Source organism: Streptomyces sp. SudanB25_2051 (assembly GCF_964272635.1).
In the GTDB taxonomy this organism is placed as follows: Bacteria; Actinomycetota; Actinomycetes; order Streptomycetales; family Streptomycetaceae; genus Streptomyces.
In genome coordinates this window covers 2846697-3297609 of the sequence record NZ_OZ186787.1, presented here as the reverse complement: position 1 = coordinate 3297609, position 450913 = coordinate 2846697, and the positions used below count along the sequence as shown (strand labels likewise).

431 protein-coding genes, 7 tRNA genes, 5 pseudogenes and 2 riboswitches (1 of these 445 running past the window's edge) are annotated in these 450913 nt (G+C 73.2%); of the genes and pseudogenes, 207 read left to right on the top strand and 236 right to left on the bottom strand.

Annotated elements, in window-relative coordinates; genetic code table 11:
* The first annotated feature begins 96 nt into the window (after window positions 1-96).
* Complete coding sequence (gene pknB / locus ACSUPT_RS14745) at window positions 97-2166, top strand: Stk1 family PASTA domain-containing Ser/Thr kinase (protein ID WP_399218637.1); 2070 nt, start codon at window positions 97-99, stop codon at window positions 2164-2166.
* Window positions 2167-2273: 107 nt separating this feature from the next.
* On the opposite strand, the gene ACSUPT_RS14740 is transcribed toward pknB, so the two are convergent.
* The 5 genes from ACSUPT_RS14740 to ACSUPT_RS14720 form a co-directional block, all read right to left on the bottom strand.
* Window positions 2274-2951 (bottom strand): class E sortase, encoded by a 678-nt coding sequence (locus tag ACSUPT_RS14740; RefSeq protein ID WP_436944582.1) that lies wholly within the window; start codon window positions 2949-2951, stop codon window positions 2274-2276.
* 23 nt (window positions 2952-2974) lie between these two features.
* Window positions 2975-4435, bottom strand: coding sequence for a class E sortase (locus ACSUPT_RS14735; protein ID WP_436944580.1), 1461 nt, complete (start codon window positions 4433-4435; stop codon window positions 2975-2977).
* Entirely contained in the window at window positions 4432-5070 is a 639-nt protein-coding gene (locus ACSUPT_RS14730; protein ID WP_351966484.1) for an aminodeoxychorismate/anthranilate synthase component II, read from the bottom strand. The genes ACSUPT_RS14735 and ACSUPT_RS14730 overlap by 4 nt, the downstream gene beginning before the upstream one ends.
* The gene (locus tag ACSUPT_RS14725) at window positions 5067-5228 is read right to left on the bottom strand and encodes a hypothetical protein (protein WP_351966483.1); all 162 of its coding nucleotides are present in this window, start codon (window positions 5226-5228) and stop codon (window positions 5067-5069) included. The genes ACSUPT_RS14730 and ACSUPT_RS14725 overlap by 4 nt, the downstream gene beginning before the upstream one ends.
* An 84-nt stretch (window positions 5229-5312) precedes the next feature.
* Window positions 5313-6086, bottom strand: a complete 774-nt coding sequence (locus tag ACSUPT_RS14720; RefSeq protein WP_351966482.1) for a DUF881 domain-containing protein — start codon at window positions 6084-6086, stop codon at window positions 5313-5315.
* Window positions 6087-6231: 145 nt separating this feature from the next.
* On the opposite strand from ACSUPT_RS14720, the gene crgA reads away from it, so the two are divergent.
* On the top strand, window positions 6232-6489 hold the full coding sequence (gene crgA, locus ACSUPT_RS14715) for a cell division protein CrgA (RefSeq protein WP_023587669.1): 258 nt from the start codon (window positions 6232-6234) through the stop codon (window positions 6487-6489).
* A 268-nt stretch (window positions 6490-6757) separates the two neighbouring features.
* Here crgA and ACSUPT_RS14710 read toward each other — a convergent pair whose 3' ends face one another.
* Both ACSUPT_RS14710 and ACSUPT_RS14705 read right to left on the bottom strand, forming a co-directional pair.
* Window positions 6758-7636 (bottom strand): rhomboid family intramembrane serine protease, encoded by an 879-nt coding sequence (locus ACSUPT_RS14710; RefSeq protein ID WP_351966550.1) that lies wholly within the window; start codon window positions 7634-7636, stop codon window positions 6758-6760.
* 267 nt (window positions 7637-7903) lie between these two features.
* On the bottom strand, window positions 7904-8431 hold the full coding sequence (locus ACSUPT_RS14705) for a peptidylprolyl isomerase (protein ID WP_351966481.1): 528 nt from the start codon (window positions 8429-8431) through the stop codon (window positions 7904-7906).
* A gap of 194 nt (window positions 8432-8625) precedes the next feature.
* Between ACSUPT_RS14705 and ACSUPT_RS14700 the strand changes: the two genes are divergently transcribed.
* The gene (locus tag ACSUPT_RS14700; protein ID WP_351966480.1) at window positions 8626-9303 is read left to right on the top strand and encodes a DUF5324 family protein; all 678 of its coding nucleotides are present in this window, start codon (window positions 8626-8628) and stop codon (window positions 9301-9303) included.
* 318 nt (window positions 9304-9621) lie between these two features.
* On the opposite strand, the gene ACSUPT_RS14695 is transcribed toward ACSUPT_RS14700, so the two are convergent.
* Window positions 9622-10074 carry a DUF6344 domain-containing protein gene (locus tag ACSUPT_RS14695; protein ID WP_399218640.1) on the bottom strand — a complete coding sequence of 151 codons (453 nt, stop codon included), beginning with the start codon at window positions 10072-10074 and terminating at the stop codon, window positions 9622-9624.
* Window positions 10075-10449: 375 nt separating this feature from the next.
* On the opposite strand from ACSUPT_RS14695, the gene ACSUPT_RS14690 reads away from it, so the two are divergent.
* The gene (locus ACSUPT_RS14690) at window positions 10450-11646 is read left to right on the top strand and encodes an NAD(P)/FAD-dependent oxidoreductase (RefSeq protein ID WP_399218641.1); all 1197 of its coding nucleotides are present in this window, start codon (window positions 10450-10452) and stop codon (window positions 11644-11646) included.
* A gap of 239 nt (window positions 11647-11885) precedes the next feature.
* Complete coding sequence (locus ACSUPT_RS14685) at window positions 11886-12908, top strand: ABC transporter permease (RefSeq protein WP_399218642.1); 1023 nt, start codon at window positions 11886-11888, stop codon at window positions 12906-12908.
* Window positions 12909-13244: 336 nt separating this feature from the next.
* Here ACSUPT_RS14685 and ACSUPT_RS14680 read toward each other — a convergent pair.
* A tRNA-Ala gene (locus ACSUPT_RS14680) sits at window positions 13245-13317 on the bottom strand.
* 149 nt (window positions 13318-13466) lie between these two features.
* Between ACSUPT_RS14680 and ACSUPT_RS14675 the strand changes: the two genes are divergently transcribed.
* Both ACSUPT_RS14675 and ACSUPT_RS14670 read left to right on the top strand, forming a co-directional pair.
* Window positions 13467-14015, top strand: coding sequence for a helix-turn-helix transcriptional regulator (locus tag ACSUPT_RS14675; RefSeq protein WP_351966476.1), 549 nt, complete (start codon window positions 13467-13469; stop codon window positions 14013-14015).
* Window positions 14016-14074: 59 nt separating this feature from the next.
* Complete coding sequence (locus ACSUPT_RS14670; RefSeq protein ID WP_436944579.1) at window positions 14075-15433, top strand: serine/threonine-protein kinase; 1359 nt, start codon at window positions 14075-14077, stop codon at window positions 15431-15433.
* 1 nt (window position 15434) lies between these two features.
* Here ACSUPT_RS14670 and ACSUPT_RS14665 read toward each other — a convergent pair whose 3' ends face one another.
* The 11 genes from ACSUPT_RS14665 to dnaA all read right to left on the bottom strand — a co-directional run bounded on the left by ACSUPT_RS14665 (window position 15435) and on the right by dnaA (window position 30686).
* Window positions 15435-16766 (bottom strand): hypothetical protein, encoded by a 1332-nt coding sequence (locus ACSUPT_RS14665; RefSeq protein WP_399218644.1) that lies wholly within the window; start codon window positions 16764-16766, stop codon window positions 15435-15437.
* Window positions 16767-17135: 369 nt separating this feature from the next.
* Window positions 17136-17264, bottom strand: coding sequence for a DLW-39 family protein (locus ACSUPT_RS14660; RefSeq protein ID WP_010467770.1), 129 nt, complete (start codon window positions 17262-17264; stop codon window positions 17136-17138).
* Between the two features lie 328 nt (window positions 17265-17592).
* Window positions 17593-17666: transfer RNA gene (locus tag ACSUPT_RS14655), tRNA-Ile, on the bottom strand.
* 58 nt (window positions 17667-17724) lie between these two features.
* Window positions 17725-18288, bottom strand: coding sequence for a DUF3566 domain-containing protein (locus ACSUPT_RS14650; protein WP_351966473.1), 564 nt, complete (start codon window positions 18286-18288; stop codon window positions 17725-17727).
* Window positions 18289-18384: 96 nt separating this feature from the next.
* The gene (gene gyrA, locus ACSUPT_RS14645; RefSeq protein ID WP_351966472.1) at window positions 18385-21036 is read right to left on the bottom strand and encodes a DNA gyrase subunit A; all 2652 of its coding nucleotides are present in this window, start codon (window positions 21034-21036) and stop codon (window positions 18385-18387) included.
* A gap of 41 nt (window positions 21037-21077) precedes the next feature.
* A complete protein-coding gene (gene gyrB / locus ACSUPT_RS14640; RefSeq protein ID WP_351966549.1) occupies window positions 21078-23162 on the bottom strand; it encodes a DNA topoisomerase (ATP-hydrolyzing) subunit B in 2085 nt (694 codons plus the stop codon).
* Between the two features lie 581 nt (window positions 23163-23743).
* Complete coding sequence (locus ACSUPT_RS14635) at window positions 23744-24382, bottom strand: DciA family protein (protein WP_436944576.1); 639 nt, start codon at window positions 24380-24382, stop codon at window positions 23744-23746.
* On the bottom strand, window positions 24379-25518 hold the full coding sequence (gene recF, locus ACSUPT_RS14630; RefSeq protein WP_351966470.1) for a DNA replication/repair protein RecF: 1140 nt from the start codon (window positions 25516-25518) through the stop codon (window positions 24379-24381). Before recF ends, ACSUPT_RS14635 begins: the two co-directional genes overlap by 4 nt.
* A gap of 32 nt (window positions 25519-25550) precedes the next feature.
* Window positions 25551-26426: a phosphogluconate dehydrogenase (NAD(+)-dependent, decarboxylating) gene (gnd, locus tag ACSUPT_RS14625; RefSeq protein ID WP_351966469.1), complete on the bottom strand. Its 876-nt coding sequence runs from the start codon at window positions 26424-26426 to the stop codon at window positions 25551-25553.
* Window positions 26427-26527: 101 nt separating this feature from the next.
* On the bottom strand, window positions 26528-27658 hold the full coding sequence (gene dnaN, locus ACSUPT_RS14620) for a DNA polymerase III subunit beta (protein WP_351966468.1): 1131 nt from the start codon (window positions 27656-27658) through the stop codon (window positions 26528-26530).
* Between the two features lie 1165 nt (window positions 27659-28823).
* On the bottom strand, window positions 28824-30686 hold the full coding sequence (gene dnaA / locus ACSUPT_RS14615) for a chromosomal replication initiator protein DnaA (protein ID WP_351966183.1): 1863 nt from the start codon (window positions 30684-30686) through the stop codon (window positions 28824-28826).
* A gap of 362 nt (window positions 30687-31048) precedes the next feature.
* Between dnaA and rpmH the strand changes: the two genes are divergently transcribed.
* The 9 genes from rpmH (at window position 31049) to ACSUPT_RS14570 (ending at window position 37674) form a co-directional block, all read left to right on the top strand.
* Window positions 31049-31186 (top strand): 50S ribosomal protein L34, encoded by a 138-nt coding sequence (gene rpmH, locus ACSUPT_RS14610; protein WP_003956500.1) that lies wholly within the window; start codon window positions 31049-31051, stop codon window positions 31184-31186.
* Between the two features lie 18 nt (window positions 31187-31204).
* Window positions 31205-31576 carry a ribonuclease P protein component gene (gene rnpA / locus ACSUPT_RS14605; protein ID WP_315876999.1) on the top strand — a complete coding sequence of 124 codons (372 nt, stop codon included), beginning with the start codon at window positions 31205-31207 and terminating at the stop codon, window positions 31574-31576.
* Entirely contained in the window at window positions 31573-31899 is a 327-nt protein-coding gene (yidD, locus tag ACSUPT_RS14600; RefSeq protein WP_351966182.1) for a membrane protein insertion efficiency factor YidD, read from the top strand. Before rnpA ends, yidD begins: the two co-directional genes overlap by 4 nt.
* 3 nt (window positions 31900-31902) lie before the next feature.
* The gene (gene yidC / locus ACSUPT_RS14595) at window positions 31903-33129 is read left to right on the top strand and encodes a membrane protein insertase YidC (RefSeq protein ID WP_361654265.1); all 1227 of its coding nucleotides are present in this window, start codon (window positions 31903-31905) and stop codon (window positions 33127-33129) included.
* Between the two features lie 14 nt (window positions 33130-33143).
* A complete protein-coding gene (locus ACSUPT_RS14590) occupies window positions 33144-33653 on the top strand; it encodes a protein jag (RefSeq protein ID WP_351966180.1) in 510 nt (169 codons plus the stop codon).
* A gap of 80 nt (window positions 33654-33733) precedes the next feature.
* Window positions 33734-34468, top strand: a complete 735-nt coding sequence (rsmG, locus tag ACSUPT_RS14585) for a 16S rRNA (guanine(527)-N(7))-methyltransferase RsmG (protein WP_399218649.1) — start codon at window positions 33734-33736, stop codon at window positions 34466-34468.
* 234 nt (window positions 34469-34702) lie between these two features.
* Complete coding sequence (locus tag ACSUPT_RS14580) at window positions 34703-35791, top strand: ParA family protein (RefSeq protein ID WP_365724585.1); 1089 nt, start codon at window positions 34703-34705, stop codon at window positions 35789-35791.
* Window positions 35788-36882: a ParB/RepB/Spo0J family partition protein gene (locus tag ACSUPT_RS14575; protein WP_404146580.1), complete on the top strand. Its 1095-nt coding sequence runs from the start codon at window positions 35788-35790 to the stop codon at window positions 36880-36882. The genes ACSUPT_RS14580 and ACSUPT_RS14575 overlap by 4 nt, the downstream gene beginning before the upstream one ends.
* A 174-nt stretch (window positions 36883-37056) precedes the next feature.
* Window positions 37057-37674 carry a GNAT family N-acetyltransferase gene (locus ACSUPT_RS14570; RefSeq protein ID WP_351966177.1) on the top strand — a complete coding sequence of 206 codons (618 nt, stop codon included), beginning with the start codon at window positions 37057-37059 and terminating at the stop codon, window positions 37672-37674.
* An 82-nt stretch (window positions 37675-37756) separates the two neighbouring features.
* On the opposite strand, the gene trxA is transcribed toward ACSUPT_RS14570, so the two are convergent.
* From trxA to ACSUPT_RS14535, 7 genes are all read right to left on the bottom strand, one after another.
* Window positions 37757-38098, bottom strand: coding sequence for a thioredoxin (gene trxA, locus ACSUPT_RS14565; protein ID WP_399218652.1), 342 nt, complete (start codon window positions 38096-38098; stop codon window positions 37757-37759).
* 54 nt (window positions 38099-38152) lie between these two features.
* The gene (gene trxB, locus ACSUPT_RS14560) at window positions 38153-39127 is read right to left on the bottom strand and encodes a thioredoxin-disulfide reductase (RefSeq protein WP_351966175.1); all 975 of its coding nucleotides are present in this window, start codon (window positions 39125-39127) and stop codon (window positions 38153-38155) included.
* A 127-nt stretch (window positions 39128-39254) separates the two neighbouring features.
* Entirely contained in the window at window positions 39255-40187 is a 933-nt protein-coding gene (locus ACSUPT_RS14555; protein ID WP_436944570.1) for a hypothetical protein, read from the bottom strand.
* On the bottom strand, window positions 40184-40888 hold the full coding sequence (gene sigM / locus ACSUPT_RS14550) for an RNA polymerase sigma factor SigM (RefSeq protein ID WP_351966173.1): 705 nt from the start codon (window positions 40886-40888) through the stop codon (window positions 40184-40186). The genes ACSUPT_RS14555 and sigM overlap by 4 nt, the downstream gene beginning before the upstream one ends.
* 55 nt (window positions 40889-40943) lie before the next feature.
* Window positions 40944-42665 (bottom strand): protein kinase family protein, encoded by a 1722-nt coding sequence (locus ACSUPT_RS14545; RefSeq protein WP_351966172.1) that lies wholly within the window; start codon window positions 42663-42665, stop codon window positions 40944-40946.
* 119 nt (window positions 42666-42784) lie between these two features.
* On the bottom strand, window positions 42785-45004 hold the full coding sequence (gene murJ, locus ACSUPT_RS14540) for a murein biosynthesis integral membrane protein MurJ (protein WP_399218655.1): 2220 nt from the start codon (window positions 45002-45004) through the stop codon (window positions 42785-42787).
* Between the two features lie 45 nt (window positions 45005-45049).
* Window positions 45050-47446 (bottom strand): DUF6049 family protein, encoded by a 2397-nt coding sequence (locus ACSUPT_RS14535; protein ID WP_436944568.1) that lies wholly within the window; start codon window positions 47444-47446, stop codon window positions 45050-45052.
* Between the two features lie 184 nt (window positions 47447-47630).
* On the opposite strand from ACSUPT_RS14535, the gene ACSUPT_RS14530 reads away from it, so the two are divergent.
* Entirely contained in the window at window positions 47631-49076 is a 1446-nt protein-coding gene (locus tag ACSUPT_RS14530; RefSeq protein ID WP_436944567.1) for a CCA tRNA nucleotidyltransferase, read from the top strand.
* 88 nt (window positions 49077-49164) lie between these two features.
* On the opposite strand, the gene ACSUPT_RS14525 is transcribed toward ACSUPT_RS14530, so the two are convergent.
* The 3 genes from ACSUPT_RS14525 to ACSUPT_RS14515 all read right to left on the bottom strand — a co-directional run bounded on the left by ACSUPT_RS14525 (window position 49165) and on the right by ACSUPT_RS14515 (window position 52358).
* Window positions 49165-50421, bottom strand: coding sequence for an MFS transporter (locus ACSUPT_RS14525; RefSeq protein ID WP_436944566.1), 1257 nt, complete (start codon window positions 50419-50421; stop codon window positions 49165-49167).
* 111 nt (window positions 50422-50532) lie between these two features.
* On the bottom strand, window positions 50533-51615 hold the full coding sequence (locus tag ACSUPT_RS14520; RefSeq protein WP_351966167.1) for an inositol-3-phosphate synthase: 1083 nt from the start codon (window positions 51613-51615) through the stop codon (window positions 50533-50535).
* A gap of 50 nt (window positions 51616-51665) precedes the next feature.
* Complete coding sequence (locus ACSUPT_RS14515) at window positions 51666-52358, bottom strand: PadR family transcriptional regulator (RefSeq protein WP_361654238.1); 693 nt, start codon at window positions 52356-52358, stop codon at window positions 51666-51668.
* Window positions 52359-52716: 358 nt separating this feature from the next.
* Between ACSUPT_RS14515 and ACSUPT_RS14510 the strand changes: the two genes are divergently transcribed.
* Both ACSUPT_RS14510 and ACSUPT_RS14505 read left to right on the top strand, forming a co-directional pair.
* Entirely contained in the window at window positions 52717-55485 is a 2769-nt protein-coding gene (locus tag ACSUPT_RS14510) for a transglycosylase domain-containing protein (RefSeq protein WP_436944564.1), read from the top strand.
* A 359-nt stretch (window positions 55486-55844) separates the two neighbouring features.
* Window positions 55845-57341: a glycosyltransferase family 87 protein gene (locus tag ACSUPT_RS14505; protein WP_436944562.1), complete on the top strand. Its 1497-nt coding sequence runs from the start codon at window positions 55845-55847 to the stop codon at window positions 57339-57341.
* 82 nt (window positions 57342-57423) lie between these two features.
* Here the strand turns inward: ACSUPT_RS14505 and ACSUPT_RS14500 are convergent, their stop codons facing one another.
* The 3 genes from ACSUPT_RS14500 to ACSUPT_RS14490 form a co-directional block, all read right to left on the bottom strand.
* A complete protein-coding gene (locus tag ACSUPT_RS14500) occupies window positions 57424-58455 on the bottom strand; it encodes an alanine racemase (protein ID WP_351966163.1) in 1032 nt (343 codons plus the stop codon).
* 86 nt (window positions 58456-58541) lie between these two features.
* Window positions 58542-59660 (bottom strand): lipid II:glycine glycyltransferase FemX, encoded by a 1119-nt coding sequence (locus ACSUPT_RS14495; protein ID WP_351966162.1) that lies wholly within the window; start codon window positions 59658-59660, stop codon window positions 58542-58544.
* A gap of 108 nt (window positions 59661-59768) precedes the next feature.
* Window positions 59769-60083: a hypothetical protein gene (locus ACSUPT_RS14490; RefSeq protein ID WP_436944561.1), complete on the bottom strand. Its 315-nt coding sequence runs from the start codon at window positions 60081-60083 to the stop codon at window positions 59769-59771.
* Between the two features lie 296 nt (window positions 60084-60379).
* Here ACSUPT_RS14490 and rpsF point away from each other — a divergent pair, with 296 nt between their 5' ends.
* The 4 genes from rpsF to rplI all read left to right on the top strand — a co-directional run bounded on the left by rpsF (window position 60380) and on the right by rplI (window position 62069).
* A complete protein-coding gene (gene rpsF / locus ACSUPT_RS14485; RefSeq protein ID WP_351966160.1) occupies window positions 60380-60670 on the top strand; it encodes a 30S ribosomal protein S6 in 291 nt (96 codons plus the stop codon).
* A gap of 75 nt (window positions 60671-60745) precedes the next feature.
* The gene (locus ACSUPT_RS14480) at window positions 60746-61324 is read left to right on the top strand and encodes a single-stranded DNA-binding protein (RefSeq protein ID WP_351966159.1); all 579 of its coding nucleotides are present in this window, start codon (window positions 60746-60748) and stop codon (window positions 61322-61324) included.
* 44 nt (window positions 61325-61368) lie between these two features.
* Window positions 61369-61605, top strand: a complete 237-nt coding sequence (rpsR, locus tag ACSUPT_RS14475; protein ID WP_005315025.1) for a 30S ribosomal protein S18 — start codon at window positions 61369-61371, stop codon at window positions 61603-61605.
* 17 nt (window positions 61606-61622) lie between these two features.
* On the top strand, window positions 61623-62069 hold the full coding sequence (rplI, locus tag ACSUPT_RS14470) for a 50S ribosomal protein L9 (protein ID WP_175411319.1): 447 nt from the start codon (window positions 61623-61625) through the stop codon (window positions 62067-62069).
* A gap of 161 nt (window positions 62070-62230) precedes the next feature.
* Here rplI and ACSUPT_RS14465 read toward each other — a convergent pair whose 3' ends face one another.
* Entirely contained in the window at window positions 62231-63568 is a 1338-nt protein-coding gene (locus ACSUPT_RS14465; RefSeq protein ID WP_351966158.1) for an MATE family efflux transporter, read from the bottom strand.
* A 423-nt stretch (window positions 63569-63991) separates the two neighbouring features.
* Here ACSUPT_RS14465 and dnaB point away from each other — a divergent pair, with 423 nt between their 5' ends.
* Window positions 63992-65503: a replicative DNA helicase gene (gene dnaB / locus ACSUPT_RS14460; protein ID WP_351966157.1), complete on the top strand. Its 1512-nt coding sequence runs from the start codon at window positions 63992-63994 to the stop codon at window positions 65501-65503.
* A gap of 27 nt (window positions 65504-65530) precedes the next feature.
* Here the strand turns inward: dnaB and ACSUPT_RS14455 are convergent, their stop codons facing one another.
* Window positions 65531-66187: a hypothetical protein gene (locus tag ACSUPT_RS14455; RefSeq protein WP_399218662.1), complete on the bottom strand. Its 657-nt coding sequence runs from the start codon at window positions 66185-66187 to the stop codon at window positions 65531-65533.
* Window positions 66188-66411: 224 nt separating this feature from the next.
* On the opposite strand from ACSUPT_RS14455, the gene ACSUPT_RS14450 reads away from it, so the two are divergent.
* The gene (locus tag ACSUPT_RS14450; protein ID WP_436944558.1) at window positions 66412-67047 is read left to right on the top strand and encodes a LysE family translocator; all 636 of its coding nucleotides are present in this window, start codon (window positions 66412-66414) and stop codon (window positions 67045-67047) included.
* 8 nt (window positions 67048-67055) lie between these two features.
* On the opposite strand, the gene ACSUPT_RS14445 is transcribed toward ACSUPT_RS14450, so the two are convergent.
* A complete protein-coding gene (locus ACSUPT_RS14445) occupies window positions 67056-67715 on the bottom strand; it encodes a GOLPH3/VPS74 family protein (protein ID WP_361654215.1) in 660 nt (219 codons plus the stop codon).
* An 85-nt stretch (window positions 67716-67800) separates the two neighbouring features.
* On the opposite strand from ACSUPT_RS14445, the gene ACSUPT_RS14440 reads away from it, so the two are divergent.
* Window positions 67801-69171, top strand: coding sequence for a serine hydrolase domain-containing protein (locus ACSUPT_RS14440; protein WP_436944557.1), 1371 nt, complete (start codon window positions 67801-67803; stop codon window positions 69169-69171).
* A 20-nt stretch (window positions 69172-69191) separates the two neighbouring features.
* Here ACSUPT_RS14440 and ACSUPT_RS14435 read toward each other — a convergent pair whose 3' ends face one another.
* From ACSUPT_RS14435 to ACSUPT_RS14410, 6 genes are all read right to left on the bottom strand, one after another.
* Window positions 69192-69644, bottom strand: a complete 453-nt coding sequence (locus ACSUPT_RS14435; RefSeq protein ID WP_361654582.1) for a GNAT family N-acetyltransferase — start codon at window positions 69642-69644, stop codon at window positions 69192-69194.
* Window positions 69645-69789: 145 nt separating this feature from the next.
* A complete protein-coding gene (locus ACSUPT_RS14430) occupies window positions 69790-70317 on the bottom strand; it encodes a DUF2269 domain-containing protein (RefSeq protein ID WP_436944555.1) in 528 nt (175 codons plus the stop codon).
* A gap of 93 nt (window positions 70318-70410) precedes the next feature.
* On the bottom strand, window positions 70411-70890 hold the full coding sequence (locus tag ACSUPT_RS14425) for an NUDIX hydrolase (protein WP_351966150.1): 480 nt from the start codon (window positions 70888-70890) through the stop codon (window positions 70411-70413).
* A gap of 61 nt (window positions 70891-70951) precedes the next feature.
* Complete coding sequence (locus ACSUPT_RS14420; RefSeq protein ID WP_436944554.1) at window positions 70952-71848, bottom strand: LysR family transcriptional regulator; 897 nt, start codon at window positions 71846-71848, stop codon at window positions 70952-70954.
* A 193-nt stretch (window positions 71849-72041) separates the two neighbouring features.
* On the bottom strand, window positions 72042-73205 hold the full coding sequence (locus ACSUPT_RS14415; RefSeq protein WP_436944553.1) for a cystathionine gamma-lyase: 1164 nt from the start codon (window positions 73203-73205) through the stop codon (window positions 72042-72044).
* Window positions 73205-73585: a phage holin family protein gene (locus ACSUPT_RS14410; RefSeq protein WP_351966147.1), complete on the bottom strand. Its 381-nt coding sequence runs from the start codon at window positions 73583-73585 to the stop codon at window positions 73205-73207. Before ACSUPT_RS14410 ends, ACSUPT_RS14415 begins: the two co-directional genes overlap by 1 nt.
* 50 nt (window positions 73586-73635) lie before the next feature.
* On the opposite strand from ACSUPT_RS14410, the gene ACSUPT_RS14405 reads away from it, so the two are divergent.
* The 4 genes from ACSUPT_RS14405 to ACSUPT_RS14390 all read left to right on the top strand — a co-directional run bounded on the left by ACSUPT_RS14405 (window position 73636) and on the right by ACSUPT_RS14390 (window position 75714).
* Entirely contained in the window at window positions 73636-73953 is a 318-nt protein-coding gene (locus tag ACSUPT_RS14405; RefSeq protein WP_436944551.1) for a cupin domain-containing protein, read from the top strand.
* 181 nt (window positions 73954-74134) lie between these two features.
* A complete protein-coding gene (locus tag ACSUPT_RS14400; RefSeq protein WP_399218667.1) occupies window positions 74135-74356 on the top strand; it encodes a DUF5326 family protein in 222 nt (73 codons plus the stop codon).
* 242 nt (window positions 74357-74598) lie between these two features.
* On the top strand, window positions 74599-75141 hold the full coding sequence (locus tag ACSUPT_RS14395; RefSeq protein WP_351966144.1) for a helix-turn-helix domain-containing protein: 543 nt from the start codon (window positions 74599-74601) through the stop codon (window positions 75139-75141).
* A 138-nt stretch (window positions 75142-75279) separates the two neighbouring features.
* The gene (locus tag ACSUPT_RS14390) at window positions 75280-75714 is read left to right on the top strand and encodes an SsgA family sporulation/cell division regulator (protein ID WP_028964043.1); all 435 of its coding nucleotides are present in this window, start codon (window positions 75280-75282) and stop codon (window positions 75712-75714) included.
* Between the two features lie 123 nt (window positions 75715-75837).
* Here ACSUPT_RS14390 and ACSUPT_RS14385 read toward each other — a convergent pair whose 3' ends face one another.
* Window positions 75838-77211: a YibE/F family protein gene (locus ACSUPT_RS14385; protein ID WP_351966143.1), complete on the bottom strand. Its 1374-nt coding sequence runs from the start codon at window positions 77209-77211 to the stop codon at window positions 75838-75840.
* Between the two features lie 220 nt (window positions 77212-77431).
* On the opposite strand from ACSUPT_RS14385, the gene thiC reads away from it, so the two are divergent.
* The 3 genes from thiC to ACSUPT_RS14370 all read left to right on the top strand — a co-directional run bounded on the left by thiC (window position 77432) and on the right by ACSUPT_RS14370 (window position 80552).
* Window positions 77432-79210 carry a phosphomethylpyrimidine synthase ThiC gene (gene thiC, locus ACSUPT_RS14380; RefSeq protein ID WP_351966142.1) on the top strand — a complete coding sequence of 593 codons (1779 nt, stop codon included), beginning with the start codon at window positions 77432-77434 and terminating at the stop codon, window positions 79208-79210.
* A 113-nt stretch (window positions 79211-79323) separates the two neighbouring features.
* Window positions 79324-80400, top strand: a complete 1077-nt coding sequence (locus tag ACSUPT_RS14375; protein ID WP_436944549.1) for a hypothetical protein — start codon at window positions 79324-79326, stop codon at window positions 80398-80400.
* Complete coding sequence (locus tag ACSUPT_RS14370; protein ID WP_399218809.1) at window positions 80397-80552, top strand: hypothetical protein; 156 nt, start codon at window positions 80397-80399, stop codon at window positions 80550-80552. The genes ACSUPT_RS14375 and ACSUPT_RS14370 overlap by 4 nt, the downstream gene beginning before the upstream one ends.
* On the opposite strand, the gene ACSUPT_RS14365 is transcribed toward ACSUPT_RS14370, so the two are convergent.
* From ACSUPT_RS14365 to ACSUPT_RS14355, 3 genes are all read right to left on the bottom strand, one after another.
* Window positions 80509-81255, bottom strand: a complete 747-nt coding sequence (locus ACSUPT_RS14365) for a hypothetical protein (protein WP_436944548.1) — start codon at window positions 81253-81255, stop codon at window positions 80509-80511. The two genes, ACSUPT_RS14370 and ACSUPT_RS14365, sit on opposite strands and share 44 nt — an antisense overlap.
* Before the next feature lie 127 nt (window positions 81256-81382).
* Complete coding sequence (locus ACSUPT_RS14360; RefSeq protein WP_436944547.1) at window positions 81383-82765, bottom strand: metallophosphoesterase; 1383 nt, start codon at window positions 82763-82765, stop codon at window positions 81383-81385.
* 275 nt (window positions 82766-83040) lie between these two features.
* Entirely contained in the window at window positions 83041-84156 is a 1116-nt protein-coding gene (locus ACSUPT_RS14355; RefSeq protein ID WP_436944546.1) for a LacI family DNA-binding transcriptional regulator, read from the bottom strand.
* Window positions 84157-84816: 660 nt separating this feature from the next.
* On the opposite strand from ACSUPT_RS14355, the gene hisC reads away from it, so the two are divergent.
* The 5 genes from hisC (at window position 84817) to ACSUPT_RS14330 (ending at window position 93923) form a co-directional block, all read left to right on the top strand.
* Window positions 84817-85902 (top strand): histidinol-phosphate transaminase, encoded by a 1086-nt coding sequence (hisC, locus tag ACSUPT_RS14350; RefSeq protein WP_351966137.1) that lies wholly within the window; start codon window positions 84817-84819, stop codon window positions 85900-85902.
* Window positions 85903-86226: 324 nt separating this feature from the next.
* Window positions 86227-87732, top strand: coding sequence for a cytochrome ubiquinol oxidase subunit I (locus tag ACSUPT_RS14345; protein WP_351966136.1), 1506 nt, complete (start codon window positions 86227-86229; stop codon window positions 87730-87732).
* 16 nt (window positions 87733-87748) lie between these two features.
* A complete protein-coding gene (gene cydB, locus ACSUPT_RS14340) occupies window positions 87749-88750 on the top strand; it encodes a cytochrome d ubiquinol oxidase subunit II (protein WP_351966135.1) in 1002 nt (333 codons plus the stop codon).
* A 111-nt stretch (window positions 88751-88861) separates the two neighbouring features.
* On the top strand, window positions 88862-92587 hold the full coding sequence (gene cydD / locus ACSUPT_RS14335; RefSeq protein WP_436944544.1) for a thiol reductant ABC exporter subunit CydD: 3726 nt from the start codon (window positions 88862-88864) through the stop codon (window positions 92585-92587).
* Between the two features lie 157 nt (window positions 92588-92744).
* On the top strand, window positions 92745-93923 hold the full coding sequence (locus tag ACSUPT_RS14330; protein ID WP_436944542.1) for a M23 family metallopeptidase: 1179 nt from the start codon (window positions 92745-92747) through the stop codon (window positions 93921-93923).
* Window positions 93924-93999: 76 nt separating this feature from the next.
* Here ACSUPT_RS14330 and ACSUPT_RS14325 read toward each other — a convergent pair whose 3' ends face one another.
* The 5 genes from ACSUPT_RS14325 to ACSUPT_RS14305 all read right to left on the bottom strand — a co-directional run bounded on the left by ACSUPT_RS14325 (window position 94000) and on the right by ACSUPT_RS14305 (window position 99643).
* On the bottom strand, window positions 94000-94824 hold the full coding sequence (locus ACSUPT_RS14325) for an HAD hydrolase family protein (protein WP_436946215.1): 825 nt from the start codon (window positions 94822-94824) through the stop codon (window positions 94000-94002).
* A gap of 189 nt (window positions 94825-95013) precedes the next feature.
* On the bottom strand, window positions 95014-95916 hold the full coding sequence (locus ACSUPT_RS14320) for an LLM class flavin-dependent oxidoreductase (protein WP_351966188.1): 903 nt from the start codon (window positions 95914-95916) through the stop codon (window positions 95014-95016).
* 94 nt (window positions 95917-96010) lie between these two features.
* Entirely contained in the window at window positions 96011-96553 is a 543-nt protein-coding gene (locus ACSUPT_RS14315) for an RNA 2'-phosphotransferase (RefSeq protein ID WP_436944541.1), read from the bottom strand.
* A 122-nt stretch (window positions 96554-96675) separates the two neighbouring features.
* Complete coding sequence (locus ACSUPT_RS14310; protein WP_436944539.1) at window positions 96676-97701, bottom strand: MerR family transcriptional regulator; 1026 nt, start codon at window positions 97699-97701, stop codon at window positions 96676-96678.
* Window positions 97702-97873: 172 nt separating this feature from the next.
* Window positions 97874-99643 (bottom strand): SDR family oxidoreductase, encoded by a 1770-nt coding sequence (locus tag ACSUPT_RS14305; protein ID WP_361654168.1) that lies wholly within the window; start codon window positions 99641-99643, stop codon window positions 97874-97876.
* Between the two features lie 604 nt (window positions 99644-100247).
* Here ACSUPT_RS14305 and ACSUPT_RS14300 point away from each other — a divergent pair.
* From ACSUPT_RS14300 to lpdA, 5 genes are all read left to right on the top strand, one after another.
* Entirely contained in the window at window positions 100248-101216 is a 969-nt protein-coding gene (locus tag ACSUPT_RS14300) for an ABC transporter ATP-binding protein (RefSeq protein WP_351966187.1), read from the top strand.
* Complete coding sequence (locus ACSUPT_RS14295) at window positions 101213-102091, top strand: ABC transporter permease (protein WP_436944537.1); 879 nt, start codon at window positions 101213-101215, stop codon at window positions 102089-102091. The genes ACSUPT_RS14300 and ACSUPT_RS14295 overlap by 4 nt, the downstream gene beginning before the upstream one ends.
* A 46-nt stretch (window positions 102092-102137) precedes the next feature.
* Window positions 102138-103049 (top strand): ABC transporter ATP-binding protein, encoded by a 912-nt coding sequence (locus ACSUPT_RS14290; protein WP_351966128.1) that lies wholly within the window; start codon window positions 102138-102140, stop codon window positions 103047-103049.
* A gap of 15 nt (window positions 103050-103064) precedes the next feature.
* Window positions 103065-103787, top strand: a complete 723-nt coding sequence (locus ACSUPT_RS14285; protein ID WP_351966127.1) for an ABC transporter permease — start codon at window positions 103065-103067, stop codon at window positions 103785-103787.
* Window positions 103788-103951: 164 nt separating this feature from the next.
* Window positions 103952-105355, top strand: coding sequence for a dihydrolipoyl dehydrogenase (gene lpdA / locus ACSUPT_RS14280; RefSeq protein ID WP_351966126.1), 1404 nt, complete (start codon window positions 103952-103954; stop codon window positions 105353-105355).
* Between the two features lie 138 nt (window positions 105356-105493).
* Here the strand turns inward: lpdA and ACSUPT_RS14275 are convergent, their stop codons facing one another.
* From ACSUPT_RS14275 to ACSUPT_RS14235, 9 genes and pseudogenes are all read right to left on the bottom strand, one after another.
* Window positions 105494-106300, bottom strand: a complete 807-nt coding sequence (locus ACSUPT_RS14275; RefSeq protein ID WP_351966125.1) for an HAD family hydrolase — start codon at window positions 106298-106300, stop codon at window positions 105494-105496.
* The gene (gene serS, locus ACSUPT_RS14270; protein ID WP_399218680.1) at window positions 106297-107574 is read right to left on the bottom strand and encodes a serine--tRNA ligase; all 1278 of its coding nucleotides are present in this window, start codon (window positions 107572-107574) and stop codon (window positions 106297-106299) included. The genes ACSUPT_RS14275 and serS overlap by 4 nt, the downstream gene beginning before the upstream one ends.
* Window positions 107575-108212: 638 nt before the next feature.
* Window positions 108213-109151 carry a prephenate dehydratase gene (gene pheA / locus ACSUPT_RS14265; RefSeq protein WP_351966123.1) on the bottom strand — a complete coding sequence of 313 codons (939 nt, stop codon included), beginning with the start codon at window positions 109149-109151 and terminating at the stop codon, window positions 108213-108215.
* A 238-nt stretch (window positions 109152-109389) separates the two neighbouring features.
* A complete protein-coding gene (gene efeB / locus ACSUPT_RS14260; protein WP_365730693.1) occupies window positions 109390-110637 on the bottom strand; it encodes an iron uptake transporter deferrochelatase/peroxidase subunit in 1248 nt (415 codons plus the stop codon).
* A gap of 7 nt (window positions 110638-110644) precedes the next feature.
* On the bottom strand, window positions 110645-112714 hold the full coding sequence (locus tag ACSUPT_RS14255; RefSeq protein WP_436944534.1) for a FixH family protein: 2070 nt from the start codon (window positions 112712-112714) through the stop codon (window positions 110645-110647).
* 109 nt (window positions 112715-112823) lie between these two features.
* Window positions 112824-113288, bottom strand: a pseudogene (locus ACSUPT_RS14250) (copper chaperone PCu(A)C); the annotation flags it as partial.
* Window positions 113285-113929 carry an SCO family protein gene (locus tag ACSUPT_RS14245; RefSeq protein ID WP_351966186.1) on the bottom strand — a complete coding sequence of 215 codons (645 nt, stop codon included), beginning with the start codon at window positions 113927-113929 and terminating at the stop codon, window positions 113285-113287. The gene ACSUPT_RS14245 and the pseudogene ACSUPT_RS14250, both read right to left, overlap by 4 nt.
* 101 nt (window positions 113930-114030) lie before the next feature.
* On the bottom strand, window positions 114031-114768 hold the full coding sequence (locus ACSUPT_RS14240; RefSeq protein ID WP_436944533.1) for a YcnI family copper-binding membrane protein: 738 nt from the start codon (window positions 114766-114768) through the stop codon (window positions 114031-114033).
* Between the two features lie 413 nt (window positions 114769-115181).
* On the bottom strand, window positions 115182-115967 hold the full coding sequence (locus tag ACSUPT_RS14235) for a hypothetical protein (protein WP_365726165.1): 786 nt from the start codon (window positions 115965-115967) through the stop codon (window positions 115182-115184).
* Window positions 115968-116186: 219 nt separating this feature from the next.
* Here ACSUPT_RS14235 and ACSUPT_RS14230 point away from each other — a divergent pair, with 219 nt between their 5' ends.
* Window positions 116187-116633 carry an ATP-binding protein gene (locus ACSUPT_RS14230; protein ID WP_351966117.1) on the top strand — a complete coding sequence of 149 codons (447 nt, stop codon included), beginning with the start codon at window positions 116187-116189 and terminating at the stop codon, window positions 116631-116633.
* Window positions 116634-116855: 222 nt separating this feature from the next.
* On the opposite strand, the gene ACSUPT_RS14225 is transcribed toward ACSUPT_RS14230, so the two are convergent.
* Both ACSUPT_RS14225 and ACSUPT_RS14220 read right to left on the bottom strand, forming a co-directional pair.
* Window positions 116856-118319: an aminopeptidase P family protein gene (locus tag ACSUPT_RS14225; RefSeq protein ID WP_351966116.1), complete on the bottom strand. Its 1464-nt coding sequence runs from the start codon at window positions 118317-118319 to the stop codon at window positions 116856-116858.
* A gap of 179 nt (window positions 118320-118498) precedes the next feature.
* Window positions 118499-120028 (bottom strand): PP2C family protein-serine/threonine phosphatase, encoded by a 1530-nt coding sequence (locus ACSUPT_RS14220; RefSeq protein ID WP_436946214.1) that lies wholly within the window; start codon window positions 120026-120028, stop codon window positions 118499-118501.
* A 533-nt stretch (window positions 120029-120561) separates the two neighbouring features.
* On the opposite strand from ACSUPT_RS14220, the gene ACSUPT_RS14215 reads away from it, so the two are divergent.
* Window positions 120562-121341 (top strand): bifunctional DNA primase/polymerase, encoded by a 780-nt coding sequence (locus ACSUPT_RS14215; RefSeq protein WP_351966114.1) that lies wholly within the window; start codon window positions 120562-120564, stop codon window positions 121339-121341.
* Between the two features lie 668 nt (window positions 121342-122009).
* Here ACSUPT_RS14215 and ACSUPT_RS14210 read toward each other — a convergent pair.
* The 3 genes from ACSUPT_RS14210 to ACSUPT_RS14200 all read right to left on the bottom strand — a co-directional run bounded on the left by ACSUPT_RS14210 (window position 122010) and on the right by ACSUPT_RS14200 (window position 124607).
* On the bottom strand, window positions 122010-122981 hold the full coding sequence (locus ACSUPT_RS14210) for a DUF5926 family protein (protein ID WP_436944532.1): 972 nt from the start codon (window positions 122979-122981) through the stop codon (window positions 122010-122012).
* 70 nt (window positions 122982-123051) lie between these two features.
* Window positions 123052-123744 (bottom strand): ATP-binding protein, encoded by a 693-nt coding sequence (locus ACSUPT_RS14205; protein WP_436944530.1) that lies wholly within the window; start codon window positions 123742-123744, stop codon window positions 123052-123054.
* Window positions 123745-123791: 47 nt separating this feature from the next.
* Window positions 123792-124607: a glycerophosphodiester phosphodiesterase gene (locus ACSUPT_RS14200; protein WP_361654127.1), complete on the bottom strand. Its 816-nt coding sequence runs from the start codon at window positions 124605-124607 to the stop codon at window positions 123792-123794.
* A 217-nt stretch (window positions 124608-124824) separates the two neighbouring features.
* Here ACSUPT_RS14200 and ACSUPT_RS14195 point away from each other — a divergent pair, with 217 nt between their 5' ends.
* Window positions 124825-126309 (top strand): trypsin-like peptidase domain-containing protein, encoded by a 1485-nt coding sequence (locus ACSUPT_RS14195; protein WP_436944529.1) that lies wholly within the window; start codon window positions 124825-124827, stop codon window positions 126307-126309.
* A 157-nt stretch (window positions 126310-126466) separates the two neighbouring features.
* Window positions 126467-126551, top strand: a tRNA-Ser gene (locus ACSUPT_RS14190).
* 213 nt (window positions 126552-126764) lie between these two features.
* Here ACSUPT_RS14190 and ACSUPT_RS14185 read toward each other — a convergent pair.
* Window positions 126765-127196: a hypothetical protein gene (locus tag ACSUPT_RS14185; protein ID WP_351966109.1), complete on the bottom strand. Its 432-nt coding sequence runs from the start codon at window positions 127194-127196 to the stop codon at window positions 126765-126767.
* 412 nt (window positions 127197-127608) lie between these two features.
* Between ACSUPT_RS14185 and ACSUPT_RS14180 the strand changes: the two genes are divergently transcribed.
* The 3 genes from ACSUPT_RS14180 to ACSUPT_RS14170 all read left to right on the top strand — a co-directional run bounded on the left by ACSUPT_RS14180 (window position 127609) and on the right by ACSUPT_RS14170 (window position 131308).
* Entirely contained in the window at window positions 127609-128391 is a 783-nt protein-coding gene (locus tag ACSUPT_RS14180; RefSeq protein WP_436944527.1) for a DUF817 domain-containing protein, read from the top strand.
* 480 nt (window positions 128392-128871) lie between these two features.
* Complete coding sequence (locus ACSUPT_RS14175; protein ID WP_351966107.1) at window positions 128872-129417, top strand: SigE family RNA polymerase sigma factor; 546 nt, start codon at window positions 128872-128874, stop codon at window positions 129415-129417.
* A gap of 241 nt (window positions 129418-129658) precedes the next feature.
* Window positions 129659-131308 carry a long-chain fatty acid--CoA ligase gene (locus ACSUPT_RS14170; RefSeq protein WP_403498175.1) on the top strand — a complete coding sequence of 550 codons (1650 nt, stop codon included), beginning with the start codon at window positions 129659-129661 and terminating at the stop codon, window positions 131306-131308.
* An 85-nt stretch (window positions 131309-131393) separates the two neighbouring features.
* Here the strand turns inward: ACSUPT_RS14170 and ACSUPT_RS14165 are convergent, their stop codons facing one another.
* Together ACSUPT_RS14165 and ACSUPT_RS14160 are read right to left on the bottom strand one after the other, a co-directional pair.
* Window positions 131394-135647, bottom strand: coding sequence for a PAS domain-containing protein (locus tag ACSUPT_RS14165; RefSeq protein WP_436944525.1), 4254 nt, complete (start codon window positions 135645-135647; stop codon window positions 131394-131396).
* A gap of 160 nt (window positions 135648-135807) precedes the next feature.
* A complete protein-coding gene (locus ACSUPT_RS14160; protein ID WP_351966105.1) occupies window positions 135808-136266 on the bottom strand; it encodes an SSI family serine proteinase inhibitor in 459 nt (152 codons plus the stop codon).
* A 208-nt stretch (window positions 136267-136474) separates the two neighbouring features.
* Here ACSUPT_RS14160 and ACSUPT_RS14155 point away from each other — a divergent pair.
* The 6 genes from ACSUPT_RS14155 to ACSUPT_RS14130 all read left to right on the top strand — a co-directional run bounded on the left by ACSUPT_RS14155 (window position 136475) and on the right by ACSUPT_RS14130 (window position 141307).
* A tRNA-Ser gene (locus tag ACSUPT_RS14155) sits at window positions 136475-136565 on the top strand.
* A gap of 750 nt (window positions 136566-137315) precedes the next feature.
* Window positions 137316-137388, top strand: a tRNA-Arg gene (locus ACSUPT_RS14150).
* Between the two features lie 112 nt (window positions 137389-137500).
* Entirely contained in the window at window positions 137501-137884 is a 384-nt protein-coding gene (locus ACSUPT_RS14145) for a hypothetical protein (protein ID WP_436944522.1), read from the top strand.
* Complete coding sequence (locus ACSUPT_RS14140; RefSeq protein WP_399218693.1) at window positions 137881-138738, top strand: DUF2797 domain-containing protein; 858 nt, start codon at window positions 137881-137883, stop codon at window positions 138736-138738. The genes ACSUPT_RS14145 and ACSUPT_RS14140 overlap by 4 nt, the downstream gene beginning before the upstream one ends.
* Before the next feature lie 256 nt (window positions 138739-138994).
* A complete protein-coding gene (locus tag ACSUPT_RS14135) occupies window positions 138995-140500 on the top strand; it encodes an MFS transporter (RefSeq protein WP_436944520.1) in 1506 nt (501 codons plus the stop codon).
* Window positions 140501-140530: 30 nt separating this feature from the next.
* Window positions 140531-141307 (top strand): TetR/AcrR family transcriptional regulator, encoded by a 777-nt coding sequence (locus ACSUPT_RS14130; RefSeq protein ID WP_351966101.1) that lies wholly within the window; start codon window positions 140531-140533, stop codon window positions 141305-141307.
* A 237-nt stretch (window positions 141308-141544) separates the two neighbouring features.
* Here ACSUPT_RS14130 and ACSUPT_RS14125 read toward each other — a convergent pair whose 3' ends face one another.
* On the bottom strand, window positions 141545-143113 hold the full coding sequence (locus ACSUPT_RS14125; RefSeq protein WP_361654106.1) for an MDR family MFS transporter: 1569 nt from the start codon (window positions 143111-143113) through the stop codon (window positions 141545-141547).
* 35 nt (window positions 143114-143148) lie between these two features.
* Entirely contained in the window at window positions 143149-143736 is a 588-nt protein-coding gene (locus ACSUPT_RS14120; RefSeq protein ID WP_404146725.1) for a MarR family winged helix-turn-helix transcriptional regulator, read from the bottom strand.
* A 171-nt stretch (window positions 143737-143907) separates the two neighbouring features.
* Between ACSUPT_RS14120 and ACSUPT_RS14115 the strand changes: the two genes are divergently transcribed.
* Entirely contained in the window at window positions 143908-144120 is a 213-nt protein-coding gene (locus ACSUPT_RS14115) for a hypothetical protein (RefSeq protein ID WP_351966098.1), read from the top strand.
* 465 nt (window positions 144121-144585) lie between these two features.
* Here the strand turns inward: ACSUPT_RS14115 and ACSUPT_RS14110 are convergent, their stop codons facing one another.
* The 8 genes from ACSUPT_RS14110 to ACSUPT_RS14075 all read right to left on the bottom strand — a co-directional run bounded on the left by ACSUPT_RS14110 (window position 144586) and on the right by ACSUPT_RS14075 (window position 149738).
* Window positions 144586-145440, bottom strand: coding sequence for an RNA polymerase sigma factor SigF (locus ACSUPT_RS14110; protein WP_351966097.1), 855 nt, complete (start codon window positions 145438-145440; stop codon window positions 144586-144588).
* 235 nt (window positions 145441-145675) lie between these two features.
* A complete protein-coding gene (locus tag ACSUPT_RS14105; RefSeq protein ID WP_436946213.1) occupies window positions 145676-146512 on the bottom strand; it encodes an RNA polymerase sigma factor SigF in 837 nt (278 codons plus the stop codon).
* Window positions 146513-147037: 525 nt separating this feature from the next.
* On the bottom strand, window positions 147038-147331 hold the full coding sequence (locus tag ACSUPT_RS14100) for a Dabb family protein (protein ID WP_351966095.1): 294 nt from the start codon (window positions 147329-147331) through the stop codon (window positions 147038-147040).
* Window positions 147332-147339: 8 nt separating this feature from the next.
* The gene (locus ACSUPT_RS14095) at window positions 147340-147504 is read right to left on the bottom strand and encodes a hypothetical protein (protein ID WP_189534700.1); all 165 of its coding nucleotides are present in this window, start codon (window positions 147502-147504) and stop codon (window positions 147340-147342) included.
* Window positions 147505-147954: 450 nt separating this feature from the next.
* A tRNA-Ser gene (locus tag ACSUPT_RS14090) sits at window positions 147955-148042 on the bottom strand.
* Between the two features lie 160 nt (window positions 148043-148202).
* Entirely contained in the window at window positions 148203-148631 is a 429-nt protein-coding gene (gene tadA, locus ACSUPT_RS14085) for a tRNA adenosine(34) deaminase TadA (RefSeq protein ID WP_399218802.1), read from the bottom strand.
* Window positions 148632-148786: 155 nt separating this feature from the next.
* Entirely contained in the window at window positions 148787-149311 is a 525-nt protein-coding gene (locus ACSUPT_RS14080; RefSeq protein ID WP_351966094.1) for a tRNA adenosine deaminase-associated protein, read from the bottom strand.
* A 244-nt stretch (window positions 149312-149555) separates the two neighbouring features.
* On the bottom strand, window positions 149556-149738 hold the full coding sequence (locus ACSUPT_RS14075) for a hypothetical protein (RefSeq protein WP_351966093.1): 183 nt from the start codon (window positions 149736-149738) through the stop codon (window positions 149556-149558).
* 90 nt (window positions 149739-149828) lie between these two features.
* Between ACSUPT_RS14075 and upp the strand changes: the two genes are divergently transcribed.
* Window positions 149829-150464, top strand: a complete 636-nt coding sequence (upp, locus tag ACSUPT_RS14070; RefSeq protein ID WP_028964060.1) for a uracil phosphoribosyltransferase — start codon at window positions 149829-149831, stop codon at window positions 150462-150464.
* Window positions 150465-150781: 317 nt separating this feature from the next.
* Here the strand turns inward: upp and ACSUPT_RS14065 are convergent, their stop codons facing one another.
* The 5 genes from ACSUPT_RS14065 to ACSUPT_RS14045 all read right to left on the bottom strand — a co-directional run bounded on the left by ACSUPT_RS14065 (window position 150782) and on the right by ACSUPT_RS14045 (window position 155790).
* Entirely contained in the window at window positions 150782-151429 is a 648-nt protein-coding gene (locus tag ACSUPT_RS14065; RefSeq protein ID WP_436944515.1) for a LytR C-terminal domain-containing protein, read from the bottom strand.
* 120 nt (window positions 151430-151549) lie between these two features.
* Window positions 151550-151846 (bottom strand): type II toxin-antitoxin system VapB family antitoxin, encoded by a 297-nt coding sequence (locus ACSUPT_RS14060; protein WP_003999914.1) that lies wholly within the window; start codon window positions 151844-151846, stop codon window positions 151550-151552.
* A gap of 259 nt (window positions 151847-152105) precedes the next feature.
* Entirely contained in the window at window positions 152106-153626 is a 1521-nt protein-coding gene (locus ACSUPT_RS14055) for a M28 family metallopeptidase (RefSeq protein ID WP_436944513.1), read from the bottom strand.
* Window positions 153627-153833: 207 nt separating this feature from the next.
* Complete coding sequence (locus ACSUPT_RS14050; protein WP_351966827.1) at window positions 153834-154442, bottom strand: HhH-GPD-type base excision DNA repair protein; 609 nt, start codon at window positions 154440-154442, stop codon at window positions 153834-153836.
* Window positions 154443-154677: 235 nt separating this feature from the next.
* Complete coding sequence (locus ACSUPT_RS14045) at window positions 154678-155790, bottom strand: cobalt-precorrin-5B (C(1))-methyltransferase (RefSeq protein WP_404146740.1); 1113 nt, start codon at window positions 155788-155790, stop codon at window positions 154678-154680.
* A 12-nt stretch (window positions 155791-155802) separates the two neighbouring features.
* On the opposite strand from ACSUPT_RS14045, the gene ACSUPT_RS14040 reads away from it, so the two are divergent.
* The gene (locus tag ACSUPT_RS14040; RefSeq protein ID WP_436944511.1) at window positions 155803-156567 is read left to right on the top strand and encodes a cobalt-precorrin-6A reductase; all 765 of its coding nucleotides are present in this window, start codon (window positions 155803-155805) and stop codon (window positions 156565-156567) included.
* A gap of 119 nt (window positions 156568-156686) precedes the next feature.
* Here the strand turns inward: ACSUPT_RS14040 and ACSUPT_RS14035 are convergent, their stop codons facing one another.
* The 8 genes from ACSUPT_RS14035 to ACSUPT_RS14000 form a co-directional block, all read right to left on the bottom strand.
* Window positions 156687-158057, bottom strand: coding sequence for a cytochrome P450 (locus tag ACSUPT_RS14035; RefSeq protein WP_436944509.1), 1371 nt, complete (start codon window positions 158055-158057; stop codon window positions 156687-156689).
* 62 nt (window positions 158058-158119) lie between these two features.
* Window positions 158120-158932, bottom strand: a complete 813-nt coding sequence (locus ACSUPT_RS14030; protein ID WP_351966831.1) for an ABC transporter permease — start codon at window positions 158930-158932, stop codon at window positions 158120-158122.
* On the bottom strand, window positions 158929-159882 hold the full coding sequence (locus ACSUPT_RS14025) for an ATP-binding cassette domain-containing protein (RefSeq protein ID WP_436944508.1): 954 nt from the start codon (window positions 159880-159882) through the stop codon (window positions 158929-158931). Before ACSUPT_RS14025 ends, ACSUPT_RS14030 begins: the two co-directional genes overlap by 4 nt.
* Window positions 159883-159903: 21 nt before the next feature.
* On the bottom strand, window positions 159904-160770 hold the full coding sequence (locus ACSUPT_RS14020; RefSeq protein ID WP_436944506.1) for a DUF4097 family beta strand repeat-containing protein: 867 nt from the start codon (window positions 160768-160770) through the stop codon (window positions 159904-159906).
* Between the two features lie 96 nt (window positions 160771-160866).
* Entirely contained in the window at window positions 160867-161394 is a 528-nt protein-coding gene (locus tag ACSUPT_RS14015; protein WP_351966834.1) for a hypothetical protein, read from the bottom strand.
* 176 nt (window positions 161395-161570) lie between these two features.
* Window positions 161571-163118 carry a precorrin-2 C(20)-methyltransferase gene (locus tag ACSUPT_RS14010; protein ID WP_436944504.1) on the bottom strand — a complete coding sequence of 516 codons (1548 nt, stop codon included), beginning with the start codon at window positions 163116-163118 and terminating at the stop codon, window positions 161571-161573.
* Window positions 163115-163750 carry a precorrin-8X methylmutase gene (locus tag ACSUPT_RS14005; protein WP_351966836.1) on the bottom strand — a complete coding sequence of 212 codons (636 nt, stop codon included), beginning with the start codon at window positions 163748-163750 and terminating at the stop codon, window positions 163115-163117. The genes ACSUPT_RS14010 and ACSUPT_RS14005 overlap by 4 nt, the downstream gene beginning before the upstream one ends.
* On the bottom strand, window positions 163747-165018 hold the full coding sequence (locus ACSUPT_RS14000; RefSeq protein WP_436944502.1) for a cobalamin biosynthesis protein CobG: 1272 nt from the start codon (window positions 165016-165018) through the stop codon (window positions 163747-163749). Before ACSUPT_RS14000 ends, ACSUPT_RS14005 begins: the two co-directional genes overlap by 4 nt.
* Window positions 165019-165028: 10 nt before the next feature.
* Window positions 165029-165161: riboswitch (cobalamin riboswitch) on the top strand.
* 36 nt (window positions 165162-165197) lie between these two features.
* On the opposite strand from ACSUPT_RS14000, the gene cobN reads away from it, so the two are divergent.
* Window positions 165198-168800, top strand: a complete 3603-nt coding sequence (cobN, locus tag ACSUPT_RS13995; RefSeq protein WP_361654068.1) for a cobaltochelatase subunit CobN — start codon at window positions 165198-165200, stop codon at window positions 168798-168800.
* Window positions 168801-168950: 150 nt separating this feature from the next.
* Window positions 168951-169829: an NAD(P)H-binding protein gene (locus ACSUPT_RS13990; protein WP_399218710.1), complete on the top strand. Its 879-nt coding sequence runs from the start codon at window positions 168951-168953 to the stop codon at window positions 169827-169829.
* Window positions 169830-169904: 75 nt separating this feature from the next.
* Here ACSUPT_RS13990 and ACSUPT_RS13985 read toward each other — a convergent pair whose 3' ends face one another.
* Complete coding sequence (locus tag ACSUPT_RS13985; protein ID WP_351966840.1) at window positions 169905-170084, bottom strand: hypothetical protein; 180 nt, start codon at window positions 170082-170084, stop codon at window positions 169905-169907.
* An 81-nt stretch (window positions 170085-170165) separates the two neighbouring features.
* Between ACSUPT_RS13985 and ACSUPT_RS13980 the strand changes: the two genes are divergently transcribed.
* The 5 genes from ACSUPT_RS13980 to ACSUPT_RS13960 all read left to right on the top strand — a co-directional run bounded on the left by ACSUPT_RS13980 (window position 170166) and on the right by ACSUPT_RS13960 (window position 174535).
* Window positions 170166-170693, top strand: a complete 528-nt coding sequence (locus ACSUPT_RS13980) for an FBP domain-containing protein (RefSeq protein ID WP_436944500.1) — start codon at window positions 170166-170168, stop codon at window positions 170691-170693.
* Window positions 170690-172651, top strand: coding sequence for an alpha/beta hydrolase (locus tag ACSUPT_RS13975; protein WP_436944498.1), 1962 nt, complete (start codon window positions 170690-170692; stop codon window positions 172649-172651). The genes ACSUPT_RS13980 and ACSUPT_RS13975 overlap by 4 nt, the downstream gene beginning before the upstream one ends.
* A gap of 87 nt (window positions 172652-172738) precedes the next feature.
* A complete protein-coding gene (locus tag ACSUPT_RS13970; protein WP_436944496.1) occupies window positions 172739-173764 on the top strand; it encodes a DUF418 domain-containing protein in 1026 nt (341 codons plus the stop codon).
* Between the two features lie 44 nt (window positions 173765-173808).
* Window positions 173809-174054, top strand: a complete 246-nt coding sequence (locus ACSUPT_RS13965) for a DUF418 domain-containing protein (protein ID WP_436944495.1) — start codon at window positions 173809-173811, stop codon at window positions 174052-174054.
* Between the two features lie 82 nt (window positions 174055-174136).
* On the top strand, window positions 174137-174535 hold the full coding sequence (locus ACSUPT_RS13960) for a VOC family protein (RefSeq protein WP_361654052.1): 399 nt from the start codon (window positions 174137-174139) through the stop codon (window positions 174533-174535).
* 13 nt (window positions 174536-174548) lie between these two features.
* Here ACSUPT_RS13960 and ACSUPT_RS13955 read toward each other — a convergent pair whose 3' ends face one another.
* Complete coding sequence (locus tag ACSUPT_RS13955; protein ID WP_436944494.1) at window positions 174549-175988, bottom strand: D-alanyl-D-alanine carboxypeptidase family protein; 1440 nt, start codon at window positions 175986-175988, stop codon at window positions 174549-174551.
* A gap of 370 nt (window positions 175989-176358) precedes the next feature.
* On the opposite strand from ACSUPT_RS13955, the gene ACSUPT_RS13950 reads away from it, so the two are divergent.
* Window positions 176359-177171 (top strand): mechanosensitive ion channel family protein, encoded by an 813-nt coding sequence (locus ACSUPT_RS13950; protein WP_365725606.1) that lies wholly within the window; start codon window positions 176359-176361, stop codon window positions 177169-177171.
* Between the two features lie 6 nt (window positions 177172-177177).
* On the opposite strand, the gene ACSUPT_RS13945 is transcribed toward ACSUPT_RS13950, so the two are convergent.
* Window positions 177178-177615, bottom strand: a complete 438-nt coding sequence (locus ACSUPT_RS13945) for a DUF6401 family natural product biosynthesis protein (RefSeq protein ID WP_351966847.1) — start codon at window positions 177613-177615, stop codon at window positions 177178-177180.
* Window positions 177616-177814: 199 nt separating this feature from the next.
* Here ACSUPT_RS13945 and ACSUPT_RS13940 point away from each other — a divergent pair, with 199 nt between their 5' ends.
* The gene (locus tag ACSUPT_RS13940) at window positions 177815-178177 is read left to right on the top strand and encodes an SsgA family sporulation/cell division regulator (protein WP_351966848.1); all 363 of its coding nucleotides are present in this window, start codon (window positions 177815-177817) and stop codon (window positions 178175-178177) included.
* A gap of 121 nt (window positions 178178-178298) precedes the next feature.
* On the opposite strand, the gene ACSUPT_RS13935 is transcribed toward ACSUPT_RS13940, so the two are convergent.
* The gene (locus tag ACSUPT_RS13935; RefSeq protein WP_351966849.1) at window positions 178299-178715 is read right to left on the bottom strand and encodes a four-helix bundle copper-binding protein; all 417 of its coding nucleotides are present in this window, start codon (window positions 178713-178715) and stop codon (window positions 178299-178301) included.
* 119 nt (window positions 178716-178834) lie between these two features.
* Between ACSUPT_RS13935 and ACSUPT_RS13930 the strand changes: the two genes are divergently transcribed.
* The 4 genes from ACSUPT_RS13930 (at window position 178835) to ACSUPT_RS13915 (ending at window position 181940) form a co-directional block, all read left to right on the top strand.
* Complete coding sequence (locus tag ACSUPT_RS13930; protein ID WP_436944493.1) at window positions 178835-179338, top strand: FluC/FEX family fluoride channel; 504 nt, start codon at window positions 178835-178837, stop codon at window positions 179336-179338.
* Window positions 179339-179471: 133 nt separating this feature from the next.
* A complete protein-coding gene (gene crcB / locus ACSUPT_RS13925; protein ID WP_436944491.1) occupies window positions 179472-179834 on the top strand; it encodes a fluoride efflux transporter CrcB in 363 nt (120 codons plus the stop codon).
* A 242-nt stretch (window positions 179835-180076) separates the two neighbouring features.
* Window positions 180077-180877, top strand: coding sequence for a nucleotidyltransferase domain-containing protein (locus tag ACSUPT_RS13920; protein ID WP_436946212.1), 801 nt, complete (start codon window positions 180077-180079; stop codon window positions 180875-180877).
* A gap of 325 nt (window positions 180878-181202) precedes the next feature.
* A complete protein-coding gene (locus tag ACSUPT_RS13915) occupies window positions 181203-181940 on the top strand; it encodes a DUF2785 domain-containing protein (RefSeq protein ID WP_436946211.1) in 738 nt (245 codons plus the stop codon).
* Between the two features lie 174 nt (window positions 181941-182114).
* Here the strand turns inward: ACSUPT_RS13915 and ACSUPT_RS13910 are convergent, their stop codons facing one another.
* The 4 genes from ACSUPT_RS13910 to ACSUPT_RS13895 form a co-directional block, all read right to left on the bottom strand.
* Window positions 182115-182711, bottom strand: coding sequence for a hypothetical protein (locus tag ACSUPT_RS13910; protein ID WP_351966853.1), 597 nt, complete (start codon window positions 182709-182711; stop codon window positions 182115-182117).
* A complete protein-coding gene (locus tag ACSUPT_RS13905; RefSeq protein ID WP_399218720.1) occupies window positions 182708-183916 on the bottom strand; it encodes an MAB_1171c family putative transporter in 1209 nt (402 codons plus the stop codon). Before ACSUPT_RS13905 ends, ACSUPT_RS13910 begins: the two co-directional genes overlap by 4 nt.
* 39 nt (window positions 183917-183955) lie before the next feature.
* Window positions 183956-184528 (bottom strand): toxin, encoded by a 573-nt coding sequence (locus ACSUPT_RS13900; protein ID WP_351966918.1) that lies wholly within the window; start codon window positions 184526-184528, stop codon window positions 183956-183958.
* Window positions 184529-184736: 208 nt separating this feature from the next.
* Entirely contained in the window at window positions 184737-185207 is a 471-nt protein-coding gene (locus ACSUPT_RS13895; protein ID WP_351966919.1) for a hypothetical protein, read from the bottom strand.
* Window positions 185208-185635: 428 nt separating this feature from the next.
* On the opposite strand from ACSUPT_RS13895, the gene ACSUPT_RS13890 reads away from it, so the two are divergent.
* The 4 genes from ACSUPT_RS13890 to ACSUPT_RS13875 all read left to right on the top strand — a co-directional run bounded on the left by ACSUPT_RS13890 (window position 185636) and on the right by ACSUPT_RS13875 (window position 189615).
* Window positions 185636-187006, top strand: coding sequence for a TrkH family potassium uptake protein (locus ACSUPT_RS13890; RefSeq protein ID WP_361654027.1), 1371 nt, complete (start codon window positions 185636-185638; stop codon window positions 187004-187006).
* The gene (locus ACSUPT_RS13885) at window positions 186999-187712 is read left to right on the top strand and encodes a potassium channel family protein (protein WP_365725615.1); all 714 of its coding nucleotides are present in this window, start codon (window positions 186999-187001) and stop codon (window positions 187710-187712) included. The genes ACSUPT_RS13890 and ACSUPT_RS13885 overlap by 8 nt, the downstream gene beginning before the upstream one ends.
* A gap of 182 nt (window positions 187713-187894) precedes the next feature.
* Entirely contained in the window at window positions 187895-188701 is an 807-nt protein-coding gene (locus tag ACSUPT_RS13880) for a VOC family protein (RefSeq protein ID WP_436944490.1), read from the top strand.
* Window positions 188702-188919: 218 nt separating this feature from the next.
* Window positions 188920-189615, top strand: coding sequence for an ester cyclase (locus tag ACSUPT_RS13875; RefSeq protein ID WP_351966858.1), 696 nt, complete (start codon window positions 188920-188922; stop codon window positions 189613-189615).
* Window positions 189616-189727: 112 nt separating this feature from the next.
* Here ACSUPT_RS13875 and ACSUPT_RS13870 read toward each other — a convergent pair whose 3' ends face one another.
* Together ACSUPT_RS13870 and ACSUPT_RS13865 are read right to left on the bottom strand one after the other, a co-directional pair.
* Window positions 189728-190138 carry a MerR family transcriptional regulator gene (locus tag ACSUPT_RS13870; RefSeq protein WP_351966859.1) on the bottom strand — a complete coding sequence of 137 codons (411 nt, stop codon included), beginning with the start codon at window positions 190136-190138 and terminating at the stop codon, window positions 189728-189730.
* Window positions 190139-190256: 118 nt separating this feature from the next.
* Window positions 190257-190622, bottom strand: coding sequence for a PH domain-containing protein (locus tag ACSUPT_RS13865; protein ID WP_351966860.1), 366 nt, complete (start codon window positions 190620-190622; stop codon window positions 190257-190259).
* 102 nt (window positions 190623-190724) lie between these two features.
* On the opposite strand from ACSUPT_RS13865, the gene ACSUPT_RS13860 reads away from it, so the two are divergent.
* The 3 genes from ACSUPT_RS13860 to ACSUPT_RS13850 are packed head-to-tail and all read left to right on the top strand — an operon-like array spanning window position 190725 to window position 192849.
* The gene (locus ACSUPT_RS13860; protein ID WP_436944488.1) at window positions 190725-191900 is read left to right on the top strand and encodes an RICIN domain-containing protein; all 1176 of its coding nucleotides are present in this window, start codon (window positions 190725-190727) and stop codon (window positions 191898-191900) included.
* A gap of 48 nt (window positions 191901-191948) precedes the next feature.
* On the top strand, window positions 191949-192401 hold the full coding sequence (locus ACSUPT_RS13855) for a YbhB/YbcL family Raf kinase inhibitor-like protein (protein ID WP_351966862.1): 453 nt from the start codon (window positions 191949-191951) through the stop codon (window positions 192399-192401).
* A gap of 4 nt (window positions 192402-192405) precedes the next feature.
* Window positions 192406-192849 (top strand): archease, encoded by a 444-nt coding sequence (locus tag ACSUPT_RS13850; RefSeq protein WP_351966863.1) that lies wholly within the window; start codon window positions 192406-192408, stop codon window positions 192847-192849.
* A 67-nt stretch (window positions 192850-192916) separates the two neighbouring features.
* Here ACSUPT_RS13850 and ACSUPT_RS13845 read toward each other — a convergent pair whose 3' ends face one another.
* The 3 genes from ACSUPT_RS13845 to ACSUPT_RS13835 form a co-directional block, all read right to left on the bottom strand.
* The gene (locus ACSUPT_RS13845; protein ID WP_399218804.1) at window positions 192917-194275 is read right to left on the bottom strand and encodes an RtcB family protein; all 1359 of its coding nucleotides are present in this window, start codon (window positions 194273-194275) and stop codon (window positions 192917-192919) included.
* Between the two features lie 88 nt (window positions 194276-194363).
* On the bottom strand, window positions 194364-194684 hold the full coding sequence (locus ACSUPT_RS13840) for a hypothetical protein (protein ID WP_436944486.1): 321 nt from the start codon (window positions 194682-194684) through the stop codon (window positions 194364-194366).
* Window positions 194681-195004 carry a hypothetical protein gene (locus ACSUPT_RS13835; protein ID WP_436944485.1) on the bottom strand — a complete coding sequence of 108 codons (324 nt, stop codon included), beginning with the start codon at window positions 195002-195004 and terminating at the stop codon, window positions 194681-194683. The genes ACSUPT_RS13840 and ACSUPT_RS13835 overlap by 4 nt, the downstream gene beginning before the upstream one ends.
* A 164-nt stretch (window positions 195005-195168) precedes the next feature.
* Between ACSUPT_RS13835 and ACSUPT_RS13830 the strand changes: the two genes are divergently transcribed.
* From ACSUPT_RS13830 to ACSUPT_RS13820, 3 genes are all read left to right on the top strand, one after another.
* Window positions 195169-195405, top strand: a complete 237-nt coding sequence (locus tag ACSUPT_RS13830; protein ID WP_436944483.1) for a GntR family transcriptional regulator — start codon at window positions 195169-195171, stop codon at window positions 195403-195405.
* Between the two features lie 103 nt (window positions 195406-195508).
* Entirely contained in the window at window positions 195509-195715 is a 207-nt protein-coding gene (locus ACSUPT_RS13825; protein ID WP_436944482.1) for a hypothetical protein, read from the top strand.
* Between the two features lie 145 nt (window positions 195716-195860).
* A complete protein-coding gene (locus tag ACSUPT_RS13820) occupies window positions 195861-196769 on the top strand; it encodes a MerR family transcriptional regulator (protein WP_351966868.1) in 909 nt (302 codons plus the stop codon).
* A gap of 158 nt (window positions 196770-196927) precedes the next feature.
* On the opposite strand, the gene ACSUPT_RS13815 is transcribed toward ACSUPT_RS13820, so the two are convergent.
* The 4 genes from ACSUPT_RS13815 to ACSUPT_RS13800 all read right to left on the bottom strand — a co-directional run bounded on the left by ACSUPT_RS13815 (window position 196928) and on the right by ACSUPT_RS13800 (window position 202101).
* Complete coding sequence (locus ACSUPT_RS13815; RefSeq protein WP_436946210.1) at window positions 196928-198037, bottom strand: polyprenyl synthetase family protein; 1110 nt, start codon at window positions 198035-198037, stop codon at window positions 196928-196930.
* Window positions 198038-198051: 14 nt separating this feature from the next.
* Window positions 198052-199149 carry a tetratricopeptide repeat protein gene (locus tag ACSUPT_RS13810; RefSeq protein ID WP_404146827.1) on the bottom strand — a complete coding sequence of 366 codons (1098 nt, stop codon included), beginning with the start codon at window positions 199147-199149 and terminating at the stop codon, window positions 198052-198054.
* A 340-nt stretch (window positions 199150-199489) separates the two neighbouring features.
* Window positions 199490-200395, bottom strand: a complete 906-nt coding sequence (sigJ, locus tag ACSUPT_RS13805) for an RNA polymerase sigma factor SigJ (protein WP_351966872.1) — start codon at window positions 200393-200395, stop codon at window positions 199490-199492.
* A gap of 146 nt (window positions 200396-200541) precedes the next feature.
* The gene (locus ACSUPT_RS13800) at window positions 200542-202101 is read right to left on the bottom strand and encodes a SulP family inorganic anion transporter (protein WP_436944480.1); all 1560 of its coding nucleotides are present in this window, start codon (window positions 202099-202101) and stop codon (window positions 200542-200544) included.
* Between the two features lie 572 nt (window positions 202102-202673).
* Here ACSUPT_RS13800 and ACSUPT_RS13795 point away from each other — a divergent pair.
* The 3 genes from ACSUPT_RS13795 (at window position 202674) to ACSUPT_RS13785 (ending at window position 205048) form a co-directional block, all read left to right on the top strand.
* Complete coding sequence (locus ACSUPT_RS13795; RefSeq protein WP_351966874.1) at window positions 202674-203084, top strand: MerR family transcriptional regulator; 411 nt, start codon at window positions 202674-202676, stop codon at window positions 203082-203084.
* Between the two features lie 66 nt (window positions 203085-203150).
* A complete protein-coding gene (locus ACSUPT_RS13790; RefSeq protein WP_351966875.1) occupies window positions 203151-203846 on the top strand; it encodes a TetR/AcrR family transcriptional regulator in 696 nt (231 codons plus the stop codon).
* A complete protein-coding gene (locus ACSUPT_RS13785) occupies window positions 203843-205048 on the top strand; it encodes an FAD-dependent monooxygenase (RefSeq protein WP_436944478.1) in 1206 nt (401 codons plus the stop codon). The genes ACSUPT_RS13790 and ACSUPT_RS13785 overlap by 4 nt, the downstream gene beginning before the upstream one ends.
* Before the next feature lie 132 nt (window positions 205049-205180).
* Here ACSUPT_RS13785 and ACSUPT_RS13780 read toward each other — a convergent pair whose 3' ends face one another.
* Window positions 205181-205480, bottom strand: a complete 300-nt coding sequence (locus tag ACSUPT_RS13780) for a hypothetical protein (protein ID WP_351966877.1) — start codon at window positions 205478-205480, stop codon at window positions 205181-205183.
* A 721-nt stretch (window positions 205481-206201) separates the two neighbouring features.
* Between ACSUPT_RS13780 and ACSUPT_RS13775 the strand changes: the two genes are divergently transcribed.
* Complete coding sequence (locus ACSUPT_RS13775) at window positions 206202-207422, top strand: PP2C family protein-serine/threonine phosphatase (RefSeq protein ID WP_436946209.1); 1221 nt, start codon at window positions 206202-206204, stop codon at window positions 207420-207422.
* Window positions 207423-207469: 47 nt separating this feature from the next.
* Entirely contained in the window at window positions 207470-207880 is a 411-nt protein-coding gene (locus ACSUPT_RS13770) for a hypothetical protein (protein WP_436944477.1), read from the top strand.
* A gap of 147 nt (window positions 207881-208027) precedes the next feature.
* Here ACSUPT_RS13770 and ACSUPT_RS13765 read toward each other — a convergent pair.
* Window positions 208028-208366 (bottom strand): annotated as a pseudogene (locus ACSUPT_RS13765) (MerR family transcriptional regulator); the annotation flags it as partial.
* A 370-nt stretch (window positions 208367-208736) separates the two neighbouring features.
* On the opposite strand from ACSUPT_RS13765, the gene ACSUPT_RS13760 reads away from it, so the two are divergent.
* The 3 genes from ACSUPT_RS13760 to ACSUPT_RS13750 all read left to right on the top strand — a co-directional run bounded on the left by ACSUPT_RS13760 (window position 208737) and on the right by ACSUPT_RS13750 (window position 211133).
* Window positions 208737-208940: a cold-shock protein gene (locus ACSUPT_RS13760; RefSeq protein WP_250335557.1), complete on the top strand. Its 204-nt coding sequence runs from the start codon at window positions 208737-208739 to the stop codon at window positions 208938-208940.
* Between the two features lie 161 nt (window positions 208941-209101).
* A complete protein-coding gene (locus ACSUPT_RS13755; RefSeq protein WP_436944475.1) occupies window positions 209102-210712 on the top strand; it encodes a DEAD/DEAH box helicase in 1611 nt (536 codons plus the stop codon).
* 139 nt (window positions 210713-210851) lie between these two features.
* Entirely contained in the window at window positions 210852-211133 is a 282-nt protein-coding gene (locus ACSUPT_RS13750) for an SCO5918 family protein (protein ID WP_351966881.1), read from the top strand.
* Between the two features lie 104 nt (window positions 211134-211237).
* On the opposite strand, the gene ACSUPT_RS13745 is transcribed toward ACSUPT_RS13750, so the two are convergent.
* From ACSUPT_RS13745 to ACSUPT_RS13715, 7 genes are all read right to left on the bottom strand, one after another.
* Complete coding sequence (locus tag ACSUPT_RS13745) at window positions 211238-211612, bottom strand: hypothetical protein (protein WP_351966882.1); 375 nt, start codon at window positions 211610-211612, stop codon at window positions 211238-211240.
* Between the two features lie 165 nt (window positions 211613-211777).
* Window positions 211778-212068, bottom strand: coding sequence for a hypothetical protein (locus ACSUPT_RS13740; RefSeq protein ID WP_365725524.1), 291 nt, complete (start codon window positions 212066-212068; stop codon window positions 211778-211780).
* Between the two features lie 160 nt (window positions 212069-212228).
* Window positions 212229-213485, bottom strand: a complete 1257-nt coding sequence (locus tag ACSUPT_RS13735) for a glycosyltransferase (protein ID WP_399218731.1) — start codon at window positions 213483-213485, stop codon at window positions 212229-212231.
* Complete coding sequence (locus ACSUPT_RS13730; RefSeq protein ID WP_351966885.1) at window positions 213482-214261, bottom strand: MerR family transcriptional regulator; 780 nt, start codon at window positions 214259-214261, stop codon at window positions 213482-213484. Before ACSUPT_RS13730 ends, ACSUPT_RS13735 begins: the two co-directional genes overlap by 4 nt.
* Window positions 214262-214343: 82 nt before the next feature.
* Window positions 214344-215609 (bottom strand): acyl-CoA dehydrogenase, encoded by a 1266-nt coding sequence (locus ACSUPT_RS13725; RefSeq protein ID WP_436944474.1) that lies wholly within the window; start codon window positions 215607-215609, stop codon window positions 214344-214346.
* A 16-nt stretch (window positions 215610-215625) separates the two neighbouring features.
* Entirely contained in the window at window positions 215626-216624 is a 999-nt protein-coding gene (locus ACSUPT_RS13720; RefSeq protein WP_365725517.1) for a sulfite exporter TauE/SafE family protein, read from the bottom strand.
* Window positions 216625-216773: 149 nt separating this feature from the next.
* Window positions 216774-217235, bottom strand: coding sequence for an RrF2 family transcriptional regulator (locus tag ACSUPT_RS13715; protein ID WP_351966888.1), 462 nt, complete (start codon window positions 217233-217235; stop codon window positions 216774-216776).
* Between the two features lie 95 nt (window positions 217236-217330).
* Here ACSUPT_RS13715 and ACSUPT_RS13710 point away from each other — a divergent pair, with 95 nt between their 5' ends.
* Together ACSUPT_RS13710 and ACSUPT_RS13705 are read left to right on the top strand one after the other, a co-directional pair.
* Window positions 217331-217426, top strand: a complete 96-nt coding sequence (locus tag ACSUPT_RS13710; protein WP_361654544.1) for a putative leader peptide — start codon at window positions 217331-217333, stop codon at window positions 217424-217426.
* A gap of 341 nt (window positions 217427-217767) precedes the next feature.
* Window positions 217768-218418 carry a winged helix-turn-helix domain-containing protein gene (locus ACSUPT_RS13705; protein WP_436944472.1) on the top strand — a complete coding sequence of 217 codons (651 nt, stop codon included), beginning with the start codon at window positions 217768-217770 and terminating at the stop codon, window positions 218416-218418.
* A gap of 68 nt (window positions 218419-218486) precedes the next feature.
* Here the strand turns inward: ACSUPT_RS13705 and ACSUPT_RS13700 are convergent, their stop codons facing one another.
* Window positions 218487-219836, bottom strand: coding sequence for a pectate lyase family protein (locus ACSUPT_RS13700; RefSeq protein ID WP_351966890.1), 1350 nt, complete (start codon window positions 219834-219836; stop codon window positions 218487-218489).
* A gap of 369 nt (window positions 219837-220205) precedes the next feature.
* On the opposite strand from ACSUPT_RS13700, the gene ACSUPT_RS13695 reads away from it, so the two are divergent.
* Window positions 220206-220523 (top strand): hypothetical protein, encoded by a 318-nt coding sequence (locus ACSUPT_RS13695; RefSeq protein ID WP_436944471.1) that lies wholly within the window; start codon window positions 220206-220208, stop codon window positions 220521-220523.
* Window positions 220433-221080 carry a hypothetical protein gene (locus ACSUPT_RS13690; protein ID WP_436944470.1) on the top strand — a complete coding sequence of 216 codons (648 nt, stop codon included), beginning with the start codon at window positions 220433-220435 and terminating at the stop codon, window positions 221078-221080. Before ACSUPT_RS13695 ends, ACSUPT_RS13690 begins: the two co-directional genes overlap by 91 nt.
* A 63-nt stretch (window positions 221081-221143) precedes the next feature.
* Here the strand turns inward: ACSUPT_RS13690 and ACSUPT_RS13685 are convergent, their stop codons facing one another.
* From ACSUPT_RS13685 to ACSUPT_RS13675, 3 genes are all read right to left on the bottom strand, one after another.
* On the bottom strand, window positions 221144-221659 hold the full coding sequence (locus ACSUPT_RS13685; protein WP_436944469.1) for an N-acetyltransferase family protein: 516 nt from the start codon (window positions 221657-221659) through the stop codon (window positions 221144-221146).
* A 29-nt stretch (window positions 221660-221688) separates the two neighbouring features.
* Complete coding sequence (locus ACSUPT_RS13680; RefSeq protein WP_351966893.1) at window positions 221689-222066, bottom strand: ArsR/SmtB family transcription factor; 378 nt, start codon at window positions 222064-222066, stop codon at window positions 221689-221691.
* Window positions 222067-222289: 223 nt separating this feature from the next.
* Complete coding sequence (locus ACSUPT_RS13675; protein ID WP_436944467.1) at window positions 222290-223726, bottom strand: NAD(P)-binding protein; 1437 nt, start codon at window positions 223724-223726, stop codon at window positions 222290-222292.
* Between the two features lie 109 nt (window positions 223727-223835).
* Here ACSUPT_RS13675 and ACSUPT_RS13670 point away from each other — a divergent pair, with 109 nt between their 5' ends.
* Window positions 223836-224903 (top strand): flavin-containing monooxygenase, encoded by a 1068-nt coding sequence (locus ACSUPT_RS13670; protein ID WP_436944466.1) that lies wholly within the window; start codon window positions 223836-223838, stop codon window positions 224901-224903.
* A gap of 136 nt (window positions 224904-225039) precedes the next feature.
* Here ACSUPT_RS13670 and ACSUPT_RS13665 read toward each other — a convergent pair whose 3' ends face one another.
* Genes ACSUPT_RS13665 through ACSUPT_RS13655 form a run of 3 tightly spaced genes read right to left on the bottom strand, consistent with a single transcriptional unit; the run spans window position 225040 to window position 227491 of the window.
* Complete coding sequence (locus ACSUPT_RS13665; protein ID WP_436944465.1) at window positions 225040-226098, bottom strand: ArsO family NAD(P)H-dependent flavin-containing monooxygenase; 1059 nt, start codon at window positions 226096-226098, stop codon at window positions 225040-225042.
* A complete protein-coding gene (arsB, locus tag ACSUPT_RS13660) occupies window positions 226095-227186 on the bottom strand; it encodes an ACR3 family arsenite efflux transporter (RefSeq protein WP_436944464.1) in 1092 nt (363 codons plus the stop codon). Before arsB ends, ACSUPT_RS13665 begins: the two co-directional genes overlap by 4 nt.
* Window positions 227183-227491 carry an ArsR/SmtB family transcription factor gene (locus ACSUPT_RS13655; protein WP_399218741.1) on the bottom strand — a complete coding sequence of 103 codons (309 nt, stop codon included), beginning with the start codon at window positions 227489-227491 and terminating at the stop codon, window positions 227183-227185. Before ACSUPT_RS13655 ends, arsB begins: the two co-directional genes overlap by 4 nt.
* 174 nt (window positions 227492-227665) lie before the next feature.
* On the opposite strand from ACSUPT_RS13655, the gene ACSUPT_RS13650 reads away from it, so the two are divergent.
* From ACSUPT_RS13650 to ACSUPT_RS13635, 4 genes are all read left to right on the top strand, one after another.
* Window positions 227666-228085 (top strand): arsenate reductase ArsC, encoded by a 420-nt coding sequence (locus tag ACSUPT_RS13650; RefSeq protein ID WP_436944463.1) that lies wholly within the window; start codon window positions 227666-227668, stop codon window positions 228083-228085.
* Window positions 228086-228684: 599 nt separating this feature from the next.
* Window positions 228685-229350, top strand: a complete 666-nt coding sequence (locus ACSUPT_RS13645; protein WP_361653941.1) for a DUF4097 family beta strand repeat-containing protein — start codon at window positions 228685-228687, stop codon at window positions 229348-229350.
* 244 nt (window positions 229351-229594) lie between these two features.
* A complete protein-coding gene (locus ACSUPT_RS13640; RefSeq protein ID WP_436944461.1) occupies window positions 229595-230410 on the top strand; it encodes an alpha/beta fold hydrolase in 816 nt (271 codons plus the stop codon).
* 353 nt (window positions 230411-230763) lie between these two features.
* On the top strand, window positions 230764-231588 hold the full coding sequence (locus ACSUPT_RS13635) for an APH(3'') family aminoglycoside O-phosphotransferase (protein WP_403504494.1): 825 nt from the start codon (window positions 230764-230766) through the stop codon (window positions 231586-231588).
* Between the two features lie 22 nt (window positions 231589-231610).
* Here the strand turns inward: ACSUPT_RS13635 and ACSUPT_RS13630 are convergent, their stop codons facing one another.
* The 5 genes from ACSUPT_RS13630 to ACSUPT_RS13610 all read right to left on the bottom strand — a co-directional run bounded on the left by ACSUPT_RS13630 (window position 231611) and on the right by ACSUPT_RS13610 (window position 235288).
* A complete protein-coding gene (locus ACSUPT_RS13630; protein ID WP_399218746.1) occupies window positions 231611-232042 on the bottom strand; it encodes a DUF6223 family protein in 432 nt (143 codons plus the stop codon).
* Window positions 232043-232166: 124 nt separating this feature from the next.
* A complete protein-coding gene (locus ACSUPT_RS13625) occupies window positions 232167-232571 on the bottom strand; it encodes a hypothetical protein (protein ID WP_399218747.1) in 405 nt (134 codons plus the stop codon).
* Window positions 232572-232752: 181 nt separating this feature from the next.
* Window positions 232753-233955 carry an NAD(P)/FAD-dependent oxidoreductase gene (locus ACSUPT_RS13620; protein ID WP_436944460.1) on the bottom strand — a complete coding sequence of 401 codons (1203 nt, stop codon included), beginning with the start codon at window positions 233953-233955 and terminating at the stop codon, window positions 232753-232755.
* Window positions 233956-234069: 114 nt separating this feature from the next.
* Complete coding sequence (sigJ, locus tag ACSUPT_RS13615) at window positions 234070-235011, bottom strand: RNA polymerase sigma factor SigJ (RefSeq protein WP_436944459.1); 942 nt, start codon at window positions 235009-235011, stop codon at window positions 234070-234072.
* 203 nt (window positions 235012-235214) lie between these two features.
* Window positions 235215-235288 (bottom strand) — tRNA-Gly (locus tag ACSUPT_RS13610).
* Between the two features lie 220 nt (window positions 235289-235508).
* Here ACSUPT_RS13610 and ACSUPT_RS13605 point away from each other — a divergent pair.
* The 4 genes and pseudogenes from ACSUPT_RS13605 (at window position 235509) to ACSUPT_RS13590 (ending at window position 237316) form a co-directional block, all read left to right on the top strand.
* Window positions 235509-235694, top strand: coding sequence for a hypothetical protein (locus ACSUPT_RS13605; protein ID WP_351966908.1), 186 nt, complete (start codon window positions 235509-235511; stop codon window positions 235692-235694).
* 106 nt (window positions 235695-235800) lie between these two features.
* On the top strand, window positions 235801-236376 hold the full coding sequence (gene dcd, locus ACSUPT_RS13600; protein WP_351966909.1) for a dCTP deaminase: 576 nt from the start codon (window positions 235801-235803) through the stop codon (window positions 236374-236376).
* Window positions 236377-236378: 2 nt separating this feature from the next.
* Window positions 236379-236603, top strand: a pseudogene (locus tag ACSUPT_RS13595) (phosphoribosyltransferase); the annotation flags it as partial.
* 215 nt (window positions 236604-236818) lie between these two features.
* Window positions 236819-237316 carry a phosphoribosyltransferase gene (locus tag ACSUPT_RS13590; RefSeq protein WP_436944457.1) on the top strand — a complete coding sequence of 166 codons (498 nt, stop codon included), beginning with the start codon at window positions 236819-236821 and terminating at the stop codon, window positions 237314-237316.
* Window positions 237317-237394: 78 nt separating this feature from the next.
* On the opposite strand, the gene ACSUPT_RS13585 is transcribed toward ACSUPT_RS13590, so the two are convergent.
* The 7 genes from ACSUPT_RS13585 to ACSUPT_RS13555 form a co-directional block, all read right to left on the bottom strand.
* Entirely contained in the window at window positions 237395-237709 is a 315-nt protein-coding gene (locus ACSUPT_RS13585) for a MazG-like family protein (RefSeq protein WP_436944456.1), read from the bottom strand.
* 35 nt (window positions 237710-237744) lie between these two features.
* Window positions 237745-238383 (bottom strand): dTMP kinase, encoded by a 639-nt coding sequence (tmk, locus tag ACSUPT_RS13580; RefSeq protein WP_436944455.1) that lies wholly within the window; start codon window positions 238381-238383, stop codon window positions 237745-237747.
* A 17-nt stretch (window positions 238384-238400) separates the two neighbouring features.
* Window positions 238401-239894, bottom strand: a complete 1494-nt coding sequence (locus tag ACSUPT_RS13575; RefSeq protein ID WP_436944453.1) for a B12-binding domain-containing radical SAM protein — start codon at window positions 239892-239894, stop codon at window positions 238401-238403.
* Entirely contained in the window at window positions 239854-240690 is an 837-nt protein-coding gene (locus ACSUPT_RS13570) for a hypothetical protein (protein WP_436944452.1), read from the bottom strand. The genes ACSUPT_RS13575 and ACSUPT_RS13570 overlap by 41 nt, the downstream gene beginning before the upstream one ends.
* Window positions 240691-240806: 116 nt before the next feature.
* The gene (locus ACSUPT_RS13565; RefSeq protein WP_436944450.1) at window positions 240807-241250 is read right to left on the bottom strand and encodes a hypothetical protein; all 444 of its coding nucleotides are present in this window, start codon (window positions 241248-241250) and stop codon (window positions 240807-240809) included.
* Between the two features lie 289 nt (window positions 241251-241539).
* A complete protein-coding gene (locus ACSUPT_RS13560) occupies window positions 241540-241731 on the bottom strand; it encodes a DUF397 domain-containing protein (protein WP_436944448.1) in 192 nt (63 codons plus the stop codon).
* A 13-nt stretch (window positions 241732-241744) separates the two neighbouring features.
* Window positions 241745-242596, bottom strand: a complete 852-nt coding sequence (locus ACSUPT_RS13555) for a Scr1 family TA system antitoxin-like transcriptional regulator (protein ID WP_436944446.1) — start codon at window positions 242594-242596, stop codon at window positions 241745-241747.
* Window positions 242597-242894: 298 nt separating this feature from the next.
* On the opposite strand from ACSUPT_RS13555, the gene ACSUPT_RS13550 reads away from it, so the two are divergent.
* On the top strand, window positions 242895-243302 hold the full coding sequence (locus ACSUPT_RS13550) for an ATP-binding protein (protein WP_436944445.1): 408 nt from the start codon (window positions 242895-242897) through the stop codon (window positions 243300-243302).
* On the top strand, window positions 243299-243628 hold the full coding sequence (locus ACSUPT_RS13545) for a hypothetical protein (RefSeq protein ID WP_436944443.1): 330 nt from the start codon (window positions 243299-243301) through the stop codon (window positions 243626-243628). Before ACSUPT_RS13550 ends, ACSUPT_RS13545 begins: the two co-directional genes overlap by 4 nt.
* A 131-nt stretch (window positions 243629-243759) precedes the next feature.
* Here the strand turns inward: ACSUPT_RS13545 and ACSUPT_RS13540 are convergent, their stop codons facing one another.
* The 35 genes from ACSUPT_RS13540 to ACSUPT_RS13370 form a co-directional block, all read right to left on the bottom strand.
* Window positions 243760-244101, bottom strand: coding sequence for a hypothetical protein (locus tag ACSUPT_RS13540; protein WP_436944442.1), 342 nt, complete (start codon window positions 244099-244101; stop codon window positions 243760-243762).
* A complete protein-coding gene (locus ACSUPT_RS13535; protein ID WP_436944440.1) occupies window positions 244098-244361 on the bottom strand; it encodes a hypothetical protein in 264 nt (87 codons plus the stop codon). Before ACSUPT_RS13535 ends, ACSUPT_RS13540 begins: the two co-directional genes overlap by 4 nt.
* 78 nt (window positions 244362-244439) lie before the next feature.
* Window positions 244440-245237 (bottom strand): peptidoglycan-binding protein, encoded by a 798-nt coding sequence (locus ACSUPT_RS13530; RefSeq protein WP_436944439.1) that lies wholly within the window; start codon window positions 245235-245237, stop codon window positions 244440-244442.
* 65 nt (window positions 245238-245302) lie between these two features.
* Complete coding sequence (locus tag ACSUPT_RS13525) at window positions 245303-246811, bottom strand: phage tail protein (RefSeq protein ID WP_436944438.1); 1509 nt, start codon at window positions 246809-246811, stop codon at window positions 245303-245305.
* 14 nt (window positions 246812-246825) lie between these two features.
* The gene (locus ACSUPT_RS13520) at window positions 246826-247554 is read right to left on the bottom strand and encodes a hypothetical protein (protein ID WP_436944436.1); all 729 of its coding nucleotides are present in this window, start codon (window positions 247552-247554) and stop codon (window positions 246826-246828) included.
* Window positions 247554-248657 carry a hypothetical protein gene (locus tag ACSUPT_RS13515; RefSeq protein ID WP_436944435.1) on the bottom strand — a complete coding sequence of 368 codons (1104 nt, stop codon included), beginning with the start codon at window positions 248655-248657 and terminating at the stop codon, window positions 247554-247556. Before ACSUPT_RS13515 ends, ACSUPT_RS13520 begins: the two co-directional genes overlap by 1 nt.
* A gap of 12 nt (window positions 248658-248669) precedes the next feature.
* On the bottom strand, window positions 248670-249653 hold the full coding sequence (locus ACSUPT_RS13510) for a hypothetical protein (protein ID WP_436944433.1): 984 nt from the start codon (window positions 249651-249653) through the stop codon (window positions 248670-248672).
* Window positions 249654-249668: 15 nt separating this feature from the next.
* Complete coding sequence (locus tag ACSUPT_RS13505; protein ID WP_436944432.1) at window positions 249669-250574, bottom strand: phage distal tail protein; 906 nt, start codon at window positions 250572-250574, stop codon at window positions 249669-249671.
* Window positions 250575-250577: 3 nt separating this feature from the next.
* Complete coding sequence (locus ACSUPT_RS13500) at window positions 250578-252998, bottom strand: phage tail tape measure protein (protein ID WP_436944430.1); 2421 nt, start codon at window positions 252996-252998, stop codon at window positions 250578-250580.
* 227 nt (window positions 252999-253225) lie between these two features.
* Window positions 253226-253687, bottom strand: coding sequence for a hypothetical protein (locus ACSUPT_RS13495; RefSeq protein WP_436944429.1), 462 nt, complete (start codon window positions 253685-253687; stop codon window positions 253226-253228).
* Complete coding sequence (locus tag ACSUPT_RS13490) at window positions 253684-254202, bottom strand: phage tail tube protein (protein WP_436944428.1); 519 nt, start codon at window positions 254200-254202, stop codon at window positions 253684-253686. Before ACSUPT_RS13490 ends, ACSUPT_RS13495 begins: the two co-directional genes overlap by 4 nt.
* Window positions 254203-254213: 11 nt before the next feature.
* Window positions 254214-254633 (bottom strand): minor capsid protein, encoded by a 420-nt coding sequence (locus tag ACSUPT_RS13485; protein ID WP_436944427.1) that lies wholly within the window; start codon window positions 254631-254633, stop codon window positions 254214-254216.
* Window positions 254626-254982: a hypothetical protein gene (locus tag ACSUPT_RS13480; RefSeq protein WP_436944425.1), complete on the bottom strand. Its 357-nt coding sequence runs from the start codon at window positions 254980-254982 to the stop codon at window positions 254626-254628. Before ACSUPT_RS13480 ends, ACSUPT_RS13485 begins: the two co-directional genes overlap by 8 nt.
* Window positions 254979-255302, bottom strand: a complete 324-nt coding sequence (locus ACSUPT_RS13475; protein WP_436944423.1) for a hypothetical protein — start codon at window positions 255300-255302, stop codon at window positions 254979-254981. Before ACSUPT_RS13475 ends, ACSUPT_RS13480 begins: the two co-directional genes overlap by 4 nt.
* Window positions 255296-255694 carry a hypothetical protein gene (locus tag ACSUPT_RS13470; RefSeq protein WP_436944421.1) on the bottom strand — a complete coding sequence of 133 codons (399 nt, stop codon included), beginning with the start codon at window positions 255692-255694 and terminating at the stop codon, window positions 255296-255298. The genes ACSUPT_RS13475 and ACSUPT_RS13470 overlap by 7 nt, the downstream gene beginning before the upstream one ends.
* Window positions 255695-255839: 145 nt before the next feature.
* On the bottom strand, window positions 255840-256691 hold the full coding sequence (locus ACSUPT_RS13465; RefSeq protein WP_436944419.1) for a N4-gp56 family major capsid protein: 852 nt from the start codon (window positions 256689-256691) through the stop codon (window positions 255840-255842).
* Between the two features lie 12 nt (window positions 256692-256703).
* Entirely contained in the window at window positions 256704-257372 is a 669-nt protein-coding gene (locus tag ACSUPT_RS13460; protein WP_436944418.1) for a hypothetical protein, read from the bottom strand.
* Between the two features lie 88 nt (window positions 257373-257460).
* Window positions 257461-257661 carry an Rmf/CrpP fold protein gene (locus ACSUPT_RS13455; RefSeq protein WP_436944417.1) on the bottom strand — a complete coding sequence of 67 codons (201 nt, stop codon included), beginning with the start codon at window positions 257659-257661 and terminating at the stop codon, window positions 257461-257463.
* A complete protein-coding gene (locus tag ACSUPT_RS13450) occupies window positions 257639-259891 on the bottom strand; it encodes a phage minor capsid protein (RefSeq protein ID WP_436944416.1) in 2253 nt (750 codons plus the stop codon). The genes ACSUPT_RS13455 and ACSUPT_RS13450 overlap by 23 nt, the downstream gene beginning before the upstream one ends.
* Window positions 259892-259908: 17 nt before the next feature.
* Complete coding sequence (locus ACSUPT_RS13445; RefSeq protein WP_436944414.1) at window positions 259909-261390, bottom strand: phage portal protein; 1482 nt, start codon at window positions 261388-261390, stop codon at window positions 259909-259911.
* A complete protein-coding gene (locus ACSUPT_RS13440) occupies window positions 261377-261814 on the bottom strand; it encodes an HNH endonuclease signature motif containing protein (protein ID WP_436944412.1) in 438 nt (145 codons plus the stop codon). The genes ACSUPT_RS13445 and ACSUPT_RS13440 overlap by 14 nt, the downstream gene beginning before the upstream one ends.
* A gap of 70 nt (window positions 261815-261884) precedes the next feature.
* Window positions 261885-263123, bottom strand: a complete 1239-nt coding sequence (locus ACSUPT_RS13435) for a PBSX family phage terminase large subunit (RefSeq protein ID WP_436944410.1) — start codon at window positions 263121-263123, stop codon at window positions 261885-261887.
* The gene (locus tag ACSUPT_RS13430; RefSeq protein WP_436944409.1) at window positions 263123-263569 is read right to left on the bottom strand and encodes a helix-turn-helix domain-containing protein; all 447 of its coding nucleotides are present in this window, start codon (window positions 263567-263569) and stop codon (window positions 263123-263125) included. Before ACSUPT_RS13430 ends, ACSUPT_RS13435 begins: the two co-directional genes overlap by 1 nt.
* A 228-nt stretch (window positions 263570-263797) precedes the next feature.
* Window positions 263798-264169, bottom strand: coding sequence for a hypothetical protein (locus ACSUPT_RS13425; protein ID WP_436944408.1), 372 nt, complete (start codon window positions 264167-264169; stop codon window positions 263798-263800).
* 62 nt (window positions 264170-264231) lie between these two features.
* Window positions 264232-265584 carry a hypothetical protein gene (locus ACSUPT_RS13420; protein ID WP_436944407.1) on the bottom strand — a complete coding sequence of 451 codons (1353 nt, stop codon included), beginning with the start codon at window positions 265582-265584 and terminating at the stop codon, window positions 264232-264234.
* 152 nt (window positions 265585-265736) lie between these two features.
* A complete protein-coding gene (locus ACSUPT_RS13415; protein ID WP_436944405.1) occupies window positions 265737-266522 on the bottom strand; it encodes a hypothetical protein in 786 nt (261 codons plus the stop codon).
* A 23-nt stretch (window positions 266523-266545) separates the two neighbouring features.
* Window positions 266546-266992 carry a hypothetical protein gene (locus ACSUPT_RS13410; RefSeq protein ID WP_436944404.1) on the bottom strand — a complete coding sequence of 149 codons (447 nt, stop codon included), beginning with the start codon at window positions 266990-266992 and terminating at the stop codon, window positions 266546-266548.
* Window positions 266989-267168 (bottom strand): hypothetical protein, encoded by a 180-nt coding sequence (locus tag ACSUPT_RS13405; protein WP_436944402.1) that lies wholly within the window; start codon window positions 267166-267168, stop codon window positions 266989-266991. Before ACSUPT_RS13405 ends, ACSUPT_RS13410 begins: the two co-directional genes overlap by 4 nt.
* A complete protein-coding gene (locus ACSUPT_RS13400; RefSeq protein WP_436944401.1) occupies window positions 267165-267410 on the bottom strand; it encodes a hypothetical protein in 246 nt (81 codons plus the stop codon). Before ACSUPT_RS13400 ends, ACSUPT_RS13405 begins: the two co-directional genes overlap by 4 nt.
* Complete coding sequence (locus ACSUPT_RS13395) at window positions 267407-268240, bottom strand: zinc finger domain-containing protein (RefSeq protein ID WP_436944399.1); 834 nt, start codon at window positions 268238-268240, stop codon at window positions 267407-267409. The genes ACSUPT_RS13400 and ACSUPT_RS13395 overlap by 4 nt, the downstream gene beginning before the upstream one ends.
* A complete protein-coding gene (locus tag ACSUPT_RS13390) occupies window positions 268237-269187 on the bottom strand; it encodes a mucin-2 (RefSeq protein WP_436944398.1) in 951 nt (316 codons plus the stop codon). Before ACSUPT_RS13390 ends, ACSUPT_RS13395 begins: the two co-directional genes overlap by 4 nt.
* A gap of 181 nt (window positions 269188-269368) precedes the next feature.
* Complete coding sequence (locus ACSUPT_RS13385) at window positions 269369-270271, bottom strand: recombinase RecT (protein WP_436944396.1); 903 nt, start codon at window positions 270269-270271, stop codon at window positions 269369-269371.
* A complete protein-coding gene (locus tag ACSUPT_RS13380; protein WP_436944395.1) occupies window positions 270268-271329 on the bottom strand; it encodes a YqaJ viral recombinase family protein in 1062 nt (353 codons plus the stop codon). The genes ACSUPT_RS13385 and ACSUPT_RS13380 overlap by 4 nt, the downstream gene beginning before the upstream one ends.
* Window positions 271326-271601 carry a hypothetical protein gene (locus ACSUPT_RS13375; protein WP_436944393.1) on the bottom strand — a complete coding sequence of 92 codons (276 nt, stop codon included), beginning with the start codon at window positions 271599-271601 and terminating at the stop codon, window positions 271326-271328. The genes ACSUPT_RS13380 and ACSUPT_RS13375 overlap by 4 nt, the downstream gene beginning before the upstream one ends.
* Window positions 271598-271765, bottom strand: coding sequence for a hypothetical protein (locus tag ACSUPT_RS13370; RefSeq protein ID WP_436944392.1), 168 nt, complete (start codon window positions 271763-271765; stop codon window positions 271598-271600). Before ACSUPT_RS13370 ends, ACSUPT_RS13375 begins: the two co-directional genes overlap by 4 nt.
* Before the next feature lie 208 nt (window positions 271766-271973).
* On the opposite strand from ACSUPT_RS13370, the gene ACSUPT_RS13365 reads away from it, so the two are divergent.
* Window positions 271974-272405, top strand: a complete 432-nt coding sequence (locus ACSUPT_RS13365; protein WP_436944390.1) for a helix-turn-helix domain-containing protein — start codon at window positions 271974-271976, stop codon at window positions 272403-272405.
* 396 nt (window positions 272406-272801) lie between these two features.
* On the opposite strand, the gene ACSUPT_RS13360 is transcribed toward ACSUPT_RS13365, so the two are convergent.
* Window positions 272802-274547 (bottom strand): recombinase family protein, encoded by a 1746-nt coding sequence (locus tag ACSUPT_RS13360; protein WP_436944389.1) that lies wholly within the window; start codon window positions 274545-274547, stop codon window positions 272802-272804.
* 64 nt (window positions 274548-274611) lie between these two features.
* Between ACSUPT_RS13360 and ACSUPT_RS13355 the strand changes: the two are divergent.
* Window positions 274612-274908 (top strand): annotated as a pseudogene (locus tag ACSUPT_RS13355) (phosphoribosyltransferase); the annotation flags it as partial.
* A gap of 72 nt (window positions 274909-274980) precedes the next feature.
* Here ACSUPT_RS13355 and ACSUPT_RS13350 read toward each other — a convergent pair.
* The 4 genes from ACSUPT_RS13350 to ACSUPT_RS13335 all read right to left on the bottom strand — a co-directional run bounded on the left by ACSUPT_RS13350 (window position 274981) and on the right by ACSUPT_RS13335 (window position 279277).
* Window positions 274981-275916, bottom strand: coding sequence for a Yip1 family protein (locus ACSUPT_RS13350; protein ID WP_436944387.1), 936 nt, complete (start codon window positions 275914-275916; stop codon window positions 274981-274983).
* A gap of 413 nt (window positions 275917-276329) precedes the next feature.
* Entirely contained in the window at window positions 276330-278609 is a 2280-nt protein-coding gene (locus ACSUPT_RS13345) for a (Fe-S)-binding protein (RefSeq protein ID WP_351966912.1), read from the bottom strand.
* A 174-nt stretch (window positions 278610-278783) separates the two neighbouring features.
* On the bottom strand, window positions 278784-278948 hold the full coding sequence (locus ACSUPT_RS13340) for a hypothetical protein (protein WP_436944386.1): 165 nt from the start codon (window positions 278946-278948) through the stop codon (window positions 278784-278786).
* Window positions 278945-279277: a hypothetical protein gene (locus ACSUPT_RS13335; protein ID WP_436944384.1), complete on the bottom strand. Its 333-nt coding sequence runs from the start codon at window positions 279275-279277 to the stop codon at window positions 278945-278947. Before ACSUPT_RS13335 ends, ACSUPT_RS13340 begins: the two co-directional genes overlap by 4 nt.
* 268 nt (window positions 279278-279545) lie before the next feature.
* On the opposite strand from ACSUPT_RS13335, the gene dnaK reads away from it, so the two are divergent.
* The 5 genes from dnaK (at window position 279546) to ACSUPT_RS13310 (ending at window position 284384) form a co-directional block, all read left to right on the top strand.
* The gene (gene dnaK, locus ACSUPT_RS13330; RefSeq protein ID WP_365727125.1) at window positions 279546-281390 is read left to right on the top strand and encodes a molecular chaperone DnaK; all 1845 of its coding nucleotides are present in this window, start codon (window positions 279546-279548) and stop codon (window positions 281388-281390) included.
* The gene (gene grpE / locus ACSUPT_RS13325; RefSeq protein ID WP_351968370.1) at window positions 281387-282046 is read left to right on the top strand and encodes a nucleotide exchange factor GrpE; all 660 of its coding nucleotides are present in this window, start codon (window positions 281387-281389) and stop codon (window positions 282044-282046) included. The genes dnaK and grpE overlap by 4 nt, the downstream gene beginning before the upstream one ends.
* Before the next feature lie 75 nt (window positions 282047-282121).
* The gene (gene dnaJ / locus ACSUPT_RS13320) at window positions 282122-283297 is read left to right on the top strand and encodes a molecular chaperone DnaJ (protein WP_351968369.1); all 1176 of its coding nucleotides are present in this window, start codon (window positions 282122-282124) and stop codon (window positions 283295-283297) included.
* Between the two features lie 4 nt (window positions 283298-283301).
* Window positions 283302-283754, top strand: a complete 453-nt coding sequence (locus ACSUPT_RS13315; protein WP_351968368.1) for a heat shock protein transcriptional repressor HspR — start codon at window positions 283302-283304, stop codon at window positions 283752-283754.
* Between the two features lie 69 nt (window positions 283755-283823).
* Window positions 283824-284384: a DUF4232 domain-containing protein gene (locus ACSUPT_RS13310; protein ID WP_436944382.1), complete on the top strand. Its 561-nt coding sequence runs from the start codon at window positions 283824-283826 to the stop codon at window positions 284382-284384.
* A 325-nt stretch (window positions 284385-284709) separates the two neighbouring features.
* On the opposite strand, the gene ACSUPT_RS13305 is transcribed toward ACSUPT_RS13310, so the two are convergent.
* Window positions 284710-285738 carry a helix-turn-helix transcriptional regulator gene (locus tag ACSUPT_RS13305; RefSeq protein ID WP_351968366.1) on the bottom strand — a complete coding sequence of 343 codons (1029 nt, stop codon included), beginning with the start codon at window positions 285736-285738 and terminating at the stop codon, window positions 284710-284712.
* Between the two features lie 137 nt (window positions 285739-285875).
* Between ACSUPT_RS13305 and ACSUPT_RS13300 the strand changes: the two genes are divergently transcribed.
* Window positions 285876-286256 (top strand): hypothetical protein, encoded by a 381-nt coding sequence (locus ACSUPT_RS13300; protein WP_436944381.1) that lies wholly within the window; start codon window positions 285876-285878, stop codon window positions 286254-286256.
* On the top strand, window positions 286253-286570 hold the full coding sequence (locus tag ACSUPT_RS13295) for a (2Fe-2S)-binding protein (RefSeq protein WP_351968364.1): 318 nt from the start codon (window positions 286253-286255) through the stop codon (window positions 286568-286570). Before ACSUPT_RS13300 ends, ACSUPT_RS13295 begins: the two co-directional genes overlap by 4 nt.
* 132 nt (window positions 286571-286702) lie before the next feature.
* On the opposite strand, the gene ACSUPT_RS13290 is transcribed toward ACSUPT_RS13295, so the two are convergent.
* Window positions 286703-287116 carry a pyridoxamine 5'-phosphate oxidase family protein gene (locus ACSUPT_RS13290; RefSeq protein WP_351968363.1) on the bottom strand — a complete coding sequence of 138 codons (414 nt, stop codon included), beginning with the start codon at window positions 287114-287116 and terminating at the stop codon, window positions 286703-286705.
* A 126-nt stretch (window positions 287117-287242) separates the two neighbouring features.
* On the opposite strand from ACSUPT_RS13290, the gene clpB reads away from it, so the two are divergent.
* Window positions 287243-289846, top strand: coding sequence for an ATP-dependent chaperone ClpB (gene clpB, locus ACSUPT_RS13285; RefSeq protein ID WP_361658484.1), 2604 nt, complete (start codon window positions 287243-287245; stop codon window positions 289844-289846).
* A 193-nt stretch (window positions 289847-290039) separates the two neighbouring features.
* A complete protein-coding gene (locus ACSUPT_RS13280; RefSeq protein WP_351968361.1) occupies window positions 290040-290579 on the top strand; it encodes a YbjN domain-containing protein in 540 nt (179 codons plus the stop codon).
* 110 nt (window positions 290580-290689) lie between these two features.
* Here the strand turns inward: ACSUPT_RS13280 and ACSUPT_RS13275 are convergent, their stop codons facing one another.
* Window positions 290690-291871, bottom strand: a complete 1182-nt coding sequence (locus tag ACSUPT_RS13275; protein WP_403505071.1) for a pyridoxal phosphate-dependent aminotransferase — start codon at window positions 291869-291871, stop codon at window positions 290690-290692.
* A 278-nt stretch (window positions 291872-292149) separates the two neighbouring features.
* Here ACSUPT_RS13275 and ACSUPT_RS13270 point away from each other — a divergent pair, with 278 nt between their 5' ends.
* From ACSUPT_RS13270 to ACSUPT_RS13180, 19 genes are all read left to right on the top strand, one after another.
* Window positions 292150-292368: a hypothetical protein gene (locus ACSUPT_RS13270; protein WP_351968359.1), complete on the top strand. Its 219-nt coding sequence runs from the start codon at window positions 292150-292152 to the stop codon at window positions 292366-292368.
* Between the two features lie 38 nt (window positions 292369-292406).
* On the top strand, window positions 292407-292712 hold the full coding sequence (locus ACSUPT_RS13265) for a hypothetical protein (protein ID WP_436944379.1): 306 nt from the start codon (window positions 292407-292409) through the stop codon (window positions 292710-292712).
* 340 nt (window positions 292713-293052) lie between these two features.
* Window positions 293053-293592 carry a DUF2617 family protein gene (locus ACSUPT_RS13260; protein WP_436944378.1) on the top strand — a complete coding sequence of 180 codons (540 nt, stop codon included), beginning with the start codon at window positions 293053-293055 and terminating at the stop codon, window positions 293590-293592.
* A 31-nt stretch (window positions 293593-293623) separates the two neighbouring features.
* Complete coding sequence (locus ACSUPT_RS13255; RefSeq protein WP_436944377.1) at window positions 293624-295351, top strand: polyamine aminopropyltransferase; 1728 nt, start codon at window positions 293624-293626, stop codon at window positions 295349-295351.
* A 62-nt stretch (window positions 295352-295413) separates the two neighbouring features.
* Window positions 295414-296490: an SRPBCC domain-containing protein gene (locus ACSUPT_RS13250; protein WP_436944375.1), complete on the top strand. Its 1077-nt coding sequence runs from the start codon at window positions 295414-295416 to the stop codon at window positions 296488-296490.
* 32 nt (window positions 296491-296522) lie between these two features.
* A complete protein-coding gene (locus ACSUPT_RS13245) occupies window positions 296523-297308 on the top strand; it encodes an aldose 1-epimerase (protein WP_351968354.1) in 786 nt (261 codons plus the stop codon).
* Window positions 297309-297339: 31 nt separating this feature from the next.
* Entirely contained in the window at window positions 297340-297888 is a 549-nt protein-coding gene (gene pyrE, locus ACSUPT_RS13240; RefSeq protein WP_351968353.1) for an orotate phosphoribosyltransferase, read from the top strand.
* Window positions 297889-298082: 194 nt separating this feature from the next.
* The gene (fbaA, locus tag ACSUPT_RS13235) at window positions 298083-299123 is read left to right on the top strand and encodes a class II fructose-bisphosphate aldolase (RefSeq protein WP_361658510.1); all 1041 of its coding nucleotides are present in this window, start codon (window positions 298083-298085) and stop codon (window positions 299121-299123) included.
* Window positions 299124-299243: 120 nt separating this feature from the next.
* Window positions 299244-300428 (top strand): MalY/PatB family protein, encoded by a 1185-nt coding sequence (locus tag ACSUPT_RS13230; RefSeq protein ID WP_436944373.1) that lies wholly within the window; start codon window positions 299244-299246, stop codon window positions 300426-300428.
* Window positions 300429-300440: 12 nt separating this feature from the next.
* Window positions 300441-300854: a DUF3151 domain-containing protein gene (locus tag ACSUPT_RS13225; protein ID WP_361658460.1), complete on the top strand. Its 414-nt coding sequence runs from the start codon at window positions 300441-300443 to the stop codon at window positions 300852-300854.
* Window positions 300855-301284: 430 nt separating this feature from the next.
* Complete coding sequence (locus ACSUPT_RS13220; protein WP_399218758.1) at window positions 301285-302181, top strand: DUF3152 domain-containing protein; 897 nt, start codon at window positions 301285-301287, stop codon at window positions 302179-302181.
* A gap of 110 nt (window positions 302182-302291) precedes the next feature.
* Window positions 302292-303149: a tryptophan 2,3-dioxygenase family protein gene (locus ACSUPT_RS13215; RefSeq protein ID WP_351967066.1), complete on the top strand. Its 858-nt coding sequence runs from the start codon at window positions 302292-302294 to the stop codon at window positions 303147-303149.
* The gene (gene kynU / locus ACSUPT_RS13210) at window positions 303142-304383 is read left to right on the top strand and encodes a kynureninase (protein WP_351967065.1); all 1242 of its coding nucleotides are present in this window, start codon (window positions 303142-303144) and stop codon (window positions 304381-304383) included. Before ACSUPT_RS13215 ends, kynU begins: the two co-directional genes overlap by 8 nt.
* Window positions 304384-304478: 95 nt before the next feature.
* Window positions 304479-305399, top strand: coding sequence for an alpha/beta hydrolase fold domain-containing protein (locus tag ACSUPT_RS13205; protein WP_436944372.1), 921 nt, complete (start codon window positions 304479-304481; stop codon window positions 305397-305399).
* A gap of 117 nt (window positions 305400-305516) precedes the next feature.
* Complete coding sequence (locus ACSUPT_RS13200; RefSeq protein ID WP_351967063.1) at window positions 305517-306824, top strand: sensor histidine kinase; 1308 nt, start codon at window positions 305517-305519, stop codon at window positions 306822-306824.
* Window positions 306821-307480 carry a response regulator transcription factor gene (locus ACSUPT_RS13195; RefSeq protein WP_351967062.1) on the top strand — a complete coding sequence of 220 codons (660 nt, stop codon included), beginning with the start codon at window positions 306821-306823 and terminating at the stop codon, window positions 307478-307480. The genes ACSUPT_RS13200 and ACSUPT_RS13195 overlap by 4 nt, the downstream gene beginning before the upstream one ends.
* Before the next feature lie 185 nt (window positions 307481-307665).
* On the top strand, window positions 307666-308139 hold the full coding sequence (locus ACSUPT_RS13190) for a carboxymuconolactone decarboxylase family protein (RefSeq protein WP_399218760.1): 474 nt from the start codon (window positions 307666-307668) through the stop codon (window positions 308137-308139).
* 37 nt (window positions 308140-308176) lie between these two features.
* Complete coding sequence (locus ACSUPT_RS13185; protein WP_436944371.1) at window positions 308177-309100, top strand: RNA polymerase sigma-70 factor; 924 nt, start codon at window positions 308177-308179, stop codon at window positions 309098-309100.
* Between the two features lie 109 nt (window positions 309101-309209).
* Window positions 309210-310415: a cytochrome P450 gene (locus tag ACSUPT_RS13180; RefSeq protein WP_436944370.1), complete on the top strand. Its 1206-nt coding sequence runs from the start codon at window positions 309210-309212 to the stop codon at window positions 310413-310415.
* Between the two features lie 155 nt (window positions 310416-310570).
* Here the strand turns inward: ACSUPT_RS13180 and ACSUPT_RS13175 are convergent, their stop codons facing one another.
* Together ACSUPT_RS13175 and ACSUPT_RS13170 are read right to left on the bottom strand one after the other, a co-directional pair.
* Complete coding sequence (locus tag ACSUPT_RS13175) at window positions 310571-312208, bottom strand: ABC transporter permease (RefSeq protein WP_436944369.1); 1638 nt, start codon at window positions 312206-312208, stop codon at window positions 310571-310573.
* On the bottom strand, window positions 312205-313101 hold the full coding sequence (locus ACSUPT_RS13170) for an ABC transporter ATP-binding protein (RefSeq protein ID WP_436944368.1): 897 nt from the start codon (window positions 313099-313101) through the stop codon (window positions 312205-312207). Before ACSUPT_RS13170 ends, ACSUPT_RS13175 begins: the two co-directional genes overlap by 4 nt.
* A gap of 94 nt (window positions 313102-313195) precedes the next feature.
* Here ACSUPT_RS13170 and ACSUPT_RS13165 point away from each other — a divergent pair, with 94 nt between their 5' ends.
* Together ACSUPT_RS13165 and ACSUPT_RS13160 are read left to right on the top strand one after the other, a co-directional pair.
* Complete coding sequence (locus ACSUPT_RS13165; protein WP_361658432.1) at window positions 313196-313699, top strand: GbsR/MarR family transcriptional regulator; 504 nt, start codon at window positions 313196-313198, stop codon at window positions 313697-313699.
* A gap of 49 nt (window positions 313700-313748) precedes the next feature.
* Complete coding sequence (locus tag ACSUPT_RS13160) at window positions 313749-313973, top strand: hypothetical protein (RefSeq protein WP_351967056.1); 225 nt, start codon at window positions 313749-313751, stop codon at window positions 313971-313973.
* A 226-nt stretch (window positions 313974-314199) separates the two neighbouring features.
* On the opposite strand, the gene ACSUPT_RS13155 is transcribed toward ACSUPT_RS13160, so the two are convergent.
* Window positions 314200-315078 (bottom strand): diacylglycerol kinase, encoded by an 879-nt coding sequence (locus ACSUPT_RS13155; protein WP_399218764.1) that lies wholly within the window; start codon window positions 315076-315078, stop codon window positions 314200-314202.
* A gap of 173 nt (window positions 315079-315251) precedes the next feature.
* Here ACSUPT_RS13155 and ACSUPT_RS13150 point away from each other — a divergent pair, with 173 nt between their 5' ends.
* Together ACSUPT_RS13150 and ACSUPT_RS13145 are read left to right on the top strand one after the other, a co-directional pair.
* Entirely contained in the window at window positions 315252-316535 is a 1284-nt protein-coding gene (locus ACSUPT_RS13150; protein WP_023587911.1) for an adenylosuccinate synthase, read from the top strand.
* 143 nt (window positions 316536-316678) lie between these two features.
* Entirely contained in the window at window positions 316679-317152 is a 474-nt protein-coding gene (locus ACSUPT_RS13145; RefSeq protein ID WP_436944367.1) for an N-acetyltransferase family protein, read from the top strand.
* 156 nt (window positions 317153-317308) lie between these two features.
* Here the strand turns inward: ACSUPT_RS13145 and ACSUPT_RS13140 are convergent, their stop codons facing one another.
* The 5 genes from ACSUPT_RS13140 to ACSUPT_RS13120 all read right to left on the bottom strand — a co-directional run bounded on the left by ACSUPT_RS13140 (window position 317309) and on the right by ACSUPT_RS13120 (window position 322325).
* Window positions 317309-318307, bottom strand: coding sequence for a zinc-binding dehydrogenase (locus ACSUPT_RS13140; RefSeq protein WP_436944366.1), 999 nt, complete (start codon window positions 318305-318307; stop codon window positions 317309-317311).
* A gap of 44 nt (window positions 318308-318351) precedes the next feature.
* Entirely contained in the window at window positions 318352-319560 is a 1209-nt protein-coding gene (locus ACSUPT_RS13135; protein WP_399218766.1) for an NAD(P)-binding protein, read from the bottom strand.
* 231 nt (window positions 319561-319791) lie between these two features.
* Window positions 319792-320292, bottom strand: a complete 501-nt coding sequence (locus tag ACSUPT_RS13130; RefSeq protein WP_351967051.1) for a hypothetical protein — start codon at window positions 320290-320292, stop codon at window positions 319792-319794.
* 153 nt (window positions 320293-320445) lie between these two features.
* Window positions 320446-321135 carry a response regulator transcription factor gene (locus ACSUPT_RS13125; RefSeq protein ID WP_351967050.1) on the bottom strand — a complete coding sequence of 230 codons (690 nt, stop codon included), beginning with the start codon at window positions 321133-321135 and terminating at the stop codon, window positions 320446-320448.
* Window positions 321136-321143: 8 nt separating this feature from the next.
* A complete protein-coding gene (locus tag ACSUPT_RS13120; RefSeq protein ID WP_351967070.1) occupies window positions 321144-322325 on the bottom strand; it encodes a sensor histidine kinase in 1182 nt (393 codons plus the stop codon).
* Between the two features lie 329 nt (window positions 322326-322654).
* Between ACSUPT_RS13120 and ACSUPT_RS13115 the strand changes: the two genes are divergently transcribed.
* Complete coding sequence (locus ACSUPT_RS13115; protein WP_351967049.1) at window positions 322655-323236, top strand: GlcG/HbpS family heme-binding protein; 582 nt, start codon at window positions 322655-322657, stop codon at window positions 323234-323236.
* Window positions 323237-323486: 250 nt separating this feature from the next.
* The gene (locus tag ACSUPT_RS13110) at window positions 323487-324878 is read left to right on the top strand and encodes a M1 family metallopeptidase (RefSeq protein ID WP_436946208.1); all 1392 of its coding nucleotides are present in this window, start codon (window positions 323487-323489) and stop codon (window positions 324876-324878) included.
* An 88-nt stretch (window positions 324879-324966) separates the two neighbouring features.
* On the opposite strand, the gene ACSUPT_RS13105 is transcribed toward ACSUPT_RS13110, so the two are convergent.
* Together ACSUPT_RS13105 and ACSUPT_RS13100 are read right to left on the bottom strand one after the other, a co-directional pair.
* Window positions 324967-325479, bottom strand: coding sequence for a GNAT family N-acetyltransferase (locus tag ACSUPT_RS13105; RefSeq protein WP_351967047.1), 513 nt, complete (start codon window positions 325477-325479; stop codon window positions 324967-324969).
* A gap of 92 nt (window positions 325480-325571) precedes the next feature.
* Window positions 325572-326147, bottom strand: a complete 576-nt coding sequence (locus ACSUPT_RS13100) for a TerD family protein (RefSeq protein WP_351967046.1) — start codon at window positions 326145-326147, stop codon at window positions 325572-325574.
* A 159-nt stretch (window positions 326148-326306) separates the two neighbouring features.
* Here ACSUPT_RS13100 and arfB point away from each other — a divergent pair, with 159 nt between their 5' ends.
* Complete coding sequence (gene arfB, locus ACSUPT_RS13095) at window positions 326307-326744, top strand: alternative ribosome rescue aminoacyl-tRNA hydrolase ArfB (RefSeq protein WP_361658416.1); 438 nt, start codon at window positions 326307-326309, stop codon at window positions 326742-326744.
* 104 nt (window positions 326745-326848) lie between these two features.
* Here arfB and ACSUPT_RS13090 read toward each other — a convergent pair whose 3' ends face one another.
* Window positions 326849-327397 (bottom strand): flavin reductase family protein, encoded by a 549-nt coding sequence (locus tag ACSUPT_RS13090; RefSeq protein WP_351967044.1) that lies wholly within the window; start codon window positions 327395-327397, stop codon window positions 326849-326851.
* 271 nt (window positions 327398-327668) lie between these two features.
* Here ACSUPT_RS13090 and cdgB point away from each other — a divergent pair, with 271 nt between their 5' ends.
* Together cdgB and ACSUPT_RS13080 are read left to right on the top strand one after the other, a co-directional pair.
* A complete protein-coding gene (gene cdgB, locus ACSUPT_RS13085) occupies window positions 327669-329414 on the top strand; it encodes a diguanylate cyclase CdgB (protein WP_351967043.1) in 1746 nt (581 codons plus the stop codon).
* Between the two features lie 63 nt (window positions 329415-329477).
* Window positions 329478-330461 carry a carbohydrate-binding protein gene (locus tag ACSUPT_RS13080; RefSeq protein WP_351967042.1) on the top strand — a complete coding sequence of 328 codons (984 nt, stop codon included), beginning with the start codon at window positions 329478-329480 and terminating at the stop codon, window positions 330459-330461.
* Window positions 330462-330537: 76 nt separating this feature from the next.
* Here ACSUPT_RS13080 and ACSUPT_RS13075 read toward each other — a convergent pair whose 3' ends face one another.
* The 3 genes from ACSUPT_RS13075 to ACSUPT_RS13065 all read right to left on the bottom strand — a co-directional run bounded on the left by ACSUPT_RS13075 (window position 330538) and on the right by ACSUPT_RS13065 (window position 333703).
* Window positions 330538-331464: a 1-phosphofructokinase family hexose kinase gene (locus ACSUPT_RS13075; protein WP_361658411.1), complete on the bottom strand. Its 927-nt coding sequence runs from the start codon at window positions 331462-331464 to the stop codon at window positions 330538-330540.
* Window positions 331465-331604: 140 nt separating this feature from the next.
* Window positions 331605-332765: an N-acetylglucosamine-6-phosphate deacetylase gene (gene nagA / locus ACSUPT_RS13070; protein WP_365727474.1), complete on the bottom strand. Its 1161-nt coding sequence runs from the start codon at window positions 332763-332765 to the stop codon at window positions 331605-331607.
* Complete coding sequence (locus ACSUPT_RS13065; RefSeq protein WP_436944360.1) at window positions 332765-333703, bottom strand: ROK family protein; 939 nt, start codon at window positions 333701-333703, stop codon at window positions 332765-332767. Before ACSUPT_RS13065 ends, nagA begins: the two co-directional genes overlap by 1 nt.
* A gap of 219 nt (window positions 333704-333922) precedes the next feature.
* Here ACSUPT_RS13065 and ACSUPT_RS13060 point away from each other — a divergent pair, with 219 nt between their 5' ends.
* The 5 genes from ACSUPT_RS13060 to ACSUPT_RS13040 all read left to right on the top strand — a co-directional run bounded on the left by ACSUPT_RS13060 (window position 333923) and on the right by ACSUPT_RS13040 (window position 339544).
* The gene (locus ACSUPT_RS13060; protein ID WP_351967038.1) at window positions 333923-335194 is read left to right on the top strand and encodes an ABC transporter substrate-binding protein; all 1272 of its coding nucleotides are present in this window, start codon (window positions 333923-333925) and stop codon (window positions 335192-335194) included.
* A gap of 13 nt (window positions 335195-335207) precedes the next feature.
* Entirely contained in the window at window positions 335208-335450 is a 243-nt protein-coding gene (locus tag ACSUPT_RS13055) for a DUF3263 domain-containing protein (RefSeq protein WP_351967037.1), read from the top strand.
* Between the two features lie 73 nt (window positions 335451-335523).
* Entirely contained in the window at window positions 335524-336369 is an 846-nt protein-coding gene (gene otsB / locus ACSUPT_RS13050) for a trehalose-phosphatase (protein WP_399218769.1), read from the top strand.
* Between the two features lie 17 nt (window positions 336370-336386).
* Window positions 336387-336818 (top strand): hypothetical protein, encoded by a 432-nt coding sequence (locus ACSUPT_RS13045; protein WP_436944357.1) that lies wholly within the window; start codon window positions 336387-336389, stop codon window positions 336816-336818.
* Complete coding sequence (locus ACSUPT_RS13040; protein WP_436944356.1) at window positions 336815-339544, top strand: KGGVGR-motif variant AAA ATPase; 2730 nt, start codon at window positions 336815-336817, stop codon at window positions 339542-339544. The genes ACSUPT_RS13045 and ACSUPT_RS13040 overlap by 4 nt, the downstream gene beginning before the upstream one ends.
* Window positions 339545-339657: 113 nt before the next feature.
* On the opposite strand, the gene ACSUPT_RS13035 is transcribed toward ACSUPT_RS13040, so the two are convergent.
* Complete coding sequence (locus ACSUPT_RS13035; protein ID WP_365727480.1) at window positions 339658-341058, bottom strand: trehalose-6-phosphate synthase; 1401 nt, start codon at window positions 341056-341058, stop codon at window positions 339658-339660.
* A gap of 44 nt (window positions 341059-341102) precedes the next feature.
* Window positions 341103-342080: a glucosyl-3-phosphoglycerate synthase gene (locus ACSUPT_RS13030; protein ID WP_436944354.1), complete on the bottom strand. Its 978-nt coding sequence runs from the start codon at window positions 342078-342080 to the stop codon at window positions 341103-341105.
* Between the two features lie 153 nt (window positions 342081-342233).
* Window positions 342234-342379, top strand: a riboswitch (SAM riboswitch).
* Window positions 342380-342397: 18 nt separating this feature from the next.
* On the opposite strand from ACSUPT_RS13030, the gene thrC reads away from it, so the two are divergent.
* From thrC to ACSUPT_RS12985, 9 genes are all read left to right on the top strand, one after another.
* Window positions 342398-343699 (top strand): threonine synthase, encoded by a 1302-nt coding sequence (thrC, locus tag ACSUPT_RS13025; protein ID WP_351967033.1) that lies wholly within the window; start codon window positions 342398-342400, stop codon window positions 343697-343699.
* Between the two features lie 20 nt (window positions 343700-343719).
* Entirely contained in the window at window positions 343720-343995 is a 276-nt protein-coding gene (locus tag ACSUPT_RS13020) for a ubiquitin-like small modifier protein 1 (protein WP_351967032.1), read from the top strand.
* A gap of 455 nt (window positions 343996-344450) precedes the next feature.
* Window positions 344451-344654 carry a cold-shock protein gene (locus ACSUPT_RS13015; RefSeq protein ID WP_010474007.1) on the top strand — a complete coding sequence of 68 codons (204 nt, stop codon included), beginning with the start codon at window positions 344451-344453 and terminating at the stop codon, window positions 344652-344654.
* A 1007-nt stretch (window positions 344655-345661) separates the two neighbouring features.
* Window positions 345662-347284 carry a chaperonin GroEL gene (groL, locus tag ACSUPT_RS13010; RefSeq protein ID WP_023587935.1) on the top strand — a complete coding sequence of 541 codons (1623 nt, stop codon included), beginning with the start codon at window positions 345662-345664 and terminating at the stop codon, window positions 347282-347284.
* A gap of 325 nt (window positions 347285-347609) precedes the next feature.
* Window positions 347610-349058 (top strand): alanine/glycine:cation symporter family protein, encoded by a 1449-nt coding sequence (locus tag ACSUPT_RS13005; protein WP_351967031.1) that lies wholly within the window; start codon window positions 347610-347612, stop codon window positions 349056-349058.
* Window positions 349059-349318: 260 nt separating this feature from the next.
* Entirely contained in the window at window positions 349319-353332 is a 4014-nt protein-coding gene (locus ACSUPT_RS13000) for a polymorphic toxin-type HINT domain-containing protein (protein ID WP_436944352.1), read from the top strand.
* A 146-nt stretch (window positions 353333-353478) separates the two neighbouring features.
* Window positions 353479-353937, top strand: coding sequence for a hypothetical protein (locus tag ACSUPT_RS12995; RefSeq protein ID WP_436944350.1), 459 nt, complete (start codon window positions 353479-353481; stop codon window positions 353935-353937).
* 233 nt (window positions 353938-354170) lie between these two features.
* Window positions 354171-356318 (top strand): FG-GAP-like repeat-containing protein, encoded by a 2148-nt coding sequence (locus ACSUPT_RS12990; protein WP_436944348.1) that lies wholly within the window; start codon window positions 354171-354173, stop codon window positions 356316-356318.
* A gap of 181 nt (window positions 356319-356499) precedes the next feature.
* Window positions 356500-356706 carry a hypothetical protein gene (locus ACSUPT_RS12985; RefSeq protein ID WP_351967027.1) on the top strand — a complete coding sequence of 69 codons (207 nt, stop codon included), beginning with the start codon at window positions 356500-356502 and terminating at the stop codon, window positions 356704-356706.
* Between the two features lie 61 nt (window positions 356707-356767).
* Here ACSUPT_RS12985 and ACSUPT_RS12980 read toward each other — a convergent pair whose 3' ends face one another.
* The 3 genes from ACSUPT_RS12980 to ACSUPT_RS12970 all read right to left on the bottom strand — a co-directional run bounded on the left by ACSUPT_RS12980 (window position 356768) and on the right by ACSUPT_RS12970 (window position 359796).
* On the bottom strand, window positions 356768-357433 hold the full coding sequence (locus ACSUPT_RS12980; RefSeq protein ID WP_436944346.1) for a hypothetical protein: 666 nt from the start codon (window positions 357431-357433) through the stop codon (window positions 356768-356770).
* 173 nt (window positions 357434-357606) lie between these two features.
* On the bottom strand, window positions 357607-358392 hold the full coding sequence (locus ACSUPT_RS12975) for a hypothetical protein (RefSeq protein ID WP_361658374.1): 786 nt from the start codon (window positions 358390-358392) through the stop codon (window positions 357607-357609).
* 24 nt (window positions 358393-358416) lie between these two features.
* Complete coding sequence (locus ACSUPT_RS12970) at window positions 358417-359796, bottom strand: hypothetical protein (RefSeq protein WP_436944344.1); 1380 nt, start codon at window positions 359794-359796, stop codon at window positions 358417-358419.
* Here ACSUPT_RS12970 and cas5 point away from each other — a divergent pair.
* Both cas5 and ACSUPT_RS12960 read left to right on the top strand, forming a co-directional pair.
* Complete coding sequence (gene cas5 / locus ACSUPT_RS12965) at window positions 359795-360436, top strand: CRISPR-associated protein Cas5 (RefSeq protein WP_351967023.1); 642 nt, start codon at window positions 359795-359797, stop codon at window positions 360434-360436. The genes ACSUPT_RS12970 and cas5 overlap by 2 nt on opposite strands.
* Complete coding sequence (locus ACSUPT_RS12960; protein WP_351967022.1) at window positions 360433-361431, top strand: aldo/keto reductase; 999 nt, start codon at window positions 360433-360435, stop codon at window positions 361429-361431. The genes cas5 and ACSUPT_RS12960 overlap by 4 nt, the downstream gene beginning before the upstream one ends.
* Before the next feature lie 272 nt (window positions 361432-361703).
* Here the strand turns inward: ACSUPT_RS12960 and thpR are convergent, their stop codons facing one another.
* The 3 genes from thpR to ACSUPT_RS12945 form a co-directional block, all read right to left on the bottom strand.
* Window positions 361704-362288: an RNA 2',3'-cyclic phosphodiesterase gene (thpR, locus tag ACSUPT_RS12955; protein ID WP_351967021.1), complete on the bottom strand. Its 585-nt coding sequence runs from the start codon at window positions 362286-362288 to the stop codon at window positions 361704-361706.
* A 182-nt stretch (window positions 362289-362470) separates the two neighbouring features.
* Entirely contained in the window at window positions 362471-363859 is a 1389-nt protein-coding gene (locus ACSUPT_RS12950) for an MFS transporter (protein WP_351967020.1), read from the bottom strand.
* Between the two features lie 29 nt (window positions 363860-363888).
* On the bottom strand, window positions 363889-364341 hold the full coding sequence (locus ACSUPT_RS12945) for a MarR family winged helix-turn-helix transcriptional regulator (protein ID WP_351967019.1): 453 nt from the start codon (window positions 364339-364341) through the stop codon (window positions 363889-363891).
* A gap of 241 nt (window positions 364342-364582) precedes the next feature.
* Between ACSUPT_RS12945 and ACSUPT_RS12940 the strand changes: the two genes are divergently transcribed.
* Window positions 364583-364765, top strand: a complete 183-nt coding sequence (locus ACSUPT_RS12940) for a ribbon-helix-helix protein, CopG family (RefSeq protein WP_351967018.1) — start codon at window positions 364583-364585, stop codon at window positions 364763-364765.
* On the opposite strand, the gene ACSUPT_RS12935 is transcribed toward ACSUPT_RS12940, so the two are convergent.
* On the bottom strand, window positions 364750-366354 hold the full coding sequence (locus tag ACSUPT_RS12935; RefSeq protein ID WP_436944341.1) for an MFS transporter: 1605 nt from the start codon (window positions 366352-366354) through the stop codon (window positions 364750-364752). The two genes, ACSUPT_RS12940 and ACSUPT_RS12935, sit on opposite strands and share 16 nt — an antisense overlap.
* A gap of 408 nt (window positions 366355-366762) precedes the next feature.
* On the opposite strand from ACSUPT_RS12935, the gene ACSUPT_RS12930 reads away from it, so the two are divergent.
* Window positions 366763-367680: a helix-turn-helix domain-containing protein gene (locus ACSUPT_RS12930; protein ID WP_436944340.1), complete on the top strand. Its 918-nt coding sequence runs from the start codon at window positions 366763-366765 to the stop codon at window positions 367678-367680.
* On the opposite strand, the gene ACSUPT_RS12925 is transcribed toward ACSUPT_RS12930, so the two are convergent.
* Window positions 367650-369098, bottom strand: a complete 1449-nt coding sequence (locus ACSUPT_RS12925; RefSeq protein WP_365724397.1) for an NCS2 family permease — start codon at window positions 369096-369098, stop codon at window positions 367650-367652. The two genes, ACSUPT_RS12930 and ACSUPT_RS12925, sit on opposite strands and share 31 nt — an antisense overlap.
* Window positions 369099-369289: 191 nt before the next feature.
* On the opposite strand from ACSUPT_RS12925, the gene ACSUPT_RS12920 reads away from it, so the two are divergent.
* Together ACSUPT_RS12920 and ACSUPT_RS12915 are read left to right on the top strand one after the other, a co-directional pair.
* Window positions 369290-369598: a DUF2530 domain-containing protein gene (locus ACSUPT_RS12920; RefSeq protein WP_361658356.1), complete on the top strand. Its 309-nt coding sequence runs from the start codon at window positions 369290-369292 to the stop codon at window positions 369596-369598.
* Between the two features lie 228 nt (window positions 369599-369826).
* Window positions 369827-372232, top strand: coding sequence for an HAD-IC family P-type ATPase (locus tag ACSUPT_RS12915; RefSeq protein WP_436944338.1), 2406 nt, complete (start codon window positions 369827-369829; stop codon window positions 372230-372232).
* Between the two features lie 236 nt (window positions 372233-372468).
* On the opposite strand, the gene ACSUPT_RS12910 is transcribed toward ACSUPT_RS12915, so the two are convergent.
* Window positions 372469-375576 (bottom strand): sacsin N-terminal ATP-binding-like domain-containing protein, encoded by a 3108-nt coding sequence (locus tag ACSUPT_RS12910; protein WP_436944337.1) that lies wholly within the window; start codon window positions 375574-375576, stop codon window positions 372469-372471.
* Window positions 375577-375855: 279 nt separating this feature from the next.
* Between ACSUPT_RS12910 and ACSUPT_RS12905 the strand changes: the two genes are divergently transcribed.
* The 3 genes from ACSUPT_RS12905 to ACSUPT_RS12895 all read left to right on the top strand — a co-directional run bounded on the left by ACSUPT_RS12905 (window position 375856) and on the right by ACSUPT_RS12895 (window position 379324).
* Window positions 375856-377595 carry an LAETG motif-containing sortase-dependent surface protein gene (locus ACSUPT_RS12905; protein WP_403500934.1) on the top strand — a complete coding sequence of 580 codons (1740 nt, stop codon included), beginning with the start codon at window positions 375856-375858 and terminating at the stop codon, window positions 377593-377595.
* A 96-nt stretch (window positions 377596-377691) separates the two neighbouring features.
* On the top strand, window positions 377692-378474 hold the full coding sequence (locus ACSUPT_RS12900; protein WP_436944336.1) for an RNA polymerase sigma factor: 783 nt from the start codon (window positions 377692-377694) through the stop codon (window positions 378472-378474).
* A gap of 22 nt (window positions 378475-378496) precedes the next feature.
* Window positions 378497-379324 (top strand): hypothetical protein, encoded by an 828-nt coding sequence (locus ACSUPT_RS12895; RefSeq protein WP_351967009.1) that lies wholly within the window; start codon window positions 378497-378499, stop codon window positions 379322-379324.
* 305 nt (window positions 379325-379629) lie between these two features.
* On the opposite strand, the gene ACSUPT_RS12890 is transcribed toward ACSUPT_RS12895, so the two are convergent.
* On the bottom strand, window positions 379630-380553 hold the full coding sequence (locus ACSUPT_RS12890) for a DUF3027 domain-containing protein (protein WP_351967008.1): 924 nt from the start codon (window positions 380551-380553) through the stop codon (window positions 379630-379632).
* A 260-nt stretch (window positions 380554-380813) separates the two neighbouring features.
* Here ACSUPT_RS12890 and ACSUPT_RS12885 point away from each other — a divergent pair, with 260 nt between their 5' ends.
* From ACSUPT_RS12885 to ACSUPT_RS12860, 6 genes are all read left to right on the top strand, one after another.
* Window positions 380814-382238: an MFS transporter gene (locus ACSUPT_RS12885; RefSeq protein WP_436944335.1), complete on the top strand. Its 1425-nt coding sequence runs from the start codon at window positions 380814-380816 to the stop codon at window positions 382236-382238.
* A 308-nt stretch (window positions 382239-382546) separates the two neighbouring features.
* On the top strand, window positions 382547-383041 hold the full coding sequence (locus ACSUPT_RS12880) for a DUF2771 domain-containing protein (protein WP_351967007.1): 495 nt from the start codon (window positions 382547-382549) through the stop codon (window positions 383039-383041).
* A gap of 2 nt (window positions 383042-383043) precedes the next feature.
* On the top strand, window positions 383044-383796 hold the full coding sequence (locus tag ACSUPT_RS12875) for a futalosine hydrolase (RefSeq protein ID WP_351967068.1): 753 nt from the start codon (window positions 383044-383046) through the stop codon (window positions 383794-383796).
* 6 nt (window positions 383797-383802) lie between these two features.
* Window positions 383803-384642, top strand: a complete 840-nt coding sequence (locus ACSUPT_RS12870; protein WP_351967006.1) for a 1,4-dihydroxy-6-naphthoate synthase — start codon at window positions 383803-383805, stop codon at window positions 384640-384642.
* Between the two features lie 136 nt (window positions 384643-384778).
* The gene (locus tag ACSUPT_RS12865) at window positions 384779-386422 is read left to right on the top strand and encodes a DNA repair helicase XPB (protein WP_351967005.1); all 1644 of its coding nucleotides are present in this window, start codon (window positions 384779-384781) and stop codon (window positions 386420-386422) included.
* 159 nt (window positions 386423-386581) lie between these two features.
* The gene (locus tag ACSUPT_RS12860; RefSeq protein WP_436944334.1) at window positions 386582-388702 is read left to right on the top strand and encodes a HelD family protein; all 2121 of its coding nucleotides are present in this window, start codon (window positions 386582-386584) and stop codon (window positions 388700-388702) included.
* A gap of 324 nt (window positions 388703-389026) precedes the next feature.
* Here ACSUPT_RS12860 and ACSUPT_RS12855 read toward each other — a convergent pair whose 3' ends face one another.
* Genes ACSUPT_RS12855 through ACSUPT_RS12845 form a run of 3 tightly spaced genes read right to left on the bottom strand, consistent with a single transcriptional unit; the run spans window position 389027 to window position 391921 of the window.
* Entirely contained in the window at window positions 389027-389833 is an 807-nt protein-coding gene (locus tag ACSUPT_RS12855) for an ABC transporter ATP-binding protein (protein ID WP_365724370.1), read from the bottom strand.
* Entirely contained in the window at window positions 389830-390870 is a 1041-nt protein-coding gene (locus tag ACSUPT_RS12850) for a FecCD family ABC transporter permease (RefSeq protein ID WP_351967002.1), read from the bottom strand. The genes ACSUPT_RS12855 and ACSUPT_RS12850 overlap by 4 nt, the downstream gene beginning before the upstream one ends.
* A 43-nt stretch (window positions 390871-390913) precedes the next feature.
* A complete protein-coding gene (locus ACSUPT_RS12845) occupies window positions 390914-391921 on the bottom strand; it encodes a FecCD family ABC transporter permease (protein WP_351967001.1) in 1008 nt (335 codons plus the stop codon).
* Window positions 391922-392041: 120 nt separating this feature from the next.
* Here ACSUPT_RS12845 and ACSUPT_RS12840 point away from each other — a divergent pair, with 120 nt between their 5' ends.
* Window positions 392042-392665, top strand: a complete 624-nt coding sequence (locus ACSUPT_RS12840; RefSeq protein ID WP_351967000.1) for an HAD family hydrolase — start codon at window positions 392042-392044, stop codon at window positions 392663-392665.
* Here ACSUPT_RS12840 and ACSUPT_RS12835 read toward each other — a convergent pair.
* Window positions 392635-392892 carry a hypothetical protein gene (locus ACSUPT_RS12835; protein WP_023587974.1) on the bottom strand — a complete coding sequence of 86 codons (258 nt, stop codon included), beginning with the start codon at window positions 392890-392892 and terminating at the stop codon, window positions 392635-392637. The two genes, ACSUPT_RS12840 and ACSUPT_RS12835, sit on opposite strands and share 31 nt — an antisense overlap.
* Window positions 392893-393020: 128 nt before the next feature.
* Between ACSUPT_RS12835 and ACSUPT_RS12830 the strand changes: the two genes are divergently transcribed.
* Window positions 393021-393404, top strand: coding sequence for a cold-shock protein (locus tag ACSUPT_RS12830; protein ID WP_023587975.1), 384 nt, complete (start codon window positions 393021-393023; stop codon window positions 393402-393404).
* Window positions 393405-393474: 70 nt separating this feature from the next.
* On the opposite strand, the gene ACSUPT_RS12825 is transcribed toward ACSUPT_RS12830, so the two are convergent.
* Window positions 393475-396108, bottom strand: a complete 2634-nt coding sequence (locus ACSUPT_RS12825; RefSeq protein WP_436944330.1) for a helicase-associated domain-containing protein — start codon at window positions 396106-396108, stop codon at window positions 393475-393477.
* 84 nt (window positions 396109-396192) lie between these two features.
* On the opposite strand from ACSUPT_RS12825, the gene ACSUPT_RS12820 reads away from it, so the two are divergent.
* Window positions 396193-397101 (top strand): HAAS signaling domain-containing protein, encoded by a 909-nt coding sequence (locus ACSUPT_RS12820; RefSeq protein WP_436944329.1) that lies wholly within the window; start codon window positions 396193-396195, stop codon window positions 397099-397101.
* Between the two features lie 12 nt (window positions 397102-397113).
* On the opposite strand, the gene ACSUPT_RS12815 is transcribed toward ACSUPT_RS12820, so the two are convergent.
* Together ACSUPT_RS12815 and ACSUPT_RS12810 are read right to left on the bottom strand one after the other, a co-directional pair.
* A complete protein-coding gene (locus tag ACSUPT_RS12815) occupies window positions 397114-397659 on the bottom strand; it encodes a GntR family transcriptional regulator (protein WP_436944328.1) in 546 nt (181 codons plus the stop codon).
* Window positions 397660-397905: 246 nt separating this feature from the next.
* Window positions 397906-398661 carry a copper homeostasis protein CutC gene (locus ACSUPT_RS12810; protein ID WP_436944327.1) on the bottom strand — a complete coding sequence of 252 codons (756 nt, stop codon included), beginning with the start codon at window positions 398659-398661 and terminating at the stop codon, window positions 397906-397908.
* Between the two features lie 155 nt (window positions 398662-398816).
* Here ACSUPT_RS12810 and ACSUPT_RS12805 point away from each other — a divergent pair, with 155 nt between their 5' ends.
* Together ACSUPT_RS12805 and ACSUPT_RS12800 are read left to right on the top strand one after the other, a co-directional pair.
* Entirely contained in the window at window positions 398817-401090 is a 2274-nt protein-coding gene (locus tag ACSUPT_RS12805) for a heavy metal translocating P-type ATPase (protein ID WP_436944326.1), read from the top strand.
* Window positions 401091-401125: 35 nt separating this feature from the next.
* A complete protein-coding gene (locus ACSUPT_RS12800) occupies window positions 401126-401803 on the top strand; it encodes an HD domain-containing protein (RefSeq protein ID WP_361663888.1) in 678 nt (225 codons plus the stop codon).
* Here the strand turns inward: ACSUPT_RS12800 and ACSUPT_RS12795 are convergent.
* Complete coding sequence (locus ACSUPT_RS12795; RefSeq protein ID WP_351964561.1) at window positions 401800-402198, bottom strand: DUF6463 family protein; 399 nt, start codon at window positions 402196-402198, stop codon at window positions 401800-401802. The two genes, ACSUPT_RS12800 and ACSUPT_RS12795, sit on opposite strands and share 4 nt — an antisense overlap.
* Window positions 402199-402509: 311 nt before the next feature.
* Between ACSUPT_RS12795 and ACSUPT_RS12790 the strand changes: the two genes are divergently transcribed.
* Complete coding sequence (locus tag ACSUPT_RS12790; RefSeq protein ID WP_361663885.1) at window positions 402510-403124, top strand: TetR/AcrR family transcriptional regulator; 615 nt, start codon at window positions 402510-402512, stop codon at window positions 403122-403124.
* An 89-nt stretch (window positions 403125-403213) separates the two neighbouring features.
* Complete coding sequence (locus ACSUPT_RS12785) at window positions 403214-404500, top strand: Cmx/CmrA family chloramphenicol efflux MFS transporter (RefSeq protein WP_361663894.1); 1287 nt, start codon at window positions 403214-403216, stop codon at window positions 404498-404500.
* On the opposite strand, the gene ACSUPT_RS12780 is transcribed toward ACSUPT_RS12785, so the two are convergent.
* Together ACSUPT_RS12780 and ACSUPT_RS12775 are read right to left on the bottom strand one after the other, a co-directional pair.
* Entirely contained in the window at window positions 404472-404747 is a 276-nt protein-coding gene (locus tag ACSUPT_RS12780) for a DUF4031 domain-containing protein (protein ID WP_436944323.1), read from the bottom strand. The genes ACSUPT_RS12785 and ACSUPT_RS12780 overlap by 29 nt on opposite strands.
* The gene (locus tag ACSUPT_RS12775) at window positions 404744-405100 is read right to left on the bottom strand and encodes a hypothetical protein (RefSeq protein ID WP_351964558.1); all 357 of its coding nucleotides are present in this window, start codon (window positions 405098-405100) and stop codon (window positions 404744-404746) included. Before ACSUPT_RS12775 ends, ACSUPT_RS12780 begins: the two co-directional genes overlap by 4 nt.
* A gap of 57 nt (window positions 405101-405157) precedes the next feature.
* On the opposite strand from ACSUPT_RS12775, the gene ACSUPT_RS12770 reads away from it, so the two are divergent.
* The 4 genes from ACSUPT_RS12770 (at window position 405158) to ACSUPT_RS12755 (ending at window position 409094) form a co-directional block, all read left to right on the top strand.
* On the top strand, window positions 405158-406186 hold the full coding sequence (locus ACSUPT_RS12770) for a MurR/RpiR family transcriptional regulator (RefSeq protein ID WP_436944322.1): 1029 nt from the start codon (window positions 405158-405160) through the stop codon (window positions 406184-406186).
* 85 nt (window positions 406187-406271) lie between these two features.
* Entirely contained in the window at window positions 406272-407210 is a 939-nt protein-coding gene (gene murQ / locus ACSUPT_RS12765) for an N-acetylmuramic acid 6-phosphate etherase (RefSeq protein ID WP_436944320.1), read from the top strand.
* A 28-nt stretch (window positions 407211-407238) separates the two neighbouring features.
* On the top strand, window positions 407239-408696 hold the full coding sequence (locus tag ACSUPT_RS12760) for a PTS transporter subunit EIIC (RefSeq protein ID WP_436944319.1): 1458 nt from the start codon (window positions 407239-407241) through the stop codon (window positions 408694-408696).
* A 95-nt stretch (window positions 408697-408791) separates the two neighbouring features.
* On the top strand, window positions 408792-409094 hold the full coding sequence (locus ACSUPT_RS12755) for a YciI family protein (protein ID WP_361663872.1): 303 nt from the start codon (window positions 408792-408794) through the stop codon (window positions 409092-409094).
* A 39-nt stretch (window positions 409095-409133) separates the two neighbouring features.
* Here the strand turns inward: ACSUPT_RS12755 and ACSUPT_RS12750 are convergent, their stop codons facing one another.
* On the bottom strand, window positions 409134-409496 hold the full coding sequence (locus tag ACSUPT_RS12750; protein WP_436944317.1) for a hypothetical protein: 363 nt from the start codon (window positions 409494-409496) through the stop codon (window positions 409134-409136).
* Between the two features lie 266 nt (window positions 409497-409762).
* Between ACSUPT_RS12750 and ACSUPT_RS12745 the strand changes: the two genes are divergently transcribed.
* On the top strand, window positions 409763-410227 hold the full coding sequence (locus ACSUPT_RS12745; protein ID WP_436944315.1) for a cupin domain-containing protein: 465 nt from the start codon (window positions 409763-409765) through the stop codon (window positions 410225-410227).
* A gap of 103 nt (window positions 410228-410330) precedes the next feature.
* On the opposite strand, the gene ACSUPT_RS12740 is transcribed toward ACSUPT_RS12745, so the two are convergent.
* Window positions 410331-410804: a carboxymuconolactone decarboxylase family protein gene (locus ACSUPT_RS12740; protein ID WP_351964551.1), complete on the bottom strand. Its 474-nt coding sequence runs from the start codon at window positions 410802-410804 to the stop codon at window positions 410331-410333.
* A gap of 321 nt (window positions 410805-411125) precedes the next feature.
* Between ACSUPT_RS12740 and ACSUPT_RS12735 the strand changes: the two genes are divergently transcribed.
* Window positions 411126-411677, top strand: a complete 552-nt coding sequence (locus ACSUPT_RS12735; RefSeq protein ID WP_351964550.1) for an EF-hand domain-containing protein — start codon at window positions 411126-411128, stop codon at window positions 411675-411677.
* 232 nt (window positions 411678-411909) lie between these two features.
* Window positions 411910-413133 carry an FG-GAP-like repeat-containing protein gene (locus tag ACSUPT_RS12730; RefSeq protein ID WP_403499373.1) on the top strand — a complete coding sequence of 408 codons (1224 nt, stop codon included), beginning with the start codon at window positions 411910-411912 and terminating at the stop codon, window positions 413131-413133.
* A 55-nt stretch (window positions 413134-413188) separates the two neighbouring features.
* On the opposite strand, the gene ACSUPT_RS12725 is transcribed toward ACSUPT_RS12730, so the two are convergent.
* The 4 genes from ACSUPT_RS12725 to ACSUPT_RS12710 all read right to left on the bottom strand — a co-directional run bounded on the left by ACSUPT_RS12725 (window position 413189) and on the right by ACSUPT_RS12710 (window position 417100).
* Window positions 413189-413617 carry a hypothetical protein gene (locus ACSUPT_RS12725; RefSeq protein WP_436944314.1) on the bottom strand — a complete coding sequence of 143 codons (429 nt, stop codon included), beginning with the start codon at window positions 413615-413617 and terminating at the stop codon, window positions 413189-413191.
* Window positions 413614-415923 (bottom strand): tetratricopeptide repeat protein, encoded by a 2310-nt coding sequence (locus ACSUPT_RS12720; RefSeq protein WP_436944313.1) that lies wholly within the window; start codon window positions 415921-415923, stop codon window positions 413614-413616. Before ACSUPT_RS12720 ends, ACSUPT_RS12725 begins: the two co-directional genes overlap by 4 nt.
* A gap of 116 nt (window positions 415924-416039) precedes the next feature.
* Window positions 416040-416276: a DUF397 domain-containing protein gene (locus tag ACSUPT_RS12715; RefSeq protein ID WP_361663851.1), complete on the bottom strand. Its 237-nt coding sequence runs from the start codon at window positions 416274-416276 to the stop codon at window positions 416040-416042.
* Complete coding sequence (locus tag ACSUPT_RS12710; protein WP_361663848.1) at window positions 416273-417100, bottom strand: helix-turn-helix domain-containing protein; 828 nt, start codon at window positions 417098-417100, stop codon at window positions 416273-416275. The genes ACSUPT_RS12715 and ACSUPT_RS12710 overlap by 4 nt, the downstream gene beginning before the upstream one ends.
* 91 nt (window positions 417101-417191) lie before the next feature.
* Between ACSUPT_RS12710 and ACSUPT_RS12705 the strand changes: the two genes are divergently transcribed.
* Window positions 417192-417638 (top strand): hypothetical protein, encoded by a 447-nt coding sequence (locus tag ACSUPT_RS12705; protein ID WP_436944311.1) that lies wholly within the window; start codon window positions 417192-417194, stop codon window positions 417636-417638.
* Window positions 417639-417928: 290 nt separating this feature from the next.
* Here ACSUPT_RS12705 and ACSUPT_RS12700 read toward each other — a convergent pair.
* From ACSUPT_RS12700 to ACSUPT_RS12680, 5 genes and pseudogenes are all read right to left on the bottom strand, one after another.
* Window positions 417929-418078, bottom strand: a pseudogene (locus tag ACSUPT_RS12700) (helix-turn-helix domain-containing protein); the annotation flags it as partial.
* Window positions 418079-418161: 83 nt separating this feature from the next.
* Window positions 418162-419403: an MFS transporter gene (locus ACSUPT_RS12695; RefSeq protein WP_436944310.1), complete on the bottom strand. Its 1242-nt coding sequence runs from the start codon at window positions 419401-419403 to the stop codon at window positions 418162-418164.
* A gap of 93 nt (window positions 419404-419496) precedes the next feature.
* A complete protein-coding gene (locus ACSUPT_RS12690; protein ID WP_403499353.1) occupies window positions 419497-420099 on the bottom strand; it encodes a TetR/AcrR family transcriptional regulator in 603 nt (200 codons plus the stop codon).
* 251 nt (window positions 420100-420350) lie between these two features.
* Window positions 420351-420860: a DinB family protein gene (locus tag ACSUPT_RS12685; protein ID WP_399218829.1), complete on the bottom strand. Its 510-nt coding sequence runs from the start codon at window positions 420858-420860 to the stop codon at window positions 420351-420353.
* Window positions 420861-421010: 150 nt separating this feature from the next.
* A complete protein-coding gene (locus ACSUPT_RS12680) occupies window positions 421011-421505 on the bottom strand; it encodes a peptidylprolyl isomerase (RefSeq protein WP_351964540.1) in 495 nt (164 codons plus the stop codon).
* Between the two features lie 121 nt (window positions 421506-421626).
* Between ACSUPT_RS12680 and ACSUPT_RS12675 the strand changes: the two genes are divergently transcribed.
* On the top strand, window positions 421627-422277 hold the full coding sequence (locus ACSUPT_RS12675; protein WP_436944308.1) for a hypothetical protein: 651 nt from the start codon (window positions 421627-421629) through the stop codon (window positions 422275-422277).
* Between the two features lie 55 nt (window positions 422278-422332).
* Here ACSUPT_RS12675 and ACSUPT_RS12670 read toward each other — a convergent pair whose 3' ends face one another.
* On the bottom strand, window positions 422333-423595 hold the full coding sequence (locus ACSUPT_RS12670) for an erythromycin esterase family protein (RefSeq protein ID WP_436944306.1): 1263 nt from the start codon (window positions 423593-423595) through the stop codon (window positions 422333-422335).
* A gap of 59 nt (window positions 423596-423654) precedes the next feature.
* Between ACSUPT_RS12670 and ACSUPT_RS12665 the strand changes: the two genes are divergently transcribed.
* Window positions 423655-424380, top strand: coding sequence for a TioE family transcriptional regulator (locus ACSUPT_RS12665; protein WP_436944305.1), 726 nt, complete (start codon window positions 423655-423657; stop codon window positions 424378-424380).
* A gap of 174 nt (window positions 424381-424554) precedes the next feature.
* Here ACSUPT_RS12665 and ACSUPT_RS12660 read toward each other — a convergent pair whose 3' ends face one another.
* Window positions 424555-426831: an FG-GAP repeat domain-containing protein gene (locus ACSUPT_RS12660; RefSeq protein WP_436944303.1), complete on the bottom strand. Its 2277-nt coding sequence runs from the start codon at window positions 426829-426831 to the stop codon at window positions 424555-424557.
* A 381-nt stretch (window positions 426832-427212) separates the two neighbouring features.
* Between ACSUPT_RS12660 and ACSUPT_RS12655 the strand changes: the two genes are divergently transcribed.
* Both ACSUPT_RS12655 and ACSUPT_RS12650 read left to right on the top strand, forming a co-directional pair.
* Window positions 427213-427950, top strand: a complete 738-nt coding sequence (locus ACSUPT_RS12655; protein WP_351964533.1) for a GbsR/MarR family transcriptional regulator — start codon at window positions 427213-427215, stop codon at window positions 427948-427950.
* 86 nt (window positions 427951-428036) lie between these two features.
* The gene (locus tag ACSUPT_RS12650; protein WP_351964532.1) at window positions 428037-428615 is read left to right on the top strand and encodes a TetR/AcrR family transcriptional regulator; all 579 of its coding nucleotides are present in this window, start codon (window positions 428037-428039) and stop codon (window positions 428613-428615) included.
* A gap of 100 nt (window positions 428616-428715) precedes the next feature.
* Here the strand turns inward: ACSUPT_RS12650 and ACSUPT_RS12645 are convergent, their stop codons facing one another.
* Together ACSUPT_RS12645 and ACSUPT_RS12640 are read right to left on the bottom strand one after the other, a co-directional pair.
* A complete protein-coding gene (locus ACSUPT_RS12645) occupies window positions 428716-429465 on the bottom strand; it encodes a VOC family protein (RefSeq protein ID WP_436944300.1) in 750 nt (249 codons plus the stop codon).
* Window positions 429466-429489: 24 nt separating this feature from the next.
* Entirely contained in the window at window positions 429490-430422 is a 933-nt protein-coding gene (locus tag ACSUPT_RS12640) for a phosphotransferase family protein (RefSeq protein WP_361663817.1), read from the bottom strand.
* Between the two features lie 130 nt (window positions 430423-430552).
* On the opposite strand from ACSUPT_RS12640, the gene ACSUPT_RS12635 reads away from it, so the two are divergent.
* Window positions 430553-431080: a GNAT family N-acetyltransferase gene (locus ACSUPT_RS12635; RefSeq protein WP_436946207.1), complete on the top strand. Its 528-nt coding sequence runs from the start codon at window positions 430553-430555 to the stop codon at window positions 431078-431080.
* Between the two features lie 554 nt (window positions 431081-431634).
* On the opposite strand, the gene ACSUPT_RS12630 is transcribed toward ACSUPT_RS12635, so the two are convergent.
* A complete protein-coding gene (locus ACSUPT_RS12630) occupies window positions 431635-432630 on the bottom strand; it encodes a helix-turn-helix domain-containing protein (protein ID WP_436944298.1) in 996 nt (331 codons plus the stop codon).
* Between the two features lie 388 nt (window positions 432631-433018).
* Between ACSUPT_RS12630 and ACSUPT_RS12625 the strand changes: the two genes are divergently transcribed.
* The 9 genes from ACSUPT_RS12625 (at window position 433019) to ACSUPT_RS12585 (ending at window position 441726) form a co-directional block, all read left to right on the top strand.
* Window positions 433019-433198, top strand: coding sequence for a hypothetical protein (locus tag ACSUPT_RS12625; protein WP_351964528.1), 180 nt, complete (start codon window positions 433019-433021; stop codon window positions 433196-433198).
* Between the two features lie 49 nt (window positions 433199-433247).
* Window positions 433248-434207: a LysR family transcriptional regulator gene (locus ACSUPT_RS12620; RefSeq protein WP_351964527.1), complete on the top strand. Its 960-nt coding sequence runs from the start codon at window positions 433248-433250 to the stop codon at window positions 434205-434207.
* A gap of 317 nt (window positions 434208-434524) precedes the next feature.
* Window positions 434525-435049 (top strand): cobalamin-dependent protein, encoded by a 525-nt coding sequence (locus ACSUPT_RS12615; RefSeq protein ID WP_351964526.1) that lies wholly within the window; start codon window positions 434525-434527, stop codon window positions 435047-435049.
* A complete protein-coding gene (locus ACSUPT_RS12610) occupies window positions 435046-436407 on the top strand; it encodes a methylaspartate mutase (protein ID WP_361662873.1) in 1362 nt (453 codons plus the stop codon). The genes ACSUPT_RS12615 and ACSUPT_RS12610 overlap by 4 nt, the downstream gene beginning before the upstream one ends.
* Window positions 436404-437375, top strand: coding sequence for a transporter substrate-binding domain-containing protein (locus ACSUPT_RS12605; RefSeq protein ID WP_436944297.1), 972 nt, complete (start codon window positions 436404-436406; stop codon window positions 437373-437375). Before ACSUPT_RS12610 ends, ACSUPT_RS12605 begins: the two co-directional genes overlap by 4 nt.
* A 40-nt stretch (window positions 437376-437415) precedes the next feature.
* On the top strand, window positions 437416-438477 hold the full coding sequence (locus ACSUPT_RS12600; RefSeq protein WP_436944295.1) for a DMT family transporter: 1062 nt from the start codon (window positions 437416-437418) through the stop codon (window positions 438475-438477).
* Window positions 438474-439559 carry an aspartate-semialdehyde dehydrogenase gene (locus ACSUPT_RS12595; RefSeq protein ID WP_403499328.1) on the top strand — a complete coding sequence of 362 codons (1086 nt, stop codon included), beginning with the start codon at window positions 438474-438476 and terminating at the stop codon, window positions 439557-439559. The genes ACSUPT_RS12600 and ACSUPT_RS12595 overlap by 4 nt, the downstream gene beginning before the upstream one ends.
* Window positions 439556-440674, top strand: a complete 1119-nt coding sequence (locus tag ACSUPT_RS12590) for an amino acid kinase family protein (RefSeq protein WP_351964521.1) — start codon at window positions 439556-439558, stop codon at window positions 440672-440674. The genes ACSUPT_RS12595 and ACSUPT_RS12590 overlap by 4 nt, the downstream gene beginning before the upstream one ends.
* Before the next feature lie 5 nt (window positions 440675-440679).
* Entirely contained in the window at window positions 440680-441726 is a 1047-nt protein-coding gene (locus tag ACSUPT_RS12585; protein WP_436944293.1) for a TauD/TfdA family dioxygenase, read from the top strand.
* Between the two features lie 210 nt (window positions 441727-441936).
* On the opposite strand, the gene ACSUPT_RS12580 is transcribed toward ACSUPT_RS12585, so the two are convergent.
* Window positions 441937-442629: a GDSL-type esterase/lipase family protein gene (locus ACSUPT_RS12580; protein WP_351964519.1), complete on the bottom strand. Its 693-nt coding sequence runs from the start codon at window positions 442627-442629 to the stop codon at window positions 441937-441939.
* A gap of 60 nt (window positions 442630-442689) precedes the next feature.
* Between ACSUPT_RS12580 and ACSUPT_RS12575 the strand changes: the two genes are divergently transcribed.
* Window positions 442690-443694 (top strand): WD40 repeat domain-containing protein, encoded by a 1005-nt coding sequence (locus ACSUPT_RS12575; protein ID WP_436944291.1) that lies wholly within the window; start codon window positions 442690-442692, stop codon window positions 443692-443694.
* A 15-nt stretch (window positions 443695-443709) separates the two neighbouring features.
* Here ACSUPT_RS12575 and ACSUPT_RS12570 read toward each other — a convergent pair whose 3' ends face one another.
* Both ACSUPT_RS12570 and ACSUPT_RS12565 read right to left on the bottom strand, forming a co-directional pair.
* A complete protein-coding gene (locus tag ACSUPT_RS12570) occupies window positions 443710-444546 on the bottom strand; it encodes a hypothetical protein (protein ID WP_436944290.1) in 837 nt (278 codons plus the stop codon).
* Window positions 444547-444712: 166 nt separating this feature from the next.
* Complete coding sequence (locus ACSUPT_RS12565) at window positions 444713-445483, bottom strand: TetR/AcrR family transcriptional regulator (protein ID WP_436944289.1); 771 nt, start codon at window positions 445481-445483, stop codon at window positions 444713-444715.
* 152 nt (window positions 445484-445635) lie between these two features.
* On the opposite strand from ACSUPT_RS12565, the gene ACSUPT_RS12560 reads away from it, so the two are divergent.
* Genes ACSUPT_RS12560 through ACSUPT_RS12550 form a run of 3 tightly spaced genes read left to right on the top strand, consistent with a single transcriptional unit; the run spans window position 445636 to window position 447845 of the window.
* Entirely contained in the window at window positions 445636-446631 is a 996-nt protein-coding gene (locus ACSUPT_RS12560; RefSeq protein ID WP_351964515.1) for an ATP-binding cassette domain-containing protein, read from the top strand.
* Window positions 446628-447503: an ABC transporter permease gene (locus ACSUPT_RS12555; protein WP_436944287.1), complete on the top strand. Its 876-nt coding sequence runs from the start codon at window positions 446628-446630 to the stop codon at window positions 447501-447503. The genes ACSUPT_RS12560 and ACSUPT_RS12555 overlap by 4 nt, the downstream gene beginning before the upstream one ends.
* A 21-nt stretch (window positions 447504-447524) precedes the next feature.
* Window positions 447525-447845 carry a hypothetical protein gene (locus tag ACSUPT_RS12550; protein WP_365726016.1) on the top strand — a complete coding sequence of 107 codons (321 nt, stop codon included), beginning with the start codon at window positions 447525-447527 and terminating at the stop codon, window positions 447843-447845.
* A 173-nt stretch (window positions 447846-448018) separates the two neighbouring features.
* Here ACSUPT_RS12550 and ACSUPT_RS12545 read toward each other — a convergent pair whose 3' ends face one another.
* Together ACSUPT_RS12545 and serC are read right to left on the bottom strand one after the other, a co-directional pair.
* Window positions 448019-448708: a DUF4360 domain-containing protein gene (locus ACSUPT_RS12545; protein WP_351964513.1), complete on the bottom strand. Its 690-nt coding sequence runs from the start codon at window positions 448706-448708 to the stop codon at window positions 448019-448021.
* Between the two features lie 256 nt (window positions 448709-448964).
* Entirely contained in the window at window positions 448965-450083 is a 1119-nt protein-coding gene (gene serC / locus ACSUPT_RS12540; protein ID WP_365726018.1) for a phosphoserine transaminase, read from the bottom strand.
* Window positions 450084-450334: 251 nt separating this feature from the next.
* Here serC and ACSUPT_RS12535 point away from each other — a divergent pair, with 251 nt between their 5' ends.
* Window positions 450335-450913, top strand: partial view of an FAD-binding and (Fe-S)-binding domain-containing protein gene (locus tag ACSUPT_RS12535; protein ID WP_436944285.1) — the beginning only. The gene runs 2367 nt beyond the window's last position; the window shows 579 of its 2946 coding nt (coding positions 1-579); the start codon lies at window positions 450335-450337; its stop codon lies off the right edge, out of view.

Sequence of the window (450913 nt, the reverse complement as noted above, 5' to 3'; positions counted from 1 at the left end):
ATCGGCTCGTCGTGGCCGGTAGCCTTTGCGCGGACAGCACACCGCCGGACCACACCACGGTTGCGGCCGGGACTGACGGAGAGGGCTGGAACAGTTATGGATGAGCCGCGTCGCCTCGGCGGCCGGTACGAGCTGGGCTCGGTGCTCGGCCGTGGTGGCATGGCCGAGGTCTACCTCGCCCACGACACCCGGCTCGGCCGCACCGTCGCCGTGAAGACGCTGCGGGCCGATCTGGCGCGCGACCCGTCCTTCCAGGCCCGGTTCCGCCGTGAGGCCCAGTCGGCCGCCTCGCTCAACCATCCGGCGATCGTCGCCGTGTACGACACCGGCGAGGACTACGTCGACGGCGTGTCCATCCCGTACATCGTCATGGAGTACGTCGACGGGTCCACCCTGCGTGAGCTGCTGCACTCCGGGCGCAAGCTGCTGCCCGAGCGCACGCTGGAGATGACCGTCGGCATCCTCCAGGCCCTGGAGTACTCGCACCGCGCCGGCATCGTCCACCGCGACATCAAGCCGGCGAACGTCATGCTGACGCGTACCGGTCAGGTCAAGGTCATGGACTTCGGCATCGCCCGTGCGATGGGTGACGCCGGCATGACGATGACGCAGACGGCCGCCGTGATCGGCACCGCGCAGTACCTGTCGCCGGAGCAGGCGAAGGGCGAGACCGTCGACGCCCGTTCCGACCTGTACTCCACCGGCTGCCTGCTGTACGAGCTGCTGACCGTGCGCCCGCCGTTCATCGGGGACTCCCCGGTGGCGGTCGCCTACCAGCACGTACGGGAGGAGCCGCAGCCGCCGAGCGTCTTCGACCCCGAGATCACGCCCGAGATGGACGCGATCGTCCTCAAGGCGCTGGTCAAGGACCCGGACTACCGCTACCAGTCGGCCGACGAGATGCGCGCCGACATCGAGGCGTGCCTGGACGGCCAGCCGGTCGCCGCGGCGGCCGCGATGGGTGCCATGGGCGCCCCGGGCGGCTACGGCTACCCGCACCCGGACCAGCACACCGCGGCCATGCACCACCCGGCGGACCCGGGCGCGCAGACGTCGATGCTGCCCCCGATGAACCCGGACGACGGCGCGTACGGCTACGACGACCGGGGTGCCGGCCGGCGGCGCCCGCCGCAGAAGAAGTCCAACCTCTCGACGATCCTGCTGGTCCTCGCGGGCATCCTCGTGCTGGTCGGCGCGATCCTCATCGGCAAGGCCGTCTTCAGCGAGGACGACCCCCGCCAGGTGACCGTCCCCAACCTGGTCGGCAAGACGCTGGCGGACGCCCAGCAGACGGCCGAGACCTCAGGGGTGCAGGTCACCAACGCGGGCGCGGCGCGCTGCGACCAGCCGAAGGGGTCGGTGTGCCGCCAGGAGCCGGCCGCCGACGGCGTGCGGCAGATGGCGGAGAACGGCACGATCGACGTCTGGGTGTCCGAGGGCGCCGAGAAGGTGAAGGTGCCGACGGTCCTGGAGCAGTCCAGGGACCTGGCCACGACCACCCTCGAGTCCGAGGGGTTCAAGGTCAAGGTCGAGACCGAGGAGTCGGACAAGCCCGAGGGCACCGTCATCCGCCAGGACCCCGAGGGCGGCACGGAGCAGGAGAAGGGCACCGAGGTCACCATCACCATCGCCGCGAAGAACAAGGTGTCGGTGCCGAGGGTCATCGACAGCAACTTCGACAACGCGAAGGCGCAGCTGGAGACGCTGAAGTTCCGCGTGCTGCGGGAGGACGTCGATTCGGACAAGCCGGCGGGCACGGTCGTGGACCAGAACCCGAAGCCGGACGAGCGGGTCTCCGAGGGCTCCGACATCACGCTGCGCGTGTCGAAGGGTCCTCAGCAGCAGCAGGTCGAGGTCCCGCAGGTGACGGGCATGTTGCTGGGCCAGGCGAAGCAGGTGCTCGCCCAGCGGGGCCTGCAGCTGACCGTCGGCGAGGGCCCGGACAACGACGCGGTGTTCGTCGTCGACCAGGACCCGAAGCCGGGCAAGAAGGTCGACCCGAACACCCCGGTCACCGTGAAGACGCAGGGCCTCGGCGGGAACGGCGGCGGCAACGGCGGCAACGGCGGGAACGGCGGCAACCCGGGCGGCGACGGTGACGGCGACAACAACGACTCGGGCTGGTTCGGCGGCGTGAACGGCGTGGTCTTCCGCCCGGAGCAGTGAGCGGGAGGCATCCCGCCGGGGCACGCGCCCCCACCGCATGGCGAAGGCCCGGCACCCTCGAGGTGCCGGGCCTTCGGCGTACGCGGAGCGTCCTCGCGACGCGGGGCTCAGCGCAGTTCGGCCGGCTTGGTGCGGGCGTGGTCGACCTTCTCGGTGCGGACCAGCTCGCCCCAGACGATGTACCGGAAGTCGGAGGTGAGGATCGGCGTGCAGGTGGTGAGCGTGATGTACCGGCCCGGCTTGGTCTTTCCGGAGTCCTTCGGGACGGGCTGGAGCACGTCCACGTTGAACCGGGAGGTCTTCGGGAGGGTGTTGAAGACCTTGTAGACGTACCAGGTGTCCTTCGTCTCGAAGACGATCGGGTCGCCGGTCTTCAGCTTGTGGATGTTGTGGAACTTGGCGCCGTGCCCGTCGCGGTGCGCGGCGAGCGTGAAGTTGCCGGTCCTGTCCGCGGGGAGGGCCGACTTGATCGGCTCGGTGTAGTAGCCGGCGACACCGTGGTTGAGGACCTCGGGGCTGGTGCCCTCCTTGACCAGGACCTCGTCGCCGCCCATCGCCGGGACGTGGAGGAAGCCGACGCCGCCCCTCGTGTCGAGGGCTCCGGGGCTGGTGTCGGTCCAGCTGTTCCGGACGGCGTCGCCCTGCTTGTCGGCCTCGCGGTCGGCCAGGACGTTCGTCCACCACAGCGAGTAGACGACGAACAGCCCCATCAGCACGCCTGCGGTGATGAGCAGTTCGCCGAAGACTCCGATGACGCCGGCGATCCGGTTCCGCGCACGTGCCACTACATCTGTCCCGTCTTGAGGTGTCAGCCCGCGAGCGCGTCCGGTACGCCCTTGCTGCGCGGCCGTTCTTCGACCATCTTGCCCCACACGATCATGCGGTAGGTACTGGTGAACTCGGGGGTGCAGGTGGTGAGCGTGATGTACCGGCCGGGCTCGGTGAACCCGGAGCCGTCGGGGATGGGCTTGAGGACCGACACGTTCGACGGCGGGGTCTGCGGCAGGATACTGGCCATCTCGTACGTGTAGTACGCCTCGCGGGTCTCCACGACGATGGGGTCGCCGGGCTTGAGCTGGTTGATGTACCGGAAGGGCTCGCCGTGGGTGTTGCGGTGGCCGGCGACCGCGAAGTTGCCCTGCTTGTCGGACGGCATGGCGGTCTTGAGGGCGCCCTCCGCGTAGTGGCCGGCCATGCCCTTGTCGAGGACCTTCTCCTTGTCTATGCCCTCGGCGACGGGCACGACGACGTCGAGCTTCGGGATGTGCAGTATCGCGAAGCCCTCGCCGGCCTCGAAGACGCCGGGCTTCCGGTCGGCGTCGTCCTTCGCCCAGTCCTGCGCGATCCGGTCCTTGGCCTTGTCGACCTCCAGGCCGGCCTGCACATTCGTCCACCACAGCTGGTAGGCGACGAACAGCAGCATGACCACGCCGAAGGTGATGAAGATCTCCCCCATGACCCGGCTGACGATCACGCCGAAGCTTTCCTTGGCGGCGCGAGCCGCGCGGCGGGCCTCGACACGGGACAGCGGGGCGCCGGACGGGGAGCCCGTGGCGGGAGCGGCGGGGGGCGGGGCACCGGGGGCTCGGCGGCGGCCGCCCCGGCCCTTGGCCGCCCGCCGCCGCTCGGCGCGGCCTCCGGGCGTCTGCCCGTCGGCGGCCTCGGGGGCGGTGGCGTCGCCGGGCCGGCCGGTGGTGGGGCCGCCGGCGCCGCCGGGGGCCGGGGTGGCCGGGTCGATGACGGGCAGCACCGCCGTCGAGCCGGCGCCGGGCGCCGGGGTGTCGGCGGGGGCCGGAGCGGGGGTGTCATCGACGGCGTAGGGCCGCTCGTACGGGCCGGGCTCGGCGTAGGGCTGCGGCGCCGCGTACGCGTCGGAACCGGCCGGGTAGGACTGCGCGGTCTCGTACGGCCTCGGGGCGGCCTCGTACGGCTGCGGCCCGGGCGCGGCCGGGTGCGGGACAGGCGCGGCACCGGGAGCGGCAGGGTGCGGGGCGGGTGCGGCCTGGTAGGGCGACTGCGGCGCCGCGTACGGGTCCTGCGGGGCGCTCTGGCCGCCGTACGCCTCCTGCGTCCCGTACGCCCCGTAGGGCGCCGTGTACGGCTCCGCGACCGGCGCGGCGGGCGTCCCGTACGGCTCCGGCCGCCACTCCTGCGGCTCGGGTACGGCTCCGGGGGCGGCCTGCTGCCGCGGGGGCTCCTCGGCCCGGAACCAGGGCGAGCCCTCCCCGCCGCCCCCGGCCGCGTCGTGCTCCGGGCGCACGTCGGTCACGCGACGGCCTTGCCCACCACCGGCGCGAGGCCCACGGAGCGGCCGACCGCACCGGTGTCGCCGCACCGCTCCAGCCAGTTGGCGAGCATCAGGTGGCCGTGCTCGGTCAGCACCGACTCGGGGTGGAACTGCACGCCTTCCACCGCGTGCTCCCGGTGGCGCAGGCCCATGATGATGCCGTCCTCGGTGCGCGCGGTGACCTCCAGGACGTCCGGCAGGTCGGCGGGCTCGGCGGCCAGCGAGTGGTAGCGGGTGGCCGTGAACGGCGACGGGACGCCGGCGAAGACGCCCCGGCCCTCGTGGACGACGAGGGAGGTCTTGCCGTGCAGCAGCTCGGGCGCGCGGCCGACGACCCCGCCGTAGGCCACGGCCATCGACTGCATGCCGAGGCAGACGCCGAAGACGGGGACGCCCGTGGCGGCGCAGTGGCGGACCATGTCCACGCAGACGCCGGCCTCTTCGGGCGTGCCGGGGCCGGGCGAGAGCAGCACGCCGTCGAAGCCGTCCTGCGCGTGGGCCGGCGCGACCTCGTCGTTGCGGACGACCTCGCACTCGGCGCCGAGCTGGTACAGGTACTGGACGAGGTTGAAGACGAAGCTGTCGTAGTTGTCGACGACGAGGATGCGCGCGCTCACTGTCCGTCCACCGTCACATCATTGAACGGAAGCAGCGGCTCCGCCCAGGGGAACACGTACTGGAAGAGCAGGTAGACGACGCCGAGGACCAGCACGAGGGAGATCAGGCCCCGCACCCATGCGTTGCCCGGGAGATGCCGCCAGATCCAGCCGTACATGACGTCCGCGTCCCTTCCTTCGTTACCGCACCAGAGTACGGGGCGATGCCCTCCCGGTGGGCGCCCTGTGGAAAACGTGGACGCTCAGGACCCGGTGGCCGGTTGCGCGTAGCGCAGGTCCACGGTGCCCGTGTAGCCGGGCAGGGTCATCGCGCCGCGCTCCTGGACCTTCCAGCCCAGGCCGTAGGCCTTCACGTACAGCTGGTAGTTCTGGATGGCGGGGGAGTCGGCGAGGGCCTTGCGGAGCTTGCCGGTGTCGCCGACGGCCGTGACCTTGTAGGGCGGTGAGTAGACGCGGCCCTGGAGGATCAGGGTGTTGCCGACGCAGCGCACGGCGCTGGTGGAGATCAGCCGCTGGTCCATGACCTGGATGCCCTCGGCTCCGCCCTGCCAGAGGGCGTTGACGACGGCCTGGAGGTCCTGCTGGTGGATGACGAGGTCGTTGGCTTGCGGCTCGGGATAGCCGGGGGCGGCCTGGGCGTCGGGCGGGGCGTCGTTCAGGGTGACGGTGAGGCCGTCGCCGGAGACCTCCGTGGTGCCCGCGGCCTTCTCCAGGGCGCCGAGCCGCGCGTCCTCCGCCTCGCTCGAACCGTCGTCGCGGCGGGCGAGGGCGTCGACGTCCTCGCGCACGGCCGCGGTGGACTCCTCGAGCTCGGCGTTCTTGTCGCTGCGCTGGCGCACGAGGTCCGAGAGGCGCAGCAGGGAGTCGTCCGTGCGGATGTTGGTGCCCTTGGCGGTGTTGAAGCTCGTGACGAAGATCAGGCCGGCGAGGGCGAAGACGGCGGCGGTCAGCAGCCGCACCGGCCGCCACGTACCGCGCCGGGCCGGCTCCGTGGGAGAGTCGGCGGAATTGCTCAACGTACCCTTATCTCCTTAGGCGTCGAGGAAGCACTACGCTAACGGACGCCTGGGCGAGGAGACGGGCCACCTCGTTCTCAGCCCGTAACCAGCACAAGTCACCGTTTCCGCGCGGTCACGCAGCGCATCGACAGGAGAGTTCCTCGTGCCGAAGTCACGTATCCGCAAGAAGGCCGACTTCACGCCGCCCCCCGCCGCGAAGCAGGCGACCGCCATCAAGCTGACCAACCGCAGCTGGGTCGCTCCGGTCATGCTGGCGCTGTTCGCGATCGGGCTGGCCTGGATCGTGGTCTTCTTCGTCACCGACGGCACGCTCCCCATGGAGTCCCTGAGGAACTGGAACGTCGCCGTCGGCTTCGGCTTCATCGCCGCCGGCTTCGCCGTGTCGACCCAGTGGAAGTAGCCGCCGGGTAGCGGACGGCCCTGTGCCGCGTCAAGCCCTCGCAAGGGTTATCCACAGCGTTGTGCACAGCAGTGGAAAAGTTCAGACGATCTGTGGATAACCTGCATCCTGTTGACGCCGATGTGACTGCGTCCACCCTCTGACATGCACCGCACCAGCCCCTCGCCGCATGGGAAACGCCCAGGTCAGCGACGAGGGGCACAGGTGTTCCCGACAGCGCGCGGCACGGCCGTCACGGGCTGTGGACAACTCTGGGGAAAGCTGCCGCTCAGGTGAGCGCGGCCGTTCTCAGGACGGTCATCGCGACGGTCGCGCCGAGGACCAGCGCACAGGAGCCCCACTGGAGCAGCGGCCGCATCGCACGCGGCCCTCCCACCATGCCGTACGCGACGATCGCCCCGGCCACCAGGCCGCCGAGGTGCGCCTGCCAGGCGATCGTCTCCCGGAAGACCACCGTGATCAGCACGTTCAGCGCGATCAGGCCGAGCACCGGCCGCAGGTCGTACCGGAGCCGCCGGTACAGCACGAACGTCGCGCCCATCAGCCCGAACACCGCGCCGGACGCGCCCAGCGACGGCTGGTTCGGCGCCACGATCACATAGGTGAGCGCGCTGCCCGCGAGCCCGGACAGCAGATACAGCGCGAGATAGCGGAGCCGGCCGAGGGCGGCCTCCAGCGGCCCGCCCAGCATCCACAGGCCGAACATGTTGAAGGCGATGTGCCACACCTCCTGGTGCAGGAACGCCGCCGTCAGCAGCCGGTACCACTCGCCGTCGGCCACGCCGACCACCCGGAACAGCTCCGGGTCGAAGGCCAGCCCGATCAGCACCAGCTCGTCGACGAGCCCCGCCGAGAACAGCCCGGCCAGGAACACCAGCACATTGATCCCGATGAGGATCTTGGTGACCAGCTGCTGGTCACCGGAGGCGATGGCGCCGCCCGCGATGTTCCGCGGCCGGGCCACTCCGGGCGCGTGTCCCGTGCCCGATCCGCCACGCACGCACTCGGGGCACTGGAACCCCACCGACGCCGCGACCATGCAGTCCGGGCAGATCGGGCGCTCGCAGCGGGTGCAGCGGACACCGGTCTCCACGCCGGGGTGTCGGTAGCAGCTCGACAGCCCGTTCGGCGCCTGGCTCTGCTCCATGGGCTTCCCCTCGTCGTCGTCGCGTACCAACGCCCCGCCCATCCTTACGGACGGACGGGGCGGAAAGGTTCCCCGATGGCCCCGGAGGCCACCCTGACATCACCCGGACATGGCCGGGGGTTCCACCGGACACCGCCGCGGACGCGTCGGACACCACCGGGCTTCCACCGCACATCGCCGCGGACGCGTCGCACATCGCGGCGGACGCGTCGGGGACACGCCCCGGGGGTGCGGGAAGCCCGCTCGCCGCCGGGCCGGAGGGAGCGCTCAGCGCTTCTCGACGACGACCGACTCGATGACCACGTCCTTGACCGGACGGTCCGTGCGCGGGTTCGTCTGGGTGCCGGCGATCGAGTCGACGACCTTCTTGCCGGACTCGCCGACGACCTCGCCGAAGATGGTGTGCTTGCCGGTCAGCCAGGCCGTCGGCGCGACGGTGATGAAGAACTGCGAACCGTTGGTGCCCGGGCCGGCGTTGGCCATGGCCAGCAGGTACGGCTTGTTGAACGACAGGTCGGGGTGGAACTCGTCCTTGAACTCGTACCCCGGGCCGCCCGTGCCGTTGCCCAGCGGGTCGCCGCCCTGGATCATGAAGCCGCTGATCACCCGGTGGAAGATCGTGCCGTTGTACAGCGGGGCGGTGGTCTTCTGGCCGGTCGCCGGGTTCGTCCACTCGCGCTCACCCTTGGCGAGCTCGACGAAGTTCCGGACCGTGGCGGGCGCGTGGTCCGGGAAGAGCCGGATCTCGATGTCGCCGTGGTTCGTCTTCAGGGTGGCGTAAAGCTGCTCGGCCACGATGTGCCTTCCTTAGGTCTTCTCTTACGCGACCGATCCTCGCACGGAAGGCTTCGCCGGGAGCAAAAGGCGGCGCGGTCACACGGGAATGCCCCGGATGCCCGCATCGCATGCCGACCGGGAAGCACCGGGGCATGATTTCCAAAACGGCGGAAAGGTGAGGTAATCGAACCGCCACCGAGGAGGAGGATCTCGTGACCCGCATGGACAGCGTGCGCGCCGCCACCGATTCGGCGAAGGAGAGCGTGCTGCACGCCGCGGACGTGGTGGCGCCCTACGCCGGCGCGGCCCGGGAGCAGGCCGCGCACTACGCGCGTGAGGCGCGCGTCAAGGTGGCGCCGAAGGTCTCCAAAGCCGCGCAGCAGGCACGCGTCGGGTACGGCGTGTACGTCGCGCCGCACGTACCGCCGAAGCTCGACACGGCCGCGCACCGCGCCGTGTACCAGACCCGCAGGGCCGCTCGTCAGGCCGCCTACTACACGGCGCCCCGGCTGGAGCAGGCGATGGCCGCGGCCGGTCCCGTACGGGAGGAGGCCATGTCCCGCTCGACGGCCGCTCTCGCCGCGCTGCGCGGCCAGGTCACGGCGAAGGAAGTCAGGAAGCTGGTCCGCCGGCACGAGCGCCGCGCCCGCACCCGGCGGGCGATGAAGGGGCTCGCCCTGGTGGGAGTGGTCTTCGGCGGTGCCGTGGCGGTGTGGAAGTGGTGGGACAAGCAGGCCAACCCGGACTGGCTGGTCGAACCGCCCACGGAGGTCTCCGAGGGCGCCACGCTCACCTCGGTCGACGGCAGCGGGCCGATGACGGTCCGGCCGGAAGCCGGGGCGGAGACGATCGAGACGGAGCGGCCGGACAACGGCGACGGGCTCCGCTGAGGGCCGGGTCCGGCCGGTGCGGTGCGCTGACGGGTCTCACTGGCCGCTGACGGGTTCCCCGTCCGTCCGCTGACGGGTCGTGCTGACCGCGCGCGCCTCGGGCGGATGCGCCGGCGAGCTGCGGATGCGCCGGTGGGACGGATGCCGGTGGTGCGGATGCGCCGGTGGGACGGATGCCGGTGGACGGATGCCGGTGGTGCGGATGCGCCGGTGGGTACGGCGGGGCCGGCGAGATGCGGTGGGGCCGGTGGGGCTCGGAGCCTTCGGGACCTTCCGGTACGACGGGTCGGCGAGCGGCAGATGCGCGCCGGCCCGTCATCAGTGCGCGGACGCCGCGCCCACGGGGACGCCCGCGTCGGCGTCCTCGTCGTCCGTCGCGCGCTCGGCCGGGCGGTGGTCCGCCGCCAGGACGCCGGCGGTGGTCAGGCGCCGTACGGCCGGAGAGGCGCCATGGGCCTCGGCGTGGATGCGCTGCTTGATCGTCGGCGGCAGCGCGCGCTCACGCGGCGTCCTCCGCCCCCACCCGGACCCGCACCGCCCTGCGGCGGGCTCCGCCGCCGTGGCGCTCCGCTGCGCCGGAAGCCCGACAGCACGGGCAAGTCCACGGGTCGTACCCGTCGCGGGTGCCGTGGCGGTGGCGTGCGGCGCGGCGTCGAAACCGGTACCGGCGCGGCGGACCCGTACGGGAACCGCGGGCCGGAGAGCGGCGAGAACCCCGCAGAAGAAGGAGACGATCGCGGTCCAGAACTGCTTGACCTTGTCGGCGGCCATGGCCCCTCGCTTTCCCATCGCGTTGCGGTGTGGGCGATCTACATACCTTTCTCATGATGTGTACGCATCTCGGGAAGCGGCGGAGCGACGCCGTCCGCGCGCAGATCTTCCGATGAACACCACCCGTCTGGACCATCCCGAGTGGCGCTCCGCCGTACCGTCCCTCCCGTTCTCGTCTCCCGCCGGGGCCGCCGCCCGTCCGTCGCACCGTGCGTCGGCGCAGGTGGGAGTGGGTTTCCGCAGCGGCAGGCGAGGGGCCGCGCCAGGACGTCCAGGAGCGGTCCGGCGCCGGTGAGGTGATCCGGCTCACGTCGTGTCACAGGCTTCGGGGTCGCGGTGTCTTGAGGGCGAACCCCTTGAAGCGGAGGAGACACCATGACTGAGCACACCGAAGTCGTCGTCATCGGCGGTGGATACGCGGGCGTCATGGCGGCCAACCGCCTGACGCAGCGCGCAGACGTGACCGTGACCGTGATCAACCCGCGCCCGGCGTTCGTCGCCCGGCTCCGGCTGCACCAGCTGGTCGGCGGCTCCCACGACGCCGTCGTCGACTACGGGAAGGTCCTGGCCAAGGGCGTCCGCCTGCGGCTCGACACGGTGGAGCGCATCGACGCCGCCCGGCGCGGCGTGGTGCTGGCGAGCGGGGAGACGCTCACCTACGACTACCTGGTGTACGCGGTGGGCAGCCACAGCGCGGAGCCGTCCGTGCCGGGCGCGGCCGAGTTCGCGTACCCGGTCGCCACCCTGGAGGCGGCGCAGCGGCTGCGGTCCGTGGTGGACGCGACGGCCGGCACGGCGGCGGTGACGGTGGTCGGCGCCGGGCCGACCGGCATCGAAACGGCGGCCGAGCTGGCGGAGCAGGGGCGTCCGGTGACCCTGGTCTGCGGTGGCGTGCTCGGCGCCTACCTGCACCCGAGGGCCCGGCGTATGGCCGCCAAGCGGCTCGCCGCGCTCGGGGTGACCGTGCTCGACGGTCCCGGCTCGAAGGTCGCCGCGGTGACGCGGAACGCCGTACGGCTCGCGGACGGCCGGGAACTGCCCAGCGAGGTCACCGTGTGGACCGTCGGCTTCGGGGTGCCCGACCTGGCGGCGCGGAGCGGACTGAGCGTCGACGCCGTGGGCCGTCTGCTTACGGACGAGACGCTGACCAGCGTCGACGACGAGCGCATCGTTGCCGCCGGGGACGCGTCGGCGCCGTCGGACATGCCGTTCCGGATGAGCGCCTACACCGCCGGCTGCCTGGGCGCGCACGCCGCCGACACGGTGCTGCACCGGATCGCGGGGGAGCGGCCCGCGCCCGTCGACATGTCGTTCCGCGCCATGTGCATCAGCCTCGGGCGCCACACCGCCGTCTTCCAGCTCGGCCACGAGGACGAGACCGCGATGGGGCTCTACGTGAGCGGCCGTCCGGGCGCGAAGCTGAAGGAGATCGCCTGCGAGGCGAGCGTCAAGCACCTGGTGAAGGAGGCGGAGAAGCCCGGTTCGCACAGCTGGCCCAAGGGGCCGCTGCGCCGCCGGACGCTGGAGGCGAAGGGCGTGCGGCAGCCGGCGCCCGCCGACCAGGTCGCCTGAGCCCGTCCGGGCCACACCGCCGGACGCGCCCGCACCCGCACCGCACCGCGCCGCCGTACGCGCCCGCACCGTCGGACGCGCCCGCACCCCGCGCCCGTGACACCCCGCGCCGACCGCATCGGCGCACCCCGCATCCGCGTCAGCTCCGGGCGCCCGTCGGCCGTACCCCCCCCCTCGGTCGGCGGCGCCCGGCCCCCTCATCCGCGCGTACCCCGCACGTCCTGTCCAAGGAGTAGGCAATGGCTGCTCAGGCCCCGCCGGAATCCGGCACGGCCTCGTCCCCCTGGTCCGCGGTGGCCAGGGCGGTCCTTCTGCTCACCGTCGCCGTCGGTGTGCTGCTCACCGCCTTCGCCTGGCCGTCCGTACGGTCTTCGGTGCACGACGTGCCGATCGCCGTTGCCGGACCGGCCAAAGCGGTCCGCGGGGTCGGCGCGGCCCTGGAGCGCGGCCGGCCGGGCGCCTTCGAGATCACCGAGGTCGCCGACACCGCGGCCGCCGAGCGGCTGATCCGCGAGAGGGAGGTGTACGGGGCGGTCGACGTCACCTCCGGCAAGCCGCAGATCATCATCGCCTCGGCCGCCGGCACGTCGGTCGCCCAGACCCTGCAGGGCATCGCCGCCGGGCTGGGCCAGGCCGGAGCCAAGGGAGCGGGCGCTCCGGTGCCCGTGCGCGACCTCGTCCCGCTGCCCGACGGTGATCCGCGCGGAGCCGGTCTGTCCGCCGGTGCCCTGCCCCTGGTCATGGGCGGACTGCTCGCCGCGGTGCTGCTGACCCGCCTGGTGCGCGGAACGTCCCGCCGGATCGCGGGCGCGCTGGCCTTCGCGGTGACAGGCGGCCTGGCCGTGACCGCGGTCCTGCAGTTCTGGTTCGGTTCGCTGGGCGGCTCGTACGCGGCCAACGCCGGCGCCGTCGCCCTGTCCATCGCGGCGATCTCCCTGACCGTGCTCGGACTGGGCTCGCTGCTCGGGTACGCGGGCTTCGGCCTGGGCGCCGCCGCCATGATGCTCGTCGGCAACCCCCTGTCCGGTACGGCGACGGCGACCGAGATGCTGCCCGGCTGGTCCGGCGCGCTCGGCCAGCTGATGCCGCCGGGTGCGGGCGGCTGGCTGCTGCGCTCCACGGCCTTCTTCGACGGGCACGGCGCCACCCGGTCCGTCGTCGTGCTGTGCGCCTGGTTCGCGCTCGGTGCGCTGTTGTGCCTGGTCGGCCCGCTGCGCGCACGCCGTACCGCGTCCGCCGCTCCCGCGGGAGCCGGCGTGTGACCGTGCCGCCGCGCGGAAGCCGGGGTCCGGTCCGGCAGCCTGCCGCCGGGCCCCGTCGACGTATCCGGGACGCGGCCGGAGGCCCGTCGGCGTATCCGGTAGGCGCGAGCAGACACGTCGGCGTACCCGGGAGGCGCGAGGAGGTCCGTCGGCGTACCGGGGGGGCGTCGGCGGGCCCGTCGGCGTACCCGGGTGCGGAGGGGCGCCATCTGGTTGGTGTTTGCACGCACACGGCAGCTAAGCCCCGGCGCCCCGGAGCGCACCCGGCGGTGCGCGGCGCCGGACGCGAAACACCCCCTCGACCTCGTATGCAGAGGGCGAGGGGGCGCGGAAGGGTGGAGCCTAGGGGAGTCGAACCCCTGACATCTGCCATGCAAAGACAGCGCTCTACCAACTGAGCTAAGGCCCCGGAGACCACCGGCGCGCGGTGGTCGCAGACCAGAGTACCGGGTGACGGGGGGTGGGCCGCAAAAGGATTGGGACTCCCCGTGGGCGACCACTCTCCGTAAGATGCTCCGCGAGGTTCGCAGCAGCGAACCGAAGCGATGGGGAGACGCAATGGATGCTGCACAGCAGGAAGCGACCGCCAGAGCCAGAGAGCTCCAGCGCAGTTGGTACGGCGAACCGCTGGGGGCGCTGTTCCGCCGGCTGATCGACGACCTCGGCCTCAACCAGGCGCGGCTCGCCGCCATACTCGGGCTCTCCGCCCCCATGCTGTCGCAGCTGATGAGCGGTCAGCGCGCGAAGATCGGCAATCCGGCCGTCGTGCAGCGCGTCCAGGCCCTCCAGGAGCTCGCCGGCCAGGTCGCCGACGGCAGCGTCAGCGCCGTCGAGGCGACGGACCGGATGGAGGAGATCAAGAAGTCGCAGGGCGGCTCCGTCCTGACGCCCTCCGGCCAGTCCACCCCCGGCACGGGCGCGCCCACCGTGCGCCGCGTGGTGCGGGAGATCCAGTCGTTGCTGCGCTCGGTCGCGGCGGCCGGAGACATCATCGACGCCGCCGACACGCTCGCCCCGACCCACCCCGAACTGGCAGAGTTCCTGCGGGTGTACGGCGCCGGGCGCACGGCCGACGCGGTCGCGCACTACGAGTCCCACCAGAGCTGACGGCACCGGGCCGGCAGCGAGCGACCGAACGACAGCGGCACGGGGAGCGACACAGCGCGATGGGCGAGGTCTTCGCGGGGCGGTACGAACTCATCGACCCGATCGGGCGGGGCGGCATGGGCGCCGTCTGGCGCGCCTGGGACCAGCGGCGCCGCCGGTACGTGGCGGCGAAGGTGCTCCAGCAGAGCGACGCGCACACGCTGCTTCGCTTCGTCCGCGAGCAGGCCCTGCGCATCGACCACCCGCACGTCCTGGCCCCGGCGAGCTGGGCCGCCGACGACGACAAGGTCCTGTTCACCATGGACCTGGTCAGCGGGGGTTCGCTGGCGCACGTCATCGGGGACTACGGCCCGCTGCCGCCGCGCTTCGTCTGCACGCTGCTCGACCAGCTGCTGTCCGGGCTCGCCGCGGTGCACGCCGAGGGGGTCGTGCACCGCGACATCAAGCCGGCGAACATCCTGCTGGAGGCGACCGGCAGGGGGCGGCCGCATCTGCGGCTGTCCGACTTCGGCATCTCCATGCGCAAGGGCGAGCCGCGCCTGACGGAGACCAATCTGGTGATCGGCACGCCCGGTTACTTCGCGCCCGAGCAACTCCTGGGCGCCGAGCCGGACTTCCCGGCCGACCTGTTCGCCGTCGGGCTGGTCGCCCTGTATCTGCTCCAGGGCCGCAGGCCCGACTCCCAGGCGCTGGTGGCGCACTTCATGGCGCACGGCACGCCGAGCGCGCCCGAAGGCATCCCGGAGCCGCTGTGGCAGGTCCTCGCGGGCCTGCTCCAGCCGGACCCGCAGGCCCGGTTCCGTACGGCGAACGGTGCGCGCAAGGCGCTCGGTTCCGCCGTGGAGCTGCTGCCCGAGCCGACGGGCGAGGAGGAGCCGGTCGAGGTCTTCGACCAATTGGGCCCGCTGCCGCCGGGATACGGCCCCGAAGGCCCCGCCCAGGCCCCTGCGCCCGCACCGGCCTCGGCACCCGTACCCGCCCCGACGCCCGTACCGGAGCAGTCGGCCGCACCCGCGGCGCAGCCCGCGCCCTCCGTACCGTCCGTACCGTCCGTACCGTCCGTGCCGTCCGTACCGTCCCAGGCGGCACCGGCCCCGTCGGAGACGGGCAGCTTCCACCTGCCCCCGCCATCCCACCAGCCCCAGCACCAGCACCAGCCGCAGCCGCAGCCGCAGCCCGCCATGGTGCCGCAGCCGTACGGGGCGTACCCGGCCGCGCCGTCCGCGTCGCCGTACGCGCCCACGGCGCCGGCAGCCGTGCCCGCCCCGGCCCCCGGCAACCCCGTCGCCGCCACCGCCGCCTCCCCCGTACCGGCTGCGCGCCGGCGGCCGGGCCCTCCGCGCGCGGTGGCCGTCCCGGTCGTCCTGCTGGCCCTGGCCTGCTACGCCGTCGGCATCTGGGCGCTCACCCGGCTCTGAGCTACCAGCCCGGCCCCTGAGGGGGTCCGAACCCGGCGGGCGCGTCCGGCGACGGCGGCACGCGCCCCCCGGTGGCCCCGCCGGCACCGGCCACCGCGTCCGCGCGCCGCCGCGCCAGCACCGTCCACAGCCCGAGTCCGCCGAGCAGCACGGTGCCGGTGCCGATCCCGCCCGCCGCGACGAGGCGCATCGTGCCGGAGTCCCCGGCGGCGGTGCCGCTCTCGCCCTCGGCCGCCGCCTCCCGGTCGTCCTCGGTGACCGTGAAGATCCCGGCCGGGCCGGCGTACGGCGGCGCCGCCTCGGGCTCGCCCTCGACGTTCACCCGCAGCGTCAGCCCGTACGGCTTCTTGCCGAACTTCTCGCCGACCTCCGGGTTGAGGCTGACCCGCAGGTAGTACCAGCCCGCGAAGCGCAGTCCGCTGGTCTCCGTGTCCGAGGTGAAACGGTTCTCGTACGCCACGGGCGGCAGCGGGTCGAACGCCTCCGACTTCTGCTTGCCGTCGTACGACATGGACTCGTCGCTGTCGACCAGGCCGAGCGCCGGGTTGTACAGCGCCACCGGCAGGGCGCCGCTCACAAAGCCGTCACCGGCCGAGCTGCCCAGGTCCGCGCTGACGAACAGCTGCTGCCCCCAGTCGACGGGGATCCGGTAGAAGCGGCTCTGGCCGGGCTCGATGCGGTCCTTCCACTCGCCCTCGGTCAGGCCGGGCGCGTCCGCGAAGCCCGCCCCGCCGGCCCGCTCGCGGGGGCCGCCGGCGGGCGGCTGGGGCGAGGCGCTGGGCCAGTTCTCCGGCGCCTCGGTCGGCCCGGCGGCCTTGAGCTTCGGCTCCAGCACATGCCGGAGCTCAAGCCCCCAGGGCTCCCCCGACGACGACTCCTTGCCCTCCCGCTCGACGACGACGTAGTACGAGCCGGCCTCCTGGCACAGCGTCTTTTCGGGGTCGACCGTCCGGTCCACGTATCCGGCGACGGGGCGGGCGAACTCGGCTGACCCGAACCGCAGCGTGGTGCTCCCGCAGTCCGAGCCGTCCCGGTCCTGCAGCGCCACCTTCAGCTCGTCCTGGTACGTCAGCTTCGCGCCGCGCGGCGGTACCGCGACGGCGGAGACGTACGCGTGGCTGGCGGCGTCCAGGTCGACGCGGTAGATCAGCTTGCCGTCCTTCGCCACGGCGTCCCTGTAGACGGCGCCGGCGGCCAGCCGCGGCGCGTCGCTCGTGGTCGAGGCGCCCTTGACGGGCTGCGCGTCCCGGGCGAACGCGTACGGCGCGGGCTCCCCGGCCGCGAGGGCCTGCGGTGCGTACGCCCCGGATGCGAGGACCAGCGCTCCGGCCACCGCGGCGGCGGCACCGGCCCGCGGCCCGCCGAGCCGCCTCCGCCCGCCCAAACGCCCGCCAGCGCCCGTGTTTCGGGGCGCCGCCAGTCGGCCCGCGCGCCCCGCCGCCGTCCCGTCGGCCTGTGCCGTTCCGTAGCCCGCCGCGCCGCGGCCCCAGCCCCGCCCGTTCACGCGCTTCCCCTCGTCGTCTGCCTGGCCGCACCATCCTGCCCCGCGCGCCCCACAACTGTCTGCGACGGCGCCCGATTGGCCCGCCTTGCCCCGTGCCACCCGGCACGGTGGCGGTCCCGTCGCCCGGAACGGCCCCCGCAAACGGAGAAGGGCCCCGGCCGCTTCCCAGCGGCGGGGCCCTTCATGCGAGTGGCGCGCTCACGAACCTGCGGGCACGGAGTCGGTCGCCTCCGTCCACAGATCCTGCTCGGCGCGATCCGCCTGGATCTGGCGGTACACGAGGAGCCCGCCGATGGCGGCCAGTGCGACCAGGAGAAGCTTCTTCACCGCGCGACCTCGTCTTTCGTTGACGTAGGAGACCTTATGGCGCCCGACTATACACACCGACCGATATCAATCGGTGACCTATCTCCCTACGACAATACGACACCGTCCCTACGCCACCGTCCCGACGCCCCCCGCAGGCCCCCCGACGCACCGGCCCGGCGCCGGCACGGGCCCACGAGCGGGCACCGGGGCCAAGGCGACCACGCGACGCCGACGCGGTTGCGGGTGCCCTCGCCGGACACCCGCGACGGTCCGTGCGTGTCCCGGACGGACCGCGACACGGAAAACGCCGAAGGCCCCGGTCTTCCGACCGGGGCCTTCGATTCTGTGGGGCTAACAGGATTTGAACCTGTGGCCTCATCCTTATCAGGGATGCGCTCTAACCAACTGAGCTATAGCCCCTCCGCGCTGCGCGCTGACCTCTGAAGATTAGCGCACAGGACGGCTCCAGCCAAAATCGCTACTCGTCCTCGGCGAGGGTGAGCTCCACGCCGCCCACGAAACCGGCCGCCAGGTTGTAGATGAAGGCGCCCAGCGTGGCCAGAGCGGTGGCCAGCACGACGTCAATCACGGCGATCACCGACGTGAAGATGAGGACGCGCGGCAGCGACAGGAACGCCTGGAGGTCGAACCCGTTGCTCTCCGTCGAGCCGGTCGCGTCGCTGATCGTCGCGCCGACCGTCGAGAAGACGCCCATGGCGTCCATGACCATCCACAGCACGGCCGCCGCGACGACCGTGCAGATGCCCAGTGCGATGGAGAGCAGGAAGCTCACCTTCATCACGGACCACGGGTCGGCCTTGGCGACCCGCAGCCGCGCCTTGCGCGTCCGCGGGGTCGTCTTGGCGCCCGTGCGGGGCCGCCGCACGGCGGCGCCGCCCTGGGTGCCGCCGGGGGCGCCCTGGGCCGCGTACGCCTGCGGCGGGTGGTACGGCTGGGCCGCCTGGGCGGCCGACCGCTCACGGGGGAGCGGGCCGTCGTCGTACGTCTCGTACGGGGGTCGAGCCCCCCGGCTGTCGGTCACCGCAACCCCCTGGGAGTCCGTGGCAGGGCCACGGGCACCGTTCTTTCCCGAAGCGGCCGAGCCGGCCGAACCGGCGCCCGTGGCTCCGCTCACGCTTTACTCCTCGTGCTCCCCGGCCGAGGGCTCCGTGCCCTCGGCTGCCTCGACCGCGGCGCCGGTACCGGCGGCGGCCTCGGTCCCTTCCGCGTCCGCGGCGGTGCCCTCGGCCCCGTCGGTCTCCTGGACCTCTTCGGCTTCGGCGCCCGCCTCGGCGTTCCGCGCGATCCCCACGACGGCATCGCGCTTGCCCAGGTTGATCAGCTGGACGCCCATGGTGTCACGGCCGGTCTCCCTGACTTCGCTGACGCGCGTGCGGATCACACCGCCGGACAGTGTGATGGCGAGGATCTCGTCACCCTCCTCGACCACCAGCGCGCCGACGAGCGAACCGCGATCCTCCACGATCTTCGCAGCCTTGATGCCGAGACCGCCACGACCCTGCACGCGGTACTCGTCCACAGCCGTCCGCTTGGCGTATCCGCCGTCCGTCGCCGTGAAGACGAACGTACCCGGGCGGACCACGTTCATCGAGAGCAGCTCGTCGCCCTCGCGGAAGCTCATGCCCTTCACACCGGACGTGGCCCGGCCCATCGGGCGCAGCGCCTCGTCCGTCGCGGTGAAGCGGATGGACTGGGCCTTCTTGCTGATGAGCAGCAGGTCGTCCTCGGCGGACGCCAGCTCGGCACCGATCAGCTCGTCGTCGCTGCCGTCCTCCCGCTCGCGCAGGTTGATGGCGATGACGCCGCCGGAGCGGGGCGAGTCGTAGTCCTTCAGCGGGGTCTTCTTCACCAGACCCGCCTTGGTCGCCAGGATCAGGTACGGGGCCGCCTCGTAGTCGCGGATCGCCAGGATCTCGGCGATCTGCTCGTCCGGCTGGAAGGCGAGCAGGTTGGCCACGTGCTGGCCGCGGGCGTCGCGGCCGGCGTCGGGCAGCTCGTACGCCTTGGCCCGGTAGACCCGGCCCTTGTTGGTGAAGAACAGCAGCCAGTGGTGGGTGGTGGAGACGAAGAAGTGGTCGACGATGTCGTCTTCCTTCAGCTTCGCGCCCCGCACGCCCTTGCCGCCGCGCTTCTGCGAGCGGTAGTCGTCGGTCTTCGTCCGCTTCACATAGCCGCCGCGCGTGATGGTGACGACGATGTCCTCCTCGGCGATCAGGTCCTCCATGGACATGTCGCCGTCGAAGGGGACGAGCTGGGTGCGCCGGTCGTCGCCGAACTTCTCCACCAGCTGCGCCAGCTCCTCGCTGACGATCTGCCGCTGGCGGGACTCGGAGGCGAGGATGGAGTTGTAGTCGTCGATCTTCGCCTGGAGCTCGTCGTGCTCGGCGACGATCTTCTGGCGCTCCAGGGCGGCCAGGCGGCGCAGCTGCATCTCGAGGATGGCGTTGGCCTGGATCTCGTCGATCTCCAGCAGGCCCATCAGGCCCTCGCGCGCCACCTCGACCGTGTCGCTGCGCCGGATCAGGGCGATGACCTCGTCGATCGCGTCGAGCGCCTTGAGCAGACCGCGCAGGATGTGGGCCCGCTCCTCGGCCTTGCGCAGGCGGAAGCGCGTACGGCGGACGATGACCTCGATCTGGTGCGTCACCCAGTGGCGGATGAACGCGTCGAGGGAGAGGGTGCGCGGCACGCCGTCGACCAGCGCGAGCATGTTCGCGCCGAAGTTGGTCTGGAGGTCGGTGTGCTTGTAGAGGTTGTTGAGGACGACCTTCGCGACCGCGTCCCGCTTGAGGACGATGACCAGGCGCTGGCCCGTACGGGAGCTGGTCTCGTCGCGGACGTCGGCGATGCCGCCGATCTTGCCGTCCTTCACCAGGTCGGCGATCTTCTGGGCGAGGTTGTCCGGGTTGACCTGGTAGGGCAGCTCCGTGACGACCAGGCACTGCCGGTTCTGGATCTCCTCGACCTCGACGACCGCGCGCATCGTGATCGAGCCGCGGCCCGTGCGGTACGCCTCCTCGATGCCCTTGCGGCCGACGACGAGGGCGCCGGTCGGGAAGTCGGGGCCCTTGATGCGCTCGATGAGCGCGTCGAGCAGCTCCTCGTGGGTGGCCTCGGGGTGCTCCAGGGCCCACTGGGCGCCGGCGGCAACCTCGCGCAGGTTGTGCGGCGGGATGTTGGTCGCCATGCCGACCGCGATGCCGGCCGAGCCGTTGACCAGCAGGTTCGGAAAGCGCGACGGGAGGACCGTCGGCTCCTGGTTGCGGCCGTCGTAGTTGTCCTGGAAGTCGACGGTCTCCTCGTCGATGTCCCGGAGCATCTCCATGGACAGCGGCGCCATCTTGCACTCGGTGTACCGCATGGCGGCGGCCGGGTCGTTGCCCGGGGAGCCGAAGTTGCCGTTGGAGTCCACCAGCGGCATGCGCATCGACCACGGCTGGGCCAGGCGGACCAGGGCGTCGTAGATGGAGGTGTCACCGTGCGGGTGGTACGTGCCCATGACGTCGCCGACGACGCGGGCGCACTTGTAGAAGCCCTTCTCGGGGCGGTAGCCGCCGTCGTACATGGCGTACAGGACGCGCCGGTGGACGGGCTTGAGGCCGTCCCGCACGTCGGGCAGCGCACGCGACACGATGACGGACATCGCGTAGTCGAGGTACGAGCGCTGCATCTCCGTCTCGAGCCCGACGGGCTCGACGCGCAGGCCCACGCCGGGGACGGCGGGCTCCTCTTCGGGCGTGACGGCGGCGGGAGTGTTCTCGTCGGCCATTGCTGGTCTTCAGTCCTTTCGTGCGGTCAGCTGAGACCGACTCAGATGTCGAGGAAGCGGACGTCCTTGGCGTTGCGCTGGATGAACGAGCGCCGCGCCTCCACGTCCTCACCCATCAGCACGGAGAACAGGTCGTCGGCCTGGGCCGCGTCGTCCAGCGTGACCTGGCCGAGCACCCGGTGGTCCTGGTCCATGGTGGTGATGCGCAGCTCCTCGGCGTTCATCTCGCCGAGGCCCTTGAAGCGCTGGATGGAGTCCTCGCGGATGCGCTTGCCGTTCTGCTTGCCGAGCTCGACCAGCGCGTCGCGCTCGCGGTCCGAGTAGGCGTACTCGAAGTCGTCCCGGCCCCACTTGATCTTGTACAGCGGGGGGCGCGACAGGTAGACGTGGCCGGCCTCGACGAGCGGGCGCATGAAGCGGAAGAGGAACGTCAGCAGCAGCGTGTTGATGTGCTGGCCGTCGACGTCGGCGTCCGCCATCAGGATGATCTTGTGATAGCGGAGCTTCTCGATGTCGAAGTCCTCGTGGACACCAGTGCCGAAGGCGGAGATCAGCGCCTGGACCTCGGTGTTCTGCAGGATCTTGTCGATCCGCGCCTTCTCGACGTTCAGGATCTTGCCGCGGATCGGCAGGATGGCCTGGTACATCGGGTTGCGGCCGGACTTGGCGGAACCGCCGGCGGAGTCACCCTCGACGATGAAGATCTCGCACTTGGTGGGGTCGTTCGACTGGCAGTCGGACAGCTTGCCCGGCAGGGACGCCGACTCCAGCAGGCCCTTGCGGCGCGTCAGGTCGCGCGCCTTGCGGGCGGCGACGCGCGCGGTGGCGGCCTGGATGGCCTTGCGGACGATGTCCGCCGCCTCGTTCGGGTTGCGGTCGAACCAGTCGGACAGGTGCTCGTGGACGACCTTCTGCACGAAGGTCTTCGCCTCCGTGTTGCCCAGCTTGGTCTTCGTCTGGCCCTCGAACTGGGGCTCGCTGAGCTTGACAGAGATGATCGCGGTCAGACCCTCGCGGATGTCCTCGCCCGTGAGGTTGTCGTCCTTCTCGCGCAGCAGCTTCTTGTCGCGCGCGTAGCGGTTGACGAGACCGGTCAGCGCCGCGCGGAAGCCCTCCTCGTGCGTACCGCCCTCGTGGGTGTGGATCGTGTTCGCGAAGGAGTACACGCCCTCGGTGTACTGCGAGTTCCACTGCATCGCGATCTCGACCGAGAGCATCCGCTCCTTGTCCTCGGCCTCGACGGCGATGACCGTCGGGTGGATCAGCTCGCCCTTGCGGGAGTTGAGGTACGTGACGAAGTCGACGATGCCGCCTTCGTAGTGGTACGTCACCGAGCGGGCCGGCTGCTCCTCGACGGCCTCGGCGGAGGCGTCGGCGTCGTCGGCGTTCATCGTGGCCTTGGCCGACTCGCGCTCGTCGGTGAGCCTGATCGTCAGGCCCTTGTTGAGGAACGCCATCTCCTGGAAGCGCCGCGACAGCGTCTCGAAGGAGTAGTCGGTGGTCTCGAAGATGTCCGGGTCGGCCCAGAAGGTGACCGACGTCCCTGTCTCCTCGGTCGCCTCGTGCCGGGCGAGGGGGGCGGTGGGGACACCGAGCTTGTAGTCCTGCGTCCAGCGGTAGCCGTCGGTCTTCACCTCGACGGCGACCCGCGTCGACAGCGCGTTGACCACGGAGACGCCCACGCCGTGCAGACCGCCGGAGACCGCGTAGCCGCCGCCGCCGAACTTGCCGCCCGCGTGCAGGACGGTGAGGACGACCTCGACGGCGGGCTTGCCCTCGGAGGGGACGATGCCCACGGGGATGCCTCGGCCGTTGTCCACGACGCGCACGCCGCCGTCGGCCAGGATCGTCACGTCGATCTTGTCCGCGTACCCGGCGAGGGCCTCGTCGACGGAGTTGTCGACGACCTCCTGGACCATGTGGTGGAGTCCACGCTCACCGGTCGAGCCGATGTACATGCCAGGCCGCTTGCGGACCGCGTCCAAACCCTCGAGGACGGTGATCGCGCTGGCGTCGTACGCCGAGGAGCCCGGCGCCGGGCCCTCGCCGTTCTCGCCGGCAGGAGTGGACGGAATGTTCTCGTTGGGGTTGCCGGAATCGGCCACGAAGCGCCCTTTCTGGCACAGCGCGAGCCACCTCCGGGCCGCCCCGGAGTGGCTGCGTCGTTCGACATGTTCCGCAGTGGGCGGGATTACCTACCAGTCTACCGGTAGCGCTGACACTCATGGGGGTTTGCCGGTACCTGAGTGCGCATGTGCCGAGCTGAACCGGGGCCCGCCCACTCCCCATATTCGGGACGGGGCTCCAAGAGCCTCACGCGGGCACTCAGCGCTTCGGGCTGTCAACCACCCGCTACCACTCCCGACGGCCGCGGACCCGGCCCTTCCGCGACCCTCGCGCCGCACCCCTGTCCTTCACTACGCAGCAGGTCACAGCGGTGTTCACAGCGTTCGGGCGACCTGTGGAAACCCCGGCGGCCGCCGGGGGCGCGCGCGGGGACGCCGCCGTACGGTCGGATCCGCGCCGTTCCGGGGCGGCACGGGCCCCGCGGTATGGCTGGTTCCGCCCCTGCGGATGTCAGGCTCCGCCTCTGTTGACGGCATGCGGAGGAGCGCATTCCGGGGGGCGGCGCGGGGTGAGCGGAGGGTGCGGCCGACGGCCGGACAGCCGTCGGGGCGCGGCCGGGGCGGGCGGACCGGCCCGGGCGTCAGCCGTAGGTGTCGCCGGCTCCGGTGCTGCCGGGCGCGCGCAGCGGACCGTACCCGCGACGCGGCCCGCCGGGCCCGAGCACCCGGATGTGCCGTACGGTTCCGTGCCCCAGGTCCTCGTTGAGCCGGGCCACCAGCCGGGGCGCGAGCAGCCGCAGCTGGGTCGCCCACGCCGTGGAGTCGCACTGGACGGTGAGGACGCGCTCGTCGGGGTCCTCGTCGTACCGCAGCGGTACGCAGTGCTTGGCCAGGTCCTCGCCGACGATCTGCGGCCACCGCCCCATGACGCCGCCGACCGCCGCCGGGGTCTCCCAGCCGCGCTCGGTGATCAGCCGGGTGATCGCCGCGCCCAGCGGCAGCGGGTCGCGCCCGTCCGCGCGGGCACCGGAACGCAGCCCTCCGCCGCGCCGCGCCTGCTTCTTCTGCTGGGCGGCGGCGCCCTTCGCCTTCGCCTGCTCCTTGGCGGCGCGCAGCGCCACGCGCGCGAGGTCGACGCCCGACGGCTCGGGTGCCGGGGCGGCGACGGGACCCGGCTGCCGAGGGGCCGCCGCGGGCGACGGGGAGTGCGGCTGCGGGGCGGGCTGCGCGGGCGAGTGCGCATAGGGGTGCGACGGGAAACCTGGCTGATACGTGCTCATACGCGCTCCACCGCCCCTTCCGACACCGCGTACCGCGTCCCCGACAGCACGCCGGGCACATCGTCGTCCACCGCCGCCGTGACCAGCACCTGCTCTCCCGGCGCGACCAGCTCCGCCAGCCGCTCCCGCCGCCGGGCGTCCAGCTCGGCGAACACGTCGTCCAGCACCAGCACCGGTTCGTTGCCCTCCGCGCGCAGCAGGTCGTACGAGGCGAGCCGCAGCGCCAGCGCGTACGACCAGGACTCGCCGTGGCTCGCGTACCCCTTCGCCGGCATCTGCCCCAGCATCAGGCCGAGGTCGTCGCGGTGCGGCCCGACGAGGGTGACGCCCCGCTCGATCTCCTGCTTGCGCACGTCGGCGAGCGCGGCGAGCAGCCGTTCGTACAGCTCCTCCCGGCCGGCCGGTCCCCGCGCCTCCTTCGGGTCGCCGCCCGCCGAGCCGCGGTACTCCAGGGCGACCGGGCCGCCGCCGGGGGCGAGCTGCTCGTACGCCTTCACGGCCAGCGGCTGCAGGGTGGCGACGAGGTCGAGGCGCTGGGCGAGCAGTTCGGCGCCGACCCGCGCGAGGTGCTGGTCCCACACGTCCAGGGTGGACAGGTCCATGGAGCGGCCGCCGTGGCGCCGGGCCATGGCGGCGCTCTTCAGCAGGGTGTTGCGCTGTTTGAGGACGCGGTCGTAGTCGGAGCGCACGCCCGCCATGCGCGGTGAACGGGCGGTGATCAGCTCGTCGAGGAACCTGCGCCGCTCGCCGGGGTCGCCCTTCACCAGGGCGAGGTCCTCGGGCGCGAACAGCACGGTCCGTATGATCCCCAGCACGTCGCGGGGCCTGACCTGCGAGGACCTGTTGATCCTGGCCCGGTTGGCACGGCCCGGGTTGAGTTCGAGCTCCACGAGCTGCTGCCGCTCGCCCTGCCGCACGGCCGCCCGGATCACGGCCCGCTGGGCGCCGATCCGGACGAGGGGCGCGTCGGAGGACACCCGGTGGCTGCCGAGCGTCGCGAGATAGCCGACCGCCTCGACCAGGTTGGTCTTGCCCTGGCCGTTGGCGCCCACGAACACGCTGACGCCCGGGTCGAGCGGGACCTCGGCCCGGGCGTATGAGCGGAAGTCGGCCAGCGACAGATGCGTGACGTGCATGGGTGTGCGCCGACCTCTCCCGGCTGAGCGTGTTACTTGTTCTCGACCGCGTGTCCGCCGAACTGGTTGCGCAGGGCGGCGATCATCTTCATCTGCGGCGAGTCGTCCTGGCGGGACGCGAACCGCGCGAACAGCGACGCGGTGATCGCGGGCAGCGGGACGGCGTTGTCGATGGCGGCCTCGACCGTCCAGCGGCCCTCACCGGAGTCCGCGGCGTACCCGCGCAGCTTCTCCAGGTGCTCGTCGTCGTCCAGCGCGCGGACGGCGAGGTCGAGCAGCCAGGAGCGGATGACCGTGCCCTCCTGCCAGGAGCGGAAGACCTCGCGGACGTCCGTGACGGAGTCCACGGCCTCCAGCAGCTCCCAGCCCTCGGCGAAAGCCTGCATCATCGCGTACTCGATGCCGTTGTGGACCATCTTCGCGAAGTGGCCCGCGCCGACCTTGCCCGCGTGGACGGAGCCGAACTCGCCCTCCGGCTTCAGCGCGTCGAAGATCGGCTGCACCTTGGCGACGTTCTCGGCGTCGCCGCCGTACATGAGGGCGTAGCCGTTCTCCAGGCCCCACACGCCACCCGAGACGCCGCAGTCGACGAAGCCGATGCCCTTGGCGGCCAGCTCCTCGGCGTGCCTCTCGTCGTCCGTCCAGCGCGAGTTCCCGCCGTCCACGACGACATCGCCGGGGGAGAGCAGCTCGGCGAGCTGGTCGATGGTCGACTGGGTGGCTTCACCGGCCGGGACCATGACCCACACCACGCGCGGGCCCTTCAGGCTGTCCACAAGCTCCTCGAGGCTGTGGACATCGGCGAGGTCCGGGTTGCGGTCGTACCCGACGACGGTGTGGCCCGCGCGGCGGATGCGCTCGCGCATGTTGCCGCCCATCTTGCCGAGGCCGATGAGACCGAGCTCCATCAGATCTTCCTTACGCGTTGTGTGCGGTTCGTACCCGCGTCCGAGACTACGCCCGGACACGGGTGCACACCTGTGGGGTCGGCCGCTCAGTCGGCACCCGCTCAGCCGCTGAGACGAACCGGCATGATCAGGTACTTGTAGGCCTCGTCCGCCTCCGCGTCCACGGCCGGCTTGCCGTTCAGCAGCGCGGGCTTGGTGGACGTGGTGAAGGACAGCTGGGCGACCGGCGCGTCGATGGCGCTGAGGCCGTCGAGCAGGAAGGTCGGGTTGAAGGCGATCGAGATGTCGTCGCCCTCCAGGTGCGCGTCGACGCGCTCCACAGCCTGTGCGTCGTCGCTGGAACCGGCCTCCAGGATGAGCACGCCCTGCTCGAAGCTGAGGCGCACCGGCGTGTTCCGCTCGGCGACCAGGGCGACGCGCTTCACGGCCTCGACGAACGGGGCCGTCTCGATCGTGGCGACCGAGTTGAACTCCGTCGGGAAGAGCGTGCGGTACTTCGGCAGGTCGCCTTCGAGCAGCCGCGTCGTGGTGCGGCGGCCGGCGCCCTCGAAACCGATCAGGCCCTCGCCGGCACCGGAGCCGGCCAGCGCCAGGGTGACCGTGTCACCGCTGGTGAGCGCCTTGGCGGTGTCCAGCAGCGTCTTGGCCGGCACCAGGGCGACGGCCTGGGCGTCGGGGGACTCCGGCTTCCACAGGAACTCGCGGACCGCGAAGCGGTAGCGGTCGGTGGAGGCGAGCGTGACCCGGTCGCCCTCGATTTCGATGCGCACACCGGTCAGGACCGGCAGCGTGTCGTCGCGGCCCGCGGCGATGGCGACCTGCGCGGCGGCGGAGGCGAAGACCTCGCCGGAGACCGTGCCCGTCGCGGTCGGCATCTGCGGCAGCGCCGGGTACTCCTCCACAGGCAGGGTGTGCAGCGTGAAGCGGGACGAGCCGCAGACCACCGTCGCCCGTACACCGTCTGTGGAAATCTCCACCGGCCGGTTGGGGAGGGCGCGGCAGATGTCGGCGAGCAGCCGCCCGGACACCAGGACCGTGCCGTCCTCCTCGACCTCGGCCTCGACCGAGACCCGCGCGGAGACCTCGTAGTCGAAGCTGGAGAAGCTCAGCGCGCCGTCCTCGGCCTTCAGCAGAAGGCCCGCGAGCACGGGCGCGGGCGGACGGGCCGGGAGGCTGCGGGCCACCCAGGCCACCGCCTCCGCGAGTACATCGCGCTCCACCCGGATCTTCACCGTAAGCCGCCTCCTGCTGTTGCTGGCTCGCCCTGCTGGCCTTCCTCGTCCGGCATCCGGTGCGTCCACCGCCGCAGCGGCTCGCAGCGGATGCCGGTGACCAGTCTGACGTACGCCGCCGACACTCGGTGCGGCTCGGGGTCAAGTCGGGACGGCCCGCGGCCGGAGCTCCGGCGCCGAGTTGTGCACAGGCCCTGCTTCGAAGCGGATTCCGAGCTAACTCTGTGTGGGGGTAGTAGTAGGGCTTGTGGAAACCGTGGATAACCCCGTCCACGCAGGTCACAGCCCGAATTTTGTCCACCGGCCCTGTGGGTGGCGACAGTGGATAACCGGGGTCCGCTGTGGACGCCGCGAAGTTACACACACCCCATGCACAGGCAGGGCGCACTTCTCCCCAGCGCTGTCCCCAGTTTTACCCACGTTCCCCACAGCCCAACCCGGCATCTTTGTGTGACGGCTTTCACTCGTCCAGGTGACAGGCGCCGTTCCGTTGCCGAACAGTGGACAGCGGTGTGGAGAAGCTGTGGATCACCGGCCCGTGCCTGTGGGCCGCCGGTGGACAACGTTGATCACAGGCTGTGGACAACGAGACTGTCCACAGCCTGTGGAGATCGTTCGGCCACAATTCCACAAGACGGTGACCTGGGAAGATCGTCTCGCACCCAGGGTGTCTGTGGACGGGGTTCGGATAACTTCCCAGTCCCCAGCCTGTGGACGGTGGATCAGTCCCCGATCTGTGGAGAACGGCGTGACCGGCACAGCTATTCGAACAGCCCCGGCGCGGGCGTCGGCCGTATCCACACCGGTGGACTGCTCCATCCGGCCCTGAAACAGACTCCCCACGGCGGGGCGGGGGGCGTCCTTCCGGGGCGAGGCAGGTACCCGGCCATGGCTTCGTCCGGCTCCCACTCCGCGCCTGCGCCCGGCCCCGCGCCTGCGCCCGGCCCCGCGCCTGCGCCTGGCTCCGGACCTGTGCCTGGCTCCGGACCTGTGCCCGGCTCCGGGCCGGCACCCGGCTCCGGCGCCGCGTTCCAGTCCCGCTGAGCGCCTGCGCCCGACTCCCGCTCCCCCTCTGAGCCGGCGTCCACGCCCCGGATCCACCGGAGACGGCGAAGGGCGCCCCGGAAGCCGTTCCGGGACGCCCTCGAAGCGCCGTACGCTACCGTCAGCCGTTCTTGATGCGGTTCGTCAGCTCCGTCACCTGGTTGTAGATGGAGCGCCGCTCCGCCATCAGAGCGCGGATCTTGCGGTCGGCGTGCATGACCGTCGTGTGGTCCCGGCCGCCGAACTGCGCGCCGATCTTCGGCAGCGACAGGTCGGTCAGCTCGCGGCACAGGTACATCGCGATCTGCCGGGCCGTCACCAGCACCCGGCTGCGCGACGATCCGCACAGGTCCTCGACGCTCAGCCCGAAGTAGTCGGCCGTGGCCGCCATGATGGCGCCCGCGGTGATCTCCGGTGCTGTGTCCTCCCCACCGGGGATCAGGTCCTTCAGCACGCTCTCGGTGAGCACCAGGTCCACCGGCTGCCGGTTGAGGCTCGCGAACGCCGTCACCCGGATCAGCGCGCCCTCCAGTTCGCGGATGTTCCGCGAGATCCGCGAGGCGATGAACTCCAGCACCTCCGGCGGGGCGTTGAGCTGCTCCTGCACGGCCTTCTTCCGCAGGATCGCGATACGGGTCTCCAGCTCCGGCGGCTGGACGTCCGTGGTGAGACCCCACTCGAAGCGGTTGCGCAGCCGGTCCTCCAGCGTCATCAGCTGCTTCGGCGGCCGGTCGGACGACAGCACGATCTGCTTGTTGGCGTTGTGGAGGGTGTTGAAGGTGTGGAAGAACTCCTCCTGCGTCGACTCCTTGCTCGCCAGGAACTGGATGTCGTCCACGAGCAGGATGTCCACGTCGCGGTAGCGCTTGCGGAACGTGTCGCCCTTGCCGTCGCGGATGGAGTTGATGAACTCGTTGGTGAACTCCTCCGAGCTCACGTACCGCACCCGCGTCCCCGGATAGAGGTTGCGCGCGTAGTGCCCGATGGCGTGCAGCAGATGCGTCTTGCCGAGCCCCGACTCCCCGTAGATGAAGAGGGGGTTGTACGCCTTAGCCGGCGCCTCGGCGACCGCGACCGCCGCCGCGTGGGCGAAGCGGTTGGACGAGCCGATGACGAACGTGTCGAAGAGGTACTTCGGGTTCAGCCGCGCGTGCTGCTCCCCCGGGGCGCCCGGACCGCCGGAGCCGCCCTGGCCCGTGCCGCCCGCGCCGCCCATGGAGCCCGGCCCCGTCATGGAGCCGGGACCGCCGGGGCCGCCTGGTCCACCGGGACCGCTCATCGGACCGGCTCCGCCGGTGCCCGGGCCGCCCGGCCGGTGCCGGTCCCGCTCGTCGGGAAGCTCGCGACGCTCGGCGCGCTGGGAGTCGTAGCCGCCGTGGTCGGGGCCCTGCGGTGCGCCGTAGTCGCGGTGCGGCTGCTGCGGCCGCGCCGTCGCGTACGGGTCGCGGTCCTGGAACCCGCCGAGGCGCGGCTGCTGCCAGGACAGGTCCTCCTGGCTGCGCGGCCAGGCGCCGGGCTCCGGGCGCTGCTGCTGGTAGTCGGGGTAGGCGGGGCGCACGGTCGGCAGCCCGTCGTCGGCCATGGGCCGCCCGTACGCGTCGTACGCCTCGCCCTGGCCGCGGTCGTCGTAGCCCTGGCCGCCGCGGTCGTCGTAGCGGGGGCGGTCCTGCTGGTGCCGCTCGGACGCGGCCGGCGGCGGGGACTGGTCGCCCGCCGAGTCGTCGACGGTGATCGCGATCCGGATGGGCCGGCCGCACTCGCGGCTGAGGGTGTCGCTGATCAGCGGGGCCAGCCGGCCCTCGAGGACCCGCTTGCCCCATTCGTTGGGGACGGCGAGCAGCGCGGTGTCGGCCACCAGCGCGAGCGGTTGGCACCGCTCGATCCACTGCTTGTCCTTGGGCTCGATGCCCTGCTGGCCTTCGCCGAGGAGCTGATCCAGCACTCGTGGCCACACTGCGGCAAGATCAGCAGGTACGTCAGCCACGGGGCACGCTCTCTCACAGGTCCCGCGAATGTGCGCTTCTTGGGACGGGATGGGAAGGACAGGCAGGAAAGGAATCCGAGTTCAGTCACGGTAGTCGTGCCTGCTCGCGCGGTTCAAGTTGTTGTCCACAGGCTGTGCATAGCGGGGGCCGCTGTCCTGCCGGTTTGACCGGATGGCGCAGCCGCGCGTACCGTAACCAGGTCGAGTTGTCGATGGCTGCTGCCGCCTGCCTCCGATGGGCAAAGATCGCATTCATGTGATCGTGTAGCGGTGCACTCGGGCGTATTGCGAGCTACTCGTGGGCGCACGGTGACAGCCAAGCGATGCCCCGCCACCCCACGAATTCATCCTGGAGCCCCCGAGTGAGCAAGCGCACCTTCCAGCCGAACAACCGTCGTCGCGCCAAGACCCACGGCTTCCGCCTGCGGATGCGTACGCGTGCCGGCCGCGCGATCCTCGCGTCCCGCCGCAGCAAGGGTCGCGCCCGCCTGTCCGCCTGATCGCGGCCAGGTCATGACGTGCTGCCTTCCGAGAATCGGCTGAGGCGGCGCGAGGACTTCGCGACCGCGGTACGGCGAGGACGCCGGGCAGGCCGCCCGAGCCTCGTCGTCCATCTACGCAGCGGTGCAACGGACCCGCACGCGCCTGGGGAGAGCGCTCCCCCGACGCGTGCGGGTTTCGTCGTCAGCAAGGCCGTCGGCGGCGCCGTCGTCCGCAACCAGGTGAAGCGCAGACTGCGGCACCTGATGCGGGAGCGGCTCGCCGTACTGCCCCCCGGTAGCCTGGTGGTAGTACGAGCGCTGCCCGGCGCGGGCGACGCCGACCATGCACAGCTGGCCCGAGACCTGGATGCCGCCCTCCAGCGGCTCCTGGGAGGGGGCGCGCGATGAAGTACCCGCTGCTGGCCCTGATCAAGCTCTACCAGTGGACGATCAGCCCACTCCTGGGCCCCGTCTGCAGGTACTACCCGTCGTGCTCCCATTACGGATACACCGCGATCGACCGGCACGGCGCCCTCAAGGGCACGGCCCTCACCGCCTGGCGCATCCTGCGCTGCAACCCCTGGTCGCCCGGCGGAGTGGACCACGTGCCGCCGCGCAAGCGCCCCCGCTGGCACGAACTGCTGCGCGCACGCCTGCGCGGTGACAAGGGCGGGCGCTCCGACGGGGCGAGCCCGGCCGCAGAGACCTCGCCCAATGCTCAAGGAGCCTGATTAGTGGACACGATTGGAAATCTGTTCAGCTTCATCACCGGACCTGTCTCGTGGATCATCGTCCAGTTCCACAAGCTGTACGGTGCGATCTTCGGGCCTGACACGGGCTGGGCCTGGGGTCTGTCCATCGTGTCCCTGGTGATCGTCATCCGCATCTGCCTGATCCCGCTCTTCGTGAAGCAGATCAAGTCGATGCGGAACATGCAGGCGCTCCAGCCGAAGATGAAGGCGATCCAGGAGCGCTACAAGAACGACCGGCAGCGCCAGTCGGAAGAGATGATGAAGCTGTACAAGGAGACGGGTACCAACCCGCTCTCCTCGTGCCTCCCCATCCTTCTGCAGTCACCGTTCTTCTTCGCGCTGTACCACGTGCTCAGCAAGATCGCGTCGGGTGACACGATCGGCAGCCTCAACCAGCAGCTGGTCGACAGCGCCCGCGAGGCGCACATCTTCGGTGCCCCGATCGCCGCCAAGTTCATGGACGAGCCCGGCACGGTCGAGGCGCTCAACGCCTCCCTGGGCGACGTCCGTATCGTCACCGCGATCATGATCGTGATGATGTCGGCGTCGCAGTTCTTCACCCAGCGCCAGCTGATGCAGAAGAACGTCGACCTGACGGTGAAGACCCCGTACATGCAGCAGCAGAAGATGCTGATGTACATCTTCCCGGTCATCTTCGCCGTGATGGGCATCAACTTCCCCGTCGGCGTCCTCGTCTACTGGCTGACCACCAACGTGTGGACCATGGGCCAGCAGATGTACGTCATCAACCAGAACCCGACGCCCGGCAGCAAGGCCCAGGAGCACTACCTCGACCGGCTGCTGAAGAGCATCACGCACCACGGCGAGGTGCGCGGCCGCCGCAAGCGCAACGTCGTCCAGACGATCGTCGCCAAGGGCCCGGACCGCAACGACAACGAGCGCCGCTTCATCGGCAGCCTCAGCAAGGCCGGCTTCGCCGCCCAGGCCGACGGCACCGTGCGGAAGGTCGACCCGGCCGAGGCCGAGGCGGAGGCCGCGGCCGTGCGCCGCCAGCAGCCCAAGCGCCAGCCGAAGGCCAAGCGCCAGGCCGCCGCCGCGCAGCCCGCCGCCAAGCCCTCGCTGGAGAAGAAGGCGGACCTGACGAAGCCCGAGCAGTCCCCGTCGGGCAAGACCGGCTCCACCCGCCAGACCAAGTCCGGACAGCGCAAGGGCCCGCAGCGGCCCAAGCACCCGTCGTCGAAGAAGTAAGAAGGAGACCATCCGTGACGGAAGGCACCACGTCCGCCGCCCAGGGTGGCGACACCCTGACCCGCCTGGAGCAGGAGGGCGAGATCGCGGCTGACTACCTCGAGGGTCTGCTCGACATCGCCGACCTCGACGGCGACATCGACATGGACGTCGAGGGCGACCGCGCCGCGGTCTCCATCATCAGCGACACGGGCAGCCGCGACCTGCAGAAGCTCGTGGGACGCGACGGTGAGGTGCTGGAGGCGCTGCAGGAGCTCACGCGTCTCGCGGTGCACCGCGAGACCGGCGACCGCAGCCGGCTCATGCTGGACATCGGCGGATTCCGCGCCAAGAAGCGCGCCGAGCTGACCGAGCTCGGCGCCAAGGCCGCGGACGAGGCCAAGAGCACGGGCCAGCCCGTGAAGCTCCATCCGATGACCCCCTTCGAGCGCAAGGTCGTGCACGACGCGGTCGCCGCCGCCGGCCTGCGCAGCGAGTCCGAGGGCGAGGAGCCGCAGCGCTTCGTCGTCGTGCTCCCCGCCTGACCCCCTCGTCGTGTCGGCCCCGTCTGTTCGCAGGCGGGGCCGATCTTTGTCAGCCTGATAGTCAGCCACCCAGTGCGGTAGTGCGGTACGGAAGGACGGTTCCCGTGTCCGAGGCAGAGGAACTTCCCCCTGCGCCCCAGGAGGCCCACACGGTCTTCGGTGAGTTCTTCCCGGAAGCGGTCCGGTACGCGGAGTTGCTCGCGGACGCGGGCGTCAGGCGCGGCCTCATCGGACCCCGTGAAGTGCCGCGGCTGTGGGAGAGGCACCTGCTGAACTGCGCCGTCCTCTCCGAGGTCGTACCGGAAGGCGTCACCGTGTGCGACGTCGGCTCCGGGGCCGGACTGCCGGGTATCCCGCTCGCGCTGGTGCGCCCCGACCTGAAGATCACGTTGCTGGAGCCCCTGCTCCGCAGGACGAACTTCCTCCAGGAGGTCGTCGAACTGCTCGGGCTGGACCATGTGACCGTGGTCCGCGGCCGCGCCGAGGAGATGCTCGGCAAGCTTCCCCCGGTGCATGTGGTCACGGCCCGCGCCGTCGCGCCGCTGGACCGGCTCGCCGGCTGGGGTGTTCCCCTGCTCCGCCCCTACGGCGAGATGCTCGCGCTGAAGGGCGACACGGCCGAGGAGGAGATCCAGGGAGCCCGTGCCGCGCTGAGCAAGCTGGGCGTCGTGCGCACCTCCGTGCTGCACGTGGGAGAGGGCATCGTCGACCCGATGTCCACCGTGGTCCGCGTCGAGGTCGGGGAGAGCCCCGGCGGGGTGCGGTTCGCCGCCAAGCGGGCCAAGGCAGCGAGGACATCGCGCCGCCGCCGGTGAGCCCGGCGTCGAATCCCCGCATCCGCGTTACGGAGTGTCGAGAGGATGTGACCCTGCGGCGCGTGCATCGTGTTTCACGTGAAACGTCGCTCACTGCTGCAGGGAATCATCAGCCGCGGCCGTGCGGCCGCCGCGCCGGGACGCCGCCCGTCCCCCGATGAGGCGACGGAGTTGTCCACAGAAGTGGATTCCTCCACAGAACAAGGGGCCTCGCTGGTTCGCGACACCGGAAGCATGGCAGGCTCTGTTCATCGCGAGCCTGAAGCCGAGGAGAGTGAATCCTTGCGGTCCGACGCCAACATCGCGGGACCGATGACCGACCCGGTCCCCGGTCCCCGTACCGAATCGCTCGGGGACGATGTTTCACGTGAAACACATCCCCCGCTGGATGACACCTCCATGGGTTCTGCGGCCCCGCTGGCCGTTCAGGCACTGGGCCGGGCCGGCCAGGGGCTTCCCCGGCCCGAGCAGACCCGCATCATGGTCGTCGCCAACCAGAAGGGCGGCGTGGGGAAGACCACCACGACGGTCAATCTCGCCGCCTCCCTGGCTCTCCACGGCGCCCGCGTCCTGGTGATCGACCTCGACCCGCAGGGCAACGCCTCCACTGCCCTGGGGATCGACCATCACGCGGAAGTCCCCTCGATCTATGACGTCCTCGTGGACAGCAAGCCGCTCTCCGATGTGGTGCAGCCTGTCCTGGACGTCGAAGGCCTCTTCTGCGCCCCCGCCACCATCGATCTCGCCGGTGCGGAGATCGAACTGGTGTCGCTGGTGGCGCGGGAGAGTCGGCTTCAGCGGGCCATCCGCGCCTACGAGCAGCCGCTGGACTACATCCTGATCGACTGCCCGCCGTCGCTCGGCCTGCTGACGGTCAACGCCATGGTGGCCGGCGCGGAAGTCCTGATCCCCATCCAGTGCGAGTACTACGCGCTGGAGGGCCTGGGTCAGCTCCTGCGCAATGTCGACCTGGTGCGGGGCCACCTCAACCCGGACCTGCATGTGTCGACGATCCTGCTGACCATGTACGACGGTCGGACCAGGCTCGCCTCGCAGGTCGCCGAGGAAGTGCGCAACCACTTCGGCGAGGAGGTGCTGAGGACCAGCATCCCGCGATCGGTCCGCATTTCGGAGGCGCCGAGCTATGGGCAGACGGTCCTCACCTACGATCCGGGCTCCAGCGGTGCGCTCTCCTATCTGGAGGCCGCCCGTGAGATCGCGTTCCGGGGGGTGGGCATCCATTACGACGCCCAGCACGCCCACACGGGCACGCAGCAGCAGTACCAGCACAGTCAGCACAGCATGTCGGAGGGGAACCAGTGAGTGAGCGACGCAGGGGGCTGGGACGTGGGCTCGGCGCCCTGATTCCCGGTGCCCCCCAGGAGAGGCAGACCGCTACGGTCGGGACGGCGTCCACGTCGCCCACGGCCATCCCGGCCCTGGGCTCCGAGCGGGGCATCGCCGCCTCCAAGGTGGCGACGCTTCCGCCGGCGGTGCCCGCGCGCTCGGAGGTCACGCTGCCGGAGCAGTCCGAGGGCCACGGGGCCGGGATGCCCGCGGGCGTCCACTTCGCCGAGCTGCCGCTGGACTCCATCACGCCCAACCCGCGCCAGCCCCGGGAGGTCTTCGACGAGGACGCGCTCAACGAGCTGGTGACCTCCATCAAGGAGGTGGGCCTCCTCCAGCCCGTCGTCGTCCGCTCGGTCGGCCCGGACCGATACGAGCTGATCATGGGCGAGCGCCGCTGGCGCGCCTGCCGCGAAGCCGGTCTGGAGCGGGTGGCGGCGATCGTCCGCGACACCGAGGACGAGAAGCTCCTGCTGGACGCGCTGCTGGAGAACCTCCACCGGGCCCAGCTCAACCCGCTGGAGGAGGCAGCCGCCTACGACCAGCTGCTGAAGGACTTCAACTGCACGCATGACCAGCTGGCGGACCGGATCGGCCGCTCGCGTTCGCAGATCACCAACACCCTGCGGCTGCTCCGCCTCTCCCTCCCGGTCCGGAACCGTGTGGCGGCCGGGGTGCTGTCCGCCGGTCACGCACGGGCGCTCCTGAAGGTGGAGGACCCGGAGGAGCAGGACAGGCTCGCGGGCCGCATCGTGGAGGAGGGGCTCTCCGTCCGCACGGTGGAGGAGATCGTCCAGCTGATGGGCTCCGAGCCCGCCAAGGCGGCCAAGCCGAAGAAGCCGCGTGCCGGCGCGCGGGTCGCCCCGGAGCTGAGCGAGCTGGCCACCCGGCTCTCGGACCGCTTCGAGACCCGTGTGAAGGTCGACCTCGGCCAGAAGAAGGGGAAGATCGTCGTTGAGTTCGCCTCGATGGAGGACCTGAACCGGATTCTCGGCACCCTCGGCGAGAAGCGCGTCCTGGACAGGGGAACGGCCGAGGAGGCGGACGCCTCCGCCGGCGAAGGCTGACCCTTTTTCGGGCGCCCGGCACGATAGGGCGGACCCTCCCCGGAGTTCACCGGGGCGAGGTCCGCCCTTTGGCCTTTTCCCGTATGCGCGTCATCGCCCGATCGATACGATGCGTTCGGGTATGCGCATCCACCGCCGTGGTGCGGCAGGCGAAGGAAGGGAGGGATCACCTTCATGGGGCGTCGGCTCGTACCGCTCACTTTGGACAACCTCCCGGACCTGCCCAAGCGCTGCCGCACCTGCGTCTTCTGGGAGCTCGACCCCGTCAGCGGCGAGGCCGCGATCAAGGCCGGGACGCCGGAGCTGGAGAAGGAGGCGTGGATCTCCGCCGTCCTCCTCGACTGGGGATCCTGCGGCCGTGTCGTCTATGTGGACGAGGTCCCGGTCGGATACGTGATGTACGCGCCGCCCGCGTATGTGCCCCGCTCCACGGCCTTCCCCACCAGCCCCGTGTCCCCCGACGCGGTGCAGCTGATGACGGCCTGGATCACACCGGGGTACCAGGGGCAGGGCCTCGGGCGGGTGATGGTGCAGACGGTCGCGAAGGACCTGCTGCGGCGCGGTTTCAAGGCCATCGAGGCCTTCGGGGACGCCCGCTGGAAAGAGCCGGCCTGTGTCCTGCCCGCAGACCATCTGCTCTCGGTCGGCTTCAAGACCGTGCGTCCCCATCCCGTCTATCCGCGGCTCCGGCTGGAACTGCGGAGCACGCTGTCGTGGAAGGAGGACGTGGAGCTGGCGCTGGACCGCCTGCTCGGCGCCGTTCAGAAGGAGCCCGCACTGCGTCCGCTCTGAGCCACGGACGACGAACGGCCCATCCCCGCAGGGATGGGCCGTTCGTGTTTCACGTGAAACATGGTTTTCCGTGAAACGGAGGTCAGGCCTTGGCCTCGTCGCTGATGAAGTCGGCCAGGTCGCGGACGATCGCCGCCTTCGGCTTGGCCCCGACGATCGTCTTGACGACCTCGCCGCCCTGGTAGACGTTCAGGGTCGGGATCGACATGACGCCGTACTTCGCAGCCGTGCCCGGGTTCTGGTCGATGTTGAGCTTGACGATCTCGATCTGGTCGCCGTACTCATCGGCGATCGCCTGGAGCGACGGGGCGATCTGGCGGCACGGGCCGCACCATTCGGCCCAGAAGTCCACCAGCACGGGCTTGTCGCTCTTGAGGACGGTGTCCTCGAACGAGTCGTCGGTCACTGCCTTGAGGTCGGCCACAACGGCCTCCTTCACTGTGCGGGGTGTGGTGGTGTGGGTGTGGGGAATCGAGGGTCAGACTGCGGGGGTCTTCTCCGGCTCGGCCACCTTCTCCGTGTCGGCGAGGGCGGCGAGGAAGCGCTCGGCGTCCAGGGCGGCGGAGCAGCCCGTGCCCGCGGCCGTGATGGCCTGGCGGTAGGTGTGGTCCACGACGTCGCCGGCGGCGAAGACGCCCTTTACGTTGGTGCGCGTGGAGGGGGCGTCCACCTTCAGGTAACCCTCGTCGTCCAGCTCCAGCTGGCCCTTGAACAGCTCGGTGCGCGGGTCGTGGCCGACGGCGATGAAGAGGCCGGTGACGGGCAGTTCGGACGTCTCGCCCGACTTGGTGTTGCGCAGGGTGAGCCCGCTGAGCTTCTGGTCGCCGTGGATCTCGGCGACCTCGCTGTCCCAGGCGAACTTGATCTTCGGGTCGGCGAAGGCGCGCTCCTGCATCGCCTTGGAGGCGCGCAGCGTGTCCCGGCGGTGGACGACGGTGACCGATTTGGCGAAGCGGGAGAGGAAGGTCGCCTCCTCCATCGCCGTGTCACCACCGCCGACGACGGCGATGTCGTGGTCCTTGAAGAAGAACCCGTCGCACGTGGCGCACCAGGAGACGCCGCGGCCGGAGAGCGCGTCTTCGTTCGGCAGGCCGAGCTTGCGGTGCTGGGAGCCGGTGGCGACGATGACGGCCTTGGCGCGGTGGATCGTGCCGGCCGTGTCCGTCACGGTCTTGATGTCACCGGTCAGGTCGACGGCGACGATGTCGTCCGGGATGAGCTCGGCGCCGAAGCGCTCGGCCTGGGCACGCATGTTGTCCATGAGCTCGGGGCCCATGATGCCGTCCCGGAACCCGGGGAAGTTCTCCACGTCGGTGGTGTTCATCAGGGCGCCACCGGAGGTGACGGCGCCCTCGAAGACCAGCGGCTTCAGCGACGCGCGTGCGGTGTAGAGCGCCGCCGTGTAGCCGGCGGGCCCGGAGCCGATGATGATCACGTTTCGGACGTCGCTCACGGGTTTCTTCCTCGTCTCTGCAGACTGCCTACTGCCTACGGGGGGCTGGTTCGGGACTCTCAACCCACCCAACGGATACTACGGGGCGCGCATTCCCGTAGGACCCGTGCGGCATCCGGCAGGGCTGTCAGGGACGGGGCTGCGAGTGCCTGAGCAGCACGTCCGCGGGACCGGCCGGCGTCTTGGCCGTCGTACACGCGGCGTCCACGATGTAGACGTCGACACGGGTGGAGGCACGCGGGTGCGGGAGGACCACCAGGTAGGCGTCTCGTCCCCGGTACTCGCCGCGCTCCGCGCCGAGCGGTTCCTCGCTCCGGGCGATCCCCTCCCGTACGCACTCCGGCAGCGGAGGGGCGGCCCGCTTCATCATCGGGTCGGGGGTGTCCGCGGTGACGCCCTCCGACTGGACCCGCGCGGGTGCGTCCTTCTCCGGCTGCCCGGGCGTGCTGAGCAGGGAGCGCACCTTGTCCGGGAGCGCGGCCCCCGAGAAGCGGGCGTCCCCCGGCTCCCGTGCGCCTTCTACGTGGGTGGCGGGAGGGGCCTCGCCGGTCGGGTCCGTCCCCTGGAAGAACAGCACGCCGAGACCGACCGCGGCCAGGCCGCAGACGGCGCTGAGCACCCTGTGCCGGCGGCGGCGCCCGGCCGGGGCACGTCCAGGACCGCTGGAGCCGGAAGGCCGCCCCGTCGGCGCGGCGGCGGGCCGGTCCACCGGCCGTGAGCCGGGCCTTCCGACGGCGGGTGTGGCGGTCGTGGCGGGTTCCGACGTGGTTTCACGTGAAACATCGCCGCTGCCGTCCGGGGCGGTCGCGTCGAGGAGAGCCTCGGCGGCCAGCGCGGCATCGATGCGCTCGGCCACATCGACGGGCATGCGCGACGGACCGGGCAGGGTCCCGAGCAGGCCGCGGATCTCCTCCAGGGAGTCGCGGACGTCGGCGCAGAGCTCGCAGCGGTCCAGATGGCGCCGTACGTCCGCCGTGCGGGACGGCGGGAGGATGCCTTCGGTGAGGTCGGAGATCTCCGAGACGTCCGGGTGCTGAGTCGTGTCGGCCGTGGATGTCACGCGCGTCCACCTCCGCCCTTCACAGCAGCAGGATCATTCGGTCCCGGGTCCCTTGGTCCCGACGCCGATGGGACGGATGTCCCCGGCGTCCGGTTCCTTCCCCCGTCGGTACCGGGGTTATCCACGGGGGCGGGGCGTAGATGGGTGAGCAGGGGGACGAGCCGGGCGCGGCCGCGGGCGCAGCGGCTCTTGATCGTCCCGGTGGGCACGCCCAGGATCTCGGCCGCCTCGGCCACGGGGTAGCCCTGCATGTCGACGAGGACGAGGGCGGCGCGCTGGTCCGCCGGAAGCCTGGCGAGCGCGGCGAGGAGCTGGCGGTGCAGATCGTGGCGCTCGGCCGGCGCCTCGGCCGACTCGTGCGGCTCCAGGAGCTGCTCCAGCCGCTGCGTGTCGTCCGTGGGCGCGGTCCTGCGGGAGGCGGTCTTGCGGGCCCGGTCCAGGCAGGCGTTGACGGTGATGCGGTGCAGCCAGGTCGTCACGGCGGACTGGCCCCGGAAGGTGTGGGCGGCCCGGAACGCCGAGACGAGGGCGTCCTGCACGGCGTCCGCCGCCTCCTCGCGGTCGCCGAGCGTACGGATGGCGACGGCCCAGAGCCGGTCGCGATGGCGCCGTACCAGCTCGCCGAAGGCGTCGGGGTCCCCCGCGACATGCCGGGCCAGCAGGTCCGCGTCATCGGGCGGCTGCCCTGTCCCCGCTCCCATGCGGCTTACCTCCGATGTGCTCGGGCGCCTTCGCGGCCTCGGTGCGAGGCGGCGGTCAGCCCAGGACCTGGACTTCGGAAATGCCTCCGCGGAACCTGTCGGGCGAGCCGTCCGGCGGCAGCTCGGTGATGTGGACGAGCACGTAGCGGGCGCGGACCGGCTTGTCGAGCTTGACGTCGACATCGCCGTCCGCCCGCTTCAGCGGGGTCAGCTCCTGGGGGAAGTCCGTGAGGGAGCTGGAGCCCATGGCAGCCTCGCCGCCGGCCCGGAGCTGCAGGGTCTGCCCGGTCCGGTACTGGCTGACGCGAATGGCGGAGACGTTCTGTTCGCTGCCGAGGTCCACCACGATGCCGCTGCCGCCCTGGCGGTTGGGCAGATTCCCGAAGTTGGCGTAGCCGTGGTACTCGGGGGTGATCCACGCCGACTCCGGGTCGCCATCGATCGCGTTTCCGACCTGCCGGAGTTGTATGCCGGACCCTCCGGGCGTGTACTCCCGCGCCTCGACGATCCTCAGCGGCCGGAGCTGGGGCGCGGCCTTGTCGTCGAGGGACGGACTGGGGGACGGCTGGGTGGTGCCCGGGTCGTCGTTGGTGCCGCTCTGGTCGAGGAGGCGGTCGGCGATCTGCCAGCTGCCGAGCCCCAGCGCGGCGATCAGCAGCGCGGAGACGGCCCACTTCAGCACCTTGCCGGTGCGGCTCTCCAGGGGCGCGGGCGGCGTGAGCACCGGCTGCGTGACGGCGGCGCCGGGGTGCGGCTGGGGCCGGCCGTAGGTGCCCTGCTGGTAGGTCGTGCGCTGGTACTCGGGCGCGGGCGGGAACTCGGGCTCCGGCGGGCGGATGCGGGGCATGGCCGCGACGGCCTTGGCCAGCTCGTCGGGCGTCGTGCAGGGCGGGTCCTGGCGGGAGGCGGTCGCGCCGTCGTTGACGAGCGCGCGCATGGCCAGGTCGGACAGGCCCCGGTGGACTCCCGCCCGCACCTGGTCGGGCGGGAGCAGGCCCATGCCCTTGGGCAGGCCGGTCAGGCCGTGGGCGTCGTTCTCGTACGGCCAGCGCTGGGTGAGGGCCGCGTAGAGGAGCGCGCCGATGGCCTCCGTGTCGGTGCGCTGGGGGCGGTCGACGGTGATGCCGCGCAGGGCGGCGTTCACGGCGAGGCCGCGGATCCGGTACTGGCCGGTGGAGGTGCGCAGGACGGCGCTCGGCGTGAGCCGCAGATGGGCGAGGCCCTCGCGGTGTGCGGCGGCCATCGCCTGGGAGACCTGGCTGACGAGCTGGTAGGCGTCATAGGGCTCAAGGGGGCCCGAGGCCAGGAGAGTCGTCAGCTCCGTGGCGTCCGGCAGCCACTCGTGCACCACATAGACGAGGTCGTTCTCCTCGACGGCGTCGAGGACCTGCACGAACCTCGGGTCGCCGAGCAGGGCGGAGGAACGGGCGGCTGCCAGGACGGAACGGGCTCTCGGATGGTCGGCCGGCAGGACGTGGACGCCGACGGCGCGGCGCAGCTTCTCGTCGACGGCCCGCCAGCTGCTGAAACCGTCCAGACGGGTGACGCACTCCTCGAGCCGGTAGCGGCGGGCGAGTTTGTGCCCGCTGTGCAGTTCGGGGGACTTGATGGCGGGTTCGTCCGCGGCCTCCTGTGCGCCGCTCGTGTTCCGGGAAGACATGTCCGTCGCGCCCTGCGCTTCCGCCCCGTCGGCCGTGGTCGTGTCCGCCTTGGCGGCCAGCGGGTCGTCACCGCTGTTGTCGGCCACGTCGACGGCAGCCGTGCTACGTTCCGCCACCGTCGTTCCTGCCTCCCCATCCGATGCGCCATATCCAGCAGCCATGCCAATTGTGCCCACAGTCCACCGCTATGCACGACACGCGGTGGGCGGCGATGGTTGTGCGACTGCCCCCTCTTCTAGCGGCCGAGGCGGCCCCTGACCATGCCGACCATGGCGTTCAGCTCCTCGATGCGCATCTTGCGGGCGGCCACGTAGAAGACGCCGATCAGTACGGCTCCGCCCGCCACGAGCGCCACCAGAGAGCCGAGCGCCCCCATGCCGAGCAGGCCGAGCAGTCCCCAGGCGACGGCGCCCGCGGCCAGCGCGGCGGGCACGGACGCCATGGAGAGACGTGCGTACGTCCGGACGACATGGGCGCCGTCGAGGTCGCCGCCCAGGCGGTTGCGCAGCCGCCGCCAGGCGATGCCCACGCCCACCATGTAGGCCAGGCCGTAGCTGGCGGCCATGCCGACCACCGCCCAGCGGGCCGGCAGCACCAGGTAGCAGACCACGGACGCGGCGGCGTTGACGGCCGCCACGATGACCGTGTTGTAGAAGGGCGTCCGGGTGTCCTCGTAAGCGTAGAAGCCGCGCAGGACGACGTACTGGACGGAGTAGGGGATCAGGCCGAGGCCGAACGCCATCAGCATGAAGCCCATGCCGGTGGCCGCTTCCTGGCCGCTGGAGGCGTAGAGCAGCGTGCACAGCGGCACGCCGAGGGCGAGGAAGCCGAAGGAGACGGGCACGATCGCGACGGCCGAGTTGCGCAGACCGTGCGAGATGTCGTCGCGGACGGCACCCGGGTCGTTGTCGTGCGCGGCGCGGGAGATGCGCGGCAGCAGCGCGGCCATGACGGAGACCGTGATGATGGCCTGCGGCATGCCCCAGATCAGCTGGGCGTTGGAGTAGGCGAGGATGCCCGCGCCGTCCGTGCCGGACGCCTTTCCGGCCGCGGTGGCCAGCTGCGTGACGACGACGACACCGGCCTGGTTGGCGAGGACGAACAGGACCGTCCACTTGGCCAGCCTGACCGTCTTGCCGAGGCCCTGGCCCTTCCAGTCGAAGCGCGGACGGAAGCGGAAGCCCGCCTCGCGCAGATACGGGATCATCGCCAGTGCCTGGACGACGAGGCCCAGCAGGACGCCGACTCCGAGCAGCCGCACGCCCTCGTCGGGGATGACGTCGACGCCCATCTTGGTCTCGGAGTACGAGCCGTAGACCCAGATGAACATGCCGAAGGTGAAGATGACGACGATGTTGTTGAGGACCGGCGTCCACATCATCGCGCCGAACTTGCCGCGGGCGTTGAGGATCTGACCCATCACCACGTGCACGCCCATGAAGAAGATGGTGGGCAGGCAGAACCGGGCGAAGGTGACGGCGACGCTGTTGGCGTCCGGGTCGTTGGCGATGGTCGGAGACATCGCGTGGACCAGGAGCGGCGCGAGGAACACGACGACGCCGACGATCACGGCGAGGGCGACCATCACCAGGGTCAGCAGGCGGTTGGCGTACGCCTCGCCGCCGTCCTCGTCGTTCTTCATGGAGCGGACGAGCTGCGGGACGAAGACCGAGTTGAGCCCGCCGCCCACGGTGAGGATGTAGATCATCGTGGGCAGCGTGTACGCCACGGTGAACGCGTCACCGAGCGTCGCCGCACCCAGGGCGCCGGTGATCACCAGGCTGCGGAGGAAGCCGGTGAGCCGCGACACCAGGGTGCCGGCCGCCATCACGGCACTGGACTTCAGCAGTCCGGACGCCTTTCCGCCCGCCTTCTTCGGCGGCGGGGGCGCCACCGGCTCCGCGGGCACCTCGGGCTCCACCGGCTCGGGTACCGGTACCGCCGTCGCCTGGCCGGCCTGGACCTGCTGGTCGCGGTACAGGTGCGCGAAGGCGTCGGGCGCCGGCCGCTCGTCGGCGGCGTGGGTCACCAGGTCGTCGACCCCGGTGAACTGGACGGTCCTCGCGTCCTCGCCGTACGGGAGGTGGCGGGACGGTCCCGCGGGCTCGGGCGGCGGGGTCTGGGCCCACACCCGCGGGTCGGGCGCGTACTGCGGGGCGGCCGGCTGCTCGTAGAGCGGGCGCGGCTCCTCGTAGGTGCCCGGCGGGGGCGGCGGGTGCGCGGCCCGGTCGTACAGGGCCTCGCCGACCGGGTCCTGCGAGGACAGGTCGTGGGAGCGGTACGGGTCGTGGGTGTAGGCGTCCTGGACGTACGGGTCCTGCGCGTAGGGGTGCTGGGGGGCCGACGCGTCGGCGGGCGGGACCTGTCCGGGCAGCGGGGCGGGCGGGGGCCCGTCCGGCGGCACACTGCCGCCGCCCGCGCCCTGGCCGCGGTCACCGTCGTACGGCGCGTTCATGGTTACCCCACCTCATCGTCCCCGGCCGGCCGGCCACGACATCGCTCAATGCTCCACTTTCTCACCCGGGCCCGACGGGTCGGTGCTTTGCGGTCCGGTGTCCGTCGCGGGGTCACTCGGCTGCACCGGATCGTCGCTCTGCGCGACCGGGAGGGCGGGACCGGCCTCGTCCGAGGGCTGTGTTCCGACGGTCTCCGCCGCCTCGGCGTCGTCCTCCGCGTCGGTTTCCGCCTCGGCGCCGGCCTCCCGCGCCGCCGCGGCGCGCTTGCGCTGGCTGTACATCCTGACACCGGCGAGGACCAGAAGCAGCACACCCCCGGCGATGACGAGCATCACGGTCGAGGTGATCTCGGAGACCTTCACGGTGAACTGCATCGGCTGGCCGTAGGGCCGGCCGTCCTCGGTGAACAGCTGCGCCTCGATCGGGACGGGACCGTTCGCGTTGGCGGACGCCGTGAACTTCACCGACTGGCTGTGCCCGCCGTCGACCCGCACCGGCAGCTCGGCGACGACGTTGCCGTCGTTGAGCTTCAGACGGGTCGGCTTCTTGGACGTCAGGCGCAGCACGAGGTGGTCGACGCCCTGCACGAGCTGGTTCTGCACGGTGACCGGGATCGTGGCGCTGCGCCCCGAGAGCGTCAGGTCCGACTTGTCGATCAGCTTCACCTCGCCGCTGAGGCTCTCCAGATGGGCCTGCACGCCGCGCCCGTACTCAGCCGCCTGCTCGGGCCGGCCCCGCCACGACGTGGACATCTCCCGCTTGATCGCGTTGCCGAACGGCGTCACGACGCGGTGCGCGGCGGTGAGGATCACCTTGAAGTTGTCGAGGCGGTCCTGCGTGGTGCGCATCTGCTGGAACACCGCCTCGGGCAGCTCCTGGCGGCTGAGCGGCTTCGGGTAGCGCCTGGCGGACGGCACGCCCGTCGTCGCCTTCGGGTCGGGCTTGGCCGTGGTGGCGGTGATCAGGTCGGAGGACTGCGACCAGCGCTCCGAGCCCAGGGCGCGCAGGGCGGTCGCCAGGGACTCCGCCTGGGAGGCCGTCGGCATCCGCTGCGGGGCGACGACGACGCTGCGGCCCGTGCCCGGCCGCTCGTGGGTGACGGCGAGGGTGTGCGCGAGGAACTTCTGGACCGCGGCCGTGGAGTCCCCGGCCCGCGTCATGTCGCCTTCGAAGGCGGTGGACAGGACGGCGTCCGACACGACGGCCGTCGTCCCGCCGCCGATCGGCCGGGCCGCGTTCGGCGTGTAGGAGAGGCGCTCCCGCATGCTGTCGCTGCGGGTGATCACCTTGTCCGCGCCGGCGGAGGTCGCCACATCGACGATCGACGGGTCCACGGCCCCGTTCACGGGCCAGGCGTACTCCACGGACGGTTTCACGTGGAGGATCGTCTCGACCGTCGACTCGGCGAGCTCGGTGGCGGGCCGCAGGTGGCTGAGCGAGCCGGAGACCCGCTTGCCCCGGTGCGCGAGCGACGCCAGGTCGGGGTCCCCGTAGGGCAGCGCGATGACCTTGTCGCCCTGCACCGCCTTGCCGAGGGCGTTCAGCCACTGCTTCGCGACCACCTGGTTCTTCCCCGGCAGCGTGGTGTCGCCGGCCCTGACCTGGTAATCGCCGCTCATCGCCTCGACGGTGGCCAGCAGGTCCGGGTCCACGACCCAGGTGACGGGCAGCTCGGCGCCGAGCGTGACCATGCGCTCCAGCCGGCCTCCGGGCGCGAGCTCGGCGGCGAGGGCGTCGCTCTCGAACACCGGCGTCTGCTGGTCGTCGGAGCCCGTCTGGGCCGACAGGTACGCGGAGGAGATCAGCGGCCACAGGACCGTCAGCTGCGTCTTGCTCTTGGGAGCGGCCGGCTGCCAGGGCAGGAACGTCCGGTCGACGCCCAGCACCTGGTCGTAGGGCTCGCTCGGGGTGCGGCCGGACAGGGACACGCCCAGCTGGTACACGCCGGCGTCGTCCACGCCCAGCTTGTCGACCGGCACGGTGATCGTGAAGTCGCGGGTGGCGCCGGACGGCAGCTCGGGGACCTTCACCACGTACGCGCCACCCAGCGGCTTGCCGTCCCGGCCCTCGGAGAAGCCGGTGCGGCGTGCGGCGTCCTCGATGGCGCCGCGGCTGGAGAGCCGGTCGCCCAGGCGTACGTCGACCTGCGCCTGGCTCACCGTCTCCTTGCCCCTGTTGGTCACCGTGCCGCTCAGTGTGAGGGTGTCGCCCTTCACGGGGGCACTGGGTGCGAATGTGTCCAGAGACACAGCGACGGTACGGGAGCCGGTCGCCGCGGCGGCCACGGACGCGGCCGGTGCCAGCGCGGCGGCCGAGGAGCTGGCGGGCAGCTGGAGGAGCCCGGCGACGAGGGGCACTGCGGCGACGACTGCGGCGGCCCGCCGCAGCCAGCGGCGGGCAGGGGAGGGATCGATGCCCTGGAAGTCTGCCGCCTCGGCCACGCGCTCGTCCGTCCCTCGTCGTCTGGTGCCGTCGGTCCCTGCCGGTTCCCGCGTCCAGGCATGGTAACGAGACGCGCCACCCCGAAGTGCTGCGGAGTGGCCCACGAGATCACCGGCGGGAGCGGCCGGAGCGGGGGGAAATCGGGGAGGCCGCCCGTGGCCGGGACCCGTACCCTGTTCTGTTGTGCCGAACGCCAACGAAGACAACCCCAACGCCCTGAGCCAGGTGCAGCGCCGCGCGGTCAGCGAGCTGCTGCGCGTGTCACCGGTCGCCGACGATCTCGCCCGCCGTTTCCAGGAGGCCGGCTTCCGCCTCGCCCTGGTCGGCGGGTCCGTACGGGACGCTCTGCTCGGGAGGCTCGGCAACGACCTCGACTTCACCACCGACGCCCGTCCCGAGGACGTGCTGAAGATCGTCCGCCCGTGGGCCGAGGCGGTCTGGGAGGTCGGGATCGCGTTCGGCACGGTGGGGGCCCAGAAGGGCGGCTACCAGATCGAGGTGACGACGTACCGCTCCGAGGCGTACGACCGCACCTCGCGCAAGCCGGAGGTCTCCTACGGCGACTCCATCGAGGAAGACCTCGTACGCCGTGACTTCACCGTCAACGCCATGGCCGTCGCGCTGCCGGAGAAGGAGTTCATCGACCCGCACGGGGGCCTGGACGACCTCGCCGCCCGGGTGCTGCGCACGCCGGGCACCCCGGAGGACTCCTTCTCCGACGACCCGCTGCGGATGATGCGCGCCGCCCGCTTCGCCGCCCAGCTGGACTTCGAGGTGGCCCCCGAGGTCGTGGCCGCCATGACGGAGATGGCCGAGCGGCTCGACATCGTCTCCGCCGAGCGGGTCCGGGACGAGCTGAACAAGCTCATCCTCTCCGCGCACCCCCGCAAGGGCCTCAGCCTGCTCGTGGACACCGGTCTCGCCGACCGGGTGCTGCCCGAGCTGCCCGCGCTGCGCCTGGAGAGCGACGAGCACCACCGGCACAAGGACGTGTACGAGCACTCCCTGACCGTGCTGGAGCAGGCCATCGACCTGGAGGAGGACGGCCCCGACCTCGTGCTGCGGCTCGCCGCGCTCCTGCACGACATCGGCAAGCCGCGCACCCGGCGCTTCGAGCCGGACGGCCGGGTCTCCTTCCACCACCACGAGGTGGTCGGCGCGAAGATGACCAAGAAGCGGCTGACCGCGCTGAAGTACTCCAACGACATGGTCAAGGACGTCTCGCGGCTGGTGGAGCTGCATCTGCGGTTCCACGGCTACGGCACCGGGGAGTGGACCGACTCCGCCGTGCGGCGCTACGTCCGGGATGCCGGCCCACTGCTGACACGGCTGCACAAGCTGACCCGCTCGGACTGCACCACCCGCAACAAGCGGAAGGCGAGCGCGCTGTCCCGCGCGTACGACGGGCTGGAGCAGCGCATCGCCCAGCTCCAGCAGCGGGAGGAGCTGGACGCCATCCGCCCGGATCTGGACGGCAACCAGATCCAGGAGGTCCTCGGCATCCGACCGGGACCCGCCGTGGGCCGCGCGTACAAGTTCCTGCTGGAGCTGCGGCTGGAGAACGGCCCGATGGAGCATGACGCGGCCGTCGCCGCGCTCAAGGAGTGGTGGGCCGAGCAGCAGGACTGAACCGGCGGGCGTCATGTTTCACGTGAAACATGACCTCGCTCCAGCCGTCATGGAGGGGCGGTGTTTCACGTGAAACACCGCCCCTCCGTCATACCCGCCGCCAGCGCGCGAGCGCCGCGGCCGAGAGCGCGTAGAGCCCCGCGACGACGAAGATGAGCAGCGGGGAGCGGCCGTCCGGGGGCAGTATCAGCGCGGCCACCCCGGCCGCGGCCACGAAGGCGACGTTGAAGAGCATGTCGTAGAGGGAGAAGATCCGCCCCCGGTACGTGTCGTCGACGGACTTCTGGACCACCGTGTCCGTCGCGATCTTGGTCGCCTGCGTGGTGAAGCCCAGGACGAACGCGGCGATCATCGTGGTCTGCGGGGCGAACGGCAGACCCAGGGCCGGCTCCAGCACGGCCGCCGCCCCGGCGCACCCGGCCATCCAGCCGAAGGTGCCGAACCGGGCGGCCGCCCACGGGGTGACCACGGCGGCGGTGAAGAACCCCGCACCGGACACGGCCACCGCGAGGCCCAGCAGGGCCAGCCCCTCGGACTCGGTCGCCGTCCAGGCGTACCGGCTGAGCATCAGCACCATCACGGTCAGGGCCCCGTAGCAGAAGCGCGCCAGGGTCATCGCGGCCAGCGCCCGGGCGGCGGGGCGCCGTCGCGCCAGATGGCGCAGGCCGCTCCAGAGCCCCCGGGCGGTCGAGGCGAGCGCCGCACCGAGCCGCGGCACGGTGACGTCCGGGTCGGGGCCGAGCAGTTCGCGCCCCATGCGCAGCGAGGCGAGCGCCGACGCGAGGTAGAGCGCCGCGCCCAGCAGGACGACGGCGGCGTCGGAGTCGGCGGCCACCAGGCGTACCAGGAAGGCCAGGCCGCCGCCGGTCGTCGCGGCGAGGGTGCCGGCTGTCGGGGACAGGGAGTTGGCGACCACCAGCCGGTCGGCGTCCACCACGCGGGGCAGGGCGGCCGAGAGGCCCGCCAGGACGAAGCGGTTGACGGCGGTCACCGAGAGAGCGGAGGCGTAGAAGAGCCAGTCGGGCACCGAGGCGACCATCAGCAGCGCGGTACCCGCCGCGAGGACGGTCCGCAGGAGGTTGCCGTACAGCAGGACCTGACGGCGCCTCCAGCGGTCGAGGAGCACGCCCGCGAACGGGCCGACGAGCGAGTACGGGAGCAGGAGCACCGCCATGGCGGAGGCGATGGCGGCCGGGGACGCCTGCCGTTCCGGTGAGAAGACGACGTACGCGGCCAGCGCGACCTGGTAGACGCCGTCGGCGCCCTGGGAGAGGAGTCGTACGGCGAGCAGGTGGCGGAAGTGCGTCAGGCGCAGGAGTACGCGCAGATCCCGTACGACAGACATGGCAGCAAGCCTCACACACGGGTGAGGCCCCCGGGCATGCGCCACGGGGGCCTCGACACCTGGAGGACGGGCCTCCGTTCGGAGCGGATCGGCGCCCGCTCCGGACGGGTCCTAGCGCTCGACCTCGCCCTTGATGAACTTCTCGACGTTCTCGCGGGCCTCGTCGTCGAAGTACTGGACCGGCGGGGACTTCATGAAGTACGAGGACGCGGAGAGGATCGGGCCGCCGATGCCGCGGTCCTTGGCGATCTTCGCGGCGCGCAGGGCGTCGATGATGACACCCGCCGAGTTCGGGGAGTCCCACACCTCGAGCTTGTACTCCAGGCTCAGCGGAACGTCACCGAAGGCACGGCCCTCGAGGCGGACGTACGCCCACTTGCGGTCGTCGAGCCAGGCCACGTAGTCCGACGGACCGATGTGGACATTGCGCTCGCCCATGTCCCGGTCGGGGATCTGGGAGGTGACGGCCTGCGTCTTGGAGATCTTCTTGGACTCCAGGCGCTCACGCTCGAGCATGTTCTTGAAGTCCATGTTGCCGCCGACGTTCAGCTGCATCGTGCGGTCCAGGACGACGCCCCGGTCCTCGAACAGCTTCGCCATGACGCGGTGCGTGATGGTGGCGCCGACCTGCGACTTGATGTCGTCACCGACGATCGGCACACCGGCCTCGGTGAACTTGTCCGCCCACTCCTTGGTGCCGGCGATGAACACCGGGAGGGCGTTGACGAAGGCGACCTTGGCGTCGATGGCGCACTGCGCGTAGAACTTCGCCGCCTCCTCGGAACCGACCGGCAGGTAGCAGACGAGGACGTCCACCTGCTTGTCCTTGAGGACCTGGACGACGTCGACGGGCTCCTCGGAGGACTCCTCGATGGTCTGGAGGTAGTACTTGCCGAGACCGTCCAGGGTGTGGCCGCGCTGGACCGTCACACCGGTGGTCGGCACGTCGCAGATCTTGATGGTGTTGTTCTCGCTGGCGCCGATGGCGTCCGCGAGGTCCAGACCCACCTTCTTCGCGTCGACGTCGAAGGCGGCGACGAACTCGACGTCCCGCACGTGGTAGTCGCCGAACTGGACGTGCATCAGCCCCGGCACCTTGCCCGCCGGGTCGGCGTCCTTGTAGTACTCGACGCCCTGCACCAGCGAGGCGGCGCAGTTGCCCACGCCGACGATGGCTACGCGAACCGAACCCATTCCGGTTGCTCCCTGTTTGTTCTCGACGAACCCCTGCGGTGCGCGGGGGTTCACTTGGTGGTGTCGTCGGACGGGTCCGGCCGGGTACTGCCCCCGCGCCGGGGCAGGCCGCCCGTTTCTCCGGATGTCTTGTGCTGCTCCGCGCGGTCCGCCGACGCGTCGGATCCGGACCGCCGCTGGTCCCGGCCCGCCCGCTCGCTCTCGATGAGCTCGTTCAGCCAGCGCACCTCGCGCTCCACGGACTCCATGCCGTGCCGCTGGAGTTCGAGCGTGTAGTCGTCCAGGCGCTCGCGGGTGCGCGCGAGTGAGGCGCGCATCTTCTCCAGCCGCTCCTCCAGCCGGCTGCGGCGGCCCTCCAGCACCCGCATCCGCACCTCACGCTCCGTCTGCCCGAAGAAGGCGAAACGCGCGGCGAAGTGCTCGTCCTCCCAGGAGTCCGGCCCCGTGTGGGACAGAAGCTCCTCGAAGTGCTCCTTACCTTCGGCGGTCAACCGGTAGACGATCTTCGCGCGTCGTCCTGAGAGGGAGGCGGCGAGAGCGTCCTCGGGGGCGCTGCCAGGCTCCTCGATCAGCCAGCCGTTTGCGACGAGCGTCTTGAGGCAGGGGTAGAGGGTGCCGTAGCTGAAGGCGCGGAAGATGCCCAGCGAGGTGTTGAGCCGCTTGCGCAGCTCGTAGCCGTGCATGGGGGCTTCTCGGAGCAGACCGAGGACGGCGAACTCCAGGATGCCGGAGCGCCTGCTCATCAGCCGCCTCCTCCTCCATGTCGCTCGTTATGCCGCCCTGATGTATCGGCTCGATACATCACGACGATAGAGCGGTGCCTCTGTGTCGACAAGTAGGGCGATCGTGAACGGCGTCACATCGTCAATTAGCCGTAGGCGAGTTGCCTGGTTTGGGCGGAACTTCGGCGCAAGGGGGGTTTTGGCCGTGCGTAGTCTGTGCGGCATGCATACCACCGGGAACCACGGGACGACGGGGGAACGTCATCGTCGTGGGTGCATGGCGGGCGGGCCCGGAGGGCTCGTCCGATCCATTTCGGGGGGACCGGAACTCAGCTGCCGCTTCCAGGCGTGAATCGCCTGCCCGAGGAGTAGTCGTTCGATGAGCGAGCACCGTCGTAAACCGCCGCAGCCGCAGGGTGGCGGCCGCGCCGCGGCCCGGCGCGCTGCCCAGCAGCCTGGCCGCCGGTCGGCCCCGGCGCGGGATGTCAGTACAGGATCGCCTTCCGACCCGTACGGCGAGGCGCGGCCCTACGGCGGTCGCGCCGAGGCGCGGCGGGCGGCCCAGCGCGGCAGCCGGCGGCGCGGCGCCGAGGGCGCGGGTGGCGCCGGGGGCTACGGCGGCGGCCGCCGAGGCACCGGTGGCGGCGGCCGGGGACCCGGCGGTCGCGGTCCCGGCGGTGGCCGGCCCGGCAAGAAGCGGCTGATCGACTACCCGCGGCACGACAAGTACGGCTGGCGCCGCTGGGTGCCGTCCTGGAAGCTCGTGAGCGGGCTCTGCCTCTCCTTCCTCGCCCTGATGCTGGGCGGTGCGACGCTCGCCTACGGCATGGTGGGACTGCCGGACCCGGACAAGGCCGCCACGGCGCAGAACAACGTCTACTACTGGGACGACGGCTCGCAGATGGCCGCGACCGGTGGTGAGGTCAACCGGCAGATCATCGCCTACAGCGAGATCCCCCAGGCCATGCAGGACGCCGTGGTCTCCGCCGAGAACAAGACCTTCTGGACGGACTCCGGCATCGACCCGATGGGCATCGGCCGCGCCCTGTTCAACATGGCGACGGGCGGTGAGACCCAGGGCGGCTCGACCATCACCCAGCAGTACGTCAAGAACAACCGGCTCAACAACCAGTCGCAGACCCTGGACCGGAAGTTCAAGGAGCTGTTCATCTCCATCAAGGTCAACTCCGAGTTGTCCAAGAAGGAGATCATGGCCGGCTACCTGAACACCTCGTACTTCGGGCGGGGCGCGTACGGCATCCAGGCGGCGGCGCGCACGTACTACGGCGTGGACGCCAAGGACCTCAAGGTGGAGGAGTGCGCGTTCCTCGCCTCCCTGCTCAAGGGCTCCACGTACTACGACCCCGCCGGCGCTCCGGAGATCGACCCCGAGGCGACTGCCCAGGCGAATCTCGAACGGGCGACGAAGCGCTGGAACTGGATCCTCGACGAGATGGTGAAGGACGGGAAGCTCGACGCCGCCAAGCGGGCCGGGCTCAAGGACTTCCCGGACCCCGATCCGCCGCAGAAGCAGGCGAAGCTGGGCGGGCAGATCGGCTACCTGGTCGACCTCGCCAAGGCCTACTTCATCAACAACAACGACCAGGGGATCACCGCCGAGGACTTGTCCCAGGGCGGCTACGAGATCAGGACGACCTTCGACAAGGAGCGGGTCGAGGCTCTCGAGAAGACCATCAAGAACGTCTACGAGAAGCACATCGACCCGGAGAAGCGTCCCAAGACCGACACCCATGTCCAGTTCGGCGGCGCGTCCGTCGACCCGGCGACCGGTGCGATCGTCGCCATCTACGGCGGTCAGGACGCGACGAAGCACTTCACGAACAACGCCGACCAGACGGGTGCGCAGGTCGGTTCGACGTTCAAGCCCTTCGTGCTCGCCGCGGGCATGACGCACGGTGTCAGGGACCCGAACAAGGGGCCTGATCAGGGACCCGAGAGCCGCACGATCATCGACCCCGACACGGCCATCTACAGCGGCAAGAACAAGCTGAAGATCAGGAAGTACGACCGCAGCATCTGGCACGACGAGAACGGCAAGGAGTGGCTGCAGGTCAACGACGACGACAAGGACTACCCGGACATCGACCTTCGCGAGGCGATGATCCACTCCGCCAACTCGCCATTCGTGCAGCTCGGCATGGACATCGGCATCGAGCAGGTCCGGCAGACGGCCGTCAAGGCGGGCCTCCTGGAGAGCAGCCTCGCCAAGGGCAACGTGCCGTCGTTCTCCATCGGCATCTCCGACCCGAGCGCCATCCGCATGGCCGCCGCCTACGGGACCTTCGCGTCCAACGGCGAGCAGCGGGACCCGTTCTCCGTCACCGAGGTGAAGAAGAACGGCGTCGTCATCTACAAGCACGAGGACAAGGCCGAGCGCGCGTTCTCGACCGCCGTCAGCAGCAACATCACCGACGTGCTCGTCGACGTCGTGGAGAAGGGCACCGGTAAGAAGGCCCGCCTGGACGGCCGCCCCGCCGCGGGCAAGACCGGCACCACGGACGGCAACAAGTCGGCCTGGTTCGTGGGGTACACCCCGCAGCTCGTGACGGCGATCGACATGTACCGCCTCGACGACAACGCCGCGAACAAGAACCGCAAGTTCGAGGAGATGTTCGGCACGGGTGGCCGTGAGAAGGTCCACGGTTCGTCCTTCCCGTCCGAGATCTGGAAGGCGTACATGACCGAGGCCCACAAGGGCGAGCCGGTCAAGCAGTTCCCCGCGCCGGAGAAGCTGGACGCCGAGCCCGTGTACGGCGGTGGCGCGAAGAGCCCGGAGCCGACGCCGAGCGAGCAGCCGTCGCCCTCCGCTTCGCCGTCCACCTCCCCGTCGCCCTCGCCCAGCAAGTCCAAGGAAGAGGAGAAGCCAGGCAAGCCGGACAAGTCCTGCGACCCGTTCGACTGGGACTGCGCGACCGCCACGGGCGGCACGGCCGACGGCGGCACGACGGACGGCACCGACACCGGAGGGACGACCACCGGCGGCGACGGCGGTCTCACCGAGGGCGGTACCACGACGGGCGGCGAGACCAGTCCGTCACCGGAGACCGGCGGCAACGGCAACGGCGGGAACAACGGTGGCGGAGGCGACAGCGGCACAGGCGGCTGGTGGGGCGGCACGGACGGCTAGCGCCGCCTACCCGTCCCGGTTCCCGAAGGAGCCGCCGGCGCTCCCGTAGAGGCCGGATGCGAGGGTCGTCGCACCCCGTACGCGCACCACGCGCGCGTACACGGGTGCGGCGGCCCTCGCCGCGTTTCGCGGACGCAGGACCGCTGCGCGGCGGCCCTTGTTCCAGCGCGTGCCACCGCGGCTGGGCGCCGCCGTTCCGGCCGCAGGACCGCCGGTGTGCGCCGCCGTCCCGGCACGCACGACCGCTGCTGGGCGGCCGCCGTCCCGGTACGCACGACCGCCGCTGGGCGGCCGCCCTCCCGGCACGTGCCGCCGCCGGTCCGCGCCGCCCCTCCGGCCCGTACGGCAGGATGTCCCCCATGCCGAGCCCACAGCAGACGCCAGCGAACACGAGCGTCCCCCACGACCGGCGGCCCGTCGTGTGCCCCACCCGCCAGGACGAGGTCGCCGCCGCGGGCAGCGAGCTGATCGGCGGCCCGGTCGGCCGGCGCGCCCGGCTCGGCGCCGACGTGCTCACGCCCGTACGGGTCGTCGTACTGGTCGCGCTCGGCATGTTCGCGCTCGGCATGGTGCAGAAGCTGCCCTGCTACAACTGGGCCTGGTTCCGCGGCGCCGCGTCCCAGTACACCCACGCCTGCTACTCGGACATCCCGCACCTGTTCGTCGCGCGCGGCTTCTCCGAGGGCCTCACCCCGTACTTCGACCGGATCGCCGGCGACATGCAGTACCTGGAGTACCCCGTGCTCACCGGCCTGTTCATGCAGGTCGCGGCGTGGCTGACGCCGGGCTTCGGAGACCTCCAGCAGCGGGAGCAGATGTACTGGATGGTCAACGCGGGCATGCTGCTCGTCTGCACGGCCGTCATCGCCGTGTGCGTCGCCCGGACCCACCGGCGGCGCCCGTGGGACGCCCTGCTCGTCGCGCTCGCGCCGGCGTTCGCGCTGACCGCCACCATCAACTGGGACCTGTTGGCCATCGCCCTGACCGCCGCGGCGATGCTGATGTGGAGCCGGGGCCGCGCCCTGGCGTTCGGGGTGCTGCTGGGCCTCGCCACGGCCGCGAAGCTCTATCCGTTCCTGCTGCTCGGGCCGCTGCTGGTGCTGTGCTGGCGGACCGGGAAGTGGCGCGAGTTCGCGGCCGCCCTGCTCGGCACCGCGGGCGCGTGGCTGGTGGTGAACCTGCCCGTCATGGTGCTCGCCCCGGAGGGCTGGAAGCGGTTCTACGTCTTCAGCCAGGAGCGCAGCGTCGACTTCGGCTCCTTCTGGCTGATCCTCACGCAGCGCTTCGGCCTGGACGTGCGGATCGAGACGGTCAACACGACCGCGAGCGCGCTGATGCTCCTGGCGTGCGCCGGGATCGCCGCGCTGGCGCTCGCCGCCCCGCGCCGCCCGCGCTTCGCGCAGCTGGCGTTCCTCGTGGTGGCGGCGTTCATCCTCACCAACAAGGTCTACTCGCCGCAGTACGTGCTGTGGCTGATCCCGCTCGCCGCGCTGGCCCGGCCGCGCTGGCGGAGCTTCCTGGTGTGGCAGGCCTGCGAGGTGGCCTACTTCCTGGGCATCTGGATGTACCTGGTGTACGTCACCACCGAGCACAAGCACGGCCTGCCGCAGGAGGGCTACCACTTCGCGATCGCCCTGCACCTCGCAGGCACGCTGTACCTGTGCGCCATGATCGTCCGGGACGTCCTGCGGCCCGAGCGGGACACCGTACGGCTCGACGGCTCGGACGACCCTTCAGGCGGCGTACTGGACGGCGCCGAGGACGTCTTCACGGTGGGCCGGGCGGCGCGGGCGGAGCGGTGGGACGGGCCCGCGGACGCACCGGCGGCCGGACAGCGCGCGGACGCGGCCGGGTAGCGGGAGATCCGGACGCCCGGCAGGGCGGACACCGAGGGGCCCCGCGCCATGACGGCGCGGGGCCCCTCGGCGTACAGCGGCTCTAGCGGTCGACGAGCCGGTCGTACTGCGTCGTCGTGTGCCGCAGGTGCGCGACCAGTTCGTCGCCGACCTGCGGCTCCTGCGCGTCCGCGGGGACGAACAGGATGGACACCTGCATGTGCGGCGGCTCGGCGAACCAGCGCTGCTTGCCCGCCCACACGAACGGAGAAAGGTTCCGGTTGACCGTGGCCAGGCCGGCGCGGGCCACGCCCTTGGCGCGCGGCATCACGCCGTGCATGGCCTTCGGCGCCTCCAGGCCCACCCCGTGCGAGGTGCCGCCCGCGACGACGACCAGCCAGCCGTCGGACGCCGCCCGCTGCTGCCGGTAGCCGAAGCGGTCGCCCTTGGAGACGCGGGTGACGTCGAGGACCGCGCCCCGGTACTGCGTCGCCTCGTGGTCGCCCAGCCACAGCCGCGTACCGATGCGCGCGCGGAAGCGGGTCTGCGGGAACTGCTGCTGGAGACGCGCCAGCTCCTCCGCCCGCATGTGGCTGACGAACATCGTGTGCAGCGGCAGCCGGGCGGCCCGCAGCCGGTCCATCCAGCCGATGACCTCCTCGACGGCGTCCGAGCCGTCGGTGCGGTCCAGCGGCAGGTGCAGGGCGAAGCCCTCCAGCCGCACGTCCTCGATCGCGGAGTGCAGCTGCGCCAGCTCGTGCTCCCCGATGCCGTGCCGCTTCATCGAGCTCATGCACTCGATGACCACGCGCGCGCCCACCAGGGCGTGCACGCCGTCGACGGACGACACGGACCGGATGACCCGGTCCGGCAGCGGCACCGGCTCCTCACCCCGCCGGAACGGCGTCAGCACCAGCAGGTCTCCGCCGAACCAGTCCTTCATCCGGGCCGCCTCGTAGGTGGTGCCGACGGCGAGCATGTCGGCGCCGAAGCGGTTCACCTCTTCCGCGAGGCGCTCGTGGCCGAAACCGTAGCCATTGCCCTTGCAGACCGGGATGATCCCGGGGAACTGGTCGATCACGGACTTCTGATGCGCCCGCCAACGAGCGGTGTCGACGTACAGGGTGAGCGCCATGGCCGGTCCGGACCCTTTCTGTGGCTGTGGGTGTCGGGGTGGGTGAGTGGGGTGGGAGGTGTACGAGCGTACGGAACCGCCGCGGCTCAGCGGCGCGACATGTAGATGTCCAGCGCCTTGTGCAGCAGCTTGTTGAGCGGGAAGTCCCACTCGCCGATGTACTCGACGGCCTCGCCGCCCGTGCCCACCTTGAACTGGATCAGACCGAAGAGGTGGTCGCTCTCGTCGAGCGAGTCGGAGATGCCGCGCAGGTCGTACACGGTCGCGCCCATGGCGTAGGCGTCGCGCAGCATGCGCCACTGCATGGCGTTCGAGGGGCGGACCTCGCGGCCGATGTTGTCCGACGCGCCGTACGAGTACCAGACGTGCCCGCCGACCACGAGCATCGTCGCGGCGGAGAGGTTCACGCCGTTGTGGCGCGCGAAGTAGAGGCGCATCCGGTTGGGGTCCTCGTTGTTGAGGACGGTCCACATGCGCTGGAAGTACGACAGCGGACGCGGCCGGAAGCGGTCGCGGACAGCCGTGATCTCGTACAGCCGCTGCCACTCCGGCAGGTCGTCGTAGCCGCCCTGGACGACCTCGACACCGGCCTTCTCGGCCTTCTTGATGTTCCGCCGCCACAGCTGGTTGAAGCCCTTGAGGACGTCGTCCAGGGAGCGGTTGGCCAGCGGGACCTGGAAGACGTAGCGGGGCTGCACGTCGCCGAAGCCGGCGCCGCCGTCCTCGCCCTGCTGCCAGCCCATCTTGCGCAGCCGGTCGGACACCTCGAAGGCGCGCGGCTCGATGTGCGTCGCCTCGATGTCGCGCAGGCGCTTGACCTCGGGGTCCTGGATGCCGGACTTGATCGCGGGGGCGTCCCAGCGGCGGATCACGACCGGGGGGCCCATCTTGACCGAGAACGCGCCCTGGTTCTTCAGGTGCTGGAGCATCGGCTGCAGCCAGTCGTCCAGGTTCGGCGCGTACCAGTTGATCACCGGGCCCTCGGGCAGGTAGGCGAGGTACCGCTTGATCTTCGGCAGCTGCCGGTACAGCACTAGGCCCACGCCCACGAGCTGGTCGTTCCGGTCGAACCAGCCCAGGTTCTCCGAGCGCCACTCGGTCTTGACGTCGGCCCACGCCGGAACCTGGCAGTGACTCGCCGCCGGGAGGCTCTGGATGTAGGCCAGATGCTGTTCTCGGCTGATGGTCCTCAGGGTCAGGCTCATGCGGGGCGCTCCTCGGCAGGTGTGTCCCCCATCGGTACAGGGGTTCCAGCTCTCGCGCCGAAGCCTACTGGCACGCGGAGCGCCCCGGCCGGGCCTGGTACCGCGGGGCTAGCCGATCACTCCGCCGAACAGGCCACCGCGGGCCATCCCGAGGAAGAAACCGACCGCCGCGGCGCCGAGCCCGATGATCAGGAAGGTCCTCTCCCGGGTGGTCACGGAGATGTACTGGCCGTAGGCGCCCGTGAGTATGCCGATGAGCCCCGCCCACGAGGCGACCAGGTGGAGGCTGTGGAACTGCGCCGTGACGAAGGCGAGCACACCGAGGCCCAGGGTCACGGCCATCAGGGTGTCCTGGAGCGGATGCGGCTTGCCGTCCGTGGCGAAGAGGGAAGAGGAGGGATGACGCTGGAATGCCTGGGCCATGAGGCACCTCCTGGCTTGCCGGAGGGCGGCGCACTGCGGCGCCGCCCGGACCCGATGTGTACAGATTGCGTCCGCTGACCACCGGATTTCAACCGGAAGCCGCCGTGCGGGTACTCTGTACGGTCTGCACCGGTGTCTGCCCATGCCCGGAAACGCACCAGCCCCTGGTTCGCGCCAGTCGCCGGTCCGCTGTCCGGGGCCGTTTGTCAGTGGGCACGGCTACCGTTGCGTACGCATCACGACCCTCCTGCCACGGAACGACCGTGGCCGCTGAGTCCAAAGGAGGTGGGTTCCACATGCGTCACTACGAGGTGATGGTCATCCTCGACCCCGATCTCGAGGAGCGCGCTGTCTCCCCGCTGATCGAGAACTTCCTCTCCGTCGTCCGTGAGGGCAACGGAAAGGTGGAGAAGGTCGACACCTGGGGCCGTCGTCGTCTCGCTTACGAGATCAAGAAGAAGCCCGAGGGCATCTACTCGGTCATCGACCTGCAGGCCGAGCCTGCGGTCGTCAAGGAGCTCGACCGCCAGATGAACCTGAACGAGTCGGTCCTCCGGACCAAGGTCCTCCGCCCCGACACCCACTGAGCTTCCCGCTCACTGGTCATCGGGTCCGAGTAGCAGCAGCAAGCAGCCAGAAGCAAACCCGCCGAGAGGTTCCCCATGGCAGGCGAGACCGTCATCACGGTCGTCGGCAATCTTGTCGACGACCCCGAGCTGCGCTTCACCCCTTCCGGTGCGGCGGTCGCGAAGTTCCGTGTCGCGTCCACCCCCCGCACCTTCGATCGCCAGACCAATGAGTGGAAGGACGGCGAGAGCCTGTTCCTGACCTGCTCGGTCTGGCGCCAGGCGGCGGAGAACGTCGCCGAGTCGCTCCAGCGGGGCATGCGCGTCATCGTGCAGGGCCGGCTGAAGCAGCGGTCCTACGAGGACCGCGAGGGCGTCAAGCGCACGGTCTTCGAGCTGGACGTCGAGGAAGTCGGTCCGAGCCTCAAGAACGCCACGGCCAAGGTCACCAAGACCGCCGGCCGCGGTGGTCAGGGCGGCTACGGCGGCGGTCCGCAGGGCGGCCAGGGCGGCCAGGGCGGCTGGGGCGGTGCCCCGGGCGGCCAGCAGGGCGGCGGCGCTCCCGCCGACGACCCCTGGGCCTCCAGCGCGCCGGCCGGCGGCCAGCAGGGCGGCGGCCAGGGCGGCTGGGGCGGCAGCTCCGGCGGCGGCTACTCGGACGAGCCCCCCTTCTAGGGCCGGGCTCGTACCCCACTTCTTGATCACACAGGAGAAACACCATGGCGAAGCCGCCTGTGCGCAAGCCTAAGAAGAAGGTCTGCGCGTTCTGCAAGGACAAGACCGCGTACGTGGACTACAAGGACACGAACATGCTGCGGAAGTTCATTTCCGACCGCGGCAAGATCCGTGCCCGTCGCGTGACCGGCAACTGCACGCAGCACCAGCGTGACGTCGCCACGGCCGTCAAGAACAGCCGTGAGATGGCGCTGCTGCCCTACACGTCCACCGCGCGATAAGGAAGGGTGACCTACTAATGAAGATCATCCTTACCCACGAGGTCTCCGGCCTCGGTGCGGCCGGCGACGTCGTCGACGTCAAGGACGGCTACGCTCGCAACTACCTGGTCCCGCGTGGTTTCGCGATCCGCTGGACCAAGGGTGGCGAGAAGGACGTGGCGCAGATCCGCCGCGCCCGCAAGATCCACGAGATCGCGACGATCGAGCAGGCCAACCAGATCAAGGCCCAGCTCGAGTCCGTCAAGGTGCGCCTGGCCGTTCGCTCCGGCGACGCCGGCCGTCTGTTCGGCTCCGTCACCCCGGCTGACATCGCCTCGGCGATCAAGTCCGCCGGTGGCCCGGAGGTCGACAAGCGCCGTGTCGAGCTCGGTGCGCCGATCAAGACCCTGGGCTCGCACCAGGTGTCCGTGCGTCTGCACCCCGAGGTCGCCGCGAACCTCGGTGTCGAGGTCGTCGCTGCCTGAGCACTGCCTTCGCAGAGCTGAGCGCTGAAGGGCCGCACCCGCTGGGGTGCGGCCCTTCGTCATGTTTCACGTGAAACGGTGGCGGGGCGAAGGTCTCGGGCCGTGATGTTCCACGTGAGACATCACGACCTCCACGGCGGGTCCAGCCGGGTCCGCGTCCGTCAGCGGGTGGCGCCGGTGACGAGCCAGCGACCGGAGCGCATCCGCAGCCAGAGCGTCACCATCCGGGTGGTCATCATCAGCGTCATCGCCCACCACAGGGCCGTGAGACCTCCCCCGAGGACGGGGACGAGCAGGGCCACCGGGGCGAACACCGCCAGGGTGACCACCATCGCGCCCGCCAGGTACGGCCCGTCGCCCGCGCCCATGAGGACCCCGTCCAGGACGAAGACCACCCCGGCGATCGGTTGGGAGAGCGCAACGACCAGCAGAGCGGGCAGCAGCGTGTCCCGTACGGCCTGGTCGCCCGTGAAGAGCGGGATGAACAGCGGCCGGGCCGCGACCACCAGGACGCCCAGTACGACACCCGAGGCGACGCCCCACTGCACCATTCGGCGGCAGACGGCGCGGGCGCCGTCCGTGTCGCCCGCGCCCAGGTAGCGGCCGATGATGGCCTGGCCCGCGATGGCGATGGCGTCCAGGGCGAAGGCCATCAGGCTCCACAGCGACAGGATGATCTGGTGTGCGGCCACCGGTACGTCACCGAGACGGGCGGCGATGGCTGTCGCGATCATCAGTACGGCCCGCAGGGACAGCGTGCGGATCAGCAGGGGCACGCCGGCCTGGGCGCTGGCGCGGATGCCGGCGACATCCGGGCGGAGCGACGCGCCGTGGCGGCGGGCGCCGCGGACGACCACGACGAGGTACGCGAGAGCCATGCCGCACTGGGCGATGACGGTGCCCCAGGCGGAGCCGGCGATGCCGAGTCCGGCGCCGTAGACGAGCGCCACGTTGAGGGCGGCGTTCGCGCTGAACCCGGCGATCGCCACGTACAGCGGCGTCCTCGTGTCCTGGAGGCCGCGCAGTACCCCGGTGGCGGCGAGCACGATGAGCATCGCGGGGATGCCGAAGCTGGAGATCCGCAGATACGTGGTGGCGTGCGGAGCAGCGGTGCCGGACGCCCCGAAGGCGTCGACCACCCAGGGGGCGGTCGGCAGGGTCACCGCGACGACGGCCAGGCCGAGGAAGAGGGCGAGCCAGATGCCGTCCATGCCCTGGCGGATGGCGGCGGGCAGGTCTCCGGCGCCCACCCGCCGGGCGACGGCCGCTGTCGTGGCATAGGCGAGGAAGACGAAGACGCTGACCGCGGTGGACAGCAGGGCCGCGGCGACGCCCAGACCGGCCAGCTGGGAGGTGCCGAGGTGACCGACCACAGCGCTGTCCACGAGGACGAAGAGGGGCTCGGCGACCAGAGCGCCGAACGCCGGTACGGCGAGGGCGAGGATCTCGCGGTCGTGTGAGCGGCCGGGGTGGGAGGGTGCCGGGTCAGCCTGGGTCATGCGGGCAATCTAATCGTCCACAGGTAAGAGATGCAACAGCATAGTGATCCTTACTTGTGGAGAGGGTGGCGGCTGCTCCCTGCGCTGTTTGTGCGGATCTTGAATCTGTGGGGAAACTTTTTCTCCCCCACAGCCCGTGGATGGAAAAACCGCAGGTCAGCGAAGCTCTTCTGCCGAGGCTATGAGTTTGTCCACACGACTGTCCCCCGCTCCGTGCACAGGTTCCGGGGAGTTCTCCACAGCATCGGGCCGTTCACCCACAGGCCCTGTGGATAACCAGATTGGCTGACGGTGCCCGCGGGCCTACCGTGGTCCGGCGCCCGACGTGCCGCGAGGTGGAGTTGGTGCCTCTTGATTGTCAGAGCCGTGGCGTAGACATGTGACACGGCGAGGTCCGCGGTGCGGACGGGAGGAGGTGGGCCGGTGACCATTCCGGAGCCCTTGGACGATCCCTGGACCGACAGCGGCCCGAGCGACCGTCTGCCCGTATCCCGCCAGCGCGGCGCCGAAGCCCCTGTGGGCGGCGGCCGGGGCGGGGGCCGCGGACGGGGCCGCGAGGACCAGCACGAGCGGGGCAGCGAGAGCGGCCCGTGGGACAGCGGCGCCGGCGGCTTCGAGCGCGTGCCTCCGCAGGACCTGGACGCCGAGCAGTCCGTGCTCGGCGGCATGCTCCTCTCCAAGGACGCCATCGCCGACGTCGTGGAGATCCTCAAGGGCCACGACTTCTACCGTCCGGCCCACGAGACGATCTACCAGGCCATCCTGGACCTGTACGCCAAGGGCGAGCCGGCCGACCCCATCACCGTGGGCGCCGAACTCACCAAGCGCGGCGAGATCACGAGGGTGGGCGGCGCGTCGTACCTCCACACCCTGGTGCAGTCCGTCCCCACGGCGGCCAACGCCTCGTACTACGCGGAGATCGTCCACGAGCGCGCGGTCCTGCGCCGGCTCGTGGAGGCCGGCACCAAGATCACGCAGATGGGATACGCGGCCGACGGCGACGTCGACGAGATCGTCAACCAGGCCCAGGCGGAGATCTACGCGGTCACCGAACAGCGCACCAGCGAGGACTACCTCCCGCTGAGCGACATCATGGAGGGCGCCCTCGACGAGATCGAGGCGATCGGCTCCCGCAGCGGTGAGATGACCGGTGTGCCCACCGGCTTCACCGACTTCGACTCGCTGACCAACGGCCTCCACCCCGGGCAGATGATCGTCATCGCGGCCCGTCCCGCCATGGGCAAGTCCACCCTGGCGCTGGACTTCGCCCGCGCCTGCTCGATCAAGCACAACCTGCCGAGCGTCATCTTCTCCCTGGAGATGGGCCGCAACGAGATCGCGATGCGTCTGCTGTCCGCCGAGGCGCGGGTGGCGCTCCACCACATGCGGTCCGGGACGATGACGGACGAGGACTGGACTCGCCTGGCCCGGCGCATGCCGGACGTCTCCCAGGCCCCGCTGTACATCGACGACTCCCCGAACCTGTCGATGATGGAGATCCGCGCCAAGTGCCGCCGCCTGAAGCAGCGGAACAACCTCAAGCTCGTCGTGATCGACTACCTCCAGCTGATGCAGTCCGGCGGCTCCCGCCGCGCCGAGAGCCGCCAGCAGGAGGTCTCGGACATGTCCCGTAACCTCAAGCTCCTCGCGAAGGAGCTGGAGATCCCGGTCATCGCCCTGTCGCAGCTGAACCGAGGTCCGGAGCAGCGCACGGACAAGAAGCCCATGGTGTCCGACCTCCGCGAGTCCGGCTCGATCGAGCAGGACGCCGACATGGTGATCCTGCTGCACCGCGAGGACGCGTACGAGAAGGAGTCCCCGCGCGCGGGCGAAGCCGACCTCATCGTCGCCAAGCACCGAAACGGCCCCACGGCCACCATCACGGTCGCCTTCCAGGGCCACTACTCCCGCTTCGTGGACATGGCCCAGACCTGATCCTCCCGGGGCGGGGCCGGGGCATGCTCATTTGTCACAGTGCTCGGCGGGCTCCTTGCGGGCGGGCACCTCGTCACCGAGGTCCTCGCCGTCCGCCCTTTCGTGCTCCGCCGCGCGGAGCCCGTCCGGATCGCGCAACCACTGCCGCCCGTCGCTGTCGATGAACTGGACGGCCCGGAGCGGGGCCCCGCCCTGCTCGATCCCGAAACTGTTCTGAAGGTATCGGTCGACGGCGCGGTGATCGAAGACCATTCGGGTACAGGGCGGGATGGTCGAGAAGGCCATGAAGACATCGTCGTGCTCGGTCGGGTCGATGTTCGCGTCCGGTGCGTGCCACCACAGCTCGATGTTGGTCACCGGGTCCAGCGAGCGGTTCACCAGGACGATCGTCTCGGAGAGCTCGCCGGCCGGCTCGGTCCAGTAGCCGACCCTTCCGGCCTGCTGGCGCTCGTCCTGCTCCAACTGCCTGCGCGTGGCCTCCACGCTCGACGACGCCACCGTGGCACTGAAGAACAGGCCGATCGCGGCCGCGAGGGCCGACAAGGCGGTGGCCCAGGGGACCAGGGCCTCGCCGAGGCTGCGGGTCTGTCGTGCCGCCCTCGGCGATGCGCCGGTAGCCGGACGGCTGCGTCGTGCTTGGAGGCGACGGGCCCTGACGGTGGAGGAGGTTGGACGATGCGCCACACCTTCACCATTGGGCAGAAGACGCCGTCCTGCCAGTGGATGTGGTCCTTCTTGGAGTCGGGCACGCCGGTTCGCGCCCCGTAGCGGGAGGGTGCCGCTGCTGTGCGAGAACCGGGGGGCCGTTGCGCGTGGGGAAATCCGTTGCCCGGGTGGGCTGTCTTCGCTCAGGATGCGGGGATGCTGAGGCTGTGCGGGGGCCCTGGCCCGGTCGGGGGCGTGGGCGGGTGATCGGGGCGCTGGTCGCCGGGGCCGTCGCCGGGCTGGGGATCGCCGTGCCGGTGGGGGCCGTCGGGGCGTACCTCGTGGCCGTGAGCGCGCGGACCTCGTGGAGGACCGGTGCCTGCGCCGCGCTGGGGGTGGCCACCGCCGACGGGGTGTACGCGCTGGCCGCGACGCTGGGCGGCTCCGTGCTCGTACCACTGCTGGAGCCCGTCATGGGGCCGCTGCGCTGGGTCTCGGTCCTCGTGCTGGTCGGGCTGGCGGTGAAGGGCACCCTGAGCGCGGTCGGGCGGTACCGGGCGGGGCCGGGATCCGGGGCCGGACCGGACCGCGGGGACTTCGGGCCCGGGCGGGCCTACCTGGCGTTCCTCGGGATCACCCTGCTGAACCCGATGACGATCGTGTACTTCGCCGCCCTGGTGATCGGTGGCGGCTCCGCCGGGCTGGGGAGCGCGTCGGAGCGTGCCCTCTTCGTGGTCGCCGCGTTCGCCGCGTCCGCGGGCTGGCAGCTGTTCCTCGCCGGCGGCGGTGCGCTGCTCGGGCGGGCGCTGACCGGCGAACGGGGCAGGCTGGCCACCGCTCTGGTGTCCAGCGCCCTCATCGCCGGTCTCGCCCTCCACCTGCTCGTGGCCGGGGCCTGAGCGCCGCCTCAGGTGACGGCGAGGATGGTCGCGGCGGTGACCGCCGCCATCGTCGCCTGCATGTCGCGGATCGCCCGGCGCACACTGTCCGCCGCCCACTCCCCCTCCGCGATCACCGCCATCCGCGGCTCGATCTCCTTGCGGGGGACGTCCGGGAAGGCGATGCCGTACAGCCGGGCGCCGTGCAGGAGCGCGATCAGCGCCGATGTGCGGTTGTCGGGGCGGGCGCCCTGGACGACGACCCGGTGCAGCCGGTCGCGGAGCTCCCGCTCCACGGTGCCGTCGGCCTCCGGGTAGCGCCGTACCGGGAACAGTCCCAGCGTGCGGTGCTTCTCCTCGACGACGAGGCCGCGTTCACACAGGCGGCGCACCGTCGCCCGGACGACGGTCGGCTGGTCCTTCGCCAGCCAGTCGGTGACCTTCGCGGAGCGGTGGCGCCGGACCCATTCGCCGAGCCGGTCCAGCCGCTCGTCCAGCAGCGCGTCCCCGGTCGGCGTGGTGTCGGTGACGCTCACCTTGCCGGACGCGACCCGCACCCGGTCCCGTACGACCAGCTCGAGCAGTGTGCCGCCCGCCACGGCCCAGCCCGCCGAGGCGCGGTCCTTCGCCACACCGGACTCGTCGTCCAGTGACAGCAGCATGACTTCCTCGCCCAGCGATACGGACATATGGGGCTCCCCTCGGTCCAGTGGTCACTGAGGACGACGCCCGGCGGAGGGCGGGGGTTCCGCGCCGTGCGGTACATCTGGGCCCATGACCTCATCTTCCGTACCGCTGCTGCCCACCACGGAGCGCGCGCTGCTCCACCGGATCGCCGTCGGCCAGGCCGAGGGCCGTGCCCCCTCGCTCATCGGGGCGGTCGCCCGCGGCGGCCGTCTCGTGTGGTCCGGCGCGCGGGGCGATGTCCGCTCCGCCGCCGACACCCAGTACCGGATCGGCTCCATCACCAAGACGTTCACCGCCGTTCTGGTGCTGCGGCTTCGTGACGAGGGCCTGCTGAGCCTGGACGACCCGCTGGAGAAGCACCTGCCCGATACGGGCGTGGGGGACGTGACGATCGCCCAGCTGCTCTGCCATGCCGGCGGTCTGGCGGCAGAGTCGCCGAGCCCCTGGTGGGAGCGCACACCGGGCGAGCTGCGTCCCGCTCTGGCCGACGTGCTCGGGAAGGACCCGCTCGTCCATGTGCCGGGGCGGCGGTTCCACTACTCCAACACCGGTTACACGCTGCTCGGTTCACTGGTCTCCGCCGTGCGGGGCGTTTCGTGGGAGGAGGCGCTGCGGACGGGGATCCTCGAGCCGCTCGGCATGGGACGGACGACATCGCAGCCGGTCGCGCCGTACGCCCCGGGGTGGGCGGTCCACCCCTGGGCGGACGTGCTGCTCTCCGAGCCCGCTGAGGACCTGGGGCTCATGGCCCCGGCCGGGCAGCTGTGGTCGACCGCCGCCGACCTGTGCCGCTTCGCCTCGTTCCTCGCCGAGGGCGACGAGCGGGTGCTGTCAGCGGAGTCGGTACGCGAGATGCGCACGGCCGCGGCGCCGCCCGTGGCAGGCGACTGGGAGGGCGGCTACGGGCTCGGCGTACGCCTGCTGCGGCGCGACGGCCGTACGCTCGTCGGTCACTCCGGTTCGCTGCCCGGGTTCGTCGCCGGGCTGTGGTTCAGTCCCGACGACGACGTGGCCGCCGTCGTGCTGGCCAACGCGACGTCCGGTCCGGAGCCCTGGACGGTGGCCGCCGATCTCGTACAGATCGTCGCCGAGGCCGAGCCGCGCCTCCCGGAGCCGTGGCGCCCCCTGCCGGAGGCCGACAGCGCACTGCTCGCGCTGACCGGCACCTGGTACTGGGGGACGTCACCGTACGGGCTGAAGCTGCTCGGGGACGGCCGAGTGGAACTGCAGCCCCTGCGCGGTGTCGGGCGCGGGTCCCGCTTCCGGCCGCTCCCCGACGGCACCTGGCTCGGACTCGACGGCTACTACGACGGGGAGGTGCTTCGGGTCGTCCGCCGCCAGGACGGCTCGGTGAGCCATCTGGACCTGGGCTCGTTCGTCTTCACACGCGAGCCGTACGGGCCGGCCGACGCCGTCCCGGGCGGGGTCGACGTGGACGGCTGGCGGGGCGGCCGCTGACGTTTCACGTGAAACATCGCTCAGAGCGCCAGCTTGAAACCGACGTGTGAGGCGGTGAAGCCCAGGCGCTCATAGAAGCGGTGGGCATCGGTGCGGGTCACGTCCGAGGTCAGCTGGACCAGGACGCAGTTCTGGCGGCGTGACTCCGCGATGGCCCACTCGAAGAGCTGGGTCCCGAGCCCGGTGCCGCGCGCGTCGGCGTGTATCCGCACCGCCTCGATCAGTGCGCGAGTGGCCCCGCGCCGGGACAGTCCCGGAATCACGGTCAGATGGAGCGTGCCGATGACCTGGCCCTCTCGCACGGCCACGACCAGATGCTGGTTGGGGTCGGCAGCCACCCGCTCGAAGGCGGCCTGGTAGGGGGAGAGGTCGTCGGGAGACTCCCGCTGGGCACCGAGCGGGTCGTCGGCCAGCATGGCCACGATGGCGGGGATGTCCGCAGAGGTCGCGCGCCTGATCTCAAGATCGCTCATGGGGCGGACAGTACCGCCCTGATCGTGGAGACGTGAGCGGATCCGCCGTGATCCGTGGCGCGCGGCACGCCGAAGGCAAGGAACGAACGCCGGGCTGTCCGTCGCGGCACCGCGACGGCTCGCAGGTTCCGTCGCTGCGCCGCGATCAGGCGGGCGGGCCCGTCCGTGCCCGCGCGCCGCCCGCGCGCCGTCCCCGCCTCTCCCGCAGTCGGCGTCCGCGCCGGGTCAGGCCCCAGGGCTTGAGCACGGAGATGGCCGTCATGAAGAGATAGGCGCTGGTGGAGACGAGCGGCGCGGCCACCAGACTGCTGTCCGGCACCCCGGCCGCGGCGGCGTTGGCGATCTCCGGACGCAAGGCGAAGACGGTGGCCGCCGCCGTGACGAGCGTCAGCCAGAACTTGGTCCACACCCAGTAGTGGCGGGCCAGCCCCCAGGATGTGCCGAGGGACAAGACGAGGCCGCTGACCAGGGTGATTGCCGCGACCGGAAGAAGCAGCCAGTCGGCGAACACCCCCATCGCCCGGTAGGCGGCCGACGTCAACGAGGGGTCCGCGGTGGTGTAGGCGGTGAGGCCGAGCGCCAGCAGACCGAGCGAGAGCCCCAGCCAGCTGACGGACACGGCGACATGCACGACGAGCAGGATCCTGCGTACGGGACGCTTGAGAGGTTTCACGTGAAACACGGTCCCGCCGCACGCCCGCCGACCGCGTCTGACCGGGGGAGTAACCGCGGCTACTCGCGTCGGCGTACGGACGCTCCGCCGCGGTCAGCCCAGGTCGGGGGCGTGCATGGCGCGTACGCCCTCGATGTTGCCGTCCAGGTAGTGGCGCAGCGACAGCGGGACGAGGTGCACGGCGGCGATACCGACCCGACTGAACGGGACGCGGACGACCTCGTACTCGCCGACCGGCTCCTCCACCTCGGGGCCGTGCCGACGGCTCAGGTCCATGGACTCCAGACGGCAGACGAAGAAGTGCTGCACCTTCACCCCCGAGACACCGCCGTCCTCGATGTGCTCGACGGTGTCCACGAAGCAGGGCACCACGTCCGTGATCTTCGCGCCGAGCTCCTCGTGCACCTCACGGTGCAGGGCGTCGACGACCGTCGCGTCACCCGGCTCGACGCCGCCGCCCGGCGTCACCCAGTACGGGTCCACTCCGGGCTTGGTCCGTTTGATCAGGATGAGGTCGTCGCCGTCGAGGAGGATGGCCCGGGCGGTGCGCTTGACCACTGGACGTTCGGTCATGGCATGAAAATGGCCCGCCGCGTTCCGCTTGAAACGCCCGCAGGGCCGCGACCCCCGACCGTCACCAGTCGACCGCTGCGCGCAACAGCGTCTCGTGCGCCCGGGTGATGTGCGCCAGAGCCAGCGTGCCGGCGCGCACCACCAGGAAGTACGTCCGCAGGGGAGGCACCTGCGGCTCCAGCAGCGCCACGAGGCGGCCGCTCTCCAGCGCCTCCTCGCACAGGTAGCGCGGCAGGACGGCGAGGCCGGCGCCCGAGGCGGCGACTTCCAGGACGGCGCGCAGATCAGGGACGACGACCGTCGCCGAAGCGGCAGGCTTGGACTCGAAGACCGCCGACCAGTACCGGGTGACGAACGGCAGCGACTCGTGGACCTCGATCACCGGGAGCTGGTCGAGCACCACGGAGCCCTTGCTCAGGAGTACCTCCGGCGCCAGCCGGGCGGCCCAGCGCGGCGCCGCCACCAGGACGTGCTCCTCGTCGCACAGGGGCGTCGCCGTCAGCAGTCCGCCACGCGGCCGCGCCGTGGAGAGGGCCAGGTCGTGGCGGCCCGCGGCCAGCCCGTCCAGGCTCTCCTCGGCGGCGGGGAACAGCGACGTGCGCAGCGTCAGCCCCTCCGCCACGAGGGGCGTCAGCGCGGGTAACGCCCGCAGCGCGAGCAGCTCCGGCGGTCCGGCGAGATGAAGGGTGCGGCCCCCGACCCGCCCGTGCCGCCCGGTCTCGGTGATCGCGACGAGGGCGTCCAGGTGCGGGGCGGCCCGGTGGGCGAGCTCGTCCCCGACCGTCGTGGGGGTGACTCCACGGGCCTGGCGCAGGAACAGCGGCCGTCCGAGCTGCCGCTCCAGCGTGCGGATCTGGCTGGTCACGGCCGGCTGGGAGAGACCGAGGAGGGCCGCGGCGCGGGTGAAGGAGCCGGCGCGGTGCACCGTGACGAAGGTCCGCAGCAGGCCCAGATCCATGCCCCTCCCTCTTCCCGGGCAGCGCCCCCGGGAGCCGTACAACTATAAATATGTCGATAGGTCGCTGTCGCTAGCGTGATTGGACACTGACGTACAGTCAACTAGCCTGGTTCAGACCGGGTTCGGGCACACAAGCAGGACGGTCCGAGCCACGAGGGGGGAGGCTCGGACCGTCCGTTCCGCTCAGCGCCCGTCAGCTGTGACGGGCCGCCTCGTCCAGGGCCCGCAGCACGTCCGTGATCAGATCGTCAGGGTCCTCGGCGCCGACCGAGAAGCGGATGAAGCCGGGCGGCACCGCGTCGCCGCCCCATCGGCCCCGCCGCTCAGCCGTCGAGCGCACACCACCGAAGCTCGTCGCGTCGTCGACCAGCCGCAGCGCCCCGAGGAACCGCTCGGCCTGCTCCCGGCCGGCGAGGACGAACGACACGACCGTCCCGAAGCGGCGCATCTGCCGGGCCGCCACGGCGTGCGACGGGTCGCCGGGAAGGCCCGGGTAGCGCAGACCCGTCACGTCGTCGCGCGTGGCCAGCGCCTCGGCCAGGGCCAGGGCGTTGGCGCACTGCCGGTCGACGCGCAGCTGGAGCGTGGCGAGGGAGCGGTGGGCGAGCCATGCCTCCATCGGGCCGGGGATCGCCCCGACGATCTTCCGCCACCTGCGCACACCGGCGAGCAGTTCCGCGTCGCGGCAGGCGACATGGCCGAGCAGGATGTCGCCGTGCCCGGTCATGCCCTTGGTGTCGCTGGCCACCGAGAAGTCCGCGCCCAGCTCCAGGGGCCGCTGCCCCAGCGGCGTGGCGAGCGTGTTGTCCACCGCGACCAGGGCACCGGCGGCATGCGCGGCGTCCACCATGCGCCGGATGTCGCACACGTCGAGACCGGGGTTCGACGGGGTCTCCAGCCACAGCAGCTTCGCGCCGTCCAGCACGGCCAGCTGCGCGTCGCCGCCGGTCGGCGCGGTGCGGACCTCGATCCCGTACGCCTCCAGCTGCTCGCGCACCAGCGGCAGGGCCTGATAGCCGTCCGCCGGGAGGACCACCGCGTCACCGCTCTTGAGCTGCGAGAACAGCACGGAGGAGATCGCGGCCATGCCGGAGGCGAAGACCACGGTCTCCGCCGTGCTGTCCCCGGGCGCCTCCAGCTCCGCGACGGCCCGCTCCAGCAGCGTCCAGGTCGGGTTCTCGTCACGCCCGTACGTGTACGGGCCCGTCGGCTCGCCCGGCAGATGGAAGTGCGCGGCGAACACCGGGCCCGGCAGCGTCGGCTCGTAGGGGTGGGGCTCGGGCAGGCCGGCCCGCACGGCACGGGTGCCGTCCCCGTGGTGGCGGGCGCCGCCCCCGTGCTCGGGAGCCGCCGCCATCAGTCCCGCCCGTCGGGGAGGACGACGTTGAGGGCCCAGGAGACGACCGAGATGATCAGGCCGCCCAGGACGGCGGTCCAGAACCCCTCGACATGGAAGCCGAGCTCCAGCTCGTCGGCGAGCCAGGAGGTCAGCAGCAGCATCAGGGCGTTCACGACCAGGGTGAACAGGCCGAGGGTGAGGATGAACAGCGGCAGCGTGAGCAGCTTCACCAGCGGCTTGACGAGGAAGTTGACCACGCCGAAGACCAGAGCCACGAGGATGAGGGTGAGCGCCTTGCGGCCGGTGTCCTCACCGGTGAGCGTGATGTCCTGGAGCAGCCAGATGGCCACCGCCAGGGCCCCCGCGTTCGCGAGCGTCTTGACTACGAAATTCATCATGTGTCTGATCGTGGCAGACGTGATCGGACCGAGGCAGGGGCGAACGGGCGATGAAGGCATTCCGACTGGACGAGCTCGAGGCGGAGCGGATCGCCAACGACGGCGCGTACCTGCAGTTCCTGCGGGAGCGGAACATGTCCGTGGGGCTGTACGCGCTCGACGCGGGCCAGCTCGACCCGCAGCGGCCGCACAAGGAGGACGAGGTCTACTTCGTCGTCAGCGGCCGCGGCTCGATCACCGTCGGGACGGAGACCACCCAGGTGGGGCGCGGCAGCGTCGTGTACGTGCCGGCCGGGGTGCCGCACAAGTTCAACCACATCACCGAGGACCTGCGGATCATGGTGGTGTTCTCTCCGCCGGAGAGCTGACGCGCCGCCCGTCCCCTAGGGGACGGTTCGGGGAAGAACAGGGGACGCGGGCCCCCCGCCGGACACCCTCGCGCGCCTAGCATCGAAGGCGTTCACCCGTGGCGACGGGCACGTGGTGACGGGAACGCGGCGGCGCGACGTGGCGACGTGGAGAGACGACCCAGAGAGACGAGGCAGGGCGATGGCGGTAAAGGGACTTCTCAGGGGGCTGCCGTGGTGGGTCAAGTGGGTGGCGATACCGGTGGTCGCCGTCGTCCTCTTCGGAGGCGTGATCGCGAGCGCCGCCTTCATCGTGGTCAGCCTGCTGTTCAAGGCGCTCATCATCGTCGCCCTCGTCGGCGGACTGCTGTACGTCGTACGGAAGTTCAAGGGATCGTCGTCGTCAGCGGACGACCGCTGGTGAGCGCGCCCGGCCGTTAGCCCGGCCGGGGGAACGCCCCTGCTGGAAGCCACCCCCGAACGGGGTCTGCCATTAGAGTGGCAGAGCTTCCGCGGCCCTTCTCTGCAGGGGCTGATGAACGCCTTACCAGCGGTTTGTACGACTGTTGCGACTGTATGCCGCGTGATGTGCAGTACACGCGGAGGCGTACGGCGGTGCCAGCGGCGATCGCTCGTGGGCAACATGCCTGGGGGTGACCTTCGGTCATGGCTTCGACTTCCACTGCCCCAACGCTGATCGGCTCGGTGCAGCGGGCGCTCAGGCTGCTGGAGGCCGTCGGGTCCCATGAGGGCGGGGCCCCCGCCAAGCAGCTCGCCCGCGAGACCGGGCTGCCCCTTCCCACGGCCTACCACCTGCTGCGGACCCTCACCCATGAGGGCTATCTCGTGCGCGACAAAGGGCTGTTCACGCTGGGGGAGGCGGCCCGGCGACTGGCCGCGGCCGGCTCGATGCAGAATCGTCGCAGCAAGATCGAGGATTCCCTGGCGCACTGGCGGGACACGATCGGCGTCCCCGTCTGCTTCGCCGTCTACCGGGACGGCGCGATCGAGCTCGTCGCCGTCTCCGATCACCCTGCCACGACGGCCGCCCCCGGTATGGACGACTGGGCCGAGCGGCGACAGGCCGGAGACGAGTTGGCCATTTCCGTACCCCTGATGAGGGGCGAACGCGCCCATCCCGAGATGCAGAGACTCCGCAGCGAGATCGGGGAGCTTCTACGGTTACTCGCCGTCTCTATCAGTATCTGAAAACTCACTCCTTGTGATCCGCTAGCGCGTGCAGGACCATTACGTCAAGAGGGCCAGGAGGTATCAATCCTGGCCAGTTTTGTCGTGGCTACTGATTTCAGAACTGCATCGAGACATTCATCTACAGCGGGGTACATGATGCGCGAGTCGGTTCAGGCCGAGGTCCTGATGAGCTTCATCGTCTCTGAGGAGCTCTCCTTCAGGATTCCGGTCGAGCTCGGGTACGAGACCAGGGACCCCTTCGCGGTCCGGATGACCTTCCACCTGCCAGGGGACGCGCCGGTGACCTGGACCTTCGGGCGGGAGCTGCTCGTCGACGGGATCAACAGCGCCACCGGTGACGGTGATGTGCGGATCGAACCGACCGAGGCCGAGGAGCTCTCCGATGTCCACATCCGGCTGCGCGTCGGTGCTGATCAGGCCCTGTTCCGAGCCAGTGCGCCGCCCCTGGTGGCCTTCCTCGACCGCACGGACAAGCTGGTGCCGCTGGGCCAGGAGTGCTCGCTCGGCGACTTCGACGAGGGGCTGGACGAGGTACTCGGCCGCATTCTCGCCGACGAAAGCACCGGCTGAGGCGGCGTCAGCGGCACGGCCTCACCGGCACGGACAGGCCCGGCACCCCTGACAGGGGCACCGGGCCTGTCCGCGTGTACGCGACCGTCCACCCGGGCCCTTCCCGCCGGGGACGGTCCCCCGTCACTTCTTGCGGCGCCGCCCCCGGCCCGTACGTGCCGGAGCCGCAGCCGCCGCCGACCCCGATGGCCGGTCCGCCGACACGACGAGCGCCGCCAGCCCCGTGGTCACCGGCACCGACGCCACCAGACCGATCGAGCCGACCAGCGTACGGACGATCTCCTGCGCCACCAGCTCGCTGTTGGCCACCGTCCCCACGCTGCTCTGCGCGATCGAGAACAGCAGCAGCAGGGGCAGCGCGGCACCCGCGTAGGCGAGGACCAGGGTGTTCACCACCGAGGCGATGTGGTCGCGGCCGATCCGGATACCCGCCCGGTACAGGGCGCGCGGCCCCATCTTCGGGTCGGCCTGGTGCAGTTCCCAGACCGCCGAGGTCTGGGTGACCGTCACATCGTCGAGCACACCGAGGGAGCCGATGATCACGCCGGCCAGCAGCAGACCGGACATGTCGATGTTCGGGTACAGCCCGTGGATCAGGCCCGTGTAGTCGTCGGTGTTGCCGCTGAGCATGGCCCAGCCGATGAACAGCGAGCCCAGCAGGCCGATGATCAGCAGCGAGATCAGCGTGCCCAGGACCGCCACGGAGGTGCGGGCACTCAGCCCGTGACTCAGATACAGGGCGATGAGCATGATCGCGCTCGACCCCACCACGGCCACGATCAGAGGGTTGGAGCCCTGCAGGATCGCCGGGAGGATGAAGAACGTCAGGAAGACGAAGCTGGTCCCCAGGGCGATCAGCGCCATCAGACCGCGCAGCCGCCCCACGGCGACCACCGCCAAGGCGAAGATCACCGAGAGCAGCAGCAGCGGGAACTTCCGGTTGACGTCCGTCACCGAGTACTGGAGGTCCTCCGGGGCGTCGGGCGCGTACGCCACCACCACCCCCTGGCCCTGCTTCAACTGCCGGGGGGCGTCGGGCTGCACGATCTCGGTGAACCTGCGGCCCTTGTCCTGACCGCTGGTCACCTCGATGGTCGCGCGCTTGCACTCCCCCTGCTGGGCGTTGACAGCCTCCCTGCCCTGCGGGGTGCTCGTGTCGCCGGTCGGCGGGACCTGCGCGGCGTTCACGTCCTTGCAGTCGACCTGCTCGACGCGCACCACCTCGCCCGACTCGGTCTGCCGGTCGAAGCCGACACCGGTGCGCTCGTGCGCCGGCGCGCCGCCCGGCCACAGGACGGCCAGGCCGACGAGTACCGCCGTGGCGAAGGGGATCAGCACTGCGGCGATGACCTTGCGCAGATGCTTGGAGACGGGCGCGGCCGGCCCATGGGCATGTGCGTGGACGTGCGCGAGCGCTTCGGGGTCCGGGTGGTGCCCAGGACCGTGCTCGGGGCCGTGTCCCGACCCGTTTTCCGGGTGCTGATGCGAGGAAGTCACCGACCGATCATCGCAAGAACGACAGGGGCCCTCTGTTCAGCGTGGCCGGAATGACGCTAGCGTGGTGACACCTTTGCACACGCGGGAGCTCGGAGCACCGGGCTGAGAGGGCGCTGACCTCCGTCCTTGCGCTGTTTCACGTGAAACATCGCCGACGGAAGCCGCTGCGTCGACCGCCGAACCTGTTACCGGGTAATGCCGGCGTAGGGAGTAGGTCAGGATGACCGTTCAGGACGCACGCACGCCTGCCTCCAGCACCGAGGAGAGCGGGAAGTCCATCGGCTGGCACAAGGACTACATCGAGGGCTCGCGCCCCGACATCCGTGTGCCGGTCCGCAAGGTGCACCTCACCAACGGCAAGGACGTGACCCTCTACGACACGTCAGGGCCGTACACCGATCCGCATGTCGAGACCGACGTACGCCGCGGACTCCCGGCGCTCCGGGAGAATTGGATCATCGCGCGCGGCGACACCGAGGAGTACGCGGGCCGCCCCGTGCGGCCCGAGGACGACGGCATCAAGCACACCTCGCCGCGCGGCGGGCTGCGCAACCTCGACGCCGTCTTCCCCGGCCGTCCGCGCCAGCCCCGGCGAGGACGCGGCGGCCAGGCCGTGACGCAGCTGGCGTACGCCCGGAGGGGCGAGATCACGCCGGAGATGGAGTACGTCGCGGTCCGCGAGAACGTCTCCCCGGAGGTCGTACGCGAGGAGATCGCTGCGGGCCGCGCCGTGCTGCCCGCGAACGTCAACCACCCGGAGATCGAGCCGATGATCATCGGCAAGCGGTTCCTGGTGAAGGTCAACGCGAACATCGGCAACTCGGCGGTCACCTCCTCCATCGAGGAGGAGGTGGAGAAGATGACCTGGGCGACCCGCTGGGGCGCCGACACGGTCATGGACCTCTCCACGGGCCGCAACATCCACACCACGCGCGAGTGGGTGCTGCGCAACTCCCCCGTGCCGATCGGCACCGTGCCGCTCTACCAGGCGCTGGAGAAGGTCGACGGCAAGGCCGAGGAGCTGACCTGGGAGATCTACAAGGACACCGTCATCGAGCAGGCCGAGCAGGGCGTCGACTACATGACGGTCCACGCCGGTGTGCTGCTGCGGTACGTGCCGCTGACCGCGCGCCGCAAGACGGGCATCGTCTCGCGCGGCGGCTCGATCATGGCCGCGTGGTGCCTGGCGCACCACAAGGAGTCGTTCCTGTACGAGAACTTCGAGGAGCTCTGCGAGATCCTCGCCGCGTACGACGTGACGTTCTCGCTCGGTGACGGTCTGCGGCCCGGCTCGATCGCCGACGCCAACGACGAGGCGCAGTTCGCGGAGCTGCGGACGCTCGGCGAGCTCAACCGCATCGCCAAGGCGCACAACGTCCAGACGATGATCGAGGGCCCGGGCCATGTCCCGATGCACAAGATCAAGGAGAACATCGACCTCCAGCAGGAGATCTGCGAGGAGGCGCCGTTCTACACGCTCGGCCCGCTGACCACGGACATCGCCCCGGCGTACGACCACATCACCTCCGGTATCGGCGCGGCGATGATCGCCTGGTGGGGCACCGCGATGCTCTGCTATGTCACGCCCAAGGAGCACCTGGGCCTGCCGAACCGCGACGACGTGAAGACCGGTGTCATCACGTACAAGATCGCGGCGCACGCGGCGGACCTCGCCAAGGGCCACCCGGGCGCCCAGGAGTGGGACGACGCGCTGTCGGACGCGCGGTTCGAGTTCCGCTGGGAGGACCAGTTCAACCTGGCCCTCGACCCGGACACCGCGCGGGAGTTCCACGACGAGACGCTGCCGGCCGAGCCCGCGAAGACCGCGCACTTCTGCTCCATGTGCGGACCGAAGTTCTGCTCGATGAAGATCTCGCAGGACATCCGGCGTGAGCACGGCGGCGATCTCAAGCAGGACGAGATCGAGGCCGGGATGGCGGAGAAGTCCAAGGAGTTCGCCGCCGCGGGCAACCGGGTCTACCTGCCGCTGGCGGACTGAGCCGGCTACCGGAAGCACGAGGCGGGTCCGCGACTCACGGGGGGAGTCGCGGGCCGGCCTCGGGTCGCGGAACCGGGGACGGCGCGACGTGGTCGATCCGCCATGATGCGTGGATGACGTACAGCGACACGCCCGGCGGGGGATCGATGGGCGGCACCGGGGTGGTGCGGTGGAAGGCGACCGGCAAGGTGCGGTCGTTGGTCTGGGACGGGGAGGACCTCGTCGACAGAGTGGACGGAGGACGGCGCTGGACGTCGGACGGCGTCGAGCACCTGTCGGGACGCCTGTACGCGTACCCCTTCGACCGGGCCGTCGTCTCGCCGTCCGGCCGGTACACCGTCGCGTACACCGAGCGGGGGACCAAGGCACTGCTCCTCGACGGACAGCGGATTGTCCGTGAGCTCAACCGGAGCTACTACCACGCCAAGGACTTCGACTACCCGATGGCGTTGGGCGCGCTCACCGACGGCCGGGAGGTGCTGGTGCACTGTCCCGACAGCTATGAAGTCATCGAGATCGAGGACGTGGCGACGGGTGAGCGGCTCACTCATGGCGAGCGGACGCCGAGTGACGTCTTCCACTCCAGGCTTGCCGTGAGCCCCGACGGCAAACACCTCCTCTCGGCCGGCTGGCTGTGGAGTCCGTTCGGGATTGCCCGCGTGTACGAACTCGAACGGGCGCTGGCCGAGCCGGCCGTGCTCGACGGTGAAGGCCTCCTGCCGTCGTGGAGCTGGGTCGACGCCGAGATCGAGGCCGCCGGTTGGCTCGACGGCGATCGCCTGGCGGTGGCGACCGGTGAGGACGAGGCCGGCGATGACGACGAGGACGACCCGGCGACGCTGGGGCCCAGGCAGTTGGGCGTGTGGTCGCTGTCGGAGCAGAGGTGGTTGCACAGGCACCGGCTTGAAGGTCCGGCGGGCACCCTCATCGGGCACGGTGAGGGGGTCGTCGCGCTGTACGAGCACCCGCGGCTGATCGACGTTGCCTCTGGAGCTGTTCTCGCCGAGTGGCCGGAGGTCAAGGTCCCGCGGCGTGTCGGCAGCTACGGGGTGAAGCACGTACCGACTCCCGTGGCCGCTCTTCATCCGGACGGCAGCCGTCTGGCGGTGGCCCAGACGGATGGAATCGCGATCATCGCGCTTCCGCAGCCGGCTTCGTGTACGTCTCCGCCGGAGTCCTTCAGTCGATGAAGATCTCGCAGGACATCCGGCGCGAGCACGGCGGCGATCTCAAGCAGGACGAGATCGAGGCCGGGATGGCGGAGAAGTCCAAGGAGTTCGCCGCCGCGGGCAACCCGGTCATTCCGCGCTCGTTTCCGGCGCCGCGAGTCCCGGTCCTGTGAAGCCGGTGCCCGACGGGCGGGGGAGCGGGCGGGGCCTCTCGGTGGAGAGGAGACCGCCCTGGTCGGTGACCTGGTCCCGCTCGGCAAGGGCTTCGCGGAGGAAGGGCACGATGCCCCGTTCCACCAGGGCGTGGCGCCACGCGTCGCGGGCGAGCGACAGTTCGTCGCTCCGGGCGCCCGGTACGGCGGTTTCGGCGGGCTGGTTGCGCAGGGCGGTGACCAGCAGGCCGATGGCGGCCACCAGCAGTCCGGCGGCCGTGACGGCGGCGAAGAACCAGCCGGCGGTGAGCAGCGGACCGGCCACCTGCGGCGGCGGGTCGAGCATCTTCAGCACGTACCCCAGGAGCAGCAGGACGAGGGCGGCGGTGCCGGCGAGGATCGGGGTGAGGACGGTGACGACGACACCGAACCCGGCGCCCGGCGCAGCCCCGTCGTCATGGCCGCCGAGCACGGAGGCCACGACCGACGCGCCCGACGGTCTGCGGTGCTCGTCCCGTACGCGCACATAGACCGCGTACTCGGTGGCGGCGGCCGCGCTGATGAGGGCCACCGCGCCCAGCGCCATCGCGCGGAGCTGGCCTCTGTCGAGCCGGCGGCCGATGGCGGCCAGCTCCGGACGGTCGTGCGCGGTGCGCAGCGCCTCGTCGAGGAGGCGCTCGTACTCGGCGCGGTCCTCGGGCAGCAGGTGCGGAGCCCACTTCATGTGCGTCCCCCGATACTCCCGTGGGGCGTGACGGCCCGCGGAGAAAGGGCAGTTGGGAACGCGATGGTAGAGCGGTCACCCCGAGCGGTGACAGGGGTTTCCGGAATTCGCCTGTTTCCGGATGCGCTCAGTGAGGAAGCGGCAGCTGCTGGACGAGGAGCTTTCCGGCCATGGTCACGCCGCCGTCCATGGCGATCGCGAGGCCGTCCGCGTACACATGCGGGCCCTCGACCACGGGTCCCGTGCTCTCGCCGTCGGCGTCCTCGGTGCCGACCTCTCCCAGCAGGTACGGGATCGGGCTGTGGCCGTGGACGACGCGCTCCCCACCGTACGCCGCGAGGAGTTCGCGTACGGCGTTGGCGCCGCCCTCGTCGCGGAACGCGAACCGCTTGGTGAACTTGCGGAACAGGTCCCAGCACTCGTCGGCGTCGTTGCGGGTGAGGATCTCGTGGATCGTGTCGTTGACGTCCTCGATGGTGTCGCCGTACTCCAGGTAAGCGGTCGTGTCGGAGTGCAGCAGCAGATGGCCGTCCTGCTCGACGATCGCGTCGAGGCGGGACATCCACTGCAGGTGCACGTCCTGGAGGCGGTCCATGTCGCTCTTCTGGCCGCCGTTGAGGAGCCAGGCGGCCTGGAAGGTGGCCGTGCCGGCCCCGGAGTTCACGGGCGTGTCGCCGAAGCGCTTCGCGCCGAGCAGCAGCAGCTCGTGGTTGCCCATCAGCGCCTTGCAGTAGCCGCCGGCGGCGGCGGCCTCGGCGGAGAGGCGCATAACCAGGTCGATGACGCCGATGCCGTCGGGACCGCGGTCGGTGAAGTCACCGAGGAACCACAGGCGGGTGTTGCCCGCCGCCCAGTGGCCGTCGCCGTCGATGAGGCCCTGCTCGCGCAGCGCGGCGAGGAGCTCGTCCAGGTAGCCGTGGACGTCGCCCACGACGTACAGCGGGCCGGGGCCTGGGCCCTGGCCGACCACCGGCGCCGGGGCGGCGGCGGGGGCGGGCGGCGCGCTGACGGTGACCTGGAGTGTGTCACCCCGGTTGATCACCGGCAGGTCTCGCTCGGTGGGCGTGTAGCCGTCGGGGTAGTCGTCGTCGGGGAAGGCGTTGCCCGGGTGCGGCGGCGCCTGGAACTGTGGCGCCTGCGGCGGCTGGACGTGCTCCTGCGACTGTTGCGGCTGCGGCTGCGGCTGCGGTGCCGGGGGCTGGGGCTGTGCCTGCGGCTGGGCGGCCGGAGGCTGGGGCGGCTGGTGAGGGGGCGCGGCCGGGGCCTGCGGGGCCTGGGGCTGCGGCGCCGGGGCCTGCGGGGCCTGGGGCTGGTGCGGCTGCGGGGGAACACGCTGCTCGGAGGGGTGCGGTGCCCGCTGCGGCTGCTCGGCCGGCTGCTGCGGGGCAGGCTGCGGCGGCTGCGGATGTTCGGAATGACCCTGTACGGGCACCTGGGCGTACGGCGGTACGCGGAAGTCGCGCAACGTCGCCGTCCGCACCACGGGTCCCTGACCGGCCCCCTGAGTCATCGACCCCTCCACCACCGTCGCGACGCCCTCACATCGCGGACCGGCCTGGTCGGAGCGGCCCGCGCTGTCGTGCGCCCATCATAGGAATGAGGCTTGTGCTGTGTGACGCACCAGGGGTGGTGAATCCGGAAGCACCCGCGGTTCGCCGGATGTTTCGCCCCAATTGCGAAGGTCTGGAAAGAGGAAGGCGGGGTTCCCGGCGCGCCCTGCCAGGGAACCCCACCGACTCGTCGTGGGCATCCGACCCGGTTGGTCCGGGACTGGCCCGAGACGTCCTAATCCTGGCGTGGCTGGCGCGGCGGACTCACGGTCGTGCGCGGCGGCCGGCGCTGCGAGGACGTACGGACGATCAGCTCCGTCGGTATCACCTGCTCGACGGGCCGGTGGTGTTCGATGCCCTCGATCGCGTCGATCAGCAGCTGCACCACGGCGGTGCCGATACGGCGCGGCTTCAGCGACAGGGTGGTGATCGGCGGCTCGGTCGTGGCGTACACGGTCGACTCGCTGCAGCAGACGAGCAGCAGGTCGTCGGGGACGCGCAGCCCGTACCGGCGCGCCGCGGCCAGCAGGTCCGTGCCGTTCGGATCGAACAGCCCGTACACGGCGTCCGGGCGGTCGGGGCGGGCCAGCAGCCGGTCCGCGGCGACGGCGCCGGCGCACGGGTCGTGGGCCGGGTACGCCTCGTACACGGGGTCCTGGCCCACGCGGGCGCACCAGTTGAGGTACGCGGTGGTGGAGAGGCGCGTGTACGTGTCCGTGGTGGTGCCGGTGAGGAGGCCGATCCGGCGGGCGCCGGCCTCGGCGAGGTGGTCGAGGATGCCGAGGACGGCCGCCTCATGGTCGTTGTCGACCCAGGCCGTGACCGGCAGCGAACCGGCGGGGCGGCCGTCGGAGACGACGGGCAGGCCCTGGCGGACGAGCTCGGTGACGACCGGGTCGTGGTCGGACGGGTCGATGACGACGGTGCCGTCGAGGGCCACGTTCGACCAGACGTCCGCCGGACTGCGGCGTGAGGTGGCGGGCAGGATGACGAGGGCGTAGCCGCGGGCGAGCGCCGCGGAGGTGGCCGCCCGCGCCATCTCGGCGAAGTAGGCGAACTCGGTGAAGGTGAAAGGTTCATCCCCGTAGGTCGTCACGGTCAGGCCGATGAGGCCCGACTTGCCGGTACGGAGCGTGCGGGCGGCTGCGGAGGGCCGGTAGCCCAGCCGATCGGCCACCTCGCGGACGTGGCGGCGGGTGGCGTCCGGGAGCCGGCCCTTGCCGTTGAGCGCGTCGGAGACAGTCGTGATGGAGACGCCGGCCGCGGCGGCCACATCCCGGATGCCCGCGCGCCCCTGCCGGCTCCCCCGGGTCTGTGCCCGGCTCACCTGGTGCTTCCCTGCTGCTGTCATGGCGTGCCGATAGTAGGCGGACGGCGACGGAATGCGACGGCCGCATAATCCGGCGTTGACAGGCACGTTTCTGCAAGGTCAAGGGTGGCCAACGGTAGGGAAAGCCAAGGGAGTTGGCCGGTTTCGCGATGGGCTGGCGGTTGTCCACGCGCATAGTCCGGGTGGCTGGGCGGCGGGAGGGGAAGCTTTCAACTCACCTCTACGGGGGACGCGCGCCACGGCGCGAGCCACCCGCGCGCGCCAGGGCGGCGCGCGCCCCCCTGGGGCGGCTGGCCCCATGGAACCCGGCGGGCCGGATGGACGGACGGCCGGGCCGGGATACCCGCGCCGGCCGGCGGGCCGGGACGTCCTACGGCTCGCGGCCGGACCGCCGGAGGAGTGGCCGGCGGGGCGGATGGACCGGCCTGGACGGCAGGCGGCTGCATCGGCCGGATGACCGGTGGGGGATGGGCCGGGCGAACGCGGCCGGATCGACCGGTCCGCCGGCGCCCGGATCGTCCGGGGCGGGGGCGGAGACCGGGTGGGCCACGGGGGCGGCGGCTGGATCCGGCCGCTGAGCCGGCGCCTTCCGCGCATTGGGTTCATTCGGCCATTCGCATGAGAGCCGAATCCTCATAAGGTGTGCAGTATCCGTGGGACATACGGTCGAGGAGGACCACAGTGAGCGAGACAAGCCCCAAGCTGCGCGCCGTGCTGGACAACATCCCCACCTACAAGCCGGGGAAGCCGGCCGCCGCCGCCGAAGGCCGCGTTGCGTACAAGCTGTCCTCCAACGAGAACCCGTACCCGCCGCTGCCGGGCGTCATGGAGAAGGCGCTGGCCGCGGCGGCGAACCTCAACCGCTACCCCGACCTCGCCTGCACGGAGCTGATGAACGAGCTGGCCGAGCGCTTCGGGGTGCCTGTGACGCACCTGGCGACCGGTACGGGCTCCGTCGGGATCGCCCAGTCGCTGGTGCAGTCCACGGCCGGCCCGGGTGACGAGGTGATGTTCGCCTGGCGCTCGTTCGAGGCGTACCCGATCGTCACCCAGATCGCCGGTGCCACGCCCGTGATGGTCCCGCTGACCGAGGACGGTACCCACGACCTCGACGCGATGGCGGAGGCGATCACCGAGCGGACCCGCCTGATCTTCGTCTGCAACCCGAACAACCCCACCGGCACCGTGGTGCACCGCGCGGAGCTGGAGCGGTTCCTGGACCGGGTGCCCTCGGACATCCTGGTCGTCCTCGACGAGGCGTACATCGAGTTCATCCGGGACAACGAGGTGCCCAACGGCATCGACCTCTACCGCAACCGCCCGAACGTGGCGGTGCTGCGCACCTTCTCCAAGGCGTACGGCCTCGCGGGCATGCGCGTCGGCTTCGCCATCGCCCACGAGCCGGTGGCGGCCGCGCTGCGGAAGACCGCCGTGCCGTTCGGCGTCACCCAGGTCGCGCAGGACGCGGCGGTGGCCTCCCTGCGCGCAGAGGACGAGCTGCTGGGCCGCGTCGGCGCGCTGGTGAACGAGCGCACGCGGGTGGTCGAGGGCCTGGCGGCCCAGGGCTGGGAGCTGCCGGTGACGCAGGCCAACTTCGTGTGGCTGCCGCTGGGGGAGCTGTCCGGCGAGTTCACCGCCGCTTGCGAGGAGGCCGGGGTCGTCGTGCGCCCCTTCCCGCCGGACGGTGTCCGCGTGACGATCGGCGAGGTCGAGGCGAACGACATCTTCCTGCGGACCGCCGAGGCGTTCCGCAAGGAGAAGTTCTGATCCAGCCCTGATCCAGGTCCCGCCCGGGCCCGCGGCCCAGGCCAGGGCAGCCGGCTCGTCCGGTGCCCCGCCGCCGCGGCCTTGAGAGCCCCCGTGAGCCCCGTGCTCACGGGGGCTCCGGCGTTTCAACGGAATGTAGAGCCCCCGCTCATAGGGACCCCCGCGTCGAGCTGCGGATTTCGTGTGAGTCATAATTGCTTGTGATTGTGAACGCATTCACAAGCGCGCCTGTTTCCTTCCAAGATCGACCGGAATCGGCGGGCGGACGACATGCCGTGCGGCTGCGAGGCCGCAGGGCGGCTAGGCCGTAAGGAGAAGATCGTCGTGGACCTGGCTCTGGCGCCAGAGACGCTGGCGCGGTGGCAGTTCGGTATCACCACCGTCTACCACTTCCTCTTCGTCCCTCTGACCATCTCACTCGCCGCGCTCACCGCCGGTCTGCAGACCGCGTGGGTGCGCACCGACAAGGAGAAGTACCTCCGGGCCACCAAGTTCTGGGGCAAGCTCTTCCTGATCAACATCGCGATGGGTGTCGTCACCGGCATCGTGCAGGAGTTCCAGTTCGGTATGAACTGGTCGGACTACTCACGGTTCGTCGGTGACGTCTTCGGCGCGCCGCTCGCCTTCGAGGCGCTGATCGCGTTCTTCTTCGAGTCGACCTTCATCGGCCTGTGGATCTTCGGCTGGGACAAGCTGCCCAAGCGCATCCACCTCGCCTGCATATGGATGGTGTCGATCGGCACCATCCTCTCCGCGTACTTCATCCTGGCCGCCAACTCCTGGATGCAGCACCCGGTCGGCTACAGGATCAACAAGGAGTCGGGCCGCGCCGAGCTGACCGACTTCTGGGCCGTGCTGAGCCAGAACACCACCCTCACCCAGGTCTTCCACACCTTCACCGCCGCCTTCCTGACCGGTGGCGCGTTCATGGTCGGCATCGCCGCCTTCCACCTGGCCCGCCGCAAGCACATCCCGGTGATGAAGACCTCGCTGCGGCTCGGTCTGGTCACCGTGGTCGCCGCCGGCATGCTGACCGCCGTCAGCGGTGATCTGCTCGGCAAGGTCATGTACAAGCAGCAGCCCATGAAGATGGCCGCCGCCGAGGCGCTCTGGGACGGCGAGGCGCCCGCCCCGTTCTCCGTCTTCGCCTACGGCGACGTCGACGAGGGCCACAACAAGGTCGCCATCGAGATCCCCGGCCTGCTGTCCTTCCTCGCCAACGGCGACTTCACCTCGCACGTCCCCGGCATCAACGACACGAACAAGGCCGAGCAGGAGAAGTACGGGCCCGGCGACTACCGGCCCAACATCCCCGTCGCCTACTGGTCGTTCCGCTGGATGATCGGCTTCGGCATGGCCTCCTTCGGGCTCGGCCTGCTCGGGCTGTGGCTCACCCGCAAGAAGTTCCTCCTGCCGAAGGCGCTGCGCGTCGGCGACGACGAGGTGCCGCACCTGGTCCTGTTCCGCAAGCCCCTCGGACACCGCCTGACCCGGATGTACTGGTTCGTCGCCCTGTGGACCCTGGCCTTCCCGCTGATCGCCAACTCCTGGGGCTGGATCTTCACCGAAACCGGCCGCCAGCCCTGGGTCGTGTACGGCGTGTTCCGCACCAGCGACGCCGTCTCCCCCGGTGTCTCGCAGGCCGAGGTCCTCATCTCGATGACCGCCTTCACGCTGCTCTACGCGGTGCTCGCCGTGATCGAGTTCAGGTTGCTCGTGAAGTACGTCAAGGCCGGGCCTCCCGAGCTCACCGAGGCCGATCTCAACCCGCCCACCCGGATCGGCGGCCACGACCGCGACGCCGACCGCCCCATGGCCTTCTCGTACTGAGGAAGGGGAGCGAGGCATGGAACTCCACACCGTCTGGTTCGTCCTGATAGCCGTCCTGTGGACCGGCTACTTCTTCCTGGAGGGCTTCGACTTCGGCGTCGGCGTCCTCACCAGGCTCCTCGCCCGTAACCGGGTCGAGAAGCGCGTACTGATCAACACCATCGGGCCCGTCTGGGACGGCAACGAGGTGTGGCTGCTCACCGCGGGCGGCGCCACCTTCGCGGCCTTCCCGGACTGGTACGCCACCCTCTTCTCCGGCTTCTACCTGCCGCTGCTGGTCATCCTGCTCTGCCTGATCGTGCGCGGAGTCGCCTTCGAGTACCGGGCCAAGCGGCCCGAGGACCGCTGGCAGCGCAACTGGGAGCAGGCCATCTTCTGGTGCTCCCTCATCCCGGCCGCCCTGTGGGGCGTGGCGTTCGGCAACCTCGTACGCGGGGTGGAGATCGACGCGTCCAAGGAGTACGTCGGTACCGTCTTCGACCTGTTCAACCCGTACGCGCTGCTCGGCGGGCTGGTCACGCTGACGCTCTTCACCTTCCACGGAGCGGTGTTCACCGCGCTCAAGACCGTCGGTGACATCCGGGCGCGGGCGCGGAAGCTCGCCTGGGGGCTGGGTCTGCTGACCGCTGTCGTGGCGCTCGCCTTCCTCACCTGGACGCAGGCGACGCGCGGCGACGGGACGAGCCTGGTCGCGATGGGCATCGCCGTGGTGGCGCTCGTCGGGGCGGTCGGCGCGATCAAGGCGGGACGCGAAGGCTGGTCTTTCGCGCTGTCCGGCGTCACGATCGCAGCGGCGGTTGCCATGCTGTTCCTGACGCTCTTCCCGAACGTCATGCCGTCGTCGCTGAACCCGGACTGGAGTCTGACCGTGACCAACGCGTCGTCCAGCCCGTACACCCTGAAGATCATGACCTGGTGTGCGGCCGTCGCCACACCGGTCGTCCTGCTCTACCAGGGCTGGACCTACTGGGTGTTCCGCAAGCGCATCGGCACCCAGCACATCGCCGAAACCCACTAAGTCACCGGGGCCCGAGGCGGGCGCCCCTGTTTCACCTGGACGTGTTTCACGTGAAACATCGCCCGCCGCCAGGCCACCGGGCCCAGGCACCACCGGCAGGGGATGTTTCACGTGAAACCGATCGATCCGCGGCTTCTCAGGTACGCCCGCGCCACACGCCTCTTCCTGCTGGCGGTGGTCTTGCTGGGCCTGGTGGGGGCGGCGCTGGTGGTCGCTCAGGCGATGCTCGTCGCCGAGGTCGTCGTCGGCGCCTTCCAGCGCGGCATGGCCGTCGACGACCTCACCCTGCCGCTGATCCTGCTCGCCGTGGTGGCGGTGGGCCGCGGGCTGGTGTCCTGGCTGACCGAACTGGCCGCCCACCGCGCCAGCGCGGCGGTCAAGTCGGAACTGCGCGGACGGTTGCTGGAGCGGGCGACCGCGCTCGGCCCCGGCTGGCTGAGCGGCCAGCGGACGGGCTCCCTCGTGGCGCTCGCCACGCGCGGCGTCGACGCGCTGGACGACTACTTCGCCCGCTATCTGCCGCAGCTCGGCCTCGCCGTCGTCGTCCCCGTGGCCGTCCTCGCGCGGATCGTCACCGAGGACTGGGTGTCGGCGGCCATCATCGTCGTCACCCTGCCGCTGATCCCCGTCTTCATGGTCCTCATCGGCTGGGCCACCCAGGCCCGCATGGACCGCCAGTGGAAGCTGCTGTCCCGGCTGTCCGGCCACTTCCTCGACGTGGTCGCCGGGCTGCCGACCCTCAAGGTGTTCGGCCGCGCCAAGGCGCAGGCGGAGTCGATCCGCTCCATCACGGCGCAGTACCGGCGGGCGACGCTGCGCACCCTGCGGGTCGCGTTCCTCTCGTCGTTCGCGCTGGAACTGCTGTCGACCCTGTCGGTGGCGCTGGTGGCCGTCGGCATCGGCATGCGCCTCGTGCACGGCACCCTCGACCTGTACACCGGTCTCGTCATTCTGATCCTCGCGCCCGAGGCGTATCTGCCGCTGCGCCAGGTCGGCACGCAGTACCACGCGGCGGCGGAGGGGCTGTCGGCCGCCGAGGAGGTCTTCGCCGTCCTGGAGTCGCCCGTACGGGAGGCCGGGTCGGAGGTACTGCCCGAGGGGCCGGTGCGCATCGAACTGGACGGGGTGACCGTACGGCACGAAGGCCGCGCCGAACCGTCGCTGGACCGGGCCTCCCTGGTGGTCGAGCCCGGCGAGACGGTCGCCCTGGTGGGGCCGAGCGGCGTCGGCAAGTCCACGCTCCTGGACGTGGTGCTGGGCTTCACCGCGCCCGACGAGGGCACCGTACGGGCGGGTGGTGTGGACGTCGCGGCGCTGGACCCGGAGCGGTGGCGGGAGCGCGTGGCCTGGGTGCCGCAGCGGCCGTACCTCTTCGCCGGGACGATCGCCGAGAACGTGCGCCTGGCCAGGCCGGACGCGGACGACGACGCCGTACGGGCGGCGCTGCGGGAGGCGGGCGCCGACTTCGTCGCGGCGCTGCCCGAAGGGGCCGGCACGGTGCTCGGCGAGGACGGCGGCGGACTGTCGGCCGGTCAGCGGCAGCGGCTCGCGCTGGCAAGGGCCTTCCTCGCCGACCGGCCCGTGGTGCTGCTCGACGAGCCGACGGCCGCGCTGGACGGGGAGACCGAGGCGGCCGTCGTGGAGGCGGTGCGCAGGCTCGCCGCCGGACGCACGGTGCTGCTGGTGGTGCACCGGCCGGCGCTGCTCGCCGTGGCGGACCGCGTCGTCGCGCTGACGCCCGGGGTGTCCGGCGCGGCCGGGGCGCCCGGCGTGGGGGCGGCCCCCGCCGAGGCCCCGACCGGCGTGGCGGGCTCGCCCGGCGCGGCCGTGGGCGGGGCCGGGGCGGCCGGTGTGGCGCGGGACGACGCGGATGCGGGGGCCGGGGCTTCCGCGCGGGCTTCTCGTGGAGATACCGGCGAGACGGCGCCCGGTGGGCGGACGGCAGGCGGAGGCCCAGTCGGCACGGGGGCTCCCGCGGTGATCGATGTCGGCACCGACATGGTCGACGACGCCTTCGGCGTGGTGGGCGGCCTGTACGGAGGCCGGTCCGCCGCCCGCCCGGACCGGGCCGGCCCCGTCGCCGCCGGCGCCGGGCGCGACGTGCTGGCGAGGGTCCGCGGCATGGCCGGGGAGCTGCGCGGGCGGCTCGCCCTGGCGCTGCTGCTCGGCAGCCTGGCCCTCGCCTCCGCGGTCGGACTGATGGCCGTGTCCGGCTGGCTGATCTCGCGGGCCTCGGAGCAGCCGCCGATCCTCCATCTGATGGTCGCCGTGACCGCCACCCGCGCCTTCGGTATCGGGCGGGCGGTGTTCCGGTACGCCGAGCGGCTCGTGTCGCACGACGCCGTGCTGCGGATGCTCGCCGATCTGCGGGTCGCCGCCTACCGGCGCCTGGAGCGCATCGCCCCGGCCGGGCTGCGCCGCACCCGCCGCGGGGACCTGCTGTCCCGGCTCGTCTCCGACGTGGACGCCCTCCAGGACTACTGGCTCCGCTGGCTGCTGCCCGCCGGTACGGCCCTGCTGGTCGGTGCGGGTGCCGCGGGGTTCACGGCGTGGCTGCTCCCCGAGGCGGGGGCCGTCCTCGCGGTCGGGCTCCTCGTGGCGGGCGTGGCCGTCCCGGTGCTCGGCGGTGCCGTCGCCCGGCGCGCCGAGCAGCGGCTGGCCCCGGCGCGGGGCGTCCTCGCGTCCCGTGTGGTCGACCTGCTGCGCGGCTGCGCCGAGCTGACGGTGGCCGGTGCGCTGCGGAGTCGTATCGCACAGGTGAAGGAGGCGGACGGGGCGCTCACCCGGATCGCCGCCCGCCAGTCCGCCGCGACGGCCCTGGGCGGCGGGCTCATCGCGCTGGCCACCGGACTGACGGTGGCGGCGGCCGCCCTGGTCGGCGTCCAGGCCGTGCGGGACGGCAGGCTCGACGGGGTGGCCCTCGCGGTGGTCGCGCTGACCCCGCTCGCCGCGTTCGAGGCGGTCGCGGGGATGCCGCTGGCCGTGCAGTACCGGCAGCGGGTGCGGCGCAGTGCCGAGCGGGTCTTCGAGGTGCTCGACGCCCCCGCCCCCGTCACCGAGCCGGAGCGGCCCGAGCCCGCCCCCGGGAGCCCGTTCCCGCTGGAGCTGCGCGGGGTCACCGCGCGGCACCCCGGACAGGACCGGGACGCCCTCGCCTCGTTCGACCTGCGTCTGGACCGGGGCCGGCGGGTGGCCGTCGTCGGCGAGTCCGGCGCCGGCAAGACGACGCTCGCGCAGGTGCTGCTGCGGTTCGTGGAGGTCGGCTCGGGCGCGTACCGGATCGGCGGCACGGACGCGACGCGGCTCGACGGGGACGACGTACGGCGGTTCATCGGACTGTGCGCCCAGGACGCCCACCTCTTCGACAGCACCATCCGCGAGAACCTGCGGCTCGCCAGGACCGGGGCCGGGGACGAGGAACTGCGCGCCGCGCTCGCCGAGGCGCGGCTCCTGGAGTGGGTCGACGGCCTTCCGGACGGCCTGGACACGCTGGTCGGCGAGCACGGGGCACGGCTCTCGGGCGGACAGCGCCAGCGGCTCGCCCTGGCCCGGGCGCTGCTCGCGGACTTCCCGGTGCTCGTGCTCGACGAGCCCGCCGAGCACCTCGACCTGGCCACGGCCGACGCGCTCACCGAGGACCTGCTGCGCGCCACGCGCGGGCGCACGACGGTGCTCATCACCCACCGGCTGCGCGGGCTCGACACGGTCGACGAGGTGATCGTCCTGGCGGAGGGCCGGGTCGTGCAGCGGGGCCCGTACGCGGAACTGGTCGCCGCGGACGGCCCGCTGCGGCGGATGATGCGGCGCGAGGAGGCGGCGGACACCCTCAGCGCGTAGGACGCGGCGGGCGGGGCGCTGCCGCCGGGGCTGGTGCGCGGCGGCAGCGGGCCGGGTGGGCCGGTCGGCGGTACGGCCGTAGACCGGACGGCGGTATGGCGGCGGCCGGGGCCGCGAGATGCCGGGCAAGCCGGGGCGGAGGGGCCACCATCCCAGGATGCGCCCCCACCACGGCCGACGGTCACTGCCCTGGCCGGCGCTGTCCGCGCTGGCCGCCCTGCTCGCCCTCGCGCCTCCGGCCTGCGCCGCGGCACAGACGGCCGTGCCCACCGCCGCCGTGCCGGCTGCCGCCGCACGGCCCTCCGCCGGGCCGGCCGTCGCGGTGCCCGCTGCCGTCGCCGGGCGGGACGGCCCGGAGGTCAGCGCCGAGGTGGCACGGCTGTTCGCCGAGGCGTCACGGGTGACGGAGGCGTACGAGCGGGACAGGCGCGCGGCGGCCGTGCAGCGGGCCACTGCCCGGCGGCTCCAGGCGGAGCTGGAGGAGAAGCGGCGCGAACTGGTGGAGCTGCACGGCCGCGCGGGCGAGGTGGCCCGCGCCCAGTACCGGACGGGCGGTCCCCTGTCGGTGACCGCGCGGCTGCTGCTGGCCGACGACCCGGAGGACGCGCTGCGCACGGAGCGGGCGGCACGGCAGGCGGGCCGGGCCGTCAACCGGCTGGTGCACCACACGGACCGGGCCCGGCGGCTGCTGGACGCCGCTGCGGCCCGGGCGAGCGCCGCGTGGCGGGACCTGGAGGCGCGGCAGGCGCGGCTGGCGGCGGTGAGGCGTGACCTGGAGGCGCGGCTGGAACGGGCGCGGTGGCGGCTCCAGGCGGAGGCGGACCGGAGCGTGGCGGCCGGCAGCTGCCGCGGCGCGGTGCGGCTGGGGCAGCCGGCGGGTGGCGCCCTCGCGCGGGGCGAGCGGGGGCGCGCGTGGGTGGCGCCGGTGTCGGAGGCGGACGGGTACGCGTTGTCGGCCGGCTTCGACAGCGCGGGACGGCACTGGGCGCGGCGGCACACGGGGCAGGACTTCGCGCTGGACATCGGTACGCCCGTGCGGTCCATCGGGGCAGGGCGCGTCCACGCCGTGTCGTGCGGCGGCGCCTTCGGCATCGAGGTGCTCGTACGCCATGACAACGGCTGGTACTCGCAGTACGCGCACCTGGCGTCGGCCGCCGTGGAGCCAGGGCAGCGGGTGGCCGCCGGCCAGTGGGTCGGCCAGGCGGGCACGACCGGCAACTCGACGGGACCGCACCTGCACTTCGAGGTGCGCGTGACCCCGTACCTCGGCTCCGGGGTGGACCCGCTGGCCTGGCTGCGGGACCACGGGGTGGAGCTGGGCGCACGGCGGCCATGAGCCTCTGGCGGGCCGTGCCTGCGGGGCGGCCGTGAGGCTCTGGCGGGCCGTGCCAGGCGGCTCAGTACCGGGCGGCTCAGTACCGGGCGAGGATCTCCTCGATCACGGCCGCGACGCCGTCCTCCTCGTTGGCGACCGTCCGTCCGGACGCGGCGGCGACCACGTCGGGGTGGGCGTTGCCCATCGCGTACGAGGTGCCGGCCCAGGTGAGCATCTCGATGTCGTTGGGCATGTCCCCGAACGCGACGACCTCGTCCGCCGAGATGCCGCGCTCGGCACAGCACAGGGCGAGCGTGCTGGCCTTGGACACACCGAGCCCGCTGACCTCCAGCAGCGCGGTCGGGCTGGAGCGGGTGATCTCGGCGAGGTGTCCGGCGGCCGTACGGGCGAGGGTGAGGAACCCGTCGGGCGGGAGCTCGCGATGGAGGGCCAGGAGCTTGAGCAGCGGTGTGCCGGTTCCCGGTACGTCCTCGTGGAGGAGCTTTTCGGCGGGGCCGACGGCGACGGCGGCGTCCAGGTGGAGGGGCGGGTAGTCCGGCTCGTGGCGGATGCCGTCGGCGAACTCCATGGCGAAGGCCGTGCCGGGGGCCTCGCGGCGCAGGGTCTCCACGACGTCGTACGCGATGCGCCGTTCCAGCGCCCGCACCTCGATGATCTTCCGTCCGGCGTGCAGGTCCACGACGGCCGCGCCGTTGGAGCAGATCGCCAAGCCGTGGCCGTGGACGTGCTCGCTGACGACGTCCATCCACCGGGCGGGCCGCCCGGTGACGAAGAAGACCTCGATGCCGGCCTCCTCGGCGGCGGCCAGGGCCGCGACCGTCCGGTCCGACACGGTCTTGTCGTCGCGCAGAAGCGTTCCGTCAAGATCGGTGGCGATCAGTCGCGGCCGGCCCTGCGACATCGGGCGGCTGCTGGAGAACGTCGTGGGTGAGGTCACGCACCCATTGTCCCGTATGAACCCGCCTCCGGGCGCACGGACGTGCGAGAGCGCGCGCATTTGAGCCGCGAACCCCGAGGCGGGCGAAATGGGGCGAAGGGGCGGGTTCCGGCCCGTCGGATCGGTCCTCCCCCGCCGTTCACATGGCGTCGCTCAGCTGTTCAGCTGCGCGATCCCGTCGGTGGCGATCCGCTCGAAGACCACCGGGTCGGCGGCGAACATCGAGTCCGGGATGGGGGTGTGCACCACGATCTCGTCGAACCCGAGCTCCGCGTGGCGCCCGGCGAAGTCCACGAAGGCGTCGACCGAATCGAGGACGCCGTTCGCCTCCGGGGTGAATCCGGTCAGCAGGATCTTGTCCAGTTCCGCCGCGTCCCGACCTGCGTCGGCGCACGCTTTGTCCAGCTTCTCCAGCTGTCCGCGGAGCGCGGCGCGGGACTGCTCGGGCGTACCCGTCTCGAACAGCTTCGGGTCCCCGGTGGTGACCCACGCCTGGCCGTGCCGGGCGGCGAGGCGCATCCCGCGCGGCCCGGTCGCCGCGACCGCGAACGGCAGCCGAGGCCGCTGCACGCAGCCGGGCACATTGCGCGCCTCGTGCGCCGAATAGTGCGTGCCCTCGTGGGTGACGGCGCCCTCGGTGAGGAGCCGGTCGAGGAGCGGTACGAACTCGGCGAACCGGTCCGCCCGCTCCCGCGGCGTCCACGCCTCCTGCCCGAGCGCCGTCGCGTCGAAGCCGTTGCCGCCCGCGCCGATGCCGAGGGTGATCCGGCCGCCGGAGATGTCGTCCAGGGAGATCAGTTCCTTGGCGAGGGTCACCGGGTGGCGGAAGTTCGGCGACGTCACGAGGGTCCCCAGGCGCATCCGGCCGGTCGCCGTCGCGGCGGCCGTGAGCGTGGGGATCGCGCCGAACCACGGCCCGTCCCGGAACGACCGCCACGACAGGTGGTCGTAGGTGTACGCGGCATGGAAGCCGAGTGCTTCCGCCCGACGCCAGATCTTCTGCCCTTCGGCCCACCGGTGGATGGGGAGGATCACCGTGCTCAGTCGCATGGCCAGAACCCTACGCCCGGGGCGCGCTCCGCTGCCGTGTCGGCCGAGGGGCCGGTCCGGCCCGCCGCGGCCGCGCCGGGCCGTGTCCGGCGGGTGGTGTTCACTCGCCGAAGCGCAGATACCACGGGGGTACGGCGTCCGTCAGCCAGACGCCGTTGGCGCTGACGTGGAAGACGTGCCCGTCGCGGTGCATGGCGCCCGAGTCCACGGAGAGGACGACCGGCCGGCCGCGCCGCGCGCCGACCCTGGTCGCGGTCTCCCGGTCGGGTGAGAGGTGGACGTGGTGGCGGCGCATGGGCCGCAGGCCCTCGGCGCGGATCGCGTCCAGGGCGGCGGGGACGGTGCCGTGGTAGACGTACGCGGGCGGGACGGCGGGCGGCAGGCCCAGGTCCACGTCGACGGTGTGGCCCTGGCTGGCCCGGATGCGGTCGCCCTCCAGGGCGAAGCGCCGCTTGTCGTTCGTGGCGACGACGTGCTCCAGCTCGGCGCGGCTGACCGGCATGCGATGGCGTGCGAGGGCGCGCAGCAGGTCGTCGACGGCGACCCAGCCCTGAGGGTCGAGGACGAGCCCGATCCGCTCGGGCTGGTGGCGCAGATGCCGTGAGAGGTACTTCGACACCTTCACGGCGCGTTGTTCGTCCATGACGCCAGCGTGGCAGGGATCACGTCTCTTTCGCCACAGAAAAGTGGCGGGACAGGTTTGGTCCACAGCCAACTCCAGTTATCCACAGGCTTATTGGCGTTTCTGTGGACAACCAGGCCTCATCAGCGGCCCGCGCCGCCTTTCGCCACCCCGCCGTCCTTCATCGCCTCGCCGCTCTTCGTCGCCCTGCCGTCCCGGCCGTCCCCGTCCCCGCCCGCGTCCCGGTTCCGGGCCACGAGACGGTCCAACGTCCGTGACCGCACCTCCCGTTCGGCCGCCACGGCGATGAACTCCGACGCGTTCTCCGCCCCGACCAGCTCCCGCACGGCCCGCACGGTGGCGGCGGGCAGGACGACCGCGCGGGGCTCCTCGTCCTGCTCCGGCGGGCCGCCGGGAGCGAGGTGGTGGCGGAGGTGGCGGTTGGCGAAGGTGCGCATCGCGCGGGCCAGTTCGGCGTCCACCGTCTGCCGGGCCAGCGGGCGAAGCCGCCGGACGAGGGCCGCCGCACGGGCCGCGTCGGCGTCCGACGGCGGGTGCTGGCCGAGGTACCGGGCGAAGACGTGCTCCGTGGTGAACTCCAGGAACCGCAGCGCGATGTGCTCGACCTCGGCCCGCAGTTCCCGCAGGTGCCCGGCGACGGCGAGCAGCGGGACCCCGGCGGCGTGCAGCTCCGCCGCCACCGCCAGCTCCTGCGGGCTCGGCACCAGGAACTCGTCGTCCCGGCCCGGCACCCGCTCCAGCACACCCAGCTCGACGGCCTCCTCCACGGCACGCTCGTCGGGGGCGCCGCCGAACGCGGCCTCCAGCTCCGCGCGCGTGATGCGGTCGGCCTGCTCGTCGGTCCACGGCCCGTCCACCTCGGCGACCAGGCCCAGCACCCCGCCGAGGCCCCTCCCCGTGTCCCACGCGTCCAGCAGCTCCTTGATGGACGCCAGTCCGTACCCGCGGTCGAGCAGGTCCGCGATCTGCCGCAGCCGCGCCAGGTGGGCTTCTCCGTACACATTGGACCGGCCGCGCCGCTCGGGCCGCGGCAGCAGACCGCGGTCCTGGTAGGCGCGGATTGTGCGGACCGTGGCGCCGCTGAGATGTGCCAGGTCCTCGATCCGGTACTCGACCGCCGGGCTCGGGCCGGCCGGCTGCTCGGACACACTCGCTCCCTACTGCCCCGGGCCGTCCTGCCAGGGATCGTACGACCGCACGCGGGGCGCCCTCGCAGCGGCCGAACCACCGGGAGAGGCCCCCGCGACGCTGCGCCCGCCAGGGACCCACCCCGCCGGCTCAGAGCGGGCCCGGCCGCCGCCCGCCGTCCGCCCTGCCGGGTCACAGCGGTGGCGCCACCCTCGCCAGGGCCCTCAGCGCGCCCGGCGCGAAGCGGGACAGCAGGTGCGCGGCGCGCGCCTCCGGGGTGACCGGCACCATCGGGCGGTTCTCGACCACTGCCCGCAGGATCGCGGCGGCGACCTTCTCCGGCGGGTAGTTCCTGCGCGCGTACAGCCGCGCCGTGCGCTGCCGCAGCCGCCGCTCCTCCGCCTCCGGCACTCCGGTGAACCGTGCCGTGGACGTGATGCCCGTGTTCACGAAGCCGGGGCAGACTGCCGTCACGCCGATGCCCCGCCCGGCCAGCTCGGCCCGCAGCGACTCGCTGAGCATCAGCACGGCCGCCTTCGAGGCGCCGTACGCGGGCAGCAGCCGGGTGGGCTGGAACGCGGCGGCGGACGCCGTGTTCACGATGTGGCCGCCCTGGCCGCGCTCCACCATCTGCTTGCCGAAGAGGCGGCAGCCGTGGATGACGCCCCACAGGTTGACGTCCAGGACCTTCCGCCAGTCCTCGGCCGTCGTGTCGAAGAACGACCCCGACAGGCCGATCCCCGCGTTGTTGACCAGCACGTCGACCGTGCCGTACTCGGCGGCGACCCGCGCGGCCAGCTTCTCCATCGCCTGCTCGTCGCTCACGTCCACCACCTCGGGCCAGGCGCCCGGCGCTCCGACCCGCAGCGCCTGGTCCGCCGTGCGGGCCGCGCCCTCCGCGTCCCGGTCGACGGCCACCACCCGGGCCCCGGCCTCCGCGAACGCCAGGGCGGTGGCCCGCCCTATGCCGCCCGCCGCGCCCGTCACCAGCACCAGCTGCCCGCCGAACCGGTCCGCGTGCCGCCGCCCCGACACGACGGGGGCCGGCAGGGCGGCGCCCTCCTCCTCGTGCGCGGTCACGAATTCGGCGATCCACGCGGCGAGCTGGTCCGGCCGGGTGCGCGGGACCCAGTGCCCGGCCGGCAGCGTGCGCCGCACCAGCCGGGGCGCCCACCTGGCCAGGTCGTCGTACAGCCGGTCCGACAGGAACACGTCCCCGGTCGGCGTGATCAGCTGCACCGGCACATGCGCGTACGCGTCCGGGCGGGGGCGGAGCATCCGGGACCTGACGTTGTCCCGGTACAGCCACGCGCCGTGCGCCGCGTCGCGGGGCAGCGACCCGGTCGGATAGCCGTCCTCGGGCATCTTCTCCACCCGCCGCAGCAGTCCCGGCCAGCGCTTGCCGAGCGGACCCCGCCAGGCCAGCTCGGGCAGCAGCGGCGTGTGCAGCAGATACACGTACCAGGAGCGCGCGCCCTGCCCCAGCACCTGGCCGACCCGGCGGGGCGTCGGCCGGCCCACCCGCTCCTTCATCCAGTGGCCGAAGTGGTCCAGCGACGGCCCCGACATCGACGTGAACGACGCGATCCGGCCCTTGGTGCGCCCCACGGTGGCGAACTCCCAGCCCTGCACCGAACCCCAGTCGTGCCCCACCACGTGGACCGGCCGGTCCGGGCTCACCGCGTCGGCGACCGCCAGGAAGTCGTCCGTCAGCTTCTCCAGCGTGAAACCGCCCCGCAGCGGCACCGGCGCCGTGGAGCGGCCGTGCCCCCGCACGTCGTACAGGACGACGTGGAACCGGTCGGACAGCCGGCCCGCGACCTCGGACCAGACCTCCTTGGAGTCCGGGTAGCCGTGCACCAGCACCACCGTCGGCCGGCCCGGATCGCCCAGCTCCGCCACGCACAGCTCGATCCCGCCCGTACGGATCCGGCGCTCGCGGGCGCCCCTGAGCAGACTCATGCCACAACCCCCGTCCCGTGGGCGTCCGCACAGCGGTCCGCCTCCGTCAGCACGTTGACATCCACGAATGTGACAATGCCCGGCGGCGTGGTCAAGGGTGCCTCCTCAACCTGTGGAAAAGTCCGGACCGCGGACCGTGCCCACCCGGCTCTGTGGAAAACCGGGCGCACCCGAGCCCGGCGCACGACCGACCCGGCCCCGAGCCCGGCGCACGACCGACCCGGCCCCGAGCCCGGCGCACGACCGACCCGGCCCCGAGCCCGGCGCACGACCGACCCGGCCCCGAGCCCGGCGCACGACCGACCCGGCCCCGAGCCCGGCGCACGACCGACCCGGCCCCGAGCCCGGCGCACGACCGACCCGGCCCCGAGCCCGGCGCACCACCGACCCGGCCCCGAGCCCGGCGCCCGACCGACCCGCACCCAGGCCGGGCGCTACCGGTGCCCCGGGCTCCGGCGAGCCGTCCGGCCCGGCACCGCGCCCCGGACGCGCACCTTCCGCCTACCCCTCCCGTACGGGTCCCGTACGCCTGGAGTCGGACAACGATCCAGCCGTCAGGGCTGACGTGGCCTGTGGCCCGCGCCACTACGGTCGAGGCGTGACTGTGATCGCCACCGAAAGCCTCAGCAAGCGGTTCCCCCGGGTGACCGCTCTCGACCGGCTCTCCCTGGACATCGGGCCCGGTGTGACCGGACTTGTGGGTGCCAACGGAGCCGGCAAGTCGACAATGATCAAGATCCTGCTGGGTCTGTCCCCCGCCACCGAGGGCCGTGCCGCCGTCCTCGGCCTCGACGTGGCGACGGAGGGCCCGGCCATCCGCGAACGCGTCGGCTACATGCCGGAGCACGACTGCCTGCCGCCGGACGTCTCGGCCACCGAGTTCGTCGTCCACATGGCGCGCATGTCGGGGCTCCCGCCGACCGCCGCCCGCGAGCGGACCGCCGACACACTGCGCCACGTCGGCCTCTACGAGGAGCGGTACCGCCCCATGGGCGGCTACTCGACCGGCATGAAGCAGCGCGTGAAGCTCGCCCAGGCGCTGGTCCACGACCCGCAGCTGGTCCTCCTCGACGAGCCGACGAACGGCCTGGACCCGGTCGGCCGCGACGAGATGCTGGGCCTCATCCGCCGCGTGTGGACCGACTTCGGGATCTCCGTGCTGGTCACCTCGCACCTGCTGGGCGAGCTGGAGCGGACCTGCGACCACGTCGTCGTCATCGACGGCGGCCGCCTCCTGCGCTCCAGCTCCACCAGCGAGTTCACGCAGACCACCACCACCGTCGCCGTCGAGGTCACCGACTCCGACGCGTACCCCGACGGCGCCGCCGCCCTCCGCGCCGCGCTCACCGCCGCCGGGGTGACCCTCCACGCGGGCGTGGAGGAGGGCCTGCCGGGCGCCGGGCACATCCTGCTCCTGGAGGCCACCGGCGAGGAGACGTACGACCTCGTGCGCGACACCGTCGCCGACCTGGGCCTCGGCCTCGTCCGCATGGAGCAGCGCCGCCACCACATCGCCGAGGTGTTCCGCCCCGACGCCCCGGCCGCCACGTCCCAGGAGGTGCGGTCCCGATGAGTACCGAGACGCAGATCCACAACATCGGGTACCGCAAGTACGACGGGCCCCGCCTCGGTCGCGCCTACGCGCGCCGGTCCCTGTACGTCCAGTCCCTCCGCGGCGCCTACGGCCTCGGCCGCAGCGCCAAGTCGAAGGTGCTGCCGATGATCCTCCTCGGCGTCATGTGCGCACCGGCGCTGATCGTCGTGGCGGTGGCCGTGGTCACCAAGTCGAAGACGCTGATGCTGGACTACACCGGCTACGCCATCTTCATGCAGCTGGTGATCTACCTCTACGTGGCCTCGCAGGCGCCGCAGTCGGTCTCGCGCGACCTGCGGTTCCGGAGCGTCCCGCTGTACTTCTCGCGGCCTATCGAGCGGTCCGACTACGTGCTCGCCAAGTACGGCGCGATGGCGTCCGCCCTGTTCATCCTGACCGCGCTGCCGCTGCTGATCCTCTACGCGGGCTCGCTGCTGGCGAAGATGGACTTCACCGACCAGACGAAGGGCTTCGCGCAGGGCCTGGTCTCCGTGGCGCTGCTGTCGCTGCTGTTCAGCGGGATCGCCCTGCTGCTGGCCGCGCTGACGCCCCGCCGCGGTTTCGGCGTCGCCGCCGTCATCGGCGCGCTGTTCGTCACGTACGGCGCCGTCCTCACCCTGCAGGGCATCGCCTGGGCCACCGACAACCTGTCCGCCGTGACCTGGCTCGGCCTGTTCTCGCCGACCACCCTCATCGACGGCGTGCAGACCGCGTTCCTCGGCGCCACCACGTCCTTCCCCGGCGAGGCGGGACCCGACGGCGCCACCGGCGCGGTCTACCTGCTGGTCGTCCTCGCGCTGATCGCCGGCTCGTACGCCGCGCTGATGCGCCGCTACCGAAAGGCCGGGCTGTGACCCTCCTCCCGTCGCCCACCACCCTCCCCGAGAAGGGGCCGCGCCCATGAGCGTCCTCTCCATCGACCACGTGTCCCGCTGGTTCGGCAATGTCGTCGCCGTCAACGACGTCACCATGACCATCGGCCCCGGCGTGACCGGCCTCCTCGGCCCGAACGGCGCCGGCAAGTCCACCCTCATCAACATGATGGGCGGCTTCCTCGCCCCCTCCACCGGCACCGTGACCCTCGACGGCCAGGCGATCTGGCGCAACGAGACCGTGTACCGCCACATCGGCGTCGTGCCGGAGAGGGAGGCGATGTACGACTTCCTCACCGGCCGCGAGTTCGTCGTCGCCAACGCCGAACTGCACGGCCTCGGCGACCGGGAGGCGCAGCGGGCGCTCGCCACCGTCGAGATGGAGTACGCGCAGGACCGCAGGATCGGCACGTACAGCAAGGGCATGCGGCAGCGCGTGAAGATGGCGTCCGCCCTCGTCCACGACCCGTCCGTGCTGCTCCTCGACGAGCCGTTCAACGGCATGGACCCGCGCCAGCGGATGCAGCTGATGGACCTGCTGCGGCGCATGGGCGCGGACGGCCGTACGGTCCTGTTCTCCTCGCACATCCTGGAGGAGGTCGAGCAGCTCGCCTCCCACATCGAGGTCATCGTCGCGGGCCGGCACGCGGCCAGCGGCGACTTCCGCCGCATCCGCCGCCTGATGACCGACCGTCCGCACCGCTACCTGGTGCGCTCCAGCGACGACCGGGCCCTGGCGGCCGCGCTGATCGCCGACCCGTCGACCGCGGGGATCGAAGTGGACGTCCGCGAAGGCGTACTGCGGGTGCAGGCGGTCGACTTCGGCCGTTTCACCGAACTGCTGCCGCGCGTAGCCCGCGAGCACTCGATCCGGCTGCTGACGGTCTCCCCGTCGGACGAGTCCCTCGAGTCGGTCTTCTCCTACCTCGTCGCGGCCTGAAGGGAGCCCTCGACCATGTACCACCCCACAGTCGCCCGGCTCACCTACCGGGGCCTCCTCGGCCGCCGCCGCGCCGCCATCCTGTTCATCCTGCCCGGCCTGCTGATCACCATCTCGGCCGCCGTCCGCCTCTTCCAGGGGGCCGACGACCAGGTCGCCGCCGATCTCCTCGCCGGGTTCGGGCTCGCCACGATGGTCCCGCTGATCGGCGTCATCGCCGGTACGGGCGCGATCGGCCCGGAGATCGACGACGGCTCGATCGTGTACCTCCTCGCCAAGCCGGTGAAGCGCTCCACGATCATCTTCACCAAGCTGATCGTCGCCATCGCCGTGACCATGGTCTTCTCGGCGGTGCCCACGCTCATCGCGGGCCTGATCCTCAACGGCAACGGCCAGCAGGTCGCCATCGCGTACACGGTCGCCGCGCTCGTCGCGTCGATCGCCTACAGCGCGCTCTTCCTCCTCCTCGGCACGGTCAGCCGGCACGCGGTCGTCTTCGGCCTCGTCTACGCGCTGGTCTGGGAGAGCCTCTTCGGCAGCGTCATGTCCGGGGCGCGGACACTGAGCGTCCAGCAGTGGGCCCTGGCGGTCGCGGAGAAGGTGACGCGGGGCGAGGGACTGATCTCCTCCGAGGTGTCGCTGCCGGTCGCCGCGGTCCTGCTGGCCGTGGTGACGGCGGCCGCCACCTGGTTCGCCGGCTGGAAGCTGCGCACGCTGACCCTGGCGGGCGAGGAGTAGCAGTCCGCCGGGCGCTGCCCAGAACGCCCCGGGAGCTCTTCCCCTCCGGGGTTTTCCACAGGGAGACGGCCGTCGCAGCGGCCCGGGCCCCACGGGATTACTGTGGGCCCGGGCGCGACCCACACGGCCCGTACGACCCGAACTCACACTCTGGGGAGCAAGCCATGTCAGACCGCTTCGATGTCGTCGTGCTCGGAGCCGGCCCGGGCGGTTACGTCGCGGCGATCCGCGCGGCCCAGCTGGGCAAGCGCGTCGCGGTGGTGGAGGAGAAGTACTGGGGCGGCGTCTGCCTGAACGTCGGCTGCATCCCGACCAAGGCGCTGCTGCGCAACGCCGAGCTGGCCCACATCTTCACCCACGAGGCGAAGACGTTCGGCATCAAGGTCGACGGCGAGGTCTCCTTCGACTACGGCGAGGCGTTCCGCCGCAGCCGCCGCGTCGCGGACGGCCGGGTCAAGGGCGTCCACTTCCTGATGAAGAAGAACAAGATCACGGAGTTCACGGGCCGGGGCACGTTCCTCGACGCGAACACCCTCCAAGTGGCCCAGGCCGACGGCTCGACCACCACGATCTCGTTCGACAACTGCATCATCGCGACCGGCGCCACCCCCCGTCTGCTGCCCGGCACGCGCCGCAGCGACCGCGTCGTCACCTACGAGGAGCAGATCCTCGCCGAGGACCTGCCGCGCTCCATCGTGATCGCGGGCGCCGGCGCCATCGGCATCGAGTTCGCGTACGTCCTGCACAACTACGGCGTGAAGGTCACGATCGTCGAGTTCCTCGACCGCGTCGCACCGCTGGAGGACAAGGACGTCTCGGCGGAGCTGGCCAAGCAGTACCGCAAGCTCGGCATCGACGTGCTGACCTCCACGCGCGTGGAGAGCATCGACGAGTCCGGCCCGCAGGTCCGTGTCACGGTCACCGGCAAGGACGGCGCGCAGCAGGTGCTGGAGGCCGACAAGGTCCTCCAGGCGATCGGCTTCGCGCCGAACGTCACGGGCTACGGCCTGGAGGCGACGGGCGTACGGCTCACCGAGCGCGGCGCCATCGACGTGGACGGCCGCTGCCGCACGTCGGTGCCGCACATCTACGCCATCGGCGACGTGACCGCGAAGCTGATGCTGGCGCACACGGCCGAGTCCATGGGCGTCGTGGCCGCCGAGACCATCGCGGGCGCCGAGACGATGGAGCTCGACTACCCGATGATCCCGCGCGCGACGTACTGCCAGCCGCAGATCGCCAGCTTCGGCTGGACGGAGGAGCAGGCGCGCGAGAAGGGCTTCGACGTCAAGGTCGCCAAGTTCCCGTTCACGGCGAACGGCAAGGCGCACGGCCTGGGCGACTCGACGGGCTTCGTGAAGCTGATCAGCGACGCCAAGTACGGCGAGATCATCGGCGCCCACCTGATCGGTCCCGATGTCACGGAGCTGCTGCCCGAGCTGACCCTGGCCCAGCAGTGGGACCTCACGGTCCACGAGGTCGCGCGCAATGTGCACGCCCACCCGACGCTGGGCGAGGCGGTCAAGGAGGCCGTGCACGGCCTCGCGGGCCACATGATCAACTTCTGATGGCCGGACGGGGCCCGTGCGGTACGGGCCCCGTGCGTCCCTCGGCGGATCCGCCGTAGGAGGTCTTCACACGGCGAAGGGGCGGCGGCCCGCGGGTGCGCGGTGCCGCCGCCCCTCACCGGGACCGGGGCGCGGGGCTCACTGCCCGAGCAGTCGCTCCAGGGTCACGGCGATGCCGTCCTCGTCGCTGGCGGCCGTGATCTCGTCGGCCACGGCCTTCAGCTCGTCATGGGCGTCGGCCATGGCCACGCCGTGCCGCGCCCACGCGAACATGGGGATGTCGTTGGGCATGTCGCCGAAGGCGATCGTCTCGGCCGCCTTCACACCCAGGCGGCGCGCCGCTAGCGACAGACCCGTCGCCTTGGTGAGGCCCAGCGGCAGGATCTCCACTATGCCCGCGCCGGCCATCACGACGTCCACGAGTCCGCCCACCACCCGGCGGGCGGTGGCCGTCAGCGCGTCGTCGTCCAGCTCCGGGTGCTGGATGTACAGCTTGTTCAGCGGGGCCGACCACAGCTCCGCCGGGTCCTCCAGCGGCAGGTACGGCAGCGGGCCGTCCTGCACCGCGTAGCCGGAGCCGACCAGCACCTCGCCGTCCAGGCCGTCCCGGCTGGCGGCCAGGGCCAGCGGGCCCACCTCGGCCTCCAGCTTCGCCAGGGCGAGCCCCGCGAGCTGCCGGTCCAGCGTCACCGACGTCAGCAGCCGGTGTTCGCCCGCGTGGTAGACCTGCGCGCCCTGCCCGCAGACCGCGAGGCCCTCGTAGGCGAGGTCGTCGAGGATCGCGCGGGTCCAGGGCACGGACCGGCCGGTGACCACGATGTGCGCGGCGCCGGCCGCCGTGGCGGCGGCGAGGGCGTCACGCGTGCGCTGCGACACGCTTCCGTCGGGGCGCAGCAGCGTCCCGTCGAGGTCGGTCGCGACGAGCCGGTAGGGGAAGGGGCTCACTTGGCCACGGGCTCCAGCAGCTCCCGCCCGCCCAGGTACGGCCGCAGGATCTCGGGCACGCGGACGGAGCCGTCGGCCAGCTGGTGGTTCTCCAGGATCGCCACGATGGTGCGCGGCACGGCGCACAGGGTGCCGTTCAGCGTCGCGAGCGGCTGGACCGTCTTGCCGTCGCGCATGCGGACGGACAGGCGGCGCGCCTGGAAGCTGTCGCAGTTGGAGGCGGAGGTCAGCTCGCGGTACTTGCCCTGCGTCGGGATCCACGCCTCGCAGTCGTACTTGCGGGACGCGGAGGCGCCCAGGTCACCGCTGGCCACGTCGATCACCTGGAACGGCAGCTCCAGCGCGGTCAGCCACTGCTTCTCCCACTCCAGCAGCCGCTTGTGCTCGGCCTCGGCGTCCTCCGGCGCGACGTACGAGAACATCTCGACCTTGTCGAACTGGTGGACGCGGAAGATGCCGCGGGTGTCCTTGCCGTACGTACCGGCCTCGCGGCGGTAGCAGGGGGAGAAGCCGGCGTACCGCAGCGGCAGCTTGTCCGCGTCGAGGATCTCGTCCATGTGGTACGCGGCGAGCGGCACCTCGGACGTGCCCACCAGGTAGTAGTCGTCCTTCTCCAGGTGGTAGACGTTCTCGGCGGCCTGGCCGAGGAAGCCGGTGCCCTCCATGGCGCGCGGGCGCACCAGGGTCGGCGTCAGCATGGGGATGAACCCGGCCTCGGTGGCCTGCGCGATGGCGGCGTTGACGAGCGCGAGCTCCAGGAGCGCGCCGACGCCCGTCAGGTAGTAGAAGCGGGAGCCGGACACCTTCGCGCCGCGCTCCACGTCGATGGCGCCGAGCGCCTCACCGAGCTCCAGGTGGTCCTTGGGCTCGAAGCCCTCGGCGGCGAAGTCGCGGATCGTGCCGTGCGTCTCCAGGACGACGAAGTCCTCCTCGCCGCCGACGGGCACGTCCGGGTGGACGAGGTTGCCCAGCTGGAGCAGCAGGCGGCGGGCCTCCTCGTCGGCCTCGTGCTGCTCGGCGTCGGCGGCCTTGACGTCGGCCTTGAGCTGCTCGGCGCGCTTGAGCAGCTCGGCCCGCTCCTCGGGGGACGCCTTGGGGATCAGCTTGCCGAGCGACTTCTGCTCGGAGCGCAGCTCGTCGAAGCGGGCGCCGGACGACCTGCGCCGCTCATCGGCGGAGAGCAGGGCGTCGACGAGCTCGACGTCCTCTCCACGGGCGCGCTGGGAGGCGCGAACACGGTCGGGGTCCTCACGGAGCAGGCGAAGGTCAATCACCCCTCCAGGCTACCGGTGCGTCCGGGCCGCTCCCCACCGTATATGGCCGACGCCCCAGCGTGTCCCTTTGCCCCAATTGCCGGACTTATTGATGATGGCGGCGAAAGATCCATCATTCTTGGGTAAAGGGCGGTCCACGCGCGTCACCTTTCCACAGACGTGCCAGACTGTGGAATGTTATCCACAGGCTGTGTGGAAGAGGTGTGGACTCCGGAATTGGCCGAACCGAAAGAAGTCGCCCCGCAGTCTGTTTCCTCGTTCAAACCTCTTGCGGACACTCATTCGGGTGGGAATTCCTCGCTCCAAAGGGTCGATCGGAGGAATGAGGATGACGCGACGGACAAAGCGGGCTGTGGACGCAGGTGTGGTCACTTCGCCGATTTATCGACCTTGTCCGGTTCCGCTGGGGGTTGAGGGGGGCCGGGATGTCGACTTGTCCCCAGGCTCACCCAGAGATCTGTGGATAACTCCGTGGCCTGGGCGGCCGCGTCGACGCCGCCGGCCACCCGCCTCCACGCGGCAGTACGCGACCTCGGGCCCCGCGGCCGTCCCGGCCGTACGGGACCGCGGCCGTCCCGGCCGTACGGGACCGCGGCCGTCCCGGCCGTACGACCTCCGCCGTCCCGGCCGTACGGATCTCAGGCGCCGCGGCCGTCCTGGCAGCGCGCCAGCCAGTCGGCCGCCGCCGTGAAGTCCGCGTCCGACGTGCCGGGCCGCGGCCCCCGCACCTCTTCGGCCGAGACACCGGCCCGCGGATACGAACCGAGGAAACGCACCTTCGGACAGATCCGCTTCAGTCCCATCAGCGCCTCACCCACCCGCCGGTCCGAGACATGGCCCTCGGCGTCCACCGCGAAGCAGTAGTTGCCGATTCCGGCGCCCGTGGGACGCGACTGGATCAGCATCAGGTTGACGCCGCGCACCGCGAACTCCTGGAGGAGTTCCAGCAGCGCGCCCGGATGGTCGTCCCGCAGCCAGATCACCATCGACGTCTTGTCCGCGCCCGTCGGCGCCGCCGGCCGCGCAGGCCGTCCCACCAGCACGAACCGCGTCTCGGCGTTCTCCGCGTCGTGGATCTCCGTGACCAGCGCCTCCAGACCGTACGTCGCCGCCGCGAACTCCCCCGCGAACGCCGCGTCGTACCGGCCCTCCTGCACCAGCCGCGCCCCGTCCGCGTTGGACGCGGCCGACTCCCAGACCGCCTCCGGCAGATGGGCGCGCAGCCAGTTGCGCACCTGCGGCTGCGCCACCGGGTGCCCGGTCACCGTCTTGATGTCGGACAGCTGCGTGCCCGGCCGCACCAGCAGCGCGAACGCGATCGGCAGCAGCACCTCGCGGTAGATCATCAGCGGTCTGCCGGACGCCAGCTCGTCGAGCGTCGCGGTCACCCCGCCCTCCACCGAGTTCTCGATCGGTACGAGCGCGGCCGCGGCCTCCCCGTTCCGTACGGCGTCCAGGGCGGCGGGTACCGACACCATCGGCACCAGCTCGCGCGTCGCGGCTTCCGGCAGCGTCCGCAGGGCCGCCTCGGTGAAGGTGCCCTCGGGGCCGAGGTAGGTGAATCGCGTGGCCGACATACCGGTCAGCCTAGTGCGCCCGGCACCCGCCGGGCGCCCGCCGCCCAGCCCGTGGACGCCGCCCCGGCACCGCGGCACCGGACCCCCGCCCGGCCCCCCTGGCCCGCCCCCGCGGGGGCCGCGCGCCGGGCCGCCGCCACGCCGCCGTACGGCCCCGAGCGGCGCCGCCCGCGCGTCTCCGCCGCCCGGGGCCCGACGCCTCTACCCACCCGGAGCAGGCCCGGCGCCCGCGCGGGCCTCATGCCTCCAGCAGCCGCTGCCCCACGTACTCGCCCTCCGCCGGTCCGCCCGGCACCGCGAACAGGGCGCTCGACTCGTGCCGGATGAACCGCGACAGCGCGTCGCCCCGGTCCAGCTTCCGCTGCACCGGCACGAATCCCTTGCGCGGATCCGCCTGCCAGCAGATGAACAGCAGCCCCGCGTCCGGGGTGCCGTCCGGGCCGATCCCGTCGTGGTACGAGAACGGGCGGCGCAGCATCGTCGCGCCGCCGTTCTGCTCCGGCGCCGAGATCCGCGCGTGCGCGTCCGCCGGGATCACCGGCTTGCCGTCCGGGCCGAGCTTGTCGAGGTCGGGCTCCGTCGTCTCCGTACCGCCCGTCAGCGGGGCGCCGTCGGACTTCCGCCGGCCGATCACCGCCTCCTGGTCCTTGAGCGGCAGCTTCTCCCAGTCGTCCAGCAGCATCCGGATGCGCCGCACCACCGCGTACGAGCCGCCCGCCATCCACGGCTGGGCGCCGCCCGGCGCGACGAAGACATGCCCGTCGAAACCGGGGTCGGTCGGCTTCGGGTTGCCCGTGCCGTCGACCTGGCCCATCAGGTTGCGGGCCGTCATGGGGTGCGCGGTCGCGCCGGGCGAGCGGTTGAAGCCGTTCATCTGCCAGCGCACCTTCGCCGCCGCGCCCGCCTCCCGCTGCACGGTCCGCAGCGCGTGGAACGCGACCAGCGCGTCGTCGGCGCCGATCTGCACCCACAGGTCGCCGCCGGACCGCTTCGGGTCGAGCCGGTCGGACGAGAACACCGGCAGCGGCTCCAACTGCTCCGGACGCCGCGCCACCAGGCCCGTACGGTCGAAGAAGGACGCGCCGAAGCCGAAGGTGACCGTCAGCGAGCACGGACCGGCGTCCCGCGCCACCCCGCCGTCCGAGTCACCCGCCGGCTCGCCGGCCATCAGCCGCTCGGCCACCGCCGACCAGCGCCGCATCAGCGCCACGGCCTCCTTGCGGCCCGCGCCCGGCGCCAGGTCGAACGCCACCAGGTGGCCGCGCGCCTGCGAGGGCTGCAGGATGCCCGCCTGGTGGGTGCCGCGGAACGGCACCCGCGCCGAGCCCACCGCCGTGAGCGCCGGCCCGCCGTCGCCGTCGCCGCCGAGCGCCGCGTACCCGGCCGCACCGCCCGCCCCGCCGAGCGCGAGGCCCGCCGCACCGGCGGCGCCCACGGTGCCGAGAAGCCGGCGCCTCGAGATCTCCAGGTTCCCGCTGTCGCTCATAGTCAGGTCAACCGATCTTCACGTTCTTGTCGATGGTGGTCTGGTCGATGTCGGACGTGCGCACCGTCACCCGGAGACGCCAGTCGCCGGGCATGGGCAGCTGCGCCGAGCGCGCCGTCCAACGGCCTGCGGCGTCCCGTTCGAGCGGGACCGGCAGCGGTCCGATCTCCTGGGCGTCGAGCGTGAACGACACCTTCAGCTCGGCCACGTCGCGCGGCTTGCCGTCCGCCCCGTCGACGGCGACCCGCAGCGTGTTGCCCCCGGACCGGCCGGGGTCGAGGTTCAGCCGGACGGTGCCCGTGCCGCCGGGGCCGCCCGTGTCGAACGGGAGGCTCACGTCGACGGGCCGGTCCGGGACGGCGGTCGCGGTGGCGGCCCGCATCCGGTCGGTCTGCTCCTGGGTGCGGGCCGGCTCGGTCGCGGTGAGCGCGGTGGTCACCGCGAGCACCACCACCACGACCGCCGTCTCGGCCAGCACCGACCTGCGCAGTCCCGCCCGCGCGGGGTCGGCGTCCCGTACCCGCCGCTTGCGGGCGACGGCGACGGCGGCCCGCTGCCGGGCGAGCTGCGCGGCGCGCACCGGGTCGGCGGCGGCCGCGGGGTCGGCGGTGGCCGCGGGGTCGGCGGTGGCCGCGGGGTCGGCGGTGGCCGCCGGATCGGCCCCCTCGCCGTCCGTACCCTCCGGACCCGGGCCGTCCGTGGCCTCCGGGGCCTCGCCGGGCCGCTGTTCGTCCGAGGGGACGCGCACCGTCTCGGCGAGCTGCCGCGTCCAGCGGCGCGAGATCCAGCCGACGCCCAGCAGGACGGCGACGAGCCCCAGCTTCACCAGCAGCAGCCGCCCGTACGCCGTCCCGGTCAGCGCCGTCCAGGTGCCGACCTGCCGCCACGACTGGTACAGCCCCGTCACCGCCAGCACCGCGACCGCGCCGAACGCCAGCCGCGAGTACCGCTCGACGGCGTCCCGCTCGATGGACGGCTCCCGGTACAGCGCGACGACGAGCGCCGCCAGTCCGCCGAGCCAGACGGCGACGGCGAGCAGGTGCACCACGTCCAGCGGCATGGCGAGCGCGGTCTGCACCCCCGTCGACGCGTGCTCCGACAGCGCCCAGGTCCCGGCGATCCCGGCCGCCACGATCGTCCCGCCGACCGCCAGCCCGTACACGAGGTCCCGCCGGTCGCCCGGCCCCTCGCGCCGCGCGTACGGTCCGAACAGCACCGCCACGAACAGCGCCGACGCACCGGCGAGCAGCAGCCGCGAGGTCAGCGCGGCGCCCGTCTTGGTGTCCAGCACACCCTGGAGCACGCCCAGGTCGAAGGCGTCGCCCAGCTCCCCCGACCCGGTGTACGGGCCGCGCAGCATCAGCAGCGCCAGCGTGGCCGCGGTGAACGTCACCCAGCCGTAGGCGACGAGCCGCTGCACCGGCCGGACGGAAGCGCCGCGCGGCCAGCAGACCAGTACGAACGCGCAGCCGCCGACGAGGACGGTGAAGCCCGCGTACGACACGTACCGCCCGATGTCGTAGAGCCGCCCGACGAGGCCGCCGCCCGGTTCCTCCTTCGGCAGGACCACCTTCGTCGCGGAAGGCTTCCCGATGGAGAAGCTGAACGCCCCGGAGATCGGGTGGCTGTCCGCCGAGACGGCCTGCCAGGCCACGGTGTACGTGCCGTCCGGCAGCCCGTCGCGCAGGTCCACGCCGTACTTGACGACCGAGCCGCTGCACAGGTCCCGCAGCTCCCCGGAGTCGGCGCGCTTCCCGCTGGGCTCCAGGACGCGGATGCTGTCGTCGCCGAGCGCGACCTGCTCGGAGAAGGTGAGCGTGACGCGCTGCGGCGCGGTGGCGACCACCGCCCCGTCCGCCGGGTCGCTGCCGGTCAGCGCGGAGTGCGCGGACGCCGCGCCGGAGAGCGCGGTGCCGAGCAGAGCCGCGGTGAGCAGCAGCAGCGCCAGGAGCCGGGGCGCGATGCCCCGGCGCGCCGACGCGCCGCGCGCCGATACGCCGTGCGGCGAAGCGGGGCGGGCCGGTACGGGGCGCGGCGGGCGCGTGGGGGCTCCCGGGCGGGGGGCGATGGCCGTCATGGTCGTTCCTCTGCGCTCAGTGCCGTGTGGCGTGTTGCTCGTGCCCCGGCGGCTGGTGCTGGTGGGGGCTCGCCCCGCCGTGCTGCGTGTGCTCCCCGGAGCCGCCGGACCGCTGCGGGTTGTGGGTCCTGGCCTCGACCGGGACCTCGACCGCGATCGGGCCGGACTCCTTGAAGCGCAGCTCGATCCTGACCTTGTCGCCCTTCTTCGGGGTGCGCTTCAGCTCCATGAACATCAGATGGCTGCCGCCGCGCTCCAGCCGCAGCTCGCCGTGCGCCGGCACGTCGAACGACTCGACCTGCCGCATCTTCTGGTCCTTCGTCTCGTGCAGCTGCACGTCGTCGGACAGGTCGCTGGTGACGGAGGTGAGCGTGTCACCGGTGCCGCCGGTGTTGGTGACGGTGAGGAAGCCGCCCGCCATGCCGGCGTTGACCGGCTCCGGGATGAAGGCCCCGCTGACCTTCAGCCGCGGTGCGCCGTCCGCCGGGTCGGCGGACGAGCAGCCGCCCAGCGCCAGGCCCGCGGTGAGCGCGAGCGCGGCGGCCAGGACGGCGGAGGTGGTGCTGCGGGTCACGGGTTCTCCCCACGGATGAGCTTGGGCAGGTCCTTGGCGTACTCCTCGACGGTGGTGTTCTCGCCGTAGACGACATAGCCGCGGTCGGTCTTCGGCGAGAACGCCATGACCTGGGCGCCGTGCATCGAGACGATCTTGCCGTCCTTGTCCTTGGACGGCGGGTCGATGCCGATGCCGAGCTGGCGGGCGCCGGCCTGGATCTTCGCGAACTCGCCGCTGAGGCCGACGAAGCTCGGGTCGCCCGCGGACGGCAGCCACTTGGCGAGCTCGGCGGGCGTGTCGCGCTCCGGGTCGGTGGTGACGAAGACGACTTCGAGCTTGTCCCGGTCGGCCTTCGGCAGCTGCTTCATCGCCTCGGCGAGGTTGCTCATCGTCAGCGGGCAGACGTCGGGGCAGTGCGTGTAGCCGAAGTAGACCAGGGTCGGCTTGCCCTTGGTACGGGCCCGCAGGTCGTACGGCTTGCCGGTGGTGTCGGTCAGCACGAGGTCCGGCTTGTCGAAGGGGCGGTCCAGGACGGTGCCGGGCTTGCCGGCGTCGGGCGCCACCGACACATCGGCGACGGGGCTGCTGCCCGAGTCCGACTGGGGGCCGCACGCGGAAAGGGCCAGGGCGGACGCGGCGGCGAGCGCCGCGGCGATCATCCGCGTGCGCCGGGCCGGCCGGAGGGACCGCGTGGCGTGGAGGACAGTGCGCATCACGTGTTCTCTCGAATCAGTAGGGGGCGGGAGAGGGGCGTGGCGGCTCAGGCGGAGCGGCGGCGGCCGGCCAGCACGCCGTAGGCGATGCCGACGGCTCCGACCAGGATGCCGACGACACCGAGGACCCGGGCGGTGGGGTCGCTCACATCGGCCGGGGCCGCCTCGGTCTTCGACGCGTTCCCGTCGGCGGGCCGGGTCCCGGCGGCCGCGGGCTTGGCGCCGTGGGCGCTGTCCCCGGCGGCGGTGAGCTTCAGCACGGGCGCGGGGGAGTCCGGCTCCGCCGCGCCTTCCTCGGGCACCTCGATCCAGCGCACGACCTCCTTGTTGTCGTACGTCTGGAGGGCCTTGAAGACGAGCTGGTCGGCGTCCTCGGGCAGGCGGCCGAGCGACACCGGGAACTGCTGGAACTGGCCGGGTCCGATCTTCGAGCCGCTCGCCGTCCAGGTGATCTTGGAGGGGGCTTCGGTGATCTTCTTGCCGTGCAGGTCCAGCGGCTTGGCGAGCTTCGCCTTCTCGACCGTGACGGTCCAGCCGGGCACGGGCTGCGGCATCACGGACGCCACGGGGTGGTCCATGGGCAGCGTGACCTCGAGCTTCACGGTGGAGGCGTTGTCGCGCTCGTTGGGCACCTTGAAGTTGACCGTGGCGTAGCCGCCCTTGGCGGCCTCACCCTGCGGCTGCACGGTCACATGGGCGTACGCGGCCGAGGACAGCAGCAGGACGGAGGAGACGGCGGTCCCGCCGACGAGGGCGAGACGCGAGGACAGACGGGTGGTGTTCATGTCGGAGGACTCCACAGGTACGGAGAAGCAGGGGGGACACGGGCGCGCGGACTCGCGGGTCAGTACGGGCCGGCACCGCCGTTCCGCTCAGGGGCGCCGTCCACGCCACGACGCAGGCACCGTCCGCGCACGTCCGAGGACCGGGGGCGCCGGCACGCGGGCGCGCCGGGCACTTCCGGGTACGCCGCGTACGCGGGCGCGTCGGGTCGTCGAGGGCGCGGGCGGGACGGCGGGCCGTGTCGGTCGGGGGCGGCGGTCGTGCCGTGTCGGCCGGACCGAGGACGGACCGGCCCGGGCGGAAGCCCTGAACCGGGTCGCGCCGGCCCGACGGCCGTCCGGGCCGTGTGGTCCGGGTCCGGCCGAGGCGGATCAGGCCGCGTCGGGGCCGGCCGGGCCGGGGAAGCGGGGCGGGCTCAGGCCGCGAGGGCGACGGGGGCCGGCGGGCCGCGCCTGATCACCGTGTGCTGGAGCGCCCCGGCTGCCAGGGCCCGCGGGCCGTCCTCCCGTGCGCGCGCCGCCCGGGGCCCGGCCGCGAGCAGCGACCGCGCCCCCGCCAGCAGAAGCCCTACAAGGACGAGAGCCGCCCGCAGCGCCCGTACGAGCGCCTCCTCGGCGGCCGCGAGGGCGCCCCGCGCCGTGAGCCCGGCCAGCCGCGACAGGCGCAGCAGGGCGAGGTCACCGCGACGCAGCAGCCAGCCGGCGGGAAGCGCGGCCAGAAGGTGGGCCAGCACCATCGACAGGCTGGGAAGGACCAGCTGGTCGACGGGGCCCGTGGCGATCGGGGCCGTACCGGCGGCGGTCGCCGGGTCGAGACCCGCGGCCGTGACGATCCGGTGCGCCTCGTCGGCGGTGATCGGCTTGACCGCCCCGCCGCCGCACACGAACCGGGCGGCGGTCCGGATCAGCGCGTCACTCGCGGGGCCTCCGGTGCCGGCCGGGGCGGCGTGCTCCTGCCCGATCCCGAAGACGGTGTGGAGGGCCAGCTGTCCACCCGCGAGGGCCGCCGTGATCGACGGCAGCGAGCGCTCCCGCCCGGTGAAGGGCAGGGCCAGGACGACAAGACCGGCGAAGCCGACGGTCAGCGTCCACCACGGAACCGCCTGGCCGGCGGCGAGGGAGTGCCCCAGCGCGGACAGCACGACGCAGACCGCGGCGAACACCGCGGCCCTGAGCAGCCGTGGACCAAGGGGGACAGACATGGCCGGGCCATCATCCCACCACGCCCGCACGGCCCCCACGGCAGGTCCGGTACGTCGCCTTTGGCGGCGGAATCCCGAAAGCGCCCCGTGCGCGCTCATACCCCGGCGTCCGGGGCAAGCGCATCCGCTGATCGAGGGATCGCGCGTCAACCCCATGCTTACGCGCCGGATATGGGGCAATACGTAACGGTACGTCGAGCGCGGCCAGGAGGCTGAGGCATGAGCATCTGGTGGTCCCTCCATTTGCGGCGCGAAGCTGCGAGCGTCCCGCTCGCCCGACGTCTCCTCCTCGGGACCATGGAGACCGCGGGTGTCGACCCCGACACCTCCTACGACCTGTCCCTGGCGCTGGGCGAGGCCTGCGCCAACGCGGTCGAGCACGCCGGTGAGGGTTCCGCGGAGTTCCGGGTGACCGCCTACCTGGACGGCGAGAAGTGCCGCATCGAGGTGGCCGACTCCGGGCCCGGCTTCCCGCAGGAGCCGGTGTGCGCCTTCACCACGAGCACCGTGCCCGTCGACGCGGAGAGCGGCCGCGGGCTCCGGCTGATCGAGGAGCTGGCCGACCACGTCCACTTCGGCAACCGGGCGGGGCGTGGTGGCGCGGTGGTCGCCTTCGACAAGATCGTGAAGTGGCGGCCCGACGCGCCTGTCGCACTCACCACCTGAACCGGCGGCTCCCCGCGTCCGGTTTCACGTGAAACATCACCCCTCCGGGCGCGGGGCCGCATGGGGCGTGTTTCACGTGAAACATCCGGTCACGGGCGCCCGGCAGGCCGGTTCCCCTGTGACATCCGACGGTCAGGGGCCCGCGAGGCCGGTTTCACGTGAAACATCCCCTGCCGGAGCAGCTCCGGCAGGGGATGTCCATGGTCGTCGCCGACAGGCAGGTCAGCCCTTCAGGCTCGCCATCCACGCCTCGACCTCGTCGGACCGGCGGGGCAGCGCGTCCGACAGGTTCCGGTTGCCGTCCTCGGTGACCAGGATGTCGTCCTCGATCCGGACGCCGATGCCCCGGTACTCCTCCGGCACGGTCAGGTCGTCCGCCTGGAAGTACAGGCCCGGCTCCACCGTCAGGCACATGCCCGGCTCGAGCGTGCCGCCCACGTACGCCTCGGTGCGCGCCGCGGCGCAGTCGTGGACGTCCATGCCGAGCATGTGGCCCGTGCCGTGCAGGGTCCAGCGGCGCTGCAGGCCCAGCTCGAGAACGCGCTCGACCGGCCCCTCCAGCAGGCCCCACTCGACCAGCTTCTCGGCGAGGACGCGCTGCGCGGCGTCGTGGAAGTCGCGGAACGCGGCACCCGGCTTGACCGCCGCGATGCCGGCCTCCTGCGCCTCGTACACGGCGTCGTAGATCTTCCGCTGGAGGTCGGTGAACGTGCCGGAGATCGGCAGCGTCCGGGTGACGTCGGCGGTGTACAGCTCGTTCGTCTCGACGCCCGCGTCCAGCAGGAGCAGGTCGCCGGGGCGGACCGGGCCGTCGTTGCGCACCCAGTGGAGGGTGCAGGCGTGCGGGCCGGCGGCGCAGATGGAGCCGTAGCCGACGTCGTTGCCCTCGACGCGGGCGCGCAGGAAGAACGTGCCCTCGATGTAGCGCTCCGAGGTCGCCTCGGCCTTGTCGAGGACCTTGACGACGTCCTCGAAGCCGCGCGCGGTGGACGCGCACGCCTTCTCCAGCTCGGCGATCTCGAACTCGTCCTTGATGAGGCGCGCCTCGGAGAGGTAGACCCGCAGCTCCTCGTCCCGCTCGGCGGTGACCTTGTCGGTGAGCGCCTTCTCGATGCCCGCGTCGTAGCCGCGCACGACCCGCACCGGGCCGGTGGCCTCGGACAGCTTGCCGGGCAGTTCGCGCACGTCGTCGGTGGGGATGCCGTACAGCACGGCGGCCTCGCTCAGCGAGTGGCGGCGGCCCACCCACAGCTCGCCCTGGCCGGAGAGCCAGAACTCGCCGTTCTCACGGTTGGAGCGGGGCAGCAGGTAGAGCGTCGCGTCGTGGCCCTCGCCGTCCTTCCGGGGCTCCAGGACCAGGACACCGTCCTCGGTCTGGTTGCCGGTGAGGTACGCGTACTCGGTCGCGGCGCGGAAGCTGTATTCGGTGTCGTTCGCCCGCGTCTTCAGATTGCCCGCGGGGATCACCAGGCGCTCGCCGGGGAAGCGGGCCGAGAGGGCGGCGCGGCGCGCGGCCGTGTGGCCGGCCTGGGCGATCGGCTGCAGGTCGCGCAGCTCGGTGTCGGCCCAGCCCGACTTCATGTTCTCGGCGAGCTCGTCGGAGACGCCCGGGTACAGGCCGTTCTTGCGCTGCTTGATCGGCTCTTCGTCGCTTTCCGGGGTTTCCGGAGTGAGCTCTTCGGCCACGGGTCCGCCTCCTTCAGGTACGACACTGAACCCCTGACCCGGGTCGGGACCCGGGTACGTCCACCATCGTACGGGCGTACGTAAGGACGCCCAGAGGGAAAGCTCCTGTCCGTCCGCACGTGACCGAAAGGGCCCGCCGCGCACGGCGGGCCCCGCGGCGGCCGGACGGCCCCGTCCGCCTAGTCGAACCGGGCGGCCAGCATGACCACGTCCTCGTCGTCGTCCCGGTCCGCGGCGTCCTCCCCGGCGGCGAGCACACGGCGCAGCACGTGGTCCACGACGGACGCGGGGTCGTCCCGGTCGGCCTTCGGGACGGTCGCCGCCGCCGCGTGCAGCCGGGTGAAGGCGCTGTCCACGGATCCGCCCATCCGGCGCAGCAGGCCGTCCGTGTAGAGCAGCACCGTTTCTCCCGGCTCCACGTCGAGGTCGACGCTCGGCGCCTCCCAGCAGGCGAGCATGTTCAGCGGTGCCGACAGCGAGGTCTCGACGTACTCGGTGCGCCGGTCGCCGACCACGAGCGGCGGCGCGTGCCCCGCCCCGGCCAGGACGATCCGCCGCCGCGCAGGTTCGGCGTACGCGAACAGCGCCGTCGCCGAGCGCGCCGGCTCGGTGAGCCGCAGCAGCAGCTCCAGGTCGGACAGGACGGCGACCGGGTCCTCGCCCTCCATGACGGCGTACGCGCGCAGGGAGGCCCGCAGCCGCCCCATCGCGGCGACGGCGCCCGGTCCCGTCCCGCACACCGAGCCCACCGCGAGGCCGAGCGCGCCCTCCGGCAGGGGCAGGGCGTCGTACCAGTCGCCGCCGCCCAGCGTCCCCGCGACCTGGCGGGCGGCCATCCGCACGCCGGGGACGCGCGGCAGCCGTGTGGGCAGCAGCTCCTCGGTGAGGGCGGCGATCTCGGCCCGGCCGCGCTCCAGCTCCAGCAGCCGGGCCAGGTGCCCGGAGGCGAACTGCCCGTACAGGCCGACGAGATGGCGGCGCCTGCCGTCCGGTTCGGCGGGCTCGTCGTACAGCCAGACGGCGGCGCCGAGGCGGCCGTCCCCCTCGGTGGTGAGCGGCACGGCGTAGCTGGCGGCGAAGCCGAGGCGGGCGGCCACCTCGCGGTGGCGGGGGTCCAGGTGCTCGTCGCCGAGGAGGTCGGGGACGGCGACGGCGCCGGGCGCGGCGGTGGGGGTGTCGGCCGCGCCTTCGGCGCCGTGGTCGTGCGGGGTGCGCCGGTCGGCGAGCGACGGGCGGGGCTCGGGGAGGGGCCCGCCCGGCAGGCCGTCGAGGAGGCGGCCGTAGGAGGTGGCGCTGCGCGGGACGGTCTCGATGGTGCCGAGGTCGGCGTGGGCGAGGCCGAGCCCGATGGTGGCGGTGGGGCCGTGGCCGTCGGCCGGTTCGAGTACGGCCATCCCGCGGCGGGCCCCGACCAGGGAGGCGCCGGCGCGCAGCAGCTCGCGCAGTGCCTCGTCGAGGGTGCCCGTACGGGCGAGGCGTTCGGTGAGTTCGTGGAGGGTCGTCAGATCGGAGACCCAGCCCGCCAGCCGGTCCTGGATCGGCGTTCCGGTTTCGGACGCCGCGGCGGGGATACCCGGACCGGGCGTCGCAGTGTGGGCAGGAGCAGGAACCGTAGGATCGATTCCGGCCACTTTCGGCACGTGAGGGGCGCTCATGGCAGCCGGCTTTCCGGCTGCTTCCCGTCGCTCAATAGCATCGCAAACCCCCATGTCAATCCGCATGTCATGCTGCGCCGCTATCAGTCATCCACATGTACACGTACACGTGAGGGGATGTCCAGCATTGTCCAGCGGGACGCGTGGTGTCTGTGCGATGCTGAACTTGGCCAAAAAATGGCCCCGATGGGGAGGTTTTGCGGTCGACTGAGCGCGTTCGACAAGGGGCACCGCCCGAGGCGACACCAAGCGGACTCGGGGGGCTGCGTCAATCCGAGCGGGCGGGGTACGTCATTCGGTGGAGACCAGGGGAAGTTGGGGCAGGCCCGGAACCCTGCGGGAAGCCCGGACGTCCTTTCCATCGAGGGCGCGCCCGTCTCGACGGTGCGGATAGCGCCCTGCGCGCGCCACTCCTCGCCACGCGTTCGACGGACTCAGCCGACGCCAGCCCCCACCGGTGTTGTCCCACCGCCCGGCATCCCCGCCGGCGGCCTCGGGCGGCGGTTCGCCGCCCCGTACGCACAGTGAAGTAACGCACACGTGTTGTGATGTGGACCTCGGCGTTCAACGGAAAGGAACGAGCGCTCATGCGCGAGATCCTCGGAATGCGACGCAGGCTCCGGCTCGGGCGCAAGAAGGAGCCCGCCCTCCTCGACGCGGCGCTGCGCTGCGCCACCGAGTGGCACTGGCCCGTACTCCCCGGCGTGGGGCTCAAGGCGACCAAGGCGGCCAAGTCGACGAAGGCGGCGAAGACGACCCGGTCGGCGAAGGCCGCCAGGACCGGCAAGGCCGCCAAGGCGGCGAAGACCGGCGGTGCGCCGGGCGGCCCGGACGACCGGGTGCGCGCCTGCGCCTGCCCCGACCCCGAGTGCGTCGTCCCCGGCGCGCATCCCTTCGACCCCGGCCTGCTCGCGGCCACCACCGACGCGCGCATGGTGCGCTGGTGGTGGACGAACAGGCCGGACGCCCCCGTGCTGCTCGCCACCGGCGGCCGCGCCCCGTGCGCGGTGAGCCTCCCGGCCGTCGCCGCGGCGCGCGCCCTGGCCGTGCTGGACCGGCGAGGTCTGCGCCTCGGCCCCGTGGTGGCCACGCCGACGCGCTGGTCGCTGCTGGTCGCCCCGTACTCCCTGGAGCGGCTCGGCGAACTGCTGTACGTGAAGGACTGCGTGCCCAGCTCGCTCCGCTTCCACGGGGACGGCGGCTATCTGGTGCTGCCGCCGTCGGAGACCGGCACGGGCGGGGTGCGGTGGGAGCGCCCGCCGACACCGGGCGCCACCCCGTGGCTGCCCGATGTGGAGGCGGTTCTGGACGCGCTGGTCGAGGCGAGCACGGGCGCGCCCGGCGGCGGCAGCCGGCTGCGGTACTGAAAGGGCCCGGCCCGGCAGTTGCTGTTCACGGCCCGCCGCCCTGGTCGGCGGGCCGCCGTACGGCACCACGCGAAGGCGTACTGCGGCGCGGACCCGGTCGGAATCCTCACCTCCGGCCGGAAATCCGCGCTGCACGTGCTTATGGCCGAAACTGACGACCCGTCGGATGCCGCCTCCAGCGCGCTCGGAGGGCCCGGAGGCGAGGGCCGTCGCGGCGCGGCGAGCGGCGCACCGGCAGACGCGGAGTCGTACTCTCACCCGTCCGGCGCAAGGGGAGCCACACCTGCCGGGCGGCGATCGGGGCGCGTCCGCGGTGGTGAAGGGCCTGCGGGCGGGGCATCGCGGCGCCGGAAGATCCGATTCCGCGGAAATGGAAGAACCCGGTCGCTGGCGACGGGGGATGCACCAGCGACCGGGCTTCTAGAACGGTAACAAGAGATCGGCGGTTCGCAAATTCGATCTCTCTTATTCGGACAGCGACTTACCAGCGGGTAAGGAATCGATAAAGAACCGGCCGACTCGGCCGCCGACACCCGGTGGCCCCGCAACCGGGTCCCGCCGAGCGCCCTCGGCCGCCCCCGCGCGCCGCCGCCGCGCTCCGACGGGGGCGGTCGGCCGCGCCCCGGCGACAGCTCCGCGCACCGCCGTCCCGCCGTCCGCGGCCGTCGTCAGCTGAGCGTGACCTGACGGTTGGTCAGGCCGCCGCGCGCCCGCCGCTCGTCCGCCGTGAGCGGAGCGTCCGACGCCAGCGCGTCCGCGAGCCGCTGCGCGAACTCGGCCGCGGGCTTCTCGCAGTCGTCCGCCGACATGGAGCTCGGCAGGTCCCACACCGGGACGACCAGGCCGTGCGCCCGGAACGATCCGACCAGGCGCGTGTCCTCACCCAGCGACGACGTCCCCGCGGCGTGCAGCCGGGCGAGCGCGTCGAGGAGCTTCTCCTCCGCGTGCGGCATGACCCAGCGCAGGTGGTTCTTGTCCGGCGTCTCGCACCAGTACGCGGCCTCCACGCCCGGCAGCTTCACCGTCGGGATCGCGGCCTCGTTGGCCCGCTCCAGGGACGCGGCCACCTCGGGCGACGCGCCGTCCGCCGACTCCGGCACCCAGAACTCGAAGCCCGTGTGGACGACCGGCGCGAAACCCGCCTCCAGATCGAGCAGGTCCTGCAGCCGCGGCCCCTCCGCCGGCACCCGCCGCGCGGCGACCGGCGTACCCGGCTCGGCCTCCAGAGCGCGCTGCAGCGTGTCCGCCAGGTCGCGGCTCAGGTCGCCGGAGGACGTGTCGTTCTGCAGCGCCAGCAGCACCGAGCCGTCGTCGCGGCGCAGCGCCGGCCACGCCATCGGCAGCACCGTCGCCAGCGTGACGGACGGCACGCCGTCGGGCAGCCCGCCCCTCAGGTGCAGCGGCGCGGTCGCGGCCGGCACCAGCTCGCGCAGGGCGACCCAGTCGCACTCGCCGGGCAGGCCCTCGAAGGGGCGCTGGACGAGCTCGGTCACCGCGTGCGCTGCGGCCCGGCCGTGGCAGGCCTTGTAGCGGCGGCCCGAACCGCACGGGCAGGGCTCACGGGCGCCGACGACCGGCACCTCCCCGTTCGTCACCTGCGGTGCGCCGGCGGCCTTCTTCTGGGGGCGCTTCTTGGCCATGGGTGGGTCTCCCGTTGGAACGCGGTCGTCTGTCGGCCGCGAGCCTAGCCGTACGGGAGGGCCGCGAGCCTCAGGCCAGGTCGTCGTAGGCGTCCAGGAACCCCAGATCGCCCACCAGCGGCGCCGCGCCCGCACCGGCCACCCGCGCGGGACGGGTGCCGTTCAGCCGGGGGAGGGCGGCTCCGGCCAGGCCGTCGCGATGCCCGGTGACGCGCGTAGCCACACCGTCGTGGCGCGTCGGCGCCCCCGTGACGAGGACCCACACCGTGACCTCGCCGGACGCGCCGTCCCGTACGCCCCAGTCCTGGGCGAGCGCATTGATGATGTTGAGCCCCCGACCGCCTCGCGCGGTGACCGAGGGCTTGGACGGAACCGGACGGGTGGGACCGCCCCCGTCGGTCACCTCCACGGTCAGGGCGCCGTGGGCGTCGACCCGCCAGGCCGCCCGCACGGCTCCCTCGCCGATCTCGGCGGAGTCCAGCGGCCTGCCGTGCCGGCAGGAGTTGCTGAGCAGTTCCGAAAGGATCAGTACGGCGTCGTCGATGACCGCTTCCGGGACGCCGCTGCGCCGCAGCTGCTCCCGCATCCGGGTCCGCGCCTCGCCCACGCCCGCAGGGCCATGGGGTACGGCCATGCTCGACGACGTGGGCACTTCCTGTGCCACCACCAACGCCACCCCCGAGACCTCCTTCGCCCCACGCCACGGTGTGAATGCCCTCATGGCCTGGACCGGAAACCGGCCAGTCCACATACAGTGACGCATTCGACACGGGCCGCCACGGAGCGAACGCGCCGGAGCACTCGGTGTGACTACTGGGACGTGCGGCCCAGCTGGGACAGGACCTGTTTGGGGCGGTTCGTGATGATGGCGTCCACTCCGATGCGGGCGCAGAGGTCCACGTCCTCCGGCGCGTCGACGGTCCACACGTGGACCTGGAGCCCGGCCTCGTGGAGGCGTTCGACGTACGTCGGGTGGTTGCGGATGATCCGGATGGACGGCCCGGCGATCCGCGCGCCGGCGGGCAGGCGGCCCTCGCGCACCCGGGGCGCGACGAACTGCGTGAGGTAGACGGTCGGGACGGTCGGCACGGCCGCCGCGATCCGGTGCAGCGACCGGGGCGAGAAGCTCATGATCCGTACGGCCGACTCGGCGGGCGCCGGCGGGTCGGCGAGGCCGAACCGGCGCAGCAGCAGGACCAGCCGCTCCTCCACCTGGCCCCGCCAGCGGGTCGGGTGCTTGGTCTCGATGGCCAGCTCGACGCGGCGGCCCGCGTCGGCGACGAGCTCCAGCAGCCGCTCCAGCGTGAGGACGGAGGTGTATCCCGGGTCGTCCCAGTCCGGGCTCTCGGGGCTGTCCTTCCAGTCCCGCCACGAGCCGAAGTCGAGGGCGGCCAGGTCGGCGAGCTCCAGCGCGGAGACGGCGCCCCGGCCGTTTGAGGTGCGGTTCACGCGGCGGTCGTGCACGCAGACGAGATGGCCGTCCGCAGTGAGCCGTACGTCGCACTCCAGGGCGTCCGCCCCGTCCTCGATGGCCTTCACGTAGGCGGCGAGGGTGTGCTCGGGCGCGTCCTCGGAGGCACCCCGGTGGGCGACGACTTGGATGGTGTGCTGGCGTGCGTGGGTCACCGCGTCATGGTGCCACCGTTCGCCCGGTGGACGGAGCCCGTCCGGTGCACTTCGGCCGCATCGAGGGCTGTCCGGATTGTCGGAGATAAAGGAGCGGTGGCGGCCGGGCGGGTCGCGCTTACAGTGGCCTGACGGGCGGTAGGAAAAGCTGAGTGCGTCAGAGTGCACGGCGGGCTCGTGGACATACGACGTGGATTGATACCGAGGAGATCGAGCTGTGAGCACCGAGAACGAGGGCACCGCGGTTCCGTCCGCCCCCGACGCCCCGTCCGCGTCCGCTCCGGAGGGCACCCCGGCGCACCCCACGGCGTCCACGCCCCCGGCCGGCGAGGCGGGACGCCCACCACACGCGCCGGACGCCCACGCGCCCGACGGGGCGGCTCCCGCCCCCGAGGCGCCGACCGCCGCCCACCCCGCGCCGCCCCCGCCCCCGGCGGCCCCGCCGTCCGTGCCGCCCGCCTACCCGGCGTACGGTGCGCCGGGCGACCCCCACGCCACGCACGCCACCCAGGCGTACGCCCACCCGCCGGCGTCCGGCGACGTCTGGGGCACGCACCCCGCGGCACCGGCGGCCCCGCGCAAGCGGCGCTCGGGCGGACTCGTCGCGGCGGTCCTGGTCGCGGCCCTCGCGGCCGGGGGAGTCGGCGGCGGCATCGGCTACTGGGCGGCGGAGCGCAACGACAGCGCCACCACCTCCACCACGGTCTCCGTCGGCGACACGCCCGCCGACTTCAAGCGCGACCCGGGCACGGTCGCGGCGGTCGCCGCCAAGGCCCTGCCGAGCGTCGTCACGATCGAGGCGAAGGCCGGCGGCGCCGAGAGTGAGGGCGGCACGGGCACGGGCTTCGTGTACGACAAGGAAGGCCACATCCTCACCAACAACCACGTGGTCGCGTCGGCCGCCGAGGGCGGCACGGTGACGGCGACCTTCTCGGACGGGCGGAAGTTCGACGCCGAGGTCGTCGGCCGCGCCCAGGGGTACGACGTGGCCGTACTGAAGCTCCGCAACGCCCCGTCGGGCCTGGCCCCGCTGCCGCTGGGCAACTCCGACAAGGTGCTCGTGGGCGACTCGACCATCGCGATCGGCGCGCCCTTCGGCCTGTCCAACACGGTGACGACCGGCATCATCAGCGCCAAGAACCGCCCGGTCGCCTCCAGCGACGGCTCGGGCGGCAAGAACTCGTACATGAGCGCCCTCCAGACGGACGCGTCGATCAACCCGGGCAACTCCGGCGGCCCCCTGCTCGACGGCCGCGGCGCGGTGATCGGCATCAACTCCGCGATCCAGTCCCCCGGTTCCGGCGGCATCGGCCAGTCCCAGGCGGGTTCGGTCGGCCTGGGCTTCGCGATCCCGATCAACCAGGCGAAGAACGTCGCCGAGCAGCTGATCAAGACGGGCGAGCCCGTCTACCCGATGATCGGCGCCACGGTGAACATGTCGGAGGAGGGTGAAGGCGCCACCATCGTCGAGGAGGGCACGGGCGGCACGCCGTCCATCACCCCCGACGGCCCCGCCGCCAAGGCCGGACTGCGCCCGGGCGATGTGATCACCCGTTTCGGCAACCGGATCATCGACAGCGGCCCCACGCTGATCAGCGAGATCTGGACCCACCAGCCCGGTGACACGATCACTCTGACGTACAAGCGCGGCGGCCAGGAGAAGCAGGTCGAGATCACCCTCGGCGAACGCAAGGGCGACTGAGCCGACGCAGCCCTCCCGCAAGGCGCCGGGCCCGGCGCGCCGCACCAGAGGACTGCGCGCCGCCGACGCCGCCGGGCGGGCCCCTGGCCGGCCTCACCCGCCGGCCCGCCCCAGCCGGTAGTCTGTAGCCCGCTCCGCGCAACACGAGTCGGAGCGGGGTGGGTTGCCCGAGCGGCCTAAGGGAACGGTCTTGAAAACCGTCGTGGCGCGAGTCACCGTGGGTTCAAATCCCACACCCACCGCAGTGGTCGGCCGGCGCCGGCCAGAAGGGGTGGCCCGAGGACGGGCCACCCCTTCGTCGTGTCCGGCGCAGGACGTCCCGACATGTAAGCGGCGCATACCTCCGGGAAATTGTTTTTCCCCGGCGAGTTGCTTTTCCGCTTCTGGCGGCTGGTTTCCGAAATCTAGAAAATTCCGGAAGCCTGCCGTTCGTCATGCGGTGTCCTCGGTGAGGATCAGCCCTTCAGGGACGCGTGCGCGACCGTGTTCGTGGGCCACCAGAAGTCAGCCGCTCCTGCCGTCGCGAAAGTACCCGTCCCCGCATTGGACGCCCGGTACGTCCAGCCCTTGTTCGCCTTGAGTGTGACGGTGGGCGTGCGGCAGGTGTTCACCTTGACGCAGGCCTTTCCCTTGGTCACGAACTGCTTCCCGTTGTTGCCGGAGAGCGCGATCGTGGGCCGCATGATCTTGATCTTCGCCTGCCTGCAGTCCTGCTGGGCGTAGGCCAGGACCTTGCCGGCGGACTTCCACACGTAGACCGTGTTGGTGCAGCCGTAGTACGTCTTGCCGGTGCCCTTGACGGGGGCCGCGTGAGCGGTCGTCGCCGACGCCATGACGCAGGCGAGGACTGCTCCGCCGATACCGAGGGCTCGCTTGAAGTTCTTCACTTGTCTCCCGTTTCCGTCGTGCCGCCGGTCCGCCCGGTCGATGTTCGACGGCCCGCGGCGATGACTCCGTGAAGTTATCCGAAGACATCGCGGCCGCTCAATGTATTTGAGCCTCCCGTGAGGTTGAGTGGAAAGTCGAATTATCAACGAATTTCTTCCGCCCAGAGACTCCGGTGGCCGAAGGAGATGAGGCGCAAGTGTGTTTCGGCGCAAGGGCGGTGACGGTGATCCGCGCGTAGGCGTGACATGCCGCCTCCGGGGGTGGGTGACCACCGGCCCCAGGCACCCGTCGCCCCGATACGGCGGCGCTACGCGCGGCGGCGTGTACCCCGCGCCTCGGTGACGCCCTCCCGGTGGAACCGGACCACACGCGGCGGAAACCCGCTGTGTCCTCCCGTGCGTCCTTCCCGCCATGGCCACAACCCGCTACGCCCTGCGGCAGCTCCTGCTGTTCGCGGTGCTCCAACTCCGCTGCTGCGCCTTCGCTCTCGCGCTCGTCGGCGGGATCGCCGTCTCGGCGCTGCTCCCGGAGCTGCCCGTGGCGCGGTACGACCTGGTGTTCGGGTACGGGGTGCTGCTGGCCGTGCTGGCGCGGCGGGTGGGATGGGACAGCGCGCGGGACACCGGGGTGATCGCCGCCTGCCACGTCATCGGGCTGCTGTTCGAGCTGGTCAAGGTGCGGCTCGGGTCGTGGAGTTATCCCGAGGACGCGGTCACCAAGGTCGCCGGGGTGCCCTTGTACGGCGGGTTCCTGTACGCCGCCGTCGGCAGCTATGTGTGCCGGGCGTGGCAGCTGTTCGACCTGCGCCTGAGCGGCTACCGGGCGACCGCCACCGCCGCCCTCGCCGCCGCGGTGTACGTCAACTTCTTCACCCACCACTGGCTCCCGGACCTCCGCTGGCCGCTCGCCGCCGGACTGCTGGTGGCGACCGCCGGGGTGTGGGTGCGGTTCACCGTCGGGGAGCGCCGGTACCGGATGCCTCTGGCACTGTCGTTCACGCTGATCGGCTTCTTCCTGTGGGTCGCCGAGAACGCCGCCACGTACGTCGGCGCCTGGAGCTACCCGCACCAACTGGACGGCTGGCAGCCCGTCGCCCTCACCAAGTTCGGGGCGTGGGCGCTGCTGATCAGTGTCACCTTCGTCCTCGTCGAGAGGGGGCGGCGGCGGGGCGGTGCCGGTCACGCTCCGGCGTGAACCGTCAGCGCCGGGGTTTATCGGGGGTCCTGTCACGCTTCAGTGGGATTGGCCCGACCAGTCCGGTTCGCCGGGGCGGACGTGGGAAGTCTTGAGCCGCGAAGGACACCGCCACCGCTTCCGGAGGTACGACATGCCAGGCACCCGCACCGCCCCCGGCCCCGCAGCCGCCGTCGTCGCCCGGCTGTCGCGGTCCCCGTCGCCGGTTCCGTGTGCGACCCGCTCGCCACCAGACGGGACGGCCCGGCCCGAGGGGTGAGGGGACGATGTGGAGTGACGATCCGCGGCTCGCGCACCGGTACGGCGGTACCGGGCGCGGGCCGCGCGTCGTTTCCGCCCCGGCCGCGACCCTGACCACGTGACCCCCTCCCCTCCACCTTCAGGAGGTGGGGCCTGCACCACCCCTACAACCTGAGGGGGACACCGTTTCGGGACCTGGGGGCGATCCCCGTGCGGGTGCCCCGCTCCTAGCGTGGTCGTATGACCGCGACTACTGGCCCCGTCTGTGCCGGAGCCTCCACGGCCGCCACCGCCTACCCGTCCTTCTCCTCGTACGTACGGGCCCGGGGGCCCGTCCTGCTGCGCACCGCGCGCTCGCTGACCGCCAACCCGTGCGACGCCGAGGACCTGCTGCAAACCGCCCTCACCAAGACCTACGTGGCCTGGGAGCGCATCGAGGACCACCGCGCCCTCGACGGGTATGTGCGCCGCGCCCTCGTCAACACGCGGACCTCGCAGTGGCGCAAGCGCAAGGTGGAGGAGTTCGCCTGCGACGAGCTGCCCGAGCCGTCCGGGCCGCCGGAGCCGGACCCGGCCGAGCGGCAGGCCCTGCGCGACGCGATGTGGCGCGCGGTCATGCGGCTCCCCGACCGGCAGCGCGCCATGGTCGTGCTCCGGTACTACGAGGACCTCAGCGAGGCGCAGACGGCTGCGGTGCTCGGCGTGTCCGTGGGGACGGTCAAGAGCGCCGTCTCCCGTGCGCTCGGCAAGCTGCGGGACGACCCGGAGCTGGCGCCGGTGCGGTGAGGCCGCCACTGCCTCTGCGGTGACGTCGGCGACCGGGAAACACGGAGCGGACTGAAGTGGGGATGCCTGGTTGTGCGTGCGCGCTGGATGTTTCACGTGAAACCAGGCGCGGCGGCCCAGCCGTGCGCAAGGATGTTTCACGTGAAACCGCGTACTCCGGGGTAGTGACATACCGCGCGGTATGGGCGCAGAATCTGCACACCACATCGCCGCCGTAGCGAGCGCCCACCAGGAGGACGCCGTGCTGAGCACCATGCAGGACGTACCGCTGACCGTCACCCGCATCCTGCACCACGGGATGACGATCCACGGGAAGTCGCAGATCACCACCTGGACCGGTGGACCGGAGCCGCACCGACGCAGCTTCGCCGAGGCCGGCGCCAGGGCCACGCGGCTCGCCAACGCCCTGCGCGACGAACTCGGCATCACCGGCGACGACCGCGTCGCCACCCTCATGTGGAACAACGCCGAGCACGTCGAGGCCTACCTCGCCATACCCTCCATGGGCGCGGTCCTCCACACGCTCAACCTGCGGCTCCCCGCCGAGCAGCTCATCTGGATCGTCAACCACGCCGCCGACCGCGTCATCCTGGTCAACGGCAGCCTCCTCCCCCTCCTAGCGCCGCTCCTCCCGCACCTGCCGACCGTCGAGCACGTCGTCGTCGCCGGCGCGGGCGACCGCTCCGTCCTGGACGACGCCGCGCCGCAGGTCCACGACTACGAGGAGCTGATCGCGGGCCGCCCGGACACCTTCGACTGGCCGGAGCTGGACGAACGCCAGGCGGCGGCCATGTGCTACACCTCCGGCACCACCGGCGACCCCAAGGGCGTCGTCTACTCGCACCGCTCCCTCTACCTGCACTCGATGCAGGTCAACATGAGCGAGTCCATGGGCCTCACCGACCGCGACACGACCCTCGTCGTCGTCCCGCAGTTCCACGTGAACGCCTGGGGCCTGCCGCACGCCACCTTCATGAGCGGCGTCAACATGCTGATGCCCGACCGCTTCCTCCAGCCCGCCCCGCTCGCCGAGATGATCGAGAAGGAGCGGCCGACGCACGCCGCCGCCGTCCCCACCATCTGGCAGGGCCTCCTCGCCGAGGTGATGGCCAACCCGCGCGACATCTCCTCCATGGCCAACGTCACCATCGGCGGCGCCGCCTGCCCGCCCTCGCTGATGGAGGCGTACGACAAGCTCGGCGTCCGCCTCTGCCACGCCTGGGGCATGACGGAGACCTCCCCGCTCGGCACCATGGCGTTCCCGCCGGCCGGGCTGACGGAGGAGGAGGCGTGGCCGTACCGCATCACGCAGGGCCGCTTCCCGGCCGGCGTCGAGGCGCGGCTGATCAGCCCGACCGGCGAGACCCTGCCATGGGACGGCGAGTCCGCCGGCGAGCTGGAGGTGCGCGGCCCGTGGATCGCGGGGGCGTACTACGGCGGCGCGGACGCCGAGCCGCTGCGCCCCTCGGACAAGTTCAGCGAGGACGGCTGGCTGCGGACCGGCGACGTGGGCGTCATCAGCCCGGACGGCTACCTCACCCTCACCGACCGCGCGAAGGACGTCATCAAGTCGGGCGGCGAGTGGATCTCCTCGGTCGAGCTGGAGAACGCGCTGATGGGCCACCCCGACGTCGTCGAGGCCGCCGTCGTTGCCGTCCCCGACGAGCGGTGGGGTGAGCGCCCCCTCGCGACGGTCGTCCTCAAGGACGGCGTGGACGCCGACTACGAGACGCTCCGCGCGTTCCTCGCGGAGTCCGGCATCGCCCGCTGGCAGCTGCCCGAGCGCTGGGCGGTCGTCCCTGCGGTCCCGAAGACGAGCGTCGGCAAGTTCGACAAGAAGGTGATCCGCAAGCAGTACGCGGACGGCGAGCTGGACGTCACGAAGCTGTAGCCGGTGGGGAATCCGCTGTAGTGCGCGAAGAAAGGGGGAGGGGTGAGCCGGCCGGCTCACCCCTCCCCCTCTTCGTGCGCTGCCGCTAGTTGGTGCCGATCTTCGCGAGCAGGTCGACGATCCGCGACTGCACCTCGGGGCTCGTGGACCGCTCCGCCAGGAACAGCACCGTCTCGCCCGACGCCAGCTGCGGCAGGTCCGCCTCGTCCAGCCCCGCCGACGTGTAGACGACCAGCGGGGTCCGGTTCAGATGGCCGTTGGCGCGCAGCCAGTCGATGATCCCGGCCCGCCTGCGCCGCACCTGCATCAGGTCCATGACGACCAGGTTGGGCGGCAGTTGTGTGGCCAGCGCGACCGCCTCGCCGTCCGTCGCCGCCCGCTGCACCCGCATACCGCGCCGCTCCAGCGCGGCCGCCAGCGCGTGCGCGATCTCGTCGTGCTCCTCGATCAGCAGGACCCGTGACGGGTGCTGCTCGCTGTCGCGCGGCGCCAGCGCCTTGAGGAGTACGGCGGGATCGGCGCCGTACGCCGCCTCCCGCGTCGCCTGGCCCAGGCCGGCGGCCAGCAGCACCGGCACCTCGGCCGCCACCGCCGCCTGGCGCAGCGACTGCAGCGCGGTACGCGTGATGGGTCCGGTCAGCGGGTCGACGAACAGGGCCGCCGGGAACGCGGCGATCTGCGCGTCGACCTCCTCGCGGGAGTGCACGATCACCGGCCGGTAGCCCCGCTCGGTCAGCGCCTGCTGGGTGGTGACGTCCGGGGCGGGCCACACGAGGAGGCGGCGCGGGTTGTCCAGCGGCTCCGGCGGCAGCTCGTCGTCCACGGGCTGCGGCTGCGGCTCGTTGGCCACCTCCACGGCGCCGCCCGGCCCGTCCAGCGGCTCGGGGCCCTCGTCCGCGCCCTCGTCCGGTGCCCCTATCTCGTACGCGCGGCCCTCGGCGGCCGGGGCGGACAGCAGCTGCTGACCGGGGGACGCGGGGCCGTGCGGCACCGGCGCCGGGGTTCCCGCCGCGGGGGTCGCGGCGGGCGGTACGGGGGCGGGCGCCGCCGGGGCCGGCTGCGGGTCGGTCGCCGGGGGCGTGGCCAGCTTGCGCCGCCGCCCGGAGCCCGTGCCGGGGGCCGTACCCGTGCCTGCCGCCGGGGCCGCCGCGGTGCCCGTTCCATGGGCGGGCGTCGGGTGCGGGCCGGTGGCGGTCTGCTGGGCGAACGGCACGCCCTGGCCGAGGGTGCGGACACTGAACGCCCGGCCCTGCGTGGAGCCCGCCGCGTCGACGGGCAGGCCGTTGGGCGGCGTGCCGGGAACGGGCGCCGGTGCCTGCGGTCCCGTGCCCGCCGGGGCCGGGGGAGCCACGGCACGGCGCCGACCGGTGGGCGCGGCGGGCTCGGGCGCGGCCGACGCACCCTGTCCGGGCGCCGGCTGGGCGCCGGGGGGAACGGGGATGCCGGGCGCGGCGTCCGGAGCCGGGGCGCCGGGAGCGGGCGGCACGGGGACGCCCGGCGCGGCCGGTCCCGCGGGCGCCGTCGGTGCGGCCACGGGTGCGGCGGGCGGCGGTACGAGCGTGCCCGCAGCGCCTTCCGCGCCCGGGGTTCCCGGTACGGCGGGCGGCACCGCGGCGGCCGGAGGCACAGGGGTGCCCGGCGGGACCGGGATGGGGTGCGGCTGCGGCGGCGTGTGGTCGGAGCCGGGAGGCACCTGTACGGCGTCGTGGCGGCTGTCCTGGCCGCCCGCGGCAGCCGGAACCGGAGCGCCCGGCGGGACCGGGGCGCCCGGCGGAACCGGAGGGCCCGGCGGGACCGGAGCGGCAGGCGGGACCGGCCGGGCCTGAGACGCCTGGGCCGCGGGCGCTGCCACGGCCGGGCGGGCCGTCTGGGCGGGCTGCGCCTGGCCGCCCGCCGGCTCGCCGGCCTGGACGCGGTCCGCCTCCGCCGGGGGCAGCGCGAACGCCGCCCTCCCAGAGGCCTCGGCGGCGCGCTCCTGGCCCGCGGCGAGCGCCCGGCGCGCACGGCGCCCGGCAGGCGCGGGAGCCGAGCCCTGCGCCGGTACAGGCGCGGGCCCCTGCTGCGGTACGGGAGCGGGCGGAAGCGCCGGTACGGCACCCTCCTGCACGGGGCCGCGACGCGCACGGCGCCCGGCACCCGGCACGGCGTCGCCGACCGGGACGCCCTGCGGCGGCACGGTGTCGCCGAGGCCCGCGGGGCGGGACTGCGCGGGCGACTCGGCGGCCATCACGACGGAGCCCTCCGCAGCCGGTGCGGCCTCGGCGGGGCTGGGCCGCCCGCGACGGCGACCGGTCGGCTCGGCGCCGCCGGGGTCCTGCGCGGGTACGAGCCGCTGCTCACCGGTCGTGTCACCGGTGGGCGCGGCGGCGCGGCGGCGGCCGGTCGGCGGGGCCGCCACGGGGTCCTCCGCACGGACCGGACTGTCGAGGAAGGCGTCCGTCGAGGCCCGCCGGGCCCGCCGACGCCCCCCGCCCGAGGTCGCGTCACCAGCGGACGCCGTACCGGAACCCGCACCGGGGCCCGACTGCTGCGCGGGCAGCGCCACGGCGACGCCCCCCGCGCCCGCACCCGCGGTGACGCCCTCAGCCGGGGTGCCGTCCCCGGAACCCACGGCCGGAGCCCCCGAAGCGCCCTCGCTCTGCGGGGCGGTGGGCGCGACGGCCCCGCCCCCGGCGCCCAGCGGGACCTCCAGCACGTACGCGCTGCCGCCCGTACCGGGCACCTCGTGCGTCTGGAGGACACCGCCGTGTGCCCTGACGATCCCGCGCACGATCGGCTCGTGCACCGGGTCGCCGCCCGCGTACGGCCCGCGCACCTCGATCCGTACGACCTCGCCGCGCTGGGCCGCTGCCACCACGATCGTCGAGTCGGTGTAGCCGCCGTCCGCGACGACGCGCGCCTTGCCCGTGGAGTCGACGCCCGCGACGTCGGCGACGAGGTGCGCGAGCGCCGTCGCCAGGCGCACCCCGTCGATCTCCGCCTCGATGGGCGGCGCGTGCACCGCGAACTGCACCCGGCCCGGACCGATCAGCTCGACGGCGCCGTCGAGGCCGCTCGCCACGACCGCGTCGAGCAGCACCAGCTCCTTGCGCAGCTCCTCCTCGCCCGTGTCGAGCCGCTGGAAGCCGAGGACGTTGTCGACGAGGGTCGTCATCCGGGAGTACCCGGCGGCCAGGTGGTGGAGGATCTGGTTGGCCTCGGGCCACAGCTGCCCGGCCGGGTCGGCGGCGAGCGTGCCCAGCTCGCGGCGCAGCTCCTCCAGCGGGCCGCGCAGCGACTCGCCCAGAACGGCGGTCAGCTGGGCGTGCCGCCCGGCGAGGGACTCGTACCGCTTCTCCGCGTCGGCGAGCCGCTCCTCGTACGAGGCGGTCTCGGCCTCGTGCTTCCCGGCCAGCTCGGCGGCCTCGGTCTCGTACTTCTCGGTGAGCGCCGCCGCTTCGCTCTCGTACTTCTCCGTCAGCGCGGCGGTCTCCGCCCGGTGCTTCTCCGTCAGGGCGGCGAGCTGCTCGGCGTGCTCCTCGGCGAGCTGCTCGTACGGCCGCCGGTCCGCGAACGTCATGACCGCGCCGACCAGCTGGTCCCCGTCCCGCACGGGGGCGGTCGTCAGGTCCACCGGAACGGCGGAGCCGTCCTTCGCCCAGACGACCTGCCCCCGGACGCGGTGCTTCCGCCCGGAGCGCAGCGTGTCGGCGAGCGGCGACTCGTCGTACGGGAAGGGCTCGCCGTCCGCACGCGAGTGCAGCATCAGCGGGTGGAGCTCCTTGCCGCCCATGTCGCTGGCCCGCCAGCCGAGGATCTGCGCGGCGGCCGGGTTCACCAGGACGATGCGCCCGTCGGTGTCCGTGCCGACGACGCCCTCGGACGCGGCGCGCAGGATCATCTCGGTCTGCCGCTGCGAACGGGCCAGCTCGGCCTCGGTGTCGACGGTGCCGGAGAGGTCGCGGACGACGATCATCAGCAGCTCGTCGCCGCTGTACGAGCTCGGCCCGTACGAGTCGTACGCCTTGTCGCCGTCCTCCAGGCCGGCGCTGGTCACCTCGACGGGGAACTCGCTGCCGTCCGTCCGCCGGGCCACCATGCGGGCCGGCTTGGTGCGGCCGAGCCGGTCGGCGGCCTCCGGGCGCCGCATCGAGCCGGGGATGAGCCGCGAGTCGAACGCGGGCAGCAGGTCCAGCAGTCCGCGCCCCACGAGTGCCGTGCCGGGCGTCTCGAACATCTCGAGCGCGATGGTGTTGGCGTTGACGACCGTGCCGTTGGTGTTGACGAGGACCAGCCCGTCGGGCAGGGCGTCGAGTATGGCTGCGAGGCGAGCAGCGCCTCGGGATGGCCTGCTGCTCACGACGACGCTTCCTCCCGCACTGACCTACTGCCACTTACGGAAGGGAGTCTAAGGGCTGGGGGTGTGGGAGGGGCGGTGGATGAGGGGGAGCTCTGCGCCAGGTTGTGTGCGCGCGGCGTACGCCCCCAGCCCGTGATCACCGGTGAACGCGCCCGGTCCGCTACGACCGCGCCTGCGGCAGGACCGGCTGGAGGTTCTCCCAGCGGGCGATCTCGCAGCCGTTCGTCCGGGCGAAGCGGGCGTCGATGTCGCGGCCCTGCCAGGTGCCGGTGACGCGGGCGGTGGCCGGACCGCCGTGCTGCTGGGTGCACATCCGGTCCTGCGGGACGGGGGCGAACGGGTCCTGGCCGCCCTCGGAGAGCTCGGCCAGCCGGGCGCAGGCCCGGTCGGCGCGCGGATGGGTGCCGCTGCCGTCGTCGCCGTCGCACTCCAGCTTGAACGTTCCGTCCGCTGTCGGGTTGCCGGACCGCTCCACGGTGATCGTCAGTGTGTCGGGGCCGGGCGCGAGCAGCGGCGGGAGCTGCGGCAGGGGCGGCAGCGGGGAGGCGGCGGCGAGGGGCGCGGCGACGCCGAGGGCGGCGACGGAGGCGGCGGTGGTCAGGGCGAGACGGCGCAGCATGCGTACTCCTGGGTGCTCGGGAACCGTGCGGGGCACCGGCGGGGCCCGGCTCCCCACTCCTCTAACGCTGCACCGGCCGCCGCGTTGCGCAACCGTAAGCCTTTGCCCTGCGGCCCCGGCGCCTAGTACCGTGGACGGCGATTGGTGACGCGGCCCCCGGCTGTGTCATCATCTGCACGCACCACACGCGCGAGCGCGGGTGCTGTTTGGAGGCGTCGCCTAGTCCGGTCTATGGCGCCGCACTGCTAATGCGGTTTGGGCTTTACCGTCCATCGAGGGTTCAAATCCCTCCGCCTCCGCACCTTGACCAGGGAGTTCGGCCATCGGGCCGGACTCCCTGAGTCGTTTCCGGCGACTTCCGGCTGAGGGGCGCCGCCGGGTGCGGGTCTGCCTGTACGAGCGGCACGGCGTGTGGTGGTCGGTACGGCGCGTGGTCGGTACGGCGCGGGACGCCTCCCGCTCGGGCGGCCCTCTGGGGCGCCCGTCCAACTGTGCCCGTTCGGGTGCGCCCCGATTGGCGTACGCCTCCGCTCCGGGGTGCGGCGCGTGCGCGTTTTCCTCCGGTCGGCACGCGCCCCCGTGCGCGTACTCCACTGTTCGGGGCGCCCCGTGCGCGGTCGCCTCCGGTCGGGGCGCGGCCCGTGCGTGGTCGTGGTCGTCTCCGGTCGGGGCGCGGCCCCATGCGCGTGTGCCAGCTGGTGGCGGTGTCTCCCGATCGCGTGGGCGCCTGCCTGCCTGCGTGCCGTGCGCCCCGCTCGGGCGCGCGCTCCGGGCGCGGGCCCCGCTCGGGTGCGCCCCGAGGCGCCGGGCTCCCCGAGGCCGCCCCGGCCCGCGCCGGCGTGCTCCGGGCGGCAGCCAACCCGGGCCGATCCGGCCATCCCGCCTTGCAAAGCGCGCCCGCAGGAGCGTCTGGGGGGTGATTTGCCCAGGTTGTGCCCGGTATGGCTAATGGATTTCGCGTCCCGGCGCAGGTCATGTAATGTTGTTCTCGCAACGCCGACCGGGCCGAAAAGCCCGGGAGGAAAGCCAGGGAGTAAGATCACTGGCAGGCACTCGTAGCTTAACGGATAGAGCATCTGACTACGGATCAGAAGGTTGCAGGTTCGAATCCTGCCGAGTGCACAGCAGAGCGAGAGGCCCCGGAGAGATCCGGGGCCTCTCGCGTTGTCCGGGTGCGGTGGGGGGTGGGCCGGGGCCGGTGGGGGTGTCGGTGGGGTGTGGAACAGTGGCGCGCATGGTGGTGGATGCCGCTGAGCGGCGGTTTGTGCTGGGGGAGCTGCCCGTGCTGCTGCTGGGGGGTGCCCCTTTGCGCGGGGTGCTGCCCGAACTGCGGGTGGTCGACGGGCGGGTGTCCGTGTGCGAGGGGTGGGCCGTGGTGGCGCGGATCACCTTGTGTGTCGTCGACGGGCCCGGGGATGCCGGGTGCGTGATGCCCGGGGCGCTGACCGCCGAGGAGTTCCCGCACCTCGCCGAATGGTGCGACGCCGTCGAGCGGGCCGGTGGCGCCGTCGTCATGTCGCTTGACGCCCTGCCCCCCGCCGGCCAGGCCCTCGACTGGGACGCGCTGCTGTTCGGCGGGTCGCGAGGGGGGTTCATGCCCGCGCTCACCGCGTCGTGAGCGGCGGGTGGCGCAGCCGCGGGGTGCGGTGGCGTGACGGCCGGCCCGTCTGGGCCTGGGAGGGCGGGCGGACCAGCCCCCTCTCGTACGGGCGGCCGCTGGCGTTCCGGGTCGTCGGGGAGCGGCTGTGCCCGGGGGCGCGCGGCAACGCCTGCCCCGAGCGGGCCGTCGTCGGCGCCCGCGGCACCGGCGGGCTGTGCCCCTCGTGCGCGCGCCTGGACCGGGCGCATTCCGTCGCCGCCGACACCGCGCTCGACGACCCGCGGGTCTTCCGCGTGTACCTCGCCTGGTTCGGCGGCGGCCTCGTCAAGGTCGGCATCACCGCCGAGGAGCGGGGCGACGCGCGGCTGCTGGAGCAAGGGGCCGTCGCCTTCGCCTGGCTCGGGCGAGGGCCCCTGATGGCCGCGCGGCGGACCGAGGAGGTGCTGGGAGCCGCCCTCGGCGTGCCCGACCGGATCCCGTACGCCGCCAAGCGCCTCGCCCGCGTGCACCTGCCGGGCGCGGCGGAACGGGCCGCCGAGGTGGAGCGGCTGTACCGGGCCGCGCGCGCCGTACCGGGGTGGGACGACACGCTGGAGGTACTGCCGCCCGCCGGGGTGCGGGACCACGCCGGGGTGTTCGGGCTCGACCGGGTGGCGCGGGTCGACGGGATCGTCGGCGCCGCGGGCGGACTGGTCGCCGGAGGGGAACTGGCGGGCACCCTCCTCGCCGTCGCCGGGCCCGATCTGCATCTGGAGCTGGACGACGGACGGCAGGTCGTCCTCGACGGCCGGCTCGTCGCCGGCTGGCAGCTCGACCGGGGCAGCGGGCGGACGACCCTTCCCGTGGACGTCGTCCAGAGCGGGCTCTTCTGACCTGACGGTCCGCCTGGCGGGTCTCGGACCGCCGGTTGCTGCCCGGCGGGGCTGCTCGTTTCGGGTGCTGGCTGCTGGCTGCTGGCTGCTGGCTGCTGGCTGCTGGCCGGGGCCGGGGCCGGGGTCGGACGCTGAACTGCGGCGTGGCTGGCCTGAACGTGTCGCGTCACTGGCCGGATTAATTGCTATACGTCGTACGACGATCTCTTGTACGGTGTACAGCACCTCATCCCTTACATCGTACAAGGAGACGCTCTTGACGGCGACGACCGCCGGGAACCCGAACACCGCCGCCGCGCCCACCGGCGGCCACCCGCAGCGCTGGCTGATCCTCGGCGTCATCTGCCTCGCCCAGCTCACCGTGCTGCTCGACAACACCGTCCTCAACGTGGCCATCCCCTCCCTCACCCGGGAGCTGGACGCCTCTACCGCCGACATCCAGTGGATGATCAACGCGTACGCGCTCGTCCAGTCCGGCCTGCTCCTCACCGCCGGCAACGCCGCCGACCGCTACGGCCGCAAGCGGATGCTGCTCACCGGCCTGGCGCTGTTCGGCGTCGGTTCGCTCGCCGCCGGACTCGCGCAGAGCTCCGCCCAGCTGATCGCCGCCCGCGCGGGCATGGGCGTGGGCGGCGCGCTGCTGATGACCACGACCCTCGCGGTCGTCGTGCAGATCTTCGACGAGGCCGAACGCGTCAAGGGCATCGCCATCTGGTCCACCGTCAGCTCCCTCGGCTTCGCGGCCGGCCCGCTGCTCGGCGGTTTCATGCTCGACCACTTCTGGTGGGGCGCGATCTTCCTGGTCAACCTGCCCGTCGCCGCCGTCGGACTGGTCGCCGTCGCCGTGCTCGTACCGGAGTCCAGGCACAAGCAGGGCGACCGGCCCGACCTGCTCGGCGCCGTGCTGTCCACGATCGGCATGACGTCCCTCGTGTACGCGATCATCAACGGCCCCGACCACGGCTGGCTGTCCGGCCAGGTGCTCGTGTCGGCGGCGCTCGGCCTGCTGGCGATGGGCGTCTTCGCGTTCTGGGAGCTGCGCACCCCGCACCCGATGCTGGACATGCACTTCTTCCGCAACCAGCGGTTCGTCGGCGCCGTCGCGGGCGCGATCCTCGTCGCGTTCGGCATGACGGGGTCGCTGTTCCTCCTCACCCAGCACCTGCAGTTCGTCCTCGGGTACGACCCGCTCGACGCGGGCCTGCGGACGGCGCCGCTCGCGCTGACCGTCGTCGTGCTGAACCTGAGCGGCGTCGGCGCCCGGCTGCTGCCGAAGCTCGGCACGCCCGGCACGATCGCCCTCGGCATGGCCCTGGTCTCCGGCGGCCTCGCCTCGATCGCGCTGCTCGGCGCCCACGGCTACGGCGGGATGCTGCTCGGCCTGGTCGTGATGGGCGCCGGCGTCTCCCTGTCGATGCCGGCCATGGCCAACGCCATCATGAGCGCGATCCCGCCGGAGAAGGCCGGCGTCGGCGCCGGGATCAACGGCACCCTCGCCGAGTTCGGCAACGGCCTCGGCGTCGCCGTCCTCGGAGCCGTGCTGAACGCCCGGTTCACGGCGCTCGCCTCGGTGGCGGCCGCGTCGCTGCCCGCGGCGCTGGCCGCGGCCGACGGGCCGGCGGAGCGCGCCCGTATCGCCGACGCCTTCGCGGCCGGCCTGGAGACCAGTCAACTCGTCGGCGCCGTAGCCGTCCTGGCGGGTGGCCTCCTCGCGGCGCTGCTGCTGCGGCGCGCGGAGCGGGGTACGAAGGCCGGGGCATAGCATCGGCCGCACGGAAAGAGGAGGAAGCCCATGGCGGCGGCAGCCGACCGCGACACGAAGCGCCCGGTGCGGATGAGCGTCTGGCTGGACGGCAAGGCGGCGTCGTCGCGCGGCCGCCGGGCGGGCGGCGACCACCCGTCCGGCCTGGACCGGGACCGCATCACCGAGGCGACCGTGCGCCTCCTGGACGCGGAGGGGGCGGAGAAGTTCTCCATGCGCCGCCTGGCCGCCGAGCTGAACGTCACGGCGATGTCGCTCTACTGGTACGTCGACTCCAAGGACGACCTGCTGGAGCTGGCCAGCGACGCGGCGGCCGGCGAGGTCCGCCTGCCCGATCCGGACGCGGACGCCGACTGGCGCGACCAGCTCCGGGAGCTGGCGCAGGGGTACCGGGCGCTGCTGGTCCGCCACCCGTGGCTGTCGCCTCTGGTGGGACGCTTCCTGAACGTCGGCCCCAACTGGTCGGCGCTCGCCGTGTGCGTGCAGCGGCTGATCACCAAGACGGGGATGGCGCCCGAGCGGCAGGCGGGCGGCATCGCGGCGGTCTTCCAGTTCGTGTACGGCTTCGGCACCATCGAGGGCCACTTCCGCAAGCGGTGCGCGGAGGCGGGCATGGGCCAGGACGAGTACTACACCCGGGCCATGGGCGCGATCGGCGGCCGCGCGGACCTGGCCCCCGTCATGGAGGCCGGGCGGGAGATCGTCGAGGCACGGGGCGGGGCGACGGTGGACGAGATGCGGGACCGCGACTTCACGGTCGCCCTGGACCTGCTGATCGCCGGCATCGAGGCCCAGATCCCCCGGTAGCGGCGGCCGGTCGGTGACCGCGCCCGGGCCGGTACGGCGCCGGGCCGTACGGGCGGTGAGGCCGGCCGAGCCGGTGCGGCGGGGGCCGTACGGGCGGTGTAGCCGCGGGGGTGCGGAGCCGCGCGGATGGGTGAGGCCCCGGTGGCGGGCCGGGGGCGTCCCCTGCCTGCCCTGCCTGCCACCGGGGCCTTCGTCCGGGCGTGCCGCTCTCCGCTCAAGGGCGGCGCGCCCGGAGTATCAGTGGGTCGCGTTCTTCAGCGCGACCTCGCGGATGAAGAGGGTCACCAGGAAGGCGAGCAGGGCGAACGGCGCCGAGTAGAGGAAGACGTCGCCCACGGCGTGCCCGTACGCGCTCTCCATCACCTGGCGGGCCGGCGCCGGGAGCTTGTCCAGGTCCGGGATGCCGCCGCCGCCCGTCCCGCCGTGGCCCAGGGCCGCGCCCTTCGGGCCGAGGGCGGCGAGGCCCTCCTTCACGTACTCGGTCACCTTGTTGCCCATCACGGCGCCCAGCGCGGAGACGCCCACGGCGCCGCCGAGCGACCGGAAGAACGTGACGACCGACGACGCGGCGCCGAGGTCCCGCGGGGCGACCTGGTTCTGGGTGCACAGGACCAGGTTCTGCATCATCATGCCGATGCCCAGGCCGAGGACGGCCATGAACAGCGCCACGTGCCAGTACGCCGTGTCGTAGCGGATCGTGCCGAGCAGGCCGAGGCCCGCGGTCACCAGCACGCCACCGCTGACCAGCCACGCCTTCCAGCGGCCCGTCTTGGTGATGATCTGGCCGGAGACGGTGGACGAGAGGAACAGGCCCGCGATCATCGGGATCGTCATGACACCGGACATCGTCGGCGACTTGTCCCGCGCGAGCTGGAAGTACTGGCTGAAGAACACCGTCCCGGCGAACATCGCCACACCGACGAACAGCGACGCGAGCGACGCGAGGGCGATCGTCCGGTTCCGGAACAGCCGCAGCGGGATGATCGGTTCCGCGGCGCGGGCCTCGACGGCGACGAACAGCGCGCCGAGCACCACCGAACCGCCCACCATCGCGGCGGTCTGCCAGGACAGCCAGTCGTACTTGTCGCCCGCGAAGGTCACCCAGACGAGCAGGAGCGACACGGCGGCGCTGATCAGGGCCGCGCCCGACCAGTCGACCTTCACCTCGCGCCGGACCACCGGCAGGCGGAGGGTCTTCTGCAGCACGAGCAGGGCCAGCACGGCGAACGGCACGCCGACGTAGAAGCACCAGCGCCAGCCGAGCCAGTCGGTGTCGGTGATGACGCCGCCGAGCAGCGGGCCGCCGACCGTCGCGACGGCGAAGACGGCGCCGAGGTAGCCGGAGTAGCGGCCGCGCTCGCGCGGGGAGATCATCGCGGCCATCACGATCTGCGCCAGCGCGGACAGACCGCCGACGCCTATGCCCTGGACGACCCGGCAGGCGATCAGCATGCCGGAGCTCTGCGACAGTCCGGCCACGACCGAGCCGACGACGTAGATGACGAGCGAGAACTGCACCAGCAGCTTCTTGGAGAACAGGTCCGCGAGCTTGCCCCACAGGGGGGTCGTCGCGGTCATGGCCAGCAGCGACGCCGTGACGACCCAGGTGTAGGCGCTCTGGCCGCCGCCGAGGTCGGTGATGATCTCGGGGAGGGCGTTGGAGACGATCGTCGACGAGAGGATGGCGACGAACATGCCGAGCATCAGCCCGGACAGCGCCTCCATGATCTGCCGGTGCGTCATCGGCGTGCCGCCGGCCGCGCCGGCGTCGCCGTCCCGCACTCCGGACGGGGTGGTCGTGGCCATGTACTTCCTTATCGGTGCGTCGTCGTCTGCTTCTTCTACGTGTGGGGCCCTGTCGTCGCCGGGGCGGGCGCCGACGCCGGGGCCGTAGCCGGGACTTCCGCCCGGACCGGGGCTTCGGTCCCGGCGGGGGCTCCGGCCCGGACCGGTGGCCGGAGGTCCGGTGACGGCGGGGCCGCCGGCGGCCGCAGCTGCGTCCGGGCGTCGCCGAAGGACGCCCGCAGGCGGGTCAGCAGCGTGACCAGGCGGCCGACGTCGTCGTCGGACCAGTCCCGCAGGCGGTCCGCGAACAGGTCCGTGGTCCGTCGGCCGAGGTCGTCCAGCACCTCGCGCCCCGAGGGGGTGAGGCGCAGGATGCGGGAGCGCCGGTCCCCCGGATCGGGTGACCGCTCCACCCAGCCGTGCTCCACGACATGGGCGACGTGCCGGCTGGTGACCGACATGTCGATGGCGAGGAGCTCGGCGAGCCGGCTCAGCCGCATGTCCCCGTACCGGTCCAGCAGGGCCAGCACGGCGGCGGCCCCACTGGGGCACTCGGTGGGGAGCAGCCGCGCGATCCCGCGCTTGACGACCCCTACGGCGCTGATCTGACGGGCCAGCTCCTCGTACTGTCCGCGTGCTGCCACGGCGGACACCTCCGCATCTTGTTGCTTAGAGCAACCATAGAATCAGATGGTTGCTACAGGCAAACGAAATGGGCGGACATACGGCCAAAGACCTGGCAAAGAAAGGCCAAGATCGACTCCGGTGGCGACCGGGGTGGGGCGCGGGGCCGCGATTCGCTAGGGTCCTGCCCCATGGCACACAACCCGCACGCCCCTCAGGGCCCCGAAGGCAACTACGACCCCGCGGGCTCGACCCAGATGTTCCGCGCCTTCGTCGACGAGGGCGCGCCCCAGCGGCAGCAGCAGGCCGTGGTCCAGTCCGCCGGCCCCCGCGTCGGCCTGATCGTCGGCATCGTCGTGGCGGCCCTGGTCGTCGCGGGAGTCGCCTGGCTCGCGCTGGGCTGAGCGTCGCCGCCGATGGGCGGTGGACGGCAGGCAGTGGCCGGCGGCCGGAGCCGGTAGCCGGTAGCTGTGGCCGGTGGTGCCGGGGGCATACGTGGTGTGCGGCTCCGGGCCCCGGTGGTCCGGTGCGCCGTGGTGCGCCCGCGCGCGGCGCGGCGGCCCGGGCGCCCGGTGGGTCGCGCGGCCGGTCGCGGTGCGCCCGTGCGCCGCGCGCCCTGTGGCGCACCCGCGCGCAGGGGCGCGGCCCCGGGCCCCTGGTGGTGCGTGCGGGCGCTGTGGTGCGCCCGTGCGCGGTGCGGTGTGGGGCGGTGCTCGGGGAGTGCGGGGTGCGCGGGCCGCGCGTGCGTCGGGCGGTGCGCGGGGGGTGGGTCGCGTGGGGTGCCGGGGGCGCCCGGAGCCGTACTTCTGGAAAAGCCTCGGCCCGGCCGCCGGGGTGGTCCACGGGGCCGGGCCGGAGGTGCGGCCGGGTCAGTCCGCGATGAGGCCCTCGCGCAGCTGCGCCAGTGTGCGCGTCAGCAGCCGTGAGACGTGCATCTGCGAGATGCCGACCTCCTCGCCGATCTGCGACTGCGTCATGTTCGCGAAGAACCGCAGCATGATGATCTGCCGCTCCCGCGCCGGGAGTTTGGCCAGCAGCGGCTTCAGCGACTCGCGGTACTCGACGCCTTCGAGCGCGCTGTCCTCGTAGCCGAGACGGTCCGCGAGCGAGCCCTCGCCGCCGTCGTCCTCCGGCGACGGCGAGTCGAGCGACGACGCGGTGTACGCGTTGCCGACGGCGAGGCCGTCGACCACGTCCTCCTCGGACACGCCCAGCACGGCGGCGAGTTCGGGCACGGTCGGGGAGCGGTCCAGCTTCTGCGCCAGCTCGTCGCCGGCCTTCGTCAGCGCCAGTCGCAGCTCCTGGAGGCGGCGCGGCACCCGCACCGACCACGAGGTGTCACGGAAGAAGCGCTTGATCTCACCGACGACCGTCGGCATGGCGAACGTCGGGAACTCCACGCCCCGTTCGCAGTCGAACCGGTCGATCGCCTTGATCAGGCCGATCGTGCCGACCTGGACGATGTCCTCCATCGGCTCGTTGCGCGAGCGGAAGCGGGCGGCCGCGTACCGCACGAGCGGCAGGTTGAGCTCGATGAGCGTGTCGCGCACGTACATCCGCTCCGGGCTGTCCGCCGCGACCCCCGCCGCGTCCAGCGCGCGCAGGCGGAGGAACAGGGAGCGGGAGAGCGTGCGCGTGTCGATGGCTTCCGAGGTCTCGGGAAGCGCGGCCGGTTCGCTCTGCGCGAGCGTGAGAACCTTCGAGCTGCCCTGTTCTGCGGACATGCCACCCCCTTGAGGTCGCGGACGGTCGCGTGAGCCGCGACCATCGGAGGAACGCAGCCTCCACGTGAGATACCGGCGCCGAGACTGCGGCAAACGCGGTTCCAGCAGAATGTCACATGTCGGCAACACGCTGTAGTGACTTGTCGACATGGAGGCCGTCGGTATGCGCTGGAAACAAGGGCTGTGCGGCTTTTGGAGCGGCTGATTGCGGGCCAAACGGCTCTACCCGTTCGAGCTACGCCTCGATCCTGTTTGCGGACCTCAACCGGGCGAAGCTCCGCGCGAGCAGCCTTGACACATGCATCTGGGAGACGCCGAGCTCCTGGCTGATCTGGGACTGCGTCAGGTTGCGGTAGTAGCGGAGCATCAGGATCCGCTGCTCGCGCTCGGGCAGCTGGACGAGCAGGTGCCGTACGAGGTCGCGGTGTTCGACACCGGCGAGGGCCGGGTCCTCGTAGCCGAGCCGGTCGAGCAGTCCGGGCAGCCCGTCGCCCTCCTGGGCCGCTTCCAGCGAGGTCGCGTGGTACGAGCGGCCGGCCTCGATGCAGGAGAGGACCTCCTCCTCGGAGATTTTCAGGCGCTCGGCGATCTCGGCGGTCGTGGGCGACCTGCCGTGAAGGGTCGTCAGGTCCTCGGTGGCGCCGTTGACCTGCACCCACAGCTCGTGGAGGCGGCGCGGGACGTGGACCGTGCGGACGTTGTCGCGGAAGTACCGCTTGATCTCGCCGACGACGGTGGGCATCGCGAACGTGGGGAACTGCACTCCCCGGTCCGGGTCGAACCGGTCGATGGCGTTGATCAGCCCGATCGTGCCGACCTGGACCACGTCCTCCATCGGCTCGTTGCGCGAGCGGAAGCGGGCGGCCGCGTACCGGACGAGCGGGAGGTTGGCCTCGATGAGGGCCGCGCGGACGCGGGTGTGCTCCGGTGTGCCGCGCTCCAGCTTCTTCAGCTCGCCGAAGAGGACCTGGGTGAGCGCGCGGGTGTCGGCGGTCCTGCGGACCCGGGCTTCCTGCTCGGGGGTGGGGTGGGGGCGCGGTTCGGGCGTGGGGTCGCTCTGCGGGGCCGTCACGGGGGCCGGGTGCGACTGGGGGGCGGTCTCCGGGGCCGGGCGCGCGGGCGGGGCGGTCTCCGGGGCCGGGCGCTGCGCGGCGGCGGGGTCGGTGGCGGGGCGCTGTGCGGCGGCGGGGTTGGCTGCCTGGCGGGCGGGGTCGGGGGCCGGGCGGGCCGGGTCCGCGGCCTGGCGGGCCGGGTGGCGGGCCGGCGGTGCGGTGGGGGCCCCGGCGCGGGGGCCGGTCCGGGGCCGGCCCGAGGGCGCGCCCTGGGGGTCGGTGGGCCTCGCCGGTTCGCTCTGCTGCTCGTTCTGGGGTGGCACCTGGTGAGGCGTGGTACTGGCCGGCACGTTCACGCCACCCCTTCACGGCTAGCGGTCAACTTCGGTCAAGTCCTCCGTCAAAAGCGGTCATAGCATCACAAGACATGTCCACTGTGTGCAAGCACCCCATAACGCCGTGTTGGGGCCCGGAAAGCGGCCCGAAAAGAGAAGCCCCGCACCACACGGTGCGGGGCTTCTCCCGGAAGTCTGCTGCGGGACGGCTCAGAACTCGTAGTCCGCGACCACCCAAGTGGCGAACTCGCGCCACTGCCCGGCGGCCGCCTGGTGGGCCGGGTGCTCGACGTACCGCTTGAGGGCGTCCAGGTCCTCGACGGCGGAGTTGATGGCGAAGTCGTACGCGATGGGGCGGTCGCTGATGTTCCAGGCGCACTCCCAGAACGTCAGCTCCGGGATGATGCCGCCCAGCTCCCGGAAGGCCCGCACTCCCGCCTCGACGCGCGGCTCGTCGCGTCGGACACCCTCGTTGAGCTTGAAGAGGACCAGGTGGCGGATCACTCGGACTCCTAGTTGATGAGGGCGGTCATGAACTCGCCCACCGCTTGAGCGGCGCTCGAAATGCCCTCGAAGCCTATCTGCACGAGGTCGGCGGCGCGCTCGGGGGACTGGATGATCGTGTAGAGCACGAAGACGGTGAGCGCGTAGAGCGTGATCTTCTTCGCCTGCGCCATCGTCCCTGTCTCCCCGTCTCTCCCTGCGATTGCCTCGGCGGTCGGGTGAGTCTAACCGAGCTCCGAGGGGCCGGGACCGTCGAAGATCCGGGCCGTTTGCCGCTCTTGGGGACGCGGGCCCGGGATGCGCGGTTCCGCCGGGCCGGGTGGGCGTCCGGTGCCTCTCCTGCCGCGCGCGGCGCCCTACTTGGGCGCGGAGGGGGTGGGTGCGGGCGTGCGCTCGGGCGGCCGTACGCGGGGCGAGCCGGGCGAGGGCGGGCGGCGGTGTGGAACCCGTACGGTGCGGGCCGTGCGCCCGCGGTCTTGGCGCCGGGGCTTGGCTTGGGGTGTCGGCGCCTGGGGGCTGGGGCTTGTGTCCGGGGCCTTGGGCCTGGGGCCTTGCGGTACGGGGCCGTTGGAAACGCGAAACACCCCTCCGGATCGCGTTTCCGCGCTTCGGAGGGGTGTTGCTGGCGGTAGCGGAGGGATTTGAACCCTCGGTGACTTGCGCCACACTCGCTTTCGAGGCGAGCTCCTTCGGCCGCTCGGACACGCTACCGAGAGAGAGCTTAGCCCAAAGGTGCCCCGACGCAGAAATCCGTATCCGCGGTGGTGGCGGCCACCGGGCCGGGGCGACGGTCCGGCGGTTCGACGGCCGGCTGTCGGCGGTCGGTGGTCAGCGGGTCGGTGGTCAGCGGTCGGCGGTCGGTGGTCGGTGGTCAGCGGTCGCGGAAGAAACGGGTGAGCAGTCCGGCGCACTCCTCGGCCAGCACGCCGTGGACGACCTCGGGACGGTGGTTGAGCCGCCGGTCCCGTACGAGGTCCCACAGCGAGCCGACCGCGCCGGCCTTCTCGTCGAGCGCGCCGAACACCAGCCGGTCCACGCGGGACTGGACGAGCGCGCCCGCGCACATCACGCACGGCTCCAGCGTCACGACGAGCGTGCAGCCGGTCAGCCGCCACTCGCCGAGCCGCTCGGCCGCGCGGCGCAGCGCCAGTACCTCGGCGTGCGCGGTGGGGTCGCCGGTCGCCTCGCGCTCGTTGTGGCCGGTAGCGAGGAGGGCGCCGTCCGGGCCGAGCACCACCGCTCCGACCGGCACGTCGCCGGCCAGCGCGGCGCGCTCGGCCTCCGCCAACGCCCGCTCCATGGGCGCCCGCCAGGGGGCGCGCACGGGGTCGGGTGCGGAGTCCTGGCCCCGCACGGGGCCGGGACCGGGGCCGGCGTCGCGCCCTGGGGCGGTGGCGCCGGCGGTCGGAGATATGGGGTCGGGCGCCGCGGGCTCGCCCGTCGAGGGGGCGGGCACTAGCGGACGGTCTCCAGCATCTCGGAGGCCCCGAGCGCGTCCGCGATCTCGGTGAGGGCGTCGGTGTCCAGAGCCAGCAGCTCCTTCTCCGACATGCCCAGGTCGTCAAGGATCAGCCGGTCGCCGACCGGCGCGGCGGGCACGCTCTCGGGCGCCGCCTGCGTCTCCTCCTCGGTGTCGTCCGGCTCCCCGTCCTCGGTGCCGTCCAGGTCCAGCGCGTCCAGGTCGGCGGTGTCGTCGGCCCGGTCGTCGCCCAGCAGTTCCCTGGTGAGGATCTCCCCGTACGAGGAGCGGGCGGCGGCCGCCCCGTCCGACACGAAGATGCGAGGGTCTTCCTCGCCCTCCACGCGGACGATGCCGAACCACGCGTCCTCCTGCTCGATGAAGACGAGCACCGTGTCGTCGTCCGGCGAGGCTTCGCGGGCCAGGTCGGTCAGATCCGCCAGGGTCTCCACATCGTCGAGCTCTGTGTCGCTCGCTACCCACCCGTCTTCGGTGAGCGTGAGCAGTGCGGCGAAGTACACCGTGACTCTCCCACTGATCAGAGGTGTGACGATCGGGCGGCATGCTCCTGAATGCCCCGCCCACTCGGCATCGTGGCAGATGCGGCGCCTCAAGGAGAGGTGTTCCGCTCTTGCGTCGTGCACCAGTCTGAGCCCCTGACCCGGTCGGCGTCACCCCGGCCCCCGTACTCCCTGACCGGCCGTGACGATGATCACGAACCGTCGTGCGGGGCGGTGCGGGGGACGGGGCACCGCGGGGGCGCGGTCACCAGCGGAACGTCCGCATGCGCATCTGCTGCCGCATCCGGGCCGCTCTCGCGCGGCGCGGCTGGACGCGTTCGCGGAGGGCTCTCGCCTCGTTCAGCTCACGCAGGAACTGCGCTCTGCGCCGCCTGCGGTCCGCGTCGTCCGCTGCCTTGCGGTCCCCGGATTCTTCCTGGTCAGGCATGGTCTCACCACCACCCCGCGGATGCGTTCGTCCGACTCCACCTTCCCTCCGGCGCGTGGGTTGATGCCAGTGCGGGCTACTGTTGTGGGCATGCGGACCCACGTCGTCGACCACCCGCTGGTGGCGCACAAACTCACCACACTGCGCGACAAGCGCACCGACTCCCCCACCTTCCGGCGGCTCGCCGACGAGCTGGTGACCCTGCTCGCGTACGAGGCGACGCGTGACGTGCGCACCGAGCAGGTCGGCATCGAGACGCCGGTCACCGCGACGACCGGTGTGAAGCTGTCGCATCCGCGCCCGCTGGTGGTGCCGATCCTGCGCGCCGGCCTGGGCATGCTCGACGGCATGGTGCGGCTGCTGCCGACCGCCGAGGTGGGCTTCCTCGGCATGATCCGCAACGAGGAGACGCTGGAGGCGTCGACGTACGCCACGCGGATGCCCGAGGACCTGTCCGGGCGCCAGGTGTACGTCCTCGACCCCATGCTCGCCACGGGCGGCACGCTGGTCGCGGCGATCCGCGAGCTGATCAAGCGCGGTGCCGACGATGTGACGGCGGTCGTGCTGCTGGCGGCGCCGGAGGGCGTCGAGGTGATGGAGCGCGAGCTGGCCGGCACACCGGTGACCGTCGTGACGGCCTCGATCGACGAGCGCCTCAACGAGCACGGCTACATCGTCCCCGGCCTCGGCGACGCGGGCGACCGGATGTACGGGACGGCCGAGTAGTCCCCCCGGCGCGCGGCCGCCCCGAGGGGGTCGCGCGCCGGATGTACGGGCCCCTGACCGCTGCTGCGGCCGGGGGCCCGCTCTTTGTCCTGTACGGGGGCTGGGCGGGGGCGCGGGGGCTCGGCGGGTGGCTGGGCGGGCGCGCGGGGCGCGGCGGGCGGCTGGGCGGGGCGCGGCGGGGCGGGCAGGGCTCTGCGGGCGCGCGGGACTCGGCGGGCGGCTGTGCGGGCGCGGGACGGGTGGCTGTGCGGGGCGCGGGGGGTACGCGGCCCCGTGCAGAGGCGTCCGCGGGGTGCGTCGGGCCGCGTGGCTGTCGGCTACTGGCGCTTCGGGGCGCAGTGGGCGGGCGTCGGGGACGGCTTCGGGTGCAGCAGGGCGGTCATCGAGGCCGTCGCGTCCTGCGGGGCGGCGAGCGAGGTGAACGCCGTACCGATGATCAGGTCCACGTCGGCCGTCGCCCGGGTGTCCGTCTTGGTCGCGGCGCCCTTCAGCTGCGTGCCGAGGACCGGGAAGGCGCCCTTCGCGGCGCCCGGCGCGCCCAGGAGGATGCCGGGGCCGGGGACCTTCTTGTCGTAGGCGGCCGGGGCGTTTCCGACCTTGCCGATGGTGAAGCCGCGCTTCTTCAGCTCGTCGGCCGTGGCCTTGGCCAGTCCGGCACGGGGGGTCGCGTTGTAGACGTTCACGGTGATGGCGGCCGGCTTCGGGAAGACCGCCGCCTGCGTCGCGGCCGTCGCCTTGGCGGGCTTGCACTCCTGGGCCGCCGCCGCCCGTACGGCGTCCGGGTCGCCGCCGCCGAACACGTTGATGAGCTGGAACGTCCCCCAGCCGGCCAGACCCAGCGCGGCGGCCGCGGCGACACCGGCGACCACGATCCGGCCGCGGCGGCGCGGGGGGCGCATACGGGGATACGCGGTTCCCGTGATGCGGTACTTTCCGCCCATACCGGGGGGAGTGAGCATGCTCATGGGCGCAGCGTAATGCGGCCCGCTGACTATGCCTACTAAACGATCAGCGACTGAGGGCCGGACGGGTGGGAAACGTCCCGGAAAGGGTCATTCCCGAACGGGATCAGTCCCCGAACGGCGTCAGTCGAGCTCCAGCACCCGGGCGTGCAGCACCTGGCGCTGCTGCAGCGCCGCGCGCACGGCGCGGTGGAGACCGTCCTCGAGGTACAGGTCGCCCTGCCACTTCACGACATGCGCGAAGAGGTCGCCGTAGAACGTGGAGTCCTCGGCGAGGAGCGTTTCGAGGTCCAGTTGGCCCTTGGTCGTCACGAGCTGATCGAGGCGGACCGGACGCGGCGCGACATCCGCCCACTGCCGGGTGCTTTCCCGGCCGTGGTCGGGATACGGCCGCCCGTTACCGATGCGCTTGAAGATCACACGGAAAGCCTACCGGGCAAGCGGCACCCGGCGCAGCCACGCGGCGGTGGATGCCCTCCCGAGAGGGACATGACGATCTCCGCAAAGGGGCCTTTTCGATCACATGGTCACGATGGGTGACACTCCGGCGGCCCGGAAGGCTCCGGGCAGGAGCGGGCCGCCGCGCCGCCTCCGGTCGTCGGCCGGATGGCGGCGCGGCGGCCACTCGTGGGTGACGCGCCCGTCCGTGTGCCGTCCGCGCGCCGTCCCGTCCGCGGCCCTACTCGGTGACCTCGTGGTCGTGGCCGTCGTGCAGGCCGCCGCCGCTGCCCGCGTCGCCGTCCGTGGGGACGGACTCGACCGGCTTGCGCAGCGAGCTCAGGTCGTGGGCGTAGGTGCCCACGGCGTTGGCGATGACGTCGATGTTGACGTCGAACGCGGCCATGCTGATGTTGTCCAGGTCGTCGCAGGCGGCGTGGTAGCAGGGGTCGTACGCCATGCCCGCCGTGCCGCCGAACTTCTCGGCCTGCTTGGCGGTCTTGATGCCCTCCGCGCCCGTGAACGTGCCGCCGGACGGGATGCCGACCTCGATGAACGGGCCGTAGTCGGAGCGGCCGGTGAAGTCCGTGCCCTCGTGCGGGTGGCCCTTCTTGTCGAGGAACGCGTTGATGTCCCGCTCCAGCTGGGCGGAGCCCGCCGGGCCGGCCGGGGCGCCGACGCCGTCGGAGTTGTCGCCGTCGTAGACGAACAGCCCGTAGTTGGGCGAGGCGATCATGTCGAAGTTGAGGTAGAGCTTGATCTCCTTGCGGCCGAGGTCGTCGAGCGCGCCGACGTAGTACTCGGAGCCGAGCAGGCCGTTCTCCTCGGCGCCCCACCAGGCGAACCGCACCTTGTTGGACGTCTTGTCCTTGTACTTGGCGAACTTCAGGGCGACATCGAGCAGGCCCGCCGAACCGGAGCCGTTGTCGTTGATGCCGGGGCCCGCGGTGACCGAGTCCAGGTGGGAGCCGAGCATCACCGTGTTCGCGGCGTTGCCCCGCTGGGTCTCGGCGATGACATTGCGCGTGACCCGCTGCTCCTGGAGCTGGCGGATCTCCACGTTCACCTCGACCGGGCCGGCCGCCACGGCGGCGGCCAGCGCCTCGCCGTCCGCCTTGGAGACGCCGCCCGTCGGGATCTTCGCGGCGTCGCTGGAGCCGAGCGTGCCGCTGAGGGTGCCCTCCACGTTGTTGTAGACGAGGGCGGCCACCGCGCCTGCCGCGGCGGCGTTGGCCTGCTTCACCGCGAAGGTGCAGCCGCCCCGCTGGATCAGGGCGACCTTCCCGGTGAACGCGCCCGCCGCGAAGTCCGCCGGCTCGCAGCCGTGCGTCCCGTCCCCGTCGACCGGGGCGGCGGCCAGCGCGGCCTTCGTGCCGCCGACCGGGGTCGACTTGGTGTACGTCATCGCGGAGACGGTCACGTCGCGCGGCTGGGGGGAGACGACGGCGAGCTTCTGCGCCAGCGTCTCCGTGTAGACGAACGGGAAATCCTGGTACGAGACGTCGTACCCGGCCTTCTTCAACTGCTGGTAGACATACGCGGCCGAGGCGTCGTAGCCGAGCGTGCCGGCCGCGCGGTTGCCTCCGGCCGTGTCGGCTATCTGCTGGAACTTCCGCAGGTGCTGGTGGGCGCTGTCGGCCGACGCCGAGTCGACCAGCCTGGCGGCCAGCTTCGACGCCTCCTTCGCCGGGGTGGCGCGGTCGGCGGAAGCGGGGGAGGCGGAGGCCAGCAGAAGCGGGGTCGCGAGTGCGGCTGCGGCCATGGCGGCCACGGCTCTGCGATGGGATGCGTTCACAGAGGTCCTTCCCGTACGGACGAGGTTGGAGGGGAAGCTAGCGACCGGTCGTGCTTCTGGGAACAGATCTCCCACAACTCGCGTCATTTTTTCGTACTTTTCGCGAAAGCTGTGGATGACCGGCCGCCCGACTTCCCCTCATGCGTCCACGCTTGGCGCATGACCGGACGACGACTACTCCTTCGACTTGTTCTCCTTCGCGGCCTTGGCCGCGCGCTTCGCCTCCTGCTTGTATGCGCGTACCTTCGCCAGCGACTCGGGGCCCGTGATGTCCGCGGCCGACCGGTATGAGCCCGCCTCCCCGTACGGCCCGGCCGCCTCCCGCCAGCCCTTGGGCCGCACGCCGTACCGCTTGCCCAGCAGCGCCAGGAAGATCTGCGCCTTCTGCTTGCCGAACCCCGGCAGCGCCTCCAACCGCGCCAGCAACTCCTTGCCACTGGTGGCGTCCCGCCACACCGCCTCGGCGTCCCCGTCGTACTCCTCGACGAGATAGCGGCACAGCTGCTGGATGCGCTGCGCCATCGAACCGGGATAGCGGTGCACCGCCGGCTTGGCGGACAGCAGCGCCGCGAACTCCTCGGGGTCGTGCGCGGCGATCGCGTGCGCGTCCAGGTCGTCGCCGCCCATGCGCTCGGCGATCGTGTACGGCCCTGAGAACGCCCACTCCATGGGGACCTGCTGGTCCAGCAGCATGCCGGTGAGGGCGGCCAGTGGGCTGCGGGAGAGGAGGGCGTCCGCCTCGGGCCGCTGGGCGAGATGGATCTCGGGGGTGGGGGTGCTCATGGACCGATGATCGTGCCCACCGCGCCCGCCTGCACGGCGGGGTGCGCCTGTGGGGTCACACCGGGGGCGGGACGGGGTGGCGGCGCGCGGTGGGGTGGGGGTGTGGCCGGGTGCCGGGTGCGGGGTGCGGTGCGTGCGGTGCCGAGGCGGGGCGTGGGGTGCGGGTGCGGCGGGGTGGGTGGGGGCTTCGGGGGGTGGGGTGGGGGAGGGGAGGGGGGAGGGGCCCCCGGGAGGGTCAGGCGGGGGTGCTGCGGCCTACGACGTTGCCCGCGCGGTCGATGCAGACGACGTCCACGGTGACCGGGGCGCCCCGGAGGACGGCCAGGGCCTGGTCGCGGGCCGTCTCGGCGACCCGGTCGCCCAGGGGTACGCCCCGGGCGGCGCAGAGCTGGAGGGCGGCCAGGCCGGTGTTGGCCACGGCCACCTCGGCGGCCAGCTCCTCGTCGGCGCCCGCCGCGCGGGCCAGGTCGGCGAGGAGGGCCTTGTCGACTTGGGAGCGGGCCGAGTGGAGGTCCAGATGGCCGGCCGCCAGCTTGGAGAGCTTCGCGAAGCCGCCGCAGATGGTGAGCCGGTCCACCGGGTGGCGGCGGATGTACTTCAGTACGGCGCCCGCGAAGTCGCCCATGTCGAGCAGGGCGTCCTCCGGCAGGTCGTACAGGGACGTGACGGTCTTCTCGGACGTCGACCCCGTGCAGCCCGCGACATGGGTGCGGCCCGCCGCGCGCGCGACGTCCACGCCGCGGCGGATGGAGTCGATCCACGCCGAGCACGAGTACGGCACCACGATCCCGGTCGTGCCCAGGATGGACAGGCCGCCAAGGATGCCGAGGCGGGGGTTCCACGTGGAGCGGGCGATCTCCTCGCCGTTGTCCACCGAGACGGTGACCTCCACGTCGCCGGTGCCGCCGTGCGCCGCGGCGACCCGTGCCACATGGTCCCGGATCATCTGGCGCGGCACCGGGTTGATGGCCGGCTCCCCCACGTCCAGCGGCAGGCCCGGCCGGGTGACCGTGCCGACCCCGGCGCCCGCGCGGAACACGACACCGGAACCGGGCGGCAGCAGCCGTACCGTCGCGCGGACGAGCGCCCCGTGCGTCACGTCCGGGTCGTCGCCCGCGTCCTTCACCACGCCCGCCGTCGCGACCGCACCGCCGTGCTCCTCCACGGCGAGGGCGAACGCCGGGGTCTGCCCCTTCGGCAGCGTGATCGTCACCGGATCGGGGAAGTCGCCGGTCAGCAGCGCCGTGTAGGCGGCGGTGGTGGCCGCCGTCGCGCAGGCCCCGGTCGTCCAGCCGGGCCGGAGGCCGGTGTGCTTGAGTTGGGCGGTGCGCCCCCCGCTCGTACTCATGGACGGTGTCCCATGCATGTGTTGATCCTCGGCGGCACCACCGAGGGCCGCCGCCTGGCGGAGACTCTCCACGCGGACGGCGTCCGGGTGACCAGCTCGCTCGCGGGGCGGGTCGCCAGCCCGAAGCCGCTGCCCGGCGAGGTGCGCGTGGGCGGGTTCGGCGGTGCCGATGGCCTGGCCCGCTGGACGCGGGAGCACCAGGTGGACGCGGTCATCGACGCCACTCACCCTTTCGCCGGGACGATGAGTTTCAACGCGGCGCGGGCCGCCGCCACGTCCCATGTTCCCCTGCTCGCTCTGCGGCGTCCCGGGTGGTCCCCCGTGGAGGGCGACGAATGGCATCCGGTGGCGTCCCTGGAGGAGGCGGCGCGGACCGTGCGGGGGCTGGGGCGGCGGGTGTTCCTCACCACGGGGCGGATGGGCCTCGCGGCGTTCGCGGACGTGGACGCGTGGTTCCTGGTGCGTTCGGTGGACCCGCCGGAGCCTCCGCACCCGGCGCGGATGGAGGTCCTTCTCGATCGGGGGCCGTTCACGCTGGACGGTGAGCGGGAGGTGCTGCGAGCGTACGGGATCGAGGTGCTGGTCACCAAGGACAGCGGCGGTGCGGCCACGGCGCCGAAACTGGTGGCCGCCCGCGAGGCCGGGGTGCCGGTGGTGATCGTCCGCCGGCCGCCCGTCCCGGACGGCGTCCCGGTCGCCTCGACGGTCGACGAGGCCGCCGCGTGGGTCGCCGCCCGGAACACCACCGGGGCCGCCGCCGGGGGCGCGGCGGACTGAGGGGGCTCGTCGGCCGGACGCTGTCGGGCCTGCGGAGCCAGGCCGGTCCGGTGGACTCCGCCCGGCTCGGCGGGGTCTTCCGGTCCGGCGCTGTGGCGGGTCGGCGGTGCGTCCGGGCCTTACGGGGTGGTGGGGCCCCAGGTCACCGGGAGGCATTCCACGCCGTGCAGGGTCATGTCGCGGCGCGGCGGGATCTCCTCGGGCGGGACGGCGAGGCGCAGGTCGGGGAAGCGGCGGAACAGGGCGGGCAGCGCCGCCCGCAGTTCCTCCCGCGCGAGCTGCTGGCCCAGGCACTGGTGGATGCCGTGGCCGAACGCCAGATGTCCGGTGGCCTTGCGGCGCAGGTCCAGCGTGTCGGGGTCGGGGAAGCGCTCCGGGTCCCGGTTGGCCGCCCCGACGGCCAGGGTGACCGTCTCCCCGGCGCGGACGAGCTGCCCGGCGACCTCGACGTCCTCCAGGGCGGTGCGTGCTCCCGTGTGGGCGACGCTCAGATAGCGCAGCAGCTCCTCCACCGCGCCGTCGGTGAGCGTGGGGTCGTCGCGCAGCGCGGCGGCCTGCTCGGGGTGGTTGAGCAGGGCGTACGTGCCCATCGTGATCGTGTGGACGGTCGTGTCCAGCCCGGCGGCCAGCAGGAAGCCGCCCACCCCGGCGAGCTCCTCGTCGGTGAGGTCCGTCGAGGTGAGGTCGCTGAGGAGGTCGTCGGTGGGGTGGGCGCGCTTGGCGGTGACGAGGTCCCGCACGTGTGCGTTGAGCTCGGTCAGTGCCGCCAACTGGCCCTCGGGCGGGATGGCGTGGTCGCTGATGGCGGTGGCGCGGAGCTGGAAGTCGGCGCGGTGCTCCTCGGGCACGCCCAGCAGTTCGCAGATCATCAGGGCGGGTATCGGGCGGGCATACGCCTCGACGAGGTCGACGACGGGGCCGCCGCGCTCCATGGCGTCCAGGCGGTCGGCGGCGATCTGCCGGGCGCGGGAGGCGAGCAGCCGCATGCGGCGGACGGTGAACTTGCCCATGAGGAGCCGGCGGTAGCGGGTGTGCTCGGGCGGGTCGATGCCGGTGAGGTCGCCGACGGCCGCCGGCGGCAGCTCCATGCCCTCCGTGCCGGGGAACGGGATGTGGGTGAGCTCGTAGCGGGAGCTGAAGCCGGGGTGTGCGGTGATCGCCCGTACCGCGGCGTAGCCGGTGGCGAGCCAGCCCAGGTGGCCGTCCGGGTAGCGCATCCGTGTCAGCGGCTGCTGTGCGCGCAGCTCGGCCAGTTCCGCGGGCGGGGAGAACGGGCAGCCGCGGGAGCGTTCGACGGGCAGGGCGGTGACGACGGGCGGGGTGGCCGGCGGGTGCGGGGTGGTGGCGACGGGCGGGGTGGCGGAGGGGGCCGGGACGGCCGGGGCGGTGGTGAGCGGAGCCGGGGAGGTCGGGGGCTGGTCGGTCGGGTGGTGGGAGGCCGGGGCCGGGGTGGTCGGGGTCTGGTCGGTCGGGTGGGTGTCGTGCGTCATCGTGTCCTCCTGGATGTGACGGGACAGCGGTGGGCAGCGGCGGGTACGGGACGGGCCGCGGTTCAGCGGGCGGCGCCGGCGCGGTGGAAGACCGCGCGGGCCCAGAAGAAGCCGAGCAGCGTCAGCCCGGTGCACCAGGCGAGGGCGATGAGCCAGTCGCCCCCGATGGGGGTGCCGGTGAGCAGGCCGCGCAGGGTCTCGATGACGGGGGTGAACGGCTGGACCTCGGCGAACAGCCGCAGCCCGTCCGGCATCGAGTCGGTCGGCACGATCGCGCTGCCGAGGAAGGGCAGGAACTGCAGGGGCAGGGGCGTGTTGGACGCCGACTCGGGTGTCTTCGACAGCAGCCCGATCACGGCGGCCAGCCAGGTCAGGGCCAGCGTCAGCAGGGCCAGCAGTCCGAGCGCGGCCAGCCATTCGAGGGGTGTGGCGTCGGGCCGGAAGCCGACGAGGAGGGCGACGGCGATGACGAGCAGCAGGCTGGCCATCGTCTGGATGACGCTGCCGACGACATGGCCGGTGAGGAACGCGGAGCGGGATATCGCCATCGTCCGGAAGCGGTTGACGATGCCCTCGGTCATGTCGACGCACACGCCGACCGCCGTCACCAGCGCCCCGGACGTGGCCGCCATGAGGATGATGCCGGGGGCGACGTAGTCGATGTAGGGCACGTCGCCGGTGGGGGTGCCGGCGATGCCGGTGCCGAGGGCGCCGCCGAAGACGTAGTGGAACAGCAGCAGCATCGTCACCGGCATCCCGACGACGGCGAACGTCATCGCCGGGTAGCGCACGGCGTGCTTCAGATTGCGGCGCAGCATCGTCAGGGAGTCACTGACGGCGTGGGACAGGGTGAGAGTGGGTGTGCTGCTGCTCATCGGGCACCTGCCGGCGTGGTGGTGAGGGAGAGGAACACGTCGTCCAGGTCGGGTGTGTGGACGGTCAGTTCGGCCGCTTCGACGGCCGCCGTGTCGAGGATGTCGAGGACGGCGCGCAGGGTGGGGACGCTGCCGTCGCCGGGGACGCGCAGGGCGAGGGCGTCGTCGTCGCGGGTGGCGGTGGGGAAGAGGGCGGCGGCGCGGTCGAGGGTGGGCGGGTCGGGGAGCCGTACGCGGATGTGGCCGCCGGGCATGCGGCGCTTGAGCTCGTCGGGGGTGCCCTCGGCGACGACGCGGCCCCCGTCGAGGACGGCGATCCGGTCGGCCAGCTGGTCGGCCTCTTCGAGGTACTGGGTGGTGAGGAGGATGGTGACGCCCTCGTCGTCGACCAGGCCGCGGATCAGGTCCCACATGACGCGGCGGCTGCGCGGGTCGAGGCCCGTGGTGGGCTCGTCGAGGAAGATCACACGGGGATCTCCGACGAGGGTCATGGCCAGGTCGAGCTTGCGGCGCATGCCGCCGGAGTAGGTGGTGACGGGCTTGCGGGCGGTCGACGGGTCCGCGAGGTCGAAGCGGTCGAGGAGCGCTGCGGCGCGGCGGCGGCCCTCGCGGCGGGGCAGATGGTGCAAGTCCGCCATCAGCAGCAGGTTCTCCTCGGCGGTGAGGAGGTTGTCCACGGCGGAGAACTGGCCGGTGACGCCGATGGCCGCGCGGACTCCGTCGGGCTCGCGGGTCAGGTGGCGGCCGGCGACGCGGATCTCGCCGGAGCCGGGGTCGGCGGGGAGGAGGGTGGAGAGGATCTGGACCGTGGTGGTCTTCCCGGCGCCGTTGGGGCCGAGGAGGGCGAAGACGGTGCCTTCGGCGATGCCCAGGTCGATGCCGTCGAGGACCTGTGTGTCCCCGTAGGACTTGCGGAGGTGTGTCGCGGAGACGGCTAAGTGCGCGGTCACGGCTGTTCCTTCCGGTGGTGGTCAGTCGGTGGTGGCGTGCGGGCCGGTGTCGGGTGCGCGGTGGATGGTGATGTCGCCGAGGCCGGTGCGGGCCTGGATCTGGACGGTCTCGTCGGACGCGCCGGGTCCTTCCGCCGCGTCCAGGGAGTTGCGTACGGCTCCGATGCGGGACTGGACGTCCAGCCAGGCGGCCGTGGAGCGGGGGATGCCGACCTCGATGTCGCCGGTCGCGGTGTTGAGGGTGACCGTGCCGCGTGCGGCGCTCGCGACGCGGAGCCCGCCGTGCGCGGACTTGGCCTCCACGTCGGCGAGGGCGACGCCGACGGAGATCGGCCCGTACGAGGAGCTGGCCTTGAGGGTGCCGCCGACCCGGCCGACCGTGGTGTCGCCCATGAGGTTGCGGACGGTGGCGGTGCCGCCGATCTCTCCGACGTCGACGCGGCCGGCACCGGTGATGTCGGCGTCGCCGGTGACCCGGTCGACGGCGATGGCGCCGTGGGTGGTCCTCAGCTGGGCGGACTGCGCCTCGGCGACGCGGATGTCACCGGCGGAGGTCTTCACCCGGAAGGCGCCGAAGCGTCCCTCGCAGAGGAAGTCGGCGAGTGCCGTGGAGGCGTGGACGTCGGAGCCGCTGGGCAGTTCCACGGTCACGTCGACGGCGGCACTGCGGGTGAACAGGGACCGCTTCCTGGGGACCTTCACCGTGAGCCGGCCGTCGGCGTAGCTGACCTTGGCCTGCTGGGCGGCGCGGACGTCGGATTCCTCGGCGCTGTTCGCGGGGCGGACCTCGACGGTGGTGGTGGTGCGCTTGCCCGCGATGATGCGGGCGGTCCCGACCTCGAAGTCGACGGTGGCGGTGATGGGCTGGGGGGTGTCGAACTCAGGCATGGCGTTCCGTCCTCGTGGTCCTCGTGGCTGCTGGCTGTGCTGGGCGGGGCGGGCGGGGCCGCGGGTGCCGGTGGCGTGGGCCGGCCGGACGGCCGGTCAGCGGACCCAGCCCGTGTAGCCCTGCGGGCCCTTGCCGCGGCTGAGGTGGAGGGGGCGGGCTCCGGGACCGCCGGGCTCCAGGGCGGAGGCCACCGCGCGTACCAGCCAGGCGTTGACGGACAGGCCCTCCTGGCCGGCCGCGTCCTCGACGCGGGCCTTGAGGTGGGCGGGCAGGCGGAAGTTGATCCGGGCTGTGCCGCCCTCGTCGTCGTCGGCCTGGCCCGGCGGTGCGGGCGGGGGCGGCGGGAGGACCGACTCCAGGGCCAGGCCCATGTCCTCGCCGGGGGGCGGGGTCACCACGAACTCCGGGTCGAGTCCGCGGAGCCGCACGTCGACGGAGCCGGGGGCGAGCTCGCGCGTGATCTCCTCCATCGCGGACGACAGGGCATTGAGCAGGGTGAGCCGGACGGCCGACTCCAGGGGCGTGGTGAGCCGCTCGGCAAGCGCGCGGGCTTCCTCGCCGCCGGCCTCCGCGGCGGCCGCGAGCTCATGGCGCAGGTTCTCGACATACGGAGTGAGGTCCATGGCGACATGATGGCATCATCATGGCGCCATGGCAATGAGAATGGCGCCAAGTCGCCACCTTGTGGCGCCAGTGGTCTGACGTCCCAGGTCAGGGCATGTGAGAGGCCCGGCTGGCGCATGGGAGTGATCCGTGTGCCGACCGGGCCTCAGAGGGGTGATGCCTTGTGTGGCGCCGTTCAGGCGCCAGTGGGTGGCGCCTCCGGGTAGCGGCGTGGCGTCCACGCCACCGTACGGCCGTCACCGCGCCGCACGGCCTGCGTCTGGGACGAGCCGATCAGGAGCAGCGTCCGCATGTCGACCTCGTCCGGGTCCAGGTCGGCCAGCGGCAGCACGCGCACGGACTCCTCCGGGCCGCCCACGTCGCGCGCCACGACCACGGGCGTGTCCGGGGCCCGCAGCTCCAGCAGCAGTTCACGGGCCTTGGCCACCTGCCACGTACGGCTCCGCGACCCCGGGTTGTACAGCGCCAGCACCAGGTCCGCCGAGGCCGCCGCGCGCAGGCGCTCCGCGATGACCTCCCACGGCTTGAGCCGGTCGGAGAGGGAGATCGTGGCGTAGTCGTGGCCCAGCGGGGCGCCCGCCTTCGCCGCGGCCGCGTTCGCCGCCGTCACGCCCGGCAGGACACGCACCGGGACGCCCGCGTACTCCTCCTGCGACGCGACCTCCAGGACGGCCGTCGCCATGGCGAACACACCGGGGTCGCCGCCCGACACGACCGCCACGCGCCGGCCGCGCCGCGCCAGGTCCAGGGCGAACTCGGCGCGCTCGGACTCCACCTTGTTGTCGGAGCCGTGCCGCCGCTGGCCCGGCCGCACCGGGACCCGGTCCAGATACGTGGTGTAGCCCACGAGGTCGGTCGCGGACGCGAGGGCGCCGCGGGTCTCCGGCGTCAGCCACTGGGGTCCCGCCGGGCCGGTGCCGACGACCACCACCTCACCCCGCTCGGGCTCGGCGGGGCCCGTGTCGACGCGGGACGGCAGCACCGCCACGGAGAAGTACGGCACCGTCTCCGGGTCCACCTCCGCCAGCGGCGCCGTACGGCAGCCCTCCATGGTGGCGCGCTCGACGTAGTGGGCGTCCGCGAGCCGGTCCGTACGCTCCAGGGCGCGGCGCACCGCCGGGAACGTCCTGCCCAGCTTCATCACCACCGCCGAGTCGGTCGCCGCGATGCGGGCCGTCAGCTCGTCCTCGGGCAGGGTGCCCGGAATGATGGTCAGGACCTCCTCGGCCTCCACCAGGGGCTTGCCGATGGTGGCCGCCGCCGCGCTGACGGAGGTGACGCCGGGGACGACCTCCGTCTCGTAGCGGTGCGCCAGGCGCTTGTGCATGTGCTGGTACGAGCCGTAGAACAGCGGGTCGCCCTCGGCGAGCACCGCCACCGTCCGGCCTGCGTCGAGGTGGGCCGCCAGCCGCGCCGACGCCTCCTCGTAGAAGTCGTTGAGCGCGCCCCGGTAGCCGCCGGGGTGGTCGGTCGTCTCCACCGTGAGCGGGTACATCAGCCGCTCCTCGATGTGGTCCTCGCGGATGTGCTTCGCCGCGATGGACCGGGCGATCGACCGGCCGTGCCGGGCGCAGTGGTAGGCGACGACGTCCGCCTCCGCGATGGCCTCCACCGCGCGCAGGGTCATCAGCGACGGGTCGCCCGGACCCAGGCCGACGCCGTACAGCTTTCCGCTCCCGGCGGGACCGCCCGCCGATGTTTCACGTGAAACGTGCTCGCTCATTCCGCCTCGCTCGCGATCGCGTTGATCGCCGCGGCCGCCATGGCGCTGCCGCCGCGCCGGCCCCGTACGACGATGTGGTCGAGGTCCGAGGCCGCCAGGGCGTCCTTGGACTCGGCGGCGCCGATGAACCCGACCGGTATGCCGAGGACGGCGGCGGGGCGGGGAGCGCCGTCGCGGACCATCTCCAGCAGCCGGAACAGGGCGGTCGGGGCGTTGCCGATCGCCACGACCGAGCCCTCCAGGCGGTCGCGCCACAGCTCCAGGGCGGCCGCGCTGCGGGTGGTGCCCAGCTCGGCGGCGAGGTCCGGCACGGACGGGTCGGAGAGGGTGCAGATCACCTCGTTGTCGGCGGGGAGCCGCTTGCGGGTGACGCCGCTGGCGACCATCTGCGCGTCGCACAGGATGGGCGCGCCCGAGCGGAGCGCGGCGCGGGCGCGGGAGACGACCTCGGGGGTGTAGGCGAGGTCGCGGACGAGGTCGACCATGCCGCAGGCGTGGATCATCCGCACGGCGACCTGGCTGACGTCGGCGGGCAGACCCGCGAGATCCGCCTCGGCGCGGATCGTGGCAAAGGACTGGCGGTAGATCTCCGCGCCGTCCTTCTCGTAGTCGAACACTGTGCTCCCGCTCATCTCTGTGCCTGTGCCTGTGGGTGTGCGTCGTCGTTGTCTCGTCGCGCGGTCCGTACGGTGAGGGCGTACGTGCCGTCGCCGGTGGCCAGGGCGTCCACCCAGTCGCCCTGGGGGTGCCCGCACCGCCTCTCGCAGCCCGACCAGTGGACGGGCAGGCCCCGCAGCGGCGGGTCGTCCAGGGGCCGTGCGTCCGCCCGTACGTCGGCGAGGGCCTTGCCGCAGCCGGGCCGTCCCGTGCAGGCGGTGACCGCGAGCCAGGGCGAACCGGGCCGGACGAGGTACCCGGCGGCCTCCAGGGCCGCGAGCCGCCGCTCCGCCTCCGCCCGGCCGGGCAGGCCCGCCACGACGAAGCCCCGCCAGGGCGTCACCCGCACCTCGTCGCCGTCCCCCGGCGCCAGGGCGCGGAACTGCTCGGTGGTGACCCGCCCCAGGGGCGCCACGACGGACACCGCACACTCCCCGACCAGTCCCGGAACGGGCGGCGCGGCGTCCAGAAGCGCCTCTCCAGCGGCCGGTGCGGCGGCGACCCCCGCGGCGGCCAGGCAGCTGGTCACCGCGTCCTCCAGGGCCGCGTCCGAAGGCAGTTCGGCCACCCGCCAGGCACCCGTGCCGGCCTCCCTCGCGACCGTCAGGAACGCCTCGGCCGCCGCCAGCGCGGCCACCGGGGCGTCACCCGCCGCCACCCGCCGGGCCAGGCCACCGATCCGTACCAGAGCGCGGCCGCCGGGCTCTGCGAGCAACGTCACATCGCCGCCCAGCGCGGCCACGTCCCCGCGCCCGTCGTCCACGGCGAACAGGAAACGGCCCGAAAGCCCCGTCGTCCACGCCTGCGCGCACAGCAGCGCGTCCAGTTCCCGCGCCCACGCCTGGACGTCCCCGAAGCCCCGCCCGTCCAGTCCGGCCAGGGGCGAGACGACCATGTTCCGCACCCGCTCGTGCGCGGCGGACGGCAGCAGTCCGGCCCCGCCCAGCAGCTCGGCGAGGGTGAGCCCGCAGTCGTCGGGCAGGCCGCGCAGGTCGAGATTGCCGCGCGAGGTGACGCCGATCCGGCCGTCGCCGAGCCGGCCCGACAGGTCGGCGAGCGCGGCCACCTGGCGGGCCGTCAGGACGCCCGTGGGCAGCCGCAGACGGGCCAGACCGCCATCGTCCGCGCGGTGCAGCCGCAGCGCGCCGGGGCACGCGTCGGCGCGGTCGCGGACACGTTCCCGTATGTGAGCTTCGCCCCCGTTTCGGGGATTTGGCGAGGTGGGCGGCATGGCGGCGAGCATACGCGCAGCCTCTACTATGCAGACGGCACAGGGTCCCAGGACCCTAGGGAGGAAGCCCGGTGCGAATCCGGCGCGGTCCCGCCACTGTGAGCAGGACCCCTCCGGGCCCCGCGAGTCAGGAACTCCCGCCACCCACGACCACCCGGGGCGAGGACACCCCGAGGAAGGCCCGGCACGCCGTGATCCTGCTGCTGTCGCACTCCGACACCGACCTGCTGAGCGCCCGCGCGGCCGGCGGCCCGGTCGAGTACCGGTTCGCCAACCCCGCACGGCTCCCCATCGACGAACTGCCCGGCCTCCTCGACGGCGCCGACCTCGTCGTCGTGCGCCTCCTCGGCGGATTGCGCGCCTGGGAGGAGGGCATCGACCTGCTGCGCGCCCAGGACCGCCCGGTCGTCTTCCTGACCGGCGAACAGGCGCCCGACGCCCAGCTGATGGAGGCGTCCACCGTCCCGATCGGCGTCGCCACCGAGGCGCACGCCTACCTCGCGCACGGCGGCCCGGACAACCTGGAGCAGCTCGCCCGCTTCCTGTCCGACACCGTGCTCCTCACCGGCCACGGCTTCGACCCGCCGGCCGCCGCCCCCACCTGGGGCCCGCTGGAGCGCACCGCCCGCACCACCGACGGCCCGACCGTCGCCGTGCTCTACTACCGCGCCCACCACATGAGCGGCAACACCGCCTTCGTCGGCGCCCTCTGCGACGCCATCGAGGACGCCGGCGGCCGCGCCCTCCCGCTGTACGTCGCCTCGCTGCGCGCCCCCGAGCCGGAGCTGCTGGAGCAGCTGCGCGGCGCCGACGCCATCGTCACCACCGTCCTCGCGGCGGGCGGCACCAAGCCCGCCGCGGCGCAGGCCGGAGGCGACGAGGAGGCGTGGGACGCGGGTGCGCTCGCCGACCTCGACGTGCCCGTCCTCCAGGCGCTGTGCCTCACCGGCTCCCGCGCCGACTGGGAGGAGAACGACGAGGGCCTGTCCCCGCTCGACGCGGCCAGCCAGGTCGCCGTCCCCGAGTTCGACGGGCGGATCATCACCGTGCCGTTCTCCTTCAAGGAGATCGACGAGGACGGCCTGCCCGCCTACGTGCCCGACGCGGAGCGCGCCGCCCGCGTCGCCGGGATCGCCGTCCGCCACGCCCGGCTGCGGCACATCCCGAACGCCGACAAGCGCCTCGCGCTGGTCCTCTCCGCCTACCCGACGAAGCACTCCCGCATCGGCAACGCCGTCGGACTCGACACGCCCGCGTCCGCCGTCGCCCTGCTGCGCCGGCTGCGGGAGGAGGGCTACGACTTCGGCGACGAGGAGGTGCCGGGCCTCGCGTCCGGCGACGGCGACGAGCTGATCTACGCCCTCATCGAGGCCGGCGGCCACGACCAGGACTGGCTCACCGAGGAGCAGCTGGCCCGCAACCCGGTCCGCATCCCGGCCGCCGACTACAAGCGCTGGTTCGCGACCCTGCCGGAGGAGCTGCGCTCGGCCGTCGAGGAGCACTGGGGCCCGCCGCCCGGCGAGATGTTCCTCGACCGGTCCCGCAACCCGGAGGGCGACATCGTCCTCGCGGCGCTGCGCCGCGGCAACCTGCTGATCCTCATCCAGCCGCCGCGCGGCTTCGGCGAGAACCCGATCGCGATCTACCACGACCCGGACCTGCCGCCGTCCCACCACTACCTGGCCGCCTACCGGTGGATCGCCACGCCCACGTCCGACGGCGGGTTCGGCGCGGACGCCATGGTCCACCTCGGCAAGCACGGCAACCTGGAGTGGCTGCCCGGCAAGAACGCCGGCCTGTCCGCCGCGTGCGGCCCCGACGCGGCCCTCGGCGACCTGCCGCTGATCTACCCGTTCCTGGTCAACGACCCGGGCGAGGGCACCCAGGCGAAGCGGCGCGCCCACGCCACGCTGATCGACCACCTGGTGCCGCCGATGGCCCGCGCCGACTCGTACGGCGACATCGCGCGGCTGGAGCAGCTGCTCGACGAGTACGCGCAGATCTCCTCCATGGACCCGGCGAAGCTGCCGGCGATCCGCGCGCAGATCTGGACCCTCATCCAGGCGGCGCGCCTCGACCACGACCTGGGCCTGGAGGACCGGCCCGACGACGACGGCTTCGACGACTTCCTGCTGCACGTCGACGGCTGGCTGTGCGAGGTGAAGGACGCGCAGATCCGCGACGGCCTGCACGTCCTCGGCACGGCCCCGACGGGCGCCGAGCGGGTCAACCTGGTCCTGTCGATCCTGCGCGCCCGGCAGATCTGGGGCGGCACGCAGGCGCTGCCCGGCCTGCGCGAGGCGCTGGGCCTGGACGAGTCCGCCGCGACCCGCACCACCGCCGACGAGGCGGAGGCGAAGGCCCGCGCCCTGGTGGAGGCCATGGAGGCCGCGGGCTGGGACCCGGCCGCGGTGGCCGAAGTGGCGCAGGGGTACGGCGAGCAGGTCGCCGCCGTCCTGGACTTCGCCGCCCGGCAGGTCGTGCCGCGCCTCGACGGGACGACCGCCGAGCTGGACCACGCGGTGCACGCGCTGAACGGCGGGTTCGTCCCGGCCGGGCCGTCCGGGTCGCCGCTGCGGGGCCTGGTCAACGTCCTGCCGACCGGCCGGAACTTCTACTCCGTCGACCCGAAGGCCGTCCCCTCGCGCCTCGCCTGGGAGACCGGGCAGGCCCTCGCGGACTCGCTGCTGGAGCGCTACCGCGGCGACAACGGCGAATGGCCCACCTCGGTCGGCCTGTCGCTGTGGGGCACCAGCGCGATGCGCACCAGCGGCGACGACGTCGCGGAGGCGCTGGCCCTGCTGGGCATCCGCCCGGTCTGGGACGACGCCTCACGGCGCGTCAACGGCCTGGAGCCCATCCCGCTCGCGGAGCTGGGCCGGCCCCGCATCGACGTGACGCTGCGCATCTCGGGCTTCTTCCGCGACGCGTTCCCGCACACGATCGGGCTGCTGGACGACGCGGTGCGGCTCGCCGCGTCCCTGGACGAGCCGGCCACGGAGAACTACGTCCGCGCCCACGCCCAGGCCGACCTGGCCGAGCACGGCGACGAACGGCGGGCCACGACCCGCATCTTCGGCTCCCGGCCCGGCACCTACGGCGCGGGCATCCTCCAGCTGATCGACTCGCGCGACTGGCGCACCGACGCGGACCTGGCGGAGGTGTACACGGTGTGGGGCGGCTTCGCGTACGGGCGCGGCCTGGACGGGCGTCCCGCGCGCGAGGAGATGGAGACCGCGTACAAGCGGATCGCCGTCGCCGCGAAGAACACCGACACGCGCGAGCACGACATCGCGGACTCGGATGACTACTTCCAGTACCACGGCGGCATGGTCGCCACGGTGCGGGCGCTGCGCGGCACGGCGCCCGAGGCGTACATCGGCGACTCGACCCGCCCGGAGACGGTGCGCACGCGGACGCTGGTGGAGGAGACCTCGCGGGTGTTCCGCGCCCGCGTGGTCAACCCGCGCTGGATCGAGGCGATGCGCCGCCACGGCTACAAGGGCGCCTTCGAACTGGCGGCGACGGTCGACTACCTCTTCGGGTACGACGCCACGACCGGTGTCGTCGCCGACTGGATGTACGACAAGCTGACCGAGGCGTACGTACTGGACCCGGAGAACCGCGCGTTCCTCCAGGAGGCCAACCCCTGGGCGCTCCACGGCATCGCGGAGCGGCTCCTCGAAGCGGAGTCGCGGGGCATGTGGGCCAAGCCCGACCCGCAGGTGCTGGAGGCGCTGAAGCAGGTCTACCTGGAGACCGAGGGCAACCTCGAAGGCGGCGACACCGAGTAGGTCCCGCGCTGTCCACAGCCGCCCGGCCGGGTTTTCCACAAGCCCGGCCGGGTTCGGCCTTTCCGCTCTAGAGTGGCGGGGCGGGACGCGGATGTCGCAGGTGGGGGCGCTCCGGGTGCCGACCGGGCGGGCGGGGCGGAGACTGCCCGTATGAGCGATGAGGTGGTGGCCGTCACCGGCGCGAGCGGGCGGGTCGGGCGGCGGGTGGCCGACCGGCTGGGCGTCGGCGGGGTGCCCGTGCGGCTGGTCGGACGCGACCCGGCGCGGCTGCCGGACGTGCCGGGCGCGGTGAAGGCGCCGCCCGCCGCGTACGGGGACCGCGAGGCGATGCGGGCCGCGCTGGACGGGGCCGACACGCTGTTCCTGGTGTCGGCGCACGAGACACCGGACCGGGTCGCGGAGCACCGGACGGCCGTCGACGCGGCGGTGGCGGCGGGGGTGGGGCGGATCGTGTACCTGTCGTTCCAGGGCGCCGCGCCGGACGCGACGTTCACCTTCGCGCGCGACCACTGGCACACGGAGCAGTACGTCCGCGCGCACGACGGCCTGGCGTTCACCTTCCTCCGCGACAGCTGGTATCTGGCGGGCATCCCTGCGATGACCGGCAAGGACGGTGTCATCCGGGGGCCCGCGGGCAACGGCAGGGTGGCCGCCGTGGCGCACGAGGACATCGCGGACGTGGCCGCGGTGGTGCTGCTCGCGCGTGACGGGCGGTACGACGGCGCGACCTTCGACGTGACGGGCCCCGAGGCGTTCACCCTGGCGGAGGCGGCGGAGGAGATGTCCCGCGCGACGGGCCGGACGATCCGGTACCTCCCGGAGACCCGCGACGAGGCGTACGCGTCACGCGCCGGGTACGGCGCCGAGCGCTGGGAGGTCGACGGCTGGGTCAGCTCGTACGAGGCGATCGCGCGCGGTGAGCTGGGCGCGGTCTCCGACACCGTCGAACGGCTCGCGGGTCACGCGCCCATGGCCTTGCGGGAGTTCCTGGCGAAGCACCCGCGCAGCTACGCCCACCTGGTGGGGTAGCGGGCGTCGGAGCTGGCCCTCACCGGGTCGGTCGCCCTCACCGGGTCGGCCCGCGCCCAGTCAGTCCTGGCCGAGTCAGTCCTCGCCGAGGACGATGTGCCAGTCACCGGCGGCGGGGTCCTCGGATTCTCTGTCCGTGCGTGCCGGGCGGCAGGTGCGGACTCTGCCCTGGATGTCGCGGGCGAGGGAGATGGGCTGGTGAGCGGCGGGCGTGTCGGCGCCGCCGCCCGTGCTGGGTGCTGTCTGTGTACTCATGGCGACCGAGTACCCACGCAGTGCGATGCAAACGGAAAATCATATGCGTCCCGTCCGGCCTCTTCCGTACGGTTGTTTCACGTGAAACCCCTCTCGGACAAACAGATCCGCGCGTCCTTCGTGAACTGCTCCAAAGGCGACGCGGCCCGGCTCAAGCTTCCGGCCGACTACGCCGACCTCCCCTGGGAGGATTTGGACTTCCTCGGCTGGCGCGACCCCGGCGCTCCTCTGCGCGCCCACATCGTCCTCCCGCCGGACGCCCTTCCGGGCGGGGCCGGCGGCCCGGTGGGGATCACCCTGCGCGTGCCGGAGAAGGCCCGCACCAGCGCAGTGAAGTCCAGCCTGTGCCGGATCTGCCTGACCGGGCACGCCTCCTCCGGGGTCAGCCTGCTCGCCGCTCCGCGCGCGGGAGTCGCCGGCCGGGACGGCAACACCGTCGGCATCTACATCTGCTCCGACCTCGCCTGCTCGCTGTATGTGCGGGGCAAGCGGCAGCCCGCGCTGCGCACCCGCTACGAGGAGTCGCTCAGCGTCGAGGAGCGGATCGACCGGATGCGGGTCAACCTGCTCGCGTTCGTGGAGAACGTCCGGCTACCGTTCGGCGCATGAGCGCCGGGGGGCCGTACGGGGCGGGGGACCGCCGTGCCGCCCCCTGCCCGCCGCCCCGCGTGGTGCGACGCCGCACCGATCTGACCGCGCTGTGCGTCGCGACCGTCTTCTTCTGGCTGTCCCTCACGCCCTCCCTCGTCCCCCGGCCCTGGGTCCTCCAGGGCGTCGTCGGCGGCATCACCGCCACGGTCGGCTATGCCGCGGGGGCGACGGTGTCCGGTCTGGTCAAAGCGGTCTTACGGAGCCGGGCCGGAGCGCGGACCCGCGCCGCCCCCACCCGGCCGCCCGGCACCCGGCCGCCCGGCACCCGGCCGCCCGGCACCCGGCCGCCCGGCACCCGCACCCGGTGCGCCCCCGATCGGCCCCAGGGCACCCGGCCACGGTGCGCCCCCACCCGGCCGCGCGGCACCCGGCCGCCCGGCACCGGAGCACGGTCACCCGGCGTGTCGGCGCGGCGCGGGACCGGATGGCTGCGGAGGTACGCCCGGCACGTCCGCGCCCGGCGGGTGTACTGGCTGCTGAGCCCCCTTCTCACCGCCTGGCTGCTGTCCGAGAGCGCCCGGATGCAGCGCAGGCTCCGCCTCCTCCAGGGCCTGCCGCCCGCCCTCACCTGGCACGCGGTGATGATCGCCCTGATCGCCGTCGCCCTGTGCGCCCTGCTCCTCCTCGCCGCCCGGCTGGTCCGCCTCGGGACCCGCCGCCTGATCCGCGCCCTCGGCGGCTGGCTGCCCCGGCCGGTCGCGGTCGGCGCCGGACTGGCGCTCACCGCGCTCGCCGTCACCGTCGGCCTCCGGGACGTCGTCTTCGACCGGGGCATCGTCGACGTCGCCGACCGGATCGCCGAGACCACCCACCGCGGCACGAAGGACGGCGTCACCCGCCCCACCTCCCCGTACGTCTCGGGCGGCCCCGGCTCGCTGCTGCGCTGGCAGGACCTCGGCTACCAGGGCCGCAACTTCACCGGCACCGCCCCCACCCGCCGCGCCATCGCCGCGTTCACCGGCCGCCCCGCCAAGGACCCGGTCCGGGTCTACGTCGGGTCCCAGCGGCCGCGCGCCTTCGACGCCGGGACCGACGAGAACGCGCCGTTCCGCGCGCAGGCGCGCCTCGCCGTACGGGAGCTGGAGCGCACCGGGGCGTTCACCCGCGAGGTGCTGGCCGTCGCGGGCACCACCGGCAGCGGCTGGATCGACTCGAACGCCGCCCAGGCCCTGGAGTACCTGCACGGCGGCGACACCGCGATCGTCGCCGTCGCCTACTCGTACCTGCCGTCCTGGGTGTCGTTCCTGGTGGACAAGGAGAAGGCCGGCAAGGCCACGCGGGCGCTGATCGACGCGGTACGGGAACGCCTGGAGACCCTGCCGGCCGGCGACCGTCCGAAGCTGGTCGTCACCGGCGAGAGCCTCGGCGCCTACGCGGTGGAGGCGTCGTACGGCTCCGTGGACGCGCTGCTCGCCGAGACGGACGGGGCGCTGCTGATCGGCACGCCCGCCTTCTCGCCGGTCGCCCGGCAGGTGCGGGAGGGCCGCGACGCGGGCAGCCCCGTGTGGCGGCCGCAGTACGGCGGCGGGCTGCGGGTGCGGGTCGCGCAGTTCCCGGCCGTGGACCTGCGGCGCCCGGCGGGCGCGCCGTGGGCCGGGCCGCGCCTGGTGTACTTGCAGAACGCCTCCGACCCGGTCGTCTGGTGGTCCACGGACCTGCTGTTCGAGCGGCCCGAGTGGATGGACGAACCGCTGGGACCCGACATCACACCGGAGATCAACTGGTTCCCGGTCGTGGCGTTCTGGCAGACGACCGTCGACATGGCCGTCAGCTACGGGGTGCAGGCGCCGCACGGCCACCGCTACGGGGCGGCCGCCGTCGACGGCTGGGCGGCCGTCGTCCCGCCCGAGGGGTGGACGGAGCAGGACACGCGGCGGCTGAGGGCGTACATCGCGAGCAGGAGGGCCCCGTACTAGCGGCGGCGCGGCTACATCCTTCGGTGCAGCGGAGGTTCGTCGCCCGGCACGACGAACGGGGGCGGGGGCGCGCGGACGATGGGACGCATGACGACCACGGGGACGAGGGCAGGGGCGGTACCGGGCACGCCCCGCAGCACGCCCGAGACGACGCCCGGCGCGAGGCGGACCACCGACGACACGACCGGCAGTACGGCGCCGGGCGGGGCGCGGCCCTCCGGCGGCGGAGGCCGGCTGCCGCTGCTGGACGTGCTGCGCGGGGTGGCGATCCTCGGCACGCTGATGACCAATGTGTGGATCTTCACCGGGGCGGGCGCCGAGTGGGGCGTCCTGGCAGGCGGCGCGCCGCCGCTGCTCGGCGCCGACTCGGCGGGGGACGTGGCCGAGGCCGTGTTCCGGCTGGTCGCGGACGGCAAGTTCCTGTCGATGCTGACGATCCTGTTCGGCGCGGGCCTCGCCATCCAGTACCGCTCGGCGGAGCGGCGGGGAGAGCCGTGGCCGGGCCGCTACCGGTGGCGGGCGCTGTTCCTGTTCGTCGAGGGCACCCTGCACTTCCTGCTGGTCTTCGCGTGGGACGTGCTCATGGGGTACGCCGTGACGGCGCTGGTCACCGCGTGGCTGCTGACCCGTTCCGCGCGCGCCCGCCGCCGTGTGGCCGGGTGGGCGCTCGGACTGCACCTGACGCTCATGGGGCTGCTGACGGCCGCCCTGGTGTACGCGGGCGGCGACGGCGCGGGCGGCGGGGTCCCCCGGGAGGTCGTGGACCTGTACGCGCACGGCGGCTGGGCGGACCAGGTCGCGTTCCGGCTGGACCACGCCCTGGCCCTGCGGATCGAGCCGGTGCTGACCTTCGGGCTGCTGCTGTTCCTCTTCCTGCTCGGCGTGCGGCTGATGCGGGCCGGGGCCTTCGGCGCGGACGCGGCCGGGCGGCGGATACGGGCCCGGATGCTGCGGTGGGGCCTCGGCCTGGGCGTGCCGCTGAACATCGCGTGCGCGCTGGGCGGCGAGGCGTGGTTCCTGCTGGGCCGGTACGGGGCCGCGCCGCTGGTCGCGGTCGGGTACGTCGGGCTGATCGGCGCCGTCGTGGACCGGGTGCGCCGGCCGGTCCGCTGACCTCGGGCCTCACCTCCCTGGGGCGTACGGCCCTGTCCGGGTACGTGCTGCAGAACCTGCTGTGCGCCGTCGTCGCGTACGGCTTCGGCCTCGGGCTGGCGGGGAGGCTCGCCGGCAGCGGCTGGGAGCCGTGGTGGGTGATGGGCCTGTGGGCGGCGGTGTCCTCGCTGCTGCTGACCGGCTCGGCGCTGTGGCTGCGGCGGTTCGGGGCCGGCCCGCTGGAGGCGGCGCAGCGGTGGGCGCTGAGTCTGACCGAAAAACGGTCGACGGACCGAGGCGGCCGTTCATAGGCTCGGTGGCACGGCATCGCGTGTCGGTCACCGTCCGGGTGAGGCATGGAGGTGCCCGTGAGATGCCCCGGAGCATTCCACTGTGCCAGTAGAGCTGAACCACACCATCGTCGCCGCCAAGGACAAGCGGGAGTCCGCGGAGTTCCTCGCCCACATCCTCGGCCTGGAGGTGGGCGACGAGATGGGCCCCTTCCTTCCCGTGCAGACCGCCAACGGAGTCACCCTCGACTTCGCGACGGTCCCCGAGGAACACATCACCATGCAGCACTACGCGTTCCTCGTGTCGGAGGCCGAGTTCGACGCGGCCTTCGAGCGCATCCGGCAGGCCGGCATCCCGTTCTGGGCCGATCCGCGCAAGGAGCGCCCCGGCGAGATCAACCGCAACGACGGCGGGCGCGGGCTGTACTTCATGGACCCGTCCAACCAGGCCATGGAGATCATCACCCGCCCGTACGGCAGCGGGGCGGACCCGGCCGCCTGACACAGGCCGGCTCTCAGCGGACCGTGCGCCGCCGCGCCATCCACAGGGTCGCGGCGGCCACGCACGCCGAACCGACCACCAGCAGCGGCAGCAGCGGGCTGGGCGCCTGCCCGGCCGCCATCGCGGCCTGTCCTGCGGCGCGGGCGCCGTCCTCAGCCGAGCGGTCCGCCGCGGGGCCCGCGGCGCCGGCCGTGTCACCGGAGGACCCGGCGGCCGGGGCGCTCCCGGAGGGCGTACGGGCGAGGGGCGAGCCGCCGGAACCGGCACCGGCACCGGCCACCGGGCCGGACCCCGGCGTCCGGGCCGCGGCCCCGCCGGAGGCCGGGCCCTTCCCCGGGGCGGCGAGCGTCGCGCGGCCCGTGTCGGGTGCCGCCGGGACGGCCGGGGTCTTCGGCCGGGACACCAGCCGGGTCGCCGGGGGCGGCAGGAGGGACCCCACGGGACGGGCCTCGGCCCCGTGCGCGAAGCCCCAGTCGAGCAGCTCCCGCGCTTCCTCGTACACCGCGCGCTGGCCGCCGGACGGGTTCATGACCGTCACGACCAGGGTGCGCCCGTCGCGCCGGGCGGCCGCGATCAGGGTGTGGCCGGCGCCGCTGGTGTAGCCGTTCTTCACCCCGAGGATGCCCGGGTACTTGGCGATGCCGTCCTCGCCGGTGAGCAGCCGGTTGGTGTTGCGGATGCCGTACGACCAGCCGTCCGCGGGGAACGACGCGTACGGCAGGGCGCAGTACCTGGCGAAGTCCGGGTTCCGCAGCCCCTCCCGGCCGAAGACGGCGAGGTCGTACGCGGACGAGACCTGGCCCGGCGCGTCGTACCCGTCCGGTGACACGACCTTCGTGTCGAACGCGCCGAGCGACCGGGCGGTGGCCTCCATCTCGCGGGCGGTGGCCTCCCAGCCGCCGTTGAGGCCGGCCAGCACGCGGACGGCGTCGTTGCCGGAGTGCAGGAACACCCCGCGCCACAGGTCCGCGACCTTGTACGTCACGTCCTCCTTCACGCCGACGAGGCTGCTGCCCTCGCCGATCCCGCTCAGCTCCCGCTCCGAGACGGTGTGCTGGGCGTTCTGCGACAGCTTCGGCAGCACGGTCAGCGCGAACAGCGCCTTCAGGGTGGAGGCGGGCGGCATCTTCCGGTGGGCGTTGAACGCCGCGAGGACATGGCCCGTGCCGGCGTCCGCGACCAGCCAGGAACGCGCCGAGAGGGAGGGCGGCGGGGTGCCGCCGGGTGGCAGGCGCACCTGTGTACCGGCCCGGTGCAGCAGGGCCGGGTCGACGCGCGCGCCGGGGCGGGGCGGCATCGGCTCACCGGGCCGGGGGGCGGTGGCGGCGGTCGAGCCGGCGGTGGCCGCCGCGGCCGACGCGGCGGAGGACAGGACGAGGAGCGGGAGGAGCAGGGCGAGCAGCAGGAGGGTGGCGAGACCCGCCGCGGGGCGGGGCGCGGAGCTGACGATCATTCAGCCACGGTAGGAAGCGGGTCCCCGTCGCGCCCGTCGGCGTGCACCAACCGGTGGACGCCCGCCCCCCGGCCGGGGGGTGCGGGGCGGCGAACGGCGCGCTCGCGGGGGCGGGCGGCGGCGCGCCGGGCGCCAGGCGCCAGGCGGGGCCGGGATGGAGAAGCCGGGCGCCGCGCCGGGCCGGGCGCGGGGTGGAGCGGACAGGGGCGCGGGCCCGTGGGCGGTGGGCCGCCGCAGTGGTGGGGCGGGCCTGAGGGCATTGTCATTCGGATGGCGGCGGCTGGGGGCCTCCGGGGGGCAGCGCGCGACGGAGGCTGATATTCCGGAGAGGTAAGCGTCCGTGGGGGGCTTGCCGAGTGGAGGGCCACCTATGACCCAGCACGTCTCGACCACCAGCCTTGCGGTGGACTTTCAGCAGGGCATCACCGACGCCTGGTCGAAGGTTGCCCAGTTCGTCCCGAAGTTCGTGGCATTCCTGGTCATCCTGGCCATCGGCTGGTTCGTGTCCAAGATCATCGCCAAGGTGGTGGACCGGGTCCTGCGGAAGGTCGGCTTCGAGCGGCTCAGCGAGCGCGCGGGCTCCCACCGCATGCTGCAGAACTCGCAGTACGACGCGACCGGAATCCTCAGCAAGGTCGTCTACTACGGGCTCCTCCTGGTCACCCTGCAGCTGGCCTTCGGCGTCTTCGGGCCCAATCCGATCAGCGGCATGATCGACAGCATCGTCGCCTGGCTGCCGAAGGCCCTGGTCGCGCTGGTCCTGGTGGTCGTCGCGATGGCCATCGCCAACGCCGTCCGCAACATCGTGCGCGGCGTCCTCTCCGGTGTCTCGTACGGCAACACCGTCGCCACCGTGGTCTGGGGCGTGATCGTCGCGCTCGGCGTGATCGCCGCGCTGGGCCAGGCCGGTATCGCCACGGCCGTCACGCAGCCGGTGCTGTACGCGGTGCTCGCCGCGGCGGCCGGCATCCTGATCGTCGGTGTGGGCGGTGGCGCGATCGTGCCGATGCGGCAGCGGATGGAGCGCTGGATGAGCTCCGCGGAGCAGGAGTCGGCCAGGGCCAAGGCGGGTGCCGGCGCGTACATGGCCGGCCGCGAGGACGCCATGACCCAGCAGCAGCGGGAGCAGGAGCGCCAGCGCCGCGGGATGGGCGGCGGCACGGGCGGCGCGAACCGGATCTGACGCGTGTCAGTCCAGGTCCAGGTCGCGGTCCTCGTCCAGGTCGCGGCCGAGGCCGGGGTCGCGGTCGAGGCCGCTGAGGTCCGGGTCCCGTTCCCGCGCGCCGTGCGCGTCGAGCGGGCCCCGGGCCCCGCGCCGGGCGCCCGGCAGGTCGTACCGCCGTATCAGCCAGCAGATCGCCGTCAGCCGGCAGACGGCGAAGTCATGGCCCGGCGGCTCGTCCCAGCCGGTCTCGGCGAGCGCGTCGAGGAACCCGAGCGCGTAGTCGGAGAGGGCCTCCTCGTCCGGCGGCCCCGGCACCAGGTCCGGGCCGGCGGCGCCGATGCGCTCACGCACCGCGGCGACGTGCTGGTCGACGGCGGCGACGAAACCCGGCTCGAAGGCGAACTCGGCCAGGCGCGGCGCGAACGTCGTGGCGACGGTGGTGAGGGGCGACAAGGAAGGCACCCGCACACGGTAGGCGGAGGGCGGCCGCACTGAAGAGTCCCAAAGCCGACATGCGACACATCTCACGCGCCACGGGCGGTAGTTGATCATTGGGTACGGTCCGGGCGGATTCCGCGTCGGCAGGATAGGGGCCGCTCCTGAGGGGCACTTGGGAGGGAACTTCTTTCGGAGCCCGCCCCTGAGACCTCGGGAGGAACCCATGAACGCGGTCCTGCACGACAAGCTCTTCATGCGCCTTCACGAACTGCCGGTGCTGGCCCACATGACCTACGACGAGACCGACCCGTACGCGGTGCGCGTGGCGTTCACGGACGGTGAGTACGTGTACGCGGAGTGGCGCCTGGACCGGGGGATGCTCCGCGAGGGGATGCGGCGCGAGGTCGGCGAGGGGGACGTCCGGATCTGGCCCGGTGTCCACATAGAGCTGTGCGGCGAGGCCGACTTCACGGTCGGCGAGGAGTCGCTGGCGCGGTTCCTGGAGCGTACGTACGAGGTGGTGCCCGAGGGCGAGGAGCGGGTCGACGTCGACGGCCTGGTCACCCGCCTCCTCGCCGCCGGCTGAGCCCGGCCCGTCACGTACGGAGCCGGTCGGAGCCCGCAGGGCCGGTCAGGGGGCGGAACCGGTCAGGGGGCGGAGCCGGTCGGGGGGACGGGGCCGGTCGGGCCAGGTCAGGGGATCGGGGTCATCCGAGCGCGCCGATGAGGTCGTTGCACGCCTGCTCGCAGCGGCGGCACGCCTCGGCGCAGACGCGACAGTGCTCGTGCTGCGAGGCGTGCCGCTCGCACTCGTCGGCGCAGGTGGCGCAGGCGACGGCGCACGCCTGGAGGACGGCGCGGGTCAGGTTCGCGTCGTAACCGGTGTGGCGGGACAGCACCGAGCCGGTGGCCTGGCACACGTCGGCGCAGTCCATGTCGGTGCGGATGCACTTGGCGAGCGTGTCGAGGTGCTCGGTCTCGGAGAGACACGCGTCGGCGCAGGCGCTGCACGCCTGGGCGCAGGCCGCGCACTCCTCGATGCAGCGGATCAGCTTCTGGCGGTCGACACCGCCGAGGTCGGCGGGGTAGGTGCGGAGCATGTCTTCGACGACGAGGGAAGCCATGGTGTTCGCCTCCACGTGGGGGGATGTGCCGTGTCTCTGACCTGACCAGTGTCCCGCCGGGGTGGTGGGCACGCAGCCGGGGCGGGACGGGAGGTCCCGAGGTCCTACGCTTTTCGGCCATGAGCCCGAGCCCGCCCACTCCGCCGAGCCCGAGCCCCGGCAGCCCGAGCCCGCCGGTCTCCGGCCGACCGCGCCGGGGCGGACGGCCGAGCGGGTTCGACGGGCCGCTGCTGGGGGCCGTCGCCGTGGGCGGGGCGCTGGGAGCGGGGGCGCGGTACGGGATGGCGGTGGCGCTGCCCGCCGTGCCGGGCGGGTTCCCCTGGGCGACGCTGTGGACGAACGTGATCGGCTGCGCGCTCATGGGTGTGTTCGCGGTGCTGGCGGACGAGGTGTGGCGGCCGCACCGGCTGCTGCGGCCGCTGGTCGGCACGGGGATGCTGGGCGGGTTCACGACGTTCTCGACGTACGCGCTGGAGACGCGGGCGCTGCTGGAGCGGGGCCGTACGGTGACCGCGTCCGGTTACCTGGCGGGCACGCTCGTCGCGGCGCTGCTGGCGGTGGCCGTGGCGGCGTGGGCGACGCGGGGCGCGGTGGCGCTGGTGCGGAGGAGGCGGACGGCATGACGGGTGGGACGCGGACGCCGGGCACGGTCGGGCCGACGGGTGCGGGCGGGTCGGCGGGCACGGGCAGGTCTACGGACGCGGTCCGGCCGACGGGTGCGGTCCGGCCGACGGGTGTGGGCGGGGGCGCTGCGGCGTGACGTGGCTGCTGGTGCTGGCGGGTGGCGCGCTGGGCGCCCCGCTGCGGTATCTGACCGACCGGGCGGTGCGGTCCCGGTACGACTCGGTGTTCCCGTGGGGCACGCTGACGGTCAACGTCCTGGGCTCCCTCGTCCTGGGCGTCCTCGCGGGCGCCGCCGTGGCGTCCCCGGCGTACGCCCTGCTGGGCACCGGCCTGTGCGGGGCGCTCACGACGTACTCGACGTTCTCGTACGAGACCCTCCGCCTGGCCCAGGCGGGCTCCGCCCGGTACGCGGCCCTCAACGCGGTGGCGACGGTCCTGGCCTCGCTGGGCGCTGTGGCGGCGGGCGTGGAGCTGGGGCAGGCCCTCACGGGCTGAGTCGCCGGCTGTCCGGTCCCGGCCCGGTGGCCCGGCCCCGGTCGTACGGGCCCCGCCCGTGGCCGTACCGGCCCCGTCGCCCCGCCCCCGTGGCGGCCGGAACCCGCCGGCTCGCGGGCGGGGCCGTGCAGACTCTGCGCGTGGAGAACGACGCGGCGGAGAACACGGAGACGGCGGAGATCACGGCGACGGCGGAGATCACGACGACGGCGGAGATCACGACGACGGCGGAGATCACGGCGATGGCCGAGCGGCTCGCCCGTGTCGGCGGGGTCGTCGGGGTGTGCCTCGGCGGGAGCCGGGCGCGCGGCACGCACCGGGAGGACTCCGACCACGACCTGGGCCTGTACTACCGGGCGCCCCTCGACACCGGCGCGCTGCGCAGGCTCGCGGCCGAGCTGACCGGCGGCGAGGTGGAGGTGACCGAGCCGGGCGGCTGGGGCCCCTGGGTGGACGGCGGCGCGTGGCTGACGCTCGGCGGGCGGCGGGTGGACTGGATCTACCGGGACGTCGACCGGGTGCGGCGGATCTGGGCCGAGTGCCTGGCCGGGCGGTACGAGGTCGGGGTGCAGGCCGGGCACCCGCTGGGCGTGTACGCGCACGCGTACGTCGGGGAGCTGGCGCTGGGCCGGGTGCTCGCCGACCCGTCCGGCGAACTGCGGGCCCTGCGCGAGCGGTTGCGCCCCTACCCGGCCCCGCTGCGGGACGCGCTCGTGGCCCACGCCCGCTGGGAGGTGCCCTTCACCCTGGCCGGTGCCCGCAAGGGAGCGGCGCGCGGGGACGCCTTCCACGTGGCGGGGTGCCTGTTCCGCGCGGTCGGCCTGCTGGTCCACGCCCTGCACGCCCACGCCGGGGCCTGGGTGATCAACGAGAAGGGCGCCGTGGAGGAGGCCGCCCGCCTCCCCGCCGCGCCCGACGGCTTCGCCCGGCGCGCCCACGCCCTGTTCGCCCCTGCGGCGACGTCCCCCGACGCCCTGCACGCCACCCTGGACGCCGCCGACCACCTGGCCGCCGAGACCCTGGAGGCCCTGGCGGCGGGGTGAGCGGGATGAGCGGCGGCAGAGGCGGGCCGGCCCGCGGGACCCTGGAGGCCGGGGGCCGACCCGCGGGACCCTGCGGAGGCCGGCGGCGTGGCCGGGCGGGCAGAGCGCGGGGACGGCCGGTGGGGCGGCTAGCGCGCCCCCCTCCACTGCCCGGCGTTCTGCGACGGTTCCGGCGCCCCGCACGGGGAGCCGGGGGGCGCTCCCGTCTTCGCCGGGGTCCCGGGTTCCTCGCTGTGCGACGCTGACCCCATGAGTTCCCCGTCCCCCGACTGGGCCGCCCTGGCCGCCGCCCGCTTCCCCTTCCCCGAGGCCGTGCCCGTGCCGGATCTCGTCGCCGGGCTGTCGCGGCTGCTGGTCTCGCCGGACCCGGCCGTCCGGGACGACCAGGCGTACACCGCGCTCGCGCGATGGACCCGCGAGGGCCGTCTCGACGCCGTGCTGGGGGAGCTGGGCGACCTGGGCGCGCGGCGGCTGGGGCACGCCGAGGTCCAGGCGCGGGCGTTCGCGCCGCTCGTGCTGCGGTGCGTCCTCGAACGGGCCGCCGTCGTCCCCGGAGCCGTACCGGAGGCGCGGCTCGCGAGCTGGTACGAGCGGTTCCGCGACTGGTACCCCGCCGAGCGGGACACGCGCGGCTGGGACGACCGGCTGGCTGCACGCGGTCGCCCACGGCGCGGACGCCGCCGGAGCGTTCGGAGCCGTCCTGCCGGAGCGGCGCGTGGAGCTCCTGCGGCTGTGCGCCCGGCGGATGACGGCCCCCGAAACGGACTACCGGTACGCGCAGTTGGAGGACGCGCGGCTCGCGCGGGCGGTCTGCCGCCTGCTGGCCGCGCCGGGGCTCGGCGCCGACGAGGCCACCGGGTGGCTGGACGTCGTGTCCGAGGCACTGGAGGGCGGCGGGCCCGGGCCCGTGCCGGTGTGGGCGGGCAACACCTTCGCGACGCTCCAGTCGCTGCACGTCCACCTCACACGGGGACTGGCCCAGGAGGGCGTGCCCCCGCACGCGCACGCCGTCGCCGACCGGGTCGCCGCGCTGCTCAGGCTGCCGCTCTGGTGGCTGGCCTGACAGGCGCTCCCGGTCCCGGAGCAGCCGGCCCCCGGGCCGGTGCGCCCCGCTGCCGTGTCGGGCGCCCGCGCCCCGCCCGGTCGACGTACCGCACAGGGGTCCCGCGCGGCGGCGGGTCCGGCCCGCCCGGTCGACGCACCGCACAAGGCCCCGCACCGGCGCCCGTGTTCGGGTTCAGCCCGGCAGGAAGGCCAGGCCCGTCGCCGCCCCCAGGCCCGCGCCCGCCAGCGTCTGGGCGACGGTGTGGTAGCGCAGCGCCACCCGCGACCAGCAGACGGCGGCCGTCATGGCGTACGCGGCGAGCCACCACGCCGAGTGGACGCAGGCCAGCAGCGTCACCACCGACGACGCGACGGCCGAGTCCACGGAGATCTTCCACACCGTGTTGACGGCCAGCAGCCCCACCGTCATCACCCACAGCGCGAGCATGGCGGCCAGGATGCCGTCCGGCGCCCCGCCCAGGACCATGACCAGGGAGCCCGTACCGATCGAGCCGAGGATCACGAAGAAGATCGGCGCCCGTTTGGTGCGGTCCACGACGTGCCGGTCGCCCCAGCGGCCCCGGCCGCGCTCCCATTCGATGTACGCCGCCGGGACGATCCCCGCGCACAGGGCGCCGAGCAGTCCCCACAGCAGGCCCGTCCAGTGGCCGGCGGCGAAGCCGCCGATGGCGAGCATGCCGACGAGCAGGACGTTGCGCGGCTGGAGGGCGTCGGTGACGCGCCGCGCCACCGTCCCGCCCTCCGCGCCCGACAGGTCGGAAGTCGTCATACGAGCAGCCGCCTCGCGCTCTCCTCGGGTATCGACCGGTAGGCCCGTGCCACCCGCACCAGCCACGCCACCTCGCCGTCCTGGTCCGTCGCCTGCCGGGTGTCGAACTCCGCCGCCTCACCGGCCCGCGCGCCGGACGCCTTCGCCGCCAGCGCCGCCTTGATCCAGTACGCGTCGGCCACCGGACCCGCCGAGCCCGCCGCCTCGCGGGCGGCGGGGAGCAGCCCGTGCGGCACGTAGTGGCGGAGCTTCTCCAGGGCGTCCGCGATGTCCGCGGCCCACCGGTCCACGCGCAGGTCGGCGGGGGTGCCGAAGCGGGTCAGCTCCCGCGCGAGCGACGCGGGCGGGGCGAACGGCTGGTCGGGGAAGGCCGCCATCAGCTCCCGCCACAGCGGGTGCAGCGCGACCTGCGCCCGCCACAGCCGCACCCGCCGCCATCCGCTGCCGAAGGCCGGGATGGACGCGCCGACCGCGAACAGCGCGAACAGCAGCACCTGGGCGGCCTCCGTCGCCTTGTCGAAGCCCTGGGCGAAGCCCGCCGTCGGCTGCTCCACGACGCTGATCCACAGGAACAGGGTCCGGCTCACGGTGTACGCGACGCCGATGAACATCGCCGCCGTCATCATCCCGAGCCCCACCCGCAGGTGCCTCAGCGTCGCGTTCGCCGTCGCCAGCGCCCACTGGTACGCGCACACGGCCGAGGCGGCGCCGAGGTACAGGTAGAACACCGTCATGTAGAGCGACGCGCCCCACTGTCCGGCGTGGTCCGACACGAACCGGTCCGAGGGGACCGACCGGTCCACGACGGTGAAGAACAGCACGGTCAGCAGGATCAGCGTCGCCACCGACGCCTTCGCCGCGACGTGCTGGACGGTCCGCGCGAAACGCACATGGCGCGGGACGGTCCCGCCCTCCGGGTACGAGCCGTAGATCGCCACGATGTAGCTGAGGATCGCCAGGATCGCGACGGTCGCCGTGTAGTGCTTGATCAGTACGGCGAGGTCGACGACCGGGCTGTTGTTGAGGCTGGTGCGCACGATGCGGGTCTTCGTCCACAGGGCGGCGGCGAACCCGGCGTAGCAGCCCCACAGGGCGCGGCGGCGCTTGTCCTCCTCGTCGCCCCACAGCGCGGCGGGCATCCGCCACAGCGCCACGGCCGTCATCAGGGAGGCCACCAGGTAGCCGGCCAGGTCAAGGGCAGTCAATTCGCGTCCTCGTGGGGGGAGGGGGTGGGGGCGTCGTGGTCAGCCGCGCCGGAACAGGCCCCGGCGGCGGTGCGCGACCGGTCTGGACAGGGAGTTGGCGAGCCGCCCCACCATGTCGTCGCTCGACACGTCCCGCGCCATGCGCGGGATCAGCGAGGCGCCGAGCTCCGCCATCCGCTCGTCATGGGTGTCGTACTGGGCGCGGGCCTGCACGGTGGTGCCGGCCTCCATCATCCGGGAGATCAGCGACGTGTCGAAGACCGGGAGGAGCCGCCGCAGTTGCTCCGCGTCGAGCGAGGTGCCGTGGTCGAACCACTCGTGGCACAGCTCGTGCAGGATGACGTGCTGCGTCTGGTACGTGGTCGGGCGCCGCCGGTACAGCACGAAGCTCGTGTCGCCCGACTTCAGCCGCAGCCCGCAGGCGGAGTTGACGCGCGCGAGGCGGTCCGGGAGCTCCCGCAGGACGATGCGCCGGCCGCGCGCCGCCTCCATGTTGGCGACCAGCTCGGGGATGCCGAACGGTGCCGGGATCGGCAGGTCGGCCAGCCCGGCCTCGCACTCTCGGCGCAGCGCGCGCATGGACCGCGTGGACCGCCTGGACCGCTGGGACATGGAGACCTCTTGATCGTCAGCCACGTGGGGTGTGACCTGCGGGGAGCGAGTCTAGCCAAGCGGATGCGGACGCGCGTTCGCCCGCGGCCCCCGGTTCCCCGGCCCCGCCGGACGCAGCCCGCGTCCCGGTGCGGGCCTGCGCCCCGGAGAGGCCCCCTGCCCCCGCGAAGCCCCGCGTCCCGGCGCGGCCCTGCGCCCCCGCGATGCCCTACGCCCCGGTGGCCCCCTCCTGCGCAGGCCCCGGCCGCGGGGCCTCCTCCTGCGCCTCCTTGAGCAGCGACAGCGCGAACTCCAGCAGCTCCGGCGGCAGTCCCGCGTCGTCCACGCCCCGCGCGGCCAGCCCGCTGATCTCGCCCGTACGGCGCTTCGCGAGGAACTGGAGGCCCGCGACGACGTCGTCCACGACCTCCGACTCCTCCTTGAAGAACCGCCAGTCGACGCCGAAGCCCAGCCCGAGCGCCTTGAGGATCTCCTCGGACGGGTGGGTGACCTTGCCCGCCAGGATGTTGGAGAAGTAGCTGTGCGAGAGGGAGCCGCCGCGCTCCCTGACCAGCTCGGAGAACGCCCGGCCCGAGACCTTCTGCCCGGGGAAGGTCTTCTCCACCATGTACGCGACCTTCTGCTGAAGCGTTCTCAGCTCGGGTGCCGCGGTGCGCTCCCCGCCGTTGCCGTCGTCCATCCCGGTCCCCACGTTCGCGTCCACCGCATCTGCGCGGTCAGTCAACGGGCCCGTACTGTACCGACCCCGGACCGGGCGGTTCAGGTCCGGAACGGGCTTGCGCAAACACTCTACGTCACTGTTAACTCGAAAAAACATGGACGGGGGGCCACGAGGGGAGTCCCTTGTCCGTCCGGGATCGCGTGTGCCCCGGCCCGCCCTCGTGCGGCCGGGACCACGCGGTCCCGCAGATCGTCCCGCCGGACCGGCGGGTTGACGCCCCGTCGGCCGCGCACGCTCACGGCCGGCCTGCCGTGCGCCCCGCCGCGACGCCGGGACCGGCGCGGTCGCACACCTCCGCGCTCCCGGACCCGCCGCCCGGTAGGGTGACCGCCCGGCCCGGTGGTCGTCGCCGGGCGCGTACGACCGGAAGGCCGGAGACCGCGGTGGTGGAACGCGCGACGTGGCTGGGGAACAGGCTGTTCGCCACCCACCCGGCCCGCACGCTGGTGCTGGCGTTCGCGGTGGCCGTACTCGCCGGCACGGCCCTGCTGTCGCTGCCCCTCGCCACCGAGGACGGGCGCTCGGCGGGTGTCGTCACGGCCCTGTTCACGGCGACCTCGGCCGTGTGCGTCACCGGCCTGGTGGTGGTCGACACCGGCACCTACTGGAGCGGTTTCGGCCAGGGCGTCATGCTGGCGCTCATCCAGGCCGGCGGCTTCGGCATCATGACGATGGCGTCACTGCTCGCGCTGCTGGTGTCCGGGAAGCTGCGGCTGCGGCTCCAGCTGACGGCGCTCGCCGAGACGAAGACGTTCGGCATCGGGGACGTGCGCCGGGTGCTGCTCGGGGTCGCCGGGACGACGGCGGCCGTGGAGCTGGCCGTCGGCACGCTGCTCGCGCTGCGGTTCCGCTTCGGGTACGGCATGCCGATCGGGCAGTCCGTCTATTACGGCTTCTTCCACGCCGTGTCGGCCTTCAACAACGGCGGGTTCGGTCTGCGGGCCGACAGCCTCGTCGCGTACCACACCGACCCGCTGGTCACGCTGCCCACCGCGGTCGCCGTCGTCCTCGGTGGCATCGGCTTCCCCGTCCTGCTGGAGCTGCTGCGGCACCGCAGGCGGCGCCTGGCCACGGGGCGGCGCGGCTGGACCCTCCACACGAAGCTGACCGTCGTCACCACGGCCGCCCTGCTGCTGACCGGCACCGTCCTCACCACGCTGCTGGAGTGGGGCAACCCGGACACGTTCGGCCCGCTCCACTGGAGCGGGAAGCTGCTGAACGGCTTCTTCCACTCCGTGATGACCCGCTCCGGCGGCTTCAACGCCGTCGACGTCGGCGCGATGGAGGCCTCCACGCTGCTGATGACCTGCACGCTGATGTTCATCGGCGGCGGCAGCGCGGGAACGGCGGGCGGCATCAAGGTCACCACCTTCGCGGTGCTGGCCGCGGCGATGGTCGCGGAAGCGCGCGGCGAGCCCAACTCGACCATCATGGGCCGCCGTCTCGCCCCGCACGCGCTGCGCCAGGCCCTGACGGTCGCGCTGCTCGGCGTCGGCTTCGTGATGGCGGCGACGCTCGCGCTGCTGACCGTGGTGAAGGCACCGCTGGAGGCCGTGCTGTTCGAGGCGGTGTCGGCGTTCGCCACCGTCGGTCTGTCCACCGGGATCACGGCGGACCTGCCCGTGGCCGGTGAACTGATCGTGATCCTGCTGATGTTCGTCGGCCGGCTCGGTCCGGTCACCCTCGTGTCGGCGCTCGCCCTGCGCGAGCGGACCCGCCGGTACGAGCTACCCGAGGAGCGACCTGTCATTGGGTGACTACCTGCACCATCTGCGCCGCAGGCGCCGCAAGCGCCCCGCCGAGCCGGAGACGGGCGACCAGCGGGTCGCCGTGATAGGGCTGGGCCGCTTCGGCAGCTCGCTCGCCCATGAGCTGACGCGGCGCGGCTGGGACGTCCTCGGCATCGACACGGATGCCCGGCTGGTCCAGAAGCACAGCGACGTCCTCACCCACTCGGCCGTCGCCGACTGCACCGACCCGGAGGTGCTGGAACAGCTCGGCGTGCACGAGTTCACCAGCGCCGTCGTCGGCATCGGCACGGACATGGAGGCGAGCATCCTCATCGCCGCGAACCTGCTGGACGCCGGGGTGCCCAACATCTGGGCCAAGGCCATCAGCCGCCAGCACGGCCAGATCCTGGAGCGCCTGGGCGTCCACCATGTGGTGCTGCCCGAGCACGAGATGGGGGAGCGGGTCGCGCACCTGGTGACCGGGCGGATGCTGGACTTCATCCAGTTCGACGACGACTACGCGCTGGTCAAGACGGTCGCCCCGGACATCGCCACGGGCGTCCCGCTCGGCGAGAGCCAGGTGCGCAGCCGGTGGGGCGTGACGGTGGTCGGCATCAAGCGGCCGGGGCAGGACTTCACGTACGCGACGGCCGAGACGGTCATGGAGCGCGGCGACGTCATCGTGGTCACCGGCAAGACGCACGCGGTGGAGGCGTTCGCGGAGCTGAGCTGAGCTGAGCCGGCCGTACCGGGACCGGGACCGGGACCGGGCTGAACCGTGCCGGGACCGGGCCGACCCGTACCGGACCGGGCCGGGCCGCACGGGGGCACCGGCTCCGGATGTTGCCGCGCGCCAGCCCGTACGGGTGGTTAACGTGGCAAACCGGAAACCACCCGAACCGTGAGGGGATCGTCATGGCCGGACCGACGGAGGGCGCGCCCATCTGGGCGGACGCGATGTTCACCGACATGGAGGGCGCCAAGACCTTCTACGGCGACGTGCTGGGCTGGACCTTCGGCGAGGAGGCCAGCGACTACGGCAACTACACGCAGGCGTACGCCGACGGCAAGGCGGTCGCGGCCATCGTGCCGCCCATGCCGAGCGAGGGCGGGGAGGCGCCGCCCTCCGCCTGGTGCCTGTACTTCTCGTCCTCCGACGTGGAGGCGGCCGCGCGGAAGGTCCGCGAGAACGGCGGCGAGGTGCTGATGGGCCCGATGGCGGTCGACGACTTCGGGTCCATGCTGATCGCCCGCGACCCGGGCGGCGTCACCTTCGGCGTCTGGCAGCCGGGCACCCACCGGGGCTTCGAGGCGCAGGCCGTGCCCGGCGCGTACTGCTGGGCGGAGGTCTACACGCGGGACGCCGCGAAGACCGACACGTTCTTCCCCGCCGTCTTCCCGTACGGGGTGCAGCGCGTGGCGAGCGAGGAGATGGACTTCAAGGTCTTCCGGCTCGGGGACGACGCGGTGCTGGGCCGGATGCGGATGGGCGAGGAGTTCCCGCCGGACATCCCGCCGTTCATCAGCGTGTACTTCACCGTGGAGGACGTCGACGCGGCGATCGGGCGGGCCACGACCCACGGGGCGAAGGTCCTGTACGGGCCGATGGACAGCCCCTTCGGCCGGTTCGCCGGGCTGCTGGACCCGCAGGGGGCGGTGTTCTCGCTGATCGACGTCACCCGGACGGCAGGCGAGATGCCGCAGCTGGTCCCGGAGTCCTGAGCGGCCGGCCCGTCCGGCCTGGCTCCCGGCCGGCCCGTCCGGCCTGGCTCCGAGCCCGCCCGTCCGGCCTGGCTCCCGTCCCCACCCGCCCGTACCGCCCCGCTCCGGCGAGCCCCCGCCCGCCCGGAGCGGGGCGCCCGTGTACCCCAGGACAGAAGGCGCCAAACGGGCATACGGTGGATTTCATCCGGATGCTACAGCCACAGGAGGCGGGCGCCATGACATTCGTGCAGGTCATCGACTGCCGGACCCAGCAGGTCGACGCCTTGAACAGTCTGATGGACGACTGGGTCGAGGCGACGCGGGGCAAGCGGACGGCCACCCACTCTATCGTCGCGAAGGACCGCTCCGACGCCTCGCACGTCGTCGAGATCGTGGAGTTCCCCTCGTACGAGGAGGCGATGCGCAATTCCCACCTTCCGGAGACGGACCGGATCTACCGCGAGATGGTGGCGCTCTGCGAGGGCGAGCCGTCCTTCACGGACCTCGACGTGGTGCGGGACGAGCAGCTGAACAAGGCGCTGGTGAAGGAGTTCTTCGACACGGTCGTCAACGGCCGCGACACCGACGCGGCGGAGCGGCTGTTCACCGCCGACTACCGCGAGCACGACCCGTCCCTGTCGGCCGAGCCCCTGGACTTCCAGGGCGCCAAGGAGCAGAACGGCGAGCTGATGGACGCGTTCGAGCCGAGCATCACGCTCGACAGGACCGTCGCCGAGGGCGACCTGGTGTGCGTCGGGCTCACCTTCCGCGGCCACCACAAGCGGGAGTACCGGGGCATCCCGCCGACCGACCGGGACGTGACCGGCACGGGCCACGCCACGTTCCGCTGCGCGGACGGCAGGATCGCGGAGAGCTGGTGGAACTGGGACGAGGTCGGCATGCTGCGCCAGCTCGGCGTGCTGGACACCTGAGGGGACCGGCGGCCGCTCGCGGCCCGGCCCCAGCGCCGGGGCCTCCGGCGGGAGGCTCGCGGCGGGCGCCGTGTGCGGGACGGTCGTACGAGGCCGTGCGTACGGCTCGGGGTCAGCCGACCGGGTCGAGGTGGCCGCGCAGGGTCGCGGCGAGGTCCTCGGCCCTGCGGAGCCGTACGCGCAGCGCCTCGCACCGCGCCTCCACGGCCTGCCGGTACGCGTCGAGGCGGGCCCGCAGCCGCTCCCGCTCCTCGCCCTCGGGCGGGGCGTCCGGCGAGGCGAGCCGCCCGGTGAGGTCGAGCACCTCGCGCATCTGGTCCACGGTGAAGCCGAGGGGCCGCATCCGGGCCGCCGCGAGGAGCCGTTCGACGTCCTGCTCGGTGTACAGCCGGAACCCGCCCTTGGTGCGGGCGGACGGCGCGGCCACGCCGGCGTCCTCGTAGTGGCGGATCGTGCGCAGCGACAGGCCGGTCCGCTCGGCCACCTCGCCGATCCGCATGTGCCACCGCTGGTCGTCCGCCATCGCCGCGCCCGCCTGCCTCGTCGCCGCCCGCGCGCGCCCGCGAGCCCGCGCGCCCACTGGAGCGGCCCAGCTTACGTACGGTCCGCGCCGCCGCCGGGACGACGGCGGCGCGGCGCGGTCACCGTGCCACGAACTGCGTAAGGATCGCCTGCACCTCGTAGATGTCGACGCCCTTGGTGAAGGTCTTCTGCACCGGCATCTGGCTGCCGGAGATCCAGATCTTGAGCTCGGCGTCGAGGTCGAACGTGCCCGCCGTCTCCACCGCGAAGTGGGTGATGCTGCGGTACGGGATCGAGTGGTACTCGACCTTCTTGCCGGTGATGCCCTGCTTGTCGACCAGGATCAGGCGGCGGTCGGTGAACAGGATCGTGTCGCGGATCAGCAGGAACGCCGCGTGGACGCGCTCGTCCGGGCCGAGCAGCCGCGCGTAGTCCTGCTGCGCGCTCGCCGGGTCGACGGTGTGGGCGTTGCCGAACAGTGCCATGAGAACCCCCCGTGAACGGTTCGTACGATCGTCGCACTGTACCGTCGCCGGACGGCACCGCGTGTGAGGTCCGGACGAGCAGGGCGAGGGGCGAGGAGCAGGGTGGACCACCGACCACAGGGCAGGGACCCGCAGATGTGGGACCCGGAGGCGACGGAACTCCTCCCGCCGACCAGGACCCCGCCCGCGCGGCCGGACCCGTACGGGGAGCGGAACCCGTACGGCGCCCCCGACCTCCAGGGCGCCCCGACGGCCCCCTACGGACCCCACGACCCGTACGGCACCTCCGCCGCCCCCTACGGGTCCCACGACTCCTACGGGTCCCACGACCCCTACAGGCCACAGCCGGCCCACGGGTCCCCGCCGGCCCACGGGTCCCACGACCCCTACGGGCCCCACGACCCGTACGGCACCCCCGACGCCCACGGGTCCTCCGACCCCTCCGGGGCCCGGGGGCCTCGCCCGTCCCCGGCGCCGCACGGGCAAGGCGGGTACGGGTATCCGGCGCCGGTGGAGGCGACGCGGCCTCTGCCCCGTGTCGAGGACGACGGGGTGGCGGGCCCTCCAGGCCCCTTCGGGCCTCCCGGGCGCCCCGGCCCGGCGGGCTCGCCGCTCCCCCCTGCCCGCCGCGCCGGGCGGGGCGGGCCGCCCAGGGCCGTGCTGGTGGTGGCCGCGATCGTGGTGTGCGCGGCGGCGGGCCTGGCGATCGGCGCCGTACTCGGCGGTGACGACGGCGACGGCCCCGACGCGGCACCTGCGCCCGCGCCGACCACCGCCGCCGCGGACCGCGCCCCGACCCCGACGCCGACACCCACTCCCACCCCGGCCCCCACGCCGAGCCCGACGCGCCCGGCGGTCCCGAACGGCACGTTCGTGCTCGTCGACCCCGCGACGGGCCGGGCGGCCGATGTGCAGGGCGCCGCCACCAACGACGGCGCGCCCGTCCTGGCGTGGGAGCGCCACGGCCAGCCGAACCAGCAGTGGCAGGTGGCCGACCTGGGCGACGGCCATGTGCGGCTGCGGGCCGTCCACTCCGGGCTGTGCCTCCAGCCCGTCGACCCGCTGGGCCCCGGCGCGGTCGTCGTCCAGCGGCCCTGCGTGGACAGCGACGCCCAGCGCTGGGTGGCGACGCCGTCCGCCGACGGGGCCGCCCACACGTTCATCCTGAAGGGGTGGGGCCTCGCGCTGGCGCCCACCGGCCCGGAGAACGGCTCCCCGCTGAGCCTCCAGGCGCCCGACGCGGCCAACCCGCGCGGCTGGGCGCTCCAGGCCCCGTAGGGCGCCCGGCCGGGGCATAGGGGTGCGGCTGAGGGGTACTGCGGGCGCATGGCCGGTATCGATCTGAAGAGCTCAGCGTTCAGCGACCACGCGCCCATCCCGCGCCGCCACGCGCTGGAGGGCGAGAACGAGCCTCCGCCACTGACCTGGTCCGGCGTCCCGGACGACGCCAGCGAACTGGTCCTGCTGTGCGAGGACCCCGACGCGCCCTCCGGGACGTTCGTCCACTGGGTGGCCGTCGGGATCGACCCGCACACGGACGGGACGGAAGCGGGACGTCCCCCGGAGGGCGGCACCGAACTCGTCAACGGCTTCCACCGGCGCGGCTGGGGCGGCCCGCACCCGCCGCCCGGCGACGAGGCGCACCGGTACTTCTTCCGCCTGTACGCCCTCCGGGAGCCGTGCGTGCTGCCCGACGAGCCGACCGCCGAACAGGTGCACCGGGCCGTGGAGCCGAAGGCCGTCGCGAGCGGCACCCTCGTCGGCGTGTACCGGCGCTGACGCCATGGGCGGCGAGGTTCCGGCGCGGAGGCCGGGCGGGGGCGGGCACCGGACCGTGCCGCACACCGCCGACCTGCGGATCGAGGCGTGGGGTGTGAGCCGTGAGCAGTGCCTCGGGGAGGCGGTGCTCGGCCTGGTGGAGTCGTTCGCCGACGTGTCGGCCGCGCACGCCGACGCGGTGCGGCGGGTGCGGCTCGTCCAGGAGTGCGACGAGGACCTCCTCGCGGACCTGCTGGACGAGGTGGTGTACCGGCTGGACGCGCACGGGGAGGTGCCGGTGGACGTGGAGGTCGAGGCGACGGACGAGGAGCTGGACGTACGCCTGGCGGTGGCGCCGCTCGCGCGGGTGCCGGTGACCGGGTCCGTACCGAAGGCCGTGTCGTGGCACGAGCTGCGGATGGGCCCGGACCCGTACGGGTGGTCGTGCGCGGTGACGGTGGACGTGTAGGACGCGGGGGCGCCCGTACGGCGGTGGCGTCCGTACGGCGGTGCGACCGCCCACCGGCCGTCACCGGCTACCCCTTCACGACCCCCAGCGGCTCCAGCCGTGCCACCTTCCGGCAGAGTCCGGCGCCCTCGCTGGCGTCGACGACCTCGGCCACGTCCTTGTACGCCTCCGGCACCTCCTCCGCGAGGCCGCGCATGGACAGGGGCCGTACGGCGATGCCGGCGGACTCCAGGCGGGCGCGCAGTTCCCTGCCGGTGACCGTGCGGGCGGCCTGGTGGCGGCTCATGACGCGGCCGGCGCCGTGGCAGGTGGAGTGGAAGGCGTCCCCGCCCGGCACGCCCGCGAGGACGTACGAGGCGGTGCCCATCGTGCCGGGGATCAGCACCGGCTGGCCGGCGTCGCGCAGGTCGTCGGGGAGGTCCGGGTGGCCGGGCGGGAACGCGCGCGTGGCGCCCTTGCGGTGCACGCACAGGCGGCGGGGCGCGCCGTCCACCTGGTGGGTCTCGATCTTCGCGAGGTTGTGGGACACGTCGTACACGAGGTCCAGCCGCACGCCGGCCGCCCGCCGGAACTCGCGGCGCGCCGCGTCGGAGAGCAACTGGCGGTTGGCGCGGGCGTAGTTGGCTGCGGCGGCCATGGCGCCGACGTACGCGCGGCCCTCCGGCGAGTCGACGGGGGTGCAGGCGAGCTGCCGGTCGGGGACGTCGATGCCGTAGCGGGCCATCGCGCGGTCCATGGCGCGCACGTGGTCGGAGCAGATCTGGTGGCCGAGGCCGCGCGACCCGCAGTGGATCATCACGCAGACCTGCCCGGCGGTGATCCCGAACGCCTCGGCGGCGGCGGGGTCGTACACGTCGGTGACGGTCTGGACCTCCAGGAAGTGGTTGGCGGAGCCGAGGCTGCCGACCTGGCCGAGGCCGCGTTCGCGGGCGCGCGGGCCGACCTGGTCGACGTCGGCGTCGGCGACGGCGCCGCCGTCCTCGCAGCGCAGCAGGTCGCGTTCCTCGCCGTGGCCCTGCTCGACGGCGTAGCGGGAGCCGCCGCGCAGGACGCGTTCGAGCTGGCGGGGGCCGTCGAGGCGCCACACCCCGCCGGGCCCGGCGCCGCGCGGCACGGCGCGGCCGAGGCCGTCCATGACGGCGGCGAGGGCGGGGCGCAGGGTGTCGCGGTCGCAGTCGGCGGCGAGGAGCCGCACGCCGCAGGAGATGTCGAAGCCGACGCCGCCGGGCGAGACGACCCCGCCGCCCTCGACGTCGGTGGCGGCGACCCCGCCGATGGGGAAGCCGTAGCCCCAGTGGATGTCGGGCATGGCGTACGAGGCGCCGACGATGCCGGGCAGGGTGGCGACGTCGGCGACCTGGCGCAGCGACTGCTCGGCGTCCCGGAGGAGGCCGCGCGAGGCGAACACGATGCCCGGTACGCGCATGTCGCCCCGCGGTTCCACCCGGAACCGGTACGGCCGCTCCTCGACGACGTCCAGGCTCACGCGCGCCGAGTACCCCCGGGCGCCCGCGTCACACGGCCGGGGCGGTGCGGTGGCAGAGGCAGCCGCAGGTGATCGAGAAGAACGGCTCCTCGCCGGGGCCGGGGCGGTCGGAGGCGTACACCTCCATGGGGGTGCACAGGGAGTGCAGCGCGTCCTGGCACGCGCGGGTGCGGTGGGACACCCGTGGGCTCTCGTCCGGCAGCGGCGGGAAGTGCGGGGCGCAGCCGGGGCAGGCGTACACGCTCCAGCCGGGCCCGGAGTCCTGGTGGACCTCGGACACGACGACGGGGGATTCGGTGATCCGGTCGCACCGCACACACATGCGGACGGGCCGCCGTCCGGGCGTCATCCGAGGGCCCCCGCCCCGTGGAGGTCGCGGTCGTCCAGGTCGATGCCGAAGTCGGCGGCGAGCACGAGGGCGGTACGCCGCCACGCCTGCCGGTGCCGCGCCTCGTACGCGGCCAGGTACGGCCGCACCAGCGGGGTCGCCGCCCCGTCGATGGGCCCGTCGGCCCCGTAGGGCGACCGGTGGAGCGGCAACGGGGGCGGTGCGGCGGCCCTTTCCGGCTGTGCCGCCACCACGACGACCCCCGGCCCGCACCGCCGCTGCCCGGACGCGGGCAGGAGGAAACCCAGGACCCGGTGTAAGAACGCGTGGATAATGCCCATGTCGTCAGCTCCTTGTTAGCTGGTGGCCACGCCCCCGGACGGCTCCACCCGTCGCGGGGGTCTGTCGTGTCGTCACGCTAGTGGAATCAGTATATGCCTGTCTATTACTACCTAGTCATGCCAGTATCTATGTTCGGATCGGTGTCAGTGCGTACAGTCCGACCGTGTTTGAGTTCGATCCGACCCAGCCCAAGTGGGTGCAAATCGCCGATGTGATCCGTCAGCGGATCGCATCCGGGGCGCTGCCCCCGCACAGCCTGATCTCGGAAGTCCGGCTGGAGCAGGAGTTCGGGGTAGCGCGGATGACCGTCCGGAAGGTGACCGCAGCGCTCCGCAAGGAGGGTCTGATCACCACGACGCCCGGCATGGGCTCGTTCGTCGCGGCCAGGCCCGAGGAGTGACCGTCCCGGCGAGTGAAGCCGGATGAAGTGCCGGGCGCGCATGCTCGGCGCCCACCACCGTCCACGTCGTGGTCGAGATCGACCGCGAGAGCATCACGCCGATGTGCCTGCAACTGGCCTCCGCCCTGCGGGAACGCATTCGGCGCGGCGAGATCCCGGTCGCCGTCGCATCCCCTCCCACTGCGAGCAGGAGACGGGCGGAGCCGTCAGCCGCCGGACCATCAAGTCCGCCATCGAGGTGCTCCAGAGCGAGGGCCTCGTGCAGGGAGTCCAGGGCAAGGGCGTCTTCGTCGTCGCGAAGCCCGACTGACGCACTCGCTCCACACGCGCTCACACCCTGCGAACGCCCCGCACCTGACGGTGGTGGGAAAGCTCGGCAGAGCTCTGGAGAACTGACGGGATGTCGCACTGGGGCGCTTGAGTCTCCAGCCACCGGAGGGTTCAGGATCCTGCTCATGGAGGACGAAGACCCCGACGTGCTCACCATTGGTCGGCTCGCGCACCGCACCGGACTTTCGGTGCGTACCCTGCGCTTCTGGTCGGACGAGGGGGCGGTGCCGCCTGTGGCCCGCTCCGCGGGCGGCTACCGGTTGTACGACGCCGGGTCCGTGGCCCGCGTCGAGCTGGTCCGCACCCTGCGCGAGCTGGGCCTCGGGCTCGACGACGTGTGCCGCGTCCTGAGCGGCCGCACCACGGTCGCCGAGGTGGCCGACGCGCATGTGGCCGCGCTCGACGCCCAGATCCGCTCGCTCAAGGTGAGCCGGGCCGTCCTCTCCACTGTGGCGAAACGGGGCTCGACCGTTGAGGAGACAGCACTGATGAACCGGTTGGCGCGGCTTTCCGCCGCCGAGCGCAAGCAGATCATCGACGAGTTCAAGGAGGAGGTGTTCGGCGGCCTCGACGACCCGCGCCTGCGCGACCGCATGCGCGCCTTCAGTATCGAACTGCCCGACGATCCCACACCTGAGCAGGTCGACGCCTGGATCGAACTGGCGGAACTGGTGCGGGATCCCGGCTTCCGCGCCCGGTTGCGCACATGGATGGAGCTCAACACGCCCGCACCGGGGCAGGGCCGTCCCAGCGGGGCGTCCATCTGGTGGGCCAGGCAGATCGTGCAGACCGTCGCGGAGGTCAGGAAAGGCGGGGTCGCTCCCGAGGGGCCGGCGGCGGCCGAGCTGCTGTCCGAGCTGTTCGGTGACGCCGATCGGGCCGCCGTGCTGCGCAGCCTGGAGGCCGGGATCGAGGCAGGAGCGGAGCACTACCGCAGGCTCGTCGCCCGTGTGCGCGGGCAGGACGCGTCGCCCGACGCGACCGAGGAGCTGGAGTGGCTGGCGAGGGCCCTGCGCGCCGCGGGCCGGACCTGACCGCGTCGGCACACCGGCGCCGACTGGTGGGACGGAGCGCTCCGTCCCACCAGTCGCAGGTCGCGGATCGTTCGGACCCTTGGGGCCTCCCGAAGTGGTGCCCGTTCGCTGCCCGTTCTCATGGACCGAGCCAGCCGCGCCCCCCGGGGCGCGGGTGACTACACCGCTCGGTGCAGCAGGAAGGCCAGCAGGGCGTCGAGGTCCTGGGACGGGCCGGGGGCCAGGGGGACGGCGTGGAGGCAGCGTCGGGCCTCCGACAGCTGGTGCGCGGCCTCCCGCAGCGCCGCGTCGCGCCCTCCCGCCCGTTCGGCCAGGTACGCCGCCCGCGCGGCGGCCACCGGGTCCTCCAGCGTGCCGGGCGCGGCCTCCAGCAGGCCGGCCAGCTCCAGGGACGCGGGCGTCCCGGCGGCGAGCGCGGTGAGCACCGGGTACGTCTTCTTGCCGCGCCGCAGGTCGCTGTGGACGGGCTTGCCGGTCACCGCCGGGTCGCCCCACACCCCCAGCAGGTCGTCCACCACCTGGAACGCCACGCCCAGGTGCCGCCCCGCACGGTCCAGCGCGGCCACCGTCGCCTCGGGCGCGCCGCCCAGCAGCGCCCCGAGCGCCGCCGCGCACCCCAGGAGCGAGCCGGTCTTGTGCTCGGCCATCACCCGGTACGCGTCCGGCCGTATCGCATCGGGCCCGGTCCAGGGCCGCTCCTCGAAGCACAGGTCGTCCGCCTGGCCGCGCACCAGGTCGGTGAGCGTCTCGCCGAGGCGCCGCACGGCCGGGCCGGTGTGCGTGCCGGGCACCTCCGCGAGGCACTGCACGGCCAGCGCGAACAACGCGTCACCCGCCAGCACGGCCGGCCCCGTGCCGTACGCCTTCCACACCGTCTCGCGCTGCCGCCGCATGGCGTCGCCGTCCATGATGTCGTCGTGGAGCAGCGAGAACGCGTGCACCAGCTCCACCGCGACCGCGCCCGACACCGCGACCCGGCCGTCCGCGCCGACCGCCTCCGCGCCCAGCACGGCGAGTGCCTGCCGAACGCCCTTGCCCTCCGACGCGCCCGGCTCGGGCGTGCCGTCCACATCGGCCCAGCCCAGCGAGAACGCCGCCATCTCCCCGGTCCACGGGTGCAGCCGCCCCACCGCCCCGGCGAGCGCGGGCCGTACGAGTTCCCGGCAGCGCAGCAGCAGCGCGGCCACGTCACCGTCCGCGCCCCGCGCGTCCGCCGCGCGCCCGCCCCACGCCACCGCCGTGCCGGGCGCCACCGCCGCCGTCCCCATCGGAAGGAAGCCCGTCACCGCGCGCCCTCCTCACCGCTCACCGGCAAGGGCCCGACGCCCAGTTCGGCGGCGGCCTTCTCCACCATCTCGCGGGCGTGGCGCAGCCCGATCCGGTCGAGGGTGTCGCGCAGGTCGGCCAGTTCGGCGGCGGTCTCGGAGGTGTCGCGGCCCAGCCGGGCGCGGGACTTGGCGAGGCCCAGCCGGGACAGCGCCGTACCGCGCGGCTCGTCCATGGCGCGGAACTCCTCCAGCGCCAGCTCGTACATATCGCGGGCCTCCACATACCGGCCGGCCCGGTACAGGACGTTGCCGCGCATCTTGTGGTTGTACGCCAGGGCGCTGGACAACTTCATGTTCCGGCACACCACTTCCGCCTCGGACAGCAGCCGAAGCGCCCGCTCGGCGTCACCGTCCCGTACGGACACGACGTCCGCGATGCCGCGCAGCGCCCACGCCCAGCCGCGCCGGTCGTCGGCCCGGTCGGCGGTCTCGGCGGCCTCCTCGAACAGCGCGAGGGCCTTGTCGTACGAGCCGGTGTTGCGGTGCATCTGCGCGATGCCCTCCAGGGCCCACACGGTGTGCCGCGCCTCGCCGCGCCGCCGGGCCTCCGCGAGGAGCTGCTCGTGGAGCTCGCCGACGGCCTGGTAGTCGCCCTGGATGCGCCCGGTCTCGGCGAGCCCGGCGAGGGAGTAGCCGCGTACGACGACGTCCCCGCCCCGCTCGCCCGCGTCCGCCGCGAGGCGCAGCAGCCGGTACGCGAGGGCGAGGGCGCCGCGCTGCCGGGCCAAGGTGCCGCCGCTCCACAGGGCCCACGCCATGGCGCCCACGTCCCCGGCGTCCCGCGCGGCCCGGTAGCTGGCCTTCCAGGCCCGGTCGGCGTCCTCGACGCGCCCGAGCCGCCGGTACGCCTCCGCGACCGCGAGCCCGCACCGCGCGACCTCCGCCCGCTCCCCGGCGGCCTCGGCGGCCCGCAACTCCCGTATGCCGCGCTCCAGTACCTCCGTCAGCGAGGAGTTCACCGACAGTGACCCGAGGGCCCCCTGATACTCCGGCGCGAAGGCCTTCCCCCGCCCTCCGGAACCCGCCGTCGCGGCTATCTGACTCACCGTCACATCAGCTCCCTCATCCGTCCCTTACTGGTCAAGACGGTATGAGCGGCAGGGGGTTCCAAAAGTCCGCCGCAGTGTGGGCCGGGAGTCATACCTGAGTGCTACGCGACCACACACCGTCATCACAGAGATGTACGGGGAGGGGGCGGTTGACGGGCCGGACCGGGCCGCCGGGACCGCCGCCGCGGCGGCCGGTACCGGAACCGCCTAGTTCCGCACCGCCGGCACCGGAACCGCCCCGGCCGGGACCGTCGGACACGGGCCGCCGGGGCGGTCGATGCCGGGGCCGGTGGCCGGGGCGCGCAGCGGGATGCGGCGGGGTGTGGCCGGTCCGTGTGGCGCGTCAGGCCGCCAGGGCCTCCGGGTCGAGGTGGGCGAGGCGGGTGGGGTCGGTGAGGATGTCCAGGGACGCGACGCGCCCGCCGCGCACCGTGAAGGACATCACCGAGATCACCCGGCCGTCCGCCACCGCCACGACGCCCGGCGTGCCGTTGACCAGCACCGGCACCGCCGCCTCCGCGAGGCGGGCGAACACGATCGCCTGGGACGCGACCGTCGCCGCGCCGCGCCGCAGCACGCTCGGGCGCAGGCCGCCGCCGTCGGAGCGGGCCACCACGTCCGGGTCCAGCACGGCGACCAGCGCGTTCAGGTCGCCGCCCCGCGCCGCCGCCAGGAACGCCGCGACGACCTCCCGCCGCCGGGCCGCCTCGCGGTCGCCGTCCCCGTCCGGCGCGGGGGACGCCGCCCGCACCCGGCGCCGGGCCCGGCTCGCGAGCTGCCGCGCCGACGCCTCCGTACGCCCCAGCACCTCCGCGATGTCCTCGAACGGCACCGCGAACAGGTCGTGCAGCACGAACGCCAGGCGCTCCGCCGGGGCCAGCGTGTCCAGGACGATCATCAGCGCCAGGCCGACCTCGTCCGCGAACAGCACCTGCTCCTCCGGGTCGGGCCCCGCGACCCGGCTGACCACCGGGTCCGGCAGCCGCACCCGCCCGTCGTCCCCGAGCAGCGGCTCCTCGCGCCGGGCCACGTGGGAGCGGAGCTGGTTCAGGCAGACGCGGCCGACGACCGTGGTGAGCCAGCCGCCGAGGTTCTCTATCTCCTCCGTGTCGGAGCGGGACAGCCGCAGCCACGCCTCCTGTACGGCGTCCTCCGCCTCTCCGAGCGAGCCCAGCATCCGGTAGGCCACCGCGCGCAGCCGGGGCCGGTGCTCCTCGAACCGCCTTGCCAGGTCCGTGTGTCCGCCCATCTTCCGCCACCCCCGCGCTCCGGTGCTTCCTGTCGCCGTGAGGACGATACGGGCAGCCGGGCGGCGGCGGGAGGTGATTGGCGACGTACCGCCGACCGGGCCGGGGGCGCGGGCGCGTACCGGACCGGCCGCCGCCGCGCCCCGGCTCAGTGGCCCGCGCCCAGCCTGCCCGTCAGGCGGCCGTGCATGCGGGCGCTCGGCTCGTTCAGGCCCACCACCGTGACCTTCTTGCCGCGCTGCGCGTACTTGTGCTCGATCGCGTCCAGCGCCGCCACCGACGACGCGTCCCAGATGTGCGCGCCCGACAGGTCGATGACCACGTCGTCCGGGTCGTCCTGGTACGAGAAGCGGTGCACCAGGTCGTTGGACGACGCGAAGAACAGCTCGCCCGTCACCGCGTACACGACCTGCCGGCCGTCCGGGTCGACCACGCCCGTCACCTCCGCGAGGTGCGCCACCCGCTTGGCGAAGACGACCATCGCCGCGACCGAGCCGACGACGACGCCCGCCGCCAGGTTGTGCGTGGCCACCACCACCGCGACGGTCACCGCCATCACCGCCGTCTCGCCGGCCGGCATCCGCCTCAGCGTCCTCGGGGCGACCGAGTGCCAGTCGAACGTCGCGACCGACACCATCACCATCACGGCGACCAGCGCGGCCATCGGGATGTCGGAGACGAGCGGGCCGAAGACCACGCACAGCACCAGCAGGAACGCCCCCGCGAGGAATGTCGACAGCCGCGTCCGCGCCCCCGACACCTTCACGTTGATCATCGTCTGGCCGATCATCGCGCAGCCGCCCATGCCGCCGAAGAAGCCCGTCACGATGTTCGCGACGCCCTGCCCGATCGATTCGCGGGTCTTGTCGGACGGCGTGTCGGTGATGTCGTCCACCAGCTTCGCCGTCATCAGCGACTCCATCAGCCCGACCAGCGCGAGCGCGACCGCGTACGGCGCGATCAGCACCAGCGTGTCCATCGTGAACGGCACGTCCGGCAGCCCCGGAACCGGCAGGGCCGACGGCAGCTCGCCCTTGTCGCCGACCGTCGGTACGGCGATCCCGGCACCGACCGTGATCGCCGTCAGCACCGCGATCGACACCAGCGGCGCGGGCACCGCCGTCGTCAGCCTCGGGAACACCACCAGCATGGCGAGCCCGCCCAGCAGCAGCGGGTACACCGGCCACGGCACGTCCCGCACCTCCGGCACCTGCGCCATGAAGACCAGGATGGCCAGCGAGTTGACGAAGCCGACCATCACACTGCGCGGCACGAACCGCAGGAGCCGCGCCACCCCGAGCGCGCCCAGCACGATCTGGACGGCACCGCCCAGGATGACCGCCGCGATCAGGTAGCCCAGCCCGTGCTCGCGGTTGAGCGGCGCGATGACCAGGGCGACCGCGCCGGTCGCCGCGGAGATCATCGCCTTGCGCCCGCCGGCGAACGCGATGACGACCGCCATCGTGAACGACGAGAACAGCCCGACCGCCGGGTCCACGCCCGCGATGATCGAGAAGGAGATCGCCTCGGGTATCAGGGCGAGCGCGACCACCAGCCCCCCGAGCACCTCCGTGCGGAACACCTTCGGCGAGGCGAGCCAGTCCGGCCGCGCGAGCCGGAACGGACGGGACGGGCGGACGGGACGGGACGACCCGTCGGCGGACGGACCGTCCGACGGCTGAGGGGCGGCGGGCTGGGGCGAGGGCATGGCTGTCTCGTTCCGGGGACGGGGACGGGGATCGTGACGCGGCGGGGGCGGGGGCGGGCAGGGGCGTGGGGTGGTGGACGGGGACGGCGGCGGGTGCCGCGGCCCCGGCCGTGAGCGCGGCGCCGTTGGCGCGGGGCGCGGTTGCGCGGGGCCGGGGCGCTCGCCGCTGTGCGTGCGTGCCCGCGCGAGTCGGACGGGCTGGTGGGCTGGTGGGTTGAGGGCGTACGGCGGTGCGCGCGGCGGCCCGGGAGCGCCGGACGCCCGCAGAGCCAGGACGCCCGGAGAGCCAGGACGCCCGGGAGGCCGGCGGCGGGTCGGCGGGCCGGATCTCCGGAAGCGCCGGCCGTCCCCTGCCCGGTCCGGCACGGCGGCCGGGGCCGGCGCCGGTCGGGCATCATTGCCCGGAAGCCGTGGACGCCGCCCGCAGGACCGGCCCGGCACGGGCCGCCCCGGGGACGTACCACTCGACTCTACCCTGACGTGAGGGAAGAGTGTGGCCGGGCGGCGGCCGCGGACGGCTTCCACCACCCCCGAGATGCGGTGCGGACCGCGGGAACGGAGCAGGCGCGGCGATGGCGGACGACGAGCGGCGGCATATGCAGATCGGCGAGGTGGCCGAGCGGACCGGGCTGTCGCTGCGCACGATCCGCCACTACGAGGACGTGGGCCTCGTCACCCCCTCCGCCCGCAGCAAGGGCGGCTTCCGGCTGTACACGGAGACCGACGTGGACCGGCTGATGGTGATCCGCCGGATGAAGCCGCTGGACTTCTCGCTGGAGGAGATGCGTGAGCTGCTGGAGATCACCGACCGGCTCGCCGCGACCGACGACCCGCCGTCCGGCGAGGAGCGGGACCGGCTGCGCGAGCGCCTGGACTCGTACCGGAAGGTCGCCGACGCCCGCTGCGAGACGCTCCGCGCGCAGCTGATGGCGGCCGAGGACTTCGCCGCGACCCTCCACCGGAGGCTGCGCGCCGCCGGCTGAGAACCGACCCCGGTATTTCGGTGAGCGTGCTTTCGGTGAGCGTGCTCAGTGAGTACGCTCACCGGCATGTCCGAGACATCCACCGGCCCCGCCGCGGCGGGAGCCGGGAACGACCGGCCCCCCGGGGTGCGGCAGCAGCGCAAGCAGCGGACGCGGCAGGCGCTCCTCGACGCCGCCCGGCGCGTACTGGAGCGGCGCGGCGTGGCCGGGCTCACCACCCGGGAGGTCGCAGCCGAGGCGGGCGTCGCCGCGGGGACCTTCTTCGTCCACTTCCCCGACGCCGCCACCCTCGTCGAGACCCTCCTCGACGAGCACGTGGGGCAGGCGCTCGACCGGGCCCTGCGCACCCTGCCCGCCGACGGCGACCTCGTGGCACGCCTGGTGCACGTCGCCGCCGAGCTGTACGGCAGCTACGACCGCGAGCCCGAGCTGTCCCGCCAGTACATCGCGGCGTCCCTCTTCCACCACCACCCCGACGGCCCGACCGAGCGCCGCATGGCGGAGTTCCGGGCGTGGGTGACCGCCGAGTTCGCGCGTGCCGCCGGGTCGGGCGCCGTGTCGCCGCCCGACCCGCTGGTGGCCTTCACCTCGTACTTCTCGCTCTACTTCGGCGTCCTCGTCGCCGGACTGCGCGGCGAACTGGACCGCGACGCGCAACTGGCCGTGCTGGAGGCGGCGTTGCGGCGGATCGTCGACGGCGGGGCCGCCACGGGCCCCGGGGACGGCGGCCGCCGCGCCGCGGCGGAAGGGCGGCCGGCATGAGCACCCCGCACCCCCTGAAGGTCCTCGTCGCGGGCGGCGGCATCGGCGGGCTGACCGCCGCGCTCGCCCTGACCCGCGCCGGGCACGAGGTCACCGTCGCCGAGCGCGCCCCCAGGTACGAGCCCGCGGGCGCCGGCATCGTCCTGGCGCCCAACGCCCTCCACGTCCTTTCCGCCCTCGGCGTCGACCTGGTCCCGCACAGCCTGGCGCTGCCGTCGATGGACGTGACGGCGGCCGACGGCACGCTGCTGCGCCGCGTCGAGCCGCAGCGGTTCGGCGCCGGGTACGGCCACACCCGCGCCCTGTCCCGTACGGCCCTGCACGCCGCGCTCCTGGCCGCGCTCCCGGAGGCCGCCCGCCCGGTGAACGGCCGCGCCGTCGCCGCCGTACAGGACCGGGGCGACGCGGTGACCGTCCGCTTCACCACCGCTCACGGCACATCCGAACCGCAGGCCCCCGAGGCGTACGACCTCGTCGTCGGCGCCGACGGCATCCACTCCACCGTCCGCGCCCAGGTCACCGCCCGCCCGCCTGCCCTCCGCCACAGCGGCGTCACCTGCTGGCGCGGCCTCACCGCCAACCCCGGCGTGACCTCCGCCGTCGAGTCCTGGGGCCCCGGCACCAAGGCCGGCCTCGTACCGCTGCCCGACGGCCGGCTGTACTACTTCTACGTCCGTACGGCTCCGCGCCGCGCCCCCGCCCCGGCCTGGCCGGACGGGTTCCGCCGCGTCTTCGCCCACCACCGAGGCGCCCCGGCGCGGGTGCTGGACGCGCTGGACGGGCCGCCGCCGCTCCACCACGACCTGGAGGAGCTGACCGCGCCGGTGTGGGGACGCGGCCGGGTACTGCTGCTCGGGGACGCGGCGCACGCGATGACCCCGAACCTGGGGCAGGGCGCGGCGATGGCCATCGAGGACGCGTACGCGCTGGCGCTGGCCCTCCGCCCCGACGCGGCCGGCACGGGCCGGGGCGGCGACCGGGTGGCGGGGGCGGCGGAGCGGTACCGGACGCTGCGGCACCGCCGCGTGCGGGCGGTGCAGCTGGCGTCCCGGCAGGCGGGCGCGGTGACCGCCTGGCGCGGCCCGCTGGGGCGGGTGGTGCGCGAGACGGCGATCCGCCGCATGCCGGAGGCGCTCACGGCCCGCCAGTACCGGGGCCTGGTCGACCCGGTCCTCGCGATGCTCCGCCGACCGCTCGTCTGACGGACGTCGCGGGCCCCGCCGGCCGGCCCGCGCGCGGCGGCGCCTGCGCGGGCGGCCCGGCCCGCGGGCTCAGACGGCCCGCGGGCGGTGGGTCCGCGGGTGGCTGCGCCCGCGGGCGGTGGGTCCGCGGGTTCAGCCGGCCTGCGGGTGGTGCGGCTGCGGGCTCAGCACCGCGGCGCCGCCCTCCTGGACGGCCTCGACCGCGAGCTGGTGCAGCGCCCTGCTCTCCTCCTCGGAGTGGCACGGCACGGGACTGCCGGCCATCGTGTACCAGTCGGAGCCGCCGCTGTACTGGATGGCGACGTCCGCTTCCGAACCGGTCCAGGTGGTGTGGACGCTGAGGTTGCCCGTGAGCACCCCCAGTTCGACGGTGCGTACGCCGCCGGTTCCCGCGAAGACGTTGACCGTCGTCCAAGACGCCCAACCGGTCATAGCCGCGCCCCTTTCGCCGTACCGCGATGCCCGCCGGAGGGAAGCCGTGCTGGTCAGAGGGGGGTCGGGAGGTTTGTTCGGCGCTTCCCGGGAAAGTCGACAGAGCGTTCGTCGGTCCTGTTATCCACCATGCGCTTCGTGACGGGGCCGCGTCGACCGGAGCGGCGCGGAACCGCGCGGCGCCCCCGGACCGGGAGGCCCCATGGAAACCCCCAAGGCACCGAACCGGCCCCCCGACCCGCCCGACCCGCCGGGGAACCCCGACCGGTCCCGGCGCCCCGGACGGCACCGGTCCGGGTCCGCCGACCCGCCCCCGGCGCCCGCCGCGCACTCGGCCCTGGGAGCGGAGCTGTCCCTGCCGCCGAGCCCGCCCGAGGAGCCGGAGCCCGCTCCGGAGGCCCCGCCCGAGGAGCCACCCGGAGTCCCGGCGGCCACCCCGGAGGCCCCGCCCGAGGAGCCACCCGGAGTCCCGGGGGCCACCCCCCAGGCCCCGCCCGAGGTCCCGGCAGGCACTTCCCAGGCCCCCCTGCCCGAAGCCCCGCTCGAAGTCCCGGCAGCCACCCCCCAGGCCCCGCCCGAGGCCCCGGCGGGCACCCCGCAGCGCCGTCCCGGGGAGCCGCCCGACGCCCCCGCGGCCCCCGCGGACCCCGCCGACCCCGCCGCCGAGCTCCGCGAACTGGTCTCCGCGCGCGACCGGCTCCAGGGCCTCCTCGACGCCGTCATGGCCATCAGCGGCGAACTGGAGCTGCCCCTCGTCCTGCACCGCATCGTGCGCACCGCCATGGACCTCGTCCACGCCCGCTACGGCGCCCTCGGCGTGCTGAACGAGGACGGCACCGAACTGGCCGAGTTCCTCACCGCCGGCCTCACCGACCGGGAGCGCGCCGACCTGGAAGGCGTCGAACTCCCGCGCGGCCACGGCCTCCTCGGCACCCTGATCCACCACCCCGAACCGCTCCGCGTCGACGACATCCGGACGCACCCGCATTCCGTCGGCTATCCGCCGGGCCACCCTCCGATGCGCACCCTCCTGGGCGTCGCCATCAGCGTGCGCGGCGAGATCTACGGCGACCTGTACCTCTCCGACCGCCTCGACGGCCGCCCCTTCGACGCCCACGACCAGGACATCGTCGTCGCGCTCGCCGGGGCCGCGGGCATCGCGATCGAGAACGCCCGCCTCTTCGAACGGGTGCGGTCGGGCGCCGAGCGGTTCCAGCGCCTGCTGCTGCCGCGCCTGCCGGACCTGAACCCGTACGAGAGCGCCGCCGTGTACCGGCCCGCCGCCAGCCCCGCGCAGCTCGGCGGCGACTGGTACGACGCCGTCCCGCTGCCCGACGGGGCGTGCGGCGCCGTCATCGGCGACGTCGTCGGACACGACCTCCGGGCCGCCGCCGCGATGGCGCAGACCCGCAACATGCTGCGCGCCCTGCTGTACGACCGCCGCACCCCGCCGAGCGCCGTGCTGACCGCCCTGGACCGCACCCTCCACGCCATCACCGACGCCCCGGTCACCACGGCCTGCCTCGCCCGGCTCCAGCCGGCCGGCGACGGGCAGGGCCCGCGGCTGCACTGGAGCAGCGCCGGCCATCCGCCGCCGCTCCTCCTCGCGCCCGGCCACCGTCCCCGGTACCTGGACGCCGAACCGGGCCTGCCCCTCGGCGTCGACCCCGACCAGCCGCGCCCGGACCACACGTATCCGCTGCCGCCCGGCGCTGCGCTGCTGTTCTACACCGACGGGCTCGTGGAGCACCCCGAGCACCCCATCGACCGCGGCCTGGACGCGCTCGCGGAACTCGCCGCGCCCCTCGCGGACGGCCCGCTGGACGAGTTGTGCCGGATCCTCTGCGACGAGCACCCCGGCGACGGCCACGACGACATGGCGGTCCTCGCGCTCCGCGTCCCCCCGGCCGGTATATCCGGGCCGATGGCGGGGACCCGGTGAAGTCAGGGAGAGACGAGCCGCGAACGATGAGGATGGGGTGTACGCCGATGACGACCCGCCATGCGCCGCCGACGCGAGCACGAGCCGACCGGATCGGCGTCCGCGCCCGGGAGGAGGTGGAGTCGGCGTACCGGGCCCGCGCCGCCGAGGCCGCCGAGGTGACCGAAGCCGCCCGGACGCCGGAAGGCCCTCGGTCCGCCCGGCCCGAGCCGTTCCAGGCCGTGTCGGAGGGCGCCGCCGACGCCTACCGCTGGGCGCTGGCCCGCGCCGAGCACGGCCCGGTCACCGGCGCGCCGACCCGCGACGTGCCGGACCTGGCGCGGCTCACCGCCGAGGCCGACGCCGCGGCGGTGCTGCTGGACGACCCGGTGTGCCCCCCGGACAAGCGGGCGTACGTACGGGGCGTGCACGACGCCCTGGCCTGGCTGTGCGGCCAGAGCGACGAGCACGCGGTCTGACCCGCCGCCCGGCCCGGCCCCGGTCCTCCGCGGCCCTCAGGACCCGCCCTCGACGGGCCCGCCTCCACCGGGGCCCCGGTCGACGGTGCCGCCCCCGACAGGGCCGCCCCCGACAGGGCCGCCCCCGACGGGCCCGCCGTCGACGGTGCCGGGGGCGCCGCCCTCCTGGCCCCGCTTGCGCAGCTCCTCGTTGAGGCGCTGCGCCTCCTCCAGCTGGTCCTCCAGGATGATGATCCGGCAGGCCGCCTCGATGGGAGTGCCCTGGTCGACCAGCTCGCGGGCGCGGGCGGCGATCCGCAGCTGGTAGCGCGAGTACCGGCGGTGCCCGCCCTCCGAACGCAACGGGGTGATCAGCCTGGCCTCGCCGAGCGCCCGCAGGAACGCCGGCGTGGTGCCGATCAGCTCCGCGGCGCGCCCCATGGTGTAGGCCGGGTAGTCGTCGTCGTCGAGGTTGTCGGCGGGGTTGCGCCGCGCTCCTGGAGCCATGCGCGCCTTTCGTCCTGGGCGTCCGGGCGGGCCCGCCGCCCAGGGGCGGCGCGTGCCTCGCGCGGAAACGGTATCCGCCGGGAGTGACGAAAGTCTATTCCGGCCGGTGCAGATTCCCGCCGGGCCGCACGGCAGATTTCCTGTGGCCGGAAATTTCCCCGCCCGAATTCCGTGCGGATGCGAAATCCGCGTGCTAGTGTCGATGTCAGTTGCAGTTGTGGTTCCCAGAGCTTCAAAGTGCCCCCTCGCCCCACGGCGGAGGAGCACTTTTGTGTGGCCGGTTCTTTCGATCCGGCACGGGGCAATCATCGCGGCGACGCGAGGCTCGCGCAGTGCGGGTCCAAGAAATTCCCCGTGAGGAGAAAAGATTATGGCTACTGGCGTAGTGAAGTGGTTCAACGCGGAAAAGGGCTTCGGCTTCATCCAGCAGGACGGTGGCGGTGCGGACGTGTTCGCCCACTACTCGAACATCGCGACCAACGGTTTCCGCGAGCTGCAGGAAGGCCAGAAGGTCACCTTCGACGTGACGCAGGGCCAGAAGGGCCCGCAGGCGGAGAACATCGTCCCCGCCTGACGACGAGGCGTTCCGACGCCGCCGGGGCCCGCACCTTGGGTGCGGGCCCCGCGCCGTTCCCCGGCGCCGCCGACCGGCCGACCCAGGCCCGGCGAGTCCGCCGACCGCCCGGCTGCATCGAGGGCCGTGAATTCCTCGATATCCGTATTGAGGAAAATTCCATGACCCGTACGTCCCCTTCCCGGGGTCACTACTCGGGGACCCGCCAGGCTGCCGCCGCGCCGGCCCGCCGGACCAAGAGCAATCCGTCCGACGCCGGAGTGAATCCCGCGAAGTCGGCAAAGCCCGCCACGGGTTCCCCGACCGCCGCGAAGCAGCCGAAGTCGGCCGCCGCGGCGTCGAAGCCGTCCCGGTCGGCCGGCGCCTCCCGCTCCGCGGCCGCGTCCCGGTCCGGCAAGTCCGGCTCCCGCTCGCAGACGCGCCGCCGCGCCACCCCGCCGCCCCCCGGTGACTTCACCCTCCCGGTGACCCACACCCCGCCGCTGCCGCCCGTCGAGGCGTTCGCGGACCTCGGCCTCCCGGCCGCCATGCTGCGGGCCCTGGACTCCGAAGGCGTGACCGTCCCGTTCCCCATCCAGGCGGCGACCCTCCCGAACTCCCTCGCCGGCCGCGACGTCCTGGGCCGGGGCCGTACCGGCTCCGGCAAGACCCTCGCGTTCGGCCTGGCCGTCCTCGCCCGGCTCGCCGGGACCCGCGCCGAGCCGAAGCGGCCCCTCGCGGTCGTCCTCGTCCCCACGCGCGAGCTGGCACAGCAGGTCACCGACGCGCTCGCCCCGTACGCCCGCGCGCTCGGGCTGCGGCAGGCCACCGTCGTCGGCGGCGTGTCGATCGGCCGCCAGGTCTCCGCGCTGCGCGGCGGCACGGAGGTGCTGGTCGCCACTCCGGGCCGGCTGAAGGACCTCGTCACGCGCGGCGACTGCGTGCTGGACGACGTCGGCATCACCGTCCTCGACGAGGCGGACCAGATGACCGACATGGGCTTCCTGCCGCAGATCACCGGCCTGCTGGAGCTGACCAGGCCCGACGGGCAGCGCCTGCTGTTCTCGGCCACGCTGGACCGGAACGTCGACTCCCTCGTACGGCGCTACCTCCACGACCCCGTCGTCCACTCCGTGGACCCGACGGCCGGCGTGGTCACGTCGATGGAGCACCACGTGCTGCACGTCCAGGAGACCGACAAGAACGCCACGGCCACCGAGATCGCCGCCCGCGACGGCCGCGTGATCATGTTCCTGGACACCAAGCACGCCGTGGACCGGCTCGTGAAGCACCTGCTCAAGAGCGGTGTCCGGGCGTCCGCGCTGCACGGCGGCAAGTCGCAGCCGCAGCGCACCCGGACCCTGTCGCAGTTCAAGGACGGCGACGTCAACGTCCTCGTCGCCACGAACGTCGCCGCGCGCGGCATCCACGTGGACGACCTGGACCTCGTGGTGAACGTCGACCCGCCGGGCGACCACAAGGACTATCTGCACCGGGGCGGCCGCACGGCCCGCGCCGGCGAGTCCGGCAGCGTCGTCACCCTCGTGCTGCCGCACCAGCGGCGCGAGATGGACAACCTGATGCACCACGCCGGGATCCGCCCCAGGACCACCGCCGTGCGCTCCGGCGACGCCGAGCTGATCCGCATCACCGGCGCCCGTACGCCGTCGGGGATACCGGTCGTGATCGCGCCGCCCGCACCCCCCGCGCAGGCGTCCGGCAAGCCCGGCTCCGCCTCGTCGCGCCGCCGCAGGACCGGAACGCGCCGCCGCCGCGCACCGCGCCCGCAGTGACGCCCCGCGCGGCCCGGGCCCTCCCGGGCCCATCCCGTCCGGCCTCCGGTCGCGGCCGGGCGGCCCCCGGCCGCGCCGCGGCCCCTCCCCGTCGCACCGACGTGCGCCCGTCCCACCGCTTCGACCCTGTGAGGCAACCATGCGCTGTGTGATCGCCCGCTTCCCGTTCGACTTCGTGACGAGCGAGGTGGAGGCGCTGATGGCCAACGTCAAGCCGGAACCGGCCGTGGGCCCGTGCGCGGTCATCGGCCGCCGCACCTACCCGGTGAAGCAGGTCGGGGAGATCATCACCCGCCAGGACCGGCGCGACTTCACCGCCCTGGAGGTCACCCGCGCGCTGCGCCGCCTCGGCTTCACCTGCGTGGACCAGGCGGCCCCGGCCCCGGCGCCCGCCCCGGCCGTCGGCGACCTGCTGGGCTGAGCCGCTCCCTACGTCCGTGACGCCAACCACCCGGATCCACCGGGTGGTTGGCGTCTGCTGTCTCTGCCGTGTTCCGTGTGCCGTGTTCCGTGCGGTCGTACGCGTCAGTCGTCGGTGTAACTGAAGTCGCCCACCGTCCAGGCGCTCACGTCCTCGATGGCCACCCGGTACATGCCGCCCGTCTCCGGGATGCCCAGGGTGCCCTGGAGGATCCTCGCCACGTGGAAGTGCAGGTGGGTCGGCGCGCCGTCGCCGGGCGGACGCGAGCCCCCGTCGGGGGACGCGAACACCCCCGCGAACCCGCTGAGCCGCTCCGAGTCCCGCAGGACCTCCGCCACCCGCTCCCGCCACGCGGCCTCCGGGGCGAGCCGTCCCGTGATGACCGCACCGTTGACCACGACGGTGAGCGACATCTGATTGGACTGCTCCGATTCGACGGTGGCCGCGACATTCACGAGCAGTGCATCAGGCTTCGTCATACCCCCGAACCTACAAGCCCGAGCGCCCGAGTGGGGCGTCCGCACCCACGTCGCTTCGACCCGTGCTCCCGCCCTGCCGGTACGCGCCGCCCGGACATGCCGTGAGGACGGGCGGTCAGGACGCGGCCGGGACGCGCCGCGGGCGGGGCGCTCGCCGCACGGGCGTCAGGACGCGTCGGTGCGCGGCTCGCCCGAGTGCCCCTCGCCCGTGCGCTCGTCGCCGTACGCCGGTTCGCTGCTCTCCAGCCAGGAACGGGCCGGGCCGGCGGGGCGGGTGGTGTCCACGGTGAGGCGCAGCAGGGTGCCGCCCTCGGGGCCGGCCGGGTAGCTGCGCTGCTCGGTGGTGTCGAAGCAGCGGCGCACCACCTCCGCCACCCGCCGGGCCACCTCCGGCGTCGCCGCGACGACCCGCACGTCCGCGCGGCCCGACGAGGGCAGTTGGGTCTCGTCCTGCACGGCTGCCTCCTCGATGGCGGGCCTCTCATCCTGCCGCCCCCGCCCCCGTACGGCATCCGGACGACCACCTTCCGGTGAATGCGCGCCCCTGCGCGGCCTCACGCGCCCGGGCGTCCGCCCGCCGCCTCACGCCCCTGTGCGTCCGGTCGCCGTCGCCGCCTCACCCGCCCGCCGCCGCCTCGACGCGGCGCACCAGGGCGCCCGCCCCGTCCTCGCGGGCCAGCAGCCGGGCCGCGCCGGACGCCGCCCGCCGGTAGGACGCGTCGTCCAGGGCGTCCCGGATCGCGGCCGCCAGGGACTCGGCGGTCAGCCGGGCCGCCGGCAGCGGAGCCGTACCCGCGCCGACCGCGGCCAGCCGGCGCGCCCAGAACGGCTGGTCCGCCGTGAACGGCACCGGCACCGACGGTACGCCCGCCCGCAGCGCCGCCGCCGACGTCCCGGCACCGGCGTGGTGGACGACGGCCGCCGTACGGGGGAACAGCAGCGCGTGCGGCACGTCCCCGACCCACAGCACGTCCCGCTCCCGCACCGCCTCCCCGCCGGGGCCGCCGTCCCGCGCGGCGAGCCCCGCCGCGCCCGCCTGGACGACGCCCCGCGCGCCCGCCATCCGCAGCGCCCGTACCGCGAGCTCCCCGAGGCGGGCGCCGTCCCCCGCGCCCATGCTGCCGAAGCCGACGAACACCGGCGCGGGCCCCGCCCGCAGGAAGTCCTCCACCGCGTCCGGCAGCGCGGCGCCGTCCGGCACGTGCGGCCACCACGGGCCGCAGACCTCCAGGCCCGCCCGCCAGTCGCCGGGCCGGGGCACCAGGACCTCGCTGAAGCCGTGCAGCACCGGCCACCCCGACGCCTCCACGCCGCGCCGCACCGCCGTGCCCGACCGGGGCGGCAGCCCCAGGCGGCGGCGCAGCCCCCGTACCGCGTCGGCGTGCACCCGGTCCACGACGCGCAGCGCCAGGCGCCCCGCCGCCCGGTTGCCCCACCGGCCCAGTGACCGGGCGCCGCCCACGACCGGCGGGAACGCCCCGGTCGGGGCGACCGGCTGGAGGTAGGCGCCCACGGACGGCACGCCGCACGCCTCCGCGATGTGCCAGCCGAGCGGCGCGGTGGTCGTGGCCAGGACCAGTACGTCCGGCCGGTGCGCGGCCACCGCGTCGGCGAGCCCGCCGCCCAGGTCCCGGAGGAACACCTCGGCGGCGCGCAGCAGTTCGCGCGTACCGGCTCCCGCGCGCCCGGCCGGGCCGCCGCGCGGGTCCGCCGGCAGGGCGTGGAACGGCAGCCCCGCCGCGCCCACCAGGCCGGCGAACGCCTCGGGCGCGGCCAGCACCGCCTCGTGCCCGGCGTCCCGGAGCCGTACGCCGACGCCCGTGTAGGGGGCGACGTCCCCCCGCGAACCCGCCGCCAGGATCAGCGCCCTCATCGCGGACCGGCCTTCCTGCGCGCGTTGGCGTGGACGGCCTCCCGCAGGAACACGGCGAGGCCGGGGCGCTGCTGCGCCGCGGGCACGACGAGGGCGAACGCGCGGGCGTCCTCGACGTAGTCGTCCGCGATGCGGCAGTGCGTCTCGGGCGGGCACGGCGTGAACCACCGGGTGATGTGCTGCCGGTGCTCCTCCGCCAGCCCGGCGACCAGGTCCGAGTCGGGGGCGGCGCCCGCGTCGTACGCGTCGAGCAGCCGCCCGCGCCACTCGGCGGCCTCCGCCATCAGCCGCCGCCAGTCCTCCTTGGTGTGCGCGGCGGCCCGCGCCATGGCCCGCGCGTGGCCCTCGCTCGCGCCCCACTTGAGGTGGGCGTCCGTGGCGTAGCTGAGGTCGAACGCCACGTCCCCGAATACCTCGAACCGCTCCTCCGGGGTGAGCCGCACGCCCGTCTCCTGGACCTCCATGGCCCGTTCGGCGACCTCCACGAGGCGGTGGAGGCGCGCGATCTCCTCGTTCAGGCGCCGGTGCCGCTCGCGCAGGTGGTCCAGGGCGCTGGCGTCGGGGTCGGCCAGGATGGCGGCGATCTGCTCCAGCGGGAAGCCCAGTTCCCGGTAGAAGAGGATCTGCTGGAGGCGGGCCAGGTCGGCGTCGCTGTAGAGCCGGTACCCGGCGGGGCTGCGCTCGCTGGGCGACAGCAGGCCCGCCTTGTCGTAGTGGTGCAGTGTCCGCACGGTCACCCCGGCGTACCCGGCGACCTGCCCGACCGAATAGCTCAACTCGCTCTCCCCTCGTTCCCGTCCAGGCTGAAGCCTGACGCCGGGTGAGGGTCAAGGCGCGGCCGGGTCGGGTGCCGGGCGGTCAGTTCAGGAGGGCGTGGTGGGGGCTGTTCAGGTAGTGGGCGCCGATGGAGCGCAGGCGGTCGGTGTCGGAGCGGTGTGCGGTCAGGACGCGGGCGTTGCGCCAGAACCGGTCGAGGCCCGGCGCGTCGGCGGCGAGTTCCAGGACGCGGGCGGTGATGTGCAGGGCGGCCCGCGCGGTGACCGTCTCGGCGGTGGCGACGAGGTGGTCCGGGCCGCCGGAGTACGGGTGGGACTCCAGGGCCTCCACGGCCTGCGGGGACTCCACGGCCTGCGGGGACTCCGGGGTCTCCCGGCGCTCCGGGGCGTGCGGGCCCTGCCAGGCGTCCGGCTCCTCCAGGGCCCGCGCCATGCGGTCCGTGGCGCGCTCCACGACGGCGGCGGCCGTGTGCGCGGCCGACGCCAGCTCCCCGTACGCGAGGAGCAGGTCCGGGTCCCCGCCCGGCAGACCGGCGCGCCGCGCCCGCCGGCCGGCGTCCCGCGCCTCGGCCAGCGCCCCCTCCACGATGCCGAGGCCGACGTGGCACAGCGCGAGCCGCAGCACGGACGGTACGAGCGCCGCGCGCGGCGGCGCCGACTCCTCGTCGGGAGGGAGGCGGGCCACGACCCCGGAGTGCGGGACGGTCACCCGGTGGAAGACGACGGCGCCCGCCCCGGCGGCCCGCTGCCCCAGCCGGTCGCCCGCCGTCTCCACCGCCACCCCGCGCGCTCCGGGCGCCACCCGCACGACCACCACGTCGCCGGTCACCGCGCACACCGCGTCCACCAGGAACCGGTCGGCTACCGCGACGGCCGCCGGCACGGTCCTGCGCCCGTCGAGGACGTGGCGGCCGCGGCCCAGCGGTGTGAGCGTCAGGTCCGGGCGCGCCCCCTCGCCGGGGCCGCCCGCGTACCGGAGCGCGCCGGCCCACAGCAGGTCGTGCCGCGCCGACTCCGAGAGGAGCCCGTCGGCGGCGCCGGGCGGCCCGTGGAGGCGGGCGCTCCAGGCGAGGGCGTAGTGCCGGGCGAGGAGCTCCCCGACGGAGCTGTCGGCGGTGGCGACCTCGCGCACGACGGCGCATCCGGTACGCCAGTCGGTGCCGTACCGCGGGCCGGGCGGCAGCAGGGCCCCCGGCAGCCCGGCCTCACGCAGCCGGGCGGCCTCGTCGGCGGGCGGCCGGCCGGCCCGGTCGCGGGGGATGGCGTCGGCGGCGAGGTCGTCCGCCAGGTCGCGCGCGGTGCGCAGGAGCGCCACCGGGTCGGCGGGGGCGATGCGGGGACACGGCATGGTGGTCATCCGCGGGTCAGGCGGTCGGCGCCGCGTCGGGCGTGCGCTCCCCGGCCGTGCCCACCCCGGCCGGTCCCTCGGCGGTCGGTGCCGCGTCGGCCGTGCGTGCCCCCGCCGTGCCCTCGGCGGTCGCCGCGCCGTCCGCCGCCGCGAGGGTGCGCCGGTGCTCGCGGAAGGCGTAGGCCAGCGCGCCCGCCCACGCCGCGTAGACGACCCCGTAGACGGCCCACTGGGCGGTGTCGCCCGCGCCGACCCAGTCGCTGCGCAGCAGTGTCCGGATGTTGGTCAGGACGATGAGACCGCCGACGGCCGAGCCGAGGATGCGCGGCGGCACGTGCCGGACGAGCCAGGCGGCGATCGGCGCCGCGATCAGACCGCCGACCAGCAGCGCGCCGGCCCAGGTGTAGTCGACGCCCTCGGATCCGAGGCCCAGCAGGAAGCCGAGGCTCGCCGCGACCGCGACCAGGAACTCGCTGGTGTCGATCGATCCGATGACCTTGCGCGGCTCGAGCCGTCCGCTGGCCAGGATCGCGGGGGTGCCCACCGGTCCCCAGCCGCCGCCCCCGGTGGCGTCCAGGAAGCCCGCGACGACGCCGAGCGGGGAGAGGAACCGCCGGCGCAGCGGCTTGCCGAGGTTCCCGGCGGGCAGGCCCAGGAAGGTGAACCGGCCCAGCACGTACAGGCCGAGGCCCAGCAGGATCAGCGCCATCACCGGCTTGGCGACGTCCGTGGAGAGGCTGGAGAGGACCGTCGCCCCCGCGAAGGCGCCCACCGCCCCCGGGATGCCGATCCTGCCGACGACGCGCCAGTCCACGTTCCCGAACCGCCAGTGCGCCACGCCGGACGCCAGCGTCGTGCCGATCTCGGCGAGATGGACGGTCGCGGAGGCGGCCGCCGGGTTCGTCCCGAACGCCAGCAGCAGGGTGGTGGAGGTGACGCCGTAGGCCATGCCCAGGCTCCCGTCCACGAGTTGGGCACCGAGCCCGGCAAGTGCCAGCAGGATCAACGTCTTCACGGCCACACCTCACGAATCCCTGGTTTTCCCATCGGGTTGGTAGGGATAGTGGGGGCGCCGTGGCCGCCACGGCAAGCAGCATTCCGAGGCGTGGACGTTTTCGTCCCGCTATACGAGAAACAGCAGGTCAGCGGCGCTCGGCCGACGTCTCAGGGATTGGTCCAGGCGGCCGGGTCATCGGTCAGCGCGCCGATCGCCTCGGGCAGCCGGCCCGACGCCACGTCGGCGAGCGTGACGCCTTCGAGGACGCTCCGCACGTTCGCGCGCAGGGCGATCCACAGGGGGAGCAGCGACTCCGCCGGGCCGCTGTAGGCGAGTTCGGGCGGCCGTACGCCGCGCACCGAGACCAGCGGGCCGTCCACCGCGCGCACCACGTCCGCGACGCTGATGTCCCGCGCGGCGCGCGCCAGCCGGTAACCGCCGTGCACCCCGCGCTGGCTGGCGACGAGTCCGCCGCGCCGCATGTCGTTCAGGATGCCTTCGAGGAACTTGTGCGGAATGTCCTGCGCCTCCGCGATGGCCTCGGCCTTCAACGGCGGGCCGTCCTGCCCGGCGGCGGCGAGCATCAGCGCCGCCCGTACCGCGTAGTCCGCCCTGGCCGAGATCCGCATGGGCTCATTATCCCGTACGGCGCGCGGGCCGCGCGGCACGCATTCCCCACCTCATCGGTAGGGAAGCTTGACGGGTGGCGCGGGCCGGGCGCAGGATGGTCGCCATGTCGTCCCCGACGCAGCAGCCGCTCGTACGCCGCAGGCATGTCGACCTCCGTCGCGTCGCCAGCGCCATCTGCCGCTGCGCGTAAGCCCCTTGGCGGCGGCCCGGCCGCCCGCCCGGCAGGACCGCGCCCCCGCGGCCGCCCCGCTCCCCTGACGCCGTAGGCGCGTACGCCCGCACACCGCGACGTACGGCTCCGAGGCCGCGTACGTCCCCGGGACCGCGTACGCCGCCGAGGCCCGCGGCGGCTCCGGACAGGGCCCCCGCACCGGACCGCAACCCCGCCACCGCACCGCGTACCGCCGCACAGCGCGTACCGCCACCGCACCGCGCACCGCCGCCGCGTGCCGCCCGCCGTACCGGCGGCGCGGGGTGACGGCGCCGCGCACCGACCACCCAGCTCACGCCGCCCGACCGAAGGGCTCCGCCATGACGACAGCGTTCCCCACCCCCGACCGGACCGAGGCCAGGACCCGCCGGGCCCCCCTCCGTCCCGCCGTACCCGGCCCCCGCCTGCGCCTGGTGGCCGACCAGCCCGAGCGGCCGCACATCGGCTACCTGGTGTTCCTGCCCGACGGCGTGGACCCGGTCGAGCTGCTGACGGCCCACGGGGTGCGCCCCGAGATCCATCCGCTGGTCCCCCGCACGCTCCCCGCCCCGGAGCGCCCGCCGGCCGAAGGCGGCACGCCGCGGAACGGCGCCCTCCACGACGGCGCCCTCCACGACGGCGCCCTCCACGACGGCGCCCTCAGGGGCGGTGTCCCGCGCGGCGGCTCCCTCCAGGGCGGCGTCCCGCGCGACGACGCGGTCCGGGTCGACCCCGACCGCCACACGGCGCATGTCGACGGCCGCGAACTGGACCTGACGTACCTGGAGTTCAGCCTTCTCGCGCATCTGGTCGCCCACCCCAGGACGGTCCACACACGCGAGGCGCTCATGGCGCGGATCTGGGGGTACGACCACATCGGCGACGGCCGCACGGTCGATGTCCATGTGGCGCGGCTGCGGCGCAAGTTGGGCACCGCCCACCGGAACCGCATCGTCACCGTCCGCCGCGTCGGCTACAAGTACCTGCCCTGAACCGCCCCGTGTGACGGGAACGGCCGGGAGCGGGCGGTGAGGCCCGCCCCCGGACGCCCCGTCCCGTGTCAGCGCCGGGCGGTCGTGCCCTGCTGGGTGAGGACCCCGGCGCCCGCCGTGCGGTCGAGCTCCGCGGGCAGGGCGGCGGCGGAGGTCTGGAGGCCGGCCGTCAGGGCGGGCGTCCAGTTCACGGTCGTCTTCAGCTTCTTCGACGCGGACGCGTTGTACGCGGCGACGACGTCGGTCACCGCGCCGTCGACGGTGTTGCCGCGCCCGGCGACGGCGCCCGTCCCGTCACCGCTGAGCAGCTGCGACACCTTCCGGTCCGAGGACAGCGTCCAGGCGTTGTACTCGGCGACGATCTGCGCCCCGGCGCGGGCGTTGACGCTGTAGCTGTGCGCGTAGCCGTTCACCTTCGCCGTGTCGTAGTGGTTGTTGTACAGGTGGATCTGCCCGATGCGGGCCAGCGGGGCGCGCTGGGTGATGCCGCGGAACACGTTGTGGTGGAGGGTGACGCGCAGCTTGCCGACGCTGTCGGTGTCGCTGCTGCCGATGAGCATCGTCTTGTCGTGGCTGTGGAACACATTGCGTTCGACGGTCACCAGGTCGGAGCCGTTGGTGATGTCGAGGGCGCCGTCGTGGACCTGGTACTTCCGCCCGAAGTACGCCGGGAGGGCGCTGTCGTGGAGCGGGGTGTCGGTGAACGTGTTGTGGTCCGCCCACACATGCGTCGCACCGCGCAGGGTGACGGAGTCGTATGCCGAGTTCCACTCGCCCTTCGAGCCGTCCGTCGGGTCCCACTGGGGGAAGCAGTCCTCGGTGGCGCTGAAGGCGAGGTTGCGGATGATGACGTTGTCGGCGTTCTGCACGGCGACGCTGCCGCCCTTGATGCCGGCGCCCGTGCCGGGCACGCCGACGAGGGTGGTGTGCGACGGGACGCGGAAGACGATGTTCTTCGCCTGCCTGGCGGCCGCGGCCTTCCGGGCGTCCTCCTGGGTTCCGGACGGCTTCTTGGAGCGGCCCCACACGGCGGGGTCGTACGCCTTCAGGTACGCGGAGAGCGAGTAGCCGGTCCCGGCGGCGTAGTCGGCGCAGGTGCTGCCGCCGTTCGCGTCGATCAGGCCCTTGACGCGGATGATGCGCGGCGCCGTACCGGGAGCGGAGAGCGCCTTCGCCAGCTCGGCGCGGTTGGTGACCGTGAAATCGCGCGCCGCGTCGGCCGCGGCGCCGCCGGTCGTACCGGAACCGGCCGCCGCCCAGCCGTCGCGGGCGGGCAGCGTCTGCCGCGCCAGGTCGGCGGCGGCACTGGCACTGGTCACGAACGGCACGGCGGCCAGCCCGGCGGCCACGACGGCCGCGGCGGAGAACAGCGCCGTACGCCGCCGGGCACGGGACCGGCGGTGGGTGGGGGATGCCACAGATGAGTCCTTGGGTTTCCAGACGACCCCGTTCGACGGGGCTTGCACCCCTCAGTCGCCACCGCCTCCGGACAGGTTGCCGCCCCCACGTCCGCGACCGCGCGGAGGGCCGTTTCCTCCCCCGGGCGGAGGCGGCCCTCGGCCGTGCGGGGGAGCGGTGTCCGGCCCGGCGGGCGATGCGCCGGGCCCGGCCGCCTGGGAGCGTCGGTGGCGCACCCCACCCGAGGCGAGGACGATCACATGAAGCCGGGCCGGCCCCCCGCCCCCGCACCCCTGGCATCCCCCCGACGACGCACCGGCACCCGCCGCCGCGGCGACGGCCGATGGGCGCGGCTGCGCCGGGTCGGCGGGTTCGGAGCCGCGGTAGCGGTGACGCCGTACCTCCTCATCAAGGTCGTCTGGTCGTTCGGCCTGCTCGTCCCCACCGAGGAGATGGCCGGCGCCGACTGGCGGGCCGTCAACGCCGTGACCGCGCTGCTCGCCGCCGTAGCCGTCGTGCTGGCGCTGGCGTTCACCCGGCCCTGGGGGGAGCGGCTGCCCGCCTGGCTGGTGGCCGTGCCCGTGTGGGCCGGTACCGGGCTGCTCGTGCCGATGCTGTGCTCGCGCCGGTGCTCGGCCCCGCCGCCATGCGCCGCGACCGGGCGGCCGGCTCCCCGGACCTGTGGGCGTACGAGCAGATCCTGGTGATGGTCTCGCTGGCGGGCGTCGGCGCGGGCCTGCCGCTGGCCCTCGTCGGATACGCCAGGGCCCGGTGGCCGCACGCCCTGCGCGGCCCGCTCGCCCTGCCGGAACCGCCGGGCGGCACACGGCGGCTGCGGGTGGCGCTCGCCGGGGCGGTCGCGGCGGGGTGCGTGCTGCTCGGCTGCGTCAAGGGGTACTGGGCGGCGGGCGGCGTCGCCGGCCTGGACGCGGGCGCGCCGGACCGGCGCGACCTGTGGTGGCACCTGCTGACGGCGAGCACGGCGGTGTGGGCGCTGGCCGGGGCGTGGGCGGTGCTGGTCGTGGCGGCGGGGCGCGGGGCACGCCGGTTCGCGCCGCCGATGGCCGTGACCTGGGTGTCGTCGGGGATGCTCTTCGCGTACGGGGTCTACGACCTCCTCACCCTGACCGGCCTGCGGCGGCCGGTGCCCGAACTCCCGCTGGCGGCGGCGGCCACCCGCGACGGCGCCATGCTCCTGGGCGTGACGATGGCCCTCACGCTCCTGCTGGCCCTCCACGACCGGCGCGGGGCCCTGCGGGGGTGAGGCTGGGGTTTGGCGCGCGGGGAAGCACCGGCTCAGCGGATGGCGGGGCGGGGAAGCCTCGGCTCAGCGGATGGCGGGGCTGCGGCGCTCGACGAGGACGACGTCGCGCCACACCCCGTGGTGGCGGCCGATGCGTTCCCGTACGCCGATGACCCGGAAGCCCGCGCGGCGGTGCACGGCGAGGCTGGCGGCGTTCTCGGGGAAGATCCCCGCCTGGACCGTCCAGACGCCGGCCGCCTCGGTGGAGTCGATCAGCGCCGCGAGCAGGGCGGAGGCGGCACCCCGGCCCCGCGCGCCGGGGTGCACGTAGACGGAGTGCTCGACCACCCCGGCGTACGCGCACCGGTCGGAGACGCGGGTCGCGGCGACCCAGCCGAGCACCGAACCGTCCGCGTCCAGCGCGGCGAAGCGGTGCTCCCGCAGCTTCGCGGCGTCGAACGCCTCCCACGTCGGCGCGGCCGTCTCGAAGGTGGCGTCGCCCTCGTCGATGCCGGCCTGGTAGATCGCCAGGACGGGCCCGGCGTGCTCCTCGCCCATCGGCACGACCCGTACGCCCGCCCGGTCACCGGTGCTGTCCATGTCCCCGCTCCCCGTGGTGCTGGTGCCGGTCAGCGCGCGGCGGCCGCGCCCGGGGCGAGCAGCCGTCCCATCGCGGCCAGTACGGACGGTTCGACCCGGTAGTACACCCAGGTCCCGCGCCGCTCGGAGGTCAGCAGCCCCGCCTCCTTGAGCTTCTTCAGGTGGTGCGAGACGGTCGGCTGGGAGACGCCCACGTCGGAGATGTCGCACACGCACGCCTCGCCCCCCTCGTGCGACGCGACCGCGGAGAACAGCCGCAGGCGGACCGGATCACCGAGGGCCTTGAACATCTTCGCGGCGTACTCGGCCTCCTCCGCGTTCATGGGCCGTTCCGCCAGCGGCGTGCAGCACGGCCGCACGCCGTCGTCGGCGGTCTCGAGCAGCGGGAGCGCCTTGGTGTTCGACATGCGTCTATGTTGACATACGTCGAACCAGCTGGACCAGGTCTGACCGGGACTCGCACGGGACCGGACCCGGACCCGGAGCCGCACGGGACCGGACCCGGACCGGACCCCGGCCCGGCGCCCCCAAGACGCGCACCCCCGGCCCAGGCGGGCGCGGCCATGGACGGCGCGGGCCGCGACCGGTCCCCCGTTCCGGTCGCGGCCCGCGAGGCGGTGCCCACGTCGGTCAGGAGCCGCAGCACCCGCCCGCCGGGGCCTGCTCGGCCGCCGCCCCGGCGGCGGCTCCGGCCGGGGCGGACGGGGCTCGCTCCGCGGCGGGCGCCGACAGCTGGACGAGCCGCGGCGCGGGCGCGCAGCATCCGTCGCCGTCGGCCTGCCGGGCGTCGGGGGCGTCGAACAGGCCGGCGCCGCCGCAGACCCCGGTCTCGGGGAGGGTGAGCTCCACGCGGTCGGCGGCCTCCAGGTCGCCGGCGATCGCGGCGGCGACCGAGCGGACCTGCTCGTAGCCGGTCATCGCCAGGAACGTCGGCGCGCGGCCGTAGGACTTCATCCCCACCAGGTACACCCCCTCCTCCGGGTGGGAGAGCTCGCGGTGGCCGTGCGGGTAGACCGTGCCGCAGGAGTGCTGGTTGGGGTCGATCAGCGGCGCCAGCCGGACCGGTGCCTGGAGGCGCTCGTCCAGACGCAGCCGGAGCTCGCCCAGGAAGGACAGGTCGGGGCGGAAACCGGTCAGCACGACGACTTCGTCCACCGCGTCCAGACGGCGCCCGTCCTCGCCGACGAGGACCACGCGTCCCGCGCCGTCCCGTTCGACCGCCTCGGTGCAAAAGCCGGTGACCGCGTCCGCGTGGCCGTCGTCGACGGCGGCCTTCGCCGCCAGGCCCAGGGCGCCCCGCGCGGGGAGCTGGTCGGCCCCGCCACCGCCGAAGGTGGCGCCCGAGATGCCCCGGCGCAGGACCCACACCGCCTTCGTCCCCGCCCCGTCCTGGGACTTCGCCAGGTCGGCGAGGGAGGCCAGGGCGGTGAACGCGGAGGCGCCGGAGCCGATCACGGCGGTGCGCCGGCCCGCGTACCGGGCGCGGACGGCGGGGTCCCCCAGGTCCGGTACCCGGTAGGAGATCCGGTCCGCGGCGGCCCTCTCGCCGAGCGCGGCGAGACCGCTGCCGCCGGCCGGGCCGGGGGTGGCCCAGGTGCCGGAGGCGTCGATGACCGCGCGGGCGAGGACCCGCTCCTCGCGGCCGTCGGTGCCGGTGGTGTGCACCACGAAGGGCTGGCGCTCGCGGTCGGCGTCCACGATCCGGTCCCGGCCGGCGCGCGAGACGCCGGTGACGGTCGAGCCGAAGCGGACGCGGTCGCCCAGGACCCCGGCCAGCGGCCGCAGGTAGAGGTCGGCCCAGTCGCCGCCGGAGGGGTAGGCGGCCGGGTCGGGCCGGGTCCAGCCGGTGGGGGCGAGGAGCTTCTCGGCGACCGGGTCGACGACCTCGCTCCAGGGGGAGAACAGACGCACGTGCGACCACTCGCGTACCGCGGTGCCGGCGCTCCGGCCGGCTTCCAGGACCAGGGGTTCGACGCCCCGGTCGACGAGGTGCGCCGCGGCGGCGAGGCCGACGGGGCCGGCCCCGATCGCGACGACGGGCAACTCGGTGGTGGCGTGCGCGTTCACGGCGACTCCTCCGGTGCTTCGACATCTGTCGATGGCTTGCGCGGCCCAGCATGACACCTGTATTGATGATCGTCAACATAGACATCCATCGAAACGAGGGGGTCGGTCGATGGAGCACATCGACGTCGCGGTGATCGGAGGAGGGCAGTCCGGACTCGCCGCCGCCCGCGCGCTGCTGCGCCGCGGACTGCGGCCTGTGGTGCTGGAGGCGTCCGGCCGTACGGCCGGGTCGTGGCCGCGCTACTACGACAGCCTCAGGCTGTTCTCGCCCGCCCGGTACAGCTCCCTGCCCGGGGTGCCGTTCCCCGGCTCGGACCCGGACCGCCACCCGCGCCGCGACGAGGTCGTCGCCTACCTCACCGCCTACGCCGCCCACCTGGGCGCCGACATCCGCACCGGCTGCCGCGTCGGCGCGGTCCGACGCCCCCGCCGCGGCGGCGGCTTCGAGGTGGAGCTGGAGGGCGGCGGCCGGCTCGCGGCGCGCGCCGTCGTGGCGGCCTCCGGGACCTTCGGGCGCCCGCACCGGCCGGCGCTGCCGGGCCTGGAGAGGTTCACCGGCCAGGTGTCGCACGCCGCCGGCTACCGGCGCCCGGCCCCCTTCGCCGACCGCCGGGTGGTCGTGGTCGGGGCGGGCAACTCCGCCGTGCAGATCGCCGTCGAACTCGCCGCCACCGCACGCGTCACGCTCGCCACCCGCGCGCCGGTGAGGTTCGCGGTGCAGCGCGTCCTCGGCCGCGACCTGCACGTCTGGCTGGCCCGCACCGGCCTGGACGCCGCGCCCCTCGGCCGGCTCCTGACGCGCCCGCCGGCGCAGCCGGTCATCGACGACGGCCGGTACCGGGCGGCCCTGGCCGCCGGACGCCCCGACCGGCGGCCGCTGTTCACCGACGCCGACGGGGCCGGGATCGCCTGGCCGGACGGGGAGCGGGAGGACGTCGACGTGATCCTGCTCGCCACCGGCTACCGTCCCGACCTGCCCTACCTCGCCCCTCTCCGCGGCGCCCTGGACGGTGACGGGAACCCCCGGCACCGCGAGGGGGTCGCCGTCGCGGTGCCGGGGCTGGCATTCGTGGGGCTGGAGTGGCAGCGCGGCCTCGCGTCGAACTCGCTGCGCGGGGTCGGCCGGGACGCGGAGCGCATCGCCCGGCACCTCGCCGCCGGCCTCCCGCGCCGGTGACCGGACCCCTCACGCCGCTTCGGCACCTGCCGACATCGGCACATGCCGACATCGGCACATGCCGATGAGCCTGCCCCGCGGTCCCGCGTTCGCCCGGCCGTCACGGGAGCCCGGCGGTCGCAGGATCACCCCACCGTCACAGGAGCCGCGCGATCGCGTGGGCGGCGTCGCGGGCCGGGCGGCCGACGCCGATGAGGGTGGCGGACGCCGGGCCGGTCCAGTCGCCGTAGCCCAGCAGGTGCAGGCGCGGTTCGCCCAGGGCGCGGGTGCCGCGGGTGGGGACGTGCCCGCGCGCGCCGCGCAGGCCGAGCGGGGCGAGATGGCCGAGCGCCGGACGGAAACCGGTGCACCAGACGATCGCGTCCGCGCCGCCGCGGCTGCCGTCGGCCCACCGGACGCCGTCGGCGGTGAGCTCGGTGAACATCGGCCTCGCCGTCAGGAGGCCGGCGTCGCGGGCGGCGCGCACGGGCGGCACGGCGACGATGTCACCGAGCGAGGCGACCCCGCCGGTGTCGCCGCGGCCTTCGTCGAGGGCGCGGCGGCGGGCGGTGGCGACGTCGAACAGCGCGCGGCCGTCGATGTCGTCGGGCAGGAAGCGGGGCGTCCGGCGCGTCGCCCACGTCACCGCGACGCCACCGGCCAGGGCGAGGTCGGCGGCGATCTGCGCGCCGGTGTTCCCGCCGCCGACCACGATGACGCGCTGCCCGGAGAAGTCGTCCGGCCGGCGGTAGCGCACGGTGTGCAGCTGCCGTCCGGTGAACAGTCCGCGGCCGGGGACGGCCGGGACGAACGGCCGCGACCAGGTGCCGGTCGCGCTGATGACGGCCCGGGCGCGCCAGGTGCCGGAGTCCGCCTCCACCAGGAGCCGGTCGCCGTCGCGGTGTACAGCCTCCACACGGGTGCCGTGCTGGACGGGCAGGGCGTACCGCTTCTCGTAGTCGGCGAGGTAGTCCACCACGTGCCCGGCGTCCGGGTAGGTCTCGCCGGGCCGGGACGGCATGAGCCGGCCGGGCAGGGAGGAGTGGCCGGCCGGGGAGAACAGGCGCAGCGAGTCCCACATGTGCTGCCAGGACCCGCCCGGCGCCGCCCCGGCGTCCAGCACGGTGAAGTCCACGCCCCGGCGGCGCAGGTGGTAGCCGGCGGCGAGCCCCGCCTGGCCGCCGCCGACCACCACCACATCGGTGTGCCGCGTCATGAACCCGCCCGTGCGGCGGTGAAGCCGCGCCGCAGGGCGAGGGACACGTACACCAGCGCGACGAGGACGGGGACCTCGATCAGCGGGCCGACCACGCCGGACAGGGCCTGGCCGGAGGTGACGCCGAAGGTGGCGATGGCGACCGCGATGGCCAGCTCGAAGTTGTTGCCGGCCGCCGTGAACGCGAGCGTCGCGGTGCGGTCGTAGGGGAGGCCGATCGCCTTGCCGAGCGCGAAGGAGCCGAACCACATCACCGCGAAGTAGACGAGGAGCGGCAGGGCGATGCGGGCCACGTCCAGCGGCTGGGAGGTGATCGTCCTTCCCTGCAGGGCGAAGAGGACGACGATCGTGAACAGCAGCCCGTACAGCGCCCACGGGCCGATCTTCGGCAGGAAGTCCCTCTCGTAGCGCTCGCGGCCCATCCTCCGCTCGCCGGTCCGGCGGGTCAGGAAGCCGGCCAGCAGGGGGACGCCCAGGAAGACGACGACGTTCCCCGCGATCTCCCCCATGGAGATGTCCAGGCGCTCGCCGGCGCCGAGGCCCAGCCGGCCGGGCAGCAGGTCGAGGTAGAACCAGCCGAGCAGGCCGAACGCCAGGACCTGGAAGACCGAGTTCAGCGCGACGAGGACGGCGGCGGCCTCGCGGTCGCCGCAGGCGAGGTCGTTCCAGATGACCACCATCGCGATGCAGCGGGCCAGGCCGACGACGATCAGGCCGGTGCGGTACTCCGGCAGGTCCGGCAGGAAGATCCACGCCAGCGCGAACATCACCGCGGGGCCGAGGACCCAGTTGACGACCAGTGAGGAGACCATCAGCCGGCGGTCACCGGTGACGGCGTCGAGCCTGTCGTAGCGGACCTTGGCCAGGACGGGATACATCATGACCAGCAGGCCCAGCGCGATCGGCAGGGAGATCCCGCCGACCTCCACCTTCGCCAGCGCGTCGTTCAGACCGGGGATCGCCCGCCCGAGTCCGAGGCCGGCCGCCATGGCGATGAGGATCCACACGGCGAGGTAGCGGTCGAGCGTGGAGAGCCTGGCGACGACGGACTCGTCCTGTGGCGTCGCGGGCGCTTCGGTGCGGGTCACGGGCAGGCCCTCTTGTTGCCGGCGGCGGTGCGGGCCTGTTCGGCGAGGTCGGCGAACTGCCCGGCGAGCCGGGCGATGACGTCGGGGCGCAGCTTGTAGTAGGTGAAGCGCCCGCACGGCTCCGTCTCGACGACGCCAGCCTCGCGCAGGACGCGGAGGTGGTTGGAGAGGTTGGTCTGCCGGGCTCCGGTCTCCTCGACGAGGTGCGTGGTGCACAGCGTCTCGCGGGCGAGCAGGGTCACGATCCGGAGCCTGAGCGGGTCGGCCAGCACCCGGATCAGATCAGTGTCGACTGACGTCATCATGGGCTGATACTGTCACATCATTTGATACTGATACCAGCCGGGGCTGACCCGTAGCCGTGCTGCCGAGGGGGGCTCCATGCCCGCCGCCCCGCCCCCTTCCCGGCCCTCCGCCGGTCCGGCCGGGCATCTGAACCCCGCACCGACCGCTCCGCCCACCCCGTGAAGGAAGAACGCATGCCCTCCGCCCCGCTCGCCTCCGTGCTGTTCGTCTGCGTCCACAACGCCGGCCGCTCGCAGATGGCCGCCGGTTTCCTCCAGCACCTCGCGGGCGACCGCGTCGAGGTCCGCTCCGCCGGCTCCGTCCCCGGCGACCAGGTCAACCCCGCGGCCGTCGAGGCGATGGCGGAGGCCGGCGTCGACATCTCCGCCGCCCGGCCGAAGGTCCTCACCACCGAGGCCGTCCAGGCGTCCGACTACGTCATCACCATGGGCTGCGGCGACGCCTGCCCGGTCTTCCCGGGCAAGAAGTACCTCGACTGGGCCCTGGAGGACCCGGCCGGCAAGGGCGTCGAAGCCGTCCGCCCCATCCGGGACCAGATCAGGACCCGCGTCGAGGCGCTCATCGCCGAGATCGACGCCCGGCAGGAGGCGTGAGCCCGGCGCCCCGCGCCACCGGGTCGCGGGGCGCCATCGCCGGCTCGCGCCCCACCACGGGCTGAACCGCACGCTCCGCGCCGCGGACGCGACCCGGCCGCCGTCGTACGAGCTGGCCCGGGCGCCCGCCCGCTGACGGGCGTGCCGGTGCCACGTACCGCCATCGCCCCCCTTGCCCGCCGGACGACGCCACTCCCGGCGGCGGGCGGCCCCCGCCCCTCCGCGCCGCCCGCGCTCCGACGGTCCCGTGGACCGTCACCGCGCCGCCCGCGCGGCCCCCGGCGGCGCGTGCCCGGTAGCCACCGTCGCGCGGCATGAGCTCCGTCCCCGGGCGGCCGTCTGAACGGCTCGTTGACGCCGACCCGGCCGCGGAGACCCGCGCGGCACGACCGGCGAGCCTCTTGCCGGCATAGCGTTCACCTCCTGTCAATGCAACGCGCACGCGTCCCTCCATTGCATTACCTTCAGGCCAGTTGCAACAATTGAGCGCCTCTGACCTGCCGTGATGCGCAGTCCCCGCAACAACAACATTGTCGAGCTCTGTAAAGCAACGTAGCGTTTCATTCATCGGAAACAGCAACCGAGCGCAGGAGACCGCGATGCAGAAGTTCGACACCCCCGCCCCCATCTCCGCCGTCCTGGAGATCCCCGCCGGCCGCGTCCAGTTCATCGCCGCCGACCGCGCGGACACCACCGTCGAGGTCCGGCCCGCCAACCCCTCCAAGAACCGGGACGTGCGGGCCGCCGAGCAGACCACCGTCCAGTACGCCGACGGAGTCCTGCGGATCCAGGCGCCCGAGCCCAAGAACCAGTTCATCGGCCCCTCCGGCGCCCTGGAGGTCACCGTCCAGCTGCCCGCCGGCTCCCGCGTCGAGGGCAGGTCCGCGGCCTCCGAGCTGCGGGGCGTCGGCCGCCTCGGGGACGTCGCGTTCGAGGGCGCGTACCACCGGATCAAGCTCGACGAGGCCACCGGCGTCCGCCTCACGGCGGTGGACGGCGACGTCGAGGTCGGCCGGCTCGGCGGTCCCGCGGAGATCAGCACCGCGAGGGGTGACATCCGGATCACCGAGGCGGTACGCGGCGCGGTCGTGCTCAGCACCCAGTCCGGCGACATCACGGTCGGCGCCGCCCCCGGCGTGTCGGCCTCGCTGGACGCCGGCACCGGCCACGGCCGTGTCAGCAACGCCCTCAAGAACGACGGCACGTCGGTGCTGGAGATCCGCGCCACCACGTCCTACGGCGACATCACCGCCACCAGCCGCTGACCGGCCACGGCACACACACGCCCCACCAGGCATACAACACCTGCCCTCAGCAAGGGCCTTGGCGCCACCGGCCCCCCGCAACGGGCCTCCACGCCCGCACACAACACCCGTCACGCGCAACGGCGGTGACGCCACCACCAACGGCCCAGACACCACCCGCAAGCCGCCACCCGCAACGCCCCACCGCACCCGCACCACCCACCACCCACCACCCACACGCGAGACCACACCCAGGGGGGACCCCATGACCGCTCACCGCACGCCCTCGACCCACCCGACGTGGACCGGCATGGTGCCGGTCGACGACACGGCGCTGGCCGTCACCGACACCGGCGGCCCCGGCATCCCCGTGGTCTACCTCAACGGCCAGTTCGCCACCCAGGGCTACTGGCGGCGCACCGTCGCCGAACTGGGCCCCGACTGGCGGCACATCACGTACGACGAGCGGGCGCGCGGCAAGTCGAAGCGCTCGGCCGACTACTCCTTCGAGGCGGCGGTCCGGGACGTCGACGCGGTCCTCGCGGCGAGGGGCGTGGACCGGGCGGTGCTCGTGGGCTGGTCCTACGGCGCGTTCGTCGCCTCGCACTGGGCCTCCCGCAACCCGGACCGCACCATCGGCGCGGTCCTGGTCGACGGCGCGTTCCCGTCCGACTGGCTGGACGAGGCGATGGAGCAGCGGATACGGAAGCTGTTCCGGCGGCTCGGCTGGGTCCTGCCGCTGCTGCGCCCCACGGGCCTCGCCCCGCGCATGAGCCCGGAGCAGCAGGCCGAGAGCAACATCGAGATCGGCAGGATCAGCCGGGAGCGCGAACTCGGCCCGGTACTGGACCGCGTCACCGTCCCGACCCGGTACGTCGTCGCGTCGGGCACGTCGTTCGGGAGCCGCGGCGAGGAGCAGGAGCGGATCCGCGCCGGCCTCGACCGGGTGACCGCCCGCAACCCGCACATCGAGATCAGCGCGAAGGTCCCGAGCAACCACGGCGCGATCCTCCGCAAGGACTACCGCGCGATCGCGGCCGCCGTACGCGAGGTGGCCGCCCTCGACCGCACGTCCGACTGAACGACGACCCCGTTGCACGACGGCACTGCTGTACGTCGCCCCTGCTGTACGACGCCCCAGCCCCCGCCGCGGAAGCGACACGGTCGGCGTGCCGGGTACGAGCGAGACGTCGGCACGTCGGCACGCCGGCCTCCACGACCGTTGTGGTCGTGGAGGCCGGCGTCGTATGCGGGGAGGACGCACTCAGGCCCTGGCACATCGGGATGTCGGCGCCCCAGCGCACGTCGGCGCCGCAGCGCACCTCCGCGCCCCAGCGCACCTCCGCGCCCCCACGCGCCGCGACGCCCCCGCGCACCTCGGCGCCCCCGGAAAGCACGTCGTGGCGGGACGCGGGCCTGGTTAAGGTTGCCGTCATGAGCGGACACCCCCGGCACAGGGCTGTGTCGCCGGCCTTGCTCGGCGTGGACCGGGCCGGGGACTGGCTGCCCGTGACGACCGGCGAGTCGGGTGCCTTCGTCTTCCGCAGCCCGGACGGCACCCGGTACGCCAAGTGCGTACCGGCCCCGGACGAGGCCGTGTTGGCGGCCGAACGCGACCGGATCGCGTGGCTGAGCGGGCGTGGCGTACCGGGCCCCCGGGTGCTCGACTGGCGGTCAGGTGAGGCGGGCGCCTGCCTGGTGACCAGTGCCGTGCGCGGCGTACCCGCCGATCGCGTGGACGCCGACGACCTGCGGGCCGCCTGGGAGGGCATCGCGGACGCGGTACGCGGGCTGCACGAGGTGCCGGTGCCGGAGTGCCCGTTCCGCCGGGACCTGGACGCCATGGTGGCCGTGGCGCGGGACGTCGTGGCCCGCGGCGCCGTGAACCCGGACTTCCTCCCCGTGGAACAGCAGCACACACCTCCCGCGGAGTTGCTGGCGCGCCTGACCCCCCAGCTGCCCCGGCGCCGTGAACAGGAGGCCGCCGACACGGTGGTCTGCCACGGGGACCTGTGCCTGCCCAACATCATCCTCGACCCGCGGACCCTGGACGTGTCGGGCTTCGTCGACCTGGGCCGACTGGGCCGGGCCGACCGCTACGCCGACCTGGCCCTGCTGCTCGCGAACGCACGCGAGACATGGGCGGACGAGGAGCGGGCCGAGGCGGCGGATACGACGTTCGCCCAGAGGTACGGCATCATCCCGGACCCCGACCGCCTCCGCTTCTACCTCCACCTCGACCCGCTCACCTGGGGCTGACGCACACGGGCGGCCGACGCGGTCAGCGGGCCGGGTGGGAACGGAAGCGGGCCAGCGAGCCGAGGGTGACGGCGGTCAGGCCCAGGAGCATGGCGACGTACGCGCCGCCGAGCCCGTTGCCGGTGCCGAGGCCGCCCTCGGCGCCGGCCGCGACCGTCCCGCCGACGGTGATGGCGGCCAGACCGGCCACGAGAGCGGTGACCGCTCCGTTCCGGCGGGCCCACGTGACGAGGCGGCCCCGCGTGCCGGTGCGGCGGGCCAGGGCCAGGCCGCCGGCCACCGAGCCGAGGAGACCGGCCAGCGCCGACAGCGACGCTCCGGCCCGGCCGGCGCTCACGGTGTAGACGCTGGCGGCGACCGGCTGGACCGACGGGTCCGCGGCCGCCGGCGCGGCGAACGCGAGAGTCCCGACCACGACGGCGACGCCCAGCGCGAGCACGGATCGAGCGGACATGAGGAACCTGCCTCTCCGAGAGGGATGAACTGGCCAAGCGGGGGATCGCAGGGGCAGAGGCACGTCCGGCCCGCCGCCGGGACCGGCGTGCCGGCCGGCCGGCGGCGCCGAGGCGCCTCGGAGGCTAGTGCGTGGCGGCGGGGCCCGGCGGCACGTGCGGGGACAGCGACCGGGCCAGGAGCAGGGTGCTCAGGGCGAACATCACCACGCCCAGCGGGACATGGAGCGAGGGCACGTGCGCCACGCCCAGCGCCACCTGCGCCGAGGCGAGGACGAGGAAACCGGTGGCGTACAGGACGGGACGGGGGGATCCGCCGCCCGGCCGCCAGGCCAGGATCGCGGCCAGCACGTACAGCAGGGTGGCGGCGTACATCACCTTCGATCCGACGTCGTGCAGCAGATAGCCGTGGGACGACGTCAGCAGCATCCCGGCGGTGACCGCCTGGAAGAAGAGGGTCAGGGTCTGCAGGGCCATGGCGGCCCTGAGGAAGGTGAGGCCGCCCCGCGCGGCCGTCGTCCGTCTGGTCATGGTCCGTCTATTCATGGTGTGGTCCCTCTCCCGTGGTGTGAGGCGGTGGATGGATGACGGGCGGCGCCGCCGGGGCGGAAGCGGACCGTCTTCCTTCCCGCCCCCGCCCCCGCCCCCGCCCCCGGCCCCGGCCCCGGTGATGCGGGCGCCGCTGCTCGCGGCAGTCGGGGCGGTGGCGGCGTCAGACCGCTGCCCGCGCCCGTGCGCGGCTTCCGGTCTCCCGCCGTACGACACGGCGGCGCCGGGACGGCATGCCCGCGGTCGGGTTGGCGACGCCCCAGGCCGCGCCCCTGCAGATCAGCTCCTTGTAGCGGGCGGCCGCCCGGCCCGTGAGGACCCTGTCCTTCGCCCGGTCGTCGGCGGTGGTGAACTGGATCAGCCCCTGCCCGCGGCCGAGGGAGACGCACTGCTGGAAGTAGCGGATGGAGACGCGGGGGACCTTGGTGCCGGTGAGACGCGCGGCGATGGCGTCGGCGGCCTGCCAGGCCATGGGGACGCCCGAGGCACAGGACATGCGCAGCGGCCTGCCGCCCGGACCGGTCGCCGTCGCCGCGTCGCCCACGGCGTACACGTCCGGGTGGGACACCGAGCGCATCGTGGCGTCGACCACGATCCGGCCGCGGTCGGCGAGTTCCAGGGTGGTGGCCTGGGCGATGGGGTGGACGGCGAAGCCGGTGGTCCAGACGGTGGCCTCGGCGGGGACGGTCCGGCCGTCGTCGGTCGTCACGGCGTCCGCCTCCACGGCGGTGACCCGGGTGTGCTCGTGGACCGTGATGCCGAGACCGTCCACCACCTTCCGCAGGTGGGCGCGGCCCTTCCCCGAGAGCCAGTCGCCGAGGGCGCCGCGGGCGACCAGCGCGACGTCCAGGTCCGGGCGGGCCTCGGCGATCTCGGTCGCGGCTTCCAGGCCGGTCAGCCCGCCGCCGACCACGACGACGGGCCGGCCGGCGGCCAGCGCGGCCAGGCGGGCGCGCAGGCGGAGGGCGCCGGGGCGGCTGGAGACCTCGTGGGCGTGTTCGGCGGTGCCGGGGACGCCCCCGCCGTCCCAGCCGCTGCCGAGGGCGTAGACGAGGGTGTCGTACTCCAGTTCCTCCCGCTCGGGGCTGCCCGCGGTGGCGACCGTCACCGTCTTGCGGTCCACGTCCAGGGCGGTGACCTTCGCGAGCCTCAGTTCCACGCCCGTCCCCGCGAACATCTCGCCGAGCGGCCGGGGCCTGAGGTCCTGGCCGGCCGCGACCTGGTGCAGCCGTACGCGCTCGACGAAGTCGGGCTCGGGGTTGACGACGGTGATGGTCACGTCCTCGCGGTGCAGTCGCCTGGCGAGGCGCCCGGCGGCGACTGCTCCGGTGTAGCCGGCTCCGAGGACGACGATGCGGTGCTGCATGTCCGTGCTCCTGTCTGGGCGGGGCCCGCCGTGGTCCGGCGTGGTGTCGCCCCTTGAACCGGGCAGCCCCGCGTTTCCTGACAGGAACGGACTGTGGCCTGCGTCACGCCCGCGTCACAGGACGTGGAGCGGCGCCCCGTGGTCCGCGGCGGCCCACTGCTCGGTCGCGCGGACGAGCTTGTCGGGGTTGGCCTGATTGCGGATCGCGACGATGCCCTCCGGGCCGACCTCCAGGCAGCTGACCGCGACGACCCGGCCGTCGACGACCGCGACGACGGCGGGCCCGCCGTTGGCGGTCGTCGCGTAGAGCTCGGGCGCGCCGCCGAGGAGGGCCCGCTTGGCCTTGCTGGGCTTGAACAGGCCGCGCAGGAACGAGGCGACCGCGAGCGCCCCCGCGAGCGGCGTCGCGCGGGCCGGGACCTTGCCGCCGCCGTCGCCGAGCGAGACGGCGTCCGCGGTGAGCAGGCGTACGAGGGGTTCGGTACGGCCGCTGGTCGCCGCGGCGAGGAACTCCTCGACGATGCGCCGGGCCGCGGCCTCGTCGATCCGGGCACGGGCCTTGCCGTCCGCGACGTGCTTCTTGGCCCGGTGGTAGATCTGCTGGCTGGCGGCCTCGGTGATGTCGAGGATCTCGGCGATCTCCCGGTGCGGATGGTCGAAGGCCTCCCGCAGCACGTACACGGCCCGCTCGTTGGGCGACAGGCGCTCCAGCAGGGCGAGGACGGCGTACGACACCGACTCACGCTGCTCGGCGGTGTCGGCCGGGCCGAGCATCGGGTCGCCGGTGAGCAGCGGCTCGGGAAGCCACTGCCCCACGTATGTCTCGCGCCGGGCGCGCGCCGAAGTCAGCTGGTTGAGGCAGATGTTGGTGAGGACCTTCGTCAGCCAGGCCTCGGGCACCTCGATCCGCCCGACGTCGGCGGCGTGCCAGCGCAGGTACGTCTCCTGCACGGCGTCGTCCGCCTCACTCGCCGAGCCGAGCAGCCGGTAGGCGATGGCCGCAAGCCGCGGCCTGGCGGCCTCGAACCGGTCCACGTCACTCGTGATCAGCCCCATGCCCCGGATCCTAGGCCCACCCCCACGAAGCCCCCCGCCCCCCAACACCCCCCACAGCGCGAGGCCCCCGAGGACCCACCCCGTGCCGACGCGTCCCCGTGGCACCGACCGGCCACCCACCCACGAACAGAAGACGCCCCACACCCTCCCAACAGGACCCGGACAACAAACAAGGCCCCGGTCACTGACCAGGGCCTTCGTTGTGGAGCGGGTGACGGGAATCGAACCCGCGCTCTGAGCTTGGGAAGCTCATGTTCTACCATTAAACTACACCCGCACAGCGGCCGGAGATCCACGCCGCATCGTCGCTCACTGTACCTCATCTGCAGCCCCCGGTGAATCGCGCCGTGGGGTTTTCGTGTGTCGGGTGGGGTGATCCCGCCCGCGAGGGTGGGGAGTTGGGGCGTAGGGTGAGGGCCGGAGTGCCGCCTGGAGCGGTGTCCTGTTGATCCCCTAATGTGGCTGTCTCGTCCACCGCTTGTTGGGGAAAGGGCTTGATGGACTCCATGGAGCGAACCGTCGTCCGGTGTGCCGAAGGGCATGTGTTCAGTACCGCGACGTTCCCGATGCAGAACCTCGGTGCCGGGAGGATCGGGCCCGGGCGGCTCATCCGCTGTCCCCGGTGCGCGCGGCTGCGGAGCGCCGTGCCCGTGGCGGCCGCCGGGGTCGCCGGGCGGGGGTAGCCCGCAGGGGCGGGGGCACCGTCCCGCCGCCCGTCGCCGCTGGTGGGAGAGCGCGCGGCGCCTGTCCGATTGGGGCGGGCCCGCGCGCTCTGCGTATCCTCGGGACGTGCTTCTCTCTGACAAGGACATCCGGGCCGAGATCGAATCCGGACGGGTGCGGATCGACCCGTACGACGAATCCATGGTGCAGCCCTCGAGCATTGACGTGCGGCTCGACCGCTACTTCCGGGTGTTCGAGAATCACCGCTACCCCCACATCGACCCTGCCGTCGAGCAGGCCGATCTCACCCGGCTGGTGGAGCCGGAGGGGGACGAGGCGTTCATCCTCCACCCGGGCGAGTTCGTGCTCGCCTCGACGTACGAGGTCATCTCCCTGCCCGAGGACATCGCGTCCCGGCTGGAGGGCAAGAGCTCGCTCGGGCGGCTTGGTCTCGTCACGCATTCGACCGCGGGTTTCATCGACCCCGGATTCTCCGGACATGTGACCCTGGAACTGTCGAACCTCGCGACCCTGCCGATCAAGCTGTGGCCGGGGATGAAGATCGGCCAGCTGTGCATGTTCCGGCTCAGCTCGCCGGCCGAGTTCCCGTACGGCAGCGAGCGGTACGGGTCCCGGTACCAGGGGCAGCGCGGGCCCACGGCCTCGCGGTCCTTCCAGAACTTCCATCGGACGCAGGTGTGAGCATGAGTGGTGTACGGGAGAACCTCACGTACGAAGGGTTCGGCCGCGCGGTGCGCGAGCTCGCCCAGACCATCGCGGACGACGGCTACGAGCCCGACATCGTGCTCAGCATCGCGCGCGGCGGGGTCTTCGTCGCCGGCGGTCTCGCCTACGCGCTGGACTGCAAGAACATCCACCTGGTGAACGTGGAGTTCTACACGGGCGTCGGCACCACCCTGGTTGCGCCGAGCGAGACCCGGTGTAGCGATCACGGGAGTGAGCTCGGCACTACGTTCGAGGTCCCTCGCAAGACCCACTGTAGTGATCCGAGTAAAGCACAGCGGGTAGGGGCGCGGTGCGGCTATCGCTCGACTCCCCGCACGGCACCCGTCGCCAGGGCCGCGCGCCGGCCCCAGTGCGGCCGTATCTAACCCCCCAGACGTCCCCAGAGCTGCGAGAGACCATGACTGCCGTACGCGAGAACCTGACCTACGAGAAGTTCGGCGCGGCTGTGCGCGAGCTTGCCCAGACGATCGCCGACGATGGGTACGAGCCGGACGTCGTGCTGAGCATCGCCCGCGGCGGTGTCTTCGTCGCCGGCGGTCTGGCGTACGCGCTGGACTGCAAAAACATCCATCTGGTAAACGTCGAGTTTTACACTGGAGTCGGTCAGACTCTCGAAATGCCAGTAATGCTAGCCCCGGTGCCGAATGCGATCGACTTTTCTAATAAGAAAGTCCTGATCGCGGATGACGTCGCCGATACGGGTAAGACGCTCAAGCTGGTGCATGACTTCTGCCTCGATCACGTCGCCGAAGTGCGGTCCGCTGTGATTTACGAGAAGTCGCACAGCCTTGTGAAGTGCGAGTATGTGTGGAAGCGCACCGATGAATGGATTAATTTCCCGTGGAGCGTTGAACCGCCTGTCGTAAAGCGTGCGGGACAGGTGCTTGACGCCTAAAGCGGTGAAATGAGTTCGCCCGCCGAGCCGTGAGCGGCTGCGACGGGCGTCTCGGAGGTGGAGCAGGGAGCGCCGTACTCAGGCGCGCAGCGAGCGATCGGCGATCCGGCCGACGTGCTCGTTGAACACCTTCTCAGCGTGGGGCGTGATCGTTTTCAGGGCCACCATGCCCGTGAGGATCACGTCGCAGAGTTCGGCCTGCACGTCGTCCCATGTGTGACTGTTGCCCTTGCGGGGGTTGGACCCGTAGGCGCCGTGAACGGCTTCGGCGACCTCGCCGGCCTCCTCGACGATCTTCAGCACGCGGAGAAGCGGGGCGATGTCGGCGGGCGCGGCGCTCTTGTCGTCGAGCCATGCGACGAGCTTTTCGACGGTGTCCCAGGTGCCTTGCATGGGTGGTGCTCCGTGTTCTCTTCGGGGTCCGGTGGTCACGAGGTCTGCGTGCGCGGTGCGGGGTCGGTGCGGTTGTTGACGCTACCGGGGGCGACCGTGAGCTCGTCGGCGATTCGGCGCGCTACGTCCGGAGGGGTGGTGTTGGTGGTGTCGAGTAGCAGTACGCGTACTCCGAGCGTCGTGAGCGTCTGTGCAGCCTTGGCGTAGAGCTCGACCTCGCGAGTCGGCCCGGCGGGGTCATCGTGGAAGCGATGGCGTTTGCCGCGTTCGGCGAGGCGCGCGGCGATGGCGTCGGGGGCGGCGGTGAGTATCACGGCGAGGTTGGGCAGCAGGACGTGCCGGTTCAGCGCGAGCACGAACGGCTCGGGCACGCCGTCGAGCTGTTGCAGAACAAGGCTCGATGCGAGGTAGCGGTCGCACACCACGGTCGCACCAGTGCTGAGCATCGGGTCGACCTCGACCTCGATGTGCTCGTACCGGTTCGCAGCGACGAGACAGGCGAGGGCACGGCCGTGAATGTGGTTCGCCTTGGCGCGGGTGAACTCGCCGAGTTCGCTCGTTGAGGGTTCAGTCGTCCTGTAGACGTCGAGGCCGCGGTCGGTCAGCAGCCGGCCGAGCTCCGCGACGGTGGTCGACTTGCCGACGGCGCTCGGGCCGTCGACGGTGAGGAACATCCCACGATGCGTGCTCGTCACGCGACGACCCCCATACGGTTGCGGTCGTGCTGCTCGCGGGTGAGGTTGGCGAGTGTGGCGCGCAGCTTGGGGAGAGGGACGGTGCCGAACTGGACGCCGACGGAGAAGTTGAACTCGTCTCGGGCGCGCATACTTTCGTCGGCGCCGTCGGCGGTGAGGTCGACGTCGGAGTACGCGAGCAGTGTCTCGGGTTGGTGTCCGGCGTCGGTGAGCGTCTTCCAGATCGGCGTTCCGGGGTAGGGGCGGAACTCGAACACGCTCGCTCGGAAACGTCCCGGGGTTCGGTCGGCGATGGTCCACAGGTTGTGGATGTGGCGCACGGTGGCGTCGAGGTCTTCCTGCTCCTCTCCGGGGTAGCCGAGGATGAAATAGCCCTTGACGCCGATGCCGCGTTCGAGCAGGCGGGCGGCGACGTGCTCGGTCATCTGTGCCGTGATCCGCTTGTCCATGCCGGCGAGCACGCGGTCGCTGCCTGACTCGATGCCGAGGGCGACCTCGCGGAGACCGTTGGCCTTGAGGGTGTCGAGCATGGCGTCGTCGAGTTTGTCGAACACGTTGATTCGCCCGGTGGCGTCCCACACGTACCGGTCGCCGATCTTGTGTCGGGTGAACGCCTCCATCTGCGGCAGGATCACCCGCTTAGCGCCGAGGAACAGGTCGTCGACGAACCGGTACGCGGTCGTCCCGTAGGTCTGGTGCAGGTGGTCGAGCTCGTCGACGATGCCCTCGGGTGAGCGGGGCCTGATCTTGATGTCGGGGTTCGCCGAGACGGCGGCGCCGCAGAACCCGCAGTCGTACGGGCAGCCCCGGCTGCCGACGATGTTCGCCTCGGTCCGGCCGTCGTCGGCGATGTAGGGGTCTTGCGGCAGGAACTCGCGGTTCACGAGCGGTAGGGCGTCGATATCCGGGCTGAGCCAGTGCGCGGCCTTGTCGCGCGGGATGCCGGCCGCGTGGGTGCCGAGCAGGCGGTCGCGCCACATGACCCCGGGCAGCTCGGCGCGGCGGCGCTTGTCGGCGAGCAGGGCGGCGACGCGGGTTTCGCCCTCGCCGATCACCAGTGCTTGGAGATTGACCATGCGGGGATCGTCGAGGATGCGGGCGGGCATCGCGCGGGCGTGGTGTCCCCCGACCATGAGCGCGATACCGGGGTCGAGGCCGGCAGCGATCCGGGCGGACATCTCATAGGTGGGGGCGAGCAGGTTCATTCCCACCCAGCGGGGGCGGACGGTGTTGATCAGGCGCGCCGTGTCGTCGACGCCGAGGCCGTGCGCCTCGGCGTCCAGGACTCCGACGTTGAAACCGGCCTGCTGTGCGTAGGTGGCGATGTAGGCCATGCCCAGCACGGGCAGCGTGTAGTCGTTCGTCCGGGGCCGCAGGCTGTAGTCGCGTAGCGGCGCGTTCACGAACAGGGCGTCGAGGATGCGGTGCGGGTCGGCGCCGGCGATCAGATCAGGAGCGGTGCGTACGTCCTCCGTGGCCGTTAAGGTCATGGCTCCCCCATGTGAGAGTGAACAGGGTTAGGGCGTGCAGTTGGTTGCGAGCGGGCGCCCATCGGCGCCACAGGGCCTCGAACTCTCGGTCGGAGCTTGGGAAGCTGAGACCCGGGGCCGCTTTGCCGGCCCATGTCCGCACGGCGAGGTCGCCGTGCGGATAGATCGAGAAGTCACCGGTGAAGTCGGCCGCGGCTGCTGCTGCGGTCCACGGACCGATGCGGGGGACCTCGTCGAGTTCTTTGATCAGGCGCTCGGGGTCGAGGGTCGTCCAGTGCTCGCCGCGCTCTAGGTACGCCTCGGCGGCTGCGCGCAGCGCCGTGCGGTTGAACATCGCGCCGACGGCTGCGAAACCGTCGTCCGATAGGCCGAGGATCGTCTCGGGGGTCGGGGTGAGGGCGAGCTCGCCGGCTGGGGTGGTGAAGCTGCGCCCGTACGCGCGGTAGAAGGAGTGGTGTCGCTTGCGGGCCTGCTTCGCGGTGACGACCTGCCGGAAGATCGCCGTAACGATCGCGTCCCACAGTGAGGGATTGGTGAGTCGGGCGACGGTGCCCAGACGCACCAACGCATCGAGCAGTGGGGAGGGTTCGGGCGCGGTCGGGAGGTCGATGGGGGAGGTGTAGGCGACGGGCGGCGGCTCGACGGAGTCACCTCCCAGGGGGCGCAGCAGCAGGTGCTCGCGCTGCTGGTCCCACACGGCGAGCCATGCCGCGCCCTGGTGCTCGACGAGGCGGGCCTGCCCACCGTCGGGGGTCGTGCGCCATGCCGGGTGTTCGGTGATGATCGTGGTGCTCATGAACCCAATTCCGTTCGCCGCTTGCTGAGTTGACCGTCACAGTCTGCGGAACCAGCCGACGCCGAGGGCGCGAAACAACGGGGGCGCACGTCAGCTCGGCGCGTTGCCGCACGGGGCTATATCAGGCTTGCGGGGACGTTCGTCCGCAGACCGATGCGGCCGGTGAAAAGGCGCTGATCTTGAGGCAGGGCCGGCAGGTTGGGATCGAGGTTGACGCGCGCGAATGTGAAGCCGCGGAACCGCACGAGCGTTTGCCAGCCCCTCGGCGGTGGAGGCATGTTCAGCGCCGTGTCGGGATGCCCGTAGTCCAATGCCCAGATGGGCGGGACGTAGTGAAGCAGCCGGCCGGCGTCCGGGTAGGCGTGTCCATAGGCCAGGCCGAGCCCGTGCGCGAGGCCGAGCAGCAACCGCTCGACGGTGACCGTTGAACCGTTCCAACCGACCTCGGGATGACTGATCCGCACGTGCGGGTTACCGCTGCTGTCTCGGCCGTACCCGATCACGAGCTCGCAGAGGAACGAAGCGTCCGGCGTGACCGCGCGAGGCATGATCACGCTCACGAGTCACACCAGCCCTGCCCCATGAGGCACATGGAAGGAATGGGCAACCTTGCCGTGTTGACGCTGATCACACCGGTTGAGGCGTGCATACCCTCGCCCTCCCTCAGCAGTGAATCGGTGCCGGTCTCGTTGAGACGGCCCGTTCGGTGCTCCGGGAACGTAGCGCGAGCGACAGTTGCGTATCAACCGTTTGACGTCTAATGAGTGAGACGGCATATGACAAAGGTTGATACGAGCAACGAACGCGGCCCCCCGCCGGTTGGCGGGGGGCCGCTCGTGCTGGCGGGGGTTAGATCAGGTTGTCGAACTCGCCATCCTTGGCACCCAGCAGAAAGGCGAGCAGCTTCTCGCGGCTCGTGTGCACGATCACGCCGGGATTGTCGCTCTCGCGCATCAGGATTTCGCCGCCGTGCTCGGCGAGCTCCAGGCAGTTGCCCTCAGAGTCCGTCGAGTATGAGGACTTTTGCCACTTGATTTCCACTATTCCCACGCCTTCATACTTGTTGTGCAATTTCGCGGATAAAGTCGCGCGTTTGTTCAGGATCGAGCGATTTCTCTTCGGTGCGATCAAGAACGGCTCGATAGTTAGCGAGACGCGTTTCAGCGTCCAGGAACGCGGGGCCGTGCGGCGTGTCCGTCTGCACCGTGTCGAGCTGGGGCACTACCCCGTACACATAGAGTGTCGAGCTTCCGGCGTTCGGGAAACCTCCGACGTGAAACGGGATGACGCGTACGGTCACGTTGTCTCGTTCGGACTGCTTCAGCAGGTAGTCGAGCTGGGCGCGAGCGATCTCGCGGCCACCGAACGTCATCCGCAGTGCGGCCTCGTGGATCAGGAAAGTACAGGTCGGCGGGTTCGGGCGGTCGAGCACGTCGCGGCGCTTCAAACGGTGTGAGAGTCGACGTCGAAGATCTATCGGGCTGAGCGGTGGAACGGCTTCCTCGAAAACGGCCCGAGCGTAGTCCTCGGTCTGGAGCAGGCCAGGCATGTGCATGATCTGAACGGCGCGAAGCGCACGCGCGTGGTGCTCCAGCTCGGCCAGATCGAGCGCGCCGGCAGAAAGGTCGTTCCGGTAGTCCTCCCACCACCCCTTCCCGCGCTCCTCTGCCATGTCCGCGAGTGCGTCGACGTACTTCTCATCCGGGCATCCGTACAGGCTCGCCCACGTGCGCACGCGTTCACCGCTCACGCCGAAGCGGCCCGATTCGGTGTTGCTGATGCTCGTCCGATCGGTGCTGAGCAGCGCACCCGCGTCGACGAGCGATAGGCCGGCGTGCTCCCTGAGCTTGCGCAGCTCCGCACCGAGCCGACGCTGCCGCGCGGTCGGGGCCTTCCTGGGTGGCATGGGTTCCCCTCCTGTCGGGTCTCAGTGTGGCTCGTGTCCTAACAGGGGTCCACCTCGTTGCAAGAGTGAGCCCGAGGGGTACCACTGTTGATACGCACACGCTACCGTCTTCACAGCACCGCGCAGCCTGCCGGTAAAACCGCAGTGCAGCCACGGCGCGGCGTGCTTTAGCACGCCCGCGCTCCCCCCATGTGGCCGAAGCCACGGTGGCAAGCAGCGCGAGCTACGGATCGCGTTGGGAGACGACGACATGACGAACACAGCCTTAGTACCTCCCACACCGCCGGGTGTGACGGGCGTGAGCTACCGGTTCATCGCCCGAAACCTGCCCACTACGCCGAAGATCGCCCGAGACTTGGTGGCCGCGCTGCTCCGGACCGCGAATCTGTCGCGGCTCGTCGAGCCGGCCCGGGTCTGCACCTCCGAGGTGGTCACTAACGCCCATTGGCACAGCCGTACGCCCTTCATCACGCTCGACGTGGCCCTCGGGCGTTGGTCTACGACCGTGGTCGTACGCGACAACAACCCGAACGAGCTGCCGCTGCTCGTTCCCGCAGACCGATACGCCCACGACGAGCACGAGCACGGGCGCGGCCTGCTGCTGGTGAACGCCCTCGCCGACCACTGGAGCGTTCGAGTCCTGGGTGATCACGCCAAGGCGGTCTATTTCACGCTCGTCGATCACGAAGGGAGCGCCGCCGCATGATGTCCAACGACCGTGTGTTCTGGGGAGTGCTGATCCTCTCCGTGTGCGCCTTACTGTTCGCGCTGCTGATCATGTGGGCGCTGCTGCCCAACCCGCACAGGGGTTTCACGCCGCCGCCGCTGGACCGGGACGGGTACACCTACACCTGCTTCTGCTGGCAGGACACCGTGCGCGTCACGATCCTCGCCGAGCCACCGCCCAAGAGGAAGCACGCGCGCCACGCACGCGCCCCACAAACCCACCGCCTCCGCCCGAACTCGTCTCCCAACGCGGGGGCGGACGGCGGCAGGGAAGGGGGGATAGTTCCCATGCCCGCGTCTGTGTAAGTCGTGCGCATGGTGACCCCCTAGAGAGGACCCTCGACGTTCCGCGGCCGTCGAGGGTCCTCTCGCATGTCCAGCAACGACAAAGAGCGCCCCCGCTTCCGGCACGAGGCCGGCAGCGGGGGCGCGGGTGTCTACGGTTCGTCGTCGGGAGCGATACGGCGCGTGCGCTCGTCGACTCGGTCGACCGCGTCACGCAGCGATGCTCCGGAATTGGGGTGCAGCTCGTGCTCGACGCTCTTGAGTTGGGCCTCGATGATGCCGAGCCGGGCCATGACGCCGGGGCGGGCGGGCACACCCGGGCGGGCCGGTGTTCCCTGCCAGTCGTCGACGAAGTCCTCGACCTTGCCGGCGATGCGGCGCACGGATCGAGTCGCCCGCCATACGAGGGTGAGCGCACCCGTGATGGCAACGACCGCGCCGCACCAGATCACCGCGGCGTCGAGGGAAGCGACGCCGGTCGTTGCTGCGCTCACTCGGTGGGGTCCTCCTTTCGGGACAGGGCGAGCAGCCGGTCGTCGGCGGTCGGCTCGGCGCGGAGCCATGCGGGCAGTAGGGCCTGTACGCCGGGCAGGCTCATCACGCGGGCCAGTCCGCCGGCGACGGCGAGCGCGCCGGCGACCCACGGGAGGGATGCGGGGATGCCGGACGCGTCGACGATGGCCGGCAGCAGTACGGCCAGGGCGACCGCGGTCTGCACGATGGTGCGGGCGGTGCGACGGTTGGCGTCGGTCATGGGTTGTACCTCACTTCATGAAAAGGGGAACGGGCCGCCTGCGGTGTGCGGGCGGCCCGTGGTTGGGGCGGTCGGGGGTCAGACCTTGGGGACCTTCAGCGCGTCCCAGGAAGCGCGGCCGGGCCACCCGTCGGCGTCGTCGCCGCGGTAGCCGAGGTGGCGCTGCCACTGGGCGTAGGACTGGCGGTCAGCCTCGGTCCACTGGGGGCCGGGGCCCTCGCGGTAGGCGGAGCAGCCGACGGCGACGAGTCGCCGCCCCATGGCGGTGATGATCGGCGAGCGGGGGTGCTTCTTGAACCACTCGACGCCGGGGAACGGCTCGTACGCCGGCGGCTTGGGCTTGGGCTGCGTGGTGCCGCCGGGACGCGGGGCGCCCTTCTGCACCCATCCGTACAGCGCCGGTCCGGGGCAGGCAGTCGCGTATCCGTCGCGGTGTCCCTTGATCTCGTTACCGGCGCCGCCGCTCTTGCGCAGCCACTCGACGGCGTCGCGCAGCCCGGCGAGCTGCTTGTCGGTCGGGGTCGTCAGGCCGGAGCTGCCGACCATGGCGCACACGGCGTAGTGCGCGGAGTTGAGCGAGCTGCTCCCGTTGGCGCCGGTCTTCTTGTGGGCGCCGCGCCCCTCGTACACATAGCCATGCGGGCAGACGATCGCGTTGTACGCGATGTCGCTGTAGTTCTCCTTGGTGTTGGCGAGGTGGCTCGCCTGTATGGCGCGGACGCGGCCGGCGCACTGGTCGTGGTTCTGGGGGCGGGCCAGGGACGCCGGCACGGCGGTGCCCTCATAGTGGATCTTCACGCCGCGTGTGCTGGGCACGTAGGTGAGCGCGTAGCGGGAGGGACGGGCGCCCCACTGGGCACGGGTCACGAACTGCAAGAGGCCCTCCTCGGGCATGAGAAAAGCCCCGGGCCGGATTGGCTCGGGGCTGCGGTTGGGGCGGGTCAGGCCAGGGCGCACCAGAAGCGGTTGGCGCCGTTCTCCATGGCGGCGACGTTGATCGAGGCCGGGGCCGAGGCGGCGCCGGTCGAGTAGACGCCGAAGCGGCGAACCACTGTGTATCCGAACTGGTTCGGCGGGGAGCCGGCGCCCGATTCGGCGGCGAGCAGCATCGGGCCGTCGCCGGTCGTGGTGTTGTACTGGAGTCGCCAGGCCACGTAGTAGATACCGGCCGCGGCCGAGTACGCGGCGGTCAGTGGCGAGCTGATCGTCGCGCCGCCGGCGGTGTGCACCTCGGCCGGCTCGTACGCGGCGGTGGACATGTCACCGGTCGCTGCAACGCGGGTGCCGGCGCTGTTGTAGATCGCTGCCCACGATCCCGCAGTGAGTCCGCCGGCGTAACCGGTCGCGAACCAGACGACGCGGTTAATCGTCGCCGGCGCCCGAAGGATCACGGCAGTAACTCGGATCGGGCCCGAGCCGGGGTAAAGGGCAGTCGACTGCCCGAGCACGGGGTCGAATGCCCACGCGAGCAGTCCGTGATCGGCGGGCGCCCATTCGCCGGCGAACGCAGCGGCGTCCACGTACGACTTCCGGGCGAGGTGGTTCGCGGTCGTCGGGGCCGCGGTCGACGAGGGCACTGTGCTGAACGTCTTGGCGCCGCTGATCGTCTGCGTGCCGGCGAGCAGTACCGCGGTGCCGGCGGCCTCCGCTCCCACATCAGCGGCGGTGTGGGTGTGCGTGGCCGAGGCTGCGCCGACGTCGCCGGCGTTCAGGACGACGTCGCCCTGCTTGCCGTTGACGGACGTGACTGCGCCGCCGCCCGAAGTGGCGGGGAGCTGTGCAGTGGGCACCTTGCCGTCGGCGCCGAGGGTAGCGACGCCGCCGGCGGCGCCGGCCGCAGTGCTCGGGATCGCGCCGACATCAGCGGCAGCGAGGACGATGTCGGCGGCCGACCGGCCGTTGACCGACTGGACGACGCCGGCCGGCCCCGTGGCTCCGGCGGGTCCGGCTGGACCCCGGGGGCCGGCAGGCCCGACGGGGCCCTGATCTCCCTCGGCCCCGGCGGGCCCGACGAGCGACGCGAGCCACTGCTGCTCGGTTCCGGTGAACCCCTCCGCGACGGCGACCTCGTACGCCGAGGCGCCCCGGACGGCGACGTACTGCGGCTTGCTCGGGTCACGCGGGGCGACGTCGGCGAGGTCGACCTCGGGCTGCTCAGCCGGTAGCAGCAGCGCGTACGAGCGGCCCGGCTGGACGCCGGCGAGCTGCTCGCTCACGGTGTACGACCAGCCGGCCGGGTCCATGCCCGGCGCGTCGGTGGCTGGCAGCGTGACCTCGAACGCGCCTTGTGCGTCGAGCTGCACGACGACCGGGCCACCGAGGATGACGTCGGACTGCGGAAAGGTGATTTGCGAGGGGGCTCGGAACGTCAGGCTTCCCGACAGGGGGCGCCCGTCGGGGAAGAGGAATCGTCCACGCACGGTGACGGTGGGGATGTTCTCGGGCAGCACTGCGCGGGGCCCTCCTAGTTGGCTTCGTCGGCGGTGATGGTGTTGACGCCCCAGAGGCCACGCACGCGAAGGGTGCACACTCCAGTGCCGCCAGTGCGGCGGGCCCACATCACGACCGAGACGTCACGGCCGTACGGGAAGTCGGCCGCGGGCAGCACAACGCGCTCGTTCACGTCCCGAATGGTTGCCGAGCTCGACAGGGTCCATGTGGGCCCGTACTGCGTGCCACCGATGCGCATAAGCACCTGTGCGGACGTGCCGGATGGGCCGGAAAGCTGCATGTTGACCCGCAGCACCTTGTGCTGCGTGAGCATCTGCCCGGAGTAGAGCGCGAACTCTTCGTCGTTCGTGAAGTTGATCAGGGGAGCACAGGGAATCGGCACCCACGGGCGGCCGAGGTGACCGTCGGCAAACGCGTCATCCATCACGATCACTTGGCCGGATCGTGAGAACGTGCGGATCATCTGTCCACCAGTGTTGACGTCGTCGCCGACGGTTAGGGCTGGCGTTCCGTTCTCGCGGCCCATGCCGACGGCCCAATCGCCTTCGGGGGTCTGGCCCGAGATGAACACCCGGTTCCCGTTCGGTGCCTGTGCGATCAGGCGCCCGCCTTCACCAATGACGACGTCGCCGTGCAGGACCTCGGTTAGAGCGGGGCGGATCTGCGAGCGGCCGGCGAGCTCGCGCACCTTGCGTTCGAGCTCGCGGATTCGGTCGAGCAGGTCTTGCGGGATCGCAGCCACTAGGCGGCCTCCAAGTACAGGCGGGCGGTTTCGGGCCGGCCGCGGAGGGGCGGGGAGATCGCGAGGCCAACGACGCGGTACCGCTCGTCGAGGCCCTCGGACCACCACAGATCGCGAATGCGGAGTCGGATCGTTGCGCCGAGCAGGGCCGGCGACAGGGCGACGCGGTCGAGTGCGACGGTCACCTCGGGGATGGTGCGCGGGTGCAGCGAGGCGGCGAGGTCTGCCCGAGCGTGGGCGGCGAGGGTGGCCGGCTCGGTCACGGTGGAGTAGTCCGAGGTCCCGTCCAGCCGCGGCCAACCGGCCGCGAGCTCGCCCTCGTCGACGAGCAGCTCGGACATGATCGGTACTGATTCCGCGGCTTGGTTGCGGTTGTCCGACGCTCCGCGCGACTGCCAGACGTTGGCCTGCACGGTGGCGTCGATCGGCCACCCGTAGGCGAGCACGGGCCCGGGGTGGTCGAGCACGATCTCGGACGTGCCGGCCCGGATGGTCGGCGAGCCGACCATTAGCCGCTTGACCCGCCGGCCGCTTCCTGGGTCGCGGTGACTGGCGATGCGCCACTCGAACCCGTCCTCGACGGCGCCGAGTTGGTCGATCAGTTCACGGATGCGGGGTTGGTCGTAGCGGCTGTACGTACGGTCGCGCAGCACTCCGGACAGCTCGGGCCCGTACTCGATGCCGATGTCGCCCCCGGGCAGGCCGGCGGCGTAGTCGAGCAGCGCGCGGACGAGGTCGAATTGATCGGTCTGCTTGGCCTCTTGGGTGTGGAACAGCACGCGGTGGTCGAGGTAGCTCGCCCACCCGCCGGCCTGCATCTGTAGGCCGAGGAACCCGCGCTCGTTGCTGGTGAGGTTGGCAGTCCACAGCACGCCGCCCCACCAGATTTCGGTACCCCGCTCGATCCACAGGGCCGTACGGCCGGGGACGACCGCGGCCCGTGCTCGGTCGGCAAGCTGCCGGTTCGGTATCGGGATGGTTGCCGAGGCGGCGCCTACCTTGCCGATGTAGTCGTCGAGAGACACGTCGGTGAGCGGCAGCGCGTCGAGGACCTGATCGGACCGGAGATCGCACAGCAGCGCCCGGTACGTGGGAGCGGGCAACGGGCCACCCCCTTACGCGTCGAGCGGGTACTGCACCCCGGACAGAGCGGCCCAGGTGGTCACGCCTGTACTGCTGATCAGCCGCAGTTGCCCGGACGTCTGTGCGTCGAGCTTGATGTCGACGCCGCCGGCGGCGATCGGTAGGGAGGTGAGCGAGGCCGGCCGGCAGTTCGCCGGCAGGACCGAGGCGAGCAGGTTTCCGCTGTTGGGGATCGTGCCGGACGTCGTCCACGACACGCCGCCCCGGAGCTGTAGGAACGGAACGCCGGCGATGGTGATGCGCCGGTACCGCACGGCGCCCTGCGCGTTGCCGTTGTTCGAGAAGCCAGAAGCGAGGGTTACCGCGGTCCATCCCACGGACGGTGTGAGCGGTTGCCACGCCGTACCGTCCCACCGGTCAAGGCCGGTGCCGTTGTCACGGTACTGGCCCGGGTAGGCGCCGGTGAACGACGTTCCCCACCCGCGCGGGATGATCCCGCCGTACGAGGCGGTGTACCGGCGGCGGTCGGCAAGCGCGCTATTCCAGATGATTCCGCCCGTGCCGGCCGAGGCGCCGGCCGGCACGGTGATATCCCACAGCCGCAGCGCGCCGGCCGGGAGCGTCGGCGGGGTCGGCGTCGCGTTCGCCGCTCCCTGCCTGATCTCGATGGCGACCGCGGTCTGCTCGTCGGTGTCGTACAGCTCGTCGTACACCTTGAGCACCACCGAGTCGATGCGGGCGTACTGCGCGTGGCCGTCGGCGAGCGTGAGCGTCTCGGGACTGGTGACAGCCACCGGGTACGCCCCTTGCGTGGTTGTCCCCTGCACGATGGCGCGGCCGGTGCCGATCTGCACCTGCATGGGCCCGGCGCCGGTCGCGGCGAGGGGGTCGCCGCCGGCGATCACGCCGTCGCGGCTCGTCATGGGGGACTCGGGCACCATCGTGCCCAGTGGCACGAGGCGCGTATCTGCGCGGGTCTGCCCCGTCGATAGCAGCCATCCGGCGCGCACGGTCACAGGCAGGCCACCTCCTTACCAGTAGGCCGAGCGCCACCTGATCGAGCAGGAAGCGCGCGGGTCCTCGGACCCCGGGGCGGCGCGGAAGGCGAGCGAGGCCGTGCCCGGGGTGAGGGTGAACGTGTTCTCTGGGACGCTGCGCGCGGTCACGGTGTAGAGCCGGCTCGCGGTGCGATTGAGCGTCACCGTGCCGGCCGCGGTGTCGACGAGCAGCGTGTCGTCGGCGGCGAGTTCAATGTCGTATTCGAGGACGTCGCCGGTACGGAGATTCGTGATCGAGGGCAGCGCCACGGGCCCGCGGAAGGTGATCAGCGGATGCGTGATCGCGTCGCCTTCATTGAGGGCGGCGACGGTGCCCGTACTGCCTGGCTCGCCGAAGATGAGCGGGTACGCGAGGTGCTCGGGCCCGGGGTCGAGGTGCCAGTCGAGGCCGGCCTCGGGCATGGGCAGTCGGGTCTCGACCTGCTGCTCGACGAGGGCGTACCGACGCGGGTCGGATGCCTCCCACTGGATCGCTGCTCCGGTGATCGTGCCGACCCGGTAACTGAGGCCGACGGGCACGGCGCGGCGTACGACGCGAGCGCCGGCGAGCAGCGGCCCGCGGTCGTCGAGCCACACGACGAGCGGCAGCTCGTCGTCGACGACCGCGGTCGCGGCATTGAGCGCGCGCAGTGTGGCCCCGATGGTCGAGGCTGGCGCGCGCACGATCATGTCGTCGACGGTGATCGTGCGCGGTTGCGCGAGCAGGCGTCCGGGGTAACTCCCGTGGGCGTCGCTGCGGTTGACGCTTCCGGCGTCGAGGGCGGGGAGTTCCTCCCAGCCTGAGAGGGTGCGCCACCGGAACGGGGTACCGGGGCCGAGCAGCAGCTCGTCGCCGTACTGGATGTGCCCGGGGGCGGTCACACGGTCGCCCGCGGCCATGTCTCACCCCCTCTGCTTCATGTGCCAGGCGAGCGCGGCGGCGTTCTGCTCGGGCGTGCCGGTGTCCGCGGCGTGCCAGTGCTCGATACGGACCGTGGGGCCGGCTGGCGCAGCAAAGCCGAGTCCGCCCTGCACGCCGTAGGGCGCGGCGGCGGCCGAGGCAAGGGCCGGCATCCTCGGGGAGGGAATGAGCGTGCGCATGGTGCGGTCGACCGCGCCCTGCCCCGAGCGGATGCCCTTGACGACGCCGGCGGGAATCCACCGTCCGACGTCACGCGCCATAACTCGCGACGGTGAGCTGATACCGAGTGCCTTTGCAATCGGCCCAGGAATCATATTCTTGGCGAAAGAGATCAGCTTTCCCTTTAGCCACGATCCCATATTCTTGACGCCGTTATACAAACCGCGGATCAGATCCGCACCCTTGTCGTACAGCATCGAGCCGAAGTCGCCGAAGTACCCGACGATCTTTCCGGGCAGTCCGCGCACGTACGCGAGCATTTCGCCCGCCTTAGTCTTCGTTCCCTCCTTAATGGACTGCCAGTGCTTGATAATCAGCCCGATCAGGGTGAAATTGACAAAAAAAGAGACTAGCTTTCCGGGGAGCCCCTTTACGTATTCGACTGTCCCATCCCAGACGCGCTTAGTTCCCGTCTTGATGGAATCCCAATGCTTGATGATCAGGCCAACCAAAGTGAAGTTGAGGAAGAACTCGACGAGCTTTCCGCCAACCCACTTGATCTTTTCCCAAACCCAATTCCAGGCCGCGAGAGTGGCGCTCTTGATCGCATCCCAGTTCGAGACGACCAGTGCGACCAGACCGACTACCGCGGCGATCACGAGCGCGACAGGGCCCATGGCGATCAGCCAGGCAGCGGCCATGCGGCCGGCCTGTATGAGCGACTGCGAGCCCATGAGCACCCACGCGCCCGCCACCCGCAGCGCCGTACCGCCGGCCGCTACACCCTGTGCGATCCAGCCGGCGACGATGATTGCGTTCGTGGCGACGAACCGCGCTGCTGCCGTGACGCCGGCCGCGGTCTGCGTGGCCCAGCTCGTCACCGTGGCGACCGACGTCGTGTACGCCTGCGTCGCAAGGCCGATCAGCGCCGGCAGCATGACGAGCGTGATGATGCCGGCGACGATGCCGAACGCGACGCCGTGCTCGGACACGAAACCCGCGCCGGCCGCAAAGGCAGAGCCAACGGCGACCGCGCCATCGGCCGCAGCCGACAGGGCCGGTACGACGAGGTTCCCGACCACGCTTACAAAGCCGTGCTCAAGGGTGCGGGTGAATTCCGTAACGCGCGTGGATGCGTTATCCCGCATCGTGTCGCCAGCTTTTTTCGCTGCCCCATCGACCTTGCCGAGCGATGCAACGGCGGTCGAGGGGTCGAGGGAGAAAAGCGCGCCGGCGAGGTCCTCGGCCTGCGTGCCCAGCAGGGCGACCGCGAGGCGCGAGCGTTCGGTCGGGTCCTTCACCGCCCGTAGGCGGTCCATCAGAGTATCGAGGGCCGCATTTGCGGTCGGGCCACCCTTAGTAAAGGCCGCGGCCATTTCGTCGGCGTTCAGTCCAATGGACTTGAGCGCGTCGGCTGCCTCACCCGACTTGATGCGGATGTTCAGTTCTTTGAACGCGTCGGCGACGATATCGGCGTCTCGGGCACCAGCGGCGAGCCCCTGCTGAATGAGGCCCATTGCTTGTTGTCCCGACATTCCCATGTCGCGGAATTGCGTCGAATATTCGTTGAAGGTGTCGAGCAGATCCTCGGACTTATTGAGGCCGTTCTGAGTGCCCTTGACGAGAATGTCGAATGCCTCTTGTGCATTCTTGGCCATTCCCGTTTTGAGCATCTGGCCGACCGCGGCCGAGGTGGGCCCGACTTCCTCGCCCATGATCTGTGCGACCTGCGAGAGCCGGCCGCCGATCTGTTCGAGCTCCTTCTGCGTCGCGTCCGCCGGTACGAGGCCCTGCTGCCACAAGGACTTAAGGGCCTCGTTCGCGTCGGCGACTGAGTCTGTGTACCCCTTGCTGTAGAGCGCGCCGGCCGCCTGGCCGAGCCGCTTTGCCTGTGCCGGGTCGGCGCCGAGCTGGGCGGCAAGCAAGCTGTTCGACTTCTGCTCGTCGAGCGCCTTACTGACGCCGCCGAGCAGGGCGGCGCCGACGGTCGCACCGACGGCTGCCCATCCGAACGCGCTCAGCTTGTCGCGCAGTCCGCCGGCGGCCTGCTCGGCTCCGTCCTCGGTCCCCTCGGCGAGCCCTTCGCCGAGCTGCTGTCCGGCGCGGTCGCCGGCTCGGGCGGCCTCGGCGGTGATGGCCTCGGCAGTGGCGACGACGTTCTGCTCCGCGCGGGCGAGGCCCTGCTTGGCGCCCGACTCGTCGACGTCGATCGTCGCGAGCAGCTCGGCCACGGTGAGCGCCACAGCACATCACCCCCCATCGGTCGGGCCGGCCGGCAGGCCGGTAATTGCTGCGATCTCCGCCGGGTTGTCGACCTCGCGGGGAGTGCGGGCCCATGCGCGGGCGAACTTGGCCTCGGCCGGTAGGCCGGCGACGAGGACGAGGAAACGGCGGGTCGACAGGGCGGCGAGCTGCGCGGGGTCGAGGCCGTACTCGCGGGCGAGGTCTGCCTCGACCGCGGCCCAGTGGGCTAGAACCGCGCGCCAGAACGCGCCGGCTTGGCCTTCTTCTTGGTCGCCCGACGGGCGGCCCGGTTCGGGGCCGGTGCCGCTTTTCCCTCCTTGGCCGCTTCCTGCTCGTCGTGCAGCTCGGCGGCGCGCTGCATGGTCATCGAGCCGGGCTTGCGGACGTTGGCGGCGGAGTAGATCAGCACGACGCCGAGCTGCCGGTCGGTCATCCCGTGCTCGGCCCACGTGTCGAGCGCGCCCTCGCCGAACAGCGTCGCGAGCATGGCGCGCACGTCGTCGGGGTCCGAGCTGTGCTGTACCTGCTCCATCTTGAGCGTGAACAGCAGCGGCAGGGAGTCGGGCAGGGTGTACTCGCGCCCGTACAGGGTGAACGCCACCCGGGGCCGGGCGGGCGCCTGCTCGGCGAAGAACGCATCGAAGTCTGCTGACTCGACCTCGGCGAGCTGCTCGGGGGACTCGGTCACGCGTCACCCCCCGTCTTGCTCGCGAGCGTCGCCGGGGTCGTCCCGCCGGATACCGCGGCCGAGCTCGGCTTGCCGCTCCTAGTGATCGTCGCCGACCACGAGGTCTTGTCGTTGGTCTCGCCGCCCTGCTCGCCCGGGGTCACGGTGGCATCCCAGATGACCCACTGCGTCTGGCTCTTGTGACGCCACCGCACCTTGTTGTGCGAGTCGATACCGAGCCGGTTCGCCCACACCTCATCGACGTACGCCTGTCCGGCGTCGCGGGCCTTGGTGGTGGGGTCGATGCGGTACTGCCCTTCAATTTCGAGGGTCGCGCCCCGCTGCATCACGTCCTGCTCGTAATAACCCTCGGAATCGAACGCGGTCGTCTCGGCGGTCTCCTCGTTTTCCCCCGGGTTGTGGGTAAAGCTGGTGAGTCCGGCGATCGGCAGCCACGTTTCCGGGCTGGTCACGGTGGCGTCGAGGACCTCGAACAGCCAACCGCGGGCGTCAATGGGCCGACTGTTCGCGGCCATGGGAGCACCTCCTAGTCGGGTCGGTGGGTGGTGGGGTTGGCCACGTCGAGGCGGACGGTCACCGTGTGCTCGTGCCGGCCCGAGGCGTCGGTGCCGATCGGGGCCGGCGCCTGTGCGGCGGCGAGCACGAGCCATGTCCCGTCGGGCAGTTCGAGGCCGGCGAGTCCGTGCAGCGCGCCGTACAGGGCCTCGGCGCGGCGGCGCGAAGTGCGCGGGTCCGCGGTGCCGCGCACGCGCACCTGTAGTGATCGGGTGTCGTAGCCGTTACGGGCGTCCTGCTCGCCGGCCCCGTAGAGCCACAGACCGACCGCTTCGGCCGGCTCGGGTGGCAGGGTCTCGATGAACGTGTCGCCGCTCGTGCCGGTGGCGTCGTAGGTGAGCAGCCCGAGCTCGTCGAGGTAGCGGGCGACGCCGTCGAGCAGGTCAGCCACGCATCGCCCGTCGGACCTCGGCGGCGATCAACTCGCCGATGGCGCCGGCCTCGCGGGCGGCCGGGTCCTCCAAAAACTTGGCCTTACGGCCCGGTGAGTGCCGGGCGGTGAGGTCCTCGTGCACGCGCGCGGCGTACGGGGTGTCGTAGCTGACGCCGGCGACGAGGTCGCGCTCGTCGACGGTGGCGGTACCGGAGCGTTCGAGGGTGCCCTCGGCGATCGGCACCTCGGTCCGGGACTCGGCGAGCAGGTGCTCGGCGCCGAGGCGCAGTCCGCGCGCGGCGCCTGCGCGGGCGCGGCCGAGGACTGCGTCGCCGTTCCATCGGATGCGGGTACGGGCACGGCTCACTCGCAGCTCACCTCCGTACAGGCAGGCACCGGAAGCCCCGGGGCGGTGTGGTGGGCGACGGTGAGCGCGGTCGTGGTGCGGCCGTCGGGCAGCGTCACGCGCGAGCCGGGCGGACAGTCGAGCTCGGGGCCGGCGATGAACGTCACCGCGGCGGCGACGTCGCGCCCGTCCGGGGCGCGCACCAGGCGCGGCGAGGGGTCGACGAGGGCCGGCACGTCCTCAACCGCCGGCCGGTAGGTGGGCCCGTACGCCGAGTCGCCGGCGTACGGCTCGATCCGGATGCGGTGGCGCAGCAGGACCTCGGGGACGCGGGTCACCATGGGAACACCCGCCCCGGGGTGAGGCCGGCACGCCGCAGCGCGCGCTCGGCGCGCGGGGCCAGGTCGACGCCGGCCGTCGCCGAGGCGCGCTTGCCGCGCCCGGACAGGCTTACGGGCCCGATCGATACCGAGTCCCACTGTCCGGCCGCGCCGGTGCCGTCGTCGCCGCCGGCGAGTTGGTACTCGACCTGTGCGCACGTGGCGCTGCTCAGTGCGGCCCGCACGTCGGGGTCGAGCGGGTCGCCGTCCTCGTCGACTGCGTATACGGCGGTGAGCAGGGCCGAGTCGATGTCCTCGCCGGCCCGCGCGAGCAGCCGCTCGGCGTCCGCCGGCGCGGGCCGGCCGAGCCATGCGGCGAGCTCCTCGGGGGTGGCGTAGGGCAGTCTGGCCACGATCACCCCCTCGGCTTGTCCCGGGCAGCAGAACGGGCCGTCGGCTTCTTCGCCGGCGGCCCGTCTGTCTGCTCGTCTTCCGTTGTCTGCTGCTCGTCCTCGTCGCCCGAAGGATCGTTTCCGCGGTGGTAGCGGCGGAGCATCATCACGCCGCCCCCTTCGTCTTGAGCACGACGATTCCCTCGTCGTCGAGCCTGTGGGCCGCGTAGTGAACGTTCGTGGTGACGACCGTGGTCCGCGCGAGAATGTCGCGGTCCGTCTCGACGATGGGCCGACGCTTGTAGAGCAGGCCGAGCGCGCCGCGCCGGATCAGCAGCGCGTTATAGGTCGGCGTGGTGCCCGGGGTGACGGTGACCCGGTCCGAGACGTAGATGTTCACGCCGCCCACCTGTCCGATCACGCCGCGGGGGATGACGGCGCCGGCGCCGAGCTTGTCGGCGCTGATGAAGTTCGGGTCACGGAGCAGGGCTGCGCGCTGCACGGAGTGAATGACCAGACCGGCCATGTTCTGCGGGTCCCACTCGTCCCCGAACCGCTCGATCCCGGAAACCATGACGTTCCACGACAGGGCGGCCGTCGAGGCGTCCACGGTGATCACGCCGGGGGCCTCGGCCGCGGCGGTCAGATCCTTGTCGATCTTCCGCGCGATCAGTACGCCGAGCTGCCGCTGCGTCTCGGCGTAGGGGTCGCCGAACGCGACAAGCCTCGACTTGTCGGTGAGCTCGACCGCCTTGCCGGCCTCCTTGATCGTGGCCTCGCTGCCGGGGTTCGTGCCGAGCTGCTCGGGGGTCATCGGCGTTCCCTCGGTCAGGTCCTCGGCCTCACCAAGGGCGGTCCACTTGGGGAAGCTGACGCTGTCGCCGGGCTTGCCTTCGAGGGTGTTGTCGTCGATGGCGAGCGTGCCCAGGATGAGCGCGCCCTTGAACTTGGCCTGCACCATGTCGGCCCAGACGTCGGGGACGATCATCTGTGCCGCGGTGGTCTTTCCTGCGGGCATCGGCTGCCCTCCTTACTCGCTTGCGGCGGACAGCCGCGCGTACAGATCGGGGTCGGACTGGTGCAGCTCGACGCGCTGCGCGTAGGTCATGCGGGCGAACTGCTCGGGGGTAACCGTCTGCGGTGCGCCCGGGGTGAAGTCGGCGCCCCCCTTGGGCGGGGCCGGCGCCGTGGCCTCGGCGCGCAGCAGCGGGTTTGCCTCGACCGCCGCGGCGATCACGGTGTCGAGCTGCTCGGCGAACTTGGGGTCGGTCGGGTCGAGGGCGGCGAGCTGCTTCTCGACCGTGCGGGAGTCGAGCAGCCGCGCGGGGTCGGCGCCGGCCTTGTGCGCGGCCTGATGGGCGGCGAGCTCGACGCGGAGCTGCCGGGCCTCGGCGAGTGCGGCGTCGCGCTCGGTGGCGGCCTGCTCGGCGAGCTTGGCCGGGTCCTGCTCGCCGGCCGCGCCGCTCGGGTCCAGCACACTGCGCAGTGCGGCGAGCAGCTCGTCGCGCTCGGCCTGTGCGCGCTGCGCTGCCTGCTCGGCCTCGGTGGCGCGCTGCTCGGCCGCCGGGTCGACCGCGGGAGCGGGGGCCGGCGCCGCGGGAGCGGCCGGCGCGGGCGGTGCCGGGGGCGTCGGGGCGGGGGCCGCGGGCGGGTCGGTCGGGGCCGGGGCGGGGGCCGGCGTCGAGGTGGGTTCAGACATGCGTGATCCGTCCTTGGGCGGTGTGCGGGCATGAAAAAAGGGCCCGCCATCTGGCAGGCCCTTACGGGGGGTTGGGGTGGCCGAGCGTCTAGTCGGCGGACTCGTCGGGGAGCGGTCGCGCGCCGGCGTATCCACGTACCCACGCCGAGCGGCGTAGGTCACCAGCGGGGAACGGGCAGGAGGTGACTGGGTCGCCGTTGCGGCCAGCCTCGGCGCCGGCGTTGATGGCTTGGGCGAGCTCGCCCCGACTGCCCACTGCTGCCCCCTCAGAGTCGGTTCTGCTGGTCATCGCGCGACGCGCGCGCAGTGTCCGCGGCGGCGTTCCGCACGCCGGTGATCTGCTCTGTGTACTCGGCAAGCGTAAGGCGCGGGTGATCGGCCCACCACCGTTTCAACTCCTCCGAGGCGCGGGCGTAGGCGACATGCGCCGGCCCGGTGAACAGGGTTGCCGGGTCGACGCCGGCGGCGCGTGCCTTGCGGTCGAGGAGATAGCCGTTCGTGGCGTCCTCGGCGGCGAGGTACTGCGCCCACACGTGTTCGCGGTACATCTCGCGTATCTGCGCGCGGGTGTAGGCGGTGCGCTGCTGCTCGGCCTCGTACTCGCGCTCGGCGAGCCATCGCTCGGTTGCGGTCATGCCGGCGTACGGGTCCTCGTCGAGGGCGAGCGATCCCCACTCGTCGGGCCCCTCGGCCGGGGCGAGGGCCTCGTCGATGGCGGCCCGGTCGGCGAGCTGCCCCTCGATGGTGTGCGCGCCGGCGGCCTCGGGGAGCGGGGCCGGCGGGTACCGGGCGTCGAGCTCGTCGGCGATCCGCTCGACGTCCTCGGGCGTCGCGTACCGGATCGCCCACCCGAGGACGTCGTCGCCGATGGTGGACAGGTCCGCGGCGAGCCGGCCGCCGGGGAAGACCTCTGCGAGCAGCCGGCGCCGGTGGGCCTCGGCGGCGATCGTGGCGCGCTCGGCCTCGTCGACGTTGCGGGCCCGTGCGGCGAGCTCGCGGTCGGACAGGCCGATCAGGTCGCGGCGCGCAGCCGGCAGTGCGGCGTCGACGTCGCGCCGGTCGAGCTCGGCCATGACGCGCAGCAGCTCGTCGTCGCCCAGGTGCGCGAACGCGCGGGCGAGCTCATCGTCGCTGAACTGCGTAAGAGGCTCGGCGAGCCGGCCGTCGGGGCGCAGCCGGGCGAGCAGCTCGGCCTCGTCGCGTCGGTCGGCCTCGCTGCGGATGCGGTCGAGGTCGCGCTGATCGAGCACGCCGGGCCGGATGGCGGCGCCGAGCTGCTCGTCGGTGAGCTCGGGCAGCGTCCGCTCGTCGCCGGCACGCACGCGCGCGGCCTCGACCACATCGGAGCCGGGGCCGGTCGGGGTGCCGGGCCGGCCGGCGGTGCCAGTGTCCGGGGGGAGGTTGCCGGCGCCGAGCTGCTCGCGCTCGCGCCGGCGGATGAGCTCGGGATGGTCGGCGAGGTGTCCGCGCATCCGTCCCTGCCAGGCACGCACGCGGGCCTCGGCCGCGCGCTTGGCCTCGGGTGTGAGGGCGGTGGCGGCGCGCTTCTTCCACTTCCTGATGTTGCGCTCGATGGCGCGCTGCTTCTGTGTCGCCTCGTACCCGTCGGGGTCCTCGGACGCGTCCTCGGGGACGCGGGTCACGCCGGGGAGGTAGGCGGCGATGCTGTGCCGGCAGTTGGGATGCTGGAAGCCTCGGGCCCGGGCCTCGGTGAGCGAGCCGAGCACGTGCACCCGCACCGTGCGGTCGTCCTCGACGGCGTGCTCGACGGTGACCTCGCGCGGCCCGTCGGGTCCGTCGATCGACAGCACCTTGCCCTCGAACGGCTTGCAGAGCGGGCACTCGTGCGGGGCGTTGGAGACGATGACGAGGTCGAGGCCGGCCGCGCGTAGTCGGTCGGTGTGCCCCTCGACCGCGGCTCGCCCGAGCGCGGTACGGGTGGCCATTTCCGCGTAGCTCGTCATCTGCCACGCGCGCCCGGAGCGGTCGACGAACGTGCGAAACCCGCGGTCGGCGAACCTTTCGAGGGCGCGCTGCGTGGCCTGGCGGCGGGTGTCGATGCCGAGCAGCGGCGTTGCCGCTACCTCGGCGATCACCTGCCGGTATCCGTCCTCGACGCCGCGGAGAATGCCGCGGTGCGTCTCGGTGACGAGGTCGACCGTTTCCTGCGCGAGTCGGTCGACGGCGCGCGTCGCCGGCGTCGTCTCGGCGATCCTGCGGGCGTCGTCGTCGCCCAGGGCGCCGAGCTCGGCGAGGCCGGCCTGCGCCCCGACGTTGTACGCCTCGGCGATCACGTCCCACACCTCAAGGTCGAGGGCGGTCGAGAGGGCGTCGACGACCTGCTGCGCCGCGCGTCGTAGCGGCTGGATGTCGGCGAGCTTGGCCACGGCCCACCCCGGGGCGTCGTACCCGTCGGCGAGCTGCCGCGCGATGATGCCGAGCAGCCGTTGCTCGGCGTCCTCGTACAGGCTGCGGACGCCGGCGGACAGGTCCTCGACGAGGCCGGGGTGAATCGGCACGGCGCCCCCTCCTTATGTCAGGCGAGGGCGCCGGCCTGCATGGGGTCGGGCACGGCGGCGCCAGTCTCGACGAGGATGCGGTCGACCTCGGCCCGCACGGCGTCGTCGTCCCAATCGGGGTGCAAGATGCGCACCCGCGTGTCGACGCTCGCGGCCTGTGCCTGTGCGAGCAGCGACAGGGTTTGGGCGACGCTGGTCGGGTCCTCGCTCACCCCGTCGCCGAACGCCACGCGGGGCCGCTCGACGACGAGCGAGGGAGTGAACAGCCGGCGGTCGAGCATGAGCGCCACGTGCAGGATGTCGGCGAGGGCCGGCGCCCAGTACCGGGCTTTCTTTGCGCGGGTGGTCATGCTGCGCCGCATCCGGGCCTTGACCTCGGTCGCGGTCACCGCGCCCTGATCGTCCATGCCGAACGTGGCTGGCGAGTAGCCGGCGGACTGTACCGCCTGGCGCACGATCGCGTCGGACGTCGCCTGATGCTCGGCGACCCTGATCGCGAACTGCGACAAGGTGATGCCGGCGCCCTCGGTGGGCGGGATGGACAGAGCGGCCCAAATCTCGCGGTCGTCGTCGAAACTCGCGCCGCGCCCGGGGCCGTGGTCGCGTAGGTAGGCGTCCGGCACGATCAGCCGCGCGCGGGCGAGCCTGATGTCGCGCAGCCAACTCGACCAAGTTTCGTCAAGCGCGTCCATCAGGTCATGCAGGGGCGCGTCGTAGTCGGACCGTCCGAACGGGCTGCCGCGGTGGCGGCGGTTGGGCAGCACGTTGGGCACGTACGCCGCGGTGAGCGCGTCAACGCCGGTCGTGATGGTGTCACCCTCGGCGTCGAGGGAGTCGACGAGGCCGGCCGTTTCGGGGTGCTCGGTGAGCGGCACGCGGGTGCCGACGTGGTCGGACGTCCCCTGATACAGCGCGTGGACGATACGCCCGCGCTCGTGCCGTTCGAAGTGGCGCCATACGGTGTCGTTGTGGCTACCGGGCAGCTCCCGCCAGAACGTGACGGCGCGCAGCATCCCGTACGAGAACTCGGGCAGCGCCTTGTCGGGGTGCATGACGGTGATCAGCGGCCGGGCAACGAGTCCGGCATCCCAGGTGACCCGGAGGAACGTTCCTCCGAGCGCGGCCCCGACCTCGGCCGCCTCAAGCAACGTGTTCGCCAGCCCCCCGGCCTCGGCGATGTCTTCGAGCCGGCCCTGCGTACCGGTGTCCGCCACGGTGAGCGCGAGGGGCTCGGCGAATAGCAACTCGGCCGAGGCCGAGGCGATGTCGCCGGCGAGGGGGATGTGCAGCCGGCCGTCGTCCCCCTTGGTCCGGTCTGCCGAGCGGTTCCGGGCCCACAGTCGGCGCCGGCCGTCGCTGCGGCGCTGCGGCCCGGTGCGGTAGACCTCGGCGAGCCGGCGCCGGTCGCCCGAGTACCACGCGTCATTGACGGCGATCTCGCGGTACAGGGTGGACAGGTGGGGCGGCGGCCACGGGGCGGCGTTCTCAGGCAGGGACACGCGTCACCCCCTGTCTGCGTCGAGCGCGCTCGCGCGCGGCGGCGCGGCACTTGCGGCACTTCCGGGTGCCGTTGCCGGCCCGGTAGGTGTTGGCGCGGTCGAATTGGTGACCTCGGATGCAAGCGGTTTGCCGCGCCCGAGCGGCGGCGTGCGACTCGCCCCGCAGCACGTTGGTTCGCTGCGTCACGGCGTCGAGGTGGTCGGGGTTGACGCACCCGCGGTTGCGGCACAGGTGGTCAATCACGAGGCCCTCGGGTATCGGCCCGACTATGGCCTCGTAGGCGACGCGGTGCGCGTACTGGCGCTCGCCGGCGATCGAGATACGGGCGTACCCGTTCGGCATCAGGTAGCCGGTCCACTGCCAGCAGCCGGCGGGGGTGTCGACGACGTGCGCGAGGAAACGGTCGGTCCAGTCGGCAGACATGCCTCACCCCCCTTCGGCACGTGCTGGGCCCCGAGCGCCATCGCGGGGCGCCGGGGCGGTGGTTGGGGGACTAGGCGGCCTGCGTCAGCAGGTGGCGCCACTCGTGCGCGGTGCTGTGCAGCACGTAGCGGGCGGCGTCGACCGAGTGATCGTTCGCCTTGATCGGCTGGTCTTCGCCGCGGGCGGCGGCCTCTTCCGACCACGCGTACTCGGGCAGCTCGTCGAGCAGCCCCTCGCACGAGCGATGGATGAGCAGCAGGCCGGCGTCGAGCGCGTTCGACATGCTGCGGATGCCGTCGAGCACGCTGTTATCGGCCCGCGCGACGCCGGGGTGCCCATCGGCCCAGAGCTGCGCCGAGAAGCTCGTCGCGCTCGGGTCCACGAACGTCCACTCAGGCTCGACGCCGAGCTCGGACAGCCACCTACGGACGGCGGCGCTGTACTGCGCATCGGTCATCTGCCGATGCCGCGCGCGGGAGTCGTACCGCCACTCGGCACACGCGTACAGCCGGTCGTCGTCGCCGAGGCCGAGCAGCACCGCGGAGAAAGGCGCGGTCGTGCCGTAGTCGATGCCGAGCCAGTGCCGGCGCATCGCCGGCAGCTCGTCGACGACGTGCCGCTGCTCGTCGTACATGTCGTAGATCGCGCCCTCGGCGACCACCCAAGCCCCGTCGATCATGCGCCGGCGCCACAGGCCGGTGTACTCCGCGGACAGGGCGGCGACGTAGGCCGGTGACAAGCTCGGGTTGTCGGCGAGGCGGAAGTGCCATTCGGCGAGGTCCAGCTCGCCGGCCCGATCTAGGTAGCCCTTACGCAGCCAATGCCGCGGCGAGTCCGGGTTCGTAGTGCACAGCAGCCTCGCCCCGGGTACGGACAGTCGCGCGAGCAACTGCACGAAAAACGGCTCGGGTACGAGGGTGACCTCGTCGACGTAGGCCAGGCAGGCAGTCGCGCCGCGTAGCCGGCCCTCGGCGCGCGCATCGCTCGCGCCGATCAGGTGCACGGTGCGGCCGAGGATATTTGCGACGGTCGCGCCGCGGGTGTGCCGGATCTCCGAGGCGACGTCCGCCCCGAAAAGCGCGGGGTCGGACAGCGCCTCGATGATGTTCCGCTCGATCGTCTGCAAGCTGCGCCCGCACAGCAGGATCAACCCGCTTGCCGGCGCTCGCCGGATCGCCAGCAGGAACGCCAGCAGAGAGGCGACGGTCTTTCCCGACCGCACGCTGCCGTGCCATATCGAGATACGGGCGGTGAACGACTCGCGGATGCTGCGCAGTTGCTTGTCGGACAGGGGGAGAGGCGCGGGCATCACACCCCCTCGCGGTCACCTCCAGCCGGCCCGATCAGGGCGTCGGCGAGGCGGTCGAGCATCGAGGCGCCGGCGCTCCCGGTGCCGGTCTGGCGGGCGAGCTCGGAAACGCGGGCGTGTACCTCGGTGAGCGCGCGGGCGGCAGTGGCACGGTCGCGTGCGTCGCGGGCGGACTCGGCGCCGCCGGCCTGCTCGACCTGTCGCAGCGCCCCGTCGAGGGCCTCGTCGGCGAGCAGCTCGCGGCGCGCGGCAGCATCAGCTCGGCGAGCCTCGGTCGCCGCGGCGACTCGGGCGCCCCCGGTGAAGGTGAGCCCCTCCTCGCGGGCGATCTTGCTCACGGTGGCGGCACTGCGCCCGATGCTCCGGGCGATCTGGTTACGCGACTGGCCCTCGGCGTGCAGCCGGCGAACTGCCTCGCGATCTCGCTCGCGGATCGGCTCGGCCATGGCATCACCTCCCCACGGGCATGGGAACGCCCCGCCGCAGAAGGGGATGCGGCGGGGCGTGATGGGGGTCGTTGTTTCCGGGCACGCCGGAGGCGCCCCCAACATTAGGTCACAGATTGATAACGGCGCAAGCCTGTTCGAGCCCGAGATAGCCTGTACGCAGCCCGGGCGGGGGTTGCTCCCGCCCCACGGTTAGGGCCCTCGTCGTGTGGAGCGGCGGGGGCCTGCTTACTTCTCCGCAACGGCCTTGCGCTCCCGCAGAATGCGCGAGACGTACGACGACGAGCAGTCGAGGACGGTCGCGATATCGGTCGCGTTCATGCCCTCGCGTTCGTGCGCGGCGATGATCAGGCGCGGCGTCGCTTCCTCGGCGAGCTTGTACGCCCGACGGATGCGGCCGGCCTCGGCGAGGGTGAGTTCACCGGCCGTTCGCTCCGGTCCATGCTGCGCGGCGACGTCGCGCAGCAGCGCGGCGCGTTCCTCGGCGGCCTGCTGCTGCGCGCGTTCCTTCTCGGCCTCGAACGCGTCCACGAGTTCGGCAATCCCTGCCAGCAGGCGCCCGCGGGGCGAGTCGTCGCTGAACTGCTGCTCGGTGGTCATCGTGTCTGTGTCTCCGGTCGCGACGTGGTCCGCCCCGGAAATGCCGGGGCGGACCGATCGTGTCAGACGAACAGGGCGCCCTGCTCGACGTCCCCGCCGAGGTCGAACAGCGCATCGCCGGCCGGCGCCTGCTCGGCTGCGATCCATCCCGTCCGCCAGGTGCCGACGGCCTCGGCCGCGGCCCCGACGACGTCCTGCTCGCCCGCGGCGGCCTCGATCTGCTCGGGCTGCTTCTCGCCCGTCCAGTGGCACCAGTGGCACCCCTTGCCAGAGCACTCCGGGCACTGGTCCTCGGCCGGCACGGCGTTGCACTTCTCGCACGTGTCGACCTGCTGCTCGTCGTCGCGGTGCTCGACGCACAGCAGGTCCCACAGATACAGCGGGTCGCCGGCCGGCGCGTCCTCCTCGGCGTTCATCTCAGCGGCCCGATTGGCGGCCTGCACAGCGCAGTCGAACGCCTCGACACATCCCTCGTCGCTGAACACGCCGGCGTCCTGGTTGGGCTGCTTACGGGCACAGGCGGTGATCGGGTCGCCGGACACGCCCGGGCGGACGGCAATCCGGTGCAGGCACTCGGGCGCGGCCGGCTCGACAGCGGCCGGCGCCGTGCGCGTGTCGCGGATCGCCGGGCGCCGCAGCCACGTCCACGGGTCGACCAGCGCGCCGGGGACTCGTTCGGCCGGGGCCGGCTCGACCGCGGCGGCCGTTGTCTGCGGGGCGGTCGCGGCGGTCTCGGCCGGACGGCGCGCGAAGACACACTGCGAGCTGCGCAGCATGGGCTCGACGGTCCACCCTGCCCGCTCGAACCGCATCGCCAGGATTTCAAGGCACGTGCCGTTCACCGGCTCGTCGTGGCGGACGATGCGCCCCCCTTCCAGCCAGTAGGCAGCAACGCGCCCGCCCCCGCGCGGTTCGAGCATGAACCCGCGCACCTCGACCTCGGCCTCGGTCGGCGCCTTCACGTCGTGGTGGTCGGTGAGCGCGGCCGGCTTGAGCTGGGTAAGGGCGGCGCGGCCCGCGACCACGTCGGGGTGGGTGAAGTTGCTCGGGGTGCTGCCCTCGGTGACGCCGGCGTGCTCGACGATCACGCCCTCGACGATGCGCTGCTCGGCCTCGACGCGCTCGGCGTCGGCCTGCTCGACGGTCTCGGCGAGGGCGACCGCGGCGGCGGCGAGGGGAGAGGCGTCGGCGAGGCGGCGCGCCTCGGCGCGCTTCTCTGCGGCGCGGTGGCAGGGGGCGCACAGCTCGTGCCCCTTGGCGAACAGGGCGGCGGCTTCCTCGGCGGACAGGTACGCGGTGATCCCGCGACCGCACAGACCGTCGTCGTTGCTGGGCGAGTAGTGCACGCGCTTGCCCTTGCCGATCACGGCGTACCGCACGTCGGCCTGCTCGGTGAACGTCTGCTCGTGCTCCATGGGGGTTGCTCCCGCGGGTTGTTGGGTGCCGGGTGGAGGCCGGCGGAACGAGGTTCAACCTAGCCAATCTGAACTGAGTTCACAAGAGTTGACGTGAACTCAGTTCAATTCGTGTGGTGTGAACCTCGCCCGCCGGCATGGGGAGTTGAGCGCTACGCCGCGGCCGGCCCTACCGCCCCGGGCTGCTCGCCCTCGGTGAGCGCAGCGACGAGCAGCAGCAGGTCGGCCCACTCCCATACGCGCCGGCCGTACCGGTCGACGTCCACGGGCGCCGGGCACTCGGCCCCGGTCGAGCAGGTCACGGTCGGCGCCTGCTCGGGCCCGGTGTGCAGGGTGAGCTCGCCGGCGCACCACGGGCACGGGCGATCCGGCAGGGGGGTGTGCCGCTCGTCGAGGCTGAGGGCGCGCAGCAGCCGGCCCTCGACGCTGCGGGCGGTGCGCCGGGCCTCGTGCAGCAGGTACTCGGGCAGGGTGCCGAACGGGGCGGCGACGAGGGCGCCGTGCTCGTCGAGCTCGGGTTCGGTGTCCTCGTCGAGCGCGCGGCCCTCGACCCACACGCACGCGAAGTGCAGCCCGTGCGCGCGGCTGCCCGGGCCGCGGTCGGTGGCGGGGCGCCACAGGCGAGGGTCGTCGCCGGCGGTGTGCTGGACTGCGGCGGCGAGGGTGTCGGCGAGGGCGAACACCTGCCGCTCGATAGCGAGGCCGGCGTCGAGGGCGCCAACGTTGAGCGGCGCGGGGTGCTCGCGCAACACCAGGGGGGCGCGGTCCTCGACGACGAGCTGCTCGTCGTCGCCGGCGCGCAAGGTGTGCGCAAGCTGCCGCGGGGGCCACACATCGGCCGGCGGCGTCTCGATGGCGAGCAGCAGCTCGCCCCACAGCTCCCGGACGGTGCGCAGCGCGTCGGCAGTCTCGCGACGGGCAATGGCGGCGGGCGTCATCGGTGGTGCTCCCTGGGGGTTGGTCAGTGGGCGGTGTCGTCGAGGGCCTGCTCGGGCGTGAGCTCGCCCTCGCACAGGTGCCGGATCGTTTCGGCGAGGTGCCATCCGTCGCCGGGCAGGTAGTCGCCGAGGGCGCCGGCGAGCTTGGCCGCGGTGGCGAGCCGCTCGGCCTGCTCGTCGCGCTCGGTCTCGGTCTCGACGATTGCCTGCTCGGCGGCCTCGATCCGCTTGTGCAGCCGCATTGCTGCTGCCTGCTGTCCGCCGGCGCTGCGCCGGAAGGTGTCGTTCTCGGCGACCTCGGCCTCGACGTCGCTGCGGAGCTGGGCGCAGTCCTCGGGGGTGAGCACTCCGCGGTCGGCGCGGGCGAGCAGCAGCCGGAAGCGGTCGCGGCGGGCGTCGCGTTCGGTCTCGCGGGCGGCGATCCGGCCACGGCGAGAGTCGGCTCGGGTGCGGGTGGTGCGGGTGTTCATCGGTCCCCCTCGTTCAGTGCGGTGCAGGTGATGCAGTGCGGCGGGCAGGCGCCGCGGGTGTCGGCCGGGTGTCGGCGTAGCGGGCCCGGGTCTCGTCGGCACGCGAGCCGGCCGAGCGGTACGCCCGAGACGACGAGCAGCACGACGAGCGCGGCGGCGAGAACGGCGGTCGTCATGGGGTCGGGTCTCCGTTCGTTCGGGTACGGCGGGTGAGCCGAGCGACGAGGCGCCGAGCGCGCGAGGTCTCCCGCGCGCGAGGCGCGACCGGTCGCGCGTCCCGGGTGACGGTGATCTGCCATCCGTCGCGGGCGAGGCGGTCGAGCAGCTCGGATGCGGTGATCGTGGCGAGGTGCGGGTGCACGTCGAGTGCGTCGGTCAGGTGGGCGGCGATGGTGGCTCGGGCGGCGTTGGGGGTCATGCGCGGAGTCCTCCGGTCGTGTGGCGGGCGCGTGCGGTGCGCGGCTGCGGCGGGGTGCTCATGAGGCGGGCGAGGTCCTGCTGCTTGTCCTCGTCGTCCTCGGCGTCCGGGGCCGGCGCGAGGGCGGCACGGATGCGCGCGGGGTGAGGCTCGGGTGCGGTGCACTGCTGGCCGGGGCCTGCCTGGCACTCGGGACAGGTGGCGTAGGCGACCGCGTACGCGTCTCGGCGACTCGCGTGCACTCCGGTGCGCAGCTCGGCGCCGCGCGATCCCTTGCACAGGTGTCGACGGCTGGCTCGGCACTGCTCGTTCGGGCAGTCGACGGCGAGCTCGACGAGGGCGGCGCGCTTACCGCTGAGCGGGGCGCGGACCTCGGCTTTGCGCTCGGGAGTGATGTACGGGGCCGGCTCGTCGTCGACGGGACGGCCGATGCCGGCGACAAGGGCGAGGACCTTGCGCGGCGGGGCGGCGTCGAGTGCCTGCCCGATGGAGCGGGCCGGCAGGGTGCCGTCGGCCGCGGCAGAGATCTGTGCGCGGCGCCGCGCGGTGAACTGGGCGCCGGTCTCGTACGCGCCCTGCGGGGGTTCGTAGACGGGGTGGGCGGCGCCGATGCGGTCGGCACGGATGCGGGCCCGGATCTTCCGCACGTGGGCGGGGGTGATCCACTCCTCGGTACGGCCGTAGTGGTCGGCGACGGCGTCGCGGGTGTCGTCGTCGAGGGGGACGTCGCGCAGCGCGTAGGCCCATGCGCGGGCGTCGGCCTCGCCGATGGTGCGGCGGTCGAATGCTGCGCACAGGGTGAGCAGCTCGGCGGCGTCGGCCGGGGTCATGATGTGGCCTCCTGTTCGCGGAGTCGGGCGGCGAGGTCGAGTCCGTCGCGCACGCGCTGATCGGTGGTTGAGGGGCGGCCGGCCTTGAGCGGCACGACGTTGGGGCCGCGGCCGGTGTCGGGCGCGTGGGCGGGCATCGACGGGAGGGAGCGCCAGCCGGCGAGGAAGTACCGAGCCGAGCGGGGGCGGGTGCGGGCGGCCTGCCAGGCTCCGCCGGCGTGGTCGACGAGAACGGCGACGCCGCAGCGTTCGATCAGGGCTTGCAGCAGCACCCACTCGCCCGGGGCGAGCTCCCATGAGACGACCATTCCGGCGGCGCTCATGGCGTCGACGAGGGGTCGCACAGGCTCGGCGATCCGAGGTTCGGCGGAGCTAGCTTGTTTCCCTCCACTTCCGTAGGAAGTGGAGGGGTAAGGCTTGGTGTTGGCTTGGGGGCCTGTGACACCCTCCGCAGCGTCACGCCGTGACAACTCCTCTTGACCTGCGCTCTCGCCCTGAAACGGGGGTTCGGTTCGGTCGGCATTCGGCGTCGGACCGTGGGCGTTTCGCTCACGATCCGCGGCCGATTCGTCGACGGTCCGCGTGCTGTTCGCGCGCGTTCGGCTCTTGGCCTTGCGCTCTGCGGCGGCGGCGCGGTTGGCCTCGACCTGGGCGCGGGTGGCGTTGCGACCGGACTCGAAGAAGTCGTGCACGACGTAGTCGCCCGGGGCCGGCTGCGCACAGCGGGGGCAGTCGTGCCCGTGCTCGTGCCACAGGCCGACCGAGACGAGCTTGCGGGCCTGCGGGGCGGTGCCGTACTGCTTGGCGACGGCCCCGGGCACGTGTCCCTCGGTGAGGTGCTGCGCGGAGTAGGCGCCGCAGCGCAACCAGAGTCCAAGAGCCGCGTTGCCGGCGGCGATGAACTTCGGGTGCATGTGGCTGGAGTCGTCGATCTTGAGCCACGCCACGGCGCCGGCCCTCCTTACGGTGGTGGTGGGGTGTCGGGTTCGGGGCGGCCGGCGAGGGCCGCGGGGGTGTGCAGGGGGCACCGGTAGCCGGTCAGGTAGCGGCGGGCGCCCGGGGCGCCGCAATAGCGGCGCCTCGTCCCGTCCCAGTGCCGGCACCGGTAGGCGATGGCCGGCCGGCGGATCACTGCGCGGCGGCCTCGGCGACGGCCGGCTCGGCGGCCTCGGGCCAGCCGGCGAACTGTTCCGGTACGTCCTCGACAGTCGCGTGCTCGGCGCCCTCGGCGGCCGGCCGCTCGACGATCTCGCCCTCGATGTAGTCGCCGGGGGCGTCGAGCCCCTCGGGTGACGGATCGCGGCGCACGGTCTCGTCGTGCGCGACGGCACGGGCGAGCTCGGCAGACTTCGGCAGCAGCTTGAACAACTGCCGTACGGCGGTCTTCCGGGCCATGGCGTCGTAGTCGGTCGCCCACGGGCCAAAGTCCTTGGCCTTGCTGCGCTTACGGATCGCCTCGACGTCGTCGACGTCCAGCACGACGAACGCCGAGCCGCCGTTAGTGAGCCGAGCCACCGCGTAGTAGTGCGTCGGCTGTCCCTTGGCGCTGCCCCGGGCCGGCCGATGCTTCAACACAGGGGTGAGGCCGTACTCGTACTCGAACTCGTCACCCTCGAACACGGTGTGCGTGTCGAGGCCGGCGGCGAGGGGATGCTGCCAGTACAGCTTGATCATGCCCTGATACCCGAGCACGAGCTGCACCTCGTACGTGCGCTGCTTCCGGTTGAAGAACGGCAGCAGGTACGCCTCGCCCGAGACGCCGCCCGGTTCGAGGCCGAGCTGCGCACAGGTCATCAGGGCGCCGGCGAACGACTCGCGGCTGCACTCGGCGAGGTGCTCGACGCGGCGCAGCTCGGTAAGCGCGATACGGGCGATCCGATCGGCGCCCCCGAGGTGGGCCGGCAGCGCGCGCTCGATCTCCGGGCGCATCTGCTGCACGAACTGCACAAGGGTGGCGGGCTGGGGTCGGTTGGTCTGGACGGCGGGGCGGTTGGCGTTCTTGGCTGCGACTCGCTCGGCGAGGTTGCTCACGCTGCGGCGTTCTCCTTGGGCACAACGAGGCGTCGCGCACGGTGGGCGCGGAACTCGTCGGGGTGCTCGGCGGCGATGCGGGCGGTATCCAGCGCATCGACGCTGTGCGTGTACTTGGCTGCGAGCTCGGGGTGAGCCGCGGTGAACCGTTTCTGCGAGAGTGGGCCGTTCTGCTTCCACGTGAACGCGACCCGGTCCTGCACCTTGACGACCTCGGCCTCGCCGGCAACGGCCTTGAGCCGGTTGTCGACCTCGCGCAGCTCGTCGACGACCCGCTGCTCGCGCGCCTTGAGCTCGCGCCGGCGCTCCAGCAGCGGCAGCACCTCGGCCGGATCGGCAACCGTCACGGCGCCGGCCTTGACCTCGTAGAGGTGCCCGAGCAGTTCCTCGGTGGCCTCGCTGCCATCGACGGCGGGCGGCCGGCGGTCGAGCACTCCCTGCCAGAACTCGCCGAGGATCTCGACGAGGTGCTCGGCGAGGCCCTCGTCGCGCTCCACCCGGTGAATCAGCAGACGGTTACCGCCGAGCAGCGCGGCGACGTACGCGTGCGAGTAGCCCGTCACCGCGAGGTACCAGTGCGTTTGCAGCGCCGGCCCGTCCGGTACGCCGAGCAGCCACTCGTCGAGCTGAAAGGCCGAGCGAGTCTTGATCTCCAGCAGGCTGGACGGTGTCGACTCGCCCTCGTCGAGCACGTACCGGTCGACGTTGGCGAGCATCCACCGGTGCTTGACGTGGGCCAGGGTGCCCGGGCCCTCGACGACTCCGAGGCCGGATCGCTCGGCGAACACGCGGGCGATCGTTGGCTCGTGCGCCAGTCCCCAGAACGCGGCCTCTTCGAGGTCCGGGTGCTGCGGGCGGTCGAGCGGCAGCTCGCCGACCTTGTCGAGGTAGACCTCAAGCGGCGACGTGTACTTGCTCATGCCGAGCACCGCGGCGACTTCCGATCCGCCGATGCCCGTACGGCGCACCTTGAGCCACTGCTCGCGGTCGAGACTGGCCGGGGCGACGACGACACCCGTCGGCGTCACGAGCGCCGGCTGCGCGGACGTGGTTGTCACGGCTGCTCGCCCACGTAGCGGGCGTACACCCGGTGCTCGGTGCGCCCGCCCACGGTGACCGTGCGGGCGACAGCCTCGAACGATCCCGCCGGCGCGTAGGCGGGCAGGCGCGCATCGCGGATCGCCTGTGCGGCAGAGGCCGCTCGGGGCAGAGTGTCGGGCCGGCGGACGACACCCCACACCCGTGGGTGCGCCCGCAGCTCGCGGGCGATCCTGGTGTGCTTCGTGTTGCGCTGCGCCGGCGGCGGACCAACGAACTCAACCTCGCTCACGTGCTGTTCTCTCCTCGCGCTGCGGACTGCTGCTCGGCACGCTCGGCGCGTACCTGATGGACAAGAGGGGCGAGGACGCGCCGCACGAGCTCGACCTGCTCGTCGGTCGGCTCGGGCCAGTCCTCGGGGTTCGCCAGCGTCGGCGGCGTCTGTGCTGTGGCCACGGCTCCCCCTTCCGTTGTGTTCCACAATTCGAACAGCCATGGGGGCGAAGTACCCGAAAGCCCCCGTCCGACTGTTGCAGTACTCGAACACTCGCAACCGTAAGCGGCCTGAAACGGCACGTCAACGCAGTTCCAGGTGTGCGGATTTCGTTGATCGCTGGTTAGATGAGAGTGTTCGAGTTTTGCAACAAGAACGGGAGTGAGAAGCGTGTCGGAGACCGGCACCCCAAGTTGGCCCTTTGGCACCCCTCTGGGCGACCTCGTCCGCGAGGTGATGGCAGAGACGGGCCTCTCGTACCGCAAGCTCGCCGAGAAGGCGGTCGACCCGATGACCGAGGAGCGGGTCGGCCACACGACCATCTATCGGATAGCCAAGGACGAACGCGTACACGTCGGCCCGGGGATGGTGGGGGCCATGGCGAAGGCTCTTGGGAAGCCCGAGCGCCAGGTGCGCATCGCAGCGTCGCAGCAGTATTGCGGACTGGTCGCGGACGACCCGTTCAAGGCCAGCACCGATGAGTCGACGGTCGTCGTCGTCCACGCGCCCGGCATGGGACGCCAGGACATGCCCAAGGTCGAGAACCTGCTCAGGCGGTACGCCGCGGGCGAACTGCCTCGGGAACTGACGGACGATGATTGATCGTTGGACATGTCAGTAGCGCAACGTGGTATGCGAGTGACCTGGGGTGGTGTGCGGAGTAAGGTAGTCCGGGCCCCGTGACTCGGGCATATGTTCGAGTCATGGGTGAGCCATGCCAACAGGGGGGCAACCTTGATCCGCGTAAACCGCCGCCAACTGGACACAGGAGCAATCGCAGTCGTCCGCGCAACCCGAGACGGACTGACGATCGACGTAGACGGCCGGCACATCACCCCCACAGGCGCCGCCGGCCTAGAACAAGCGCTCAACGGCCTTGCCCCCCACCCTGGCCCGGACAAGCGATCGGACTCTGACGAGGGCAGACCCGACCGCGACTGAGCGACACGAAGGGGCCGCGCGGCACACGCCGCGCGGCCCCTTCCCCATCCAGCAGACTTACGCCGCCGTGGTCACCTCGGACTGCTTGGTGACCGTCGGATGCAGCGACTTACGAACCACCGTCACGTACGACTCGATCGGAACACCCGCACGGCTGTGCCGTCCCTTGCCGACCGGGTGCAGCTTGACTTCGAGCAGCGACTCGACGATCAACCGCTGCTGGGCAACCTTGAGCTGCGGCCACGCCTTCTCGATCTCCGAGCGCGACGCGCCGGCAAGATCCGCGACCACACTCGGCGCCCGAAGCGCCTTCGCGTCCGCCTCGGCCTTCGCGATCTTCGGAAGTAGCCTTCCTTCCATTGCTGCGAGGCTCTCGGCCGAGAGCTCGCCCTCGGCGGCCTTGTCGCGGAACTCTTCCAACCGGGCCGTGAGCAGCTCAGCCTCGGCCTTGGCGTTGGCGATCTTCTCTTGCAGTTCCTCGTCGCCCTTGGTGTACGCCTCGACGAACGCCGGCGAGGCGAGCCAGTCGAACAGCACCCCGAGCACGTACTCGTCGATCGGCGCCTGCTTGCTGCTCACGTGGTACCCCTTGGCGCCGTTCTTCCCGGGCGTCTTGCACTGGTAGTTCAACCCGTAGTCGGTGTGCTCCGACACAACGGGGATCTTGCACACCGCGCAACACATGATCGACGACAGCAGGTACTTAGCGACGCCGGGGCGCGAGTTGCTCGGCTTACTCGCCTTCGCTTCAACGAGCGCCGCGCACTTGGCGTATACCCGCGGAGGCACGATCTTGGGCCATGCCTCCTCGTTCGTCACGGTGCCGTAGTGCGTACGTGCCCCTGTGTACCGAATATCTGTCGCGTAATCCTTGATCGTGGCACCGTGCCAGACAGCGGCGATCAGAGGCTCGTCGCGCTCGTTGAAATCACGCGCGATTGTCAACTCGTCGTCGCCGGCGGCGAGACGCTCGACTGCCTCGCACCAAAGCGGCTCATGTGCCGGATTCTCCGGCTTGAACTTCGCGAGGCGCGCAACCATGCCCTTAGTCCATCGCAGGGCCGGCGCGGGAACGCCTCGATCCTGCAAGTCCTTAGCAATCGCCCTGTACGGCTCCCCGTTCGCGACACGCTTACTGATTTCTAGAACGATCGGCGCCTGCTCCGGGTCCTTTTCGACTCGCACGAATGCGCCGGTCTTCTCGTCGTAGACGCGCCGGTACCCATACGGCGTGATGCCGTGCGGGCGACCCGTGATTGCGTTCGCGCGCAACGTACGCATGATGTTGTCGCGCAGCTCGTCGACCTCGCGCTCACCGAGCAGTGCGTCGAGGCCCGTGCGGAATCGGTCGTCCTTGTTCGACAGGTCGTAGACCTTGCCGCCATAGCACCAGAGAACGCCATGCGTCGCACAGGCATTGCGCAACCGGGTGTAAACCTCTAGGTCACGCTGGAGGCGGTACGCCCCCCACGCGAGGACGATGTCGAGTTTGCCAGTCTCGATCCACTCAATCATTCGCTCGAACTCCTCGCGCTCGCGTTCGCGGAAGCGAGAAGCCGAACGGTCATCGTCGATGAAGTCCTCAACGATGTTCACGCCGAGGCGGTCGGCGTCACCTTGCGAGGCGTCGAGCTGCTCGCGCACCGAGAAGCCTCGGCGCGCGCTCTTGCCGCGGTACGCGCTCTTACGCGCGTACCTGCCACCGCGCAAACCGGAGAGTGAGCGAGAACCCTCGCCCCCAACGCCGGTAAGGACAAGAGAGCGAGGAACCTCGCTCTGAGCTGCGACAACGGTAGTCGTCATGTAGCCCCCTCGTGTTCAAGACTATGTCTTGCGAGGGGCCACGCCCAGCGATTACCGGTACGTACTCGGCACTACGCTGGAGATGCCGGTCATGCTGGCGCCCGTCCCGAACGCGATCGACTTCAGCAACAAGAAGGTCCTCATCGCCGACGACGTCGCCGACACGGGCAAGACGCTGAAGCTCGTCCACGACTTCTGCCTCGACCACGTCGCCGAGGTCCGCTCCGCGGTGATCTACGAGAAGTCCCAGTCGCTCGTGAAGTGCGAGTACGTCTGGAAGCGCACCGACGACTGGATCAACTTCCCGTGGAGCGTCGAGAAGCCCGTCGTGCGGCGCTCCGGACAGGTCCTCGACGCCTGACCGCCGAGGCCCGGACACGGGCGAGGGCCCGCGACCGTCACCGGTCGCGGGCCCTCGCCATGCCCCGTGCCCCTACAGGGTGCCGAGCTTGATCAGGGACAGCAGCGCCACCAGCTGGATCGCCGACGCGCCCAGCGCCTTCGGCCACGGCAGGTCGTGGGACTTGCTGACCATCGACGTGAACAGCGCGCCCGCCGCCACCCACGACAGCCAGCCGATCACCTGCACCAGCGGGTTCTCACCGCCCAGGAACAGCGCGAACAGCAGACGCGGGGCGTCCGTCATCGACATGATCAGCATGGACAGGCCCACGGTCGGCTGCCACGCCCCGTCGCCGCCCAGCTGGCGGGCGAGGGTGTGGGTCACCGCCCCCAGGATCAGACCGCCCACGACGAACATCAGGGCGGTGATCAGCACGGCGGGCACGGCCGTCGAGAGGGTGGAGTTGATCGTCTCCTCGCGCGCCTTGTCGAAGCCGAACAGCGCCAGCAGGCCGTAGACGAAGGTGACCACCAGCGCCGGCGCCCACACGGCGTGGTCGCGCATCTGCCAGAACGTGGGCCCCGGGCGCATCACGATGCCGCTCAGCAGCCGCTGCCACGGCAGGCGCGGCCCCGAAGGCGCGGCACCCGCCTGGTGGGTCTCCGCAGGGCCGTACGGGTCGTCGTGGATGCTGAACACCTGGGTGTGACCCGGATTGTTCGCGGCGTGCGCGTGGGGCGCGTACGGCTGCTGCTGCCCGTGGTGCGGGTGCTGCCCGCCGTGGTGCGGTTGCCCGTGGTGCGGTCCGCCGTGGTGAGGCGCGCCGTGCTGCTGGTACGGGTCGCCGAAGTACTCCGGCTCGCCGTGCGTGCGGCCGTCGCGCGACCACTGCTGCGGCGACGCGTACGACGGCGGCGCGGGCGGGGTGCCGTTGCCGTACTGCCCCTGCCGCGTCTGCGGGGGCTGCTGCCCTTGTTGGTGCGGGGTGCGGTTGTCCCGGCCGCGTCCGATCCTGAATCCAGCCACGTCAACGAACGTACCCGGTCCGGAGGGTGGGGACCTACCCGGCCGGGTGACAGGGCGTCATTGCTGCTGAGCTGTGACATCCCCTAGTTGGGGTCCCTTAGGGGGCGGGGGAGGCGCGCGGGGCGTGGCGGGGCCATGAAGGGCGTGGCGGGAGGAAGGGCGTGGCGGGAGGCGGCGAGGGGCGTACGGGGAGGTGAGCCCGGCGTACGCGGAGGGGGCCGGGCCGCCCCACGGCCCCGTACGTGAGCCGCGCGCCCCGTGGCCCGTACCGGAGGGCCGCCCGCGCCGTGGGCGCCGTACCGGGGAAGCCGCCCGCCCCGTCGGCGCCCCGTACGGCGAAGGGCCGGGTCCACCCCCGTGGGGGAGGACCCGGCCCTGACGCGTCCCGGCGGCCTGAAGGCCGAGGGGCGCGACTACTTCGCCGGCTCCGGCTCCGCGGCCTCGTCCGACTCCGGGGACTCGGCCGCCGGGGTCTTCACCGACTCCAGGAGGAGCTGCGCCACGTCCACGACCTGGAGCGACTCCTTGGCCTGGCCCTCGTTCTTCTTGCCGTTCACCGAGTCGGTGAGCATGACCAGGCAGAACGGGCACGCCGTGGACACGATGTCCGGGTTGAGCGAGAGGGCCTCGTCGACGCGCTCGGTGTTGATGCGCTTGCCGATGCGCTCCTCCATCCACATCCGCGCGCCGCCGGCGCCGCAGCAGAAGCCGCGCTCCTTGTGGCGGTGCATCTCCTGCTGGCGCAGGCCGGGGACGGCGGTCATGATCTCGCGCGGCGGCGTGTAGACCTTGTTGTGCCGGCCCAGGTAGCACGGGTCGTGGTAGGTGATCAGTCCGTCGACCGGGGTGACCGGGGTGAGCCGGCCCTCGTCGATGAGGTGCTGGAGCAGCTGCGTGTGGTGGATGACCTCGAACTCGCCGCCGAGCTGCGGGTACTCGTTCGCGATCGTGTTGAAGCAGTGCGGGCAGGTCGCGACGATCTTCTTCGCGGACTTCGGCTTCTTGGTGGAGGGCTCGTCCTCGTCCTCGCCGAACGCCATGTTCAGCATCGCGACGTTCTCCTGGCCGAGCTGCTGGAACAGCGGCTCGTTGCCCAGGCGGCGCGGGGAGTCACCGGTGCACTTCTCCTCGCCGCCCATGATCGCGAACTTGACGCCCGCCATGTGCAGCAGCTCCGCGAAGGCCTTGGTGGTCTTCTTGGCGCGGTCCTCCAGGGCGCCGGCGCAGCCGACCCAGTACAGGTAGTCGACCTCGGTGAGGTCCTCGATGTCCTTGCCGACGATCGGGACCTCGAAGTCGACCTCCTTGGTCCACTCGACGCGCTGCTTCTTCGCCAGGCCCCAGGGGTTGCCCTTCTTCTCCAGGTTCTTGAGCATCGTGCCCGCCTCGGACGGGAACGCGGATTCGATCATCACCTGGTAGCGGCGCATGTCGACGATGTGGTCGATGTGCTCGATGTCGACCGGGCACTGCTCGACGCAGGCGCCGCAGGTGGTGCAGGACCACAGGACGTCCGGGTCGATGACGCCGTTCTCCTCGGCGGTGCCGATCAGCGGGCGCTCGGCCTCGGCGAGCGCGGAGGCGGGGACGTCCTTCAGGGCCTCGGCGGACGCCTTCTCCTCGCCCTCCATGGTCTTGCCGCCGCCGGCGAGCAGGTACGGCGCCTTCGCGTGCGCGTGGTCGCGCAGCGACATGATCAGCAGCTTCGGGGAGAGCGGCTTGCCCGTGTTCCAGGCGGGGCACTGCGACTGGCAGCGTCCGCACTCGGTGCACGTGGAGAAGTCGAGGATGCCCTTCCACGAGAAGTGCTCGACCTGGGAGACGCCGAAGACGGTCTCCTCCGCGCCCTCCTCGTCGTCGAAGACGGTCTCGAAGTCGATCTCCTTGCCGCCCGAGGTCATCGGCAGCAGGGCGCCCAGCGAGGTCTCGCCGGTGGCGTTGCGCTTGAACCAGATGTTCGGGAAGCCGAGGAAGCGGTGCCAGGCCACGCCCATGTTGGTGTTGAGCGAGACCGTGATCATCCAGATCAGGGAGACGCTGATCTTCACCATGGCGGCGAGGTAGACCAGGTTCTGCAGGGTGCCGGTGCTCAGCCCGTCGAAGGCCAGGACGAGCGGGTACGACACGAAGTAGGCCGGGTCGTACGAGTCGACGTGGTGCAGGGCGCCCTCGAGGCCGCGCAGGACCAGGATGACGACGCCGATGGTGAGGATCACGTACTCGACGAAGTACGCCTGCCAGGCCTTGGAGCCGGCGAAGCGGGACTTGCGGCCGGCGCGGGACGGCAGGCTCAGCAGCCGGATCACCATCAGCACGAGGATGCCGAGGACGGTCGCGAGACCGATGCCCTCGGTGTACATCTCGAACGGCAGGAAGCCGCCGATGACCGGCAGCGTCCAGTCCGCCTGGAACAGCTGCCCGTACGCCTGCGCCAGCGTGGGCGGCAGGGTGAGGAAGCCGATGGCGACGAACCAGTGCGCGAAGCCGACGATCCCCCAGCGGTTCATCCGGGTGTGGCCGAGGAACTCCCGGACCACGGTGACCGTGCGGGCCTTCCAGTTGTCGGTGCGGCTGCCGGCCGGCACGGGCTGGCCGATCCGCACGAACCGGTAGATGTGCGCGATCGCTCGGGCAAAGAGCGCAACGCCGACCACGGTCAGGGTCAGCGACACAATGATCGCGGCGAGTTGCATGGGGGCTCCTCGGGCCTGCGAGGTGGGGCTTCCGGCATTACTAAGCGGTAACTTATGGGGTTCGACTGCTGAGCGTACCCAGATATTCCGCCGCACTGTAGCCGCGCAGGCGGTGATCTGCGTCGCTCAGGTGAGCCTGACCGCCGCCCCTCGCCGCCGCCCCCGCCGCCCCTCTCAGCGCTTGGGGCGCCGTGCGGCGCGCAGCAGCGCCGCGGGGGTGCGGAGCAGCAGTTCGGCGTCCAGTCCCATCCCATGGTGCTCCACGTAGTGCTGGTCCAGCAGCAGCGGCTCGTCCCAGGGGAGCGCAGAGTCCCGTCTGACCTGCGCCAGGCCGGTCATGCCGGGCTTGACCAGCTGCCGCCAGGGCGCGTCCGCGCCGGGTGTGCCGGGCGGCAGCGGCGGGGTCCCACGAGCGACATCTCGCCGCGCACGACGTGCGGCAGCCGCGACAGCGCGTCGAGGCGCAGACGCCGTACGGGCAGGGTGCGCAGCGTGAAGGTGCGGCCGTGCAGGCCGGTGACGGTCTCCCGTACGAGGACGTCCTCGCGGTGGCTGCCGGGGCGGTGGCGGCGCAGGGCGCGGGCGGCCGCGGCGGCGAGCAGGGCGGGGGCCGCCAGGGCGAGGAGGGCGGAGCCGAGGGCGAGGTCCAGGAGGCGCTTGGGGTGCATGGGCAGGACACCTGACCGTTCTGGGGAGGTCATGGCGGCTGGCGGGTGTTTGTCCGGATCGTTCGCCGAAGGGGTGAAGGTGTGGAAGGTTGGGAAGGTCCGGTGTGCAGCACCCTAGGGGGAGTGGGTCGCGGCGTCGGTGAGGCGCACCGTGTTGCGTATAAGCGCCGGATAAAAGTTGAGCCGCTCTGGCTCAGGTCTGTTGACCGCGGCGGATGCGTCGTGCATCCTTGAGTCTGTTCCACTCAAGTCAGCTGGAGGAATCGAAATGGCACGTGCGGTCGGCATCGACCTGGGCACGACTAACTCCGTCGTCAGCGTTCTGGAAGGCGGCGAGCCCACCGTCATCACCAACGCCGAGGGCGCCAGGACCACGCCGTCCGTCGTCGCCTTCGCCAAGAACGGCGAGGTCCTCGTGGGTGAGGTCGCCAAGCGGCAGGCCGTCACCAACGTCGACCGGACCATCCGCTCGGTCAAGCGCCACATGGGCACGGACTGGAAGATCGAGCTGGACGGGAAGAACTTCAACCCGCAGCAGATCTCCGCGTTCATCCTGCAGAAGCTGAAGCGGGACGCCGAGGCCTACCTGGGCGAGAAGGTCACGGACGCGGTCATCACCGTCCCGGCGTACTTCAACGACTCCGAGCGCCAGGCCACCAAGGAGGCCGGCGAGATCGCGGGCCTGAACGTCCTGCGCATCGTCAACGAGCCGACCGCCGCCGCCCTGGCGTACGGCCTCGACAAGGACGACCAGACGATCCTCGTCTTCGACCTCGGCGGCGGCACCTTCGACGTGTCGCTGCTGGAGATCGGCGACGGCGTGGTCGAGGTCAAGGCCACCAACGGCGACAACCACCTCGGTGGTGACGACTGGGACCAGCGCATCGTCGACTACCTGGTCAAGCAGTTCCAGAGCGGCCACGGCGTGGACCTCTCCAAGGACAAGATGGCGCTCCAGCGCCTGCGCGAGGCCGCCGAGAAGGCGAAGATCGAGCTGTCCTCGTCCACCGAGACCTCGATCAACCTGCCCTACATCACGGCGTCCGCCGAGGGCCCGCTGCACCTGGACGAGAAGCTCACGCGCGCCCAGTTCCAGCAGCTGACCGCCGATCTGCTGGAGCGCTGCAAGATCCCGTTCCACAACGTCATCAAGGACGCGGGCATCCAGCTCTCCGAGATCGACCACGTCGTCCTCGTCGGCGGCTCCACCCGCATGCCCGCCGTCGCCGAGCTCGTCAAGGAGCTGACCGGCGGCAAGGAGGCCAACAAGGGTGTGAACCCGGACGAGGTCGTCGCGATCGGCGCCTCGCTCCAGGCCGGTGTCCTCAAGGGCGAGGTCAAGGACGTCCTGCTGCTCGACGTCACCCCGCTGTCCCTCGGCATCGAGACCAAGGGCGGCATCATGACCAAGCTGATCGAGCGCAACACCACGATCCCGACGAAGCGCTCGGAGATCTTCACCACGGCCGAGGACAACCAGCCGTCGGTGCAGATCCAGGTCTACCAGGGCGAGCGCGAGATCGCGGCGTACAACAAGAAGCTCGGCATGTTCGAGCTGACCGGTCTGCCGCCGGCGCCGCGCGGCGTCCCGCAGATCGAGGTGTCCTTCGACATCGACGCCAACGGCATCATGCACGTCACGGCCAAGGACCTCGGCACCGGAAAGGAGCAGAAGATGACCGTCACCGGCGGCTCCTCGCTCCCGAAGGACGAGGTCGACCGGATGCGCGAGGAGGCCGAGCGGTACGCGGAGGAGGACCACAAGCGCCGCGAGGCCGCCGAGACCCGCAACCAGGGCGAGCAGCTCGTCTACCAGACGGAGAAGTTCCTCACCGACAACGCCGACAAGGTGCCGGGTGAGATCAAGTCCGAGGTCGAGGAGGCGGTGAACGAGCTCAAGGAGAAGCTGAAGGGCGAGGACACCGCGGAGATCCGCACCGCCACCGAGAAGGTCGCGGCGGTCTCCCAGAAGCTCGGCCAGGCCATGTACGCCGACGCGCAGGCCGCCCAGGCCGGCGGTGCGCAGGCGGGCGCCGAGGGCGCCAAGGCCGATGACGACGTGATCGACGCCGAGATCGTCGACGACGAGAAGCCGAAGGGTGGCGCGGCATGACGGAGGAGACTCCGGGCTTCGAGGAGAAGCCCGACGTCCCCTCCGGCGCCGCTCCCGACGACGCCGCCGAGGCCGCCGAGACCCCTTCCACCGAGGAGGGCGCGGCGGCCCCGGCCGGGGACGCGAACCAGAAGGACCAGTCGGCCGGCCTGACCGCCGAGCTGGACCAGACCCGCACCGCGCTCGCCGAGCGCACCGCGGACCTCCAGCGGCTGCAGGCCGAGTACCAGAACTACCGCCGCCGGGTCGAGCGGGACCGGGTCGCGGTCAAGGAGGTCGCCGTCGCGAACCTCCTGACCGAGCTGCTGCCCGTGCTCGACGACATCGGCCGGGCGCGCGAGCACGGCGAACTGGTCGGCGGCTTCAAGTCGGTCGCCGAGTCGCTGGAGACCACCGTCGCCAAGATGGGCCTCCAGCAGTTCGGCAAGGAGGGCGAGCCCTTCGACCCGACCGTGCACGAGGCGCTGATGCACTCGTACGCGCCGGACGTCACGGAGACGACCTGCGTGGCGATCCTCCAGCCGGGGTACCGGATCGGCGAGCGGACCATCCGTCCCGCGCGTGTCGCCGTCGCCGAGCCCCAGCCGGGAGCCGCGCCGGCCGCGAAGGAAGAGCAGTCGGCCGACGAGGAGAACGGTGGCCCCGAAGAGGGCTGACAGCTTCAGGGCCGGCGGTCACAGGACCGCCGGCCCCGGGGCTGACGCAGTGATCGTCCGGGAGGAGGGACGTCGATGAGTACGAAGGACTTCGTCGAGAAGGACTACTACAAGGTCCTCGGCGTCCCCAAGGACGCGACCGAAGCCGAGATCAAGAAGGCGTACCGGAAGCTCGCCCGTGAGTTCCACCCGGACGCCAACAAGGGCGACGCCGGCGCCGAGGCCCGCTTCAAGGAGATCTCCGAGGCGAACGACGTCCTCGGCGACCCCAAGAAGCGCAAGGAGTACGACGAGGCGCGCGCCCTCTTCGGCAACGGCGGCTTCCGCCCCGGACCCGGTGGTGCGGGCGGCACGTTCAACTTCGACCTGAGCGACCTCTTCGGCGGTCAGGCCCAAACGGGCGGCGCAGGCGGCTTCGGCGGCGGCCTCGGGGACGTCTTCGGCGGACTGTTCAACCGGGGCGGCGCCACCGGGGCCCGTACGCAGCCGCGGCGCGGCCAGGACGTCGAGTCCGAGGTGACGCTCAGCTTCACCGAGGCCGTCGACGGAGCGACGGTCCCGCTGCGCATGTCCAGCCAGCAGCCCTGCCGGGCCTGTTCCGGCACGGGCGACAAGAACGGCACACCGCGCGTGTGCCCCACCTGTGTGGGCACGGGCCAGGTGTCGCGCGGCGGCAGCGGGTCCTTCTCGCTGACCGACCCGTGCGTGGACTGCAAGGGCCGCGGCCTGATCGCCGAGGACCCGTGCGACGTCTGCCACGGCAGCGGCCGCGCCAAGTCGTCGCGCACCATGCAGGTCCGCATCCCGGCGGGCGTCTCCGACGGGCAGCGGATCAGGCTGCGCGGCAAGGGCGCGCCCGGCGAGCGGGGCGGCCCGGCCGGCGACCTGTACGTGGTGGTCCACGTGGACGCGCACCCGGTGTTCGGCCGCAAGGGCGACAACCTCACCGTCACCGTGCCGGTCTCCTACGCGGAGGCGGCGCTCGGCGGCGAGATCAGGGTGCCGACCCTCGGCGGGCCCCCGGTCACGCTGAAGATCCCCGCGGGCACGCCCAACGGACGCACGATGCGGGCCCGCGGCAAGGGGGCGGTCCGCAAGGACGGCACCCGCGGCGACCTGCTCGTGACGGTGGAGGTCGCCGTCCCGAAGGAGCTGAACGACGAGGCGCGCGAGGCTCTGGAGGCGTACCGTCGAGCCACCGCGGGTGAGGACCCGCGGGCGGAGCTCTTCCAGGCCGCGAAGGGGGCTTGAGGCAATGGACGCACGCCGACGCAACCCGTACGAACTGACCGACGAGACCCCGGTGTACGTCATCTCGGTGGCGGCGCAGCTCAGTGGGCTGCACCCGCAGACCCTGCGCCAGTACGACCGGCTGGGGCTCGTCTCCCCGGACCGTACGGCCGGGCGGGGCCGGCGCTACTCGGCCCGCGACATCGAGCTGCTCCGCCAGGTGCAGCAGCTGTCGCAGGACGAGGGCATCAACCTGGCCGGAATCAAGCGCATCATCGAGCTGGAGAACCAGGTCACCGCGCTGGAGGCGCGGGTGGCGGAGCTGACCGCGGCCCTGGAGGGCGCGGCGGTCGCGATGCGCCAGCGCGAGGCGCAGGTGCACGCCTCGTACCGGCGTGACCTGGTGCCGTATCAGGACGTGCAGCAGACGAGTGCGTTGGTCGTGTGGCGGCCGGGCAACAAGCGCGGCGGCGAGTAGTCCGCGGACCGTGAGCCGAGGAAAGGCCCCCTCCCCGGAGGGGGCCTTTTCGCGTGCGATGATCCCGGGATGCGGATCAGGGGGAAGGCGGCCGCGGCGCTCGCCGCGGCGCTGCTGACGGGGTGTTCGGCGGGCGGTACGGAGACGGGCGCGCGGCCGTCGGCGTCCGCGCCCGCGGCCGGGGCGTCCGGGGCGCCGGCGGCGTGCCCGGCGTCGGGGGTGCGGGTCACGCTGGGCGACACGGAGGCGGCCCTGGGGCAGCGGGCGTTGTCGGTGTTCCTCGACAACTGCGGCGGACGGCCCTTCGAGGTGAGCGGCTACCCGGACGTGGCGGTGCTGGACGCGGAGCGCGAGGAGCTGGACGTGACGGTCCGGCTCGGCACCCACGCGGTGGACGGCGGGACGGAGCGGGCGGTGTTCACGCTGCGGCCCGGGCAGCGGGCGCGGGCGGGCGTCCTGTGGCGGAACACCGTGACCCGGACGGACGTCGTGGCGACGAGCGGCGCGTATTTGCGCGTCACGCCCGGCCGGGGGGCCGCCGCGCAGACGGTCGCCCCGCACGACGGCCCGCTGGACCTGGGCAACACCGACACGGTGGAGGTCACACCCTGGGCGCCGTACGTGCCGTAGCGGGGCGCGGCGGGCGCCTGCGGGGCGCGGTGGGGGGCGGGGTTCCTGGGGGCGCGGTGTGGGGCGGCGGAGCGGCGGATCCCCGTACCCGGCCTGGCGGGCGGGCTCGTACAGCGCGGGCGGTGCGTACGGTGCGGGCGGGCCCGTACGACGCGGGTGGCGCCGGGCGGGCCCGTACGCGCCCCGGCATGCGGGCTCGTGCGGCGCTGAGCGGGCCGTGACGCGGCCGGGCGCCTCGTGGCCCCGGAGCGGCCGGGGCCCGGCCGGGGGCCTCGTGGTGCGGCCCCGGGGCCGGCCGGGGGTCGCGTCGGGCGGTGGCGGGGTGTCAGTCGTGGGCGTGCGGCTGGTCGGTGTCGGCGCCGGGCTCGGGCGCGGCCTGCTCCAGGATGCCCGAGCGGGCGATGAGATAGCCGAGCTGGGCCCGGCTGCCGCTGCCCAGCGTGGAGGCGAGCTTGGCTATGTGGGCGCGGCAGGTGCGGACGTTCATGCCGAGGCGGCGGGCGATGGCCTCGTCGACGTGCCCCTCGACCAGGAGCTTGGCGATGGAGCGCTGGATGCCGCTGATCCCGTTGAGGGCCGGCGCGTAGGTGACGACCTCCTTCTCCCACGGGATGCCGTGCAGCCAGAACTGCTCGAACACCCCGACGAGGTACTGCACGAGCCCCTCGTGGCGCAGCTCCAGGGCCACCTGCCGGTCGCTGCGCGCCGGGATGAAGGCGATCCTGCGGTCGACGATGATCAGCCGGTCGATGATCTCCTCGAGGGTGCGCACCTCCAGGCCGAACGGCATGATCCGCTCGACGTACCCCATGGTCGCCGAGTGGTGCCGGGCCGTGTGCTGGTAGAGGGTCCGCATCCGGACACCGCGGTCGAGGAGGGGCTCCACCCGGCGCAGGGCGGCCTTGACAGTCTCGGGTTTGCGTCCGCTGCCGGGCTGGATGGTGAGGAGCTCGACCGCGCACTCGTCCATCACCCGGTCCAGTTCGGCGTTGATGACGGCGAGTCCCTCCAGCACGTTGATCGCGCCGCTGCCGCAGGGCGCCGCCGCGGGGATCGTCATGAACGGCTCGAATGCGTCGGCCAACGACAGGGCGCGCTGCCGCCGCTGCTGGATCTCCCGCTCTATGGGGTGTATCAGCTGGTTGAGGGCGATGGAGGGAGGGACGGGGCGCAGCCACTGCGGGTCGTCCGGATCCGGATGCAGCAGGGCGAGGTCGATGAGGCAGGGAGCCGCGTCGATTTCCGAGCGGGCGATGCGGCCGGCACGCAGCGCGGCCGCGTACAGGCGCTTTCCGGCTTCGCACAGCTCGTCATGACTGTGCCCGGTTTCCGGATTGTCCACCTTCGACCGCATCTGCACCCCCCTCAGGGTCCTGTATTTCAGGAACATGATGCCTGTACCGGCTGGTGGAAGCGTCAGGAGTGAGCCATCGTCATAGGCGCGGGGGAGGAGGTAAGGACAAAAAGAGGTGGAGATCGTCCATGACCAGGATGGTTCGTGCACTTAGCGCCATAGCTGTCGCCGCGGCGGCCGCGTGCGGTGTCGCCGCCCTCAGCGGCGAGCCGTCGTGGGAAACGGTGTCCGCGGGCAGCGTCGTCGCAGGTGAGCCCTCGTGGGAGGCCGGACCGGCCGACACCCGTGAGCCTTCGTGGGAGGTCACCCCGGCGACTTTCGGTGAGCCCTCGTGGGAGGCCGCGCCGGCCGGCGTCGGCGAGCCCTCGTGGGAGGTCGCCCCGGCGACCGTCGGTGAGCCTTCGTGGGAGACCGGACCGGCCGACACCCGTGAGCCCTCGTGGGAGGCCGTCCCGGCGTCCCTGGGTGAGCCCTCGTGGGAGCGGGTCGACTCCACGCCGACGGGTGTCGTCGCATGAACGTCCCCGACGACTCCCGCTTCCGCCGCGAGATGGCGTCCGCCTACCGATCCGGGTGGCACTTCATCGACCTCGTCACCGCCGTGCCGCAGGGTGGCGATTCGTTGATGGTCACCCTCTTCGGGGAGCCGATCGTCATCACCCGCGGGGACGACGAGGAGATCCGCGCCTACCGGTGCCTCCGCCGGCCGCGCGGCGCGCCCCAGCCCGTCCGTTGTGCCATCCGCTACGGAATGATTTTCGTCAACCTCGACCAGCGCGACCACCAGCTCGTCGAGGCGGAGACGACCACCGCCACTCCCCGCAGCGCCTGAGCGATTCCCCCGTCGTTGTAGATCGCCCAGGTGCTTCCCCCACACAGCGGCGCCATCGTGGACCTGAAACACGATGGCGCCGTTGTGCTGTCCGGGTACGGGAGCGCGCCGGGCGCGCTTCGGGCGTTGCCGCTACGCGCGCCCCATCGCCCGCGTGAGGGCGATCTCGATCACGACCCGGTCCGGATTGGGCGTCGGTGTGCGCCCGTACCGCTCCGCGTACCGCGCGACCGCGTCGGCGACGACGTCCGGTTCCGTGCGGACCACCGCGCGGCCCTCCAGCGTCGCCCAGCGGCCCACGTCGACCTGGCACACCGCGACCCGCGCCCCGTCGGGGCCCGCGGCCAGGATGTTGGCGACCTTCCGGCTGTTCTTGTTGGTGATCACGCGGGCGATGCCCTTCTCGCCGCCCTCGGGGTCGTACGTCACGCCCACCGGCACCACGTGCGGGCTGCCGTCGGGGCGCGGGGTTGTCAGGGTGCACATGTGACGCTCCCGCCAGAAGCTGACGTAGGACGGGTCGGGGTCGCGCAGGTCGATGGCCATGGGCCGGAACCTACCCGCGGTCACTGGCCCAGGGCATCTTGAGTGGAATAGACTCAACTTTGTGGGTGTTGGCTGAGTCATAGCCGGTACGTACGCAACACCAGCAGCCGAGGAGGACCAAGCCCAGTGGACGCCGAGCTGACCAACAAGAGCCGGGACGCGCTCAACGCCGCCACCAGCCGCGCCGTGTCCGACGGACACCCCGACCTGACCCCGGCGCACCTGCTGCTGGCACTGCTCTCCGGCCAGGAGAACGAGAACCTGACGGACCTGCTCGCCGCCGTCGAGGCCGACCAGGCCGCCGTGCGCTCCGGCGCCGAGCGTGTCCTCGCCGGCCTGCCGAGCGTCACCGGGTCGACCGTCGCCCCGCCGCAGCCCAACCGCGACCTGCTCGCCGTCATCGCCGACGCGCAGGCCCGCGCCCGTGAGCTGGGCGACGAGTACCTGTCGACCGAGCACCTGCTGATCGGCATCGCCGCCAAGGGCGGACCGGCCGGCGAGGTGCTGACCCGCCAGGGCGCCGACGCGAAGAAGCTCCTGGCGGCCTTCACCCGCGCGCGCGGCACGCGCCGGGTGACCACCCCTGACCCGGAGGGGCAGTACAAGGCGCTGGAGAAGTTCGGCACGGACTTCACGGCCGCAGCGCGCGAGGGCAAGCTCGACCCGGTCATCGGCCGCGACCAGGAGATCCGCCGCGTCGTCCAGGTCCTCTCCCGCCGCACCAAGAACAATCCCGTCCTGATCGGCGAGCCCGGCGTCGGCAAGACCGCCGTCGTGGAGGGACTGGCCCAGCGCATCGTGAAGGGCGACGTCCCCGAGTCGCTGCGGGACAAGCGGCTCGTCGCGCTCGACCTGGGCGCCATGGTCGCCGGCGCGAAGTACCGCGGTGAGTTCGAGGAGCGCCTCAAGACCGTCCTGTCCGAGATCAAGGAGAGCGACGGCCAGGTCATCACCTTCATCGACGAGCTGCACACCGTCGTCGGCGCGGGCGCGGGCGGCGACTCCGCCATGGACGCGGGCAACATGCTCAAGCCCATGCTGGCCCGCGGCGAGCTGCGCATGGTCGGCGCGACCACGCTCGACGAGTACCGCGAGCGCATCGAGAAGGACCCCGCCCTGGAGCGCCGCTTCCAGCAGGTCCTCGTCGCCGAGCCGACCGTCGAGGACACCATCGCGATCCTGCGCGGACTGAAGGGCCGCTACGAGGCCCACCACAAGGTGCAGATCGCGGACTCGGCACTGGTCGCCGCCGCGACCCTCTCCGACCGGTACATCACCTCCCGGTTCCTGCCCGACAAGGCCATCGACCTCGTCGACGAGGCGGCGTCGCGGCTCCGCATGGAGATCGACTCCTCGCCCGTGGAGATCGACGAGCTCCAGCGCGCCGTCGACCGGCTGCGCATGGAGGAGCTGGCGCTGAAGAACGAGACGGACCCCGGCTCCGTGCAGCGGCTGGAGAAGCTGCGCCGCGACCTCGCCGACAAGGAGGAGGAGCTGCGCGGGCTGACCGCCCGCTGGGAGAAGGAGAAGCAGGGCCTCAACCGCGTCGGTGAGCTGAAGGAGCGCCTGGACGACCTGCGCGGCCAGGCCGAGCGCGCCCAGCGCGACGGCGACTTCGACACGGCGTCCAAGCTGCTGTACGGGGAGATCCCGGCCGTCGAGCGGGAGCTCGCCGCGGCGACGGAGGCCGAGCAGGAGGCCGCCAAGACCGCCGGCGGCGGCGCCGACAAGATGGTCAAGGAGGAGGTCGGTCCGGACGACATCGCCGACGTCGTCGGCTCCTGGACCGGCATCCCCGCGGGCCGCCTCCTGGAGGGCGAGACGCAGAAGCTGCTCCGCATGGAGGACGAGCTCGGCAAGCGCCTCATCGGCCAGTCCGAGGCCGTACGGGCCGTCTCCGACGCCGTGCGCCGCACGCGCGCCGGCATCGCGGACCCCGACCGGCCGACTGGCTCGTTCCTCTTCCTCGGCCCGACCGGTGTCGGCAAGACCGAGCTGGCGAAGGCGCTCGCGGACTTCCTCTTCGACGACGAGCGGGCGATGGTCCGCATCGACATGTCGGAGTACGGCGAGAAGCACTCCGTCGCCCGGCTCGTCGGCGCGCCCCCCGGCTATGTCGGCTACGAGGAGGGCGGCCAGCTCACCGAGGCGGTGCGCCGCCGCCCGTACAGCGTGATCCTGCTGGACGAGGTGGAGAAGGCCCACCCGGAGGTCTTCGACATCCTGCTGCAGGTCCTCGACGACGGCCGGCTCACCGACGGGCAGGGCCGCACGGTCGACTTCCGCAACACGATCCTGGTGCTCACCTCCAACCTGGGCAGCCAGTTCCTGATGGAGCCGACGCGGACGGAGGCGGAGAAGCGGGAGCAGGTCCTGGAGGTGGTCCGCGCCTCGTTCAAGCCGGAGTTCCTCAACCGGCTGGACGACATCGTGGTGTTCTCGGCGCTCAGCCGCGACGAGCTGGCCCACATCGCCCGGCTCCAGATCGGCCGGCTGGCCCGGCGCCTCGCGGAGCGCCGCCTCACGCTGGACGTCACCCCGGCGGCCCTGGAGTGGCTCGCCGACGAGGGCAACGACCCGGCGTACGGCGCGCGGCCGCTGCGGCGCCTGGTCCAGACGGCGATCGGGGACCGGCTGGCGCGGGAGATCCTCGCGGGCGAGATCACGGACGGCGACACCGTCCGCGTGGACCGGGCGGACGGCGGCCTGACGGTCACGCCGGTCCGCTGACGGCCCGGCCGCGCCCCGCCGCGCCCCGCCGCGGCGGGGCGGCGGTGCCCGTGCGGTGACGTTCCGGCCGCGCCCCCGCCGTGCCGCGGGGGCGCGGTCTGTCAGCTCGCAGCGGATCGCGGCCGGTTCGGCTTGCCACCGACGGGCCGGGATGGGGGAGGATGGCGGCTATCCGTACGAAGGGAATTACCCGGTGAGCATCGACCCGTCCTCGATTCCGAATTTCGGGGGCCAGCCCCAGCCTCAGGCCGCAGGACCGGCGGGCCCCGTCGTCCCCGATCAGGACCTGGTGAAGCAGCTCCTCGAGCAGATGGAGCTCAAGTACGTCGTCGACGACGAGGGCGACCTCGCGGCGCCGTGGGAGGACTTCCGCACCTACTTCATGTTCCGCGGCGAGGCGGAGCAGCAGGTCTTCTCCGTCCGCACGTTCTACGACCGCCCGCACCCGGTCGAGGAGCGGACGAAGATCCTGGAGACCATCGACGACTGGAACCGCCGCACCCTGTGGCCCAAGGTCTACAGCCACCTCCACGAGGACGAGCAGGGCGGCGCGACGATCCGGCTGATCGGTGAGGCGCAGATGCTCATCGGCACGGGCGTCAGCCTGGAGCACTTCGTGTCCTCCACGGTCAGCTGGGTCCGCGCGTCGATCGAGTTCGACAAGTGGATGATGGAGCAGCTGGGCCTGGCGCCCGCCGAGGGCGACGAGCCCGCCGAGGGCGACGAGGCCTGAGCGGCCCCACACGACCGCGACGCGGCCGGGACGGTGACCCGTGAGGGCACCGTCCCGGCCGCGTTCCCGTCTGCCGCGGCCGCCGCCCCGGGCGGCGTCCGGGAACGGTCTCAGAGGCGGGCGAGGCGGTCGGCGGCCTCGCGGAGGACCGCCTCCTTCTTGCAGAACGCGAAGCGGATCAGTGAGCGGCCCGCGTCGGCGTGGTCGTAGAAGACCGCGTTCGGGATGGCGACCACTCCGCAGCGCTCCGGCAGGGCCCGGCAGAACGCCACACCGTCCTTCTCGCCCAGCCCGCCGATGTCGGCGGTGATGAAGTACGTGCCGCGCGGCCGGTACACCTCGAAGCCCGCCGCCGTGAGGCCCGCCAGCAGGATGTCCCGTTTGCCCTCCAGGTCGGCGCGGAGCGTGTCGAAGTACGCGTCCGGCAGGCGCAGCGCCTCCGCGATGGCGTGCTGGAACGGGCCCGACGCCACATAGGTGAGGAACTGCTTCGCCGTGCGCACCGCGGCGGTAAGCTCCGGCGGCGCGGTGAGCCAGCCGACCTTCCAGCCGGTGAACGCGTACGTCTTCCCCGCCGACGAGATGGTCACCGTGCGCTCCCGCATCCCCGGGAACGTCGCGATCGGCACGTGCTCCGCCCCGTCGAAGACCAGGTGCTCGTAGACCTCGTCGGTGACGACCAGCAGGTCCCGTTCGACGGCGAGCGCGGCGACGGCCGCCAGCTCCTCGCGGGTGAGGACGGTGCCGGTGGGGTTGTGGGGGGTGTTGAGCAGGATGAGCCGCGTGCGGTCGGTGACGGCGGCGCGCAGCTCGTCCAGGTCGAGGACGAACCGGCCGCTCTCCCGGTCCGGGCGCAGCGTGACGGGCACCCGGGTGCCGCCCGCCATCGCGACGCACGCCGCGTACGAGTCGTAGTAGGGCTCCAGGGCGATGACCTCGTCGCCCGGTTCGACCAGCGCCAGCAGCGCGGCGGCGATCGCCTCCGTCGCGCCGGCGGTGACCAGGACCTCGGTGTCGGGGTCGTACCCGAGGCCGTACCGCCGCAGCTGGTGGTCGGTGATGGCGGTGCGCAGCTCGGGGACGCCGGGGCCGGGCGGGTACTGGTTGCCCCGCCCGTCGCGCAGGGCGCGCACGGCCGCCTCGCGGATCTCCTCGGGGCCGTCGGTGTCGGGGAAGCCCTGCCCGAGGTTGATGGAGCCGGTGGCGGCCGCGAGAGCGGACATCTCGGCGAAGATGGTCGTGCCGAACCCGGCGAGGCGGCGGTTGAGCGGTGCTCTGGTCATGGGCGCCATCCTGCGGGGAAGCCGGGGCGGTCTCAAGGCCACGCGCGGAGCCGCGCGGGCGGGTGGCGCGGGTGGCGGCCGGGGTGCGTGGGGCGGGCGGCGACCGTGTGCGTGCGCGGCGCGTGGTGGGGCGGCACAGGGGGCCCCGGGTGGCGGCCGGGGGGCGGGCGCGGAGAGCGGGGACGCGTGCGCGCGTTCGAAACCTCTGGAGTTGCTCAAGTGCGGATTGGGTGTGTCGGCGGGGTGGGCATCTCCCAGGCACATCACAGGGGGAGGAGACACCGGACATGGAACTGGCCATCGGCATCGCCGGGTTCGTGCTGTTCGCGGTGGTCGTCATCGCACTGGGCAACGCCGCGTCGAGGCGCCCTCGCCACCGGGCCGCGACGACGCACCGCCGCAGCAGCTGGTGGGGGAGCAGCGGCAGCGGGGGCGGCTGCGGCGGCTCGTCGTCGTGCGGGGGGTCCTCCTCGTGCGGCGGTGGCGGCTGCGGCGGCGGTTCCTGAGCGGGCGTGACTGCGACGGGGGAGAGGAGGCGGTCGGGATGACCGGACTGTTCGTGGTGGGCGGCGCGGCGCTGCTGCTCGTGGTGGGGCTGGCCGTGCTCGTGGGGGGCCGCTTCTCGACGGGCCCCGGCGGCCGCGGCAGCGGCGGGTACGCGGGCGGCGGGGGCGGCCCGGCCGGTGACGCCGGTGGTGCGGCCCTGTGGGGAGGGGTCGGCGGTGCGGGCGGCGACGGGGGGTCGTCGTCCTGCGACACCGGCGGCGGGGGCGGCTGGAGCGGCGGGGGCGGCTCCTGCGACGGCGGAGGCGGCGGGGGAGGAGGTGGGTGCGGAGGCGGAGGCGGCTGACACGGGGCAGCCGGTCCGTTCGTCCGCACCGGCCACCAAGGGGCGCCCGGAGGGTGGTGAACACTCTTCGGGCGCCCCCTTGTGCAGGCGCGCGCGCCGTGCCGCACGTCGTGCGGTGAACAGTTGAACCCCCAGGCCCCCTGGGGGATGTATTCGCAACCAAGTTGGGTAAAGACGCTGTGAGCCTCGGGCGGTTCATGGTTCGCTCGCTGTCGAGTACATCGAGCCCTCGGATCTGTATGAACCCCGAGCCGGTACCTCAAGTTCCCTGGGAACGTCTTACGGGACGACGCCACCCCCCGGTCCACCCGTCACGTCACCGTGCTTGCGGAGCTGACTCATGCTCACCACCCTTCAGACTTCCTACACCGACACGCGTGCGGCCGACCTGGCCTGGACGCTGGGGAGGGAGGCGCTGCCCGCGCTGGCCGTGCTCGACCTCGAACTCGACGGCGCCGCACTCCAGATGAGACTGCTGGGAGCCTCCCACCAGGTCCTGCTCGAGGAGGAGAACGGCACCTGCTCGGAGACGGTCGCCTGTCTCCCCGGCAGCAGCACACCGCTCCCGCTCGGGGTGGCGAAGCGGATCGGCGGGTGGGAGTACGAGTTCGCGGCCCGCGTCGAGACCTTGTCGCAGGGCTCGTTCGCGGGGCGCGCGCAGGAGCTGCTGGCGCTCGTCGCGGACCACCCGCACGGACTGGCCGGGACGTTCCCCGGCTCGCCGCACGCGTTCACGGCGATGCTGGCGCAGCGGTACGAGGGGCGGGTGCGGTGGCGGACCTGGCACGCCTACCCGCAGGAGGGGCAGCTGGTGGTGACCCGGACAAGCGTTGGATTCGCCCCGCGGAGCCGGCGCCGAGGCACCCTTGTGGGTGACTAACCGCATGCGGGGCCTCACGTAGCGTGGCCGCATGGTCAATGCGCCCACCTCCGCGTCACCGGCGCCGCGCCCGTCCGGGAGTGCGGCGCCCCGTCCCGCGGCGCCGGGCAGAGCGGGGCCGAGGGCGGGCCGGTTCCTGGTGCTCGCGGCCGTGTTCGTGTGCGCCGCCTGCGGACTGGTCTACGAGCTGGAACTCGTCGCCCTCGCCTCCTCCCTGACCGGCGACTCCGTCACCCAGGCGTCCGTCGTGCTGTCCGTGATGGTCTTCGCGATGGGCGTCGGCTCGCTGCTCGCCAAGCGGCTGCGCTGCCGGGCCGCCGTCGGCTTCGGCGTGCTGGAGGCGCTCCTCGCGCTGATCGGCGGCTGCTCGGCGCTGCTGCTGTACGGGGCGTTCGCCTGGCTGGGCGGCACGCGGCACGCGCTGGTCGCGGTGTCGCTCGTCATCGGGACGCTGATCGGCGCGGAGATGCCGCTGCTGATGACGCTGATCCAGCGGGTCTCGCGGTGCGCCCGCCAGGACGCGGGCGGCGCCGTCGCGGACCTGTTCGCCGCGGACTACGTGGGCGCGCTCGTCGGCGGGCTCGCCTTCCCGTTCCTGCTGCTGCCGTGGTTCGGCCAGCTCACGACGGCGCTCGCCACCGGCGCGGTGAACGCGCTGGCCGGGGCGGTGCTCGTGCTGTGGCTGTTCGGCCGGGAGCTCACGGCGCGCGAGCGGTGGCTGCTGCTGTCGCTGAACGCCGCCGTGCTGGCGGTCCTCGCGGTGGCGGCCGTGCTGGCCGACGACTTCGAGCGGGCCGCGCGCCACGCCGTGTACGGCGCGCACGTGCGGGTCGCGGTGCGGACACCCGTCCAGGAGGTCGTGCTCACGGGCCGCCGGGACGAGCCGCCTGACCTGTACGTGGACGGGCGGCTGCGGGTCGACGGCGACGCACGGCACCGCCACCATCCGGCGCTCGTCCACCCCGCGATGCGCGGCCGCCGCGCGCGGGTGCTCGTCCTGGGCGGCGGCGACGGCCTGACCGTACGGGAGGTGCTGCGGTACGGGGACGTGCGGTCCGTGACGGTGGTCGAGCCCGACCCGGTGCTCGTCCGGCTGGCCCGCACCGACCCGGCCCTGGCGCGGCTCAACCGGCACGCGTACGGCGACCGGCGGGTGCGGGCCGAGTCCGCCGAACCGTTCCACTGGCTCAGGCGGGCGGCGCGCGACGGCACGCCGTACGACGTCGTCCTCTCCGATCTGCCGCCGCCCGGGCCCGGCGCGGGCGCCACGCCGTACTCGCTGGAGTTCTACGGGCTGGCCGCGCGCGTCCTGGCCCCCGACGGGCGCCTCGCCGTGCACGCCGGGCCGTTGCGGGAACGTTCACGCGGCTACTGGACGGTGGAGGCGACCCTGCGCGCCGCCGGGTTCACCACCCGGCCGTACACCGTGCCGGGCGGGGCGGTGGCGGACCGGTCGGGCGGCGGGGGCGGCGCCGGGCCCGGGGGCGGGGCCGGGGCCGGGGGCGGGGCCGAGGCCGGGCGCGGGGGCGCGGTCGGGGCCGACGGGGCGTCCCCGGGTGGGCCCGCGGGCGGGTTCGTGCTGGCCGTGCCGGGCGGGGCGCACCGGTCCGGCGCGCCCGCGCCGCCCGTCTCGCCCGGCTTGAGCGGTGCGGACGTGCCGTCGGCCGCCGCGCTGGAGGCGGGCGCGCGCCTCCTGGAGGGGGCCCGGCCGCGCGGGCTGCCCCCGTCGACGCTGACCCGCCCCCGGTACGTGCCGTGACTTCGCGACCGGCCGCGCACGGGAGGGGTCGGGAGGGCCGGGCGTGGGTACGCTCGACTGTCATGGAGCATGAGGTGTTCGTTCCGGTCCCCGTGCAGTCCCTCCGTGCCGTCCTGGCCGACCCCGCACGCGTCGCCCGCTGCGTACCGGGGCTCCAGCAGGACGCGGACGCTTCGGCCGACCCGCTGTCGGGCCGCCTCAAGGTGCGCGCCGGCGGGCAGACCGTCACCTACCGGGGCGCGCTGCACCTGGCCGCGCGCGAGGACGGCGGCTACGACCTGTCCGGCGAGGGCGAGGAGGCGCGCGGCAGCGGCGGGGTGAAGGTCGCCTTGACGGCCCGGCTCACCGCCGCCGACGGCGGGAGCGGCCTGGCGTTCACCGGTACGGCGAGCGTGGAGGGGCGGCTGGCCGAGCTCCCCGCCGACACGCTCACCACGACGGCGCACCGGCTGCTGGACCGCTTCGGCGAGGCCCTCGCGGAGGAGGCCGCCACCGGGCGCACCGCCGGCGCGGCCCGTGCCGAGGACGCGACCGCAGAGGACGCGACGACCGAGGACGCGACGACCGAGGACGCGACGACCGAGGACGCGACCGCAGAGGACGCGACCACCGACGTGGACGCCGCCGGGGACGACGTACCCGCCGGAGGCGACGTACCCGCCGGTGGCGACGTGCCGCCGGTCGACGGCGCGGTCGTCGCGGACGCCGTGCGCGCCGACGAGGCCGTACCGGCCGACGCCGACGCCGAAGCCGAGGCCGCCGACCTGGACAACGTGGAGCTGGACGTGGACGACGTGGACGACGACGGCGTCGACGACGGGGCCGTGGGCGCCGGGGAAGCGCCGCGCGGCGGGGTGTTCGACGCGCCGGTGCCGCCGTCCTCCCTGGACCCGTTCGCCGTCGACGACTTCCCCGTGGACGACACCGAGCCGCCCGCCGAGGCCGCTCACGCCCGCCGGACGATGATCGGGCGCAGCGCCGAGGAGGTCGACCACGCCCCGCCGCGCGGACGGTACGCCCCCGTGCCCGGCCCTGACGCCGGGTCCGGCGCCGGGATGCTGCGCCGGATCGCCCCCGCCGTCGCCCTCGCGCTCGCCGCGGCCGTGCTCATCGGCCGTGCGCTGCGCCGCCGCAAGTAGCCTCCCCGGACGTAAGGTCGGGCGGTGTGAGCATGAGCGAAGAGGTCCGGCTGGCTGCCGGAGACGTCGAGTTGACCATCACGCCGGGCAACGGCTGCCGTATCGCGAGCATGCGCGTCGCCGGTGACGAACTGCTGCGCCAGGGCGAGCGGTACGGCTCCTTCCCGATGGTGCCCTGGTGCGGGCGCACCGACCGGGGACGGTTCCTGAACGGTGCGACGCGGCATCAACTGCCGCTCAACGCCCCGCCGCACGCCATCCACGGCACCGGCAGGGACACCGCCTGGCGCACGGCGCGCGCCGACAAGGCGGAGGCGGTGTTCACCTACGACCTGGCGGAGCCCTGGCCGTACCCGGGCCGGGTCACGCAGATCTTCGAGCTGACCGACACGGCGCTGACGCTGCGGCTGGGCGTCGAGACGTACGGCGACTCGTTCCCGGCGCAGGCCGGCTGGCACCCGTGGTTCAACCGCGTCGTCGGCGGGAGCGAGGTCGCGATCGACTTCGCGCCCGCGTGGCAGGAGGAGCGCGGCGACGACCACCTGCCCACCGGGCGCCGTGTCGAGCCGCGCCCCGGCCCCTGGGACGACTGCTTCGGCATGCCCGACGGCGTGGACGTCACTCTGACCTGGCCGGAGCGGCTGGAGCTCAAGGTCACCAGCCCGGAGCAGTGGGTCGTCGTGTACGACGAGCAGGAGGCCGCTGTGTGCGTGGAGCCGCAGACGGGCCCGCCGAACGGGCTGAACACCGCGCCGCGGCTCGTCACCCCCATCGAGCCGCTGGAGACCGTCACCACCTGGACCTGGCGCCGCCTCTGACCGGGCGGGCGGCGCGGCTTAAGCTCGGAGCATGACTGACGCACGAGCGGATCTGCTCCAGCAGATCAAGGACAAGGCCGTGGTGCACGGCAGGGTGACCCTCTCCTCGGGTCTGGAGGCCGACTACTACGTCGACCTCCGCCGGATCACGCTGGACGGGGCCGCCGCGCCGCTCGTCGGTCAGGTCATGCTCGATCTGACCGCCGACCTCGACTACGACGCGGTGGGCGGTCTGACGCTGGGCGCCGACCCGGTCGCCACGTCGATGCTGCACGCCGCCGCCGCGCGCGGCCGCACCCTGGACGCGTTCGTCGTCCGCAAGGCCGCCAAGGCGCACGGCATGCAGCGCCGTGTCGAGGGCCCGGACATCAAGGGCCGGCGCGTCCTGGTCGTGGAGGACACCTCCACCACCGGCGGCTCCCCGCTCACGGCCGTCGAGGCGGTCCGCGAGGCGGGCGCCGAGGTCGTCGCGGTCGCCACGATCGTGGACCGCGCGACGGGCGCCGGCGAGAAGATCAGCGGCACGGCCGGTGTGCCGTACCGCTACGCCTACGCGCTGGACGAGCTGGGCCTGGCCTGAGCCGTGCCGGTCCGCGGCTGACCTGCGGTTCCGCGAGAGGCGGGCACTGTTTCACGTGAAACAGTGCCCGCCTTGGCCGTACCCGGGGGCGTCGTGAGGTGTCCGGGGACTGGAGCCTCAGGGCCCTTCTGGGAAGATAGGTGCGACGATGACGTCGCCCCCAGGTCAGGGATCAGCAACGCACGCAACCGCAGATCACAAGGAGCGGACAGATGCCCATCGCAACCCCCGAGGTCTACAACGAGATGCTCGACCGGGCGAAGGCAGGCAAGTTCGCCTACCCGGCCATCAACGTGACGTCGTCGCAGACCCTGCACGCCGCCCTGCGCGGCTTCGCCGAGGCCGAGAGCGACGGCATCATCCAGATCTCGACCGGTGGCGCGGAGTTCCTGGGCGGACAGCACAACAAGGACATGGTGACCGGCGCGGTCGCCCTGGCCGAGTTCGCGCACATCGTCGCCGCGAAGTACGACATCACGGTCGCGCTCCACACCGACCACTGCCCGAAGGACAAGCTGGACGGCTACGTGCGCCCGCTGCTGGCCGTCTCCGCCGAGCGTGTCGCCAAGGGTGAGAACCCGCTGTTCCAGTCGCACATGTGGGACGGCTCCGCCGAGACCCTCGCCGACAACCTGGCCATCGGCCAGGAGCTGCTGGCGCAGGCCGCCGCCGCCAAGATCATCCTCGAGGTCGAGATCACCCCGACCGGCGGCGAGGAGGACGGCGTCACGCACGAGATCAACGACGAGCTGTACACGACCGTCGACGACGCGATCCGCACCGCCGAGGCGCTCGGCCTGGGCGAGAAGGGCCGCTACCTGCTGGCCGCCTCGTTCGGCAACGTCCACGGCGTCTACAAGCCGGGCAACGTCGTGCTCCGCCCCGAGCTGCTGAAGGACCTCCAGCAGGGTGTCGCCGAGCGCTTCGGCAAGGCCGACCCGTTCGACTTCGTCTTCCACGGCGGCTCCGGCTCCACGCAGGAGGAGATCTCCACGGCGCTGGAGAACGGCGTCGTCAAGATGAACATCGACACCGACACGCAGTACGCCTTCACCCGCCCGGTCGCCGACCACATGTTCAAGAACTACGACGGCGTCCTGAAGGTCGACGGCGAGGTCGGCTCGAAGAAGACGTACGACCCGCGCACCTGGGGCAAGCTGGCCGAGGCGGGCATGGCCAAGCGCGTCGTCGAGGCGTGCCAGGCGCTGCGCTCGGCGGGCACGAAGCTGAAGTAGGCGTCACCAGGACCACAGGCCGGTCGTCACCAGGACCACAGGCCGGTCGTCACCGGACCGCAGGCCGGGCCCGGCATCGCGAAGCGCGCGGTGCCGGGCCCGCGCCCGTAGGAGGGGAACATGGCGCACGAGACGACGTACGACTTCGACACGGTGGTCCCGATAGGCGGCACCGGCTCCTTCCAGTGGGACGTGCTGCCCGGGCTGTACGGGGAGCCCGACCTGGTCCCGTTCACCATCTCCGACATGGACTTCCGCCTCGCGCCCGAGGTGCTCGACGCCGTTCGGCAGCGAGTCGAGCGGGGCGTCTTCGGCTACACCGACTGGCGGCACACCGGCTTCCCGGAGGCCGTACGGGACTGGTGGGCGGCGCGCCACGGCGTGGACGTCGACCCGGCGGCGCTGGTCTTCGCGCCGTCCGTGCTGAGCCAGCTGGCGCAGCTGCTGCGGATGTGGACGCGGCCCGGCGACGGGGTGGTCGTGCACATCCCCACGTACGACGGCTTCCTCAAGGCGCTCGACGCGCACGGGCGGGAGCTGCGGGGCGTCCCCGTCGGGGACACGGCCGCCCTGGAGCGGGAGCTGGCCAGGCCCGACAGCACCATGCTGCTGCTGTGCTCGCCGCACAACCCGACCGGGCGGGTCTGGACGCGGGCCGAGCTGGAGGGCTTCGCGGCGCTGGCGGAGCGGTACGGCGTGGCGGTCGTCAGCGACGAGATCCACGCGGACCTGACGCACGACGGGCACCGGCACGTGCCGTGGACGGCCGTCGCGCCTCAGGGCGGGCGCTGGGCGCTGATCACCTCCGGGTCCAAGGCGTTCAACTTCCCGGCCCTCAACGCCGCCTACGGGATCATCGGCGACCCCGCCGACCACGCCGAGTTCCAGCGGCGCGTCGAGCGCGGCGAGGGCCTGAACTCGCCGTCCGCGCTGGGTCTGGCCGCGCACACCGCCGCCTATCGGCACGGCGCGGCCTGGCTGGACCGGCTGCGCCCGTACGTCCTGGCCAATCTGCGGCTGCTCGCCGACCGGCTGGAGGACGCCTTCCCCGGCCGCGCCCTGTACGCCCCGCCGCAGGCCGGGTATCTGGCATGGCTGGACCTGCGGCCGCTGGGCGTCGACGACCGGGCGCTCGACGACGAGCTGGTGGCCCGCGAGAAGATCGCCGTGCGCCCCGGCACCACCTACGGCACGAAGGGGTTCGTACGGATCAACCTGGGCTGCCCCCGGAGCAAGGCCGCGCACGGGGTGGACGCGCTGGTCCGCACCCTGACCCGGATGGCGGGACCACCCCGGCGGGCGTAGCAGACTGGGGGCATGGCCATTCACGAGAACCTGCTGGGCGGACCGCCCCCCACCCACCTCCCCGACGACCCGGAGCCGCGCGAGCTGCTGGCCTCCGGCGCCGCGCCCGAGGAGGTCGCCGCCAAGTACCCGGCGTCCTCCCTCGCCTGGGCGCGGCTCGCGGACGTGGCGTACGAGGGCGGCCGTGTCGTCGAGTCGTACGCCTACGCCCGCACCGGCTACCACCGGGGGCTGGACGCCCTGCGGCGCAGCGGCTGGAAGGGCCACGGCCCGGTGCCGTGGGAGCACGAGCCGAACCGCGGCTTCCTGCGCGCGCTGCACGCCCTGGCGCGGGCGGCGCGGGAGATCGGCGAGCAGGAGGAGTACGAGCGCTGCTCCGCCTTCCTGCGCGACTCGTCGCCGCTGGCCGCCGAGACGCTGGGCTGACCGCCCGCCCCGCCGGGCGCCCCGCCCCCGGCACCCCCGCCTCCGGCCCGGACGCCCCGCCGCGTCCGGGCCGGAGGCATGCCGGGCCCCGGGCGCACGGGGCCGGACGCACACGGCGCGCGAGACGGCCCCGGGGCGGACGGGGCCGGACGCACACGGCGCGGGAGACGGCCCCGGGGCGGACGGGGCCGGACGCACACGGCGCGGGAGACGGCCCCGGGCGAGCCGGGGGCCGAGGCGGTGGGCGCGGCGGTCCGCCGGGGTGGGGTGTGCGCGGAAGCACACGGGCAACGGCGTGCCGCCGGGCCCCAACAGGCCGACGGCGCGGGGCACTCCGGGGCGTTGACGGACCCGGCCGGTACGATCGCACAGACCATCGAATCCTGCGCCGGCCTTCCCCCCACCCGGCCATGACACGGGGAGAAGTCTGTTGGGCAAGCGTGGAGCGCCCGCGCCGACGCGTCGGCGCGGCAGCAGGGGAGCACGCCGCCGCAGGAGCGCACGCCGGCCGCTGGGCCGCATAGTGCTCGGCGGCGCCGCGATCGGGGTCCTGGCCCTGGGCGGGGGCGCCGCCGTCGCCCACTGGACGGGCGGCGAACCGGCCGCCGCGAGCCGTCCGGCCGCCGCCGCGCCCCAGACGCCCGACACGACCGCGCGGCGCCCGTCGCAGGCCCCGCCGTCCCCGGCCGCCGAAGCGAAGGCGTCCCCCTCGCCGTCCCCGTCCAGGAGCCCCGAGAAGGAGCCCGACCCGCCGGCGACCGTGCCCCGGCAGGGCTCGGGGACCTTCACGACCGCCGAGGCGTCCGGCGCCAAGGTCGGCACGGGCACCCCGCGCCGCTACCGGGTCCAGGTCGAGGACGGCACCGGCCTCTCCGCGGCCGGCGCGGCCCGCGAGATCGAGCAGATCCTCGCCCACCCGCGCGGCTGGGCCGCCCACGGGCGCGGCGCGTTCCAGCTGGTCAGCGAGAACGCCGACTTCGTCATCCGGATCGCCACCCCCGAGACCGCCGACAAGCTGTGCCTGGCGCAGGGCCTCGACACCCGCGGCGAGTACAACTGCGAGACGACCGAGGGCGTCGTCGTGAACCTGAAGCGGTGGCTGCAGGGCTCCCCGACCTTCTCCGGGACCCCCGCCGAGTACCGGCACCTGATCATCAACCACGAGATCGGGCACGAGATCGGCATCCGCTCCCATATGACCTGCCCCGGCCCCGGAAAGCCCGCGCCCGTCATGATGCAGCAGATCAAGGGGCTGCGCGGCTGCGTCTCCAATGCCTGGCCGTACGACGAGGACGGCCGTTACATCACCGGGCCGATCGTGCCATGATGCGCGTGGGACCGGTGCGCCGACCGCGCGCGGTCCCGAGGGGACCGGGGCTCCACACCCTGCGGAAGGAGCGGACCGCTACCCGGTAGCACGCATTGACGGAGACAGCGATGTCTACTTCGCCTACTACCCCCGCTGCCCCCGAGCCCGGTTCGGACGACATGCCGAACCTGGACTTCGCGGGCACCACTCCCTACGAGGACTACGTCCAGGCGGACGTCCTCACCCACCTCCAGCACCTGCGCTCCGACGACCCCGGAGAGATGGTGTTCCTGGTGACCACGCAGGTCATGGAGTTGTGGTTCACCGTCATCGTCCACGAGTGGGAGACCGCGAGCCGCGCCCTGCGCGAGGACCGCCTCCCCGTCGCGATGGCCGCGCTGCGCCGCTCGACGCACGAGCTGGAGGCGCTGAACCACTCCTGGAACCCGATCGCCCGCCTCACCCCGGCGCAGTTCAACGCGTACCGCGCCGCGCTGGGCGAGGGCTCCGGCTTCCAGTCCGCGATGTACCGCCGCATGGAGTTCCTGCTCGGCGACAAGTCGGCGTCCATGCTGGTCCCGCACCGCGGCGCGCCCCGCGTCCACGCCGAGCTGGAGAAGGCGCTCGCCGAGCCCAGCCTGTACGACGAGGTGCTGCGGCTGCTGTCCCGGCGCGGGCTGCCCGTGCCGCAGGAGGTCCTCGACCGCGACCTGACGCAGCGGTACGAGCCCTCGCAGAGCGTCGAGCAGGTCTGGGCCGAGCTGTACGCCGACCCCGACACGCACCGCGACCTGGTCGACCTGGGCGAGGCGCTCACCGACGTGGCCGAGCTCGTGTGGCGCTGGCGCAACGACCACCTGGTCGCCACCCGCCGCGCCATGGGCGCCAAGACCGGCACGGGCGGCTCCGCCGGTGTGGCCTGGCTGGAGAAGCGGGCCCGCAAGAACGTCTTCCCCGAGCTGTGGACGGCGCGCAGCCATGTCTGAGCTCCTGGACGACACCACCGGGACCGCCGGTGCCCTGGCGGGGCGGGCCGCCGAGCTGGACGCCGCCGACCCGCTGGCGAAGCGGCGCGAGCTGTTCGCCCTGGACGACGGCGTGGTCTACCTCGACGGCAACTCGCTCGGCGCGCTGCCCCGCCACGTACCGGCGCGGATGGCGCACGTCATCGCCCACGAGTGGGGCGAGCTGCGCATCCGCTCCTGGGACGAGAGCGGCTGGTGGACGGCGCCCGAGCGGATCGGCGACCGCATCGCCCCGCTGATCGGCGCGGCGCCCGGGCAGGTCGTCGTCGGCGACTCCACCAGCGTCAACGTCTTCAAGGCGCTCGTCGGAGCCGTACGTCTCGTGGACGACGACAGCCGCGACGAGATCGTGGTGGACGCGACGACGTTCCCGACGGACGGGTACATCGCCGAGTCCGCCGCCCGCATGACCGGCCGCCGCCTGGTGCCGGTCGCGCCCGGCGACGTACCGGCCGCCGTCGGACCGCGCACGGCCGCCGCGCTCGTCAACCACGTCGACTACCGCACCGGCCGCCTCCACGACCTGCCCGGCATCACCGCCGCCGTGCGGGAGGCGGGCGCCCTCGCGGTGTGGGACCTGTGCCACAGCGCGGGCGCCCTGCCCGTGGACGTGGACGCCCACGGCGTGGACCTGGCCGTCGGCTGCACGTACAAGTACCTCAACGGCGGGCCCGGCGCCCCCGCGTACCTGTACGTCGCCGAGCGGCACCAGGCGCGCTTCGACTCGCCGCTGCCCGGCTGGAACTCGCACGCCGACCCGTTCGGGATGTCCCCCGGCTACGCGGCGGCGGACGGGGCGCGGCGCGGCAGGGTCGGCACGCCCGACATCCTGTCGATGCTGTCGCTGGAGTCGGCGCTCGACGTGTGGGACGGCGTGTCCGTGCACGAGGTGCGGGCCAAGAGCCTCGCGCTGACGGACTTCTTCCTGGAGTGCGTCCGCGCGTACGTCCCCGAGGGCAGGCTCACCACCCTCACCCCGGCCGCGCACGCCGAGCGCGGCAGCCAGGTCGCGCTGTCCTGCCCGGACGCGCCGGCCGTCATGGCGCGGCTGATCGAACGGGGCGTCGTCGGCGATCTGCGCCGCCCCGACGTGCTGCGCTTCGGCTTCACCCCGCTGTACGTCGGGTACGCCGACGCCGAGCACGCCGCCCGCGTGCTGGCGGAGGTGTGCGCGGAGGTGTCCGGGGGGCGGTAGCGCCGCCGTATGAGCCGTCCTGCGGGGGCCGTCGCTCCTGATACGGTCCCCGCAGGTCAGGCCAATTCGGCCCCGTCACCGAAAGGTTGAGCAGCATGCCCGACCCCGCCGCTCGCGACGCAGCCGAGGAGGCGTCGGCCCTGTCGCACCCGGCCGTCGCACCCGACTCCACCGCCCCGTACGGCGAACACCCCGACCAGATCGTCGACTTCTACGCGCCCCGCGACCGCGACGACCGCGTCCCGCTCGTCGTGGTGCTGCACGGCGGCGCCTGGCGGGCCCCGTACGACCGGTGGCACGTCTCGCCCTTCGCGGACTTCCTGGCCCGGCGCGGCTTCGCCGTCGCCAGCGTCGAGTACCGGCGCGGACCCGCGCTGCCCGCGCCCCGCGCCGGCGACGGTGCCGGGTCCGCCGGGGCGGGCGGTGCCGCGGCCGGCCGGGGCGGCGACCCGGTGGCCGGGCGGTGGCCCGAGACGTTCGACGACGTGGCGGCGGCCCTGGACGCGCTGCCCGCGCTGGCCGCCGCGCACCTGCCGCAGGCCGACCCGCGCCGCACGGTCGTCACCGGCCACTCGGCCGGTGGGCATCTGGCGCTGTGGGCCGCGGCCCGGCACGTCCTGCCGCCCGGTTCGCCGTGGCGGCTGCCGGAGCCGCCCGAACTGCGGGGCGTCGTCGCGCTGGCGCCGATCGCCCACTTCGAACGCGCCGTGGAGCTGGACGTGTGCGGCGGCGCCGTCGCCCAACTGCTCGGCGGAGACGGGGACTTCAAGGAGCGGGCCGCTTGCGCCGACCCCTCCGCGCTGCTGCCGACGGGGATCGCCACGACGCTGGTGCAGGGCCGCGAGGACACGGTCGTCCCGCTGCCGGTCGCGGAGGCGTACGCCGACGCCGCGGCGCGCGCCGGCGAGATCGTCGGGCTGACCGTGCTGGACGACGTCGGCCACTTCCCGCTGATCGACCCGTCGGCGGACGCGTGCGCGGTGGTCGCGGAGGAGATCGCGCAGCTGGCCTGGTGAGGCGCGCGCCGGGTGCTGACCGGCGCGCCCGTGGACCGCGTAGTACTCAGGGGGGACCCCGCGATACCCACTCCAGTCCGACGCGCGGGCGGTGGCGGCCGCCGTACGGTGGCTGGCGTGACGGACACGACGCAGCGCATCGACACGGGCGGCCGCAGCCCCGAGTTCCACCACGCCGTGGGGCTGCTCAGGGGCCTGCGGGAGGACCTCCTGCGGGACGCCCTCGCCTACCGGCCCCTGCCCCCCATGGCCCTGGACGGCCCCGTGACCCGGCGCCTGCCCGGGCGGACACGGCGGTACGCCGTGTGGGCGCCGCACGCCGTGATCCTGGGGACCGCGCTGGTCGTCTTCGCCGGCGCCTACACGATCACGGACTTCTTCCCCGCGGCGCTCCTGCCCGCGGCGGCCGTGGCGCTGACGGTGGTGCGGCCGGTCGCGGCGTTCTGGGCGTCGCTGCTGACGGTGTTCGCGTACGGCGTCCTCGTGGGCGGCGGGGAGCTGTGGCCGCCCGCCGTCCTCCTGTCCCACCTGATCGTGATGACGGTCGTCGCGGCCCGGACGCGGCCCCGCACGGCGGCGTGGATGTGGGTGATGACGGCGTTGTACGGGATGACCGCCGGAACCGTGCTCGGCCACGGCGACGCCTACGGCGGCGGTGGCGGCACGGCGGAGGTGCTGTTCGGCGCCGCGCTGGCCCTGCTGGTCGTCACCGTGTGGCAGGTGCGGCGCACCGCCCGCGAGGAGGTCACCGCCCAGCGGAGCGTCACGGCGCAGGAGCGGTCGATGCGCACCCTGCTGGAGGAGCGCACCACGATCGCCCGCGAGCTGCACGACGTGGTGGCCCACCACATGTCGGTCGTCGCCATACAGGCGGAGGCCGCGCCGTACCGGGTGGAGAACCCGCCGCCCGAGCTGGAGCAGGCGTTCGTGACGATACGGGAGAACGCGGTGGCCGCGCTGACCGAGCTGCGCCGGGTGCTGGGCGTGGTCCGCGCGGAGGACTACGAGGCGCCGGACGCCCCGCAGCCGACCCTCGCCGACCTGGACGCCCTGCTCGCGAACGTCCGCGAGGCCGGGCTCGACGTGGACAAGACGGTGACCGGCGCGGTGCGGGAGCTGCCGCAGGGCGTGGAGCTGTCCGCGTACCGGATCGTGCAGGAGGCCCTGTCGAACGTGCTGCGGCACGCCCCGGGCGCGACGGCCCGCGTGGAGGTCAGCCATGTCCTGGGCGGGCTGGGGCTGCGGGTGGTGAACGGCCCCCCGCGCGGCCTGGTCAAGCCGTCGCCGGGCGCCGGGCACGGCATCACGGGCATGCGCGAGCGGGTCGCGATGCTGGACGGCGAGCTGACGGCCGGGGCGACGGACGACGGCGGGTACGAGGTGGCGGCGTTCATACCGGTGCCGAGGGAAGAGGCGGCGGCGTGACGATCCGGGTGCTGGTCGTGGACGACCAGATGATGGTGCGGGAGGGCTTCTCCGTCCTGCTGAACGCGATGCCGGACATGGAGGTCGTCGGCGAGGCGGTCAACGGGCGGGAGGCCGTCGCGCAGGTCGCGGCGCTGCGGCCGGACGTGGTGCTGATGGACATCCGCATGCCCGAGATGAACGGCATCGACGCGACACGGGAGATCGTCGCGGCGGACGGCGACGCGAAGGTGCTGGTGCTGACGACGTTCGACCTGGACGAGTACGTCTACCAGGCGCTGCGCGCCGGGGCGTCGGGGTTTCTGCTGAAGGACGCGTCCGCGCGGCAACTGGCCGACGGGGTGCGGGTGGTGGCGGCGGGGGAGGCGCTGCTGGCCCCGTCGGTGACGCGGCGGCTCATCACCGAGTTCGCCAAGCGGGTGGAGGCCCCGCGCCCGGCGGCCCTCGCGCAGGTGGGCGATCTGACGGAGCGGGAGACGGAGGTGCTGGTGCTCATCGCGCAGGGCCTGTCCAACGCGGAGATCGCGGCGCACCTGGTGGTGGCGGAGTCCACGATCAAGACCCATGTGAGCCGGGTCCTGGTGAAGCTGGGCCTGCGCGACCGCACCCAGGCGGCGGTCTTCGCCTACGAGGCCCGCCTGGTCACGCCCCGCTGAACCGCCGCCCGCCCCGTGCGGGCGGCAGCCACGCGCCGGGGGGCGCGGCCCCGTACCGGGGTGGGCGGCGCCCGTGGAGAGCGGCCGGGTCCGCCCGTGACGGGGGTCACACGGGGCCCTGTCACAGGCCGTCGGGGTGCCTCGTCTCAGGGGGTGCAGGCACCGATTCGACAGAGGAGCACCCCATGGACGCGCGACTGAACTACCTCGCCAGCCCGACCGCCGGCCCGATCCTCAAGCACTTCATGGCGGCGGGCAGGGGGTTCAAGGCGTCGGCGCTGCCGGCGGCGACGCAGGAGCTGGTGGCACTGCGGGTGAGCCAGATCAACGGCTGCGCCGTGTGCGTCGACATGCACACCAAGGACGCGGCCGCCGCGGGGGAGACGGCGCTGCGGCTGAACCTGGTGGCGGTGTGGCGGGAGGCCACGGTGTTCACCGAGGCCGAGCGGGCGGCGCTGGAGCTGGCGGAGCAGGGCACGCGGGTCGCGGACGGGGCCGGCGGCGTCGGCGACGAGGCGTGGGCGCGGGCCGCCGAGCACTACGACGAGGAGCAGCTCACGGCCCTGGTGCTGCTGGTGTCCTTCATGAACGCGGTCAACCGGCTGAACATCATCGCCCGGCAGCCGGCCGGCGACTACCAGCCCGGGCAGTTCCACTGAGCGGCGCCGGGAGCGAGGGACCGAAGGGGGAAGCGGAGTGAACGAGGTCGAGGAGTTCGAGGAGCTGCGGCCGCTGCTGTTCTCGATCGCGTACCGGATCCTGGGCAGCGTGAGCGAGGCGGAGGACGCGGTGCAGGAGACCTGGCTGCGCTTCGACGGCTCCTCGACCGTGCCGGTGTCGGTCAAGTCCTTCCTGTCCACGACCGTGACGCGGATCGCGATCGACGTGCTGCGCTCGGCCCGGGTGCGGCGGGAGAGCTATGTGGGCCCGTGGCTGCCCGAGCCGCTGCTGAGCGATCCGTACGAGGACCCGGCCCGTTCCGCGGAGCTGGCCGACTCGGTGTCGATGGCGGCGCTGCTGCTGCTGGAGCGGCTGAGCCCGCTGGAGCGGTCGGTGTTCGTGCTGCGGGAGGTGTTCGGCTTCGGGTTCGACGAGGTCGCCGCGGCGGTCGGACGTTCGCAGGCGGCGTGCCGGCAGCTGCTGGTGCGGGCGCGGCGGCACATGGAGGAGGGCAGGCCGCGGTTCGAGGCGGACCGGCGGGAGCGGCGCGAGCTGGCGGAGCGGTTCTTCGACGCGCTGCGGGACGGGGACGTGGACGGGCTGCGGAGTCTGCTGTCCGCCGACGTCCAGCTGGTCGGGGACGGCGGCGGCAAGGCCCCGCAGCTGGCCCGCGCCGTCGTCGGCGCCGACAACGTGGCACGGCTGCTGGGCGCCGTGTTCCCCCAGATGGCGCGGGCCCGCCTGACGCTGGAGGTGTGCGAGGTCAACGGCGAGCCGGGCGCGATCGTCCGCGACCGGGACGGCCGGGTCCTCCACACGCTGACCCTCGACGTGCTGGACGGGCGGATCCAGACCATCCGCTCGGTCATCAACCCCGACAAGCTCGCCCACATAGGCCCCGTGGCCGACGCCTGGGCCATCGACCGCGAGGTGCGACGAGCCCGCAGGGCCCACCACTGAGCCACCACCACAAGGGCCTTTCCGGTCGGCCCCTTCCGGTACGGCTCCTCCCACACAGGTCTGTGCAGGGGGAGGCGACGGGGCGGCGGTGAGGGGGTAGCGTCCGGGCATGGAGATGGTGTTCGACCCCTGGTCGCCCCGGTTCGTCGCCGACCCCTACCCCGTGTACGCGGCGCTGCGCGAGGCGGGGCGGGTCCACTGGTTCGCGCCGACCCGGCAGTATCTGGTCCCGCACCACGCCGATGTGTCCGCCCTGTTGCGGGACCGGCGGCTGGGGCGGACGTATCTGCACCGCTTCACGCACGAGGAGTTCGGCCGGACCCCGCCGCCCCCGGAGCACGAGCCGTTCACCACGCTCAACGGGCAGGGGCTGCTCGATCTGGAGGGGCCCGACCACACGCGTATCCGGCGGCTGGTGGCCAAGGCGTTCACCCCCCGCACGGTCGAGCGGCTGGAGCCGGTGGTGCACCGGCTCGCGGCCGAGCTGGTGGACGGGCTCGTCGCGGACGGCGGCGGCGACCTCCTCGCCCGTGTCGCCGAGCCGCTGCCCGTCGCGGTCATCGCGGAGATGCTCGGCGTCCCGGCCGCCGACCGGGCCCTGCTGCGGCCCTGGTCGGCGGCGATCTGCGGGATGTTCGAGCTGAACCCGGACGAGGACACCGCCCGGCGCGCGGTCGCCGCGTCCACCGAGTTCTCGGCGTATCTGCGCGAGCTGATCGCCCGGCGGCGGAAGGACCCCGGCGACGACCTGGTGTCCGCGCTGATCGCCGCGCACGACGAGGGCGACCGGCTCACCGAGCAGGAGATGGTCTCCACCTGCGTCCTGCTCCTCAACGCCGGCCACGAGGCGACCGTCAACACGACCGTCAACGGCTGGTGGACCCTGTTCCGGCACCCGGAGCAGCTCGCGGCGCTGCGCTCGGGAGCCGTACCGCTGTCCGCGGCCGTGGAGGAGCTGCTGCGGTACGACACCCCGCTCCAGATGTTCGAGCGCTGGGTGCTGGACGACATCGAGATCGGCGGGGTGACCGTGGAGCGCGGCTCGGAGGTGGCGCTGCTGTTCGGCTCCGCGAACCGGGACCCCGCGCGGTTCCCGGCCCCGGACCGCCTGGACCTGGCCCGTACGGAGAACCCGCACGTCAGCTTTGGCGCGGGCATCCACTACTGCCTGGGCGCGCCGCTGGCCCGGCTGGAGCTCACTGCGTCGTTCGGCGAACTCCTGCGCCGGGCCCCGGGGATGCGCCCCGCCGCCGAGCCGCGGTGGCGGCCCGGTTATGTGATCCGGGGGCTGGAGGAGCTGCTCGTCACCCTGTGAGCGGCCGGGCGATCCGGGCGGCCGGGCGATCCGGGCGGCGGTTCGCCGGTGCTCAGGGCGCGCCCGCCGCCACGGGCCCGGCTGGGCACGTGCCCGTCGGCAGGGGCCCGGCCGAGGCGGTGTCCGCCGCCACGAGCCCCGCCGGGCCGCCCCCGTCAGGACGTCACCAGGTCCCGCCGCCGCAGCCCCGCGAGTCCCGCCGCGACCAGCGCCGCGGCCCCCGCGAGCAGGACCAGCACCGGCTGCCACGCCATGTCGGCGCCCGGCAGCTTCGGCAGGTGCCCGAACGGCGACAGGTTCAGCACGGCCTGCGGCAGGTCCAGCGCCGGACCGATCCAGCCGATCGCGACCGCGAGACCGGCCAGGCCCCACGCGGCGGCGGCCGCCTTCGGGAACGCCCCGTGCAGCAGCACCGCCAGCGCGCCCAGCAGCCACACGCCGGGCAGCTGGACGGCCGCCGCGCTCATCACGCCGCCGAAGTCCCGCCCGTACGAGAGGTACATCCCCGTCCCGGCGGCGGCCATCAGCAGCACCGACCCGGCGAACGCGACCACCAGGTGCCCGGCGGCCCAGCGCAGCCGTCCGACGGGCGCCGCGAGGAGCGGTTCGGCGCGCTGCGAGGTCTCCTCGCCGTGCAGGCGCAGCACCGACCCGACCGCGTACAGCGACGCGACCATCCCGAACAGCCCCAGCAGCGCGGCCAGGAACGTGTCGCTGACGGCCCGCGCGCCGCCCATCCGCTGGAAGATCTCCCGCGCCTGCTCGTTGTCCCCGACCAGGTCGGCGGCGCCCTCCACCATCCCTCCGAACACGAGGCCCGCGACGAGGAACCCGGCCGTCCACCCGGCGAGGCCGCCCCGCTGGAGGCGCCACGCCAGCGCGCCCGCCGTGCCGAGCCGCCCCGCGGCGGGACCGGGCCGGGCCGGCAGGAAGCTCATCCCGACATCGCGGCGGCCCGTCAGCGCGTACGCGGCCAGGCCCTGCCCCAGGACGGTGGCGACCGGCAGCAGCAGCACCCACCAGCGGTCCCCGGCGAACGCCCGGACGTTCTCCGCCCAGCCGACCGGGGACAGCCACGTCAGGAGCGACCCGCCCCCGGCCTCGCCCGCGTCACCCGCCGCGCGCAGCACGAACGCGGCGCCCAGCACACCGGCCGTCAGGCCCTTCGCGAGACGGGCGCTCTCCGTCAGCTGCGCCGCGATCGCCGCCGTCGTCGCGAAGACCAGGCCGGTCAGCCCGACCGCGAGGCCCAGCGCGAGCGCGCCGCCGGGGTCCTGGCCGGCCAGCCCGGCGGTGATGACCAGCGCCAGGGCGGTGTTGCCGGCCAGCGCGGCGAGCAGCGCGGCCGTCAGCGGGGCCCGCCGCCCCACCATGGCGGCCGACAGCATCTCCTGACGTCCCGTCTCCTCCTCCTCGCGGGTGTGCCGCACCATGAGGACCAGGCTCATCACGGCGGCCAGGACCGAGGCGAACACCCCGAACCGCCAGGCGACGAGCGCGCCGACCGAGTCACCGAACACCGGCCCGTACAGGGACCGCAGGGAGCTGTTCGCGGTCATCGACGTGGCGACCTCGGCCCGTTCGGCGGCCGTCGGGTACAGGGCGTCGATCGACCCGGCGCCGCTGACGACGACCGTGCCGAGGACCAGCACCCACACGGGCAGCATCACCCGGTCGCGGCGCAGCGCGAGCCGCAGCAGCGTGCCGGTGCCGGCCAGCGGTCCCGTACCGGCCGCGGGGCGCGCGTCGCGCGGGGCGCGGGGCGCGGCGGTGGTCGTGGCGGTGGCGCTCACCGGGCCACCGCCTCGTCCTCGTAGTGGCGCAGGAACAGCTCCTCCAGGGTGGGCGGCGCGCTGGTCAGGGACCGCACGCCCGCATCGGTGAGGCAGCGCAGCACGCCGTCGAGCCGGTCCGTGTCGACCTGGAGCCGTACGCGGCTGCCGTCGACCCGCACGTCGTGGACGCCCGGCAGCTGCGCGAGCCCGTCCGGCGGGGCGGCCAGCTCGGCCTCCACGCTGGTGCGGGTCAGATGGCGCAGTTCGGCGAGCGACCCCGACTCGACGGTGCGGCCCTTGCGGATGATGCTCACCCGGTCGCAGAGGCTCTCCACCTCGCTCAGGATGTGCGACGACAGCAGGACGGTGCGGCCCCGGTCGCGCTCCTCGCGGACGCAGCTCTGGAAGACGCCCTCCATCAGCGGGTCCAGGCCGCTGGTCGGCTCGTCCAGGATCAGCACGTCCACGTCGGACGCGAAGGCGGCGACGAGCGCGACCTTCTGCCGGTTGCCCTTGGAGTACGTACGGCCCTTCTTCGTCGGGTCCAGCTCGAACCGCTCGATGAGCTCCGCGCGGCGCGCCGGGTCGAGGCCGCCGCGCAGGGCGCCGTACAGGTCGATCACCTCGCCGCCGGAGAGGTTGCGCCAGAGCGTGACGTCGCCGGGCACGTAGGCCACGCGGCGGTGGAGTTCGACGGCGTCCTGCCACGGGTCGCGGCCCAGCAGCCGGGCGGTGCCGGAGTCGGCGCGCAGCAGGCCGAGCAGGACGCGGATGGTGGTCGACTTGCCGGAGCCGTTCGGGCCGAGGAAGCCGTGGACCTCGCCGGGGGCGACGTCCAGGTCGAGGCCGGCGAGGGCGTGGGTGCGCCCGAAGGACTTGTGGAGTCCGGTGACGGTGATGGCGTTCGTCATGCTTCGACGGTACGCCTGCATTCACAAATTTGTGAAGTTAAAAAACCGTATAAAATCGGGGGTGTTCGAAAGCCGAGGGGAGACGATGGGCCGCATGGGAACCGACGACCGGCTCGCGGAGCGCGACGAGGACGCGGTGAGCCGCTTCGTCGAGCGCTTCGCCGGGGAGCTGACGCAGGCCGGGATGCAGCGCATGGCGGCCCGCGTCTTCGCGGCGCTGCTCGTCTCCGAGGGCGCCGCCATGACCGCCGCCGAACTGGGCGACCGGCTGCGCGTCAGCCCTGCCGCCGTCTCGGGCGCCGTGCGCTACCTGACCCAGGTCAACATGATCGGCCGCGAGCGCGATCCCGGCTCCCGCCGCGAGCGGTACGTGCTCCACGAGGGCATGTGGTACGAGGTGTTCACCCGCCGCGACGAGATCCTCAACCGCTGGCAGAAGACCCTGCGCGAGGGCGCCGACACGCTGGGCCGCGACACGGCGGCGGGGGAGCGGCTGGCGGAGACGGCGGAGTTCTTCCAGTTCCTCCACGACGAACTGCTCCAGATCATGGACCGCTGGCGGCAGCGCAAGGCGGCCGCCCCGCCGCCCTCCGCCTGACCGGCACCCCCGGCCGGGCGTGGTCAGGGGCGTGCGGGATCATGGACGGATGCCTCTCGCGTTACGACGCGCCGCCGGGGCCGCCGTGGTCCTCGCCGGGATCGCGACAGCCCTGTGGATGACCTTCGGCGGCCCCCAGCACTGGACCGAACCGACCCGCTTCTGGCGCCTGCCCCTGGGCCTGACGGTCCTCGGCCTGATCACCGGCGGTACATGGCTGATGTACCCCGACCGGCAGGACCCCCCGCCACCGGCCGGCGACCCGACGCCCTAGCCCGGCCAGCGGCGGCCGCCTCCGCGGTGCTCCCCGCCCTACGAGGCCACGCCGACCCCCCGGGTCCCGGGCCGTGCACGGGTCCTACGCGCCAGGCACCGGTCCCACGCGCCGGGCACGGGCCCCCCACGCGCCGGGCAGGGGCCCCACGCGCCGGGCACCGGTCCCACGCCCCGCGCTCGGGCCCCACGCGCCGCGCACGGGCCCCACGCGCCGGGCAGGGGGCCTACGCGCTCTCCGGGGACAGCGCCGGGGACGGGACCTGGAGGGACCAGGCCGCCGGGGCCACCGTCCAGGTGCGGCGGGGCACCGGGCCGGTCGGCTCGGCGTCCGCGCGGTAGCCGAAGCCGGCGCCGCCCGGCCCCGACACGGTGACCGTACGGGCCGCCGACCGCCTCGGGGCCGCCGCCCGGGGACGGACGACGACCTCCGCCGCACCGTCCCGCGCCACCACCGTCACGCCCTCGACCGGGTCGTCCACATCGGCCAGCAGCCGCCCGTCGGCCTCCACCCGCAGCCGCTGCCCCCGCATCTGCGGCACCCGCCCGCCGCCCGGTCCCACCAGGGTCCGCACCAGCGACCGGCAGGTGCCCCACACGGACGGCACCGGCGGCCCGCCACCCGAAGGGCGGAACCGCGCCTCGGGCGGTGCCGACGGCTCGGGCGACGGCGTCCCCTCCGGGATGCGCACCCCGCCCACGACGACCCCGCCCCGGTCGTCCACCAGCAGGTCCAGCCGCCGCGCCACCCCGTCCAGCACCGCCCGCGCGGCCGTCACCGCACCGGGCGGCGCGCCCAGCGACACGGCGAGCCGCACCGTCTCGCGCGGCCCGACCGGAACCAGCGACAGGGCGTCCCCGCCCAGCTCACCGCCCCGGTGCAGCAGGCCCACGGCCCGCACCAGCGCCCGGTCGTCGCCGATCACCACGGGCCGCCGGGACCCCCGCCGCGCGAGGGCCCGCGCGAACTCCTCCGGGGTGTCGGGCAGGCACACCTTCGCGGCGGCACCACCGCACAGCACGTCCTTCGCGATCCGTACGGACTCGCCGTCGAAGCGGCGCGCGACCGGGTCGATGACCACCAGCAGCTGGTCGGGAGCCGACACCTCGGTCCTTCCTCGGGTAGCATCTTTGTGCAAGAGCCCCTTGCGCTATTGCGCCAGGGGCTTCGTCTATTCCGGGGCACCGGTTCAACGGCTCAGGCTGCCGTCGTACACCGCCGTACGACTTCTTCCGCCCCTGGCCTTGGACATGCCCCGCCCGGAAGGGGTGTACGCCTGTGCCCGCACTTGTGCTGCTCGGTGCTCAGTGGGGTGACGAGGGCAAGGGAAAGGCCACCGACCTCCTCGGTGGATCCGTCGACTACGTGGTGCGCTACCAGGGCGGTAACAACGCCGGTCACACGGTCGTCGTAGGCGACCAGAAGTACGCGCTGCATCTCCTCCCCTCCGGCATCCTCTCCCCCGGATGCACCCCCGTGATCGGAAACGGCGTCGTCGTCGACCCGGCCGTCCTGCTCTCCGAGCTGAGCGGGCTCAACGAGCGCGGCGTCGACACCTCCAAGCTCCTGATCAGCGGAAACGCCCATCTGATCACCCCGTACAACGTCACGCTGGACAAGGTGACGGAACGGTTCCTCGGTAAGCGGAAGATCGGTACGACCGGCCGCGGCATCGGCCCGACGTACGCCGACAAGATCAACCGCGTCGGCATCCGCGTCCAGGACCTCTACGACGAGTCGATCCTCACCCAGAAGGTCGAGGCGGCGCTGGAGGGCAAGAACCAGATCCTGGCGAAGCTCTACAACCGGCGCGCGATCGAGGCCGGGCAGATCGTGGAGGAGATGCTCCAGTACGCGGAGCAGATCAAGCCGTACGTCGCCGACACCACGCTGATCCTCAACAACGCGCTGGACGAGGACAAGGTGGTCCTCTTCGAGGGCGGCCAGGGCACGCTGCTGGACGTGGACCACGGCACGTACCCGTTCGTGACCTCGTCCAACCCGACCGCCGGCGGCGCCTGCACCGGCACCGGCGTGGGCCCGACGAAGATCAGCCGCGTCATCGGCATCCTCAAGGCGTACACGACCCGCGTGGGCGCCGGACCGTTCCCGACGGAGCTGTTCGACGAGGACGGCGAGGCGCTGCGGCGCATCGGCGGCGAGCGCGGCGTCACCACCGGCCGCGACCGGCGCTGCGGCTGGTTCGACGCGGTGATCGCCCGCTACGCGACGCGGGTGAACGGCCTGACGGACTTCTTCCTCACCAAGCTGGACGTGCTGACCGGCTGGGAGCAGATCCCGGTGTGCGTCGCGTACGAGATCGACGGCCGGCGCGTCGAGGAGCTGCCGTACTCGCAGACGGACTTCCACCACGCGAAGCCCGTGTACGAGTACCTGCCCGGCTGGTCGGAGGACATCTCCAAGGCGAAGACGTTCGCGGACCTGCCGAAGAACGCGCAGGCGTACGTGAAGGCGCTGGAGGAGATGTCGGGCGCGCCGATCTCCGCGATCGGCGTCGGCCCCGGCCGCACGGAGACGATCGAGATCAACTCGTTCCTCTGACCGCGGCCCCGGACCGCGCGGCCCGTCCGCGCCCCGGCCCGTCCGCGCCCCGGCCCCGCAAGGCCCACCGCCTTGCGGGGCCGTCGCGCGTCCACGGCGGGAGCCCCGCCGTGCGCGCGGCGCGGGGGTGGGAAGGTGGGGGCATGATTCGAGCTGCTGTCCCGGCCGACGTGCCGGTCATCCACGCCATGATCCGCGACCTCGCCGAGTACGAGAAGGCGCTCCACGAGGTGCGGGCCACCGAGGAGCACCTGCGTGAGGCGCTGTTCGGCGAGCGGCCCGCCGCGTACGCCCACATCGCGCAGGACGAGAGCGGCGAGCCGGTCGGCTTCGCGCTGTGGTACCTGAACTTCTCCACCTGGCGCGGGGTGCACGGCATCTACCTGGAGGACCTGTACGTGCGCCCCGAGGCGCGCGGCGGCGGCCACGGCAAGGCGCTGCTGCGCGAGCTCGCCCGGATCTGCGTGGAGCGCGGCTACGAGCGGCTGGAGTGGTCCGTCCTGGACTGGAACACCCCGTCGATCAACTTCTACAAGTCGCTGGGTGCCCGCCCTCAGGACGAGTGGACCGTCTACCGCCTGACGGACGAGGCCCTCGCGGAGCTGGGCCGGCCGTAGCCGCCCCGCGAGGACCCGGCGCCCGTGGTCGCGCCCCGAGGACCGGGGCGTCCGTATCCGCGCCGCGAGGATCGGGCGTCACGCGGCCGCGCGGCCCGGGCGTCCGTATCCGCGCCGCGCGGCACGGGCGTCACGCGGCCGCGCGGCACGGCGTGGCTACGGGACCAGGATGACCTTGCCCGTCGTCCCCCGGGTCTCCAGCGCCGTGTGGGCGCCGGCCGCCTCGCGGAGGGGGAAGAGGTGGACGGCCGGGCGGAGGCGGCCCGCGGCCGCCTCCGCCAGGGCGCGGGTCTCCAGGACGCGGATGTCGCCGCCCGCCCGGTCGAGCATCGCCCGGCCCAGCACCTGCTGCGACGTGATGCCGCGCTCCGCCAGCTCCTCGTCGGTGAACGTGAGCGGACCGCCCTCCCGGATGCCCTGGCTGGACCAGCCGAAGACGATGTGCCGGCCGCCCTTGCCGAGCAGGCCGACCGCCTCGCGGCCCGCGTCGCCGCCCACCGAGTCGTACACGATCGTCGCCCGCCGCTCCCCGAGGAACGCGCGGGCCAGCGCCGGCCACTCGGGGCGGGTGTAGTCGACCGCCGCGTCGGCGCCGAGCGCGCGGACCAGCTCGGTCTTCGCCGGGCCGCCGGCGAGGCCGACGACGGTGGCGCCCGCGTTCTTCGCGTACTGCACCAGCAGCGTGCCGATGCCGCCCGCCGCGGCCGGTACGACCACCACGTCGTCCGGACCGACCTCGGTGAACTGCACGATCCCCATCGCGGTACGCCCCGTGCCGATCATCGCGACGGCCGCCGGCTCGTCCAGGCCGGGCGGGATCGCGTGGAGGCGGTCCGCGTCGGCGACGGCCAGTTCCGCGTAGCCGCCCGGCCCGGCGCCCAGGTGGACGACGACCCGCTTGCCGAGCCAGTCCGGGTCGGTGCCCTCCCCGAGCGCGTCCACCGTGCCGGCGACCTCGCGGCCGGGGATGGTGGGCAGCTCGGCCGGTCCGCCGAACGGGCCCGGCATGCCCTCGCGCAGCGCCGTGTCCAGCAGGTGCACCCCCGCGGCCGCGACGGCGACACGGACCTGGCCGGGGCCGGGCACCGGGTCGGGGACCTCCTCGTACGTCAGGTTCTCGGCGGGACCGAAGGCGTGCAGGCGGACGGCGTGCATGGCGGGCTCCTGTCTGACGGAAGGTACGGGAACAGACTGGTTCCTCAAGCATGGTTGAGGTCAAGGCCGCCGGTCCGGGGCGCGGCGAGCGCCTGGACGGCCAGCTCCGCGGCCCTGCGGCCGCTGGCGAACGACACCTCCGCGAGCAGGCCGGGCGCGGCCACCGCGTCGCCCGCCAGGAACACCCCGTCGCCCCGTTCGATCGCCGGCCGGTCCCGCCAGGTCGTACCCGGCCGGTCGACCGCGCCCGTACGGCCCTGGGCCAGGGACTCGCGGCGCCACTCGGTACGCTCCCGCCACCCCGGGAACCCCAGGTCCAGCAGCCGTTCGCCGCGCGCGACGCCCGCCGCCCGCGGCTCGCCGGGCGCCACCGGGAACTGCGCCTGGATCAGCTCGCGCCCCGCCGGGGCCAGCCCCCGGTCCTGGGCGGTGAACCGCTCCACCCATCCCGGCGCGTCCAGGTCCGACACCACGAACGCGTCGCCCGGCCGGCGGCGCACCGCCAGGTCCAGCAGCGCCGTGCGGCCGCTCTCCCAGGTGAGCGCCGGGTCGTTCAGGAGCCGCCGCGCGGCGTCCAGGGACGTCGCCACGATCACGGGCCCGGCCGCCGTGTCCGGCAGGGCCTCCAGCCGGGCGCCGACCTCGACGCGCACGCCCAGGTTCCAGGCGTGCGCGGCCATCCGCTCCACGACCTCGCCCCAGCCGCCGCGCGGGTACCGGGCCTCGGGCGGCACGGCGGCGGCCCGGTGCAGCCGCTCCTGGACGAAGCGCGCCGACAGGGCACCCGGGTCGTGGTGGAACAGGGCGACCCCGCTGTAGTGCGCGGCCGCCCGTGCCTCGTCCGGACCCGCCTGGGCGCCGGCCCACGTCAGGAAGTCGCTGTCCACGGGCGCGTCGGCCGGGTCCCGCCGCGCCAGCCGCAGCACGCCGCGCGGCGGGAGGAGGCGCAGCGCCCCGCCCTGGTGGAACCGGAACCGGGCGGCCTCGCGCAGCGGGACCCGCGCCATCGGCCCGAGCAGCCCGCGCTCCCTCAGCCACGCCCAGTGCGGGCCGCGGCGGTACAGGGCGTGGGGGCCCTCGTTGACGCGGTAGGGGCCCTCGGCGGTGCGCGCCCGGCCGCCGAGCGTCCGGTGCGACTCGTACAGGGTGACGCGGGCGCCCGCCTCGGCGGCGGTGATCGCGGCGGTCAGCCCGGCGAGGCCGCCGCCGACGACGGTGACGCGGCGCGGTCCGGTACGGGGGGTGCTCGTCATGGCTCGCTCCTCCTGGAGTCGGGTGCTTCAGCAGGAGGACCGGACAGGGGTACGCGTTCGTGACAGCGGCCCGCGACGGGCGGGACTTGCGAGGGCGGGTGCCCACACGGCGGTGCCGCGCGGGTGGGTGCCCCCGACGGCGGTGCCGCGAGGGTGCGTGCCCCCGACGGCGGTGCCGCGAGGGCGGGGCCTGCGAGGCGGGTGCCCGCGACGGCGGCCCGCTGCGCGGGGTCAGGGCAGGCGCGGGAAGCGGGCCTGGAGGTCCCAGATCACCGGGTTGTCGGCGAGGTCCTCGTGCATGTCGACCAGGTCAGCGATCAGATCGTGCAGGAAGTCCCGTGCCTCGCGGCGCAGTTCGGCGTGGTTGAAGGTGAGCGGCGGCTCGTCGCCGGGCATCCAGTCGGCCTCGACCTCCACCCAGCCGAACCGACGCTCGAACAGCATCCGGTCGGTGGACTCGGTGAAGTCCAGCTCCGCGTACTGCGGCTGCGCCGCCCGGCTGCCGCGCGGGTCGCGGTCCAGCCGCTCCACGATGTCGCACAGCGCCCACGCGAAGTCCAGCACCGGCACCCATCCCCAGGCTGTGGACACCTCCCGGTCGGTCTCGGTGTCCGCCAGGTACACGTCCCCGCAGAACAGGTCGTGCCGCAGGGCGTGCACGTCCGCCCGCCGGTAGTCGGTCTGCGGGGGGTCGGGGAAGCGCCGGGAGAGGGAGTAGCCGATGTCGAGCACGTAGGCGATGGTGTCACGTCGCGCGGCCGGGGCGTCCCCCGGTGGCCTGCGCTGCGGGGGCACGGGGAGGCGACGGAGGCGGAGGCACGGCACGGGGGAGACGGCGGCCCGGAGGCGCGGTCGGCGCGGTCGGGCGCGTACGGGAACGCGTCGTCACGGGAGGATGCGGCGCTCCTTGGCGACGGCCACCGCGCCGGCCCGCGTGTCCACGCCGAGCTTGGTGTAGATGCGGCCCAGGTGGGTCTTCACCGTGGCCTCGCTGATGAACAGGGCGCGGGCGATCTCCCGGTTGCCGAGGCCGCGCGCCAGCTGGCCCAGGATGTCCCGTTCGCGGGCCGTGAGCGTCGGGCCGGCCGCGCCGCGCACCCGGTCCATGACGCGTCCCGCGACCGGCGCGGACAGGGCCGTACGCCCCTGGGCGGCCGCCCGGATCGCGGCGAACAGCTCCTCGGGCCGCTCGGCCTTGAGGAGGTACCCGGTCGCGCCCGCGTCGATGGCGCGGGTCACGTCGGCGTCCGTGTCGTACGTGGTGAGGACGAGCACCCTGACCCCGGGCGACGCGATGCGGCGCGTGGCCTCGACGCCGTCCATGCCCGGCCCCAGCTGGAGGTCCATCAGCACCACGTCGGGCCGCAGCCGCGCCGCCCGGGCGACGGCCTCCTCGCCACTGCCCGCCTCCCCGACGACCTCGATGCCCGGCTCGCTGCCCAGCAGGGCCAGCAGCCCGGCGCGTACGACGGCGTGGTCGTCGCAGAGCAGCACGCGGATCGGTGCGGGCCCGGCGGGGCTCTGCGGCGCCGACGCCTCCTGCGGCTCGGGTGCGGGGGACGGCTCGGGTGCCATGGGGCGGATCACTCCTCCGAAGGGACGGGAATCGACGCGGACAGGACGGTGCCCTCACCGGGCGCGGACTCGACGGTCAGGGTCCCGCCCAGCGCCGCCACGCGGGCGCGCATCGCCGGGAGCCCGTGCCCGCGCACGCCGGACGCGCCGGCCGCCGGGCCACCGCCCGGGCCACCGACCGGGACACCGCCCGAGGGGCCTGCCGACGGGTCGAAGCCGCGCCCGTCGTCCGCCACGTCCAGCACCACCTGGTCGCCGAGCCGGGTCAGGGTCACCGCGGCGGTGGTGGCGCCGGCGTGCTCCCGTACGTTCGCGAGGGCGCCCTGCGCGATCCGCAGCAGCGCCGACGCCACCCGGTCCGGCAGCGCCCCGCCCTCGCCCTCGGCGTGGAAGCGCACCCGCAGCGCGCCGTTCGCCTCCCGCGCCGCGAGGGCCCGCAGCGCCTCCGCCAGGTCGCCGCCGCTCGCGGCCAGGTCGGCGGGCGCCAGGTCGTGCACGAAGCGGCGGGCCTCGGCCAGATTGTGCTCGGCGATGGACGCGGCGGTCCCCACATGGCGGCGTGCCGCCTCCGGATCGGCGTCCCAGGTGCGCTCGGCGGCCTGGAGGAGCATCCGCTGGCTCGACAGGCCCTGCGCCAGCGTGTCGTGGATCTCCATGGACAGCCGCTGCCGCTCCGCGAGGGTGCCCTCGCGCCGCTCGGTCGCCGCCAGCTCCCGGCGGGTGCGCAGCAGGTCCGCGATGAGCGCCCGCTGCCGGTCGGCCTGCCGCTGGGCGTGGACGAACACGGCCGTCGCGATGGCCGCGGCGGCGGGCGGCGCGACGAGCAGCATCGGGTCCACCCCGGAGTCGGCGAGCTTCTGCAGGGCGACGACCACGAACAGCGTCAGCAGCGCCACCAGCACCAGCGCGGCACGCGGCGGCAGCAGCCGCAGGCCCGTGTACAGCAGCGGTACGGCGCACAGCGCGAAGCTCGGCGCGACCACCACCAGCACCAGCCACACGGCCACCACGGCGGCCAGCCACACCCGCCCCCGCCGCGACGCGGGCGCCGCCGCGCCGGGCCCGAGCACGTACAGCCCGGCGAGCGCCGCCGACAGGGCGACGACCCAGCCGGCCGCGCCGTCCCAGGGGTGCCGCAGCAGGAACCGGGCGAGGGACGCGGCGAGCAGCAGGAAGAACGCGACGTGCATGACCCGGGCCAGCAGCCGGGCGTCCGAGTCCCCCGCGGGCTCCCCGGCGGCCTGACCGGACGGGTCCGGGCGGCGGCCCCGCGGTACGTCGATCTGCGTCACCCCACCATCCTGCGCCCGCGCGCGCCATGCGGCATCAACCGATCGGCTGACCCCCCTGTCACCCCGTCCGGCGACGCGAAACCCCAGGTCACGGCGGGATGGTGGAGGAGCCGAACAGCCCGGAGCCGTTCCGGGACCGTACGGGACCCCCGAGGCCCCGGGCCGACACCCGCCGACCGGGGCCCGGAGATCTCCGGGCCCCGAGCCCCGACACCCCTGGAGTCACCATGGAAGCCCGCCGCAAGAAGACCTCCCTGCGCACCCGCGTCGTCACCGGGGGTCTGGCCGCCGCCGCCCTCGCCGCCGGCACGTTCGGCGCGGTCTCCGCCAGCGCCTCCACCCCGGAGCGCGCCGGCACCGCCGCCCAGGCCGCCGCGTCCACCGCCGTCGCCGACCGGAACACCCACCAGACCCGCCACCTCACCGTCGACGCCGCCACGCGCGCCGCCCAGGCCGCCCTCAAGGCCGCCCGCGAGGACGGCCAGCGCGTCACGGTCGCCGTCGTGGACCGCAACGGCAACACCATCGCCGTCCTGCGCGGCGACGGCGCGGGCCCGCAGTCGTACGAGTCGGCCGAGCGCAAGGCGTACACCGCCGTCTCCTGGAACGCCCCGACGTCCGACCTGGTCAAGCGCCTGGAGTCGACGCCCACCCTGAAGGACATCCCCGGCACCCTGTTCCTCGGCGGCGGCGTGCCCGTCGCGGCCGACGGCGCGCCCATCGCGGGCATCGGCGTGGCAGGCGCCCCGAGCGGCGCCCTGGACGAGGAGTACGCCCGCGCGGGCGCGGCGGCCGTCGCCCCCCGCTGACCCGCCCGCCAACCGGTCCGGCCTCGGACCCGCCCGCCAACCCGCCCGCCTCGGGCCCGCCTGCCTGGACCCGCCCGCCAACCCGTCCGGCCTCGGACCCGCCCGCCAACCCGTCCGGCCTCGGACCCGCCCGCCAACCCGTCCGCCCTCGGGCCCGCCCGGCTTCCGGTGCCCCGGAGAGCCCCGGCGCGGGCCCGTGGGGCCCCGGCACGGACCGGGCGGGCACCGGCGCGCTTAGGATCACCGGGTGATCCATCGGAAGCGGGGGAGAGCCCCCGCCTCGGCGGCGCTCGCCGCGCTCCTGACGCTCTCCGCCGCCGGCTGCGCGGGCGGCGGTGTCACCGGCACGCCCGGCGGCGCCGGCCTGCGCGACCCGTACTTCCCGCGCCTCGGCAACGGCGGCTACGACGTACGGCACTACGCCCTCACCGTCGCCTACGACCCGGCCACCCGCCGCCTCGACGGCACCGCGGAGATCACCGCCCGCGCGACCCAGGACCTCAGCTCCTTCAACCTGGACCTCGCCGGGCTCACCGTGCACGGCGTCACCGTCGACGGCGAGCGGGCGTCCGTCCAGCGCGCCGGGCACGAGGTGACCCTCCGGCCCCGCGCCGACATCGAGGACGGCGCGACCTTCCGCGCCGTCGTCCGCTACTCGGGCTCCCCGCGCACCGTCACCGACCCGGACGGCTCCGAGGAGGGCTGGCTGCCCACGGCGGACGGGGCCGTCGCACTGGGCGAGCCGACCGGGTCCATGGCGTGGTTCCCCGGCAACCACCACCCGTCCGACAAGGCGGCGTACACGGTCACGGTCACCGTCCCGGAAGGCCACCAGGCCGTCACGAACGGCCTGCCCGGACGGGCCGTGACGCGCGGCGGGCGGACCACCACCACCTGGCGCAGCGCCGAGCCGATGGCGAGCTACCTGGCGACGCTCGCCGTCGGCCGGTTCGACGTCACCACCACCCGCACCCCGGCCGGCCTGCCGGTCGTCAGCGCCACCGACCGGACCGTCACCGCGAAGGCCGCGCCGCTGGCGGCCCGCGTCCCGGAGCTGCTCGACTGGCTGACGGAGAAGTTCGGCCCGTACCCGTTCTCCTCCGCCGGGGTGATCGTGGAGCGCGCGGGCGACTCCGGGTACGCGCTGGAGACGCAGACGCGGCCGGTGATCCCGTACGACCAGTTCACGCCGGGCATCCTCGTCCACGAGCTGGCCCACCAGTGGTACGGCAACTCCGTCTCACCGGCCTCGTGGCGGGACATGTGGCTCAACGAGGGCTTCGCGCAGTACGCCGAGTGGCTGTACGCGGAGGAGTTCGAGGACAGGCCCGCGCAGGAGAGCTTCGACGAGGCCTTCGCCGACGAGGCCAACTGGGCGTTCCCGCCGGCCGCCCCGCCGACCGCCGCGGACATCTCGGGTCCTCCCGTGTACGACCGGGCCGCGATGGTGCTGCACAAGGTCCGCCAGACCGTCGGCGACGAGGCGTTCTCCGGCCTGCTGCGCGGCTGGGCCGCCGAGCACCGGCACGGCAACGCCTCCACGGACGACTTCACCGCGTACGTGGAGGAGGAGACGGGCCGGGACCTGACCGCCCTGTGGGACACCTGGCTGTACGGCGAGGACAAACCCGCCCGCCCCTGACCGCCCCCGCACCCCGCCCGCCGGGACCCGCCCGCCCTTGCGCCCCGGCCGCAGGCCGCCGGACCCCGCGCCGTCCCGCCGCCGCGGCTCACAGCGCCTTGCGGAGCACCACGCAGTCGCGGCCCAGGCGGCGGTCCTCGCGGCGGGCGACCTCCTCGTACCCGAGGGTCCGCCAGAAGGCGAGCGCCTTGCGGTTGTTCTCCAGTACGGCGAGCTTCACGCCCGTACGGCCCACGGCCCGGAACCGCTTCTCGACGATCTCGGCCAGCTCCCGGCCGAAGCCCATGCGGTGGTCCCGGCCGTGCACCATCAGCAGCCCGATCCACGGGTCGGGGTCGTCCGGGTCCGGGTGGTGGGCCAGGGTCACGGCGATGCCGATCACCCGCCCGGCCGACCGGGCCAGCAGCACCTCGGCGCCCGGCTGGGCCAGCTCCTCGGCGAGCGAGGCGGCGACCTGCTCGGGCCGGATGTCGTCGGGGTCCGGGAACTCCCCGCTCAGCTGCTGGAACTCCCGGTTCGACGCGTACAGCGCGGTCAGCTCGGTGAGGAGCGGGCCCGGCAGGGCACCCTTGTCGCCCAGCTCCAGCGGTTCCACGATCATGCGGCCCACAGTAGGCAACGAAGGGCCCCGGAGCGGCGACCGCCACCGGGGCCCTTCATACCGGCGTCACACCGGTCAGACGTTCACACCGGTCAGACGTTCACACCGAAGTCGCGGGCGATGCCCTCCAGGCCGGAGGCGTAGCCCTGGCCGACCGCGCGGAACTTCCACTCGGAGCCGTGGCGGTACAGCTCGCCGAAGACCATGGCGGTCTCCGTCGCGGCGTCCTCGCTGAGGTCGTAGCGGGCGATCTCGGCGCCGCCGTTCTGGTTGACGATGCGGATGTAGGCGTTGCGGACCTGGCCGAAGTTCTGCGAGCGGTTCACCGCGTCGTAGATGGAGACCGGGAAGACGATCTTGTCGACATCGGCCGGGAGGCCCGCCAGATTGACGTTGATCTGCTCGTCGTCGCCGCCGCCCTCACCCGTGCGGTTGTCACCGGTGTGGACGATGGTGCCGTCGGGGGTGGACTTGTTGTTGAAGAAGACGAAGTGGGCGTCGGAGGCGACCTTGCCGGCCGCGTCCACGCCGATCGCCGAGGCGTCGAGGTCGAAGTCGGTACCCGTGGTGGTACGGACGTCCCAGCCGAGGCCCACCGTGACGGCGGTGAGGCCCGGGGCCTCCTTGGTCAGCGAGACATTGCCGCCCTTGGACAGGCTTACAGCCATGGAAGTCCCTTCCTTTACTGAGTGCCCGGGCGCTGCCGCTTCCGGCGCCCCGGTGCTCTGTGGCGTCACTGCTGTTAACGCCCCGGGGGGCGAGGTGGTTCCAGGCTCGCCGTGAGGCGGCGGAAAAGCACGTGACGCGGCGGGGCGCCGTTGGGGAACATGGACGGCATGTCCGGTCCCCATGTCATCAGAGGCTCGGTCTCCCTCCCGGAGTCCGAGCTGGTGTGGCGTTTCTCCAGGTCCTCGGGGCCGGGCGGGCAGCACGTCAACACCAGCGACTCCCAGGTGGAGCTGCGCTTCGACCTCGCCCGTACGGAGTCCCTGCCGCCGGTCTGGAAGGAGCGCGCCCTGGAGCGCCTCGCGGGCCGGCTCATCGGCGGCGTCCTCGTCGTACGGGCCTCCGAGCACCGCTCGCAGTGGCGCAACCGGGAGGCGGCGGCCGTGCGGCTGGCGAGCCTCCTGGCGGAGGCCACGGCGCCGCCGCCGCGCCCCCGGCGGCCCACGAAGATCCCGCGCGGCATCAACGAGCGGCGGCTGCGCGAGAAGAAGCAGCGCTCCGAGACCAAGCGCGGCCGCTCGTCCCGCGACTGGTCGTAGGCCCCGTACCGGCCGACCGGCGGCGTCACAGGCCGGCGGCCCCGCGCGCGGGCGCGCCCCTCGGCGAGCGGCCGGCCCCCGCACGGGCCGGCCGGCGGTCCCGCCTACCCCAGGTGCCGGTACCTCCCCCGGAAGTACATCAGCGGCGCGCCCTCCGGGTCCGGGAAGTCGGCGGTCAGGACGCGTGCGACGACCAGGGTGTGGTCGCCGGCCTCCACCCGCTGCTCCGTCCGGCACTCCAGCGTCGCCAGCGCCCCGCCGATCAGCGGCGCCCCGGTCAGCTCGCCGCGCGTGTGCGGCAGGTCCGCGAACAGCAGCCGGTCGCTGATGCGGCCCTTCATCGAGAACCGCCCCGCGATCTGCCGCTGGCTCTCCGCGAGCACGGACACGCCCCACAGCGGCTGCTCCGCCAGCAGGTCGTCCATCCGCGAGCCGTTGCGCAGGCTCACCAGGACCAGCGGCGGGTCCAGGGACACCGACATGAACGCGGTCGCCGTCATGCCGACGTCCTCGTCCAGCGGGGGTTCGACCGCCGTGACCAGGACGACGCCGGCCGCCAGCCGGGACATCGCCGCGCGGAACTCCTCGTTGCTCACCCCTTCAGGATGGGGCAGGGCGGAGTCTGACACCGGGGTCCGAGTTGTTGGCAGCACATCCGGAACGCTAACCTCGCCCGCCACCCGGTCGCATCGGACCGGAGGACCAGCCGGAAGCGCCCCGGACCTAGGTCCTGCGGGCGATTTGCTTCCGGAATCCTCCCGGTCTGGTTGTCGTATTTGTGACTTGAGTCACAGAGAGCAGTAATTGTTGACCCTGTGTACCGGGGGCACAGCTCCCTGTGATTCAGTGGCCGATGACACCCGCACGAGGACGCCGCTGACACATCTGGAGTTGTTGCTGTCGAGGTCTCGGGGAGAGCGAGCAATGGAGACCGAGTCGGAGCCGTACGTCCGTCTTGCGACCCTGCGGCAGCTGCACCAGGTCGTCGCCAACCTCAACACGGCACGGAGTCTGGCGGACACGCTGCAGACCGTCGCCGACGGCGTGATCACCGGCCTCGGCTACCAGCTGGCCTGCGTCAACCTCGTCCGCGCCGACGGGGACCTCGTCGTCGCCGCCTTCGCGGGCGACCCCGCCGCGGAAGCCCTGATCACCGGCCGGGTCGGCTCCCGCCACTCCTGGGAGCAGCGCCTGCGCATGGGGGAGGCCTGGGGCGACCTGCGGTTCATACCCCACACCGAGGGCTGGGTCCTCATCGACGACGACGTGCCCCAGTGGCACACGGAGGGCCCCGAGCCCCGCTTCGAGGACGAGTGGCACCCCCGGGACCGGCTCTACGCCCCCATGTACACCTCCGGCGGCCAGCGCGAACTGCTCGGCGTGATCTCCGTCGACCGGCCCCGCAACGGCCGCCGGCCCGGCGCCTGGGGCCGTGAGGCGCTCCAGATGTACGCCTCCCAGTCGGCGATTGCGATCAGCAACGCCCGGCTGCGAGCAAACATGCAGCGGGCGCTCGTCCGGCTGGAGCGCGAGCAGCAGGCGCTGCGGGCCAGCGAGGAGTCGTTCCGGCAGGCGTTCGAGTACGCCCCGTCGGGGATGGCCATCGCGGAGATGGGCGGCGATCAGCACGGCCGGCTGCTGCGGGCCAACGACGCGCTGTGCCGGCTGCTCGGCCGCCCCGCCGCCGTGATGCGCCGGTACTCCTTCGCGGACCTCGTCCACCCCGAGGACGTCGGCACGCTGCTGCGGACCTCCGCGGAGGGCGGCCGCGCCGAGCTGCGGCTCGCCCGCCGGGACGGCTCCTACGTCTGGGTCTCGCTGCGGAACTCGGTGGTCGCCGACACGGCGGACGGGCCCCGCTTCCTCCTCACGCACGTCGAGGACATCGAGGAGCGCAAGCGGCACGAGCTGCAGCTCGCCCACCGCGCCTCCCACGACGCGCTGACCGGCCTGCCCAACAGCGCCGAGCTGCGCGCCCGGCTCAGCGCCCGGCTCTGCTCCCGCCCCGAGCGGCGCGTCCGCGCCACCGCCGCCGACGCCGCGGGCTTCGAGCCGGCGTACGACAGCGGCGCGGCGTACGACAGCGGGGTCGCCTACGAGGGGGCGTACGAGGGCGCGTACGGCTCCGGCGCCGGCGCCACCGGCGCGTACGACTACGACCACGGCTACCGCGGTGACGGCTTCGACTTCGACCCGTCGGCGGGCGCGGGCGCCGGGGCGTACGACGGGCATGTGCACGCCGTCGCGCCCGTCGGGGAGGTCGACGACGGGACGAAGGGCCTGGCGGTCCTCTTCTGCGACCTGGACGGTTTCAAATCGATCAACGACCGGTTCGGGCACCACACGGGCGACGCCGTCCTCATCGAGGTCGCCCGCAGGCTCACCGCCGGGGTCCGCGACGGCGACACGGTGGCCCGGCTCGGCGGTGACGAGTTCGTGGTCCTCGCCGACGGCCTGGGCGCGGCCGACGCCGCCGACCTGGCCGTACGCCTCCGCAACGGCATCATCCCGCCGATCCGGGTGGACGGCCGGGCGGTGCGGGTGGGGGCCAGTTTCGGCATCGGCTGGGCCGAGTGCGGGATGTCCGTCGAAGAGGTCCTGAACTCCGCCGACCAGCGGATGTACATGGAGAAGCGGTCCCGCGCCAAGGTGCACCGCCGGGCGGGGTAGCCCGTTCGGGGTAGGCTCGCCGGGGTCGGTGACGGCTGGCGAGCACGGATGAGGAGTGACGGGATGGCTGCCGGGAACAACGGCAACGGCGCGGGCACGCCCGAGGACGACGACCCGTTCGGCTACCTGTACGCGGACGGCCAGGACTCCGGCGCCCAGCGGGGCGGCGGGCAGGGCGGCTACGGCTACCCGGGCCCGGCCGGCGCCGCCCAGCCGGGGCGCCCCCGCACCTCGTACAACCAGGTCAGGGCCGTCGGCGAGCGCCCCCGCGCGCAGGTCCCGCCGCAGCCGCCCTACGGTCAGCAGCCGGCCCCCTACGGGCAGCCGCACCCGCAGTACGCGGCCCCCGAGACCTACCCGGGCGGCGCCCCCACCCGGCCCGTACCGGTCCAGGGCGGCGGCCGCGGCGGGCGCGGCGGCGGCCCCAACACGAAGGGCCTCCTGATCGGCGCGATCGCGGTGGTCCTCGTCGTCGTGGCGGGCATCACGGTGGCGGTCCTCAACAACCAGTCCGACGACAAGGACAAGGCGGCCCCCGCCCCCACCGCCTCCGCCCCGGCGACCGACGGCCCCACGGAGAACCCGGACCCGTCGCCGTCGAAGGACAAGGACGACGCCCAGTACCCCAAGCGGGACGCGGCCACCCTGCAGCTCACCCCGCCGGCCGTGCTCGGCACGCAGGTGAAGGGCGCCAAGGGCGTGGGCGGCGCGTACGTGATGTTCAACGGCGTCGGCGGCGCGGCGAGCTGGAAGGTCGACGTGCCCGAGGACGGCGAGTACACGCTGTTCCTCACCTACAGCGTGCCCGGCAAGGACGCCGAGACCTCCCTCATCGTCAACGACGGCCAGCCGCGCAGGCTCAACATGTCCAACTTCGCCCACGCCCCCGAGGGCGACTGGGAGAAGGGCTGGACCGAGACCTACGCCTGGATGAACCTGCACAAGGGCGAGAACACCCTGAAGATGTCCTGCGAGCCGGGCAACCAGTGCGAGGCGTACCTCGACCAGGTCTGGCTGAAGCCGGGCAAGCTCCGCAGGGACAGCTGACACCCGGGGCGGGCGCCGTCCCGCTCCTCGCGGCGGGACCGCGACTCCCCGGCGCGGCAGCCGGGGTGGCGGGCCGTCAGGCGGCTGTCGCCGGTTCGGTGACCGTGACGCGGGTGAGGAGTTCGGCGTAGCGGGCCGGGTCGAATTCGCCGGCCGCCGTGGCGTGGACGGTGGCCGTGGACAGGGCCGCCGCGCGGGTCAGGCGCTCGGGCCAGGGCGCTCCCTCCACCAGGGCGGACAGCAGTCCGGCGACCGCCGAGTCGCCCGCGCCCGTCGGGTTGCCCGCGACGCGGGCGGGCGGGGCGGCGGCCCAGGTGCCGTCCGGGGTGACCGCGAGCAGCCCCTCCGCGCCGAGCGACGCGACGACCGCGTGGGCGCCGCGCCTGCGGGCGTCGCGGGCGGCGCGCATCGGCTCGCGGGAGCCGGTCAGGGCGGCCAGCTCGTCGGCGTTCGGCTTGATCAGGTCCGGGCGGGCGGCGATGCCCCGGCGCAGCGGCTCGCCGCTGGTGTCCAGCAGCACCGGCACCCCGGCGCGGCGGGCGCGGCGCACCAGCTCCCCGTACGCGCCGACGTGGATGCCGCGCGGCAGGCTGCCGCACAGGGCCACCGCCCGCGCCCCGTCGAGGAGTTCCTCGTACGCGGTGACGAGCGCCGCCCACTCGGCGGGGGTGACGACCGGTCCGGGCTCGCTGAACTGCGTCGCGTCACCGGTCGCCGCGTCCACGACGGCGACGGTGCGGCGGGTGGGCCCGGCGATCGGCACCAGGGCGTCCCGTACGGGCAGCGGGGCGAGCAGCTCGCGCAGGACGTCTCCGGTGGGGCCGCCCGCGAAGCCCGTGACGACCGCCTCGTGGCCGAGCGCGGCCAGCACGCGGGCCACGTTGACCCCCTTGCCGCCGGGGCGTTCGGTCACCTCGGTCACGCGGTGCGCGGTGTGCGGGGTGAGCGCGGGCACCGTGTAGGTGAGGTCGAGCGCGGTGTTGAGCGTGACCGTGAGGATCACCGGTTCCAACACCCCCGGGAGTCGTGGACCGGTCACCCCCAGGTGTCCGGCCGGGAAAATTTACGGTGCACGATCATGCCAAACGCGAGGCGGCCCGCCCAGTCCCCGGGCGGGCCGCCGTACGCCAATGCGCCGATGATTCATCCCACTTGGGGTTCAATCACCCATTCGCCCTTGCGCATCACACCCGTGAGGGTGAACTCGGCGTCCAGGACGACCAGGTCGGCGTCCTTGCCCGGCTCGATCGAGCCGATCCGGTCGTACAGGCCCAGCAGCTTCGCCGGATTGGCGGAGAGGGCCCGTACGACGTCCTCGACGGGCAGCCCGTCGACGGTCGCGGCGCGCCGGAAGGCGGTGTCGAGGGTGAGGGTGGACCCGGCGATGGCGCCGCCCTCGGACAGCCGGGCCACCCCCTCCCTGACCTCGACCTCCAGCGGACCGAGGCGGTAGACCCCGTCGCCGAACCCGGCCGCGTCCATCGCGTCGGTGATGAACGCGACCCGGTCCGCGCCCGCGTGACGGAACGCCAGCTCCAGCGCGGCGGGGTGCAGATGCGTACCGTCGTTGATCAGCTCGACCGTGACCCGCTCGTCCTCCAGGAGCGCGGCGATCGGGCCGGGGGCGCGGTGGCCCAGCGGCGGCATCGCGTTGAACAGGTGGGTGGCGACGGTGGCGCCCGCCTCGATGGCCTCGACGGTCTGCTCGTATGTGGCGTCCGTGTGGCCGATGGCGGCGATCACCCCGTGCTCGGCGAGGAGGTGCACGGAGTCCACACCGCCGGGCAGCTCGGTCGCGAGGGTCACCATCCGGGCGTGGCCGCGCGCCGCGTCGATCAGCTTGCGCACCTCCGCCGGGTCGGGGTCGCGCAGCAGGGCCTCGCTGTGGGCGCCCTTGCGGCACGGCGAGATGAAGGGGCCCTCGAAGTGGATGCCCGCGATGTCGCCCTGCTCGGCCAGCTCGGACAGCTCGCCCGCGCGGTGCGCCAGGAAGTCCATGTCGCCGGTGACGGTCGAGGCGACGAGGGTCGTCGTGCCGTGCGCGCGGTGGGTGTGGATGCCCCGCAGGACCTCCTCCAGCGTGCCGGAGGTGAACGAGGCGCCGCCGCCCCCGTGGTTGTGGAGGTCCACGAAGCCGGGGACCAGCCAGTGGCCGCTCAGGTCCAGCGCGGGCGCGTCGGCGGGGACGCCCCGGCCGTCGGTGATGCGGGTGCCCTCGACGGTGACCCGCCCGCCCTCGACGACACCGGTCGGCAGCACCACCCGGGCCCCGGCGAGGACCTTGCGGTCGGCGTGAACGGCCATCAGGCGGATACCTCCAGGTCGGTGGCGAGCAGATCCCAGGCGAGGAGCCCCGCGCCCAGGCAGCCGGCGGTGTCCCCGAGCGCCGCGGGCACGATGGCGGGCGGCCGCTGGAACGTGATCCGCTCCTCGACGGCGGCCCGCAGCGGTGTGAACAAGGTTTCCCCCGCCTCGGCGAGACCGCCACCGATGATCAGGGTGCGGGGGTCCAGCAGGGTGAGCGCGGTGACCAGCCCGTCGGCGAGCGCGTCCACCGCCTCCCGCCAGACGCGTACGGCCCGCGGGTCGCCCGACGCGACGGCCTTCGCGCAGCCGGCGGCGTCCGCGTCGGGGTCGCCGCTCGCCTCCGCCCAGGCGCGGGTCACGGCGGAAGCGGACGCGAGGGTCTCCAGGCAGCCGCGCTGACCGCAGCCGCAGACGGGCCCGCCGGGGCGCACGACGACATGGCCGATCTCGCCGGCGCAGCCGTGCGCGCCCGCCTCGATGGCGCCGTCGATGCCGATGGCGCCCGCGATGCCGGTGCCCAGCGGCACGAACAGGAACCGGTCCGCGCCCCGGCCCGCTCCGACGCGCCCCTCGGCGAGGCCGCCGGTGCGCACGTCGTGCCCGAGGGCGACGGGCAGACCGCCGAGGCGCTCCCCGAGCAGGGCGCGCAGCGGGACGTCGCGCCAGCCGAGGTTCGCCGCGTAGACGGCGACGCCGGCCTCCGGGTCGACGATGCCGGGTACGGCGACACCGGCCGCCTCGGCCCGTACGCCGTACCGCTCCTCGCCGAGCGCCAGGAGGTCGGCGGCGAAGTGGAGGATCGACGCCACGACGGCGTCGGGGCCGCGCTCGCGGCCGGTCGCGCGCCGCGCCTCGTACAGCAGTGCCCCGTCGGCCCCGACCAGGGCGGCCTTCATGCCGGTGCCGCCCACATCGAGGGCGATGACGTGTCTCACGGGGACAGTGTCGCCCGCAGGCCGGTAAAGGTCTAGTCCACTTCACGAATTGTTGCCCGGCCATACAAATCCGATCATCGCCAGAGCGCCGCGCCGCGGGGTGCGCCGGCCGTCCGGGCGGGCATACCCCTGGTGGTGTAGACCTAGGTGTAGACCTCTTATCCTTCCGTGAGGAAAAACCGCAGCTCATGCCGAGCTGAACAGGCAAGGGGTAAGGCAGTGCGCCGCTACAAGGGAATACTCGCGGTGCTGGCCGCACTCACCGTCACCACCGCGCTCTCCGGCTGCGGCACCACCGCCTCCGACAGCGTCACCCTCAAGCTCGTCGCCGCCGACTACGGCAGCACCGACGCGAACACCTCCGAGAAGTACTGGAACGAGCTCGCCCGCGCGTACGAGGAGAAGACGCCCGGCGTGAAGGTCGACGTGACCGTCCTGTCCTGGAAGGACGTCGACCGCGAGGTCGCCGAGATGGTCAAGCGCGGCGAAGCCCCCGACCTCGCCCAGATCGGCGCCTACGCCGACTACGCCCGCGACGGCAAGCTGTACCCGGTCGACAGCCTCGTCTCCGTCCACACCCAGGCGAACTTCCTGCCCCTGCTGCGGCAGGCCGGCGAGGTGGACCGCCTCCAGTACGGCATGCCGTTCGGCGCCAGCACCCGCATGCTCTTCTTCAACGAGGCCCTCTTCGACGCGGCGGGCGCCAAGCCCCCCGCCGACTGGGGCCAGCTGCAGGAGGCCGCGCGCAAGCTGAAGGCCAAGGACGTGAAGTACCCCTTCGCGCTCCCGCTCGGCTCCGAGGAGTCCCAGGCCGAGACCATGATGTGGCTGCTCGGCGGGGGCGGCGGCTACCGCGACACCACCGGCACGGCGTACCAGATCGACTCGCCCGCCAACGTCGCGACGATGACCTGGCTCAAGGACGAGTTGGTCGGCAAGGGCCTCACCGGCCCCGTCGCGCCCGGCGAGCTGGACCGGCAGGAGGCGTTCGACGCGTTCGTGCGCGGCGAGGTCGGCATGCTCAACGGCCACCCGACCCTGATGGAGACCGCCGAGAAGGCCGGGGTGAAGGTCGGCACCGTGCCGCTGCCCGGCATCGACGGCAAGGCCAAGGCGACGCTCGGCGTGGCCGACTGGATGATGGCGTTCAAGCAGAACGGCCACCGCAAGGAGATCGGCGCCTTCCTCGACTTCGTCTACTCGGACAAGAACGTCCTGGAGTTCTCCGACCGCTACGACCTCCTGCCCGTCACCGTCAGCGCCAGCGACGCCATGGAGGCCGACCCCGAGCACAAGGCGCTCGAACCGTTCCTCACCGAGCTGGCCGGGTCGGAGCTGTACCCGGTCGGCGAGACGTCCTGGGCGCGGGTCAGCGAGAGCGTCAAGAAGAACATCGGCCGCGCCGTCGCCCCCGACGGCGACCCCAGGGCCGTACTGGAGGACATCGCGCGCGACGCCCGGGCGGCGGAGGCCTCGGCGGCGGCGCGGTAGCCTCGGTGCTGCCATGACCGAACACCGCCCCGCCCCGCTCAGCGACCGCGAACGCGCCGTCCTCGCCATGGAGCGGCGCGCGTGGCCGGGCCCGGGCGCCAAGGAGCGCGCGATCCGCGAGCAGCTGGATGTGTCGCCGGTGCGGTACTACCAGCTGCTGAACGCCCTGCTGGACGACGAGCGCGCGCTGGCGCACGACCCCGTGACGGTCAACCGCCTGCGCCGTCTGCGCGCCGACCGCGAGTCCCGCCGCTGACCTCCCGGCCCGCCGGGTCCGAGGGGTGGACGGCCAGGTGTGGTGCGGACAGCGCCTGGATAGGTACGGACACATGTCCAGCAACTCGCTTCCCCGCCCCACCACGCCCGCCGGCCGGGACGCCCTGGCCGCACTCCTGGAGAACCCCTCCGGCGCCGTCGTCGCCGTCGACTTCGACGGCACCCTCGCGCCGATCGTCGCCGACCCCGAGCAGGCCCGCGCCCACCCGGACGCGGTGCCCGCGCTCGCCGCGCTCGCGCCGCGCGTCGCGTCCGTCGCCGTCATCACCGGCCGCCCCGCCGGGGTCGCCGTACGGTACGGCGGCTTCGCCGGCGTCCCCGGCCTCGACCACCTCGTCGTCCTCGGCCACTACGGCGCTGAGCGCTGGGACGCGGCGACCGGCGAGGTGCGTGCCGCCCCCGAGCACCCGGGCGTCACCGCCGTACGGGCCGAACTGCCCGGCGTGCTGGAGCGGGCGGGCGCGTGGCCCGGCACCTGGATCGAGGAGAAGGGCCGCGCGGTCGCCGTCCACACCCGCCGCGCCACCGACCCGCAGGCCGCGTTCGACGCCCTGACCGGCCCGCTCACCGACCTGGCCACCCGCCACGGCCTGGTCGTCGAGCCGGGCCGCATGGTCCTGGAGCTGCGCCCGCCGGGCATGGACAAGGGCCAGGCGCTGCTGGAGCACGTACGGGAGACGGGCGCCCGCGCGGTCCTCTACGCGGGCGACGACCTGGGCGACCTCCCGGCGTTCGCGGCGGTCGAGAAGCTCCGCGCCGACGGCGTACCGGGCCTGCTGGTGTGCAGCGGCAGCGACGAGGTCCAGGCCCTCGCCGCCCGCGCCGACCTCACCCTCCAGGGCCCGGCGGAGGTCGTCGCGTTCTTCGCCGCGCTGGCGGAGCATGTCACTCCGGCGTAGATCGATACCATCCTCGGATGGTGGATGTCAGGGTGGGGCAGCTACGCAAGAGCCGCGATCGGCTGAGCACGCGTGGTGAGGAGACAGTCAACCAAGGCGACCTCGCGACAGCGGGGTTGATGCTCTTCTACGCGGCCGAGTGCGGCCTCAAGGCCGAGATCCTCGTCCGGGAACGGGCACGGGACACCAGCGCCCTGCCCGAGGATCTGCGGAATCACGACCTCAGATCCTTGGCCAAGGCGCTGGGGCTGCCGCCCGCGGTCGCGCAGGCGGTGCAGCGGTGCCGGCGCGTCATGCTCGGTTCGCTCGGCGAGGCCGGGCAGCGCCACGAGTGGGTGGGACCGGCCGAATTGCACCAGGCCTGGCGCTACGGCGCCGACCTGGACCCGGAGGACGAGAAGCGCGCGGTCGAGGCCCTGCGGCACCTGGTCAAGGCGTCCAGGATATGAACGTGATCGGAGACCAGATGGATGCGACCTCCCCGCTGCTGCCGGGAAACCTGCTGACCTGGGTGGACGTCGACGAGCACTGCGCGGCTCTCGCGGTGGCGAACCGCTGGCCGGGATGGCTCAAGGAGGCCAACGCCTGGTGGGACGGGATCGAGCTCACGGTGACCTCCGACGTCCCGGTGGAGGAAGTCCTCGCCTGGCTGGACACGGCCTTCGGGATGGGGTCGGTGGTGGGCGGCGAGGAGGGGCCCCTGCTCGTCCTGGACCGGCCTCAGACGATGGAGCGCGAGGGCCTGCCGGTCCACATCCTCCGGACCGAGGACTTCACTCACGGTTTCCGCCCGCCCCGCCTCATCGAACGGCGCATCACCGAGGCGCTCGGATCGCCCCTGCCCCGGCCCGCCGATGACGGATTTCCCGGCGGCCTCCAGGTGGTGGCCTTCCACTCCTTCAAGGGAGGTGTGGGGCGTACGGTCCACGCCGTGGCCCTGGCCGACCTCCTGGCCCAGCGCGGTCGCCGGGTGCTGCTGGTGGACGCCGATCTCGAGGCCCCTGGCATCACCTGGATGCACCAGGCCCAGGGCGGGGCGTGCGACATCGCCTATGACGACCTTCTGGCACTCCTCCACAGCTCGACGGACGGGGACCGGAGCAAGGCCGTGGAGATCGCATCCGGATACCTGGTCAACCAGGAGACGGTCCGGCACAAGAACGGCGGGCGGCTGGTCATCCTGCCGACGAGCCGACGCACCCGCCTGGGCCCTCCCCGGATCGAACCCGCGCAGCTGCTGACGCCGGACCGGTCGCGGTACTTCCTCACCGAGTCCCTCGCGGACCTGGCGGCCGCCGCCGACCTCGACACGGTGGTGGTCGATCTGCGCGCGGGAGCGTCCGAGCTGTCCGCGCCGATCCTTCTCGACCCCCGGGTGCAGCGGATCTTCGTCACCACGCTCAGCAGTCAGTCGGTGGACGGTACGGAGCAGATGATCCGCCAGCTCGGTGACAAGGCCGTGGCCATCACCGGCAAGGACCCCGAGCCGGCGGTGGTGGTCACCCAGTTCCGCCAGGATCGACATGCCGCCGAGGTCGCCGAGGCGCGTCGGCAGCTCGCCCGCGCGCTGGAGGCGATGCGTGCCGCACCCGTCTCCGGCGAGGTGGAGGCCGTGAGCCCCGACCAGACCCGGGACGTCGACGCCACCGTGCTGACGGAGCCGGCCTTCAGCCCCTTCCGCGAGGAACTGCTGGCCCTGCCCCAGAGTTGGGACGACGTGGTGGAAGTGCTGCGCCGGCAGGGCATCGGTGAGCTGCTGGCCGAGATGCTGCCGCTGCTCTCCGAAGCCGACCTCGGGTCGGAGAACGGTGTGGAAGAGGGGATCGAGGGCCGCCGTTCGGCCCTGCACCGCCGGGCACAGTCCCTGGTCTTCGCCGAGCGCACCGGTCTGGACAGCGGCCTCGGCTTCCTCTCCACGGCCCCGTTGCGGCGCCTGGTGGGAGACAACAGGACGTCCCTCCCGGTCACGGTGGTGGTCGGGGCCAAGGGCTCCGGGAAGACCTTCACCTACGCGAGGATGTGCGCGGCCGGCACATGGAGGAAGTTCGCCGCGGGGGCGGACGAGGAGGTCAGGATCGACGCCCCGGTCGTGCCCGTGCTCGACCCCGGCAACATGGAGTTCTCGAGCGATGGCAGCAGTCCGCAAGGGCTGCGCGACCGCGTCGTGGGCGGACGCGGTGCGGAAGCGCTGGAGATCCGGAAGGTCCTGCTGGACGCACTCCAGGACGAGGCCGACAAGGAGAGCCTGGTCCACTGGCGCCACACCTGGCTGCGGTGCATGGCCATGTCGCTGGCCGGGCCGGCCGCCGGCCTCGAGGACCCTGAGAAAGTGCTGCGCGACCGGGCGCGATCCCAGCAGGCGCTCTTCGTCTTCGACGGCCTGGAGGACCTCTTCCAGGAGCTCGAAGGGGAGGCCAAGAGGGTCGCCCTGCGCGCGCTCTTCACCGAGGTCCCCGATTGGCTGCGCGCCTTCCGGGGCCGGCCGTTCGGTGCGGTGATCTTCGTGCGCAGCGACCTCGTACGCTTCGCCGTGCGTCAGAACCTGGGCCAGTTCCTCGACCGTTACGACCCGTACGCGCTGCGCTGGGACTCCCAGGAGGCGCTGCGCCTCGCGCTGTGGGTCTCGACGACCGCCGGGGCTGTTCCACAGGCCGACGGCGACCTCATGGACTACACCTGGGAACGTCTCGTCCAGGCGCTCGTCCCCGTCTGGGGAGTGAAGATGGGGCGCAAGAATTCACGCGAGGCCCGGTCGGACCGCTGGGTGCCGGCCGCTCTGGGTGACTTCAACGACCAGGTGCAGGCTCGTGACGTCGTCCGGTTCATCCGGGACGCCGCGGAGTCCTCCCAGGGGGATCAGGACTGGCCCGACCGCCTGCTCACCCCGAGCGCCATGCGGCAGGCGCTGGTGAAGGGGAGCCAGGCGAAGCTGGAGGAGCTGCGCCAGGAGAACCCCGTGGTGGGGGAGCTCCTCCTCCGTATGGGGCGACACGCCGACAACGTGGTCATGCCGTTCAACGCCGAGGACGTCGGTCTGGACGCGAACGCGATCGCGAAGCTGGAGGAGGCGGGCGCTCTGGACCGGGATGCCGACGGCCTCTACCGGCTGCCGGAGATCTACCGGCACGCCCTCGGCTTCCGCACGCGGGGACGGGTCCGTGTGATCCGGCCCTGACAGACACGGGCAGAGCGGAGCCGGCGGGAAGCGCGGGGCCCCCGCCGGCCCGTCGGCCCGTCGGCCCGTCGGCCCCGCGTGGTCGGGGCCGGGGCGGTCCGTGGGGTGGCTTGTCAGGCCTCCGGACCGGACCGCAGGGCCTCCAGCTGGTCCAGGAACCAGCGCTGGGGCGGGAGGGCCGTGGCGGCGGCGGCCAGGCGCTTGGTGCGGTCGGCGCGCTCGGGGCCGGGCATCGACAGGGCCTTGTGCAGGGCCTCGGCGGTGGCCGTCACGTCGTACGGGTTGACCGTCACCGCGTCGGCGCCCAACTCCTCGTGCGCGCCCGCCTCCCGCGACAGGACCAGGGCGCACCCCTCGTCGGAGACGACCGGGACCTCCTTGGCGACCAGGTTCATGCCGTCCCGGATGGGGTTGACCAGCGCCACGTCGGCCAGGCGGTACGCGGCGAGCGAGCGGGCGAAGTCGTCCTTCACGTGCAGCAGGACCGGCGTCCAGGTCTCCGTGCCGAACTCGGCGTTGATCTCCTCGGCCACCCGCGACACCTCGGCGGTGTAGCGGCGGTAGACCTCCAGGTCCTGCCGGGACGGGTACGCGAAGGCGATGTGCACGACCCGCTCGCGCCACTCGGGGCGCGCCGTCAGCAGCTCGCGGAAGGCCAGCAGGCCGCGCACGATGTTCTTCGACAGCTCCGTGCGGTCCACGCGGATCACCGTCCTGCGGTCCGCGCCGCCGATCTGCTCCCGCAGCGCCGCCATCCGCTCCTCGACGTCCGGACGCCGCGACCGCTCCCGCAGGAATTCGGCGTCCGCGCCGAGCCCGTGCACACCGATCGCGGTCCCGCCCGTACCGCCCAGCACCCGCTCGCAGCACGCCGCGAACGCGTCCGCCCAGCGGCGCGTCAGGAAGCCCAGCCGGTCCGCGCCGAGCATGCCCCGCAGCAGCTCCTCGGCGATGTCGTCGGGCAGCATGCCGAAGTAGTCCGGCGGCGCCCAGGGCGTGTGCGAGAAGTGGCCGATGCGCAGGTCGGGCCGCAGTTCGCGGAGCATGCCCGGCGCCAGCGCCAGGTGGTAGTCCTGGATCAGGACCGCCGCGCCCGGCGCCGCCTCCGCCGCGAGGGCCTGGGCGAACGCGCGGTTGTACGCGCGGTACGCGTCCCACTCGCGGCGGAACCCGGCGTCGAAGACCGGCTCCAGCGGCGTCTGGTACAGCATGTGGTGGACGAACCACAGCACCGAGTTCGCGACGCCGTTGTACGCGGCGCTGTGCGTGCCGTCGCCGGCCAGCGCGTCGATGTCCAGCATCCGGACGCCCGTCTCACCGACGCCGCGCCGTACGGCTTCGCGGTCGCCGTCGCCGAGCGCCGCGCACACCCACACCGCGCCCGCGTCGGGCCCGATCGCGGAGAGCCCCGACACCAGGCCCCCGCCGCCGCGCCGCGCCTGAAGTCCGCCGTCCTCGTCCAGCGCGTAACTGACCGGACCGCGATTCGATGCCACCAGGATGTCCGAGACCATGAGCCCAACCTAGCCGGTGCGGGAAACGCTCAAACGTGCGGAAATCAAGCCACCCGGCGCTTGTCCAGGTACTCCGCGACCTCCCGCATGGGGGGCCGCTCCTCCGTGTCGACCGGGTGGGTGCGCGGCGTGAAGCCCGCCTCCGTGCGGTCGAACTGCGTCAGCCGGGGCCGGACGAGATGCCCGCGCGACAGCCGCAGCTGCGCCGTCCGGTAGATCGCCGCCGCCATCCGCCCGAGCGCCCGCTCGTCCTGGTGCCGGTGCAGCCGTACGCCCACGTCGACCTGCGCCAGCGCGTCCAGGCCCACCAGGTGCAGCGCGTCCACCAGCAGGCCCAGCTCCACCCCGTACCCCACCGGGAACGGCAGCCGCTCCAGCAGCGTGCGCCGGGCCGCGTACTCCCCGCCCAGCGGCTGCACGAACCCGGCCAGCTGCGGCCAGTGCAGATTGAGCAGCGGCCGCGCCACCAGCTCCGTGACGCGCCCGCCCTGCCCGGCGCCCGCCGAGCCCTCGGACGCCGCGCCGCCGGGGGTGAACGGCCGGTCGTACATCGCCTTCACGAACTGCACGTCCGGCTCGGTGAGCAGCGGCCCGACGATCCCCGTCACGAAGTCCGCGTCGAACTCCCGCAGGTCCGCGTCGACGAAGCACACCACGTCCCCGCCCGTGACCAGCAGCGACCGCCACAGCACCTCGCCCTTGCCGGGCAGGGCCGGTATCCGCGGCAGCACCTCGTCGCGCGCCACCACCCGCGCGCCGACCTCGGCGGCCACCTCGGCCGTCCGGTCCGTGGACCCGGAGTCCAGGACGACCAGCTCGTCCACGAGCGGCACCGCGTCGGACATCAGGTCCCGGCGGATGACCGCGACGATCTCCCCGACCGTCGCCTCCTCGTTCAGCGCGGGCAGGACCACGCTCACGGTCGTGCCGTGGGCCCGTTTCGCGGCGAGCAGCCGGTCGATCGGCCGGTCGGCCACGGACCAGGACCGCCGGTCCAGCCAGCGCTCCACCTCTTCCAGCACGCGCGCCACTCCTCGGTTCGTCGTTGTTACCAGGCGGTATGTGATCCATCTCGCGCTTCGGACGCCTATCTCAGGCGCCCATCGCGTCGGTTACAGTCTTGAACAACGCGCGAGACCACCGCATGCCGGGGTCCCGCGCCGACAACCGCATACCGCTCATCCAGAGGGGCAGAGGGACACGGCCCGATGAAGCCCCGGCAACCCTCCAGTCGGTTCTCGCACACGCACGCGAGGTCCCCCGGCTAGGGAAGGTGCCAAATCCGTCTCACGGCGACACGCGCCAGTGAGAAAGATGAGGAGAAAGGGCCTCGCCTCCCATGGCTGTGCAGACCGCCGCACCCAGCACCACCCCCTCCGCCGCCTCCCCGGTCGACCTCGGTCCCGCCGCCGGACTCTCCTGCCGCGAATGCGGCGAGCGCTTCCCGCTCGGCCCGGTCTTCGCCTGCGAGCAGTGTTTCGGCCCCCTCGAAGTCGCCTACGACCTCCCGGCCGGCGACCCGGAGAAGCTCCGCGCGCTCATCGAGTCCGGCCCCGCCAGCATCTGGCGCTACGCCCCGCTGCTGCCCGTCCCCGCGGACGTCGCGGACAAGCCGAACCTCAACCCCGGCTGGACCCCCCTCGTCAAGGCCGACAACCTCGCCCGCGAACTGGGCGTCACCGGCGGCCTGTACGTCAAGGACGACTCGGGCAACCCCACCCACTCCTTCAAGGACCGCGTGGTCGCCCAGGCCCTGGAGGCCGCCCGCGCCTTCGGCTTCACCACCCTCTCCTGCTCCTCCACCGGCAACCTGGCGGGCGCCGTGGGCGCGGCCGCCGCCCGCGCCGGCTTCCGCTCCTGCGTGTTCATCCCGCACGACCTGGAGCAGGGCAAGGTCGTGATGGCCGCGGTCTACGGCGGCGACCTGGTCGGCATCGAGGGCACGTACGACGACGTCAACCGCTTCTGCTCGGAGCTCATCGGCGACCCGCTCGGCGAGGGCTGGGGCTTCGTCAACGTCAACCTGCGGCCGTACTACGCCGAGGGCTCCAAGACCCTCGCGTACGAGATCTGCGAGCAGCTCGGCTGGCGCCTGCCGGACCAGCTCGTCGTCCCGATCGCGTCCGGCTCCCAGCTCACCAAGATCGACAAGGGTCTCCAGGAGCTGATCAGGCTGGGCCTGGTCGAGGAGAAGCCGTACAAGATCTTCGGCGCGCAGGCAGAGGGCTGCTCCCCGGTGTCGGCCGCGTTCAAGGCGGGCCACGACGTCGTACGCCCCCAGAAGCCGAACACCATCGCCAAGTCGCTCGCCATCGGCAACCCGGCCGACGGCCCCTACGTGCTGGACATCGCCCGCCGCACGGGCGGCGCCGTCGAGGACGTGAACGACGAGCAGGTGGTCGACGCGATCAAGCTGCTGGCCCGCACCGAGGGCATCTTCGCCGAGACGGCCGGCGGGGTGACCGTGGGCGTCACGCGCAAGCTGATCGAGAACGGCCTGCTGGACCCGTCCCTCACCACCGTCGTCCTCAACACCGGCGACGGACTGAAGACCCTCGACGCGGTCGCCCCGACGACCGGTCCCACCGCGACGATCCGCCCGAGCCTGGACGCGTTCCGCGACGCCGGCCTCGCCAACTAAGCCCCAGGGAGACACGCACCATGAGCGTCAACGTCCGCATCCCCACCATCCTCCGCACGTACACGGGCGGCCAGGCCGAGGTCCCCGCGGAGGGCGCGACCCTCGCGGAGGTCATCGAGTCCCTGGAGAAGAACCACCCGGGCATCGCCGCCCGCGTCCTGGACGACCAGGGCCAGCTGCGCCGCTTCGTGAACGTGTACGTCAACGACGACGACGTCCGCTTCGAGCAGGGCCTCGCCACGGCCACGCCGGAGGGCGCGGGCGTCTCGATCATCCCGGCGGTCGCCGGCGGCTGAGGCCGCCCGGCCGGCCGCGCACGACAGCGCCCCCTCTCCCCGCCCACGGCTTCCGGCCGGGCGGGGGAGGGGGCGATTCCGTTCCCGCATTCCCCGGAAAAGTAGGGGGATTGAGCGCGGTAGAGTTGGGGCAGTTCCCCGCCCCGCCTGTGCCGGGCGCATATGAGAATGCGCCGGGTTCCGACAAGAAGTAGCCAAACTGGCGTTGCGCGATGCGTGATTTGCGCCCTTTGTCGGCCCGACTTGCCCGGGATTCAGCCCATTCCAGCCACCATTTCCGTTCACCGGTGCACGGATTTCTCGTCTGATTGACCTGTTGCAGAGGGCAGTTGGGCAGATACATTCAGCCGCGGTCGACGCGTTCCGGCGCACGCCCACCCCTGTCAGTGGGCGAGGTCTGACCCGGGTCCGCGAAGTGCGGTCCTGTGCAAGGGCCAGTAATAGGGGAGTTAGGCATGGCTCAGGGCACCGTCAAGTGGTTCAACGCGGAGAAGGGGTACGGCTTCATCGCGGTCGACGGTGGTGCGGATGTTTTCGTGCACTACAGCGCGATCCAGATGGACGGCTACCGCACCCTTGAGGAGGGCCAGCGGGTCGAGTTCGAGATCTCGCAGGGCCAGAAGGGTCCGCAGGCGGACATGGTCAAGATCGCCGTCTAAGCACGACGCGTTCCGGCCAACGGCATTCCCGAAGGGCTCGCACTCCCCCAGGAGTCGAGCCCTTCGTCCTGCCCGCCGCCCCCCTGCGGGCCGACCCCCATCCATGTGGGCCAGCCCCCTGCGGTGCCCCTGCTGCGCCCACCCGTTGTGGGCAGTCATTCCTCCCCCAAGGACTTCGTCCAGGGGGTACCCCCAGGGGCGATGGGGGTCCCCCCTGCTCGAGCGAAGCCGAGAGCTTGGGGGAGGGTGGGCACAACGGGGTGCCCCGCCCGGGAGGGTGCCCCCTTGTGCGGTGCGCGCGGGAAGGGGCACCCGCCGGGTCCGCTGTGCCCACCCGTTCCGCCCCGGGCGGAACGCATGCCCACAGCGGGGCAGCGGCCCGGCGCGGCCCGCAGGGTGGCGTGGTGCTGCACGGGGGCGCAGTCGCGGCGGGGGCGCGGGTGCAGGCGGCAGGGGCCGCGGCAGTGCGCCCCGCACTGGGCTGTGCTGCTCGCAGCGACAGCGGCGGCGCGCACGGGGGGCGGCCCGGCGTGCAGCGGCAGTGCGCCCCGCACGGGGCTGAGTCCGCGGCGGCTGCGGGTCGGGTGGGGGGTGCACGGCGGAAGGGGCGCGGCCTGCGCGCCCGTCGGCGGGTGGTGAGGGAGTCGAGGGCGCGGCCTGGGCGGCCGTCGGCGGGGGGTGCGGGAGTGGAGGGGGCGGCCGGGGCGGCTTGTGGCGGGGCTGGCGCGGCAGCGGGGAGGGGCCTCCCGGGGGTGTGTGGCGGGGTGGGTTTCGGGGGTGGGGGGCCGGGGGCTCGGGGTCCGGGAATGGGGGAGGCGCTTGCACTCTCATAGGGCGAGTGCTAATCATTGGCGTTAGCACTCTGCGAGTGAGAGTGACAACGAAGGACCTCGTCGGTGAGGCCGGCAGGGCGTGTGGGGCAAGGAACCACACGGCACGCGGGCCGTCCGTCGCGGGCGCCAGCGCGGTCCGGAGCAATCCACCCCAGTCCGGGAGGACCACTTCACATGGCCAAGATCATCGCGTTCGACGAGGAGGCACGGCGCGGTCTCGAGCGCGGGATGAACCAGCTCGCCGACGCCGTCAAGGTCACCCTTGGTCCCAAGGGTCGCAACGTCGTCCTCGAGAAGAAGTGGGGCGCCCCCACGATCACCAACGATGGTGTGTCCATCGCCAAGGAGATCGAGCTCGAGGACCCGTACGAGAAGATCGGCGCCGAGCTGGTCAAGGAAGTCGCCAAGAAGACGGACGACGTCGCCGGTGACGGTACGACCACCGCGACCGTGCTCGCCCAGGCGCTGGTCCGCGAGGGCCTGCGCAACGTCGCCGCCGGTGCCAACCCGATGGCCCTGAAGCGCGGTATCGAGAAGGCCGTCGAGGCCGTCTCCGGCGCGCTGCTGGAGCAGGCGAAGGACGTGGAGACCAAGGAGCAGATCGCCTCCACCGCCTCCATCTCCGCCGCCGACACCCAGATCGGCGAGCTGATCGCCGAGGCCATGGACAAGGTCGGCAAGGAAGGCGTCATCACCGTCGAGGAGTCCAACACCTTCGGGCTGGAGCTGGAGCTCACCGAGGGTATGCGCTTCGACAAGGGCTACATCTCGGCGTACTTCGCGACCGACATGGAGCGCATGGAGGCCGTCCTCGAGGACCCGTACATCCTCATCGTCAACTCCAAGGTCTCCGCGGTGAAGGACCTCCTCCCGCTGCTGGAGAAGGTCATGCAGTCGGGCAAGCCGCTGCTGATCATCGCCGAGGACGTCGAGGGCGAGGCGCTCTCCACGCTGGTCGTCAACAAGATCCGCGGCACGTTCAAGTCCGTCGCCGTCAAGGCCCCGGGCTTCGGCGACCGCCGCAAGGCCATGCTCGGCGACATCGCCATCCTCACGGGTGGCCAGGTCATCTCCGAGGAGGTCGGCCTCAAGCTGGAGAACGCCGGTCTGGACCTCCTGGGCCGCGCCCGCAAGGTCGTCATCACCAAGGACGAGACGACGATCGTCGACGGTGCCGGTGACAGCGAGCAGGTCCAGGGCCGCGTCAACCAGATCCGCGCCGAGATCGAGAACTCCGACTCGGACTACGACCGCGAGAAGCTCCAGGAGCGTCTGGCGAAGCTGGCCGGCGGCGTGGCCGTCATCAAGGCCGGTGCCGCCACCGAGGTCGAGCTGAAGGAGCGCAAGCACCGCATCGAGGACGCGGTGCGCAACGCCAAGGCCGCCGTCGAGGAGGGCATCGTCGCCGGTGGTGGCGTGGCCCTGCTCCAGGCGTCCAGCGTCTTCGAGAAGCTGGAGCTGGAGGGCGACGAGGCCACCGGTGCCGCCGCCGTCAAGGCCGCCCTGGAGGCCCCGCTCAAGCAGATCGCCGTCAACGCCGGCCTCGAGGGCGGCGTCGTGGTGGAGAAGGTGCGCAACCTCACCCCGGGCCACGGCCTGAACGCCGCGACCGGCGAGTACGTCGACCTGGTCGCCGAGGGCATCATCGACCCGGCGAAGGTGACGCGTTCCGCGCTGCAGAACGCCGCGTCGATCGCCGCGCTGTTCCTCACCACCGAGGCCGTCATCGCCGACAAGCCGGAGAAGGCGTCCGCGCCGGCCGGCGGCGGCATGCCGGGCGGTGACATGGACTTCTGATCCTCGCGGATCGGACCAGTCCGGTAGTAGCGGTACGGAAGGGCGGCACCCCCGGCGCGGGGGTGCCGCCCTTCCGCCGTCCCGGGGCCCGTACGTCGTCCGCGGGCCCGTACGCCGCCCAGGACCCCGTACGCCGTCCCAGAAACCCCGTACGGTGTCCGCGGGACTACGCGGCGGGATGCGGTCGTACGGGCGGGTCCGCGGCCGAGTGGGACATGTCACGCGGCCCCCTGGCGGGGTTAGGGCGGATTGCCGCTCTATGTGACGATGGGGCGGGTCTCCCGACGCGGAGGCCCTTGTGCAGTCGACCCCCACAAGGATTCCCGTGCAGACCCTCGATTCCCTGATCGTGGACGTCAACGACGTCTTCTGGACCTATCTGCTCATCCCGGTCGTCGTGCTCGCGGGCCTCTGGTTCACCCTGCGCTCCCGCGGCGTGCAGCTGCGGCTGCTCCCGGAGATGTTCCGGGTGCTGAAGGACCCGGCGCCCGCGCCGGACGGGGACGCGAGCCGCAAGCCCGTCTCGTCGTTCGGGGCGTTCACCATCTCGGCGGCCGCCCGTGTCGGCACGGGCAACATCGCGGGTGTCGCGGGCGCGATCACGCTCGGCGGCGCCGGCGCGGTGTTCTGGATGTGGGTCATGGCGATCGTCGGCGCGGCCTCCGCGTTCGTGGAGTCGACGCTGGCGCAGCTGTACAAGGTGCGCGACGAGGACGGCACGTACCGGGGCGGCCCGGCGTACTACATGCGGCGCGGCCTGAAGAAGCCGTGGCTGGGCTTCCTCTTCGCCGTGACGATCACGGTGACCTTCGGCTTCGTCTTCAACGCCGTGCAGTCCAACACCATCACCGCCGTCGTCAGCGGCTCCCTCGGCGCCGAGAACTCCGACGGCCTCGCCCCGGTGATCGGCGCGGCCGTCGCCCTGCTGCTGGGCCTGGTCGTCTTCGGCGGCGTACGGCGCATCGCGTCGGTCACGCAGTGGCTGGTGCCGGTGATGGCGATCCTGTACCTGGTGCTGGGCTCCGTCGTCGTCCTGATGAACGTGAGCGACATCCCGCGGGTCTTCGCCGACATCGTGGGCGGCGCGTTCGGCTTCCGCGAGGTCGCGGGCGGCGCGGTCGGCGCGGCCATCCAGAATGGCATCCGGCGCGGCATGTTCTCCAACGAGGCCGGTCTCGGCTCCGCGCCGAACGCGGGCGCCGCCGCCGAGGTCACCCACCCGGTGAAGCAGGGCCTCGTCCAGGCGCTGGGCGTCTTCTTCGACACGCTGCTGATCTGCTCGATGACCGCGTTCATCATCCTGACGACCAACCCGACGCTCGCCGGCCGGCAGGGCGCCGACCTGACGCAGTCGGCGCTGGAGTCGACCCTCGGCTCGTGGGCCGGCCACGCCCTGACCGTCGTCGTGTTCATGCTGTGCTTCTCGACGCTGATCGGGAACTACTACTACGGCGAGTCCAACATCGAGTACATGACGGGCAAGCGCTGGGTGCTGCCCGCCTACCGGACGCTGGTCCTGGTGACGGTGTTCCTCGGCGCGCTCGGCACGGTCAGCGTCGTGTGGAACCTGGCGGACGTGTTCATGGGCTTCATGGCGCTGGTGAACCTGGCGGCGATCATCCCGCTGTCGGTGGTGGCGTTCCGGCTGCTGGAGGACTACCAGGCGCAGCGCCGCGAGGGCCGCGACCCGGTGTTCGCGGCGAGCCGGATGCCCGACCTGAGCGGCGTGGAGTGCTGGCCGGACGACGACCCCGTGCGCGACCGCGTGGCCTGAGCGCGGCCGCGGGGCCTGCCCCGCGCCCGTACGCCACGAGGGCGGTGACCTCCCGGTCGGGGGTCGCCGCCCTCCGGCGTTCCCGGGGCCGGGCCGCCGGTCTGTTTCCCCCACCCGAAGTTGATCTTCGCGGTTATGCTCGGCACGCGTTGACCACGCGGCGGACCGGGCCCACGACCGAGCCGGTCCGCCTCTCAGAGGGGAAAGAGACCGTGTACAGAACAGGGGGGAGGAGAGGGCGTACGCTGCGCGCGCTGTGCGTGGGCACCCTCTCCATGGCCCTGGCCGCAGGAGCGGTGGGCGTCAGCCCCGCGGCGGCCGAGGAGACGCTCGCGGCGGGGTCCGCGAACGTCGAGGCGGGCCCGCTGCCCGACACCGAACGGGCACGGGTCGTCGAACTGTGGAAGACCGGCGGGCCGGGCGTGAAGGCCGCCGCCGAGGCCGCGCTGACGGGGACCGACGCGGATGTGCGCCGGTTCCTCGACAGCGAACTGGCCGTCACGCGGCTGCACGACGACCGCGTGACGGCGCTCCAGATGATCTCGCTGGGCGGCAAGGGCGTCCGCGAGGCGGCGCAGCGCGCCCTGAGCGGCACGCCGGAGGAGCTGGACGCCTTCCTGCGCGGCGGCTGGCAGCAGCCGCTGGAGGACGACCAGCGTGTCGAGGCCGCCCGGATCATGAACGAGGGCGGCCGGGGTGTCCGCGAGGCCGGGCAGGCCGCGCTGGGCGGCACCATCGAGGACGTACGGCAGTTCCTCCAGCACACCCGGCACACCGCGCGCGAGGCGGACGACCGGGTGCGGCTGATGCAGATCATGGCGTCGGGCGGGCCCGCCACGAAGGCCGCGGCCGCGCTCGCGATGGAGGGCTCCCCCCACGACGTACGGGAGTTCCTGGAGGTCGGGCAGCATGTGGCGCGCGCCCGCGACCAGGAGCGGGCGTCCGTCGCGCAGCTCGCCGCTCAGGCAAAGGAGGCCGGGGAGCGGGCCAAGCGGGAGACGGACGCCGCCAAGGAGGCGTCCGCCCGCGCCGTCGCCGCCTCCCAGCTGGCGAAGGAAGCCGCGCTGAAGGCGGCGAAGGAGACGGAGGAGGCCCGCAAGGACTCCAAGCGTGCCGCGAACGCCGCCGGGCGCGCCGCCTCCGCCGCGCGCGGTGCCGCCGCGGCGGCCCAGCAGGCGATCAGCGCGGCCCGCGCCGCGAACGCCTCCGCGCGCGTCGCCGCGGCCGCCGCCTCGCAGGCCGCATCGGCCGCCGCCGCTGCCGCCCAGGCCGCCTCCCGCGCCCGGGGCGCCGCCGCCGCTGCCGCCGCCGACGCCGGTGAGGCGTCCGCCGCGCGGAAGGCCGCCGAGGAGGCCCGTACGGCGGCGAAGGGCGCGAAGCTCGCGTCGGAGGCCGCGTTCCAGGCCGGTGTGGCCGCGCTCGCCGCCGGTGACGCCGCGAAGGCCGCCGCGAGCGCGGGCGCCAACGCGGACGCCGCCGCGACCGCCGCGTCCCAGGCCAGCGGCCATGCCGACGCCGCCGGGGCGCACTCCGCGCAGGCCGCCGCCGCCGCGGCGACCGCCCGCCGCCACGCCGCCGAGGCGACCCGCGCGGCGAACGCCGCCGAGTCCCTGGCCCGCCAGTCCGCCGCCGCCGCGTTCGAGGCGCGGGACGCCGCGAACGACGCCGCCGCGCACGCCGAGCGGGCCGCCACCGCCGCCGACGAGGCCGCCAAGCACGCCGGCGACTCGGCGAAGGCCGCCAAGGAGTCCACGGCGCACGCCGCCGAGGCGAAGAAGGCCGCCGACGCGGCGACCGCCGCCGTGGCCAAGGCCCGCGCCATCCACGACCTGGCCCGCAAGTCGGAGGCGGAGGACCTGCAGACCCGCACCACGGCCGCCGTGGAACGGGCCCGCGACCTGAAGGCCGCCGACGACGAGCGCCGCGAGGCCGCCGCCGCGGAGAAGGCCAGGGCGGCCGCGCTCGTCGCCGAGGCCGACCGGCTCGCCGCCGAGGCCGCCGAGCCCGGCACAGACCTCGCGGTCGTTGCCGCGCAGGGCCGCAAGGTCGCCGTCGCGACGATGCGGCACGCCGGCCCGTGGGCCACCGCCGCCGCGCAGGCCGCGCTCGCCGGGCCGGACGAGGCCGTCGTGGAGTACGTGCGCTCCGGCCGCGACCAGGCCGCCGAGATGGACGAGCTGGCCCGGGTGGAGCGCCTCGCCGACGAGGCCGACTCGCCCGCCGTGCGCGACGCGGCCGTCGCCGCCCTGGGCGGTGACCCCGCGGCCGTACGGGCGTTCCTGGCGACCGGGCAGCACGAGGCCGCCGCGCACGACTACCGCGTGGAGGTCGTCCGGATCAGCGACGACGCGGGCAGGGGCCTGGACGCCGCCGCGCAGGCCGCGTTGAACGACGGCTCCACCGACGCGCTGCGCGCGTTCATCACGTCCGGCCAGTACGCGGCCCGCACGGAGGACGAGCGGGTCGAGGCGACGCGGCTGCTCGGAACCGGCGGCCCGGAGGTGAGGGCCGCCGCGCGCATCGCCCTGGAGGGCCCGCCGCAGCTGCTGCACCACTTCATCGAGGTCGGCCAGTACAAGGCGAAGCGCAAGGACCAGCTCGCGGCGACCCACGTGGCCGCCGTGCAGCAGCTCATCGCGCAGGCCGCCGCCTCGGCCGCGCAGGCCCAGGCGCAGGCCGCCGAGGCCGCCCGCGTCGCCGCCGTCGCCCGCAAGGCCGCCGCCGAGGCCGCCGACTGGGCGAAGAAGGCCAAGGCGTCCGCCGACCAGGCGAAGAAGTACGCCGACGACGCCCGCGCCTCCGCCGACGCGGCGCAGAAGTCCGCCGACGAGGCCGCCGCGTCCGCGAAGGCCGCCCGCGCCGCCGAGGCCGACGCGAAGGAGGCCGCCCGCCAGGCGACCGTCTCCGCCGCCCGCGCCGCCGACTCGGCCGCCGCCGCGCGCTACTCCGCCGACGACGCCTGGGCCGCCGCGAACGCGGCCCGCGCCTCCGCGACCGCCGCCGGCCAGGACGCCGCCGCCGCGGACAAGGCGTCGAAGGAGGCGTACGCCGCGTTCCTCGTCAAGCGCAAGGAGGAGGAGGCGGCGAAGCGCCGCGAGGAGGCCGCCCGCGAGGAGCGCGCCCGGATCAAGGAGCTGAAGGAGAACGCCGCGATCATCGAGGCGGCGAACGCCGAGGCCGACGACACCGACGTGTGGGGCATCCTCTCCGAGACCGGCCACTTCCTCCTCGACGTGGGCGGGCTCGTGCCGGGCTTCGGCGAGGCCGCCGACGGCGCCAACTGCGCCTGGTACGGCGCCGAGGGCGACGCCGTGAACGCCGGGCTGTCCTGCGCGTCGGCCGCCCCGGCCGTCGGGTACGGGGCGTCCGCCGTCAAGTTCGGCAAGTGGGGCGACAAGGCCGCCGACTTCTTCAAGGGCCTGTTCGGCAAGAACACCCCGCCGCCGTGCAAGGTCCCGAACAGCTTCACCGGCACCACGCGCGTCGCGAAGGCGGACGGCACCAGCGTCCCGATCAGCGCCGTGCGCGTCGGCGACGAGGTCCTGGCGACCGACCCGGCCACCGGCCGCACCGGCGCCCGCCTCGTCGAGGACGTCGTCACCGGGTACGGGCTCAAGACCCTCGTACGGCTGACCGTCGACACGGACGGCGACCGCGGCGACCGCACCGGCACCGTCACCGCCACCGCCAACCACCCGTTCTGGGACACCGGCCGGCGCGCCTGGGTGGACGCGGCGGACGTACGGCCCGGCACCGGGCTGCGCACCCCGGACGGCACGACCGTCGAGGTGACGTCCGCCCGCGCGTGGACCGAGCCGGAGCGGGTCTACAACCTGTCCGTCAAGGGCCTCCACACGTACTACGCCCTCGCCGGCGACGCGCCGCTCCTCGTCCACAACTGCGGCAACCTGGACAAGGACTACCGCATCGCGGGCGGCCACGCGAAGGACCACGTGGGCCTGACCGACCAGGACATCATCGCCCGCGCCCCCACCCTGCGCGGCGGCAAGGCGTCCACGCTGCACCCGCAGACGGCGCAGCAGAGCATCGACGCCGTCCTCGCGGGCGTGGACCTCAACAAGTGGGCCGCGAAGAACTCGCGCGGCGCCGAGCGCATCCTCAAGAAGCGCTTCGGCCAGCCGATCGGCCGGGTCGCGGACAGCCAGGGCAACGTGAGCGACGCGTACACCCTGGAGCTGCTGATCCGCCGCGTCGACAAGGGCGAGGACGGCCACAAGGGGACGTGGATCGTCTACACCATGATGGCGAGCTGACGCCGCCGAGGCGGTACGGGGACCCGGGCGCCGCCCCGGCCCCGTACCGCCTCCGCCGGCCCCGGCCCCGGCCACCCGGCCCCCTGTCCCTGGCCCGACAGCGACCCCGCACCGAACCCGAACGCGACCCCCGGAGGAGACGGCCCATGGCATACGGCGAGATCCTGGACCTGCTCAGGGCACTGGACCGGGCCCACACCCGTGTCGGCCGCCACGCGAGCGCGCTGCTGCTGCACACGGAGGGCCTGGGCGAAGGCCGGGAGCTCACCCCGGACCTGCGCAACCGCGTCCACGAGGGCGGCGCGTGCGAACTGACGTCGCTGCACCGGTTCCTGCAGGTTGTCACACCCGACTACGCCGTCACCAACGAGATCGACCTCACCGTGTCGGTACGGGTCGCGGAGGACGGCTGCGCGGTGCGCGTCGGCGTGGACGTCCACCTGGACGAACCGGCCGGCGACCTCCCGGAGGGCCGTTCCGTCCTGTGGGAGCGCGGGTCGGGGACGCTCCCGCTGGACGAGGCGCTGCGCTTCCTGGACGCGGCGGTGGGGGAGCTGGTGGCGCTGGAGAACCCGTTCGGCCCGCTGGACCGCGGAAGGCCGTGAGGGCGCGGACCCACCCGGCCACCGAGCCCACCCGCACACCGGCCACCTCATGACCGCGGACCCCATCCGCCATCCGCCCCACCGACCCCACCCGGCCCACTGAGCCCCACCCGCCACACCGAGCCCACGCGCGACACGCGTACGCGCGTACCCCCCAGGCCGCTCCACCCCACCACCCCCCACACCCGACCAACCAAACCCGACCCCACCCACACCTCACCCGAGGGGAACCCGTGCCCACTGCACACAGACCCGCCAGATCCGCCCGGCTGAGCGGCATACTCGCCGCGGCCGCCGCCACCGGTCTGCTCGCCGCGGCCGTACCCGCCCACGCGGCGACCGGCCCCGCGGCCGCGGACGCCTCGTACGCGTTCACCGCGAACCTGGCGATCGGCGCCGGCGACCAGACCCGCGCCTGCTCGGGCGCGCTCGTCCACCCCGAGTGGCTGCTCACCGCGGCGGCCTGCTTCGCGCCGGACCCGGTCCTCGGCGGCCAGGTCGAGGCGGGCAAGCCGGCCCTGAAGACCACCGCCACGGTCGGCCGCGACGACCTGGCGGGCACCGGCGGACACGTCGCCGACGTCGTGGAACTGGTGCCGCGCGACGGCACCGACCTGGTCCTCGCGCGCCTGGCGGCCCCGGCCGTCGGCGTGCCGACCGTCCCGCTCGCGTCGACGCCCGTGACCCCGGGCGAGTCGCTGAGGGCCGCCGGATTCGGCCGGACGGCGACGGAGTGGCGACCGGACCGGCTGCACACCGCCGCGTTCGGCGTGGACACGGTCGCCGGCGGCACGCTCGGCATCACGGGCGCCGGCGCCGGGGACGCCATCTGCTCCGGCGACACGGGCGGCCCGCTGCTGCGCCCGAGGGCGGCCGGCGGCTTCGAGCTGGTCGGCATCAACACCCGTTCCTGGCAGGGCGGCTGCTTCGGCACGGACGAGACCCGCACGGGCGCCGTCGCGTCCCGTACGGACGGCATGGTGTTCGGCTCGTCGCTGGCCGCGGGCGCCGTGCTGCGCGCGGGCGACACGCTCGTCTCCGCTTCGGCCCGCCTCACCCTGCGCGCGGACGGCGACCTGGTCGTCACCTCCCGCGCCGGCGGCGTCCTGTGGCGGTCCGGCACGGCGGGCCACCCGGGCGCGACGGCCTTGTTCGGCGCGGACGGCAACCTCGTCGTGCGGGACGCGGCCGGTACGGCGCTGTGGGCGTCCGGCACGGCGGCGGCGGGCGGCACGCTCGTCGTCCAGGACCGGGGCAACGTCGTCATCCGCGACACGGCGGGCGCGACGGTGTGGTCCAGCAACACGGTCGTGGACAACGACTACGACCACGACGGCCGCAGCGACATGACGGCCTGGTACGACTTCGCGCAGGGCACCGACGCGACGTACACCTTCAACGGCCGCGCGGACGGCAGCCTCAGCGGCTACACGAAGACGTACACGGCCGCCGTCGACCAGTGGCGCGCCGAGTACATGAAGCGCGTCACGGGCGACTTCACCGGCGACGGCCCCGGCGACCTGCTGTTCGTGCAGGGCTACAGCGACACGAGCGTCAAGATGTTCCTGGCGAAGGGCCGGGCGGACGGCGCGTTCGACGAGCCGTACCAGGTGTGGGCGGTCGTCGCCGGCCACGGGGTCTTCCACTACAGCAACATGACGCCGCAGGCCGGTGACTTCAACGGCGACGGCCGCGACGACGTGGCGCTGTGGAACGTCGACAAGACGACCGGGGTGACCCGGATCTGGACGTTCCTCGCCAACGCCCACGGCACGTTCGCCCGCCCGGTGGAGTCGGAGTGGTACGGCCCGTCCGGGACCTGGCTGCGCAGCCGCGCCAAGTTCCTGACCGGCGACTTCAACGGCGACGGCCGCGACGAGCTGAGCGTCTTCTACGGCCAGGGCGACAACTCGATCAGGCAGTACGTGTTCCCGGCGACGTCGGCGGGCGTCTTCACCGCGCCCGGCACCTGGTGGACCGGCCCGGCGGCGACGACGTACGACTGGAACCGGGCGCAGCCGCACGCCGGCGACTTCGACGGCGACCGGCGGGACGACGTGCTGTTCTGGTACGACGCGGGCGGCGGCAAGTCGACCGGCCACCGGCTGCTGTCCACGGGCACGGCGTTCTCGGCTCCCGCTCTCGTGCTGAGCGGCTCCCTCGCCACCGCGTCCATCCAGGTCGTCGTGGGCGACTACAACGGCGACGGCCGGGACGACCTGGGCGCGATGTACCACTACCCGGCGACGGAGGTCGTCCGGATGTGGACGTGGACGGCGAAGCCGGACGGCTGGCTCAACGGCGCGCTGGCGGGCTGGGAGTCGTCGCCGAACAACTTCCTCTTCGACCAGACGAAGTTCGTCCGCCCCTACAGCGGCTGACGGCACCCTGCGCGACAGGCCGGTACGGGCTCCCCGTACCGGCCTGTTGACGTTCCACCGGCCGTTGCGCAACTCCCGTTAGTCAGAAGGGGTTGTCGGGCGGCCGACTGCGTTCGCAGCGGCCCCCCATCGACCACGCTGTGTATGTAGGCGAATACCCACAGTGTGGAAGGTGTGTGTGATGCAGGAGCGGCTGCGGGCGGCGGAAGAGACGGTGGAGCGGCTGCGGGAGGAACTGCTGCGAGCGGGCGTGGTCCTCCCGTCGCTCCGCGTCGACCTCGTGACGGTGACGAGCGAGTCCCCGTACCCGCTGGTGGAACTGGGCCGCTGCAACCTCGACACGGCGGCCAGGCTGGCGGACGCGCTGGAGGGGACGGCGCGGGAGTGAGGGCCGTGCCGGATGTGCGGGGCCCTGCCATCGGAGCAGCGATGGCAGGGCCTCCGAGGATTCACAGGCGGAGGTTCAACTCCGCGTGGACGTATTGCGGTGAGAACCCGAAGCGTGCCCCGGTGGAAGTCAGAGCATCAGCGGTCTCCCGGCCCACCGGCACGCAATAGGACTTCAGGGCGCGCAGCAACAGGCGATACCCGAGACCCGGGCACACGTCACCGGTCACCTGTTCAAGAGCCGGCACGAGACCCGCGAGCGGCAGCGGACAGGCATGGCGTTCCGCCTCGAAGGCCAGGAGTGGCCCTAGCGTACGGATCACTCCGAGAACGACCCGGCGGTCTTCCTCGTCCCGCACGGGCCGCGTGGCCGGCGGCACCGGGCCGGGATCAGTGTGGCGGGCTGCGGTGAGCCATGCCTCCTCCAGTCGTGCCAGCCAGTCGCGGGCGCTGACGCCGTCCCGCGCCGGGTCGAAGATGTGGTCGGTGGCGCCGAGCCACACCGTGCGAATGGCTTCGTCCGACAGCGGGGAGTCCCGGAGCAGTCGGACGTCCTGCCACAGAGCAAGCGACGCCTCGGCGCCGAAGGCGGCGACCGATCGAGCCGCGATACGGGCCGTGGCGGCGACCGGGCCCTCCTCGGCCAGGCAGTCGAGCTCGGGCACGGGCAGTTCCTCCGCGGCGTCGCACTGCGCCGCCATCCACGACAGGCCGATGTCCCTTGCCATGGTCAGCCCTCCAGATCCCGGGTGGGATGTCGCCCGCCACGGGGGGAGTGGTCAGCTCCACCTGGCGGACGGCGATCACCCTAGGCTCGGGGCGGTGCCTCCTGCCAGCGTCTTTCCGGGCGCTGTACGGCGGGTCGGCGCGTCGCCGTGGCTGCCTGGCGGCGCCTGCGCCGTCAGGGTGGCGGGGCGGTGGCGCTGTCCGGGATGGCGAAGTAGCGGGTGAACGGGTCCGTGTCGACGCCCGCCACGTCACCGAACGGCATCGACAGCTGGTGGATCAGGTAGCCGAGGAACACCGTCAGCGCCACCATGCCCATCGCCATCACGAGTTGGCTCGGGCTGCGGCCGATGCCGAAGAAGAACAGGATGCACACCGACAGGACCGCGCCCACGGCCAGTCCGGCCCACAGCACGGGGGACATGGAGTCCTCGGCGTTGGCCTCGCGGCCGCGGCGGGCCTCGTCCAAGTCACTGAGCTGGGCGAGGACTTCCAGGGACGTGACCTGCTGCGCGGGGGTGGAGTCCGGGGCCGCGGCGGCCGCGGAGCGCAGGCGGCCGAGGATCTCCCAGCCCGTGGGCCCCAGTTGCTCGCGCCGGTTCATGAGCGGCCACTCGTCGCGTACGACATGGGTCGCGTACTCCTCCGCCAACGCCTCGACGCGGCGCCGCTGTTCGGGCGGCAGGCCGTCGGACAGGACCGCGATCTGGTGGAGGGCGCCCGCCTCCTTGGACGTGTTGCCCTCGGCGTCGGCGCGCATCTCCCAGACGCTGACCAGGGCCAGGCCGAGGAGGAGCGCGTACAGCAGCGCGATCATCATCGACATGTACTCGGCGGCCTCCTCGCCCCGGTCGCCCTCGTCGGCGTCCTGGGGGCGGTAGCGGTGCCAGACGAGGACCGTGCCGGCGGCTATGAGCGCGCCGACGAGGCCGATCACGAGGGCTTCCACGACCTGGTTCATGGTTTCACCGTCCGGGCGCGCGGGTCACAGGCGGCGGGCCGCGAGGGCCACGACCACCACGGCGGGGAGGAAGAGGAGCAGGACGTAGAGGACGAGCGGGTGGCCCTCGTCGTCGGGGCCCGCCACGCGGGACCGGGCGGAGAAGAGGGCGTTGGCGTCGGCGTCCGGGGTCGTGGGGGCGGCGGTGCGGTCCGGGTCCGTCGTGGTGCCGGGGGGCCGGGCGGTGCCGGTGCCCGGAGGCCGGCCCGGGACGGTGCCCGGAGGCAGGCCCGGGACGGTGCCGGGAGGCAGGCCCGGGACGGCGCCCGTGCCCGGGGCCGTGCCCGGGGCGAGGCCCGTGCCGGGGAGGGTGCCGGTGCCGGGGGCGGTGCCCGGCGGCACGAGCGCGCCCGGCGGGACGAGGGCGCCGGGCGGCAGCGCGCCGGGCGGCAGTGCGCCTGGAGGTACGGCTCCGGGGGGCAGGGCGCCCGGGACGGCCGGGGCGCCGGGGACCGTGCCGCCGCCCGGGACCAGGCCCGGTACGGCCCCGAGCCCCGCCGCACCCGGTACGGCGCCCGCACCCGCCGCACCAGGCGCCGCAGCACCGGGGGCCGCAGCACCCGGGGCTGCGGCACCCGCGCCCGCCGCCGCACCGGGAGCCGCCGCCGCACCGGGAGCAGCCGCACCGGGAGCCGCCGCCGCACCGGGGGCAGCCGCCGCACCCGGAGGCCCGGCGGCACCCGGCGCCACCGCCCCCGGCGCCGCCGCACCCGGCGCCGCGCCTGGGGCCGCCGCACCCGGAGCCGTACCGGCCGCCGGCCCCGCCCCGGGGACCGCGCCCGGCAGGCCGCCCGCGCCCGGTGCGCCCGCACCCGGAGCCGCCTGGCCCGGTCCCGGCGCCGCCCCCGGCGCCCGGGGTGCCGCCACGCGCCGGACCGTGAACGGTACCGACGCCCGCGCCACCAGGCCCGGCGGCGCCACCCGCTCCCCGGCCGGGCCCAGCGTCACCAGCCGGTCGGTGCCCCGCACGACGGGCCTGCTGCGGTACGTGCCGGGGCGCAGGCCCGTCAGCCGGGCGGAGCACACGGCGCGGGCGCCCGGCGCGAGCACGGCCGGGGGCGCCGACCGGCCGGCGCAGTCCAGCCGGGTGCGCGGCGGCAGCAGCGGGTCGGTGAGCCGGGCGCCGTACACGGGGACGTTGCCGGGGTTGGACACCTCGTACCGCAGGACCGCGCTCGGCGCCGGCCCGTTGCGCACCGTGACGGTGACCGCGAGGGCGAGCGCCCCGCCGACCCCCCGGTAGCCGGTGACCGCCGTCGCCGTGGGGCGCAGCCCCAGGGAGGGGATCTCGCCCCGGACGCGGGCCGTCGTCGTATGGCGGCCGGGCGCGGCCGGCACCCGGGACGTGCAGACGACGCTCGTCATGCCGCGCATCCAGAAGCGGGGCCCGCCGGGGCAGGTCAGGGACCTGCCGGGGGCGGCCGGGTCGGTGACGGTGACGCGGTGGAGGTCGGCGCCGGAGCGGTTCGCCACCACGTACCGCTTGACCACGGGGTGGCCGACGCGGATGCCGGGGCGTTCGGCGCCGCGCCCCGGCAGGCCGTTCACCGTGACGGTCAGGGTGAGCGCGCCGGAGCCCACGCCGTCGGCGGCGGCGGGCGGCGCGGCGCGCACGGCGAGGAGCAGGACCGCCGCGAGGACCACCCCGACCAGCGCGGCCGCCACGAGCGGCGCCGCCGCGAGCAGTGGGGGCAGCGGGCCGGCGAGCGCCCCCCGCCGGACCGCAGTGCGGGCCTCCGCCACCTTCCACCTCCCGCCGAGAGTTCCGCGCCCCGCCCTTCGCGGCCGAGGAGTCCGTACGTCCCCACCACCCTCGAAGCTCCCGCCACCCGGCGAAAGCCGGACTGCTCCACCCGCGCCGCCGGCCACCCGGTCGGCCGATCACCGCCCGCGCGGGGCACCCCGTCCGCCGGCACCCCGCGGCCGCGGGGCGCCCCGGCAACGGGCGCCGGCCCGCGGGCCCTTGCCTGGAGTGCGCTCCAAGGCGTTGGCTTGGGTGCCATGAAGTACACGCAGCTCGGACGCACCGGACTCAAGGTCAGCCGACTCGTCCTCGGCACGATGAACTTCGGCCCGCAGACCGACGAGGCCGGAAGCCACGCCATCATGGACGCGGCGCTCGACGCCGGTATCAACTTCTTCGACACCGCCAACGTCTACGGCTGGGGCGAGAACAAGGGCCGCACCGAGGAGATCATCGGTTCGTGGTTCGCGGGCCGCTCCGACCGCCGCGACAAGGTCGTCCTCGCCACCAAGGTGTACGGGTCGATGGCCCCCGACGGGGAGGTCTGGCCCAACCACGACCGGCTGTCCGCCGTGAACATCCGCCGGGCCGTCGAGGCGAGCCTCAAGCGGCTGAACACCGACTACATCGACCTGTACCAGTTCCACCACATCGACCGCCGGACCCCCTTCGAGGAGATCTGGCAGGCGATCGACGTACTGATCCAGCAGGGCAAGGTGCTGTACGCCGGGTCCAGCAACTTCCCCGGCTACAAGATCGCCCAGGCGAACGAGGCGGCCGCGCGGCGCGGCATGGTCGGCCTGGTCAGCGAGCAGTGCCTGTACAACCTGGTCGAGCGGCGCGCCGAGATGGAGGTCGTCCCGGCGGCGCGGGACTACGGCCTCGGGGTCATCCCCTGGTCGCCGCTGCACGGCGGCCTCCTCGGCGGTGTGCTGCGCAAGGAGCGGGAGGGCGGCAGCTCACCGCGCGCGCAGGCGGGCCGGTCGGCGGACGCGCTGAAGAACACAGACATGCGGGAGAGGATCCAGGCGTACGAGACGCTGCTGGAGAAGCAGGGACTGGAGCCCGGCGAGGTGGCGCTGGCCTGGCTGCTCACCCGCCCCGGTGTGACGGGCCCGATCGTGGGGCCCCGCACGGCGGACCAGCTGGCGTCGGCGCTGCGGGCGGTGGAGCTGGACCTGTCCGACGAGCTGCTGGCCGAGCTGGACGGCATCTTCCCCGGCCCGGGCCCGTCGCCGGAGGCGTTCGCCTGGTAGGGCGGCACGCGGGCCGGACCCTGCGGGACGTGCACCTGACGGGCGGACCCGCAGGGCGGCACATGGTCCGGGCCCCGCAGGGCGGCACCTGACGGGCCGGGTCTGTGAGGCGGCGGCGTACGGGCCGGCGGGCCTGCCGGTGGGCGGGCCCGTGGGGGCCGGTGTGCCGGGGGTTACGCGCCGGACGCCGCCGCCACGGCGATGACGGCGAACATCAGCACGAGGACGGCGGCCATGATGCGGTTACGGGTCTTCGGGTCCACCCTTCGAGGTTAACCGCCGTCCGGGCGCGGCCCGCCCAGGGGCCACGTGGCGATCGTCTCGTACCGGGGCGCCTCCCCGGGCACCCCGGACACGGGCAGGTTGCTGCGGACGAGGGCCAGCTCCCCGACCTCCCAGCGCGCGCCCTCGAACCGCTCCAGCTCGGCGACGAACGGCCGCAGGTCCGTGTGGTCGGTGCGGCCGCGGGCGATCGTCAGGTGGGCCTGGTAGCGGCGGTGCTCGTCCATCGGGACACCGGCGCGCCGGGCCGCCGCGTCGCAGCGTTCGGCGAGGAGCCGCATGTCGTCGAGGCCGCCCGCCGCGCCCGCCCACAGGGCCCGGCGGCCGAACCGCCCGCCCCCGTGGACCCGCAGCGGGAAGGCCGGGGTGCGGTGCGCGGCGCGGGCGAGCCGCTCGGCCAGTTCCGGCAGCAGGGCCTCGTCCACCTCGCCCATGAACGCCAGCGTGTAGTGCCAGCCGGGCCGGCCGGTCCAGCGCAGCCCGTCCGCGCCCGGCATCCGCCGCAACCGCGCGACGAGAAGGGCCAGTTCCTCGGCGGCCGCGGGGGGCGGCAGCACGGCGGTGAAAAGCCTCATACGGCGAGTCTGGCACGCCGCCGCAAGGCCCACCCGCACGTCCGCGGCCCTCCGGCCGCGCCCGCACTCCTGGCCCTCCGCCACGCCCGCCCGCCCACGGCCCCGCCGCGCCCGCACGCTCACGCCCCGGCGCCCCGCCGCGCCCGTACGCTCAGGTCACGGCGCCCCGCCGGGGCGGGCGCTCAGGCCGTGGCCGCCAGCCGGGTCCGCTCCTCGGGGCGCTCGCGCGGCACGAACCGCACCTGCGGGTGCCGTACGTGGCGGCCGGGACGCAGCTCGACGCGCATCCGGACGCCGGTGGCGCGGGAGAGCAGCGCGCCGATCACCACGGCGGCGAGCAGCGACACGACACCGCCGGTCGCGAAGCCGGCGCGGGCGCCGTACGTGTCGGTGACCCAGCCCAGCAGGGGCGCGCCCAGCGGCGTACCGCCGGCGAAGACCATCATGTACAGGCTCATCACCCGGCCCCGCATCACCGGGTCGGTCGCGAGCTGCACGAACGAGTTGGCCGTCACGTTCACGGTCAGGCCGAACATGCCGATCGGCACGAGCAGCAGGGTGAACAGCCAGAAGCTCGGCGTCATCGCGGCGGCGATCTCCAGGACGCCGAAGACCGCGGCGGCGCCGATCAGCATCCGCAGCCGGGAGGTGCCGCGCCGTGCCGACAGCAGGGCGCCCGCCAGGGAGCCGACGGCCATGAGCGTGTTGAGCAACCCGTACGTGCCGGGGCCGACGTGGAAGACGCCGTCGGCGAAGGCGGTCAGCCAGATCGGGAAGTTGAACCCGAAGGTGCCGATGAACCCGACGAGCGCGATCGGCCAGATCAGCTCGGGGCGCCCGGCGACATACCGCAGGCCCTCACGCAGCTGGCCCTTGCCGCGCGGGGCGCGGGCGGTCGGGTACAGCTCGGCGGGCCGCATCAGCAGCAGCGCGGCGAGCGGCGCCAGGAACGACAGGCCGTTGACGAGGAACGCCCAGCCGCTGCCGACGGAGGCGATCAGCAGACCGGCGACGGCGGGCCCGACGAGCCGGGCGGACTGGAAGTTCGCCGAATTCAGGCTGACGGCGTTGCGCAGCTGCGCGGGGCCGACCATCTCGGACACGAACGACTGGCGGGCCGGGTTGTCGACGACGGTGACCATGCCGAGGAGGAACGCCACCAGGTACACGTGCCACACCTGGACGTGTCCGGACAGGGTGAGCGCGGCGAGGCCGATCCCGCACAGGCCGAGCGCGGCCTGGCTGACCACGAGGAGGCGCCGCTTCGGATACCGGTCGGCGATCACCCCGCCGTACAGGCCGAACAGCAGCATCGGCAGGAACTGGAGCGCCGTCGTGATGCCGACGGCGGCGGCGGAGCCGGTGAGGCTGAGGACCAGCCAGTCCTGGGTGATGCGGGCCATCCAGGTCCCCGTGTTGGAGACGATGGCCCCGGTGAAGAAGAGGCGGTAGTTCCGCACCTTCAGCGAGGCGAAGGTGCCGCCTGCGGCGCGGTGCGGGGCGCGGGTGGTGTGGTTCGAGGGGTGGGGGTTGTGTCCGGGGGCGGAGAGTTCTCCGGTTCCCGTACTCAAAAGGGGTCGCCTCCTTGACTTGGGTCGTCCTACAGGTGCGCGAGCTTCTCCAGGACGGGGGCCGCGGCGCGCAGCCTGGCCCACTCGTCCTCGTCCAGACCCTCGGCGAGCGAGGCCAGCCAGGCGTTCCGCTTGCGGCGGGACTCCTCGAGCATGGCCTCGGCCCGCTCGGTCTGGCTGACCACCTTCTGGCGGCGGTCGTCCGGATGCGGCTCCAGCCTGACCAGGCCCTTCGCCTCCAGCAGCGCGACGATGCGCGTCATGGACGGCGGCTGTACGTGCTCCTTGCGGGCCAGCTCACCGGGGGTGGCCGAACCGCAGCGGGCGAGCGTGCCGAGCACCGACATCTCGGTGGGGCTCAGCGACTCGTCGACGCGCTGGTGCTTCAGGCGCCGGGACAGCCGCATGACGGCGGAACGGAGCGCGTTCACGGCGGCTGCGTCGGCGTCGTCGCCGGGTCCGCCGCGGGACAGGTCAGGCATGTTCTTTAGCGTAACTCATTACTCTGTCTAACGACCAGTCGGATGATCGCATGGCACCCGGTGGTGAGGGATGTCACGCGGGGGTTGGGGCCGGGGCGCGACCAGGTGCGGGGGTCCTCGGTGCCCGCGGGGCGGCCCGTAGCCGAGGCCGCCGGACGGCGGGAGGGTGGGTCACCCGTAGGAGTGATAATCCGACGAAAAGAGGCGCGGGTGCGGAGCGTGTGCCCCGACGCTGGGCGGCATGGGATCGACAGTGCTCAGCCTGCGCATGGACGGGGAGCTGCTCGACCGGCTCCGGCAGCACGCCGCGAGAAGCGGGATGAGCGTCCAGGACTATGTCGTCCGGACGCTCATCCGTGAGGACTTCGACGAGCGCTTCAAGGCGGCCGTCGACGAGACGGAGAAGTTCTACGGGGCCACCTGAGCCCCCTCGGTGTCCGCGCCCCTCGCCCGGTCGCCGCGTCCCTCCCCGCCGGACGCGGGCCCCGACGGGGACGAGGGCCCCGACGGGGACGACGGCTTTGCCGGGGACGACGGCTTCGTCGGGGACGCGGGCGCGGGGCGCGGAACCCAGCGCAGGGTGAGCAGGCCCAGCGCGACGTGCAGGGCCGCGGCGACGGCGGTCGCCACGTGCAGGCCGGAGACGAACGCCGACTTCGCCTCGCCGATCACCGCCGGCGTGAGGCCCGCCACGCCGAGCGTCTCGTCCAGCGTGCCGGCGACGCCCGGGCCCTGGAGCCGGAACAGCAGGGCGGCCAGCGAGCCGAGGAGCGCGATGCCCAGCGCGTTGCCGATCTCGTTGCTCGTCTCGGCGATCGCCGCCGCCGACCCCGCGCGCTCCGGCGGGACCGCGCCGACCGCCGTGTCCGCGACGACGCTGAACGAGATGCCGTAGCCGACCCCGGCGACGGCGGTGGACGCCACGTACCAGCCCACCCCGCCGGTCACGCCGGTCGCCGTCAGCAGCAGCAGACCGGCGGCGATGGAGAAGTGGCAGGCCAGCAGCGCCGCCCGGGTGCCGAAGCGCTCCACCAGCGCCGGGGTGACGACGCAGGTGACGGTCAGCACGACGGCGCCCGGCAGCGCGAGCAGGGCGGCGCTCATCACGTCGAGGCCCAGCACCGACTGGAGCCAGACGCCCGCCAGGTAGGCGGTCGCCGACCACGCGGCGAGCGGCAGCAGCCCGGTCACCACCGCGAGCGTGAACACCCGGTCGCCGAAGAGCCGCACATCGATCAGCGGGTGCTCCAGGCGGCGCTGCCGCCGGACGAACCACCCGAGCAGGGCCAGCCCGGCGGCACCCGCCGCGCCCGCACCGGCCGTGGGGCCCTCGGCGGCGGCGTGCTTGAGCGCGTACACCGCCAGCAGCAGGCCCGCCGCCGACAGCGCGACGCTCGGCACGTCGACCCGGCCCGGCCGCACCGAGCGGACCTCGCGCAGCAGGACGGGCGCCAGCAGCAGGAAGAGCACCGCGACGGGGACGTTGACCAGGAACACCGACCCCCACCAGAACTGGCTCAGCAGCCGCCCGCCGACCACCGGGCCGATCCCGAACCCGGCGGCGAAGGCCGCCGCGAAGATCCCGATGGCCCGCGCCCGCCGACGCGGATCGGGGAACAGCTCGCCCAGCACGGCCAGGGCCGACGGCAGCAGCGTCGCCCCGGCCACGCCCATCAGCGCCCGGCACGCGATCAGCGCCGCCGGGCCCGGCGCGAACGCCGCACCGGCCGAGGCGAGACCGAACGCGGCCGTCCCGGCCATCAGCAGCCTGAGCCGGCCGTACCGGTCCCCGAGCGCGCCGAACGCGACGAGCAGCGACGCCACCGCGAAGCCGTACACGTCGAGGATCCACAGCGCCTCCCCGGCCGTCGGGGCCAGGGCGCGGGTCACCTCGGGCATCGCCAGGAACAGGATGGAACCGTCCATCGCCACCAGCAGCACCGGGCCGAGCACCACCAGCAGGCCCAGCCAGGCACGCGCGCCGGGGGAGGGGGAGGAAGCAGAAGTACGCATGGCCCGACCGTGCGGCGCCGCCCGCGCGGGAGCCAGCCCCCTGCCGTGGGTATCCCCGGCAGGGGCAGGCGGAGACCCTGCCCCGGATGCCCCGGGCGGGGCCGGGCGGGGCGTGTGCCCTGACGCCCCGGATGCCAGGCGTGGGTCGGGCGGCTCGGGCGCCTTGGCCGCCCCGAGGAGACGCGGGTGTCCTCGGCGGGCATCGCGCTCCGGGTGCCCAGGGCCGCACACCCGTGCGCCGCACGCCAGCCGTCCCCACCGCGCACCCGTGCGCCGCACCCCGGCCGTTCCGGCCGCGCACCGGGCACCGCCCGCCGCCCGCAGTGAACGCCCCCGGCCAGGGACCGCCCGTGGGTATCCCTCGCAGGGATACCCCGGGGCCGGGTGGACCGGCCTACGCTCGGGGCCATGGAGCTGGAGAGCCTCGGGGCGTACCTCAGGAGCCGTCGCGACCGGGTCACGCCCGAAGACGTCGGACTGCGGAGCCTCCCGGCCGCCCGCCGGGTGCCGGGACTGCGCCGGGAGGAGCTGGCGCGGCTCGCCGGTGTGAGCGTCGGCTACTACACGCGGCTGGAGCAGGACCAGGCGGGCACCGCGTCCGGGCAGGTCCTCGACGCGCTGGCCCGGGTGCTGCGGCTCGGCCCCGCCGAGGCGGCGCACCTGCGCAACCTGGCGCGGCGGCCCGTGGTGCCCCGGCTGGAGCGGCCGGCCCCGGAGACCCCGCACCCGCGGGTGATGGCGCTCCTCGCCGCGCTCGGGGAGACCCTGCCGGCCGTGATCCTCGGCCGCCGCGGCGACGTGCTGGCCTGGAATCGGACCGGGCACGCCCTCGTCGCCGAGCACATCGACTTCGACGCGCCGCGCGATCCGGCGCGGCGGCCGTCCGTGCCGCGGATGTTCTTCCTGGACGCGCACACCCGCGGCCTCTACCGCAACTGGGACGAGCTGGCCCGGATCCACGTCGGCTATCTGCGGCTCACCGCCGGCCGGTATCCGACCGACGCGCGGCTGGCCGAGCTGATCGGGGAGCTCGCCATGCGCAGCCGCGACTTCGCGGCGCTGTGGGCGGCGGGGGACGTCGCGGACTGCACGGTGGGCACCATGCGCCTGGGGCACCCCACGGCCGGGCGGTTCACCGTCGACTACCAGGTGTGGCTCCAGCCGGACAGCCCCGACCACCGGCTGGAGGTCTACACCCCCGCGGACGGCGCCTCCGCCGACGCCCTGCGGCTGCTCGGCGGGGAGGCCGCCGCCCTCCGGTGGCCGGGGCCGCCCGGCGCGGAAGCGGCGGCGGGTTACGTCAGGCCGAGCGCCGGCATGGCGTAGTAGAAGACGAACACCGCGGAGACGACGTACATCGCGGCCGGGACCTCGCGGCCGCGGCCGGCGGCCAGGCGCAGGACGCTGAACGCGATGAAGCCGATGCCGATGCCGTTGGTGATCGAGTACGTGAACGGCATCATCATCATCGCGAGGAACGCCGGTACGGCGATGGTGAAGTCGCTCCAGTCGATGTCCTTCACCGATCCGGCGAGGATCAGGAACCCGACCGCGATCAGCGCGGGCGTCGCCGCCTGGGACGGCACCATCGTGGCGAGCGGCGTCAGGAACAGCGCGACGGCGAACAGGCCGCCGGTCACGACGGAGGCGAGGCCCGTGCGGGCGCCCTCGCCGACGCCGGCGGTCGACTCGACGTAGCAGGTGGTCGCGGACGACGAGGTGGCGCCGCCCGTGGCGACGGCGAGGCCGTCGACCAGGAGGACCTTGTTGATGCCGGGGAAGTTGCCGTCCTCGTCCATCAGCTTCGCCTCGTCGCCGACGCCGAGGATCGTGCCCATCGCGTCGAAGAAGCAGGACAGCAGGACGGTGAAGACGAACAGCGAGCCGGTCAGCAGGCCGACCTTCTCGAAGCCTCCGAGCAGGCTGACCTGACCGAGCAGGTCGAAGTCCGGGGTGGCGACCGGGTTGCCCGGCCAGGTCGGCGTGGTCAGGCCCCAGGACGGGATCTTGGCGACGGCGTTCACGATCATCGCGACGACCGTCATGACGACGATCGAGATGAGGATGGCGCCCGGCACCTTGCGGATGATCAGCGCGAGGGTGAGCAGCGTGCCGACCGCGAAGATCAGCACCGGCCAGCCGCCGAGGTGCCCGTCCGCGCCGAGCTGGAGCGGGACGGTGGTGTGCGCGGCGTCCGGGATGCGCGAGACGAAGCCGGAGTCCACCAGGCCGATGAGCATGATGAACAGGCCGATGCCGATCGCGATGCCCTTGCGCACGCCCACCGGGACGGCGTTCATCACGCGCTCCCGCAGACCGGTGGCGACCAGCAGCATCACGATGATGCCGGCGATGACGACCATGCCCATCGCGTCGGCCCACGCCATGCGCGGGGCGAGCTGGAGGGCGACGACCGTGTTGACGCCGAGGCCCGCGGCGAGGGCGATGGGGACGTTGCCGATGACGCCCATGAGGAGGGTGCTGAACGCCGCGCTGAGCACGGTCGCGGTGACCAGCTCGCCGCTGTCCAGCTGGTGCCCGTACATGTCCTTGGCGCTGCCGAGGATGATCGGGTTCAGGACGATGATGTAGGCCATCGCGAAGAACGTCGCGAAGCCGCCGCGTACCTCACGGCCGATGGTGGAGCCACGCTCCGAGATCTTGAAGAACCGGTCCAGCGCACTGCTGGAGCCGGCCGGCTGCTGCCCGGGCGCAGCCGGGGGAGCGGTGACCGTGGAGGGCATGCGGGAACCTCGTGATGCGGGGATGGCGGGGGGCGGGGTGTTTGCGACCGCTGCTTTCAGGGGTCTCCGTGGCGGCTTTTTGTTGTTTCACACCAAGGGAGCCAGTCAACGGCAAACGGTTTCAGTATGAACATATAAGTCGAAGATCGCTATCTCCGCGCGTAGACATCGGCGCCGCTTACGATGTGGGCATGGCCAAGTGGACCCCCAAGTACGAGGCGCCCGAACCCCTGGAGGGGCCGGTCGTCGCCACCATCACCGGCGGCACGATCATCTGGTTCGTCCTCTTCCTGGCGCAGGTCCCCTTCTACGACTGGTTCGCCGACCGCGACCTCGACTGGTGGGTGTGGACCTGCCTCGCCGGGGGCGGGCTCGGACTGCTCGGCATCTGGTACGTGCGCAAGCGCGACGCCGCGATCAAGCGGGACGCGGCGCTGAAGCGGGCCGCGGAGGCGGCCGGGGGGCCCGCGCCGGAGGGCGCGGCACCGACGACCCCCTGACCCCGCGGCGGGCGACTCGGACCGCAGGCCCCGCCCCCTCAGGCCCAGGCCCGCCCCCGCAGGCCCCGCCCGCGTAGGCCCCAGGGGCGACCCCGGCCGGTCCCCGGCCGCTCCCTGGCCGGGACGCGCCGTCCGTGTAGTGCCGCAGGAGGGTTCTTGTCCTACCGGGGTCGGATCTCCCCGCCCTCCGGGGGGTGAGGCCCCCGTTCCGGCCGTACCGTCGGAGGCATGACGCAGCGGGCCAGTACCGAGGACGCCATCGTGGAAGCCGCCGGGGAGGCGGACGTGCCGTACCGGCCGGGCGGGCTGACCGCCGCCGAGGTGCGGCAGCGGGTCGAGCGAGGCGAGGTCAACGACGTACCCGTACGGTCCTCCCGCTCCGCCCTGGACATCGTCCGGGCCAACGTCCTCACCCGCTTCAACGCCATCATCGGCGTCCTGTGGGCGGTCATGCTGGTCGTCGCGCCCATCCAGGACAGCCTGTTCGGCTTCGTCATCGTCGCCAACACCGGCATCGGCATCATCCAGGAGCTCCGCGCCAAGAAGACCCTCGACTCCCTCGCGGTCATCGGCGAGGCGAAACCCACCGTCCGCCGCGACGGCACACCCGTCGAGGTGTCCACGTCCGAGATCGTCCTCGGTGACCTGATCGAGCTCGGCCCCGGCGACAAGGTCGTGGTCGACGGCGTCGTCGCGGAGGCCGACAGCCTGGAGGTCGACGAGTCGCTGCTGACCGGCGAGGCCGACCCCGTGCTGAAGCAGCCCGGCGACCCGGTCATGTCCGGCAGCTTCGTCGTCGCCGGAGGCGGCGCGTTCACCGCCACCAAGGTCGGCCGCGAGGCCTACGCCGCCCAGCTCGCGGAGGAGGCGTCCCGCTTCACCCTCGTCCACTCCGAGCTGCGCTCCGGGATCTCCACCATCCTGAAGTACGTCACCTGGATGATGATCCCCACGGCCGTCGCGCTCGTGATCAGCCAGCTCGTCGTCAAGGACACCGACGTCAGGAACTCCGTCGCCCGTACGGTCGGCGGCATCGTGCCGATGATCCCCGAGGGCCTGGTCCTCCTCACCTCCGTCGCCTTCGCCATCGGCGTCATCCGCCTCGGCCGCAAGCAGTGCCTCGTGCAGGAACTGCCCGCCATCGAGGGCCTGGCCCGCGTCGACGTCGTCTGCCTCGACAAGACCGGCACCCTCACCGAGGGCGGCATGGACGTCACCGAGCTGCGGCCCCTGAACGGCTCCGACGAGGCGTACGTGCGGAAGGTCCTCGGCGCCATCGGCGACTCCGACCCCCGCCCCAACGCCTCCCTCCAGGCCATCATCGACGCCTACCCCGACAACGACGACTGGCGCTGCACCGAGGCCCTCCCCTTCTCCTCCGCCCGCAAGTACAGCGGCGCCACGTTCAGCGAGGGCGACGGCCAGACCAGCTCCTGGCTCCTCGGCGCGCCCGACGTCCTCCTCCCCGACGGCGACCCGGCCCTCGACGAGACCGACGCGCTCAACCGGCGGGGCCTGCGCGTCCTCCTCCTCGCGCGCGTGGCGGGCGAACTCGACGACCCGCAGATCGTCCACAAGGCCCGGGCCGCCGCCCTCGTCGTCCTCGAACAGCGGCTGCGCCCCGACGCCTCCGACACCCTCGCCTACTTCGCCGACCAGGACGTCGCCGCCAAGGTCATCTCCGGCGACAACGCGGTCTCCGTCGGCGCCGTCGCCGGGAAGCTCGGCCTGCCCGGCGCCGACCGGCCCGTCGACGCACGGCACCTCCCGGAGGAACCCGAGGCGATGGCCCGCGCCCTGGAGGACGGCGTCGTCTTCGGCCGGGTCACCCCGCAGCAGAAGCGCGACATGGTCGGCGCCCTCCAGACGCGCGGGCACACGGTCGCCATGACCGGCGACGGCGTCAACGACGTGCTCGCCCTCAAGGACGCCGACATCGGCGTCAGCATGGGCACCGGCTCCGAGGCCACCCGCGCCGTCGCGCAGATCGTCCTCCTCGACAACAGCTTCGCCACGCTGCCGTCCGTGGTCGCGGAGGGCCGGCGCGTCATCGGCAACATCACCCGCGTCGCCACGCTGTTCCTCACCAAGACCGTGTACTCGGTGCTGCTCGCCGTCCTCGTCGTCGCCGCGCAGGTCGAGTACCCGTTCCTGCCCCGCCATCTGACGCTGCTGTCCACGCTCACCATCGGCGTGCCCGCGTTCTTCCTGGCGCTCGCGCCCAACAACGAGCGCGCCCAGCCCCACTTCGTACGGCGCGTCATGCGGTACGCCATCCCCGCCGGGCTGATCGCGGCGGCCGCGACCTTCACCTCGTACCTCATCGCCGGCAGCCACTACAGCGGGCCGGGCGCCCTGAACGCCGAGACCAGCGCGGCGACCCTCACGCTGTTCCTGGTGTCGCTGTGGGTGCTGGCGATCATCGCCCGGCCGTACACCTGGTGGCGGGTGCTGCTGGTCGCGGCCATGGGCGGAGGGTTCCTGCTGGTCCTCGTCGTGCCGTGGCTGCAGGACTTCTTCGCGCTGCGGCTGGTGGGCACGACGATGCCCTGGACGGCGGTGGGCATCGCCGCGGCCGCCGCCGCGCTGCTGGAGGCCGCCTGGCGCTGGGTGGAGCGCCGCGTCCCGGCGTGACGGACCCCGCGCCCTCCAGGGGCCGGGCCGCCAGGCGCGCGTGGGCGCCGTGTACGAAACGGGGCTCCACGCGCGCGTGGGCATCCCGTACGGAACCCGGGCTCCACGCGCGCGTAGGCATCCCGTACGGAACCGGGCCCCCACGCGCGCGTAGGCATCCCGTACGGAACCGGGCCCCCACGCGCGCGTAGGCGCCCCGTACGAAACCGGGCCCCACGCGCGCGGCCCCGCCCCGCTCAGTCGAACCAGCGGTCCCGTTCCAGCTCCTCCGTGCGGGACGGGTCCTCCAGGAGCGCCGCCACCTCGAAGCGGCGCGGCCACTGGCCCGCCGCCCACGCCAGGCCCGCCGCCACGCCCTCCAGCGTCGCCGCGTGCAGCGTGCCGTCCGGGGTGATCCGCCAGTCCAGTTCGACCCCGCCGGCCACCAGCTCCTCGTGCTCCACGTACGTCTCGGGGACCGCGGGGCCGAGCAGCGCCCGCACCGACGCCGGGACCTCGTGCTCCTCGCCGTCCGTCGCCACCTCGGCCGCCACGGCCTCGCTGAGCCGCCGCACCTGGAGCAGCTCCGCCAGGTCGCCCGCCCGGGACGGGGAGACGGGCAGCAGCGGCAGGCCGCCCGCGAGCGGCAGCAGGTCCGGCGCGTCCGCGACCACCGCGTCACCCGCGTCGACCACCCGCACCTCGCCGTCCACCACGGCCCGCAGCTCGTCGGGGAGCGTCACCTGCTCCGGGTCCAGGTCGGCGAGCGCCGAGTACAGGCCGTGCAGCTGCGCCGCCGTCACCTCGCGGTCCGGGTCCGCGAGCCGCCCCAGCAGCTCCGCCGCGCCGCCGGGCTCGTCCAGCAGGGCGGCCACCGACGTGCGCACGCCCAGCGCCCGCAGCACCTGCGCGTCGTCGAAACCGGTCGTGTCCGCCGACTCGTACAGCCCCTCCAGCAGCGGGTCGGCGCCCGCCGCGCGCAGGCCCGCCGGGCGGCGGCCGTCCAGGACGGGGTGGTCGCGCAGCCACCACGCCGTGTACGGCCGCACCGTCTCCGTCGTGCCGTCCGGCAGCAGCACCCGCACCGGCTGCGTCAGCGCGTCCCGCAGCGGGGGCCGCGACAGCAGCGCCAGCGCGCGCGGCCACGCGTCGTCGTCCACCAGATCGAGGTCCCGCACGGCGACGATCTCCGTCGCGACCGGCGGCACCGGCGTGTCCGGCAGCCGGTCCAGCACGTCCTCGCACCACACGTCGACCGCGTCCAGCAGGCCCACGTCGTCCGGCTCGGCGTAGTCGGAGTCGCGCGGCTCCAGCTCGTCCGGGTCCAGCACCACGTCGGAGGCGCGTACGAGCGCGAAGTCGGCGAGCACCCCGCACGCGGCGAGCGGCTGCTCACCCCAGCGGGCCGCCAGCTCCTCGTCGCACAGCGCCAGCTCGCCCTCCCGCATGACGGAGGCGAAGGCGCTGCCCGGCAGAACCAGTTCGCCGGCCGGGGCGAGCTCCCCGTCCTCGTCCGGCAGGGCCAGCGCGCCCAGCCACGGCTCGTCGCCCGGCTCCAGGCCGGCGTCCCGCACCAGCGCGAGGACGGTCTCCGCCAGCTCCTCGGCGTCCGGCGCGTTCTCGTCCCACATCTCGTCCGCGTCCAGGGACGCCGCGACCGCCGCCCGCACCTGCGGGGTCGTCAGCACCGCGCGCGGGCTCGCCGGCAGCGCGCCCAGCTTCTCCAGGAGCGGGTGCGCCGCGTCCGGGTGGGCGACCTTCAGCCCGAGCCGGGCCAGGTCGGCGGGGGTGTCCGGCAGCGGCAGCAGGACCTGCCGGGGGCCGATCACCGTACGGTTGTCGGCCAGCGGCACGGGCAGCCCGGTCAGCCGGTCCGGGTCGACGCCCGCCAGCGAGTCGTACAGCCGGTGCCACCACTCCGGGGCCCGCTCCACGCCCGCCAGCCGGTCGATCGCGTCGCCCAGCGGCAGCCGCGCCACACCCAGCGCCCGCAGCTCCGGGCGCCGTTCGAGACCGGCGGGCAGCAGCGTCGGCAGCACCTCCGCCAGCACCCGTACGGTCTGCGCGCCCGCGCCCTCGACGACCTCCGCCTCGAACGGGCGCAGCGCCACCAGCTCCTCCGACGGCGCGGCGGGCGCGAGGAACGGGACGCGCGGCAGCAGTTCCAGCACGGCGCCCCGGATCGCGCCGTCGAGGACGCCCTTGCCGAGCGGGCCGGGCACGAGGCCGATGGTGCCGGTCGACACGGGCCGCCACGAGCCGAGGAGTTCGGCGTACGCCTCGGCGGCGCGGGCCACGATGAAGTCGGTGAGCGGACCGGGCGCCGGATGGCGGCGCGTGGAGTCCAGCGGGAACGACGCGATGAGCAGCGCCGGTACGGTCAGCGGCTCGTCGGTCGGCGTCGGCGCGTGCACCACGGGCGCGGTGCCGGGGCGGACCGGCGCGCCGTCCGCGTCGACCGGGACGGCCCAGGTGACCGACCAGTGGGGGCGCAGCCGCTCCTCGACCGGGCGGTCCTTCAGCAGGTCGGGGGTGAGCGGCCCGGTGCGGGTGACGGTCCGCCAGCGGGTCGTGCCGCGCGCGGAGTCGTCCACGACCGTGTACTCCCCGTCGCGGCCGCGCGTGAGGGTGCGCGTCCCGGCGGGGGTCTCCACGACGATCTCCGCGAGGCCCGGCAGGGTGAGCAGCAGCGTGTCACCGATCCCGGCGAGGAGCCGCTCGACCAGGTCGACGGCCCCCGCGTCGCGCAGCGGGAGGATCACCACCGTGTCGTACCCGGCGGGCGGGGTGCCCTCGGCGGGCAGCGGCAGGCGCAGCAGCGGTACGTGCCCGTCGCGGCGGCGCAGTTCGTCGCCCAGGCCGGGGCTGGCCTTCGCGGCCTGCGCCGCCATGTCGCGGGCTTCCGCGAGGGACCAGCGCACGCCGCCGTGCCGGCCGATGACCGCCGGCTCGTCGGTGACCGCGAGGACCGCGGCGAAGCCGACGCCGAACCGGCCCACCGCGCCCTCGTGGCCCTCCCGCTTGGCGGACGCGCGCAGCGTGGACAGCGACTCGACGCCCGTCGCGTCCAGCGGGGCGCCCGTGTTGGCCGCGGCGAGCACGGCGGGTCCCTCCGCGTCGGCCGGGTGCAGGGTGAGCCGGAGGCGGCCGGGCGCGCCGGCGCGTGCGGCGGCGTCCGCGGCGTTCTGCGCCAGCTCCACCACCAGCCGGTCGCGGTAGCCGCCGAGGCTCAGCTCCTCCTCGGCGTTGGCGTCCTCCCGGAACCGCGCGGGGCCCGCGCCCCACGCGTCGAGCACCCCGCGCCGCAGCCGCGCGGTCCCGAACGGGTCGGTGCCCTCGCCCGCCGCCGTCGCCCTCACGCTCACGATGTGCTCCGCTCTCCTCGACGTACGAACCGGTCTGCGGCCGAAGGTACCGCGCGCCCCATCCTCACCCTGAACCCGCAGGTCAACGGGGGTGCGCGGGGGGCGCGGGAACTTTCTCGAAAAACTTTTGAAGTCACCTGCAACCCCGGAGGGGGCCGCACGTCTATCCCAGTGAAGGCAGCGATACGGCCGACGGGACCGGGGGGACCGGGACGGGAGCCGAGCGAAGCCCGATCACCGAAACTTTCGAGCCGTGCACGCCCTGGGGGGATCTCCGTCATGCAGAAGCACCTTTCGTCCCGTATTGCCCGTCGTTCCTTCGTCTCCGCCCGCTCGGCTGTGACCGCCGCCGCGGTCCTGCTGACCGTCGTCACCCCGGTCGCCGTCGCGGCCGCCCCGGCGTTCGCGCAGCCCGCCGCCGCGTCCTCCGCCACCACCGCGGGCATGGGCGTGAAGGTCGACCTGATGGGCGGCTTCGCCCTCGGCCAGCGCGCCCACTTCTCCGCCGAGATCACCAACGGCACGGGCGCCGACCTCCAGGGCGTCCGCAAGGGCCTGGTCACGGTCGCCTACGGCAAGCACGTCAACGCCGCGCTGGAGCCGATGACCGCCGACCCCTCGAAGATCATCGTCGAGCACCTGAAGGACGGCGTCTGGCAGCGCCTGCCGCTGACCACCGGCGCGAACGGCGCGGTCCAGGCGGCGTTCCCGCTGCCCGAGGGCCTCGCCAAGGGCGCCACGGTCAGGGAGCGCTTCGTCGTCACGATCCAGCGCTCCATCCCGGCCGAGGCGAACATGGGCGAGGTCGGCGTCTCCGGCCACGCCGACGGCTCGGGCATGGACACGGTCGGCTTCGGCCTGGGCAACCGCCAGACCGCCGAGCACCCTGAGGTCACCCTCAGCGGCCTCTCCGGCCGCCCGGAGCTGGTCACCGGCGGCAAGCCCGTCACGTTCACCGGCACGGTCACCAACAACACCGGCAAGGACATCCCGTCCGCGCAGGACTTCTTCTTCATCGCCGCATCCGACAAGGGCGGCGACCTCGACCCGCAGTACGTGACGCTGGAGCGCCGCGACGCCTCCGGCGCCTGGAAGCCGGTCCGGATCGGCGAGCAGGACCGCGCCCTGACGGGGAACCTCGACGGCGCCCCGCTGAAGAACGGCCAGTCCCGCACGTACGAACTGCGCCTGGCGCTCACCAAGTTCACCCCGGCCTCCGTCACCGGCGGCGAGTTCACCCTTGTCAGCGGCGACGGCGCGGCCAACTTCGACTTCTCCGTGAAGTACGTCGCCCCGGACGTCACCGACCCCGAGATCAACCGCAAGCTGGCCGTCACCAGCAGCCTCAAGGGCACCACGCGCCTCAAGGCGGGCGGCGCGGCCAAGGAGTTCACGGCCACCATCACCAACAAGGGCAACATCACCCAGGAGGTGGAAGCCATCGTCGAGCTGGGCGACGGCGGGGCCAAGCGGAAGGTGTCGGCCGGCGAGTTCCGCGTCGAGCAGTATGTGACGGCCGCCGCCGACGGCTGGAAGTCCGTGAAGCTCACCGACTCCACCTGGTCGAACGGCAAGCTCCGCGCGCTCGCGTCGCCGACGCTGGTCTCCCTGGCCCCCGGCGAGAGCGTCACCTACAAGCTGCGCGTCGCCGCCACGACCGCGGTGAAGGGCAAGGCCTTCGACGTCTCCGTCACGAGCGCCGCCGAGCGGTCCGTCACCGGTGTCGTCCTCCCGTTCACCGTCGACGGCGCCCCCGGCACCGCGGGCACCACCGGCACCACGGGCTCGACGGGCGGCGCCACGGCGTCCCCGTCCGCCTCCGCCGCCCCGGCCGGCGGCGCGGGCGCGACGGGCACGGGCTCGGGCTCCGGCACCGGCGCGGCCAACACCCCCGCCGCGGCGGGCGAGATGGCCAAGACGGGCAGCGACACGACCACGCCGGTGCTCCTGGGCGCGACGGGCGTCCTCGTCGCGGGCGGCGCCGCGGCCCTCCTGATCGCCCGCCGTCGAGCGCTGTGACCAGGGGGAGTAGCCTGCGCAGGCTGAAGATCACGGGGGTGGGGATCGCCGGACGCTCCAGCACGCACCGTGTGACGCTCCGGAGGAACCACCGCCATGACCACTCTGACCCTCACACTCCCCGTCCCCGCACCCCGCGCGCTGTGGCGGCTGCTGCTCCGCTCGCTGGGGACGGAGCCGGACCCGGGGAGGCCGCGGTTCCGGCTGCTTCCGGGCGGCCGGCCCGGGGACGCCCCGCAGGACACCGCGGACGCCGCGACGGGCGGCCCGGACCCGGACCCGGGCTCCGATCGCCCCGGCCCCGGCTGGGGCTCCGGCTCCGGGCGGGGCTCCGGCTCGGGGCGGGGCTCCGGCTCCCGCTTCGGCCGGGGTCCCGCCGAGGAGGCCGGCCGGCCGACCGTCACCGACCTCTACCACTCGCACCGGCTGAGCATGGTGCGGCTCGCCCTGCTCCTGGTGGACGACCGGGCGAGCGCGGAGGACGTCGTCCAGGACGCGTTCGTCGCCCTGTACAAGCGGCACGGCGAGCGGCTGGACGACGTGGACAACGCGCTGGGCTACCTGCGCACGTCCGTGGTGAACACCGCCCGCTCCGTCCTGCGGCGCCGCAAGACGGCCCGCGAGTACGTGCCGCCGCACGAGGCGGACGCCCCGTCGGCCGAGGACCACGCCCTGCTGGGCGACGAGCACCGGCAGGTGATCCAGGCGCTGCACGGACTGACGAACCGTCAGCGGGAGGTGCTGGTGCTGCGGTACTGGTCCGATCTGAGCGAGGCCCAGATCGCCGAGACGCTCGGGCTGTCCCGAGGCGCCGTCAAGTCCACCGCCAGCCGGGCCCTGGACGCGCTGCAGCGCGCTCTGAAGGCCCAGGACCGGTAGCAGGGCCGAGGAGGACCAGCCCATGACGAACGAGCTCACGGAGACCGAGGAGCGCCTGATACGGGCGCTCGCGGCCCGCGCCGAACAGGTCACCCCGCACTCCCTGCGGCCCGCCGCGCCGCCCACCGGCAACTGGGCGGCACGCGGCCGTGCCCCGCTGGTCCTCGCGCTGGCCGCGTCCGTGGCGTCGGTCGCCCTCGTGGGGACGGCGGCGGTCAGCCTGCTGGCCCCGCCGGAGAAGGCGCCCGTGGCGGGCACCCCGTCCCCGGTGCCGGAGCCCCCGGCCCCGGACACGCCCCGCCCGTCCGCGCCCAAGGCGAGCGGCAAGCCCGTGGAGCCGTCGGCGCCCGGCACGTCCCCGTCGGGCATCCCGGGCACCACCCCGGACCCGGAGGCGAGCACCGACCCGGGCGCGGGCCCGGGCACGGGCCCCGGCTCGGCCCCGCCGGAGCAGTCGTCGCAGGCGCCGTCCCGCGAGGTCAGCGTCATCTTCCAGGGGTCCGATGAGACGCGCACGCTCCGCCCCGGCGGCGGGACGCTGACGTTCACGGTGACCGTGCTCAACACGAACGGCCACACGATCGAGAACGCCACCGACGACCTGTCCATCACGGCCGACGGCGGCACGCTGGGCGCCGGCGACCTGAACGTCTCGCTGCTGGGCGAGGACGGCACGTGGCGGCCCATCGCCCCGACGGCCCGCCTCACGACGGCGACGCTGGCGGAGGGGGAGTCGCGCAGCCACAAGATCCGGGTGTCGCTGCGGGAGGGGTTCCCCGCGGGGGTGGACCGCCTGCGGGTGACGGCCTTCAGCAACGCCGGCCAGGAATCGGTCACCCCAACCCCCTGACCTGCGGGGCCACCCCCACCGCGGCTCAGCCCCGTGCGGGCCGCGCCTGGCCGCTGCCTGGCTGTGGGCATGCGTTCCGCCCTGTGGGTCCCCCCTGGACGAAGTCCTTGGGGGAGGAACGACTGCCCGCAACGGGGCGGCGACAGCGTTCCACGCAGCGGCAGCAGGTGCGCGCCCGCGGGGCGGCACCGTCCCGCACGGTGCCGGACCTGCAACGGGGCGGGCGCGGAGCCCGGTACTCGCGCGCGGCCACGGGGCGGCACGGCTCCGCGGGGTGGGCCCACCACGGGGTGGGCCCGCGGGGGCTAGGAGTGGCCCAGGTCTTCCGCGGACGGGTCCGGCGGCGTCGTGGGCACCGACCCCGGAGACGGCGTCGGGTGCAGCGGGAACTCGTCCGCCGCCATCGAGTCCAGCACAGGCCCCGCCGGCCGGGGCGGCTTCGGCATGACCGCCGCCTCCGAGTGCCCCCCGCACCCGTACTCCAGCGACACGACCCGCCCGTCAGCGGGCGAGAACTCGTTCGCGCACACCCCGAACGCCTGCCCCAGCGACCCGCCGATCGCCATCAGGAACCCGCACGACACGCACGACGCGGGCGCGGCCTGCGCCATCGGCGTCTTCGCCCCGTACGCCTCCTCCCACCGGTCGGCCGCCACGTGCAGCCCGTACCGGGAGAGGACCCGCGCGCGGCGCATGCCCAGCTCGTCGGCGACCGCCGTGATGGCGCCCCGCGACGGCGTGCGGGAGACGAACTCGGCGTCCTCCGCGTCGGCGCGGTCCGTCATCTCCTCCGACACCGCGGAGTTCGGCGGCGGCTCGTCCTCGCCGGTGTAGCCCGGTTCGAGCCGCAGGTCGTCCGCCTCGGTCGGCAGCAGGTCGCCCGGCCCGAGGTCGCCGGGGCGCAGCCGCTCGCTCCACGGCACCCACTCCGGCGCGAGGAGCGCGTCGGGGCCCGGCAGCAGGACGGTCTCGTCGAGCGTGACGTTCTTCGCGCGCGACGCGCGCGTGACGGTCACCGCCCAGCGCCAGCCGCGGTACCCCGGTTCGGCGCACTCGAAGAAGTGGGTGACGACCCGGTCGCCGTCGGCCACCGCCTCCACGTACTCGCCGACGACGCCGGGCGCCGCCGCCTCTTCGGCGGCCTCCCGGGCGAGGTCCACCGCCTCCGCGCACAGGCGGTCCAGGGCCGGGGCACGCCGGGCACGGCTTCGCGTCGTCGCAGCACTCACAGGTTCGCTTCTCTCCTACGCCGTCTTAACGGTGCGCCGGCCGATGCGCGACTGCACGGGCGGCGGACGGAGCGGACCCGGGGACCGCATCGACGTTCGCGCCCGACGTGCTCGGGCACACCTCACGTCATCCATTCTGCGGGATGCCGAAGAGGCGCGCGGCCGAGACCTTTTCCGCCGGTGGCGCGCTACGCACGCTACCCCCTTCGCAGCCCGCCGCCCACACGGCCGCCCCAAGTAACCCTCCACGAACGGGGCCGGTGGGGCACTATGGCGACGTGGCAACCGCGCGGTGGTCCCGGAAACCGTCTGCGCAGCGCCCCGGCCGGAACGGGCGCGCTGGGCGGCTGCGCGCGGCGGGCCGGCGCGTCGGACGCGCCGCCCATCTCCCCTTCAGCTCCACCTGGCGCGGCATCCGCAAAGCCACCCACGCGCAGGGCGCGGGCGAGTCGGGCCTCGGCAAACTGATCGAGCTGCACGCCGTGAACGGCGCGGGCGACGTGATGATCACCGTGGCGCTGGCGTCGACGGTGTTCTTCTCGGTGCCGACGGACGAGGCGCGCGGCCGCGTCGCCCTGTACCTGGCCATCACGCTCGCCCCGTTCGTCCTGCTCGCGCCGGTCATCGGCCCGCTGCTGGACCATGTGCCGCACGGGCGGCGCGCGGCGATGGCGGGCGCCATGCTGGTGCGCGCGTTCCTGGCCGTCGCCCTGTCCGAGGCGGTCGCCACGGGCGGTCTGGAGCTGTACCCGTCGGCGCTGGGCGTGCTCGTCGCGTCCAAGGCGTACGGGGTGGTCCGCTCCGCGGTCGTGCCGCGCCTGCTGCCCCCGCGCTTCTCGCTGGTGAAGGCGAACTCGCGGGTCACCCTCGCGGGCCTCCTCGCCACCGGTGCCGCCGCGCCCGTCGCGGTGGGGCTGCAGCGGATCGGGCCGGAGTGGCCGCTGTACGGGGCGTGCGCGCTGTTCGCCGCCGGAACGTTCCTGGCGTTCACCCTGCCGCCGAAGGTGGACTCGGCGAAGGGCGAGCGGAAGGCGCACATCCTCACCCACGGCGAACGCAAACCGAGTCTGCGCACGGTCGGCCCGGCCGTCCTGCACGCCCTGCAGGCCAACGCGGCGGTGCGCGGCCTGTCCGGGTTCCTGATCTTCTTCCTGGCGTTCCTGCTGCGGGTCCACCCGATCGGCGGGCAGAGCGCGGCCGTCTCGCTGGCGATGGTCGGGGTGGCGGCCGGGGTGGGCAACGCCTGCGGCACCGCGGTCGGCGCGTGGCTCAGGGACCGCGCGCCCGAGGCGATCATCGCCACGATGCTGGTGCTGGTGCTGGCCGCGACGGTCACGGCGGCGGTGTTCTTCGGGCCGCTGCTCGTCGCGCTGCTGGGCGCGGTCGCGGGGCTGGCGCACGCCCTGTCGAAGCTGTCGCTCGACGCGCTGATCCAGCGGGACGTGCCGGAGTCCGTCCGCACGTCGGCGTTCGCCCGCTCCGAGACGCTGCTGCAGATGGCGTGGGTGGTGGGCGGCGCGGTCGGCATCGTGCTCCCGCTGAACGGCACGCTCGGCATGTCCGTGGCGGCGGCGATCCTGGCCGCGGGGGCGGTCGTCGCGGGCCGCGGACTGGTGTCGGCGGCCCGCCACCATCCCCACCCGGCGCACCCCCGCCCGGCCCGCCACCCCGGCCGTACGGGCTGAGAGCCCACCGCGCCCGGCCCACACGGCCCCCGCACGCGGCCCGCACGCCCGCGGCCGCCCGCCCGGCCCGCCACCCCGGCCGCACAGGCTGAGGCCCACCGCGCACCCGGAGCCCACACGGCCCCCGCGCCCCGGCCCGCACCGCCGTAGCCGCCCGCCGGGGCGCCACACCGGAGCGCCATGGCGGGAATCATCCGGTCCGGGCCGGCCCCCGGCGCCGGGTCCGGGCGGGGCCGGCGGGTGAGGGTGTGCGCGTCGGGCGAGCCCCGCCCGTGCCCGTGGCGCCCGGGACCGATAGCCTTCGGCCCATGACCGTTGCGTTCTTCTCCGGAAAGGCCCGCCGGGCCGGCGTCGCTCTGGGTGCCGTCTCCGCCGGCCTGCTCGTCCTCTCCGCCTGCGGCTGGGTTAAGCCGACGCCGATCGCGACCGTGACGGTCGGCTCCGACTCGTACAACACCGAGGCGGCCGAAAACTGCTACGACGAGGACGGCCTGAAGGAGTCCCGCGTCCAGGAGTGCCTCAGCGCCAAGGGCGGCAAGGACGTCGAGGTCGCCGTCGACGACCGCATCCGCTTCGGCGTCGACCCGGAGATCGCCGAGAACGGCTGGACGATCTTCCTGGACGGTGAGCGCGCCGAGCCGGAGCCGTACAAGAAGACGTACCGCTCGATCAGCGCCAGCTCGTTCTTCACCGCCGGCATGGGCGGCGAGCCGTCCAAGAGCGTCCGCGTGTCGATCCTGGAGACGGACGCGAAGTCGAAGAAGGCCATCGGCGTCTACCGCTTCGTCCTCAAGAAGGTGTGACCCTGCGCGTCCTGGTCGTGACCGCCGTGGCGGCGGAGGCGAACTCCGTCGCCGGCGGGCTCGTCGGCTGCGCCGCCCGCTCGTCCAGGCCGCTGCCGAGCGGTCACACCGTGACGAGCCACCTGCTCACCGGGCAGAGCCTCGCCCGGCTGACCGGGCCCGCCGCGCCCGCCGTGGACGTCATGGCGGCCGGTGTCGGCCCCGCCGCGGCCGCCGTCGGCGCGGCGACCGCGCTGGCCACCGCCCCGTACCCGTACGACCTGGTGGTCACCGCCGGGATCGGCGGCGGGTTCGCGCCGCGCGCCCCTCTTGGCTCCCTCGTCGTGTCGGACAGCATCGTCGCCGCCGACCTGGGCGCCGACACGCCCGACGGCTACCTGCCGGTGGAGGAGCTGGGCTTCGGCCGCTCCGTCCACACCCCGCCGGCCGCGCTGACGGCCCGCGTGACGGACGCCGTACGCGGCTCGGGCGTGCCGTGCCTGCTCGCGCCCGTACTGACCGTCTCCACCGTCACCGGCACCGCGGCCCGCGCCGCCGAGCTGGCCGCCCGCCACCCGCGCGCCGGGGCGGAGGCCATGGAGGGCTTCGGCGTCGCGGAGGCCGCCGCCGCGCACGGCGTCCCGGCCGTGGAGATCCGCGCGGTCTCCAACACGGTCGGCCCGCGCGACCGGGCCGCGTGGCGCATCGGCGAGGCGCTGGACGCGCTGCGCGCGGCGTTCGAACCGCTCAGCACCGGATTCTTCAGGGAGGAGTGAGGGCCCGTGGCGACGCGCATCGCATACTCGCCCTGCCCGAACGACACGTTCGTCTTCCACGCGTGGGCGCACGGCCTGGTGCCGGGCGCGCCGGAACTGGACGTCACGTTCGCCGACATCGACGTCACCAACGGCATGGCCGAGCGGGGCGAGCTGGACGTCCTGAAGGTGTCGTACGCGGTGCTGCCGTGGGTCCTGGACGAGTACGCCCTGCTGCCGTGCGGGGGCGCGCTGGGCCGGGGCTGCGGCCCGCTCGTCCTGGCGCGCGAGCCGGGTCTCGACCTGGCGGGGCGGACCGTGGCGGTGCCGAGCGACCGGTCGACGGCGTACCTGCTGTTCCGGCTGTGGGCGCGGACCCTGCCGGGCGGCGGGGTCGGCGAGGTCGTCGTGATGCCGTTCCACGAGATCATGCCCGCGGTGCGGGACGGCAAGGTCGACGCGGGCCTGGTGATCCACGAGGCCCGGTTCACGTACCAGGAGTACGGGCTGCACTGCCTGGCCGACATGGGCGAGCACTGGGAGGCGACGACCGGGCACCCGATCCCGCTCGGCGCGATCATCGCGAAGCGCTCCCTGGGCGCGGACACCCTGCGCCGCCTGGCGGACGCGGCCCGCGCGTCGGTCCGCATGGCGTGGGCGTCGCCGTCGGCGTCGGCCGACTACGTGCGGGAGCACGCGCAGGAGATGGCGCCGGAGGTCGCGCAGCGGCACATCGCGCTGTACGTGAACGACTTCACCGAGGACCTGGGCCCGGCCGGGTACGAGGCGGTCCACACCCTCCTGTCGGAGGCGGCGGCCCAGAACCTGGTCCCGAGCGTCCCCCGCGAGGCCCTCACCTTCCCCTGACCGCCGGCGAACCGTCCCGTGGGGCCGGACCCGGGGGTGTTCGGCGGGGGATGCGGCACACTGGAGAGCTGGCCGCGTCCCGGAGCCGTAGGGATCGGAGCCGTAAGGGGCGGGGCCGTAGGGAAAGGGTGACCGCGTGAACGGACCGCTGATCGTCCAGAGCGACAAGACGCTGCTGCTCGAAGTCGACCACGAGCGGGCGGACGCCTGCCGTCGGGCCATCGCGCCGTTCGCGGAGCTGGAGCGGGCGCCCGAGCACATCCACACGTACCGGGTCACGCCGCTCGGGCTGTGGAACGCGCGGGCCGCCGGGCACGACGCCGAGCAGGTCGTCGACGCGCTCGTGGAGTACTCCCGCTACCCGGTGCCGCACGCGCTGCTGGTGGACGTCGCGGAGACGATGGCCCGGTACGGGCGGCTCACCCTCAGCAAGCACCCCGTGCACGGCCTCGTCCTCACCACCACCGACCGGCCCGTCCTGGAGGAGGTGCTGCGCTCCAAGCGGATCAAGCCGCTGGTCGGGGAGCGCATCGACCCGGACACGGTCGCCGTGCACCCCTCCGAGCGCGGGCAGATCAAGCAGACCCTCCTCAAGCTGGGCTGGCCCGCCGAGGACCTCGCCGGGTACGTCGACGGGGAGGCCCACCGGATCGACCTGGACGAGTCGGGCTGGTCGCTGCGCCCCTACCAGCAGCAGGCCGTCGAGGGCTTCTGGCACGGCGGGTCGGGCGTCGTGGTGCTGCCCTGCGGCGCGGGCAAGACCCTCGTCGGGGCGGGCGCCATGGCGAAGGCGAAGGCGACGACGCTGATCCTGGTCACCAACACGGTGTCGGCCCGGCAGTGGAAGCACGAGCTGGTGAAGCGGACGTCGCTCACCGAGGACGAGATCGGCGAGTACTCCGGTACGCGCAAGGAGATCCGCCCGGTCACCATCGCCACGTACCAGGTGCTGACGACCAAGCGGAAGGGCGTCTACCCGCACCTGGAGCTGTTCGACTCCCGCGACTGGGGCCTGATCGTCTACGACGAGGTGCACCTGCTGCCCGCGCCGGTGTTCAAGTTCACCGCCGACCTCCAGGCGCGGCGCCGCCTCGGCCTGACCGCGACGCTGGTGCGGGAGGACGGCCGCGAGTCCGACGTGTTCTCGCTGATCGGGCCGAAGCGGTTCGACGCGCCGTGGAAGGAGATCGAGGCGCAGGGGTACATCGCGCCCGCCGACTGCGTGGAGGTCCGCGTCGACCTGACCGAGTCGGAGCGGCTCGCGTACGCGACGGCGGAGGCGGAGGAGAAGTACCGCTTCTGCGCGACGACCGACACCAAGCGCCGGGTGACCGAGGCGATCGTGCGGAAGTTCGCGGGCCAGCAGATCCTCGTCATCGGCCAGTACATCGACCAGCTGGACGAGCTGGGCGAGCACCTGGGCGCGCCGGTCATCAAGGGCGAGACGTCCAACGCGCAGCGGGAGAAGCTGTTCGACGCGTTCCGCGGCGGCGAGATCAGCGTCCTCGTCGTGTCGAAGGTCGCGAACTTCTCCATCGACCTGCCGGAGGCGACCGTCGCGATCCAGGTGTCGGGCACGTTCGGCTCCCGCCAGGAGGAGGCGCAGCGCCTGGGCCGGGTGCTGCGCCCGAAGTCGGACGGGCACCAGGCGCACTTCTACTCGGTGGTGGCCCGCGACACGATCGACCAGGACTTCGCGGCGCACCGCCAGCGCTTCCTGGCCGAACAGGGCTACGCCTACCGCATCGTGGACGCGAGCGACCTGCTGAGCGAGGCGTAGCCGCCGAGCGGGCGCCCCTCCCGGACCACCGGGCGGGGCGCCCCTTCGCGTCCCCGGCGCACGGCCCCGTACGCGCATCCCGTACGCGGCCGGGGCCCTCACCGCCCCGCACGGGAAAACCGTTCGCGTGCCCCCGGCCCGCTCACTACAATCTCCCGCTTGCCCGCCTCCCCGTCGGGAGTGCCGCCCTCCGGTCGGAAACCGGACGGCTCCCAGCGACCACCGCTCCAGCGCCGGAGGCACAGCCATGTCCACGACCGACACCGATCCCTCGGCCGCGAGCGCGCGCACCTCGCCGCGTCCCGTGCCGCCCTGCGCGCCATGCGGGAGGACGTGGAGGCGCTGGACATCCGCGACGTCACCGCCAACTGGGTGAACGCGGCCGTCCTCCAGCGCCAGATCGAGGACCGTGTCAAAGCCCTCGCCGACCTGGCCCACACGCCCCTGTTCTTCGGGCGGCTCGACTACCTGCCCACCACGCAGGAGGGCGGCAGGTTCTACATCGGCCGGCGGCACGTCCACGACGCGCACGGCGACCCCATGGTCGTCGACTGGCGCGCCCCCGTCTCCCAGCCGTTCTACCGGGCGTCCCGCCGCGACCCGCAGGACGTGCGGCTGCGGCGCCGCTTCGGGTACACGGGCGGCGACCTCACCGCGTACGAGGACGAGCACCTCACCGACCCAGCCGAGGCCGAGACCACCAGCCGCCTCCTCCAGCAGGAGATCGAGCGGCCCCGCGTCGGCCCCATGCGGGACATCGTCGCGACGATCCAGCCCGAGCAGGACGAGATCGTCCGCAGCGGCCTGTCCGGCACGGTGTGCGTGCAGGGCGGCCCCGGCACCGGCAAGACCGCCGTGGGCCTGCACCGGGTCGCGTACCTGCTGTACGCCCACCGGGAGCGCCTGGCCCGCACCGGCACCCTCGTCATCGGGCCGAACCGCTCGTTCCTCCGCTACATCGAGCAGGTCCTGCCCGCCCTCGGCGAGCTGGAGGTGAGGCAGGCCACCGTGGACGACCTGGTCGCCGCCCATGTCGAGGTGCGCGGCTCGGACGACGCGACGGCCGCCGTCGTGAAGGGCGACGCGCGGATGGCGGAGGTCCTGCGCCGCGCGGTGCGCTCCCACGTCACGCTGCCGACCGAGCCGGTGGTCGTGGTGCGCGGCTCGCGGCGGTGGCGGATCCCCGCATACGAGGTGGAGGAGATCGTCACCGAGCTCCTCGCCCGCGACATGCGCTACGGCGCCGCCCGCGATGCCCTGCCGCAGCGCATCGCCCACGCGGTGCTGGTGCGGATGGAGGCCGCCGGCGAGGCGCCCGACGACCGGGTGCAGGACCAGGTGGCGCGCAACGCGGCGGTGAAGGCCGCCGTCAAGGCGATCTGGCCGCCCGTCGACCCGGCGAAGCTGGTGCTGCGGCTGCTGTCGGACGCGGAGTTCCTCGCCGAGCACGCCGACGGCGTCCTCGACGAGGACGAGCAGAAGGCCATCCTGTGGACGAAGCCCCCGCGGAGCGTGAAGTCCGCGAAGTGGTCGCCCGCCGACGCCGTACTGGTCGACGAGGCCGCCGACCTGGTGGCCCGCACCCACTCGCTGGGCCATGTCGTGCTGGACGAGGCGCAGGACCTGTCCCCGATGCAGTACCGCGCGGTGGGGCGCCGCTGCTCGACCGGTTCCGCGACCGTGCTGGGCGACCTCGCGCAGGGCACCACGCCGTGGGCGACGCGCAGCTGGGCCGAGGCGCTGCGGCACCTGGGCAAGCCGGACGCGCTGGTGGAGGAGCTGACGGCCGGCTTCCGCGTGCCGCGCGACGTGATCGCGTACGCCTCCCGGCTGCTGCCGCACATCGCGCCGGGCCTGGCGGAGGTCCGCTCGGTCCGTGAGAACCCGGGCTCCCTGGAGGTACGGGAGGTGGACCAGGAGCGGCGGGACGCGGAGGTCGTCGCGGCGTGCGCGGAGTTCCTGGACCGGGAGGGCTCCATCGGCCTGATCGCCGCCGACCCGCGCCTGCCCGCTCTGGAGGAGGCGCTGCGGGAGGCGGGCGTGCCGCACCTGTCGCCGGGCGAGGAGACCACCCCGGACGTGCGGCTCACCCTGGTGCCGGCGTCGCTCGCGAAGGGCCTGGAGTACGACTACGTGGTCCTCGACGAGCCCGCCGCCGTGGTGGCCGCCGAACCCGACGACCGCACCGGCCTGCGCCGCCTGTACGTGGCCCTGACCAGGGCGGTCTCCGGCCTGAAGGTCCTCCACGCAACCCCCTTGCCGGAGGAGCTGGCCCAGTAACCGGAGGACCGGCGCCCACCTGCGGGCCCGCGCTCGTCCTGGCGAGTGGGTGCCAACCTGCGGGCGCTCCCGGGCCGGCGAGCGGGGTGCCCACCTGCGGGCCCTTGCGGGCCCACTCCCTGTAGCGGCGAGTGAGGCGAAGGGCGCGCGGCTGCCGAAAGGGAGACAGCGCGCAGGCCCTGAGGAACGAAGGGCCGAGCACGGTCGACTGTCGGCAGTCGCATGAAGCGCCCGGAGCCGAACCGAGCCCTGAAAAAGGGGGGAAGGGCCGAGCACGGTCGACTGTCGGCAGTCGCATGAAGCGCCCGGAGCCGAACCGAGCCCTCAAAGAGCAGGCGCCGCCGGGATCACCAGGGGCGAGCCGGTCAGCGGGTCCGGGATGACCGTGGCCTCCAGGCCGAAGACCTCCCGTACGAGCTCCTCCGTCACGACCTCGCCCGGCTGCCCGGCCGCGACCACCCGGCCCGCCTTCATCGCGACCAGGTGGTCGGCGTACCGGGCGGCCTGGTTCAGGTCGTGGAGGACGACCGCGACGGTGCGGCCGCGGGTGCGGTTGAGGCGGCGCACCAGGTCGAGGACCTCCACCTGGTGGGCGATGTCCAGGTAGGTCGTCGGCTCGTCGAGCAGCAGCAGTTCGGTCTCCTGCGCGAGGGCCATCGCGATCCACACGCGCTGCCGCTGACCGCCGGACAGTTCGTCCACGGACCGGTCGGCGAGGTCGGCGACGTTGGTGCGGGCCATGGCGTCCTGGACGGCCCGCTCGTCCTCCTCGGACCACTGCCGCCACCACGACTGGTGGGGCTGGCGTCCGCGCGCCACCAGGTCGGCGACGGTGATGGCCTCCGGCGCGACCGGTGTCTGCGGCAGCAGGCCCACCGCCTGGGCGATCTTCTTCGTCGGGATCGACGCCAGGTCCCGCCCGTCGAGCAGGACCGCCCCGCCGCGCGGCTTCAGCAGCCGGCCCAGCGCGCGCAGCGTGGTGGACTTGCCGCACGCGTTGGGCCCGACGATCACCGTGACCTTGCCGTCGGGTATCGCCAGGTCGAGACCGTCCACGACGGTCCGGTCCTCGTACGCGAGCGTCAGCCCCCGCGCCTGGAGCCTGCCGTCCCCGGAACCCTCGACGCTCATGCCTTCCCTCCACCCGTGCGGCCCCGCACGATCAGCCAGATCAGGTACGGCGCGCCGACCGCCGCCGTCAGGACGCCCACCGGCAGTTCGGTGGGCGAGAACAGCCGCCGCGCCAGCAGGTCCGCCAGTACGACGACGAGCGCGCCCGTCAGCGCCGACGCGAGCAGCGGGATCTGCGCGCCCCGGGTGAGGCGCCGCGCGATCTGCGGGGCGAGCAGCGCCACGAAGTCGACGGGCCCGGCCGCGCCGGTCGCCAGCGACGCCAGGACGACGCCCAGCAGCACCAGGCCGAGCCGGACCCGGCCGAGCGGCACGCCCAGCGCGGTCGCGGTGTCGTCGTCCAGCGACACGGTCCGCTGGGCCCGCGCCGCCCACAGCACGGCGGGTACGAGCACGAGGAGCGTCCAGCCGAGGGGCGCCGCCTCGTCCCAGCCGCGCCCGTTGAGCGAGCCGGTCATCCAGATCTGCGCCTGCTGGGCGACCAGGTAGTCGCCCTTCGTCATCATCAGCGTCGTCACGGACCGCAGCGCGACCGCGAAGCCGATGCCGATGAGCACGAACCGGGTGGCGTGCAGTCCGCCGCGCCACGCGAAGACGTACACGAGGAGGGCGGCGGCGATCCCGCCGGCGACGGACAGGTACGGCAGCACGGCGAACGACGTCACGCCGAACGTCATCGCGGTCACCGTCAGCGCGCCCGCTCCCTGGCTGATCCCGATGATGTCGGGGCTGGCGAGCGGATTGCGGGCGACGGTCTGGATGAGCGCCCCGGCCACGCCGAACGCCGCGCCGACCAGCAGCCCGATCACCAGGCGCGGCAGCCGCAGCGTGCCGACCACCAGGTCGGCGGGGGAGGGCTGTCCGGTCAGTACGCGCAGCACCTCGCCGGGCGCCACGTACTCCTCGCCGAGGCAGAGGTACGCCACCGACACCGCCGCCAGGAGCAGCGCGAGCCCGGCGGCGACGGCGACGGCCCGCCGGTGGACCAGGAACGAGGCGCGGCCGCCCCGTATGACCGCGTATCCCGCAGCCGTCACGCCGGTACCGCCTTCCTCCGTATGACCGCGTGTCCCGCAGGCCTCACGCCGGTACCGCCTTCCTCCGTACGAGCGCCACCAGGAACGGCACGCCGATGAGCGCGGTCATGACGCCCGCCGGGACCTCGCCCGGCGGGAAGACGATCCGTCCGGCCACGTCCGCGACGAGCAGCATGACGGGGCCGACGAGCGCCGCCATGGGCAGCAGCCTGCGGTGGTCGGCGCCGACGAGGGCGCGGACGATGTGCGGGACGGCGAGGCCGACGAACGCGATGGGCCCGGCGGCCGCGACGGCCGCCCCGGTCAGGACGGTCGCCCCGACCCCGGCGGTGACGCGGACGAGGGCGACGCGCCGGCCGAGGCCCTTCGCCACGTCGTCGCCGAGCGCCAGCGCGTCCAGGCCGCGGGCCACGGACACCACCAGGACGAGGCCGAACAGCAGGAACGGCCAGGTCTGCGCGACGATCACGGCGTCCCGCCCGGCGACCGAACCGGCCTGCCAGAAGCGGAACTCGTCCAGCGCGGCGGCCTTCGTCGTCAGCACCCCGGTCGTCAGGGACAGCAGCAGCGCGTTGATCGCGGCGCCGCCGAGCGCGAGTTTCACGGGGGTGGCACCGCCCCGGCCGCTGGACGCGATGGCGTACACGGCGACCGACGCGGCGGCCGCGCCCGCGAAGGCGAACCACACGTACCCGCTGAGGGTGTGCACCCCGGCGAACGCGATGGCCAGCACGACGCCGACCGACGCGCCCTGGCTGATGCCGAGGATGCCGGGGTCGGCGATGGGGTTGCGGGTGATGCCCTGCAGGGCGGTCCCGGCGACGGCGAGGGCCGCGCCGACGAGGATCGCGATCAGGGTGCGCGGCAGCCGCAGCTCCAGTACGACGTCCCCCTCGCCGCTGCGGCCCGCGCCGTGCAGCAGCGCGTCGAACACGACAGACGGGGCGATGGGGCGGGCGCCGACGGCGAGGCTCAGCACGACGGCGACGGCGAGGGCGGCGACGGCCGCGGCGGTCGCGAGGACGCGTCGGGAACGCACAGCGGCAGCCAATCGGAAAGGTACGGGGACACGCGCCGACCGGCCACGGCAGCCGGTTAGGCGAGGCTAAGTCTAAGCAGCGGCCGAAAAACACCCACGCGGCGTCCGGGAAGCGGCGGGCAGAATGCCCTCATGCCTTTCACCGTCGGGTTCGACCTCGATATGACCCTCATCGACTCCCGCCCCGGTATTCACGCGACATACCGGGAGCTTTCGGCGCGCACGGGGGCGTGGATCGACGCCGACCTGGCGGTGTCCCGGCTCGGGCCGCCGCTGGAGCACGAGTTGGCCCACTGGTTCCCCGAGGACCGGGTGGCGGAGATGGTCCTCGCCTACCGTGAGATCTATCCCACATACGCCATCGAACCGTCCCTGGCGCTGCCCGGCGCGGGGGATGCGATTCAAGCCGTTCGCGCGGCGGGCGGCAGGAGCGTCGTCGTCACCGCGAAGAACGAGCCGCACGCCAAGCTGCACCTGGAGCACCTGGGCCTGGAGCCCGACGCGGTGGTCGGCTGGCTGTGGGCCGAGGCCAAGGCGGAGGCGCTGCGGGAGCACGGCGCGACCGTGTACGTCGGCGACCACCTCGGCGACATACGCGGAGCCCGCGCGGCCGGGGCGCTCGCCGTGTCGGTGGCGACGGGCCCGTACGGCGAGGACGACCTGCGCGCGGCGGGCGCCGATGTCGTCCTGCCTGATCTGACGGCGTTTCCGGCCTGGTGGGCGGCTTACGCGGAGGGCGCGGACTCGCGGGCCTGACGCCGCTGCGCGGCGATGGAGCGGAGCACTCCGGCGGCGGCGACGAGGAAGCCGACGCCCATCAGCATCGCCACGAGGTACACGACCGTGGGGAAGGGGTCGGTCCCCAGGAACAGCGGCGCGACGGTGACGACCGTGGCGATCGCTCCGATGATGAACAGGACCGCGCCGACCCGAATGAGCCCGTCACCGGGAAGGGCGTCGCCCGCGTTGGTTTCACTACGCATTCGGCCAGGGTAGTTCCCTGGCCGGAGGAACGGACCGGCGGCGTCTTGTCACAAGGGCCGGGACCATTAGCCTTGACGCCTTGAGCCGTTTATCGCGGACCCATCGAGTACGAGGACGAGGACAGGACGTGCCTACCGGCAAGGTCAAGTGGTTCAACAGCGAGAAGGGCTTCGGCTTTCTCTCCCGCGACGACGGCGGCGACGTCTTCGTCCACTCGTCGGTGCTCCCTGCCGGGGTCGACAGCCTGAAGCCGGGGCAGCGCGTGGAGTTCGGCGTCGTCGCCGGGCAGCGGGGCGACCAGGCGCTGTCGGTGACGGTCCTCGACCCGACGCCGTCGGTGGCGGCCGCGCAGCGCCGCAAGCCGGACGAGCTCGCGTCGATCGTGCAGGACCTGACGACGCTGCTGGAGAACATCACGCCGATGCTGGAGCGGGGCCGGTACCCCGACAAGGCCCACGGCAAGAAGATCGCCGGTCTGCTGCGCGCGGTCGCGGACCAGCTGGACGTCTGACCCGCCTCGCGGGTAGCGGAGGGCCCGGGGTCTCCACCCCGGGCCCTCCGGCATGCCGGCCGTGCGCGCCTCACTCCTCGGCGAGCTCCGCCACGCCCGTGATCCGGTGGAGGGCGTAGGTGCGGACCTCGTCGGCCGTGTGGTCGTACGCCGTGACGAACCCGCCCTCCACCCGCACCGGGGCGATGACCCGCTGGCTGGCCGCGCCGTCGGCGTTGACGTATCCGATCCACACCGCCGAGTTGGTGAGCGCCGCGGCCTGCACGGTCGCCAGGGTCTCGGCGGCCGAGGTGCGCGGCAGGGTGCCGCCGCCGGGCGCGGGTTCCCGCGGTTCCTTGCGGGTGACCGTCGCGGCCAGGTCGCCGGCGCGGATCGCGCGGACGGCCGCCCCGAGGAGGGTGTCGTCCGGTACGGGCGGGCCGTCCGGTACGGGCGCGGGAGGGGTGCGCGGCGGGGTGCGGCGGGCGGCGGCGCGGGTGATCAGCACATCGCCCTCGGCGGACTCGGCGGCCGGGGCGAAGCCCATGGACCGCAGTCCGGCGAGCAGCGCCGCCGGGTCGGCCTGGGCGGCGAGGACCGTCGGGGCGAGGCGGCGCAGGCCCAGGGACGCGGACCGCTTGTCGGCGAGGATCTCCCCGAGGACGGCGTCGTCGTCGCAGCGCACGTAGGAGGACGCGGCGCCCACGCGGAGGTGGCCGTGGCGGCGGGCGACGTCGTCGATCAGGTACGCCAGGGGCTGCGGCACGGGGGTGCGGGAGTGGGCGGCCAGGAAGGCGTGCAGGTCGGCGGCGGACTGCCCCGCGTCGAGGGCGCGGCGCACGGAGCCGGGCGTGAAGCGATACACGGTCGCGCCGCCCTTGGACTCGACCTCCGCGAGGACCGCCAGGGTGTCGGCGAGCGGGCGGCGCAGCGGGCCGGGGGCGACGGCGGTCAGGTCGGCCTGGAGCAGCACGTGGTCGACGGGCTCGGGCAGGAGCGGGGCGAGCAGCGCGACGGCGGCGTCCTCGTGCGGACCCGCCTCGTGCGCGGCGCCCCAGCCGTGCGCGGCGCCCGCACCGGAGGTGCCCGCTTTGTGCGCGGCGTCCGCACCGGAGGCGGCCCCCTCGTGCGCGGCGCCCGCACCGGAGGTGCCCGCCTCGTGCGCGGCGTCCGTACCAGGGGTGCCCGCCTCGCGCGTGGCGTCCGCGCCTCCCAGCAGGGCGCGCGCGTGGGCGGAGAGGGCGCCCCGGCCGGTGACGCCCAGCAGCTCGGCCTCCTCCAGGGTCCAGGTGGCGAGCCGGGCGCGCAGGTCGGCCGCCGTGTTGCCGCCGCCGCGCAGGGGCCGCTCCCAGCGCAGCCGGGCCAGTACGGCCTCGGGTTCCGGCGCGGCGCCGGGCGGCAGCGCGGCCAGCAGTTCCAGTACCCGGCGGCGCACCTCGGGCGCGGCGCCCCGGTCGAGGTCGGGGCCGAGCGCGGACAGGGTGCGGCCCTTCGCGTCCTGGCCGCCGACCAGGCCGGGCGTACGGGTCTGGGCGAGCCACGCGGTGGCGAGGCGGGCCCAGCGGCGCGCGGCCGGCAGGTCCAGCCACTCGTCGTACGCGGGCGTCGGCGCGTACCGCTCGTCGGCCTCGCCGTCCGAGGCGAGCAGGCCCGCCGCGTACAGCAGCTCCAGCCAGAACGCGGCGACCGGCTCGGTCACGTCCAGCAGCACGGCGGTGCGCTTGAGGTCGCGTACGGACAGGCCGCCGGCGCGCAGCACGGCGGGGCCGCCCTCGTCCCACTTCTTCAGCAGCTCCTCGGCGGTGGCGAGCGCGGTGTACGCCTGGCCGGCCGCCGTGCTGTCCACAACCTGTGGACGGTACTCGCGGGCCGGGGCGACGGGCGGCGGCACCGGCTCGGGCGTCCGGTGCGCCCGCCCGCCGCGCAGGTGCAGCGCCACCTCGCGGGGCAGGGCCACCGTGCGGGCCGATGTGGGCAGCAGGAGGCCCCGGTCGCGCAGCCAGCGCACGGGCGGCGTCGGGTTGGCGGTGACCTCGCCGTACGGCGGGCCCCACACGAGCCGGTCGAGGACGCCCAGCGCCTCCGCCGGGGCCTGGTCGAGGAGGGCGTCCATGCGGGCGCGGTCGGTGAACAGGGCGGTCAGCGCGGCGACCGCCGACACCGGGTCGTGGGTGGTGGGCAGTCCGACCGTCCGCAGGATCTCCTGGAGGCGGCCGGGCGACATCCCGGCGGTGGCCTCCGCGACGGTCGGGCCGAGCCCGGTCGGCGAGGGGTGCTGGGGGGAGGGGGCGAGCAGTTCGCGGGCGGTGCGCACCAGGCGCAGCCGGTCGTCGCCGCCCCAGACGAGGGCCTGTTCGCGCAAGGTGGCGACGGCGCCCGGCAGGGCCTCCTCGACCGGCGGGTCGCCGCCCTCGCCGGCCATGAGGGCGCGCAGCACGGCGTACGGCGCGGGGTCGGGCGCGACGGCCAGGGCCTCGGCGGTCTGGAGGGTGAACCGGTCCAGCCGTTCCAGGGCGCGGACGACGGATGCCCGCGTGCCGGCCCGCGTGGCCAGTTGGGTCAGGTCGTTCGGTACGGGGGCGAGCAGGTCGGGGCGGGCCCGCAGCAGCGCCGCCAGTCCCTCGTCGCCCCGGGCCCGCAGCGCCTCCGCGAGGGTGCGGGGCGCCGCCGTACCGCCTTGGTCCTCGGGCACGTACGCCTCCCGCTCGGTGTCGCCGGTCGCCATCCGCACCACGTTAGCCCCCTGGCGCCCCCCTCAGGCGCTAACGTCGGGACGTCGGCCAGGCGACGGGCGGCATGGAGGGGCACGGTGGGCATCGAGAGCGACCAGCTGGTCTTCGACTACCTGAGCAGGGTCGGGGACCTGGCGCAGCAGCGGCAACTGCCGTCGAAGGCGCGGATGAGCCTGGTGGCGTCGCTGCGGGACGAGATCGCCCGGCAGCGGGAGGACGGCACGGAGAGCCCGGCGGAGGTGCGGCGCATCCTCGCGCGCCTGGGGTCGCCGGACGCGGTGGTGGCGGCGGTGGAGGGCGGCGGCCTGAACGTGCCGGGCCAGCGCACGGCGGACGCCCCGCAGCCGCGCGACCCGGACGCGGGACCGGAGCCGGACTGGTGGAGCGTGGTGCCGGGCTTCAAGGGCGGGGTGGAGATCCCGGAACTGCTGGCCCCGCCGAAACCTAAGGACCCCCCGGCGCCCCCGCCCGAGGACCCGCCCCGCCGCCGGGGCCTGCGCGCCCTGCTGCCGGGCGGCGCCGGCACGAAGACCGGTACGGGTGAACCGGCCGCCCCGGAGAAGGCGAAACCGGCCCCGGGCGGTACGCGCCTGGCCCAACTCCTCCTCCCCAGGCGCAAGAAGACGGAGGCGGCTGCGCCCGCCGCGTCCCGCAAGCTGGGCGACCCGGTGCTGCTGCTGGCGGCGGCCTGCCTGGTGCTGGGCACGGTCACCGGCTCGTGGCTCGCGCTGGCGGCGGGCTGGCTCCTCGCCTACGCGACGCGCCGCCTGACGAGGACGCAGGCGAAGTGGGGCGTGCTGTTCCTGCCGGGCGCGGTCGCGGCGGGCGCGGCGGTCTGGCTGTGGGGCCGCCTGGACGGCCGCTGGGGCGACCGGATCGCGCCCGGCACGTTCACGCAGGCGCTCTCGGAGACCTGGCCGTGGACCCTGCGCACGGCGGCCCTTGCCACCGCGGCGTACCTGTTCTGGCAGTCCCGCCGGAAGTAGGGCCCCGCGCGGTCATCCGGTCCGCATCTCGTAGCGGAGGCGCTGGCGGTGGGCGGGCATGGTCATCAGGTCGGCCTGGATGGGGCGGTCCCGGGCGTCGAGGGTCTGACGGGCCAGGCGCAACACCGGTTGTGCGGAGCCGAGTCGGAGGAGCTCGCGTTCCTCTGCCGTGGGGAGGCGGGCGGTGACGGTCTCGACGACGCGGACGCCCGTGTGGCCGAGTCCGGCGAGGAGGGTGACCGCGCCGCCGCGGATCTTTGCGGTGCCGGCGAGGGGGGTGCCCCGGGCGATGTGGGCGGGGTAGTACATGTCGGTCAACTCGACTGCTACGCCGTCCAGTTCGATGACGCGGCGCCTGACGACGACCGGTTCGCCCGGGGTCAGGCCCAGGAGGGCGGCGGGCTCGTCGTCGGCCGCCACCTCGCCGGCGGAGACGATGCGCTGGGTGCCCCTGCGGCCCTGGGCGGCGGCCTCCTCGGCCCAGGCGTCGCCCTGCCCCGGGGCGCGTGGGGTGAGGTACGGCATCGACGTGCTGGTCCAGTGCTCCGTACCGCTCATGCCGCCCTCCCGTGCCGCCGGTGCCTCCGCCGTCAACGGTAGGCGGTTTCCCGTGCCCGCAGCCGCCGGACCGCCGGACCGCTTCCGGACCCGCAGGCTCCCGCCGCGCCGGCCGGCCCCGGGACCCAGCGCCTACGCCACCGGGGCCCACGGCCCATGCGCAGCCGGGCCCGCCGCCCGTACGCGGCCGGGGCCCCTACGGCACCGGGGCCCGCGGCCCGTACGTACGTACCCGGGCCTCAGCCCCTACGCCACCGGGGCCACCGTCTCCGCCATGGGCTCCGCCTCCGCGCGCTCCGCGCCCGCCTGCGCGTCCAGGGCGCGGCGCCATGCGCTCACCGCGCCCGGTGCCACCGGTGACGTCCAGCCCGCCGGGCGGGCCGCGCCGCCGATGTGGAAGGCGTCCACCCCCGCCGCCAGCAGGGCCGGTACGTGCTCCAGGCGCAGCCCGCCGCCGACCAGCAGCCGGGGTCCGTGCCCCGTGCCGCCCAGCCGGGCCGCCTCCGCCTCCGCCACCAGGACCGGCAGGCCCTCGTCGACGCCCGCCGCCGAGCCGGCCGTCAGGTACGTGTCGAGGCCCGGCAGGTCCGCGAGCCGCTCCCGCAGCGCGTCCCGGTCGGCGCAGTGGTCGATCGCCCGGTGGAACGTCCACCGGCAGCCGTCCAGTTCCGCCACCACCCGGTCCAGCGCCTCCAGGTCGGGGTGGCCGTCCCCGTCGAGGAAGCCCAGCACGAACTCGTCGGCGCCCTCGGAGCGCAGCTCCCCGGCCACCCGTACGAGCGCGTCCACGTCCCCCGCGGCGAACCCGTCCGCGAGGCGCAGCATCACGCGCAGCGGCACGTCCACGGCGGCCCGGATGCGGGCGTACGTCTCGCGGGACGGGGTCAGCCCGTCGGCCGCCATGTCGGTGACCAGCTCCAGGCGGTCCGCCCCTCCGGCCTGGGCCGCGATCGCGTCCTCCGCGTCGAGGGCGATCACCTCCAGGAGTGCACGGTTGCTCATCGGACCCCAATCTCGGTGCACGGGCTGTTTACAGGTCTACAGGTCTAGTCCAATGCTAATGCGTGGGCGGGATGAGGGCGCGGGGGCGCCCTGTTTACCCAGACGGGTATACAGTGGTCCCGTTGGTATACCCCCCATGGGTATTGGAGAGTGAGATGAGCGGTCATCCGGCCGGTCCCGTGACGGCATCCGGCACCGCCGATGTGGAGCTGGCCATCGGCGGGATGACGTGTGCCTCGTGCGCGGCGCGCATCGAGAAGAAGCTCAACCGCATGGACGGCGTGGAGGCCACCGTCAACTACGCGACGGAGAAGGCGAAGGTCACCTTCGCCGACGGCGTCTCCGTCGAGGACCTCATCGCCACCGTCGAGGCCACCGGCTACACCGCCCGGCCCCCGGCCCCGCCGGCGCCCGACGCGCAGGACGCCCGGCCGGAGGAGATGGGCGGCGATGAGCTGACCGACCTGCGGCAGCGGCTCCTCACCGCGCTCGTCCTCTCCGTCCCCGTCGTCGCCATGGCCATGGTCCCGGCGCTCCAGTTCACCAACTGGCAGTGGCTCTCCCTGGTCCTGGCCACGCCCGTCGTGGTCTATGCCGCGTGGCCGTTCCACCGGGCCGCGTGGACCAACGCCCGGCACGGTGCGGCGACGATGGACACGCTGATCTCGGTGGGGACGGGGGCGGCGTTCCTGTGGTCGGTGTGGGCGTTGTTCTTCGGTACGGCCGGGACGCCGGGGATGACGCATCCGTTCGCGTTCACCATCGCCCGCTCGGACGGGGCGGGGAACATCTATCTGGAGGCGGCCGCGGGGGTGACGGCGTTCATCCTGGCGGGCCGGTACTTCGAGGCGCGTTCCAAGCGCAGGGCGGGTGCGGCGCTGCGGGCGCTGATGGAGTTGGGTGCCAAGGAGGTCACGGTCCTGCGGGGCGGGCGTGAGGTGAGGGTGCCGACCGGGCAGTTGGGGGTGGGTGACCGGTTCGTGGTGCGGCCGGGGGAGAAGATCGCCACGGACGGGGTCGTGGTGGAGGGTTCGTCGGCGGTGGACGCGTCGATGCTGACGGGTGAGTCGGTGCCGGTGGAGGTCGCCGTCGGCGACACCGTGACCGGCGCGACCTTGAACGCGGGTGGCCGTCTGGTGGTGGAGGCGACGCGGGTGGGTGCGGACACGCAGCTGGCGCGGATGGCGAAGCTGGTGGAGGACGCCCAGAACGGCAAGGCCGCCGCCCAGCGCCTGGCCGACCGCATCTCCGCCGTGTTCGTGCCTGTCGTGATCGCCCTGGCCGTCGGCACGCTCGGTTTCTGGCTCGGTTCGGGCGCGGGGGTGACGGCCGCGTTCACCGCCGCCGTCGCCGTGCTGATCATCGCCTGCCCCTGCGCCCTGGGCCTGGCCACCCCGACCGCGCTCATGGTCGGCACCGGACGCGGCGCCCAGCTCGGCATCCTCATCAAGGGCCCCGAGGTCCTGGAGAACACCCGCAAGGCCGACACCGTCGTCCTGGACAAGACCGGCACCGTCACCACCGGCCGCATGACGCTGCTGAAGGTCCACCCGGCGCCCTCCACGGACGAGGCGGAGGTGCTGCGGCTCGCCGGCGCCCTGGAGAACGCCTCCGAGCACCCCGTCGCCCGCGCCGTCGCCGCCGGGGCCGCCGAGAAGACGGGCGACCTGGCCGTGCCCGAGGACTTCGCCAATCTCCCGGGGCTCGGCGTCCAGGGCGTCGTCGACGGGCGCACCGTCCTCGTCGGCCGCTTCCAGCTCCTCGCCGACCGTGCCGTCGGCATCCCCGAGTCGCTGCGCCGTGCCAAGGAGGAGGCCGAGCAGGCCGGGCGCACGGCCATAGCGGTCGCCTGGGACGGCCAGGCGCGTGCCGTGCTGGAAGTCGCGGACGCGGTGAAGGACACCAGCGCCGAGGCCGTGCGCCGGCTGCGCGCCCTGGGTCTGACGCCCGTCCTGCTCACCGGTGACAACGAGGCCGTCGCCCGCGCCGTCGCCGCCGAGGTCGGCATCGAACCCCGGCACGTCATCGCCGAGGTCCTGCCCGAGGACAAGGTCCAGGTCGTCAAGCGCCTCCAGGCCGAGGGCCGCAGCGTCGCCATGGTCGGCGACGGCGTCAACGACGCCGCCGCCCTCGCCCAGGCCGACCTCGGCCTGGCCATGGGCACCGGAACCGACGCCGCCATCGAAGCCGGCGACCTCACCCTCGTACGCGGCGACCTGCGCGCCGCCGCCGACGCCATCCGCCTCTCCCGCCGCACCCTCGCCACCATCAAGGGCAACCTCTTCTGGGCCTTCGCCTACAACATCGCCGCCCTCCCCCTGGCCGCCCTCGGCTACCTCAACCCCATGATCGCCGGCGCCGCCATGGCCTTCTCCTCCGTCTTCGTCGTCGGCAACAGCCTCCGCCTGCGCGGCTTCAAGGCCGCCTGATCCCGCGGGGGCGGCGGCCCGGCACAATGGGCACCATGGCCGCCGCACCGCCCCCGCACCCCGCCCACGACGAGCTGCTCCGCCGCTGGGCCGAGGCGGTGCGCGACGCGCTCGACGGGCGGCCCGCCGACCCGGACGCGCCGCCCGCCGAGCGGTACGCCGACGACCTGCTGCGGCGGTGGGCCGAGCCCCAGCGGCGGTACCACACCACCGACCACCTCCTGGCCGTCCTGCGCCGGGTGGACGAGCTGGCGGACCACGCGGGCGACCTCGCCGCCGTACGGCTCGCCGCCTGGTTCCACGACGCGGTGTACCTGCCCGACCGGGACACCAACGAGGAGCGCAGCGCCCGCCTCGCCGAGCGGGCCCTGCCCGAGCTGGGCGTCGGGCCGGACCGTACGGCGGAGGTCGCCCGGCTGGTGCGGCTCACCGTCACCCACGACCCGGCGCCCGGCGACCGCGACGGCGAGGTGCTGTGCGACGCGGACCTCGCCGTCCTCGCCGGGGGGCCGCAGGCGTACGCGGCGTACGCGGCGGCCGTGCGGGAGGAGTACGGGTTCGTGCCCGACGACGCGTTCCGCGAGGGCCGAGCCGCCGTCCTGCGGCAACTCCTCGCCCTGCCGCGGCTGTTCCGCACCCCGTACGGCGCCGCGCACTGGGAGCCCGCCGCCCGCCGCAACCTCGCCGTCGAACTGGGACTGCTCGACGCCTAGAGCCCGGTGGCGGACGCGCGGCGGGCCGTGGCGCGGCGGCCGCCGACCAGCAGCAGGACGGTCGCGAGCAGGAACAGCGGCCACGGCGTGGTGATGAGGATGACCGCGTCGACCAGGCCCCAGACGCCCAGCGTCCAGCCGATGAACGGCGGCGGGACGATGCCCCGGCGGTCCAGCCACAGGACGGTCAGGCCGACCACGACGAGCGGTGGGCCGAAGCTCTCCAGGGACAGCCACAGGGCGCTGTTGGCGGGGCTCATGTCGGAGAAGTCCGCGCCCCACAGCGCCCCGCTGAACCACTCCCCGGCATAGCGGGCGGCCCCCTCGTACGTCAGCGCGAGGACCGTGTGCGCGGCGCCCAGCAGGACGATGAGCCAGCCGGCGGTTCTGATCATGTGAATCCTCCCGTCCGGGTGCGGGCGCGGAGCCCGCTCACCCCCGGGAGCGGCGCTCCCCCCGCGAGTGCCGAGCCGCCGCGAGCGGCGATCCCCCCGCGAGCGCCGAGCCCCCGCGAGCGGCGATCCCCCGCGAGCGCCGAGCCGCCCCGCGAGCGGCGGCGCTTGTCCGCTGCTGCCGCGCCCGTGATGCCCCGTATGCGGACCCGGTGACGCCGGACCCTTTGCCGCGGCCCCGCCATGGGGCCGTTGTGGAACCCGTAGTTTTGGAACTGACGGTTTCGGTACTCCTGGTTTCGTATGATGCGCTCATGTCTGCGCGAAAGCAAGCGGGAAACCAGGGGGGCCGCCCCCGCGACAGCCGGGTCGACGTCGCCGTCGCCGCCGCCGTCCGCGAACTGCTGGCGGAGGTCGGGTACGCGCGGCTCACGATGGCGGAGGTGGCCTCGCGGGCGGGTGTGGGCAAGGCGGCGATCTACCGGCGCCACGCCACCAAACAGGAGATGATCTTCGATGTCCTGCTGCCGGACAGCTTCCTGGCCACGGCGCCCGACCGCGGATCGCTCCGCGCCGACCTGGCCGCCGTGCTCGCGGAGGTCGTGGACGGCATGGCCGCCCCGCCGCCGGGGACGATCCCGGGGCTGCTCGCCGACATCCACGCCGACCCCGCCCTGCGCGCCCGGTTCGAGGAGAAGTACCTCCACGCGCAGCGCCGGACCCTCACCGAGATCCTGGACCGCGCCGCCGCCCGCGGCGAGCTCGCCGCGCGCCCGGACCCCGCCGCCCTCAACGCCCTGCTCGTGGGGCCCGTCTTCGCGTGGCTGTTCCTGCTGTCCGAGTCCCCCGAGCGGCTGCCCGCCCTGGCCTCCGCGCTCCTCGACGCGGCCCTCGCCCTCGCGGCGCCGGGGGCGGGCCGGGAATCCTGATAGTCCCTGGGGTGTTGGCACCGGATATGCCCACCCACGACGATCATCCTTCCGCCCCGACCACCGCCACCGCGCCCGCGAAGGCCCGGATGCCGCTCGCCGTGTACATCCTCGGCCTGTCCGTCTTCGCGCTCGGCACCAGCGAGTTCATGCTCTCCGGGCTGCTGCCGCCCATCGCGGACGACATGGACGTGTCCATCCCGCAGGCCGGGCTCCTCATATCGGCCTTCGCCATCGGCATGGTTGTCGGCGCGCCGCTGCTCGCCGTCGCGACGCTGCGGCTGCCCCGCAAGACGACGCTCGTCGCGCTGATCACCACGTTCGGCATCGGCCAGGTCGCGGGCGCGCTCGCCCCCTCGTACGGGGTGCTGTTCGCGTCCCGCGTGGTGAGCGCGCTGGCGTGCGCCGGCTTCTGGGCGGTCGGCGCGGCCGTCGCCATCGCCATGGTCCAGCCGGGCGCGCGGGCCCGTGCGATGGCCGTCATGATCGGCGGCCTGTCCATCGCCAATGTGCTGGGCGTCCCCGCCGGCGCGTTCCTCGGCGAACACCTCGGCTGGCGTTCGGCGTTCTGGGCGGTCGGCGCCGCCTCCGCCGTGGCCCTGGTCGGCGTGGTCACCCGCATCCCGCGCATCCCGCTGCCCGAGCGGAGGCCGCAGCTGCGGCGCGAGCTGACGATCTACCGCGACCGGCAGGTGTGGCTCGCCGTCGTCGTCACCGCGCTCGCGGCGGGCGGCGTCTTCTGCGCGTTCTCGTACCTGGCTCCGCTGCTCACCGACGTGGCCGGTCTCGACTCCGGGTGGGTGCCGACGGTGCTCGGCCTGTTCGGGGTCGGCGCGCTGGTCGGGACGACCGTCGGCGGCCGGGTCGCCGACGCGCACCTGTTCGGGGTGCTGCTGAGCGGCATCGCGGCGTCCACGGTCCTGCTGGCCGCGCTGGCGCTGTTCGCCGGGAGCCCGGTCGCCGCGGTGGCGCTGTCGTTCCTGCTGGGCGTGTCCGCGTTCTACACGGCGCCCGCGCTGAACGCCCGGATGTTCAACGTGGCCGGTGCCGCCCCGACCCTGGCGGGCGCCACGACGACCGCCGCGTTCAACCTGGGCAACACCGGCGGCCCCTGGCTCGGCGGCACGGTCATCGACGCGGGCCTCGGCTTCCCGGCGACCGCGTGGGCGGGCGCCGCGATGACGCTCGTCGCGCTGGCGGCCGTGGCCGTGGCGCTGCGGCTGCACCGCCGGGAGGCCCGTACGCCCAGCCGGATCGTCATGGGCGCGACCACGACCCGGCCCGCCGGCGCGGACGGCGCCGGGGCGCGGGACGCGCAGGGCGCCGGGCCCGAAGGCGGCGTGTGCGTCACGGGGAAGGCGCAGGACGCCGTTTAGGGCGGCGCAGCCCCGCCGCGGTGAGGCGCCGTACGAGTTCCTTCGAACCGACCTCGACGGCGCCCGCCGCCACCGCGTCCCCGTACGGCTCGGACGGGATGTCGTAGTGGTCGCCGTCGAACGCGCGCGGCGGGCAGCCGATCGCCGCCGCCCCCGCGTGCAGCTCCTCGAACGACACGTCGCTGATCAGGTGCGACCACATGCGGCCGTGCCCCGGCCAGTTCGGCGGGTCGATGTACAGCGTCACGTCAGACCGCCCACCGGGGCGACCACCACCCCGGCCCGCCCGCACACCCAGTGCGGGTCCGGGCCGAGCTCCGGCTCCACGTCCAGCGCGTGCGGATCGCCCTGGTCGCACACCGGGCACAGGGGCCAGCGCCCGTACCGCTCCAGCAGCGCGTCCTGCACGTCCTGCGCGACGAGGCCGGCGACGTACGCGAGGCCGTCCGGCCACTGCTCGACCCACCACCGGCGCCGCGCGACCGCGTCCTCGACCAGCGACACGATCTCCGCCTCGGCGACGTTCCGGGCGGACAGGTCGGCGAGGACCAGCGCGCGTGCGGCGTGCAGCGCCTGCTCCAGGGGGTCCAGCTCGTTCATACCGCCATTCTGACGCGCGGGGTTGACGGTCACCATCGCTGAAAATACGTTTCAAGCGTGACCGAGGACCTGAAGGAAACTTTCACCGACGGCCCGGTGGACGGCAGTCCCACCCCGCCGCCCGGTACGGGCCGGGGCGCCCCCGCCCGCACGGCCCCGGCCGGCAGCGGCCCGGCCTGGGCGCCCGCGGGCACGGGCGCCGCCCCCGACGCGCTCGCCGCCAAGGTGCGCACCCTCGCCCCGTCCATGACCCGGTCCATGCAGCGCGTCGCCGAAGCCGTCGCGTCCGACCCGGCCGGGTGCGCCGCGCTCACCGTCACCGGCCTCGCCGAACGCACCGGCACCAGCGAGGCGACCGTCGTCCGCACCGCCCGCCTCCTCGGCTACCCCGGCTACCGGGACCTGCGCCTCGCCCTCGCCGGGCTGGCCGCGCAGCGCACCTCGGGCCGCGCCCCCGCGGTCACCTCCGACATCGCCGTGGACGACCCGATCGAGGCGGTCGTCGCCAAGCTCGCCCGCGACGAGCAGCAGACCCTCGCGGACACGGCCGCCGCCCTGGACACGGCCCAGCTCGCGGCGGCCGTGACCGCGCTCGCGGAGGCCCGCCGCACCGACGTGTACGGGATCGGCGCCTCGGGCCTGGTCGCGCAGGACCTGGCGCAGAAGCTGCTCCGCATAGGGCTGGTCGCCCACGCCCACAGCGATCCGCACGTCGCCGTCACGGGCGCGGTGCAGCTGCGCTCCGGGGACGTGGCCGTGGCCATCACCCACTCGGGCGCCACATCGGACGTGATCGAACCGCTGCGCGTCGCCTTCGAGCGGGGCGCGACCACCATCGCGATCACCGGCCGCCCGGACGGCCCCGTCGCGCAGTACGCCGACCACGTGCTGACCACGTCCACCGGCCGCGAGACCGAGCTGCGCCCGGCCGCCATGTCGTCCCGAACAAGCCAACTGCTGGTGGTGGACTGCCTGTTCACCGGCGTCACGCAGCGGACGTACGCGACGGCCGCGCCCGCGCTGTCCGCCTCGTACGAGGCGCTCGCCCACCGCCGCGCGCCCCGCCAGCGCACGAACCCGCGCTGACCGGCCGCGCACACCCGGCCCGCCCGCAGCGACCACAGCCCGCCGACCGCCCGCCACGACCGCCTCCGCACCGGGAGAGCCGCGCATGAACGACCCCGTCCGGGACCCCGCCGCACTCCGCACCCAGCTCGGCGCCCTCACCACCGAGGAGTTCCGCCCCGACCTGGCGGACATCGACACGCGGCCCACCCTCGACATCGCCCGCGCCATGAACGCGGGCGACCGGGCCGTACCCGACGCGGTCGCCGCGCAGCTGCCCCGGATCGCCGCCGCCGTCGACGCGATCGCGCCCCGCATGGCGCGCGGCGGACGCCTGGTCTACGCGGGCGCGGGAACGGCTGGGCGGCTCGGCGTGCTCGACGCCAGCGAGTGCCCGCCGACCTTCAACGCCGACCCCTCGCAGGTCGTCGGCCTCATCGCGGGCGGCCCCGACGCGCTCGTCCGGTCGGTGGAGGGCGCGGAGGACTCGGCGGACCTCGCGCACGGCGACCTCAAGGCGCTCGGGCTCACCCCGGACGACACGGTGGTGGGCGTCTCCGCGTCGGGCCGCACCCCCTACGCGGTGGGCGCCGTCCGGTACGCGCGGGACGCGGGCGCCCTCACCGTGGGCCTGGCCTGCAACGCGGACAGCGAGCTCGCGGCGGCGGCGGACCTGGCGATCGAGGTGGTCGTCGGACCCGAGTTCATCAGCGGCTCGACACGCCTGAAGGCCGGTACGGCGCAGAAGCTCGTCCTCAACATGATCTCGACGATCACGATGATCCGCCTCGGCAAGACGTACGGGAACCTGATGGTGGACGTCCGGGCCACCAACGCCAAACTGCGGGCCCGCTCGCACCGCATCGTCGCGCAGGCCACGGGCGCCGCCGACGAGGAGATAGCCCGCGCGCTGGAGGCGACGGGCGGCGAGGTGAAGCACGCCATCCTCGTCCTGCTGGCCGGGGTGGACGCCCCGACCGCCGCGCGCCTCCTCGTGGAGCACCACGGTCATCTGCGCGCCGCGCTGGCAGCGGCGGCCCCCTGACGCACCACCCGCACGCGAGGCCCCCCACATGACGACAACCGAAGACCCCCGCAAGCCGGACCCGTCCAAGGGCCCGTCCGACCCGCGCTCCACCGCCGCCGCGCTCCTCCCCCTCGTCGGCGGCGCCGCCAACGTCGCGTCCGTCGCGCACTGCATGACCCGCCTGCGCCTCACCCTCCACGACCGCGCCGCCGTGCGGGACGCGCAGGTGCGCGCCCACCCGGCCGTGCTGGGCGTGGTGGAGGACGGGGCGACGTACCAGATCGTGCTGGGCCCCGGCACGGTCGCGCGGGTCACGCCCGAGTTCCAGGCCCTCGTCGCGTCGGCCGCGCCCCCGCAGGGCCCGACGCCGCCCCGCGCCCCGGCGGGCACGCCGCCCGAGGGCCGGCCGGTCCGCCGCGCCCTGCGCCGGATCGCGAACGTCTTCGTGCCGCTCATCCCCGCCCTCATCGGCTGCGGCGTGATCGCCGGGCTGAACGGCCTGCTGGTCAACCTGGGCGCGCTGCCCTCCCTCACCCCCGCCCTCACCGCGATCGCGTCCGGGTTCATGGCGCTGATCGCGGTGTTCGTCGGCTACAACACGGCGCAGGAGTTCGGCGGTACGCCCGTCCTCGGCGGGGCCGTCGCGGCGATCGTCGTGTACGCGGGCGTGGCGAAGGTCGAGGTGTTCGGGCAGCAGCTGTCGCCGGGGCAGGGCGGGGTGCTGGGCGCGCTCGCGGCGGCGTTCCTGGCGACGCGCGTGGAGCGCTGGTGCCGCCACCGCGTGCCGGAGGCGCTGGACGTGCTGGTCACGCCCACGCTGACGGTCCTCGTCGCGGGCCTGGCGACGGTGTACGGGCTGATGTACGCGGCGGGGAAGGTCGCCTCGGCCATCGGCACGGCCGCCGACGGGCTCCTCGCGCACGGCGGGGCGGCGGCCGGGTTCGTGCTGGGCGGCCTGTTCCTGCCGCTGGTGATGCTGGGCCTGCACCAGGCGCTGATCCCGCTGCACGCGACGCTGATCGAGCAGCAGGGGTACACGGTGCTGCTGCCGGTCCTCGCGATGGCGGGCGCCGGCCAGGTCGGCGCGGCGCTCGCCGTGTACGTGCGGCTGCGCCGGGCGGAGGGCCTGCGCCGCACGATCCGCTCGGCGCTCCCGGCGGGGCTGCTGGGCGTGGGGGAGCCGCTGATCTACGGCGTGACGCTGCCGCTGGGCCGCCCGTTCGTGACGGCGTGCGTGGGCGGGGCGGTCGGCGGCGGCGTCGTGGGCCTGTTCGGGATGTGGGGCGACACGGTCGGCTCGACGGCCATCGGCCCGTCCGGCTGGGCGCTGTTCCCGCTGCTGGACGGGCCGGGCGGCCCGCTCGCGACGGTCGCGGCGTACGCGTCGGGCCTGCTCGCCGGGTACGCGGCCGGTTTCGTGGCGACGTACTTCTTCGGCCTGCGGAACGTGACGGTGCCGGAGCGGGTCGGCGGCGCGGCGCCCGACGGGCCGGGGCCCGGATGAAAGGCCCGCCGGACGCGCGTCCCGGGCCGCGGGACCCTTCCCCGCCTCCCACCCGCGTCGGCAACGCTCCGGGTCAATGCGCCTAGGCTGGCCCCATGTTCGTCATGGAGCTGACCTACACCGCGCCGCTCGACCGCGTCGACGCCCTCCTCGAGGCCCATGTGGCGTGGCTGGAGGCCCGGTACGAGGAGGGCACGGTCATCGCGTCCGGCCGGAAGCGGCCTCGCGACGGGGGTGTGATCCTCGCCGTCGGGGACGACCGCGCCGAGATCGAGAGGGTCGCGGCGACCGACCCGTTCGTCACGGGCGGGGTGTGCGCCTACCGGATCACCGAGTTCGTCGCCACGAAGACCGCTCCCGAACTGGCGCGCTACCGGCAGGCCCCGCCCGCGGGGTGACGGGTCACGCGGCCCCCGGCGCGCCGGCGGCCGTACCGGTCAGGGGCGCGGACGGAGCCAGTCGCGGGCGGCGGCGAGGGTCACCCCGGTGTCGTCGCTCCAGGAGCAGACCTCCAGCCAGGCGAGGTGGCCGTCCCGCGCGAAGACCAGGACCTCGCCGGGGTACTCGCCGGTCGCGGTGACGAGCGCGGCCCCGGCCGCCACGACGGTGCCGGGGCCGGTGGGCGCGGGCTCGGCCGCGTCGGTGTCGAGCGCGAAGTACGCGGTGCCGCACCCGCAGCCGCAGCGGGCGGACACGCTCAGGTGCGGGACCTGCCGGAGGAGCGCGGCGTGCGCCGGATCGCCCGCGTCCAGCAGCGCGGCGAGCACGTCAGCCACGTCGTCGGGCAGCCTCCCGGTCATCCCGCCACCGTATCCGAACGCACGGGCCGGGCCCGGGCGGCCCCGTTCGCCGTCCCTGCGAGGGGTGTTCGCCGCCCGGCGGCTCCGACTGCCGCACCCGCAACGGACGTCGGCCGCCCCGGGGGCGCCGATTGCCGCCCGGCAACGGACGTCGGCGGCCCGGGTGCGCCGATTGCCGTACCGGCAACGGATGTTGGCCGTCCGGGGGCGCCGGGAGCAGCCTGGTCGCGGGCAACTGCCGAGCGACGACAACGGGAGGCCGCACCATGACGTACGACGTCCGCACCGGGCCCCGCGGCGACGCGCCGCCGAACGACCGCGTCCACCACGTCCCGGCCGCCGCGCGGGAGGCGCACGCCGGGCCGGCCGGAGGCCCCGCCGTGCACCCGGCGATCAGCGGCGGCACCACCGGGTCCAGGCGGCTGTGGATGGGCCTGGTGGTCAACCCGCCGCTCAGCGCGACCGACGACCACCACCACGGCGACTCCGAGGCGGGCATCTACGTGGTGAGCGGCCACCCGGTGTTCGTGTACCACGACGGGGTTCGGGAGGTGCGGCTCCAGGGTGGGCCGGGGGACTTCTTCCTCGTGCCGCCGTACGTGCCGCACCGCGAGGAGAACCCCGACCCGGACGAGCCCGTTGTCGTGGTGATCGCCCGCACCACGCAGGAGCCGGTCAAGGTGTCCGTGCCGAAGCTGTACCGCCTCGGCCACGGCCCGGACGGCGCCTGACCGGCCCGGCGCGCCCAGCCCCGCACGGGAGACGCCCCGGTCCGGACAGCGGGGGCGGCGTCCGCACCCGCGGTGTCCGGACCGGCGGGACAGCGGGGGCGGCTCAGCCCCACTGGCCGGGCTGGTAGTCGCCGCCCGGCTGGCGGATGACGGCGTTGACCCGGTTGTACGCGTTGATCAGGGCGATCAGCGCGACCAGCGCGGCGAGCTGCTCCTCGTCGAAGTGCCGCGCGGCCTCGGCCCACGCCTCGTCGGTGACGCCCCCGGCGGCGTCCGCGGTCCGGGTGCCCTGCTCGGTCAGCGCCAGCGCGGCGCGCTCGGCCTCCGTGAAGACGTTGGCCTCCCGCCACACGGCGACGAGGTTCAGCCGCGTCTGCGTCTCCCCGGCGTGGGCGGCGTCCTTGGTGTGCATGTCGGTGCAGACGGCGCAGCCGTTGATCTGGCTGGCGCGGATCTTCACCAGCTCCTGAACGGTGGCGGGCAGCGGCGACTCGGTGACCACGCGGCCGGCCGTGTTGATGTGCCGCAGGAACTTCGCGCCGACGGTGCTGCCGTAGAAGTCGAGACGGGCGTCCATGGTGAACTCCTGAGGAAGAGGCGTCAGTTGCTTGCACCCGGATGACCCGCGGGACGACATGATCGTGACAGCACGCGAATGTGACCTGCGCCACACGTGATGCGGTGGCGTCGGGGTGTCGCGATGAACCAGGGCGTCCCCCGCCCGATGGCGGTCGCCGCGGTGCCCGCCCTCGTACCACTGGTCGTGCCGCCCCGCCAGGTTCTGAGCAGGGGCTGATCGCCCAATCGGGTGCTGTTTGCGGGGGTTGAGTTCTCCTTGACCGGTATGTGCCCCATGCTGGCCGGGCCGATCAGCATGATCACGGGAAGGATCCGGCCGATGACCATCGCCGCACAGGACACCATCACCGCCAAGCTGGAGCGTCAGTTCGACCTGCTGGACGCCGACAAGGACGGCCGCGTGAACGGGGCGGAGTTCGCGACGATCGCCGACCGCTTCATCAAGGCCTACGGGCTCTCCGAGGACGACCACCGCGCCCGCTGCCTGCGGGCGATCAACGCGATGTACTGGGCCGAGCTGGTCCGCCACGTGGGCGCCGAGGGCAACGAGCTGGCGAAGGACGAGTTCGTCGTGGCCAGCCGGCTGGCGTCCATCGACAGCAGCCGCCTCAACGTGGTCGACGGCCTCGCCCGCACCACGTTCGACGTCATCGACGTCGACGGCGACCTCCAGATCAGCAAGGAGGAGTTCCTCCGCTTCCAGAGGGACGTGTGGGCGGTCGAGGCACCCGAGGCCATGGACGTCTTCGACAGGGTGGACATCGACGGCGACGGGTCGATCAGCCACATGGAGTTCATCCGCACGGTCCGCGAGTACTTCCTGTCGATGGACCCGGAGGCGCCGGGCAGCATGATCTTCGGCCGGGTCTGATCCCGGCCCCCGCGGCCCGCACATGACGGCGGCGGCAACACGCCCGCCGCCGTCGCTTCCGCCCCCGGCCCCCGCCTCGTACGCAGGCACCCCGCACCCCGCAGCGGCCCCGCCCGCTCACCGCCCCCGCACCTCGCAGCGGCCCCCGCCCGGTGGCGTGAACGCGGCGGCGGGATATCGTCCCTCTCGCGGCGCGTCGAGCCTTCCTCCGTGCCGCTCAGGGAGGGAACACATGCGCGTACCACTGCTGCGGCGCCTGGCCACGCTGGCCACGACGCTGGGGCTCACCTCGCTCGGGCTCCTCGGCGCCGGAGCGGCACCCGCACAGGCGGCGATCAGCGACTGCCCGTCGGGCTACTTCTGCGCCTGGAAGTCCGACAACGGCACGGGCACCATGTTCAAGACGAACAAGGACCTGGCCACGCTCGGCACCTGGGACAACTCGTTCCGCTCGGTCGTCAACCACACCAGCAAGTACGCCTGCGTGTACGACGAGCCGAACCACGACACGTCCGGCATGGTCGGCGTGTGGGACCCGGACCCGGCCGGCACCGAATGGGGCTACGAGCACGGCACGGTCAGCTCGATCAGGCTCGTCGCCACCTCGCGCGAGTGCGCCTACCAGCCCTACCCCAAGTGGTACTCCGGGCCCGCCCCCACCGCCCAGGGCTTCGGCGACATGAACGCCGACCGCAAGGCCGACGTCCTCGTACGGGACCGGGCCGGCCGCCTGTGGTTCCTGCCCGGCGACGGCACGGGCCGGCTCATCGGCAGCAGCGGCTGGAACGTCTTCAACGCCCTCGTCCGGCACGGCGACTACAGCGGTGACGGCCGCGAGGACGTCATCGCCCGCGAGGCGGCCACCGGCCGGCTGTGGCTGTACCCCGGCACCGGCACGGGCGCCCTCGGCGCGCGCAAGCTGATCGGCAACAGCGGCTGGAACGCCATGAGCCGCCTCGTCGGCTACGGCGACCTGTCCGGTGACGGGCGCACCGACCTGCTGGCCGTCGAGAAGTCCACCGGCCGGCTGTGGATGTACCCCGGTACGTCCACGGGCACCCTCGGCGCCCGCAAGCTGCTCGGCAACGGCGGCTGGAACGCCATGAACGCCCTCGTCGGCGCGGGCGACATGAACAGCGACGGCCGTCCCGACCTGATCGCCCGCGAGGCGTCCACGGGCAAACTGTGGCTGTACCCGGGCACCGGCACGGGAACGGTCGGCGCGCGCGTGCTGGTCGGCTCCGGCGGCTGGAACGTCATGGAGAACATCCTCGGCCTGGGCGACTTCACCGGCGACGGCCACGCCGACCTGGCCACGTCCACGCACAGCAGCTTCGTGAACGAGGCGTGCCGGGGCGTCGGCTGCCACCTCGTCTACACGGGCCGGGGCACCGGCTCGCTGAACCCGGGCGAGGTCGTCGCCGACGACTGGCACCACCTGAACGGCATCTTCTGACCGAGCCGACACGAGAGAGGGCCTCCGCGACAGCAGCGGGGGCCCTCTGTCGGGTTCACGGCGTCCGGCGCACGCTGTCCCGCCCGAGCGCGCTGTCGGTGGCGTTCCCGAGGACGACGGTGCTGTCCCGGGCGGCGCTCACATCGGACGGCCGGGTGGTGTCCCGGCCACCGGGCGGCGGCGCGGGCGCCGGCGGGGCCACGACCTGCGAGCCCGCACCGATGGCGCTGCTGTTCGCGTCGCCGTCGACGACGACGGCACCCGGGCCCGCGCGGAGCCGCCGCCCGCCGTCGCCCCGGCCGGTCCGGGCCAGGGCCACCACCGACACGACGAGGCCCAGCAGCGCCGCGCTCGCCCCGACGACGCTCGCGACCCGGTCCGCCGTGTCCAGGTCCCCCCACACGGCGACCCCGGCCAGCACCGCGGCCCCGGCTCCCGCGACCACCGCCAGCGCCCACAGCGCGGGCCGTACCCAGTGCGTCATCGTGTTCCCTCCTCGGTGCGCGGCTGCCCCCCGGTCCTGCGGAACCTGGCGGCGAGACGTCCACGGACACCCGCGGGCCCCTCGGCGGCGGTCTCCCGCTCCCAGCCGGCCAGCAGGGAGCCGTACGCCTCCGTCCACGGGTGCTCCTCCCCCTGCACCCGTCTGACGCCGTGTACCGCTGCCCGCATGTGCTCCAGCGCCTCCTGCCGGTGTCCCGTCTCCCACAGGGAGAGGGCGAGGCCCGCGCGGGTGGTCAGCGTGTCCGGATGGTCGGCGCCCCGGACGTGCCCCTGGTCCGCCAGCGCCTGCCGGAACACGGGGACGGCCTCGGCGAAACGGGAGGCGCCCAGATAGGCGTTGCCCAGGCACAGCCCGGCCTCCAGCGTGAGGTTGTGCTCGGGGCCGAACCTGTCCCGGCAGCGGGCCAACAGCGGCTCCGCCCGTTCGATGAGCCGCTCCGACTGCCCGGCGGCGCCGTACGCGAGGGTCACGTCGATCTCGGAGCGGACGATGTCGGGGTCGTCCGGGTCGAGGACGGCCCTGCGCGCGGTGAGCACCTGCTCGAACATCATCACGGCCAGCTCCGGTTGCCCGGCCGCCAGGCACCAGCCGGCCAGCTCGCTGTAGGCGCGCAGTGCCTCCGGGTGCTGCCGCCCGTACTGCTCGTTGAACTCGTTCGCGAGCCGGAGGGACAGCTCGAGACCCTCGTGGTGCTTCCCGGCCGAGCGCAGCGCCTTCGCCAGACGGAACCGCGCCATGCCGGTCAGATGGGCCTCCGACCCGAGCCGCCGCTCGTACTCCCCGGTGGCCGTCCGCCAGAAGGCGAGCGCGTCGTGCACCATCTCCGTGTCCAGCAGGCTGTCGCCCAGCGGGAACAGCACCGTATGGGCCCCGGCCGTCCACAGCCGTTCCCCGGCGGTCTCGATCAGTTCCCGCCCGTTGGCGCGCAGCACCGCGTGGAGATCGCGCTCCACCAGGTCCACGTCCGCCCACGCCTCGTGGAGGGCGCCCGACGCGGTGGCGACGGCCTCGTCGAGCCGTTCGTCCGGCACCGTCTCGCGCACGGCCCGAGCGGTCAGGGCGTGGATGCGCACGGTGTGGGTGCTGCTGGTGGTGTCGTGGCTGATCAGGCCGTACCGGTGAAGGAGGCGCAGCGCCTGGTCGACCTGCGTCTGGGTGACCGCCACCGCCGCCGCCTGGTCGCGCAGGAGGTGCGGCGCGTGTTCCTGGATCGTGCGGTACAGCGCCCGGCCGAGATGCGCGTGGACGCGAGGCGTGGCCCACAGCGACGCCGGCTGCCCCGCCGGGTCGAGGTGGGCGGCCACCTGGAGCGCGGCGCGCGCGTGGGGGCCCTGCGGGTCCCGGTCGGTGGCCTCCAGGGCCAGCAGCAGCGCGGTCGTGACCTGCCGCCCGTACTTGTCGGTGTCAGCCCAGGGCGGCAGTACGGCGTCCAGGCGGGCCTCGCGGTCCCGGAACAGCTCCAGGTACCTGCCGCAGGAGGTCTCCTCGCGGACCATGTACGCCGCCGCGTGCCCCAGCCCCAGGGGCAGATGGCCGAGCGCGGCGGCGAGGGCCTCCGTCCGGTCGTCGAGGAGGTGCGCCTTGCCGTCGTGGGTGAGCCGGTCGGTGAGGTAGGCCGTGGCTTCGGCGGACGTGTACGGGCCGACGTGGATGGCGGCCCGGCCCTGCCCGGTCAGTTTCGGCTCGTCGCGCAGCCGGGTGGTGGCCACGACCTGGCCGTTGCCCCGCGCGGGGTTGGGCCACCAGCCGGACACGGCGTCGGGGTCGGTGACGTCGTCCAGGACGACGAGCCAGCGGCGCGAGGTGGCGGCGAGCCAGTTCAGGAAGGCCCGCGCGTCGGCCTTCGGGTCCTCCCCTTCGGCACCCGGCACCCGGGCGAGCCGCGCCGCCTCGCTGTACGCCGCCACGATCTGCGCGGCGTCACCCGCCGACACCCACAGCACCAGATCCACACCGTCCGCGTACGCCGCCTGGGCGTGCGCGGCCGCCAACTGCGTCTTGCCGGTGCCGCCTTCCCCCACCAGCACGTGAGCGGACGGCCGTTGCCCGGCCCCCTGGGGCGGCCGCTCCAGCGCCTGCCGCAGCTCGGGGCGCGGCTGCAACGCGGACGCGGTGAGCGGTAACTCACCGACCGGGAGGGGCCATTCGACGGGCGGCTCCTGCCCGACGTAGGTCACGTGGACGGAGCTGTGGGGGCCGTTGGCGCTGAGGTGGCTGTTCCCCTGGATGTTCACCTTGTTGGGGCCGTGATCGTGGCCGGCCTTCTTCCGGTTCCTTCTCCACACCGCGGCCCCCGCTCCCGTCGCCCTGCCCCCCCTGCCGGTACGTCCACGGTAACGCCGTACGGCGGCACGGCGCGGGCACTCGACCGAAGACGAACGAGCGCCCGCGCGGCGGCGGTTCAGCGCACGGTACGGAGGAACGCGCCCCACGCCTCGGGCGCGACGGCCAGCCCGGGACGGGCGGTGTCCTTGGAGTCCCGGACGTGGACGGCGTGGGGACAGGCGGCGACCTCGACGCAGTTGCCGCCGTTCGGGAGGCTGTGGGAGGACTTGTGCCAATCGAAGGCGACTTCGACGCATTCGCCGCCGCTCGGGACGCTGTAGCTGCTCTTGAACCAGGTGAGGTTGTTCGTCATAGACCTTGTGCCACCTCTTCGATGAATTGTACGGATGCTTCGGGAGGGAGGGCTTGCGCCCGCAGGGTGCTGTAACGCATGAACATGTCGCCCAGGGCGGGCTGTTCGCTGATGAAATAGCGTCCGCTCTGTCCTTCGACGTATCCGAGTTGACCTTGGCGCTCGGCCGTCTCCAGCAGCACGAAGGGCCCGTTCAGGCCGGCATGGATCTCACGGTCCTCTGGCATCACCTGGACCGTGACGTTGGGCAAACGAGCGATGTCGAGCAGGTGTGTCAAACAGTCCTTGAGTACCTCCCGGCCACCGATGGGACGGGTCAGACAGGTCTTTTCCAGGACGTACGTGATGATGGGGCGCGGCTTTCTGTTGTACACGTCCTGACGCGCCATGCGTTCGGCGACCAAGGCTTCCGCCTGCTCCTCGTCCCACGCCGGGATGTGGCAGGCGAAGACGGCCTCGGCATAGCGCGGGCTCTGGAGGAGGCCGGGGATGACATCCGTGGAGAACATGTGGATGCCCGCCGCCTTCTTTTCCTCCTCCATGTAGTCCTCCCACCACGCTGGCACGCTGCTCGCGGTGATGGTCTCCGCGACCGCCTTCAGTGCACCTTGTGCACCGAGCAGTGCGTCCGCCAGCTCCACGAAGCGCTCCTTCGGCCTGCGCTCCCCCTTTTCGACCATTGCGACTTGGGACTTGGAGTACGAGGTGTGCTTGCCGAGCGCTTCCATCGTGACCCCGGCCCGTTCCCGATGGAACTTCAGTAGCCGCCCGAATGCGACGGCGGCACCAGCCGGTCCCTTGCTCGGCCTCTTGCCGTTGTTCACAGAGTTCACCGTCCATTTCCCCAGGTACACACCCCTGCACGAACGCCGTGTGGCGCTGGTCACAGTGAAGCGCAGCTTGCAAGCTGGTCGCATGAACTTCCCCAAGCCACTTGACACGGCGCCCTCTTGGGTCCCTGCCTCCGGCCACGCGTTGCGGCACGCGGGCGTGCATTTCGACGCGGTGCGGATCGCGGGAGTGCTCGCGGAGGACGTGGCGTACCGGCTGATGACGTACACCGACTTCCAGGCGGGGCCCATCGTCCGGGAGCTGACGGGGCGCCGGTACATGTACTTCCTGGTGCCGCCCGGCACGGCGGGGGCGCACCGGTGGCCGCCCGGTGAGACGCGGACGCTGACGCGGGGCAGCGGGTGCGCGGCGTACGTGGGGATCCCGGCGTTCGACGGGCTGACGTGGCCGCTGGACTGGAGGTCGCGGCCGACGGTGGCGATGCCGTTCGTGGAGCCGGACCTGCTGCACCTGCACGTCACGGAGGCGTGCGCGGAGCACGCGGCCCCGGCCGGAGAGCGGGGCGCGTAGCGCCGCCGGGGCGCGAAGGTGGTGGACGGCGGCATGCAGCGCTGCCGCCGCGCCTACCCGTACATGTGTCAGCAGCGCCAGCGGTGGACGGTGCCGCCGTCGGCGGTGAGCCACGTACCAGTAGTTGTCAGGCAAGGCTGAGTCGGTTCAAGTGCCGGGTCACGGTGCGGCCGTTGATCCGGTGGCCCAGGTCGGCGAGTTCATCGGTGATGCGTTGGGCCGACCATGTGTGTGCGCGCCGCCAGGTCTCGATGTGCTCTATGACCCATGTAGGTGTCGCCTGCGGACTCCGATGCGCGGTCTTGAAGTCCGGCGTCACCGTGATGTCGCCACCGGTTGACCCACTTCGACGCGCACGCCCGCGAGATTCCCATCTCGGCGGCCACGTGTGCGATAGGCCGGTTCTTGCATCGCTCGACCAAACGTCGTCGTCCTTCCATGCTGAGCGGCGCGTTCGCATGGGTCGTGCCTTGACCTCGCCGGAGCGGTTTGGCGGCACGCAATGCATGGTCTCCCGATCGGTTCAGATCTCTGCGGTCACGGCAGGCCGGACGGACTGGTCCGATTCCGCTTCTGACGCGTCATCGGGTGCACTGCGTCGCAAGTACGGGCTGGCCAGGGCGGGCAGGGTGGCGGCGATTGCCAGGACTGCCAGGCCGACCCCGAGGACGACCGGTGCTCGCAAGCCATGCGGCGGAATGAGCGCGGAGCCGACAGCGGACCCGATGATGACGCCGAGGGTGATGAACGAGCCATGGATCGTGTTCACCAGTGGTGCGGTGTTTCCTGCACGCTGGATGCGGACAACCATGGCGGGGTTCATGGTGACGCCGACCAGGCCGATGCCGAGCATGAACACCAGCGCCAGTGACGGAATGTCGGTGAAGAGCGCGAAGCCGGTGAGGAAGAGGGCGTTCAGCGCGGTGCCGAACAGCAGCGTGGAGATCGTGTGCTTGTCGGCCAGGCGGCCGACGACGAGATTCCCCACCAGGGTCGCCGCTCCGTAGATGAGCAAGAGTACGGGCACGAGGCTGTCCGGGAAGCCGGTGATTTCGGTGAGGATCGGGGTGAAGAAGCTGAATGCCGAGAACGTCGCTCCGATGATGAGCGTGCTGGAGGCGAGGGCGAGCAAGAACTGCGGCTTTCGCAGCACAGCCAGATTCGAACGGGTCGATGCGGCGGGCTCAACACCGCCGCCGGCCGGTGCGGCGGGGTTCGACACGAAGGCCAGCGTCAGGATGGCGGCGACCAGGGTGATCGCTGAGATCGTCCAGAACGCGGTCTGCCAGCCGAACCGGCCACCGACGAAGATCGCGAGCGGCAGGCCGAGCAGAGTCCCGAGCATCAGCCCGTTCATGACGACAGCGACCGCGCGTCCGCGCACCCGCTCGTCGACCAATTGGACGCCCATCGAGACCGAGACACCGAAGAACGCCTGCGAGGCGGCCCCGCTGATGATCCGGGCGAGGACCATCATCGGATACCCGGTCGCGAGCGCTGCGATGACGTTGCCGACGAGGAAGATCGCGAAGATGGTCATGAGCGCGCTCTTCGGCGGAACCTTGAGCAGGGCATAGGTGAGCAGTGGGCCTCCGACGGCCATCGCGACGGCGAAGATCGTCACGAGGTAGCCGATCTGCGGGATCCCGGTGCCGAGACCTTCCGCGAGCTGGGGCATGAGGCCTGCGACGGTGAACTCGCTGGTCACCATCGCGAACACCCCGGCGGTGAGGACGTACACCGCGGGTGGGACGGCCTTCTTCACGGCTGGTGCTGTTGCTGTGTTCAAGAGAGACCCTTTCTGTACTCCGTTATCCAAAATGCAGGCATGAAGAAGCGCCGCCGGGCAGCGGTGCTGTCAGTGCAGGAGGGAGCTCAATCCGGCCAGGGCGATCCGGCGGAGCGTCTCGACGTCGACGCCGGTCTGTGCGGTCACGCGCAGGCCCGAGATGACGGTACTGACGAGCACCGCCCCGTCGTCGGGATCTACGTCTTCGGCGATCGACCCGTCGACCTGGCCGGCCCGGATCGCTCCGGACAGAAGGGAGAGCCTCGCGCGTAGGTCGCGGTCGAGGATCCGGGCCACGCGCTCGTCCCGCTCGCGCAGGTCCGGGTTCATGAGGCTCTGTACGACCATGCAGCCGGCCGCGTGGCCGCGGTTCGCCGCCTGCAGCTCCTCGTCCACTACGACGTCGACGAGGGTGCGCAACCTCTCTGCGCCCGTCATTTCGTCGTCGGTGAGGATCGTCGATTGGCGCGCTCCGGTCGTCGCGACGTAGTGCTGCAAGGCCCGCACGAACAACTCATCCTTGGAGGTGAACGCGTTGTACAGGCTGCTGCGGCGCACGCCCGCCGCCTCGCAAAGCTGCTCGGTCGAGGTCTCGGCGAAGCCGTGCACGCGGAACTCACGCGCCGCGGCGTCAAGCACTGCGGTCTCGTCGAACGTGCGTGGTCTGGCCATGAGGCGAGCCTAGCACGTTTTGGATGACAGAATCCATAACGCCTGCTTCGTAGCCCGAGACGCCGCGCCGACCGTCACCAACCTCCTGCCCCGCAAGGCGACGGCCCAGGTGCGTCCCTCGCGCACGAGCCACTGGAGCCCGCCCGCGGTCTCCGCCGGTCCGGCGAGCTCGGCGGACGCGGTGGCCTCCGCCGATGTCGAGGATGCGTGCGTCGTCATCTTCCTGTCCCAGGGGGCGGCCGGTCAGGGGCTCAGGCGCCTACCGTGCCGTCGATGGCCTCGCGGAGGAAGTCGGCATGGCCGTTGTGGCGGCCGTACTCCAGGAGGACATGGGTCATCACCATGCGCAGGGAGACCTCCGCGTCCCAGCGCGGCTGGTGTCCGGTGAGGTCCAGCGACGCGGCCTCCCGCTCGATGCGGCGGGAGTTCTCCACCTCGGCCTCCCAGGCGGTGAACGCCTCCGCGCGGGTGGAGCGCGCCGCGTCGTACGCGGCCTGGAAGTCGATCGTGTCGGACCAGACCATGGGCGCGTCGTGGTCCTGGAACACCCGGCGGAACCAGGCGCGTTCGACCTCCGCCATGTGCCGTACGAGGCCGAGCAGCGACAGGGCCGACGGCGGCACGGAACGCTGCCGCAGCTGCTCGTCGGTGAGCCCTTCGCACTTCATGGCGAGGGTGGCGCGCTGGTAGTCGAGGAACGCGCGCAGGGTCTCGCGTTCGCCGCCGAGGAGGGGCGGGCTGACGCGGCGGTCGGTGGTCATGCCGGGTGCTCCTGGTGGGTGCGGGTTCGGCCGCCGTCCGGTGCGGGGCGGCGCGCATGCCGATGACACACCACGCGCACGCCGCCCCGCACCCCGGTTTCACCCGCCGCCGACCGCCGCCGGGGCGGGTGGAGGCCGGTCCGGGAGGCGTCAGGCGACGGTGCCGCAGTCCTCGACGAGGATCTTCTTCTGGGTGCGGCCCGAGCCGCTGCCGAGCGCCTCGATCTTCTTGACGACGTCCGAGCCCTCGACGACCTCGCCGAAGACGACGTGCTTGCCGTCCAGCCACGGGGTGGGGATGGTCGTGACGAAGAACTGCGAGCCGTTGGTGTTCGGGCCGCGGTTGGCCATGCTCAGCAGGAACGGCCGGTCGTGCTTCAGCTGGAAGCCCTCGTCCTCGAAGGCCTCGCCGTAGATGCTCTTGCCGCCGGTGCCGTTGCCGTCGGTGAAGTCACCGCCCTGCAGCATGAACTCGGGGATGACCCGGTGGAACGGCGAACCCTTGTAGCCGTAGCCGTTCTGGCCCGTGGCCAGCTCGCGGAAGTTGCGGGCCGTCTTGGGCACGATGTCGTCGAACAGCCGGAAGACGATCCGGCCGAGGTTCTCGCCGTTGGCGCTTACGTCGAAGTACACGTTTTCACTCATGGCGGCGATTCTGTACGACGGACGGGCCCGGCGCGATTTCGGCCCACCGCCCCGGCGCCGCCCGGCCGGTTCCGCCGCCGCCCGGCGGCCGGTGTCGGTGGCGGGTGGCAGCATCGGCGGCATGAATGCGCACAAGGACTGGTCGTCCCTGCCGTCCCCCGGCCGTATCGTCGCCGGGCTGGCCTTCCACGCGGCGTTCCTCGCCGTGATGGACGTGCCTCCCCGCCACACCCCCGAGCCGGGGCGGGTCGCGTACGACGACGGCGGCGGCAGCTCGTTCGTCCTGGACCTGGGCGGGGCCGCGCCCGTCCTCGCGGTGCGGGACCGCGACGAGCCCGCCGCCCGTCCGGACGACGAGGGGATACGCGCGGTGCTGGGGCGGTCGGGGCCGCCCGAGCCGTTCGCCTCCGCACCGGAGCGCGGCCTCAGCGGAGCGGCCCGCTGGGACGGGACGGCCTGGACGCCCGCGGCCGGCGTTCCGGGGCGCGTCGTCACCCACCTCACCGACGACGCGCACCTGCTGGCCGAGGCCGACATCGCCCTGGGGGAGGTCGCCGAGGGCGAGAGCGACCCGGACGCGCTGGCGGCCCTCCTGGCCTCGGTGCGCGCCGGCGCCTGGGACCGGGAGGCGGTCGAGGCCGCGGTGCGCCTGACCCCGTACGAGGACGACGAGGAACTGGACGCCGAGCCCGATCCCGAGGCGGCGCTCGACGTACTGGGCCTTTACGCCTCCGTCCTGCGCGAGGCCCTGGAGGCGGACCGGGCGCGCTGACCGGCGCCCCGGCCGCGCGGTCGTCCACGGGGCCGGGGCGCACGGCTGCGGTCCGTCAGTCCCGCGGGACGTCCCTGACGTAGACGAGGCCGTCGACGGAGCCCAGGTGGGCGGGGTCGAACGGGGCGTAGCCGAACCAGGGGGACTCGCGGGGCGCGGGCGGGGTGCCGCCGAGGGCGGCGGCCAGGCGGCCCGGGTCGACCAGGTGGCGGTCCTCCGGGAGGTCGTACAGGAGCCCCTCGACGGTGCCCGGCGGCGGCGCGTCCACGCCCCGGTGGGTGATCGTGCCGAGGGCGGTGGCGACGAACGCGTACTCCCTGCCGAGCCGGGAGGCGACCAGCGCGCCGGCGCCCCACCACTCCAGCAGCCCGCCGCCCATGCGCATGGCGCTCTCCTCGCGCTGGAGGTGGGTGTTGTGGGAGTACACGAGGACCGGGCCGCGCCCGGCGAGGGCGAGGAGGTTGTGCGCCATCATCCGGTCGCGCTCGGCCGCCAGCCGGGTCAGGCGGGCGGGCGACGGGTCCGCCATCGCGTGGTGGTAGCGCAGGAGGCCGGTGGCGGTGCGCCCGTACAGCAGGGCCCGCTCGTGGTCGCCTGGCGAGACCGCGGCGCGCAGGCGCGGCGCCTGGGTGTCGAGCAGGGCGACCAGGTCGTCGGCGAGCAGCCGCAGCTCGCGGGCCTCGTCGGACCGTCCGACGGAGCGGGCGGCGTCGTACATCGCGGCGGGCTCGGTCCACGCGTCGTCGGGGCCGAGCAGGCGGTCCAGGGTGTCGGCGGCGCAGGGCAGCAGGTCCGCGTCGAGATGGGCGGCGAGGTGGCGGTGGAGGGCGGTGAGGGCCTGGCGGGGGCTCGCGGCGGCCTCGATCTCCAGGGGGCCGTCGAATCCGGCGAAGCGGACCTGTTCGGAGGCGGGGCGGCGCTCGTTGTGGGCGCGCATCCAGCGGACGAGCTCCCGGTTGGCGGCCAAGGCGCCCCAGCCGTGGCTGAACCCGTGCTCCATGACGGCGTCGAGGTCGCCGGTGTCGGGACCGCCGGTGTCGGGGCGGTCGGTGTCGGGGAGGTCGGTGTCCGGGCCGCCGGTGTCCGGGGTGACGTGGGCGTCCACGGCGAGGCCCCTGAGGCAGTCGGTCTCCAGGGCGATGGTCTGGTAGCCGTACCGCTCGACCAACTGCCGGAACAGGTCGTTGCGGAGGCGGAGCAGGGCGTCCTCGCCGTGCGTCGGCTCGCCCAGGGCGAGTATCCGGGGCGGGGCGGGGAGGAGGCCGATCAGTGCGGAGGCGTCGAGGGGCTGGCTGGCGTCCTTGATGTCAGTGGCCATGGCTTCAACCGTATCGTTGAAGGCTCGGTTGAGACTTTTGCCGCGATACCCTCGGTGGCATGGGGCGGAACCTTCAAACGGGCGGATGGCTCAGGCCGGTTGACCTGGCGCGGGAGCACGGGCTGTCCACGCAGGCGGTGCGCAACTACGAGGAGGCGGGCATCCTGCCGCCCGCCGACCGGACGACGCACGGTTATCGCAGGTACACCGCCGCGCACGCGGCGGCGCTGAGGGCGTTCCTCGCGCTGGTGCCGGGGCACGGCCACGGGACGGCGGCGGCGGTCATGCGGGCCGTGAACGAGGGCGCGGCGCAGGAGGCGTTCCGGCTCGTCGACGAGAGCCACGCGCAGTTGCTGGAGGACCGGCGGACCCTGCACGCGGTGGAGGAGGCCCTGCGCGACCTGGAGCCGGTGAGGGGCGAGGAGCCGGGCTCCGGCCCGGGCGGGACGTTCATCGGGCCGCTGGCGCGGGGCCTCGGCATCCGCCCGGCGACGCTGCGCACCTGGGAGCGCGCCGGCCTGGTGCGCCCGCGCCGCGACCCGGTGACGGGGTACCGGGTGTACGGCGAGGCCGACGTGCGGGACGCCCGACTGGCGCACCAGCTGCGGCGCGGCGGCTACCCGCTGGAGCGGATCGCCCTGCTGCTCGACCAGGTCCGCTCGGCCGGCGGCCTGGAACCCCTGGGCGCCGCCCTGACCGACTGGCACGCCCGCCTGGCGGCCCGCGCCCGCGCGATGCTGACGGGCGCGGCGGCCCTCGACGCGTACCTCCGCACCCGCGACTGAGGCACCCCCGCCGACAGGCGGGAACCCTGCTGGGGGCAGGCTGACGCCGGGCGCCGGGCGCCGGGCGCCGGACCACGGATCCCGGACGGTCGGGCGTCGGACGGTGGGACGCAGGAACGGCCCCCGCCGCGCCCTGGTGGCGCGACGGGGGCCGTTTGCGCGGTGCGTGCGCCGTTACGCGAGGCTGTTGAAGGCGGAGCCCTCGCCCGCGTACAGGTTCGTCGTCCAGCGGCTGAACGGGGCCGTCACCGAGCCCGTCGAGCGGTAGACGTACGTGCCGTTCGCGCCGTACGCGATCAGGTCCGGGCGGCCGTCGGCGGTGACGTCGCCCGCGCCGACGAGCTGCGTGAACGCGTTCCAGCCCGAGCCGATCCGCACGCGGGTGCCGAAGCCGCCCGCGCCGTTGCCCTCGTACAGCCACAGCACGCCGTACGCGTCGCGCGCGACGAGGTCGCCGGCCGGGGTGCCCGCGATGTCGCCGACGGCGGTGACCGTGTTGTAGATCTGCCAGCCGCCGCCGACCCGGACGCGGTTGGCGAACGGGGCCGACGCGTTGCCGGTGCCCGGGTAGGCCCACAGCACGCCCGAGGTGTCGCGGGCGACGAGGTCGGCGCGGCCGTCGCCGGTGAGGTCGCCGCCGCCCGCCAGCTTGTCGTAGATCTGCCAGCCGCTGCCGACCTGGGCGCGCGCGGTGAAGCCGCCCGTGCCGGTGCCCTGGTACAGCCAGAGCGCGCCGGACGTGTCCCGCGCGAGGAGGTCGCCGACCGGGGAGCCGCCGAGGTTCCCCACGGCCTCGATCTGGTTGTAGATCTGCCAGCCCCGGCCGATCTGCTCCCGCTTGGCGGTGGTGACCTGCGTGCCCGTCGGCCAGTCGAACAGGTCGTCCCGCCACAGCGTGCCCGACGCGTCCCGCGCGAGGACGTCCGTGGAGCCGTTGTCGGTGAAGTCGTGCGGGTTCGCCTCGCGGGTCACGCCGAAACCGCCCGAAGCGGTCGCGGGGTCGCCCTCGTCCGGGGTCGCGGTGATCTGCCAGGTGTACGCGCCGTTCGGCGCGCTCGCGCCGCCCAGTACGCCGTCCCACGCGAACGAGAAGCGGCTGCCCTCGGCCGGCTGGGCCAGGCGCCGGGTGAGCGTACGGCCGGTCGCCTTGTGGGTGAGCGTGAGGTCCACGGTGGCGCTCGGACGGGAGAGCGTCCACTCCATCGGGACCGTGGTGCCCGGCTGCTCCAGGCTGACGGCGGTCGGGACGTTCGACTCCCGCACCGTCAGGGGCATGACCCGGTCGGAGTGCGCGACGAGCGTGGCGGTCGGGCGGCCCTGGTCGCCCACCTCGATGCGGAACAGGCCGTCCACGTCCGCCGAGGTGCCGCGCACCAGCAGCGTGCCGTCCGGGGCGTGGGCGACGCTGGAGTAGTGGTCCAGCAGTTGGTACGGCTCCGACGTCGCGCTCTTGGCGCTGCGCGCGTACAGCGGGCTCTGCACCACGTCCTGCACCGGGCCGGGGATGCCGTAGAGGAGCGTGTCCCACAGGACGCCCTCGATGCGGGCGCCGGCCAGGTGGCTTTCCATGCGGAAGTGCGTGGCGGTGGCGTCCGCCGCCACGACGAACCGGGTGTAACCGGTCGGGTAGTCCACCCACGCGGTGTAGTCGGCGGTGAACGCGCCCGTGGAGTTGTTGTTCCACGCGGCGATGTGCTGCGTGTCCGTGCCCGCGCTCCACGAGTCGACGGCCGTGTCGCCCTCGACGAGGGCCTGCGTCTTCCAGAACTGCGTCCGGTACGTCGCCTGCGACCACACGCGGTTGCTGCCCAGGACCAGCATCTGGTGGCCGGTGGTCGCGATGACCTTGAAGTCGATGCTGTAGAAGCCCGCCGAGCGCTTCGTCTTCTTCGTGATGCCGTCGGTCTGCGAGAGCTGCCACAGCTCGTGGTAGTCCTGGGTGGTCGGCACCTTCACGAAGAGGTTCCCGCCGACGACGCCGACGAGCTTCGCGCCGGGCTTGAACTCCGCCTCCAGGTCGACGGAGTAGGAGTTGACGGCGCCGGGGCTCATGTCCCGCACGGAGACCGTGGTGCCGCCGTCGCTGGTGACGACGGTGTCGGAGTGGCTGTCGTAGCCGACGGGTCCGGCCCCGGTGACCGGTACCACCGAGCCGTCGGCGAACCTGCGCCACTCCAGGACGGTGGCGCCGGAGCCGTCCTTCCGGGACGTGAGGTAACCGGTCTCACCGGTGCTGACGATGTCGGCACCGACGGGCAGGACCGCCTCGCTGGTGCTGGTGGCGCCGGGCTGCGGCGTGGTGGCCGCCTGGGCCGGAGCGGCGGCGGGGACGGCTGCGGCGGGAGCGGCCACGGCCCCCGGCGAGGTGAGGACGCCCGCGCCGACCGTCACGGCGAGAACGGTGGCGACGGAGGCGGCGAGACGGCGTCGGGTCGTACGGGCGGAAGCCAAGGAAGTCCCTCCAGGAGAGCCGAGCGGCACGCACATGGCGCGTGCCGCTCGCTCAGACTTTCGATGGCGCTTGAAGGTTGTACGGAGAATGGCGACCGCTCCCGCGCCGGACACGGCGCTCCCGGCGGCGACGGCTCGCGGGGGTGGTGGGGTGGTGCGGGGCGAACGCCGCCCCCTATTTCCGGGGTGGGAAACGCTACGTTGCGTTCGCGGTGAGGGTAATGAGCTCCTTGCGTGTCAGTCGCAATGCCCCAGCTCAATGGCGGGCGTTCGTTGCCTTGAGTATGTCGGTTAATGCAATGCCCTGCGGGCCTTCGTTGCAACGGCATGAGGGCGAACGCTACACTCCCGGTCTCATCGAGAGCGACGAAGGAGACCCCGATGCCGGGAGGCAGGCTCACCCAGCAGGACCGCCAGCAGATCGCGCTGGGACTGGCCGAGGGCCTCGCCTACGCCGAGATCGCCCGGCGTCTCGACCGTCCGACCTCCACCGTCACGCGCGAGGTGATGCGCAACGGGGGCCCCACCGCCTACCGCGCCGACCTCGCCCACCGCGCCACCGAGCGGCGCGCCCGCCGCCGCGGCCGGTCCGCGCCCCCGGGGGCGGAGGCGCCCGCGCAGGCCCACGGGCGGGACGCGGAGGCGGTGCGCGAGTACGAGGAGGTGTTCACCACCGTCCTCATGGCCTCCGGCATGCCCAAGATGATGTCCCGCGTCATGGCCTGCCTCACCCTCACCGACTCCGGCAGCCTCACCGCCGCCGATCTCGTGCGGCGCCTCCAGGTCAGTCCCGCGTCCGTGTCCAAGGCCGTCGCGTTCCTGGAGAGCCAGGGCCTCATCCGCCGGGAGCGGGACGAGCGGCGGCGCGAGCGGTACATCGTGGACGACGACGTCTGGTACCGGTCGATGATGGCCAGCGCCCGCTCCACCGCCGACCTGGTCGAGATCGCCCGGGAGGGCGTCGGCGTCCTCGGCCCCGGGACGCCGGCCGCGGCCCGCATGGAGAACATCGCCCGCTTCCTGGACTTCGTCTCCGAGAGCATCGCCCGCGCGGCGGAGCAGGCCCGCGACATCCTCCACTCGAGGTCCGCGCCGACGGCGGACGGCCCCGCCGAATAGGGCCGGACCGTCCCCGCTGGCCACTCCGCACGTAGTACTCTCCCCGCAGTGGTGGACACTCGTTACCTGCGGCTGGGGTGATCTCGATGGTGAGACGGAACGACGAGCGGCGCGCCGCCCTGGTCGACGCGGCGATCGAGGTGCTGGCCAGGGAGGGCGCGCGGGGGCTGACGTACCGGGCGGTGGACACCGAGGCGGCCGTGCCCCCGGGCACCGCGTCCAACTACTTCGCCAGCCGCGACGACCTGCTCACCCAGGCCGGCGCCCGCGTGTACGAGCGGCTGCAGCCCGACGAGGCCGTCTTCGCGCGCCAGCGCGCCGCGGGGCGCGACCGCGAGACGTACGTGGAGCTCATGCGCGAACTGGTCACCCGCGTCTCCTCGTTCCGCACCGGCTACCTGGCGCTGCTGGAGCTGCGCCTGGAGGCCACCCGCCGCCCCGAACTGCGCCGCGTCCTGACCGAACGGGTCCGCGCGGACGTGGACGGCAACGTCGAGTACCACGAGTCCTCGGGCCTGCCCGGCGACGCGATGGCCGTGAAGCTGCTGATGCTGGCCCTCAACTGGCTGATCGTGGAACAGCTCACCCTCCCGGACGTCTTCTCGCAGGAGGAGCGCGACGAACTGGTGCGTGCGGCGGTCGAGCGGATCGTCACGGAAGGCTAGGGCCGCTGCGCCCCGCCACGCCGGCGCCCCGCCACGCCGACGGCCCGCCACGCCGCTGGCCCGCCCCCGAAGGGCCTCGCGGCCCGGCCGGGGACGCCGGTCAGGACGGGGCGAGGACGCAGAACTCGTGGCCCTCCGGGTCCGCCAGGACCGTCCACGGCGCGTCGCCCTGGCCCAGGTCCAAGTCCCGGGCGCCCAGGGCGCGCAGCCGAGCCACCTCCGCCGCCTGGTCGTCGCCCGGGTACGGCAGCAGGTCGAGGTGGACGCGGCCCGGCGCGGCCGGCGCGTTCGGCGTGCGGAGGAACTCCAGGTACGGGCCGTTGCCCCGGGCCGAGCGCAGCACGGCCCGGTCGTCGGTCACCTCGTGCGGCGTCCAGTCGATCGCCTCGCCCCAGAACGCGGCCATGGCACGCGGATCCGCGCAGTCGACGACCACCGCGGCGATCGGGCCCGTGTCCCGGTAGACCTCCCGGGGCTCCAGCACGCAGAAGACATTGCCCTCCGGGTCCGCGAGGACCGTCCACGGCACATCGCCCTGGCCCACGTCGGCCGGCGTCGCCCCGAGGGCCCTCAGCCGCGCGACGAGCTCCGCCTGCCGGGCGGGGGAGTCGGTGGCGATGTCCAGGTGCACCCGGTTCTTCACCCCGGCCGCCGCCGCGAGCCCGGCGACGGGCACGACGTCGACACCGACGAACACCGGGTCCGGCCAGACCAGTTCGCCCCCCGGAGGCCCGACGTACGTGGTCACGCCCGGGCTGAACGCCTGCCAGCCGAGCGCCTCCGCCCAGAACCGGCCGACCGCCGCCGCGTCGACGGCCTTGATGATCACGTGGACGGGTCGCAGCGCCATACGGCGATCCTAAGCGGCCGCCCCTCACCCCTCCCCGTGCCCGAACCACTCCTCCGCCGCGCCCTCCAGCGTGCCGCTGCGGGTGTGGGGCAGTTCGCGGAGGTACCACGGCAGGTCGCTGTACACGTGGAGGAGGGTGTACGCCATCGCCGTGCGCGGGCACACGGGGCGGCCGTACGCGCGCGTGAGGCGGGACATCAGTGTCCGGTCGGCGGCCGTGACGAAGACGCCCACGCCGACGAAGTCGTACGCGGGGTCACCGATCATCGCGGGCTCGAAGTCGAACAGGCCCGTCAGACGCCAGCCGTCCGGTTCGACGAGGAAGTGCTGTCGCATGACCTCCGTGTGGAGCAGCGCGGGACGGGGCGGGACGCGCGGCAGCGGCACCGACGCCAGGAAGTCCGGGATCTGCTCCAGCCACGCCTCCGGCAGGCCCCGCTCCCGCTGACGGTCCACCGCCGCCGCCCGCCGTCCGTCCAGGAACGCACCCCAGTCGCCCGGCCCCAGCACACCGGCGAGCGGCGCCGGGTCCAGGGCGTGCAGCACCGCCAGCGCCTCGCCGATCTCCGCCACCAGCCGCTCCCGGTCGCCGGCCGGGACCGACGCCCACACGCGCGCCAGGTTCCGCCCGCCCAGCCGGGACATGAGCACGTACCGCCAGCCGTTCTCGTACACGCCGGCCGCCCGGACCTCCGGGGTCGGCACCGGCAGCCGGCCCTCCAGATGCGACAGGACCCGGCCCTCCGCGAGGCCGTCCGCCGCGGCGGCGGCGGGGAACAGCTTCAGTACGTGCTCCTCGCCCACCGCGTACACCGGCTGCGACCCCTCCGCGAACCGCACCACCGGCGCCCCCGCCAGACCCAGGCGGGCGCACAGGTCCACCACCCCCGGCCGCATCACCGCCTCGTCGGGTACGACGGTGTCCCAGTCCTCGTCAGTTTCCACCAAGGGCAGCATGGGCGGACCGTAGGGCCGAACCGGGCCGCTCGGCAACGGCGTTAATCGGTTGAGCGAGCGCGCGGGCAGTGGCGAGGATGGCCGGGTGGAACGCGTCGACACCCCCGGCCTCCTCCTGCGCACCGCGCGGATGGAGCTCAGCCCCTTCACCGAGCACGACGAACCGCTGATCGTCGCCCTGGACGGCGACCCGGAGGTGATGCGGTACATCTCGGGCGGCCGGCCCACACCCCCGGAGGTCGTACGGGAACGGGCCATGCCACAGCTCATGCGGCGGTACGCGTGCCTCGGCGGCCTGCCCGGGTTCTGGGCCGCGCGGGACGGCGGCACGTTCCTCGGGTGGTTCGAACTGCGGCCGGTGCGGGACGACAGCGCCGACACCGTGGAGCTCGGCTACCGGCTGCGGCGGGAGGTCTGGGGGCGGGGGTACGCCACCGAGGGGGCGCGGGCCCTCGTCGAGTGGGCCTTCACCGACCTGGGCGTGCGGCGCGTGACCGCCAACACCATGGCCGTCAACGCCGGGTCGCGGCGGGTCATGGAGAAGAGCGGGCTGCGGTTCCTGCGGGCGTTCACCGGGGAGTGGCCCGAGCGGATCGAGGGCTCGGAGCACGGGGAGGTCGAGTACGACGCAACCCCCACCACCTGGCCCCCGAAGTAACCCGCAGCCCCCCTGCGGGCCCACCCCCGGCGCCCTGCTGGCCACCCGCGCTGCCCATTTGCCGCAGCCGCAGCTGCTGCCGCTGCGGGCACGGGCATGCCCCCCGTTGTGGGCAGTCGTTCCTCCCCCAAGGACTTCGTCCAGGGTGTACCCCCAGGGGCGATGGGGGTCCCCCCTGCTCGAGCGAAGCCGAGAGCTTGGGGGAGGGTGGGCACAACGGGGTACCCCGCCCGGGAGGGTGCCCACCGGTGCGTGCGGCGCAGGAGGCGGCACCCGCCAGGTCCGCTGTGCCCACCCGTTCCGCCCCTGGCGGAACGCATGCCCACAGCGAGGCAGCGGCCCGCAGGGCGTCGCGGCGCGCACGGGCTAGGCCCACAGCGAGGCAGCGGCCCGCAGGGCGTCGCGGCGCGCACGGGCTGGGCCCACAGCGAGGCAGCGGCCCGCAGGGTGTCGCGGCGTGCACGGGGCTGGGCCCACAGCGAGGCAGCGGCCCGCAGGGCGTCGCGGTGCGTACGGGGCTTGGCCCGCAGGGGCCCGCAGCGGCCCGCAGGGGGTCAGCGTTCTCGGGGGAGCCAGCCGTTCTGGACCGCTCGGACGCCCGCCTCGAACCGGCTCCGCGCCCCCAGCCGCTCCATCAGCTGCGTCGCGATCCGCCGCGCGGTCCGGTGCGAGACGCCCAGCCGCTTCGCGATCGCCTCGTCCGTGTGGCCCTCCGCCAGCAGCCGCAGCGCCGTCGCCTCCTGGCCGCTCAGCCCGTTGACGTCCCGCTTGCGGACCGAGCCCAGCGGCGTGGCCGTCTCCCAGATGCTGTCGAACAGCGCGCACAGCGCCGTCAGTGTGCCGCTCCCCGTCAGGATGACCGCGCCCGCGCTGGTGTCCTCGCAGTCCACCGGCAGCAGCGCGAGCTCCCGGTCCGCGATCAGCATCCGCGTCGGCAGCGCCGCCACCGTCCGCACCTCCGCGCCGAGTTCGGTGAGGAAGTCCGCGTGGGCGACCGTCGCCGCGCTGTTGCGCATCGAGTCCAGGTACACCGTGCGCATCCGCACCCCGCGCCGCAGGAGCTGCTCGTTCAGCGGGCGCGACGAGCGCAGCGCGTCCTCGGTCTGCGCGCCGTCCGGCGCGAACGACATCACCTCGTGGCGGATGTCCCGCTGGAGCGACGCCAGCCGCTCCCGTACGGCGTCGAGGCCGACGAGCTGTTCGACGCCCGGGTTCGCGGCGTCCGCCTCCTGCCCCGCGTACTCGGAGATCAGCTTCGCCGCGGCCGCCCGCGACATCTCGATCCGGTGCTGGTGCGCGGCCAGCTCCGCGGACTGCCGGGCCAGCAGCGACTCCAGGCCCAGGTCGGGGCTGACGGCCCGCAGCCGGCCGGGGTGCTCGTAGGAATCCGCGACCAGGCCGAGCCGGGAGAGCCGGTCCTGTGCCGAACGGACCGATTCGGCGGAAATGCCGAGGCGGTCACCCAGCTGCTCCACGTCGTCCCGCGGGCATCTGAGCATCAGGCGGTAGACGGACTCGGCGGTGCTGTCCAGTCCGAGTGATTCGAGCAAGCTCTCCCCCTTGAGCCACGGAATATGCCTCAGGCACCCGCGCGATGATAGGCCCCGCCTCACTTCGGCAACAAGGCTGTATTGCCATTCGGCGCACGTCAGTGGCGTGCCAACCCCCGCCCGGCGGCCGGAACTTGCCCCTCCGGCAGGTGGACACCTTGGGTCAAGGACGGATCTGGCCACCGGAAACCGCTTCACCGGCGGCGGGCGACCGGCAAAGCTTGATCCCGTCGACGGCACCGGATCCGTCGGCGGCCTTCCGGAAGTACGTCTGGCGCATCGCTCTTTCCGTGCGTCGGCACACCGCGCCCCATTCGCCTTTCACGGCGTGTTTCGGACGCGTTAACCGTGCCTGTTTCAGTCCGCCTTTCAACTTAAGGAATCAGCCATGTTCCCGCTCGGTCTCGTTCGTGCCGCTGTCGTCACCGCCGTCCTGGGCTGCGCCGCTCTCGCGGCCCCCGCCGCCCTGGCGGCCGGCGACCCGGCGCCCGCCCTGGTGGCCACGGCGACGACCGCGCCGACGGTCACGTCGGGCGACGGTGAGGACGACTGGACCTGGCAGCGATGACGCGGCGTGGCCCCCACCCCACCCCTGTGACTGAACCCTGGGAGTTCTCGTGGACATAAGGCAACTGACCACCTTTCACAAAGTCGCGACCCTGCTCAGCTTCACCCGTGCCGCGACCGAACTCCGGTACGCGCAGTCCAGCGTCACCGCGCAGATCAAGAACCTGGAATCCTCCCTGGGGGTCGAGCTGTTCGAGCGCCTCGGCGCCAGAATCCAGCTGACGCCCGCCGGGCAGCGGCTCCTCCCGTACGCCGAGCAGATGCTTGCCCTCGCCGGTGAGGCGCGCGGTGTCGCGGCGGGCGGCGGCGAGCCGTCCGGGATGCTCACCGTCGGCACGATGGAGAGCATCACCTCGTACCGCATGCCGCCCGTGCTGGAGTTCTTCCACCACCGCTACCCGCAGCTCCAGCTGGTGCTGCGGCCCAGCCTCTGCGCGGAGACCCTGTACTCGCTGCGCCAGGGCATCTTCGACATGGGCTTCCTCATGGAGGCCGAGACCCGCCACTCCGGCGTGGAGAGCGAGGTGCTGGGCGCCGAGCCGCTCGTCGTGGTCGCCGCGCCCGGCCACCCGCTGGCCCAGGAGGAGAAGGTCACCCTCGACCAGCTGCGCGAGGTGCAGGTGCTGGCGCCCGAGGCGGGCTGCGCCTACCGCGAGCTGTTCGAGGCCGAGCTGAACAGCGGCTCGGGGGAGCCCGTGCCGTTCCTGGAGTTCGGCAACATCGAGTCCATCAAGCGGGGGCTCGCCGCCGGCCTCGGGGTGGCCCTGCTGCCCACGATGACCGTCGCCGACGACCTGGCGGCCGGCTCGTTCGCCGCGCTCGCGTGGGAGCCGCCGTTCGAGGTGTACACGCAGCTCGCCTGGCGCCGGGGCCGCCGGCAGACCCGCGAGATGCGGCTGTTCATCGAGCGGACCATGGAGTGCATGGCGAGCGAGTACGACCGGGTCGCCGCCGCCCCCGCCGCGCCGGACGCCCCGACCGGGCGGGACGGCGAAGGCGACGCGGCCTGACGCCCCCGCGGGCGCACCGGCCGGTCCGCCGTGCCGCGCCACCGCGGCGGCCCGCTCCCCTCGCGCGCCCCGCCGCGGGGCCCCGCGGGAGGCGCCCGCCGCGGCGGACCGGTCCACCCGCCCGCCCGCGGCCCCCGCGCGGCACGCGCGCACGGCGGGCGGCACCCGTACGGCGGGGCGGTGCCCCGTCCCCGTACCGCCGGGCATCGAAACGCGTGATCCGCGCCATCGGGAATGTCCTGGGCTCCGACCTGGACCCGAAACCACCCGAGCGGACAGCATTTCATCCGTCACTCCACCCCTTTGCGGAGAAGGTCATGACGAATATCGAGCGCCCGGCAAAAAAATTCATCGTGTCGAGCGTTTCCTCAGACGCGCATATGTGGAACCTGGTCTTCCTTCAACTCCTGCTGGAGGAGCACGGCGGTGAGGTCCACAATCTCGGCGCCTGCGTCCCGGACCAGGTCATCATCGACGAATGCCGGAAGAGACGCCCGGACGTCCTCGTTCTCAGCACGGTCAACGGCCACGGCCACATCGACGGGCTGCGGCTCATCAAGAAGATTCGCAGCGAACCCGACCTGAAGGACCTGCGCGTCGTCATCGGCGGGAAACTCGGCGTGCGCGGCGCGGAGAACGTGAAATTCATCCAGGGCCTCGCCGAAGGCGGTTTCGACGGCGTCTTCGAATCCGAGGGCGGGCTGCAGAACTTCCAGGAGTTCCTCGGCCTCGGCGGCCGCCCCGCCCCGCGCGCCCTGCCCCGCCCCCAGCCCGCCGTCCCCGTCCCCGGCACCGCCCCGGCCACCGAGGACGCGCCCCGCCTGGCGGAGGCCGTCGCATGAGCGTCCTCACCACGGCCCCCGCCGGGCAGGACCCCGCCGCGCCGGTACGCGCCGCGGACACCGCGCCCGACCGCCCCGACGTCCCCTACGACAACCGGTTCTCCGCGTTCGTGCACCGCACCAGCCGCGCCGGCGGGCTCGTCGTGCAGCCCCGCATGGGCTTCGCCGAGATCCCCGTCATGCGCGACGGCCTCCTCGGTGTGCGCACCGCGCGCGCCGCCTCCGTCGGCACGATCACCCTCGACAGCTACACCCGCGTCAACGACCACGACTCGGCCCGCGAGGCCCTGCGCACCGGCGCGGAGCTCAACGGCTTCCCGCTCGTCGCGCACGGGGCCGCGACCACCCGCGCCATGCTCGACGGGGTCACCGGGGACGACTTCCCCGTCCAGGTGCGGCACGGCTCCGCCCTGCCGTACCCGCTGTTCGAGGCGATGGTCGAGGCCGGCATCGACGCCACCGAGGGCGGGCCCGTCTCGTACTGCCTGCCCTACAGCCGCGTCCCGCTGAGCGAGGCCGTCGACGCCTGGTCGCGGTGTTGCGAGCTGCTCGCCGCGCAGGAGCGGCAGATGCACCTGGAGAGCTTCGGCGGCTGCATGCTCGGCCAGCTCTGCCCGCCCGGGCTGCTCGTCGCGCTCAGCGTCCTGGAGGCGCTGTTCTTCGCCGAGCACGGACTGCGCAGCATCTCCCTCAGCTACGCCCAGCAGACCCACGCCGGGCAGGACCTGGAGGCCCTCGCCGCGCTGCGCCGCCTCGCCGGGGAACGCCTCGGCGGCCTGGACTGGCACGTCGTCCTCTACACGTACATGGGCGTCTACCCGCGCACCCCCGTCGGCTCGTTCCGCATCCTGGAGGACAGCGCCCGCCTCGCCGTGCGCAGCGGCACCGAGCGGCTCATCGTCAAGACGCCCGCCGAGGCGCACCGCATCCCCACCGTCCAGGAGAACGTCGACGCGCTGGAGTTCGCCGCGTACGTCGCCGACGACGAGGCCCGCCACGGCCGGCCGCAGGAGCCCACCGAGACCGGCGTGTACGAGGAGGCCCGGATGCTCGTGGACTCCACCCTCGACCTCGCGCCGACCGTCGGCGCCGCCCTGGTCCGCGCGTTCGCCCGGGGCCACCTCGACGTGCCGTACTGCCTGCACCTCGACAACGCCAACCGCGCCCGCGCCTTCGTCGACCCGCGCGGCCTGCTCCGCTGGGGCGACCCGGGCGCCATGCCCGTCACCGCCGACCCGGCCGCCGCCCGCGCCCCGCTGTCCGCGCAGGGCCTGATCGAGATGCTCGGCTACAACGAGCGCCGCTTCGACCGTGAGCAACTGACCCGCGTCAACCACCCGCACGGGAGCCTGACATGAGCGACGCCCTCACCCTGACCCGCCCGGCCGCCACCCTGGAGGGCGTGCGCGCCCGCGGCACCGTCCGCGCGGTCGTCAGCCGCGGCATCCGCGGCCTGTCCCTGCGCGGCGCCGACGGCGCCTGGACCGGCCTGGACACCGATGTGGCGCGCGCGGTCGCCGCCGCCGCGCTGGGCGACCCGGACGCCGTCGAGTGGCTGCCCGCCGACCCCGCCGGGCGGCTCGACCCGCTGCGCTCCGGCGACGCCGACCTGACCGTGTGCAACCTGACCTGGACGCTGGGCCGCGAGGCCGCCTGGCCGGTCCTCTTCGCCGGGGTGACCTGCTACGACGGCGAGGGCTTCCTCGTCCGCGGGGACAGCGGGATCGAGAGCCCCGAGGACCTGGACGGCATGCGCGTCGCCGTACAGGCCGGCACGACCAGCCCCGCCAACCTCGCGGCCTGGTACGGCCCACGCGGCCTCGGCGTCGAGCCCGTCGCGTACCCGACGCCCGCCGAGACGCTCGCCGGGTACGCGAGCGGGGAGTGCGCGGCGTACGTCCTGGACCGCACCGCGCTCGCCGGGGAGCGGGCCGCGCTGCCCGACCCGGACGCCCACGTCATCCTCGACGCGGCCATCTCCCGCGAGCCGATGGCCGCCGCCGTCCGCGACGACGACGCCGACTGGTACCGGCTGTGCCGCTGGGTGCTGCAACTCCTCGTCGCCGCCGAGCACCACGCCGACGAGGCCGAGCGGGGCCCCGGAGGGCGCGCCGCCGGGATCGCCGAGGCGGCCCGGCTGGCCGGCCGGCACGGCCCGTCGCTCGGCCTCGACGAGGGCTGGGCGGCCCGCGTGCTCGACGCGACCGGCACGTACGGCGACGTCTACGAGCGCAACCTGGGCGCCGCCTCCGGGCTCGGCGTGCCGCGCGGGCTCAACGAACTGTGGACCAGGGGCGGACTGCATTACGCCGTCCCGCTGGTCTGACCTCACCCACCCCGTCCACCCCCGTGTGAGAGGACCCCCTATGAGTACGGAGACACGCTCCGCGAGCACCGAGCTGAAAGGATCGATCGAGCTCACCGCGGCGATGATCCTGTCCGGCACGCTCGGCATCTTCGTCGTCGAGTCCGGCGCGTCGCCCTTCAACGTCGTCTTCTTCCGCTGCCTGTTCGGCGCGGTCGCCCTCGGCCTCTACTGCCTGGTCCGCGGCTTCTTCAAGAACCACGGCTTCACCCCGAAGAAGGTCGGCCTGGCCGCCCTGGGCGGTGTCTTCATCGTCTTCAACTGGGCGTTCCTCTTCGAGTCGTACGAGTCGACCTCGATCACCGTGGCGACCGTCGTCTACCACACGCAGCCGTTCTACGTGATGCTGCTCGGCGCGGTCCTGTTCCGCGACAAGATCACCGCGACCAAGCTGGGCTGGCTCGTCGTCGCCTTCGCCGGCCTGGTCCTCGTCGCCGGGGTGTCGCTGTCCGACTTCCAGGACGGCGACAGGAGCGGCTACCTCGCCGGCCTCGGCCTGGCGCTGCTCGCCGCCGTGTTCTACGCGCTGTCGACCGTCATCACCAAGCGCGTCACCGGTGTGAAGCCGCACCTCGTGGCGCTGATCCAGGTCGTCCTCGGCATCCCGCTGCTGGCGCCGTTCGCCGCGTTCGGCGAGATGGGCGGCACGGGCGCCGACTGGGGCTGGCTGATCGGCCTGGGCCTGATCCACACCTGCCTGATGTACGTGCTGATGTACTCCTCGTACCAGAAGCTGCCCACCGCGAAGATCGCCGTCCTGGCCTTCGTCTACCCGGCCGTCGCCATGCTCTGCGACTGGGCCGTGTACGGGCACAGCATCACCCTGCTCCAGGCGCTCGGCATCCCGCTCATCGTCGGCGCGAGCCTCGGCGTGAACCTCGGCTGGCGCCTCGGCCCGCGCCGCGCCGCCGCCGCCCCGGCCGCGCCCGCCGCCCCCTCCGGTGAGGGCGCCGCCGCCTCCCAGAACGACGCTTCCGCTTCCGCACCGCTGCGGTCCGGGGCCCGGACCACGGCCGGGACCACCGCCGCAGCCGACAAGATCACGATTGGAGAGTCGCGATGACTCCTGGCACCACGACCACCGAAGCCACCCGCGCCCCCGGCACGGGCGTCCCGCCCCGCGTCGCGATCGTCGGCGCCACCGGCGCCGTCGGCAGCACCCTCATGGAACTGATGGAGTCGCGCGGCTTCCGCTACAGCGAGCTCCACCTGGTCGCGTCCGCCCGCTCGGCGGGCCGCGTACTGACCGTCGGGGAGCGCGAGTACACGGTCGTCGCCGTCGAGGACTTCGACTTCGGCCGCGTCGACGTCGCCTTCTTCTCCGCCGGCACGTCCGTCAGCGAGAAGTGGGTGCCCGTCGCCACCGAGGCCGGCGCGCTCGTCATCGACAACACGATCGCCTTCCGCATGGACCCGGACACGCCGCTGGTCGTGCCGCAGGTCAACGCCCACGAGCTGGACCGCCGCCCGGCCTCCGGGATCGTCGCCAACCCCAACTGCTCCACCATCCCGCTGGTCCGGCTGCTGCGCGGCATCGAGGACCGCTGGGGCGTCCGCAACGCCGTCGTCAGCACCTACCAGGCCGCCTCCGGCCTCGGCTACTCCGGTGTGGAGGAACTCCAGGAGTCCAGCCGGGCCGCCCTCCAGGGCCCCGACGCCGACTTCGAGGCGACCCACTTCCACCCGACGCTCGCCTTCAACGTCATCCCGAAGATCGACCGCTTCCTCGACTCCGGCTTCACGCTGGAGGAGGAGAAGATGCTCCGCGAGTCCCGCAAGATCCTCGGCCTGCCGCACCTGGACGTCACCACCACCTGCGTCCGCGTGCCCGTCGCCAACTGCCACTCCGAGGCCGTGTACGTGGAGTGCCAGGAGCCCGTGGACCGCGCCGAACTGGTCGAGGTCCTCGCCGGGCTGCCGGAGGTCCGGGTCCACGACCAGGAGACCGTCAGCGCGTTCCCGACGCCGGCCGTGGTCGACAGCTCCGACATCGTCCACGTCGGGCGCGTCCGCATCACGCAGAACAACCCGCGCGCCTTCTGGCTGTGGCTGGTCGCCGACAACCTCCGCATCGGCGCCGCCCTCAACGCCCTGCAGATCGGCGAGGAGCTCGTCGCCCGCGGCACCCTGGAGGGCAGGCCGTGAGCGCACCCGCCGTCCTGAAGTTCGGCGGGTCCAGCTTCCGCACACTCGCCGCGTACGGAGACCTCGCGCGGGCGCTCAGCGACCGGATCGACCGCGAGGGGACCCGCCTCGTCGTGGTCGTCAGCGGCCAGCCCGGCGAGACCGAGCAGTTCCGCGAGCGCCTCAACCAGGTCAACCCGCACCCCGAGGACGAGACGGTCGCCGGACTGCTGACCCTCGCCGACACCATCGGCGCCCAGCTGCTGTGCACCGCCCTCAACCGGGTCGGGCGCACCGCGACCGTCCTCGCCGGGCACCAGCTGGGCCTCGTCACCAACTCCAACTTCATGTGGGCCCGCCTCCAGCACACCGACCCGGAACCGCTGCGCACGGCGCTGCTCGACCACGACGTCGTCGTCGTGCCGGGCGGGCAGGCCGCCGACGCGCAGGGCCGGCCGACCTGGCTGGGCAAGAACAGCTCCGACCTGTCGGCGGTCGCCATCGCCGCCGCCGTCGGCGCGACCCGGTGCGAGATCCACTCCGACGTGGACGGCATCTACAGCACCGACCCGCACCTGGTGAGCGGGACCCGGCTGCTGAAGGAGGTCTCGTACAACATCGCCGCGCTGATGTCCCTGTACGGGGCGAAGGTGCTGCACCGCAGGTCCGTCAGGCTCGCGCAGAAGCACCGGGTGGAGATCGTCTGCCGCCTCAACCGGGCGCCGTTCACGGTCGGTTCGGTCATCGGCACCGGCGGCACCGAGGCGTCGGCGGTGGTCCTCAACCAGCGCTCCGTCGCCCTGGCGTACGAGTCCGACGCCGACGCGGACCAGGCGTTCAACGCCTTCCACCAGGCCAACATCGACACGATCCGCCTCACCACCGGGCCCCTGGTCGCCGTCATCGGCGGCTTCGTGGACCTGGAGGAGTTCCAGCGCCGCAACGGCCTGACGCCCGGCACGTACGCGGGCGTCCCGGTCACGGCGCTGCGCGGCAGCAAGGTCGCCACGCACCTCGCGCCGGGCGAGGACGCCGCCCTGCACCTGGCGCAGTGGCTGCACGACCGCCTCCAGGACCCCGACGCGCCGCTGCCTGAGCCCGATTCCGCCTCCATACCCGTACTGCAGGGAGTGTGACCGACATGACCACCACCGCCGACCGTCCGCTCGCGCCCGCCGCGGACCGCACCGTGGCGGTGCCCACCTTCGCCGAGATCCGCCTGCCCGACGAGGTCAGGGACGCGCTCGGGACGGCGCTCACCGCCGTCGGCGACCCGACGGCGGACATCGACGACGCGATGACCCGCTACCACCAGGCGTTCGCCGCACTGCCGACCGGGCTGCTGCGGCAGCTCATCGACTTCGGCCGCCACATCGACGCGCCCGGCGTCGCCCTCGTCGACAACCTGCCCGTCGACGCGGTCCTCCCGGACACCCCGGCCGACGGCGGCCCGGCCCGCGGCAAGGCGACGTTCGTCGCGGAGGGCGTCCTGCTGGGCCTGAGCGGCCTGCTGGGCGAGCCGATCGGCGTCACCACGGAGAAGGCCGGCCGCCTCGTCCACGACGTGATCCCGGTCCAGGGCGGCGCCCGCACCCAGACCAACCAGGGCTCGGAGGTGTTCCTCAACTTCCACAGCGACATCACGCACGACGTGATCGGCCGCTACGACATCGCCAACCCGGACTTCCTGGTCCTCAGCTGCCTGCGCGCCGACCACGAGGGCGTCGCCATGACCAGCTACGCCGACGCCCGCGACATCTCCGCCGCGCTGGAGCCGGAGATGCTGGAGACGCTGCGCTCCCCGCTGTTCCGGCTGAACGCGCCGGGCAGCTACACGCGGGACGTCGCCGGCGACGCGGAGGTGCTGTCCGACCCGGTCCCGCTGATCAGCGGCGCCGGCGAGTACCCGGAGATCGTGATCTCAGCGAACGGCGTACGGGCCCTCACCAGCGGCGCCGAGGCGGCCCTGTCCCGCCTCCAGGAGGTCTGCCGGGCCGTGTCCCACACGGTACGGCTCCGCCCCGGCCAGGCCCTGCTGATCAACAACCGCAAGGGCGTCCACGCCCGGTCCACGTTCACGGCGCGCTACGACGGCCGCGACCGCTGGCTGCAGCGCACCTACGTCCGCCGCAACCTGTGGGACATCCGCTACCGCGTCACCCCGGACAACCGCCGGGTGCACTTCTGACCGTGGGCGGGTGCGCTTCCGAGGTGTGAGGGGTGCGCCTCCGGGCCGCTCGTGGAGCCGAAGGGGCGCGCGGGTGTCGAGAGGGCATGGGGTCCCCCTGCTCGGGCGAAGCCGAGAGCTTCGGGGAGCGCGCAGGCCCTGAGGAACGACGGGGGCACCCCCGGACGAAGTCCGGGGGAGGCTGAGCACCGTCGGCCTCTCGACACCCGCTCACAGCGCCCCGGAGGTGGAACGAGCCGAAAAGAGAGCGGGCAGCGCCCGGGCGAAGGCGGCGGCCAGTTTGTGCTCGCCCGCCGGGCCCGGGTGCGTGCCGTCGTAGGTGTCCGTCCGCAGGTCGTACCCGGCGGGCGGCGCGGCCACGACCAGGGGTGAGCGCGGCGTGGACAGCTCGGCGGCCGTCGCGGCGAGGAGGCCGTTGAAGCGGGCGCACTCCGCCGCGAAGGGCGGCTCCTCCTCCGCGCGCACATTGGGGATGACCGGCAGCAGCACCGCGCGTACGTCCGGGTTGGCCGCGCGCGCCGCCGCCACGAACGCCCGCACGTTCTCGGTCGTCTGGTCGCTGTTGGTGTAGAAGCCCAGGTCGATGAGGCCCAGCGACACCAGCAGCGTGTCCGCCCCGGTCGACGCCACGGCGTCCCCGATGAGCGGCGCCATGTGCAGCCAGCCCTCGCCCCAGCCCGCCAGATGCGCCCGCGCCTCCTCCGGGAACGCCGGGTCCGCGTACGCGGTGGACACCGGGGCGCCGGCGTCGTGGTCGTACAGCGTGGTGCGGGGGCCGACGATCGCGTACCCGCCGGGCCCGAAGGCCGTCTGGAGGTGCTGCCACATGCGGTAGCGCCAGGTGTGCTCGCCGGCGCTTCCGATGGTCATGGAGTCGCCGACGAACATGAACCTGGGACGCATGGCCGCCATCATGGCCGGTCGGCGGCCCCCGACGCCACGTGACCATGGACACTGGACGGCATGGCTTCCCTCCGCGCGTCCGCCGTCCTCGCAGCGGTTCTCCTGTCAGCGGCCACCGCCCCGGCGGCGTCGGCCGACGACCCCGACGGCTTCACGCTGAAAGACCCCCGCATCACCGAGTCCAGCGGCCTCGCCGCGAGCCGCGCGCATCCCGGCGTGTACTGGACGCACAACGACCAGGACGAGCCGCGGGTGTTCGCCGTCGACGGGCGCACCGGCGAGACCGTGGCGGTGGTCACCCTGCGCGGCGTCGGGAAGCCCCGCGACATGGAGGCGATCTCCGTCGGCCCCGACGGGTACGTCTACGTCGGCGACATCGGGGACAACCTGAACGGCTCGTGGAGCCACGTGTGGATCTACCGCTTCCGCGAGCCGGAGCGGCTGCGCGACCAGACGGTGGACGCCACCCAGTACACGGTCCGCTACGAGGACGGGCCGCGCGACGCGGAGGCGCTGATGGTCCATCCGCGCACCGGCCGCGTCTACATCGCGTCGAAGAACGAGGAGGGCGGCGGGCTCTACGAGGGCCCGGCGAAGCTGTCCGCGAAGGGCCCGAACGTCTTCCGGCGGATCGGCGAGGTGCCGTGGGTGACGGACGGCGCGTTCTCGCCGGACGGGACGCGGCTGGTGCTGCGCGGCTACTTCAGCGCGCGCGGCTACGCCTGGAAGGACGGGCGGCCGGGCGCCGACGACCGGGTGCGGGCGCCGATCCTGGGCCAGGCGGAGTCGGTCACGTACACGCCGGACGGCTCGGCGCTGCTGTTCGGCACGGAGGGCGGGCACGGCCAGGTCGTCCGGGTCCCCGTGGAGGGCACGGGCGCGGCGCCCTCCCCGCCGGCGGGCACCTCGCGGCCGGGCGGTTCCGGTGCGGATTCCGGCGGGGCGTCCGGGGAGGGCGCGGCGGGCGGCGGCTCGGCGTACACGCTGGGCCTGGTCGCGCTGGGCGGGGCGCTGCTGCTGGGCCTGCGCAGGCTGCGCGGCAGGGGCGGGGCGCCGAAGGACTGAACGCCCCGCCGGGGCTCAGCGGCAGGCCACGGTGGGGCCGTTGACCATGGCGCCGGCGACCTGCTGGCCGTTCGGCGTCCAGTAGCCGAGCCGGGAGACGATGGTCGAGCAGGTGTCGGCCGGCAGCGTGACGTGGACCGTCACGGTGGCGGGGCGGCCGGGCTGCAGATCGGTGAGCGCGCAGTCCAGGGCGTGCGCGCTGCGGGTGGTGGCCGGGTAGCGGCCGGTCAGCGGGTTGACGCAGCGCACGTCGGTGGAGTCGAGCCGGATGCCGGTGCCGGGTTCGCCGATGAGACCGAGGCGGGCGCTGCCGTCGCCGTCGTCGGTGGTCCGCTCGACCGTGTACGTGAGGGTGGTGGTCGCCCCGGGGGCGAGCGCGGCCGGCGGCGCGACCCCGATGCGGTGCCCGGCCGCCGGCTTGGGCGCGGTCAGGGTGAACGTCCCCTTGGCGGTGCCCGTCAGCGGCTCGGCGCCGGTCCGGGGCGCTGCGCCCACCCGGACGGTGGCCGTGAACGCGTACGTACCGGGGCCCGGGTACTCGGCGCGGCCGCCCAGCGTGCCGGACGCGGTGTCGTCCTCGTCGTCGCCCCGGCGGGCGGTCCACGTGCCGGAGACGGCGCAGGCGCAGTCGGCGGCGGCGGTGACGGTCATGTTGGCCCCGGCGACGGTGACGCACAGACCGACGGAGGGTCCGGCGGGCCGCTCGGTGCCGCTCTGCTCCAAGGGCGCGGCGGGCGAGCAGGTGGTCACGGCAGGCGGGGGAGCGGCGGCGGCCCCGGCGGCGGGGACGGCGCCCGCGAGGACGGTCAGGCCCGCTGCGGCGAGGGCCGTCAGGGAGGTTCCGAGACGCACTGCGTGCCTCCAGGTCTGTGCGGCTGCGTCGGCTGTACTCCACCGATCCTGCGCGCGACCGCCCGGCACCGCGCGCCGACTGCTCCATCAGGCGCACACCGCGTCCGCGCCCGGCCGCGCCCGTCCGCGTCCCGCATGGGAGCCCGCGCCCGGGCCCGACGGCACGTCAGCCGCGGGCCGCCCGTGCTTCCGCGACCTTCGCCTCGAACCCCCGCACCAGGCACCGCAGCCCGAACGCGAAGTGGTCGAACTCCTCCGAGAACGTGTCCTCGGAGAGCTGGGCCATCAGCGGGAACTCGCCGCTCTCCATGACCCGCGCGAGGATCGGCTCCTGGCTCTTCCAGAACTCCTCGTCGCTCACCCCGGTCTGCCGCGCCGCCTCCGCGGCGTCGATCCCCATACGGGCGATCCCGCTGGTGAAGCTCTGCACGGCGATGATCACCGACAGGGTCTCCTGGTCGCTCAGGCCCATCCCGCGCAGGGCGCGCAGCGCCGCCTCGAGGCCGCGCAGCGAACCGGGGCCGAGCACGCTGCGGCTCTGGTTGACCCTCAGCAGCCAGGGATGGCGCCGGTAGAGGCCGAGGTAGCCGCGCGCGAGCGCCTCGACGCCCTCGCGCCAGTCGTCCGGGGGCTCGGGCAGGCCGGGCGCGGGGTCCTGCACCCGGTCGAGCATCAGGTCCAGCAGCTCGGCCTTGCCGGGGACGTACCGGTACAGCGACATCGTGCCGACGCCCAGCTCCGCCGACAGCCGCCGCATCGACACGGCGCCGAGCCCCTCCGCGTCGGCCACCTCGATCGCGGCCGTGACGATCCGCCGCAGGGTCAGGCCCGGTTTCGGTCCGCGGCTGGGCGGCTCGCCCGTCCCCCACAGGAGCTCCATGCTGCGGTTGACGTCGCCGCTTCCGCTCGTGGTCGTGTCGCTCGCGCTGCCGGTCATGGCGTCAGCGTACGGGCAGGGGACACCTCCGGCCGAAAAACTGAGTACGCTGTACGCGCGATTGGGTACGGTGTACTCGGTTTCGGTTCGGCCGCCCTTGCGCGGCCGTCCGGCGACCTGACGTGCGAGACGGCGACGACGGAGGGGACAGCGTGGACACGACCTGGGCGATCAGGGCCGAGGGCCTGCGGAAGAGGTACGGCGGCAGAGCGGCTCTGGACGGCTTCGACCTGACCGTGCGCCCCGGCACGGTCCACGGCCTGCTCGGGCCCAACGGCGCGGGCAAGACCACCGCCGTGCGGGTCCTCGCCACGCTGCGGCGGCCCGACGGCGGCCGCGCCGAGGTGGCCGGGGTGGACGTGGCCCGCCACCCCGCGCGCGTACGGGCGCTGATCGGCCTGACCGGCCAGTACGCGGCCGTGGACGAGATCCTGACCGGCCGCCAGAACCTGGAGATGTTCGGGCGCCTCTTCCACCTCGGCCGGCGCGGCGCCCGGCGGCGCGCCGGTGAGCTGCTGGAGCGGTTCGGCCTGACGGAGGCCGCCGACCGGGGCGTGGAGGGGTACAGCGGCGGCATGCGGCGACGCCTGGACCTGGCCGCCTCGATGATCCTCGCGCCCCGCGTGCTGTTCCTGGACGAGCCGACGACGGGCCTCGACCCCCGCGCCCGGGGCGAGGTGTGGGACGCCGTGCGGAACCTGGTCGCGGGCGGCACGACCGTACTGCTGACCACGCAGTACCTGGACGAGGCCGACCAGCTGGCCTCGCACGTCACGGTCATCGACCGCGGCCGCGCCATCGCCGACGACACGCCCGAGGCGCTCAAGGACCGCGTGGGCGGCGACCGCGTCGAGGTCGTGGCCGCGGACCCGGCCGACCTGCCCCGCGTCACCGAGGCCGTGGCGCGCGTCAGCGACGGCGTACCGCACGTCGCCGAGGGCGAACGGCGCGTACACGCCCGGGTGCGCGACCGGGTGGAGGCGCTCACCCAGGTCGCGCGGGTCCTGCGCGACGAGGGCGTGCGGGTCGAGGACATCGGGCTGCGCCGCCCGACGCTCGACGACGTCTTCCTGCGCCTGACCGGCGCGGACGCCCACCGGGCGGCGGACGCCACCGCCGCCCGCACCGCGGAAGGAGCCGCCGCGTGAGCACCCTCGCGCCCCGTACCGCCGCCCCCCACCCCGCCGACGCCCCGCTGCCACTGCCGGGCAGGTCGCGCGCCTACTGGGCGGCGGCGGACTGCTGGAACATCGTCCGCCGCACCCTGATCCACTACCGCCGCAAGCCCGTCTTCATCGCCTGGCAGCTCGGCTTCCCGATCGTCTCCGTGCTGCTGTACGGCTACGTCTTCGGCGGTGCGATGCGCCCGCCGGGCGGCGGCGAGGGCGGCACGGCCGCGGACTACCGCGCGTATCTGATGCCGGGGATGTTCGTGATGACGATGGCCTTCGGGTTCATGGGCACCGCCACGGCCGTGGTGACGGACGCGCAGAAGGGCGTCACCGACCGGTTCCGCTCCATGCCGATGGCCCCCTCCGCGGTCGTGACGGGACGCGGGGTGACCGATCTGCTCGTGTCGGCCGCGGAGTTGACGATCCTGGCCCTGACGGCGCTGGCGATGGGCTGGCGGGCGGACGGCGCGGTGGCGGCGACGGCCGGGGCGTTCGCCCTGCTGCTGTGGCTGCGGTTCGCGCTGATCTGGCTGGGCGTGTGGCTGGGGCTGCTGCTGCCGAGCCCCGAGGCCGCCGGCTCGCTGTACGCCGTGGTGTTCCCCCTGACGATGATCTCCAGCATCTTCGTCCCGACGTCCACCATGCCGGGCTGGCTGGGGACGCTCGCGGCCTGGAACCCGCTGTCCTCCACCGCGTCGGCCACCCGAGGCCTGTTCGGCAACGAGGTCGCGTCGGACGGCAGTTGGGTCCAGGAACACGCCCTGCTGCTGGCGGTGGCGTGGCCGCTGGCCATCACGGCCGTCTGCCTGCCGCTGGCCGTGCGCCGCTTCCGCGCCCTCGGCCGGTGAGCGGGGGCCACCCGGACCGCCTTGACCTCGATCGCGCGTGAGGTCCTGCGTTCGCCGGTGACCGAACGGGCCCGGGAGAAGGGTGGCGCGATGGACGTGGGCGAGGGCCCCGCCCCGGCATCGACCTGCCGGTCGAGCGGAAGCCTGCTCGCGGAGGGCGGCGACGGGCGCCTGCGCCTCACCGACGAGGGCCGCGACCTGCACGCGCGGGCCGCCGAGACCCAGCGCGCCAACCGGACCCGGGTCCACGACGGCGTCGGCGACGAGGAGTGCCCGACGACCCCGAAGGCCCTCCGGCGCGTGATCCGCGACGCGGGCGGGGACGTGCGCCGGGGAACCTGAGGCGGTGGTGGGGCGGGTCCGCGGAGGGGGAGTCCCGCGGACCCGCCCGGTCACGGGAGGCGGCCGTGGTCGGGGATGCCGCCCGTGACGACGGGGGAACGGCTCACCGGCTGGACCGCCCGCCCGGGCGGCACCGGCTCACCGGCCGGTCCGCCCGGCATGGCGGCAGCCGCTCACCGGCCGGGGCACTCCTTCCACGCCAGCCGGTAGACGGTCCGGATGTCGCCGTCCGTGGAGTCCATCGCGATGAAGCTGTTGGTCTTCGCCGTGTCGGAGGTGCCGCCGTTGACCCGCAGCTCGGTGTTGATGTTGAAGTTGCGCTTCACACCGCACGGCGCCCAGACCAGCTGGCCCCAGTCGGTCTCGTCGGTGACCTGCCAGTTGTTGTCGTACGGCCCCCGGAACGGGTGCTGGCGCGCGGCCGTGTCGGGCGAGCCCTGGAAGTAGTACGACGCCTTCTGCGTGGCCCAGGCGCCGCGCTCCAGGTGCGCGTAGCCCCGGTAGTCGGCGCTGGCGACCGCGTAGGTGAAGCCCTGCGGGACGTGCACGATCAGGTTCAGCTGGCAGTTCTTGCGGAAGTCCGTCGGCTTGGAGCCGACGCCGACCTGCGCCAGGTACTGGCTGTAGGTGACGGTGAAGGCGGTGTTGTCGGGGGCGACGGCGACGGCGGCCGTACCCGCGGGGCAGCCCGAGCCGTTGACGGTGGCGATCTCGATGACGATCTTGTCGGGCGGGGCGGCGGCACCGCCGCCGGCGGCGCCCGCCGTGCCGGGCGCGAGGAGCGTCGCGCCCGTGAGCGCGGCGGTGGCGCCGCAGGTGACCAGGGTCCGGGCGGTGCGTCTTCCGGAGCGGGATGAGGACATGAGGGCTCTCCGTTCGGTTGCCCGGTCGAAGTGGGGGGTTCAACCGAGAGCGAGAACATGTCAAACATTCAAACGGTTCGGGCCGCTTTGACCCGCTCCGTCCGAACGGTAGGGATGGTAGGGACGCGCGGCCGCCCCGGACAGGGCGCAAACAGGCCGGATACGAGAGCCGTATACGGTCCGGGCACGGCGAAGGGCCCGGTGCGGCGCGCGTCGGACGACACGCGCGGCACCGGGCCCCTCGGGCCCCGTGGGCCTACAGCTTCTCGATGACGTAGTCGACGCAGGCCGTCAGCGCCTCGACGTCCGCCGGGTCGATCGCCGGGAACATGGCGATGCGCAGCTGGTTGCGGCCGAGCTTGCGGTACGGCTCGGTGTCCACGATGCCGTTGGCGCGCAGCGCCTTGGCGACGGCGGCGGCGTCGACCTCGTCGGAGAAGTCGATGGTGCCGATGACCTGGGACCGCTTGGCCGGGTCGGCGACGAACGGGGAGGCGTACTTGGACTCCTCGGCCCACCCGTACAGCGTCCGCGCGGAGGTGGCCGTGCGGCGCACCGCCCAGTCCAGGCCGCCCTGCCCGTTCATCCACTTCAGCTGCTCGTTCAGCAGGAACAGCGTGGCGAGGGCGGGCGTGTTGTACGTCTGGTTCTTCAGGGAGTTGTCGATCGCGGTCGGCAGGGAGAAGAACTCCGGGACGTGCCGGCCCGACGCGTGGACGCGGGCGGCGCGCTCCAGGGCGGCCGGCGAGAACACGCCGATCCACAGACCGCCGTCGGCGGCGAAGGACTTCTGCGGCGCGAAGTAGTACACGTCCGACTCGGTGATGTCGACCGGCAAGCCGCCCGCGCCGGAGGTGGCGTCCACCAGGACGAGCGCGCCCTCGTCGGCGCCCTCGACGCGCTTGACGGGCGCGGCGACACCGGTGGAGGTCTCGTTGTGCGTCAGCGCGTACACGTCGACCCCGGCCTCGGCGTGCGGCTCGGGGTGCGTGCCCGGCTCCGAGGTGACGACGGTCGGCTCCTGGAGCCACGGCGCGAGCTTGGCGGCCTTGGCGAACTTGGACGAGAACTCGCCGAAGGACAGGTGCTGCGACCTGGACTCGATGAGGCCGTGCGTCGCGATGTCCCAGAACGCGGTGGAACCGCCGTTGCCGAGGACGACCTCGTACCCCTCGGGCAGGGAGAACAGGGCGCGCACACCGTCGCGGACCTCGCCGACCAGGTTCTTGACGGGGGCCTGGCGGTGCGAGGTGCCGAGGAGGGACGTGCCGGTGGCGGCCAGGGCGTCCAGCGCCTCCGTACGCACCTTGGAGGGGCCCGCGCCGAAACGGCCGTCGGCGGGCTTGATGTCAGCGGGAATCTGGATCTCAGCCACACACGGAGCCTATCGGCTCATCCCGGCCCACCGGACCCGCCGTCCGCCGTCTGAGACACCCCGTCCTCGCCCCCGGACCCCCGCACCGCACGGGCACCCGGCCCGGCGGGGCGGGCGGCGGGGCCTGCCGGAAGACTGCCTTCGCGCATGACCGCACACGGACCAGGGGGGTTGCCATGACCTTCCGGGCTCGGCCGTCCGCCCGTCGCCGTGGTCGGACAGCGGCGTGCCGGGGCGGGCATGCTGGGGGCATGGCTGACGGCGGGACTGCGCGGGACGGGCGGCGGGCGACGCGGGCGGACGGGCCGGGGGAGGGGGCGCCCCGGGCGGGCGGGTCGCTGGAGCGGGCGCTGCGGGCCGCCGTGCGGGGCGAGGTGGACGCCGGGGCCGGGGCCCGCGCCCTGGTCACCATGGACGCCTCCAACTACCGGCGCGTCCCCGACGTCGTCGTCGCCCCGCGCGACGCCGACGACATCGCCGCCGCCCTCGCCGTGTGCCGCGAGCACGGCGCGCCCGTCGTGGCGCGGGGCGCCGGGACGTCCATCGGCGGGCAGGCCACCGGCACCGGCGTCGTCCTGGACCTCACCCGCCACATGCGCGCCGTCCTCGCCGTCGACCCCGAGGCGCGGACCGCCACCGTCCAGCCCGGCGTCGTCCTGGACCGGCTGCGCGACGCCGTACGCCCGTACGGGCTCACCTTCGGCCCCGACCCGTCCACGCACAGCCGCTGCACCCTCGGCGGGATGATCGGCAACAACGCGTGCGGCGCCCACTCCGTCGCCTGGGGCACCACCGCCGACAACGTCCACGAGCTGACCGTCCACACCTAC

Coding starts and splice junctions, on each gene's coding strand:
- ACSUPT_RS13780 (WP_351966877.1), bottom strand. CDS start 205,480: ATGACCGGTTGGGCGTCTTGGACGACGGTCAACGTCTTCGCGGGAACC.
- ACSUPT_RS14210 (WP_436944532.1), bottom strand. CDS start 122,981: ATGGCCAAGAAGCGCCCCCAGAAGAAGGCCGCCGGCGCACCGCAGGTG.
- ACSUPT_RS13955 (WP_436944494.1), bottom strand. CDS start 175,988: ATGATCGTCAGCTCCGCGCCCCGCCCCGCGGCGGGTCTCGCCACCCTC.
- ACSUPT_RS12940 (WP_351967018.1), top strand. CDS start 364,583: ATGGGATCGACAGTGCTCAGCCTGCGCATGGACGGGGAGCTGCTCGAC.
- ACSUPT_RS14325 (WP_436946215.1), bottom strand. CDS start 94,824: ATGTCGCAGGGCCGGCCGCGACTGATCGCCACCGATCTTGACGGAACG.
- ACSUPT_RS14365 (WP_436944548.1), bottom strand. CDS start 81,255: ATGAAGTGGGCTCCGCACCTGCTGCCCGAGGACCGCGCCGAGTACGAG.
- ACSUPT_RS13685 (WP_436944469.1), bottom strand. CDS start 221,659: ATGGACAGCACCGGTGACCGGGCGGGCGTACGGGTCGTGCCGATGGGC.
- ACSUPT_RS14005 (WP_351966836.1), bottom strand. CDS start 163,750: ATGAGCGGGAGCACAGTGTTCGACTACGAGAAGGACGGCGCGGAGATC.
- cas5 (WP_351967023.1), top strand. CDS start 359,795: ATGCCGCGCATCCAGAAGCGGGGCCCGCCGGGGCAGGTCAGGGACCTG.
- ACSUPT_RS14710 (WP_351966550.1), bottom strand. CDS start 7,636: ATGGAGCAGAGCCAGGCGCCGAACGGGCTGTCGAGCTGCTACCGACAC.
- ACSUPT_RS13795 (WP_351966874.1), top strand. CDS start 202,674: ATGGCGGACGACGAGCGGCGGCATATGCAGATCGGCGAGGTGGCCGAG.
- ACSUPT_RS14480 (WP_351966159.1), top strand. CDS start 60,746: ATGGCAGGCGAGACCGTCATCACGGTCGTCGGCAATCTTGTCGACGAC.
- ACSUPT_RS13045 (WP_436944357.1), top strand. CDS start 336,387: ATGGTGGATGTCAGGGTGGGGCAGCTACGCAAGAGCCGCGATCGGCTG.
- ACSUPT_RS14510 (WP_436944564.1), top strand. CDS start 52,717: ATGAGCGAGCACCGTCGTAAACCGCCGCAGCCGCAGGGTGGCGGCCGC.
- ACSUPT_RS14065 (WP_436944515.1), bottom strand. CDS start 151,429: ATGAGCATGCTCACTCCCCCCGGTATGGGCGGAAAGTACCGCATCACG.
- ACSUPT_RS13940 (WP_351966848.1), top strand. CDS start 177,815: ATGAACGCGGTCCTGCACGACAAGCTCTTCATGCGCCTTCACGAACTG.
- ACSUPT_RS12825 (WP_436944330.1), bottom strand. CDS start 396,108: ATGGCGACCGGCGACACCGAGCGGGAGGCGTACGTGCCCGAGGACCAA.
- ACSUPT_RS14440 (WP_436944557.1), top strand. CDS start 67,801: ATGACCTCATCTTCCGTACCGCTGCTGCCCACCACGGAGCGCGCGCTG.
- ACSUPT_RS13190 (WP_399218760.1), top strand. CDS start 307,666: ATGGACGCGCGACTGAACTACCTCGCCAGCCCGACCGCCGGCCCGATC.
- ACSUPT_RS13430 (WP_436944409.1), bottom strand. CDS start 263,569: ATGGCCGAGCCGATCCGCGAGCGAGATCGCGAGGCAGTTCGCCGGCTG.
- ACSUPT_RS12690 (WP_403499353.1), bottom strand. CDS start 420,099: ATGGCCAGACCACGCACGTTCGACGAGACCGCAGTGCTTGACGCCGCG.
- ACSUPT_RS13420 (WP_436944407.1), bottom strand. CDS start 265,584: ATGGAGCACGAGCAGACGTTCACCGAGCAGGCCGACGTGCGGTACGCC.
- ACSUPT_RS13535 (WP_436944440.1), bottom strand. CDS start 244,361: ATGACCGACGCCAACCGTCGCACCGCCCGCACCATCGTGCAGACCGCG.
- ACSUPT_RS13935 (WP_351966849.1), bottom strand. CDS start 178,715: ATGGCTTCCCTCGTCGTCGAAGACATGCTCCGCACCTACCCCGCCGAC.
- ACSUPT_RS13715 (WP_351966888.1), bottom strand. CDS start 217,235: ATGCGGATCTCGGCCAGGGCGGACTACGCGGTACGGGCGGCGCTGATG.
- sigJ (WP_351966872.1), bottom strand. CDS start 200,395: ATGGGCGGACACACGGACCTGGCAAGGCGGTTCGAGGAGCACCGGCCC.
- ACSUPT_RS13645 (WP_361653941.1), top strand. CDS start 228,685: ATGCAGAAGTTCGACACCCCCGCCCCCATCTCCGCCGTCCTGGAGATC.
- ACSUPT_RS13490 (WP_436944428.1), bottom strand. CDS start 254,202: ATGGCCGCGAACAGTCGGCCCATTGACGCCCGCGGTTGGCTGTTCGAG.
- ACSUPT_RS13875 (WP_351966858.1), top strand. CDS start 188,920: ATGACATTCGTGCAGGTCATCGACTGCCGGACCCAGCAGGTCGACGCC.
- ACSUPT_RS13040 (WP_436944356.1), top strand. CDS start 336,815: ATGAACGTGATCGGAGACCAGATGGATGCGACCTCCCCGCTGCTGCCG.
- ACSUPT_RS12730 (WP_403499373.1), top strand. CDS start 411,910: ATGCGCGTACCACTGCTGCGGCGCCTGGCCACGCTGGCCACGACGCTG.
- yidD (WP_351966182.1), top strand. CDS start 31,573: ATGAAGTACCCGCTGCTGGCCCTGATCAAGCTCTACCAGTGGACGATC.
- ACSUPT_RS14215 (WP_351966114.1), top strand. CDS start 120,562: ATGCGCGAGATCCTCGGAATGCGACGCAGGCTCCGGCTCGGGCGCAAG.
- ACSUPT_RS14695 (WP_399218640.1), bottom strand. CDS start 10,074: ATGGCCGCCGACAAGGTCAAGCAGTTCTGGACCGCGATCGTCTCCTTC.
- ACSUPT_RS13760 (WP_250335557.1), top strand. CDS start 208,737: ATGGCTACTGGCGTAGTGAAGTGGTTCAACGCGGAAAAGGGCTTCGGC.
- ACSUPT_RS13275 (WP_403505071.1), bottom strand. CDS start 291,871: ATGGCGCCCATGACCAGAGCACCGCTCAACCGCCGCCTCGCCGGGTTC.
- ACSUPT_RS13205 (WP_436944372.1), top strand. CDS start 304,479: ATGCCCGACCCCGCCGCTCGCGACGCAGCCGAGGAGGCGTCGGCCCTG.
- ACSUPT_RS12640 (WP_361663817.1), bottom strand. CDS start 430,422: ATGCTGCCCTTGGTGGAAACTGACGAGGACTGGGACACCGTCGTACCC.
- ACSUPT_RS13605 (WP_351966908.1), top strand. CDS start 235,509: ATGGACTCCATGGAGCGAACCGTCGTCCGGTGTGCCGAAGGGCATGTG.
- ACSUPT_RS12715 (WP_361663851.1), bottom strand. CDS start 416,276: ATGACGAACAACCTCACCTGGTTCAAGAGCAGCTACAGCGTCCCGAGC.
- grpE (WP_351968370.1), top strand. CDS start 281,387: ATGACGGAGGAGACTCCGGGCTTCGAGGAGAAGCCCGACGTCCCCTCC.
- ACSUPT_RS12685 (WP_399218829.1), bottom strand. CDS start 420,860: ATGACCACCGACCGCCGCGTCAGCCCGCCCCTCCTCGGCGGCGAACGC.
- ACSUPT_RS14180 (WP_436944527.1), top strand. CDS start 127,609: ATGGCCACAACCCGCTACGCCCTGCGGCAGCTCCTGCTGTTCGCGGTG.
- ACSUPT_RS13970 (WP_436944496.1), top strand. CDS start 172,739: ATGACGACCACGGGGACGAGGGCAGGGGCGGTACCGGGCACGCCCCGC.
- ACSUPT_RS12840 (WP_351967000.1), top strand. CDS start 392,042: ATGCCTTTCACCGTCGGGTTCGACCTCGATATGACCCTCATCGACTCC.
- ACSUPT_RS13775 (WP_436946209.1), top strand. CDS start 206,202: ATGGCCATCAGCGGCGAACTGGAGCTGCCCCTCGTCCTGCACCGCATC.
- ACSUPT_RS13505 (WP_436944432.1), bottom strand. CDS start 250,574: ATGGCCGCGGGCGACCGTGTGACCGCCCCCGGGCACATCCAGTACGGC.
- ACSUPT_RS13115 (WP_351967049.1), top strand. CDS start 322,655: ATGGAAGCCCGCCGCAAGAAGACCTCCCTGCGCACCCGCGTCGTCACC.
- ACSUPT_RS14045 (WP_404146740.1), bottom strand. CDS start 155,790: ATGAGTACGAGCGGGGGGCGCACCGCCCAACTCAAGCACACCGGCCTC.
- ACSUPT_RS12665 (WP_436944305.1), top strand. CDS start 423,655: ATGGGGCGGAACCTTCAAACGGGCGGATGGCTCAGGCCGGTTGACCTG.
- ACSUPT_RS13295 (WP_351968364.1), top strand. CDS start 286,253: ATGAACGTCCCCGACGACTCCCGCTTCCGCCGCGAGATGGCGTCCGCC.
- ACSUPT_RS14495 (WP_351966162.1), bottom strand. CDS start 59,660: ATGAGCCTGACCCTGAGGACCATCAGCCGAGAACAGCATCTGGCCTAC.
- ACSUPT_RS13985 (WP_351966840.1), bottom strand. CDS start 170,084: ATGAGTACACAGACAGCACCCAGCACGGGCGGCGGCGCCGACACGCCC.
- ACSUPT_RS12920 (WP_361658356.1), top strand. CDS start 369,290: ATGGCCAAGTGGACCCCCAAGTACGAGGCGCCCGAACCCCTGGAGGGG.
- rpsR (WP_005315025.1), top strand. CDS start 61,369: ATGGCGAAGCCGCCTGTGCGCAAGCCTAAGAAGAAGGTCTGCGCGTTC.
- ACSUPT_RS13140 (WP_436944366.1), bottom strand. CDS start 318,307: ATGCACGCCGTCCGCCTGCACGCCTTCGGTCCCGCCGAGAACCTGACG.
- ACSUPT_RS13585 (WP_436944456.1), bottom strand. CDS start 237,709: ATGCAAGGCACCTGGGACACCGTCGAAAAGCTCGTCGCATGGCTCGAC.
- pheA (WP_351966123.1), bottom strand. CDS start 109,151: ATGTCGGCCACGCGATTCACCTACCTCGGCCCCGAGGGCACCTTCACC.
- ACSUPT_RS13670 (WP_436944466.1), top strand. CDS start 223,836: ATGGAGCACATCGACGTCGCGGTGATCGGAGGAGGGCAGTCCGGACTC.
- efeB (WP_365730693.1), bottom strand. CDS start 110,637: ATGAGCGACAGCGGGAACCTGGAGATCTCGAGGCGCCGGCTTCTCGGC.
- ACSUPT_RS13215 (WP_351967066.1), top strand. CDS start 302,292: ATGTCTACTTCGCCTACTACCCCCGCTGCCCCCGAGCCCGGTTCGGAC.
- ACSUPT_RS13755 (WP_436944475.1), top strand. CDS start 209,102: ATGACCCGTACGTCCCCTTCCCGGGGTCACTACTCGGGGACCCGCCAG.
- gyrA (WP_351966472.1), bottom strand. CDS start 21,036: ATGGCCGACGAGAACACTCCCGCCGCCGTCACGCCCGAAGAGGAGCCC.
- ACSUPT_RS13815 (WP_436946210.1), bottom strand. CDS start 198,037: ATGGGGACGGCGGCGGTGGCGCCCGGCACGGCGGTGGCGTGGGGCGGG.
- ACSUPT_RS13395 (WP_436944399.1), bottom strand. CDS start 268,240: ATGACCCCGGCCGACGCCGCCGAGCTGCTCACCCTGTGCGCAGCATTC.
- upp (WP_028964060.1), top strand. CDS start 149,829: ATGCGGACCCACGTCGTCGACCACCCGCTGGTGGCGCACAAACTCACC.
- ACSUPT_RS12795 (WP_351964561.1), bottom strand. CDS start 402,198: ATGATCAGAACCGCCGGCTGGCTCATCGTCCTGCTGGGCGCCGCGCAC.
- ACSUPT_RS12545 (WP_351964513.1), bottom strand. CDS start 448,708: ATGTCCTCATCCCGCTCCGGAAGACGCACCGCCCGGACCCTGGTCACC.
- ACSUPT_RS13400 (WP_436944401.1), bottom strand. CDS start 267,410: ATGACCCCCAACGCCGCCCGAGCCACCATCGCCGCCCACCTGACCGAC.
- ACSUPT_RS12785 (WP_361663894.1), top strand. CDS start 403,214: ATGCCGCTCGCCGTGTACATCCTCGGCCTGTCCGTCTTCGCGCTCGGC.
- ACSUPT_RS14115 (WP_351966098.1), top strand. CDS start 143,908: ATGGCACACAACCCGCACGCCCCTCAGGGCCCCGAAGGCAACTACGAC.
- ACSUPT_RS13635 (WP_403504494.1), top strand. CDS start 230,764: ATGAGCGGACACCCCCGGCACAGGGCTGTGTCGCCGGCCTTGCTCGGC.
- ACSUPT_RS13300 (WP_436944381.1), top strand. CDS start 285,876: ATGGTTCGTGCACTTAGCGCCATAGCTGTCGCCGCGGCGGCCGCGTGC.
- ACSUPT_RS12600 (WP_436944295.1), top strand. CDS start 437,416: ATGAGTACGGAGACACGCTCCGCGAGCACCGAGCTGAAAGGATCGATC.
- ACSUPT_RS12835 (WP_023587974.1), bottom strand. CDS start 392,892: ATGCGTAGTGAAACCAACGCGGGCGACGCCCTTCCCGGTGACGGGCTC.
- ACSUPT_RS12905 (WP_403500934.1), top strand. CDS start 375,856: ATGCAGAAGCACCTTTCGTCCCGTATTGCCCGTCGTTCCTTCGTCTCC.
- ACSUPT_RS14035 (WP_436944509.1), bottom strand. CDS start 158,057: ATGACGCACGACACCCACCCGACCGACCAGACCCCGACCACCCCGGCC.
- ACSUPT_RS14125 (WP_361654106.1), bottom strand. CDS start 143,113: ATGGCCACGACCACCCCGTCCGGAGTGCGGGACGGCGACGCCGGCGCG.
- ACSUPT_RS12565 (WP_436944289.1), bottom strand. CDS start 445,483: ATGACCGGCAGCGCGAGCGACACGACCACGAGCGGAAGCGGCGACGTC.
- ACSUPT_RS14520 (WP_351966167.1), bottom strand. CDS start 51,615: ATGGGTTCGGTTCGCGTAGCCATCGTCGGCGTGGGCAACTGCGCCGCC.
- ACSUPT_RS13620 (WP_436944460.1), bottom strand. CDS start 233,955: ATGCAGCACCGCATCGTCGTCCTCGGAGCCGGCTACACCGGAGCAGTC.
- ACSUPT_RS13570 (WP_436944452.1), bottom strand. CDS start 240,690: ATGAGCACCACGATCATCACCGAACACCCGGCATGGCGCACGACCCCC.
- ACSUPT_RS13900 (WP_351966918.1), bottom strand. CDS start 184,528: ATGTCCCAGCGGTCCAGGCGGTCCACGCGGTCCATGCGCGCGCTGCGC.
- ACSUPT_RS14095 (WP_189534700.1), bottom strand. CDS start 147,504: ATGGCGCAGGCGAAGAAGATCACGCTCTACGCGCTCACCGTCTTCGTG.
- cydB (WP_351966135.1), top strand. CDS start 87,749: ATGGAACTCCACACCGTCTGGTTCGTCCTGATAGCCGTCCTGTGGACC.
- ACSUPT_RS13260 (WP_436944378.1), top strand. CDS start 293,053: ATGCTCACCACCCTTCAGACTTCCTACACCGACACGCGTGCGGCCGAC.
- ACSUPT_RS13750 (WP_351966881.1), top strand. CDS start 210,852: ATGCGCTGTGTGATCGCCCGCTTCCCGTTCGACTTCGTGACGAGCGAG.
- ACSUPT_RS14255 (WP_436944534.1), bottom strand. CDS start 112,714: ATGACGGCCATCGCCCCCCGCCCGGGAGCCCCCACGCGCCCGCCGCGC.
- ACSUPT_RS13105 (WP_351967047.1), bottom strand. CDS start 325,479: ATGATCGTGGAACCGCTGGAGCTGGGCGACAAGGGTGCCCTGCCGGGC.
- ACSUPT_RS13125 (WP_351967050.1), bottom strand. CDS start 321,135: ATGGCACCCGAGCCGTCCCCCGCACCCGAGCCGCAGGAGGCGTCGGCG.
- ACSUPT_RS14075 (WP_351966093.1), bottom strand. CDS start 149,738: ATGCCTGACCAGGAAGAATCCGGGGACCGCAAGGCAGCGGACGACGCG.
- ACSUPT_RS12975 (WP_361658374.1), bottom strand. CDS start 358,392: ATGAACCAGGTCGTGGAAGCCCTCGTGATCGGCCTCGTCGGCGCGCTC.
- ACSUPT_RS12805 (WP_436944326.1), top strand. CDS start 398,817: ATGAGCGGTCATCCGGCCGGTCCCGTGACGGCATCCGGCACCGCCGAT.
- ACSUPT_RS13705 (WP_436944472.1), top strand. CDS start 217,768: ATGACGACAGCGTTCCCCACCCCCGACCGGACCGAGGCCAGGACCCGC.
- pknB (WP_399218637.1), top strand. CDS start 97: ATGGATGAGCCGCGTCGCCTCGGCGGCCGGTACGAGCTGGGCTCGGTG.
- ACSUPT_RS13930 (WP_436944493.1), top strand. CDS start 178,835: ATGAGCCCGAGCCCGCCCACTCCGCCGAGCCCGAGCCCCGGCAGCCCG.
- ACSUPT_RS14445 (WP_361654215.1), bottom strand. CDS start 67,715: ATGTCCGTATCGCTGGGCGAGGAAGTCATGCTGCTGTCACTGGACGAC.
- ACSUPT_RS12855 (WP_365724370.1), bottom strand. CDS start 389,833: ATGAGCGTCGAGGGTTCCGGGGACGGCAGGCTCCAGGCGCGGGGGCTG.
- ACSUPT_RS12900 (WP_436944336.1), top strand. CDS start 377,692: ATGACCACTCTGACCCTCACACTCCCCGTCCCCGCACCCCGCGCGCTG.
- ACSUPT_RS12680 (WP_351964540.1), bottom strand. CDS start 421,505: ATGAGTGAAAACGTGTACTTCGACGTAAGCGCCAACGGCGAGAACCTC.
- ACSUPT_RS14395 (WP_351966144.1), top strand. CDS start 74,599: ATGGCTTCGACTTCCACTGCCCCAACGCTGATCGGCTCGGTGCAGCGG.
- ACSUPT_RS13290 (WP_351968363.1), bottom strand. CDS start 287,116: ATGGCCATCGACCTGCGCGACCCCGACCCGTCCTACGTCAGCTTCTGG.
- sigJ (WP_436944459.1), bottom strand. CDS start 235,011: ATGGGGCTGATCACGAGTGACGTGGACCGGTTCGAGGCCGCCAGGCCG.
- ACSUPT_RS14490 (WP_436944561.1), bottom strand. CDS start 60,083: ATGGCCCAGGCATTCCAGCGTCATCCCTCCTCTTCCCTCTTCGCCACG.
- ACSUPT_RS13790 (WP_351966875.1), top strand. CDS start 203,151: ATGTCCGAGACATCCACCGGCCCCGCCGCGGCGGGAGCCGGGAACGAC.
- ACSUPT_RS13460 (WP_436944418.1), bottom strand. CDS start 257,372: ATGTCTGAACCCACCTCGACGCCGGCCCCCGCCCCGGCCCCGACCGAC.
- ACSUPT_RS13405 (WP_436944402.1), bottom strand. CDS start 267,168: ATGACGACCGCCGTTCTCGCCGCCGCGCTCGTCGTGCTGCTCGTCGTC.
- ACSUPT_RS12740 (WP_351964551.1), bottom strand. CDS start 410,804: ATGGACGCCCGTCTCGACTTCTACGGCAGCACCGTCGGCGCGAAGTTC.
- ACSUPT_RS13545 (WP_436944443.1), top strand. CDS start 243,299: ATGATGTCCAACGACCGTGTGTTCTGGGGAGTGCTGATCCTCTCCGTG.
- ACSUPT_RS13310 (WP_436944382.1), top strand. CDS start 283,824: ATGCGGATCAGGGGGAAGGCGGCCGCGGCGCTCGCCGCGGCGCTGCTG.
- ACSUPT_RS13170 (WP_436944368.1), bottom strand. CDS start 313,101: ATGACGAACGCCATCACCGTCACCGGACTCCACAAGTCCTTCGGGCGC.
- ACSUPT_RS13145 (WP_436944367.1), top strand. CDS start 316,679: ATGATTCGAGCTGCTGTCCCGGCCGACGTGCCGGTCATCCACGCCATG.
- ACSUPT_RS13020 (WP_351967032.1), top strand. CDS start 343,720: ATGAGCGTCAACGTCCGCATCCCCACCATCCTCCGCACGTACACGGGC.
- ACSUPT_RS13555 (WP_436944446.1), bottom strand. CDS start 242,596: ATGCCACCCAGGAAGGCCCCGACCGCGCGGCAGCGTCGGCTCGGTGCG.
- ACSUPT_RS12725 (WP_436944314.1), bottom strand. CDS start 413,617: ATGACGCACTGGGTACGGCCCGCGCTGTGGGCGCTGGCGGTGGTCGCG.
- groL (WP_023587935.1), top strand. CDS start 345,662: ATGGCCAAGATCATCGCGTTCGACGAGGAGGCACGGCGCGGTCTCGAG.
- ACSUPT_RS13725 (WP_436944474.1), bottom strand. CDS start 215,609: ATGCCGTGTCCCCGCATCGCCCCCGCCGACCCGGTGGCGCTCCTGCGC.
- dnaJ (WP_351968369.1), top strand. CDS start 282,122: ATGAGTACGAAGGACTTCGTCGAGAAGGACTACTACAAGGTCCTCGGC.
- ACSUPT_RS14245 (WP_351966186.1), bottom strand. CDS start 113,929: ATGATCGCCGCGGCGCTCGCCGCCGCGTCCGCCCTGGCCCTTTCCGCG.
- ACSUPT_RS13440 (WP_436944412.1), bottom strand. CDS start 261,814: ATGTCTGCCGACTGGACCGACCGTTTCCTCGCGCACGTCGTCGACACC.
- pyrE (WP_351968353.1), top strand. CDS start 297,340: ATGACTGACGCACGAGCGGATCTGCTCCAGCAGATCAAGGACAAGGCC.
- ACSUPT_RS12705 (WP_436944311.1), top strand. CDS start 417,192: ATGAACTTCCCCAAGCCACTTGACACGGCGCCCTCTTGGGTCCCTGCC.
- ACSUPT_RS12580 (WP_351964519.1), bottom strand. CDS start 442,629: ATGCGTCCCAGGTTCATGTTCGTCGGCGACTCCATGACCATCGGAAGC.
- ACSUPT_RS12750 (WP_436944317.1), bottom strand. CDS start 409,496: ATGACCGGGAGGCTGCCCGACGACGTGGCTGACGTGCTCGCCGCGCTG.
- ACSUPT_RS12880 (WP_351967007.1), top strand. CDS start 382,547: ATGACCGTTGCGTTCTTCTCCGGAAAGGCCCGCCGGGCCGGCGTCGCT.
- ACSUPT_RS14690 (WP_399218641.1), top strand. CDS start 10,450: ATGACTGAGCACACCGAAGTCGTCGTCATCGGCGGTGGATACGCGGGC.
- ACSUPT_RS12575 (WP_436944291.1), top strand. CDS start 442,690: ATGGCTTCCCTCCGCGCGTCCGCCGTCCTCGCAGCGGTTCTCCTGTCA.
- ACSUPT_RS13100 (WP_351967046.1), bottom strand. CDS start 326,147: ATGGCTGTAAGCCTGTCCAAGGGCGGCAATGTCTCGCTGACCAAGGAG.
- ACSUPT_RS13230 (WP_436944373.1), top strand. CDS start 299,244: ATGGCGCACGAGACGACGTACGACTTCGACACGGTGGTCCCGATAGGC.
- ACSUPT_RS14290 (WP_351966128.1), top strand. CDS start 102,138: ATGAGCGTCCTCTCCATCGACCACGTGTCCCGCTGGTTCGGCAATGTC.
- sigM (WP_351966173.1), bottom strand. CDS start 40,888: ATGGGAGCGGGGACAGGGCAGCCGCCCGATGACGCGGACCTGCTGGCC.
- ACSUPT_RS13840 (WP_436944486.1), bottom strand. CDS start 194,684: ATGACGCCCGGACGGCGGCCCGTCCGCATGTGTGTGCGGTGCGACCGG.
- ACSUPT_RS13265 (WP_436944379.1), top strand. CDS start 292,407: ATGACCGGACTGTTCGTGGTGGGCGGCGCGGCGCTGCTGCTCGTGGTG.
- ACSUPT_RS14110 (WP_351966097.1), bottom strand. CDS start 145,440: ATGTCCGCAGAACAGGGCAGCTCGAAGGTTCTCACGCTCGCGCAGAGC.
- ACSUPT_RS13655 (WP_399218741.1), bottom strand. CDS start 227,491: ATGATGACGTCAGTCGACACTGATCTGATCCGGGTGCTGGCCGACCCG.
- ACSUPT_RS13850 (WP_351966863.1), top strand. CDS start 192,406: ATGGGCGGCGAGGTTCCGGCGCGGAGGCCGGGCGGGGGCGGGCACCGG.
- ACSUPT_RS13735 (WP_399218731.1), bottom strand. CDS start 213,485: ATGAGGGCGCTGATCCTGGCGGCGGGTTCGCGGGGGGACGTCGCCCCC.
- ACSUPT_RS14130 (WP_351966101.1), top strand. CDS start 140,531: ATGGCGGCGGCAGCCGACCGCGACACGAAGCGCCCGGTGCGGATGAGC.
- ACSUPT_RS14000 (WP_436944502.1), bottom strand. CDS start 165,018: ATGCTCGCCGCCATGCCGCCCACCTCGCCAAATCCCCGAAACGGGGGC.
- ACSUPT_RS13335 (WP_436944384.1), bottom strand. CDS start 279,277: ATGCACCCCAAGCGCCTCCTGGACCTCGCCCTCGGCTCCGCCCTCCTC.
- ACSUPT_RS14220 (WP_436946214.1), bottom strand. CDS start 120,028: ATGGGGGTTTGCGATGCTATTGAGCGACGGGAAGCAGCCGGAAAGCCG.
- thiC (WP_351966142.1), top strand. CDS start 77,432: ATGACCGTTCAGGACGCACGCACGCCTGCCTCCAGCACCGAGGAGAGC.
- ACSUPT_RS13855 (WP_351966862.1), top strand. CDS start 191,949: ATGGCCGGTATCGATCTGAAGAGCTCAGCGTTCAGCGACCACGCGCCC.
- ACSUPT_RS13455 (WP_436944417.1), bottom strand. CDS start 257,661: ATGACCAGCAGAACCGACTCTGAGGGGGCAGCAGTGGGCAGTCGGGGC.
- ACSUPT_RS14675 (WP_351966476.1), top strand. CDS start 13,467: ATGGATGCTGCACAGCAGGAAGCGACCGCCAGAGCCAGAGAGCTCCAG.
- ACSUPT_RS14285 (WP_351966127.1), top strand. CDS start 103,065: ATGTACCACCCCACAGTCGCCCGGCTCACCTACCGGGGCCTCCTCGGC.
- ACSUPT_RS13255 (WP_436944377.1), top strand. CDS start 293,624: ATGGTCAATGCGCCCACCTCCGCGTCACCGGCGCCGCGCCCGTCCGGG.
- ACSUPT_RS13680 (WP_351966893.1), bottom strand. CDS start 222,066: ATGTCGAACACCAAGGCGCTCCCGCTGCTCGAGACCGCCGACGACGGC.
- ACSUPT_RS14295 (WP_436944537.1), top strand. CDS start 101,213: ATGAGTACCGAGACGCAGATCCACAACATCGGGTACCGCAAGTACGAC.
- ACSUPT_RS13415 (WP_436944405.1), bottom strand. CDS start 266,522: ATGACGCCCGCCGCCATTGCCCGTCGCGAGACTGCCGACGCGCTGCGC.
- ACSUPT_RS14010 (WP_436944504.1), bottom strand. CDS start 163,118: ATGAGCGAGCACGTTTCACGTGAAACATCGGCGGGCGGTCCCGCCGGG.
- ACSUPT_RS14425 (WP_351966150.1), bottom strand. CDS start 70,890: ATGACCGAACGTCCAGTGGTCAAGCGCACCGCCCGGGCCATCCTCCTC.
- ACSUPT_RS13475 (WP_436944423.1), bottom strand. CDS start 255,302: ATGGTGACCCGCGTCCCCGAGGTCCTGCTGCGCCACCGCATCCGGATC.
- ACSUPT_RS12945 (WP_351967019.1), bottom strand. CDS start 364,341: ATGCCTGACCTGTCCCGCGGCGGACCCGGCGACGACGCCGACGCAGCC.
- ACSUPT_RS13360 (WP_436944389.1), bottom strand. CDS start 274,547: ATGACGACTACCGTTGTCGCAGCTCAGAGCGAGGTTCCTCGCTCTCTT.
- ACSUPT_RS13845 (WP_399218804.1), bottom strand. CDS start 194,275: ATGCGCGTACCGGGCATCGTGTTCGCCTCGCGCGGCCTCCTCCGGGAC.
- cdgB (WP_351967043.1), top strand. CDS start 327,669: ATGGAGACCGAGTCGGAGCCGTACGTCCGTCTTGCGACCCTGCGGCAG.
- ACSUPT_RS13665 (WP_436944465.1), bottom strand. CDS start 226,098: ATGACGCGGCACACCGATGTGGTGGTGGTCGGCGGCGGCCAGGCGGGG.
- ACSUPT_RS13895 (WP_351966919.1), bottom strand. CDS start 185,207: ATGGACGACGGCAACGGCGGGGAGCGCACCGCGGCACCCGAGCTGAGA.
- ACSUPT_RS13770 (WP_436944477.1), top strand. CDS start 207,470: ATGACGACCCGCCATGCGCCGCCGACGCGAGCACGAGCCGACCGGATC.
- ACSUPT_RS14685 (WP_399218642.1), top strand. CDS start 11,886: ATGGCTGCTCAGGCCCCGCCGGAATCCGGCACGGCCTCGTCCCCCTGG.
- ACSUPT_RS12930 (WP_436944340.1), top strand. CDS start 366,763: ATGGAGCTGGAGAGCCTCGGGGCGTACCTCAGGAGCCGTCGCGACCGG.
- ACSUPT_RS14410 (WP_351966147.1), bottom strand. CDS start 73,585: ATGATGAATTTCGTAGTCAAGACGCTCGCGAACGCGGGGGCCCTGGCG.
- rpsF (WP_351966160.1), top strand. CDS start 60,380: ATGCGTCACTACGAGGTGATGGTCATCCTCGACCCCGATCTCGAGGAG.
- nagA (WP_365727474.1), bottom strand. CDS start 332,765: ATGGCCGTTCACGCCGACCGCAAGGTCCTCGCCGGGGCCCGGGTGGTG.
- ACSUPT_RS13410 (WP_436944404.1), bottom strand. CDS start 266,992: ATGAACACCCGCACCACCCGCACCCGAGCCGACTCTCGCCGTGGCCGG.
- ACSUPT_RS13245 (WP_351968354.1), top strand. CDS start 296,523: ATGAGCGAAGAGGTCCGGCTGGCTGCCGGAGACGTCGAGTTGACCATC.
- ACSUPT_RS12610 (WP_361662873.1), top strand. CDS start 435,046: ATGAGCGTCCTCACCACGGCCCCCGCCGGGCAGGACCCCGCCGCGCCG.
- ACSUPT_RS13870 (WP_351966859.1), bottom strand. CDS start 190,138: ATGGCGGACGACCAGCGGTGGCACATGCGGATCGGCGAGGTGGCCGAG.
- ACSUPT_RS14515 (WP_361654238.1), bottom strand. CDS start 52,358: ATGAGCAGGCGCTCCGGCATCCTGGAGTTCGCCGTCCTCGGTCTGCTC.
- ACSUPT_RS12645 (WP_436944300.1), bottom strand. CDS start 429,465: ATGGCGCTGCGACCCGTCCACGTGATCATCAAGGCCGTCGACGCGGCG.
- ACSUPT_RS14415 (WP_436944553.1), bottom strand. CDS start 73,205: ATGGCGGCGGCTCCCGAGCACGGGGGCGGCGCCCGCCACCACGGGGAC.
- ACSUPT_RS13035 (WP_365727480.1), bottom strand. CDS start 341,058: ATGGTCTCGGACATCCTGGTGGCATCGAATCGCGGTCCGGTCAGTTAC.
- ACSUPT_RS13575 (WP_436944453.1), bottom strand. CDS start 239,894: ATGACCTTAACGGCCACGGAGGACGTACGCACCGCTCCTGATCTGATC.
- ACSUPT_RS14435 (WP_361654582.1), bottom strand. CDS start 69,644: ATGAGCGATCTTGAGATCAGGCGCGCGACCTCTGCGGACATCCCCGCC.
- ACSUPT_RS14570 (WP_351966177.1), top strand. CDS start 37,057: ATGGGGCGTCGGCTCGTACCGCTCACTTTGGACAACCTCCCGGACCTG.
- recF (WP_351966470.1), bottom strand. CDS start 25,518: ATGCACGTCACGCATCTGTCGCTGGCCGACTTCCGCTCATACGCCCGG.
- lpdA (WP_351966126.1), top strand. CDS start 103,952: ATGTCAGACCGCTTCGATGTCGTCGTGCTCGGAGCCGGCCCGGGCGGT.
- ACSUPT_RS13180 (WP_436944370.1), top strand. CDS start 309,210: ATGGAGATGGTGTTCGACCCCTGGTCGCCCCGGTTCGTCGCCGACCCC.
- ACSUPT_RS12635 (WP_436946207.1), top strand. CDS start 430,553: ATGGAGCTCAGCCCCTTCACCGAGCACGACGAACCGCTGATCGTCGCC.
- ACSUPT_RS13160 (WP_351967056.1), top strand. CDS start 313,749: ATGCCTCTCGCGTTACGACGCGCCGCCGGGGCCGCCGTGGTCCTCGCC.
- ACSUPT_RS12670 (WP_436944306.1), bottom strand. CDS start 423,595: ATGGCCACTGACATCAAGGACGCCAGCCAGCCCCTCGACGCCTCCGCA.
- ACSUPT_RS12915 (WP_436944338.1), top strand. CDS start 369,827: ATGACGCAGCGGGCCAGTACCGAGGACGCCATCGTGGAAGCCGCCGGG.
- ACSUPT_RS14505 (WP_436944562.1), top strand. CDS start 55,845: ATGCCGAGCCCACAGCAGACGCCAGCGAACACGAGCGTCCCCCACGAC.
- ACSUPT_RS12790 (WP_361663885.1), top strand. CDS start 402,510: ATGTCTGCGCGAAAGCAAGCGGGAAACCAGGGGGGCCGCCCCCGCGAC.
- ACSUPT_RS12980 (WP_436944346.1), bottom strand. CDS start 357,433: ATGGCAAGGGACATCGGCCTGTCGTGGATGGCGGCGCAGTGCGACGCC.
- ACSUPT_RS14330 (WP_436944542.1), top strand. CDS start 92,745: ATGCGCCCCCACCACGGCCGACGGTCACTGCCCTGGCCGGCGCTGTCC.
- ACSUPT_RS14145 (WP_436944522.1), top strand. CDS start 137,501: ATGGTGGTGGATGCCGCTGAGCGGCGGTTTGTGCTGGGGGAGCTGCCC.
- ACSUPT_RS13920 (WP_436946212.1), top strand. CDS start 180,077: ATGGCCGAGCGGCTCGCCCGTGTCGGCGGGGTCGTCGGGGTGTGCCTC.
- ACSUPT_RS12675 (WP_436944308.1), top strand. CDS start 421,627: ATGAATGCGCACAAGGACTGGTCGTCCCTGCCGTCCCCCGGCCGTATC.
- rplI (WP_175411319.1), top strand. CDS start 61,623: ATGAAGATCATCCTTACCCACGAGGTCTCCGGCCTCGGTGCGGCCGGC.
- ACSUPT_RS13315 (WP_351968368.1), top strand. CDS start 283,302: ATGGACGCACGCCGACGCAACCCGTACGAACTGACCGACGAGACCCCG.
- ACSUPT_RS14670 (WP_436944579.1), top strand. CDS start 14,075: ATGGGCGAGGTCTTCGCGGGGCGGTACGAACTCATCGACCCGATCGGG.
- ACSUPT_RS14370 (WP_399218809.1), top strand. CDS start 80,397: ATGAAGATCTCGCAGGACATCCGGCGCGAGCACGGCGGCGATCTCAAG.
- ACSUPT_RS13865 (WP_351966860.1), bottom strand. CDS start 190,622: ATGGCACTGTTCGGCAACGCCCACACCGTCGACCCGGCGAGCGCGCAG.
- ACSUPT_RS14500 (WP_351966163.1), bottom strand. CDS start 58,455: ATGGCGCTCACCCTGTACGTCGACACCGCTCGTTGGCGGGCGCATCAG.
- dnaK (WP_365727125.1), top strand. CDS start 279,546: ATGGCACGTGCGGTCGGCATCGACCTGGGCACGACTAACTCCGTCGTC.
- ACSUPT_RS13270 (WP_351968359.1), top strand. CDS start 292,150: ATGGAACTGGCCATCGGCATCGCCGGGTTCGTGCTGTTCGCGGTGGTC.
- ACSUPT_RS12970 (WP_436944344.1), bottom strand. CDS start 359,796: ATGACGAGCGTCGTCTGCACGTCCCGGGTGCCGGCCGCGCCCGGCCGC.
- ACSUPT_RS13820 (WP_351966868.1), top strand. CDS start 195,861: ATGGAGGACGAAGACCCCGACGTGCTCACCATTGGTCGGCTCGCGCAC.
- ACSUPT_RS14050 (WP_351966827.1), bottom strand. CDS start 154,442: ATGAGCACCCCCACCCCCGAGATCCATCTCGCCCAGCGGCCCGAGGCG.
- ACSUPT_RS14360 (WP_436944547.1), bottom strand. CDS start 82,765: ATGACTCAGGGGGCCGGTCAGGGACCCGTGGTGCGGACGGCGACGTTG.
- ACSUPT_RS12650 (WP_351964532.1), top strand. CDS start 428,037: ATGGTGAGACGGAACGACGAGCGGCGCGCCGCCCTGGTCGACGCGGCG.
- arfB (WP_361658416.1), top strand. CDS start 326,307: ATGGACGGCATGTCCGGTCCCCATGTCATCAGAGGCTCGGTCTCCCTC.
- ACSUPT_RS14040 (WP_436944511.1), top strand. CDS start 155,803: ATGCATGTGTTGATCCTCGGCGGCACCACCGAGGGCCGCCGCCTGGCG.
- ACSUPT_RS12745 (WP_436944315.1), top strand. CDS start 409,763: ATGACGTACGACGTCCGCACCGGGCCCCGCGGCGACGCGCCGCCGAAC.
- ACSUPT_RS13710 (WP_361654544.1), top strand. CDS start 217,331: ATGGTCGCCATGTCGTCCCCGACGCAGCAGCCGCTCGTACGCCGCAGG.
- ACSUPT_RS13435 (WP_436944410.1), bottom strand. CDS start 263,123: ATGCCCGCGCCTCTCCCCCTGTCCGACAAGCAACTGCGCAGCATCCGC.
- ACSUPT_RS13120 (WP_351967070.1), bottom strand. CDS start 322,325: ATGCACGTCGCGTTCTTCCTGCTGCTCGCCGCGTCCCTCGCCCGGTTC.
- ACSUPT_RS12800 (WP_361663888.1), top strand. CDS start 401,126: ATGGCCGCCGCACCGCCCCCGCACCCCGCCCACGACGAGCTGCTCCGC.
- ACSUPT_RS13745 (WP_351966882.1), bottom strand. CDS start 211,612: ATGACGAAGCCTGATGCACTGCTCGTGAATGTCGCGGCCACCGTCGAA.
- ACSUPT_RS12735 (WP_351964550.1), top strand. CDS start 411,126: ATGACCATCGCCGCACAGGACACCATCACCGCCAAGCTGGAGCGTCAG.
- gnd (WP_351966469.1), bottom strand. CDS start 26,426: ATGGAGCTCGGTCTCATCGGCCTCGGCAAGATGGGCGGCAACATGCGC.
- ACSUPT_RS13590 (WP_436944457.1), top strand. CDS start 236,819: ATGACTGCCGTACGCGAGAACCTGACCTACGAGAAGTTCGGCGCGGCT.
- tadA (WP_399218802.1), bottom strand. CDS start 148,631: ATGGAGCGGGCGTTGGCGGAGGCCGAGCGCGCCGCGCTGGCCGGCGAC.
- ACSUPT_RS13910 (WP_351966853.1), bottom strand. CDS start 182,711: ATGACGACTTCCGACCTGTCGGGCGCGGAGGGCGGGACGGTGGCGCGG.
- ACSUPT_RS14235 (WP_365726165.1), bottom strand. CDS start 115,967: ATGTCTGTCCCCCTTGGTCCACGGCTGCTCAGGGCCGCGGTGTTCGCC.
- ACSUPT_RS13950 (WP_365725606.1), top strand. CDS start 176,359: ATGACCCAGCACGTCTCGACCACCAGCCTTGCGGTGGACTTTCAGCAG.
- thrC (WP_351967033.1), top strand. CDS start 342,398: ATGGCTGTGCAGACCGCCGCACCCAGCACCACCCCCTCCGCCGCCTCC.
- ACSUPT_RS12815 (WP_436944328.1), bottom strand. CDS start 397,659: ATGAGCGGTACGGAGCACTGGACCAGCACGTCGATGCCGTACCTCACC.
- ACSUPT_RS14205 (WP_436944530.1), bottom strand. CDS start 123,744: ATGCGTCACTGTATGTGGACTGGCCGGTTTCCGGTCCAGGCCATGAGG.
- murJ (WP_399218655.1), bottom strand. CDS start 45,004: ATGAACGCGCCGTACGACGGTGACCGCGGCCAGGGCGCGGGCGGCGGC.
- ACSUPT_RS13305 (WP_351968366.1), bottom strand. CDS start 285,738: ATGCGGTCGAAGGTGGACAATCCGGAAACCGGGCACAGTCATGACGAG.
- ACSUPT_RS12615 (WP_351964526.1), top strand. CDS start 434,525: ATGACGAATATCGAGCGCCCGGCAAAAAAATTCATCGTGTCGAGCGTT.
- ACSUPT_RS12595 (WP_403499328.1), top strand. CDS start 438,474: ATGACTCCTGGCACCACGACCACCGAAGCCACCCGCGCCCCCGGCACG.
- ACSUPT_RS14525 (WP_436944566.1), bottom strand. CDS start 50,421: ATGTCTGTCGTACGGGATCTGCGCGTACTCCTGCGCCTGACGCACTTC.
- ACSUPT_RS14055 (WP_436944513.1), bottom strand. CDS start 153,626: ATGGCCGCAGCCGCACTCGCGACCCCGCTTCTGCTGGCCTCCGCCTCC.
- ACSUPT_RS13880 (WP_436944490.1), top strand. CDS start 187,895: ATGGCCGGACCGACGGAGGGCGCGCCCATCTGGGCGGACGCGATGTTC.
- ACSUPT_RS12655 (WP_351964533.1), top strand. CDS start 427,213: ATGCCGGGAGGCAGGCTCACCCAGCAGGACCGCCAGCAGATCGCGCTG.
- ACSUPT_RS13340 (WP_436944386.1), bottom strand. CDS start 278,948: ATGACCGGCCTGGCGCAGGTCAGACGGGACTCTGCGCTCCCCTGGGAC.
- ACSUPT_RS13800 (WP_436944480.1), bottom strand. CDS start 202,101: ATGCCCTCGCCCCAGCCCGCCGCCCCTCAGCCGTCGGACGGTCCGTCC.
- ACSUPT_RS12760 (WP_436944319.1), top strand. CDS start 407,239: ATGACGACAACCGAAGACCCCCGCAAGCCGGACCCGTCCAAGGGCCCG.
- ACSUPT_RS13465 (WP_436944419.1), bottom strand. CDS start 256,691: ATGCCCGCAGGAAAGACCACCGCGGCACAGATGATCGTCCCCGACGTC.
- ACSUPT_RS13835 (WP_436944485.1), bottom strand. CDS start 195,004: ATGGGCATTATCCACGCGTTCTTACACCGGGTCCTGGGTTTCCTCCTG.
- ACSUPT_RS13135 (WP_399218766.1), bottom strand. CDS start 319,560: ATGACGAGCACCCCCCGTACCGGACCGCGCCGCGTCACCGTCGTCGGC.
- ACSUPT_RS14420 (WP_436944554.1), bottom strand. CDS start 71,848: ATGGATCTGGGCCTGCTGCGGACCTTCGTCACGGTGCACCGCGCCGGC.
- ACSUPT_RS14405 (WP_436944551.1), top strand. CDS start 73,636: ATGAAGGCATTCCGACTGGACGAGCTCGAGGCGGAGCGGATCGCCAAC.
- ACSUPT_RS13975 (WP_436944498.1), top strand. CDS start 170,690: ATGAGCGCCGGGGGGCCGTACGGGGCGGGGGACCGCCGTGCCGCCCCC.
- ACSUPT_RS14230 (WP_351966117.1), top strand. CDS start 116,187: ATGAGCATCTGGTGGTCCCTCCATTTGCGGCGCGAAGCTGCGAGCGTC.
- ACSUPT_RS14465 (WP_351966158.1), bottom strand. CDS start 63,568: ATGACCCAGGCTGACCCGGCACCCTCCCACCCCGGCCGCTCACACGAC.
- ACSUPT_RS13425 (WP_436944408.1), bottom strand. CDS start 264,169: ATGACCACCGAGCAGCAGTTCAGCGACGACTCGCCCCGCGGGCGCCTG.
- ACSUPT_RS13080 (WP_351967042.1), top strand. CDS start 329,478: ATGGCTGCCGGGAACAACGGCAACGGCGCGGGCACGCCCGAGGACGAC.
- ACSUPT_RS13345 (WP_351966912.1), bottom strand. CDS start 278,609: ATGCAACTCGCCGCGATCATTGTGTCGCTGACCCTGACCGTGGTCGGC.
- ACSUPT_RS14580 (WP_365724585.1), top strand. CDS start 34,703: ATGGCAGGCTCTGTTCATCGCGAGCCTGAAGCCGAGGAGAGTGAATCC.
- murQ (WP_436944320.1), top strand. CDS start 406,272: ATGAACGACCCCGTCCGGGACCCCGCCGCACTCCGCACCCAGCTCGGC.
- tmk (WP_436944455.1), bottom strand. CDS start 238,383: ATGTTCCTCACCGTCGACGGCCCGAGCGCCGTCGGCAAGTCGACCACC.
- ACSUPT_RS14030 (WP_351966831.1), bottom strand. CDS start 158,932: ATGAGCAGCAGCACACCCACTCTCACCCTGTCCCACGCCGTCAGTGAC.
- ACSUPT_RS12605 (WP_436944297.1), top strand. CDS start 436,404: ATGAGCGACGCCCTCACCCTGACCCGCCCGGCCGCCACCCTGGAGGGC.
- ACSUPT_RS13165 (WP_361658432.1), top strand. CDS start 313,196: ATGGGAACCGACGACCGGCTCGCGGAGCGCGACGAGGACGCGGTGAGC.
- ACSUPT_RS12755 (WP_361663872.1), top strand. CDS start 408,792: ATGTTCGTCATGGAGCTGACCTACACCGCGCCGCTCGACCGCGTCGAC.
- ACSUPT_RS14390 (WP_028964043.1), top strand. CDS start 75,280: ATGCGCGAGTCGGTTCAGGCCGAGGTCCTGATGAGCTTCATCGTCTCT.
- ACSUPT_RS13015 (WP_010474007.1), top strand. CDS start 344,451: ATGGCTCAGGGCACCGTCAAGTGGTTCAACGCGGAGAAGGGGTACGGC.
- ACSUPT_RS12995 (WP_436944350.1), top strand. CDS start 353,479: ATGGCATACGGCGAGATCCTGGACCTGCTCAGGGCACTGGACCGGGCC.
- ACSUPT_RS14160 (WP_351966105.1), bottom strand. CDS start 136,266: ATGCTGCGCCGTCTCGCCCTGACCACCGCCGCCTCCGTCGCCGCCCTC.
- ACSUPT_RS13640 (WP_436944461.1), top strand. CDS start 229,595: ATGACCGCTCACCGCACGCCCTCGACCCACCCGACGTGGACCGGCATG.
- ACSUPT_RS14175 (WP_351966107.1), top strand. CDS start 128,872: ATGACCGCGACTACTGGCCCCGTCTGTGCCGGAGCCTCCACGGCCGCC.
- ACSUPT_RS13785 (WP_436944478.1), top strand. CDS start 203,843: ATGAGCACCCCGCACCCCCTGAAGGTCCTCGTCGCGGGCGGCGGCATC.
- otsB (WP_399218769.1), top strand. CDS start 335,524: ATGTCCAGCAACTCGCTTCCCCGCCCCACCACGCCCGCCGGCCGGGAC.
- ACSUPT_RS13990 (WP_399218710.1), top strand. CDS start 168,951: ATGAGCGATGAGGTGGTGGCCGTCACCGGCGCGAGCGGGCGGGTCGGG.
- ACSUPT_RS12810 (WP_436944327.1), bottom strand. CDS start 398,661: ATGAGCAACCGTGCACTCCTGGAGGTGATCGCCCTCGACGCGGAGGAC.
- ACSUPT_RS14305 (WP_361654168.1), bottom strand. CDS start 99,643: ATGAGTCTGCTCAGGGGCGCCCGCGAGCGCCGGATCCGTACGGGCGGG.
- ACSUPT_RS14375 (WP_436944549.1), top strand. CDS start 79,324: ATGACGTACAGCGACACGCCCGGCGGGGGATCGATGGGCGGCACCGGG.
- ACSUPT_RS14635 (WP_436944576.1), bottom strand. CDS start 24,382: ATGAGCACGTATCAGCCAGGTTTCCCGTCGCACCCCTATGCGCACTCG.
- ACSUPT_RS12935 (WP_436944341.1), bottom strand. CDS start 366,354: ATGCGTACTTCTGCTTCCTCCCCCTCCCCCGGCGCGCGTGCCTGGCTG.
- ACSUPT_RS13625 (WP_399218747.1), bottom strand. CDS start 232,571: ATGACCAGACGGACGACGGCCGCGCGGGGCGGCCTCACCTTCCTCAGG.
- kynU (WP_351967065.1), top strand. CDS start 303,142: ATGTCTGAGCTCCTGGACGACACCACCGGGACCGCCGGTGCCCTGGCG.
- ACSUPT_RS12985 (WP_351967027.1), top strand. CDS start 356,500: ATGCAGGAGCGGCTGCGGGCGGCGGAAGAGACGGTGGAGCGGCTGCGG.
- ACSUPT_RS13630 (WP_399218746.1), bottom strand. CDS start 232,042: ATGTCCGCTCGATCCGTGCTCGCGCTGGGCGTCGCCGTCGTGGTCGGG.
- ACSUPT_RS14015 (WP_351966834.1), bottom strand. CDS start 161,394: ATGGACCTCACTCCGTATGTCGAGAACCTGCGCCATGAGCTCGCGGCC.
- ACSUPT_RS12625 (WP_351964528.1), top strand. CDS start 433,019: ATGTTCCCGCTCGGTCTCGTTCGTGCCGCTGTCGTCACCGCCGTCCTG.
- ACSUPT_RS12895 (WP_351967009.1), top strand. CDS start 378,497: ATGACGAACGAGCTCACGGAGACCGAGGAGCGCCTGATACGGGCGCTC.
- ACSUPT_RS12960 (WP_351967022.1), top strand. CDS start 360,433: ATGAAGTACACGCAGCTCGGACGCACCGGACTCAAGGTCAGCCGACTC.
- thpR (WP_351967021.1), bottom strand. CDS start 362,288: ATGAGGCTTTTCACCGCCGTGCTGCCGCCCCCCGCGGCCGCCGAGGAA.
- ACSUPT_RS12925 (WP_365724397.1), bottom strand. CDS start 369,098: ATGCCCTCCACGGTCACCGCTCCCCCGGCTGCGCCCGGGCAGCAGCCG.
- ACSUPT_RS14020 (WP_436944506.1), bottom strand. CDS start 160,770: ATGCCTGAGTTCGACACCCCCCAGCCCATCACCGCCACCGTCGACTTC.
- ACSUPT_RS13225 (WP_361658460.1), top strand. CDS start 300,441: ATGGCCATTCACGAGAACCTGCTGGGCGGACCGCCCCCCACCCACCTC.
- ACSUPT_RS12585 (WP_436944293.1), top strand. CDS start 440,680: ATGACCACCACCGCCGACCGTCCGCTCGCGCCCGCCGCGGACCGCACC.
- ACSUPT_RS12775 (WP_351964558.1), bottom strand. CDS start 405,100: ATGAACGAGCTGGACCCCCTGGAGCAGGCGCTGCACGCCGCACGCGCG.
- ACSUPT_RS13250 (WP_436944375.1), top strand. CDS start 295,414: ATGGAGCATGAGGTGTTCGTTCCGGTCCCCGTGCAGTCCCTCCGTGCC.
- ACSUPT_RS14355 (WP_436944546.1), bottom strand. CDS start 84,156: ATGACAGCAGCAGGGAAGCACCAGGTGAGCCGGGCACAGACCCGGGGG.
- ACSUPT_RS14315 (WP_436944541.1), bottom strand. CDS start 96,553: ATGGACGAACAACGCGCCGTGAAGGTGTCGAAGTACCTCTCACGGCAT.
- ACSUPT_RS14725 (WP_351966483.1), bottom strand. CDS start 5,228: ATGTACGGCTGGATCTGGCGGCATCTCCCGGGCAACGCATGGGTGCGG.
- ACSUPT_RS13055 (WP_351967037.1), top strand. CDS start 335,208: ATGACCGAACACCGCCCCGCCCCGCTCAGCGACCGCGAACGCGCCGTC.
- ACSUPT_RS13650 (WP_436944463.1), top strand. CDS start 227,666: ATGCCCTCCGCCCCGCTCGCCTCCGTGCTGTTCGTCTGCGTCCACAAC.
- ACSUPT_RS14240 (WP_436944533.1), bottom strand. CDS start 114,768: ATGAACACCACCCGTCTGTCCTCGCGTCTCGCCCTCGTCGGCGGGACC.
- ACSUPT_RS14400 (WP_399218667.1), top strand. CDS start 74,135: ATGGCGGTAAAGGGACTTCTCAGGGGGCTGCCGTGGTGGGTCAAGTGG.